We start from the raw sequence: 461,373 nt of genomic DNA, 5'->3' as shown, positions 1-461,373 counted from the left end.
AGGCTCGTAAGCTCATTGTTCAGAAGATGGATGAGATGGGTCTTCTTGTTAAGATTGAAGAGCATACACATAATGTAGGAACACATGACAGATGTAAGACTACTGTAGAGCCTATGGTTAAGCCACAGTGGTTCGTTGCAATGGAAGAGCTTGCAAAGCCTGCTATCGAAGCTATCAAGACAGGCGAGCTTCAGTTCGTTCCTAAGAACTACGACAAGACATATTTACACTGGCTTGAGAACATCCGTGACTGGTGTATTTCACGTCAGTTATGGTGGGGACACAGAATCCCAGCATACTACTGCGAGAAGTGTGGTGAGACAGTTGTAGCACGCTCAGCTGATGCTCCAACAGTTTGCCCTAAGTGCGGACACACTCACATGAAGCAGGATGAGGATACACTTGATACATGGTTCTCATCAGCACTTTGGCCATTCTCAACACTTGGTTGGCCAAATAACACAGAGGAACTTGATTATTTCTATCCAACAGACGTACTTGTTACTGGATACGATATCATCTTCTTCTGGGTAATCAGAATGGTATTCTCAGGATATGCGCACACAGGAAAGTCTCCATTTCACACAGTACTTATTCACGGTCTCGTTCGTGATTCACAGGGCCGCAAGATGTCTAAGTCACTTGGAAATGGTATCGATCCACTTGAGATTATTGATAACTACGGCGCAGATGCACTTCGTCTTACACTTATCACAGGTAATGCACCTGGTAACGACATGCGTTTCTACAACGAGCGTGTTGAGAACAGCCGTAACTTCGCTAACAAGGTATGGAATGCTTCACGTTTCATCATGATGAACCTTGCAGACAATGCAGTTACAGAGCCAGCTGAGGCAGACCTTGCAACAGAGGATAAGTGGATTATTTCTGCAGTTAACACTTTAGCCAAAGATGTTACTGAAAATATGGATAAATATGAGCTTGGTATCGCAGTTCAGAAGGTATATGATTTTATTTGGGATCAGTTCTGCGACTGGTATATCGAGATTGTAAAGCCTCGTATGTACTCTCAGGAGTATACAGCTAGCAAGAATGCAGCACTTTGGACAGCTAAGTTCGCACTTACAAATGCCCTTAAGATGCTTCACCCATTCATGCCATTCATCACAGAGGAAATCTTCTGCACACTTCAGAGCGAAGAGGAGACAATCATGCTCTCAGCTTGGCCTGAGTATGATGAGGCAAAGAACTTCCCAGTAGAGGAAGCAAAGGTTGAGCGTGCAAAGGACGTTGTTCGTGGTATGAGACAGCTTCGTACTGATATGGATGTTCCACCTTCAAAGAAGGCAGCTATCCACATCGTAGCTGAGGATGCAGCAGTTCGCGGTATCTTTGAGGAGATTACACCTATCTTTGCAACTCTTGCAGGTGCTACAGATGTAATCGTTCAGGCTGACAAGCTTGGCATTGGAAGTGATGCAGTTTCAGCTGTTATCCCTGATGCAACACTCTTTGTTCCACTTGAGGATCTTGTAGACTTCGAGAAGGAGAAGGAGCGTCTCACAAAGGAAAAAGAAAAGCTTGAGAAGGAGCTTGCTCGTTCGCGTGGAATGCTTTCAAATGAGAAATTCATGAGCAAAGCACCAGAGGCAAAGGTTGCCGAGGAGCGAGAAAAACTTGCAAAATATGAGCAGATGATGGCCCAGGTTGAGGCGCGTCTAGCCTCAATGCGTTAAGATTCTACGCGTGTTACGACTACAAGCATTATATTACTCCGCTCAACGTGAAATGTTTCGCTTGAGTAATATAATAGCTTGATGCCTACACGCTTAGTGTATAAATAGCTTGTAGTTAAACAATCTCTGAGTGTTGCAAAAGCGGAGCTTTCTATGCGAAGCGTTGCAATATCTCAGGATTGTGAACGTAACAAGCGAGCCAATACAGGAGGATAGGAAATGGATATTAAGAATATTTTAAGCAAATGCGACCACACTTTACTTGGTGTTGATGCAACATGGAATGACATTAAGGGGATTGTAGATGACGGAATGAAATACGAAACTGCTTCAGTTTGTATTCCTGCTAGCTTCGTAAAGCAGGCTGCTGAGTACGTTAAGGAGCAGGGAGGACACCTTCCAATCTGTACAGTAATCGGTTTTCCAAATGGCTATGCTACAACAGCTTCTAAGTGCTTCATGGCATCAGATGCTGTAGATAACGGTGCTTCAGAAGTAGATATGGTTATCAATGTAGGTTGGGTTAAGGAAGGACGTTACGATGATGTCCTTGCAGAGATTAATGCAATCAAGGCTGCTTGCAAGGGCAAGCTCCTTAAGGTAATCATCGAGTGCTGTCTTCTTACAGATGAAGAAAAGATTAAGATGTGCGAAGTTGTTTCAAAGTCTGATGCAGATTACATCAAGACATCAACAGGCTTCTCTACAGGCGGAGCTACATTCGACGACATCAAGCTTATGGCTGACCACATGACAAACGGAAAGCTTATCAAGGCAGCAGGTGGTATCGCTGATCTTGAGGATGCTCAGAAGTTTATCGACCTTGGAGCTTCAAGACTTGGAACAAGCCGTGTTGTTAAGGCTGTAAAGGGACTTCCAAACGACGGAAAGTACTAAGATTTCCATTAAGCCTCAAACGTGAAAATTTAATGAAAAATATTCAAAATTTAGTGAATTTTGTGACAAATACAAAATAAAGAAATATAATTATACTATTCAAAGTATGGGCATTTGTGCGCCCATACACGTTGAATAGTATAATTTATCTAACGGACTATTGTTTCACGGGGGACTTATGGCAGGGGCACTTCCACCTTTTGCACCAAAAGTACAGGTTTCATCTAATGGCTTGGAGGCAACTATGACCTTCAAGATTCCTGATGGAAAAAATGAGGTTCCAAGTTTTACTGCTGCGCAGCTGCTTGGAATCTTGAATCATGCCGGTGTAACTTTTGGAATTGATCAGGATATGCTTTCAAGGCTTTCAGACAGTCCGATTTATGGTCGTGCGGTGAAGGTCGCAGAGGGCAGTCCACAGGTTCAGGGGACCCCAGGGTATTTTGAATACACATTCGAGACAAAGTTCAATAGAAAGCCAACCATCCGTCCGGATGGAACAGCTGATTATATGAGTATCAAAACTATCGAGACGGTTGAAGCTGGTGATGTTGTAGCAATTTATCACCCTGCTGTTCAGGGGTCTCGTGGAATGTCCGTTCGTGGACGTATTCTAGAACCAAAACCAGTTAGAGATTTGCCGCCACTAATTGGACGTGGTTTTGATCGCTCTGCTGACAAACTCACCTACACTGCTAAGATTTCGGGAAAGATTGAGCTCAACCAGGGCAAGATTAATATTTCTCCTGTTCATGAGGTGAATGGGGATGTTGGAATCGACACTGGAAACATCAAGTTCAATGGAGATGTTATTATCCATGGTGGCGTGAGAGACGGCGCTGTTATCGATGCGGCTGGAAATGTTATTATTGATGGCCTTATTGAGGATTGTGAGATTCGTTCAGGCAAGGATTTGTTTCTACTTTCAGGTGTAAAGGGAAATGAGAAAACTGTCATAAACTGTGGAGGTAGTCTTACAGCTCAGTTTGTTGAATTTGCTGTAATTTCCTGCTCTGGGAATATTACTGCTGACTATTTCTTTAAGAGCAAGATTAACTGCGATGGCAGAATCGAGCTTAATGGGAATAATGCGTCTATTATCGGTGGGTATGTTTCTGCTGTTCAGGGCATCGAGGCAAATGATATTGGAAATTCTTTCGGAACTATCACTAATATCTCTGTTGGTATTGACTTGGAAAGAACAGCAGCATTTGAGATGCTTGCCAAGAAAATCGAGGCAATAAATTCAAATGTATTGAAGATTAAAAAAGGCATCGAAGATTTTGATAAGATTGGAGCGGAACGTGGAATTAATTATAAAGAGGACCCACGCCGTATGCAGCTACTTCGAGTAAGAATCCGTGACGAGGCCATTGTTCTTGAGGAGACAAAGCGCCTTCAGAAGATGAAGGAGATTATTGTTGCTGGAAAGGATGCATCAATAAGAGTTCTCAGAAGACTCTACGCAGGGGCTAATATTTCTGTAGATGACCATCATGTCACTATCACAGATACCCATGACAGAGTTGAGATTTTTAAAAGCCCAGAGGGTGTCAAGCTAAGGAAAATAAAGATTTAAGCACAGTCAAAGGATTGAATAATGATTGATTTTGAAGAAGAATTAAAAAAGTATGAGCCAGCAATCGAGGTTGAACAGGCAGAGGAAGACATTAAGGCCAGAGACCTCACAGATTTGACTGATTTACTTGTCAACATTTCTGCTCAGAAGGCTCAGAATTAGTAACATAACAAAAATAGCAATTAAGAAACGCTTTACGGAGAATAATAAATGCAATGCTTTATGTGTGGTGCCGAGGTTGGTAACGACAAAGTCTGTTACAATTGCGGCGCCGATATTTTGTTATACAAACAGATTATTTATACATCTTATTTGTTCTATAATCAGGGCTTGGAAAAGGCGAAGGTTCACGATTTGTCCGGTGCAATTGAAGCACTTAAAACCTCACTTCAATACTACAAGTACAACACCAATGCTAGAAATCTTCTAGGTTTGTGCTATTACCAGGTTGGTGAGACAGTTCGTGCAATCAATGAGTGGGTTCTTTCCAAGAATCTTCAGGAGGAGGATAATCCTTTTGCTGACAGATATCTTGCGGAAATTGAAAGTGATCCAGGGCTTTTAAACAAGCTAAATTCCACAATCAAGAAATATAATCAGGCAATTGAATACTGTAAGTCTGGTAGCCGCGATTTAGCTATGATTCAGTTGAAAAAGGTTATCAGTCAGAATCCAAATCTTGTAAAAGCACATCAACTTCTTGGACTTTTGTATATCCAGGAGAATAAGTTTGCCGATGCAAGAAAAGTCCTCTCAGCTGCGGCGAAAATCGATAGCAACAACACAACCACTATCCGCTATATCCATGAGGTGAAGGAACGCCTCAAGGAACAGAATACCGGAAAGCGTAAAAAGAAGAATGATGTTGTTACTTTCGCAGACGGGAATGACACTGTAATAATGTCAGAAAGCTCCTTCAGGAGTATGTTGGATAACACCCGCACAAGCTTGATAAATATTGTGCTTGGTATGGTTGTTGGTCTTTTGATTTGCTTCTTCCTGATAGTCCCAACAGTTCGCGACAATATGACTGATGGAAATACAGAAACGGTATTATCATTGAATGAAACACTCTCTCAATCACGAAGTGATAATCAGGCCCTTCAGGATGAGATTGACAGTCTTAAGAAAAGTCTTGCTGCATACGAGGATAAGCAGGATGTGGCGACATCATATGACAATCTTCTTGCAGCTCAAAATTCCTATGCGGCTGGTGACAGTGCTGCAGCAAGTGAGTATATTCAGCTTGTTACGAAAGAGGTGCTTGGAGAACAGGGACAAAAGTTTTATGATACCCTTTATAGCCAAATTGCTCCGGCTATTATTCAGGGCTATTATGATGACGGCAATTCCTTCTACACAGAGGAAAATTATGAGAGCGCAATTATCAACTTCAAGAATGTGGTTGATATTGACGAAGGTTACAATGACGGCGCAGCGCTGTTCCTTCTTGGGGACTGTTACAGGTTGACGGGACAGACTGAACAGGCATTGGAATGCTTCAATAAAGTTGTGGAGAGCCATCCTAATAATAAATGGGGACGTCAGGCAAAGGTATATATTGCTGCTGACGATACAGAGCTTTCTGCTACAGAAATAGGTGATTAAGTAGGTGAGTAATTTGACAGATTTTGAATTGATTAAGCTGGCCCTTGAGGCTAGAGAAATGGCTTATGCACCATATTCTCATCATAAGGTTGGTGCGGCGATTGAGTCTGCTGATGGCAGGGTTTTTAAGGGGTGTAATATTGAAAATGCAGGATATACACCAACAAATTGTGCTGAACGCACAGCGGTATTTAAGGCTGTTAGTGAAGGCGTGAAGAACTTTAAGAGAATAGCTATCGTTGGTGGTATGGATAATCTTACAGCACTGCCATATTGTGCTCCTTGTGGGGTATGTAGGCAGGTGCTTAGAGAGTTTACAGATCCAAAAGCTTTCGAAATCCTTCTTGCTGAGGTTGATAACGTAACAGATTTAGGGAAACTGGACGAGTCACAGGTGCACATCAAGGTTGTTACATTGGCAGAAATGCTGCCTTTAGGCTTTGGACCAGAAAACTTAAAGCTAGATTAATCAAAAACCTTGCAAAATACGGCGAATTCTTTATAATTAGCCTTAGGTGTTTTCTAAAACTAATAGAAGACGGATTCATAGGAGGAATGAAAGAATGAAAAAGAAGTTATTAAGCGTACTTCTTGTAGCTTCAATGGTAGCTACTATGTTTGTTGGATGCGGATCATCTTCATCAAGCGAGACAGCTTCATCAGATGATGCAGCAGCAACAACAGAAGAGGGGGCTGCAGATGAGGCAGCAGCTAGCGATTACACAATCGCAATGATTACAGACTCTGGTGATATCACAGATATGTCATTCAACCAGACAACATACGAGGCTGCTAAGGCATTCGCAGAGAAGAACAATGTAAAGTTCCAGTACTACAAGCCAACTGAGGATTCAGATGATGCTCGTATCGCTTCATTTGAGAACGCTGTTACAGATGGCTACAACGTAATCGTTGTTCCAGGTTACTTATTTGCAAACATGATCATGTCAGTTGCTGAGGATTATCCAAACGTAACAATCATCGCTCTTGACTGTGGTCCTGGTGATTTTGGTGATTATACACTTCCAGCAAACGTTTGCTCATTCACATATCAGGAAGAGCTTGCTGGTTACATGGCAGGTTATGCAGCTGTTAAGGAAGGCTACAAGAAGCTTGGTTTCCTTGGCGGTATGGCTGTTCCAGCTGTTATCCGTTACGGCTTTGGCTTCGTTCAGGGTGCTAACGATGCAGCAGTTGAGCTTGGCAACACATCAGATGTTCAGGTTAACTATGTATATGGTGGCCAGTTCTATGGTGATGACGCTATCACAGCTCAGATGGATACATGGTATTCAAACGGTACAGAAGTAGTATTCGCTTGTGGTGGTGGTATCTACACATCAGCTTGCGAGGCTGCTACAAAGGTAGATGGTAAGGTTATCGGTGTTGACGTTGATCAGTCTGGTACAATCGAGAGCCAGTACGGCGTAGAAGGCCTTTGCGTTACTTCAGCTATGAAGGGTCTTGCAGCAACAGTTGATGCTACACTTACAGATCTCTTCGCAGGTAACTGGTCTAACTACTCAGGAAAGATCGAGAACCTTGGTATCGTATCAGGTACAGATCCTTCACTTAACTATGTTCAGCTTCCAACTGACACATGGACAATGACAAACTTCACAGTAGATGATTACAAGGCACTTGTTGCTTCATTAAATGATGGAACAATCACAGTTGATAACTCAACAGATGCTATGCCTAAGACAGAAATCTCTGTAAAGGAATTTGATAACATTCACTAATTTCTGGTCACGTTAGTGTAGAATGAGGTGTAAATTATGGGCTTTCCGGTATCGGAAAGCCCTATTTTTTTATTGTGAAAAATCATTGAATTCAGTATAATTATTGTATATGAGTATAACTAAGAAAGGGTACTGCGATGGAAGATTATGTAATTGAGATGTTGCATATTACAAAAGAATTTCCTGGCATTATTGCAAATGATGATATTACTTTGCAATTGAAGCGTGGTGAGATTCATGCACTTCTCGGGGAGAACGGCGCCGGCAAGTCCACACTCATGAGTGTTCTTTTCGGACTCTATACACCGGAAAAGGGAGTTATTAAAAAGGACGGTAAGGAAGTTAAGATTAATAATCCTAACGACGCTACAGATCTTGGTATTGGTATGGTACATCAGCATTTCATGCTGGTTGATATTTTCACAGTTCTGGACAATATTATCTTAGGTTCAGAGCCTAGTAAGTTTGGCTTTTTGACAAAGGCAGAGGCGCGTAAAAAGGTTTTAGACCTGTCTAACAAGTACAACCTCAAGGTTGATCCAGACGCTTTGATTGAGGACATCACTGTTGGTATGCAGCAGCGTGTAGAAATCCTCAAGATGCTTTATAGGGACAACGATATCCTTATCTTTGATGAGCCTACAGCAGTTCTTACTCCACAGGAAATTGACGAGCTTATGAAAATCATGAAGGACTTGGCAGCCGAGGGCAAGTCAATTCTTTTCATTACACACAAGCTTAACGAAATCATGGAAGTTGCTGATAGATGCTCTATCCTTCGTAAGGGTAAATATATCGGTACTGTTGATGTCGCAAACACCACAAAGGAAGAGCTTTCATCAATGATGGTAGGTCGTGACGTTAAGTTTGCTGTTGACAAGGAAGAGGCTAAGCCAGGTGATGAGGTTCTCAAGGTAGAGAATGTCTGTGTAAAGAGCAAGCTTCATTCAAATGATTCAGTTCACAATGTTTCATTCAATGTTCGTGCAGGCGAAATCGTTTGTATCGCAGGTATTGATGGAAACGGTCAGACAGAGTTTGTAGGAGCTCTTACAGGTCTTGACAATATTGAAAGCGGTAAGATTACTCTCTGTGGTGAGGACATCACTAAGAAGTCTATACGTTATAAGAATACTCACGGAATGAGTCACATTCCTGAGGATAGACATAAGCATGGTCTCGTTCTTGACTACACTCTCGAGGAGAATATGATTCTCCAGAGATACTTTGAGCCTGCTTTCAACAACAAGGGTATCATCAAGAAGGCTGACATGAGAAAGTACTCTGACAGATTAGCACAGGCCTTCGATGTTCGTTCTGGACAGGGCGCTAAGACAATTGTTCGCTCTATGTCAGGTGGTAACCAGCAGAAGGCAATTGTAGCACGTGAAATGGACAGACAGCATGAGCTTCTTATCGCTGTACAGCCTACCCGTGGTCTTGACGTTGGTGCTATCGAATACATCCACAAGGAAATCGTTAAGGAACGTGATGCTGGAAAGGCAATTCTTCTCGTTTCACTTGAGTTGGATGAGGTTATGAACCTTTCTGATAGAATTCTTGTTATGTATGAAGGTGAGATAGTTGGTGAGGTTGATCCAAAGACTACTACACTTCAGGAATTGGGATTATACATGTCAGGTGCAAAACGTGACGACAGAAAGGAGGCTAAGTAATGGCAGAGAAAACAAGCTTTTTGAAAAGACCGGCAGTACAGACATTACTTGCTTCTGTTTTATGTGCTATCTTAGGTATTATTTTAGGTTATATTATCCTTTGCTTCATGAATGCAGAGCATGCAGGTGAGGGTATGTCAGCAATTCTTACAAACTTCTTCAAGTACAGAATTGCCAGTACAGCTACTCTTATGAAGTACATGGGTTCATTCTTAGTTAAATCAGTTCCAGTTATCCTTTGCGCAGAGGCTATTCTCTTTGCATACAAGGCTGGACTTTTCAACATTGGTGCAGCAGGTCAGTATACAGTTGGTATTATTGCCAGCCTTTATACATCACTTGCACTTGGTTGGAATTGGGCACTTTGCCTTATTGCAGCAATCGTTGCAGGTGCAGTTTGGGGCTTCCTAGCTGGATGCTTCAAGGCACTATTCAATGTAAACGAGGTTATCGCAGGTATCATGCTCAACTGGATTGGCTTATACATCTGTAATATCATCCTTGGTGGGGAGAAGTGTATGAATCAGTCAAAGTCTGAGACATACGAGATTAAGGAGTTAAATCCTGCAGGACTTCTTCCAGGCTTTATGCAGGATTTCTTTGGAGGCAATGAGTACATGACAATTGCTATTCCAATCACAATTATCATTGCAATCGTTATTCTTGTAGTTCTCAACAAGACAACATTCGGTTATGAGCTTAAGGCCACGGGTCACAACAAGGAAGCTGCTAAGTATTCTGGTATGAATGCAAAGCGTAATATTATTCTTACACTTGTTATTTCTGGTGCTATCGCAGGAATGGCTGCTGGTCTCTATTATTTGACTGGTATCGAGCATTTCAAGATTGCATCTTCTGTTCCAAGCATGGGCTTTAATGGAATCGCTGTTGCATTCCTTGGTGGTCTTCATCCAATCGGAGCTATCATTGCAGGACTTTTCGTTGAGTACATTACACTTGGTGGTCAGTACCTCAACACAAACTATTACAATCCACAGGTTGCAGATCTTATGATTTCAATAATTATTTATCTCTGCGGATTCGTATTATTCTTTAGAACTATACTTAACAGACCTGGCAAGGTAAAGGTTAACGCCAATGCGGAGCCAGACGATACAGCTAAAAAAGCTGAAGAAAAGGAGGTGTAGTCAATGCTATTATTAATTCAGTACACCCTGATTTTCTCAGCAGTTCTTATCCTTGTTGCTTTGGGAGGTATGTTCTCAGAGCGAAGCGGTATCATCAACCTGGGTCTCGAGGGTATTATGGTATTCGGTGCTATGGCAGGAGCTATGGTAATGGTTCTCCTTCCAGAGGATGCATCAAGAGGCACAATCATTTGCCTTACACTTTTAGCATCAGCAGTTGCTGGTATGCTTTCATCACTTTTGATTGCGGTTGCTTGTATCAACTTCAAGGCTGATCAGACACTTATCGGAACAGCACTTAACATGCTTGCTACAGCATCAGCAACAGTTATTATTAAGGGCTTCAACACAGCTCGTTCAGGCGGCACAGATTTCTCTGCAAAGCTTGATTATGTTCGTGGACACAACGCTTTCATGTTTAGCATCGGAAAGCTTCAGCTTAGCTGGTTTATCGTAGTTGCAGCTGTTCTCCTTGTAGTTGCTATCGTATTTTTCTACAAGACAAAGCTTGCGCTTCGTATCCGCGCATGTGGTGAGCATCCACAGGCAGCTGATTCAGTTGGTATCAATGTTTATGCTATGAGATACATCGGCGTATTGATGTCAGGATTCCTCGGAGGACTTGGTGGAATCATTTACATCTGCGCAGCAAACTCTACATGGCACTTTGATTATGGTGTTGCAGGTGCAGGTTTCCTAGCTCTTGCAGTTATGATTTTCGGTCAGTGGAAGCCAGAGCGTATTGCTTGGTCAGCAGTGCTTTTTGCTTTATTCCGCTCACTTTCAAACGTATATATGGGAATCGGATTCCTTCATGCACTTCCTATCTCAGGAACTGTATACAACATGTTCCCATACATCGTTTCACTTATCGTTCTTGCATTTACATCACAGAATTCTCGTGCTCCAAAAGCAGAGGGTATTCCATACGATAAGGGTGCTAGATAGACGTAACTACAGCTTGTTACACTGTCAAGCTTTATGATTTCTCCGCTCTGCATAGAAAGCATCGCTTGAGAAATATAAGAGCTTGACAGTTACAAGCTTTTTTTCATATTTATCAAGAGGATATCGTATTGAAGAAAATATTCGTCAACGAAATCAAACCAGGAATGATATTAGCGGAGCGAATTGTTAGCCCCCGCGGCCAGCTGTTAGCTGAGGCAGGAACTCCTGTTACAGCGCAACAGCTGCTTCACTTCAGTTACTACAATATTCAGGAGCTTGCAGTCCAGGATGAAGAGGATGCTGTTGAAAAATACGATTTTGATGCCCCTGACGAATTTATAGGTGAAACTCAGTCCTGGAGAATTACAAATAGTGCAGAATTTGCAGAATTTAAACGCGCCTACATTAAATGCGCGGATAGATTAGAAAAGATTGTGAACGACTTTGTGGATAAGAAAGTTCCTATAGATGACACAGAGTTGATAAATGATATCCACACAGTTTTCGAAAAGCATTCAACAGGCCTTGGAATTATGGCGATGATGCTAAATGTTCAGGAGATTGATACATCTACCTTTAAACATTGCGTAGATGTTGCTATTATCTCCAGAGTATGCGGCTCATGGCTTGGAATTACAGATGAGACAGAGCTGGATGTTCTAACAATGTGTGGACTTTACCATGATATTGGAAAATCACTGGTTCCTCACAGTATTCTTACAAAGCAGGGCCCTCTTACGTCTGATGAATTTGGTCGTATGGCGGAACACCCACTTCTCGGTTACAATTTGCTAATGGATCTTGAGATTGACAGACGTATTAAGCTTGCCGCACTACAACATCATGAAAGAAATGATGGAAGCGGATATCCTTATGGCTTGACAAAGGATTTCATAAATCAGTATTCGAAAATTATAGCGATTACTGATGTTTATGATGCTATGACTGCAGATAGATGTTATAGAGCAGGAATCTGCCCATTTGAAGTTATTGCTCAGTTCCAACGTGAAGATAAGGCTAAATATGACCAGAATGTCCTTCAGGTATTCTTGGAGAATATTGCACATTCGTATCTTAGAACTGGAGTCCTCCTGTCAGACGGAACACGTGGCATCATCACAATGATAAACAACAATGCCTTGTCCAGTCCGCTTGTTAAGTTGGACGATGGTGGCTTTGTTGATTTGCGGAAAAGAAATGATTTGTATATCAGGGCATGTATATAAGTCGACATAATTAAAGAGAAAAAAATTTGATGATAAATACCAGTCGTATAGACTGGTATTTTATGTTTAATATGCTAATTGCCAATAGTATATGGAAATGCTAATATTACATCAATTGAGCGAAAATAAGGCAAAAAAATATAAGGAATTCTGCATGTTTAATAAAGATATTAAAATAAAAAATACATTAGGAATGTTTGATTTATATAAAGGTGTCATAATGGTTTCGATACTACTTTCACATTGTTATGGCATTTTTGATAATAGAGATGTATTTATGACGATAGCAGTGGTTATCTTTTCACTAGTAGGCACTGCATGCTTGCCGGCATTATTTATTATGAGCGGATATGGCTTTAGAAAGACTACTTTTAAGAAGTGCGTTAGACATCAGTTTAAGTCCATAATGATACCATATTGCATTACTGTTGTACTAACGTGTATTGTTCATCTAATAGCATATTTTGAGTTATATGGTGGTGGAGTTAAATCTACAATCAAAGAGACGATAAAACTGGCCTTGGGGTCATTACTTGGATTGTCAGATTCGTTGGCAATATTTGGATATGAAATACCAGCTAACCGAGTAGCGTGGTTTTTAGTTGCATTGTTTGTAGGGAGTGTTGTATTTAATCAGTTTCTTAATTACTTTGAGGGGGAAAAGCTTTTTGCGGCTTGTGTTATCGCTTCAATAATCGGTTGGATTATTAGTAAGGGACCGACAACTCCGTGGTGTATATCTCAAGGTCTTGTGGCAACCTTATATATGTGTATAGGGTACTTTGCAAAAAAGAAAAAGTACTTCATAGCAGATATAAGCAAAAAGATAAGTATTTCAGTTACCCTCATTTGTGCGTTGGTTTTTCTTGCTACATTAGCATTAGGAGCAGAATTTAATATGGCCCTTAGTTATTATCCTTATGGTCCTGTGTATATATTTTTAATGGCGTTGGTAGCTGTTGCTAATATATATTGGTTCTTGCGATTGAATAGAGCTAAAGGCTTAATTACAACCAGTCTGCGAAGTATTGGAAGAAATTCACTATATGTTTTGCTGATACATAATATTGAATTAACAGCAGTAGGCGTCTACCTTCAGTATGATTTTGTTAATAACTGGCAGGGACCTGTTTGGCTTAGAAATCTGATAGTGATAGGTGTCAGATTTATAGTTGTATTTGGACTTACGTATATTTTTGTTTGGGCGAAAAGCAATATCTTTAGTAAAGTAAGATTTGGGAATAGTTCCAGATAATTGTGGAGGTGAAATAGATGGAAAATACATTTGAAATATTAGCAAAAATAATTGAGGATGTTGCTGATATTCCAAAGGATGAAATAAAAAAAGATAGTTCTTTTATTGACGATTTGGATTTGTCATCTCTTGAGGTACTTTCAATAGTTTCCAAGCTTGAAAAGGAATTGTCTGTCAAAATTAATGAAGATGAATTGCTGGAGATTGGAACAGTAGAGGATATGCTTGAAGTGATAGAAAGTAAGCGATGACTTGAGGTGCTCAGATTATGGTGCATTTTTTAGAAGATATAAAAAAGTGTGGCTCAAAGATTGCGTATCGTATTTTGGATGGCGATAAGTCTTACAATATCTCTTATGAACAATACTATGCTCAGGTTGGAATTTGTGCTTACAATATAGAACAATTAGTAGGAGATATTAGTGGCAAACGTATTGCTGCATATTGCGATTCATCCTATGAATACATGGTATTGATGGGGGCACTTATATTCAGCAGAGCAGTGCTGGTTCCTGTTAATTATTATGAAAGTCAGGACAATATTCTTTATGAAATTAGTAATTCGGGGGCAGACTTTGTAATTACTGACAATGGCAAAATATATAATGAAGATTTGTCAGTTCCCTTGATAACATTATCTGAAGTGATTGGTGAAAGAGGTGGGATAAAGGAGTTATGTGATTTTTCAGCGGAGGAAAAAGACTCAGATTTATTTATCATCTATACATCTGGGACAACCGGGAAATCAAAAGGAGTGGTTCTTTCAGTTGGGAATATGTTTGGTTTCCAAAAGACAATTGTAGACGAATATGCACCTATTGATGTGAGTTCGCATATAGATGCATATGTTAATTTCCCATTTTATCACATAGCTGGAATAACAGCGTGGGCTGCCCTAATGGAAATGGGCGGTACAATGTATATTAGTCGCAATCCACGTAATGTCCTTTTTGATTTGGAAAATGAGAATATAGACTGTGCAGCTGTAACGCCTGCAACGCTAAATCTCTGGAAGAAAGCAATAGCCAGAGGACACATGGAACGATTGGGGCATGCAAAATTGATTCTTACTGCAGGGGCAGCTCCGGATATTAATTCAATAGAAGCTTTATTAAATAAAGGAGTAATGTATGGACAGTTCTACGGTATGACGGAAACATGTGGAAACATCACTTGCAACTATGATTGTAAGAATCACTTGAAATCAGTGGGACGGACAGTACCTAATACAGAAGTTTTCTTTATTGATGGCGAACTTTGCATAAAAAGCCCTACAATTATGAAATATTATCACAACAATGATGTAGAAACCAGTAAGACTGTTATTGACGGAGCGCTGCATACGGGGGACTTAGGCTACATTGATGAGGATGGATATATCTACATTACAGGGCGTAAGAAGAATTTGATTATCCTTTCCGGTGGAGAAAATGTTAGTCCTGAGGAGCTTGAAAACGAGCTTTATAAATGCGAATTTATCCATGAATGTAAGGTTTATGCAGAGGGGGATAGAATTTGTACAAGAATTTATGCAGATGAAGATAAGAAAGACTTGGTGGCTGCATATATTGCTGATTTGAATAAAAGATTGCCAATTTTTAAGAGGATTTACAAGAAAGATATTCAAAGTGAACCCTTGGAGAAGACGGGCAGCGGGAAAATCAAAAGATAATAAAAATGAAAAATGACTCTCTTCAAACGAAATCCTTGGAGAGAGTCATTTTTGATTATTAGAATTAGTTCGTCGCCATATCCTTAAGTCTTCCCATCAAATCACGGACAGGTGGGAGGAAGAGAACTACAAGTGTAACAGCAGCTTCGGCGAAGATGTATATTGCATTGTACGCAAGTGAATAAGTAAGTGGGCTCCAACCTTCCCAAGCCCATTCTCCGAAGAAAATCCAGCCAGAGATTACTGCAAATACGTAACGGCCAAGAACTGCGGCGATGTAGCCTTTGATAAGGCCAAATTTCTTATTTGCAAAAAATCCTGAGAGGCCAAGAGCTCCGAAAGCAAGGATGTAATCAACGATTACCTGCGCAGGAAATAATATATATGGATCTACAATGAGATTTAATAGGCCGTAGGCAACGCCGGTTACGATGCCCACAAGAGGACCGAAAAAGAATCCTGGCAGGCATGCAACCAGCATAGAAAATGCAGTGATTGAACCGCCTGTAGGAAACTTGAAAACCTTGATGTTAGAAAGAACAAAGGCAAGAGCCATGGCAACAGCACAGAATGCAAGCTGCTTTGCTGTAAAGCTAACCTTTGACTTTTCGTTTGAAGAAACGTGATTGATCATAATAAAAAATCTCCCTTCATACAATATGCTAGGAGATCATCTAAAATAGCTTCCTTACGCTGGTATTATCCAGTTCAAGTGATAAGGGTCGGTATAAACCTCTCAGCAAAATGCGCCCCTAGCGAATCAGTTTATTAAATTTCAAAAAAAAGGTACCACAACAATTAGAACGAGTCAATAGAAAATTACTATTTTGCAGAGATTAGATATGTTACAATCAATATGGAATAGTTTTGAAGATAGGAAATAAAATGGTAAATACAGAAAAGATAGTAGAAAAAGTAATACTTGTTGCAGTGAATGAAGGTGACGAGGTAGAGGCCAGAGATTCACTTGATGAATTGAAGGATCTTTGCAAGACTGCTGGAGCAGAGGTTGTTGGAGAAATTATGCAAAACCTTGAGCGTCGCAATCCTGGCACCTACGTAGGCACTGGAAAGGTTGATGAGATAGCTGATTTAATCTGGGAGACAGGCGCGACAGGCATTGTCTGTGATGACGAGTTGACACCAGCTCAGATGCGAAATCTGGCAGATGCTCTTGATACAAAGGTAATGGACAGGACACTGATTATCCTTGATATATTTGCAGCTCGTGCTGGTACAGCCGAAGGAAAGATTCAGGTAGAGCTGGCGCAGCTTCGTTACGAGATGACACGTCTTACAGGCTTTGGCAAAAATATGTCTCGTGTGGGTGGTACGGCAGCAGGTGGCGGTGGAGCCATTGGTACCCGTGGCCCAGGTGAGAAGAAGCTTGAGATGGATAAGCGTCTTATTGCCGGACGAATCACTCAGCTTAAAAAAGAACTTGCGGATGTGGTATCTCATCGTGAAATTACAAGAGCGAAGCGACAGAGAAATGGCGTGCCAGTAGCAGCAATTGTAGGCTACACTAATGCCGGCAAATCATCATTTTTAAATAAGATGACAGATGCTGATATTTTAGAATGGGATGCATTATTTGCAACACTCGATCCTACAACGAGAGAGCTTCTTTTGGATAACGACCAGAAGATTCTTCTTACAGACACAGTTGGCTTTATTCGCAAGCTTCCACATCACCTTGTAGATGCTTTCAAGAGTACACTTGAGGAAGCAAAGTATGCAGATTATATAATACATGTGGTGGATGTGAGCAACCCTCAGATGGACCGTCAGATGGAAATAGTATACGAGACACTTGATAAGCTTGGAGTGTGTGATAAACCGGTTGTCACTATCTTCAATAAGGTGGACAAGGTGGCTGACGAGCATGATTATCATGACCTGAGGGCAGATTACACAGTTCATACATCTATAAAAACTGGCAAAGGTTTGGACAGGGTTAAAGAGATTTTAGCGGAACTTCTCAGAGACGGTAAGCAGTATGTGGAGAAATTGGTGCCATACTCAGAGGCAGGAAGCATTGCGAAAATTCGTGAAAATGGCGAGCTGATTTCAGAAGAATACCGAGAAGATGGTATATTTATTAAGGCTTATATATAGAATGTGATGAAAATGCTAATAATAAGCTTACGACTCAATTATTTTCTTAGACATTCCCTATGAAGTCTGTTATGATACATAAGGACAAAGAAAAAGAGTAAAGAATTACTTTTCACGAAGGAAAAGTACAGGGTTTATTATTTGTTCGAGGGACCCTGAGTAGAAGGAGAATGAAATGACAATTGCAGAAATATTATCACTATTAGGTGGAGTGGGCTTGTTCCTTTTTGGAATGTCCATCATGTCCACTGGACTTAAGAATAGTTGCGGTGATAATCTTCAAATTATCTTAGAGAAGGCTACTACAAACAAATTAGTAGCTGTTCTTGTTGGACTTCTTATGACAGTCCTTGTTCAGAGCTCTTCAGCTACTGATGTTATGGTTATCGGTTTCGTTAACTCTGGAATGATGACCCTGGCACAGGCTATTGGAGTTATCCTTGGTGCCAATATCGGTACCACAGTCACAGCACAGATTACAGCCTTTAATATTGCTACATTCACACCGCTATTTCTTTTTGCAGGTGCGGTAATGTACCTTTTCATTAAGAAGGATTTGGTAAAGCATATCGGTACAGTTATCATGGGCTTTGGTATGCTCTTCCAGGGTATTACTATTATGAAGGCGGCGATAGCGCCACTTTCACAGTCGGAAATGTTTGTTAACTTCCTTAGTACTTTACGCAATCCATTCCTTGCTTTGCTATTTGGTATTGCATTTACAGCTTTATTGCAGAGCTCATCATCTGCGACAGTTATTTTCCAGGCGTTTGTTGTGCAGGGAATTTTGGATTACGACATTGCGGTATATCTTGTAATTGGTGCAGCCATTGGTTCTGTTACACCAAACCTTCTTGCGTCACTTACAGCCAACAGAAATGGTAAGCGTTCAGCTATTTTGAATCTTTTATTCAATGTAATTAGAGCAGCAATCATTGTTATCATTATCCATGTGACACCACTTTTGAGTTGGATTCAGTCTACATCAGCTGATCCAGGACGTCAGATAGCTAACACACATACAGTATTTGCTATCATAGCTGTTTGCATCATCTTCCCATTCACAGATTGGATTATTAAGCTCACATATATGTTTATACCTGAGCTTCCAGAGGAGACTCGTGCAGCAGAGGATCGAAAGCTTGTATTTATGTCACAGGTTAGCAATGTCCCAGCAAACATGGCTATTCATCAGGCACAGCTTGAGGCAGCCAGAATGGGCGCTATTGCAGCAGAGAATTTTGAAAAGGCTATAGATTGCTTCTTTGACTACTCGCCAGAGAAGGTTGAGGATGTTGAGGAGAGAGAAGAAACTGTTAACATCCTAAATCATGCAATTCAGGATGCAATGGTGAAGCTTCAGGCATTGAATTTATCACCAGCAAATCTTCGACGTATCTCTGCAATCACAATTGCAGTTACTGATATGGAGCGTATTTCTGACCACGCAGAGAATATCATCGAGTATGCTACCCGCATGAAGAATAAAAAGACAAAGCTTTCTAAGAAGGCTGCCAAGGAATTGAAGGAAATGGCAGATAATTCTATGGAAGAGGTTGAACTTGCTATCGATATTTTCACTTCAGAGAACTACGACAATCTTCCAAAGATTGAAAAGCTTGAGTCAAAGGTAGATAAGCAGGAGAAACAGCTCATCAATCATCACGTTGAGCGTCTTATGGAAAATAAATGCGAGCCTATCGCAGGCGTTATCTTCTCAGATATGGTTACAGACCTTGAGCGATGCGCTGACCACGCTATCAATATTGCGTACGCATTGAAGGATGCAAAATAATACATTGTGATTTAGTCGCTACCACTATACAATAGTGGTAGTGATTTTTTTTGAAAGAGAGTATGTTATGAGTTTTGTACATCTACACACCCATACGGAGTATTCACTCTTGGATGGTTCCAATAAAATAAAGAGTTATGTTGCAAAGTGCAAGGCTGAGGGTATGACGGCAGCCGCTATCACTGATCATGGAAATATGTACGGTGTCACAAAGTTTTATGACGAGTGCATGGCCCAAGGGGTGAAGCCAGTCATAGGCTGTGAGGTATATGTTGCACCAGGCTCTCGTTTTGATAGAGAAATGGTAAAAGGTGACGATAGATATTATCACCTTATTTTGCTTGCCGAAAACAATGTTGGCTATCACAATCTTATAAAGATTGTTTCAGCTGGATTTGTTGACGGATTCTATTACAAGCCTCGTGTAGATTTTGAGATTTTAGAGAAATATCATGAGGGAATAATCTGCCTTTCTGCCTGTCTTGCAGGTGAGGTTGCTCGTGCATTGATGAGAAATCAGTACGATGAGGCAAAGGCAATAGCTGTTAAATATAGAGACTTGTTTGGAACAGATAATTACTTTCTTGAGATGCAGGACCATGGCATTGTCGAACAGAAGAATGTTAATCAGGGGCTTATGCGTCTTTCAAGTGAGACCGGTATTCCACTTGTTGCCACAAATGACTGCCACTACACAAATAAAGAGGATGCCTACAGTCACGACGTTCTTCTTTGCATTCAGACTGGTGCTAAAATGGACGATGCGGACCGAATGCGCTTTGAGACAGAGGAGTTCTATGTAAAGACTGAGCAGGAAATGCTTGATCTTTTTCCTTATGCAAAGGAAGCAGTATATCGTACTCAGGAAATTGCTGACAGATGTAATGTAGAGATTGAATACCACATCGCAGGTCTTCCACCCTTTGCTGTGCCAGAGGGATATAATGCATGGACATATCTTAACAAGCTGTGTTTTGATGGCTTGAAGGAGCGCTATGGAGATGATGCACATCTTTATGAAGAACGCCTCACCTACGAGCTAAATACCATCAAGGAGATGGGATATATTGAATACTTCCTTATTGTTTGGGATTTCATAAATTATGCACGTACACATGATATTCCTGTTGGACCAGGCCGTGGCTCTGCCGCTGGTTCACTTATCAGTTACACTACTGGAATCACAGACATAGATCCGATGAAATACAATCTGGTCTTTGAGAGATTCCTTAATCCAGAGCGTGTATCCATGCCTGATATAGATACCGACTTCGACCCTGAGGGACGCGAGGAGGTTATTGACTATGTTCGTCGTAAATATGGTGATGAGTGTGTTACACAGATTGTCACCTTTGGTACGTTGAAGCCAAAGAGCGTTGTTCAGGATGTGGGACGTGTAATGGGACTTCCTATTCCTTATACAAATAGCATAAAGAAGTTGATTCCTGATGTCCTTCCGAATGATGAGAAGGTCACCATAGCAAATGCAATTAAATATAGTTCTGAACTCAAGGCAATGTATGAATCTGATGACGAAATCAGAAAACTTCTGGATATATGTAAAAGTCTTGAAGGATTGCCACGTAACACGGGTGTTCATGCAGCTGGCGTTGTTATTTCTGGAAAGCCAACAGATGAGTATATGCCACTTGCACTGGGAAAAGGTGACGTAATCATAACCCAGTACGAAAAGGAAGTTATCGAAGAGATCGGTCTTTTGAAGATGGACTTCCTTGGTCTTCGAAATCTTACTGTTATTAATGATACCATTAAGCAGGTGGAGAAAAACCACGGCATCAAAATAGATTTACACAAGATAGATTACAATGACAAGGGCGCAATGGAGCTCTTCGCGGCTGGAAAAACTGACGGCGTCTTCCAGTTTGAGTCTGCGGGAATGAAAAATCTTTTGAAGCAGCTTAATCCAACTCAAATTGGAGATTTGATATTGGCAAATGCTGTTTATCGTCCAGGTCCAATGGATTTCATTCCTAATATTATTGATTGTAAGAATACAGGAAAGGAATCTCCATTCATCGAACGATTCCCATTGCTTAGAGATGTCTTACAGGATACTTATGGTTTCCCTGTTTATCAGGAGCAGGTTATGCAGATTATGACTACCTGTGCCGGTTATACCATGGGGCGAGCTGACAATGTAAGACGAATGATGAGTAAGAAAAAAAGAGACAAGCTGGCTGCTGAGCGACCAACCTTCGTTCAGGGATGCTTTGATAAGAATGGCATTTCAGAGGAAGATGCAAACTGGCTGTTTGATCAATTGATGCCTTTCGCTGAGTATGGATTTAATAAGAGCCATGCGGCAGCCTATTCTTACGTTGCCGTACAGACAGCATATTTAAAAAAATATTATCCGTTGGAATTTATGGCTGCTCTTATGACATCAGTGCTTAACAGCAGCACGAAGATTGCGGAATATATAGCATCCTGCAGAGAAGCTGGAATCGAGTTGCTGCCACCTGACGTAAATTATGGAGAGGCAGATTTTGCCGTTGATAATGGCAAGATTAGATATGGCCTGTCAGCAATCAAGTCTGTTGGAAGTAACACTATTGCTGGTATTATCCAGGATAGAAAATTAAATGGCTTATACCGTGACCTAGAGGATTTCATAAATCGAATCGTTAAATACGACGCCAACAAGCGCACAATCGAGAACCTGATTAAGGCTGGAGCACTTGATACTATAGAGGGGAACCGTCGTCAGAAGTGCATGGTATTTCCGATGATTCTTGATTCAGTTAATAATAGGAAGAAAAACGAAATCGAAGGTCAAATGTCACTCTTTGACTTTGCAAGTGATGAACAGAAGGAGGACTTGAAGATTTCAATGCCCGTCGTGGAAGAATTTGACGAGGAAATGAAGCTGGGCTTTGAAAAGGAACTCATGGGTGTCTATGTAAGCGGTCATCCGCTAGGCGAATACATGGAGGTCATGAATAAAAATGTCACAAACCACGCCAGTGAATTTGCCGTGGATGAGGAAACAGGAAAGCCTACTGTTCAGGATGACACCGAAGTAGTCATTGGTGGAATGATTATGGGCGTTACCACAAAGTTCACCAAGCAGGGCAAGGCAATGGCATTCATCACACTGGAGGATGTCACCGGTTCGGTAGAGGTTATCGTATTTCCGAATTCCTATGAGCAGGCACGTATCCTTATAAATGATGGCAATAAGGTCTTTGTTAAGGGCCGCGTACAGGTTGAGGAAGATAAGGATGCAAAGCTTATCTGTCAGGATATAAAGAGTTTTGATGATTGCCCGCAGCGTGTGTGGATTCAGCTTGAAAGCAAGGCTGGCTATGAGGAAACAGAAAAGAAGCTGGCAGGCATTATCAAGGAAATGGATGGAAAAGACGTTCTTGTTATCTATTTCAAGCAGGAAAAGGAAATCAAGGTTATGCCAGCTAACTGGTGCCTCGCTGCGACATCCGAGAATCTTGCAGTTCTAAAGGAAGTATTCGGAGATGACAATGTTCGAACAGTAGCGGGCAAGGTTGAATTTGCAAAGAGCAAGAGATGGTAGAAAGGGATTATCTCCAGAAATATAAATAAACCATGTATTTTCTATTATTTTTATTGAAAACGTTTGCAAAAGAAGCTAAAATATATGCGGATTGTTTGAAGAGGGATTATCTAGGAGGAATTTTTAAATGGCAGATCAAGTTAAGACAATTGGTGTGCTTACCTCAGGTGGTGATGCACCTGGTATGAACGCAGCTATTCGTGCTGTTGTTCGTCAGGCTATCGCTAGAGGCAAGACAGTTAAAGGTATCAGAAGAGGTTACGCTGGACTTCTTTCTGGCGAGATTATAGATATGAACGCACATAGTGTTTCAGAGACTATTCAGCGTGGTGGTACTATTCTTCAGACTGCACGTTGTTTAGAGATGCTCGATCCTGTATACCAGGAGAAGGCAGCTATGAAGGCTAAAGAAGCAGGTATCGATGGACTTGTTGTTATCGGTGGTGACGGTTCTTTCAAGGGAGCTCAGAAGATTTCTAAGTTCGGAATCAACACAATCGGTCTTCCAGGTACTATCGATCTTGATATCGCTTGTACAGAGTACACAATCGGTTTCGATACAGCTGTAAATACAGCTATGGAAGCTATCGATAAGGTTCGTGATACATCTACGTCACACGAGCGTTGCTCTATCATCGAGGTTATGGGTCGTGGAGCAGGTTACATCGCCCTTTGGTGCGGTATTGCAAACGGTGCAGAGGATGTTCTCCTTCCAGAGAGATATGATTACGATGAGCAGAAGCTTGTAAATCACATCATCGAGGGACGTAAGAAGGGCAAGCAGCACCACATCATTATCAATGCAGAGGGTATCGGCCACTCAACATCTATGGCTAAGCGTATCGAGGCAGCTACAGGTATTGAGACACGTGCTACTATCCTTGGTCACATGCAGCGTGGTGGTTCACCAACATGTAAGGACCGTGTTTACGCTTCTACAATGGGCGCTATGGCAGTTGATCTTCTTTGCGAGGGCAAGACAAACCGTGTAGTTGGTTACCGTCACGGTGAGTTCGTTGATTTCGATATCGATGAGGCACTTGCTATGCACAAGGACGTTGATGAGTATCAGTATCAGATTTGCAATTCGTTGAACAATGATTACAAGTACACAGAATAATCAAATCAAAAACATAATAGCACTTAACAAAAAAGCCAGAGAGCGTAAAGCTCAAAGGCTTTTTGTGGTTGAGGGAATTCGCGCTGTGGCAGAGGTGCCTGCAGAGCTTCTTCATGCTGTTTATTACGTAGAGGGTTTTGCAGATTCGGCAGAGGGAGCCGCTTTTGTGGAGGATATAAAGGCAAAGGCTCCTTCTATTGTCATCGAAGAGGTGGCGAAGTCTGTCTTTAATTCCATGAGTGATACAGTCACACCTCAGGGAGTTCTTGCGTTGGTAAAAATGCAGGATTTTACTCTTTCAGATGTGCTGGGAGAGGGCACAGGAAAGCCTGCGCACATTGTGATTTTGGAATCTTTACAGGACCCTGGTAATATGGGTACTATTGTCCGTACCGCTGAGGGTGCTGGAGCTACTGGAATCATTATGAATGGTACCACAGTGGATATTTATTCTCCAAAGGTGGTTCGCTCTACCATGGGAAGCATTTTCAGAATGCCTCATATTGTGGTAGCTGATTTGGGTGAGACAATTGAGCAGCTGAAGTCACAGTTTGGTGTTTCAGTTTATGCAGCTCACCTGAGGGGCGAGAAGTTCCACGATAGCTTCGACTACACTGGCCCTACAGCCTTCATGATTGGAAACGAGGGTAATGGACTTACAGATGAGATTGCAGATCATGCTAGTTCGTATTTACGAATTCCTATGGAGGGAAAGCTTGAGTCGCTAAATGCATCGGTGGCTGCCAGCATATTAATGTACGAAACACACAGACAGAGGAGACGACATGAGAATATGGTTTAAATCGTGGAAAGATAATCGTCTTCTCCATGACCTTGTTGTAGAAGATAATTCAGAGGAGACTCGCACCCACAAGATTTTTAATGCGGTGGATAAAGCAAGCTATGAGTTTGACACTAGCAAGCCAGTTTGGCTGGACTCAACTATCCGCGAGTTCAAGCGTCACGGGAAGGCACGCTTCACACAGGATAATTTTGTGGATGAAGTACCTTTTGATTATCTCGAGATACATGTATTAGATGAGGATTAAAATGAATAGTAAATCAATTGATTTATTAAATGGTTCTATAGGTAAGGGGATGTTTAAATTTTGCATCCCTTTATTTATGGGCCAATTATTGCAGCAGCTGTACAATATAGCTGATGCATGGGTCGTTGGAAACTTTGCTGAAAGCAATGCCTTTGCAGCTATTAGCTCAGGCGGAGCTTTGAGCTTTTTTATTGTAGGTTTTTTTGGTGGAATGGGTGCCGGCGGTGGAATTATCATAAGCAGATACTTTGGAGCTGGTGATGATGAAAATGTGCGCAAATCAATTCACAGCAATGTGCTTTTTGCTCTGATTTGTTGTGTAGTTGCCACAATCATTGGCGTTGTTTTTGTACCTATTATGCTTCGCATAATTGATACACCAGCTGAGGTTTTGCCATATTCTTATGCATACTTCAATATATACTTCGGTGGCATTTCGACTATTGTTTTATACAATGTATTTATGAACATAATGCGTTCCGTAGGAGATAGTTATCACCCATTGTTGTACTTATTATTCTCATCTGTGTTGAATGTTGCACTGGATTTGGTTCTTGTAGCAGGCTTTCACACTGGAGTTGTTGGTGCAGCAGTTGCCACAGTTGTTTCCCAGGGAATATCAGCACTGCTTTGCTTCATAAGATTAATTCGTATAGACGATAATACTGGAATCAAAGTGGGCGAAATTTTTAAGTGGCATCCAAGAATGATGAGAGAAATTGTGGTTCAGGGACTTCCTATGGGGCTGCAGAATTCAGTTATCTCAATTGGAAATATCGTTGTTCAGAAAAACATAAATGCATTTGGTCCACACGCCATGAATGGAATGGGAGCATACTCAAAGATTGAAGGCTTCGTGTTCCTTCCTATCACAAGTATTTCGATGGCGATACCAACTTTTATCAGTCAGAATCTTGGTGCCAGAAAATACGACAGAGCAGTTAAAGGCGCTCGTATGAGTGTCGCCGCTGGAGTATTTCTTGCTGAGTCCATAGGGCTTATATATTATATTTTTGCAGATACCTGTCTTGGTTGGTTCATAAAGAATCCAGAAGATATCGCATTTGGACATATGCAGGTTGCGACATGTGCATTTTTCTATTGCCTGCTTGCATATTCACATTGCGCAGCAGGAATAATGCGTGGTGCTGGCAAATCCATCGTACCTATGGTGACTATGCTCACCTTCTGGTGTGGTGTCCGCATCATCTACGTTACCACAGCCATTCGCTTCATACCGAAGTTCACCACCATCAGCTGGTGCTACCCGCTGACTTGGGCGTGCTCCTCTATCGTATTTACGATATGGCTCCTACGCAGCGACTGGCCACACGCCTTCGATACACAACACATTTGGCGATAACCTAGCCCGTTGGTTACGGCTACAGCCTCATACAGAGACCTAAGAGCTTGATGCCTACCAACGGATTAGAATATTTAAGAAAGACTTAATAATCTTTCGGGAGATTTTGTGGTATTATAGAGGTGAAGTAAAAACGGGGAGGTGATTCATTCTTGGACATGAGCATGTTTCCAGATGATGGAGTTAATTCTTGGAATACCGTCATGCTGCTGTATGAGTCAGCTATAAAAAAGTTTCGTACCAAGGTGGAGATTCTAAATGATGAATTCCAGCAGGTACATCAATATAATCCAATTGAGTATATCAAGACCAGAGTTAAGACCCCAGAGAGTATCGTCAAAAAGCTCAAGAAAAATGGCTATGAGGTTTCTATCCCAAGCATGATTGAGCATTGTAATGATATTGCTGGTGTCAGAATTGTTTGTTCTTTCACTTCGGATATTTATCAAATCGCCGAGATGATTGGACGTCAGACAGATGTTACTGTAGTCTCAATCAAGGACTATATTAAGAATCCAAAGGTTTCCGGCTACAAGAGCTATCACATGTTGGTAACTATTCCAATTTACCTGTCTGACAAGACTGTAGATACTAAGGTAGAGATTCAGATTCGAACCATTGGTATGGATTTTTGGGCTAGCTTAGAGCACAAGATTTACTACAAGTTCGAAGGCAATGCACCAGAGTATATCAGCCGAGATCTTCGAGAGTGTTCGGAAATCGTTTCGATGATGGATACGAAGATGCTTCAGTTAAACAATGCAATCATGCAGACGAAGCTTGAAGAAGCTGAACGTGAACGGGAAGAGCAACGCCACATCAATGGGTGGCAGGAAAAAGTTGTCGAGGGCAACACAATATAAAGTTTCGTTCGTAAAGCGAATGTGATATCATAGACACTGTTGAGTCGTCAACGGTGTCTATTTTTGCGTATATGATTATATATGACTATGTAAAGATAGCCTGTAGCTATCTAGCTCTTGGTGGTGCTCCCGTAGCCAATCTCGCTAGGGAGCATTACCAAGGCTTGAGAGCGTAACAGGCGAGCCAAAAACCTAGGAGGATTTAGTTATGATAGAGATTTTAAAGGCTATTTTGTTTGGCATTGTGGAGGGTATCACAGAGTGGCTCCCAATTAGCAGCACAGGCCATATGATTCTTTTAGATCAGTTTGTAAAGCTTGATGTTTCAGAGGAATTCTACAGCATGTTTCAGGTAGTAATTCAGCTTGGTGCTATCCTTGCAGTAGTAATTATTTTCTGGAATAAGATTTGGCCATTTGGAAAGAAAAACAATGCAGCTCCACTTAGCAACTCAGGAGTGGGCGAATGGATTAAGAAAGATATTGTTGTTCTTTGGTTCCACATTTTGGTTTCATGTGTTCCAGCTGCAATCGTAGGTGTTCTTTGGGATGATTTGTTTGAAGAACTTTTCTACAACCCAACATGTGTAGCACTTGCGCTTATTGTTTTTGGCGTGGCATTTATCATTGTCGAGACAAAGCACTCAGGAAAGAATGCAAAGATTAATGCAGTGGCAGATATCAGTTACATGACAGCATTTTTGATTGGTATGTTTCAGTTGTTGGCAGCAATTTTCCCAGGTACATCACGTTCCGGTGCAACAATCGTTGGCGCACTCATCATTGGTGTTGCCCGCACAGTTGCAGCAGAGTACACATTCTACCTTGCAATCCCTGTAATGCTTGGAGCAAGCTTACTTAAAATTCTTAAGTTTGGTTTCAGCTTTACAGCTATGGAAGCAATAATACTTGGTGTAGGAATGTTAGTAGCATTCGCTGTTTCAATGTTCGTAATCAAGTTCCTTATGGATTACATCAAGAAGCACGACTTCAAAGTATTTGGATGGTACCGTATTGCGCTTGGCGTGCTCGTACTCGTATGCGGATTCGTAGGAGTCATTGGACGATAAAAGTACTTGAGAAGAAATACTAGAATAAATATTAGAAAGAATTAAAAGACCCCATAGTAGGCATCAAGCTCTTGGGTCTCTCAGTAAGACACGTAGTCGCATAGAGAGACCTAAGGCTTGTGGCCGTAACTATGGGGTCATTTTGATTGATTTTATCTTACGTACTCTACGAGCAAGCGGAAGGTATTTTCGACGCCCTTCTTGTGCGAACGCTCGTAGCCGTGGCTTGCGTAAACACCGGCTCCGATGAGTCCATGTTTTACGTCGTAACCAGCCTTTAAAGCTGCATCTGCATCTGAGCCATAGTGTGGGTACACATCAATGGCAAAATCGATTTTGTTGGCTTTAGCAGTGTTTACAAGAGCTGTGACAACATCATAGTTGTAAGGACCAGCAGAATCCTTTGCGCAGATACTTACCTGAGTTTCTTTGCAGTCTAGTCCTTCACCAATGCATCCCATATCTACAGAAAGAATTTCAGTGACGCCTTCTGGTACTGTGCCACAAGCACCATGACCAACCTCCTCGTAAACAGTGATGTGGTGGTAAACCTTTCTATCAGGTGTAATCTTGTTGTCAGCAAAATATTTAGCCTGACCAAGGAGAATGCCAACAGACAGCTTATCATCTAAGAAACGGCTCTTGATATAGCCTGATTCCGTTACGCGGGTACGTGGCTCGAATGCAACAATATCGCCAATCATTATACCAAGCTTCTTTGTGTCATCTGCTGAAGAAACCTCTTCATCAATTACAACCTCCATCCCCTTAAATTCACGAGTCTTAGAAGAGTAATCATCATTTACGTGAACAGAAGCATCGTTGAGCTGGAAGGTACCTTCATAAATCTTTCCATCACGTGTATAGATGCGGCAATTCTCAGCCTCACCATTATTTGGTGAAAAACCGCCAAGTGGAGTGAGTTCAAGATTACCATTGCTCTTAATCTGACAAACCATGCCGCCAAGAGTATCCATGTGAGCTTCGATAAGGATGGCAGCATCTTCGTTTTTTCCACCAAGGTCAACAAGGATGCCACCCTTTGTAGTCATCACAGGCTTGTAGCCAAGCTTCTCGTATTCTTTGATAAGGTGCTCAGCAGCTTTTGCTGTAAAACCTGTTGGGCTGTCGATTCCTAAGATATCAACGGTCTGCTGAACCATGTAATCAACGTATTTTTTTGTCTGCATAATCTGTATCCTCCTATAATAAACCAACTTCTTCTTTAGCCATTCTGTCGGCAGCCTCATTACCAGGAATTCCTGTGTGGGCCTTTACATGAACGAAGTTGACCTTTAATTTATCTTTGACCTTGTCGTATTCGGAAACATAAAACATGGAAATTTTCTTGTTGGTTTTCCAGAGACGAAGAGGCCATTTTTCCACACCTTCGTAATCATAGAAGAGAGTCATTTCTGTGATACCAAGTTCAACCGCTTTGTGCATGGCAGCAACAGCTCCGTGAACCTCACCAGAAACATTTCTAGAAACCGCTTCATCGGGATCGTTTCCGTTTCCACGAATCTCTATATCATCCTCGACATCGCTATAGTGCAAAAAACCTCCAAATCCGTAGACGCCTGTTGCTACATTGAAAGAACCGTCGGTAAATGCATAAATTGCTGGGAGGTTGGTGACACCGGCACTATCATCTACATTCTCTGCTGAAACTGGCGCTCCGCTCATAAAAGCTTCCGCCTCAACTAAGGTTTCAAAGCCTTTGAAAACAGCTCCAGGAAAACCAGAAGTATTCGCCTGACACTCTGGCCAGGTTTTATAAATGCCGGGAGCTTTGCCTACTCTCACAGCATAAAAATTTTTCTTTGCCATAATATAGTACTCCTTAGAAATAACTAATAATATAGTAAAGATAATAGGTGGATATTTCAAATGAAAATAGAAAACATATGAAAAAAGTTTGAAAGATTGTTGGAAAAATTGAATCTAAAGAATGGATTGTATACAATTAATGTATGGGGTTTACATCACCACTTTATTATGGTAAAGTGTAGAGCAAGTTAAGTTAAAGGGTTCTGCTCAAGACCAAATCACAATTCATAATCAAGTGCTTTCAGCACTTATGTCTCATTTTATGAGACAAAGATTATTCATGTGGATTTGGTCCTACAATGCAGAATTAATAAAAAGAAAAACAGCCCTCTCAAATAAATTTGAAGGACTAATTTTCTTTTTATTAATTCTTGAGCAGAACTTTAGCAAAACAAAAAAAGCTGGCGACGGGAATTGAACCCGTGACCCCTTCCTTACCAAGGAAGTGCTCTACCTCTGAGCCACGCCAGCTTGCTTTTCAGCAAGAAAAAGGATATCAAAGATGGGTGATGAAGTCAAGATATTGGTAGAAATTTGTTGATGTTTCAGAGGTATTTTAGGGGAAGAGTATGAAAATATCAGTAGTGTCACCGGGAGCACAGTTTATCTATGAAGAGATAATCGAAAAGCTTAGGGAAAACGACACCAAGAGTGGCGGTTCAACATCTGTAAGCAAGGCATTTGAAAAGGCTTTGAATACCACGACAGTGGCTTCCACAATCAAGAGTGCCACAAGCTACAAGGACATTTTTATTGAGGCAAGCAGAAAGTATGGAGTCAGTTACGATTTATTAACTGCTATGGCTCAACAGGAATCAGGCTTTAATACTAATGCTGTCAGCAAAAGTGGTGCGATGGGTATCATGCAAATTATGCCAGAGACAGCCAAACATCTTGGACTGGAGCATCCATACGATGCCTACGAAAACATTATGGCAGGAGCCAAGTATATTTCTGAGAAGCTTCAGGAATTTGGAGGTAACGTTGAAAAAGCACTGGCTGCCTACAATGCAGGTAGCAATGCGGTGAAGGAATATAATGGCATTCCACCTTATGTCGAAACGCAGAATTATGTGAAGAATATCAAAGCTATCATGAGACGAGGCGCAAATGTTCCTTATACAAATTATGTATCGAGGACTGCAAGCCGCGAGGACTTAGAAGCAGATTTGAAAAAGCTCCTTAGAGAACTTCCAGACGCAGACGAATACCAGGTACTAAAGAATACACTAGCGGAGATTAATTATTTATGAAAACCCCATTTGTTACAAAAGAAAAAATTCAAGAGATTACAAAGCAGATACCAACCCCTTTCAACATTTATGATGAAAAGGGCATTCGTGAGAATGCGAGGGCTGTTAACAAAGCCTTTAGTTGGAACAAGGGCTTTAAGGAATATTTTGCTGTAAAGGCAAACCCGAATCCATTTATTCTTAAAATATTACAGGAGGAAGGCTGTGGTGTTGACTGCGCCTCTTACGTCGAGCTTGCTCTTTCTAACGAGCTTGGTTTCAAGGGCGACGATGTGATGTTTTCTTCCAATGATACTCCAGCTGACGAGTTTAAGTACGCTGATGATTTAGGAGTAATCGTTAATCTTGATGATTTCACACATATTGATTTTTATGAAAAGGTAGTTGGACATTTTCCAAAGAAAATGTGCTGCCGTTTCAATCCGGGTGGTGTTTATGAGCTGGCAAATGGCATCATGGATAATCCTGGAGATAGCAAATATGGTATGACCAAGGAGCAGATTTTCGAAGCATACCAGATTCTTAGAGATAAGGGCGTTGAAGAATTTGGAATTCATGCATTCCTTGTTTCAAACACTGTTACTAATGATTATTATCCAACTCTCGCCAGAACTCTTTTTGAGCTTATTGTTGAGTTGAAGGAAAAGACGGGAATAGCACTTTCCTTTGTAAATCTTTCCGGTGGAGTAGGTATTGCATATCGTCCAGATCAGACTGCAAATGATATTGCGGTAATTGGAGAGGGAGTTCACAAAGCTTTCGATGAAATATTGGTTCCAGCAGGACTTGGCAATGTGGCAATCTTAACTGAGATGGGACGTTTCATGACAGGCCCATTTGGAGGACTTGTTACCACTGCCATTCACGAGAAGCACATTTACAAGGAGTACATCGGTGTTGATGCATGCGCAGTTGATTTGATGCGTCCAGCTGTTTATGGCTCTTACCATCATGTGACAGTGCTTGGAAAAGAAAATGATCCAGAAGATCATGTTTATGATGTAACCGGTTCCCTCTGTGAAAATTGTGATAAATTTGCAGTAGACAGAAAGCTTCCAAAGGTTGATATGGGTGACGTTTTGTTTATCCATGACACAGGTGCGCACGGTTATTCTATGGGCTACAATTACAATGGAAAGCTCAAGAGTGCCGAGGTTCTTTTGCGGGAAGATGGAGGCTTCAAGCTTATTAGAAGACCAGAGACAATCAAAGATTATCTTGCAACCTTTGATGGACTTGGGGTTGTAGATGGAATCTTAAAAAAGTAAAAGAAAGGGGCAAACTTTTTTATTTTATTGTTGAAAAAGATAGCCCCTTTTAGTATACTAGTCTTCGGACGCCGGCTTGTCGGAATTGGCAGACGAGGCAGACTCAAAATCTGTTGATGGCAACATCGTGCGGGTTCAAGTCCCGCAGCCGGCATAATAATTTTTTATGATTAGAGCTTGAGAATGTTGAATTCTCAAGCTTTTTTCTTTTTGGTTGATTCGAAGTCAATTATATTTTGGGGCAACTTAGGGGCAACCTTGCCATTTAGCCTATCTATTATTTCTTGATCAACCCCAATTCTTGCATATGAATAATGCTTTATATTGGTTTCAACACTGTGGCCGAGCAATCTTGCTCTATCTGTTACAGGAATGCCGTTTGGAATAAAAACATTAGAATTAAGACTCATTCTGAATGCGTGATTATTCGTGACTGGTAAGTTTATACTTTTCATGAACTCACGAAGCCAAGCATGATATGAGCCAATTTTTATCCAATCGCCATTGAGTTTGCAAAACACGTAATCAGAAACAATATTTTTCTCAAGCTGATTCTTTTTCAAATCATCCAAAATAGCTGTAATATCATCTGTGATTGGAAATTGTCTTCCACCACGTGAAATACCCTTTTCATCCTTTGTCCAATCTACATAGAAATTGGCTGTATTTCCCTTACCTCGACCTGTTAACTGCTGTGCATGGATATGAATATAATAATCGTCAATATCAGTCCATTTCAAAGCACATAGCTCCCCCGCACGCATACCTGTCGCAATAGCCATACGAACCATATAACCATAATAAAAACCTGCTAACAAAAATCAAGCATGAATTTCAAATATACTTTTTAAATAATTAATTGCATCACAATAAGGCTGGCGGTAGACCAGCCTTTAACTATATTTTTCTATTTATACACTTCACTTACTCTTGCATAATATATCCTTAAAAACTTGTTTAAACCTGCTATTTTTGCATGTTTCTTTGTTTTACCTTCAGCTTCCTTTTTCAGGATGTAATTGTATACAGCATTATCCTCTGGTTCAGGGTGACTCTTCAACACTCGCATAACTTCATACCCTACTTTTCGTAGCGTTGATGAACCTCTTTTCGTTATGCGCCGGTTTGAACCTACAAATTGTCCTGATTCATATGGAGGAGGATCTATTCCCGCAACAGCAATAAGTGCTTTTGCGCTATGAAGTTTTCTTATATCTCCAATTTCAGCAATCAACTTAGGTGCCAATACATCACCAACCCCACCCATTGCTCTAACAGTAGAATATTCAGGTAAACTCTTAGCAAGTTCCTTCATTCGTGTTAGAATTGTATTGAGGGTATCATCAATTGCTCTCAACACAGATATAGCTTCTTGTACTAACATTTTTGTAGATGGAGTACTTGAAGATAACGTAGGAATACCATTAGATGCCAATTCATATATTTCTTCAGCTTTTGATTGGCTCTTTTGGTATTTCTTTTCTTTAGCCCACTCACAATAGGCCACCACAAAATCATCACGACTCATTCCGATAATCAGGTCATAATGCCAGAAGCGTTCTACAAAATCACTAAGTTTATCTTTATTATTCTTTTCATCCCAACTATTAAATTTAGTTTTTAAGCCTGGCATTGTGTAATCTAACATATGAGTTAATTCTTGAAGCGCTTTAATGTGTAGTTCCATATAGAATCTGTAACGTCTCCCAAGCAACTTAAGCTCAGCATATATAGCCTCATCTTTGTCATAGTTTTGAAGCTTATACCATTTTTCAATACCATAGTTTGCTATGACAATTGAGTCCAATTTGTCTGTTTTAGCGCCACGAATGCTGTTATCTTTAGCATATTTTCTCATGGCATATGGATTTATTACCGACACAAAATACCCACGCTCAAGAAAAAAAGTTAGCAATGGCAAATGGTATACACCTGTGGCTTCCATAACCAATCTTACTTCGCCATCCAGCTTCCTTAACATCTTCTCAAGTTCGCTGAGCTCACTTTCTGTATGCTGTACTTCAAACGGTTTTAATACAATTTCTCCGTATGGCTTCATAACGCATACAGTACTTTTACCTTTAGAAACATCAACACCTACGCTTATCATTCTAAACCTCCCTCTACATAAAATTTAGTAATTGTTCCAACCGCACTTATTACCATTCAGTTTAGTTGGTTACGCGGGTGTCGCTCCCTACCTGCCTAATCGAATGCTTATAATAAGGGGTTGGTTAACGGTTTTTATTGCGGATGATTAATCCAAAAAGCCCCACGTCAGACCAATTACTCCCCTTATTATAAAAAAATAAGTGCAGAAGTTAGAGTTAATTACTCTCTAACTACTACACTTTTATGGTACTAAATAGCCCTGATAGCGTGGAAGATTATTTCGTCTATTGATTTCAGAATAAATAGTTTCAATATCATGCAGCGAAAGAATTTTCTCACTGCTCTGTGGCTTTGAATTATCACACTGCATCAAGAACTTCTTGTTATTGATAGATTTAACAGGATTGTTTTGAATGTAATTGTTCTCTTCTGCATAGTCGAAGATTAGATTCAACACCCCTTTATAGCTTAAGAATGCTTTTTTCTTAGGATGAAGTCGTGCAGTCATTAATTTGCTGTATGACTGTAGTGAATCGTTATCAACCTTTCTGATATCTTTTTCCCTAAATTCTTCAGAGATAAAACGGTTATACGAATCCTTATAGCGTTGAATTGTAAGTGGACTGCATATATCGATATCCTCTTTGTGCTTAAGAGCCAAAGTGAATATATGGTCGATAGTATATGACATTAAATGGCAATCATAGTATTCTAATATCTTATCTAATAATGCCTCTTCGGTTCGAGCATGAATTCTGATGTCGCCAGAAATCTTTGTTATCCATAAGTCTCTGACTGCGTCATATCTAATGCTTTTAGGCAGTCCATTTTTCTTCACATGGACCTGTGAAACAAGCGTACGCTTTAATTTAAGCTCCTTTTTATTGATCATGTCTAATTCTTTTAGCATGTCGGCAAGACTAATAATATCACACTTGTATTCGTCCTCCAAAGTCTTTTTGCGGCCAATTTGAATGTCTAATAATTTGGTTATTTCGTTTGCAAATAATAATATTTCCTTAGTTGTTTTCACTTATAATTCCTTTCTCTAAATCTTATTTAAATACATTTTTCCTTTTCTTTGCTTGTTTATTGGTTATCCAGAGAAGCTGAGCCGTCAAGGATGACCTTGGTCACTTGCGAAGTCCTTGATGGCGAAGATTCTCTGGATATAATTTCAAGCAGCAAAGAATAAGTATTTATACTGAAAATAGGTCATAGTCTTTTAGAAGATAGTTGCTGAGCTTACGCAATTCGTTAAGCCTTGTTTTTCTAATACTTCTTCTATTCTTTTTTAAATACTCTGTTAGTTTTATAAGAAATCTATTTGATTTTTCTAGTTCTGAAATAAAATTCTCAATAACATCTTTCTCTAACGCGTTAATACTTTTTAGATTGTGTAAATACATATAGATTGATGTATAAATAGGTTCAACAACTGAATATACAAAGTCATAATCATCATCTTCGATTTCTATAGAAAGAACATTTTCTCCTTGAAGTGCCCTACGAGAAACAAATCTAGATAAAGGCTCATTTCTAGCCATGTATCTAAGTGCCATCATCTCATTATCGGTAAAGTAAGCTTTAACGCATTGACTCTTTGAACCTATCGCATAATTCACCTCAGCGCTTGGTATAAATATCACTGGCTTACTCTGTTTAGGCTTTTGGGAGCATATTAAGCTTTTTACATATGCAGTAGGCTTCATATTGTGTTGAGCCGCTAAAGCACAAACTATTGCTTTTTCTTCTGGATTTAGTGATACACATAAATTGTAATTTTTCATTTTTTACCTCTTTCTTAAATATATTTTTTTAGTGCGCAGCCTTTGAGATTCTTTAATCTCAAGGGTTTGGGCATGCCCAATATTGTTATGGAAATTTATTTCCATGAAAAATGGGACATTTGTCTATGCTTGCAAAAAACAAACGGAACCTTTTTCCAATCTCTACACTTATAAAAGGGCCCAAAATTCGAGAAATGGTCTACTTGTTTATGTTTTTATTTAAATACAATTTCGAAAGTTTCCATTAATCATAGTTAATGGAGCGTTAATGGGAATAATGGAAAAAAACGATGCAGCTTTAGAAAAAAATATTTTCCAATAATTGGGATTAACGTTACGTTAATTACTATTATTGGAAATTTGAACTGTTCACAACAAAAAAACTGCGTTTCACGCAATAGGCAAGATATATATATCGTAAAATCAGCTATAATATTCGTATATACAGTGGGGGTGGAAATGAAAATTGCAATATGTGATGATGAAAAATATATAAGAGATTTCATAGCTAAAAGCATTTCTGATGAGATTACAGATGCCATTGTTAAATGCTATGAATCTGCTGAGAACTTATTGGAAGCAGCATATAATCCTGACATTCTGTTTCTAGATATACAGATGCCTGGAATTGATGGCATGGAGCTCGCTAAGCAAGTCCGCGCTAATGGAAGTGATGCAGTGATTATCTTTGTTACTGCTTTGGAGGAATATGTTTTTAATGCCTTCGATGTGAGAGCTTTTAATTATCTTGTTAAACCCATTGATAAAAATAAGTTAAACGAGGTGTTGCATGCAGCCGTTGAAGAAATAATACATAGACAAACTAGAGTAACGCCAGTAGTGCCTGATAATAAGTCATTTATAATCAAAGCCAATGGATTAAGCCGAAGTGTTTCTATATCAGAAATTGCATTTGCTGAGGTATTTAACCGTAGAATTGTGCTTCACATGAGGGATAATGATGAGATTGAATACTATGGACGAATGACAGATTTAGAGAATACTGTTGGAAATGATTTTTTTAGGGTTCATAGGGCATATCTGATTAATCTTTCAGCAATTCAATCTTATAATTCCAAAATTGTAAAAGTGGCTGGCGAAGAAATACCTGTTGCCCGAGGCAAGTATCAAGATTTGGTAAGAGCTTATTTATCATTTAATACAAGAGGATTGTGATGATGGTGTCTGATGCATTCTTTAATTATTTTATGAATACTGTAATCGAGATATATTGCATAATTACTTCTGTGTTATTTATATATTGGCTCAGGCCGTTTGTAAAAAATATGAAGTCAGTTTATTATGCAGTAGTTTTCGAATGGATTACAGACTGTATACTAAGGCATGTTGATGTCCAAAATGGAATAAGACTGACAATCTCGATTTTTTCATTGTTTTTTGTTGGCGTGATTCTTTTCTATTTAGATGAAAAAAGAAATCTTATGCAGAAAATATTTCTATGTGTTAGCTTTTTTATCATTAGATGGTTAAGCTTGGAAATATTCACTGAGCTTGGTTTTTATGAAAGGGATTTTGTTTTTAACTTTAAATTATTTAGAGAAAGCATCCCTGCAATTGTAGCTGAATATGTTGTATCAACGATTGTCGAGTATGGATTAGCTTTATTGCTACTCTTCTTCTCTATCAAGCTGCTTCTAAAAACATATAAAAATAAGCAAGAAGACCTATCTTGGAAGGAACTGATTATGTTATTAATTCCATGTATAAGCATCTTCCTTGCTACACGAATTATTTATTCGTACTATATGCTATGGTTTGATGGCATTGAAAACGGAAGCATCAAGGCTAATATTCCAGGCAATATGTATCGCATACTGTTTTGCATAATGGCTTATTTAACGCTTTGTGTTACACTTTACTTTTATCAGAGCATAAAGGCTAACAAGGAAATAGAATATGCTAATCGTGTGTTGGCTAAACAGATCGAAGATAGCAAAAAGTATGTAGGTCAAATTGAGACTGTATATCAACAGATGAGAGCCTTGCGTCATGATACAGGCAATCATATGGCTGTAATGAAAGGTCTTTTGGAGACAGAAAAGTATCAGGAACTAAGGGATTACCTTGGTAATTGGGAAGAGACATATAAGAATATAGTTCCATCAGCTAAAACCGGAAATGCTGTAACTGATATTGCAATATCAGAGTTTGTAGATAGGTTTGCTGATAATGGCATAACACTAAAGACATCCTTAAAATATCCGAGTAATGTAGCTGTTAATCCATTTGAAATGTGTGTTGTTCTTACAAATGCCATACAAAATGCCTATGAAGCCTCACTTAGTGTTAATGAGCCATATGTAGAGATAACATCTGTTGAACGAGAAAATGTTTACATTATTAGCATTAAGAATAAGTCTGATAAAAAGGCTCAGATTGATGAAGAAGGTATTCCTATTTCAATAAAGAATGACGATGGCCATGGATTTGGTGTACGTAACATAAGGGAAATCGCAAGAAAATACAATGGTGATATTGAAATTAAGCAATTCAGTGAAAACGATGGGTTATGGTTTGTGCTTAACATAATGTTTGTTGGATAAGAATATAGAATGGTGCCTGCTGCAGAAATGCAGCAGGCTTTTTTTACTTTATAGGAAAATACTATTTCCTATAAAGTAAATAACAAGCTGCGCTTGAAAGATGTGTCTCGCCGGCATAGGAAGATAATTGCTTACAGCAATTGCCGGCTCGCACTACTGGAGTTTTGCAAAGCAAAACTCTATCTTATAAGTGCTATTCACATCATATTAGATGCAGTCCACATCAAATGGGTTTAGATTGAAAAATTCATAGTCGATAGCGATTATAGAAAGCTATAAGTATCAGTTTTTATAAGAAAAGGATTTCGAATTTATACCAAGGAGGGTTAAAGTATGGGGACAGTTTCTATGAATATCAATATGAATAATATAAGTGAATTGCATAAATCCAGTACTACATTCCAGCTAAACCAAAATCAACAGATGGATTCGTATAGTAAAAGCCTTCAAGAGCAGATAAATAATGCTAAAGAACAGCTTCAATCTCTTGGCGAAGATAAAGAAATGTCCATAGATGAAAAAATGAAAAAACGTCAAGAAATTCAAAAGCAAATAACTGATTTGCAAAATCAATTACGCCAACATCAAATTGAGCAGAAGAAAGAAAACAGACAGAGCAAAGGTTCGTCTATGGAGGATATGCTTGGAGGCAAACAAACAGCTAAATCATCTAAAGCTGCAAAAGGCATTTCTACAACTAGTATGAAAGCTCTTATATCAGCAGATAGTGCTATAAATCAAGTGGAAGCCCAGGGTGCTATTAAAGTCAATCTAAAAGGCGAAGCAGATATCCTGGAAACAGAAATTAAACTAGATTCTGCCAGAGGCAAAGATGTAGAAAAGAAACAGGAACAACTTGCTGATATTGAATCTAGAAATAGGGATATAGAATCAAATCAGCTAGAAGTATTAAATCGAGCAGATAAAGAATTAGATAAGGCTGCTGAAAATAATAATGATGAAATTGCAGATAAGTCAACTAATTCAAATAAAGAACAACATGAAGCTACTGCCGATAACTCAATTCCTGAAGGAGTTGTAATTAATCTAGAAAATCCAGTTGGTAATAATGTTGATGAGTTGTTGTAACTCATTCTAGGAGGATTTGCCTATGAATATAAAGTTACAGGGCATAGATTTATTAGGTAATCTTGGATTAAAAAGTACGCAAGATAGATTAAATAGACAAGCAGAGAGGGACAATAAAATAGCATTCTTTGAGCAGCAAAAAGAAAATCTGAAAAATATGAAAGCGAACACAATTGATGAGATTGCCAGAAAGCTTGATATGTTTCATGGATATGAAGATCAGATTGCAGCAGCAAAAATGGAATACAACAATGCTCAAATGTTCCATGTATTTGATGAGGCTCAGGAACTGGCAGAAAAGATTGCTGAAGCTGCTGAAAAGAATGAACCTAAGACGCCTGAAGAGCGTCGTGAAGATATGATTGAAGAAGCAACTGGCGTTGAGAATGACGGAATGCTTGACGAATTAATGGATAATCTTACAGATGCAGTTGAAGAAGTTACTGAGGAAATGGTTGAAGACTTACAGCAATCATCAGAAGAGATACTATCCGAGGATGAGTTGAATCAGATGATGCTGACTGAAGAAGAGTTAGAAAAACTTGAACAGGAAAAGAGAATTCCTGTGAATTATATACCATTTGATTATCGTATTTAAAAGGATTGGGTTATAGACAAGGAGGTCGATTATTATGGCAAGGATTAGCGACTATGTATCAAATCACAAGTATTTCGACGAGAACTACAACGTGAACAATCAAAACTATTCAAATGATTTCTTAGATGGGTTAAGTGCATCAGCACCTAAAGTTTCCAGTGGATCATTTAGTCTATCCGACTATTCACTCATCAAAAGTGGAACTTACGGAAAGCTAATGAAGGCTTATTATGCACAGGACAAAGCCCAGAAAGCCAATGCCGGAAAAGACTCTTCGGCTAAGTTGACTGCAATGGCTGAAGCAGCAAGTGCTTTATCCAAATCTTCTGAAAGGCTCATGAGTGCATCCTTATGGGAACAAAAAACAATTACAGAAAAAGATGAATTAACAGGAGAAGAAAAAGCTAAATCAGATTATAACTGGTCGGATATTGAGAAGGCTTTAAATGCATTTATTGAAGACTATAACAGTACTGTTGAAGCTGCAGGTAATTCCAACACTAAAAGCGTTTTACGAAATGGTGCGTGGATGACAAAAACAACTTCCGCACATCAGAAAACTCTTAACAAAGTAGGAATATATATTGGAAAGGGAAATAAGCTTTCGTTAGATGTGGACCAGTTAAAAAAGGCTGATATAGGAGCCCTTAAATCGCTATTCACTGGCCATAATTCATATGCTTCGCAGTTAATGAATAAGGGAAATTCAATTGCGAATGCTGCTGGTGTAGGAAGCTCTTATAACAAACAAGGACGCTATTCTAATTCTCTAAATGACTTAGTAAAAAGTAAGTATGACTTCAAAGAATAGTTTTGTATGGAGGTATTTATTATGGGTATAGATATAAATGGAATTTCAAATGTAACACCTACAGCTTTAACTTCAAATGAACCTAGTAATATTGAGAATACAGAAACACCAGTAAGAATAAACAGTATAAATAAAAAATCGAATGATGAAGGGGTTACATACGAAAAGGGTGATAAAACTGAAACTGGTTCATACAAAATCAATAAGATGAGCAAAGAGGACCGCGCTGCCCTAGTACAACAATTAAAGGACAATATGGAAAAACAGAAGCAGCAAATGCTTGAATTAGTTAATAAGACTATTTCAGGACAAGTTGGAACATTTGGAAAAGCAAATGATGACAGCTTTTGGCGAATGTTAGCTGGCGGCAATTTCAAAGTTGATGCTGCCACAAAGGCCAAAGCTCAGGCTGATATTGGAGAAGATGGTTATTGGGGCGTAAAACAAACGTCTCAGAGACTTTTTGATTTTGCTAGCGCATTAGCTGGTGATGATGTAGAAAAAATGCATGAAATGCAAAAGGCTATGCATAAAGGATTTGGTTTAGCAGGTAAGTCTTGGGGAAGAAAGCTACCTTCTATTTGCCAACAAACCATGGATGCTGCGGATTCGCTCTTTGATAATTATTTTAAGGCGAAGGAAAGCGAATCTAAGGAAGTGATTAATGAGAATACCGTAAATATCAGCAAGTAAACTGATGATAAAATAACAACGGTTTGTTCAGTATCAAAGCTGCACAAACCGTTGTTTTATGTTAGGCAAACATCAATTGATTTCAAAAATACATAATTACAAGTAATTAATTCTGTCGTACATTTCTTTCCAGTTATCGGGAAGTATCCCTATTTTATAAACATCAATTTTAGATTTACTAATCAATTTACTCAATTCATCCCCCAGTGCATCCGCATCTTTCTGAGGTAAAAGTTTTTTCAGTGCATATATACGCGAATACAAATCAGTGTCTGTTGGTAATACATCTTGAGGATCTCTTTTATCAGGGATAACTACTGAAGATGTCATACCTATAACCATGGAATGATGAGCGCAATAATTCCTTAAGTTTCGTATAGCATCTAACCATGTATCAATTTGTTTTGTCACTTCTTTTTTGTAGTTGCGTCCAGGGTATGCATAATCTAAAACTGCTTTTCTCAAGTCACCTCTAAGATAAGAGTACATCATAGTTATTGTACCCATTTCAAAATATGTAAAAGCGGCCCATACTGGAAGGAGATTTTTATGACGACTACCACCTTTTCTATATTCCTTCAATTCAGGATGCTTAACTACATCTTTTCGAAGCTGTTCTTCTTTGTCACGCAAACTAGGATAAAATTTCTTTCCAAAAAAACGTGTATTTTTCTCTCTTGTAACTTTAAAACGCTCACCTTTAGAAGGGGTATAATATTGCTTATCAAGATAAAAAGCAGCATCTCCTGTTTTCAGAGATAATGCATTACTTACATTACTTTTAAAGAAAATCTCTGCTTTTGTGCAATATTTAAATAGCAACTGTCTTAGTTGAACATCAAAGTCGTAAGTTGAAAAGAATAGTTTTGAGTCAGCTTTAAAACCTAAAGTCTCTACTTTTGTGAGCAGAAATTTACCATAACGACTAGCTCTAAAATAACCTGTATATGTTAAAAAATCTCTAAATTTTTTCTTTTGACGAAAACTCACATATCTTTTCATCAAGGACACTTGTTGTTCAAGGTCTATTGGAAGCTCTGTATTAAGCATAAAATCCTCCATAAGATAAAAAAAAAGAATGGATATACCATTCTTAATCCCGCCGATGGAATATTTGGATTCGGGCATTACCCACGCCTTCCTGCGGTCTAATTAAAAGATACCATCATCAGCGAAGATTATCAATAGTTTTTTCTAAATAATATTTATTATTTACGTTGATTATTCTGCTCTGTTTTTATCATTCTAACAGCATAAAAATAAAAGGGCAACCAAAAGGGCAACGAGACTTCCGACATGCTTTTCCTCCTTGATTTTATAGTATTTGTGAACCCTGTTTAAGGTTCAAGTCCCGCAGCCGGCATTGATATTATATTTTAGAACCCCTTTAGTTTAGCGGCTTTAGGGGTTCTTTTTTACTTTATAGGAAATTTCTCCTTCGTCACTCAGGAGAAATCTTGATAGAAGAAAAGCCCGCGCGGAGGCGGGCATAAAAACAAGAAGTGTTGCTAGAAGATATAAAAACCTTTTGCACAATGCTTATAGATATATTTATTACCAATGCCACCTTCTGTAATCAGACAATGTATATGAGGGTTCCACTGGAGACTTCTTCCAAAAGTATGTAAAACACAAATCATACCTGGTGTGAAGCACTCAGATTTATTATCTTTTGCAAACATAGTGAGGACTACTGAACAGACCGAAGAAAATAGACAGTTTAATAAATTCCTGTTTTCAAGAAAGAATTTACGAAGTTCCTCATGAATGAGGGGCAGGGGAGTTGAGGTGTCGAAGACACTTTTTATGTTTACTTTTTTGCTACATAGAATAACTACTAAATTTTCACATCTATAGTGTATTATAAGCCATGTGGTGAAATTAGTATATTTTTCTATCTTGTACTGAAAACAAGAACTTTTATAGATTGAGAGCTGCTTATGTGGAATATGGACTATGCAATTCCAAGCTTAATGATTCTTACAGTTTTTATTGGACATTATGTTTCGCTTCCGAGATTGCCAGTAAAAAGGAATAGGACATTTGTATACCTGATTGTTATGGTTTATTTAGGTATAGCGTTTGATATTGCATCCACGATGGCTGATATGAACTATCAGTCTTATAGTAGTGCTGTTCTTTACATTCTTAATACCGCGTATTTTATATCCTTCTTGTGCGCAGGTTATTCATTCTTCTATTTTACAGCTGTAGTTTTAAATTCAAGTTTCTTAAAAAATACTGGTACTGGTTTCCTAAGTCAGCTGCCGCTAAATTTGACTAATCTTATTATTCTTAGTACCCCTTGGACTAAATGGTTTTACTATATTGATGAGACAGGCTATCATAGCGCTCCATTGTATTATTTACTTTATGCAGTGTGGGGAATTTATATCATTTTTACATATGTGGCTATAGTAAATCGACAATCAGAGGTTCTTAGAAAAAGAGAAATTCAAATCCTTATTGGATGCAACACTGTTCTTTTAGTCGGTTTACTTGTACGATACCTGTTTCCAGCATGGCTGTTGATGCTCATCTTTATTTTGACTGCCTTTATAGTATTGTTCTTAGGATTTGAAAATCCTGATTTTTTATTGGAAGAACGTACTTATATTTTTAATAGAGTAGCACTAAGGGAGTACGTATCTGAATTAAACGGCATTAAGCTGATAGATGCCATTGTTATCTGCGACAGAAGCTACTCTGAAAAATTTGAGCTTTATGGTGCAAAGCAAACGAACCAGGGTGTATATCTGGTTCAATCTTATATGCACAGACAATTCCCAGACTATTTGATTTTCTATTATGGAAACGGCAGCTTCATAATGTTTGATCACAAGAAAAATAAGAGGGATTGGGAAGAGGTATACAAGGTACTTAAGGATAGATTTATGCAGCCTTGGGTTTCAAGAAACACTGAAATCTGGTTTTCATTAGGTGCAAGCGTTGTACATTTAGAGAATAAGGAAATTCCTGCTGAAACAATCATTCGTATTTTTGATGAGGCATTTAATGTTGCGGAAACAGGAAGTAATGATTGCCTGGAAAAAATAGATAATAGTAGCATAGAAAAAATAGCAAAAGAAAGAGAAATAATCAGGTCTTTGGATAAGGCCATAGAAAATGATGAGGTTGAGATTTTCCTGCAGCCTATAGTAAATAGTGAAACCGGTAAAATAGCCGGGGCAGAGGCTCTTGCCAGAATACGAGATTCTGAGGGAAATATTATTCCACCAGGCTTGTTTATTCCTATCGCAGAAAAAAATGGTAAAATCAACCAGCTTGGCAAACAGGTATTCAGAAAATGCTGCGAATGCTCTATAAATCCTGAACTGAAAAAGCTGAATTTATCTTTCATAAATGTAAATCTATCACCAGTTCAATTTATGAGAATGGATTTGGTAGATACACTTAAAAACTATGTTAGTGAAACAGGAGCTGATGGCGAGTTTATCCATTTGGAGATAACAGAAGAAGCACTGATAGATGAACAGCTGATAGATAAGCAGATTTCCTTGCTGACCACAAATGGATTTAAATTTGTTCTTGATGATTACGGAACAGGCTATTCCAATATGTCAAGACTTCGCAAGGCTCCATTTATCAACATTAAGCTTGATATGAGTATTGTGTGGGATTATTGCAAGGAGCCTGATTATGTATTACCTAGTGAAATCAGCGCCTTTAAAAAATCCGGTTTCGAGATTACCGCAGAGGGCATTGAAAATGAAGAAATGGCCAAAACAATGTACGAGCTTGGTTGTACCTATTTGCAAGGCTTCTACTTCTCAAAGCCTCTGCCGCTGGATGAATTTATAGCTAAATATGGAACACGATAATATTGTTATGCAAGTTATCCGTGATTTTTTACAAGTTGTCCTTCGGGGCAACTTTTTTTACGAATATTATCATTAGCCAATGTAATAATGAAATTATAAATTTTCCTCGCCCCATTTTTTTAGCTGTAGCAGAATAGGTATCATGGATTTTGCTTTATCGGTGAGAGTGTATTCTACTCGCACTGGCATTTCATCATACTGGGTTCTCAGTACCATGCCATCATTTTCCAATTCTTTGAGAGATTGGGCCAGCATAGTGTTTGTGATTCCAAATACTGAGCGGCGCAAATCACCATATCTTGCAACTTCATTGTTGTCGATGACACAGAGAATCATAATTTTCCATTTGCCGCCGACAATATTTAATACTTTCTTTAATCCGCAGCCTTCGCCTGCGATTTCATCACATAATGGTTCTTTTTTCATAGTCAGTTTTTCCTTACTAGATTAATAAAAAATGCGTACTTGATAAGTTTTTTATACCATATATAATATGCATATCGGATTCAAAAAACAAGTGGAAAGTAAAGGGAAGTCTAAATGGCAAAGAAAAAAGCAAATGTAAATGTAGCAGGCTGTGTTGCCTGTGGAGTCTGTAGATTGCAGTGTCCAAAGAATGCAATATCAATCTATCGAGGATGCTATGCTACTGTAGATGAAGATCTCTGTGTGGGATGTGGATTGTGTGCAAAAGCCTGTCCAGCAAATGTTATTGAAGTGAAAGAGAGGGAAGTGATAAATGGCTAACAAGAAAAAGCACTGGTACAACTATCTTTGGATTTGGAGCATCATTTATTTCGCTCTAGGTTTCTTTAATATATTATTTGCATGGTTAGGGATGATAGATTTCATTTTGCCTCTGATATTTGCAATAGTAGGTGGAAACAAGTGGTTCTGTAATAATATGTGTGGCAGGGGGCAGCTATTTTGGGTATTAGGAAGAAATGTGGGATGTTCCAGAAAGAAACCTGCGCCAAAGTGGGTATCGTCAAAATGGTTTAGATATGGATTTTTAATATTTTTCCTTACAATGTTTGGTACAATGGTTTTCCAAACTTATCAGGTATTTGCCGGTGTTGGCACTCTGCGCAAAGCGATAAAGCTTTTCTGGACCTTTAAGGTTCCTTGGGAATGGACCTATTCTGGAAGTATTTTTCCTGATTGGGTAGCACAGTTTGGATATGGATTTTACAGTTTGATGCTTACATCTACTTTGATTGGCCTCATTGTAATGGTACTATATAAAGAAAGAACCTGGTGCACATTTTGTCCTATGGGAACCATGACTCAGGGCATATGTAAGATAAAAGAAAAAGGAGCAAAGTAATGACAATAGAAGAAAGAGCTAATTTAGCCGCAAATTTAAAGGCTACAGGACAGTGCAACTGCACCCAATCAGTGCTTAAAGCATTTGAAGATAAAATAAATATCGCTCCAGAGGAGCTTATGAAACTGTCGGCAGGCTTTGCAGCTGGTATGGGATGTATGGAAAGCACATGTGGTGCGCTTATCGGCGCCGTTATGGTGGCTGGCATGGCTACAGATGGCAAAGGTACACCTAGATTTTCAAAGGATATCGTAAGCAAGTTTAATGAAAAATGTGGTGCCACAATCTGCAAGGATTTAAAGGGTATCACAACGGGCCAAGTGTTATGCGAGTGCCCTGAGTGTGTTAGAAATGCAGTGCTTTCACTTGGGGAAGCAGTGGAGATTGGCTAAGTTTGTAGTTTATTAGTTACAATAAAATAGTTCTATAGTTAAGCCTTGGGGTGGCGGTAAGCGCCGATACCCAGGGCTTTTATTTTCAACAGTAATACAGCCGTATTGTAAACAAATAAAAATATAGGTAGAATCCTATACTTCTGCGGGTTTCTAGTGCTAACGCCCTTGGTATAATAATTTCATGAATCATAGGCCAAATTGAATTTCCAAATGAATAATATTTTCATATGGGAACAATAGTAATGAAATTATCAGGGGTGGGAACATGACAAAAGAAGATTATTTAACACAAATAGAAGTTGTAAATAGAGATGGGAAGTTTAAGCCATCGTGGGAATCACTTTCACAGCATCAAACACCAAAGTGGTTTGAAAATGCGAAATTTGGTATTTTTATCCATTATGGACTATACAGTGTTCCCGCTTTTGGAAATGAATGGTATTCAAGGAATATGTATAATAAGCGGGACCCTGAGTATAGGTATCATATTGAGACATTTGGATTGCAGAAAGATTTTGGATATAAAGATTTCATACCATTGTTTACCGCTGAGAGATTTGACGCAAAACACTGGATTGAGACATTTAAAAATGCTGGCGCGAAATATGTAGTACCTGTTATGGAACATCACGATGGGTTCTCCATGTATGATTCAGAATTGAATCGATGGAATGCTTTTGCAATGGGTCCAAAGAAAAATATATGTGGGGAGCTAAAGGATGAATGTGAAAGACAAGGTATTGTTTTCTGCGGCTCATCACATCGCGCTGAACATTATTATTTTATGAATCTTGGAAGAGAGATTGATAGTGATGTAAATGATGAAAAATACCGGGATTTTTATGGTCCGGCTGTACTTAGGCCAGAATACATCAACGTGGGATTTGATGGGTTGACAGAAAATCCAGAATGTGTGGGTCCGGACAAGGAATGGATTGAGGACTGGCTTGCAAGAACAGCCGAAATAATCGATATATACAAGCCTGCAATGCTTTATTTTGATACTGCTATTCAGAATAAGGAATATAAGCCATATTTAAAGAAACTCTGCGCATATTATTACAATAGGGCCATTGAATGGAAAAAAGAAGTTACAATTTGCTATAAGCATTACGCATTTCCGCCTGATGTAGCAACATTTGATATGGAAAGAGGCGGACTTCAAGATATTTCCCCTAGATATTGGCAGACAGATACTGCTATAGGAAATAAATCATGGGGATATGTTAAGGAGAACACTTTTAAACGCAGTTATAAATTAATCTGCGATTTAATAGATACAGTCAGCAAAAATGGCAATTTTCTGCTTAATATCGGGCCTAAGGCAGATGGCAGTTTTACAAAAGAAGAAGAGAAAGTTCTCAAAGAAATAGGAGAATGGCTTTCTGTAAATGGCGAAGGTATATATGGAACAAGGTGCTGGAGCCAATATAAAGAAGGCGATTCGTCTATTACAGATGGGTCATTTAATGATTCAGAGGAAATAGAGTACAACGAGTCAGATTATAGATTTACATACAAAAATGGTTACATATATGCATTTTGGATGAGGCCGATAAATGGGGATGCCAAGATTAAAGCTTTTAAGGCTCAACCTATGAGAGGGATGATAATAGACAAAGTGGAGCTGCTATCAACAGGCGCGGATTTACAATTTGAAAGAACTGAAAAGGATATGGTTATTAAACGTACCAATGATTTTATGACTGATAAGCCTTTATGTTTTAGAATTAAATTGCTATAGGTTTACTTTGCCGTCTAGTTGGGTATTAGGCTACGTCTTTAGGATTTCTGCAATTTCATCAAAATCTTCTTGTGCTTCTTTGAATATGGCAACATCGAATAACAGTGTAAAAGGCAGAATCTATTACATCGGCAGTGTGCTGCTTGCCAGTATCGGTGTTGCCATGTCGTTTATTCCGTATTTGATAATTGCAAAGATAGTTGGGATGCTTTTATCAAAAAATATGGATGTGAGCAATTATCTCATTTTGATTTTGACAATGGCATTATGTTGGATATTAAGAGTTACATTTAATTCAATTTCTACATCATTATCAACTCAATTTCAACTGGTGTTACAGAATTTAAAAATTCTATAGGCCACTTTTTCTTTATCTTTATTGCAATGCATTTTTTAAGTTTTCTATCAGCTTACGATACATCTCTAACACTCTGGCGTGGTTTGAATCAATGTATTCGATTCTGTTTTCCTTCACAGCCAATTCCAAATCCCTTGCAGCAGCAGAAACAGAAATAGCGCCGATGGTAGATGAAGTACCCTTAATGGAATGAACGGTGATTCTGTAATGCTCCCAATCTTTCTCTTCATAGTATTGCTGCATCACCTTGCATTTATCATCCTTGATATAGGTGTTCAAAATCTGATGATAGAAATCCTTATCCCCAGCAGCAAATTCAATACCAGCTCGTGTGTCCAGAAAGGTGAGCCTGTCGATGAATGAACCTTCTGAATTATTAGTTTCTGCACCTGAATCTGACTTCGTATATACGAAGTCGTTTCTTGAAGTGAGTGAAACCGAATCTGTTGGTAGGTGTTTGATTACCATGTTCTCAAGTGCTGTAGGATGGATTGGTTTTGCAAGGTAATCATCAAAACCATCAGCTAAATATTTTCTATCAGCGCCCATTGTGGCATTGGCTGTTAGCATGATTACAGGTACTTCACAATTAATATTTTCGGTATCTGCTCTAATGTGTTTCAGCACCTCTATGCCATCCATCTCAGGCATCATATGATCGAGGAAAATAATATCGTATTTATTTTTCTTTATATAATATAGAGCTTCAGAGCCACTGGTAGCACAATCGATTTTTACGCCAGTTTTTTTCAGAAGCCCAACGAAAACATCCAGGTTCATCTGAACATCATCCACTGCCAACAGTCGAACATCTTCGGCGATAAATGATACTTTGTATTTTTCACCACTACCTGCACTGTAGCGTTCCTTGATTTCTCCGATTGGAGAGTAGTCGCAAACCATGAAAGGAATGCGAACTGTGAAGGTGGAACCAAGTCCGTAAACACTTTCCACATTGATTGTACCGTGCATTAAATTAACCAGATTGTCAGTAATGGCAAGACCTAGTCCGGAACCTTGGATGGAACGATTCTTGGACAGATCCAGTCTCTGGAAATTCAGGAAAAGTTTTGGAATATCATCTTTCTTAATACCAATTCCAGTATCCTTTACGGACATTATCAATTCGATATTATTTCCTTCCAGTTTTTCGTACTTTACGATGACATTTATGGTGCCGTACTCAGGAGTGTACTTAACAGCATTTGAAATCAGGTTGGATAGAATCTGTTTCAAACGAACCTCGTCACCACGGAGAATACTTGGCGTATCCTCGAGACAGTCCAGGTAGAAGTTCTGCTTTTTATTTTTGGTGAGATTCAGGAACATGTTGTAGCTGTCATTTAAGACAACGCCAACATTAAAATCGTCTGAGAGAATCTCTATTTTACCAGACTCAATTTTTGAAAAATCAAGCACATCGTTTATCAGTGAAGTAAGGTTGCGCGAGGCAATATTAATATTCTCTGAATATTGCAAAATGGTCGGATCCATACATTCACGAAGAATCAGCTCATTCATACCAGAGATAACGTTGATAGGTGTACGAATTTCATGAGAAATATTGCTAAGGAAAGCCGTTTTTGCAGCATTGGCAGATTGAGCCTCCTCTATAAGACGATTCTCTTCGGTAAGGTCTGTGGCAATGAGAATGTAGCACATAGGCTGATTATTCTTGTCCATTTTGCAGGTGAAGTTTACCAGTGTAACCTTGTTTGTTACGTTTGCGGTTAGACGGTAATCAATTGGAATACCATCCTGCGCCTGTTCAAACATCTTCATCGGTTCGCCACTTGGCAGGTCAAAAATTTCACGCAAACGAATTCGATGGGGCTCCTTATCCAGCCCCAAAAGTTTTTTTGCATATTCGTTTGATAGGTTCAGATGGTAGTTGGTATCAAAGACCAAAAGCCCTGTTCCCAAGGTGTAGAAAATGTCCCTACTGATACTGTTTATGGTGATGTAAAACACCATGTAGTCGTTTGCAGCCACGAAGAAAACTACGAAGGCAATGAATATTCCTGAACAATAAAATACATGCATAAATGGAATGTCATGCATTGATGCAAAGAAATCAGGAGCTGATGAAATGGCAAAAATAATATTGGATAAAAATGCCAGGAAAACAAATCGCTTATCGCGGTCATAGACCGATCTTCTAAACCAGACTGTACCAATTGTTAAAAGACAAATGGTTATAACAACAATATAGGAAATATGGAAAAAATAGCGATAAGGATCGTTGCTCAAATAGATAGTGTAGCCATCGTATCTATAGAAGAGATTTGTGTCAGGATGACCATAAATAATAATGTCTAACAGGCACGCAGATGAAGTTACAAGAATAATAAAAATCTCTGTTGGCTTGCTTATTCCAAGACAACTGGTTACAAGGATAATCTCTGCTAAAATATAAATATCTATTCCAGTCAAACCTAGTACACGGAAATAGTAGGCAGCAGTCAGATTTGGGCTCATAGACATGATTGAATAGCCCATGGAACACAATCCGTTTCCAAGCGAAAGCAGGAAAACAGAGTATTTGAAGAAGCCCTTTGTATTGCTTTCTCGTTTAAGAAAGCTGGAGCCCAAATGAATCGAGGTTGCGCCAGCGATTAGCAGAATGATGTTGATATATATCATGTTTTCTTCAATGAAAGCCATAAGAACCACCTGTATGTTGTGAATTTGTAAAACTATTCATTAATATTATATATAATGTTAATACAATTTTCATTATCATAAATGGAAATATGTGGTATTATTAGCTGGTAAAGATCAATTCGATTACTTGAATTTTTTGTACTTGGGGGAGGCAGAATGAGAGTAGCAGTTATCGATGACGAAGAATTGTTCCGAATGCAGCTAAAGATGATGGTGGAGAAGGTTGCCAGCACTCGTGCTTTACCTTTTGAGGTTGAGGCTTTTTCATCAGGGCATGAGTTTATTGATGCTCTTACAGAACGACGTTTTGATATAGTTTTTATGGACATATTTATGCCGGACATGGACGGTATCGAGACTGCAAAGCGTCTCAGGGAGCTTACTGAAAAGACATTTCTTATTTTTATGACTGCATCAGATGGTCATTATCCGGATGCTTTTTCTTTACATGCCTTTGATTATGTGACCAAGCCATACACATTGGAGCGAATCGATCATCTAATTTCTGAGATTGTGGATCACACTCCAATTGATGCGATATTCATCAAGATTACTGTGGGTTCTGTTGATGAGAGAATCTATTTGAAAAATATTCTAAGTGTCACAACTGATGGTCATTATCTTGAGATTCATAAGGATGATGGAACCATGTCAAGAGTGCGCTTGACCTCAGGAGAATTCTTAAGTATGACTGGCTCTGACAAGCGATTCATAATGATTAATCGAGGTATTATTATCAATATGGATTATATTGATAGAATTGAAGGGGCAGATGTTTATTTGGAAGATCGTTCTGTTTATCCAATATCAGCGAAAAAAGTAGCTGATATCAAGCAACAAATTCAGGATTATCAGTTTAGCAGCATTTAGCTGTAAGGATTGAAAATACAGCATTTGTACATAATCAAGGTGCAAGAGTTTTTGTCAAATTTTGAAAGATTTTGCCAAAAGACTTGCACCTCGTTAATTTTTTGTTAAAGTATATAACGGTATTGTGTATAGAATGTAACACTTTGCCAAGGATGGGTATTAATAATTAAGAGGAATAATTGTTTATGAAATTTCGTTCAGTTCAGGCTCTGTTCATAAGCTTGGCTGCGCTTTCATTAACTGGTTCTATTAGCTTAAAAGCGAAGGCGCAGACAGTCTCTGATGAGGACTCCGTTTTATCTGAACAACTGAATATTTCTGAGGTTATCGAACACTGCTATATTCCCGACACAGAAGGATTGCAGGACAATCAGCAGGTTTCTGGTTTAACTGTAGTACCTGCAGAGGATGATGCAAGCCATCTTGCTGTGACATATGATATTGTTGATGCAGAGGGGAATGTGCTTCGAAGCGTTTCTGCAGACTATGGCTATGTTGTGGATGCTGAGACTGAGCAGTTGCAGCTTTATACCAGGGATCTTACCTATGAATACACCAATGCAGAGGGGCAGGTGGTGTCTATTTCTAAGGAGGATGCTGAGCGTCTGGGCGGTCAGGTTGAGGTTGCTAATTATTGGACTATCGATGGCTATTATGTCCCAACTTATCTGGATGAGGGACGCTACGTGGGAAAGCATAGCGTTCTGTTTTATACGCGTAATGGGGCGACAAAAGCAGGACAGGAATATGTGGAGGACCAATATTACGGTAATCCAGAAATTTACAAGGCTGATGTGGAATTTGCTGATGATTGGGGCAGTCTGTTTTGGCTCCCAAGTCTTTCGTATATTACCACAGGCACCTACTCTGCCACTTACAATAAGGTGGAGGATATGGGAGGCTACTGGCTTCTCGATGAGGTAAAAGACGACAGGTATAGCTCAAAGGAAGAGGCAATAAGAGCTGCAATTATGCAGGCAAGGACCTATCATGGTGCTTATACCATCGATGCAGATGAAAGCAGGCTTGTCACCGAATATATTGCAGAATACGCCAAGGTGTATCAGTACTACAAGAATGTTGGCGATGCTATTTGGTCGGAAAGTATTCCAGCTATAAAGGAAAAGCTTGCGAAGCTAAAGACTCCACAGACTCCAGAGGAAGAAGTTCAAAAGGAAGAGTTAGAGAAGCAGCTTGAGGACGCTGAGAAAAAGTACGATGAGGTTCAGGAAATCATTCAGTCTATTGAGGAAAATGTTCCGGAGGTGAAGGAACAAGTTGTTTCTGAAGAGGTAGCTCAAGAAAGTAGTGTGGAGACTAAGGTTGAAGTCAAGTCAGAAGCTGTGGTTTCAGAGCCAGAAAATAAGCAGTCAGAGGAAAAGCAGGAACAGGTTGAAGCAGAACCAGAAGAGATAATCGAAGAAGAGTTATCAGAAGAAATAGAAGAACCAGAAGATAAAGAAGAGCGTCAGGTTGTCATACAATCCGCCCATACGGATAATGGCGGCAGTGGTGATTCAGGTGCAGCAGCATCTGGTGAAAACACTCCAGTAATAGAGGAGCCACAGGATGAAGCAATTGATTCTGTGACTATCACAGATGAGGAGGCGCCACTTGCTGTAACAATGGCTGGGCTTATTGCCAGAGGAAAATGGTTTGCAGCTCTTGGAGGGGCATCTGCAGCGGGAGCAGGTGTTGCGGTATTTGAGGTTAAGCGTCGTGCCGCAGCAAAGATAATTGATAAGCTTAATCAGTAGTTGCCAAAAGTTAGACGAATTTGCCAAGCTATTGTTTGGGCTGTAGCTTAATGATAAAGTACATAACGTAAGGAAAGCGTTCACATAACGTTCACATTTTTATACACAGGTGAGGCGTTACTGAATGGGGGTAAAATTATATGAAGGTGTTGATATTGAAAATGAAAATGTTAAGGACTATGGTTGAAAATCATAGGACCAGGCGCAAGCTGAAGAAGCTGGAGTCTTCTAACAACTAAGTCATTCAGGTATCGACATTCAAGCAGAGCAGGTTATTTGTGGCTCTGCTTTATCTATGGAAAATTTGGGGGAATTCCTTGCAAGCAACATCAGAAAGGAAGAATGTACAAATGAGAAAATTGGAAAAAGCTTTAATCACAACTGTTACTTTAGGCGTTGGAGTTAGCATGGCAGCAAGCCCTGTTATTGCATTTGCAGACGAGGCTATTAATGCTGAGCCAGCTATGGAGTTTGAAAGCCAGGACACAGCTGTAGAGTCAGGAATGAACTCAGAAATCTCTTCTGATATTCAGGCAGCAGACGAAGCAGTAGCTGAGGCTGGTGTATCTGCAGACGCTCTTAATAATATTAGTGACAGTGTTGAAGAATTAGATAAATTAAATTTTGACGCTACACAGGCAATTGCTGATTATGAGGAAACTGTTGAGACAATCAAGCAGATTGTTGAGAAGGATGTAGAGGAAGCTGAAAGCTATGTTCTTGATGCAGATGCATCTGCAGAAGAGGCAAATGAAGCATTGGCAAAGGCTGAGGCTAAGGCTCAGGAGACAGAGGCAAAGGTCGCTGTAGCTGAAAAGGCTTATGACAATGCAAAGTCAAAGGTTGAGAAGGCACAGGAGAAGCTTGAAGCAATCAAGTCTGAGTATGGTCTTGAGGATGAATTCTCAGGTGATGCAAAAGCAGCTATCGATGCAGCAAATGCAGCAGTAGAGAAGGCACAGGCCGAGCTTGAAGCAGCTCAGAAGGCATATAATGATGCAAAGGCTGCTGATGAGGCAGCTGATGCTCAGGTTGAAAAGGATGCGCAGGCAGTAGATCAGGCAAAGACAGAATTGTCAGAGGCTGAGGACACTCAGAAGAAGGCTACTGAAGCGGCTGAGGAAGCAAAAAATGCATGTAGTTCTTTTGAAGAGGCTTTAAAGGCTGCTAAGGCTGAGGTTGAGACAGCAGAAGCAGATTTAGCATCAAAGAAGGATGCAGCTTCAAAGGCTGAGGCAACTGCTTCAGAACTTAGTAAAGTAGCAGAGGAAGCAGCTGCAGCCAAGGATGCGGCAGATAAAAAGGTTGCAGAGGCAGAGCTTGCAAAGAAGAATGCAGACGATGCTGTGGCAGAGGCAGAAAAGTCAGTTAAGGCTGCTGAGTCAGCTCTCAAGGATGCACAGTCAAAGTATGGTAAGGATTCAGAGGAAGCTAAGAAAGCTTCAGAAGCATTAGAGTCTGCAAAGACAGCAGCAAAGAATGCTGATGAGCTCGCAACAAAGGCAGCAGCAGATCTCGTAGCAGCTCAGAAGGAAGCAAAGATAGCAGCAGAGGAAAAAGCAGCAGCTGATAAGGCAGCAAAGGAAGCTGCTGATACAAAAGCAGCAGCTGATAAAGCTGTAACAGAGGCAGAAAACTCAAAGACAGCTCTTGAAGAGAAGCTTAATAAGGAGCTAAAGGATTTATATGATGCTGCTTCTACTGCAAGCGATTTAGCTGACGCAGAGAGCAAAAATCTAATCGAGAAGAACAAGCAGGTTGAGGCAGCTGAAAAGACAGCTGGTGAAAAGGCACAGGAATTAACAGCAGCTAAGAAAGAGCTTAATCAGGCTAATGATGAGTACAAGAATGTGGCAGAGGCTCTTGAGGATGTTTCAGCAGAACTTTCAAGAAGAACAGCTGCTGGTGCAGATCGTAGTCTTGAAAAGAATATCGAAATTGCTGAGCTTATGATTAAGTACTATGTATATGAAAATAACAAAAATCTTAATCCAGCTGACATTAAGTTTGAAAAGTACATTAATACAGATATTTTCAATGGAATTAAGGATTATTTTAAAGGCCATGGTGGTTGGGAGAATAACTACATCGTAGCTTATAAAGAAGATCCAACGACTGGTGTACGTACAGAAATTGGTATCTATAATTTCCGTTGCGATAATACAGATGGTGATCAGGTTAACGGTGACTGGGGTGATTGGACTGACCACATTGTTATCCTTCAGAAGGATAGAAAACAGGATGAAGTCCTTTATTATGAAGGTCCTTTTGGAATAAAGATTCGATATGGAAAAATATATTGCAACCAGACAGAAGTATTTAATGAGCGTGATTTCCGCAATGGCAACACTGCATATCAGAAAGAAGTCGCAAAGGCTAAGAAGGCAGTAGAGAGTGCAGAGAAAGCAGAGAAGAAGGCTGATACAGCTTCAAAGGAAGCAAACGCTACAGTAGAGAAATCTAAGAGTGAGCAGCAGGCTGCAGAGACAGCTGTAAAAGAGGCAACTGCATCAGCTAAGGCTGCAAAGGAAGCAGCAGAGAAGGCTGCAGAAAAGGCAAAAGAAGATAAGACAGCTGCAGAGAAGGTTGTAAAGAACGCAAAGGAAGTTGCTGCATCAGCAAATAAGAGCAAGACAACAGCAGAGGCTCTTGCAAAGACAGCAGCTGATAAGGCAGAAAAGGCTTCAGAGGCAGTTAAGACAGCTGAGGCAGCTAAGATAAAGGCTGATTCTGCAAAGACTGAAGCTGAGGCGCTTGTTTCAGCTACAGAAAGTGCAAAGACACAGGCAGACGAGAAATTAGCTAAATCAGAGAAGGCTCTTGAGGCAGCTAAGACTAATAAGACGGTTGCGGAGGAAAAATTTGGTAAGGATTCAAAGGAAGCTAAAGCCGCAGCTACAACTTTAGAGTTAGCTCAGAAGTCAGCTTCTGAGGCTGCAAAGAAGGCAGAGGAAGCTGCTAAGGCTGCAGCTGATGCAAAGACACTTGCAGAAAATGCAGCAAAGGCAGCAACAGATGCAAATACTGTATATGAAACAAAGAAGGCTGCAGCAGAAAAGGCAGAGGCTCTTGCAAAGGAAGCAAACGAAAATCTTAAGACAGCAAACGCTGATTTAGAGAAGGCTAATGCAGCAGTACAGGCAGCACAGAAGAAGCTTGATACTGCAAATGCAAACTTAAAGCTTGCACAGGAGAAGTCCGCAGCTACTGATAAGTCTGCAGATGAACTTTCAAAGGCTGTAAAGGCAGCAGAGAATAAGCTTGCTGCAGTTAAGGCAGCTCAGGCAAAGGTTACTGCTGTGGCAGAGGAATTAAAGAACCTTAAGACCGCTGAGAATGTTTCTGATGCTAAGCTTGATGAGCTCAAGGAAGAGTATGCTAAGGTTGTTGCTGAATACAATAAGGCAAAGGAAGTAGCAGCTAATGCTCAGGAGAAAGCTGAGAAGGCTGCTGAGGAAGCCAAGAAAGCAGCAGAAGAAGCTAAGAAGGCTGAGGAAGCAAAAAAGGCTGAAGTTGTTGTAGAGCCAGAGACTGCTTCAGAGGAGACAAAAGCAGTTGTAAACAGAACTACAGGTACATCAAAGGCTTCAAATTCATCAAGCGCATCTTCAACAACAGTAGCTAATATTGATGATGTAGTTACTTTATCTTCAGTTGTTACTATTGAAGACGAGGTTGTTGCTCTTGCTGGACCGGAGGCAGATGGTGCAAGAGAGCTTAGACCTTCACGCAGAGTGAATGTAGCCGCGAATACACAGACAGCAGATGAAGAAGAGGTTGTTTCTGAGGGCGAGGATGTTATCGAGTACAAGAGTGGCGAGGATTTAGCTGCTGATGTTACAGATAAGACCTCAAGCGAAGTTGTAACTATAGCTGACGATGAGGCTCCACTTGCTGGAAAAGCAAAGAGAAGCTTTTTTGAGAAGACCTGGTGGGGATGGCTTATGGCAGTTATCGCAGGTGTTTCAAGCGTACTTGTTTACAACAAGAAAAAGAACTCAGATAAGAATTAAAACAAAAATCAATATCCCATTTCAGGTGGCATATTACTGGCTAATCTCCGTGGAGACTAGCCAGTTTTTTTGTATCTAAAATAGAACAGATAACAATGAAAAAACACTTTTTAATTCATATTTTTATGGTATAGTATACTTTGTGAAAAAATAAACGATATATTTTCTCATTTAGTGATATGATTAATGCAACAGATATACTTGAAAAACTTAATAAAGAGCATTCGCTTTCCTTAGCGGAATATGAATGTTTAATAGAAAACATTAATCCAGATATAATGGAGAAGGCAGCTGAGTATGCTCGTGTTTATCAGAAGCAGTACTACGGCAACAAGGTATTCACCAGAGGCCTTGTGGAGTTCACTAATTTCTGTCGAAACAATTGTTATTATTGTGGGATTCGCAGAGATAATGGCCAGTGCGAGCGTTATCGTCTTTCCAAGGAGGATATTTTGGAATGTGCGAACGCCGGCTATGAATTAGGATTCAGAACAGTGGTGCTTCAGGGCGGCGAGGATTTTGCTTATTCGGACGAATCAATATGCGAAATCGTAAGCGCTATTAAGAAGGCTCATCCAGATGTGGCAGTTACTCTTTCAATTGGTGAACGAAGTCGCGAGAGCTATGAGGCGTATTTTAAGGCAGGAGCATCGCGATATCTTTTAAGACATGAGACAGCAAATCCAGTTCATTACGGACGGCTTCATCCGAAGGAAATGTCTTTTGAACATCGAATGAATTGCCTTAGGGAATTGCGAGAGATTGGGTATCAGGTTGGCGCAGGTTTTATGGTGCAGTCACCAGGGCAGACAGCTCACGACTTGGCTATGGATTTGAAATTCATTGAAGAATTTAAGCCAGACATGTGCGGCATTGGACCTTTTATCAGTCATAAGCAAACACCATTTGCAAAGGAAGAAAGCGGTACACTGGAGATGACACTTTTCCTATTGTCGTTGATAAGAATCATTTATCCGCAGGTGCTGCTTCCAGCTACAACAGCTCTTGGCACAATAGATCCATGTGGCCGAGAGAAGGGGCTTCAGGCTGGTGCCAATGTAGTTATGCCAAATCTTTCGCCAACATCTGTTCGAAAGATGTACACCTTATATGACAACAAAATCTGCACAGGCGAAGAAGCCGCAGAGTGTCGCGGTTGCCTGCAGCGTCGCGTAGCTTCCGTAGGCTACGAAATCGTAGAAGATATAGGTGATAGGGTAGGTTTTAAATAGAAAAGAGGTAATAGAAATGTACAATGTAAAATCTTTGAAGGCTGATGAATTCATCGACCATCAGGAAATCCTCGACACAATAGAATATGCCGAAGCAAACAAAAATAATTTTGAGTTGATTGATCAGCTCCTTGAGAAGGCTCGTCCAGTAAAGACAGCAGAAGGCTGTGTATGTTCAGGTCTTACTCACAGAGAGGCTTCAGTGCTTCTTGCTTGCGAGGAGCCAAAGTATATTGAAAAAATGTATGAGGTTGCTCAGGAAATTAAGGATGCTTTCTACGGAAATAGAATCGTTCTTTTTGCACCACTTTATCTTTCGAATTATTGTGTAAATGGATGTGTTTACTGTCCATATCATTTAAAGAATAAGCACATCGGTCGTAAGAAGCTTACACAGGAAGAGGTAAAGGCTGAGGTCATCGCACTTCAGGATATGGGTCACAAGAGACTTGCTATCGAGGCAGGCGAGGACCCAGTTAACAACCCAATTGAGTACATCCTTGAGTGTATCAATACAATTTACAGTATTCACCACAAGAACGGAGATATTAGACGAGTTAACGTAAATATCGCTGCTACAACAGTTGAGAATTATCGCAAGCTCAAGGAAGCAGGAATCGGAACATACATCCTCTTCCAGGAGACATACAATAAAAAGAGCTACGAAGAACTTCACCCAACAGGACCAAAGCATGACTATGCATATCATACAGAGGCTATGGACCGTGCCATGGAAGGTGGAATTGATGATGTAGGACTTGGAGTTCTTTTCGGACTTGAAAGCTACAGATATGAGTTTGCTGGACTTCTTATGCATGCGGAGCACCTTGAGGCTGTTCATGGTGTTGGCCCACACACAATCTCAGTTCCACGTGTAAAGCACGCTGATGATATAGATCCAGATGTATTTGATAACTCAATCCCAGATGACATGTTCACAAAGATTGCAGCATGTATCAGAATTGCAGTTCCTTACACGGGTATGATTATTTCTACTCGTGAGTCTGAGGAAGTTCGTCGCAAGATGCTTCAGGTTGGTATTTCTCAGGTTTCTGGTGCAAGCCGTACATCAGTTGGTGGTTACACAGAGAAGGAGCGTCCACACGATACAGAACAGTTCGATGTTTCTGATCAGCGTACTCTTGATGAGGTAGTTAAGTGGCTCATGGAGACAGGTCATATTCCTTCATTCTGCACAGCATGCTATCGCGCAGGACGTACAGGAGACAGATTTATGTCTCTTTGCAAGACAGGCCAGATTATTAACTGCTGTCATCCAAATGCTCTTATGACTCTTACAGAATACTTGGTTGATTATGCTTCTGAGGAGACAAAGAAGGTTGGCTACAAGATGATTGAGGAAGAGCTCAAGAAGATTCCAAAGGAAAATGTCAGAAAGACTGCCGAGGAAAATATTGAAGCTATCAAGAACTCTAACAGAAGAGACTTCAGATTTTAGTCATTAAAAAAACAAAAATTATTAATATAATATAATATGCTTCCCCTTGAGGGTTGCTAGGCTCCAGTGGAGCCTGTTTAGCAACGACCGAGCTGGGAGGCGAGACAAGGTCGCCGAAGGTGACTGATGAGGTGTTTTGATGTCCTTAAATAACACAGCCAGCGGACAACGTGTCCATATAGGCTTCTTTGGCATCCGTAACGCTGGTAAATCCAGCATAGTAAACAAGTTGACCAACCAATCGATTTCTTTGGTGTCTGCCCACAAGGGTACCACCACAGATCCAGTAAAAAAGGCTATGGAAATTCTTCCAATCGGTCCAGTTGTTATCATTGATACAGCTGGTTTTGACGATGAGGGAGATTTAGGAGAGCTTCGTAAAAAGCGTACCTATCGAACCCTGGATGAAATCGATATTGCAGTATTGGTTTTGGATGCAAGAAGCGAAAGTCTGACAGCAGACGAACTTGATTTTGTAAAACTTTTAAAGGAGCGAAAGCTTCCATACATAATAATTGAAAATCACATAGATGAAGCCGAGGCCCATGAGTATTCAGAACTTAAAGGCGAATCACTCATTTATGTTGATGCCACAAGTGATGATATGTCTCAGGTGAAGGAAGCACTTATAAAGCTTCTTCCTGAAATGAAGGAACCAGATTTGGTGGCAGATTTGGTTCCAAAGAAAAGTACGGTCATCCTTGTAATTCCTATAGATGAATCTGCTCCAAAGGGAAGAGTTATTCTTCCACAGCAGATGGTTCTTAGAGATTTGCTAGACCATAATTGCAAGGCTATTTGCTTACAGCCAGAAGAGCTTGCTGAAGCACTTGAAGAAAATAAAAATGTTTCACTTGTAATTACCGATTCACAGGCCTTTGAAAAGGTTTCAAAGCTTGTGCCTGAGGAAATTGCGCTAACATCATTTAGCATTCTTATGGCACGTTACAGAGGCAGTCTTGCCACTCAGCTTGAGGGTGTGGCTGCTATGAAAGGTTTAAATGATGGAGATACAGTCCTTATTTCTGAGGCCTGCACACATCATCGTCAGTGCAACGACATTGGCACGGTTAAGTTGCCAGGGTGGATAAAGAATTACACTGGCAAGAATGTTGAATTTGAATTCTCGTCTGGAAACGAATTTCCGGAGGATTTAAAGAAATATAAGCTTGTAGTTCATTGTGGTGGCTGCATGGTAAATGCGGCGGAGATGCAAAACAGAGTTAAGCACTGCAAGCAGCAAGGGGTTCCGGTCGTTAATTACGGCATGGCCATTGCAGAATTTAATGGCATTTTAGACAGAAGTCTAAAGGTATTAAATAATTAAAACTGGCAATTAATGTTTTAAGTAAAAGGAGAAAAATATGGTTACTTCAGATCAAAGTATTGTACGTTTGAAGCACAACATTATGGAAGAGGTTTGTAAGCTTGCTTGGAAGGGTGAGCTTGATGCGTCACACAAGGAGCAGGTTTGCTACGAAATTATTCCTGGTCCAAGACCAACATATCGTTGCTGCGTTTACAAGGAGCGCGAAATCGTTAGACAGCGTGTCATCCTTTCATGCGCAGAGAATCTTCCAACAAACCCAGATTCTAAGAACGTTGTTCAGGTTATTCAGCCGGCATGTGACGACTGTTCTATTGCATCTTACTCAGTAACAGATAACTGCCGTTTCTGTCTTGGAAAGGCTTGTCTCAACTCTTGTAAGTTTGGTGCTATTTCTCCAGGTGAGAGAAGAATGCACATCGATCCTACAAAGTGTAAGGAGTGCGGTATGTGTGCTAAGGAGTGTCCTTACCAGGCAATCGTTCACCTTGAGAGACCATGTAAGAAGGCTTGTCCAGTTGGCGCTATTTCTTACGATGAGTACGGTCACTGCGTAATCGATGATGAGAAGTGTATCTCATGTGGTCACTGTATCCACAGCTGCCCATTCGGTGCTATCGGTTCTAAGACATATCTTGTACATATCATCAAGGCTATCCTTGAGGGCAAGAAGGTTATCGCTATGTGTGCACCTGCTACAGAGGGACAGTTCGGTGAGGATATCTCAATGGCTGCAGTTAAGGAAGCTTGCAAGAAGATTGGTTTCACAGACATGATCGAGGTTGGTCTCGGTGGTGATATGACAGCTGCTTACGAGTCAGCTGAGTGGTTTGAGGCTAAGGAAGAAGGACGTAAGATGACAACATCTTGCTGCCCAGCTTTCATCAATATGCTTAGAAAGCACTTCCCAGATCAGTTCAGAGATAATATGTCTTCAACTGTATCTCCAATGTGTGCTATCTCTCGTTTCGTTAAGGCTACAATGGGTGAGGATACTGTTACAGTATTCGTTGGACCATGTATCGCTAAGAAGTCTGAGGCACAGGATGAGACAGTACCAGGAAATGCAGATTACGTTATCACATTTGGTGAGCTTCGTGCATTAATGCGTTCTAAGGGCGTAGAGTTCGAGCCAGTAGAGGAGAACTATCAGGAGTCTTCTACATTTGGTAAGCACTTCGCTTCTTCAGGCGGTGTTGCTAAGGCTGTTATCGAGTGCATGCAGGAGCGTGGACAGAATACAGATGATATCAAGCTTATGCAGTGTGCAGGCGGTGCTGAGTGTAAGAAAGCACTTATGCTTCTCAAGAGCGGCAAGCTTGATGTGGATTTCATCGAGGGTATGATTTGTGACGGTGGTTGCGTTGGTGGACCATCTAAGCACCGTGCAGAGCGCGAAATCATCAAAGCACGTACAAGCCTTATCGGAAAGGCTGATGGACGTAAGATCCTTGCAAACCTTGAAAACTATCCTATGGATAAGTTCTCTATGTACCGTGATGGACACATGGAGTAATTAAATAATTTACTAAGAGCCCCAGTTACGGCTACATGCCTTAGATACTCTTTGTTGGACTACATGTCCTTACAAAGAGCACTAAGAGCTTGATGCCTACTGGGGCTCTTTCTAATTTTGCTCAATACATATTTAATATTCGGCTACATACACGTGTATCCTCCGTCCACAGGGAGTACGACTCCAGTGACGTAGGTGCTGAGAGGTGAGGCAAGGAATAGGGCTGCGGTGTCGAGCTCACCTTCTTTGCCGTAGCGACTCAGTGGAATCATTGTTTTAGCGTATTGCTGGAAAAATTCGCTGTCGAGAGTTTCCTTGGTTAGCGGTGTCTCAAAATATCCTGGGCAGATTGCATTGACTGTGATGCCTTTATTTCCCCATTCAGCTGCCAATGCGCGGGTGAGGTTAACCATACCACCCTTTGCAGCATGATAAGCGGCTGCAGGAGCTATATTATTTCCAACAAGGCCATACATAGAGGCAATGTTTATAACTCTGCCATAGTTGGCTGGAATCATAGCTTTCTTGGCAACAGCTCGAGCCATTTTAAAGCTTCCGGTTAAATCGATGGCAACCTCTCCCTCAAATTGGCTGTCTTCCATATCTTCAGCCGATGTGGCGCCAGAGCCAGTTCCTGCATTATTAACGAGGATATCAATGCGTCCTAATTTCTCCAGTACTTCATCAACGGCTGCATTTACCCTTTCGGTGTCAGTGATATCACAAGGTACAGCCAGTGTTTTCACACCGTAAGTTTTGGCAATATCAGCAGCAACCTCTTCAATAAGATTTTGGCGTCTGGCTACTGCAACAATGCTACACCCTTGGTTTGCAAGAGCTTTTGCCATTTGCACACCAAGCCCAGATGAGCATCCTGTAACTAGAGCTACATTTCCTGTTAGATCAAAATAATTTTTCCCCATTTTTCCCTCCTATAACATTCCCTTCTAAAATTTTTATGGTTCTCCCATGACTCTATTATATCAGTTAAATAATTAACGTGAAGGTAATTGTCAGACTAAATAAATGAATCTAAATTAAAGAGAGATTAAACTTTAATGCGTTAATACATAAAATTGCAATAACTTTAAAGTGACGCTATAATAGAGAAACTTGGTTTTTGAAAAGGAGAAAAGTATTATTATGAATGAAAAATTCAAACCTTACATCCCAGCGGATAAGGTTACTCCTGAGATGACACCTACATCTATTATTATGGGTCTTCTTCTTGCGGTAATCTTTGGCGCTGCTAATGCATATCTTGGACTTCGAGTTGGTATGACAGTATCAGCTTCAATCCCAGCCGCAGTTATTTCAATGGCAGTTATCCGTATTATCATGAAAAAGGATTCAATCCTTGAAAGCAACATGGTTCAGACAGTTGGTTCAGCTGGAGAGTCACTTGCAGCAGGCGCTATCTTTACAATGCCTGCACTTTTCATTTGGGCTAAGGAAGGCGTTATGGAAACACCTTCACTTATCACAATCACTGTAATCGCACTTTTCGGTGGACTTCTTGGTGTATTCTTCATGGTTCCACTTCGTAGTGCACTTATTGTTCAGGAGCACGGTGTGCTTCCATATCCAGAGGGAACAGCTTGTGCAGAGGTTCTTCTTGCTGGTGAGGAAGGCGGTTCTTCTGCAAAGAGCGTATTCCTTGGTATGGGAATTGGTGCAGTAGTTAAGTTTGTAGTTGATGGTCTTTGCGCCATTCAGTCAGTATTTACAATCAAGCTTGAGGCTCTTAAGACAGAGTTCTCTGCAGAGGTTTATCCTGCTCTTGTTTCAGTTGGTTATATCTGTGGACCACGTATTTCTGCATACATGTTTGCAGGTGGTATTCTTGGTTGGTTCGTACTTATCCCAGCTATCGTTACTTTCGGTGGAGACATCGTTATGTATCCAGCAGACGTATCTGTTGCAGAGCTTTACGCAGCAGGTGGTGCAGCAGCTATCTGGTCAAAGTACATCAAGTACATTGGTGCAGGTGCCGTAGCTTCTGCTGGTATCATTTCACTTATCAAGACACTTCCACTTATTGTTAGAACATTCGTGGACTCAATCAAGAGCATTAAGACTGCAGGTTCTGCTTCAACAGAGCGTACAGCTCGTGATATGGACATCAGATTTGTACTTGGTGCAATTCTTGTACTTATCCTTGCAATTTGGCTTGTACCAGCAGTTCCTGTTACACTTACAGGTGCAATCCTTATCGTAGTTTTCGGTTTCTTCTTCAGTGCCGTAAGCTCACGTATGGTTGGTCTTGTAGGTAGCTCAAACAACCCAGTTTCTGGTATGACAATTGCTACAATCCTTATCGCAACAATCTGCCTTAAGGCTATCGGCGACACAGGCGTTCACGGAATGCAGGGTGCTATCGCAATCGGTTCTGTAATCTGTATCGCAGCATGTATGGCTGGTGATACTTCACAGGATTTAAAGACAGGTTACATCCTTGGTGCTACACCAAAGAAGCAGCAGATTGGTGAGATCATTGGTACTATCGCAGCAGCTCTTGCTATCGGTGGTGTTATGGTTCTTCTTGATTCTGCTTATGGATTCGGTTCAGATATGCTTGCTGCTCCACAGGCTACAATGATGAAGATGATTATTGAGGGTGTTATGGATGGAAACCTTCCTTGGACACTTATTTTCATCGGTGCATTTATCTCAATCACAGTTGAGATTCTTGGTATTGCTGCACTTCCTGTTTCAATTGGTCTTTACCTTCCACTTGAGCTTTCATCAACAATCATGCTTGGTGGTCTCATCAGAAAGTTTGCTGACAAGAAGTTCGGTGCACAGAAGGAAGAGTCAGGAAAGGGAATTCTTTTCTGCTCAGGACTTATTGCTGGTGAAGGTATTGTAGGTGTACTTCTTGCAATTCTCACAGTTCTTGGTGCTACAGATGCTATGAACTTAAGCTCTGTTATTCCAACAGGAAATGTTCCAGCATTTATTCTTATCGCATTAATTGGTGCAGCAGTTTACAAGTCTGCTATGGGAACAAAGAACGAGAAATAAAATGAAAAACAAAGAAAACTTTTTAGACTATGTCTTCAAAGTAAGCGATGACCTCGCCTGGACTCAATCTGAGTCCGGAGAGGTCATTGTTGAAATGGAGAATAAGGGATTTACAAATAGAATAGCCCAGCGCTTTTTCAAGCGTCCTGCAGTGTCTCATATTACACTTGAGGGAATGGGAAGCTTCATCTTCACATGCATCGATGGAAACCGTTCAGTATACGATATCGGACTTCTTATCCATGACAAATATGGTGATGAGGCTGAACCTCTCTATGAGCGCCTCAGCGTGTATATGAAGCATCTCGAACAGGTAGGATTCATTAGAAGGCTTTCCAAATAAAACTAAAGTTTACCCCATTAAAAACTATTATTCATCCATCATTTAAAATGATAAAAACTATTAAAATAGGACTATCAGTATTGATAGTTCTATTTTTTTATGTAGGGCAAGGCCCTCTTTTTTCAAATCATTAAGTTGGACATTTTATTGGAGTGACGATTTTGAAAAAAGATAAAATCCACCTGCTATGCAGGTGGTGGGATGTTGCTTCAGCTTACAGAAAAATACCTCCAATGCTAGAATTACTATGGTTCGTCAGCCAAGTAAAAAGCAAAGGAGGCAGTCCCCAATGGACATGAATAGTTTATCACACACAAAGTGGGAGTGTAAGTATCACATAGTTTTTGCACCAAAGTACAGAAGAAAGGTTGCTTATGGTCAGCTAAAGGCTGATATAGCAAATATTCTCAGTACTTTATGTAAAAGAAAAGGTGTAGAGATAATTGAAGCAGAAATATGCCCAGATCATGTACATATGTTAGTTAGAATACCACCTAGCATGAGTGTATCGAGTTTTGTAGGATATCTTAAAGGTAAAAGTACACTTATGATATTCGAGAAACATGCAAATTTAAAGTACAAGTATGGGAATAGACATTTTTGGTGCCGAGGATATTATGTAGATACGGTAGGCAAGAATGCAAAGAAAATTGAAGAGTACATAAGGAATCAATTAAAAGAAGACTTAGAGTACGATCAAATGACACTCAAAGAGTATATTGACCCGTTCACGGGTGAGCCAGTAGTCAAAAACAGATAAGTAGAGCCCAAGGGGCTCGGTAGGTAAATGATGTTGCGGCTGGCGAACCTTTCGATGAGTCTTTAGACTCCAGTGCCGGTAACAAGCCCTTATAGGGCTAGAACAAACCACCGGCTAAGCCGGTGGTTTTGATTAGAAGGAGAATAATGTAATGCTTAGAGAAACAACAGTAGAAAATGGTGCAGTACGAGGACTGCCAGGATCGGATCCTAGAGTTACAGTATTTAAGGGAATTCCGTTTGCGGCGCCTCCAGTTGGGGCTAATAGATTCCGTGCTCCACAGCCAGCAGAAGATTGGGATGGAGTAAAAGATTGCTTTGAATTTGGCCCATTATCTATGCAGGATGTGCCACAAGGTGGCGACGGCTTGTATGACAGAGAGTGGCATGTGGATACTGGCTTAAAGGATAGCGAGGATTGTTTATATCTCAATATCTGGACACCTGCCAAGGCAAAGGATGAGAAGCTTCCAGTATTGGTATGGTTCTTTGGAGGTGCCTTCCAATGGGGTTATACAGCGGAGATGGAATTTGATGGTGAGCGTTTAGCAAGAAGAGGTGTTATTGTTGTCAGCGTAAATTACAGACTTAACTGCTTTGGATTTTTAGCTCATCCTGATATTACAAAGGAAGCTCCAGAGGCTCCAGGCAACTTTGGACTTTTGGATCAGAAGGCTGGACTCCATTGGGTAGCAAGAAACATTGCTGCTTTTGGAGGTGACCCAGATAGAATCACAATCGCAGGTCAGTCTGCAGGTGGTGCCAGCACAATGAATCAGCTGGTTTGTGAGGAGAACAGAGATATCGTAAAGGGTGCTGTTATTCTAAGCGGTATCATCCGTATGCCTAACCCTGATGCAGATATTTTTAGACCACTGAGTCTTAAAGATGCAGAAAAACTAGGAGAAGAATTTTTTGCATCATTGGGTGTTAAGACCTTGGCAGAAGCAAGAGCTTTATCTGCTGATGAAATTTTTAATGGCTATAACAGATTTGTTCAGAATCATCCTAGAATGTTTCCTATCATGGATGGGGTATTCTGCAAGAGTGACCCAGTCGAGCGTTTTGTGAATGGTGATTGTGCTGATGTTCCAGTTATCGCAGGAAACACTTCAGATGAATTTTTAGTAGATAAAATCAATATGGTGGAGCATTCAGTTAAGAGTGCATTTACAGATGCTCTTAAAAAGAATCCAAACAGAAAGCTTTACTATTATCGTTTTGATACAGACATCCCAGGTGATGGAGTAGATTATCCGGGAAATTTCCACTCCGTAGATTTATGGTTCTTCTTTGAGAGTCTTGGTAAGTGTCACCGTCCATACGAAGGAAGACATTTTGAGTTGGCTAGACAGATGTGCGATTACTTTGCAAACTTCATCATGTCTGGCAACCCAAACGGAAATGGAAAAGACAGATACCCACTTCCAAGCTGGAAGCCATTTAATGCCTCTGAAAAGGATGAGATGGAATTCTTAAGCCAGGGAGCTAAACCACGTTGTGAGGGTGGTATTCGTCAGAATTCCAGAAAGCAGGCTGTGAATCCATACCTTCCGAATTGGGAGTACATTCCAGATGGCGAGCCATATGTATTTGGCGATAGGGTTTATGTTTATGGTTCACATGATTCTTTCAATGGTGCAGCATTCTGTCTTGGGGACTATGTATGCTGGTCAGCGCCAGTGGATGATTTAGGCAATTGGCATTATGAGGGTGTGATTTATAGAAAGACAGATGATCCGCTTAATGAGGATGGCTATATGTGCCTCTATGCACCTGATGTAACAGTTGGACCTGATGGAAAATATTACCTCTATTATGTTTTGGATAAGGTTAGTATAGTTTCGGTTGCAGTAAGTGATACACCAGCTGGACCATTCAAGTTCTATGGTTATGTTCATTATGGGGATGGCACAAGACTTGGGGAGAAGGATGGTGATGAGCCACAGTTTGATCCAGGTGTAATGACTGAGGGAGAGGAGACTTATCTTTACACTGGTTTCTGCGGACAGGGAGATAAGAGTAGAAGTGGTGCCCAGTTTACAGTACTTGGACCGGATATGCTTACAATAAAAAAGGCACCAGAGATTATTGTTCCAGGCAATTGTTATAGTGAAGGAACAGGCTTTGAAGGCCATGCATTCTTTGAGGCACCATCAATTAGAAAGCATGATGATACCTATTACTTCATCTATTCTTCTGAGGTGATGCATGAGCTTTGCTATGCCACATCAGCATCGCCAGCAGGACCTTTCACTTATGGTGGAGTGATTGTAAGTAACTGCGATTTACACATTGATAGCTACAAGCCTGCTGACAAGCCAACAGCAGCAGGGGCAAATAATCACGGAAGCATAGTACAGATTAGTGAGGACTGGTATATCTTCTACCATCGACACACAAATGGCACATGGCTGTCAAGACAGGGCTGTGCAGAGAAGATTAAGTTCCTTGAGGATGGAAGCATTCCTCAGGTAGAAATTACATCTTGTGGCTTAAATGACGGACCACTTTCTGATGTTGGAGAGTATCCTTCATATATTGCCTGCCATATTTTCAATGAGAAAACAGGTATCTACGTTCAGAAGGATTATCCTCGCATCGAGCAGGAATTTGGAAACACAGGTCATGAGGATAGTTATATTTGTGATATTACTGACTCCACAGTAATAGGCTTTAAGTATTTTGATTTCCATGGCGTGAAGGGAATCAGAGTTAAGACTAGAGGCTACGGCGCAGGAACATTTGAAGTACTCACAGCACTGGATGGCGAAGTACTTGGAACAGTTGATATAGAATTCGACAATATTTGGACAGCTCATGAAGGAAGCTTTACACCAGCTAATGGTGCTTCGTCTCTATACCTAAGATTTAAGGGAACTGGTAATACACAACTTTCTAGCGTGGAAATCCTTCACTAATACAGGCCCCTGTGTATAATACAATAGAGCACTATACAAAATGAACAAAAATGGTACAATGTAATTGTTTAAATTCACATTGTGCCTTTTTTTGTACAATGGATTTATAGCAGATGAGATATTGAAGAAAGAAGTGATTATTTGAAACAGGTAGATTTTGAAAACGGGAGAACATTAACTAATATTTTCAAGACAGCTCTTCCAATGTTGGTTGCCCAGATATTAAATCTCCTATACAACATAGTTGATAGAATCTATATAGCCAGAATTCCAGAGGTTGGAACGGTAGCCCTTGGAGCTGTTGGACTTTGCTTTCCGCTAGTTATATTGATTACCGCATTTACGAATATGTACGGAAGCGGTGGCGCTCCATTGTTTTCCATTGCCAGAGGTAAAAAGGATGATAGAGAAGCAGAAGAAATTCAGAACACTTCCTTTTTCCTGCTAATTATTACAGCAATAGCATTGATTATAATCGGAGAGATTTTTGGACAGCCGGTACTTAGCATATTCGGTGCTTCAGATGCATCTATGGTTTATGCATTACCGTATTTACGAATTTATTTACTAGGAACCATTTTCTCCATGGTTGCCACTGGAATGAATCCATTTATTACTGCACAGGGATTTTCTACAGTTGGAATGACCACTGTAATTGTGGGAGCAGCGGCTAATATTGTTTTAGATCCGATTTTTATTTTCGCACTTCATATGGGAGTGCAGGGAGCGGCAGTTGCTACGATTATTTCACAAGCTCTTTCAGCCGCTTATGTTGTTAAATTCCTGTTTGGAAATAAGTGTGAGTACAGACTGAAACTGATGAACTTTACAGAGTTCAAAAGATGCCGTTACAGAGCGTCAAAGATTATTGCTCTAGGTACTGCAGGCTTCATGACTTATTTTACAAATGCAGTGGTCCAGATTTCCTGCAACAGTGTTCTTGCAAATGTGGGTGGTGATATTTACGTTTCAGTTATGACTATTGTAAACAGTGCACGTCAGATGATGGAGACTCCGATTATTGCAATTTCAGAGGGTACTTCGCCAATCATCAGTTACAATTACGGAGCCCATAAATTTGACAAGATAAAGAAATCAATTGTAATCATGTTCTCTCTTGAGATGATTTACACAATTTGCGTATGGCTGATAATCAGGTTTGCACCTGAGGTAATTATCGGTGTATTCACCAGTGACAAGACTATTTTGAAGGATGCAATTCCAGCCTTTAATTTGTATTTTTCTACCTTTGTTTTTATGGTGTTCCAGTACGTGGGTCAGATTGTGTTTAAGTCACTTGGAAGAAAGGGACATGCAATCTTCTTCTCACTGTTTAGAAAGATTGTTATTGTTGCACCGCTTACCTATATTCTTCCATATCTTTTCAAGATGGGAACAAACGGAGTTTTTGCAGCAGAGCCAATCAGTAATGTTGTAGGTGGCATGGCATGCTTCATTACAATGTTTATAGTTGTGAACAGGATGTTTAAGGTTGAAAAAAATAGCAATAATCCTTTGTAGACCTTTGTAGAATAGAGACATTACAACTTAATATATAATCTAGATTGCGCAATTAAATTACGATTGCGCAATTTTTTTGAATCTTTTTTGGTCTATTTATCCTTGAGTTGAACAAATATCTTATTGGTTTCGCTAATTGTTTAGTGAATATATTCTAGCTATCATATTATTACAGGCTGAGTTCACGGAAACTTCACAGTTTTAGGGGCTTGTGATTGCGCAGTAATTGCGCAAAAGATGTAGAATATATCATGGAGAACATATGGAAAGGTGATTTTTGGAGTGTATCTAAAGGAATAAAGTAGGTAGAGTAATGCAGGAAATTGAGCTTAAGAAAATTGCAGAGGAATTAAATATTTCCCAGACAACAGTATCAAGGGCATTATCTGGAAATGGAAGAGTATCCGAGGATACGAAGCAGAAAATTGCAAACTTTTTGAAAGAGAACGATTATACCCTAAAGAATCGTTCCAATGACTATGGCAAGAAACACACAGGTAATATTTGCGTGACTATACCAGGTGAGGGAAAGTTTGCTGAAACCCCATTTTTTCATGCTACGTTAATGAGCATTTTGGATTATTATTCCACCAGAAATTACAACGTAATCCCCGTGAAGACAAAAGCGAATGATATTCGTGAGCTGGAAAAGATTATAAAGCTTCACAAAGTTGATGGAGTGATTCTTACTCGTACAATCAAACATGGAGTGGACATCAACTTTTTGAAAAGCAATAATGTTCCTTTTGTAGTTATTGGTTCCTACGACGATGATGATGTTTATCAGGTTGATGTTGATCAGGAAAATGGCTGCAAGGAGCTAACCTCTGTATTGTTGAAAATGGGCTACCGCAGACTTGCTTTGCTTTGTGCGGACATGACTCACGTTGTTACTCAAAGCAGATATGCGGGATTTCTCAAGGCTCACGTGGAAAATGATTTGGGAATAAACACGCAATTTATTTTTGATGAAACTGGTTATCCACAACAGACTGCCCAAGCGATTGATGACTGTTTGAAGAATCAGATTGAATGCATCATTTGTATGGATGATAACATCTGTATAAATGTGCTGAATCGACTGAAGGCAGAAAATGTTGTGGTTCCGAGAGATATCAAAGTAGCATCATTTTTTAACAGTTCAGTTTTGGAAATGCATTATCCACCTATTACAGCTTTGGAGTTTAACACGAGTGACCTGGCCTGGACTGCAGCTAAAATGCTATATGAACTGCTTGGGGGGAATGAGGTCCCTCACAGGCAGATGCTGAGTCATCAGCTGTTATTAAGGGATTCAACGCAGAATAGTTCTGTAAGAAATCAATAAAAATATTAATTTTGGGAGGATATCATGTTTAGAAGAGGGTCTAAAAGTGGGGCTAGAATACTTAGCCTTTTATCGGCTTTTGCTATGCTTGGTGGACAAATATATTTTCCGATGGAAGCAAAAGCTGAAGAAAGTGAAAGCTGGAAGGCTACAGATTTAATTGAAAATGGAGATTTTGAGACAGGAGATTTAACTGGGTGGACAGTGGATATGCCGGATAGTGATGGTGATGCTGTTGGTTATAAAATCAAAGTTGATGAATGGGCAAGCAATAACAAAACCAATATTTTTAACTATTGGAATAATAATGACAGTGCTTCATTTGAGCTTTCTCAGAAGATTAAGCATGTTACCGCAGGCACTTATAAGCTTTCCTTTGAAGCAGATGGTGCAGAGGACTCTTCAGGCTTAAAGCTTAATATTAATGATGAATCTGTAGCTATTAAGACTTCAGGCTGGGATAAGTGGACAGAATTTTCTACTGACAGTTTTACAATTGAAGATGAAACTGATTTAAAGCTTGTTATTAGTGGAGATTTAACCTCTGGTTACTGGGGTGATGTTGATAACTTTGTTTTATATAAATTAGAGGATGAAGAAAGCTCTGATGATGAAAACAAAGATGATGAAAATAAGGATGAGGACCCAGAGTCAGAGGATGATAAAGACAAGGATAAGGATAAAGAAAAAGAAGAAGTAGAGCCAGAGGAGTCAGATATCATTGTAAAGCCTGTGGATGGCTGTGATGAGGATTTCATTACTGGTGTTGATGTAAGCTCATATATTGCACTTAAAAATAGTGGAGTAAAGTACTATGACTTTGATGGAAATGAGCTTTCAGACAAGGAATACTTTGTTTTCCTTAAGGAATGCGGAGTGAACTATGTCCGTATCAGAGTGTGGAATGATCCTAAGGATTCCGAGGGCAATGGTTATGGCGGTGGAAACTGTGATTTGAACAAAGCCATTAAAATGGGCAAGTGGATTACAGATGCTGGCATGAAGGTGCTAATTGATTTCCATTATTCAGATTTCTGGGCTGACCCTGGAAAGCAGACTGCGCCTAAAGCTTGGAAGTCAATGACTATCGATGAGAAGGAAGAGGCTCTTGAGAGCTTTACAGTAGATAGCCTCCAAAAGATTATTGATGCAGGTGTTGATGTTGGAATGGTTCAGGTAGGAAATGAAACCAACAATGGTATCGCTGGTGAGAAAAGCTGGGAGAACATGGCAAAGCTTTTCTCTGCTGGCAGTAAGGGCGTAAGAAAGGTCGCAAAGGAAAACGACAAAGATATATTAGTAGCTGTTCATTTTACAAATCCTGAAACAAGTGGAAGATATGAGGGCTATGCAAAGAACCTCAAGGAGTATGATGTGGACTATGATGTATTCGCTACATCTTACTATCCATATTGGCATGGAACACTTAGCAATCTGAAGAGTGTGTTATCAAATATCGCTGACAAGTACAACAAGAAGGTAATGGTTGCCGAGACCTCTTATGTATACACCCTTGAGGATGGTGATGGTTGTGAAAATACAGAGCGTGAAGGAAAAAATGATCCACTGAATTTTGACGTGTCTGTTCAGGGACAGGCTGATTCAGTTAGAAGCGTTGTAGAAACTGTGGCTTCTGTAAAAGGTGGAATCGGAGTATTTTACTGGGAACCAGCATGGCTTCCTGTGCAGGTTTATGACAAGGACGCAGATGATGCAGAGGAGGTTCTTGCATCAAACAAGGAAAAATGGGAAAAATACGGAAGTGGCTGGGCTGCTTCTTATGCAAAGGAATTTGATAAGGATGTTCGCGACTGGGGTGCAGGTGGTGCTGTAGTTGAAAATGAGGCTTGGTTCGATTTTAAGGGACACCCACTTTCATCAGCAAAGATTTATAAGTACATTCGTACAGGCGCAAAGGCTAAGGTAAAGATTCTTAAAGTAGAGGTTTCCGATGTAGAGTTTGAACTTGGAAATGAGATTAAACTTCCTGAGACTGCTACAGTAATCTATAACGATGGAACAAAGCTAGACAAGGAAGTAATCTGGAACGAAACAGAACTAGCTGAAGTAAAAGAAAAAGGCGTTGGCGAATATGAAATTCACGGAACAGTTGAGACAGCAGAGGAGAATTTTGAGGTTGTCTGCAAGTTGACTGTAAAGCCAAAGAATTATCTTGTGAATGCAGGCTTTGAGGATGGAAACACAGCATGGGCAATCGATGATATTGGAAATTCAGATGGCAAAAATGGTGTTGGAATTCAGGCAGATGCATCAAATGTGAAGACAGGTAGTATGTGTCTTAAGTTCTGGGACAACGAGGCTATCAATTACGTTGTTGAGCAGAAGGTTACTTTGGATAAAGGAATTTATAAGCTAGGTGCTTTTGTTGAAGGTGGAGACTGTGGTGATGCAGCAGAGTTCAAGCTTTATGCAAAGGTGAAGGAGGACACTCTTTCAGTTGATACGGGTGTGACTGGTTGGCAGAACTGGGCAAATCCAGAGGTTGGTGAAATCACAGTAAAGGCTGATGGCACAGAAGTAACAGTTGGCGTAAGCGTAAAGGCAGCTTCAGGAGGCTGGGGCGCCTGGGATGATTTTTATCTCTATAGGACAGGTGATTGCGCAGGAGATGATTCTTCTGATGATGTAATTGATGATGACGATGACAACAAAGATGACAACCCAGATATAGATAATCCAGGAGATAATCCAGGAGACAACCCTGGAGATAACCCAGGTGATAACAACAATGACAATAAAGATGATAACCCAACAGATAACAAGAATGACAACAAGCCTGCTGATGTGAAGGAAATAGTTGAGCAGGTTCACCAGGCAGTTAAGGTGTTTGTTGAGAAGGTTGTAGTACCTGTTGTAAAAGAGGTTTGCAGAATATTTAAGAAAATATTCGGTTGGTTTTAAGAGGTAGATAATGGAACACAAATTAAATTTTACTAGAGCAAGACAACAGGAAATCCATAGGCTTTCAGAAAAGTTTTTTGGCGTGAACCCAGCTGGAAAGGAGCTGGGTTTCACCAATTACTATATGACTGTAGACGGTAAGCCATTCTTTGGAATCAGCGGCGAGTGTCATTTCTCACGAGTGTCAGAAAATCAGTGGGAAGATACAATCTTAAAGATGAAGGCTGGTGGAATTAATGTAATCTCTACCTATATTTTCTGGAATCATCACGAGGAAATAGAGGGGAAGTTTAGATTCGATGGACAGCGTAATCTTAGAAAATTTGTGGAGCTGTGCAGGAAGTATGGAATGTATGTAATAATCCGCATAGGGCCTTTTGATCATGGCGAGATGAGAAATGGTGGTCTGCCTGATTGGCTCTATGGAAAGCCTTTTGAGGTTAGAAGTGTAAATGAGGGCTTCCTCCATCATGTGCGTCTGCTTTATCACGCAATCAGTGAGCAGGTTTCAGGTCTTTTGTATAAAGATGGAGGACCAATCATTGGAGCTCAGCTTGATAATGAGTACATGCACTCAGCTGCACCTTGGGAAATGACAACTGGAGTTTCAAATGAGTGGACCAACGGCGGTGCAGATGGTGAAGACTATATGCTTGAATTGAAAAAGATTGCAATAGAGGAAGGAATCATCACACCTTTCTATACTTGCACGGGATGGGGTGGTGCTGCTACACCAACCAAGGAAATGCTACCACTTTGGGGCGGTTATGCTTTTTGGCCATGGATGTTCTATGGAAATCCAGAGTATCAGCATCCTGCAACGCCTGAGTTTATTTATAGGGATAATCATAATAATGAGGTACCAGCTACCTATAATTTTGAGCCAACCTATAAGCCTGAGGACATGCCTTATGCCTGTTGTGAAATGGGAGGTGGAATGATTAATTTCTATAATTATCGTTTCCAGATACCATATGAATCAGTGGATGCAATGGCGAATATCAAAATCGGCAGCGGTTGCAACTTCTTAGGCTATTATATGTATCGCGGAGGAAGTAATCCAAAAGGAGAGCATGGCAATTATCTGAACGAGCATCAGTGTCCAAAGATTTCCTATGAGTACCAATCTCCTCTTGGTGAGTTTGGACAGATTCATCCAAGCTATCACAGGCTCAGAAGAATGCATATTTTTGCAAGGCACTTTGGAAGTAAGCTTTCAGAAATGGTGACAATGCTTGCTGATGATAATACAAATCTTTATCCAGCAGAAGGTGAAACTTTAAGATATGCAGCAAGAACAGATGGCAGTGAGGGATTTTTGTTTATAAACAATTATCAGGATCATGCAACCCTAAGTGATAAATCCAAGGAGAGAATAGCGGTTGCTGTGGCAGATAAGGAAATCGTAATCAATGATTTAGGCATAGCCTCAGGCGAAAATGCAATTTTGCCTATTAACATGGATTTCGATGGTCTGCTTTTGAGCTACGCTACAGCACAACTGCTTTCAAGGGTGGAAGCTAATAACGTAATTACGTATTACTTCTTCCAAGTTCTAGGAATGAAACCAGTGTATGCTTTTGCAGGTGAGGAAATAATCGAAGCAAAATGTGGAAAAGAAAGTGGATTTTCAAAGCAGGCTGGTGATAAAGAAGTTCACTTCGTAACATTGTCTTCGGAGGAAAGCTTAGACTTTTATGAGTTTGATAGCGAGACTGGAACCAAGATTGTTTTTTCGAAGGAACCGGTGATTTTCGATGGAAGCAGCTTTAGAGTTGAAAAAACAGATTTGAACCGAAGAAATATTGAAGCTATTCAGTGTGGCCCTTCCCGATATACACTCACTGTGCCAAAGTTGAACGTTAGCGCGAAGGACACTCTACTTAAGATTGATTATAGTGGAGATATAGGTTCATTGTTTAATTCAAAGGGTGAGCTTCTTGCTGACAATTTCTCAAACGAAGCCACCTGGGAAATCGGACTTAACGAAATAGGTGTCAAAGCAGGTGAAGTCCTAACACTGCTTATCACTCCTAGAAAGGATGACGTGGTAGTTGATGTTTCATCAACAATGGCAGGGCGTTTGGAAAAAGCAAACGGACTTCACTTTGAGCTTAGAGACATATATGTAGTGGAAACAATCGAAGAGGAGCTTAATTGTTTCTAATAATTTCATCACGATATTTCTTAGGGCTTTTGCCGTACTCCTTCACGAATGCGCGGTAGAACACAGAGTAATCTGAGAAGCCGTAGGTTTCTGAAACAAGAGAAATATCTTGGCCGCTTAGAATGGCGTCTCGACACATGTCGAGGCGCTTTTTTGTAATATATTTGTGTAGAGGCAATCCGTTGGTATCTGTAAATATGTGAGAAATATGGAATTTGCTAACATGAAATTTCTCAGCCAAAAGATCAAGGGATAAATCCTCATCAATATGTGTTTCGATGTACTGAATGATACTTTGGTACAAATTATCTGAATCCGTATTTACGATATCTGGATTCTGCATTTCGTAAACCATGCGGTTAATGGTAAGAATAAAATCACTGACGCAAAGTAGAATCTTTGCATCTCTTCCAAATCTCTTGGAATGAATCTCATCGATCAAAGTAAACACCTTTCCCTGAATGGTGTTGAAGGCAATCTCGTTGAATTTGTAAATGGAAAAATTGCCGGTGGATTTTGTCCTGTTGGTGAGGTACAGATAATCCTCGGAGGAACCTGCAATATTTCCAAGATATTCTTCAGTAATCCAAAATACAAATCTGCGATATGGCACATCACCATCAATCAATCTGGCGTAGTGTGGAAGATTTGGCGGTATCACAATAAGAGTACCTGGCGTTGGCACAAACTGCTTCCCATCCATGTACATAATAATATTGCCCTCGATGAAGAAGAAAAACTCGAAGTAATCATGGGTGTGAGCAGTAACGTTTGGCAATACCCTGTCGCTGTAATAATACACCTCGAAGTCCTGGGAGAGCATGTATTGTCTTGTGGTAAATTCCGTTTTTAGATTCTTTTTCATATTTACGTTTTAGCATACAACAACAAAAAATGCAATGTATAACGCAACTCACACAATGGGAATCGATTAGTCGTTTGTTTACTATTTACTTAAATCAGTAAACTAACGATTCTTAGATGAGTGCTTGTGACTGAATCATACCTTACTTGTGAATCCCTTGGTGAGCCGTCGTTACTTAGAAGGTGCGTTTAGCAGCTTCTTATGTAACGCAACGAGCGAATAAGAGCGCAAGCGTGGTGAACAGTAAGGTATGTTTCGGTCATTAAGCACGTACTTGGATTAAGGAGATTAATGTAATGTATGAAGATTTGAAAGAGAGATTTGAAAAAATAGGCATTATCCCTGTGGTGGTACTTGAGGATGCAAAGGATGCCCATGCGCTTGGTCAGGCACTGATGGATGGTGGCCTTCCAGCAGCGGAGGTTACCTTCAGAACAGATGCAGCAGAGGAGGTAATCCGAATTCTTTCTAATGATTTTCCAAATATGCTTGTGGGAGCAGGTACTGTCCTTACAACAGAGCAGGCAGATAGAGCAGTTGCAGCAGGTGCAAAATTCATTGTTGCGCCAGGCTTTAACCCAACAGTTGTAAAGCATTGCTTGGAGAAAGGATATCCAGTGACACCAGGTGTTCAGACACCAGGAGAAATGGAGCAGGCTATGGAGCTTGGACTTGATTTTGTAAAGTTCTTCCCTGCTGAGCCAGCAGGTGGCCTTCCAATGATTAAGGCTGTTGCGGCACCTTATAGCAAGCTTAAGTTCATGCCAACAGGTGGCATCAACAAGGATAACGTAAAGAATTATCTGGCATTCAACAAAATCGTTGCATGTGGTGGAACATGGATGGTTAAGGGCGACCTTATTGCGTCGGGAGACTTCTCTTCCATCAGGGCACTAGCTGAAGAGGCCGCATCCATAGTACATCAAATAAGGGGATAATTATTTAGATATAAAATTACTAGATGAGGCTGTAGCAGACAATCTCTGAGTGTTACTGAAGAAGACATGTAGTCGACGAAAGTAATACTCAGGATTGTAAGTGTAACAGCCGGACTTGGAGGAATATATTTAATGCAAATGACACTGAGATGGTATGGAAAAGACTTCGATACCGTAACACTAGAGCAGATTAGACAAATCCCTGGAGTTAAGGGCGTAATCACAACGCTATACGACACCAAGCCAGGTGAAGTATGGACACGCGAAAGAATAAAGGCCATGAAGGCTGAGGTTGAAGCCGCAGGCCTTAAGGTAGCAGGTATCGAGAGCGTGAATGTTCATGAGGATATTAAGCTAGGCAAGCCAAGCCGTGATCAGCTTATTGATAATTATATTGAGACTTTGAAAAATCTTGGCGAGGAAGATATTCATCTTGTTTGCTATAACTTCATGCCAGTTTTTGACTGGACACGTACTGAACTTGCGAGAAAGCGCCCAGATGGCTCTACGGTGTTGGCCTATACTCAGGAGGCTGTTGATGCGCTTGTTCCAGAAGAGATGTTTAACTCAATCGCTGGTGATACAAATGGTTCGGTAATGCCAGGCTGGGAGCCAGACAGACTTGCTCATGTAAAGGAATTATTCGAGGAATATAAGAACGTTACTGATGAGGATTTATTTGAAAATCTCAAGTATTTCCTTGAAAGAATTATGCCTGTTTGTGACCAGTATGATATCAACATGGCTATTCATCCTGACGATCCAGCATGGCCAGTATTTGGTCTTCCAAGAATCATCATCAATCAGGAAAATATTCAGCGCATGATGAAGATGGTTGATAACCCACACAATGGTGTAACCTTCTGTTCAGGCTCTTACGGTACAAATCTCGATAATGATTTGCCAGCAATGATTAGAAGTCTTAAGGGACGAATTCATTTTGCACATGTAAGAAACCTTAAGTTTAATTCACCAACAGATTTCGAAGAGGCCGCACATCTTTCAAGTGATGGAAGCTTCGACATGTATGAGATTGTGAAGGCTCTTTATGACATCGGCTTCACAGGTCCAATCAGACCAGACCATGGTCGTATGATTTGGGGAGAGAAAGCAATGCCAGGCTATGGATTATATGACAGAGCATTGGGTGCGGCATATATCAATGGATTATGGGAGGCAATTGAGAAGAATGAAACTAACTAATGAAGGTATTAAAGATAGAGCGGCGTGGGAAGCAAAAGGTTACTCCCTTCCAAAATACAACAGAGAAGAAATTATCGTAAATACGAAGCAGAATCCAGTGTGGATTCACTTCGGCGCAGGAAATATTTTCAGAGCCTTTCAGGCAAATGTAGTTGAAGAGCTCATTAATCAGGGCGTTATGAATACAGGTCTTATTGTTGCAGAGGGCTATGATTATGAAATCATCGAGAAGTACAACAGACCATGTGATGACCTTAGCATTCTTGCAACACTTAAGGCTGATGGAACAGTTGAGAAAAAGGTTATCGGCTCTATTGTGGAGTCCTGCATTTTAGATGAGGAAGATGAGAGGGAAATCGAAAGACTTCGTGAGATTTTCCGAAACCCATCACTTCAGATGGTATCATTCACAATTACAGAAAAGGGCTACAAGACCCGTGCCTATATGGACAAGGTGGTTGGACTTATTTTAGAGAGATTTAAGGCTGGTGCTTTCCCAATTTCCATCGTGTCTATGGACAACTGCTCACACAACGGAGACAAGCTCAAGGAAGCAGTTGTTGAGATTGCAAAGGATTGGTACAACGAAGGAAAGTGTGACAACGACTTTGTAAACTATATTACAAATCCATCAGTGGTTGCTTTCCCACTTACAATGATTGATAAAATCACACCAAGACCAGATGACACAGTTAAGAAAATGCTTATCGCTGATGGTGTTGAAGGGGCAGAACCAATTGTTACAAGCAAGAACACTTATGTTGCTAACTTCGTAAATGCGGAGGAGACAGAGTACCTGGTTATCGAAGACCTATTCCCAAATGGTCGTCCTGCACTTGAAAAGGGTGGAGTCATTTTTACTGATAGAGAGACAGTTGATAAGACTGAAAAGATGAAAGTATGTACATGTCTGAATCCACTTCACACAGCACTTGCGATCTTCGGATGTCTACTTGGTTACAACACAATCCATGATGAGATGGAGGATGAGGCATTAAAGAGACTTGTTACAAAGCTTGGTAAGGAAGAAGGCATGAAGGTTGTTGTTGATCCAAAGGTGCTTTCACCAGATGAATTTTTGGATGCAGTGCTTACAAAGCGTCTTCCAAATCCATTTATGCCAGACACTCCACAGAGAATTGCCTGTGATACTTCACAGAAGCTTCCAATTCGTTTCGGTGAGACAATCAAGGCATATAGAAGCAGTTCATCTCTCAGCACAGAGAGTCTTAAGATTGTTCCACTTGTACTTGCTGGCTACCTTAGATACCTTGAGGGAATTGATGATAATGGTAAGCAGTTTGAGCAGAGTCCTGATCCACTTCTCGAGGAGCTTAAGGGTCTTCCTGCAAAGGATGTGTTGAAGCGTCAGGATGTGTTTGGCGTTGACCTTTATTCTGATGGGCTTGCTAAAAAGGTTCTTGCAATTCACTCTGAAATGAAGGGCGTTGGCAACATCAGAAAGGAATTAGAGGCAGTTTAATTATGGCAAAATTTATGGATGAAGATTTCCTCCTTTCGAACGATATTGCAAAGGAACTCTTTGCAGCAGTTAAGGACGAACCAATTATAGATTTTCATAATCATTTGAATCCTCGTGAGATATATGAGGATAGATGTTTTGACAATATGGCTGAGGTTTGGCTCGGTGGTGACCATTATAAATGGCGCGCCATGCGAGCAAATGGAATCTCAGAAAAGCTAATCACTGGAGACGGGGCTCCTTTTGATAAATTTCTTGCATGGGCAGATACTGTGCAAAACCTTATAGGCAATCCTTTATATCACTGGACTCACCTTGAGCTTCAGCGTTACTTTGGAATCACAAAGCCTCTTTCACCTGAAACGGCTGAAGAGATTTGGAATGAATGTAATGCCAAGCTTAAAACAAAAGAGTTCTCAGTGAGAAACCTCCTTAGAATGCAGAATGTATCTGTCCTATGCACCACTGACGACCCAGCCGACGACCTTGAGTGGCACAGAAAAATCAGGGAAGACGGCTTTGAAATAAAGGTGTGCCCATCCTTTAGACCAGAAAAGGCAATTGGAATTGAGAAGGATGGATTTGTAGATTATATCAATAATCTCAGCCTTGTGGTTGAATTTAGAATAGATGATACAGAATCTTTGTTAAAAGCTCTTGAACTTCGCTTAGAGTACTTTATTGAAAATGGTTGCAGAGTTTCTGACCACAGCTTGGAGAGCCTGTTCTTTGTTCCAACAAACAAAAAAGAGGTTGATGAAATCCTGAAAATCAGAATGGCGGGAGTAAAGCTTTCAGAGGAGCAGGAAGGTAAGTTCCGTGGCTACATGCTTACAGAACTTGGTCGCTTGTATGCAAAGCACGATATCGTGATGCAGCTTCACATAGGAGCAATCAGAAATAATTCTGAGCGTTTCTTTAGAATGCTAGGACCTGACACTGGCTTTGATGCACTTAATGATTTTAATTATGCACCACAGCTTGCCGCACTTCTTTCAGCTATGGATTTGAAGGACGAGCTGCCTAAGACAATTCTATACTGCTTGAATCCTAAGGACACAGAGATGCTTGCAGCAATGGCTGGAACCTTCTGTAGTAATGAAAATGGAATCAAGGGTAAGGTGCAGCTGGGAGCAGCCTGGTGGTTCTGCGACCACAAGAATGGAATGGAGCGTCAGATTGAGGCTATGTCAGACTCAGGGCTTATTTCAACAAGCGTAGGAATGCTCACAGACTCACGCAGCTTCCTATCCTTCCCACGCCACGAGCTCTACCGTCGCATCCTTTGCAACAAAATCGGTTCGTGGGTTGAGAACGGAGAGTATCCGAAGGATGATGCGTACTTACGTGCCATGGTGAAGCGTATATGCGGAACTAATGCCGTAGATTATTTTAAATTTTAGTTGAGCATGGAATATAAATTAGAGATATTTGGCTAAGTTTATATACATGCGGATTAGGAGATAGATATGAACTTGGAATTGAGACCAAAAGAAGAATGTAAATATGATGCAGTTTCGTTGGGAGAGGTTATGCTTCGCTTCGACCCAGGTGAAGGCCGCATCCGCACAGCCCGCGAGTTTAAGGTATGGGAAGGCGGCGGAGAGTATAACGTCATCCGTGGACTCAGAAGATGCTTCGGCATGGACACAGCGGTAATCACTGCTTTTGCAGATAATGAAGTAGGACATCTTGTGGAGGATTTCATCCTTCAGGGTGGTGTAGATACAAAGCTTATTAACTGGAAGAAAACAGATGGTATTGGCCGTGAGTGCAGAAACGGATTGAACTTTGTAGAAAGAGGTTTTGGTATTCGTGGAGCTCTTTCTTGCTCAGACAGAGCCAACACTGCAATCTCTCAGGCAACAGCAGAAGACTTTGATTTTGACTATATCTTTGGAGAGCTTGGAGTAAGATGGTTCCACACAGGTGGAATTTATGCAGCACTTTCTGAGCAATCAGCTGAGACAGTTGTGAAGGCTATCAAGTCGGCAAAGAAGTATGGCACAATTGTTTCTTATGATTTGAACTATAGAGCTTCAATGTGGTCAGCAATCGGTGGACAGAAGAAGGCTCAGGAGGTCAACAAGGAAATCGCAAAATATGTTGATGTAATGATTGGAAATGAGGAAGATTTCACAGCATGCCTTGGCTTTGAAATTGAAGGCAATGACGCAAACCTTAAGGAATTAAATCTTGATGGCTACAAGAAGATGATTGATGAGGCCGCAAAGGTTTATCCAAACTTCAAGGTTGTTGCTACCACACTTCGTACAGTAAAGACTGCCACAGTCAATGACTGGTCAGCCCTCTGCTGGGCAGATGGACAGATTTTCAAGGCAAAGGATTACAAGGGCCTTGAAATCCTTGATAGAGTTGGTGGAGGCGATTCCTTCGCATCAGGCCTTGTATACGGTCTTATGACTACAGGAGACGCTTCAAAGGCTGTAGAGTATGGCACTGCTCATGGTGCACTTGCTATGACAACCCCAGGTGACACCACAATGGCTACCTGCTCTGAGGTTGAAGCCATCATGGGTGGCGCAGGCGCCCGCGTAAAGCGATAAGCTTTTAGCGTTAATTTGTGAAAGCATCTTGTAGGGGACAAGCTCTTTGCTCTCTCAGTGAGACATTTAGTCGAGCAGAGAGAGTAAAGGCTTGTAACCGTGACAAGGTGCTTTTTTGTTATTAAACGTTTAAGCAAAGTTCACAAATTGTTCACAGCTTTTTTGTTTACAAATCCTCGAAGGAGACTTAAGATTATCTTGTTTCTTGGCGATATATCCCAAGTAACGTGACAAAATTATTAGGCTGGGGAGGAAGAGAAAATGGCTGTTGGTACAATTATTACATGTACAGGACCAGAGGACTTGTACAGAAAGGCAGAGGACTTACTCAGACATGGAATTCACACTGAGTTCGTTGCCAGGAACACTATGAAGGTAGTTAGTGTTCAGTCCCAGAACAAGGTAAGCAAAATGAATGTAGCAGATGCAAAGCATGCACTTTATATTGCATAATCTTGAAAATATATGAGGGCGGTTTTATTGCTCTCACTCATGCGACAAAATCAAAGCGCTGAATCCGAATGGGTTCAGCGCTTTTTTAATCTATTATGTTGAAGTCACTCGATTCTTACCATGGGCTTTTGAGTAGTACAAATTGTCATCGGCCATCTTCACAACGTTCTCTGTACCTTTGCCTGTGGCAGTGCCGATACTTAGTGTGATAAGAAGCTCACTGTCGAAGTCCCAGGCCTGCTGGAACATGGAGTGGCATAGACGATCTGCCATCTTTTTTATGTAAGGTAAAGCGTTCTTCCCAACAATAAGGGCAAATTCTTCTCCACCATAGCGGTAAGCATGTATATCAGATGTGGTTTCGTTTTCAATGAGCTGGCCCAGTCGCCAAAGCACAATGTCACCGGACTGGTGACCATAAGTATCATTTACATTCTTAAAATCATCTATATCTATCATGATGATGCCATATTCATTGTTGGACTTTTGAATTTTGGCCAAGTCATAGTCAAATACTTTTCTAGTCAGAAGATGAGTTAAACCATCGAATCGATTACTCATGAATATAATTATTAGAATCAATACCACAACAGTTAAAGCCATCGCAGATATAATGGCAATTTTGGTACGTCTGACGGATTTTCTCCATGCCTGTTGATTTACACGTAAATCTTCTTGGGCTGCAATAATAAAACTTCTGATGGCAGTTGCATAGGTGAAGTTCTGCTGCTTGAAAGTATTGCTGTAAAGCTCATTTAAAACAGTGATAAGCTCACGCTGTATATTCTCATTTCTTGTTGGATATTCCTTTTGTATCTTTAACAGAGTATAAAGCTCTGCTTTCTCGTATTCATTTTCTTCACACAGTTCCATAAATTCATGAAGATAATTAATAACGGCCTGTTCCCTTGCCTCTGTGTCCATTTGGCTGGAATTATTTCGCTCTTTGATATTTTCTGCACAAAGGTAGTAGCACTTAGCCTGATAATATGGAATGATAAAATCTCTTAGATTAATTTGACGATAAACTTCTGTAGTAAATACATCAGAGTCAGCCCATTTATCAAGCTTCTCTTTACACTTTGATAGACGTCCTGTTTCCTCATAGACTCTTGCCAGCCAAACATCATTCATAGCTGTATACAGAGTCTCAAAGGTGTTGGAGGAACTTAAGTCAATTATACGCTGAGAATCGTTAAAATAGGTTTCAGCTTCATTGTAATCAAGATTAAGAACGGCAACAATGCCCTGCATACGATAGGCGTAAGCCTTTATCTGTAGATTATCTATTTCGTCGAAAGATTTAAGAGCTTCCGCCGCAGCAATCATATTTTCAGCTTCTTCATTGGCATAATTATTCAGATAAAAGTTGGCCAAGTCCAGATAAATATTAATAGTATAATCTGTGTCATCACTCTGTTTCAGGTAATAGAGTGCAGTGCTGATATTTTTAAAATAATCTGAATGCATTTTTTTATTTAGACAAATCAAGCTGGCGCGTTCATAGAGTCGGCCCATATCTTCATTTGTTAAATCTTCAGTCTCCAACAGAGCTTCTATTTCCTCAAGCTGTTTATCAATATTATCCCAGTCGTAACCAAGGTCATTTCGGAGTATCTGCTCGACTTTTTCGTGATTTGTTACCTTCGCAAAGTGAATGTTGACATAGTAAATAAGCTGCATGGAAAAAACAACAGCAACTATGGAAAAATAAATTATGAAGATTTTTTTGATGGTAGATTTAGACATTAAAGTTCAGCTTTCTTCATACGTTGTTTGTTCTCATACATAACTTTATCTGCACGCTTGAAAACATCTTCCATGCAGGTGTCATAAGGATTATATACCCCAAGACCAAAAGCTGCAGAATAGCGTTTCCAAGGTTCTTGAGTCTCATCTTTTGATGTATTCATAAAGGTTTGGATGAGTTTGTTGTACAAATCATCTTTCTCCTCGTAGGCCTTGTTCTCAAGGAGAATTACAAACTCATCTCCGCCAACTCTAAACACAGCAGAAAACGGGCAAATATCGCAGATGAGTTTTGTCGCACCGACGATATACTCGTTGCCGTAATCATGTCCATATGTATCATTTATCTTCTTAAGATCGTTGAAGTCTACCATAATAATTGCAAACTCGGCGATTCCTAATGCTATATCTTCGTTAACACGTTCCTCAATGGTGTCGTACCAGGTCTTGTTTTTAACATGAGTCAGAGCATCCTGATAGGCCAACATATCCATTCGTGTAACCTGGGATTTCATATCCTGGACCTGTACCTCGGCCTCTAAGATATTTGCAGCATAGGTTTTAATATCCTGAGTCATCTGGTTGATAGAATTAGCCAAGGATTCAACCTCGTTTTGAGTAGTGATATTTGGCGCATCATATCGAAGTAGTCCAGGGTCTCTCTGAATATGTGAGAGAGCAGCAAAATCGTTCACACTCTTTTCCAAAGAAACCACAGGAACGGTCACATTTTTATTTATCCAGCTCAGTGCTATTAGTGAGAACACAAGGCTAACCAGAAGTATCATAACCACATTCGTAATTGTGTAGATCAGAATGGTATTATGAATCTCACTTATTTCGAAATCTACGCAGAGAATAGCGTAGGTTTCTCCATCGCTATCTTTCAAAGGCATTATACCACTGTAGTCATCACCCCAACCACTGACAATTTCAAAGAAAGAAATATCATCCTTCTGCATGGCATTGTAATATTTTAAAGCCTCCTCGCGGGTGTACTCATCATCAATCAGGTAGTCGAGATAGTAGCCGTCTGGTTCGAACATTCGTCCATACGCTGTATCTGCAGAAAGTACGTTAATAACATTTCCAGGCTCGTAGGTATCCAGTGGAACAATAATATATAGATAGTGTAGCTGCATACGCTCCATTATCTCATCCATAAAATCCTGAAGTTCCCAATATTTATCTGAAGGCACACCAGTTTCAACGCACTGTGCCAAATCGTCCTGATCAATGTGATAGTAAACATAGTTCAAGATGTCTGTCATGCGGGATTCGTATGCTTCAAACAAAGATTTTCGGTCACCCAAATAACCGAAAATGCATATGAATGATGACAGGCAAACTACGAACAATATACAGCCGATGGTAATGCTTCTTTTTAAAGGTTTTTTGAAATTACTAACATTCATAGCTTGCGTTTATTGTTCCTTAATTTTCTATGTGAATAGTCGCAGTTAGTCACAATACCTTACGATAATTATAGAAGGAAAATATGAAAATTTATTGACGATATATGTGTTTTTGTGTTAAATCTAACCTAAATCTAGGGATTCGTTTTTACACGAGAATGTGGTTACAGAACTGGAGGGATGAGTTATGTCTAAAGAATCAGACGAGATATATGAGGAAGCAAAGAAACAAAAAGGAGAGTTGCTGCGAAAAGCAGGAGGACTCAAAGGTTGGGATACGTTATCTAAGGACACAATGGTTAGAGTTGTTGGTTTTGCAAGTGCTATGGATTGGGCTGATGGAATGGGTGACTTTGAGGAACATTGCACTATGGGCGAATCATTCAAGGTTGCTATAAATCGGTTTAGGGAAGTTATATATAAACAGAAATGTGACCATGACTATTATATAAGTGTAATACTTGGCCTTGGATGCTTGTATGGAGTGTATCCACATGGAATTAGTATTGATGATGAATATAAAGAGATTTCAGGCTATTATGATGTGGATTTTAGTGATATCGATTTTATGGACTATAAAAAGTCTGATAAATGTAGTGCAAGTAATCTCACAAAAGATGAAATACACGCACGGATACATGCCAGCTACGAGGAATTCAAAAATGGAAATACAAAGCTAGCGGTGGAAGCTTTTGGCAATTATCGTGATAACGAAAGATTTACAAAATATAGATCTAAAGAGTTGATTGAAACGAATACTGTTCGAATAACAGATATTGCGTTGGAGGATATGGATTGTTATGTATACCATTTACCAATTTATGGACAAAGGTTTGCTGAAATAGATGAAGAAAGGTATTGTGTTATTGCTGATAAAATCCTTGCATTGGAAGTTGAATCAGATATATATCCAATATTATCAGTTGAACCAGAACATTCCGAAGGTATTCATTGTATGGATGTAAAGATAAGACATCTTGGGTGGCTTAGCGATCCTTACGTGGTTTGTTATGTGGTGGAAGCGGGTATTGTGACAGTTACTAATATATTTGAAATTGCAAATAGTTTTCACGAAAAGATGCAGATTGAAGTTTAGTTTATTAGGGCGGCCATTGTTGGCTGCCTTTATTCACGAAATTTTTATATTTTTATTCTTGTTTTTCTTAAAAGCAAAAGATACTATCATTCTATAGTATGCAATTTCGGGAGTGGGTAATATATGGATGCATTTATTAGTTATAGAAGAGATACGGGGTCTGAATTAGCAAGTAATATACGAACACATCTCTGCTCAAAGGGGTTGGATGTGTTTTTTGACAAAGATAAAATTGGAAATGAGGACTTTACTATTCGAATTAAAGAAGAGATTAGTAAAGCGCCCAATTTTATTATGATTTTGACTAAAGGATATTTCACAAAAAAATCTGACCATGATCGTGTCAGGGAAGAAATAGAATATGCTGTTGAACAAAGCAAAAATTTTATTCTCATCTATAAGGCGGGGTATCAATTAAGAGATGATACAAACTGGGATGATGAAGATGATTACATAAAGAAGTTTGAGACATACAATAGACATAAGTGGGATACTATGTCTATTTCAGATGAAGAAGTTCTCATAGACAAAATTATTAGGCAGATGAAGGGTGAGGATGGACTTCCTTTCAAAAAGAGAAAAACGACAAAGAATAATTCATACTATTCAGAGCATGGGATGGATGAGGCAGATTTTCTTTGGATAAAGACAGATCACACTGTGTGTCGCGGGATTGATTGGAATATATTGGAAAGAGCAATAACGCAGGAGAGTATTTTTAAGGATAGGAATGATTTAAATCTACTGGTTTACAAGGCCTATGATATAGAAACTTATGCAAAAAAGTATGCACTTAATCCTAAAAGAGCATTAAGCCTAGGAAAACGAATAAATCCAGGAGAAATCTATGGTGTTACTTACAGAGGTCTATTGGATGAGGCTGACAGAATCTTTCAAAAGGGTCATTTTATAGCAGATGAGTTCGCAACAGAAAATTATATTGATGCAGTAAAGAAACTTATGTCTGACAATCAGATTGAAGGTTTTGATATAATTGATTTGACATTGATTCTGAAGGATATGCCTGAACCAGAGAAAACTCTTAGGGAGTTGGCGAAGCTTTTAAATCCTGATGGGGGAATTATTTATATTAGAGAATTGGATGATGATTACATTGATGGGTATCCTGATGAAGCAAAGCTGATACCAAAGCTAAAGGAAATTCTGGAATTGGACGATGGTGCGGGATATAGACATTTAGGAAAGAAAGTTTATACCTATCTAATAAGAGCAGGAGCTGATAAGGTTTATATTTCGGATGAAATACTATCAACTGCAAATCATAAAACAGCCTTTCAGTTGGCTATGTGTCATAATTATTTTTCTTATCTGTTGCCTGAAATGAAAGCATTGTCTGAGGATAATGAAAAAAATAGAGCAAATTCTAAGTATGATAAATATGTCGAGGCCTATAGCTGGCTGTTAAATAATTATGATGATGTTGAAAGCTTATTTTGTTCTCCTGATTTCTACTTTAGGGCTGGTTATGTTGCTGGTTACGGTGTGTTTGAACCAGATGATGAATTATTTTAATTGAATGAATATCCGATGTTGTGCATCCAATAAATGTTAGTATCAGCCGTTTTGGCACCAATTGATTGGTGTAATTTTAGGGAGGCGGTGTTTGTTGATACTACATGAGAATATACTAAGTTACTACCAAAATAATTCACTGCTGATTTAAGTAACTCTGCACCGTATTTATTTCTTCGGTATTCTGGTGTTATAAATAGAGCGCCGACAGTATCGTCAATGTGATGGACAACATATCCAATAAGAGCGTTATCAAGATAGTAACCTAAAATACGGTTTCTATCGAATAATTGGGTTATGTAATTGGATTCACCGTAGGTATCAATTACATAAGGTAAATCTGCTTTGTTTAATAGTCTAACGTTAGGATTAAAGCCGAAATTATCAGGATATGTGAATTGCTTGCACATATATGCGTTACTATATTCATTCTTTAAACTGTTGAAGATTGCCTGACTTGTAGTGAGTAAAAGGTCGGGACGCAAGGTTTCCAAAATGTGTGCAACTTTATCTAGCTTAGAATTATCACGCATCTCGACACAATAATTATCATTTACTAATGAATGGATAATAAAGAAATCCTCTTCATCATATAATGTCTCATAACTATTATTAATAATTGCAATAACATGAGCATAATTCGTTCGTTCAGTGATAAGTTCAGGTAATAACATTCTTCTATCCTCGCAGCATATATGATATAAGGAGTATATTTTTAGTAGAATAAAAAATCAAGAGATTGGTGAAAAGTATGATTAATATTTTGGGGGCATTTACTCAGTTTAATTCAGAGGAAGTAATTTGGCTGATTACAATGATATTGGGACTAGCCTTTGCATTTTATGGGGTAATTTATTGGTTAACAAAGGAAAATAAGAGTGACATACATTATGTAAGTGCCGCCTTTTTTGAATTTGTGGCATGCTGGATTATGTATATTCCAGAGGAAATATTTAATGATTCAACTGGAACTAATGTTATGCTAAGGATAATAGAGGGAATCTCTACAGCATTACTTAAGAGCTTCAATATCTATGCTGGAAATGGATATGAAAAAGTGGTTTTTGGATTACATCCTAATTTTTCCAGTGTATATGGAATCATACGAGTTTTGGCTAATATAGTTTTAATAATATTTGTTGGTGGATTCATTGTTAAATTTTTGGATGGACCGTGGCAGAGATTGAGACTATCGCTCAATAGAAGAAAATATTCGTATTTATTATCTGAATGCAATGATAAGACAATTGCATTAGCTAAAAGTATTTCTGGAAAAGTAGATATTAAGAAAAATAATATTATTTTTGCATGTAGCCAATCTGAAGTTAGCGGAGCAGGAAGAGAAAAAATAGCTTCTGTTGGTGGCATATATTTAAATTCAGATATAGCTGTTGTTTTAGATAAGCTAGGGCACGCAAAAGGACTAGAAATATTTCTTTTCGAAGAGAACGAAGAAAACAATCTAAAGAAACTTGAGGAGATTAGTACATTTTCAAAAAATAATGAAGATGTAGTCATTAAGTGCTATGTGGAACTAATAGATACTCCATGGGGAATGTATAATGAGTATGCTAAGAAGAATAAATTGCCATCAAAGACAATTATTAATTTTGTTAGAGCTGAGGAAAACTTTGCGCTGAACAATTTGTTGAAAAAATCAATTTTTGAAGCAGCTATTGAGGATAATGGTGAACGAAAGATAAATGTTTTGATTATAGGTGGAATGAATATAAGAAACCTAGAAATGATTAAGGCAATATTATCATTGGCTCAGATGCCTGGGTATATTTTGAAATTAACTGTTATCGATGCTGGTAATGGAAGAGACAAGTTGAAGCAACTAATGCCAGAGATTTATGATTTTTGTGATGTAGAGGGGGATGCTTTTTACAGAATTCAATACCATTCTGATGTGGATTTTGAAACACTTGAATATGAACAGTGTTTGGAGAATAAGGATGGGCTTTCTTTTGTTTTTATTAATGCAGGAGCGGATTTGCTAAATGTTAATCTAGCTAAGCGATTAAAAGCTCATAGAGTGCAAAAAGGCTTTGCAGATGACAATTGTATAATTCAAGTCAATATGGCTCATAAGGAGATTAGCAAAAGCTGGAACGAGGATTTAGTTAGAAAGTATGAATTAGTTGGTGGAATAGATGAGACCTTCAATTATGAGTTCATTACGATGTCAGAATTGGAAAAGGCATCAATGGCAATTCATGCAATCAGACAGCAGAATAAAGATAATCCAAAATCCTGGGAAGAATACTGTAATAATGAGTTTAATCGCCATTCGGTGTATGCTCGCACATTGAGTCTTAAGTACAAAGTAGAGCTTATAGATATTGGTATATATCCAATCAGTGATGAAGCTGAATTTAAATACGATATTCTGAAAGATGATTACACATGGAAAATGTATGAGCATATGAGATGGAATATGTATATGCGAACTCTGGGTTATCAAAAAAGTTCGGATAGTTTTCTTGATAAAAAGACCCGTGAAATGGCAACAGTGCATAATTCACTAGTACCATTCAGCGAATTGTCTAAAAGCGAACAGGATAAGGATGGAATAGTGCTGACGGAAAAAATAGTGGAGGTTTTGAAGAGTATATGATTAATAAAATTGTTGAGACTTACAAAGCTTTAGTTGGTACAGGACAATATTATTATGAAGAGGAAATATTTACAAAACTTGAGGATGCTTTTATTGTAAATATGAAAGATACTACGGGTTTTTCTTTAATACATGGATTAAGAAGTATTGTTAATTACAACAATACAATTTCTGGTACAAGTGGAAAGTGTGAGTTAGGTGATATAGAAATAAGGATGAAGGATGATGCTAATTATCCTGATACCTTTAGACGTGTGTTTTTGCAGTTTAAAGTAAAAGATAAAAAGGGTAATAAGTTTAATATTCCGATTTCACAAGATGATTTATACAGCTGCACAGGATTTGATTCTGATTGTGTTTATAACGGTACCAAAAGTCTAAATAAAGCAAATGCAATGTTTACGGTTATTAATAAAGATGAGTTAATCTTTGGCAATTGTGAAAGTTTCAAAAAGATAATAGGATGCAAATCATCAAAATATCGTACACGATTGTTACAGCCGACTGGCATTTCAATACTGCTTTCAAGTAGTCCATATACATATGATTATTGTTCATATACAAATAGTTTGGAAAAATTCTTGGAAAATATGAGGGATATGAAGGTTGGGGAAGAACTAAAGCGTTCTAGAACACTTGGTCCAATAGATGTAACTGGAACAGGTAGTATAGAAGATAATACATATTTGGGGCCAGCTCGTGTTTTAGTAGCTATAGATGTATCAAAATTAAATAATTAAGAAAGAGAGAGGAATCCTATGAGTGAAAAAGAGCAGATTTTAGAAGCAATGAAAAATGCTGGTGAACCACTTAATGCAGGCAAGATTGCGGAATTGACAGGTCTTGATAGAAAAGTGGTTGATAAAGCAATGGCTGAGATGAAGAAGGATGGTTCAATTGTTTCTCCGGTACGTTGTAAATGGGAACCAGCATAAATTTCCTCTTGCATTAATTCGTAAATACGATATACTCTACTAGTAACTAAAAACTAAATAGAGCCGGGAGCTTGTAAACAGGCTGAGAGGAAGGTGTGACCTTCGACCGAGAACCTGATTTGGATAATGCCAACGTAGGGATGCCGTGTTTATATACGTAAATTCATGGAGACCATTTGAGAAATCAGGTGGTCTCTATTTTTATGCTTTTTGTTGCTGGTAGCAGACAATCTCTTAGTGTTACTCAAGGAGAGCTTTTTGTAGCTCTCCGGAGTAATACTGAGGATTGTATGTGTAACCAGCCATAGGAGAATGACATGAAAAAGATGAATTTATTAAGGATGGTAACGATGGCAATGCTTGTTGCAACTGGTGTGGTGATATCACCGCTGCTTAGAGTGGAAGGAATGTGCCCGATGGCACATCTAATTAATATCACAGCCGCAGTTTTCCTGGGGCCAGTTGATGCGCTGGCGGTTGCAGTGATGATTGGCGTGATAAGAATGGCAGTTATGGGAATACCTCCGCTTGCCTTAACAGGTGCAGTTTTTGGCGCATTTTTATCAGGCGTGTTTTACAAAATTTCCAAAGGAAAAATCTGGGCGGCAGTATTAGGTGAAATTTTTGGAACAGGAATCATTGGGGCAATTGTTTCATATCCAGTTATGACATTCCTTTGGGGAAGAGAAGGCCTAAGCTGGCTATTCTATGTGCCATCTTTCATTTGTGGAACGCTGATTGGGGGAAGTATTGCAGCACTTCTCTTATATCAGCTTCAAAGAGCGGGAGTACTTCGTGATATTCAAAGCAAACTTGCAGGAGAGGATAAGGCATGGAAAGAGAAAACAGAAAGCCTTTAATTCACTGTATTACAAATCCCATTGCAATGAATCAATCCGCAAATACGATATTAGCATTGGGGGCAAGACCTATTATGGCAGAGCATCCTCTGGAGGTGGAGGAAATAACAGAGACAGCCGATGCTTTGCTTTTGAATCTGGGAAATATATCTGACACCAGAATGGAGGCAATGGAAAAAGCTATTGCGGTTGCAAATGCCAAGGGGATTCCTGTTGTATTGGATGCAGTTGGGGTAGCCTGCTCAGGCCTTAGAAGAAATTTTGCAAAGCAACTCATAATCCAACATAAGTGCAGAGTAATTAAGGGAAATTATTCGGAATTAATGGCTTTGTATGATGATTCATATAGAAGTAGCGGAGTGGATGCAGGTCAGGATATTTCAGTATCGCATATGAAGGATATTGATTCAAAGCTGGCAGAACAATATAAATGCATCATATTATCCACTGGAAAGACAGATTTAATATCCTACGAGGGAAAAGTGATATCTGTTGAGGGAGGCTGCGCAGAATTGTCTTCTGTCACTGGAACAGGCTGCATGCTTGGGGCAATCATTGCCACTGGGCTGGCATTTGATAATTCGCCTGTCAGTGTGGAAAAAGCCTGCAGATTTTTCAAAAGTTGTGGAGTAAAAGCCAGAACAGATAAGGGAAGCGGAACCTTTATGGTGAACCTGCTGGATAAGATAGGAGAAAAAGATGGATTTTGATAGCAGTTTATATTTTATAACCGATAGCACAGGCTATACGAGGGAAGAATTTTTAAAGCGTGTCAAATCGGCCCTTGAGGGCGGGGTTACCCTTATCCAACTCAGGGAGAAGAATAAATCCACAAGAGAATATATAGAGCTTGCGGAGGCAGTTCATAACATTACTCACGTCTATAAAGTACCGCTGATAATTGATGACAGGGTGGATGTAATGCTTGCTGTCGATGCAGAAGGAGTTCATGTAGGGGCTGAGGATATGCCAGTTGCCATGGCGCGAAAGCTCATTGGCGTAGACAAGATTTTAGGAGCTACAGCCAAGACTGTGGAAGCTGCAAGGGCCGCCTATGAGGCTGGGGCAGATTATCTTGGAGTGGGGGCAATCTTCCCAACTACTACAAAGGTGAAGACGGTACTTACATCAACAGACACCTTAAGAGAGATAACAAAAGCGGTGCCAATACCGGTAAATGCCATAGGTGGCTTGAATCCAGATAACCTAAAGGTGCTGGAGGAAATTCCTATAGCTGGAGTGTGTGCGGTGTCAGCCATTATGAAGGCAACATCACCAAAGGCAGTTGCGGAAAAATTTAAAGAAAGGCTTCCACTTGAGGGTTGCTAGGCTCCAGTGGAGCCTGTTTAGCAACGACCGAGCCGGGAGGCGAGACAAGGTGTCATTATGAAAATAGTACTATCGATTGCTGGTTCCGACTCTTCAGGTGGCGCTGGCATACAGGCAGATCTGAAAACAATGTGCGCCCATGGGGTGTATGGCATGACTGCCATTACAGCTCTTACCGCGCAAAATACCACTGGGGTGTTTGATATTGTGGAAGCTTCCCCAGAGTTTCTGGATGCTCAGATAAATGCCTGCCTTTCAGATATCCCAGCAGATGCAATTAAAATTGGAATGATACCATCTGTGTCACAGATTGAGGTGGTAACTAAGAATATTCGTAAATACGATATAAAGAATGTGGTGTTGGATCCAGTAATGGTTTCGACAAGTGGAAAAAGCCTGTCAAAATCTGGGACAATTGAGAAATTAGAGGAGCTACTTTTCCCACTTGCAAAGCTTATAACACCAAACATTCCTGAAGCAGAGAAGCTGGCAGGAATTGAAATCTCCGATAGAGCAGCAATGGAACAGGCAGCTAGAATTCTTGGAGAAAAATATGGCTGTGGAGTTTTATTAAAAGGAGGTCATGCAGCAGGAGATGCAAGTGATGTTTTATATGAGCATGGGGGGCTGACATGGTATGAAGGTACAAGAATCCACAATCCTAATACTCACGGTACAGGTTGTACACTATCCAGTGCCATAGCCTGCAATCTTGCACTGGGTTATGAGCTTACAGAGGCGATAAATTTGGCAAAAAAATATCTTACAAAATGTATCCAGGCACAATTAAATCTGGGAAATGGAAACGGGCCTCTAGCCTTCCCGTTGAGGCGAAGGTGCCCCGAAGGGGCGGATGAGGTGTAAAAATAAGGAGGAGAATATGAGAGAGTACACAACTCAAATGGACGCTGCCCGTCAGGGTATCATTACATCAGAAATGAAGCAGGTGGCATTAAAGGAATATCGTACACCTGAAGAAATAAGAGAACTTGTGGCAAAGGGGCAGGTTGCAATTCCAGCAAACAAGCATCACAAATGTATAAATCCTGAGGGTGTTGGAAGTATGCTTCGCACAAAAATTAATGTGAATCTTGGCATATCAAGAGACTGTAAGGATTACAATATCGAAATGCAAAAGGTTATGGCAGCTGTTGAAATGGGTGCAGAAGCAATTATGGATTTATCCAGCCATGGAAACACTCAGCCATTTCGTCAGAAGCTTGTGGCAGAATGTCCTGCTATGCTTGGAACAGTTCCAATCTATGACAGTGTGATTCATTATCAGCGTGATCTCGCTACACTCACCGCCAAGGATTTCATCGACGTGGTGAGACTTCACGCAGAGGATGGTGTAGATTTTGTTACCCTTCACTGTGGAATCACTAGAAAGACCATCGAGCAAATTAAGAAGCATAAGCGCAAGATGAATATTGTCAGCCGCGGAGGCTCCCTGGTATTTGCATGGATGACAATGACTGGAGAGGAAAATCCTTTCTATGAATATTATGATGAAATATTGGAAATTTGCCGTGAGCATGATGTGACAATCTCATTGGGTGACGCCTGTAGACCAGGCTGCCTTGCTGATGCCAGTGATGTATGTCAGATAGAGGAGCTTGTTCGTCTAGGAGAACTTACAAAGCGTGCATGGGAAAAGGATGTGCAGGTGATGGTGGAAGGTCCAGGACATATGCCGATGGATGAGATTGCCGCAAACATGAAAATTCAGCAGAAGATTTGCATGGGTGCACCTTTCTACGTGTTGGGGCCTCTGGTTACAGATATTGCACCTGGCTATGACCATATAACTTCAGCAATTGGTGGTGCAATTGCAGCCCAAAATGGTGCAGCCTTCCTTTGTTATGTGACACCTGCGGAGCACCTTGCACTTCCAAATGTGGAGGATGTAAAGCAGGGAATCATTGCATCAAAAATTGCGGCCCATGCAGCGGATATTGCCAAGAAAATTCCACATGCTCTGGATTTGGATAATCAGATGGCAGAGGCGAGACAGTGTTTTGACTGGGATAAGCAATGGGAATGCTCAATTGCCCCTGAAACTGCCAAATCTATCAGAGCGGACCGTGCACCAGAGTTTGATGATACCTGTTCAATGTGCGGAAAATTCTGTGCAGTTCGTAGTATGAACAAAGCCTTAAGTGGCGAATATATTGATATAATTGGTTAGAATGAAATGAGCATGAAAAAACACCACCGGCCTTCGCGATTTGAAAGTCGGCGGTGCTTTTTATAGATTTTTGTTTTTCATCAGAAAAACATAAATTGTACCTGACCAACTTTTTCATGAAATGGAAAAGTTGTCTGGCAAAGCCAGATTTCTGCTGGCAATTCATTGTTCTGCCAGCAGAAAGTCTTACGAATTTTTCCAGAATAATAATCAATTATCCTTCGGCTTTTGCAGCTTCCTCAGCTGCAGCTGTTGTATCTGTCTCGGTTTTCTTGCCGCTATTTTTCCAGTCATCGAATTTCTTTACAACTGCATCATAGGTTTGTGAAGAAATATCTGGAAGCTTCTTGCCCCAGGTACCAGTAGCTTGCTCGTATCCCTTCTTGAATGCAGCTAAAAGCTCGTCAGCCTTGTCAGGGTCATCGCCTGAAAGAGCCTTTGCAAATTCAAGGATTCTGTCAGAAGTTTTCTCAACGCCCCAATAACCGTCCTCTGAAATATCCTCTTTAGCCTTTGCAATAGTATCTGCATCAGCGGTGAATTTTCCTTCTGCAAGGAATTTCCACATATCATCCTGACTTGCAATAGCAAATGTGCTTCCCTGTCCAGCTATTGTCTTTTTTACAATCTCTAACAGGTTGTTCTGCATTTTTTCCTGCTCAGCCTTCAACTGCTGAACAAGAGCAGAACGGTCAGCCTTAGCAAATCTGTCAGTCTTAACAGTTTTATCTTCGGTAGACTTCTCGTAAACAGCAGCCTCCTCAGAAAATTTTCCAGCTTTATCGTCAGTCTTCTGTTCAACTTCGGTGGTATCTTTTGTGGATTCTTCGGCTTCTTTAGATTTTGTATTGTAAGCAGACGAAATGCTAGAAGTAACATTGCTTAGAATATTTACATCCATAGTATAACCTCCTTGTTACCTGGTGGGCAAACGCAGCCCCACGGAAATCCTTTTCCTAATCTCTTTATCGGAAGGTTAATGAGAAAATTTAACGATTAGATTGTATTTATTTTAATACAAAATCCTTGTAAATGTGTGGTTACTTTGTTAAAATTTAACCAGATTGAATACAAAAAACATAGATGTGCAAAATACATAGTAATACAATTTCTGTGTTTCACATTATGTTTTTAGAAGTAATTGATAAGGGAATAGTTATATTTTATGGATTCTATTGATGTAAAAGCTTTAGCAAAGATTAATATTGGCCTTGATGTTACAGGTATCAGGGAGGACGGCTATCATGAGGTTCGCATGATTATGCAGACGGTGAATCTTTTCGATAAGCTGACGGTGAAAAAAGTGAAGGATGGTACGGTCTCAATGAAGACCAACCTGAGATTCCTTCCAGTAAATGATGATAATCTTTGCATAAAGGCAGCAAAGCTTCTTATAGAGGAGTTTGATATTAAAGAAGGCGTGGAAATCGACCTTGAGAAGCATATTCCAGTTGCAGCAGGCATGGCTGGTGGTTCTACTGATGGTGCAGCAGTTTTATTCGCTGTTAATCGCCTCTTTAATCTGGGGTTATCCCGCAAGGATTTGATGGAGCGAGGTGTAAAGCTAGGAGCTGATGTTCCTTATTGTGTAATGCGTGGCACTGCTCTTGCAGAGGGAATTGGAGAGGTTCTTACACCAATTTCTCCTATGGTTAAATGCCCTGTGCTCATTGCAAAGCCAGGTATTTCCGTTTCGACAAAAATGGTTTACGAGGCTCTCGATGCCAAGTTCGATTCGGTGGTTCACCCTGATATCGATCAGCTTATGAAAGATATCGAAGCAAAGGATTTGCAGGCAGTCTGCTCACATATGGGAAATGTGCTTGAGGATGTTACCATTCCGATGCATCCAGTAATTGCTGATATCAAGCAGAATATGTTGGAGCATGGAGCAGTCGGCGCGATGATGAGCGGAAGTGGTCCTACTGTCTTTGGATTTTTCGAGGATAATAAGACTGCACGAGCTGCCAAGGATGCTCTAACAAAGAGTGGCATGGTAAAACAGCTTTATCTTACGACACTATTTAATACAAAGAACTAGAAATTGTTAGCAAAGGAGAGATTTGCAAAATGACTGAAAATCTTACTCTACAAATGGACGATTATTTACCTCTTCGTGATGTCGTTTTCAACACACTTAGAGAGGCTATCCTTAAGGGCGAGTTGAAGCCAGGCGAGAGATTGATGGAAATGCATCTTGCAAACAAGCTTGGGGTTAGTCGCACTCCTATCAGAGAGGCGATTAGAATGTTAGAGCAGGAGGGGCTTGCGGTGACTATTCCACGCAAGGGCGCTCAGGTTGCGAAGATGACAGAAAAGGATTTACAGGATGTGCTTGAGGTGCGTGATGCCCTTGATGCACTTGCAGTTGGCTGTGCCTGTGAACGCATGACAGATGCTCAGTTGGTTGAATTGAAGGAGGCTATGAAGGCTTTTGAGGCAGCCATCAGTTCAGATGATGTGCGTAGCATTGTTGAGGCAGATGAGGCTTTTCATGATGTAATTTACGCTGCAGCTGCCAATCCAAAGCTTGAGAATATTATCAATTCAGCTCGTGAGCAGATGTATCGTTATCGTTATGAATATGTGAAGAATCCATCTGTTTATGCTCAGCTTATTGAGGAGCACAAGGCAATTATTGATGGATTTAGCAGACGTGATGTGGAATTCTTGAAGAACATCATTCACACTCATCTTTCAAATCAGATCAATGCAGTGCGTGAAGTCATCAGAGAGCAGAAATAATATTAATTTTACGGAACAGGAAAAATATGGCAGGAAAAAATTGTATTATTAATCTTGAGTCTAAACAGAAAATGGGCGGCGATCAGGAGACCATTAAAGAGGGCTATTGCGGCATCATAATGGAGCGTGACGACGCCTATTATTTATCCTACAAAAGAAATCTGGAGGATGGTGAGGTCGCCTGTTTATTGACCTTTGACAGACATAGCTTCACCATGTCCCAGAAGGGTGCACTCCGTTCAAAGCTGGAGTTACACCCAGGCGAGAAAACCACCAATGAATACAGCACACCAGTAGGTGCATTGGATCTTCAGGTTTACACCCGCCGTTACGATGTGGTGGAGCAGGAGGACTACATCAAAGTCATTATCGACTATGATATCCTCACTGGCGCCGACCCTATCGAAACCTCAATGGACATAGAAATTATATACTTAGAATGATACGCTACGTGGAGCATCTGTAAATGATGAGAATGTAGCTGTTGCGTTCTTGAAGTAGAGCACCTCGGTGTTGTCATCCTCAGCTGAATACATCTGCTGAAGTGATGGGTAAGCATCGAGCATTGCTTTTTTTGCTTCGATTCTGTCGTCGCGAACGAGCTCGCCAGCTACACGTACCCACTTGCCCTCTGCAAATCCACAAATCTCAACCTTAGGGTTCTTCTGAATCTGCTTTGAAACATCCTTTGATTTTCCAGTCTGAATATAAAGCTTATCCTCGAAAATATTAACAGTTCCGAAAGGACGAACTCTTGGCTGGTCACCATCAACTGTTGCTAAATAATATGTTCCACATTTCTTAAGAAAATCATGTACTTCTTGCATTTTTATCCTCCTTCTTGAGATTGACTCATTTTAATCATCTGCGTTTATGATAGTTTATAGACCGGTGTCTGTAAAGGCTCCGGTCTTTTTTACACCCATGTATTGATTAATACTCTGACGAGGAATATCTAAAAAATTTTAACTAATACCTTGACAACCTAAAAAAGTTGGGTATTATATGGTGTAGTTAGTTCAAATATTTTAACTAAATGTTTTTAGCTAACGAAAATAATTATCAACAAGCAAATTAAACGAAGAAGGAGAACAATTATGTTTGACGTAGTAAAGGAAGTTATTATTGATACACTTAGCTGTGCAGCAGAGAAGGTTACTCTTGAGGCAAATCTTTTCGAAGACCTTGGCGCTGATTCACTTGATGCAGTGGAGCTTTCTCTTGCAGTTGAGGAAAAGACAGGCATCACAATTGATGAGAATGCAATGGCAGAGATTAAGACAGTAGCAGATATCGTTAATTATCTTGAGGCACATAAGTAAAAATGGAAACAAAAGAAATCAAAGAGCTGCTTAAGGCGTTTGATGACAGTGGTAGTTCGTATTTGCGAATTAAGCAGGATGGTGTGGATATACAGTTAAGAAAGCCTGATATAAGTGGACAACCTGTGATACAGCCAGTAAGCCAGCAGGTGGTAGTTGCTCCTGAAGAGGTGGTAGCTGAAAGAACATTGGAAAAACCGAAAGCTGTGGATGGTGTGCTTGTAAAGGCACCACTTGTTGGAGTTTTCTATTCAGCACCATCACCAGAGGAAAAGCCATATGTTCAAGTTGGGGATTCAGTTAAGTCAGGACAGGTACTGTGTCTCATCGAAGCAATGAAAATGATGAGTGAAATCACAGCGCCAAGTGATGGCGTAATTAAAGAAATCTACGCAAAGAATCAGGATGTTGTGGAGTTTGAACAGGAGTTATTCCTCATAGGAGATTAGTCATGTTTAAGAGAATTTTGATTGCTAATCGAGGTGAGATTGCGGTTCGAATCATCAGAGCCTGTATGGAGATGAATATTGAGTGCGTTGCAGTGTATTCTACAGCCGATAAAGATTCTCTTCATGTGAAGCTTGCAACAAAAAGTGTTTGCATAGGTCCAGCAAGAGCCGCAGATAGTTACTTGAATATGGACGCCATTATTACTGCAGCTCAGGTTACAGGCTGCGATGCACTTCATCCCGGATTTGGATTCCTATCTGAGAATTCTGAGTTTGTTCGTAAATGCGAAGAAGCCGGAATTACTTTTATTGGGCCAACTGCTGATGCGATGGATGCACTTGGAAACAAGTCCACAGCCAGAAGAATGATGATGAAGGCTGGAGTACCTGTTGTCCCAGGTTCGGACGGCCCTGTTGAGGACTATAAGAAACTTGAAAAAATAGCAAAAAAGATAGGTTATCCAGTGCTTATTAAAGCCAGCGCTGGCGGTGGAGGCCGCGGAATGCGACGCGTGTACCAGCCGGAGGATCTAAAGAAGCTTTTTGAAGAGGCGAAGGTGGAGACCAGGGCTTGCTTCAATGACGATGAAATGTATGTGGAGAAATTGATTCTGAACCCAAGGCATATTGAGTTTCAGATTTTAGCAGATGAACACGGCAACGTGATTCATCTAGGGGAGCGCGACTGCTCAATTCAGCGCAAGAATCAAAAGCTGATTGAGGAAAGCCCATGTATGTTTATAAATGATGATTTGCGTAAGGCAATGGGAAAGGCTGCGGTGCTTGCAGCAAAGGCAGCAGGCTATACAAATGCAGGCACGGTAGAATTCGTCTTAGACGAGAAGAACCATTATTATTTCATCGAAATGAATACAAGGATTCAGGTGGAGCACGGGGTTACAGAGGCTGTCACCGGAATCGATTTGATAAAGCAGCAGATTCGAATTGCATTTGGAGAACCACTGAAAATAAGGCAGCGAGATGTAAATTTAAAGGGGCATGCAATTGAGTGTCGAATAAATGCGGAAGATCCAGCTAAGGGGTTCATGGCAAACACTGGAAAGATTACATTTTTGAATGTACCGGGAGGTCCAGGGGTTAGAGTGGATACGCTTCTTTATAATGGCTATGAGACAAGTCCATTTTATGATTCCATGATGGCAAAAATCATTGTTCATGCAGAGACCAGACTTGAAGCCATCAGGCGAATGCGAAGAGCACTTTTAGAATTGGTGACAGAAGGAATTACTACTAATGGAGATTTCGATTATCTACTTCTTCACCACCCGGACTTTGTGAAGGGAAACTATAATGTGAGCTTCATAGAGGAACACGTTGATGAGATTTTAAATTGGGATAACGTATGAATGTAGTAGACCAGAGACGTGAAAAATTTAATAGATATAAGACGCTTAGGGAAACCTATGATGGGAAGGCAGAGCTGACAATAAAGCCAGTATCTGAATACACAGCAGTAAACCGTATATACGATATTGCAGATGAGGGAACCTTTAAAAGATTCGAATATGATTTTCCTGAGACCGACCCACTGGAATTTGATGGGTATGTGTCAAAAAAGGAGGAACTTAGACAGGAACTGGATTGTCATGATGCCATCATTTCAGGCACCTGCAAAATTGATGGTCATAAAGTGGTTCTGACTGTTATGGATAAACGCTTCATGATGGCTTCAATGGGAATTGAGCTTGGCGAGATGGTTTGTCGAAGTGCAGAGTACGCCATGAGCCATAAACTGCCATTGATATTTTTCACCGCCAGCGGTGGCGCCAGAATGCAGGAAGGAATCCTGAGTCTGATGCAGATGGCGAAGACCAGTGCAGTAATTGAAAAATTCAAAAACAGTGGAGGCTTATATATCGTTGTTTTGACCCATCCAACTACAGGTGGGGTCAGTGCAAGCTTTGCAACACTGGGAGATATCACATTGGCAGAGCCAGGAGCACTGGTAGGATTCGCAGGTCCACGAGTAATAGAGCAGACCATCGGCGAAAAGCTTCCAGAAGGCTTCCAACGCTCCGAGTTTTTGCAGGAGCATGGATTTGTGGATGCAGTGGTACAAAGGGAACAGATGAGGGTGACTCTTGGAAAGGTGTTGAAGTTACATGAAAGCAATAGAACGTGTACAAATAGCCAGAGACAAAAATCGACCAAAGGTGACAGATTACATCAATAACGTATTTTCGGATTTTTTTGAGCAAAAGGGCGACTTGCTTGGGAAAGAAGATGCAAGCATCTATGGAGGAATTGCATTGTTCCATGGAAGACCAGTTACTGTGCTTGGACATCGCAAGGGAAATGATGTAACTGAAAATGTTACCTGTAACTTTGGTATGCCAGGACCCGAAGGCTATCGCAAGGCTCTTCGAATTATGCGGCAGGCAGAGAAATTTGGCAGACCAATTATCACTTTCGTGGATACCCCAGGAGCATATCCGGGAGTCGAAGCGGAAATGTATGGAATATCTCAGGCTATTTCAGGAAACCTGGCGGCTATGAGCTCTCTAAAGGTGCCAGTTATTACAATAGTTACTGGTGAAGGAAGTAGCGGAGGAGCTCTTGGAATTGCAGTGGCAAATCGAGTCTATATGTTGGAAAACGCAGTGTATTCGGTGCTTTCCCCAGAGGGATTTGCTTCAATTTTGTGGCATGACAGTGCAAGACGAGATGAGGCGGCAGATGCAATGAAGCTGACGGCTCAGGATCTTTGGAATTTTGGAGTTATTGACGGAATTATTCCTGAGCGAGGTCTATACCTTAGAGTTTCTAACGTTATTGAGGCCGCTCTCAAGGAACTTGAGGGAATGACAGGGGAGGAACTGGCCCAGGCGCGATTTGAAAAGTTTAGGAACTTTGACGAGGCATATTTACGGAGTGCTTCTGCAGCTAGAATGGAAAAGATTTAAATGACAGGAATAGAGATTATAGCAACCGGAGCTTATGCTCCAAAGAACATTGTTACAAACGATGATTTGGCAAAAATAGTAGACACAAGTGATGAGTGGATTAGTAAACGCACTGGCATGAAGGAGCGCCACCATGTTTCTGAAAAAGAAAATCACACCTACTTGGCTGAGCAGGCTGCCAGACAGGCAATTGAAAGAGCAGGCATATCAAAGGAAGATATTGGAGTTGTGATTGTATGCACCGTATCGGCAGATTATTTTTCACCATCCTGTGCATGCATACTTCAGGGAAGACTGGGGCTTTCAAATGATATTATTGCATTGGATGTCGGTGCAGGCTGTTCAGGATTTATCTTCGGTCTTGAAACAATAAGAGCCCTGATGATGGCAAGAGATGCAAAGTATGGACTTATCGTTGGTGCAGAAGTTTTATCCCAAAAAATGGATATGACTGACAGAAGTACCTGTGTATTGTTTGGCGATGGTGCAGCAGCTGCTGTGATTAGCCTTGCGGATAACCAGTACACATCTGTGATTGGTGTGGACGGTGATGAGGAGATGATAAACATCAAATCTCCAAATGGTTTTATACACATGGATGGACAGGGCACATATAAATTCGCCGTTGCCACAGTGCCAAAGGTGATTGAACAGGTGGTTAATAAAGCGGGACTTACCTACGATGATATTGACCACTTCGTATTGCATCAGGCGAATCTTCGTATCATTGAATCCATTGCAAATAAAGTAAAACAGCCAATGGATAAGTTTGTGGTAAATATAGAAAAATACGGCAACACATCCGCCGCCAGCGTGGGTCTCGCCCTTGACGAAGCCATTACTGCAGGGCGAATTCGCAAAGGCGATAAAGTACTTCTATGCGCCTTTGGCGCCGGACGCACGTGGGGCGCAATCGTATTGGAAATGTAAACTTTAAAATTTAGATGAACTTCATCCGAAAAGATACCTAGTTTTATTTATGAGCCCTTGATGAGCCATCCCTACTTAGAAGGCTCTGAAAGAGGCTTCTTATGTAGGGTAATGAGCGAATAAGAGCGCAAGCGTGGCGAATAATAACACTAGGTAGCTTAGAGGAATGAAGTGGACTAGGTGATTATATGAATTTGAAAGATTTAACAGGAACCAAATATCCAATTATCCAAGGTGGCATGGCCAACATCGCCACAGGCGACTTCGCCGCAGCTGTTAGCAATGCGGGGGGACTAGGTCTCGTGGCAAGCGGTGGCATGAATGCCGAGGCTTTGCGTGAGCAGATAAGGATTTGCAAATCAAAGACAGATAAGCCATTTGGTGTGAATCTGATGCTTATGAATCCTGATGTAGACAACATTGCCCAGATGCTTATAGAGGAGAAGGTTCAGTTTATTACAACAGGTGCAGGTAACCCTGGCAAGTACATGAAGGGCTGGAAGGAAATGGGAGCGAAGGTTTTCCCTGTTGTAGCTTCTGTTGCTCTTGCAAAGGTGATGGTGAGAGCTGGTGCTGATGCTGTGATTGCAGAAGGTGGCGAGTCAGGTGGTCACGTTGGTGATATGACAACAATGACCTTGCTTCCACAGGTGGTTGCAGCAGTGGATGTACCAGTGATTGCAGCAGGTGGAATTGCAAGTGGAGAACAGATGGCAGCTGCCATGCTACTTGGGGCTTGTGGAGCACAGGTTGGTACATGTTTGCTGGTGTCAGAGGAGTGTCCAATTCATGAGAATTATAAGCAGGCATTGATTAAAGCAAAGGATAATGCAACAACAGTAACAGGTCGTAGCCAAGGGGCGCCAGTGCGAATACTTAAAAATGAAATGGCTCGCGAGTACCTAAAACTTGAGGCTGCTGGAGCCGACCGTGATCAGCTTGAGCAAATCACACTTGGTGGTCTTCGCAGAGCAGTCGTTGATGGCGACATCCTTCGAGGCTCAGTCATGGCAGGACAGGTCTGCGGACAGCTCACCGCCATTCGCCCTGTTGCCACCATCCTCGACGAATTATACGTAAATGCGAAGCATTCGTTATCCTGTGCCTCATCAATTGATATTTAATAAGTTGTAGTAGCGTGAATTATTAGAAGAGCTTGATGCTTGAAAAGAATAAATATGTTTCCAATGAGCCCTTGATGATACGACCCAAAAGGATGATTGCGCATGCAATCAACTTTTGTGGTCTAGTAAGCGAAGCTTACATGCAAGAGCGCAAGCGTGGCGAATGGAAATATATTTATTCTTTGAAAGCTCAAAAGCGGACTAGGAGTTTATATGAAACTAGGAATTGTATATGCAGGCCAGGGTTCCCAGAGAGTGGGTATGGGTAAAGATTTTTATGATAAGTATGAGGATTTCAGAGAGACAATTGATAAGGCCACGGAAACCGTAAAGGGCGTTACAGATATGGATGTTGCAAAGCTTAGCTTTGAAGGTCCAGTGGAACAGCTCTCAGACACTAGATACACTCAGCCGGCCATGGTAGCCTTTGCAATTGGTGTCACAAAGCTTTTACATAAAAAAGGAATTAAGGCTGACTATACCTGTGGCTTGAGCTTGGGCGAATATTCAGCCCTTTATGAAGCTGGGGTATTGGATGAGGAAAAAATCCTTGAGCTTATTGCAAAACGTGGAAAATATATGGCCGAAGCTGCAGCAGACAGACCAGTGAAAATGTGCGCAGTCCTTGGGGCAGAGCGTGAGGTGGTGAAGGAGGCCTGTGACTATGTTAATAACGCACTTTGCCAGGAATTTATTGTTCAACCGGCAAACTATAATTGCCCTGGGCAAATTGTAATTTCAGGTGATGCTGTGGCTGTTGATAAGGCTAGTGCTTATTTAAAGGATGCAGGTGCAAAACGAATTTTGCCACTAAAGGTGAGCGGCCCATTCCACACAAAGCTTATGAAGCCTGCAGGAGATAAATTGGCCAACGAGTTTGAAAAGGTTGATTTTAAAAATCCTAATTCCAAGGTGATTTTCAATTGCCTTGGTAAAGAAAAGTCACCTGAAGAATCAGTTTCAAAGCTGTTAGAAAAGCAGGTGCAGTCTTCAGTTTATCTTGAGGATTCAATAAAATATATGGCCGATGCCGGGGTCGACACAATCATTGAAATTGGCCCAGGTAAAGCTATCAGTAAGTTTATAAATAAGACAGTAGATAATGTAAAGGTGTATTCAATTGATACAGTGGAAGATTTTGAGAAAACCATGGAGGAGCTGGCATGAGTGTAGCGCTTATAACAGGAGGCAGTCGTGGAATTGGCAGAGTTATTGCTGAGAATCTTGCCAAGGCTGGCTATGATATTGCAGTTTGTTTTTCTGGTAACGAGGATGCCGCTCAGGAGACTATAACAGAGTGTAAAAAGCATGGCGTACAGGCTATGTATATTAAGGCAAATGTTAGTAATGCAGAAGATGTGTCAAACATGTTTGATGAAATAAAAAGCATGCTGGGACCTGTTGAAATTCTTGTTAATAACGCAGGTATCACAAAGGATGGACTTCTTATTCGAATGAGTGAGGAGGATTTTGATTCAGTTGTGGATATCAATTTGAAAGGAACCTTCCTTTGTTCAAAAGCTGCTATCAAAGACATGATGAAGGCAAGAAAAGGTCGAATTATAAATATCACATCAATTGTTGGTGTTGAGGGAAATCCAGGGCAGGCCAACTATTGTGCCAGCAAGGCAGGAATTATCGGATTTACGAAGTCGGTGGCGAAGGAATATGGTGGAAAGGGCATTACCGTAAATGCGGTAGCCCCAGGGTTTATTCAGACAGCTATGACAGATAAGCTTCCTGAAAATGTGAAGGAAGCCTATCTGAAGCAAATACCACTTGGCCGTTTTGGACAGCCGGAGGATATTGCAAATGTAGTTGAATTTTTAGCATCAGACAAGGCTGCCTATGTGACAGGTCAGGTCATAGAAGTGACTGGAGGAATGTAATGAGAAGAGTTGTTATTACTGGAATGGGAACGGTGAATCCACTTGCAAATAATGTGGATGAGACATGGAAGGCTGTAAAAAATGGTGAGTGCGGCATCGGGCCAATAACTCATTTTGATACATCGGATTTAAAGGTTAAATTGGCAGGCGAGGTTAAAAATTTTGATGCAGCCGAAATCCTTGGTCCAAAGGAAGCAAAGCGTATGGATGTGTATTGTCAGTATGCCTGCGCAGCGGCAAAAGAAGCAATGGCTGATGCGAAGCTTGATATGGAAAAAGAGGATGCAGACAGAATTGGTTGTATTGTGTCGTCAGGAATCGGTGGCCTTTCCACTATTGCCGAGGAGCATGGTAAGGGAGAGACTAAGGGCTATAGTAAGATTTCCCCATATTTCATACCCATGGCAATCAGTAATATGGCAGCAGGACAAATTGCAATTATGTTTGGCTTGAAGGGAATGTGTACCTCAGTTGTAACTGCCTGTGCCAGCTCAAATAATGCAATCGGTGATTCCTTCCATAGAATTCGTGACGGTTATGAAGATGTAATGGTTTGTGGTGGTGCTGAGGGCGTGGTTATGCCACTGGCTATTGGTGGATTTCAGTCCATGAAGGCTCTTTGTACAAGCGAGGATCCAAATCGTGCATCAATTCCATTTGACAAGGAGCGACATGGATTTGTCATGGGCGAAGGTGCAGGTATTCTTGTAATTGAGGAGCTCGAGCATGCCAAGGCTCGTGGAGCCAAAATCTATGCAGAGATTATTGGTTATGGAACTAACTGCGATGCTTATCACATTACCGCACCGAATCCTGAAGGCGAGGGTGGTGCAAAGTGCATGGCGCTGGCGGTGAAAGACGCAGGACTTGAGATGAAAGATGTGGATTATATCAATGCCCACGGAACCAGCACAAGTCTCAATGATGCAGGTGAAACCCTGGCAATCAAGAAGGCATTTGGTGACCATGCTTATAAGCTTATGGTAAGCTCCACAAAATCTATGACAGGCCATTTGCTTGGCGCAGCGGGAGCAGTGGAGGCAATCATCACATCTCTCGCTCTACGGGACAGCTTTGTACCGGCTACCATCAACTATCGCGAGCCAGATGAAGCCTGTAATCTAGACATAGTACCTAACGAAGGTCGCACCGCAGATATTTGCGTAGCTCTCTCAAACGCACTCGGCTTCGGAGGCCACAACGCGTCTATTGTATTTCGAAAATATGTTAACTAAAGACCTTATATGAGGTGGTACTTTGATAGGGAACCAAGTATTATCATTGAGCCCTTGATGAGCCATCCCTACTTAGATGGTGCGTAAGCAGCATCTTATGTAGGGCAATGAGCGAATAAGAGCGCAAGCGTGGCGAAATATAATACTTGGATTCCCTGAAAAAAGACCACCGGACTGGAGTATTTATGGAATTATCAAATAGTGAAATCCAAAAGATATTGCCACATCGCTATCCATTTTTGCTGGTAGATAAGATTGTGGACTGTGAGCCAGGCCAGTATGCCAAAGGCATCAAGTGCGTCAGCGCAAATGAAATGCACTTTATTGGACACTTCCCAGGGCACCCAGTAATGCCAGGAGTACTCATTATTGAGGCGCTGGCCCAGGTTGGTGCAGTGGCACTTCTCACAGAAGAGGAGAACAAGGGCAAGCTGGCATTCTTTGGTGGCATCAAAAATGCCCGTTTCAAAAAGCAGGTTGAACCAGGTGATGTACTGGAGCTTGAGTGTAGGCTCACAAGTCGCAAGGGGCCTGTAGGATTTGGTGAAGCTGTGGCCTATGTGGATGGCCAGGTGGCTGCAAAAGCAGAAATTTCTTTTGCCATAGGAGAGTAAGTTCGTTATGATAGTATTCGGGGACATAAATAAGAAAAAGGAACGGGTACTAAAAATGTTAGAACAGACACTTTCCGAGGTGTACACCAAATTTAAGATTCATTTCTATCAGGAGATGTTCAAACAGCTCAACTCAAGAGAAACCTCTCTTACAACCGTCGAGCTTTTTTGCGTAGAAATAATACATGCTCTTAAGAATCCTACAGTTGCAGAGTTTGCCAATTTCATAAATGTATCTTCACCAAACGCTGCTTACAAGATAAATAGTCTTATTCAAAAGGGATATATTACAAAGACTCAGTCTGAGACTGACCGCCGTGAATATCACCTTCAAGTTACTGATAAATACTATAACTATTTCAATCTTTCTCAGAAGTATGTGAACAAGGTTGTGGAGCGCTCCAAGGACTTTTTCACTGCAGAGCAGGTTGAGATTTTAGATGGTATTCTCAAGGACATGTCTCACGAACTGATGCAGGAGGTTGTAATTCCACCAGTGGAGGTTGAGACTCAACAGTAGAATATTAATTAAAAGTAAATTTAGGTTTGAGACCGACTGTGTTTCAAACCTTTTTTGTACACATTTTACAAGCGTTATTTTGTATAATGTTTTGAGAATATTCTGGGGAGAGTAGGAGTATAAGTAATGAAGTTATCACAGCTATTGGATTTTAATAATATAATCGTTCAGTGCCATAATACGCCTGATGCTGATGCTATTGCATCTGGAATGGCCCTGACTAAATATCTTAAGGATAAGGGAAAGAATGTCTGCTTTGTTTACGGTGGAAATTTCGAAATCACAAAGAGTAATCTTAAGCTAATGATTTCGGATTTAAATGTGAATATTCACTATGTGCGTCATCAGGTTCAACTGTCACAGCTGCTTGGTATTCGTGAGCAGGAGCTTCCGGATTTGCTTATTACAATTGACAGTCAGTATGGCGAGGGAAATATTCGCAAGTTCAAGGCAAAGACAATTGCGGTAATCGACCATCATCAGATTTCAAATCCTTTGCCAGAGCTTTCAGAGGTTCGTTCATATCTTGCCAGCTGTTCCACTTTGATTTGGGGTATGCTGAGAGAAGAGGGGATTTCTATTTCAGATGATGTTAGTCTTGCTACAGCTCTTTACTACGGTCTTCTTACAGACAGTAGTAATTTCTCGGAAATCCACCATCCTTTGGACATGGATATGCGAGATGAGTTGAAATACAGCAACACGCTCATTACAAAGTTCAAGAATTCTAACATCTCTCAGGAGGAGCTTAGAATTGCTGGTATTGCTCTTCTTGGCTCGGAATATTACAGGGACAATCATTATTCTATCGTAAAGACAGACCCATGTGACCCTAATATTCTTGGAATCATTTCGGATATGCTTCTTGAGGTTGAGGACGTGGATTGCTGCCTGGCATACTCTATTCACGAGGGCGGAATCAAGATTTCCGTTAGAAGCTGTGTGAAGGAGGTCAAGGCCGACGAGCTTGCTCGCTTTATTTGCGAGGGCGTTGGTAATGGTGGCGGACACACAATCAAGGCTGGTGGTTCAATCATTCGCTCCCTTCTTGAAAAGCAGGAGCTTGATTATAATTCTTCATCTGTACAGCAGTTCTTCCGTGAGCGCATGAAGGATTACTTCTTAGATAACGAGATAATTTATGCATCGGATTATCAGGCAGATATTTCTGATATGGACAAATATAAGAGCAAAAAGATTTATCTGGGATATGCAAAGGGCAGTGATATTATGCCAGTTGGAACCAAGATAATTATCCGTGCACTTGAGGGTGATTTTGATGTTGAAATTGCAGAGGATACCTATATTGTTGCAGGCGTTCGCGGTGAGATTTATGTGACAACGGAGGAGATGTTTGATACGTACTATAATCGTAGTGATGCAGAGTACAGATACCCTGGTGACTACGAGCCTATAATTCGTACTCAAAAGCATGGTCAGACACAGAGCTTGTTGCCTTTCATAAAATCATGCGTTTATATTGGCAATGGAGATATTTATGCAAAGGAAATCAGCCGCAGAACAAAGGTCTTCACCAAGTGGTCACCAGAGAATTATTGTCTTGGTAGACCTGGAGACTATTTTGTTGTTTCAGGTCAGAATCTTTCCAATGTTTATATTCTCGATAGAGAGCTTTTCAACAAGACTTATGAGAAGGAAAAATAATGGAATAATCTGATTTTTCAGTTGATTCATTTTAAAGAGTGTAGTATATTTTTATCAAATAGGAAATCTTCAGGGCAGGGTGTGATTCCCTACCGGTGGTATAGCCCACGAGCCGCAAGGCATGATTCGGTGTGATTCCGAAGCCGACAGTATAGTCTGGATGGAAGAAGATGTGCAAATTATTTTAGTGTACGTTAAAGCCCTGAGATTAATCTCAGGGCTTTTCTTATGAGGTGTTAACGAAGATCTCCTATAAAATTTTAATCAATAGGGAGGTCCAAAATGGATTCAGTAGGAATGACAAACATGCAAACAAAAACTAACAAGAAGGTAGATGTCAGAAGCATGACAGTGACAGCGATGCTCTCAGCAATTGCTTTTGTGCTTATGTTCTTAGACACAGCAGTGCCAATTATGCCAAGCTTTATCAAGCTTGATGTTTCAGAGCTTCCAGCACTTATGGCATCCTTTGCACTTGGCCCAGTGTACGGCGTTATCGTATGCCTTATCAAGAATATTCTTCACCTTTTCATTACTCAGACCGGTGGTGTTGGTGAGTTTTCAAACTTTATTCTTGGTGCAGCTTTCGTGCTTCCTGCTGGCTTAATTTACCATCACAAGAAGACAAAGAAAAATGCAATTATTGGAGCAGTTGTAGGTGCAGTTATTATGGCAGCTATCAGCTTCCCATCAAACCTTTATGTAGTATATCCGGTATACTACAACTTCATGCCAAAGGATGTTATTGTGGCAGCTTATCAGGCAGTGGCACCATTCGCAAAGATTAATTCCATTGAGCAGTGCCTACTCCTCTTCAACGTGCCATTTACATTCGTAAAAGGCTTAATCTCAGCGATTATCACTGTGTTGATTTACCAGCCACTTCGTCCGTTATTGAAGGGAAATAAATAGAGTTAATTCGCAATCACAGATTAATTAGAACAGTCTAAAGGAGCAGATTTTGAGTAGAAATCTGCTCCTTTATTTATTATACTTAAACCATAAAATAATATTTTTGAGGAGGTATTGTTATGCCAGTTTTAATTGTTTTATTGATTATTATCATTGTAGCCATTGCTTTCGGAATTCGAATTGTTCCACAGGGCTACGTATTTGTTATTGAATTTTTAGGAAAATATCATGCAACCTGGCAGGCAGGTTTTCATGTTATGATTCCTTTCCTTCAGAGAGTTGCAAAGCGTGTTTCCTTGAAGGAGCAGGTGGCTGATTTCCCACCACAGGACGTTATCACAAAAGATAATGTTATTATGAAAATTGACACTGTAGTTTACTTTAAGGTACAGGATCCAAAGCTTTATGCTTATGGAGCTGAGCGTCCTATTGTTGCTCTTGAGAATCTTACAGCTACTACACTTCGTAACTTGGTTGGTGAGCTTGAGCTTGACCAGACTCTTACATCACGTGACAACATCAATTCAAAGATGCGTGTAATCCTTGATGAAGCTACTGATCCTTGGGGTATCAAGGTAGGCCGTGTTGAGCTTAAGAACATCATTCCACCAGAGGAAATTCAGCGTTCAATGGAGAAGCAGATGAAGGCTGAGCGTGATCGTCGTGAGACTCTTCTTGAGGCAGAAGGTCACAAGCAGGCTTCTATCACAAGAGCAGAAGGTGATAAGCAGGCACTCGTTCTTAAGGCTGAGGCTGAAAGAGATGCAGCAATCGCAAGAGCAACAGGCCAGGCTGAGTCAATCCGCCTTGTATATGAGGCTGAGGCTCGTGGTATTGAAATGCTCAAGGCTGCAAACATGGATGAGAGAGTTCTTCTTATCAAGAAGCTTGAGGCTCTTGAGAAGATGGGAGATGGCCGTGCAACAAAGATTGTGGTACCTACAGATCTTGCAACAGCTGCCGCTGATCTTACCTTTAAGACAGAGATGCTTGGCTTCGGCGAGAGCACACCTATCGACAAGACAGCTCCAAAGGAGCCAGTCCAGACAAAGGATGACCCTTGCTGCAGCGACGCCGACAAAGGCGCGACAACCCGTCACTTCGCCAAGGATCACGTTGGGTTCGAAGGGGTATAAGGTATTAGATGAGCCTGTAGCTATCTAGCTCTTGGTGTTGCCTAAGGAGCCAATCTCGCGACATATGAACCCAAAAGGATGATTGCTTTGCAATCAACTTTTGTGGTCTAGTAAGCGAAGCTTACATAAAAGGGCAATACCAAGGCTTGAGAGCGTAACAGGCGGACTAAAAATGAGACACCATGTCCTGGCTAAACTGGCCAGTAATGGTGTCTCTTTATTATATCAGCACACGAACGTGTGCAGTTTACATCGCCTAGAAAGCGATGATTGAGAACCCTTCTTTCAATCCGTTGACCTGTAGGTAAGACTTTACATCAAGCACTCTCTTTGTGAGCTTATGTCCAGTCTGTGTAAACCCATCAGATTCAACTTCATTAAAGATAATGTCATTGCCGTCTTCAATACCACGACGGTCTGTTACATGATATTTTACAACTCCGCTGGCAATTCTGCCAAACTCAGCCTTTGAAACAAGCACACTTATTTCTGTGATTCCACCAGCTGCGCCGGTACGAAGTGTATTGGTGTCAGCAAAGAACTGGCGTCCAAGCTCATCCGCTTTGTTTCCACTCATTGCATCGCTAAGTCCCTTAATCAAATCAGCTCTGTTATCTGCCATAGCCTGCTCCTTTTCAAACGACACCAACGACTGTATTAATAGAATACATTGAAAATTTGAAAAATTGGTGATTAAAGTTTGAAATGTGTTAAAATAACTGTTGCTATTCACAGTTATAAATATTCAAGAATTTATTCTTGTCATGCTTGCATGTAAAAGAATGATTCTTGAATATTTATAAACTAGAATCAGTGACTCCCACTACATGAAGAATTTTAAGTGCTTTAGCACTGGGAAAGAACTCTGAAAGAGTTCAATTCTGAAAGAAGTGGGAGTCAACTGTGAATAGCAACAAAGCGATTATTTTAGATAGGAGAATTGATTATGGCAAAAGAATTAATCAGCCGTGACCAGGTTCGCGTGGAGGATACATGGGACCTGACAGATATGTATGAGGACAAGGCCGCTTGGGAGGCAGAACTTAAGTTCATCGAAGAGAAGCTTCAGGAGATTGCAAAGTTTGAGGGAAAGGTTTGCGATAGCGCATCTAACCTTCTTACTGTTCTTGATATTGATGCAATTCTTGGGGAGAAGTTTGACCTTGCGTTTAACTATGCAGAGCGTCTCTTCGACCAGGATCAGGGAAATACAGAGCATCAGGCAATGTCACAGAGAATGTTTGGTCTCTATGCAAAGATTGGTGCCACACTTTCATTTGTTTCACCTGAGGTTTTAGCATGTCCATCTGAGAAAATTGAGGGCTTCTTTAAGGAAGAATCAAAGCTTGAGCTTTATAGAATCGAGATTAAAGAAATCCAAAGATTGAAGGATCACACTCTTTCAGCTGAGATGGAGAAGGTTGTTGCCATGACTCAGGAAATGGGCAACACTCCATCAGAAGTTTACAGTGCATTTAAGAATGTTGATATGACATTCCCTGCAATCAAGGATGAGAATAATGAAGAGGTTGTTCTTACAGATGGTCGTTTCGTCCCAATGCTTATGTCTGCTGACAGACGTGTTCGAAAGGATGCATTTGAGAACTATTACGGTGAGTACAAGAAGTACTTAAATACAATGGCTGCTATTTACAATGGAGAGGTTAAGCAGCACATCTTCAATGCAAGAGTTCGCAAATACGAATCAAACCTTGAGGCAGCTGTTGATGCAAACAATGTATCACCACAGGTTTATGACAATCTTGTTAAGACAGTAAATGCAAATTTAGATAAGCTCCATGCATACGTTTCACTTCGTAAGAAGTGCCTCGGTGTGGATGAGCTTCATATGTATGATATTTACACACCAATGATTGCTGATGTTGCAAAGCCTGTTAAGTACGAAGAGGCACAGAAGACAATCTGCGAAGCTCTTGCTGTTCTTGGTGATGATTATGTTGCGCTTCTTAAAGAAGGATTTGAGAATCGTTGGATTGATGTTTATGAGAATAAGGGTAAGCGCGGCGGCGCATACTCAGCAGGCGCATATGGTACACATCCATATATGCTTTTGAACTATACAGACACACTTGATGATATGTTCACTACAGCTCATGAGATGGGTCACTCAATGCACAGCTATTTCTCTAACAAGACACAGCCATACATCTACAGCCAGTACAAGATTTTCGTTGCAGAGGTAGCATCTACTTGTAATGAGATTCTTCTATTAGAATACCTTCTCAAGAACTGTACCGATAAGAAGGAGAAGGCATATCTTCTCAACCACTACCTTGATAGCTTCAAGGGCACAGTATTCCGTCAGACACAGTTTGCTGAGTTCGAGAAGACAACAAACGAGATGGTAGAGGCTGGTGAGAACCTTAACTCAGAGAATCTTTGCAAGCTCTATAAGGAAATCAACGAAAAGTACTACGGACCAGATATGATTTCTGACGATGAAATTGCTTACGAGTGGGCACGTATTCCTCACTTCTACTACAATTTCTATGTATATCAGTATGCAACAAGCTTCTGTGCAGCAGTAGCAATTGCAGACATGATCTTAAAGGAAGGTGAGCCAGCTGTTGCTCGCTACAAGAAGTTCTTATCATCTGGATGCACCGATGCGCCAGTAGAGCTTCTCAAAATCGCAGGCGTAGACCTTACTACACCTGCACCTATCGAAGCCGCCCTCGCTAAGATGGGCGACATCATCAACGAGCTCGCAGAGCTCGTGTAACTGAATAGTACACAGTGCATAGCGAACCAGCGAACCCCTCGTAGCCATCAAGCTTATGGGTAACTGAAGCGAAACATGTAGTTGAGCGTAGTTACCCATGGCTTGTAGGCGTAACGAGGGTTTTTTACGTTTGGGTGGTTGACATACATATTGCAATAGTGTACTATATGCATAGTACACAAATACAGCGGTACACATGAGGAGTATAGACTATGCAGTATGATTCAAAAACACCCATTTATATGCAAGTAATCACTGCAATCAAGCTTGACATAATAAATGAGCGAATCAAGTGTGGTGAGAAGCTTCCTTCCAGCAGGGACTTGGCGGTAAAGTACACTATCAACCCAAACACTGCTGCCAGAGTATACCAGGAGCTGGAGCGAGAGGGAGTTTGCTACACCAAAAGAGGGATGGGCACATTTGTCACAGAGGATGCTGAAAGGATTCAGTCCTGCAGACATGAGATGGCCCAAAGTTGCCTGAACGATTTCCTTAAGCATATTTTTGAGCTTGGAATTTCAAAGGAAGAGGCAATCGATATGATTAACAAAACTGAATAAGGAAAAATGGAGAAAGGATTTGAAAATGTTAGAAAGCATTGATGTTACAAAAAAATATCGTGGAAAAACTGCGGTTGACGGTATTTCCATGAAGCTTGAGCCGGGACATATATATGCAATGCTTGGCCCAAACGGAAGTGGTAAAACTACTTGGATGAAGATGGCGGCAGCGCTTACAAAGCCTACATCAGGCAACATATACTTCGATGGGCAGCCAGTGGGGGTTGCTAGCAGAAGCAAAATCGCTTACATGTCTACAGAGCCATTCTTTTATGATTGGATGACAATTGAGGATGTGGGTAAGTATTATCAGGATTTCTTTGAGGATTTTTCTATGGGAAGATTCAAAGAAATGCTTAGTGAAATGGAGCTTGAGTCTAAGCAGAAGTGTAGAGAGCTTTCATCAGGTATGCTTGCAAAGCTAAAGGTTGCGGTTACCATGGCGAGAGATGCAGTGGTATATATGCTGGACGAACCTCTTAACGGAATCGATCTGCTTGCGAGAGATGCAGTTGTCAATGTAATTATCAGACATGCCGGAGAGGGCAAGATTATTTTGGTTTCCAGTCACCTTGTGGAAGAAATGGAATCATTTGTTGATCGTGCAGTTTTCGTTCATGCAGGAAAGCTTGTTGGAATTTATGATGTTGAGGAGCTGAGACAGGCTCAGGGTATTTCCCTTGCAGACAAATACAGGAAGGTTTATAGCAGCGTTGTTGGAGGTGAATTGTGGTGGGAAAACTAATTAAGTACGAGTTTAGAAAATCCTGGAAGATGATGGCATACGTTCTCGTAATCACAGCTATTTTCGAAGCAATGTTTTTACTAGGATGCGGAAGAAAGCTAGAAAATATGTTAGCAATATCTATTTCGGGTCTGACACTTACAGCTATTTGTGGAACCTTTGTAATAGGTATTTACAGTATTCACAAGTTGAGTAAAGATTTGAACACAAAACAGGGCTACATGCTTTTTATGACACCAAACAGCAGCTTCAAAATCCTTGGAGCCAAGGTTATCGAAAGCGCAGCTTCAATCCTTTTGGCAGGTCTATTTTTTGCTGTTCTTGCTATCCTTGATATTATGTTCCTTACAGTAAGATTCGAAGACCTTAGCGAAATACTCAGAGTGCTTACAATTATGTGGGGAAGCGATGGCCCAAGCATTGATTACATCGCATTTTTATCAAGTATGATGGATGTTACTACAGGCTGGATATTTGTTGTTACAGTTGGCTTTTTTGCTATTGTACTCTGCGCATCAGTTCTTAATGGCAAGAAGCACAATGGCCTTTTGAGCTTTATTATCTTTTTGGCAATCGCTATTTTTGTTGATGAACTCGGTGGTATTGTGACATCATCTGTACCTGCTTTTCCCACTCTTGAGTCAGTGCTTAGCATGGGATTCAGTTGGGTGATGATAATAGTAATGTATGTGGTTACAGCTTGGATTATGGATAATAAATTGTCTGTATAGCTGTGCAAATGGAGGATGAAATTTATATGGAAGCAGTGAAAAAGTTTTTTGGTAAGATTGGACATTTCTTGAAGAAGCACATTAAGCTGATTATCGTTTTGGTAATCGTTGCAGCAATTGCAATTTATGTGCGTTACAGCATGCAGAAGGCTAAGAGCCTTATGGAAGAGCAGGCAAACCAGCCTGTTACCACAACTGTGGAGCAGATGGATTTGCAGAAGTCAGTCAGCGTTACTGGAACTCTTACAGCAAAGGAATCTAAGAAGGTTACATCTACAATCGGCGGTACACTTACAGGCATCAAGGTAAAGAAGGTCAACTACGAGGTTGGCGATTACGTTGAGGCTGGAGAGGTAGTAGTTGAGTTCGACGGACAAGACTATGACAGAAAAATCACTGAGCTGAATATGCAGCACAACATTGAGAATAAAGAGTCTAATGTAAATATTGCTGATTTACAAAAAACTATCGATGACACTCAGAAGAACATCGATGAAAGAAAAGAATGGCTTGATAAATACAGAACTTATTATGAAGCTGTAAAACTCCACTTTGAAAATGGTCAAAAGGATCCATATTCTGGTGAGTCGGAAAAATATGAGGAGCAGAACCAGGTTATTCGTCAGCGTTATGGTTTTACGATGGAAGAATACGAGGCTAAAGAAAAGGAATTAGAGACTTGGGAAGATACAATCGATAATGCGAAGATGAAGATTGAGCTTGCACAGCTCAAGCAGCAGTATGCTCAGAACTACACACAGGTTGATGCAAAGGATGATGTATACGAGAGCAAGGATGCAACTCATGTATCAGCTCCAATTTCAGGTTATATCCTTACAATGAATGTTGAAGAGGGCAATAACTATGCTCAGGGAAATGTGGTATTTACCATAGCAGATACCAGTGAGTTCGTAGTAGAAGCAGAGGTTAATGAGTACGATATTGCAAATATTCAAAAGGGACAGCCTGCAAAGGTTAAGTTCGAGGCAACAGGAGATGAGTCCTTTGATGGCGAGGTTACATTTGCTTCACTTGCATCTGAAAGCATGATTTCTACAACACAGTCAGCTTCGGGTTCAAGCGTTGCTACCTACAAAGTAAAGATTAAGATGAATAAGGCAGATGAGCGCATGCGAGTTGGTATGACAGCAAAGGCCAGCGTAGTTATGGATTCAGTTAAGAATGTTCTTTGTGTTCCATACGATTGTATTCAGAAATCTGAAGATGATGACAGCCTCTTTGTTACAACTATCGATAAGGATGGCAACAAGAAAAATGTTCCAGTTACAAAGGGACTTGAGAGTGACTATTATGTTGAAATCAAGGGTAATGGACTTGAAAAGGGCACAACTGTTGAGGAAATTATGGCAGACGGCCCAAGTACTGATTTGATGGATTATGTATATTTCGATTAGGAGGTTTTTATGTCAGACAAAATGATGCTGGACCTTCGTGATATACATAAAAGCTTTTTCATTGGAACACCTAACGAATTTGAGGTGCTTCACGGACTGAATTTTTCGGTCAACGAAGGCGAATTTGTCTCAATTGTTGGACAGTCGGGTTCAGGTAAATCCACATTGATGAATATTATCGGTGCCTTGGACCGCCCTACATCTGGAGAATACACTCTTGATGGTATAGATATTGAGAAAGCGAAGGATGCTGAGCTTTCAGAGCTTAGAAACAGAAAAATAGGTTTCGTTTTTCAGACCTACAACCTTATTGCAAGGACAAGTGCTCTTAAAAATGTTGAACTTCCTATGATGTATGCAGGAATGGGGCGAGGTGAGCGAACTGAGCGCGCGAAGATGCTACTTGAGCAGGTGGAGATGAGCGATAGAATGATGCATAAGCCTGACGAGCTTTCAGGTGGTCAGAAGCAGCGTGTGGCAATAGCAAGAGCCATGGCAAATGACCCTGCAATCATTCTGGCAGATGAGCCTACAGGTGCTCTTGATTCTGCAACAGGTCGTCTTATCATGGATATTTTCCACAGGCTTCACGAGGAACAGGGCAAGACTATTATTTTGATTACCCACTCTCCAGAGCTTTCAAGTGAGACACAGCGAATCATCACCCTGAAGGACGGTCATATCATTGGTGAATCAAAGGGGGGCAGATAAATGTTATTTACAGAGAATGTCCTGGTAGCATTGGCAGGACTAAAAGCAAACATAATGCGTTCCCTGCTGACAATGCTTGGAATTATTATCGGTATCGCATCCGTAATTGCGATAATGACAGTTGGTAATTCAATTACCTTAATTGTAAATTCTACAATGCAGGATATGGGCGCCAACAATCTTCAGATGGGTGTCATGCAGAAATCACAGGATGAGGAGACAGACGATTCTGGTATGTCTTATGGTAGTGGTTACATCCGTGATATGACAGATGAGGATCTCATTACAAAGGATATGCTGAAAGCCTTTAAGGAAGAGTATAGCGACGATATTAAATATATCCTGCTCAGCGAGGGTGTTGGCAATTCAGGATATGGAGCTCCTACAGCCAAGGTTACAGAGGGAAGCAAGAGCGCTAACGTGCAAATTATAGGCTATAACAAGTCCTACATGGAATTTAACAACAAGGAAGTCCTTGCAGGTCGTGAATTCTTAAATCAGGATTATATCGAAGGTAAGAAGGTCTGCATGGTTTCTGATAAAATGGTTGAGCGTCTATATAAGGGTGACTTTGATAAGGCCCTTGGCCACGAAATAGAAATCACTCAGGGCAATGAATACTACACCTATTATGTGGTTGGTGTTTACAAATATGTAGCTGATTCCTTCTCATTTGGAGCCAGTGATAACCCTACAACAGAGGTTATGATACCTCTCGAGGCAGCGAGAATAGAGAATCATACACAGAATAAAGGTTATAATTTCCTCATGCTGGTTACCTCAGTAAACACTGATAATAATGAGTTTGCCACAACAGTTAGAGATTATTTTAATTCGCATTACTATGCAAGAAATGACGCTTATGAAATTGCAGTAATCAGCATGGCTTCAATGATGGACCAGATGAACACTATGATTGGAATGATTCAGCTGGCGCTTTCGGTAATCGCAGGAATTTCACTTGTAGTTGGTGGTATCGGTGTTATGAATATCATGCTTGTGTCAATCACTGAACGAACCAAGGAAATCGGTACCCGTAAGGCTCTTGGTGCTAAGAACAGTTCTATCAGACTGCAGTTCATCACTGAGTCGGTAGTAATTTGTGTCATTGGAGGTATCATTGGAATTTGCTTTGGTATCGCTCTTGGTATGGTCGCAGTCAAGCTTATGGGTTACGAGGCAGTTATCTCTGCATCAAGCATCGTAATCGCAGTAGGCTTCTCCATGGCCATCGGAATCTTCTTTGGATACTACCCAGCCAATAAGGCTGCCAAGCTCAATCCAATCGATGCGTTACGTTACGAGTAATTGAATACGTAGATATTGAATTAGCCCAGGAGTAGCTATCAAGCTCTTGGTGTTGCGCAAGGAGCCAATCTCGCGACGGTGCAATACCAAGGCTTGAGAGCGTAACTCGTGGGCCTTTTTTAAATTTTTGTGAAAAATCGGGTTTAATTACTCACTTGTGATATTATGATAATTACGATGAGTGTTTTTTGATGAGAGGATATAGATTAGGAGGGGTATATGCAAGTTTCTATTGGAGCATCTATGAAATCTGATGTTGAGGCTGCTGTAGCTGAAGTGTGCGCAAAAGCCGGCAACCCTAAGTTATTAGTTCTTTTGACATCATTTGACCATTTTGAGAAAGCATCAAAATTGGTATCTGAGAAATTCCCTGATGTACCTTTGATTGGTACAGGCACAATTTCATACTATGAAACGGATTCCTCAGATAAGAGAACACTTCTGATTGCGTTCGGACAGGATATTGAGGTAGAGGCTGGAATCATCAGACATCTTTCAAAGGCTCCTATGCTTGATATTCCTGCATTGGAGGAGAAGGTTTCAAAGATTTCCGCAGGGGATAGCAACACAATCTGCCTTGAGTTCTGCACTAATGATGAGGAGCGACTTGTGACCACCTTGAACGTTGCTCTTGAAAGAGCAAGAATTCCAATTGTTGGTGGTACAATTTTCGGCTACCCTGCAAACTATACTCCTAAGGCTCTTTTAAACGGAGAGCTTTATCCTGATGCATGCTGTTATGCGCTCATCAAGAATAAATCAGGAAAGATTAGAACATACTCTGAGAATATTTATGGACCTATGGCAGGAGCAAAGGTTCACATTGCTACTAAGGTTAATCTTGCAAATAAAGAGGTTATCACCCTGGATGGCAGACCAGCAGCAGATGTATATTGTCAGGATGCTGATGTCAGCCGCAATCAGCTTGTAGATAACGTTTTGACAAACCCATTGGGACGTGTTATCGGTGATCAGATTTTCATTACCAGCCCTTATGCAATCGGAAATAATGGTTCTCTGATTAACTATAAAAAGATTAATGAAAATGATTCTATTCAGGTAATGGAATTGAAGGATTATGATTCAATTCAGGCGGACACAAGACAGCATATCAGAAGTGAGAATGGAAAGATTTCCTTTATTTTCTCTATAAACTGTATCTATCGACACCTTCTGTTTTCTAATAAGGGATACTTAAACGAGTTAATTGGAAATATGAAATCGCTTGGTCCACACATCGGAATTGTTGGTGGTGGTGAGCAGTATAAGAAGCAGCACGTAAATCAGACTATGGTTTGTGCAGTGTTTGAATAATTATAAAAATTATTCAAGTTATTCAAAATATACTGTCTGCTTGCAGATTAAAATGTTGCTTTCCTTGGCAATATTTTGACCATTGTTTGAAGCATATAGGAAACTCTTGGAGGTATTGGGTATGGGATTTTTCGGAAGAAAGAAAGCTGCTGAGGAGAAAGTTGTTGAAGCTTCTCATGCACAGGAGAATAAAGTTGATTTAAAGAGCAGAATGAAGGCAATCAAAGAGGTTGGCCGTTTCTCAATTGAGCAGAAGAATAAGCTGCAGACAGAGGAGGCTAATACAATTTCTGGTATCGAGACAATCAGAGATTCGTTCTCAGTTGTTGAGGATAAATATTCCAACATTTCTGATTCTGTAAGCGGCTTCAAGGAGCAGTTCAGAACTATTGAAGAAATCACAAAAGCCTTTGATGACATTGTAAAGAAGCTGGTTGTAACAGCTGATGATTCCCACAATGGTATGGAGAAGGTTGACCAGAGTTCAGGTGCTGTTGCTGATACAATTAAAGAGGTTGAGGAAGTGTTTGAGGCCTTCCAGAAGAGCTTTGATGACATTCGTGAAAAGGTTGAGCAGATTGGTGGCTTCGCTAAACAGACAAACCTGCTGGCTCTTAATGCATCAATTGAGGCAGCCCGTGCAGGTGAAGCTGGACGTGGCTTCGCTGTTGTTGCTGACGAGGTAACAAATCTTTCAACCGAGATTCAGAGTGTGGTTGCTTCTATCTATGATAGTATGAAGGAATTGGATGAGAATAATAATCGTCTGGTAGAATCCGTTGGACATACAAAGGAAGCTATTGAGACTTCTCATGAACGTGTTGTGGAAACCCAGGAGGTTGTAGGTCAGATTAAGACTGTTGCTGATGAGGTTACTGAACAGAGTGAGCAGATGGCAATCGTATTTGAAAACTGCGAGTCATCAATCAATGATATCTCTGACAATATTTCAGATTCCCGCAGTTACTTTGACACTGTATCCAACGATATTGAGGACATCAAAGTCAAGATCACCCAAAAAGGCTTTATGTTTGAGGATATGAACCATGTGCTGGAGCAGATTGCACCGCTGACGGATATTTAAATAATGAAAAAAACTGAGCCATAGTAGCTTGATGCCTACTGTGGCTCTTGTTGTTTGTTTGAGAAAGCCGTAACTGCGGCTTTTATTTTTCAATATCCTCCTACGACAGCTATGAATTATAGCTGAGCTGTACAATGAGGACAGCGAGTAGCTTTGATATTAATCTTGCTGTAGCAGTATGGGCAATCCTTTTCGGTAGGTGCAGCTGCTTCGGCTTCTTCCTTATTTTTCTTTACGAGAGCAGTTGCTCTTTCAGTAGCACGGTTAAGACCTTTGATGATACAGAAAATTACAAGTGCTGTAATGAGGAAGTTAATGATTGCTGTAATGAAATTACCGTAGGTAAGTGTAGGAGCTAATTCGCCGCTACCAAGTGTAACCTTAAGCTCAGAAAAATCTGTGCCTCCAAATACACCAAGAATTGGTGTGAGGATATCCTCATTGAGTGATGTTACGATTGCTGTGAAAGCACCGCCGACGATAACACCGACTGCCATATCCATTACGTTTCCACGCATAATGAAATCTTTAAATTCTGATACAAATCCTTTTTTGTCGCTCATAATGACCTCCCTATTTGGTAAGAAACTATTAAAAATTTTTAACTTTTTTCATTATAGCAGTATCTATGCCAAACAAAAAGACCGACAGATAATTATTTTTGAGAAAAAAGAGACAGCGTGTAATAAATAAAAGGGCAGTGGTGTTTTTTTTCTGAGGCAAGTAGGCTATAATAAACCTACTATATTTAAACGAACTAGGAGAATTTGTTATGGGTTTATTTGACAAGAAGAAAAATGCGGACAACATCACTGTTGCGGACACTGATGTAACAGCAAATGTTGATGAAGGAAGAAGATTTTCCGTACTTATAGAGGGCGTTACATCAATGCTCGATGGTAATGGAAGTATCATTACTGGTCAGCTTTTTGGAAAGATTGTTAAGGGAGATAAGGTCTATGTTTGCATGGCGGCTGTGAAGCCTATCGAGTGTGAGGTTCAGGCTATCGAGGCAACTATCGATGGTCGCGGCACAATCGTAGATTCAGCTGAGGACACAACTGTTTCTCTTCAGCTTACACTTCCAGACGATGCAAATGTCAGAAAGTACGCTATCGTTACAAACATTCAGCCACAGGCACAGTTTAATCCAAAGGTTTCTGTTGAGAATCCAGAGCTTGCTGGAATTATCAACGGCATGGCAGCTCACGGCGACGACAATGTGTTCCATGCAGCAGTTGCTTACTGGGTAAGCCACGCTCGTTTCCTCACTCCAATCAAGATGGATACACCACCAGAGATTAATGAGCAGGGCGTTGCGGTTATCAAGAAGGACACAAAGATTGGCTTCTACATGCTCAAGTCTTCAATCAAGCTTGCAGGCACACCTGAGGGTAAGGACAACATGGTGCTTCCTCTTTTCACAGACTGGACAGCTCTTAAGCGTTGGGAAGGTCTTGCAAAGGATGGCGAGAGAATTCACACACAGATTCTTTCATTCCAGGATGTTTATGCTATGTTAAAGCGCGGTGATGCATATGCAGGTATCGCAATCAATCCTTTCAACAAAGTACCTTGCACATTGCCAATTCCATATCTTGATACAATCACAGGCACTGCAGGCTACAAGGCAGAGTTTGGTCCAAAGGAAGGCACACCAGGAAATGTTCAGGAACAGAAGATTCCAGCTGGGCAGAAGATTCTTCTTGGTGTTCCAAAGGAGTCAGAGGAGAATGCAGCTATTCGTGAGAAGCTCGTAGAGTACGGCAAGGCAACTGAGGAGATTAAGTCTATCAGCTTCCTCACAAAGATTGAGGAGGAGACAAAGAATGTACGTCACCTTGTTGTGCTTGAGTTCCCACAGGACTACAGCAAGGAAGACATGAAGGTGCACATGGAGGCTATTTATCAGCAGCTCAATCCTATTGCACACGAAATCACACAGATTGAGTACGCACTCAAGGGTGCCATTCCAGCCATCGACAATGTAGTAGAACAGCACCGCGACAAGATGCTTGTATACACAGAGTAAATAAGATTAATTTGAATTACTTGGCAGTTAGATGAGCCTGTAGCTATCAAGCTCTGATATTTCTCAAGCGAGACATGTAGTCGAGCGGAGAAATCATCAGGCTTGAGAGTGTAACAGGCGGACTATATTGGGGGGATATAGTTTATGAAATTTGATGTTAAGAAGACTGTGCAGATGGGCTTCGGTTTCCTAAGCATCTGCGCCTTTTGGCAAATGTACAACGCCATAATCCCTTTGGTGCTCACCAACACCTTTCATTTGAATGAGACGTTATCTGGTGTCATCATGGCTATGGATAATGTGCTGGCGTTGTTTTTACTTCCATTTTTTGGATCAATATCTGACAAATGCAAGAGTAAGATGGGGCGCCGCAAGCCTTTTTATCTGTATGGAACAATTGCGGCAGTTATTCTTATGCTGTTGCTTCCAATAGTGGATAATAGCTATTATGCAAATCCAACTCAGAGCAAAGAGATTCTGTTTATTGGAATTCTCGGTGCGCTTCTTGTTGCAATGGGAACCTACCGCAGCCCAACGGTTGCGCTGGTCGCAGATTGCACAATCAAGCCACTACGCTCCAGAGCAAACGCCATCATCAATCTAATGGGAGCTCTTGGCGGAATTCTTTATCTTGGAGTTGCTGCTGTTTTCTATCCAGCGTCCAAGACAAAGGACTTACCACACGTTAATTACATGTTGATTTTTGCAGTGGTGGCAGGCATTATGCTTGTTTCACTCTGTATTGTCATGACAAAAATAGACGAGATCTCTTTGAGTAAGCAGGTTGAAAATTATGAGCTTATTCATCCAGAGGAGAATCTTGCGGTAGAGGATGAATGCGGAAATGAGGTACTTCCAAAGGAAGTAAAGCGTTCCCTTACCTTTCTTTTGATTTCTGTTTCTCTTTGGTTTATCGCATACAACGGCATGGAGACCTGGTTCACAACCTATGCGGTCAGAATGTGGGGAATGGCGCTGGGAGAAGCGTCAGTTTGTATGCTTACAGCTTCAGCTGGTGCAATTGTATTTTTTATTCCATCAGGTATGATCGCTTCAAAGATTGGCAGGAAGACCACAATTCTCCTCGGCGTTGCCTGTATGGCTCTGAGCTTCCTTGGAGGATTTCTTGTTACATTGTTACACCCAAGCTTTTCTCCGGTGCTCTATGCACTTTTCGCAATGCTTGGAATGGGTTGGGCATTTATCAATGTAAATTCTCTTCCAATGGTTCTTGAAATGTGCAGGGAGTCTGACAGTGGAAAGTTCACAGGCTATTACTACACATTTTCAATGGCTGCTCAGATTGTTACACCGATTTTAGCTGGATGGCTTATGTCAAATATCAGCTATCTTATACTGTTTCCTTATGCAGCTTTTTTTGCAATAATAGCATTTATCACGATGACGTTTGTAAAGCATGGCGACACAGGATTCGAGGCGAAAAAGGGCCTTGAAGCTTTTGAAGATATGTGAGGTGAAAAGATGAATAGACCTTTGGTTTGGGCTCATAGAGGAGCAAGTGGATATCTTCCAGAGAATACTTTGCCTGCATTTGCCAAGGCAATTGAAATGGGCGCCGACGGAATTGAACTGGATGTTCACAAGACAAGGGATGGCCAGTTGGTAGTTATCCACGATGAGAAAATCGACAGAACCTCAAACGGCAAGGGAGATGTAAAGGATGCCACATTAGAGGAGCTTCGTCGATTCAACTACAACGTTACACATCCAGAGTGCGAGCATGCAGATATTCCAACGATGCGTGAGGTGTTTGAGCTTATCAAACCAACAAACCTCACTATCAATATCGAGCTTAAAAACGGTGTAGTTTTTTATGAGGGACTGGAAGAAGATATTCTTGCCATGACCAAGGAATATGGAATGGAGGATAGAGTTATTTATTCTTCATTTAATCATTACTCAATTATGAGAATCAAAGAATTGGATCCAGAAGCACATACCGGTTTCCTATATATGGATGGCACACTTAACATGCCTGAATATGGTAAGGAGCACGGTGTTGAAGCACTTCACCCAGCACTGTATAATGTTCAATATCCGAATTTTGTTGAGCGGGCTCACGAGCTTGGTTTGAAAATCAACACTTGGACAGTCAATTCAAGACAATACATGAGCTTGGCGTGTGATATGGGACTGGATGCAATTATCACAAATTATCCAGATGTAGCACTTGAAATAGTGAGAAGCAAGCAGGCGTAGACTTATTTTTCAAAGAGGCTATTATGAAATCAATTGAAGATTTAATTATTAAAGAACAGGATTTTGCTAATGATGTGAAGGGCAAAATCCTGCCTTTGCTTAAAGAGAAAACTAAAGATGGGTATATCGAAAATAAAAATGGGTTGAAGCTCCATTATCAGTTTCTGATAAATCCTCAGGAGAAGGCTTCAATCGTTATCTCTCATGGATACTGTGAGTTTATTCCGAAGTATACCGAGGTTATTTATTATTTCTATAATATGGGATATTCGGTATTTATTATGGAACACCAGGGACATGGATTCTCAGACAGACTAGTTACAGGCTATTCCAAGGTTTATGTGAAGCATTTTGAGGATTACGTTCAGGATTTCCATCTGTTCATTGAAAAAGTGGTTATTCCTGAAAGCCTGACAGAGCATCTTTATTTGTTTGCTCATTCCATGGGAGGAGGCATCGGGGCGCTTTATCTTGAGGAGCACCCAGAGATTTTTGAAAAGGCTGTTCTCACATCACCTATGATAAAGCTTAGTACGGGAACAATTTCCAATTTGGTAATTCGACTTGTTTGCGTAGTTTCGTATATCCCGTTTTTAGCGCAGAAATATTTGCCAGGTCATCACGATTATGATCATTCCTATAAATATCCACATTGCTCAACTATATCAAAGGCAAGATACAACTTTATCTTTGATGAGCGAGAGCGGGAGCCACATTATCGTTCAAACGGTGCCAGCCTGAGTTGGGCACGTGAGGCTTTTAATGTTTCTAAAAAAATTCTTAAAAACGCCCATTTGGTGAAAATACCTGTTATACTAATGCAAGCATCGTTAGATACACTGGTAATGCCTGAGGAGCAGGTTGAGTTTTGCAGGCGGGCTGCTAACTGTCAGCTGAGACGCTTTGAGGATTCGAAACATGAGATTTTCAATGCAAGCGACGACATCATTCAGGAGTATTACAGTGAGGTCTTCGAATTCTATGAGAAATAATTGTATAGAAGGGTAAGGAGATTAATATGTCAGATCAGGATTTTAGAGAGTTTGACCCAAATGATACAGATACAACAGGGTCAGACACTTCAGACGAGGTTATAGAAAAGGTATCAGGGGAGGCTGAAAATGATGCGCACTCTGATAACAATAATGATGATAAAAAGCCAACAGAATTTTGCTATATGTGTCACAGACCAGATAATATCTGTGGCCCACTTATAAAAATGGCTCCAGGAATGGGTGTGTGCAACGATTGTATGCAGCGCACCTTTGATTCTATGAGCAGCTTTGGTTTCGGTGGCGGCGACAATTCAAAGAGTAATATCGATATGAATAAGATGCCAAACATCAGCTTTCTTAATCTTGGAAGCCTTTTTGGCGAGGGACCAAAGGTTAAAAATGCTCACGGTGCAGCAAATCAGAAGGCAGCTGAAGACAGACCAGCACCAGCTATCGATATCAACAATATCATTCCTCCACACAAGATAAAGGCAATGCTTGATGAGTATGTTGTAGGACAGGATTATGCAAAGAAGGTTATGTCGGTAGCAGTTTACAATCACTACAAACGTGTGGCTACAGGCACAATGGACGATATCGAAATCGAAAAGTCGAATATGCTTATGCTTGGACCTACAGGTTCTGGTAAGACCTATCTGGTTCGCACTCTTGCGAAACTTCTTGATGTGCCTCTTGCAATCACAGATGCCACATCTCTTACTGAGGCGGGCTATATCGGTGATGATATTGAGTCGGTTGTCAGCAAGCTGCTTGCAGCTGCAGGAAATGATGTAGAGCGTTGCCAGCAGGGCATTATCTTCATCGATGAGATTGATAAGCTTGCTAAGAAGAAAAATACAAATCAGCGTGATGTTAGCGGTGAATCTGTTCAGCAGGGTATGTTGAAGCTACTGGAGGGCGCTGACGTTGAGGTTCCAATTGGAGCCTCAAGCAAAAATGCGATGGTACCAACCACTACAATTAATACCAGAAATATTCTGTTCATCTGTGGCGGAGCTTTCCCTGCAATGGACGAAATCATAAAGGCAAGACTTAACAAGCATTCATCAATGGGCTTTATGGCAGATTTGAAGGATAAGTACGATGATGACAAGAACATCCTTCAGAAGGTAACTGTTGAGGACCTGCGTGAGTTTGGAATGATTCCAGAGTTTATCGGACGACTTCCTATTGTATTTGCAACAGAAATGCTTGATGAAGATATGCTTGTGCGTATTCTTCGTGAACCAAAGAATGCAATTATTAAGCAATATGCAAAGCTTCTTGAATTGGATGAGGTTAAGCTGGAATTTGAAGATGGCGCACTTCATGCAATCGCTAGAAAAGCACTTGATAAAAAGCTGGGAGCAAGAGGTCTGCGTTCTATTATTGAGGAGTTCATGCTTGATATCATGTATGAGATTCCAAAGGATGATAACATCGGTCAGGTTATTATTACAGAGGACTATATTGAGAAAAAGGGTGGTCCTAGAATCCTTGTGCGTACTGCCGGTCTTATACCTGAAAAGGTTGCTGTGAATTAGAACAACTGCACAATCCGTTATATGTTAAAAATGCATTGAAAAACCACTTGTAATAAGTAACGAATTGGAAAAATTGTACAAAAAATTATCGACAATTCCTTTACTTTGATGAAGTGTTCTGTTAAACTATTCCTAGTTGGGCAGGAGCCCAGCAAGTAATATATTGGAGGTACTTTAGCATGAGCAAAGGTACAGTTAAGTGGTTCAACAATTCAAAGGGCTACGGATTTATCTCAGACGAAGCTGGAAACGATGTATTCGTTCACTTCAGTGGCATCAATTCAGAGGGTTTCAAGACTCTTGAAGAGGGCGCTACAGTTGAGTATGAAGTAACTGATGGGGCAAAGGGACCACAGGCTGTTAACGTAACTGTTGTACGTTAATCAGATTTCAATTAATCATAAGTTTGGGATACCTTTGGTTGTGTTATGAAAAACAGGCTATAGGCAATACAAAGATGATTAAGGGGAGAGGCAGCGTAATTACATATTACGCTGCTTTTTTTTCTAAGATTTTAGGAGGTTTTTTTGAGAAGTATAGTATCAAGACTTTTAAGGATTAGTTCATCATTACTTATTACCTGCGGAATATGTTATTTTGTTAGCTGTGGTCTCTACGACTTTAAGAATGAGGAGACTGTAGCAGAGCCGATGCTTGAGGAGCCGGTTGTAGTGGAAAGCGTGTCTTATGATAGGTATGCTTATCAGCAGCTTGATGAAGCAGAGCAGCTTGCATATGACCAGGTGTACAATTGCATAATCGAATTTAACGACAAGATTACTTTGACAACAATGGATAATGAGGTTTTGCAGAGAGCTTATGAAGCTGTGATGGCTGACTATGGTGACCTGTTTTGGGTGAATGGTTATCAGTATAATACCTATACCTCAGGTGGCAAAACTGTGGGTCTTGAGTTCGAGCCTAAATATACAATGACAAAGGATCAGCGCGATGTGTATCAGGCTACTGTGGAGACAACAGCAGAAGATTGGCTCTCAGGTATCAGTGCGGATGCAAGTGATTTTGACAAAGCACTTTATGTTTTTGAGACGCTTATTGAACGAGTTGATTATAATACTGACAGTGTGGAAAATCAGAATATCCTAAGCGTATTTATATATCAGTCAACTGTGTGCCAAGGCTATGCGGATGCAGCGTGGTATCTGCTTGATAAGCTTGGTATTAGAAGCACAATTATCACTGGTACGGCAAATGGAGAAAGTCATGCCTGGAATTTAATTTACCTGGATGGCGCCTACTATTACATGGACATCACCTGGGGCAATAGCAAATATTTGGATGGAAATAACGATACAGCAAAGCGCGTGAACTATGCGTATCTGGCCATGACCACTGAGGCAATCAGCCAAAATCATGTAATCACATCGAACTTTGAAGTACCTGAGTGTCTGTCTAATGCGGATGATTATTATGTTCATCAGGGATTGTATTATGACTGGTTTGGTGAAGATGCCATTGGGGAGCGTCTTGCAGAGTCTTACGACTCAGGTGAAGCTGAGATATCCCTTAAATTTAGCAATTCTGACATTTATAACCAGGTTATTCAGTATTTTATAGATGATAATCACATCTCTGAATATTGCAGGGGTATAAAAACTGTCTATTATTTACTAGACGAGAACGCTAACGTGCTTACAATTCAGTGGATAAATGAATAATACACACATGTGGTTTTAAAAACTACATCTTGGAATAATAAAAACTATTTACGTGGCAAGACCCTAGTGCTATAATTCCCTTATAGTAACGAATTGGAGGATTACCATGTACAAAATTATATTAGACAGTTGTGGCGAACTCACAGAGGAGATGAAGGCGGACGGCCATTTTGTCAATGTACCCCTTACTCTTGAGATTGATGGTGAGCATATTATTGACGATGAGTCATTTGATCAGGCCAGCTTCATTAAGAAGGTAGCTGAGAGCCCAAATGCGCCAAAATCAGCTTGCCCATCGCCTAATGCATATATGGTAGAGATGGAATGCGATGCGGATAATATTTATGTTGTAACTCTTTCTGCAGAGCTTTCTGGTTCATACAATAGCGCCTGCCTCGGAAAGGATTTGTACGAGGAAGAGGACGATTCTAAGAATATTCATGTTTTTAATTCAAAATCAGCTTCAATTGGCGAGACACTTATCGCTATGAAGATTGCAGAGTGTGAGAATGCAGGTATGAGCTTTGAACAGGTTATCGAGGCTGTAGATGCCTACATAGAAAGTCAGCATACCTTTTTCGTTCTTGAGACTCTCGAGACCTTCAGAAAGTCTGGACGCCTTTCAGGACTTAAGGCTGTTATTGCTGATACACTCAATATCAAGCCAGTTATGGGCTCGACAGATACAGGATACATTCAGCAGCTTGCAAAGGGCCGTGGAATGAATCACACTATCGACAAGATGACAAAGTGTGTTATGGATGTTACCACCAATTGCGAGGATAAAATTCTTGCGATTTCCCATTGCAACTGTCCAGAACGTGCTCTATCATTAAAGAAAAAAATGGAGTCGTTGGCCAACTTTAAGGAAATCTTTATTGTGGACATGAGAGGTGTCAGCACCATGTACGCAAATGATGGTGGAGTTATTTTGGTCGTATAGTTTTTTCAATATGACATATGAAAATGTAGTTAATACAATAGATAATAAACGCCGATTTGGTAAGGCATGTGGGCGTGATGTGACTATGGAATTTATGGAGGCTTTGGGGCATCCTGAAATGGGAAAGCACATCATTCACATTGCTGGAACCAACGGCAAGGGTTCAGTAGCAGCTTTTGTGAGTAGCATCTTACAGGCTGCTTCTTTTTCGTATGCAAAGCCTTTTAAGGTGGGGTTGTTTACATCGCCGCATCTTATTGAATATACTGAGAGAATTCAGATTGATGGCAAGCAGATTTCAAGGGAGGATGTAACTCGAATTGGTGAACAGCTTCTTGAAATGAAACTGGAGCTTGAGCCTACTATGTTTGATTATTGGCTTGCTATGGCGCTTGTTTACTTCAAGGAGCAGCAGGTTGATTACATTGTCCTTGAAACGGGACTGGGAGGGGCTAAGGATTCGACTAATGGATTGGCGCAGGTGCCAGAGGTAAGTGCTATTACATCAATAGGTTTGGAACACACTCAGTATCTTGGAAATACTTTAGCTGCCATCGCTGGAGAGAAAGCGGGAATAATAAAGCCTGGAGTCCCAGTTGTGATAGGGCAGATGGAAGAGGAGGCATTTAACGTAATTTCTGCTAAGTGTGGAGCGTTGGATTGTGAATTAATACAGGCAGGAGCTGTGGATAAATCTCAAAAGCTCGGACTATTTGGTGAATATCAGCGAAATAATGCGGCAGTTGCTGTTGAAGTAGTGAAGAGTCTTTCTCTTTATGTGGATAATCAGACGATTGCAAATGGCCTTGCAAAAGCTGTATGGCCTGGAAGGATGCAAATCATTTCAGAAAATCCATACATTTTAATTGATGGAGCACATAATCCTTCAGGAGTGAAGGCTCTATATGACAGTTTGACAGCAGAATTTCCAAAGGAAAAGTTTTCATTTATAATGGCAGTAATGGCAGATAAGGATTATGTGGAGATGGCGGATATAATTCGCCCTGCTGTGGAACGAATTTTTACAGTGACAGTGGATTCTGATAGGGCTCTTCAGGCATCTGAGCTTGCACGTGTTCTTTCGGAGAGTGGTATGGATTCTAAGGCTTGCGAGGATTATTCACTGGCGCTGGAAGAGGCCAAGGCCTATGATAATAAGATAATTGTATTCGGATCCCTTTATTTCATAGGAGAGATTTTAGCGAATGAGCGGTAGGACTAAAAATATTTTTCTTTCGGTTGTTGTGGTGGCTTTGCCTACGATGCTGGAGCAGATTCTGTCTGTTCTGATGCAGTATGTGGATACTGCCATGGTAGGGCGTCTTGGAGCCAATGCTACAGCAGCTGTTTCAACCTCTACCACTATTACCTGGTTAATCGGAAGCATTCCTGTTGCCTTCGGCGTAGGAGCAATGACCCAGATTGCCCAGGCAATAGGTGCAGGAGAACATCACAAGATTTCTCAGGTTGCAAGAACAAGTTTGATATTTGCGGTAGGAGTGGGTGTAGTTTTAGAAGCTATCTGTCTTGGAGTATGTCCATTTGTGGCAGGCTGGATGGGAGCTTCCGCAGAGGTATCCCCTGCGGCTACACGGTATTTCTTTTGGATTTCAGTGCCGATAGTTTTTAAATCTGTCAACATAGTGTTGGCGTCAGCTATTCGAGCTACAAAAGATACCAAGACACCTATGTATATTGGTGTTGGTGCAAATATCTTGAACGTTGTGCTGGATTATATCTTTATCTATAGCCTTGGACTTGGAGTGGATGGAGCAGCTTATGCTACCTGTATTTCAGCGGTATTTAGCGGCGTTATGACCCTTGTGGTATTTCTTAGACATCCAGAGTTTAAGCTGGAGGGCAGTTTCTTCTCTGTAGATGGTGAGATAGTGAATCGTATGTGGAGGCTGGCAATTCCAGTGCTTCTTATAAATGTGGCATCAACCTCAGGCTACGTGGTTTTTGCGGGGCTGGTTTCTCATATGGGAACCATCATGTTTGCCGCCCATAGTATTGCCGTTGGGGCAGAAGAACTGTTTTATATTGGCGGATACGGCTTTAAATCTGCTGCTAATACAATGGTTGGCATTTCCTATGGTGAGCAGAATTACGAGAAGTATAGGGCGGTTTGTAGGAGTAGTATAATAGCAACTCTTGGCATAATGACACTTAGTGGAATGTTGCTTTTTATTTTTGCAGAACCACTCATGAGCTTTTTCACAAACGACCCAGAGGTTATATCCATTGGTACAACAGTACTGAAGATGGTAGCGTTTAATGAGCCATTCTTTGGTCTTTACATCATTTCTGAAGGCATTTATTACGGCCTTGGTATGACTAAATATCCATTCATTATTGAGTGCGGAGGCATGTGGCTGGTGCGTATTCTGTCCACATTTATTGGCATACATTTCTTTGGGATGGGTCTGATTTATGTATGGTGCTGCATGATAGCTGACAATGTTTTGAAGGCAATTTTCCTTACTGTGCCTGTTAAGGGACTATGGAGACGAAGTTGTGTTACAAAACACAATTAATTCACAAAACAATTGTTGACTTATAACGTGTACCGTGTTAAAGTTTTTTTGATTTTGTGAGAGTTAATTGTTTGCATAGTTTCGGAGGTAAAGATGGAACTTACAACACTTAATAAGGAATATAAATTACTTCGTGAAGAGAGCGAAGAGAAATTCGTTAAGATGAGCATGATCGAGCCAAATATTAATTTGGTTGAAGAATATTGGATTACTTCAGACCATACTCTTGGAAATACAAGTGCTTATTTTTCATCATATGAGATGGGAATCGAATATGCCATGGACAGAGTCGATTATAGAATGACTCTTAACGAGGATGGACAGAAGCCATTTATCATCCTTGTAAATGGAAAGGCAATCAATACACACGGACAGCTTGAGAACTTCCTGAAGGGTGAGTTCAAGATTACAGCTTTTGATGTTGTTGAAGGTAACGTAAAGAGATTGTACTCATAAGGAATTAGAAGAATTATAAAGCTCCAGTAGTTAGCAGATGCTTTCTACTGGAGCTTTTTTGCATTAAAAGAGCGCGAGACCTCGAATATTGGGTGTGTTCGAAAACACTAGTAAATAGGAGGTTTGCGGGACTGTCATTTTTATTTGTACCCGATTTGTACCCCTCTTTATTAAGTTGTTTTGTACTTTACTGGTGTTTGGAAATGTACTCATAAAAGTACTAAGAAACTTAGAAGGTTAGATTGTGAAAATAGAACATTTGTGCTATATTTATTCATGCGGTTTATCTGCACTGAAAGTACCCATGACAGGGTGGTAGTCTCCCGAGCCTATATGGTATCTGAGCAATTAGATACTAACGGAAGGGAGGTGGCGCCAGTGAGCGATTACGAAATCATAATGATAATGCTAGGTATCCTAGCATTGCCTTTCACGGCTTGTAGTTTTCTCCTCGCGTTGCTAAACTTTCTCGACAAGAGAAATAGTAAGCGCAAATAAAAATGCCTCTCCTGTCGGCAAACGGGAGAGGCTGTGCTCTTAATGAGCATTTAAATAGTTTCAACTCGTGAGCATCCACTTTGGAGTGGGTGCTTTCTTAATCTATAATATAACATCATTAGTGGTTAGATTCAATAATAGATTACGCCCCTTAGCTATACTTCAGTGATAAATCATTTAATTCATCAATCAATTATTGATGTCCTATCTCACGAGCAATTGGCATATTCTTAATAAATATTTTTTCCATGGCATTACCTCCTATGCTCTCTACTTCTATCTGCATTAGTTTTAATAGTGATGGAGTAAAACCAAATTCTCTACGAAATGATTTGGTGAAAGCACTATGAGATTGCTAAGATTGTTAGAAAAAGGAATGGTGAGATTTCAAATTGTTGATGTACCCTTATTGTACCCACTTTGTAAATGATTAGATGATAACAAAAAAGCTCAGAAATATTGATTTCTCAACATTTCTGAGCTAAATACAAAGAGCGCGAGACGGGACTCGAACCCGCGACCTCCACCTTGGCAAGGTGGCGCTCCACCAACTGAGCCACTCGCGCATTTTTATGTGTCGTTCCTGACGACAAATGTTATTCTAAGGGATGAATCGAAATAAGTCAAGAAAAATTTTACAATTATTGTTACAAATTTTATTTAGTGTTATGATTTGTAAAGATAAGGTTAAAAAGGAAAGGCTAAATGGAGCAAATTACCCTTAGAGAAAACTTCATACAAGTTAGCGGAAATGGGCTAAAAGCATCCTTTGGAGGCAGTCAGGAGTGGTTCACAGATGATGGCCTTAAAAATATAAAAGCGCAAGGGTGTGGTGTGATATCTTCCGTAGATACGGTGCTATATTTATCTGGTGTATCGATCATATCTATTGATGACTATCGTTGTTATATTGAACAGTTCTTAAGGGAGACTCGCTTCGCAAAATTCTTCTTACGAGAATTTCAGATTCGTAAATACGATAATAATCCTGTGGCTATAGGTATTATTCCTATACAAATGTCCCGTTATCTTAACAAACGAATGAAAATTTTTGATTCGCAGTTACGTTTTAGATGGAATGGATTCTGCGGACACAAAAATATGTATTTTAAAATAAAGGAAATGCTTTACAAAGATTTTCCTGTAATCTGGTCACTATATTCTCCAAAAAATCAGATTAAGTTATACACCAGAACAACAGATGGAGGCTTCGTTTTCAACGGTATTTCAACTAATAATCACTATGTTACGATTACTGGCATAATCGAGGATGAGTCGCAAACAAGATTGCATGAAAGAATGATAGAGGTTTCAAGTTGGGGAAAATGTTATTATATTGATTATGATGAATATCTTGTGTATGTAGGTAGCTCTTGGACTAGTCGTTATTGCTCGAATATTCTTATCTTAAAATAAACTGAAGGAAAACTATATGAAGAAAAAAATATTATTGGCGCTTGCAGTTCTTATGATAACGATAATTGCGGCTTGTGTCGGACTGTATCTATATTACGAAGAACAGTCAGATCTTGTTTATAAAGAAGTTTTTGTTGAAGCGGGCACCTCAGAGTGCGATGTATCAGAGTTTTTGAAAAAGGATAATTCTTCAGCAAAATTCTCAGATGAGTCTTCTTTCGATTCTCGCGTGCCTGGCGACTACAAGCTTACTATAATAGCTACATTGCCAATTTTTGGCGAGAAGTCATTTGATACAGTACTTCATGTGCAAGACACTACGGCTCCTGAGGTGTCTTTGACAAAAGACTCCATTGAAATGTACACAACGGCGCCTGCGCCAACAGCAGCTGAACTTGTGGAGAGTATTTTTGATGTAACCAACTGTACTATAGATTTTAAAGAGCCTTATGATTTTTCTTCTGAAGGCAATTTTGATATAGAAATTGTTGTGGCTGATACATCGGGAAATGAGACCATAAAGTCTATCCCGTGCAAAGTTATAGATGATGTTACGCCACCGGAAATTACAGGAGTTGAACCACTTACAATTGCCCAGGGCGATACTGTTTCTTATAAGAAAAACATAGAGGTAACTGACGACCATGATGATGAGCCGACGCTAGAGGTTGACAGCAGCGCTGTGAATGTTGATAAGAGAGGTACTTATAGTCTTACTTATATCGCAACAGATGCCGCAGGAAATGTAGCAAAAAAGACTACTTCAGTAAAGATTGTGTCTGCCAAAATAACCGAGGCTACTCAGGAGACAGTAAATGAGATGGCTGACAAAATTCTTGCTGACATCATTACTGATGGAATGACTCAACTACAGCAGGCTAGAGCAGTATTTGATTGGGTGGTTAACAATATTACTTATTCAGAAACGGCAGGAATAGACGATGTTCTTTCAGCAGCGTACAAGGGTATGTACTATCATGTTGGAGATTGTACCGTAAAACAGAAAACTGCCGAGGTCATGTTAAATCGACTTGGTATCAAGAATATGGAGATTGAGAAAATTCGTGATACCCGTGGTCATTATTGGTTGCTTATTGACGTTGGCGAAGGTTGGTATCACTATGATCCTAATTTACAGTTGGACGGTACTTTGATATTCTATTGGCATGATGCTGATTTATGGGCATATTCTAATGCGCATAAAAATACGCATAATTATGACCCAAGTAAATACCCAACTATACAATAATATTGGAGGAATAATTATTATGAAAAATAAGATTTTAGCATTAGGATTAGTGTGCGCAATGGCGCTTTCTTTGGCAGCTTGTGGTGGAGAATCTTCTGATACAAAAGTTATTGAAGGAAATGCAACTCAGACAGCTTCAAGCAGTGAGTCTTCTTCTGGAGGATACACTTTCACCTATGATAGTACAAATATCGCTGTTGATACTGATGCTGCTCCTGTAATTGAAAAACTTGGCGAACCAAAGAGTTATTTTGAGTCACCTAGCTGCGCAGCGGACGGTATTGGAAAGCTATATACCTACAATGATTTTGAGATTCAGACATACCCTGATGGAGATAAAGATTTAATTCTTTATGTGCTACTTAGAACTGATAATGTTGCTACAGCTGAAGGTATTGATCTCTCTAGTTCAAGGGATGATATTATTGCTGCCTACGGCGAACCAACTTCTGAGGCTACAGGGGCTATGACATACGAGAAAAATGGAACAAAGCTTGTCTTTATTTTTGATGGTGATAGCCTGATTTCTATCGAATATGATAGCCCTAAAAACTAATAGAATATTCTGAAAATCAAAGGGATTTTTTAGAGCTTTGCAACTTTAGAAAATCCCTTGACTTATGCTTATAGTTCCTATAGAATAGCTATTGTTCTGAGGAACACAAAAACAAAATAAATAACAGTTATGCGCGAGTGGCTCAGTTGGTGGAGCGCCACCTTGCCAAGGTGGAGGTCGCGGGTTCGAGTCCCGTCTCGCGCTCTGGTGAAAAGGCTCACAAATGTTGATTTTATCGCATTTGTGAGTTTTTTATTTTGCAAAAACAGGGGTACAATAAGGGTACATTCGTTGTTCTGGGCTTATAGCCCTTATTTTTTTACTCTTTTTTGCTTACCCAAACATCTCATTCCAACTATTAGTGTCGATATCACCAAGGCGTGATACTCTCTTATAGTGGTCTGTAGTTGCTGGATCAGCATGTCCCGCCATACGCTGAATGTCAGCTTGCTGCATTCCATTAGCATACATGTTAGTTACCGACCAGAATCTTATCTTGTGGCTAGACATGTAAGGCACATCTGCTCGTTCACATATCCTCATCAAATGATGATTGATAGTGTTTGATACAAGTGGTGCTGCCTTGTAAAGGAATACATACTCTTCAAAGGGATTTGTACGACGCTGAGCCTTTAAAACAGCAACAGCCTTATCAGATAAAGGCTGCGTACGATTGCCTTCTTTTAAGCCTGATTTAGTATGATTAACACATACATATTTGACTTCTTGAAAAATGTTCAATTATCATTTTCTCCTTTTCTTGTGATTTGAATGTGCGCACAGAAAAAAGACAGCGAATTTCTCGCTGCCTTTCAAACTTTTTAACTGATTCTACAATAGCTTATTCGGAAAATGGAAAAAAGGTACAAAAACCATACAAGAATCTTACAAAAACCCTACAACACCCCTACAACACCCCTACAACACCTCTACACGCTTTCGATGAATTTGGGGTAGTGGCAAGCAAGGCAAACCTGTACAGGATTTGCAAATAGCTTGTTGGGGAAACGCCCCAATCCCCTCGATCTGTCACAGAGTGCCAGAGCTACACATATTATGTGTTCATATTTTAGAACTATTTTTATTATAATATTTATTAGAGAAAGTTAATAGCTGAGGGGTTAGCTGATGAAAATAATTACGCAGGAAGAATTCATAGAAAAATTAGCAAATGTTACACAAAATATACTGGTAATTGGAAAATATACAGGTGCACGAAATAAAATCTCTGTTAAATGTGTAAATTGTGGTCATATATGGGAGGCAACTCCAACAAATTTATTAAAAGGTAGAGGTTGCCCTAAATGCAGTTATGCTGCCAGAGGATTAAAACATCGAGTTAATGCAACAGATTACATTAATAAGCTAAAAGAAAATAATCCTAATGTAGAGGTTATTGGCAAATATGTTAATTCCAATACTAAAGTTTTAGCCAGATGTTCTATTTGTCAAAATCAATGGATGGTTCTTCCTTCAAGCTTAAAAAGAGGATCGGGCTGTCCTAGATGTGCACATACGGGCACATCGTTTGTTGAACAAATATTTTTCCTATCCCTTATGCAAATATGTGACGAAAATTTATTATCTAGAGACAGAACAGCTATTGACTTAGAACTTGACATTTATTCACCTTCTCAAAAATGGGCTGTAGAATATGGTGCATGGCCTTGGCATAAGAATAAAACTGAAAAGGATATAGAAAAAATAAAACGATGCAACGCAAAAAATATAAAACTTATTGAGATATTTGATGCATGCGAAAAAGATGAACAAACGAATAATGTATGGAAATATACTGCAAATTTTGGAAGAAAGGAAAATATAGGATTAGTTAAGGATGTGCTAATAAAACTATGTGATGCTTTGGGTGTAACATATTCCTTATCAGATAAAGATTTTTATAATATATGCGAAGAAGCTCGCACAAATGCAAGCACTTTAACAAAAGATAGGCTAAATGAAATGATAGAGCGCAGAGATATCCCTGTAAAAATCCTTACTGACTACAAGGATATGTTAACAAAGGTAAGAGCAAAATGTCTCATTTGCGGTCATAATTGGGATGTTATTCCAGCAAGTATTCTACGTGGATTAGGCTGTCCTAAATGTGCTATAAAACGAAGAAGTGAAAAGCAGCGAAAATCTCATGAACAATTGCTTAGAGAATTAGAGGAAAAAAATCCAAATATTAAATTGTTGGGAGATTATGTTGGCAACCATACCCCTATTAAAGCTATGTGTAAGAAACATGGTGTTATATGGGAAACAACACCTGGTTCTTTACTGCGAGGAAGTGGATGTAAAATATGTAGACAAGAAAGGATAGCCAAATCTCAAAGAATATCTACCGAGGAATTCAAACGTATTGTTGAAGATAAAAATCCAAATCTTATTATTCTTGGTAAATATCAAAACAATAGGACCAAAATAAAAGTAAAATGTAAACGATGTAATACAATTTCACATACTCTTCCATATACAATTCTTAATGGAATAGGCTGTTCAAAATGTGGTAGAGAAGCCCAAGCTAACACTAGGAGGAAAAGTACTGAATCTTTTATTCAGGAGCTTTATAATGTCAACGAAAATATAGAAGTTATTGGAGAATATACGAAATCTAGTGATAACATAAGTGTTAGATGCAAAAAATGTGGCTTTGTGTGGAATCCTGAGGCTTCAAGTCTATTGTTAGGATTTGGATGCCCCAAATGTGCAGGCAATAAAAGAAAAACTCACGAGGAGTTTTTATCTGAGATAAAAAATAAGAATATTAACGTCGAAGTACTAGGAAAATATGTAAATGCAAAAACAAAATTAAAGGTTCGATGTTTAAAATGTAATAATACATGGGATATAACGCCTACAAATCTATTGAGTGGAAAAAGATGTCCTGTTTGCAGAAAAGTACATCCAGCTGTAAATGGTGTAAATCAAAAAATCTAATCCTAAAAAATACACAAATCATTGATAGAATGCTATTAAGCTGATTAAGAGGATATATAATTGCCCATCAATATTTAAGGAGGATTGCTATGTCTGAATTTGCAATTATGATATTAGTGTTTCTTTTCTTTATCATAATACTTGCAATAGGATTGACTATAAAAATAAAAGAAACTGATAATGCGATAATACGTTTTTTGAAGATTATAATAAAAATAATATTTATTGGTATTGGTGGTCTGTTTTTGTTTGTTTTACTGAGAGCTCCTTTAGGTGGTTGGGTATAATCACTACTGTTCTAGACTACCAGAAATTTATTCCGACGTTTGATTAAATCTAGTGTATATACTGCTAATAGTTTATGTTATCATGTAGATATATCATTTGGGCTGGTCGAGAGACCCAGGGCCATCTTTGGCGGGGAAGTTCCCCGCTATTTTTAATTGAGCAATCTAAGGGAGATATATTTTCTTGGGTGAACTAGGAAGGTAATCGCCCAAGAAAATATACAGTGCGACAGTAATATTTTAGCTAGAGTAAAATTTTTATCGGAAAATTAAACAAATAAAAAAAGAACATCCTCTTTTGTGATAAATTATTGATTTGCGAAAACAATAAAACAAGGGAGGATGTTCTTTTTATGGAAGAAATTATAAAGTATTTCGCAGATGTTTTCATCACAAATTTATATGATGCTAAGATTGATTTTTATAAGAATCCACAGTCTTTAGCTGAATTGGTCATTGCAACTAAGAAGGAAACAGATGAGTTAGGACGATTATTTATTCAATCTGTGTTGCAGGAAATGGATATACTTCTAAAGGAATTACCAAAGAGAAAACGCCTATGGAATGTTGAACATAAAGCTGATGCGAGACAGGTTCTTACAACTCTTGGAAGAGTTACTTTTACAAGAGCACTATACGTTTCAAAGAACACTAATTCAGATGAGAAGGAAGAATTATGCTATCTGTTAGATAAGTTGATTGGTCTAGGCGATAATCAGCAGATGACAGAAGACGTTATGGCGAACATTTATAGTGAAGCTGTTCAGACTTCATATCGGAAGGCTGGTGAGGTAGCATCTATTCCTGAAGGGGTTACTAAAACAACTGTAAAAAATCTGCTTCATAAAACAAAATTCCCAAAGAATTTCCAGATTCCCGAAATTAAAAAGGAAGTGGATTATTTATATATAGATGCAGATGAGGATCACTATCATCTCCAGTTTAAGGATGTGCGTGGTGATTTGGAGTACAACGATTATGGCAGAAAGCTAAATGGTTCTATTAATAAGATTATCTACGTATTTGAAGGAATAGAGCCTGAAGCACCGAGAAGTAAACGAAATAGACTTGTTGGAACACACTATTTTTGTCGTGGAGATGAACAGGACAATAAAGAGTTATGGAAGGAAGTTTTTGATTATGTAGAGGCAACATATGATGTAGAAAAAATAAAGAAAATATATATAAATGCTGACGGAGGAGCATGGATAAAAACTGGATATAGAGGTTTAGCCAATGTAACATTTGTATTAGATGAATTTCATATATCAGAGCATGTTTCTAGAATGATTTCACACATGAAGGATTCTAAAGATGATGTAAGGATTGAAATATATAAAACGATAAGAAGCAAAACAAATGCTGATTTTCTAAAACTGGTTGATAGATTAAAAGAATACACTTCCTCAGAAAATATACTTGCAAAAATATCGGCATCAGCTGATTACATAAGTTCAAATTGGATGGCAGCTAAATATCGCTTAAGAAAACATGAAGGAGTGTTGGCTTGTTCGGCAGAAGGGCATGTATATCATGTGTTATCTAGTAGAATGAGTACGCAAGCGATGGGTTGGAGTAAACATGGAGCAAATCAGATGGCTCGTCTGCGTGAGTATTATTATAACGATGAAGACATGCTTGAACTTGCAAAATTCCAAAAAGAAGAACTGCCGATGGCAGCGGGGGCAAAAGAAGTTATATTGACTGCTAATGATGTCCTGGCATCAGAAAAAAACAAGAGAAGTCAGCTATTGCGAGAATACGGTAAATATTCAGAGGCAATTCATTCAAGCATGAGTGTTCAAAATAGTAAGCAGCTATTGTTTATGTTGAATGGAAAGCTGTAAAAAGGAAACAACACCTGACGGTGTTGCCTTTAATAAACGTGCTTCGCACAAACCTAATCTTTCATTTGCTTGATTTACAGTGTATCTGCCCAGAAATGGGAGTCAAGGATGCTACGCACCGAAGGCTGAAGTCCTTGACACCCATTTCAAGGCAGATAAAATATCAACAAGCAAACGAAGGATTAATTGTCGTACAAAAAAGTACGGCTTTTAAACCAAAATCAGAGGGCTGCGGAGCAGGGCTTCCTTTTAGAATAGAAAAATAGTAAGATAATCACAAATCTAATTCTTGTCACAAAAACACAGGGATAGTCTTTTCTGTGATTTCCGAGTACAAATTTACGCTGCCAATATTTTATTCCAATTGAATTCGACACTAAATGATGTTATATTATAAATAAAGAAAGCACCCACTCCAAAGTGGATGCTCCACGAGTTTTAGAACTTACATGCTCATTATGAGCACAGCCTCTTCTGTGGGTCAGACAGGAGAGGCATTTTTATTTGCGCTTTTTATTTCTCTTGTCGAGAAAGTTAAGCAACGCAAGGAGAGAACTACAAGCCGTATGAGGCAATGCTACAATTAGCAACACTATCATAAGGATTTCATAATCGCTCACTGACGCCACCTCCCTTCCGTTAGTGACTGATTGCTCAGACCACCATATAGGCTCGGGAGACTACCACCCTGTCATGGGTACTTTCTGCAGATAAACTGCACTGATAAATATAGCACAAATGTTCTTTATCCTCAATCGAACAAACGCATATTTATAGTATTTTTATTGGTACATTTTCCATAATAATTAAAAGGGGGTACAACAGATTTTGACAGTCCTGCAAACCTCCTTTTTACTAGTGTTTTCGAACACGCCCAATATTCGAGGTCTCGCGCTCTTTTAATGCAAAAAAGGCAGTATCGTATTTGCGATACTGCCTTTTTTCGTTGTATAATTTAAAAAGATGAAATTGGTGGTACATCATATATTGCGAGGAGGATACACTATGGGAGTTTTTTCAAAGTTAAATCGATTTAGAGAAGCTGGCGAAGAGGCCAATGTAAATAATGTGGAACGCTATGGTACACCTGTGCGTTCGTTATTTACAGTTTCTAAGGTTGTGACAGTTCACCATGAAATAGATATAGTTGATAGCAATGACAATGTAGTTTACAGTGCCAGGACGAAATTTCCTTCATTGCATGATAAGACTGATATAACTGATGCTAATGGAAGTCAGGTGGCACATATCGAGAAGAAAATATTCACCCTTCATGAGAGACATATTATTGAAATGGCGGATGGGAAAAACTTTGAGTTTTCAAATGAAATTTTTCATCTGGTTAAGGATGTTACAAATATTGAGGGACTTGGATGGCAGCTTAGGGGTAATATTTTAGGGCTAAATTTTGAGTTATATGATAAAAATGATGACATTATCGCTGTAATTGCTCAAAAGATGATATCCTTGCACGATAAATGGTGCGTAGATATTTATAATCCAGATGTGGAAAAGGAAGTCGTGGCTATACTCATTACTTTGCAGCATATGGTCAAGGATAGAGAAAATTCTTCTTCATCTTCATCTGTATCTGTTGGAACAGCAGAATAGAAGGAATGCTAATAGGAATTTTATATATAAAGATATAATCTGGCGAGATGGAGGGACATAAGATGCATTCAGATGATGAATTAGTGTGGGAGTTAAAGTCCTGCGAACATATCGTAGAGGATGAATATATTGACTTTAGAAAATGTGAATATAAACTCCCGGATGGGACTATTTTTGGCCCGTATTATAGTTATAGCCGAAGAGATTACGTGGTGATTGTTGCAACAGATGAAGCTGGAAAGTTTATCTGTGTCAAGCAATACCGTCAAGGAATAGAAAGAGTGACGGCAGAATTTTGCGCAGGTGGAATAGAAAGACTTGATGGTAAGGAGTACGGTAGCTGTAATACAAAAGCACAGGTTGAGGCAACTTTGGATGCAGCGAAGCGAGAGCTTCTTGAGGAGACGGGATATGAATCTGATGAATGGAAATTTCTTCTAAAAATCCCATCAAACGCTACTATGGCAGATAATTATGCTAATATTTTTGTGGCGAAGAATTGTAAAAAGGTGGCAGGTCAGAATCTTGATGATACAGAATTTCTAAACGTTCATCTATATTCGAGGCAGGAGATGGATGAGATGATTCAGTCTGGAGATTTTCCACAGGCAATGCATGTACTTGCGCTTTTATTAGCTGAAAAAGAATAGGAATTATGGGGCATTTCGCTTTTGTGAAATGCCTTTATTTTTTATTTGAAAAATCATGGAAACTAAAATACTCAAATTAGTATTAGTGTTGCATAAATTAAAAACTTCGAGTATAATCAAAACAGTTTCAACTGTGGGGGAGTAGAAACTGAGTCGGGAGGTCGGTTATGCGAATAGCTGTAATGTCGGATATTCACGGAAACTATCATGCACTATCAGCGTGCGTGAAACATGCAAAAGCAAGTGGGGTTGAGGGCTTCTGGTTTTTGGGAGATTACGTTGGGGAATTCCCTAACCCGCAACGTACACTTGAACTTTTGTACCAGTTAAGGGAAGAGTATGATTGTGTTTTCATTCGTGGAAATAAGGAGGATTATCTTCTTGATGGGAAGTATAACTCAGAGTGCGAATGGAAACGAGGCAACAAAACGGTTGGTGCCATAAAGTATAGTTATGAGAATGTCACCGACGAGGATTTGGAGTTCTTTGAGTCTATGCCTATTTCAAAGCGAATTGAGATTGAAGGCATGGAGCCGGTCCTTATTTGCCACGGTGCGGCAGAAAGCAATAAGCAAAAGCTTTTGCCAGGTGTTTTTGAAACGGAAGTGACAATTGCCTGCTATTCAGAAAAGTATGTCTTTTGCGGTCATACTCACGTACAGCAGGTGATAAAGGATGACACGAAGCTTGTCGTCAATCCAGGTGCCGTAGGTGTGCCGCTGAATATTAAGGGGAGTGCGCAGTACATGCTTATTGAGTCGGAAGGTAAGGAATGGAAAACTACATTCATAACCATACCAATCGACGTGGCCGCTATTGAGGATGAAATCAGAGCTTCAAAGTTGATGGAGTATGCTCCATATTGGTGTCGTTCGGTGATTCATTTGTTGAAGACAGGTGAGTTTTCTCAGGGCACAGTTCTTAATGAAGCTATGCGAATCAATGATTATCAGGAGCCATGGTATATTGTCCCAGATGAATGCTGGGAGAAGGCGCTGGCTAGATTTAATATAGGATAGTCTAAATAAGGCCTTGGAAATTCGTCGAAACGATGTACTTCCAAGGCCTTTGTTATTTAATTATCTATTAAAGGTGTTTGGTGTGAGAAAAACACCCCAGGAAGCAGCCTGCTCATGGACTCTGTCCTCACGCTCTGATATAAGCTGGAGAATACTTTCTACCAATTCTTTTTTAATACCGTCGGCCTTAAGGTCCTGGAAAAAACTACAATCAAACATCACAGATCCCTCCTCAAAAAGTCCAATAAAAAATCATATAATAGAAAGCTTTTTGCTTTTCTGAAATCAATTATAACACCCTGGTGTGGGAAAGTGTGTAGAAACTGTGTTTTAACTGTGAATTTTAAGACAAAAAAGGACATCTGTCCGTGATATGCGAACAGATGCCTAATAGTACTAAAATATTAATTTAATGATGAAAGATAATCCTGAATAGCTGCTGTATCGACGTCGAAATACTCGTATGAAGTATTCTCAGCGGCAGCATCCTGAACCTTTGAGTAAACTGAGAAACCAACCCATGCCACAATAGCAAGTCCGATGATTGAAACGATAGCAAGACTAACGATTTCTTCAATCTTTTTCTTTCTTAATGTGGATCTGCGATTTTTCTTGTCTAATTTTTTCTGATCTACCTTTTGTTGACTCATTTCTTCTCCTAAACATTAAGCCTTAGATTTTCCGAAGATGACTTAATTTTAATTACATAACTAAAAAATATAGTAACGCAAACAGGCGGCTTTTTCAAGACAAAAGGGTGTTCAAATCGGGGCATGTTTGGTAGAATTTACAGTAAGTATATAAGCTAGGTGAACTCTAGCTCCAATGTAGTATCGAAGGGAGATTACGATGAGCAAAGCTGACGTTATTTTTAAAGAAATGTGCCGCGATATTTTAGAAAATGGCACTGATACAAAGGATGAAATTGTCCGTCCAACCTGGCAGGATACAGGTGAAAAGGCTTACACTATCAAGCAGTTTGGCGTGGTTAATAAATACGATTTGAGAGAGGAGTTTCCAGCTCTTACCCTCAGAAAGACAGCTCTTAAATCCTGCATGGACGAGGTGCTTTGGATATATCAGCGTAAATCAAACAATATTCATGACCTTAAGCCACATGTATGGGATGAGTGGGCTGATGAAAATGGTTCTATTGGAACTGCATACGGGTACGTTGTTGGCGAGAAGTTTGAATTCAAAGGCGAGATGATTGACCAGATGGACTATGTGTTAAAGCAGTTAAAGGAGACACCATATTCACGTCGAATCATGACTAACCTTTACCAGTTCCACGATTTAGCAACAGGACATTTGGATCCATGCTGCTATTCAGCAACTTATAATGTTACAAAGGACAAGAATTCAGACAAGCTTGTTCTAAATATGGTGCTTAACCAGCGCTCACAGGATATTCTTGCTGCAAATAACTGGAACGTTTGCCAGTATGCAATCCTACTTATGATGGTTGCACAGGTTAACGACATGATCCCAGGGCAGCTTGTTCATGTTATCGCAGATGCTCATATCTATGATCGTCATGTTGATGCTATCAAGGAACTGCTCAGCAGACCAGAGCTTCCAGCACCTAAGGTACGCCTCAACCCTGAGGTTAAGAACTTCTACGACTTCACAACTGATGATCTCATCGTGGAAGGCTATGAAGCCGGCGAACAGATACGTAACATACCTATAGCAGTCTAGAGGAGAATGAGATGAATATAATTGTAAGAGTAGATAAAAATTGGGCTATTGGAAAAGACAATAAGTTGCTTTCAACTTTGCCTGATGACATGAAGTTTTTCCGAGAAACAACTACTGGAAAAGTGATTGTTATGGGACGAAAAACTCTTGAGAGCTTTCCAAATTGTAGACCATTAAAAAATAGAACTAATATTGTTATCACACGAAATAAAAACTACCAGGTAAAGGATGCAATCGTTGTTCACTCAAAGGAGGAGTTGGACGAGGAATTAAAGAAATATAACTCTGACGACATCTTCATCATCGGAGGAGAAAGTATTTACAGAATGATGCTCGATGAGTGCCGTGTAGCATTTGTAACCTATGTGGATTACGCTTATGATGCAGATACCTACTTCCCTAATCTGGATGAAAAGCCTGAGTGGAAGCTTGCGGACGAATCTGAAGAGCAGACATATTATGATATAGAATTTTATTTCAGAACGTACATTAAATAGTAACTGGTTAACTAGCATTTAGACGAGGACATCAAAATGGCATTGAACATCACTGGACGAAAGTTATTTGTTAAGGCGTTGAAGGAAGAGGGAGTAGACACTATCTTTGCGTACCCTGGAGGTATGATTACGGATATTGTAGACGAGCTCTACAAGACTGAAGGTATTCGAGTGGTACTGGGCCGTCATGAGCAGGCACTGGTACATGAGGCAGAGGGCTACGCTCGAGCTACCGGAAAGACCGCCGTCGTCCTAGTGACCTCGGGCCCTGGTGCTACTAATACAATCACCGGTATTGCTGACGCTTATTATGACAGCATTCCAATGGTGATTTTTACTGGTCAGGTTCCGCTTCATCTCATTGGAAATGATGCTTTCCAGGAGGTTGATATTGTGGGCATGACGCGCTCTATCACAAAGTTTGGAGTTACTGTTCGCAATCGTGAAGATATGGGCAAGCTCATCAAGATGGGCTTTCAGGTGGCTTCTACAGGAAAGCCTGGCCCAGTTCTTATTGATATTCCAAAAGATATTCAGGTTACCTCTGGTTCGCCGGAGTACCCAGACCACGTTGATATTCGTGGTTATCATCCAAATGAAAATGTACATATTGGTCAGCTTAAGAAGGCCTATCGTTTACTGAAAAACGCTAAGCGCCCATTGATATTGGCTGGTGGCGGTGTTCGAATTGCTGGCGCTCAGAAGAATCTTCTTGAATTTGCCACAAAGATGAACATCCCAGTTACCACAACTATTATGGGTAAGGGTGTTATGCCAGAGGATAGTCCGCTTTACATTGGTAACTGTGGTATGCATGGAAGATTTGCTGCCAATAAGGCAGTTACTGAGTGCGATGTACTTTTCTCAATCGGCACCAGATTCAATGATAGAATTACAGGCGAGCTTGATGAATTCGCACCAAAGGCTCAGATTGTTCATGTGGATATTGCTTCTGCATCTATCTCAAGAAATGTAGTTGTTGATGTTCCGGTTACGGCTGATGCAAAAATCGCTCTTGAGCGTCTTTGCGAATACGCGGAGGCGATGGATACAAAAAAGTGGCTTTGTGAGTTGAAAGCCTGGGAGAAAGAACATCCTTTGACAATGCCAAAATCAAAGGTCGGCGTTTGCCCTCAGACAATTTGTGAGGGAATCAACGAAGTGTTCCCAAAGGCAAATATCGTTACCGATGTTGGTCAGCATCAGATGTGGGCAACCCAATTTATAAAATTGAATGAAGGTCAGGAGTTCATTACTTCAGGTGGTCTTGGTACCATGGGATTCGGTTTCCCTGCTGCCATTGGCGCATCGATTGGCAATCCAAAGAAGGATGTGGTACTGGTTACAGGAGATGGCGGTTTCCAAATGAATATGCAGGAAATGGCCACCGCAATGACGATTGGTGTAAGTGTTGTTATATGCTTGTTTAATAATTCGACCCTTGGTATGGTTCGTCAGATGCAGCAGCTATTCTATGGAAAAAGATACGAAATCACCGATTTATCTGCCGAGGATGGAAGCTATTATCCAGACTTCCTAAAATGGGCAGAGGGATATCAGTGTAAGGCAATTAGGGTTACCGATGCGGATGGCGTTGTTCCTGCCCTGAAGGAGGCCAAGAAAAATAAAGGCATTACTTTAATTGACTTTATAGTTTCACCAGATGATTTGGTACTTCCAATGGTAAAGAGCGGTACACCGCTTGGCGACATGATTTTGAAATAGCATGAGGTGGATGACATGGACAAGATGAAAAACAGATGGATTGCTTTATATGTAGAAAATCAGGTTGGTGTATTGGCGAAGGTGTCTGGACTTTTTTCAGCAAAGTCCTACAATCTTCAGACTCTCACAGTTGGTACCACCGAACAGGAAGATGTTTCGAGAATGACCATTTCTGTAAAGGCTGACGATGTGACCTTTGAGCAGATTAAAAAGCAGCTTAATGCCATGGTAGAGGTAATTAAGGTTATTGATTTAACCACAATTCCAATTCACATGAAGGAGATACTTTACGCCACAGTTCATGGCCTTGATTCTGTTGGAAAGACTGAGGCTTTTCAAATTGCTGAGGTTTTTGACAGAGGTGGTAGCGTAAAGATTTGCGATATTGGTGGGGATACAGTTCTCTTTGAATGTACCCTCACAGAAAATAAAAATAATGAGTTGATAGCCCTTCTTAAATCAAGATTCAAGAAGGTTCAAATTGTGCGCGGCGGCGCAGTTGCTGTTGAAGCTATCAGCAGATCTAATAGGTAGGACAGGTAGGATTTAAATGGGGGAAAGGATGAAAAGGAAGCTTTGCACATTTTTGGCGGTGATTCTTTTATCACTTTCAGTGTGCGGTTCAGCCCAGGCTTCACAATCTGAAGTTGATAGGCTCAAAGAGGAATCTCAGAATGCTTCCAAGGCTGTAGACGACATTAAAAATAAGCAGAAAGAAACTGAGGATGCCAAAAATCAGCTGGAGTCTCAGGCTAATGATTTATCGGGACAGATTTCTAATTTGAATAATCAGATTTCTGTAGTTTCGGGTGAGATTTCTGAGACCGAGGAGAATATTGCTGCAGTGGAGGCAGATATTGAGACCTTGAATAAGGAAATTGATAAGATTCAGGCCTCTTTGGATACTCAGCGAAAGGCTATGAAGCTTAGAATTAAATACATGTACGAGTCTAAGTCTACCAATACCCTGGTTAATTTTTTGGAGAGCGGCTCCATGTCAGAGTTTTTGCAGAGATTGGAGTACATGTCTCAGATTACATCCTACGATCAGCGTCAGATTGCTAGGTTTGAAAAGACTCAGGCAGAATTAAATGCAAAGAAAGAAGAGGTTGAGGAAAAGAATCGACAACTTAATGCTTATCAGGATTCATTAAATTCAAAGAGAAGTCAGCTTGGAGGATTGGTGGGAAGTGCTACATCGGCCCTCAATACAACCAATTCACAGATTGCGGACACCCAGGCGGCACTTGCAGTATTAGAACAGCAGCTTTCTGAGGCGAAGGAATACGAGAAGAGAATTCTTAAGCAGTATCAGGATGCCCAGATTGCGTTGGCGCAGAAGCTTGCAGGTGAGCATGGTGCATACAAGGGTGGCTACAGCACTAATGATGAAGAGACTCTGATTTTAGCAGCGCTGATTCAGGCTGAGGCTGCAAATCAGGGCGATGCGGGTCGCTTGGCTGTTGGCTCTGTAGTTATGAACAGAGTGGCCAGCTCTAAGTTCCCTAATACAATTCCAGGGGTTGTTTACGCATCAGGTCAGTTTGCACCGGTTACATCAGGCCGCGTAGCATTAATTCTTGCAGAGGGGCCTAACAGTGCCTGCCAGTATGCGGCTGCTCAGGCTATCGCCGGAAATATCAATACGGATGCACTGTTTTTCTGTACATATACCTATGCTCAGGCGCTTCATGATTCGCAGGTTGCTGCTGGACAGGAAGGATTCTTGGATAGGACAGCCGGAACCACCATTAATGCACATTATTTCTATAATTATAAGTAGATTGTGGATAACGATTAATCGTTGAAATAAATATGTTAATAAGTTAGAATTAATTTCTAGCTTAAAATTAAAGTATAAATTAATATTTAATAAGGAGGTCGTGAATATGGCAACACCACATAATGAGGCGAATAAAGGAGATTTCGCTAAAACCGTTCTTATGCCAGGAGATCCTCTCCGCGCAAAGTTCGTGGCAGACAATTTCTTGGAGGATGTTAAGTGTGTAAACACAGTCCGCAATTGTCTTGGTTTTACAGGAACATATAAGGGTGTTCCAGTGTCAGTTATGGCAAGTGGAATGGGTATGCCTTCAATCGGTATTTATTCATATGAACTTTTTGCTTTTTATGATGTAGAGAATATTATTAGAATTGGTTCTGCAGGAAGCTACACAGAGAATCTTAACGTACTTGATGTAGTTATTTCTGAGAGCGCATTTTCTGAGAGCACATTTGCTAAGTTCACAAATGGTGTAGAGGAAAAGACACTTTATCCTAGCAAGAAGATTAATGATATCGCTATTGCAAAGGCTAAGGAGCTTGGAATCGATGCTAAGCTTGCAAAGGTTCATTCTTCAGATCAGTTCTACACAGCACCTGAGATGGGTGGCTGGAAGGCTGTTAAGGAGCGTTGCGGTTGCGACTGCGTAGAGATGGAAAGCTTTGCACTTTTCAACAACGCAAACATGCTTGGAAAGAACGCAACTTGTATGCTTACAATTTCTGATTCATTTGTAACATCAGAGGAAATTCCAGCTGAGGAGCGCCAGAAGTCGTTCACAGAGATGATGAAGCTTGCACTTGAAACTGCAATTGCACTTTAATAATAAGAAGCCCCTGTCGTAGGAGCGTATATAAAAATAGCCTCTAGTAGCCATCAAGCTCTTAGGTCTCTCAGTGAGACATGTAGTCGAACAGAGAGACCTAAGGCTTGTAGGCGTAACTAGAGGCTTTTGTTATGCTGTGGGCAATTGCATTTTAAGGTGCTTTTGTCGACTGGTAGCTGGCTAATTCGGTGGATATGAATCCAGATATCAGCTCCAGGGTTTCTTTGTACTGTGAAGTCCGTGCAATGTCGAAGTTTGCAATGTACAAATATCCGATAGTTTCTTTGTGTCTTACGAGAGGCACTAGGCATAGGCTCTTCACGTTGTCGCGTCGAAGAGTTGAAGCCCAAAACGGAGATTTCTCTTCGTAATGGTGCATATCACTCTCATCCTTAATGATGATAGAGTTTGTGCCTTCCATCAATTCATCCCAAGACTCGATAATTTCATAAGGCAAATCCTTAAAAATCTCTTTTATGCTAAACATATCATTTAGCACACTTTCGCTGACGATTTTGAAGGTCTGCATCTCCCTGTCTATAGAAATAAGGCTACAAGCGAAGGAGTTGGTGTATTCACGGATTTCCCTGGCTACATCATTAAGATTCTTTATAAAATCCCTATCCTCGTTCAATTCAAGGCAGGTCTTAATTACGAAGCTTGAAATCTCAGGTGAAACCATGGCAAATTTGTCAGGATCCATGCTTTTGTTTAGTGTGTACATGAACTGACAATAGGAAACATTGTCCTCATGCTCGCAGTTTATTGGCATGAGAATGATTTCAGTCCAGTTGCCGTAAGCTCTAGTAGTGTCAACGTAGGTTCTGATTGGCTCCCCATGCCAAGCTGCCTTGAACACTATATCTTCGAACTTTGGCTCCTTCGCAAGGAAGGAAGCGTATGACTTGCCTTCAACGAAGCTGTCGAATTGCTCGTAACTGATACTGTTTATATTGTTTGTTTGCTGAAGTAAACAATAGAAGCTTCTTTTGAATGGTTCATTGATTGCAAAGTAGTTTACTTCACCACAGTTACCGTCTTTTGTTTTCTCCACTGAAAGAATAGCGCACGGAAGTGGAGAGGCCGAAGCCAATTTTTTTAAATCTCTGTAAAGCTCTTTCCCCATAATTATTACACTCCACAAATACTACTGTTAGGGGTATTATATCACTTTGTCAATTATTGTATGCGAAGATTACGTGAACATTTAGCGAAATCATAAAGTGTTATATGCTGAGAATGTCAGAAATGGTATGTGATTGCGGCATTTTATGCCACAGTTTCAATCTTGCCATAACCTATCCGTTTTTGCCACCGGTGTACATTTTAAACAATACCGGTTTTAAAATATTGGGCAGTATGTTATAATCCCTAACGTTTGGATTTAAAGGGAGAATTAATCCATTTCTGCGGATATTTCTATCAAGATATATCTCAATCTTTTGTGATGCGGTTTTTTCATTCCAACACAAAAATAAAAATTTAATAGTAGGGTAGAACAATGAAAAATAATAAGAGAGAACAGGTTATACTCAAGGTTCTTTTGTGTGCGTGTGCAATTACTATTGGAACCTTACTTGTTGTATTGCTTAGACACATGATGAGTATCTCTATACTTCCCGTTTTACATTGCGTGGTTATAGTCTTACTTATCCTGCTTCTTTTTGGTGCGGGCGGTTATTTCCTGCTCCATAAAAAGACTGCATATAGAGTACTTGGAATATTGCTCATCGTGCTTTCAATCGTAGGAAATATAGAAGGAATTTATTTCTATTTAGACAGTGAGGAAGCACTGAAAACTATTGCAAACCAGACTACGGAGATAACAAGCTACGGCGTTTATGTTTTAAAGGATTCTGAGGCTGAGTCTATTGCGGATCTGGAAAATGAAATAGTTGGAGTTTCTGAAGATATTTCTGACAAGAAGCTTGCTAAGAAGCTGGACAAATATTCAATCATTACAAGTACCTACGATAGTCCAATGTCATCTGTTGAAGGCCTAATTAATGAGGAATGTGCCGGAGCTGTCTTGAATACATCTTATGTGGAGATGCTTGAGGAGAAGGATAACCTTCGTTTAGTTAACGAGATTAAGGTTTCCAAGAAGGTTGAAGCTTCAAATGTTATTTCATCAGAGAAGCCATTTGTTGTTTATATCAGTGGCAAGGATACCTGGGGGCACATTTCAGTGACAAGCCGTTCAGATGTAAATATTATTGCGGTTGTTAATCCAGGTACAAAGCACATCCTCCTTGTGTCAACACCTAGAGACTATTATGTTCCATTATCTATTTCCAACGGAGTTAAGGACAAGCTTACTCACTCAGGAATATACGGAATTGAGGTTTCTGAGGCGACAATGGAGATGCTTTATGGCATAAAGATGGACCATTACTTCAAGCTTAATTACAGCGGCTTCGAGGGCTTGATTGATGCTATGGGCGGAATTACAGTTTGGTCTGATTATGCTTTTGATGTAGAAAACATTGGTCATTTCAAAAAGGGTGATAACGAGCTTAGCGGCTTGGAGGCATTGGCATTTGTCCGCGAGAGACATTCCTTTGCAAGAGGCGATGTTCAGCGAGGTGTAAACCAGATGAACGTTATTCAGTCTGTTGTACAGAAGTTGACTTCAAAGGCTATTTTAAAGAATTACGGAGAGATTCTTAGAAAATGTGATGGCACCTTTGCCACAGATTTATCTTCTGAAGAGATTGCTGATTTGGTTTCATTTCAGTTATCAAATCCAGGAGAGTGGAACATTGAAAAAATAAGCGTTGGCGGGACTGGTGAGTATAATAACGTCTACTCACTGAAAAAGAGCGTATATGTAATGGATCCAAATCAGGATGACATTGATAACGCAAAGGCGAGAATACAGGAAGTGTTAGACGAGATATAAATGGGAGAAAAGCAAGTGAAAGCATTGATTGTTTCGTCGGTATATGGTTTTTTATCGAAGTTCGAGAAACAAAATGTTGAGTTGTTGGAAAAGATGAATGTGGAAGTCCACTATGCATCAAATTCCAAAAATGTTGTATATGAAGAAGGTGAAAGCACTCTGGAAGAATTGGGTGTTAAGTATCAGGATATTCCAATCACTCAATCATTAGCAGATATAAGTGCTAATACGCGAGCAATTATTGCTCTGCGAAAGTATATAAAGAAAGAAAAAATAAATATCATTCATTGCCACACACCGATTGGCGGTTTGGTTGCGAGAATTGCCTGCATGGGATTGAAGGACGTTTACGTTATTTATACGGCCCACGGATTTCATTTCTACAGCGGCGCTTCGAAGATTCGCAATTGCATCTATTATATGGCTGAGTATTTCCTAAGCAGGAATACAAATGCAATTGTCACTATCAATCACGAGGATGAGAGCGCTGCAAAGACCATGTGTGCGGATTATGTGTATCGCATTCCTGGTGAGGGAGTTGATTCAGAATATTATTGTCTGACTGACGAAGAGGACAAGATCAAGGAACGTATAAAGCTTGGAATCAAGAAAGAGGACTTCTTCGTAATCAGTGTTGGAGAAATCAGAAAGAACAAGAATCAGAAAAAGATTATCGAAACTATTCAGTATTTCCAAAACAATAATCCTGATGGTCAAAACATTATTTATGGAATTATCGGTAGTGGCTGTAAGGAATGTGCGTTAAAGAAGTACGTTAAGCAAAACGGTTTAGAGAATAACGTCAGATTTTATGGATATGAAGTAGACATCAGGAAGTTCTTAAGAGCTGCTGATGTTATGGTATTTCCTTCTATTAGGGAAGGGCTTGGAATGGCTCCTCTTGAAGCGATGTTCACTGGACTCCCAGTAATTGCATCAAGCAACAGAGGCTCCAAAGAATATATCAAGCATGAGAAAAATGGTCTTCTTGTTCGAGAGGATACTGTGGATGCTTATGCCAACGCCATTGCCCAGATGTATTCCTACAAGCGTGAGCACAAGAGATACAACAGAGAAAAAATAAGAAAGTCAGTCACTTCTTTTGAAAAATCAGAATCAGAAAAAGTGATGAGAAAGGTCTATGAAGATGCCTTCAATAAGTGTACTGTTTCCGGTCTATAATTGCGATGAATCGCATTTACGAAAGGCCATTGAATCCATCCTAGATCAGTCCTTTAGGGATTTTGAGCTAATTATATTTGATGATGGTTCAAGCAATGATGTTAAGAGCATCATTGCTGAATATAAAGAAAATGATTCAAGAATTGTTTTCATCCGAGAGGAAAAGAATCATGGTTTGGCCTACGGCCTCAACAAGATGGTAGAGATTGCCAAGGGCAAATATCTGGCAAGAATGGATGCGGATGATATTAGTGCTCCATTCAGACTAGAGTGTGAGTATAAGTTTTTGGAGAATCACCCAGAGTATGGTTTTGTTGGTGGTAATTTACTACTGATGGATGATTCAGATCAGATTTATGGTCTGCGCAAGTATCCAAAGAAGCCTTCAAGAAGAGACTTCCTGAAATACCAGCCATATGCTCATCCAACAATTATGTTTCGAAAGAGCGTATTGTCCATGGATAAGCCTTATGGTTTAGAGGAAAAGCCTCGCAGAGGAGAGGACTACCAATTGTTTATGAATCTGGTAGCTTCAGGAGTGAAGGGATACAACCTTCAGGAAAATGTCCTTGGATATCGCGAGACAAAGGATAGCTACAATCGCAGAACATTACCTGATCAGCTTGATGAAGTTGTCATCAGATGGAATGGTTTTAAGAAATTGGGATTAAACCCATGGCGAGAGCTCCATTATGTAGTGAAGCCTATTATGGTTTGGATGGTTCCAAATAGAATAGCTTTTGGAATCAGAAATGGATTCTCTGCTTAGGAGTTATGTTAGTGAAAAAAGAGCAAGATATTATTTTTCATACTGGTAAGAAGATTTTTGCGCCAGCACTGAACAGTTTTGTGTTACATGTGCTTAATGATGCAATGGACAGGGGCATAAGTACTCTGTTCTTCTTGGCTAGAGATGCGTATCTATATTACGTAATCGCTGAAAAATATGTTAAGAAGTTTGATCTGAATATTCAGTGTAAGTATCTGTGTGTTTCTAGGTTATCACTACGAGTTCCACTTTATCATTTAGATATAAAGCAGGCTTTATCATATATCACCTTGGGCGGTGTGGATGTTACGCCTACCACTGTGATAAATCGTGCAGGCATTCCTGAAGAGGATAAGCCACAGTTTGTGGATAGGCTTGCGGCTTACCTAAAGGTTCAGAAGGATGAGCAGATACCAAGACACAGACTTGGCGAAGTAAGTAATCTTTTAAAGAGTGATGAAGATTTCATAAGGGTACTTGCCCAGCACTCAGAAAATGAATTTACAAACGCTCTCAAATATCTTGATGAAATGGGATTTGGAGCAAAAGAAAAAATAGCTGTTGTGGACAGCGGCTGGGTTGGTTCAATCCAGCAGAGTCTGAATGTGTTCCGTGAGCACCTAGGCGTGCAGGAGCCGGTTGAGGGTTATTATTATGGCCTTTACGAGATTCCAGCTTCTGCTGATGAGCAACAGTATCATTCATTTTTATTTGGTCCACGGACGGGCCTTAAGAATAAGGTGCTTTTCAACAATTGCCTGTTTGAGTGCATTTTTTCTGCACCACATGGCATGACAGTTAGATATAGAAGAGAGTCAGATAAGATGGTTCCAGTTTTATCTGAGGTTTCCCAGAGCCAGATTGATTTTATGAATCAGCTGGAGAGCATTATCAGCGATTATATGGATGAGCTATTTGCTTTGCATAATAGCTTTGAAGAAATAAGTGGATTGATCAATAATCCAGCTTCTCAGAAGGAAATTGAGGCTGCATTATTTAGATTTATGTCCAAGCCTACTCGTCAGGAGGCAGAGGTATTTGGTCAGCTGCACTTCTCCGATGATGTGATTGATTACGATAATGCACTGCTTGCTGCAAAGCTTACAGAAAAGGATTTTGATGACAATCATTTCTGGCGAAGAGTTGTCTTGGAACTCAGGGAAAGGATTTTTGGAAAAAGACATGTAGTGAATATTTCGGGATGGTTTGAGGGTTCGGTAATGCTTTATGCGACACAGTCCAGAATTAAAAGCCATTTATGGTCCTACAATCACTACAAATATTATTTGCAATATAGTAAAAGAAAACGTTGGTTAAGAGAGCGAGAAAGAAATGAGAAGACATAATATTAGAGGCCTTGCCGCTGCACTGACAATGGTTTGCTGCGTATCACTTTGTTCAAATTATGCCTATGCTGCTGGTAGCGAGGTGAGCTTTGGATCAAGTGAATACAATGAAGAGGAAGATTCCAAATTTCCAATTGGAGTTTACATAACTACTGAAGATAGTAATCAGGATTATCATATTGAGCTCAAGTACGACAAGAACAGAATGCAGTACATCAAGGGTGGAAATTCTGAGGAAGATGGAGTTATCGTACTTGAGGGAAGTGGATTATCTTCCAGAAGAAAATACATGCTTTCATTTGAAACACTTTCAGGTGGAAATGCATATATTACAGTAGTTGACGGTTACACCTGCGACGCAGATGGTTCCAATAGAAAACCTATTGAGAACCTGACTAGCGTTGATGTATTCATCGAAGGTGAAGATACCGTTGGGGAGTTAGAAGAAGAGCTAGAGGTAGAAGAAACACCAATAGACGAGACCGAAGAGGAAGTTTTACCTGAGACAGAGGTTGTCGAAGCTCAGAGTAGTGTTGAAGAAAAAGAAAGTGAAAGTCAAGACGAAATGAAATTAACAGGTAGTATTTTGAAGGTAGTGGAAGCAACAGTTGGATATGTGCCAATTATTCTCGGTGTTTTATGCGCCGCAGCAGGAATTATTTTGACACTTATCGGTTTTGAAATCTGGAATACCTTACAGGAAGACAAGGCTGAGAAGGCAGCGGGCAACCGTAGTGCTGCTCGCGATAGAGTTAACAATACAAACAGTTTTGAGATTGAAGACTTGGATGAGTCAGATACAGTAATTTCTGTAAAGAATGTGACTATGAAATTTAAGGTTGCGACACAGAGTACATCTGGTATCAAGGATTATTTCATCCAGTTGTTAAAGCGAAATATTTCTTACAGAGAATTCTGTGCATTGGATGATGTCAGCTTTGATGTTTCTAAGGGAGAGGTCGTTGGAATCATCGGTACTAATGGTTCTGGTAAGTCAACTATCCTCAAGATTGTATCTGGAGCTCTTCGTCCTACATCTGGAAAGGTTGAGGTTGATAGAAAAAAGGTCCAGCTTCTTACATTAGGAACTGGTTTTGATATGGAGCTTACAGGCCGCGAGAATGTTTATTTGAACGGAGCCATCATTGGTTATTCGAAAGCATTTTTAGACGAGCACTACGATGAAATTGTTAAGTTTGCAGAGCTTGAGGATTTCATGGATGAAAAGGTTAAAAACTATTCAAGTGGTATGGTTAGCCGTCTTGGATTTGCTATAGCTACGGCTGGTGATGCCGCAGAAATCCTTATTCTTGATGAGGTACTTTCAGTTGGTGATGAGTTCTTTAGAAAGAAGAGCTTAAAGCGAGTTAAGGAAATGATTCACGGAGGTAGTACAGTACTTATGGTTAGCCATGGTATGGGTACTATCAGAGACAATTGCTCAAAGGTTGTTTGGATTGAAAAGGGTAAGCTTAGAATGGTTGGCAAGCCTGAGGTAGTATGCAAGGCATATCAGCATATGAACGAGGTCGATTCAAGCGATAACGCTCCAAAGAAGATCAGTGAGGTGTCTTAACATGGAATATGGTTTAAAGCAATATGTTTTCGTTATTCGAGAACTCACTGCCAGGGAGATAAAGAGAAAGTACTCGCGAAGTGTGCTGGGGATACTGTGGTCGGTATTGAATCCATTGCTTTTTATGTTTGTCATGAGTTTTGTATTTAGTGGATATTCTACTAATAAGTCTATGTATCCACTATATTTTATAACGGGATATACAATATGGACTTTATTTAATACGGCGACAACAACAGCAATGACAGCTCTAGAAGACAATAAGTCTTTATTGCAAAAGACAAAGCTGCCTCGTGAATTATTTGTATTATCGCGAGACTACACAGCTTTTGTTAATCTTGGTTTTTCACTTATTGCTTTGTTTGTAGTATTGATAGTATTTCAGGTTCGTATTAGTTGGACAATACTATTATTACCAATAACGGTTATTTCAGAACTTGTCTTTACAATTGGGATTTCATTAATCCTTGCAACAGTGTATGTATTCTATAAAGATATAAAATTTCTTTGGCATAATCTCATAGTTGCGCTAGTTCACATGATGGCTATCTACATGCCTATTGAAAGATATCCAGAGTATCTAATAGGTTTTACAAGAAATAATCCTATTTTTATTTTTGCAGACTTATCAAGACAATGCGTTATATATGGGACATATGATTTTCAAGAGATGATTAAGATGGTTTGCTGGTCTGCAGCGGCATTGGTTGCCGGTATATTGACATTGAAGTTAAAAGAAAACGAGATAATACAGAAAATATAAGCTATGAGAGAGAATATTAATAAAGTAAGGCAGAATTTTTTTATTATAAGACAGATAAGTTATAAAGATAGCGTTAAAAAGACAGCAGAAACTAATCTCGGTTTTTTCTGGAATATTTTTAATCCTTTTATCTACATGATAGTTTTGTCTTTGTACTATCAAAATATAATTACGCATGATATCGATAAGTTCCCTGCTTTTGTTTTTGTAGGTATTATTATCTACAATTTTTATAATTCCGCATCTAAAGGCGCCATGCGATGTTTGGTTAGTAATAAAAACTTAATAGTTAGAGCTAAAGTTTCACCAGATATTTTTATTTGTGAGAAGATTTTTTCGGCATGGAAAGAAGTTTTATATTCGTTTATTGCATACATTCCAATAATAATATATTTCCATGTGAAACTGTCATGGCGAGTTGTTATTCTAATCCCTATTTTCTTATTAATGATTATGACTATTTGTGGAATGGGGAAAATATTAGCAGTTGCATACGTTTTTTTTGCAGATGTTGATTATTTATATTCTATATTTATAATGCTGTTATTTTATGTATCTGGAGTATTTTTGCCTCTAGATCATATGCCAATACAGTTCCAACAAGTCTTATCGTATAATCCTATTTTTTTATCAATTTATTTAACGAGAGATGCGTTGTTATATAGTCAGGCTTCTCATTGGACTGCTTGGTTAAAATTGCTAATTTGGGCATTTGGACTAATGCTATTTGGTAGCTGGTTGTTTGAAAAGAATAGAAATCGCATTATAGGAAAACTGTAATGAAAGCGAATAAAAAGAAACTATTACTTGTAACATATGATATGACGTATTCTGGAACGCCACACGCGTCCATGAATTTGGCAATCGCTGTTTCAGATGTATATGATATCGATGTATGGACTTATAATACTGGACCATTCTCGGATGAATTTAAAAACCTTGGAATTGGGGTTCGCGAGATAGATGAACAGTTTCTGTATGCCAAAGATTTTAAATCAATAATTAAACAGTATGATTGTGTAATTGTGTATACGCTTTTTTGCATCGATTTTGCTTTGAGAGTACAGGATTATATAAAAACCTTTTTGTATTTAATGGAAGGCAGCAATATTCCACAACTTTGTAAAGACTGTAATATTGATGAGGAAAAAATACAAAAAGTAAATAATCTTGTATGTGTAAGTGAATATGTAAGAGATTATCTAAAGCACAGATATGATATAGATAATGTTGATATAATTCATAATTATATTGAGCCTATAAAAAAGATTCGAAAAAAAACTCGTGCTACAAAAATAAAATTTCTAGTTTCTGGTACAGTGGAACGTAGAAAAGGACAAGATATTGCAATTAAAGCATTTTCATTATTGCCACAGGAATTACGATTCAGAGCAGAGTTGTATATTCTGGGTGACATTCCAAGTTGGTCAGAGTGTTATTATTCAGAATTATTACAATATGTTTGTGAGAACATCTATTTCTTAGATGGACTAAAAGAACTAAAAGCTTTATATGATTTTTACCAAACTATAGATGTGTTTCTGGTACCTTCACGAGATGAGTCTTGTTCTCTAGTTGCTTTAGAAGGTGCAATGTTAGGAAAACCTATAATAGTCACGGAAAACACAGGAGCTAAATACCTAGTTGAAAACAATTCAAAAAATATTATTGCAAATGAAGATATTGATGGATTGTCTAGATTGATGGCTGAATACATTCTTAATCAAAGAAGTATCAAAAGAGATGGAAAAAAAGTCAATAAAGTGTATAGAAAAAAAGCTACAAGAAAAGTTGTGGCTTCAGAAATAAAAAAAACAATAATTAGCGGAGAAAATGATATGAGTGAAGTAATTAGGTGTATTTGTTCGGTAGTGATGGACTTAGATGAAAAGTCGAATGAATTAGAGGAGACTATTGAAAGCATCAATGATCAAGTATTGGAAGACAATACTTATGTTCAGTTGTTTATAAAGGGAGTTGACGATTTATCGAGCATAAACATAAATAATGAACGAGTTAGAGTATATTTATGGAAAGACTTCCTTGCCTATGCAAATAAGGGAGAGTGGCTTAGCTATTGTCGTGCTGGTGATAGATTTACGCCTATGTATTTTGCTAATACATATCAGTATATTAGAAACTCAATGCGTGTGTTTGTATTACCATATTACAATACCAATGACACTCATTTTTTAACAAAAGAATATTATGATAATGGTAGAATTATCGATATTTCCAAACAGCCAAATACTATGATTGATTATTATGATTCAGTTTGGATTCCTAGAAAATTTTACAATATATCTTTGTTTGAGGACGCATCTCCTACAATTGCATTTATGCAGAATGTATATTATACAATTCTGCAGGAAAATAAATTGCAGACTATTGGAACGAATCTATCAGAAGCTGTTTTCGCGACAGATTTTGCAAAAAGAAATCCTATTCCATCAAAAGCTGTATTGCAAAATGTATACTTACGTATGATTAACTTTGGCCTTGCAAAGAATGGTAGTGTATCAAAAAATGTACAGCACATGTTACTCAATCTTTTCAAGGATTTTATTGCTAATAGATATAACATTAATAATCTTGTAACTGAATTTGGTGATGACCTAGAGGAGTATAGAGAGATGGCTCTATACTGCGTTTCTTACATCAGTAGAGATGTATTGAAAAATGATAAGAAGTTATCTTTAGAACAAAAATTATTTGTATTGAGACAGGGACAGGGTTGTGAGAGTAAATATATAACACAAGATAATGTTTTATATTATTCAAATACAATGGAGAATATAAAGATAAAGTATTCACCTATAGTTGAATATATGTTTGGCGCAATAGATAAATCTAAATTGCTGATTGAAGCTACACTGTTCGTTCCATTTGTTCCAGAAGACTTTTCTATTAAGCTTAAATATCGTGATGAGTTTTATGATGTTCGCTTAAGACATAATAAAAAGCCAGAGGTATTGTTTGATACTGCAGTCATTTCAGAGAGAATATTCTTTGATGCTGAAATTCCATTAAGTGATGATGGAGAAATTACATGTTACATGTTTATTGGAGATGAGCAGATTGAATGTACAAGATACATGTATTCAAGATTTTTCCCAGTATCAATGCAGTTCGCAGAACAGTATTATACAAAGAATAATTGGCTTCTTAAATGTAATGTTGCTAAGTTGATGATAGCAAAAGCAACTGGTGAAAAGATTTATGAGTGCGAATCGGCTTATAAAAAGAATATGAGTTTTAATAATCAGTATTTAAGAGATTATTATCATTCTCATAAAAAACAAAAGCAAGTTTGGCTAATTTGGGATAGACCTGATGCAGCGGGTGATAACGGAGAAGCGTTATTTAGATTTTTAATTGGAAATAAAAAAGCTTCAGAAGAGTATTACTTTATTATCAATGAAAATTGTGATGATTACGAAAGACTTAGAGCTTTGTATGGTAGCAATGTAGTGGCTACAGGAAGTATGAAACACAAATGTTTATTTGTAATAAGTGATGTGTTGATTGGCTCACAGACAGACGGAGTAATGTGGCCTGTTGAGGAAAAGCTCTTTAGAGATATTGTATCTAAAAAACCTTTTATATTCTTACAGCATGGAATTACTAAAAATGATATGTCTGCAAATTATTCAAAATATTATCAGAATATAAGATTATTTGTAGCAGCTGGTGTTCCTGAGTATGAAGAAACACGTAATATTGCAAATTACGGCTTTGACGAAGGAATGGTTAAGCTTTTAGGTTTCCCAAGATTTGATTATCTTGAAAAAAGAGAATCAAAATACATAGCTATATTACCTACATGGAGAAAGTATTGTGTTGAGAAGGATAGTAGCGGAAAGCAGTCTATAAAGGACAACTTCACTGAATGTGACTATTTCCAGTTCTATTCGAAGTTATTGTCAGATGAAGAATTATTAAAAACATGTAGAAAATATGGTTATAAATTATTATTGATGCAACATAATGTTATGAAATCTACAGATTCATTCTTTGATGCAAACGATTGCATAGAAATTGCTGATGAGAACTGGACTTACAACAGAGTAATATCAGAAGCTGCTATATTAGTAACAGATTATTCTTCTGTTTCGTATGATGTTGCATATTTAAATAAACCTGTAATTTACTGTCAGTTTGATGAGGAAAAGTTTTATAAAACTCATACTTATCAAGAAGGTTATTTTGATTATAAACGAGATGGTTTTGGTCCAGTAGTTTATGATGAAAAGACAGCTATGAAGTCAATTGTTAATTATATAAAGAACGATTGCGACGTTGAAAAAGAATACCAAAGACGAGTGGATGATTTCTTTGGATATAGAGATACTAATAACTGCTTACGTGTAAGTAATGCTATTAGAGAAGCCATTAGGGAGGTAATATAAGAAAATGAGCGCCAAAAGAGTCAATGTAAATAAAAGAGCAGTGAAGAAAGGAAACGATATTATTCCAATAGTATTTTCTGCAAATGCTAAATATGCTCCTTATATCGCAGTTACAATTACTTCAATTATGAAGAATGCATCAAAGGATCGAGAGTATAGATTTTATGTATTGTATACAGAATTGCCAGCTACAACAATTTTAAGACTAGAAGATATTTGTGGAGAAAACTATAAAACAGAGTGTGTAAATGTTCAGGAATTCTGTAAAGATGGAATGTATTCTTCAGCATATTTCTCTATTGAGATGTACTACAGAATCATGATTCCTGAAATTTTCAAGCAGTACGATAAAGTTCTCTATCTTGATTGTGATATTGTTGCAGTTCATGATGTATCTGAATTATATGATGTTGATTTAGGAGATAATTTAATTGGTGCAGTTAGAAATCTAATGCACGATAAGATGAAAAAATATATAATTCTTTCTTTAGGATTAGATACAGATAAGTATATTAATTCAGGAGTTATCTTATTTAACTGTGACCAGTGTAGAAAAGAACATTATACAGATGAATCATTTAAGTTATTAGCAAAGAGACAGGATTTTAGATATCCAGATCAGGATTTAATAAACATGATGAGTGTTGATAGAATTTATTATTTGGACCCAAGATGGAACTTTACATGGCACTATAGACATTTGCAGGAAAGTAAGAATTTAGAACTTCATCTGAATGATGAAGATATGGCAAATTTCTATGAATATGAAAAGAATCCATACTTAATACATTACACAGGTGAAGTTAAGCCTTGGAGTAATGTAAATAAGTATCTTTCAGATTATTTTTGGAAATATGCAGCGGAGAGCAATTTCTATAATCTTTTCTTGAATAGATTAATAAATGTTAATAAAGAATCTAGCAGCAATAAGAGATATGATGATTCGATAAATGCCCTAAATAAATGTCTTGTTGATGCTCAAGCAAGAATTGATGCTATGGAAAAAAGAATTAATACTTTATCTGCAAACAACACAAGTTTTTCAAATGAAATAATCGAGAACTATGAGCAGGATAAGTATTTATGTAAGTATAATGATGTGATTGGTTCAAAGTCGTATAAATTGGGGAGAATGATTACATTTCCAATAAGAAAGCCAGTAGATTTTATAGTATCGGTAAAAAGAAGTGGCTTTGGAGCGACAATAAAAAGATTTCCTGGAAAAATGAATTTGTATAAAAATATTCTTTTAGGGAGAGCATAATTGATTTGGAGTTAGTATCTAATGACTAATAAAGAATGTGTAATAAAAAATAAAAGCATAAAAGATGATATTCTTTGGTTTGAAATTGAAGGGATACCCGAAGGAATTGTACAGTTTCAATTGAAGTATCTGGATGTAGATAATAATAAGTCTCCAAGAACCTGGACTCAAATTGTGGCGTTTGACCAAATCGAGGCTATTGTTAACGATAAATATTTGGGTATTGGACTAGACATGCTTTGCTTCACTGAAAATGTTTCTGGTATTGAATTAACTGTAGTAATCGGAAATGAAACATACAATGTGACAGATAACAGTAGAGATGAGGTTATTGATTATTTGAAATTTAGTTTGTCGAGAAATACAATATATATTTCCTTACAAGCTCCTATGGATAATAATGTTTATTCAAGAATATCATTTTCCGAAGGTCCCGAAACTGACAAATTGGTAATTGCGGGACTTCCAAAGGACGAGAACTATGTACCAACTTATTTTTTGATGGGTAAGAGGTATTGTACAGATAGTAATGTGGGGCCTAAAAATCGAAAAGATATTATTAGACATGGTGATGAATGGATAGTTTTATTGAACAAAAATAAATATTGGGATTATTCACAAGACAACTATACATTAGATTGTTATGTAGAATATCATCATAAAAACTATAACTATTCTATAGTATTGCCTTTAATGGTAGAAGACTTTGTTGAGTATAAAATTCATACATCGGATTGCGAAAGAAAGTGGTATAAAACAATTCAAGGAACATTGGCTTGTTATGTAAGAACAAATAGTAGTACATCAATAGAGCACAGGCAAAATGATGCTTTAAAAAAAATAAAGGTTGCAACATGGGGAAGTTGCTATACAAGAAATATGTTTCAGAACTTCTACAATGATAATTGGCGAAGTATAATTGATGTTTGTGATTCGTATTTTTGGTTCTCAGCAATTTCAGCAACATCAGATAAATGCGATCAAAATATATCAAATGCTTTTAAAAAGCAGGCTAGTGAAAGAAATCTTACGAATGTAAATCGAGAAATGGATAAGCAAACATTTGAGTATTTAAAGGAGAGTAAGGCTGAATATCTATTGATTGATTTTTACGCAGACGCTGTAGCTGGAGTAAGAAGAATAAATGATGATTGTTATATAGGACAAGGCGTAGCATTGTCACCAGATATGCAACTATCGGACTTGTATGAAGAAATAATTCAACGTAATTATGAAAAATTGGATTATAGAAATGCTGATTATTGGCAAATATGGACTCAACATTGTGATGTTCTAAACGAAAGATTGGAAAAACTTGGTTTTTCTAAAAATATTATACTTGTAGAGGGGGCATTTATAACAAAATTCAAAGATAGTAATAATAATATAGCAGATTATAAAGAGATAGATTCGTTAAAAGATAAGATTGATTTAAGTAATCTAAAGGCTCGAGAAGGATTATGGATGAAAATGAATGATTATTACAAAGCCTTGAATCCTAATTGTAAAGTGCTTAATATGGGAACTTACAATTATTTAGGAGATAAAGAGAATAAATTGCTTGGTCCAAATCATTATGAGCATAATTATTATAAATCTGAATTTGCAGAATTATGTAAGTTGATTTTAATGGATAGGATTTCCTAAAATTATAATTTAGTGATGAGATATTTTTATCTTTAGTGAACGGAGACTCGAACGGATATCGATTAAATGTTCGATAAAACTATGGTAAACTATTACTATTACTAGTTTAGATAGTTTAGATATAGCGTAGGACCATCATTATCGTATAGTCCAAAAGTAATATTCGCTATACTATAGAAAGAGTTATACCATGGGATGTAGAGACAAGCTTACTAAGAAGTACATGAGAAATCCTGAGAAGTTTGCAGACTTCTTTAATGGATTAATCTATGATTGAGAAGAGGTCATTGACTGGAAGGAGTTGCAAGAAGTCGATGCAACCAGTCTGATTAACATACCGCTAACCGGAAGTAAAAAATCAATCACAGTTCAAAAGATTCGTGATGTCATTAAATCTGCAATCGTAATGAGGGGCAATTCGAATTATTTTGTGTTGCTTGGAATTGAGAATCAAAGCGATGTTCATTATGCGATGCCTGTTAGGACAATGCTTTACAATGCGCTTACTTATGCTGAACAGGTAGAGTCAATAGCAAAAGAAAGAAGAACAGAAGCAATTCAAGACGCTAGTACATTTTTATCTGGATTTACTAAAGAGGATAGACTTATACCAGTTGTTACTGTTACAATTTATTGGGGTATTAATTCATGGGATGGTCCAACTACTCTTAAAGAGATGATGGCTTCAATGGATGAGAAAATAGCTTCATTTGTGGATGATTGTAATATTAATTTTCAATTATAGATTTAGATGTTATTCCTGGCTTTAAAACCAAATTGCGGGAACTTTTTACGTTTCTTAATAGAAGAAATGATGGTGAAAAGTTGAGGGAAGCAGTTAGAAATGACATTTCATTTAGTCAGATGGACAGAGAAACAGCTGAACTGATGAGTGAGTTCGCTTCTTTGGAGTTGCCAAAGAAGAACAAGGAGGGTGAGTACGATATGTGTAAAGCAGTTGAAGAACTGAAAGAAGAAGGCAGAGAAGAAGGCAGAGTGGAAATGCTTGTTTCACTAGTCAAAGATGGACTGCTGAACATTGAAGAGGCTGCTAAGAGAGCACATATGACGGTTACAGACTTTGAGAAGCTGGTAAATACATCCGAGAGTAATTAAAACAAACCATTCTCCCATCCTCCGGTGGGAGAATTTTTACAGTAAACCTCTAGGCTAAAAGGAGAGTAAGACTATGTACGATTATTTAGTAGTAGGATCTGGACTTTTTGGTGCAGTGTTTGCACGTCAGGCTACAGATGCTGGCAAAAAGGTTCTCGTTATCGACAAGAGACCTAATATCGCAGGAAATATATATACAGAAAAGCAGGAAGGTATTCATGTGCACAAATATGGTGCACATATCTTCCATACAAATATGAAGCATGTATGGGATTATGTAACTAAGTTTGCAACTTTTAATCGCTTCACAAATTCACCAGTTGCAAATTATAAGGGCGAGCTTTATTCACTCCCATTTAATATGTATACCTTCAACAAGATGTGGGGAGTTGTAACTCCAGAAGAGGCTGCAGCAAAGATTGAGGAGCAGAGAAAAGAGGCTGGTATCACAGAACCTAAGAACCTTGAGGAGCAGGCAATCTCACTTGTTGGAACAGATATCTATGAGAAGCTTATCAAAGGCTATACACAGAAGCAGTGGGGCCGTCCTTGTACAGAGCTTCCAGCATTCATCATTAAGAGACTTCCAGTGAGACTTACTTTTGATAACAACTACTTCAATGCTCTTTATCAGGGTATTCCAATAGGTGGTTACACAAAGATGGTTGAGAACATGCTTGATGGTATTGAGGTACGTCTTAATACAGATTATCTTGAGAACAAGGCTGAGCTTGATGCCCTCGCAGAGAAGGTAGTTTACACTGGTCCTATTGATGCATACTTTGATTTCAAGCTTGGTACTCTTGAGTATCGTTCAGTTAGATTTGAGAACGAGACACTTGATAAGCCAAACTTTCAGGGAAATGCTGCTGTTAACTATACAGATGCAGAGACTCCATGGACTAGAATCATTGAGCACAAGTGGTTTGAGTTTGGTAAGGATGATGAAGGAAATGATATTCCTAAGACTATCATCAGCCGTGAGTACAGCTCAGAATGGAAGCCTGGCGATGAGCCATACTATCCAGTAAATGATGAAAAGAATGGAAAGCTATACGAGCAGTACAAAGAGCTTGCTGAGAAAGAAGACAAGGTTCTCTTTGGTGGACGTCTTGGCGAGTACAAGTATTACGATATGGATGCTGTGATTGATTCAGCATTAAGATTTGCAGAGAAAGAATTATAGAATGAGATTAAAGTTATACATATTCCTGGTAAATAAATATCCAGGAATTAAGTCGAAGTATCATGCTATGCATGACAATTCGACTGGAATTAAGAAGTTTTTATCATACCTTTACTTATTATGGCTTAATTTTGCCTACTATATTTTGCATATGCATTTTCTTGGTGAGGATGACAAGGCCAAGACTTATGAATACAAGAATGTGGAATATAAGAAATCGGAGATGGAGCTTTTTAAAAAAGAATTCCCAGATATTTCTGTGGATAAATTCGTTGAAAAGCTTTCAAAGTATGATGTTGTCTCCTTTGATATATTTGACACTTTGATTTTCAGACCGTTATCTGAGCCAGCTGATTTGTTTTATTTGATTGGCTGTCGTTTGGATTTCTTGAACTTTAAGGATCTTAGAGCACGTGCTGAGTATGAGGCTCGATTAATTAGAGCCGAAAGACTTAGAAAACAAAAGAAGAAATTCGTTGACTACGAAGTAGATATTGACGACATCTGGAACCGTATGCATGACATCACCGGTTTGGATGCAGCCAGAGGAAAGGCTATCGAAGAGGAATTAGAGTTTGACATATGCTATGCTAATCCATTTATGAAGCAGGTATTTACCCGCCTTCAGGAAATGGGAAAGACTATTGTCATAACTTCTGATATGTATCTTACTAAGGATTTTCTCGTAAAGATGCTGGAAAAGAATGGCTACGCAGGCTACGAGAATATTTTCGTTTCTAATGAATATCATAAGAGTAAGAGCGATGGTCGTCTCTATGATGTAGTTAAGAAAAAGATGGGCGAAGACCTCCGCTATATACATGTGGGTGACAATACGCATAGTGATATTGCAATGGCAAAGGCCCATGGTTTCGATACACTATACTATCCAAATGTAAATAGGAAAACATTACTGTTCAGATCCTATGATATGTCTCCTATTATTGGTGGAGCATATCGTGGTATTGTAAACAACCGTATTTATTCAGGCGCAGACGAGAAGTCTACTTCTATGGAGTATGAGTACGGTTATATTTACGGTGGTCTTTTCGTGATGGGTTATTGTTCGTATATTCACGAATATGCAAAGCTTCATAATATTGATAAGCTGCTTTTCCTATCGCGTGACGGAGATACTATCAAGCAGGTATACGAGATGATGTATCCTGACGAGAGTGATAGTGGCAGAACAGAATATGCATACTGGTCTAGAAAAGCTGCGACTGTCCTTACCTTCGAGCTAGACAAAAGCGATTATTTTAGACGATTCCTTTATCATAAGGTTAACCAGAAGTATAAGCTTTCAGAGATTCTGTCATCAATGGAGCTAACAGACCTTGCAGACAAGGTGGAGGGCTACACCATTGCCAACACAAAGGTGGATTTGATTGGCGCAGAAGGACGAAAGATAAAGCTTCATTTAGAGGATGAGCTTACTACGAAGAATGTGGAGATTCTCAGAGTATGCTTAGAGGAGAATGCTAACAGAATAGTATCCCTCTATCAGCAGCGAGACAAAGCGGCAAAGCGTTACTATGAGAAGATGCTTGCAGGCTGTGACAAGGCTCTCCTTGTGGATATTGGCTGGGCAGGAAGTGGCGCCATAGCTATACGCAGATTATGTAATGAAAAGTGGAACATTCCATGCGAAATCCTTGGAATGATTGCAGGTACAAACACTGTTCATAATGCGGAGCCATATCAGACAGAGACATTCCTTCAGACCGGAGTTATGTCTGCATATCTGTACTCTCAGAGCTTCAACCGTGATCTGCTTAAAAAGCATGATCCATCCAAGGACTACAATGTTTTCTGGGAGCTGATTCTTGCCTCTCCAACCAGACAGTTCAAGGGATTTAAACTTTTAGATAATGGAGCTGTAGGGTACGACTTCGGTAACTACGATGACAATCTTGATGGAATCAAAGAAACACAGCAGGGTATATTTGATTTCTGTAAGGAATATATGGATGCCTTTGGTTCACCAGCTGATGGCGATTACAAGCACCTATACAACATCAGTGGTAGAGATGCATACGCTCCGATTCTTGCAGCATCAGGCAATAAAGAAAAGTATCTTAAAACAATACGTGACAAGTTTAAATTAGAACCAAACGTAGTATAAGTGTGGTATTTGCGCCATGTGTCTTTAATAAGACATGTGGCGTTTTTCTATACAAAAGAAAATATTCTGAGTATTTGAAAGTTTTGTTAAAAATTTTTTAACAGATAGTTAAACTTTAGTATAAGTACTGTGAACTTTCGTTTTAATGGCATAGCTCATGATAACCTTTGTAAAAGAGCTATTATTCCCCCTTAAGATAAGGAGGACGGGGTTATGAAAAAGCGGCCATTTACAAAGAGAAAGTTATTATTGTTTTTGCAAGTCGTTGTGATAGTCGGAGCGGTGGCATTTTTGACACTACCAACGGCAAAAAAACAATATGAAGATTATGAAAGAAGCATTCAGGAGGATAACGTTCCTTTAGCAGGCGGGGGCGTTTATAAATACTGTCCAACATCCATAAATGGTAATGTATTGTATTGTTCTAATGAGGCTACTCCTGGGGAGGTGAAGGATGGTATCTGCTACAATGGCAAACGAGTTCTCGCCACCACATCTGGTGCTTGGGATTCAGTGCAGGTTTGCGATCCTACTGTTGTAGAAGGGGATTTTACATACGAAGGAAACTCTTACACATATTTAATGGCATATTTAGGTTGCGCGACCTATGATTGTACAGCCAATGAAGTTGGATTTGCTGTTTCAAATGATTTAACAAGTTGGGAAAAAACAGGACGAATTGTGTCCGCATCTAGAGATGGATACTGGGGAGTGGGCCAGCCATCATTGATTAATTACGATGGCCGTATTTTCCTGTTTTACACTAGTGGAACTGCGAGTCAGACTACTACCTATGTGGAAGAGCTTGATTGCTCTGATTTGGATAATGTTCAGAGACTTGGAAAAGTACAAGTGTCCTGCAACTATGATTTCATCAGTAATGCAGATTTTGCATACTCAGATGGAACACTCTATATGACCTGCGATACACATCCATTCCCATCAGGAGATTTGAATTTTATTTCAGCCGAGCAATCAGTTTACAGTGCTTCCTGGGATGGCAGTCTTGATTCGCTGAGTAGCATGGACTGGATGAGAATCGCATTAATTGGAGAGGCCACAACTGGTCATGATAGAAATCACAATGGTTGTTTCGCAAGAGACGGATATGGAAGATTATCATCAAGAACATTGTATGTTACCACCGCAGATGAGGTGGGAAGCTGGAGTGAAAATCTTTATACTTACAGATTTACGACAGTAGGCTTTTAAAAATCTGTGTGCGAATTTATATTAAATTTTCATAGCGATAGACACAATTTGGAAACCACGGCAGCGTGCTGCGGTTTCCTTTTTAACGTAAAATCAAGGTTTTTTGATAATTTTTTAACAAGCGGAGTGAGAGAATTGGAGAATATACACTAGAATATTCTGAAAATGAATATAAGACCTGACATTCTGACGAAAATCTTTGTTGAAAATGTGACGAAACTATGTTAATATTTTCACATCGGTGACGGAATGGGGTCTTTTTTTTTGAGATGGTTCGTTAAAAAATTAACAGTTTAGAAGATGTACAATTGTGCAACATGTATAAAGTGTTGATGATTTAATGAGTTGTCTTAAGAAATATTACTCTATGAGGTCAAAATAAAAAGTATTTCTAAAAAGGAGAAAGAAAACATGGGAAAAAAAGTAGTTATTGCTAGCGCATGTAGAACAGCGATTGGTACTATGGGTGGATCACTTAGTACTACACCAGCAGCAGACTTAGGTGCCATCGTAATCAAGGAGGCAGTTAAGAGAGCTGGAATCAAGCCAGAGGATGTTGAGCACGTATACATGGGTTGCGTTATCCAGGCAGGTCTTGGACAGAACGTTGCTCGTCAGGCAGCTATCAAGGCTGGTCTTCCAAACGAGACAACAGCTGTTACAACAAACGTTGTTTGTGGTTCTGGTCTTAACTGTGTTAACCAGGCTGCACAGATGATCATCGCAGGTGATGCAGATGTAGTAGTAGCAGGTGGTATGGAGAACATGTCTTTAGCTCCATTTGCACTTCCTAACGGACGTTATGGTTACAGAATGACATGGCCAAGCGCAAGCCAGGGTGCTTTAGTAGATACAATGGTAAAGGATGCTCTTTGGGATGCATACAATGATTACCACATGATTAAGACAGCTGACAACGTAGCTGAGCAGTGGGGTCTTACAAGAGAAGAGCTTGATGAGTTCGCAGTAGCTTCTCAGAACAAGGCTTGTGCAGCTATTGAAGCTGGCGCATTCAAGGATGAAATCGTTCCTGTAGAAATCAAGAAGAAGAAGGAAACAGTTATTTTCGATACAGATGAAGGCCCAAGACCTGGTACAACAATCGAAGGTCTTGCTAAGCTTAAGGCTCTTTATCCAGACGGAGTTGTTACAGCTGGTAATGCTTCAGGTATCAACGATGGTGCTGCAGCACTCGTTGTTATGTCTGAGGAGAAGGCTAAGGAGCTTGGTGTTAAGCCACTCGTTACTTTCGTAGCTGGTGCTCTTGGCGGATGTGCTCCAGAAATCATGGGTGTTGGTCCTGTTCCAGCAACAAAGAAGGCTCTTGCTAAGGCTGGTCTTACAATTGAGGATCTCGATGTTTACGAGGCAAACGAGGCATTCGCTGCTCAGTCAGTAGCAGTTGGTAAGGACCTCGGCTTCGACCTTAAGAAGCTTAATCCAAACGGTGGTGCTATCGCACTTGGTCACCCAGTAGGAGCTTCTGGTGCTCGTATCCTTGTAACACTTATTTACGATATGCTTCACAACCCAGAGTACAAGAAGGGTCTTGCTACTCTTTGCATCGGTGGCGGTATGGGTTGCGCTACTATTGTAGAGAAATATGAAGCATAAAGCTTAATCGTTAAGACAATAAGACTACATACAGTAGTTTATATTATTCAATCAACTAAAAATATTAAGTGAGCTCCAAATAATTTTAAGTAGGTTGTAGGTATCAAGCACTGATATTTCTCATGCGAGACATGTAGTCGAGCAGAGAAATTATCAGGCTTGTAGCCGTAACAACCGAGAGAAAGAGTAAAGGGAGCGGACTAAATTATTCAGGAGGAATATAAAATGAAGGTAGGCGTAATTGGCGCAGGTACAATGGGCCAGGGCATTGCTAAGGCATTTGCTATGGTTGATGGCTATGAAGTAGCTCTTTGCGATATTAAGCAGGAGTGGGCTGAAGGCGGTAAGGACAAGATTGCTAAGGGTTATGCAAGACTTGTTGAAAAAGGAAAGATGGAGCAGGCAGCAGTAGATGCTATCCTCGCTAAGATTACTCCAGGTCTTAAGGAAGACCTTTGCAAGGATTGTGACCTTATCGTTGAGGCTGCTTTCGAGAACATGGAAGTTAAGAAGACAACATTCAAGGAGCTTGATGAAATCGCTAAGCCTGAATGCATCTTCGCTTCAAATACATCTTCACTTTCAATCACAGAGATTGGTAACGGTCTTAACCGTCCAATGATTGGTATGCACTTCTTCAACCCAGCTGACAGAATGAAGCTTGTTGAGGTTATCGCTGGTGTTAACACACCTGCTGAGACAGTAGATGCTATCAAGAAGATTTCTGAGGAAATCGGAAAGACTCCTGTACAGGTTAACGAGGCTGCTGGTTTCGTAGTAAACCGTATCCTTATCCCAATGATCAACGAGGCTGCTTTCATCAAGATGGAAGGTGTTTCTGATATCGCTGGTATCGATGCAGCTATGAAGCTTGGTGCTAACCACCCAATGGGACCACTTGAGCTCGGCGATTTCATCGGTCTTGATATCTGCCTTGCAATCATGGACGTTCTTTACAACGAGACAGGCGACAGTAAGTATCGTGCTTGCCCACTTCTTCGTAAGATGGTTCGTGGTGGTAACCTTGGTGTTAAGTCTGGTAAGGGATTCTACGTATACAACGCAGACCGTACTAAGACAGCAGTAGATGCTCAGTAAGAGCAATATTTTTGCGAAGCAAAGGTATTGCCACGACGCACATCCATTTGCGAAGCAAATCTTAAATATGTGCGTCTTCCCGTTAGTGGATATGTAAATTAAATTGAAATCATTACTATATGATTAGATAGCCTGTAGCTGACAAGCTCTGATAATTCTCAAGCGAATCGTGTTAGATGAGCGGAGAATTCATCAGGCTTGTAAGTGTAACAGGCGAGAGAATAACTAAAGAAATGATTTCTACAATAAATTAAGGAGATTCAGATCATGGATTTTACATTAGATAAGAAGCATGAGATGGCTAGACAGCTGTTCAGAGAATTCGCTCAGAACGAAGTTAAGCCAATGGCTCAGGAAATTGATGAGACAGAGCAGTTCCCACGCGAGAACGTAGAGAAGATGATGAAGTACGGCTTCATGGGTATTCCTGTACCAAAGGAGTACGGCGGACAGGGCTGTGACGTTCTTACATACGTTATGTGCGTAGAGGAGCTTTCAAAGGTTTGCGGTACTACAGGTGTTATCGTTTCTGCACATACATCACTTTGCTGCGATCCTATTCTTACATATGGTACAGAAGAGCAGAAGCAGAAGTTCTTAGTTCCACTTGCAAGTGGTAAGAAGCTTGGTGCATTCGCTCTTACAGAGCCAGGTGCTGGTACAGATGCACAGGGTGCTCAGACAAGAGCTATCGAAGATGGCGATTCTTGGGTACTTAATGGTTCAAAGTGCTTCATCACAAACGGTAAAGAGGCAGATATTTATATCGTATTTGCTGTTACAGATATTGTTGAAGATGCTAAGGGACGTAAGTCTAAGAAGTTCTCTGCATTCATCGTAGAGAAGGATACTCCTGGATTTACATTCGGTACAAAGGAGAAGAAGATGGGTATCCGTGCTTCTTCTACATACGAGCTTATCTTCCAGGATTGCCGCATTCCAAAGGAGAACCTCCTTGGACCTAGAGGCAAGGGCTTTGGTATCGCAATGCACACACTTGATGGTGGACGTATTGGTATCGCTGCTCAGGCTCTTGGTATTGGCGAGGGCTCAATCGATGCAACAATCGAGTTCGTAAAGGAAAGAAAGCAGTTTGGTCGTCCAATCGCTGCATTCCAGAACACAGCATTCCAGCTTGCTGATATGAAGGCTCGTATGGATGCTGCTAAGTATCTTGTATACAACGCTGCTTGCACAAAGGACGTTTACACACAGGATCACAAGACAAGCTACTCTATCGAGGCAGCTGAGGCTAAGCTTTTCGCAGCTGAGGCAGCTATGGCTGTTACTACAAAGGCTGTACAGCTTCACGGTGGTTATGGTTACACAAGAGAGTACGATGTTGAGCGTATGATGCGTGATGCTAAGATCACAGAAATCTACGAAGGTACATCTGAGGTTCAGAGACTTGTTATCTCTGGCGCAATGCTCAAGTAAGATTGTTTATTATCGTGTAAATAAAAGGAGATTAAATACATGAATATCGTAGTATGTATTAAACAGGTTCCTGACACAAAGGGCGGCGTAAAGTTCAACCCAGATGGAACTCTTGATAGAGCTTCAATGCTCGCAATTATGAACCCAGATGATAAGGCAGGTCTTGAGGCTGCTCTTAGAATCAAGGATGAGACAGGCGCAAAGGTTACAGTTGTAACTATGGGTCTTCCAAAGGCAGATGATATGCTTCGTGAAGCTCTCGCTATGGGTGCAGATGAGGCAGTTCTTGTTACAGATAGACGTCTTGGTGGCGCAGATACATGGGCAACATCTTCAACAGTAGCAGCTGCTGTTAAGAAGCTTGACTATGATCTCATCATCACAGGTCGTCAGGCTATCGATGGTGATACAGCTCAGGTAGGTCCACAGATCGCTGAGCACCTTTCACTTCCAGTTATCTCTTATGCTGAGGATATCAAGGTTGAGGGCAACAGCGTTGTCGTTAAGCGTCAGTATGAGGATAGATATCATGAGGTTAAGGCACAGATGCCTTGCTTAATTACAGCTCTTTCAGAGCTTAATCAGCCACGTTACATGACTCCAGGCGGAATTTTTGATGCATATGAGAAGGAAGTTACTGTATGGGGCCGTGATGATCTTACAGATCTTGATGATGCAAACATCGGTCTTGCTGGTTCTCCAACAAAGATCGCAAAGGCATCTGACAAGGTTCGTAAGGGTGCAGGCGAGAAGGTTGCTCTTGACCCTAAGGAGTCAGTAGAGTACATCGTTAACAAGCTTAAAGAGAAGCATGTAATTTAATAAGAGGAGGCAAATAGAATGTCATTAGAAGAATACAAGGGCGTAGCTATATTCGCTCAGCAGGTTGATAATAAACTTAGCTCAATTGCCTTCGAACTTATCGGTAAGGCACATGAGCTTGCAGCAGATTTAGGAACAGACGTAACAGCAGTAGTACTTGGTTCAGGTATCGCTGACCTTGCAGACAAGCTTGGTGAGTACGGTGCAGACAAGGTCGTTGTTATCGATGATCCAGCACTTGAGACATATCGTACAGAGCCATATGCACAGGCTCTTACAGCTTATATTAATGAGTACAAGCCAGAGATTATGCTCGTTGGCGCAACAGCTATCGGTCGTGATCTTGGCCCTACAGTTTCAGCACGTGTTAAGACTGGTCTTACAGCTGACTGTACATCACTTGAGATTGGTGATTTCCCACTCGTAGCTAAGGAAGGTCAGGAGCAGAAGCACAATCAGCTTCTTATGACACGTCCTGCATTCGGTGGAAACACAATCGCTACAATCGCATGCCCAGACAACCGTCCACAGATGGCTACAGTTCGTCCAGGTGTTATGCAGAAGCTTCCTAAGGAGGCTGGTAGAAAGGCTGAGGTTATCAACTACAAGCCAGAGCTTAAGGAGAACAACCGTTACGTTGAAATCCTTAACATCGTTAAGAATGCTACATCTACAGTAGATATCATGGATGCTAAGATCCTTGTATCTGGTGGTCGTGGTGTTGGTTCACCTGAGAACTTCAAGCTCCTTGAGGATCTTGCAGAGGTTATCGGTGGTACAGTTTCTTGCTCACGTGCAGTTGTAGATTCAGGCTGGAAGCCAAAGGATCTTCAGGTAGGTCAGACAGGTAAGACTGTTCGTCCAAACGTTTACTTCGCAATCGGTATCTCTGGTGCTATCCAGCATACAGCAGGTATGGAAGAGTCTGATATCATCATCGCTATCAACAAGGATGAGAATGCTCCTATCTTTGAGGTAGCTGATTACGGTATCGTTGGCGATCTTAACAAGATTGTTCCAGCTCTTACAGAGGCACTTAAGGCTGAGCTTGCTGACAAGCAGTAGTCTAGGGCTTCAAAATAACCTAGGGGCAATATCTATACTTACATAAGTTTAGATTTTTCCTATAATTTCTTTCTTTAATTTTTTGAGGGCAGGTCTTTTAAGACCTGCCCTCATTGGTTATAATCAAACTATGAAAACTCAAAAGCTCGATATGACTCACGGCCCTCTCTTGGGGAAGCTAATTATTTTTACAATTCCTATTATCCTGTCAGGTGTGTTACAGCTTCTTTTTAATGCAGCTGACGTTATTGTGGTGGGAAGATTCGCAGGTGAAGCCAGCCTTGCGGCTGTCGGTTCCACCAATTCATTGATAAATCTCATGACCAATCTTTTCATTGGTATGTCCGTTGGTGCCAATGTTTGCGCTGCTCAGTTCTATGGGGCAGGCCAGAATGAAGATGTTAAGAAAACTGTACATACCAGCACTGCATTTTCAATAATTTGCGGTGTTATTTTAATATTTATTGGTTTGTTTGGTGCACGACCTATGCTTGAGTTGATGGGCTCACCAGTGGAGGTTATTGATTTGGCAGCTCTCTATGTGCGAATTTACTTCATGGCTATGCCTGCGGTAATGCTATACAATTTCCTTGCTGCTATACTCAGAGCTTCTGGAGACACCTCACATCCATTGATGTTTTTGACAATAGCAGGTGTAATAAATGTATTATTTAACCTTTTGCTGGTAATAGTATTTAAGATGGGCGTGGCTGGTGTTGCAATAGCCACCGTTACTTCCAACTATATTTCCTGTGGATTATTGGTGGGCTTCCTAATGAGACAGGAAGGTTGCTTGAAGCTGGAATTGCCCCAAATATCAATAGATAAACGAATTCTTAAAAGAATAATTAAGATTGGCCTTCCTGCTGGAATACAGGGCACTGTATTTTCACTTTCAAACGTAGTTATTCAATCAGCAATTAATTCTTTCGGTACTGCTGTAATTGCCGGCTCTTCAGCGGCAGGCAGCATTGAAGGCTTCGTATATATTTCTATGAACTCTGTATCTCAGACAACAGTGACATTTGTCGGACAAAACTATGGTGCTGGAAATGAGAAACGAGTTAAGAAGGTAATATTTGAGACACTTGGTATTGTTATAGTTGTGGGGCTTGTTATGGGCAACCTGGCTTACGGTTTTGCCCCACAGCTACTTGGAATATACACAGACAGTGCGGATGCAATTGCAGCTGGAACCCTTCGTCTTTTCTGGGTTTGCTGTTTCTATGCTCTGTGTGGAATTATGGATACGCTCACTGGAGGACTTAGAGGATTGGGGCACTCTACAGTTCCTATGATTGTATCTCTGCTTGGCGCTTGTGCCACACGCTTGCTTTGGATTGCAACATTTTTTCAGATTCATCATACACAGGATGTGCTTTTCTTCTCATACCCAGGCAGCTGGCTGTTGACACTCAGTGTCCATAGTATATGCCTAGTAATCGTATATAGAACGTGGGTAGCGAGAAAACAATCTGAAGTCAGAATATAACAAGGCTTCCCCTCGAGGGGAAGCCTCTGGAGAAGGAGGAGATTATGAATTGGAAGGACATGCTTTCAGCTATTTCTAAGCCTGATAAAAATGCGGCTAGATATGAGCTCTCTACAGACTTTAAATACACTGGCCTGCAGGAATACCCACGCCCGCAGCTTCAAAGAAAGTCCTATATCAACCTGAATGGTACCTGGAACTATCGTATACTCAGTGGCCAAGGAAGAGTGGTTTCGTCAGGTGATATAGAGGTGCCATTTTCTCCAGAAACAAAGCTTTCTGGAACGGATGGACATGTGCTTCTTCCTGAGGAGACCTTGGAATATGCAAGGCATTTCAATATGGACAGGTTAAAGAAGACAAAGCGACTTCTTCTTCATTTTGGCGCGGTGGATCAGATTGCTCATGTGTCCCTGAATGGTATTAATATTGGGGCGCATGAGGGCGGTTATACTTCATTTACTTTTGATATTACAGACTACGTGGTTGAAGGTGATAATGAACTGAAGGTTAAGGTTCGTGATTATACTGACAGGATTGGCTATGCTAGAGGCAAGCAATCCTTGGAACCAAGTGGCATGTGGTACAGTGCACAGAGTGGTATTTGGCAGACCGTTTGGATGGAATGGGTTCCAGAAGTATATGTGACGAAGCTTATAATGATACCAGACATCGACAAGCATTGTCTGAAACTCATTATGAAAGTCTCTGAGAAGAAGGGTCAGGTGAAAATTGACTCGTCTAATCAGGATTTAATAAAAGAAGTACAGGTAGACCAGATACAGGATGATAAGCTATATATCACCGTCAAACTTGCAAACTACAAGTTATGGACACCAGAGGAGCCAAATCTGTACTTTATCAACATTGAATACGGCAAGGATGCATTCTCGTCGTATTTTGCAATGCGACATTTTGGCGTGGCGTCTGATGAAAATGGAATTCCAAGATTGACTCTTAATCACAAGCCTTACTTTATGAATGGCGTTTTGGATCAGGGATATTACCCGGAGAGTCTTATGACGCCGCCATCTGACGATGCAATGATTAATGATATTGAGACCCTAAAGAGTCTTGGCTTCAATATGATTAGAAAGCATTGCAAATTAGAGCCTATGCGCTGGTATTTTCACTGCGACAGGATTGGAATGATTGTTTGGCAGGATATTGTAAACGGCGGTACCAAGTATGATATGAATATGATTTGTAATATTCCTACAGTGGTTCGTCCATTTGGAAATGCCAAGGATAAAAACAGACTATTTCTTAGATTTACTGGACGCAACACCGAAAAGTCAAAGCAGGTATGGCATCAGGAGTGCAAGGAGATGATTGAACAGCTTATCAGTGTTCCTTGTCTAGGGCAGTGGTGCCTGTTTAACGAGGGTTGGGGACAGTTCGATGCAGCGGATTGCCTGGAATATGCTATGAAGATTGATAATACAAGACCATTCGATGCGGCCTCAGGTTGGTTCCACGAGGACTGTGGAGATGTGTTCTCAGAGCATATTTATTTTGAAGAATTAAAGGTTAAGCAGGGGCAGAGACCTTATGTAATCTCCGAGTATGGTGGATTTTCGATGAAGGTAGGAAATCATGTGAAGCGTGATGCTATTTATGGCTATAAGAAATATGAGCACCAGAAGGATTTGCAGGATGCATATGATGAACTGATGGCAAAAATAAAGTCCCTCGAGGAAGAGGGACTTGCTGGAGCTGTATTTACTCAGGCAACTGATATCGAAGACGAGCTCAATGGCCTGATTACTTACGATCGGAAGGTGCAAAAGCTTTATTAAACCAGCTCTGTGGGAAAGCCATGCTAAGGATGATTCCCATTACGATTGCACCGGCAGTTTTTATGGTTTGCAAGCCGTATTGGCTGAAGGAAACCATATCATTCATAATTAAATAATAAGATGTGTAGTAAATGCCTGCACCGGGTACCAAAGGGAAGATTCCTGAAATAAGGTAAACGGTGACGGGCTTTTTTCTTTTGGCTGCAAAGATTCTTGAGAAAATGGTAAGTGCTAATGCACCAACAACATTTCCTAAAGTAGCAGCATCCATAGAAGTCCAAATCAGATAGTAAAAAATCCATCCGATGGCACCGGATAAGCCACAGTAGAAAAGCTCAGACCTTGGAGCTGAAAACACAATTGCAAATGCGATTGTGGCAATCATACTAACAATAAATTCTATGCAATACATGTAATACATTATAAATAAGCACCTCCACCAATAAGTTGAACAATTGTGATTACGATACCAACGCCAACTGCAATACAAAATGCGGTTAGCAGTGCATCAATAAGGCGGATGGAGCCTGAAAGATAATCGCTATTGATGAAATCGCGGATACTGTTTGTCAACGGAATTCCAGGAACTAAAGGCATTATTCCACCGATGATGACTTTATCGGAGTGGATATGAAGCCCTGATGCTGAAAAAAGTATAGCAAGGATAGTTATAAAGATGCTTCCCAGAACGTTTGTGACGGTCTTGGAATTGTTCATTTTGCTCTCAAAATGAAGGAATATTCTAAGCAGGCAGCCGACGATTGTAGCGATGATACCATCTAAAGCGGTGCCGCCAAAAAGGTAGGCAAAGCCACCGCAACCGATTCCTGTGGCAATAATCATTACAGGAAGATTGTAGCCAGGGAGCTTCTTACAATCCTCAAGCTTGCCCCATGCATCCTCGATTGAAATTGTCTTCGCACAAACCTCACGACAAAGACTGTTAAGAGCAGCAATTCTGCCAAGGTGCATTGGATACATAGGAACGTGTCTTATCATAGAACTTGCGTGAACTGTGGTCTCATCCGCACTGGCGAAGATACCATTGCTGAGAACATATACATCGCAGTCTGTAATATCATATGAATTTAAAATGGCGAGGACCGAATCCTCAACTCTATATACTTCAGCTCCGTTTCTGAGCAAAATATCACCCAGCTCCACAGCGAAGGATAGAACATTTTTTGTGTCTGTCATTTGTATACCTCGGTTTAATTATTCACTTCATTATAACTAAGATAGGGAAAAATAAAAACTCTCTTTTAAGGGTATATTATCAATTAATAGAGGTTATTTAGTGAATATTTGTTAATAAAAGGGGAAAATGTGGATAAGTTGTTTATTAGATTAACTTATCCTCAACTAAAAATTTTGAATTGTGGAAATTGTGGATAACTTGGTTGATAAGTTGGTGCATGTAACAACAATTCCGATAAACACTGATTTTTCAACGAATTTTGATAATTGAGCCATTGTATTTACAAATGTACGAGTACAATGTGTGAGAATATGTTATACTAATTGGCAGTGTAAATAATTAAGTTATCAACAAATAGGAGGTTTAATAATGGCAGATAATAGTTCATGTGCTTCAGCCAGCTCTTGCTCAAGAGGCTCTTGCGAGGGATGCCCTTCAGCAGAGGCTTCAAAGGCAGGCATTAGAAATACAGCTTTTCTTGAAGCACCAAATGCTAATTCAAATATAAAGCATGTCATCGGCGTTGTATCTGGAAAGGGTGGCGTTGGTAAATCAATGGTCACATCTTCACTTGCTGGCGTTATGGCTCGAGCAGGATACAAGGTAGGTGTTCTTGACGCAGATATTACAGGTCCATCTATTCCAAAGATGTTTGGTGTACACGGTCCAGCTGCAGCAAACGCTGAGGGCATTATGCTTCCAGAGGTTGCAGAGGATGGCACCAAGATTATGTCAATCAATCTTATCCTTGATGATGAGGAGTCTCCAGTAGTTTGGAGAGGTCCAGTTATCGCAGGAGTTGTAAAGCAGTTTTGGACAGATGTTGAGTGGGGTGAGCTTGATTATCTCTTTGTAGATATGCCACCAGGAACAGGTGATGTTCCTCTTACATGCTTCCAGTCACTTCCAGTAGACGGCATCGTAATCGTTACAAGCCCTCAGGAGCTTGTTCAGATGATTGTGAAGAAGGCTTACAACATGGCTGATATGATGCACATTCCAGTGCTTGGTCTTGTTGAAAACTACTCTTATATTAAGTGCCCTGACTGTGGCAAGAAGATTGAAATCTTCGGAGAGAGCCATATCGACGAAGTGGCAGCAGAGCTCAAGCTTCCAGTTATTGGCAAGATGCCTATGGATCGTGCACTTGCTACAGCAGCAGATGCAGGTCGCATCTTTGATGTAAATAACGAATACCTCGAGGGTGCCAAGACAATCCTCGAGAACGTAGAAACTACAATTAAATAATTAGATAATTAAATATTAAATTAACAAACAGTTTTTAAATGAGCTGGTAGGCTATAAATTTTGACTGTAGCTGTCAAGCTCTGATATTTCTTAAGCGAGACATTTAGTCGAGCGGAGAAATCATCAGGCTTGTAAGCGTAACAGTCAAAGATCCTGTAGCCGTAACTAGCGGATTTAAGGAAGGAGAATTATTTTATGGCACAGAATCCTGTAGTTACGATTGAAATGGAGAATGGGGATATCATGAAGGCTGAGCTTTATCCTGAGATTGCCCCAAACACAGTTAACAACTTCATCAGCTTAATTAACCACAATTTCTATGACGGTGTTATTTTCCACCGCGTAATCAATGGCTTTATGCTTCAGGGCGGAGATCCAGACGGAACAGGTATGGGCGGCCCAGGTTATTCGATCAAGGGTGAGTTCTCAAGCAACGGCTTCAAGAACGATCTTAAGCATGAGCCAGGCGTTCTTTCAATGGCTCGTACAATGATTCCTGATTCAGCAGGAAGCCAGTTCTTTATCATGCACAAGACAAGCCCACATCTTGATGGAGACTATGCTGCATTCGGTAAGGTAATCGAGGGTATGGACGTTGTAAACAAGATTGCTGAGACAGATACAGACTGGTCAGACAGACCTGTACAGGAGCAGAAGATGAAGAAGGTTACTGTTGAGACATTTGGTGTTGAGTATCCAGAGCCAGAGACAGTTTAATTTTTGCTTTACTTAGCTTTCAAATTATGTTAATCTAACGGCACGCGTTTAGCGTGTCGTTTTTGTTTTCTATTAATCACATCGATTTATTCCCACGGGAGTAGTATGCAATTTAATACTTTAACAATATGTTTTCTGTTATGGGGCATTACAGGCATTATTTCAATTGTGTCAGCAATTGTGCATCGTCATTCAATGAAACAGTTGCATCAGAAAAAGAGACTATACATGTTTCGACTTATTGATATAGCGGCAACAGGTGCAATGCCTTCGGAAATACTGAAAAGTCTTTATTATACCTTTATTGACGATAGGTTTATGGCCAGAATTTTGATAAAGGCGATGAAGCGGCCACCATCAAAAGGATTTTCTTACGTTTATTATCATATTGGCTGTAAGCCGATGAAAAAGCTTCATACCTATATTCTTGATAGAAATGCGGTGACTCTAGGAGGAAAGGCTGGAAAGATGCCGGAGGATATTGTCAAAGAGCTAAGAGCGGAGGTTGACACATGGTCAACTGAGAGCGCGGAGGATTATAGGATGAGTTGGAAGAAAAAGATTGAGGCAGCAATAGTGAAGAATCTCCTTCTTTTCGCAAATCTATATTTGTACATCAACCTCAAAACTGAAATAAGTCTTTGGATATTTGTTTTTGTAAATACGGCAGGAGTTATCCTGAATATAGTTCTGGATTATGAATGCTGTATAAAAGATAGAAGGTTGGGAATGATAAAAAATAAGACCCATCCACCTGCAGCTGGATTGCATATTGCGTTCCAGATGATTGGTGGATTAGGTCTGATAATCAATATTTCTACTGCTGTGGCTGGGTGGCTTGGGCCGATAGCTTGATGCGAAGCTTTGTGATTCTCTTTTTTTCTACGGCAAGGACACGGATGATAGTTCCATCCTCTGAGACGTAAGTCTCTCCTACGTTTGGAAAGTGGTCGAATGCGCCGACTATGTAGCCTCCGATTGTATCGTAGTCGTCGCTTTCAAAGCCAAGAGGAATAATATCGCATAAATCTTCAAGATTCATAGAACCAAGGACTTGATATTCTCTTTCGCTCAGGCGGACAACTGGGTCTTCCTCATCCTCATCATATTCATCGCGAATTTCTCCAACTATTTCCTCTAGGAGATCTTCAAGAGTAATCATGCCGGAAAGCTCGCCATATTCGTCAAGTACAATTGATAAAGATGCAGATTCTTCACGCATTTCATCAAACAAGTCAGAGACATTCTTCATTTCATAGGTAAAATAGGCATCTCTAAGATAGTCGGTGACCTTGAAATCTTCAGGCGGATTTAACCCTAAAAAATCCTTCATATTGACGATGCCAAGTACTTTTTCAGTGTCTGGCTCGCACACGGGAATTCTTGTGTACATATCCTCTTTGAAAACAGCAATTAGCTCTTCATAGGTGGCATCTGCATCCACCATTGTCATATCGATTCGAGGAATCATGACTTCTTTGGCGCAGGCATCAGAGAAATCAAACACCTTGTGAATCATTGTGCGCTCATCCTGCTCTATAGCACCTGATTCATGGCTGACATCAACCATAGTGCGGATTTCTTCTTCGGTGATGGTCTCGTCCTTGAAGTCAGGGTCGATGCCGAACATTCTGATAAAGATACCTGAGAGAAAGTTGATTATTTCGATGACAGGAGTGAGCAACCACATCAGAGCTCCTATAAAAGGCGCAAAAGTAAGGCTCAAGCTGGTTGAATTTAATGTGGCAATTGATTTAGGGGTAATCTCACCAAATATAAGTATTAACAATGTGAGAATACCTGTGGCTATTCCAGCACCTACACTACCAAATATATCAATAGCTAGAGTGGTTGCTAAAGATGAAGCGGATAAATTAACTATATTATTTCCAATAAGAATAGCAGATAGCATCTTCTTTGGTCGATTTACAACTTTTAATACTCTTTTGGCTTTTTTATCCCCATCATCCGCCATTGTTTTTAGCTTTATTTTATTTACGGTTGTTAATGCTGTTTCAGCAGATGAAAAGAATCCTGATAAGATAAGCAGAACTAACAAAATAAAAAATTTAACTAACAAGTGAACATCCAAATGTAAAAGGCCCTCCTTAGTAATAGAAATGATAATATCTTCATTTGCGACATATTATAACACATATGTACATTGGTGGGAATTTTATATAATTTGAAAATAGTACTAAATGGTGGTACCATGAATAATAAAGATAAGAAAATTCTTAGGGATATTTTTTATAATCCCATCAGATCAGATATAAAATGGTCAGACATAGAGCATTTATTTATTTTATTAGGTGGAAAAGTCACTGAAGGGAATGGCTCAAGAGTCAGAGTTGAACTTAATAAAGAAAGAGCTGTGTTTCATAGACCACACCCAGAGAACACTACAGACAAGGGGCTGTGAAATCAGTTAGAAGATTTTTAGAGAATGCGGGGGTGACAGAATGATGAACTATAAGGGTTATATTGGAAAAGTAGAGTTTGATGATGAACAGCATATTTTTGTGGGCGAAGTTATAAATACAAGGACTGTTATTACTTTTCAGGGTTCTTCTGTAAAAGAGCTTGAGGAGGAGTTCAAAAATTCTGTTGAGGATTATTTGGAATGGTGTAAGGAAGATGGTGTGGAGTATGAAAAGCCATATTCTGGAAAGTTTAATGTGAGAATTAATCCTCAGCTTCATCAGAGAGCAGCAGTTGGTGCCAAGATGCTGGGGATGTCTCTGAACTCTTTTTTGATAAAATCCTTAGAGGATGAACTGAATTTAATGCATATTTAGTATAGTATTTTCTTTGTATATACTTTAAAGTTAATAATATACAAAAACATAAAAGAGAGAATCTGTATGAAGAAAAGACTGCTAACGTTAGCATTAATCATAGGTGCTGCTGGCTGTTTGACAGGCTGCAGCAGGTATAATCAAAAGGAAATTCAGCTGAGAGATCAGGGTGTAGCTGCAATGGAAGAGGGGAATTATGAGGAGGCGGTTAGTCTCTTTGATAAGGCCCTTGGATGTTCTATAGGAAAGGTTACTGACCTGGAGCTTGATATTGACTATTACAAGGCAGCTGCTCAGTTCAAAAATAATCAGTTTGAGGATGCGGCTTCAACTTACACTTACCTTATCAAGTATGACGACAAAAACTACAAGCCATATTTTCTTAGGGGAAGCATTTATGCCGGCGAGGGAGAGATTGGTCAGGCAATTAAGGATTATGATGCTGCTGTTGCCATTGATGAAAAGAACTATCTATTATATATAGAAATATATGATAACCTGAATGCTCTGGGGTACACCGATCAGGGCTTGGTATATTTAAATAATGCGCTTGAGGTTTCAGATAAATCTGCTGAGTCAAAGTATTTTAAGGGCAGGATTTATTATATCCTTGGACAGAGTGACGAAGCAGAGAAACTTTTGAAGGAAGCTAATGAAAAGGGTGTAATAGACGCAAAGCTTTATCTGGCAAAAATCTATCAGGATAATTCTGATTATGTTTCAGCCCAGGCGCTGCTTGAAGAATATGCTGCATCAGAAGAGGTTACAAGTGAAGCCCTTGGAACATTGGGAGATATTGAGCTTACCTATGGCAATTATGAGAATGCTCTGAACTATTATGAGGCTGGGTTGAGCCTTGATTCAATAGACAATATGTCACAGCTTATGAAGGGGAAGGTTGCTGCCCTGGAAAAGCTTAACAGATACTCAGAAGCCAAAGAGGTGCTGGCACAATATATAGAGAAGTACCCAAATGACGAGGAAGCTCAAAAAGAGCAAATATTCTTGCAATCGAGATAAATACGCTGAAAAGACACGCTATATATAGTGTGTCTTTTTTATGTCTAAATACAAAATATTGTGTGCGTTGAAACATAATTCTACTTAGAAAATAATCAAATCTCAAATGTGATTTTAGGTAATTATGACGAAAAGCACTATATATAGTGATTAGACATTGACCCTTTACTATATATTTTGTTAACATATATTCAAGTCAAAAGAGAGGAAATGCATCAGACGTCGGATGCATTTTATTTTGCTTAAACCTTGGAAGAACGCTTTAAATTTGGACAACAAAAGGTTTGTTATAGGGAGTCCTTTTGGGGAGATAATTGAGAAAGGAAATTGGTGAGAAGAATTGTTTGATGTTGTAAAAAGAGATGGGGAAATCGCAGAGTTTAATCTTGGCAAGATTAATGATGCTATTGCAAAAGCATTTGAGGCTACTGGCAAGTCTTATAATGATGATATTATTGGTTTGCTTTCACTTAGAGTGTCTGCAGATTTTCAGAATAAAATCAAGGAAAGCAAGATTTCTGTAGAGGACATCCAGGATTCCGTTGAAAACGTTTTGGAGCAGACTGGTTACACAGATGTTGCCAAGGCTTACATTTTATATAGAAAACAGCGCGAAAAGATGCGCAACATGAAGTCTACTGTTCTTGACTACAAGAATGTTGTGGATAGCTATGTCAAGGTAGAGGACTGGCGTGTAAAGGAGAATTCTACTGTTACATATTCTGTAGGTGGACTTATCCTTTCAAACTCTGGTGCAATCACAGCTAACTACTGGCTTTCAGAGATTTATGATGAGGAGATTGCAAATGCACACCGCAATGCAGAAATCCACATTCATGATCTTTCTATGCTTACAGGCTACTGTGCAGGTTGGTCATTAAAGCAGCTTATTCAGGAGGGACTTGGTGGAATCACAGGAAAGATTACATCAGCACCTGCAAAGCACCTTTCTGTTCTTTGCAATCAGATGGTAAATTTCCTTGGCATCATGCAGAATGAGTGGGCAGGCGCGCAGGCATTCTCTTCATTTGATACTTACCTTGCACCATTCGTTAAAACAGACAATTTATCGTACGAAGAGGTTAAAAAGTGCCTCGAGGCGTTCATATACGGTGTAAATACTCCTTCTCGTTGGGGTACTCAGGCACCATTCTCTAACATCACTTTGGACTGGACAGTGCCTAATGATTTGGCAGAGCTTCCAGCTATCGTTGGTGGTAAGGAGCAGGACTTCAAGTACAAGGACTGCAAGAAGGAAATGGACATGGTTAACAAGGCATTCCTTGAGATTATGATCGAGGGCGATGCTAACGGACGTGGCTTCCAGTATCCAATACCTACATATTCTATTACACGTGATTTCGACTGGTCAGACACAGAGAACAATCGTCTCTTATTCGAAATGACAGCTAAGTACGGAACACCATACTTCAGCAACTATATCAATTCAGATATGGAGCCAAGCGATGTTCGTTCTATGTGTTGCCGTCTTCGTCTTGATCTCCGTGAGCTTCGTAAGAAGTCAGGCGGATTCTTCGGTTCAGGAGAGAGCACTGGTTCGGTAGGCGTTGTTACAATCAACCTTCCTCGTATTGCATATCAGGCAAAGGATGAGGCTGATTTCTATGCCCGCCTTGATAAGCTTATGGATATCTCAGCACGTTCACTTAAGATTAAGCGTGGTGTCATCACAAAGCTTCTTGATGAGGGATTATATCCTTATACAAAGAGATACCTTGGTACATTTAATAATCACTTCTCTACAATCGGTCTTATCGGTATGAACGAGGTTGGTCTCAATGCTAACTGGCTTCGTGCAGATATGACAAATGAGAAGACACAGCAGTTTGCAAAGGACGTGCTCAATCACATGCGTGAGCGTCTCTCTGATTATCAGGAGATGTACGGTGACCTCTATAACCTTGAGGCTACACCAGCAGAGTCTACAACATACCGTTTTGCAAAGCATGACCGCGAGCAGTTCCCAGACATCATCACAGCTGGTAAGGAAGGTGACACACCATTCTATACCAATAGCTCACACATGCCTGTTGAGTTTACTTCAGACATCTTTGATGCTCTTGATGTTCAGGATGAGCTTCAGACACTTTACACATCAGGTACTGTATTCCATGCCTTTATAGGCGAGAAACTTCCTACATGGGAGTCAGCTGCAAATCTTGTACGCAAGATAGCTGAGAATTACAGATTGCCATACTATACACTTTCACCTACATACTCTGTATGTAAGGATCATGGCTATATTGCTGGCGAGCATTATACCTGCCCACACTGCGGTAAGACAGCAGAGGTTTACAGCCGTATCACAGGATACTATCGTCCAGTTCAGAACTGGAACGAGGGCAAGACTCAGGAGTTTAAGAATCGTAAGCTTTACGATATTGCAGGTTCTATATGCCGCAAGGCAGGTGAGAGACATGTTGCAGAGCAGACAGCTCAGGCTCCACAGCAGGAAATGCCAAAGGTAAATCTTGAAATTGTGTCAGAGGAGCCAGCAACTGGTGTAAAGTATCTTTTCACAACAAAGACATGTCCAAACTGCGCTCGTGCAAAGGAAATACTAGAGGATGAGGAGTACATCCTTATCGATGCTGAGGAGCAGGTTGATATGACGAAGAAATATGGCGTTATGCAGGCACCGACTCTTGTAGTTATCAATGGAGATGAGGTTAAGCGCTACGCAAACGCTAGCAATATTCAGAAATACGTGGACGAAAATTAGTCCATATTAATAGCATTTTTGATTCCTAGGAGCTCTGATTTCAGGGCTCCTTTTTAGTGCAATTTTGGGGGAGTTGGATATGGCAAAAAATGTAGATAATTGGCAAAAAAATGAGATTGACCATTTATATTATATAATGTTACATTATTAATTGTGATAATTCTGTGAAAAGTCCATTTTTATGCCTGATAGCGGCGGGCATAGGCAAATAAGGGGAGTTGTCATTAATGTTATAGAAAGGGAAATGATATTGTGAAAAAACTACGTAAAATCGCCACTTTCAGACGACTAGTGGCGTTAGCAATGCTGTGCGCATTGTTATTCAGCAATACTGCCGTATATGCCGATACGGTAGCAGAAGTTACATCTTCTGATGAAAAAGTAGTTGAATCAGTAGATGAAAACGATACAAATTCAGGCGATTCTGCTAACGATTCAGAAAGCAATTCGGACAAAGAATCCACAACAGAAGATGCAAAGCTGGAAGATTCCACAAAGAGAGTTATTTCATTTGAATTAACAAAGGACGATGAATTAGCTCAGGATGAGGAATCAGAGGAGTTAGACATGGCAGCTATGCTTGCAGAGAGCAAGGTTGAGACTCCTACACCAACACCAACTCCAACACCTACACCAGAGCCATGCAGACATGAGCATGTTTATGAGGGATGGAGACAGTTTGTAATTGATGAGGAAAACCCAGGTCAACACAAAATTTACTACTATTGCGCAGATTGTAAAGAGTATGTATTTACCGGTGATAAAGATAATTGCGATCTTCAGAGCATCGGATACGAATACGCTGACAATGGTAAGCATGTTGAAGTAAAGAAGTGCCGTGCTTGTGGTGGTGTTGTAAAGGGACAGCCTGTTGCATGTGATCTTGAGCATCATTATGAGTTCGATAATGAGACAACTGACAAGAGACAGCATAAAAAGGTATCTGTTTGTAAGTTATGTAAAAACACAGTTGTTTCTGCTCCACAGACATGTAAGACCGAGCATGTAAAATATGTTGAGTCCAACGGCAAGCAGCATTATGAGGTTACAAAATGTACAGTTTGCGAGAAGGAATTCAACGAGCCAGCTGTAGACTGTACCTTTGAGCATACTGGCAACTATGAGTACACATTTAACAGACAGCACAAGGAAGAGCTTAGATGTAAGTACTGTAATAAGAAAGACTACACAGTAGAAGAGAAATGTCAGTGCACTCAGAAGTATGACCCTGAAGATGGTGATGATAGAAAGGGACGTTTCGAGGAAGACCTTGGAGATCACTACAAGTATTATCACTGGATCAAGGGTAATTGTGATAAGTGTAATCACCGCATGAGAGATAATGCTGAGTGTAAGGAGAAGAATTCTTCATACAAATTTGATGCTTCTCAGACTAGAAGTGATGAGACAACCTACTTAAAGGATGCAAATGGTCAGTACAAAATCGACGAGGATGGCAGAAAGGTTCACTTCCATACAGAGATAAATGAATGTGCTGGCTGCGGTCAGACAATGCACAAGAAGGTAGAGTGCAAATTCAGCCAGTGGAAATACTATGGTCGTAAGAATGCGCTGAACTTCTTCGACGATGAGCATGTTGTTTATCGTGAGTGTGAGGTTTGCCACTTTGTAGAGTACAAGACTGTAAAGTGTGAATTCGAGGAATCATTTACAGGCTTATCATTCTGCCACGACTGTTTCAATATCAGTGATGGTAGAAAGGATTTCGTAGAAATCAAGTCAGTTAAGATTGCTACAGCAGATGGCAAGGACTTAGCTCCTTCAGATTTGATTGTAGATTCAAAGAATCACAGCCATGATGTTTACGATTCAGATCTCAAGGTTGTAGTAACACTTGAGAGCCCAACCTTCAACAACGACAAGAGTGAGCAGGAATGGGAAGACCTTATGGACATCGTTTTATACTACAACGATCCAGAGGCTGGCGAAGAAGCTCAGAAAGCTCAGATGAAGTTCGCTCGCTTTGGCAAGGAAGAGGGCACAGCAGTTTTCGAGTATCCATTAAACAGAAACAAGGCTAAGGCAATCACAATTTCAGGTGTCGAGGTTAACTATGACTTCGATGAGGATTATGTAAAGAATCTTACAAAGCTTGGCGCTAAGCACAACGCTGAAGAGGTTAAGGCTCACACAGTTAAGAAGTGCGGATGTGATTCAGAGGAAATCGCAGCAGTTCTTCGTGCAAAGGATGCTCAGAATCACCTTGAGCAGTTTACACAGACTGTAACTGGCGGAAATGACTGGAAGCAGGATGTTGAGAATGGTGTTAAGTGGTATTCAAAGAAGCACCATGACAATAAGGACCTTACAGTTGTTCTTACAGCTCATACAGGAAACATCCTCAAGGTTGACAATGCTCGTTTAGTTGAGCGTGTTGGCAAAGAGGAAATCACTACTGGTATTTCAAAGGCAAAGGTTGACTATGAGGTTGAAACACCAGCAGGTAATTGGACAGACAAGTTTGCAAATGATATTTGTGTAGACTATGTAAACACTCTTACATATACAGTTCCAGGTGCTGGCGATGCAGCAGGCCAGAATGATGTTGATTTTGATGGCGTTCATCATTATTACTTGGATGCATCGAACATTGAAGAGTCAATCACTACATACATTGACAACACAGATCCTACTTATTCAGTTGAGTATTTATCATCAGCTACAAAGCTTAATGACAAGTATTACAACCAGGATGTTGAGGTTGTTGTTACTGTAAATGATATCGCATTTGATTATGAGCTTGGAACATCATTCGTTGATGTATCAGGCCAGAAGGTTGCAGTTGATTCTAAGTCAAATATTGCAAGACTTACATTAAGCAAGGATAGCACTTACTTAGTAAAGGGTAAGCTTGTTGACTTGGCTGGTAACTCAACTGAAATCAACACAGAGAAGGAGTTTGTAGTCGACAAGACAGCTCCTGTATTAAAGATTAGCTTTGATAATCATGATGTAAAGCACAACAAGTATTACAAGGCTAACAGAACAGCTACTTTCGTATATGAGGACCTTAACATCGACAGCAAGGAAGCTAACATGAGCAATGTAAAGGTTTCTTCAAAGGAAGGTACACCTAGTGTTAGCGAGATGACAGGTTCAGATGGTAAGTATACTGGTTCAATCACATTTGATAAGGACGGTATTTACTCAATCAAAGACCTTACATTCGTTGATAAGGCTGGTAACAAGTTCGTATTTGGCGATGGTCATGAAAGCGACTACAATGCAGAATTCGTAATTGATAAGACAGCTCCAGTAGTAGATGTTAAGTTTGACAACAACAGCGCTCTTAACGGCAACTACTTCAAGGATGCTCGTAAGGCAACAATTACATTCACAGAGAAGAACTTTACAAGCGAGCAGGTTACTGTTAACAAGAACTCTGGTGACCAGAACGTAGTTCCAAATCTTCAGGGCTTCTCAAACAATGACTTTGATAATATTACACATATCGTATTTGACAAGGACGGCCGTTACGGCTTCACAATTTCATGTGAGGACTTGGCTGGTAACCTTTCAAATAGCTTTGTTACAGACGATTTCGTTATTGATATGACTCTCCCAGTACTTGAGATTTCAGGTATCGAGAACATGTCAGCAAACAATGGTAAGGTTGCTCCAGTTATTGTTTCAAAGGATACAAACCTTACAGATGCATGTACAGAGATTTCACTTACAGGTTCAAACAGAGGTAAGGTATCTCCAAGCATGTCAAAGACAAGCGGTACAGAAACATTTACTTACTCATTTGCAGACCTTGCTCATGAGAAGGACAACGATGATCTTTACACATTAGCAGTTAAGCTTACTGACCTTGCTGGTAACTCAGTAGAGCAGAAGGTTCAGTACTCAGTTAACAGATTTGGTTCAGTATTCGTACTTAGCGATGCTACAAAGGCAATGGTTAATGGTTACTACGTAACATCTCCACAGGATGTTGTAATCACAGAGATCAACGTTGATGCAGTTACAAAGAAGGAAGTTTCAGTTGCATTTGACGGTAGCGTTAAGGAGCTTAGCGAGGGACGTGCTTTCACAGCAAACGACAGCACAAACTCAAAGGGCTGGCATTCAATCAGCTATACAGTTAGCAAGTCAAACTTCAACAAGGATGGTATCTACTCAGTAGCTGTTTATTCAGAGGACAAGGCTTCTAATAAGCAGAGCAACCAGTCAAAGGACGCAGAGGTTGAGTTCCTTCTCGACCAGACAGCACCTAGCGTTGTCGTATCTGGTCTTGAGGATGGTGGTATATACGAAGAGGAAAGCCATGACTTCTCAGTAAACGCTGTTGATACAATCGGTGTTACTGAAATGAAGGTATTCTTAAATGATCAGAATCTTGCTAGCTACACAGCTTCAGAGCTTGCAGAGAACGGTGGTACAGCAGTGCTTACAGTTCCAAGCATGGATGATTACCAGAAGGTAACAATCGAGTGCTCTGACGTAGCAGGAAATGTTACAAAGCTTGCATACAACAATCTTCTTATTTCTGTAAAGGCAGAGGAGTTATTGGAGGAAGAGGTTCTTCATCCAACATCTCAGCTTGAGACAGAGGGTATTGCAGCTATTGGAGCATCTAAGAATCTTCCAAAGGCTCTTGGCGTTGCTGGAGCAATCGCAGGAGCTGCAGTTGTTGCTGGATTAGGCGTATTCGCTTTCAGAAGAAAGAAGTTCTAATTTCAGATAGGAGAATAACATGAAAGCATTTAAAAAGGTTTGTACATTGGTCCTGACCTTTGGAATGACAATTGCATCATTTCTTCCAGTCCATGCTGTCGAGGTTAACCCGGCAGCAGAGACTGCTACACAGGGCGTTGTACAGGTAAACACTGTTATTGTAGGTGATAATGCAAAGAAGTACGTTGTCACCGGCGGCTCAGGCTTCATCATCGGAGATTCCGAGGGAACAGAGTACGTCATTACAAGCAGTGATGTTGTCAATCCTGATGACGAGCTCCTCAAAGAGGCTTGCGACTATTATGGATTGATTAATAAAGAGGATAAGGGAACAATCAATCTTACTCTTTCTACAGAAGTTGTTATTGAGAGTGATGTTGTTTTAAATGCATCAGTTCTTACAGTTAGTAGTGAGCTTGATATGGTTGTGCTTCAGTTGCCTCAGCCAATTTATACAAGAACACCTCTCAAGATTTTAACTAACAATAAATACGACACAAATAATCTTCCATACTCTGTAGGAGATACAGTATTTGCTCTTGGATATCCAGAGGCAATTACTTACGAATCAGAGAGACAGTACTTATCAGACCAGCAGATTCAGATGTCAGCTGGTGAGATTAAGAGTCTCGGAAATGTTGAAGGTGTACAGGTTATTTCATCTGACGTAACTTCAGACACTAACAACTATGGTGGTCCACTTGTTGATGCCAATGGTTATGTAATCGGAATGAATCTTCCTATCAAGGACGGAGCAGCAAGCTGCGCTCTTGATTCCACAAAGATTGCAAAGATTCTTGATGGACTTGGAGTTTCATATTCACAGGTTAACAGCTCGCCAAAGGCACAGGTAGAGGAAGAGGACACCGAAGAGGTCACAGAGCAGGATCAGGGTGATGAGCTTGTTTTGACTCCACCTGTTAAGGAAAATAAGGGCGTATCTGAGACAGTGATTATCATTATTTGTCTCATTGGAGTTTTTGTATTAGCTTGCGGCGCAACAGCTCTTGTTATTCTCCTTTTAAACAGAGGCAAGTCAGGTAAGTCAAAAAAGGCTAATGTAGCATTTGAGACTGAAGCTGCTCCTCAGCCAGTTGACAGCGTTCCAACTGTTAATCAGGCAATTGCAAACAACAGACCAAACAATAATTTCACAGTTCCATCTCAGCAGATGGGACCAGGCGCTGAGACAACAATCCTCAGTGCAGTGCCTTCAAGTAACGATGGAGAGACATCAATTCTCAGTGATGAGCCAGAGGCTCCACAGAATCTTGGAACTCTTGTGAGAAAGAAGACAGATGAAAACATTTCTATCAGCAAGACCAATTTCGTAATCGGCAAGGATGCTGTACATGCAGACTTTTGTGTAAGCAACAACAGCTCAATCAGCAGAAAGCATGCCATGATTACGAGTGGTAGAAATGGTGCTTATATTCAGGATTGCAATTCAACAAACGGTACCTATATCAATGGTACAAAGATTGAAAGTGAGCGCCCAGTTCTTTTGAACAATGGCGATATCGTTAGATTATCTAATGAGGAATTTGAGTACAAAGCAATCTAATTAACTAATGTGTATTACTGGGAGACCAGTAAATATAAATAACAATTCAAAGGAGGATAATGTAATGGCAGAAATCAGAATTACACCAGATCAGATGAGAGAGAGAGCAAATCAGTATCGTACAGAGGCTGACACAACTCATGGAGTAATCGACAAGATGGATTCACTTCTTGCACAGCTTCAGGAGGAGTGGACAGGTGCTTCTAGCGAGGCTTATGCAGGTCGCTATGAGGAGCTTAAGCCAGGTTTCCTTAAGGCTGAAGAGCTCATCAGAGAAATCGCTACAGCTCTTGATTCTACAGCTCAGATCGTAGAGAACACAGACAGCGAAATTGCTGGACAGTTCGCACAGTAATAGAAGTCCAGATTTTGCGGCAGGCAAGAAGTTGTCTGTCGCAAAATATTATTATACTGGTGATTTGATTTAGAGATTGAGGTAGAAACCTCTTTCCTCAATCCTTAAATGAGGTCATCAAAATAAAAGCAAAGAGAGATATTAAATGGCAAACGAATACTTTATTGATGCATATTCAGATATAGGAAACAAGAAAAAAGTTAATCAGGACGCCCTTATAGTGAAGCAGGCTCGAAGCAGTAAGATAGGTCGTGTTTGCTTCGCTTGTTTATGTGACGGTATGGGTGGTTTATCACAGGGAGAAATCGCTAGTGCGTCATTTATCAACAGAATGGGCCAGTGGTTCCAGACAGATTTTCCACAGCTTTTAAATTCACCAAGTGATGAGACAGAGGATTTGTCTGGAAATTCCACATCCTACAATAGCTACTGGAGAAGTGTTGAAAACCAGTGGGAGCAGATTTGCAAGCAGATTAATCAGGGCTTGGGCCAGTACGGAAGTGAAAATGGAATCAAGCTTGGTACTACAGCAGTAGCCCTTCTTGTTATTGGAGATGAGTATTTGGTGATGAGTGTTGGCGATTCCCGTGCTTATAAAATCGACAAGCGAAGTCTAGAGCAGATTACCCATGATCAAAGCTATGTGCAGCAACAGATGGATTTAGGCAGGATGACACCGGAGGAGGCTGCAGTAAGCTCACAGAAGAGCGTGCTGCTTCAGTGTATCGGAGCGTCAGCAAATGTTTATCCAGATTTCTTTAGAGGAAAGTTGGAGCGCAAAAACAGGATTCTTCTTTGTTCGGATGGTTTGTGGAGATTACTTAAATCAGATGAGATTATTAAATACACCGCCCAGCGAGATGGTATTAAGAAAATGTCGGAAATAGTTATGCGTAGGGGAGAGACGGATAATATTTCAGGGGTAGTGATTGGAGTTTAAAGATGTTAGAAATTGGATCAGTAATTGACGGTAAATATAAAATACTGAATAAAATCGGTCAAGGTGGAATGAGCGTTGTTTATTTGGCAATGAATGAGCGTGCCAATAAGCAGTGGGCTATAAAGGAAATTCGAAAGGATTCCATGGCCAATTCTGAAATCACAATGCAGAGCTTGAGAAATGAGATTGAGATGCTTAAGAATCTTTCTCATCCAAACCTTCCAAGTATTGTTGATATTATCGACTATGATGATGCCCTGCTTATCGTTATGGACTATGTGGAGGGAAATACCCTCAGCAAGGCTGTTAATGAATACGGTCCACAGTCCCAGGAGTTTGTTATTGAATGGGCAAAGCAGCTTTGTAACGTGCTTGGATATCTTCATTCGCAGAATCCACCAATTATTTACAGGGATTTAAAGCCAGGCAATATCATGCTTAAGCCAGATGGTACAATCGTGCTTATCGACTTTGGTACAGCCCGTCAGTACAAGGAAGAGAATGTTGAGGATACTACTTGTCTTGGTACCAGAGGCTACGCAGCACCAGAGCAGTTCGGTGGTCACGGGCAGACAGATGCCAGAACAGATATCTATTGCCTTGGCTCTACTATGTATCACCTTGTCACAGGCAAGAATCCAAGCGAGCCACCTTACGAGATGTACCCAATCAGATATTGGAACGGTGCATTATCAAAGGGTTTGGAGCAGATTATTTTAAAGTGTACACAGCTTGACCCAGCAAAGAGATATCAGAACTGCGCTCAGGTTTTATATGATTTGGAGCACTACTATGAGCTGGATCAGAGCTATAGAAATAAGGAGAAGAGCAAGCTCATTGCATTCTCAGCAGCAATGGTTTTATCTATTGGATGTTTTGTAGGAGCATTTGCTTCACACAGCTATGCAAAGAGCTTCCAGAGCCAAAGCTACGAGTCTATGCTTGAAGAGGCATCACGTGTTGAGACGACAGAGGACATGAAGACAACCTATATCAACACAATAACTGTTGACCCATCCAAGCCTGATGCATACGTGGATTTGATTGATAAGATTTATCTTTCGGATGACAATTTCACTGCTGATGAGGCACTTGAAATTAGAGAAATCCTTATCAGGACTCAGGGAAAGGCTACTTATGAACAGCTTCTTTCACAGAATGCAGGAGGTTATAGCCTTTTTGCATACAGACTTGGTCTTGCATACTTCTACAACTACGAGGGTGAAGGCAACAAGCAGCAGGCAGCTTATTGGCTTAACAAGGCAGCCTCAGGTGAGCTGGATGAAAGCAGAACCGCCAGAGCAAAGCGTCTTGGTGCTATCGCAGAGTACTACGTAAATCTTGGTTCCATGGACAAGACCGGAGACAGCCAGGTTGACTATAACGAGTACTGGAACGATTTGAAAGCAGTATGCAACGGCGACATCGCAAAGGAAGATAATGCTAACACAGCTCTTGTTATTTACAAGGAGATGGCATCGCAGATTTGTGTAAACTTCCAGAATTTTGCAAAGAGTGGAGTAACATACTCAGACATGGAGCTTCAGCTTTTGAATATTGAGCAGCATGTAAAGAGCGATATTAAGGGGACAGATGCTGAAAGCTCAGATAGAGTAAAGGAGCTTGAGCAGGAGCTTACAACAAATATTGAAAAGGCTCGTCAGGCAATTAAGCTTGCAGAATAGCCGTAAGAATAAATAGAAGTTATAGGTAGAAAGTTATGGGTATAAATTCAAATGCAGCAGGTATTGCTGAGCAAACTTCATTTTATGAAACATTAGCATTGGTACTATTGATATTGGCGATTTTCTTTGCAGTGACAGCTATTGTACTGTGCATCGTTTTAAAGGTTCCACACGCTATTAGAGTTCTCACAGGTATGGGTGTCGATAAGGAAATCAGACAGATTTCGCAGGAGACTCAGATGGGAAATTCTTATTCAAAGCAGAGTCACAACAAGGCAACCTTGACCTGGAATACATCAGGTCGATTGGATAGAAAGCCAGAGGATGACGAAACACAGCTTTTGGAGGATGATGGCACAGCACTTTTACAGCCTGCTCAGCAGTTTGGTAAGCAAACATATCAGGGAGATGAGACACAGCTTTTAGATCCAGAGGCAACTACAGTGCTTAGTAGCACAGATGGTTTTGAAATTGATAATGATGCAACAACAGTCCTTGGCGCAGCACTGAACTTTGACAGTGATGCCACGACAGTTCTTGGGGATAGCGATTTTGAAATCGAGGAAGAAATAATTATTACAGGTAATCAGACAAAGGGGATATAAAATGGCGAAGAGATTTTTAATACTGACTTTAACGGGCATAATTACACTTGGCTCATTATTTAATCCAGTTGTATCTAAGGCAGCAGAGGCTACCGCAGAAATCACTACAGAATCTACGGAAGCAACAGAGCTTCAGGAGGATTCTGTAGAGGGGGTTGAAGATGAGGCTGAGGAGCCAGCAGGGGATGCTATTGCAGCAGCTAAAAATGGTGTTGTTCAGATTAACTGTGTATACGTAGATGGGGACAACAACAGCCATATTTTCAGGGGTTCTACAGGAATTCTTATTGGAAATGCCGAGAAGGAGGAATTTGTTCTTACAAGTCTTTCTCGAATGTTTCCAACTGACGAGGAGAAGAATGCGTTTTTAAGTTCAGTAGGTGTGGGGGCAGATAATCTTGACAGAGCATCTCTTAGCTACGAGGTTGTAATTGAAAATGATATTACAGCGTCAGCTTCTCTTTTAAATAGCAGTTCGGATTTGGACCTTGCCGTGTTCAAACTTTCACAGGTGCTTTACAACAGAACACCTATGACCTTCCTTTATTCATCAGAGAATGACAAGAATCAGTACAACAGCATTGATACAGCCTATGCTTTGGGCTTTCCTGATGTAATCGAGCACGAGGTGAACGAGGCATATTATTCAAACGACAGAGTCAACAAAATTTCAGGACAGATTAGCAATGTAATTTCAAATGGCGACAGCCAGTGGGTTGAGCATAAGGCAGAAATCTCTGCAAACAATGTGGGTGGACCTCTCATCACAGGTGAGGGTGAGGTTATCGGTATGAACTCACAGAAGCTTGATGGCAACTACTATTATGCAGTCAGCTCAAACACTATCGTAAAGGTTCTTTCAGGAATGGGAGTTGCCTTTGATGGAGTTACTTTTGAGGACAAGGCACAGGCAGTGGCAGATGCCGAGAAGAAAGCAAAGGAGCAGGAAGAGGCAGCAAAGCTTAAAGCACTCGAGGAAAGTGCAAAGAATAGTCAGCCTGCTATGCCAAAGTGGGTTCTTCCAGTAATCATTGTTTTAGCAGTAGTTTTAATTCTTGCAATCGTAGCACTTATTTTTGTAATCGTGCTTATGAGCAAGAAGAAAAACAACAATGTGGAAGAGATTAAAATCGCAAATGAGCCACAGAGATATCAGTTCCAACCATCAGCACCAGCTGATTTTGGTGGAGAGGTATCTTCAGATACAACAGTTCTTGGAGCAGGAAGTGCCACAATAAACACAATGGCAGGCACTAACATGGCAGCACCCTCACAGCAGCTTAATGTGGGAAGCCTTGAACGTAAGAAGAACGGCGAAAACATCGCTATTACAAAGGCAGCCTTCAACATGGGCAAGGACGACCTTCACTGCGATTACTGCATTCGTGATAACAATACCATAAGCAGACAGCATGCAATCATTCGCATCATTGGAAATACTGTTTACGTTGAGGACAACAACTCAAAGAATGGCACCTTCCTTAACGGAGTAATGCTTGTGGCAGGTCAGCGTCAGGAGCTTAGGGACGGAGACGTTATAACTCTTTCAAACGAGGATTTTATTTTTAGAAAGTAATTCGAGGTTCAAGATGGATAATAAGCTAATTATCAGATTTAGAAATGTAAAGCTGAATCAGGAATACGATATTGAGGTTCCGGCAGATTTGACAGCCAATGAATTAATATACGGCTTGAAGAACAGCTTCAAGCTGGATATCAATATGGATGATCCAAAGGAATGCTTCCTTAGAGCTGAAAATCCAATAGCGCTCATTAGGGGTGAGGCTGATTTGACCAGCTTGGGATTGCGTGATGGTTCAGTAATTTTTTATGAAAAATAATTAAAGTAGGGTTCGAAATGAAATACAAGATTACTATATACAATAGCAAAATTTATAAGGAAATAGTCGTAGAGGACGACTTTAAGGGGCTACTAATTGGTACAGAGAGAAACTGTCAGGTTCACCTTCTGAAGGAGGATTTTGACAGGGACTTTGTGTTTGAATTGAAGAATAATGCAGGCACCCTTGAGCTTTCTTCAAAGTGCGATATTACATTTTCTGAGGAGGATGGTTTGGCAGGACCAACTGCTGTCCTTCGAATCGGAAGCCTTTGTCATGCAGCTTTTACAGAGGATGGCAAGGAGCTTCTTAATTTGGAGTGCACAGTTGATTTTGATACAGTACCAGACAACTATAATTTAGTAATCAATCTTGCAGGGCAGAATACTGTCTCCATTGGTGGCAGCAAGGACTGTACCATCAGATTCTTTGATAGAGAATTGAGAGACGGCTATGTGGTCCTTAACAGAACTAATGGGGGCTTTTCAGTTGATGATACACATCTTGAGTATGGCGCATCCATCAATGGAATTCTTCACAAGGATTCAAGTGAGCTTTTAAAGGATAAGGATTTCCTGGGGGTATATGGGTACAGCTTCTATCTTGATAATAATCTTCTTTATACATCTGATAAGACTGGTATCGCAACAAACCTTGGTAACCAGCTAATCGAAGCCAACAATATTCATTTCCACTATCCACAATACATTCGTAGTGTAAGACAGAACTATATTGTGTCTGAGGATAAAATTGACATTTTGCCACCTAAGGCAAAGCAGAAGGATGATCAGAAGAACCTTTTCATGATTCTTCTTCCAACAATTATGATGCTCTGCGTTATGATTGGAGTTCGAGGACTTCTTATGGGCAGCAATATTGCCATGATGCTTATGTTTGTGGCAACAGGTATCATCAGTGGTATTACAGCAGTAATCAACTACTTCCAGGACAAGAAAAAGCGCAAGGAGAAGGAAGAGGAAAGAATTAACTACTACAATGATTACATTGGCCGCAAGGAAAATGAAATCATCAAGGCTAGAAACGATGAAAAGACAATCATGCTTCGCATGAACCGTTCCGTTGAGGATACTATGAATTCTATTCAGCAGTTCGACGGAAATCTTTTCTCACACGGCAAGGAGCAGGAGGATTTCCTTGATGTTTGGATTGGAACAGGTCTCGTGGAATCAAAGGAGCCTGTTGAATTTAAGGAGCAGGAATATATTGATGTTGAGGATGCCATGATGGATATTCCTGAACAGATTGCAAATAAATATAAGTACATCGATGGTATGCCAATCAGCCTTCATTTACGTGAGGCAAATGCTGTGGGCTTCGTGGCTGAGAGAACAAAGCTTTATCAGCTTATGAAGAATATGATGGTGACTATCGCTGGAGAATACTTCTATAAAGAAGTAAAGATGTTCCTCATCATTGGAGAGAACGATGTTCCAGATTTTGCATGGGCAAGATGGTTCAAGAACATGTCAGCAGACAATGGTGGAATGCGCTACTTTATGTATGATGACGAGAGTTCAAAGCGCGCTCTTGAATTTTTATACAACGAGCTTTCTGCTCGTGACCAGATGAAGGCAGACCAGATTGAAAATCTTCCTACCTTTGTTGTGTTCATCTATCGTTCTGAGCGAATCCGCAGACACCCTGTAATGGATTATGTGGAGAAGGCTGCAAAGCTTGGTTTTGTATTCCTTTTCTGGGAGGAGCAGGCAGAGCTTCTTAACAGATACTGCTCGCAGCTTGTATTCCTTGAGAGCGGCAGCTACAAGGGTTATATCCAGGATGCAAAGGATGGCAAGAATATCCAGACTTTCAACTATCCACATATTAGCCGTGAGGATGTGCAGCGACTTGCACTTCGTCTTGGCTGTGTATACATTGATGAGATGAGCTTGGAGGGAACACTTACAAAGCACATTTCTCTCTATCAGCTTCTTGGTATCATGAATGCTTATGATTTAAAGCTTGATGAGAGATGGAACAACTCTCAGATTTACAAGAGTATGGCAGCACCTTTAGGTGTTAGAAGCAATGGTGAGATTGTTTATCTTGATATTCATGAGAAGTTCCATGGACCTCACGGTCTTGTAGCAGGTACTACAGGTTCAGGTAAGTCGGAGATTATTCAGACCTACATCCTTTCACTTGCAACACTTTTCCATCCTTACGAGGTTGGCTTCATCATCATCGACTTTAAGGGTGGTGGAATGGCAAACCAGTTTAAGGATCTTCCACATTTGAACGGTACCATCACAAACATCGATGGTAAGCAGATTGACCGTTCACTTCGTTCAATCAAGGCAGAGCTTTTAAGACGACAGGCTCTCTTTGCTGAACATAACGTAAACAAAATTGATGATTATATCAGCCTTTTCAAGAAAGGAGAGACAGAAACTCCACTTCCACACCTTATCCTTATCGTAGATGAGTTTGCGGAGTTAAAGAGCGAGCAGCCTGAATTCATGAAGGAGCTTATTAGTGCTGCGCGTATCGGTCGAAGCCTTGGTGTTCACCTGATTCTTGCAACACAGAAGCCAGCGGGCGTTGTTAACGATCAGATTTGGTCGAACTCTAAGTTCAAACTCTGTCTTAAGGTTCAGGACAAGCAGGACAGTAACGAAGTCCTCAAGTCACCTCTTGCAGCAGAAATCAGAGAGCCAGGTCGTGCTTACCTTCAGGTTGGTAACAACGAAATTTTCGAGCTCTTCCAGTCGGCATATAGTGGCGACCCAGCTGTTGTCAGCAGCACTGAAAACAGCAAGAAGTTTGAGATTAACGGTGTGGACCTTTCTGGAAAGAGAACTACACTCTACAAGCAGAAGGCAGAGAAGAGCAAGGGTGGTCAGAATCAGCTTGAGGCTATCGTTGACCGCATAAATGAATACTGTCAGGAGCATAGCATTGCCAAGCTTCAGGACATTTGTCTTCCACCTCTTGCAGAAGTTATCGACTTCCCAGCTACAGAGCAGCTTGGTACCCAGGGTACAGATATTATTGCTGATATGGGTATTTACGATGACCCAGACAGCCAGTACCAGGGCGCACATACAATTAATCTTACAAGAGAGAATGTTATTGTTATCGGATCTTCACAGTCTGGAAAGACAAATCTTCTTCAGACTATTATCCGAAGCATTACTACAAAATACACTCCAGATGAGGTAAATATCTATATCCTTGATTTTGCTTCCATGGTACTCAAGAATTTCGAAGGCTTGAACCATGTTGGTGGAGTTGTTACATCTTCTGAGGATGAGAAGCTTAAGAATCTGTTCAAGCTCCTTTACTCAGAGATTGAGATGCGTAAGGAAAAGCTCCTTGCAGTTGGTGTGAGTTCTTTTGCCGCTTATCGTGAAGCAGGAAAGACAGACCTTCCACAGATTGTGTTGATGGTGGACAACTACACAGCCCTCAAGGAAACATACTTCACAGAGAATGATGACCTTCTTGTGCTTTGCCGTGAAGGTCTTACAGTTGGTGTGACTGTTGTACTTGCAAATGCACAGACAGCAGGTATGGGCTACAAATACTTCAGCAATTTCTCATGCAGAGTAGCATTATTCTGTAATGATACAAATGAATATTCATCATTGTTCGAGCACTGCCGCGAGCGTATCGAGGATATCAGTGGTAGAGCAATTATTGATGTTAATAAAAAGCATCTGGATTGCCAGACTTATCTTGCGTTCCAGGGACAGAAGGAAATCGAGCGTGTTCAGGCTATTCGTCAGTTCATCGAGGAAAGAAATGCTCAGTGTCCAGACCAGATGGCTCGCCCAATTCCTGTTATTCCAGCAGTACTTCCTGCAAATCAGGTTTCTGCAATGTACAGCAGATTCCTTAAGAGAAGATTCGAGCTAGTTGTGGGCTTGAACTATGCAAACGTAGATCCATTCATCGTGGACTTTGGAAATATTGGAGCACTTGGTATCACAGGAAAGGAAGGCAGAGGTCGCCACAACTTCATCAACTATGTGGTTAAGATGCTTGATAAGCAGTACCCAGAGATGACAGAGGTTCATATCATCGATGGTATCGATAAGCGTCTTGCAGACCTTAAGGATGCAGTAAATGTAGCATCTTATGCTATGACAAGCGATGCAGCAGTTGCCCTTATGGGTGAGGTAGAGCAGAAGCTTCAGGCTCGCTACGATGCACTTGCAATGGGTGATGAGACAGTCCTTACAGACAGCAAGCTTATTCTCATCGTTATTAACAGTCAGGATGCAATAGAGGCAATTTCTGGAAATGCAACTGCTGTTGCTTCATACAAGAACATTATCACCAAGTACAAGAGCATGGGTGCAGCAGTTCTTGTGGGTGGATTTGGCAACGAGACCATCCCTTACGCAGCGCCTGAGATTCTCAAGAGAATCAAGGAGCAGAAGCACTTTATGTTCTTTGATGATTTGCCAAACTGCAAGGTTACTGAGATTCCACTTACAGCAGCTCGTGCATTCAAGAAGAAGATTGAGGCTGGTGACGGATATTATCTCAAGGATAATGCAATTGTTAAGTTGAAGACACCGTTATGGAATGAGTAATTAATAGGAGAAATGAAATGAGTATTTATTCATACTGGAGATGGGGATGTCATGGATTAGACACGTCGGGCTATGACCATGCAGACGATATGGTTGATAAGTTCACTAAGCTGCTCAACAACCTGGACAAACACATAGCAAATTATGAGAGCAACAAGGAAATTGTGGATGCCGATTTCAAGAATGTATCTGTGACTCTTCAAAGTAACAATGCAGGAACACAAGGACATTGGCTTCATTTCTACAATGGTAAGGTGTGCCAATGGAAATCTCATAAGTATTCCTTCTACAGTAAGATGGAACAGGAATTTGAATTAGCTAAATCCAGACGCGATTATGTGGCGAACCAAAAGACTAGTTGGGAGACAACCAAAAGCAATGAAGCTACGGCCTTGGACCAGGCCAGACAGCGTCAGATTGAAGAGGAAGAGGCAAGAAGAAGGCAGGCAGAACGTGAAGCAGCTGCATATCTAAAGAGTCTTCTAAAGTAATGGGAGAATAATGTATTATGAATTCTTTATTTAAATGCGATGGAGCAACAATGGACTCCATCAAAGATAATTTAGTTCAGGCACAATCATATATGGATCAGGCGTACTCTCAAGCATTACAGCTACAGAAGGAGATTGTGTCAAAGGAAGACTGGACAGGAAAATCCGAACTTGTAGCAGAAGGATTTTTGGATATTCTTGTTCAGTATCAGAAGGCTTTTTATGGTGTACAGAATCCTCAAGCGCAGGCCATCGTTGCATTAAATGAGTTGGATACAAATCTTGAGAACTTCTTTTCAACATGGGAGGACTATTTAAATTTGGAGGGAAGAACATTATGAGATTTTCATCAGATGAATTAACTTTCTTAACCTTGATGACAAATGGTCCTGCACCTTTTGGAATATTTTTCGACAAGATAGGAAAGGATTGTGCAACAGATAGAGCTAAGACTGCCAAGAACGAATTAATCAAAAAGGGAATTCTGTCAGAGGCGGGAATAACTCCAAAGGGATTTGCAGCAGTCAAGCTATGGGAAGAATACCGTTATGCAAGTACTTACGTGGTAATTAAAGGCAGTATCATTGGCTTACTAGAAAATCGCAGGTGCATAGTGATTGTAAAGGAGGGAAATGATTATGAAATTGCAAGTGGCGATCGCACCGCAATCTTGTATTCATGCCTTAAGGAGTATCCAGCATTACAGCGTGGTGATAGAAAAGATAAAGTAACCTTCCTTGATATTGAAATGGATTATGAGACGGTTAGAAAAAAAATAGCAACTCTTGGGAAAAACTTTTTTACACTTGGTGTTTTTTCAGGAGAAGGTCGACAGGGAATGGAAAGATTTATTTACTGGGATGATGAATATATTTATTCCTATGATCCACATACCCATACATGTAAGACCGAGGAACCTTCAAGTGTTAGAAAGCTTTTAGTTGACGCATTAGAACTAAACACGGAGGTGCTTTCAAATGGGGTATAAGTCTGAGCTAAAGGTTGTAGATGAAGCATTTGCATATAATAGCAATATTTCATTTCTTCCAATTCATTTAGCACAATCATTAATTGATATGAATGCAGAGCTGGCAGAGATAGACGAATTGCTGGTTGATAATAGCTGTCCAAATATTTATCACTCGAACCATGAGCAGGATATTGAGTACAGTGCAGAAATGCTTGGCGAATTATTATCATACTCCAGCAATTTAGCATTCTATGCTTTGGAATTAATAGATAAGCCACTTTGTAAAAATTTTAATCTTAATGCAACAGAGAGTATCAGTAGAATTAAGGCTGACGATTTTAGTACAGAAAATGTGTTGGGTATTCGTGAACAGATTGGATACGACGATTGTGGAGAGCCTATTATCCAGGACAAGCAGACTCTTTCGTTGCAGGATTATTTGGGAATAACAGCTCCAGAGAATGGCGGAAATCTTTTGAATGTTCCAAAGGAATTCAAAGACTTCACAGATCAGTACGTTTCTGTATATGAAAGCATGAAGGCCAATCTCATAGATGAAAAGGGTAATCAGATATCCCTTGAGGAATATTTGAAGGAGCTTAACAACATGGGAGAGTTCTCTCACACCATGGACCAGCCCTTCAAGCAGTTCCTGTCAGCTATTCTGGATTTGACAATTGTTGTTCCAATTTATGAGGCATGTGTAGGTGAGGATATTATCACTGGTGAAGACCTTTCTGATTTCGAACGAGGAATGAAGGTGGTAGGAGCCGTAATTGAGGTATTCACGCTTGGCCAGTCTGGAATATTTGCCATGCCAGCCAAGGAAGCACTCATGTCCCTTGGAAAAGTGGCAATAGTTGATATAGCTTCTACTAGTGCATCTTATTGGACCGGTTATGCCTGCAATGAGCTGGGCTTACCTTTACCATTGACATTGATGTTTGCCATGGGTGTAGGTATGGGAACCAGCTATGGATTGAATAAATTATTAATGGGAAATACATTTTATTCAACAGAATCAGTGAATGTGGAATCTAGTGATGAAGCTATTGACTATATAAAACTAAGCGATGAACTTGGGGATAAAATTGAAAGAGAAGGTTATGTATTAATAGATACTGAAAATGCAGCAGTGGCAAATGCTGACTGGGCAGATATGGGATATACTTTACCACCTGTAGCAGATGGGACTAAAGTCTACAATGTTGAAGCTGGAGATTTCAAGTATGCCAGAGTCTTTAAAGAAGGTGTAAACAAGCCAAAGAGTCCATTTATTCTTCGTGCAGACGATATAGAAGGACTCACAGCAGCTGAAATTGCTGAAAAATATGCATTGCCACAGGTACCTGATAAAGTAGTTTATCCAAATATTCCTGCCGACACTCCATTGGAGGTAAGTATTGTTGGACCACAGGAATCGTGGGGAACATTAGGTGGTGATGCGCAATATGCATTGAAAGATGTTTTGTTAGATGATGATTGGTTTTTAGATATACATGATTTGAAATAGGAGATTTGAAAATGATAAAAAAAATAAATAATACTATTATTGATGTAAATGGAAAAATGCTGGAATTTGATATAAATATAAGTCAAATACTTGAGTACAATGATTTCTTTTTGCTTTTATTGAGAGAAAGAAAAGAAGTTCCAAATAATGTTATTGCTTTTGATTATGAAGGAAATGAAATTTGGAAGATTAATGATATTGTTCAGGCAAAAATTCCTAGAGGATTTGACGAAATTGAAAAGATTTCAGATGACTTATTAAAAGCGCATTACGAATTAGGCATTATTTTTGAAATAGATGTTATAAAAAGAGAAATTGTAAATAAGACATTTTTAAGATAACTGAGTATTCTAGTGAAGGTATTTAAATGATTTCTAAGAAAGAAATATGCGATATTTTAGAGAGTAAGTTGGAAATAGGAAGTGACTTTATTGTAGGTGAATTTGTTCGTAAGCCTGGTATGAGTGGCTGCATGGAGATTAAAGGTAGTTGGTACCTATATTCCGTAGATGATCATGCAGATTGTATCTTTACTGGACCATTTAATGATAAAGCTATTGTGTATGCTTGCGCAGTAAAGATGCATAGCAGCAAGTTATTCCAGGAATATAGATTTTCAAAAGAAGAATTCTCGGTATATATGAACAATCATTTTTATTCTTTGGAAGAGATGGAGTAAATATTTGGAAGGATTATTATGGCGGAGAATAATGAAATAAAAACAGGTGTTGCCCTGCTAAATTATGTGCAGGAAATTACAAATATTACCACTAGTCTGGGAAATGCCATGACAGAGGTATACACAGCAAAGACCGCATTAGAGGGTGCATACATTGGTGAGGCTAAAGAGGAAATGACAATGTACATTGGTTCATTGTATGCCCACATTCAGAAGATGGTTACACTCTATGGTAGCTTGATGACATATATTTACAATGCCTATGAGACCATGGAGGATAAGGATGAAATCCTAAGCAAATGGATTCTCAGCAACTGGGGCGTTGAAGTGCAGGTAAAGGATGGTCAAATAGTTCCACCATCAGGGAACGCTTCTTAGACAGACGATAGATGGACTCAAGTAAATATTTGAAAGGATTATTTATGGGAGAAAAGAAGGATTTTAAGAAAGAATTATCTGAGCTTTGCAAACGCCGAGAAAATATGCAGGATACCTATAATGGTATCAAGAGGCGTATCGAGGCAATGGATGAGGAAATCATCAGAAAGACCAAGGAGTTGTCTATTCAGATGAACGAGACAACAACCATGAAGCCTGATGCAAAGCTTATGGATATCTATTCTGAGAGAGAAGCGATATATAGAGACATGCAGGTAAAACAGAGGGAGTTTTACGAGCAGGTCGATCACGAATACAGAAAGCAGATGAAGGCCTTTGATGAAGAGGAAAGGGAAATAAAGGCGCAGATGGCTGCTGAAGAAAAGGAAAAAGAGGGGGAGAAGAAGGATGCCTAATCAAACAATTGTAGTTGCGTCAGCAGATGTAGGTTCACAGTCTCAGTCCGTGGGAAAGGCTGCATCATACCTTGAAATGAGAGCTCTTTCAACAACTGATGAAAAGACAACAATTTCGGCCAATGCAAATAGTAAGCAGGCATACCTGGAGTGTCAGGCATTGCTTCAAAGCCTTGGCTCAGCAATGGATAAGGAGTCATCAAATATCAGCAAATTGGGATTAGATTTCGAAGAGTACGACCAGATGTTACAAGGCTTTTGGAATCTTGGAGAACGATAAAACTGTAGGGGTGAATATATGTTAGAAAAAGATTATTTGGATCCGTCTGCCATAATGGATCAATCCAATGACGCAATAGATAAACTATTAGTAGATGTTCAGGCAATTGAGCTGGCTGAGAAAGCAATCTCAGACTTTATGAATGATTCAAGTATAAAGAGCGATGCTTTTGATGCTCTGAAGTCAAGCTGCAGCCAGTATAAAACTGTTATTAGCAATTTGAAAAAGGCTAATGAGAGTGATATAGCAGATTTTAATTCGCTGATAGCCTTCGTTGGAAGCGAATTGCTTGACGGCTCTGTTATTGTTCCAAAGATGAGGCAGGCATTATCAGACAAACAGGAGCATGACAGACTTTCAGAGGAAAACTGGTCAAAGGCCCAGAGCTGTGATGATCCTTATGAGGCTGCTGGCTATGCAGCTATAGCCGGGTATTATGCATTGCTCGCTGCAAATGACCACAGGATTTATTCATACTGGAAGGGAAAGGCAGATAAGTATGACAGCATTGAATCGTCAACAAAGGGCTTATTTAATGCAGGACTTGCTTATAAATCAGCATGTCTGGCTGACCCTAACGACCCTAATTCTGTAGGATTGAGTGGTGATGTAGCTAACAATTTGGTAGATGCAACATTTAAAAAGAAGTTCTCTGGAAGACTTAAGGACCTTGATGATGCAGAGACTATATATCAGAAGGTTCGTAATGGCGAAATAGCTGTAGATGACTTGACAGAACATCAGAAGGAAATGATTGTTGTTTACTACGAGTCGAAACATCCAGAGGACGCTAAGAAGCTGAATGAAGCAACAAGAAAGCTTGATGAAGCTGAAACTACAGATTTAAAGGTCAGAGTTTATTCGGCACCACCTCGATACAAGGATAATTTTATAAATAGTGTTAATGATGTGTCTGATACCAAAAAGACATTCGAAAACTTCCAAAAAGGAAAGGTTAAGCTGGAAAAACTTAGTGATGGGGATACAGCAGCTGCTGTTGCATGGTATGATATTTATCATCTGGATGAAGCTCGTAACATGACAAGCAACCTTTATCCTATGATGAAGGAAGGCTACGATGGACATGTGAACAACATTAAGCTTTTGGCATATACAGCTGCAGAACCATATAAATCTGCTTTTATTAATAATATTGGCAAAGTAAAAATTGATGAATTACACTATACAGGTACGTCGTATCATCAGGGGGGCAAGCTACATCTTAATGTTGATAGCATGGGTGATGCCAGCACAGCTACTGCAGCAACTTATGTAACGTATTTTCATGAGGGATCTCATGGCGTAGATTTTGTTCATAATAATCCTTCTATGAGATATATTTCACCAAGCGGTGACTCTCTGGACAAGTGTCTGCAGAATGAAGTAAAAGGTGTCATAAAAGATTACGCTATGGATGCCATGAAAGATACTAATTATTCCGATGAAAAGAAACAGCAGATGGTTGATCAACTCACAAAAGAACTAATGAATACCACAACCTATGATTCTAGTGCGAAACCAACGTTTAACGGAAACTCTGAAATGCGAGCATTGTATGATGAAGTTGTTAATCAGGCTCGTGATGACTTTAAATATTCTCGCTCAGATATTTATGGTGGTTATACTGGTGATACTTTCAGAGGTAACTGGGGCCACGATACAATCTCACAAAAAAGGGATGGTACATACTATTCATATTGGATTGAAGGAACAGTGGATAGTGCTGGAACGACAATCACGCCTAATCCTGGTCCAGATGGAAATGTACAGTATACTGGAGCCCAACAGAAAGAATTTTTTGCTGAGAGTATGGCAGCGAATATGACTAGAAATGAGACAGATTTGAATGATTATAATGCATATGGTGATGAGACGAAGGATATGTTTAATGAAATTCTTCAAGTTATTAATGATGCATCTTAAATAGGAGGATAGTGATGACAGTACAAGCTTTAAGACATTTGTTTGACGATTCATTAACTCAGATTCCAGACGAATATATTCAATCGGTAATTGATGAGTACGATCTTGATATTGACGAGACAAATGAATTTGGATGGGATAAGTTTATTATAAAAAAATATAATTCCGGACATAGATTTGGTTGTGACGTAGGTAAAATGCTTAATATACCTACTTGTGACGACAACATAGAGGATTTCATAAAAGAAATTGATCGGTTAGTGATATCAAAAAAGATTTACAACGACATTGGTATGTTTACAGAAAAATATACTATCGTAGATTTTTCTGCCGGAAAAGTATTTCATACTGTTGGTAATATTGGCAGTGATTATACCAAGTATGATAATTCTGAATTAGATAAAATGCAGTCAGAAAAAATAGTATCTGATTTGAAGGTGATTGTTTCAGAGCTTGAAAGAACAGCAGCAAAAGAACCAGTGCCAGTTTTTGACTGTAGGATTATCCTTATGAGCAAAGACAAAAAGGTAAAAAAATATTATTTAAAGAATGTAGCTGAAATGAAAGCTATAAATGGCTTTGTTGAAAATCATTTATTCTAACAGGTTAGATATACGGAGGTTATGATGAAAAAAAATATAATAAAGATATGCATTATTCTACTGTTAGTTATAATAGCCATAACTTTTTATACTAATCCCGATAGTGTGAAGAATGATTCTCAAGTAACAGAAGAATCGTTTCAGGACGAAATGCAAGGCACTTGGAGTACATTTGGGGAAAAGTATCAACTAAAATTCTATTATGATGAAAATAACATTTATAGAGTTGCATACTACGAGAGAAAGGGGTTAGAGAAAAATCAGATATTTGATTATCCATATAGAAATCTAAAAGTAATTAACGACGGAAAGTACGCTTATGAAATGGATTTAGACGCTCTAATGGAAAACATGGGGATGAAAATATCATTTACAAAAGACCACGCCAGAATGACAAATAATCTTGTGGATGGCAGGGTGATGTTCAAATCCATGTGGTAATTATCACCTAAAACCATCTGCGATAATTGGTGAGAGTGTTAGGTTGACAGATTAGATGCAGAAGAGTATCTTAAAGATAAGAAGTGTACACGAGTACGCAAACGAATTTAAAGCATTTCTTTAGAGGGATGCTTTAAATTTTGGGGATGTGCGCACGCGAGTACGCAAATAACGAATCGGATTCATAATGGAGGAGGAAAATTTTATGAAACGAAAAATTATTAGTGGTTTGCTGGCAGGATTGATGGCCATGAGTCTTTTCACAGGATGTGGCTCAGCAGCTAACACAACAACTGCATCAGAAGGGGGAAGCGACACTGGTGCAAAGGCAGAGGCATCTACCTCAGATCCAATCACAATTTCATTCTGGTGCAACTTCACTGGATCAGATGGTGACGTTCTTCGAGAGATTGTGGACAAGTACAATTCAACAAACACAGATAATATAAAGGTTGAAATTGACATCATGGACTATGGAACACTTCAGTCAAAGCTTCCAACAGCAATTTCAACAGGAACAGGTCCTTCGTTCATTCTTGCAGGTGTTGAGCTTATCAAGCAGTACAAAGAGAACGATATGATTGAGCCAATCGATGATTTCTGGGATGTGACAGGAATTGATAAGTCAAACTACAATGCAAACGTTCTTGAAAAATCATATTTCGATGGCACACAGTATGGTGTTCCAATGCAGTACAACCTTCAGTATCTGTACTATAACAAGGATTTGTTTGCAGCAGCTGGTCTTGATCCAGAGGCACCACCTACCACAATGGAGGAGCTTGAGAAGGATGCAATTGCCTGCACAGACGAAGCAAACGGCATCTACGGACTTGGACTTCCAGTTAACTATGGCAACTATGTTGAATATCTTTGGGCAAACGGTGGCGATGTTGTAAGCGTTGATGGTAAGGAGAACTTCCTTAACTCTGATGCAAATATCAAGACTCTTACCTGGATTCAGAACATGATTAATGAAGGTGTTTCACCAAAGGCTCTCGATGCAGGTGAGGCAGACACAATGTTCCAGGCAGGAAGACTTGCAATGTACACAAGCGGCCCTTGGAATATCAATGGTTTAAATCAGCTTGGTGTTAATTACGGTATTACAGCAATTCCAGCAGGTACAGATGGCGCATTCTCTCCAGAGGGTGGCTGCTCATGGATGCTCACAAAGGGCGCTGACGAGGCAACAAAGCAGGCTGCATACAAGTTCATGGCTTACTGGATTAGTGATGACATTTTAAAGGAATGGTCAAACAGAAATGGATTCCCAGTTTGGGCAAATTCAGTTTTGAAGGATTCAGAGATTCAGGCAAACGAAATCCTTGCAGACGTTTCTGCAGCTTCAACAATTGGTAGAGATTATCATCTTACATTAGACTGTGGCTCACAGATTGATGCAGATGTAATGCAGCCAATGATGGAAAAGATTCTTTCAGGCGAGGATGTTAAGGCATCTGTAACAGAGGCTTCAGCAAAGCTTGATGAGGTATTAGGTTTATAAGAGGTATTGTTTCTGGTGCTGCCATTTGGCAGCACCAGTTAATTAAAGGGGGACAAAGAAGTGAAGAGGAATCAAAAATTAGCATACCTGTTCATAGCGCCATCATCGTTGATTTTAATAATATTTGTGTTTGTGCCACTTTTTGAGGCTTTCTTCATTAGCTTGACTAACATGGATATTTACATGAATGGATATAATTTTATTGGAGTGGACAATTACCTTAGAATTCTTGAGGATTCAAGAGTTTGGAATGCCACAAGGAACACTATCGTATATACGATAATTGAAGTGCCGCTTCAGATTGCATTATCACTTTTTATTTTACTTTTGATGCTTGGAAATAATAAGTTCCACAAATTCTTAAGAACAGTTTTCTATATTCCTTATGTTTGCTCCATGACAGCAATCAGTGTTATGTGGTCTATGATTTTAAATAAGAATTCTGGAATGGTTGCTTTCATGCTCAGCAAAATCGGAATCGAAATCCCAAATCTTCTTGGAACGCCGGGCTATGCAATGGGTACCGTAATTGCGGTATCAGTATGGAAAAGCTTTGGCTACACATTGACACTGCTTTCAGCAGCAGCTCTTGGTGTTTCACAATCACTGTACGAGGCAGCAGAGATTGACGGAGCATCATGGATTAAGAAATTCATCTATGTGACAATCCCTGGAATAAGAGAGACAATAGCATTTTGTCTTGTGACAACCTTAATCACAGCCCTTCAGGTATTCGATCAGATTTATGTTTTGACTCAGGGTGGGCCACTTTATTCAACAGAGACACTAGTGGGCTACATCTACGACAGGGGCTTCAAGACAGCGCCTTTTGACGTGGGTTATGCTACTTCAGTTGCAGTTTACTTATTCTTCCTGATTGCGATAATCACATTCGTACTCAGAAGATACGCCACTAGAAGGGAGGAAGAGTAATGAACAGAAAAGCTTTTGACATCTTGGGAACAGTGGTGTTAGTTATCATCATGCTCATTATTTTATTGCCGCTGTTTTGGCTTTTGGTTTCAGCCTTCAAATCAGATTTTGATGTAATGCGTTGGCCACCGAAGTTTTTCCCATCTGAGTGGGTAGGCACGCAGTTTGCTTATGTTTGGAAGGTACTGCCGATTCCGACTATGCTGAAAAACACAGTGTGCTTTGCAGGCGCAGTAACAATAATCAGTTTGTTCTTTGATTCTCTTGCGGCCTATGCTTTCGCCAGAATGGATTTCTGTGGCAAGAAAATCATCTTTGGAATTATCCTGCTTACCATGATGATTCCATTTCAAATTGTTATGATTCCAATTTATTTGGAAGAATATAAAATGGGAATTCTCAACTCCTTCATAGGTCTGGTGTTACCACGAGCTGCAAGCGCTTACGGTATTTTCATGCTGACTTCATTCTTCACGGGAATTCCCAAATCCTTGGATGAGGCCGCTCGAATTGATGGAATGAGCGAGATACAGATATATTTGAAAATCATTTTACCGTTGTCGAAGCCAGCACTTGTTACACTTGGAATTTTCCATTTGATGAACAACTGGAACGATTTGCTCTATCCTATGATGCTCACCAGCACACAGGAGAGGCGCACGTTATCAGCTGGCTTGGCCACACTGGTTGGAAGTAATGCCATAAAATACGGACCAACATTGGCGGCTACAGTAATTGCAATCGCACCACTTTTGATAGTCTTTCTGCTGGGACAGAGGTTCTTTATGGAAGGCATCGCTACATCAGGAATGAAAGAATAGGGGAGGCTAAATATAATGGAAAACAGGTTGATTATAGATAAGGATTTTAAAATTGGAGAGGTGGACAAGCGCCTGTTTGGTTCTTTTGTGGAGCACATGGGAAGGGTGGTTTATTCGGGAATATATGAGCCAGACCATCCTACAGCAGATGAGAATGGATTTCGACAGGATGTTGCAGAACTGGCAAAGAAAATGGGAGTTGGCAGCGTCAGATATCCTGGTGGAAATTTCGTTTCCAACTACAACTGGATGGATGGAATTGGTCCAAAGGAAAAACGACCACGCAAAAGAGATTTGGCATGGAAATCAATCGAGACCAACGAGGTTGGAATTGACGAATTCATGAAGTGGGCAAACAAGTACCAGATGGAGCCAATCATGGCTGTGAATATGGGAACCAAGGGGCTGGACGAGGCAGTGGCTTTGATTGAATATTGCAACAGCGAGACTGGAACCTATTACAGTGATTTGCGCGCTGAAAATGGACATAAGGAACCATACACAATCAAGACCTGGTGCCTTGGAAATGAGATGGATGGCGAGTGGCAGCTGGGACACAAGACAGCCCAGGAATATGGCAGACTTGCCCATGAAATTGGAAAGGCAATGAAGCTTGTGGACCCATCGATTGAGCTGGTGGTTTGTGGTAGCTCAATGTCGAGAAATGCTACCTTTGGAGACTGGGAGCGAGAGGTTCTGGCAAATACCTATGATGAGGCAGATTATATTTCCTTGCACCAATATTATGATGGTCAGGACGAGGGAACCAAAGCATTTTTAGCCCGTTCTTTAGATATGGAACGATACATCGATTTGGTCTGTGGCATAGCTGATTTGGAGAAAAAGAAGCGTGGTAGCAGCAAGACCCTTAATATTTGTTTCGACGAGTGGGGTGTTTGGTCTACACCTGATTTTGAGGTGCAGAAGTGGGTGGATGAGCATCCTTGGCAAATTGCGCCACCTCTTGGTGAGCAGATATATTCCATGGAGGATTCACTGCTCTTTGCCAGCATGTTGATGGTACTTTTGAAGAAGTGTAATCGTGTAAAGATTGGCTGCCAGTCATTACTTGCAAATATCAGTGCCTGCATCATGACGAAAAAAGGTGGAGAGGCATGGGTTCAGCCAATATATTTCCCATTTGAGATGATCGCAAACAACGCTAAGGGCGTAGTGCTTGAGGCAAGATATGTGGGTGAGACCTATGAGACTGAGGAGTTCGAACAGGTGCCAGTTGTAGATAGTCTGGTTGTTTATAACGAAGCAGACAGGGCTCTTGCAGTTTTCCTTGTAAATCGAGGAGAACAGGAGACTGAGCTTGTAGTTGATGCAAGGGCTATGGCTCTGGCTAGGGTTATAGAATCCAGGGTATTGTATTCTGATGACATCAAGCTTAACAATGTTAAGAACCATGAGGCAGTTAAGCCAGCGTCTGTGGATAATGTGAAATTGCAGGGTGAAGAAATTAAGGTAAGCCTGAAACCATTCTCTTTCCAGATGGTTCGAATTGGTTTAAAATAGGGGTTAGTTCGCTTAGGGTTAAGAATTAATAAGGGGTTAATAATGGCTATTACTACTAATGATTTGGCGAAGCTTTGCGGGGTGTCCCGCACCACTGTTATCAGAGCTTTGAACAATACAGGGCGTATAAATGATACAACTAAACAAATGATTCTTAAGACCGCTGAGGACAATGGTTACAAGCCTGATCTTCTGGCTCGAAGTCTTGCAAAGGGACGGACCTATACAATCGGTATGGTTGTTTTGGATTCAAAGAATCGTTACTTTGCTCAGATGATTAGCGCGGTGAGTGCCGAGGCTGAGAAGCTTGGATACGGGGTCAATATCAACCTTCACAACAACGACCCTAAAAAGGAAATGGAAAAGCTAAAGAGGATGGCAGCCTACAAGATGGATGGAATCATTCTCTCTTCCATAAATGAGGGTGATGAGTATCGTGAGTTTCTTGAAGGTCTGGGAATACCAATCGTCTCTGTGGATAACAAGATAGCAGAGGGGATACCATTTGTGGATATTTCTCAGCGCAAGGCAATGAAGACTGCCACAGAAAAGGTAGTTGCAGCAGGCTATAAGAAGCTTGTTTTCGTTTGCCCACCAATAAAGGGCAACCCTAATGAAAATATCTATGTTCATCAAAAGCGTATGGAAGGATTTAAGCAGGCTGTGGACAAGGCTGGCGCTAAGGTAAAGGCAGACTATCTTCTTGATTGGGATTATTTGAAGCATGTGGAAAAATACGAGGTAACAAAGGACACTGCCTTTGTCTGTACTGCAGACGAGGTGGCCCTTGATATCATGATGCTTCTTAAAAATAAAGGCCTTGAGGCAGGCAAGAATTACGGTCTACACGGCTTTGATGCCATTGATACTCTTAAATATATCAGTCCACGACTCAACTCTGTAAACAACAATGTGGAGCTGGTTTCCAAGGAAGCTATGAACCTCCTTTTTCAGTACATCGACGAAAAAGAAAATGACAAGAGCAAAAGGATTATAGTGCCATTTGAACTTGTTGACGGCGAGACGGTGTAATGTGAATTTTTCGCTTTAACTCACTAAAGTGTTGTGGTACAATATCACTAGTTTATTTACTAGAGATATTGAGGAGGACAGATATGAAAAAGAGATTATTATCCCTTTTCATGGGGTTAACAATGGTTGCTGTTTGCTTTGCTGGATGTGGTAGTGCTTCTACTGACAATGGAGCAGATTCTTCTGCAGATGCAGCAGCTGAGGGGCAGGTTTACAAGGTTGGTATCATCCAGTACGTAGATGATGCGTCTCTTAATCAGATTGTAGATAATCTTGAGAAGCAGCTTGATGTGATTGCAGAAGAGAAGGGTGTTACCTTCAATTACAAGGATTACTACTACAATGGTCAGGCTGATTCAACCACAATCAACCAGATTGTTGCAGAGCTTATTAATGATGAGGTGGATGTGCTTGTTCCAATCGCAACACCTACAGCGATGATTTGCCAGTCTGCTACAGAGGAGAACCAGATTCCTGTTGTATTTGCAGCAGTTTCTGACCCAGAGGGAGCAGGTCTTGTGAAGAGCAATGATGCTCCTGGCGCCAACATCACTGGTACATCAGATGCCCTTAACACAGAAGCAGTGCTCGATTTGATGCTTGAGCAGAACAGAGACTTACAGAAGGTTGGCCTTCTTTACGATAAGTCACAGGATTCATCTGCTACACCTATCAAGGATGCAAAGGCATATCTTGAGGGCAAGGGCATTGAGGTAGTTGAGAAGACAGGTACAAAGAATGACGAGGTTATGCTTGCAGCAGATGCTCTTTGTGCAGAAGGCGTAGATGCAGTTTTCACACCTACTGACAATACAATTATGACAGCAGAGCTTGGTATCTATGAGAAGTTTATCGATGCAAAGATTCCACACTATTGTGGTGCTGATTCATTCGCTCTCAATGGCGCATACCTTGGATATGGCGTTAATTATGCAACACTTGGTGTTGAGACAGCCAACATGGTTGCTGAGGTTTTAGTAGATGGCAAATCGCCAGCTACACTTGCTGTAAAGACTCTGGACAACGGTACAGCTACTGTAAATACAGAGACTGCAGCAGCTATTGGTTTGGATTATGAGAAGCTTCGCGATATGTGCGATGGATTTGTGGAAATCCAAACATCGAAGGAATTCGAATAAAAAATTTAGGCTTCCCCTTGAGGGGAAGCTGTCAGCTTTAGCTGACTGATGAGGTGGAAGGGTTTTTTAGTGTTATGTCGACAATTTTTACTATATCGATTTTTCAGAGTGCTTTAGAACTAGGGTGTATCTACGCCCTAGTTGCTTTAGCACTTTTTATTTCTTTTACAATTCTTAATATCGCTGATTTGACCACAGATGGTTGCTTCACACTTGGTTGTGCAGTTGGTGCCATGGTCACTTTGGCAGGACATCCATTTCTGGCGCTTATTGCAGCAATGGTGTCAGGTGCAGTGGCAGGCTTCGTAACAGCCTTTCTGCAGACCAGACTTGGAGTTGAGTCAATCCTGGCGGGAATCATCGTAAATACAGGCTTATACACAATCAATATTGCAGTTATGGGATTTTCATCCCTTACAAATCTTTTCGGCTGCGATACTATTTTTTCGTTGGGAAAAGATGGTGCGATGAATGCAATATTTGGTGACTGGTACAAGGTGATCCTTGTGGTTGCAATTGTGGCTGTCATTGCCCTTGCGCTCTGGTGGTTCCTTGGCACTACCCTTGGTATGTCAATCCGTGCTACAGGCGACAATGCAGAGATGGTGAAATCATCTTCAATCAACCCAACCTTTACCATTACTGTTGGACTTTGCCTGGCAAACTCTTTGACAGGACTTTCCGGCGCACTTATTGCCCAGTACCAGAAGTCTGCTGATATCAATATTGGTACAGGTATGGTGACAATCGCCCTTGCATCCCTTATCATTGGACAGACACTCATTGGCAATAAGGGAACAACAATTCGAAGAATTCTCGGAACCATCCTTGGTTCTGTTCTTTACAGATTCATCGTGGCAATCGCTCTTAGATTGTCAGTTCCAGCTGAGGCGTTGAAACTTGTTTCAGCTATCATCGTTGCTGTTGCAATTGCAGCGCCATACGTGAGAAGAAAGACTGCACTGAAGAAGCGCGAGTTCGCAAACTATCGTGCAGGTCAGAGTAAGGAGGTGAAGGAAAATGCTTAAGTTAGATAACATTTCCAAGACCTTCAACCCAGGAACAGTCAACGAAAAGGCAGCTCTTACACATCTTTCTCTCGATTTGAAGGATGGAGACTTCGCCACAATCGTAGGCTCAAATGGAGCTGGCAAGTCCACTATGTTCAATGCTATCGCAGGCACTTTCATTGTTGATGAGGGAAATATTTATCTTGATGGAGAGGACATCACCTTCAAGAAGGAGCACGTGCGCAGCAAGGTTATCGGGCATCTTTTCCAGGACCCATTGAAGGGCACTGCTCCAAACATGACAATTGAGGAAAATATGGCACTTGCATATTTACGCGCTTCACATTCTTCAAGCCAGTATTTTTCAAGAATCAGTAGCAAGGACAAAGCACGCTTCCGTGAGCAGCTTTCGCTCCTTGGCATGGGACTTGAGGATAGAATGAAGCAGCCGGTTGGACTACTTTCAGGTGGACAGCGTCAGGCTCTTACACTTCTCATGGCAACTTTTGTAACGCCAAAGCTTTTGCTTTTGGATGAGCACACAGCGGCTCTTGATCCAGCCACAGCTGAAAAGGTTCTTGAACTTACAAAGAGCATAGTGGCAGAGCGAGGCATCACCTGTCTGATGGTTACTCACAACATGCATCAGGCTCTGGATGTGGGAAATCGTACACTTATGATGAATGCAGGTACTATTGTTTTCGATACATCGGGAGAGGAGCGTGCCAGCCTCACAGTAAACGACCTGTTGGAGAAGTTTAAAGTGGGCGCAGGAGAAGAATTAGATAACGACAGAGTACTTTTGTCGTAGGTTTTTGTATAATTTAGCACTTTAATTCGCTAAAGTTATAAGATACAATATTTTTAAAAATTTAGGACGAGGAAATATATAAATGAAAAAGGTAGTTAAATTTGGTGGTAGTTCCCTTGCTGACGCAAAGCAGTTCAAGAAGGTTGGCGACATTATTCGTGCTGATGAGAACCGTGTTTTTGTTGTTCCATCTGCACCAGGTAAGCGCAACAGCAAGGACACAAAGGTTACTGATATGCTCATCGGAACCTACGAGGATGCATTGGCAGGAAAGGACGTAACAAAGAATCTTGCTGATATCAAGGCTCGTTACGATGAGATTATCGAGGGACTTGAGCTCAAAGGCTTCTCTTTGGACGAGGACTTCAAGACAATTGCAGAAGAAATCAAAGCAGACCTTTCACTTGATTATCTTGCCAGCCGTGGAGAGTATCTCAATGGTAAAATTATGGCAGAGTACTTAGGCTACGATTTCATCGATGCAAAGGAAGTTATCTTCTTCAACGAAGAGGGACAGCTTAATTCTTACAAGACAGAAAAGACTATGGCAAAGGCACTTGAGGAGCATCCACATGCAGTAATTCCTGGTTTCTATGGCTGTGGCAAGGATGGCAGGGTAAAGACATTCTCACGTGGTGGCTCTGATGTAACAGGCTCAATCGTAGCAGGCGCAGCAAAGGTTGACGTCTACGAGAACTGGACAGACGTTTCAGGCTTCCTTATTTGCGACCCTCGCATAGTAAAGAATCCAGTTGGAATGCAGACAATCACTTATCGTGAGCTCCGAGAGCTTTCTTACATGGGTGCTTCAGTACTTCACGAGGATGCTATTTTCCCTGTTCGTTCAGCAGGCATCCCAATCAATATCAAGAACACTAACAAGCCAGAGGACGACGGCACATGGATTGTTGAGAGCACAGGCCAGCGCAACGAATATGTCATCACAGGTATCGCTGGTAAGAAGGGCTTCTGCACAGTGCTTATCACAAAGTCGCTTATGAACTCTGAGGTAGGCTTCTGCCGAAAGGCACTTCAGGCCTTCGAAGACAACGGCATCAGCATAGAGCACATGCCATCAGGTATCGACACCATGACAGTCGTTGTTCACGAGGACGAGTTCATCAACAAGGAGCAGGCTGTAGTTTCAGCTATCCACAGAAACTGCTCACCAGACTCTATCGAAATCGAATCTGACCTTGCACTTATCGCAGTCGTAGGTCGAGGCATGAAGAGTACCCGCGGTACCGCAGGCCGTATCTTCTCAGCCCTCAGCCACGCTCACGTCAACGTACGTATGATTGACCAGGGCTCTTCCGAGCTGAACATCATCATCGGAGTACAGAACGAAGACTTCGAGGCAGCCGTGAAGGCTATATACGACATCTTCGTAATGACGAAGCTCTAAAAAAGAATACACCAGGCGGCTCTTTGGACACCCCAAGGGGTCGCTATTTTTCTGCCTTTTATTCCTGAGCCCTGCCTCCGGCCCTGTGTACCGCGCAGTCCAATTCTCATTTGCATCATTGGAGCAAAATTGTAGATTCTCTTAAGCTACAGATTGAGCTTTCTGTGAGTGTTCTTTTATTGATTTTGCACTTCGAAGCCACTGTATTACACTACACAGACACTCTGTAGTTTATATAAGCTCATCTGCACAAAGCTTAGGATAATTGCGTTCATACTCCATTCGCTAAGTGGAAAAAACGAAATGTGTTTTGTAGATATAGGCACCACTCGGGATTCACGTCCATGTTCAGCCGCTCGTTCTCCTCGCCATCCGTGGCTCGTCGTGCCTATATCTATCAAAACAACATTTCTTTTCCACTAAGCTCATTACAAAATCACGCAATTATTCCTAAGTTCGCTGCAGAAGAGCTTAACCCAAAGTATGGTAGTGTCTGTGTTGTGTATACTGTGGCGTTAGAAGTGCAAAGAATGAAACGAACACTCACAAATAAAGAAAGCGAAATGTAGCTTTAGAGAATCACGATTTTGCGACTGTGCAAAGAGAATGGACTGCGCGGTACACAGGGCCGGGGCAGGGCGGCGGGCAAGGGCGGCAGGACCATCGCGTGGGAGAGGGTAGAAAAATAGCGGCCCCACACAGTAAGTGTAGAGCCGCTAGGTGTAATTCTATTTGAAGAACTTCATCTCTTCGTTGAGTTGTTCAGCAATGTCCTTCAGGCTGGCTGCGGAGTCTGCCAATGTACTGACGGTTGCTGAAAGCTCCTGAACGGAAGCGCCCGTGGTCTCAGAAGATGCTGCGTTCTCTTCGGAGATAGCTGAGAGAGAAGTCATGGCGCTGGATACCAGTGCGTTGGAGTCTACGCAGGTGTCCGCTTCGTTGGAAATCTTGTCGACGCTACGTACAGTTTCTTCTATATCTTCGAGCATGCCCTTGACGGATTCGAAGGTCTTGGCAAGAGCTTTCTGCTGCTCGGCATTTCCTTCCATAACGTGAGTGGCTGCATTAACAGCCTGCTCAGCTTCCTGAAGAAGTGCATCCATTTCGGATCTGATTTCAGAAGCAAGGCTGTCGGAATCGTCAGCAAGCTTGCGTATTTCCTCAGCAACTACGGCGAATCCCTTGCCCATTTCGCCGGCACGGGCAGCCTCGATTGATGCATTGAGGGAAAGAAGATTTGTCTGGGATGCAATTCCTGAAATACCTTCAACTCGATCGTTGATATTTGAAACGGCATTCTGTGTTGAAGAAATTCGTGATGAAATTTCCTCAATCTTTGTTGTCATGTCGCTGCTTGTATTCTGAAGGATATCAAGTGATGAGGTGGATGCTTCGGATGCAGCCTTCATTCTCTTGGCAAGTTCAGCCATCTCAACAGTTGAAGCCTGTACACTGCCAACAGCATCGGTAATCTTGCCGCTTCCTTCAGCCGCAGACTGAATATCCTCGGACTGCTGAACAGCTCCGCTGGCGATGTGTTGTACGGAGGTTGCAACTGTCTCTGTGGTTGTTGCAATCTGATCGGCCATATTTGAAAGCTCATCAGAGGAAGCCGCAACAGTGTTTGAAGAATTCTTAATGTGACCAACAATTGTGGATAGCTTGTCAATCAAGCTGTTTGTGTTGTTTACTATTTCGCCGAATTCGTCGTTCCTGTTGGTGTATTTATCAATCTTTACAAAGGAACCATCAGCAAGCTCTGCCAGAGTCTTGTTAACTTCGATGATAGGTCTAGTAAAGCTTACTGCCTGGAGATATGCAAGAATTCCGGCAAGTAATAAAAGAATAAGACCAAACACGATAGTTGTCAGAGCTGATAATCGAGCTGATTTTGTAACAGCTGCAATATCCATAGCATCACATACAATGTAGCCGGTAACAGGTTCGCGTACGTAGGCTATATATTTATCTGTACCATCAATGGTTGTCTGATAAACTTCATTTTCCAAATCAGAAGTTATATATGGTTCATCAGTGTAAAGCACTGGGGCGTCATCAACTTTGATTTCATAAAATGCATGCGAAGCAAGGGTTCCCTGATGATCAACTAGGAAAGCTTCTTCGCCGTCTTCACCGAGAACTTCACGGAATTGTTCAAGATTGTAGCTTCGATGGAGCACGCCAATTACCATATTGCCACTGGCGTCATAAACAGGTACACCGATACAGATTGAACGTGCATTGGTGGACGAGCTGACAATTACAGCGGATGCAGTAGTTTTGCCTGACATTGCACCAATCCAGTAATCGCGCTCGTGAATATCTGAAAGTTTACCGTCATCACTTCTGAGAATCATCATACCTGTTGCATCAGAAAGTGTAATGACATTTCCGTCATCAAAGTAGTTGTTGATGATTTCCATCTGCTTTTTAACTTCATATTCTGAGCGCCCAAATCGTATGAAGTCGATAGTGTCTTGGGAGCAAGCTAAAGTTTGAAGCGCAAGCTCAGTTTCCGAGAAGGTCTTGTTTATTGCGCCCTCCAAATACCAGGCAGACCAGTTAAGTGTAATTTGGGCCTCTGCCTTGGCGCTTGAGGTTGTACGCACATAGTTAATTGTAGTTGCAGCAATAAGTGGGATAGCGGCTAAGAAAACCATGGTAAAAATTAGTTTAGCCTTAACACTGGAAAAGATGCTTTTTTTCTTCATAGGAACCTCCACAAAAGCATAGGTTTTTGATTTTCCTCAGAAAATCAAGAACCGGAGATAGACCAATATTTTCTGAAAGAAAATATTGCCCTGTAGAGCAGGGTTTTTGTGGGCTTTTTCCTTAAGTTGCCCTCAAAAAGTCATACATAATGGTTACAATTTCTCCCCAAAATCTCGCAGAAGTCTAACCTAAATTTTACCATGGCTCAGTTGGGGAAAAGTGTATTTTTTATGTAGAAAAATGATAAATAATGTGAAAAATAACAAATTGGTACAGGAAACTATTATTCTGAAAAGTTCCGCAAAAGACTGAAAATTCAGCATTCTTAGGAAACTGAATGAAATATTATCGTAACAATATTAATAAGTTTGTAAAAATATATTTACATTCGAAAACGTTTAAGCTATTATAATGCATATTAGTATACAAGTGTGGCATAAACCTCTAGTTTTAATGTTATATTCGATTTATAGATATCAAGCGCGCAGATATCTTAAATAAATATTAGGTTCCTTTTTCATAAAAAAAGCAGGAGCCGGACATTTTTTCAAAAAGGGAGGTATTTTTTACATGCACAAAGGGAATAAGGGTTTTGGTAAAAAAGCACTTATTTGTTCACTGTCAGCATTGATGGCGGCAACCAGTGTGAGATTTCCATCACTCACCGCAAAGGCTGCGGGTTATGACTATGGTGATGCGCTTGCAAAATCATTGTTGTTCTATCAGCTACAGGAGTCAGGAAAGCTTTCTGAGGAAACACTTTCTAGAACAAACTGGAGAGCTGACTCAGGATTAAAAGATGGTTCTGACTATGGACTTGACCTCACAGGCGGTTGGTATGATGCCGGTGATAACGTAAAGTTCAACTTGCCAATGGCATACTCTTCAATGATTTTGGGCTGGTCTTATTTGAACAACCCTAAGGCATATACAGAGTCAGGTCAGGCAAAGTGGATGCTTCACGATATAAAGTGGGCTAACGATTATTTTGTAAAGTGTAATCCAGATTCAAGCACCTACTATTATCAGGTAGGCGATGGTGGCAAGGACCACGGATTCTGGGGAGCACCAGAGCTTGTTGAAACAAAGATGGACAGACCTTCATTTAAGGTTGGCGATACAGCAGCAAATGGAGGTTCATGTGTAACAGGTGAGGCAGCAGCTTCCCTTGCAGTAGCATCTTTAGTTTTACAGGATTCAGATCCTTCAAGAGCTGCAACTTATCTTTCTCACGCAAAGACTCTTTATGGCATGGCTGAGAGAGCTTTAAGTGATGAGGGTTACACCGCAGCAAGTGGCTTCTACACCTCATACAGCGGATTCTATGATGAGTTGGCACTTGCAGGCTGCTGGCTGTATAAGGCTACAGGAGATAAGACATATTTAACAAAGGCTGAGAAGTATGCTGAGAACTTTGGCTCAGAGTTCCAGGGCGGCGATGAAATCGCTTATTCATGGACAATGTCATGGGATGACACTCATATGGGTGCTTGCTTACTGCTCGCTGAGTTAACAGGAAAAGAAAAGTATTACACTCCAATTGAGAACAGTATCGATTGCTGGAACGGTAAGAAGGAAGGTGCAAACGCTATCGAGATTACACCTGGCGGACTTTCATTCTTAAGCCAGTGGGGTTCAGTAAGATATGCTTGCAACCAGGCATTCATCGATACTATATACGTAGGACTTGATAAGGCTGATGCAACACACATTGCAGATGCAAATTCTTATATCGAGAGAACTATCAACTATACACTTGGCAGTTCAGGTCAGAATTACATGGTTGGCTACAATTCTCAGTCACCTAAGAATCCTCACCATAGAGCTGCTCACGGATGCTGGTCAAATAATTTGAATGCAGCTCCAGAGAATTCAAGACACACACTTGTTGGTGCCATCGTAGGCGGCCCTGGTGCAGCAAGTGACAGTGCTTACAAAGATGTACGTAGTGATTATCAGGCAAATGAGGTGGCATGTGATTACAATGCGGGATTTACAGGTGCTTGCGCATACCTTTATGAAAGGAATGGATATGGCGCTATTACAACACCTAGTGCAATTGAAAAAAATGACGGTGCTGAGTTCGTTCTTAATGCAGGAATTAACTGTGAGGATAAGAACAATGCTATCAATTTTGTAGAGGTTAAGACTGTAGTTGAAAACCACACCGCATGGCCTGCAAGAGTAACAGATAACTTAAAACTTAGAATGTTCTTTGATTTAAGTGATGTTATTTCTCAGGGGTATTCAGCTTCTGACATGAAGGTTTCTACAACCTACATGCAGCATCCTGTAAAGATTTCTGAGTTCAAGTCATCAGGCGATGCTGGTATTTACTACATCGACCTTGACCTTGCTGGAGCAGAGATTTATCCAGGCGGACAGAGCGAGTGCAAGTGTGAGCTTCAGGTAAGAGTATCAGCTCCTGGTAAGTGGGATTACTCTAACAGCCCATGCTTAGCCGGCCTTGGTGGAACAAGCAATACACAGATGTCTACACCTAAGGGAATGCAGTTGTTCGAGGGTTCTAAGCTTGTGCTTGGTGATGAAGAGATTGAGGTTCCGGAGCCTACACCAACTCCAACACCTACACCAACTCCAACACCTACGCCAACTCCAACACCTACGCCAACTCCAACACCTACACCTACCCCAACACCTACACCAACTCCAACACCTACACCAACTCCAACACCTACACCAACACCAGAGCCTACACCAACTCCAGTGCCAACACCAACTCCTACTCCAACACCAACTCCAGTAGTAACTGGACCAAGTGTAGAGTACACAGTTAACAACTGGGGCTCAGGCTATCAGGTATTGATTAAGGTTAAGAACGAAGGTACAACTAATGTAAATGGTTGGACTGTAAAGGTTAGCAAGAAGGATGTGACAATTGATAATAGCTGGTGCGTATCTGTTAAGGAAGCAGGCGATTATTATGTAATCACACCAATGGAATGGAACTCTGTTATCGAACCAGGTCGCTCAGTTGACTTCGGTATCCAGGGAGCAGGTTCAGTTGCTGACGTAGTTGATATCACAGTAGAATAGGAGGTGCCCAATGCATAACTTTAAAGGATTAGGCAAGAAGACACTTTCTGCTTCACTTGCAGCATTTTTAGTATTATCAGGATGCAATTTTTGCATCTGAGTGTAAGAGCAGCTGAGAGAAATATTACTACAGCATATACTATTAACAACTGGGGCTCAGGCTATCAGGTGCTTATCAAAGTAAAAAATGATTCAACAAGCAGAGCTGATAAATGGGCGCTGAAGGTTAATAAAAATGATGTAGGAATTGACTCAAGCTGGAATGTAAATATTAAAGAGGTTGGCGATTACTATGAGATTACTCCAATGGAGTGGAACTCAGTAATCGAGCCAGGCAACACAGTTGAGTTTGGCGTTCAGGGTTCAACTCATGTGGGCGAAAAGGTAGAGATTCTTGCGGAAGGCGAGGGAGTTGGCGAGGAGGTAACTCCTACCCCAGAGCCAACACCAACCCCAGAGCCAACACCTACACCAGTTGTTACACCAACTCCAACGCCAACACCAACTCCTACAGTTACGCCAACACCAACACCTACGCCAACTCCTACTCCAACACCAACTCCAATCGTGGAAGAGTCAGAGGCAGTTGCCGGAGATGATTGGCTTCACACAGATGGTTCACGAATTCTTGATAAGCAGGGACGTGAGGTATATTTAACAGGTGCTAACTGGTTTGGTTTCAACTGTTCTGAGCGAGTATTCCATGGACTTTGGAATGCAAACATGAAGAGCGTTGTTGAAACAATGGCAGATCACGGAATCAACCTTGTACGTGTGCCAATTTCTACAGAGCTTCTTCATGAATGGGAATCTGGCAAGAACGTAAAGGTTAACATCAACTCATACGCAAACCCAGAGCTCAAGAGAGCAGATGGCAGCGATATGGGCTCAAGAGAAATCTTTGATGTTTTCCTTGCTCTTTGCAAAGAAAATGGTATCAAGGTTATGATGGACTGCCACAGTGCAGATGCAAACAATTCTGGTCATAACTACAATGTTTGGTATGGACCTAAGGGCTTCACAACCGAGGATTGGATTGAAGGCTGGACATGGTTTGTAAATGAGTACAAGAATGATGATACTATCATCGCTTGTGATCTTAAGAACGAGCCACACGGCAAGTATTCTCAGGCAGATTCAAACGCTGCAAAGTGGGATGATTCTACAGATGAGAACAACTGGCAGTACGCTGCTAGCCGTTGCGGCAAGGCAATTCTTGATGTAAATCCTAACCTTCTCATTATGGTAGAAGGTATCGAGGAGACACCAAGACAAGGCTATGACTACAATTCAGGTACTCAGAATCCTAATGCAACAGAGGACGAGCTCAAGTACTACGGCGGCTGGTGGGGTGGAAACCTCAGAAATGCAGGAAAATATCCTGTAGATCTTGGCAGCTACCAGAGTCAGCTTGTTTACTCTCCACATGATTATGGCCCAGCTGTTTACAAGCAGTCTTGGTTCGACAAGGATTTCACTGAGCAGTCACTTTTAGATGATGTTTGGCATGACAGCTGGTTCTACCTTCAGGATCAGGAAATCGCACCACTTCTTATTGGTGAGTGGGGTGGCTTCATGGATGGTGGAGACAATGAGAAGTATCTGTACATCATGTCAGACTTCATTGCTAAGAATCACATCAACCACACCTTCTGGTGCATCAATCCTAACTCAGGTGACACAGGCGGACTTCTCAAGGACGACTGGAGCACATGGGATATGACAAAGTACAATATGATGAAGCAGACTCTTTGGACAGACTCAAAGACAGGCAAGTTCGTAGGTCTTGACCACGAAGTACCCCTCGGAGACTACGGAGAAACTGTAACAGATTATTACAACTAAATCATAGTAAATGTGAAAGAGGGCTCGCTACGCGGGCCCTTGATTTTTGTGCAAAGTGGTCCTCTTTGTGTGAGGCGTAGAAGGAGATAACTAGTGGAAGATTCTATTAGTATTTTCAACCTGCTTGTTACATGATATCTGTCCAAGCTTCAGGTCAATGGTACACTTCGGCGCAAGCGCCCTTGACTCCTTGCCTTGAGACAGATATATGGCAATCAAGCAGGCTTGAAAATGGGGCTGTGGCGAAGCCACAATCTTGATTTATCAATTGACAAACGATAAGAGGGGATATTCTGGATTGCTATTGATAGATTTTTCTTTTGAAAGGCTTATTTTATCAATGGGAGTGGCATCAATCCTGTAATCACGTTGAGGTATTTATAAATTTTGTCAAAATCAAAAGAATTTTATCAATTAGAAACGGAGATAAGCGATTTTGCAGAAGCTCTTGTGATAAATATAGTCCAAAAGCCATTGTAGATTATCACAGAACAACGATTATATGCGGTTTGACAGAGGGGGAGTGATAAAAGAATCGGGGTATTCAAGTATTTAGAGCATTTTAGTAATGTTTTTTATCGCAATGACCTTCTTCAGAGCGCATACCCTCATTTTGCTGTGATATAGAGACAAGCAAAAACAGTACTTTTTTATCGCAAGGCATACTGTAATGTCAAATATTATCATTTGCCTGCGATAGTAAGATGACTTGTGGTTTGCCACAGTCCTATTTTCAAGCCTGCTTGATTACTCTATACCCACCTAAAGACTGCGTGTCAATGACGCGAAGCGCCGAAGGGCATCATTGATGCGCAAGCCTAGGTGGGTATCATGTAATCAGCAGGTTGAAAATAAACATGCTATTAGTTATAAGAATATAATATTGAAAATACCCACAGGCTCACTCAAAGAATCTCAGCATTTCACATAGCCAGCCCTCTGCAGAGGTGCCTTCGGCTGTGGCGCAGCCATGTCCTCCAGTTGGGTAGGTGGCAAGCTTTGCCTGAACCCCAGCGGCAAGTAAGGCTTCGTACATTCGCTTTGCATTGCTAGGTGGAACAAGGTCGTCATCATCGCAGGCCCATACAAAAGTTTTTGGATATTCTGAAGTAACGTTCATATCTATTGAGAGCTTATTTCTTAAGCTTTCATCTCTACCTGTTAGATTCACAAAGCTGTCCTCATGGTTATCAGAAATGCAATTTATTACAGGATATGATAGACATACTTTATCTGCCTTGACAGAGAAATCTTTGATTTTTTCATAAACCATTGGATGGTTCTTATTCAAATCCTCAAGCAATAGTTCATCTATTTCCTTTGGATAGCAGCTTTCTGATGCCACAAGATGTCCACCAGCAGAATAACCAATCACAAGTAAATCATCCTTTAGACCAGCTTCATTGCCAAAGTATCGCATTGTCTTGATGGCAAGTGCTAAATCCTTTTGAGGCTCAGGATAGCGATTTGGTGCGACTCTGTAGTTTAAAATGGCAACAGCATACCCAGCTTTTGCTAATTCCTGAGCTGTGAGAGTACCTTCACCGCCAACTGCTACGTTAAAATATGCGCCACCTGGTACTACAAGTGCCATATGCTTACCTGCATTGAAAGTATCTTTATATTTCAATAGGCAAACGCTGTCCTTGGTTCCATCTGCAACTGGAAAATAATCCTTGTCAGTTGAAATGTCCCAAAGCTGCACAAACTCGTATGCATCGGATTCCATAAATTCATGTATCATGTTGGCAGAATCTACCAGGTCTTGAGAAAGATATGGAATACCCCAAGGCATCTTCAGCTTTTCAGCTAAGATTTTCACTGGAGCATCTCGCATATCATCTGGTACGATTGCTAAAAAATCATCTGGAAATAAAAAGCTAAGATGCGCTTTTACAAATTCATCTGTAAGAATTTCATTGATAGTATTTTCTGTTGTAAACATAATAACCCCCTGCTGTTAGCTTGATGTCAACATTTTAGCAAATTCAAAATTATTTGGTGGTCACAATTTTATCCCAAGGGTAAACTGTTTTTTACATTTGGAAAAAAGCCCTAAATCCCTTATAATGTTGCTAATAGTATGCGTGACAGCATAAGTAGTGGAGGAAATTTGAATGGGTAAGAAATCAACTCGTGAAGATAAAAGCATATATTTTGAAAGCCGTGAGCAGGCAGGGTTGACCCGTGCTCAGGCCAGTGAATTGCTTGGTACTATCAGCGAAAGCCGATTGGAGAAAATAGAAACGGGGAAAACTGCCATTTATCCAGAGGATATTGTGGATATGGCCAGGGCTTACAAAAGGCCAGAGCTTTGTAATTACTATTGTACTCATCAGTGCCGCATTGGCCAGGATACTATGTCAGAGGTAAAATCATCAACTCTTTCTGAGATTGTACTTGGTATGCTTTCTGCCCTTAATTCCCTTGATAATCAGAAGAATCGTCTCATTGACATTACTGCTGACGGAATTATCAGTGATGATGAGCTTCCTGATTTTGTAAAGATTGAAAAAGAGCTTGAACACATTGACCTTACGGTTCAATCGCTCAAGCTCTGGGTTGCAAATACAATAAACGAAGGAAAGCTCAACGGAGAGAAGCTGGATTCATTGAAAAAGTAATTTGATATTATCACTAATTAATCCATAATTCTCCGCCCCGATCCTTTGCAAATTCAAAATCGGTGCGAGCGTCAAGCTGCGCCTGGACTTCTTCGGCTAGTTCAATCTCATCAGTGATGATGCCATCCACGTCCGAGTTAAGGAATTTCTTCATGGATGATTCTGAGTTAACTGTCCAAACAAGGGCTTTGCAGCCCTTGTCGTGGATGCGGGTCACTAAATCATCTGTTGTCATTTCTTCTTCCATGATTAGGGAGTCAAAATGAAGATTAGTCACATCACCCAAGCCAGCGAAAAACAGCAAACCATTTTCAAATTCTGGATAGGTGTTTTCTGCATAGTCAATTACGTCATATTTCAGTGAAATCAGCACAACATCTTTCACACAATCCTTTTCTTTTACGATTCGAACAACATCATCCACCATCTGCCTGTCGGCGGTGGCACCTTTCAGCTCGATGTACAGTTTCGTTCTGCCCTTGATTGTATCAAGCATTTCCTCCAAAGTAGCAACTTTAAATTCTTTACCACTGATGGAATCCACAAGAGTTAACTGCCTTATTTCTTCTAAGGTCATCTCCTGAGGTGTCTTTGAAACTCCAGCGAGGCGGGCAAAATCATTATCGTGATTGATGATGTAGTAGCCGTCCTTGGTACGTTGAACATCGGTCTCGCAACCGTAGCAGCCGTGGGCGATAGCAACCTCCAAGCCTTCGATGGAATTTTCCGGAGCCATAGTTCCTCCTGTGCGATGAGCAATAAGATTGGTATGCTCGCCGCGTCCAGTAATACTATACACAAATGTCAAAAAGGCGGAAGCTACAATAATACCTGCAAACACAAGGATAATGCCTGCAATCTTTCTGAAATAGCCGCTTTTCTTAGGACGTTCAAGCCATTCGGTGTCTTCGGTAAATGCAAAATCATTATAAATTCTTGTGAAACAAAGCATGAATACAGCAGATAAAACCAGGGTGGCAATGAAGTTCATATAATCCCCAAGAAGTACGACTGTCCAGGATACAAATCTGTAAATCAAAACAAGCACTACAGTTTCAAATTCTGGTGAATCAAAGTCTATGTTTTCAAAATCAATGGCATAATTCATTGGGAGATTTAGGCCTAGTGACTCAGCAAACAAACTTGCCAAAACATTGAAAATTAAATAGAGAACAAGTTCTACAACAAATGTGATGAATGCAAGCTTAATCACTCTGAAAAGAAATTCTTTCAAGTTTTCTTTAACCAATGTTATTGAGTTTTTGGCACCCTCTAGAGGAGTTTTATTATTTAACAACACTTCGTGGAGGGTAAAAATGCAGCCAGTTCCTATGATGACCATAACGATGACTACCAGGATGTATGCTGCCAAATAAAGTGGTGTGTTCAAAATTACATCCATGATGAATGTTGGGATGTAAAAGGACTTGGTAAGACTGATAGAAAAGCCGATTCCAACTGTTGGCACTGCAATAAATATATACAAAAATATCAGCAAGCCAACAGGATTTAAAAAGCGTGGTACGGCCTTGAAGCCCTTCTTGAGTTCGCTAAAAATATGAACCTGCCTGCCATTTAAAATGTCGTCGCTCATATAGATGAGTGAGAATAGTTCCGCAACTATGTAGTAACTAACCAAAATAAATCCAATGATAAGGATAATAGGAAAACGCCAGTTGAGAATCAGCATAGCCATGTTAGCTGTGGTGACTGCTGTTCCTAAAGAATCAACAAGCGCAGAAGCCCCTCGGGTTATCAGAGTAGACACTGCCAGTACCAGGAAGACCATAATAAACTGAAAGCCCCACATTTCCGGAATGGCCTCAAATAGGAGGCGTCCAAAGCTGACTGGCTTTTGATCTATAAATTCAGATTTTTTACGGAATTTGATGATTTTACCCATATATTTTCTACCCTTCTTTGATAAAGGTGTGTGCTCGACGTCTGTTTCTATTTTATAGAATGCTTATGTAAAATCTGTGTTAAAATCCTCAGTTTTTTGTGGGTTCTTTTAAGTAAAATTTAAGTTGAAAATATGGGCAAAAAGCCAAGAATTAGTAAGGGCGGTTGTGTTATTATAGACATTAGTTAGAAGAGTGTAAATAATTATTGGAGGGTATGTTATGAAAGGTAAAACACTAAAGTCACTTTTAGCGGTGACGCTATCCATGATGCTTGCTGCCACCGCTGTGGGCTGCGGTAATCAGGAGACCGCCGAACCTGGGGAAGAGGCGGCAATCGAGGAAGCACCTGTTGCAGAGGCAGAGCCTGAGCCAGAGGAGGATGACACGGTTGCACTTGGCGTGAATCTTTTGGAAAATGGAGATTTTTCAAAGGGGACTGACCAATGGGCTACCTACTGCTTCGACGGAGAGTGCAAAATCTCGGTTAATGCTGATGGTGAGCTTGATGTAGACATTAAAAAGCTTGGTTCAGTTGACTACGGCAATCAGTTATACCACGATGGCTTCGCACTTGATGAGGGCTGCCTCTACAAGATAGCCTTCGATGGCTATTCAGATGTGGAACGACCAGTTCAGATGAGATTTCAGATTAACGGTGGTGATTATCATGCTTACTACGAGGAGTACGCGGATTTGACCACCGAAAAAACTCACTATGAGTACACCTTTACCATGGGGGAAACATCAGACCCAGCTCCAAGATTTTGCTTCAACATGGGTATAATCGATGGCATGGATGCAAACATGGCAGAGCATCACATTTATTTTGATGATTTTTCACTTACATTGGAGGATGCTTCCGGAAAGGTTGCAGGCAGCGGCCAGGTTGAGGTACCAGATATTGCAGTCAACCAGATTGGATATCTTCCATCGGCACTTAAGACTGCTACTATCAAAGGCACTGGATTGAATCAGACCGCAAAGCTCATTGATGAAAAGACTGGCAAAGCTGTTCTTGAAGCTGCTATCGGTGGTGGAAAGGATGACCCTGATTCTGGTGAAAAGGAAGAGGTGTTTGATTTTACTTCTGTAAAGGAAGAGGGCACTTACCATATCGAGGCAGGTGACGCAATCTCGCCATCCTTTGAGATTTCAAAGAAAGTTTACGACGATGCATTTAAGGCTGCTATAAAGATGCTTTATTATCAGCGATGTGGTGAAGAACTCGGCAGTAACTACGCAGGTGATTTTGCTCATCCTACCTGCCATAGTGAGAAGGCTTCACTGTATGAGGACAGCTCGAAGAAGCTTGATGTGTCTGGCGGCTGGCATGACGCAGGTGATTACGGAAGATACTCGGTTGCAGGTGCAACTGCCGCAGCAGACATTCTTCTTGCTTACGAGAATTATCCAAAGGTGTTTGGAGATGATGTTGGAATTCCAGAGAGTGGAAACGGTGTTGCAGATGTGCTTGATGAAGCAAAGTACGAGCTGGACTGGCTATTTAAAATGCAACGCTCTGATGGTGGCGTATATCACAAGGTAACCTGCAGAAACTTCCCAGGTGGGATAATGCCTCAGGATGAGACTGAGGAGCTTGTAATCATGCCAGTTTCAACCACAGCTACAGGTGATTTCGCAGGCGTTATGGCTATTGCAGCACGTGTATATGCAAAGACAGACAAGACATACGCAGATAAATGTCTTGCAGCAGCAAAGAAGGCCGCTGAATATCTTGAAAAGACAGATAGAGATACAGCAGGCTACAGAAATCCAAGTGACGTCAGCACAGGAGAATATGAGGATACCTGTGATGTGGACGAAAGATTCTGGGCATACGCAGAGCTCTATAAGACCACAGGTGATGCTGAGTATGAAAAAGCAATGTTAAAAGAACTACCTGACAATGGCTATTCACTTGGATGGCAGGGAGTTGCAGGCTATGGCGCATACGCATATCTTTCAGTGAAGGCTGCGAATTCAATGGACACAGGAAAGGTGCCAGAGATAAAGAAAACCGCAGATGCAGCAGCTAAGGAAATCTCAGCAAATGCAGATAAATACGGTTATGGCTCTTCTATAGTTGGAACATATCCTTGGGGCAGCAATTTGACTATTGCAAACAACGGACAGTACATGCTTATGATGAAGGGTACAATTGATACTTACGATAAGGATGCTGTGGACAAGCAGCTGAATTACCTCTTTGGAAATAATGCTACAGGCTATTGCTTCCTGACAGGATTTGGTACATTGTCACCTGAGCATCCACACCACAGACCATCTCAGGCAACAGGCAAGACAGTTCCTGGAATGATTGTGGGAGGTCCAAACAGTGGACTTGACGATCCTTATGTTCAGAACGTGCTTAAGGACACACCAGCTGCAAAATGCTACGCTGACAACTCACAGAGCTACTCAACCAACGAGATTACAATTTACTGGAACTCACCAGTTATTTATCTGTTGGCTGGCGAGATAGCAGCAGAGAAATAGAATTGAAAATAGAGAAATAAAAACAGGTCGCATCAAAACAAAATGATGCGACCTTCTTTTTATTGTGAGCTTTATGATTAAGGTTCTATTACTGAATATCTCCAGCAATATCAATGTTTTCTCCAGTGATTCCAACCCAAGCTCCATTCTTTGCCTCGGAAGCTTCAGCGTGAGCAAGGAGCCACTTGTTTGTAGCTGTGAGAAGCTTGTCCTCAGTGTTTACGCGCTCGAAGTCAGGGCAACCAACGTTTGTGCCCTTTGGAAGGCCAACGAGAACCTGGAATCCAGAATCCTTGTGAGCCTGGCATGGAGCGTAGTGAAGAGCGGTAGCGTATACCTCAATCATTGTGCCAGCTGGGCAAAGGAAAGCCTTTACCTTGTTTGAATCGAGCTTGAAATCAACGATTTCCTCGCGCTTTGCAAGAAGAAGAATAAAGTCTGTTGTACCCATATTAATCTCGCTTGAACGATGATACTCAAGGCAGTTAAGCTTTGTGTTGTGACCGTTGCACCAGCCGAATTGCATAGGTGAACCGCCAAAGAGTGAGTTTGTAATCTTGTCTGCAGCAGCTAAGCTCTGAAGAGCTGGCTCCTCAGCAACATATTCAGTTCCCTCTGGAACAGGAGTGTTGTTCTTTAAAGCCTCTAAAATCTGCTTCTTTTCTTCTTCATAACCCTCAATTATTCTTCCGTAATTTGTAAATTCGGAATCAGTTACATTATAAATTTTCATGTCGTCCTCCTTAGAAAATAACTCTTTTATAGCATTATACAGATTATGCTCTGAGAATTCGTATCAATTATTTCCTAAAGCAGGTCAAAAAATTGTTAACAGGGCGTACTATCCCTATTTTTTTGACACAATTATGTGTTAGAATGTATGAAGATTTTTAAGATGGAGAGAACCGTGGCAACGACAAAAACTAGCAAAGCAACAAACAAAACAAAGGGCCCTAGCCAGACAGCGCCACTTGGCTTCAAAGGAAAGAATCAGGCTTTCTTAGATGCCGAGTACTTAAGTGCGCGCTTCAAAAAGTCCTCAATCGAGGATGTTATTTCCATTGGAGTTGTAATTACAAATCCAGAACATGAGGAGCTGGACAGATTTTATTCTACAGTCCAATTGACGAGAGGACACAAGCTGCCTCCGCTTATCACTGAGCTTACCGGACTTACCAACGAGGAGCTGGAGTTCGCACCAGCATACGAGGACGTAATGACCGAGCTCATCAATCGCATCAAGAAATGGCAGGTTGGCAAAATCTGTGTTTGGGGCGGCGACAAGAATAATTTCCAGAGGGACTATGAGTCTAGAAATTTGGATAAGCCACTTAAACGAAGTGTTGCAAAGTTTATCAGCACATTCGAAAACATTCAGAAGGAAGTTAGTCTGGATATTACAGGTGGATTGGATGCAAACCTTTCACTTGCAGATATGAAGACTATCTGCGGGCTTGGTGGATATGTGGCGCACAATGCTTTAAATGATGCAGAGGATATGCTTGAGTGCATTCGCATCATTGAAAAGGGTGAGATGAAATATGACGGCGTCAAGGCCGCTGAATATAAAAAGTTCCGCGGGGAATATGTGAAGAACCGTAGCTTTGATGATCCAGAAATGGATGAGGATTATATTATCGATTCGCCTCTCGGAGAACAGTTTTTACAGGAGCTAAAGGAGAAGGGCTTCGAGGATGATCCTAAGAGCAAGGCCTTTATGGATGATTTGAAATTTCTTCTTGGCAAAGGAAATACCTATATGGGTACTTTCTCTGAGACGATTAATGAATAAGAGGGTATTTTAATGAGTAAACAAAAATGGAAGCCAGGAAATATGGTCTATCCACTTCCAGCAGTTTTAGTGACCTGCCGTGGAAAAGATGGAAATGATAATGTGTTAACTGTTGCCTGGACAGGCACTGTTTGCACCAATCCTCCAATGGCATATATTTCTGTCAGACCTAGCAGATATTCCTACCCAATGATTATGGAGACTGGTGAGTTTGCTATCAACCTTACCACAGAGGAGATTGCATTTGCCACTGATTATTGTGGTGTTACCTCTGGCAGGGATGTGGATAAATTTGAAAAATGCGGACTTCACAAGGTGGAAGCAGATGAAATCAATGTTCCACTTATTGTTGAGTCGCCAGTCAACATTGAATGCAAGGTGCGCGAAGTCCACGAATATGGCAGTCACACCATGTTTGTGGCTGATGTATTGTGCGTTCATGCTGATGAGAAGTATATGAATGAAAATGGCAAGTTTGAACTTGAAAAGGCAAAGCCACTGGCCTACAGTCATGGCACTTATTTTGGTCTTACAAGTCCTCAGGGGACTTTTGGATATTCAGTAAAGAAAGAGGGAAAAAAGAAAAAATGAATAAGACAGTAAAAGGATTATTTGATTTTATAGAGAAGAGTCCATCTCAGTTTCATGTGGTGGAGAATCAACGCAAAGTATTTTTAGCTGCCGGTTTTGAAGAGCTTACAGAGGCAAATGCATGGAAGCTCAAGCTTGGCGGCAATTATTTTGTCACCAGAAATGGTTCTTCGATTCTTGCATTTAGAATGCCAAAGAAGGAATACAAGAGCTTCATGATCATGGCATCTCATTCAGATTCTCCTACCTTCAGAATCAAGGAAATGCCAGAGATGAAGGAAGGTAAATATGTGAAGCTTAATACTGAGCGCTACGGCGGAATGCTTATGGCTCCTTGGTTTGACAGACCACTTTCAATTGCAGGTCGTGCCATCGTTCATACAGGTGAGGGCAAAATCGAGACAAAGCTTGTGAACCTTGACCGTGACCTTTGCATGCTTCCATCTCTTGCAATTCACATGAACCGTGAGGCAAATGATGGTTACAAATACAATGCGCAGAAGGATTTGCTCCCACTCATTTCAATGGAGGAAAAATTCAATTTGAAGGAGCTTGTGGCTGAATCACTTGAGGTGAAGGCTGAGAATATCATCGGTTCAGATTTGTTCTTATATAATAGAGACGCAGGCCGTGTCTGGGGAGCAAAGGATGAATTCATTTCTATCGGAAGACTTGATGACCTTCAATGCTCATACAGCTCAATGATGGGACTAGTGAATGCTAAGAATAATGATAGCGCAGTTCAGATTCATGTTACCTTCGACAACGAGGAGGTTGGTAGTGGTACAAAGCAGGGCGCTGATTCAACATTCCTTTATGATGCTTTGGTTCGTATAAACGAAGCAATGGAGGGAAATAATTCAAAGCTTCTTGAGGCTATTGCAAATTCATTTATGGTATCTGCAGACAATGCACATGCCCTTCATCCAAATTACTCAGAGAAGAGCGACCCAACAAACAAGGTTTATATGAACGATGGTGTAGTTATCAAGTTTAACGCAAACCAGAAGTACATGACAGACGGTTTGGCATTCGGTATTTTCACTGAGATTTGTAAGAAGGCAAAGGTACCATTCCAGACCTTCGTAAACCGTTCAGATGTTGCCGGCGGTTCTACACTTGGAAACATTTCAAACGCTCATGTTTCAATCAACGGAGTGGACATTGGATTAGCTCAGCTTGCAATGCATTCTCCATATGAGACAGCAGGTGTGAAAGATACCGAATATTTATTAAAAATCGCAACTAAATTTTATGAAACCGTTATTGAAAGTAAATCAGCAGACAGTTATACTTTGAAGTGATTTTTACTTTAGCGAGATAAAGAATTGCTAATCAATAAAGTCTGGGAGGATTTTTGGGTATGGAATTTAGACCATGCATTGACATTCACAATGGGAAGGTCAAGCAGATTGTTGGTTCCACAATTGCGGATTTGTGGAAAGAGGGTGGACACCCAGAGGAGAATTTCGTAGCGGATAAGGATGCAGTTTATTATGCAAAACTTTACAAGCGGGACGGCCTCAAGGGCGGACACATCATCAATCTAAATAAGAAGGGCACGAAGGAATACGAGACATCAAAGGAAGCGGCGCTTAAAGCTCTGAGAGCCTATCCAGGAGGGTTGCAATATGGCGGTGGCGTTGACGATACAAATGCCAAGGATTTTATCGAGGCAGGAGCCAGCCACGTTATTGTTACATCCTATGTTTTTAATGATGGTCGTGTTGATTATGATGCGTTAAAGCATCTTTCAAAATTGGTAGGAAGAGAGCATCTGGTGCTTGATTTGTCCTGCACCAGAGTTGATGACAAATTTTACATTGTCACTGACAGATGGCAGAAGGTTACAAAGGAAATAATCACTTACAATTTCTTAGATGAGCTTTCATTTTACTGCGATGAGTTTTTAGTTCATGCAGCTGATGTGGAAGGCAGACAAAAGGGTATCGACAGAGACTTAGTTGGACTGCTTGCCTCATACAAGAAGGTGCCAGTGACCTATGCTGGCGGTGTCCATGAATATGGAGACATCGAGCTCATCAGCTATCTTTCAGATAATAATATGGATTTCACTGTGGGCTCATGCCTTGATTTGTTCGGTGGACATCTTTCCTACGACAGAATAGTTAAGAGAATCGTAAATCGTTAGAATTTATATGACTTCTTGTGGGCTACTTAAGGAAAAAGCCCACAAGAACTTGGCTTTGCCAAGCAATATTTTCTTTCAGAAAATATTGGTCCATGTCCGGTTCTTGATTTTCTGAGGAAAATCAAAAACCTATGGTTTACTGCAACTTAAGGAGGTACAAATGTTTAAGGTAAATACAAATTTTCAGAAGCTTCCAGGTAGCTACTTATTTTCAACAATCGCAAAGAAGGTAGCAGCATACAGCGAGGCTAATCCAAATGCAGATATCATCAGACTTGGTATTGGTGATGTTACACAGCCAATTGCACCAGCAATGATTAAGGCACTTCACGGTGCAGTTGATGAGATGGGAGATGCATCTACCTTCCATGGCTACGCTCCAGATTTGGGATATCCATTCCTTCGCGAGACAATCGCAAAGAATGATTATCAGGCTAGAGGCTGTGATATCAGCGCTGATGAAATCTTCGTTTCAGATGGTGCAAAGTCTGATTCAGCAGATATTCAGGAGCTTTTTGCTGCTGATGTAAAGATTGCAGTTTGCGATCCTGTATATCCAGTTTATGTTGATTCAAATGTTATGGCAGGTCGCCTTGGCACATACGATGAGAAGCTTGGCAAGTGGTCAGATCTTATCTATATGCCTACTACAGCAGAGAATAAATTCGTTCCAGAGTTCCCTAAGGAAGTTCCAGATGTAATTTATCTTTGCCTTCCAAACAACCCTACTGGTACAACTCTCACAAAGAGCCAGCTTCAGCTTTGGGTTGATTATGCAAACAAGAACGGTAGCCTTATCATTTTTGATGCTGCTTATGAAGCATATATTTCAGAGGCTGATGTTCCTCATTCAATCTATGAGTGCGCAGGCGCTAAGACATGTGCTATCGAGATTCACTCATTCTCAAAGAATGCAGGCTTCACAGGTGTTCGTCTTGGCTACACTGTAGTGCCTAAGGACCTTGTATTTGACGGTGCTTCGCTTAATGCTATGTGGGCTCGTCGTCATGGCACAAAGTTCAACGGCGCACCTTACATCATCCAGCGTGCTGGCGAGGCGGTTTACTCAGCAGAGGGACAGGCTCAGATTAAGGAGCAGGTTGGCTACTACATGAACAATGCAAAGACAATCTACACAGGTCTTAAGGACGCAGGCTTTGAGGTTTATGGTGGTGTTAACGCACCTTACATCTGGCTCAAGACACCAGACAATATGACTTCTTGGGACTTCTTCGATTACCTTCTTGATAAGGTTCAGATCGTTGGTACACCAGGCGCTGGCTTCGGACCTTCAGGTGAGGGCTACTTCAGACTGACAGCCTTCGGTTCTGCTGAGAATACTGCAAGAGCTATTGAAAGAATCAAAACATTATAATTTTATGATAGTTTGCATGGGCCATCTCCAGTTGGGGATGGCCCTTTATTACTGTGGGGTGTTACTACTCTATTGTATATTCATTTTTCATGTGAGCTTTAGCTTATTGTATCCCAGAAAAAGGTGCTATCAATGGTAAAGGTGCTGGTGCACCCGCCGTGGGCGCCATTGACAGATGCTTTTTCTTGGATACATGGTAAACAAGCTCAATTGAAAATGGGGCTGTGGCAAGCCACAAGTTTGATTTATCAATATATGCACGAAAGCATTGCGTTTCATGGTTTGTAATTGATAAAAGTTTCTTTGAGAGGGGCCTTTTTATCAGTGGAGCAAGCGAGAAGCCTATAAGTATGTTGAGGCATTGATAAAATCTGCTATTTTTCTAAGGATTTTATAAATTGGAGATGGAGGAATGCGGTATTTAATGTCTTGTTTTGATAAAACTAGGCTTATTTGCACTGGAGACTATCAATGAGTAACGTATCTATGCGGCTTGCATAGTGGCTGTTGATAAAAGTATCGAGTATTACAAAGATTCACAGTTACTTCACGGATTATTGACAAACGAAGCTGGCAATTCTGTTAAAATACATTGCATAGCGTAACAAAAGTGTATTGTTGTGGTGTTTTGAGAAAGATGGGGTTGACAAGTATGGTTAGATGGACTAAGCTCAATCAATCAATCAATCAATCAATCAATCAATCAATCAATCAATCAATCTAGCGATACTTTGCATATTTTTAAAAGAATAAGAGATGGATAACCGTCGGAACTGACAGGGACTTGAGGCCCTGTGGGTTTCGGCGGTTTTTTATATAAAAAATAAAGGAGGAAGAGACAACTTATGAGAGTTAAGATGAAAAGGTTCTTAGGCATTTTTCTCAGCATAGCGATGGTGCTGTCACTGATGCCGTGGATGAATCTGACAGTGTATGCAGCGGATGAAGTGAAGTATCTCGAAGGTGCCTGGGATGAGACAGCGGGCAAATGCTTGCTCACCGAGAAGAGCACCGATGGCTATACCGTGGTGACAAGCAGCAGTACAGCATGGGGCGGCGGTACGACCTATGTGGTAAACAGCAACGTAACCATTGCTGACCGAATTACCGTGAATGGAACAGCCAACCTGATCCTCTGTGACGATGCAACACTGACAGCAAGCAGCGGCATCACTGTATCGAATGGGAATACGCTCAACATCTTCGGACAGCAGGAGGGAACCGGTACACTGACGGCAACTGCTTATTATTACAGTGAGGGGAATAATTGGGACTCCAAGAATTATTGTGGAGCAGCCATTGGCGGCTTGGGTTATGCTGACAGTCAAAGCACAGGTACCGAGGCTTGCGGCTCGATCAATATTCATGGAGGCACGGTCAATGCGAACAGAAATAACAATAGTGAATGCTATGCTGCCGGAATTGGAGGTGCCGGCCAACCATATGACGAAGGCTATGCCAACGGCGGCGTCATAACGGTTTACTATGGCACTGTCAATGCCTATGGCAGTCAGGGCTCAGGCATCGGAGATTATCCATCCATGTACTCGAATGGCGGCTCGTTTACCATGTATGGCGGTATAGTCACCGCTGTAGGCGGCGGGTTTGCCGGCGGTATAAGCGGCGGATCTGCGGGCTCAGGAACAGGTGTTGCTGCAGCCATTTATGGTGGTATGCTTACTGCTACCGGCGCACAAGGATGGAACACTAACTATTGTCCGGGCAACGGAATTGGTTACGGGGGATATACCAGCAGCCAGTCATCCCGAGTGAACCTTGGCACGTTGACTGCCGGAACCGACGTTATCATTCAGGGTAGCAGCAATAACAGTGAATGGCAGACACTGGAAAGTCCGTTCGGCACACGCTATCGGTACATGAAAGCGGAAGGTCCACAGGCGGAGATCGTGCCGGATCATACCCACAGTTTCACCTACACAGCCAGCGGTTCAACCATCACTGCAACCTGCTCTGCAGACGGATGCACATTACCTCCAAGCCCAGAAGGAGGCAGCGACCACGTCGCTACACTGACCATCGCAGCGCCAGCACATAATACCTATGGTGATGGAAAGTCAGCTGAGGCTATTATCACTGATGAAAATAGCATTAGGGGTGAAGCAACGGTTCAGTATCAGACTATGGGTGAAAGTGGCTACGGAGATGCTACTGAAATAGCACCTACAAATGCTGGTACACACAAGGCTAGTATTACAGTGGGTGGTGCAACAGCCAGTGTGGAATATACTATTGCAAAGATTGATCCAATTGTGGATGCTCCTACAGGACTGACCGCAACCTATGGTCAGACTCTTGCAAATGTTGAGCTACCAACTGGATGGTCATGGGTGGATAGTTCTACTAGTGTTGGCGGTGCTGGAAGTAGGACATTCAAAGCAAACTATACACCAACAGATACCACAAATTACAACTCAAAAAGTAACGTTGATGTCACTGTAACTGTTGGCAAGGCTACAAATCCTGCAACAGTCACAAGCACAGCATCGGTAATGAGAGGTGGAAAAACTATTGATTTGTCACACAATGTGGCTCTGAACGGTGCAACAGGTGCTGTTAGCTATGCAATCAGCGGCGAGGCAAATGGTTGCGCGCTTGATGGCAGCGTATTGAAATCTGGAACAAGTGCAGGCAGTGTGACTGTAAACGTAACTGTTGCAGCTGATGAAAATTACAATGCTCTTGAAACAACTCAAATTATCGTTACAATCACTGAAAAGAGTACACAGACTATCACAGCTAGCGATGTAGCAGCTATCTACGGTGATACTGGCAAGAAGATTGAAGCTACCACTACAACTGGCGGTGGAACACTCAGCTACGCCGTAACAAGTGGCGATGCTATTACTGTAGATGAACATACAGGTGAACTTACTACCGTAAATGCTGGCAGTGCTGTTGTTACAATCACAGCATCAGAAACAGATGATTATGCTGAGGCTACAAAGGATGTCACTGTTACAGTTAACAAGGCAGCTAGCGAACCAGCAGTAGTCAATGCAAATGAATGGATCTACGATGGAGAAGAACATCCATTGGTAACAGAAGATAGAGCACTGTTGATGTCTAAATTTGCAGTGCGAAAGACTGTAAGCTCACTTTATCCTTTCGAATTAATCAGCGAGGAGGAAGAGACAGAATCAGAAGAAATCGAGAGTGAAGCTGAAGTGGCAGAAGATGAGCTGGCAGAGGATGAGACCGTAGAAGGCACTGATGAAAGTTCTGACGAAGAAAGCACTGACTTAAGCAGTCCTGAGCTTGATGAGGAAACAATCATCCTGAATTCATTAGTACTTGATGATGTTCTGACTACAACAGAATCAGATGAGGAAAGTGACAAGAAGGCAGAAGAGGATAATAAGGAAGAAGAAAGTGGTGAGGAAGGTGATGAGCCAGCTTCTGAAGAAGTAAGTGACGAAGTAACAGAGTCTGATGTTACAGAGGAGAAAGCTGCTGATTCTTCAGATAAGTTCACCGAAGAAGCTGAGTCTTCTACAGAAGATATAGAGGAAACTAAAGAAGCTCAGGATATCACAGACGAAAAGCCAGTAGTAGCCGCTAAGACCATGCTTAGATCCGTAAGATTACTAGGTGTCTCTGATGAGTTAGAGTTAGGCGAAAGTGAAGAGGTAGGTCTTAACTATGCACTTGGAGAAAACCGTGTGACTGCTCCTTCAACAGGCTGGAGCACTGCCGTTCCAACAGCTATAAATGCTGGAACCTATTATGTATGGTACAAGGTTGTTGGTGACAGCAATCATACAAATACCGAGCCTCAATGTGTGACTGTAGAAGTCTACAAGGCTATAGCTACAATCACAGTTAATGATAAGAATATTTATGTGGGTGATGACATTCCATCATTGGATGGCTCAGACTGGTACAGCATCGCTAATTTAAAAGGAGAGGATACATTAAGTATTGTTCCAACACTTGCTTATCAGAAGGATGGCGAAGCTGTCACACCAGATAATTCAAAAGCAGGAAGCTATGATATCGTTGCTTCAGGCGCAAGTGCAGGAGAAAATTACGTTATCAGCTATGAAAAGGGAACACTGAAGATTAGTGAGACTGCAATGGCTGATGCCAAAATAGTACCATCAGACAAGGCTACATCAGTTTTACCTGCAGATCCAGAAATTAGCAATGGTCTTGCAGAGCAGGCTGAAAAGATAGCAGAGGAGGATGGAAGCAAGGTAGAACTTAAACTGACTGTAGAGCCAAAGGGTGAGAGCACAGTCGCAGATAGCGAAATCCTTAATGAGGCTCCACAGATGAAGAGTCAGGTGGAGAGTCAGTTTAAAGATGAGGGAACAGTTAAGGTTGATGTAATCACAATTGATATCAAACAGATTATCAATGGAGAAGATGCGGAAGATCTTAAAGCTCTTGATTCCGTTCTTGAAATTGGCATCGGTTATAATTTTGCTGGAAAGTATGACCCTGTTGTTGTAAGAGAGCATGGCGAATCATCACAGATTATGAAAGCGCTTACTGAAAGACCAAAGAGTGGATATGTAGATGGAACCTTCTACGCAGATTATGAGAATAATATGCTTTATATCTACTCAAAGCTCTTCTCAAACTACGTCATTGCATACTCAACAGTTGAGGGCAATGCAGCAAACCGTGTAGCTACAAGCACAACTACAACAACTGGACAGGCTGTAACAGTTCCTGTGTATAGACTGTTCAATGCACAGAAGGGCTATCATTTCTTTACAGCAAATGCAGCAGAAAAGGATGCCTTAGTTGCAGCAGGATGGACAGATGAAGGTATTGCATGGCAGGTACAGCCTAAGGCTGGCAAGCCAGTTTACCGCTTGTTTGACAAGGTAAAGGGAATGCATATCTTCACAGCTGATGCAGCAGAAAGAGATGCATGCATCGCAGCAGGCGCCACAGATGAAGGCATCGCATGGTACGGCCATGACACAGGACGTATTGTTTACAAGGTTACAAATCCAAAGGTAAACAAGGTCCTTTACACAACCTCGGCAGCAGAAAAGGATGCTCTTGCAGCATCAGGCTTCGTGGTTGAAGAAGCGAACTTCAAAGTAAATTAACCTTAATCATTAAGGTATCTCTTCACAGGATGGCTCCCGTTTATGGGGGTCATCCTTTATTTTATGAGTGCTGTTCTTATGGAAAAAAGTATATGCATTAGTTATAATTTTCGTAGTGAAATTAAGTGAAAAGAGCAGGGCTAAATATGAGACTAAATGAGAATTGTTTATAAATCGATTTAATGTACCTAGATTGACTGGAATTTTTGTAGAAGAGTAGACATGGTTAATTCTAAATATGAGCTGATAATTAAAGATATAAAGAAGGCCATAAATGCTGGTAAGTATGAGGTGGATACTAAGATTCCTTCGGAGAATCAGTTGGCTTCTGAATATGGTGTCACCAGACAGACTGTGAGGAAGGCTTTGGGCAAGCTGATTGACGAGGGGTATCTGTATGCAAGACATGGCAGCGGCACTTTTGTAGCAAAGCGTCTTCAGAAAAAGGGCACAAGCAAGAATATCGCCGTTGTTTCTACCTACATGTCGGACTATATTTTCCCAAGGGTTATTCAGGGAATAAATCAGGTCCTTTCCGACAATGGGTACAGCATTCTTTTGAAGACTACAAACAATTCCCGCAAGGGTGAGGCCTGGTGCATGGAGGAACTGCTTTCAAAGAATATTGACGGCATGATTATCGAGCCAAGTCAGAGTGCTATCAGCTGTCAGCATCAGGTGCTATATGACCAGATGGATGCCATGGGGATTCCTTATGTTTTTATTCAGGGATGCTATGAGGCGATGATGGACAGACCTTATGTAATGCTTGATGATATTGAGGGCGGAAGGCTCATCACTGAGCATCTGATTAAGCTTGGGCATAAAAAGATAGCAGGCATTTTTAAGGCGGATGATACTCAGGGGATTCTTCGACACAAGGGCTACGTAAAAGCACTACAGGAGGCAGGGATTGCTTACGATCCAGATTTGGTTGTATGGTTCCACACCAAAGACAAAAGTACGAAGCCTATGGAAGGTGTTTTGCGTTTAATCGAAAATGGATTTCCATTTCATGCAGTGGTTTGCTACAACGATGAAATTGCGGCAGATGTAATTAAAGGACTGACAAATATTGGAAGAAGTGTGCCACATGACATATCTGTTACAGGCTTTGACAATTCCCTTCTTGCCAGAGGCAGAGGGATCACCACAATTGCTCATCCACAGGAGGAATTGGGAAAAAAGGCGGCGGAGACATTGATAGGATTAATCACTGGAAGCATAGGTCGCAAGGAGGCTCATGTGTTGCTCCCACCAGAGGTGGTGGAACGCAAGAGTACACTTTAGAAAACTTGTACACAGTCTAATCAACTTGTACACCATTAAAAACCTCACAAACTCAACATTCTTTTGAAAATATATACAACTTGCACAGGGAACTGTACAAGTTGTATTTTTTTATTAAGGGATTTATTAAACATAAAAAGGGAGGTTTTTTATGAAGACACAAATGAACTACAAGTTTTGGTTCTGTACTGGTTCACAGGACCTTTATGGTGATGAGTGCTTGTCACACGTTGCCGCACACTCAAAGGAGATTGTTGAGTGCCTGAACAAGTCTGGCAGACTTCCATTTGAGGTTGTTTGGAAGCCAACAATGATTACCAACGAGGTAATCCGCCGTACCTTCAACGAGGCAAACAACGATCCAACATGCGCAGGTGTTATCACATGGATGCACACCTTCTCACCAGCAAAGTCATGGATCCTTGGACATCAGGAGCTTAGAAAGCCACTTTGCCACATGCACACACAGTACAACCGTGAGATTCCTTACGAGACAATGGATATGGATTTCATGAATGAAAACCAGGCAGCTCACGGCGATAGAGAGTATGCTCATATCCTTTCACGAATGGGAATCGAGAGAAAAATTATCGTAGGCTACTGGCAGGACAGTGAGGTTCAGGACAAGCTTGCATCTTGGATGCGCACAGCAATCGGTATTGTAGAGTCTAGCCACATCCGCGTTATGAGAGTAGCTGACAACATGCGCAACGTTGCCGTTACAGAGGGCGACAAGGTAGAGGCACAGCTTAAGTTTGGCTGGGAGGTTGATGCTTACCCAGTAAATGAAATCGCTGAGGCAGTTGATGCAGTTTCTCAGTCAGATGTAAATGCACTTGTAGATGAATATTATGGTAAATACGATATTTGCCTTGAGGGCAGAGACCCAGAGGAGTTCAAGAAGCACGTAGCTGTTCAGGCAAAGATTGAGCTTGGTTTCGAGAGATTCCTTGAGGAGAAAAACTATCAGGCAATCGTAACTCACTTTGGTGATCTTGGTGGATTGCAGCAGCTCCCAGGTCTTGCTATCCAGCGCCTTATGGAAAAGGGCTACGGCTTTGGCGCAGAGGGTGACTGGAAGGTTGCAGCTATGGTCCGCCTCATGAAGATAATGACAACAGGCATGAAGGATGCTAAGGGTACTTCAATGCTTGAGGATTACACCTACAACCTGGTTAAGGGCAAGGAAGGAATCATCCAGGCTCACATGCTTGAGATTTGTCCAACCATTTCTGATGGCCCAATTCAGATTAAGGTGCAGCCTCTTTCAATGGGCAATCGTGAGGACCCAGCCCGCCTAGTATTCCAGTCAAAGACAGGAAAGGGTATTGCAACCTCACTTATCGATTTAGGAAATCGCTTCCGTCTCATCATTCAGGATGTTGATTGCAAGAAGGTTGAGAAGCCTCTTCCAAAGCTTCCAACAGCTATCAACTTCTGGGAGCCACAGCCTAACTTCTACACAGGCACAGAGGCATGGCTTCTCGCAGGCGGTGCACATCATACTGCATTCACCTACGATCTTACAGCAGAGCAGATGGGTGACTGGGCAGCAGCAATGGGTATCGAGGCAGTTTATATTGATGCAGATACCAAGATTCGCGATTTCAAGCGCGACCTTGCACTTGGCAATTTGGTCTACCGTTAAATTTCACATAACTGAGTTTATGTAAAATATCTGCTATTAAATCGTAAGATTTTTGATTGTGGATACAATAGTGTAATACTACAATTACTATTGTATTTATAATAGATTTTTTAAAAGAGCACAGACTGTGATTACCCTGAGGATGTAATACTTGCTATTGGGATGAATATAGTGAAAACGATATCACAATAGCTAGTATTACACCGAGGGGCATAGAGAACCAGAAACTGTGCGGGTTAGAAAAGGAGAAAAGAAAATGAAGTTATTTGTAGACACTGGAAAAATTGAGGACATTAAGAAGGCAAATGATCTTGGAGTAATCTGTGGAGTTACAACAAACCCTTCACTTATCGCTAAAGAGGGTGGCCGTTCACAGGAAGACATCCTTAAGGAAATCGCTTCAATCGTAGATGGACCAATCTCAGGTGAGGTTAAGGCTACAACAGTTGACGCTGAAGGCATGATTAAGGAAGGCCGTGAGATTGCTGCTATGCATCCAAACATGGTTGTTAAGATTCCTATGACAGCAGAAGGTCTTAAGGCTGTAAAGGTTCTTTCATCAGAGGGCATCAAGACAAATGTTACACTTATCTTCTCAGCAAACCAGGCTATTCTTGCTGCAAATGCTGGCGCAACATATGTTTCACCATTCCTTGGAAGACTTGATGATATCAACATGGCAGGTATTGATCTTATCCGTGATATCGCAGAAATCTTCGACATCTATGGATACGAGACAGAGATTATTGCTGCATCAGTTCGTAACCCAATCCACGTTACAGACTGTGCACTTGCTGGTGCTCACATCGCAACAGTTCCATACTCAGTTATCGAGACAATGATTAATCATCCTCTTACTACTGCAGGTATCGAGAAGTTCCAGAAGGACTACATTGCAGTATTCGGAGAGTAATATCTCGCCTGTTACGGCTACAAGCCTGAGAGTCTCTTTCTAAATGTAAGCTAAAGCTTACTAGACCACAAAAGTTGATTGCTAAAGCAATCATCCTTTTGGGATCATATTTCGGCTACATGCCTCATTCAGAGACCTCAGAGCTTGATGCCTACAGGCTACTTTAACACTACGGGGGAATTTACGTATGAATATTAACGAAGTTATCGCGGAGGGAAAGACCACCGCGCTTGGAATCGAGTTCGGTTCGACACGCATCAAGGCGGTTTTAGTTGATGAGGAGAACAAGGTTCTCGCTCAGGGTGATCATGAATGGGAGAATCACCTGGACAATGGAATCTGGACATATCCTCTGGAGGAGGTATGGGCAGGCGTTCAGGATTGTTATGCAAAGCTTAAGCTTGATGTGTACAACAAGTATGATGTTAAGCTTACAAAGCTTGGTGCAATCGGATTCTCTGCAATGATGCACGGTTATCTTGCATTCGACAAGGACGACAATCTTTTAGTTCCATTCAGAACTTGGAGAAACACAATCACAGGTGAGGCAGCAGCAGAGCTTTCTAAGGAGCTCAACTTCAACATGCCTCAGCGCTGGAGCATTTCACACTATTATCAGTGCATCCTCAACAAGGAGCCACACGTAAAGAACGTGGCATACTTTATGACACTTGCTTGCTATGTTCACTATAAGATGACAGGCAAGAAGGTGGCAGGCGTTGGCGAAGCATCTGGTATGTTCCCAATCGATTCAAAGACTTGCCAGTACGACAAGGCAATGCTCGAGAAGTTCAACAAACTCGCTAGTGCTCATGGCATCACTACAAAGGTAGAGGATTTAATGCCTGAGGTTCTCGTGGCTGGCGATGATGCTGGAACTCTTACAGCAGAGGGAGCTAAGCTCCTTGATTCAACAGGAGAGCTTGAGCCAGGTTGCCCACTTGCTCCACCAGAAGGTGATGCAGGAACTGGCATGGTTGCTACAAATGCAGTTTCAGTTGGCACAGGAAATGTTTCAGCTGGTACATCTGTATTTTCAATGGTTGTTGTAGACAAGCCACTTTCAAAGCCATACGAGGAAATCGATATGGTTACAACACCTACAGGCGAGGCTGTTGCTATGGTTCACTGCAACAACTGTACATCTGATTTGAATTCATGGGTTGGCATCTTCAAGGAGTTTGCAGAAGCCTTCGGCATGGACATTTCAATGAATGATATTTATGGAACTCTTTATCGCAAGGCTCTTACAGAAGATGCAAATTGCGGTGGTGTTCTTTCATACAACTACTTTGGCGGAGAGCCAGTTGTTGGCGTAAATGAAGGACGTCCTATGGTCGTTCGTCAGCCAGATGCTAAGTTCACACTTGCAAACTTTATGCGCTCAAATCTTTATGGTGCACTTGGCGTTCTCAAGATTGGAAACGACATTCTTCTCAAGGAGGAGCATGTGCCAATCAAGTCTATCACAGGACACGGCGGTTTCTTCAAGACAAAGGGGGTTGGACAGTCTGTACTTGCAGCAGCTCTCAACGCACCTATCACTGTAATGGCTACAGCTGGTGAAGGCGGTGCATGGGGTATGGCTGTACTTGCAAACTTCTGCATCCGCGACGACAAGTCACAGAAGCTTCAGAGCTACCTTGATGAGAAGGTATTTGCAGGACAGGAGTCAACTACAATGGAGCCAGATCCAGAGATGGTTAAGGGCTACGACGAGTGGATTGCAGAGTATCGCAAAGGACTCAAGGCTGAGGCTGCTGCTGTAGAGAGCTGGCGTTAACTCGAACTCGTTACGTTTACAAGCCTGAGTATTGCTCGGTCGCGAGATTGGCTCCCTGAGCAACACTCAGAGCTAGTTAACTACGAGTTCTTATACAGAGTAGCCCGTAGCAGACAAGCCCTTGGTATTGCTTTAGCGAGACATGTAGTCGAGCGGAGCATGCCAAGGCTTGTAGGCGTAACGGGCGGACTAGGAGAATACGAAATGTTAGAAGAGTTAAAGAAACAGGTATACGAGGCAAACATGGAATTGCCACGTCGTGGCCTCGTTACATACACTTGGGGTAATGTCTCAGGTATCGACAGAGCTTCAGGAATCTTTGCAATCAAGCCATCAGGCGTTGAGTACGAGGATTTGAAGCCAGAGGATATGGTACTTGTAAATCTTGACGGCGAAGTTGTAGAAGGCAAGTATCGACCAAGCTCAGACACAGCTACACACTGCGAGCTTTACAAGAAATATGAGAACATCGGTGGAGTTGTGCACACCCACTCAACCTATGCGGTAGCATGGGCACAGGCAGGTCGTGACATTCCACTATATGGAACCACACATGCAGATTATTTCTGCGGTACAATTCCATGCACAAGAAACCTCACCGAAAAGGAAATCGACGAAGCCTACGAGGTAAACACAGGCAAGGTTATCATCGAAACCTTCGAAGATAGAGGCATCAACACAAAATACGTGCCAGGCGTTATCTGCAAGAATCATGGCCCATTCACCTGGGGCAAGGATGCAGACCAGGCAGTATACAACGCAGTAGTTCTTGAAGAGGTAGCCAAGATGGCACTCTTCACCGAGCAGGTTAACCCTCAGGTTCAGCCAGCTCCAGACTGTATCCGCGACAAGCACTTCAACCGTAAACACGGCGCCAACGCCTACTACGGCCAGAACTAAAACACCGGCGGCTCTTTGTACATCACAAGGGGCCGCTATTTGTTTGCTCTTTTCTAATCAATCAAGAACTTGCCCCCTCCCAGCCAAGGCACCCGCCTGCCCCGCGCCGCATTAGGGCCCGGTCCATTCTCACTTGCATCATTGGAGCAAAATTGTAGATTCTCTTAAGCTACAGGTTGAGCTTTCTGTGGGTGTCCTTTTATTGATTTTGCACTTCAAAGCCACTGTATTACACTACACAGACACTTTGTAGTTTATATAAGCTTCTCTGCACAAAGCTTAGGATAATTTCGTTCATACTCCATTTGCTAAGTGGGAAAACGAAATGTGTTTTGTAGATATAGGCACCACTCGGGATTCACGTCCATGTTCAGCCGCTCGTTCTCCTCGCCATCCGTGGCTCGTCGTGCCTATATCTATCAAAACAACATTTCTTTCCCACTAAGCTCATTTCAAAATCACGCAATTACTCCTAAGTTTGTTGCATAGAAGCTTAATTCAAGTATTATTAGTGTCTGTGTTGTGTATACTGTGGCGTTAGAAGTGCAAAGAATGAAACGGACACCCACAAATAAAGAAAGCGAAACGTAGCTTTAGAGAATCACAATTTTGCGACTGTGCAAAGAGAATGGACCGGGCCCTAATGCGGCGCGGGGCAGGCGGGCACCCAGGCTGTGATGGGCAGGTTCAGCTAAGCCTTAAAGAGCAAACAAATAGCGGCCCCCACATACCGGTGGGAGCCGCCGGTGTTTTGGGCGAAAAGAAACCCTCAGGTGGCTGAAGCCTGAGGGTTCTTTTGCGCACATTCACTTCGAACATGCAGATATAGGGAGAAAATATATGAATGGTCCGAATGACCTAGATATAAACTAAATAAAGCAACAGATGTTGCAAAGCAGATTAAGGATAATCATGCTTGCGCACCAACGACCAAATCCTGAGTATGGCCTGTTGTAGCCATAGGAACGGCCGCGATAAACGTACCAATCGGAAAAGTCAGAGAAATCGAAATCCTGTTGCTGTCTGTTGCCTGCGTTTTGGTTGTAGCCATTGTAATAAGTTCTCTGATATCCGCTTGAGTTCTGGCCCTGGTATCCATTATTAGAATAGCCGTAGAAGGAGCCAGGATTCTGGCGCTCGTCCATAATCTGGTTGTAGGCAGCCTGTACCTGCTTGAAAACTTCCTCGGCCTGGGCCTTGTTAGGATTGTTTATATTGGCATCTGGGTGATACTTTCTGCTGAGAGCTCTGTAGGCTTTTTTTACTTCGTCATCAGAAGCGTCTCTGGTAACGCCCAGTATTTTATAAGGATCTGTCATTGCTTGTTTCCTTTTGTGTGGATTCTTTCTTCTTTCCTTTTAGCTGAAGATATTCATAGCGGGTCCAAACACCGGAGTAAATAATATTTCGAAGAATATCAACGTTTTCAACTATTGGTAGTCGTTCAAAGGACTTGGCACATTGTGCCATGAGAGAGGTCAGGTTGATTCTGACGAAGGTCTCAAATTCCTTTGGCGATTCATTCTTCATGAAAAGCAGAGGATTGTAGCTGCCACGCTTTTCATCCTTTTTTATGTCATCATAGGCATCAATAATGTAAATGAATTTGCCCATGTAATAACCCATGCAATGGAGTGTTTCACCCCAGCTGTCCTGTTTCCAGTTGAAAAGCTCACCAAGCATTTCACCAGTCAGGCTGGAAACCTTGTCAATGTCGGTCTCTCTTGAATGTTCAGCGGCTGAGAGCTTGTTTATATAAGTTTCAACTGCTAAGGTCTGCCTAGGATATTTATCCTTAATGCGGTCATAGTCCTTTTTGATGGAGGATGCCGCAAGGCCTGAAAGTTTGGAATTATCATCCCTGTAATTGTCCATCAGACTGTGATAGGAAAGGATGATGTCCATGTCTGTCGCGTAGGAAATTGCCTCACTGGTGTAGCCTGACTTTGCTTTGAGAGGATGAATAACACATCGAAATTCCTCTGTTTCAATATCAGGCTCATAAAGACTCTGAAGTAGTATTGCCAGAAAACACAAATCATAATTTAGAAGCATCTGCCCTTTAAAGCCGGCTTCTTTGCCGAGCTGGCGGCAAAGGCCACAATAAAAGCTTTGATATTTCTTTTTATCTTCATCTGATAATTGACTGCGATTCGTATTTACGTATCCAAACAATGCTTATACCTTCTTTATAAAAACAGTGTGACATTTACTGCATGTAACTTCTATTTTGCCACGTCCCTTTGGGGCTCTTAATTTCTGTTTACAAGTAGGACATTTGAAAATAGCATATACTTTTCTTTGCTGGTAATCTCTTTTGAGTCCGTCAAAGCGATTTCTTATATTGGGAATGAGTCTTGAGAAGAAGCCTCTGATGCGAACTGTCTTTTGAAGGAACAACTGATTTTCGTTGTATCTCTTCTGATAGTTCTTGGAAAGCATCCTCCAAAAGCTGTATCCCAGGCATGCCATGGCAAGCAGATATATGATGTTTGAATGGGTTATCATAGTCAGTAACATGAGGATTAACGCGGCCCAGGTAACTGTGCGGCCTAACGCGTCCACGCCTGTACGTCCTACAAAAAATTGTGCCATCTTATATCTGAAATTGTTCATGGCCTTCCTCCGAATTGCTTTGATGTAACAGAGGATAAACTTTGCTGACACGAAGGTCAATAATTTGGGAGGGGATTTAAGAAAAGTTTAAGATTTGATTAATATTAATTTACTTGATTAATTCGGAGGGTTAGAATAAACTAATTATCAGGAGGGCGAGACATTGAGAACATTTATAAACGAATCAGCGGAAAACTATTTAGAGACAATTCTTTTATTAAGTAAAAAGCTTCCTGTTGTTCGCGCTGTTGATATTGCAAATGAATTAAATTTCAAGAAATCATCTGTCAGCATCGCTATGAAGAATCTTCGCGAGAAGAATCACATCACTGTGACAGATGCAGGATATATTTATCTTACTGATGAAGGTAAGAATATTGCAGAGATGATTTACGAGCGCCACGAGCTCATTACAGAGATTCTTATGAAGCTTGGTGTGGAGGAAGAAATCGCAGCGGAGGATGCTTGTCGTATCGAGCATGTTATCAGCAAGGAAAGCTTTAAAGCAGTTAGAGATTACGCAAAGGATAAGATTTTAAAATAATGGATATAGTAGCAAATAGCGACGAGCAAAGGGAGGCGATTGTGCAGCAGTTAAGGGACGCTGGCTGCCGCATTACTAAGCAGCGCCTCACCGTGTTGGACATAATTTTAAACAGCGACCCATCATGTGTTAAGGAAATCTACCGCGAGGCGGTAAAAATCGACAAGAATATCGGTAGCGCCACTGTTTATCGAATGGTGAACACTCTCGAGGAGATTGGTGTTATCAGTCGAAAGAATATGTATCAGGTTGACTGTAGCACCTGCGATCATCGTTGCCCTGATGATGACTGCGATAGTAATTGCATGGGCAGCTGTAGCGAGTGTGAGACCAAAATCGTCATCACGCTTGACGACGATACCAAGATGGTTATTGAGAGAACTGAGCTTCAGAAATTGTTGGAAGCCGGACTTCATGCCACAGGCAAGGTGAAAGAGGATATCAGAATCACCAGACTGGCGATGTAGATGATATTCTATAGAAATCAAAAGTAAATACAGATTTTAAGCGAGCCATAGTGCCTATCGTAATGATAGGAACTATGGCTTTTTTCGGTCCCAGTAAAAAATCCAAAGAAATAATCGAACAAGAAGTGAATTTTTTATGAACGCCGCCTTTTAAAGGGCGAAAAATGGTAGCATAGATAATAGACAATACTGTGATATTAGTGTGATATTCTCTATGTTAAATTACTATCAGAATTTGACATTAAAAATAATAGTGAAGGGGAGGTCAAAAAATGGACACAATAATCAAAAACAACAATCAGATAGCAGAATTGTCTACCGAGCAGATTTTCGTCAGCAACGATAAGGAGAGATTGGGTGAGGTTTATGCCTCGGTTGATAAAAGTATAGATGCGTTGTCATTGGATAAGAAGGATGCTTTGCATATGAAGCTTCTTTTTGAAGAGACAATCGGAATGGTTAAGGCAATCACCAGCAATTTTACAGCTATCGTATGGGCGGAGAAATACCAGGGAGAGTGTTGGCTCAGACTTGTTGGAAAGACTCAGATGGATATCGATAAGAAGACGGATTTAATGTCTGTGTCCACAACAGGTGAGAATGCATTAGCGGTAGGCTTTATGGGAAAGATTCGCGACTTCGTAGAGACTGGTCTTTTAAGCTATGATGGCGTAACAAAGCTTCAGCAGAAGTACAATGGCTATGGAATCAACATGGGATTTAACGGAAGCTATATAGACTCAGGCGTTGCTACAAATCCTCAGGCATTCTCAGGATTTATGTGGACCATGGATGATTATAAGGAGTCGCTGAAGAATGTAGAAGGCGAGCCAAATGCTACAGCCTGCTGGGATGAGCTTGAAAAATCGATTGTTGCCAGTTTAGCTAAAAATGTTATAGTGGGAATAGAGAAGAATCAAATAGAAATGGCAATTATAATGGATACGAAATAGGAGGGAACGGTTATGTTAAACATCGCTAAGACACAGAATGAAGGAGTTTTAACTTTTGATTTAGAGGGAAGACTTGATACAACAACTTCTCCACAGTTAGAGGAAGCAATCAATGGCTCTATCGCAGGTGTTAAGGAGCTTATTTTTGATTTGGAAAAGCTTGAGTATATTTCAAGTGCAGGTCTCAGAGTTCTCCTTGCAGCTCAGAAGACCATGAATAAGCAGGGCAATATGACTGTTTTACATGTATCTGAAGAGGTTATGGAGATTTTTGAGGTTACAGGTTTTTCTGACATCCTTACAATTCAGTAAATCAACTGGCACAAAGTGAGGATGAGAATATGGGGACAACTTCGGAAAAATTTAAGGAAAGACAATTTTTCGATGCGATAGTGAATTTCGACGAGGATGAGCAGGCCCAGGATTATTTCTATGAGGTAATGAATTCTGCTACAGGACGCAAGAATTTAAATGGCACAGATGAAACAGTTCGAGACAGAGTTCTGAAGGCCTATGCGGTTCTGTTTTGTGAGGAATTTGATCTTGAGCCAGGTGCACCAGCTGGTGTGGATGAGGTGGCAGAAACAGCAGACCGCCTTTACATCGGCAGCATGGGCTACGATCCTAATCACTGGTATCGAATGAAATATCATTTTCCAGTAATCGATTTTGATAATTATGATAGATTTGCTGCTCTTGTAATTGCGGACATGAATTCAGGCCCACTGCACGAGGCGGCAATCAATGATGGCGATACTCTTGTGGTGGGCGAGGCAGATCCTTTGCACATGACCGCTGAGCAGCGCAAGAACCAGAAGATTAAATCAGTAACAATATAATAGGGAGGGGCAGAATGACTATTTTAGCAGTTGATGATGACAGCGCTTCCCTAAAAACGGTTACAGGCCTTATCAAAAAGATAAAGCCTGATTCAGTGTGCTATTCTTTCGATAGCGCACTTTCTGCATTGGCGAAAGCCCGCGAAGAGGAAATCGACGTGGCTTTTTTGGATGTGAACATGCCGGAGCTTTCCGGAATTGATTTGGGGAAATATTTGGTGGAGCTGAATCCATTTATCAATATTATCTATCTGACGGAGCACAAGGAGTATGCTTTCGAGGCTATGCAGCTTCATGCCAGCGGATACATTTATAAGCCAGAGGCCAAGGACAGGGTGAAAAAGGAACTTGAATCCCTGAGATATCCTGAGATTCGCAAGAAGTACAAGAGGGTATTCGCTCAGACATTTGGAAATTTCGAATTGTTTGTGGATGGGGAACCAGTGATTTTCAAGTACAATCGCACAAAGGAAATTGTTGCTGTACTCATTAATAATAGAGGCGCCCAGACCTCAAACGGCGAGCTGATTGCATCCCTTTGGGAGGATGATGGCGACCCAGAGAAGAAGCTTTCTTATCTCTGCAATCTTCGACAGGATTTGCAAAATACCTTCAAGAAGCTGAAGCTGGATGGAATCATTATCAAGCAGCGAGGCAGCATGGCAATTGCCAAGGACAAAATCGAGTGCGATTTGTTTGACTGGCTGGAAAAGAAGAAGGAGTCCAAGTATCAGTATCTTGGCGACTACATGAATCAGTACAGTTGGCCGGAATTCTTCCACGCTGAGCTGGACGACATCAGCTACGCGTTGTACGAGGACGAAGATAATATGTAGAATAAAAAAGAACCCCTGGTAGGTATCAAGCATTAGATGAGGTGGTAGGCATCAAGCTCTGAGGTCTCTCAAGTGAGACATGTAGTCAAACTGAGAGACTCTCAGGCTTGAAGCCGTAACCACCGGACTATATTAGCTTGTAGCCGTGACCAGGGGTTTTGTATTGTTCTTATTTATTCTGACTTCCAAAGTCCATGTAAATTGCAATATGCATATACAGCAACTACTGAGTCATCCTCTGTGAGCATAAACTCTACAGAAGGCTTGTCACCAGGGTTAAGCACCTTTCTCTGTGCCCCCTTTGCAGTCTCAAGTGCAATCCACTCGATGTAGTGCTCTGGAGCCATTGGATGCTCAACAGAACCTACAGTAACTGTAACCTTGTTGCCGTCTACTGTGTAAACTGGTACATGCTTTTCAACAGCACCATCAGAAGTTCCAGGAACAAGCTCCTTCATCTTCTGGCCACAGCAGGTCATAGGAGCACCGGACTCCTTGATCATGCCAACAAAGTTGCCACACAACGTACATACATAAAATTTCATAGCTGTCCTCCTTTTATAGTTATTTTCTTACTGAAAAACGTAACTCACATTTATAGTTGCAGAAAAGTGGCACGAAGCCAAATTTGTATTTTTTCTCAAGCTCTGAAGTTGAAATTTCAAAAAATCTGCGACACATTGGGCAACGAAGTTTTACCATTTCCATAAGCGTACCTCTTAATAGTGCATGAAGAACCTTACAGGGTCATTCTAACAAAGAATTGTGAAAAGTTTATTACATTAGTTTGAACACATGGTATAGTTGAATTTATAGATATTCTGATGTATTATAAAAGGGCTGTTTAGCGTGAGCTGGGCAGCCCTTACGTTTTGATTAGAATAGGAGAAATATCATGACTCAGTCACGTACACACAACTGTAATGAGCTTCGCCTTTCAGATGCTGGCAAGCAGGTTACATTAGTTGGTTGGTTCGAAAACATTAGAAAGGTGTCAAAGAATCTCGGTTTCGTTATCCTTCGTGATTTCTATGGCACTACACAGATAGTTGTTGAGACAGAAGAGATGATGGCTGTTATCGATTCTGTTAATAAGGAATCTACAATCTCTGTTACTGGTGAGGTTCGCGAGCGTTCTTCAAAGAATCCAGAGCTTCCTACTGGTGAGATTGAGGTCGTTCCTACAAAGATTGAAATCCTTGGAAAGTGTACTCACAACGAGCTTCCATTCGAGATTAATCGTTCAAAGGAAGCAGATGAGAACACTCGTCTTAAATATCGTTATCTTGATCTTCGTAACCCAGAGGTTAAGAGCAAGATTATCCTTCGTAGCAAAATCGTAGCAGAGCTTCGTGCTTCTATGATCGCTCACGATTTCATGGAGATTACTACTCCAATCCTTACATGCTCATCACCTGAGGGAGCACGTGATTACCTTGTACCAGCTCGTAATCACCCAGGCAAGTTCTATGCACTTCCACAGGCGCCACAGCAGTTCAAGCAGATTCTCATGGCATCTGGTTTCGACAGATATTTCCAGATTGCTCCATGTTTCCGTGATGAGGATGCTCGTGCAGACCGTTCTCCAGGAGAGTTCTATCAGCTTGATATGGAGATGGCATTCGCATCTCAGGAAGATGTCTTCGCAGTTATCGAGGATGTACTTCCACCAATCTTTGCAAAGTATGGCGTTTACAATTCAGCTTCAACAGCTCCATTTGTACGCATTCCATATCTTGAGGCAATGGACAAGTACGGTTCAGACAAGCCAGATCTTCGTATCGACCTTGTTCTTCAGGACGCTACAGAAGTTATGGCTGATTGTGGATTCGGTCCATTCGAGGGCAATGTTGTAAAGGCTATTGTTGTTGATGGCCTCAATGCTACACGTAAGCAGATTGATGCTATGATCGCTGAGGTAGAGGTTGCTACAGCTCAGAAGACATATTGGTTCAAGCTTGATGAGAATGGCGAAATCGTTGGTGGTATTGCTAAGTTCCTTCAGGAGCGTAAGCAGGCAGTCATCGATGCACTTGGTCTTAAGCCAGGCGATTTCGTTGGTCTTGCTGCAGGTCCACTTCTTGTTGCTCAGAAGACAGCTGGTGTATTCCGTAAGCTTCTCGGTGCAGCAGCAGAGGGACACATGAAGAAGGACACATACGAGTTCTGCTGGATCGTTGATTTTCCAATGTACGAAATCGGCGAGGAGTCAGGCGAGCTTGAGTTCTGCCACAACCCATTCTCTATGCCACAGGGCGGTATGGATGCTCTTAAGAATCAGGAGCCGCTTGATATCCTTGCATACCAGTACGACTTAGTATGTAACGGTGTAGAGCTTTCATCTGGTGCTATCAGAAACCACGATCCTGAAATCATGATTGAGGCATTCAAGCTTGTTGGTCTTGGTGAGGATGATGTTAAGGCTAAGTTCCCAGCTATGTACAACGCATTTACTTATGGTGCACCACCACACGGCGGTATCGCCCCTGGTGTTGACCGTATGGTTATGCTTATCGCTGGCGAGGAAGCAATCCGTGAGGTTATTCCTTTCCCAATGAACAAGAACGCACAGGATATTATGATGGATGCTCCTGCAACAGTAGAGCAGAAGCAGCTTGACGATGTACACATCGCAATCGTAATGCCTAAGGAAGATTAATAATTTGACATTTATGGAAGGCTAGCGGTTTTGCTAGCCTTTTTTGAGTTAGAAAATGATGAAACTGAAAGAAATGAAATTCAAGGGTACTTTCAGAGACTATCAGCAAAATGTGATTGATAATGCGAAGGAGTATGATATGAGAAAAAGATTTTTGACAATGCTTTCACTTTTTATGGTTGGAGCATTGGTAGCCTGCGGCAGCAAAGATGAGGCAGCTGAAGAAATCAGTGGTGAAGCATTAACAGCCACCGTCGAGGAGTCAGAGGATGCAGCAGATTTGACACAGGAGGAACTGGACGCCTTCACTGAATTATTTGATACCTCAGAATACGATGGATTTCTGGTAAGGCCTTTTAATAGTGTGGATGAAATTGAGTGGGGGGAGGTGTTCTATAACGGAGCAGGCATAGAGGCGACAGACGTTACTGAGGAAGAAAGGGAAGCCTGCTACAAGGCGATGGGTATTGGAGACGGAGAGGAATTTGGAGACCTAGTTGTCCTTAGAGCAGCAGATGTAAAGAAATTTGTTGAGGAACATGCCGGAGCTGATTATGAGGATGTAAAGAATACAATTTATGCAGATTATCTTGAAGAGTACGATTCATTTTATTCTTTACACGGAGATACAAACTGGATGTCCTTTACCTGCAAGAGTGGCAAAAAGCTTGATGATACGTATGTACTTCAGCTTTCAAACGATTCCTATGTGGATGAGCCAAACAACTGGGAATACCCAGACATTGAAGTGACACTGATTAAAAATGGCGATGTATACAAAATGGTTTCAAATGTGTGGGCTTGGGAAGTGGGTAATGACCCTTCACAGACCTTTGATATCAATGTGCCAGGCCATGACACTCCAGGACGCTTAATCACATATCAGGGAACAGCTGGAGATGGAAACGGGGCACACATCATCATTACCGCAGATGGCAAGCGTGTGGACTGGCTTGGAACCTGGTACTGGGACAACGACAATATGGCTGGAGACTTTGTTACCATAGACGCCATTGGAATATTTGATTACACTGCAGACGGTGCAGGCGGCATTGGGGAATATGAGTATGCGCCACGCAAGAACTGTATAAGATACTATAATTCTGATTATGCTGGCTATGTTGGCAACCTGAACTTTTTGTCTATCCACGATGACAAAATCCAGATGGATTACTATTGCGCTACGGATAACTATGACGACCTGAATGGCAATGGTTATCCTGATGAGGACGAGACCACAGAGGAGGCACTTGCCAATGCTAAGGGCTCCGTTAGCTACTCAGCTGGTGATAAGTCCCTCAGCCAGTCTGAGATTGAAAAAAGGATTGATGAGCTACAGAAGAATGAATTTGAAAGCCTTGGCGGTAAATATGATTCTGTAGAGTTTTATAGTGTTATTGATAAATTTTAGAAGATAGATGGTAAGAGGAAACTGAATCAGTATTATCTATCTGAAAAACAATTTATGATGGTTAGCAAAATATTTACAAAAATGATTTAGTATGTTAAAGTGATAAAGAATTAAAGTAAAAGTAACGTCAATTAAACAATGTATAGAATTCAGGAGGGAGAACATGAACACTTTATGCATCGTAATTGCAATCCTGGTTTATCTTGCAGCGCTTCTGATAATGGGAGTGTCATTCGCAAAGGAAAACAACACCGTAGATGATTATTATCTGGGTGGACGAAAGCTGGGACCTTTTGTAACAGCCATGAGTGCTGAGGCATCCGATATGTCTTCATGGCTTTTGATGGGACTTCCAGGTGTGGCATATATGACTGGTATATGCGATGTATTTTGGACAGCACTTGGCCTTGGTATAGGAACCTATTTGAACTGGCTTTTGGTGGCAAAGAAGCTTAGAAAGTATTCTGAGCTGAACAAATCAGTTACGGTACCAGATTTCTTCGAGCATCGCTTCAGAGATAAGAGCCATGCGTTGATGTTGATTTCTTCTGTAATCATTGTAGTATTTTTCATTCCATATGTTGGCTCAGGATTTGCTGCCTGTGGAAAGCTCTTCTCATCACTGTTTGGCTTGGACTACACTATCGCAATGCTTGCATCCGCAGCAGTAATCGTCGGATACACAGCTACTGGTGGTTTCCTGGCTGCATCAACAACAGATTTCGTTCAGTCAATTATCATGACAATAGCTCTTGTTGCAGTTGTTGGCTTTGGTCTTCACACTGTAGGCGGAGTTGAAACAGTAAGCCTTTACAGCAATTCTTTGGATGGCTATATCAGTCTCCTTGGCATGCATGATTTTGAATCGGGAAGCTATGTTTCCTATGGTGGATTGATTACAATCGTTTCCACAATGGCATGGGGACTTGGATATTTTGGTATGCCTCACATTTTGCTTAGATTCATGGCAATCGAGGATCCAGAGAAGATTAAGCTTAGCCGTCGAATTTCAACAGTTTGGGTTTTCATAGCAATGGGTGTTGCAATCTTCATTGGTGTCATGACCCGCACAATGGTGCATGCAGGCGTAATCGGAGAGCTTGCAGATTCAGAGCGTGGAATCATTGCAATTGCTCAGAAGCTTTCTGAGACAGGTATACCTCAGGCACTTTTGGCTGGCGTAATTTTGGCAGGAATACTTGCCTGTACAATGTCAACCTGCGATTCACAGATGCTGGCTGCATCATCATCAGTTTCTGAAAATATCATTCATGAGACACTTGGAATTCAGCTTTCAGAGCACATGCAGATGGTACTTGCAAGAGTTGTCCTCATCGTAATTTCTGCAATCGGTATTGTTATTGCCCGTGACCCAAATAGCTCGGTATTCGGAATTGTTTCCTTTGCCTGGGCAGGCTTCGGAGCAGCATTTGGTCCAATCATGCTCCTTGCATTGTTCTGGAAGAGAGCCAATAAATATGGTGCAATCTGCGGCATGCTTGGCGGTGGAATAATGATTTTCATTTGGAAATTCCTGATTAAGCCAATGGGAGGAATTTTCGGAATTTACGAATTGCTTCCAGGATTTATTGTAGGTTTGGTACTCTGTATGGTTGTTAGTCTTTTGACTCCAGCTCCTGAAAAAGAGATTATTGAAGAATTTGAGTCAGTAAAATAAAGCGCGTATAAATGGACTTCCTTTAAAAGGGAAGTCCATATTTTTATCTAATAATTATATTTAGGTTTACAAAAATGATTTAGTGTGATAAAGTGATAAAGAAATAAAGCGTGATAACTATCAACAGGTTAACAAATAGGAGAGTATAGAATGAAGAAGAGAATTTTAGCGGGGCTTTTAGCAGTTGGAATGGCAATGTCGATGGTTGCCTGTGGTTCATCAAAGGAGAGCGATGTAGCCTATGTTCAGGAAAAGGGAAAGCTTATTGTTGGCATCACAGATTTCGCACCAATGGATTATAAAGACGACAATGGAGAGTGGATTGGCTTCGATGCCGATATGGCACGCAAGGTCGCTGAGTCTCTGAAAGTTGATGTGGAATTTGTAGAGATTGATTGGGACAATAAGATCCTTGAGCTCCAGAACAAATCAATCGATGTGGTTTGGAATGGAATGACTCTCACTCCTGAGGTTACAGGATCAATGGAGTGCACAAAGGCATATTGCAACAATGCTCAGGTGGTAGTTGTAAATGCTGATGTGGCTGACAAGTATAAGGATGTGGATTCACTTTCAGACCTTAGCTTTGCAGTAGAGTCTGGCTCAGCTGGAGAAGCAGCTGCAGAGGAAAATAATCTCACCTATACAGCCGTTAAGTCACAGTCAGATGCGGTCATGGAGGTTGCCGCTGGTACATCGGATGCCTGCATCATCGACCTTCTCATGGCAGGTGCAATGATTGGCGAGGGAACAAGCTATCCAAATCTTGCACACACAGTTGAGCTCACCACTGAGGAGTACGGAATCGGCTGCCGCAAGAACTCAGATTTAGCTAACTATATAAATGAGCAGCTCAAGGCTTTGTATGACAATGGCACAATGACAGAAATCGCTACACAGTACGGTGTACAGGATGCTGTAGTAGCACAGTAGGATGGTAGAAAATGTTTTCAACAGTTACGATTTCACTATTTGAGGGTTTCTTAGGAACCCTCAAATTGTTTTCTTTAACATTACTTTTTTCATTGCCACTAGGCTTGGTAATCAGCTTTGGTTCAATGAACAAAAACATAATAGTTCGAGGCCCAATCCGTTTCATCATTTGGATTGTACGTGGAACACCACTGATGCTCCAGCTTCTTATTATTTTTTATGGCCCTGGAATTTTCTTTGGGGTAAATGTGTGGGGCTCAGGAGACACAGGGCGATTTACAGCGGCGCTGGTTGCCTTTGTGATTAATTATGCCTGCTATTTTAGCGAGATTTTCAGAGGTGGCATTCAGTCCATTCCAAAGGGACAGTATGAGGCAGCAGCTGTCCTTGGCCTAACCAAGACCCAGACCTTTTTCAAGATAGTGCTGCTTCAGGTAGTGAAGAGAATTGTCCCACCAATTTCAAACGAGGTAATCACACTTGTAAAGGATACTTCCCTTGCCAGAGTTATCGCCTTCTACGAAATCATCTGGGAGGGCGAGCGCTTCATCAAGAGTGCAGGTATTATTTGGCCACTGTTCTATACAGGTGCTTACTATCTGATTTTCAGTGGACTATTAACATTGCTCTTCGGATACATAGAGAAGAAATTAGATTATTTTAAGTGATGAGTGAGCATGTAGCTGACAAGCTCTAGGTGTTGCTGTAAGGAACATTTTAAAGTGACTGAAAGCGATACCTAGACTTGTGAACGTAACATGCGGAGGTATTCAATGTCAATTCTAGAAGTAAACAACATAAAAAAGAAATTTGATAATACAGAAATCTTAAAGGATATCAGCTTCTCTATGGAGAAGGGCCAAACCATTTCTATTATAGGAAGCTCTGGCTCAGGCAAGACAACACTACTCCGTTGTCTTAACTTCCTTGAGACCCCTGACGAGGGTACCATTTCAGTAAATGGAAATCTGCTTTTTGATGCAACAGCAGGAGCATATAAGGAGGATGAAATCAGAGAGAAGCGCCTTCATTTTGGAATGGTTTTCCAGCAGTTCAATCTTTTCCCTCAGTACACAGCTCTTGAAAATGTTATCCTTGCACCGAAGCTTGAGAGCAAGGGAAAGAATGTGGATGAGATTATAGAAAATGGAAAGCTTCTGTTGAAAAAGATGGGATTGTCGGACAGAATGAACAACTATCCTCATCAGCTTTCTGGTGGACAGCAGCAGAGAGTTGCCATAGCAAGGGCGCTGGCTCTTCACCCAGATATCCTTTGCTTTGATGAGCCAACCTCGGCACTTGATCCAGAGCTTACTGGAGAAGTTCTAAAGGTAATCAAGGAGCTTGCAAGTCAGCATACCACAATGATTATTGTTACCCATGAAATAGGTTTTGCTCATGATGTCAGCGACGAAATTATTTTCATGGACGACGGCGTTATCGCTGAACAGGGGGCACCATCACAGGTGATTGATAACCCAACAAATGAGAGAACAAAACAGTTCTTAGCAAACTATAAATAGCTTGTAATAAACCTCTTGTTAGCGTAGGGGGAGTTTGCTATACTATTGACAGTTTAAGTCAAGAGAGGTATAGCATGAGCCTAATTATTAAAAATGGTAGGGTGCTCAACCCACCTACAAACACAAACGAAATATTGGATATAAAAATAGACGGGAACATTATCTCAGCTGTCCAGGCTGGTATTGTTCCCGTTTTTTCTGATGAAGTTATCGATGCAGAGGGGTGCTACGTGATGCCTGGTCTGATTGATATGCATGTGCATTTTAGGGACCCGGGTCAAACCGAAAAGGAAGACATCGAGACTGGTTCCAAGGCTGCAGCAAGAGGTGGATTTACCACGGTGCTTACCATGCCAAACACAAAGCCGGTGGTTGATAATCCGGAGCTTGTGAAGTATGTCAGTGACAAGAGCCAGCAGGTTGGACTGACCCGTGTGCTTCAGGTTGGCTCAGTTACAAAGGGGATGGAAGGCAAAGAGCTTTCTGATTTGAAGGGAATGATTGATGCAGGCATCCCTGCCATTTCGGAGGATGGAAAATCTGTCATGGATTCAGGTTTGTATCGTGAGGCGATGAAGATTGCAGCAGCTAATGACATTCCTGTGCTTGCTCACTGTGAGGACATCAACCTTGTACAGGGCGGTGTCATGAACATGGGAGCAAAGTCCGAGAGCATTGGTGAGAAGGGCATCAGTAATGCGGTTGAAAACATAATCGAGGCTCGTGACATAATGCTTGCTGAGGAAACAGGGGCTACCCTTCATCTGTGCCATTGCTCCACAAAGGAAAGCTATCAGATATTGAAGGAGGCAAAGGAGGCCGGCATCAATGTTTCCGGCGAGGTTTGCCCACATCATTTCACTCTAACTGAGGATGATATTGTTGCAGGTGATGGCAATTATAAGATGAATCCTCCTATCAGAACAAAAGAGGATAGGGATAAGCTGAGACAAGGCCTTGCAGAGGGAGTGTTCGAGGTTATTTCCACAGATCATGCACCTCATACTGCTGAGGAAAAGGCTAAGGGATTCGCATCACCATTTGGAATTGTAGGACTTGAGACCTCAGCGTCACTTGCTTACAGCGAGCTTGTTCTTACAGGGCTCATCACGCCTCTTACAATGGCTGCTTATATGAGTAGCAACCCAGCGCGCATTTTAGGACGCGAAGAGCTTGGAGATATCTCAGAGGGTAAGGTGGCAGACATCACCATCTTCGACCCAAGCATAGAATACGAAATTCACGCCGCCGACTTCGCAGGCAAATCACGAAACATGCCTTACGAAGGAAGGAAAGTGACTGGTAAAGTAATAAAGACTATATATGGAGGAAGAGTAGTTTATGATTCAGAGATTAATTAATGAGATTCAGGCAAAGAATGCACCTATAGTTATAGGATTGGACCCAACCCTAAAATTAATGCCAAAGAGCTTAGTTGATAAGTATATCAATGAGTACGGCCAGACCCTTGAGGCGGTGGGAGAGGCCATGTTTGACTACAACCGCCAGATTATGGATGCTTGCGCAGACCTGATTCCAGCTGTAAAGCCACAGATTGCCATGTACGAAAGCTTTGGCATTCCTGGAATGATTGCCTACAAGAAGACAGTTGATTATGCCAAGGAGCTTGGTCTTATTGTTATCGCAGATATAAAGCGTGGTGACATTGGTTCAACCTCAACAGCTTATGCTCTTGGTCATTTGGGAAGCGTTCAGGTTGGCGACTACAAGTATCAGGGCTTCGATGCAGATATGGCTACTGTTAATCCTTATCTTGGTTCAGACGGCGTGAAGCCTTTCGTAGATGTGTGCAATGAAGAGGATAAGGGAATCTTCGTCCTCTGCAAGACTTCAAATCCATCCTCTGGCGAGTTCCAAGATAGACTTATCGATGGTAGGCCACTATATGAGCACATGGCAGAAAAGATTGAAGAGTGGGGCGCTGAGTCCATGGAGGGCGCATACTCAAATGTTGGTGCTGTAGTTGGTGCTACATATCCAGAGATGGGCGCAAAGCTTCGTAAGCTTATGCCACACACATATATCCTTGTGCCGGGGTACGGTGCACAGGGCGGCAAGGGCGCTGATCTTGTTCATTTCTTCAATGAGGATGGCCTTGGCGCAATCGTAAATTCAAGCCGTGGCATCATTGCAGCTTATCAGCAGGAGAAGTACGCAAAGTATGGCGAGGAAAACTTTGCAGGTGCCAGCCGCGCAGCAGTAGAGGATATGCTTGAGGATATTAGAGGAGCTCTTAAATAATGAAAATAAAAGAAACAGCAACAGTATTTGGACAATCTGAACTTGCCCCTGGCATTTTCAGTCTTCTATTAGATACAAAGATAGTAGAGCAGGCCATCCCTGGTCAGTTCATCAGCATTTTTTCAAATGATGGCAGCAAGCTTCTGCCACGTCCAATCAGCATCTGCGAAATCAATAGAGAATACGGTATACTGCGAGTAGTCTACCGTGTGGTAGGTGCAGGCACAGAGGAATTTTCAAAGCTAAAGATGGGCGACAAGGTGGAGGTTATGGGACCGCTTGGAAATGGTTTCCCTCTTGAGGGTGAGAGAGCCATTGTTGTAGGTGGCGGAATCGGTGTGCCTCCTATGCTTGAGCTTGCAAAGCAGCTTAATGGAAGTGTCACAGCAGTAATGGGCTATCGCAACGATGACTTGTTCCTGACTGAGGAATTCACTGATATGGCAGCGGAGCTTATCATTGCAACAGATGATGGTTCAGTAGGAACCCATGGTACAGTTGTTGATGCCATGAAGGAAAATGATTTGGAGGCGGATGTTATCTACGCTTGCGGTCCAAAGCCTATGCTTCGTGCGGTGGCAGAGTATGCAGCAGAGCATGATATCAAATGCTATGTTTCCATGGAAGAAAGAATGGCTTGTGGCGTGGGCGCTTGTCTTGGCTGCGTTTGCCAGTCAACTGAAAAGGACGACCATAGCCATGTGAATAATAAGAGGGTTTGCAAGGACGGCCCAGTATTTTTATCTACGGAGGTGGTACTATAATGAATACAAAGGTTACCATTGCAGGAGTAGAATTTCAGAATCCGGTCATGGAGGCATCAGGCACCTTCGGTTCAGGAATGGAGTACTCGGAGTTCGTTGATTTAAACAAGCTTGGAGCTGTTGTTACAAAGGGTGTTGCCAATGTACCTTGGCCTGGAAATCCAACTCCTAGAATTGCCGAGGTTCATTCTGGAATGCTTAATGCCATCGGCTTGCAGAATCCTGGAGTAGAAGTGTTCTGTGAGAGAGATTTAAAGTTCCTAGAACAATATAAAAACACAAAAGTTCTGGTTAATGTTTGTGGTCATTCAGCCGAAGAATATATTGAAGTGGTTGAGAGATTGGCAAACGAGACAAGAGTTGATATGCTAGAGATAAATATATCTTGTCCTAACGTAAAAGAGGGCGGTATAGCCTTCGGTCAGGATTCAAAAGCTGTCGAGGAAATTACTCGTCTTGTTAAATCTCACGCCAAGCAGCCTATTGTAATGAAACTTTCACCTAACGTCACGGATATTAAGGTTATGGCGAAGGCGGCAGAGGCTGGGGGCGCAGATGCAATTTCACTTATCAATACTCTCACAGGAATGAAAATCGATGTAGAGCGTCAGAAATTTGTTCTAGCAAACAAGACCGGTGGTATGTCAGGTCCAGCAGTTCATCCAATAGCTGTCAGAATGGTTTATGAATGTGCAAATGCAGTTAACATTCCAATCATTGGAATGGGCGGTATTTCAACTTGGGAAGATGCAATCGAAATGATGCTTGCAGGCGCAACTGCAGTATCAGTGGGCACTGCCAACTTCTACAACCCTACGGCAACAATGGATATTCTTGCAGGAATTGAGGATTATATGCAAAGAAAGAGCATTGAGGATATTAATTCCATAGTGGGCATTATTCACTAAATGTTCAGTAAAAATACTCAAAATTATCCGTGACACATCGAAATCTATTTGCTACACTTTATGTACGTCGACAGAAAATTTCGTTCTTTATAACGATTATGTCAAAGATTTCGAAAGGAGGGAACTGATGAAGTTCAAGAAGATAGGTGAGGACAAGATTCGTTGCGTCATCACCAAAGAAGAAATGGAACAGAACGGCATGGAGCTTGGAGATTTCGTCAGTGACCAGGAAAAAACCCAAAGCTTTATCAGGGATATTTTGGCTGAGGCATGTGAGACCCTCGGCATCGAGACTCACGCCAAGGCGTATAGTGTACAGATGACTGTTATGCCACAGGGTGATGTAGCTTTACTTATATCTCCAGATTCAAGTTCAGGTCTGGCTACAGCAATTGAGGAATTAAAGAAGCATCTTACAGGATTGCAGGAGACATTGTCTACCACCAAGAAGGAGACAATTGTTTCTGGCAGCACCGCAGATGTTCCGGTACAGCCAGCAGAGGCTCTTACGGACGAGCGTGATGAGGTTACGAGTCAGTACCTCGACACCCCATTATGGGCAATTCTCCCAGATTTGGATTCGTCTATCGAGCTTTGCAAGCACATTCCAAAGTATGAAGGAATTCAGAGTGTTCTCTATCGATATGGAGATGACTATTACGTAAAGCTCAACTTCGAGCTTACACGTCGTCAGATATCAGCAGTGATTCTTGTTATTGCAGAATTTGCAACACAGATGTTTACAGAGAGCTTTGATGGAGCATTCTTACTTGAGCATGGTGATGTGATTTGCGAGGACTGCGTGAATGTCCTTTCTCAGATTTAACTTAATAGGATAATAAAATGGCTGCCTGTTTAACAGGCAGCCATTATTTTTGCAACAAATTTTAAAGTTCAACAGAACCAACTCTGTCATTATTAGCTACATAGTAAATCATTCTTTCCTCAGGCTTGATGTAAATCTTGAGGTCCTCAAGCTCAACATCCTTGTACTGCTTCTTGAAACTATCCTTTGCCTTCTTTAAGCAAGTATCCTGGTCGAATTCAATACCCTGGAACTGAATAACTGATGAAGTAATAACAGGTTTCTTTGTTGTAGTAGTAGATTTTGTTCTTGCCATTTCAATAACCCTCCCACATGATGTATAAGACAAAACAACAATTAACTATGCTTTATTATAGTGTAGTGTTAAAGAAAAATCTACTATTATTTTACTCCGAGGATTTGCTTGGCATTTTCTATACGTTCAGCTGATGGAGATTCAACATCCTCAAGTCGATAAGGTATTCCCATTTCCTTGTATTTGGCTACGCCAAGTGTGTGATAAGGAAGTACCTCGACCCTCTCAACCGATGGGAGAGTATCAATGAATTCTCTGGTGCGTTTCAGATAATCATCGTTGTCGCTTCCACCGGGAACCAACACGTGTCTTATCCAGATCTTCACACCCATATCAGACATTTCTTTCGCCATTTGAAGAATATTTTCGTTGCCTACTCCTGTCAGCTCCTTATGAGCATCTGGGTCGATATTCTTTATATCCAAAAGAACTGTGTCTGTGAGACTCATCAGCTCCTTCCACTTGCTATAGAAGGGCTCCTCATGGGTGAATGGCTGACCGGCTGTGTCAATACAGGTATTAATTCCTTTAGCCTTTGCTTTGCGGAACAGCTCCAAAACAAAGTCAATCTGAAGAAGTGGCTCGCCACCACTCACTGTAATACCGCCGCCATTCTTCCAGTAAGGCTTGAACCTCAGCGCCTTTGCAAGCAGCTCATCCGCTGTATACTCCTGACCCTGACCTTCCGCCCAAGTCTCCGGATTATGACAAAAGGCGCATCTCATCCTGCAACCATTCAAAAAAATCAAATATCGCACTCCAGGTCCATCCACAGCCCCGAAGCTCTCCAACTTATTAACGTATCCAATTACATCACTCATACCACTACCTCGTTTCAGATCCACGCCTCATCGTGACATAATATATAAGCACTAACGACACGCTTGCGCTCTTATTCGCACGTTGCGTTACATAAGGAGCTGCTGACGCACCTCCTAAGTAACGACGGCTCATCAAGGTCGTTTAGTCGCTTATATATCTTGTCACTTGAGGCTTAGAAAAAATAAGGCCTAAGTATATAAGTGGGTACATTAAGCTGACCTTAAAGCGCCATCCCTACTTAGAGGGTATCGAAGATAGCCTCTTATGTAGGGCAATGAGCGCGACAAGAGCGAAAGCGTGTCAGCGAATGTACTCCTTATATACGATAGGCCGTAGTTTTGCCAATACGTAACGACTTTATAACGACTAGAGAGCCTCGTGGCAAGTACGTGAGATTACGTCGAGCTGCTGCTCCTTTGTCAAGTCGATGAATTTTACGGCGTAGCCAGATACGCGGATTGTAAAGTTAGCGTATTCAGGCTTCTCTGGATGTTCCATAGCATCGATGAGCTTCTCCTTGCCAAATACGTTGACGTTGAGGTGGTGTGCACCCTGATCGAAGTAACCGTCAAGTACGTTAACAAGGTTTGCAGTGCGCTCCTCATCTGTATGTCCAAGAGCACCTGGGTTGATTGTCTGTGTATTAGAGATTCCATCAAGTGCCTCTTCGTATGGAAGCTTGGCAACAGAGTTGAGGGAAGCGATAAGTCCGTTTACTTCTGCGCCGTAAGCTGGGTTAGCACCTGGTGAAAGTGGCTCGCCAGCTGGACGTCCATCTGGAAGAGCTCCTGTAGCCTTACCATAAACTACGTTTGAAGTGATAGTAAGGATTGATGTTGTAGGCTCTGAATCACGGTATGTATGGATGTGACGAAGCTTGCCCATAAATGTGCGAAGAAGCCAGATTGCGATTTCGTCAGCTCTGTCATCATCGTTACCGTAACGTGGGAAGTCTCCCTCGATTTCAAAGTCCTTTGTAATTCCGTTTTCGTTGCGGATAGCCTTAACCTTTGCATACTTGATAGCTGAAAGTGAGTCTACGCAGTGCGAGAAACCAGCAATACCAGTAGCAAATGAACGACGTACGTGTGTATCGATGAGGGCCATCTGGCAAGCCTCATAGTTGTACTTGTCGTGCATGTAGTGAATCATGTTGAGTGTACCTACATAAAGGTGTGCAAGCCAATCCATCATCTGGTCGAACTTCTGCATAACCTCATCATAGTCAAGGTACTCTGAAGTGATAGCCTTGTACTCTGGGCCAACCTGATCGCCAGACTTCTCATCAACACCACCGTTGATAGCGTAAAGAAGACACTTAGCAAGGTTTGCACGAGCACCGAAGAACTGAAGCTCCTTACCTGTCTCTGTAGCTGATACACAGCAGCAGATTGAGTAGTCATCGCCCCAAGTTACACGCATTACATCATCATTCTCGTACTGGATAGAAGATGTAGTTACAGAAATCTTAGAAGCGTACTTCTTGAAGTTTTCTGGAAGACGGCTTGAGTACATAACTGTAAGGTTTGGCTCTGGTGAAGGTCCCATGTTCTCAAGTGTGTGAAGGAATCTGTAGCAAGTCTTTGTAACCTGATGACGTCCATCAAGACCGATACCACCAACCTCAAGAGTAGCCCAAACTGGATCACCAGAGAAGAGCTGGTTGTAAGACTCGATACGAGCGAACTTAACCATACGGCACTTCATTGTGAAGTGGTCGATGATTTCCTGAGCCTCAGACTCTGTGATAACACCGTTTGCAAGGTCACGTGTGAAGTAGATATCAAGGAATGTAGAAACACGACCTACAGACATTGCAGCACCGTTCTGAGTCTTGATAGCTGCAAGGTATCCGAAGTATAACCACTGAGCAGCTTCCTTAGCTGTACCAGCTGGCTTTGAAATGTCGATGCCGTAGATAGCAGCCATTTCCTTCATGCCCTTAAGAGCATTGATCTGATCTGCGATTTCCTCACGAAGCTGGAAATCGTAGCGGCGCATACCCTGACGGTTTGTAGCAGCGAAATCAGCCTGCTTCTTCTCGATAAGGTAATCGATACCGTAAAGAGCAACACGTCTGTAATCGCCTACGATACGACCACGGCCGTATGTATCAGGAAGTCCTGTAAGAATTTTATTGTGACGGGCCTTCTTCATCTCTGGTGTGTAGATGTCGAATACACCCTGATTGTGTGTCTTGTGATATTTAGTAAAAATCTCGTGAAGCTTCTCGCTTGGCTCATAGCCATACATCTTGCAAGACTGCTCAGCCATAGTGATACCACCGTATGGCATGAAAGCTCTCTTAAGAGGCTTGTCTGTCTGAAGACCAACAATCTGCTCAAGATCCTTTGTCTCTTCTGAGATGTAACCAGCGCCGTGAGAAGTAAGTGAAGATACGATGTCTGTATCCATATCAAGAACGCCGCCCTTTGCGCGCTCCTGTGCCTGAAGCTCCTGAAGCTTGCCCCAAAGAGTGTTTGTAGCCTCTGTAGCATCAGCTAAGAATGATTCATCTCCATCATAAGGAGTGTAGTTTTTCTGGATGAAGTCGCGAACGTCAATATTATCCCTCCATACGCGTCCTTCAAAACCCTTCCATTGTTCAAAATCGTGATTTGCCATTATTCTTTCCTTTCTATAACAAAGAAACAACTAATAACTACCGACTAGTGGGGTAATGCTAAACACAACATATAGACAGTTAGCAATGTCTAACATACTAGTCGCTGTATACTATACCATATAGCTGTCAAAAAAATAACAATGTACCTCAATTAGTACATTGCTATTTGTATTTTATTTAGTCCCTGTATATTTTTCCTCGCAATACTTGCAACGATATACCTCATTCTCTGGATCGGTGAGGATAAAGATTTGGTCTAATTCCTGCTCCACGGTGCTTATGCATCGAGGATTCTTGCAGCTGATAACATTCTTGATTTCCTTTGGGAGAGTAAGCTTGCGCTTCTCAACAATGGCATCATCTTTAATGATATTGCAGGTGATATTGTGGTCGATGAAACCAAGGATGTCGAGATCAACTCGCTCCACAGGACATTCGATTTTAATGATGTCCTTGCGGCCCATCTTCTTTGACTTGGCATTCATAATCATGGCCACTGTACAGTCGCATCCAAGATTGCCAAGCTGAAGGTCGTTGTATATTGTCATGGACTCGCCAGCCTTGATATGATCAAGCACGAAGCCCTGATGAATTCCACTTATATTTAACATACGATTTCCTCCTAAACTAACTCGAGTAATGTAAGAATGAGGGCCATTCTGATAAATACACCATACTTGGCCTGGGTGAAGTACATTGCTCTTGGATCGTCATCTACGTCCACGGATATTTCGTTAACTCGTGGAAGAGGGTGAAGAACCATCATATCCTTCTTCGCAAGGTGCATTTTCTCTGGTGTCAAAATGAAGAAGTCTTTCAAACGGATGTAATCCTCTTCGTTGAAGAAACGTTCCTTCTGAACTCTTGTCATGTAAAGGATGTCCAGCTCGCCCATAACATCGTCAAGGCTGTCCACCTCTTTGTATTCGTAGCCATTTCTCTCTAATACATCCTCGCGGATATACTCTGGAACTCTAAGCTCCTCTGGTGAAATAAGTACAAACTTGATTCCCGGATATCTTACCAATGCATTAATTAATGAATGCACTGTTCGACCAAACTTCAAATCGCCGCAAAGACCGATAGTAAGATCCTTGATTTCACCACGCAAAGAGCGAATGGTAAACAAATCGGTGAGGGTTTGAGTTGGATGCTGATGACCGCCGTCGCCGGCATTAATAACGGGAATAAGTGATCGCTGAGAAGCGACAAGTGGAGCGCCTTCTTTAGGATGACGCATAGCGCAGATGTCTGCGTAAGAAGAAATAACACGAATAGTATCGGAAACACTTTCACCTTTGGCTGCTGAAGAAGAGTCAGCTGAAGAAAAACCAAGGACTGAACCGCCAAGATTAAGCATGGCAGCTTCGAAAGATAATCGGGTACGAGTACTAGGCTCGTAAAAACATGTAGCAAGCTTTTTGCCGTGGCACTTTTCTGAATAAACATCAGGATGAAGCTTAATATCATCCGCCAGGTCCATAAGCTGCTCTAGTTCCTCTCTGGTAAAGTCCAGAGGGCTCATTAGATGACGCATAGGATTCTCCCTTCGTGGCTATGTATTATCATAATTCAATTCATTATATCTAGTTTGATTTCAAAATAAAAGGGTTTTATGATAAAATATTTTTCATGAAATACGCAGATATTATTATTGATATTTCTCATGAGAGATTAGACAAGACATTTGAATATATTGTGCCAGATGAGTTGGAAGAGCAGGTGACTGAGGGAGTGCAGGTGGTTATTCCCTTCGGTCAGGGAAATCGTGCTATCACAGGATATGTGGTAGGGCTCCATGACAAGCCTGAGTTTGATGTTACAAAGCTGAAGCCTATTGCAAGAATCATGAAGGATAGCATTGCCATAGAGTCTCAGCTTATTTCTTTGGCTGCGTTTCTAAAGAGAAACTACGGCTCCACCATGAATCAGGCGCTGAAGACCGTTATTCCTATTAAGCGCAAGGAAAATGAGAAGCTGAAAAAGGAAATCAGCTTGAACATTCCTGTGGCGCAGGCCAGAGTGGAATTGACGGAAATGATGGCAAAGCCCCGTCATGCAGTTGGCAAGGAGCGTTTGCTTCGTGAACTTCTTCAGGTTGACGTTTTAGACTGGGAGCTTGCTACGAAAAAGCTTCAGGTATCCTCAACACATATTCGTGATTTGGAAAAGAAAGGGATTTTAAAGGTCGAATCAGTACGTACTTTTAGAAATCCTCACATTAATAAGGATGCTGCCAGAAAGCATATTGTCTTAAATGATGAGCAGGAGGCAGCGGCAGAAAGCATCAAGGCGGATATCGATATGGGTCGCCGCAAGACCTATCTTATTCATGGTGTCACAGGCTCTGGTAAGACTGAGGTATACATGGATGTGATGGAGCATGTAATCGAAATGGGGCAGCAGGTGATTGTTCTCATCCCAGAGATTGCCCTGACCTATCAGACGGTTATGCGATTCTACACCCGTTTCGGTGATAAGGTTAGTATTTTGAATAGCCGTATGTCACCGGGAGAGCGTTTTGATCAGTTTGAACGTGCTAAGTCTGGGGAAATCAGTATCATGGTTGGCCCACGCTCAGCATTGTTTACACCTTTTCAGAAACTGGGACTGATTATCATTGATGAGGAGCATGAACCAAGCTATAAGTCCGAGGTTATCCCTAGATATCATGCCAGAGAGACGGCAGTTTACCGTGCATCATTAGCCGGGGCTACAGTAATCCTTGGCTCAGCTACTCCCAGCCTTGAGGCATACAGCAGAGCAAAATCTGGTGAGTACAGCCTAATCACATTGAGTGGACGTGCCCAGGGACAGGATATGGCAGCTGTTGAGGTGGTGGATTTACGCGAGGAGCTTAGAAGCGGAAACCGTTCAATGCTTAGCCGCAGACTCCTAGAGCTGATGGCAGACAGGCTTAATAAAAAGCAGCAAATCATGCTGTTTTTGAATAGAAGAGGGCTCATGGGCTTCGTTTCTTGTAGGGCATGTGGTCATGTGTTAAAATGTCCTCATTGCGATGTGGCCTTGCACCTTCACAAGGATGGCACTATGAAATGTCATTACTGCGGATACACTACGCGGGCAGCCAAGATTTGTCCAAGCTGCGGTAGCAAATATATAGGAAGCTTCAAGGCAGGTACACAGCGTCTTGAAGAGATGGTGAAGCAGGCATTCCCACAGGCACGAGTTCTTCGAATGGATGCGGACACCACCAAAGGCAAGGATGGCCATGAGGAAATATTATCGGCATTTGCAGCTCACGAAGCGGATGTGCTGATTGGTACCCAGATGATTGTCAAAGGACACGATTTTGCTGGGGTTACCCTGGTTGGAATTGTTGCTGCTGATATCAGCTTGAATGAATCTGATTATCACAGTGGTGAGAGAACCTTTCAGCTTCTTACCCAGGCCGTTGGCCGTGCTGGTCGAGGCAGTGAGCCTGGTATCGCAATTATTCAGACCTATCAGCCTGACAACTATGCAGTTGTCACTTCGGCAGCTCAGGATTACTTGAGCTTTTATGACCAGGAGATTGCCTTCAGACGATTGCTTTCATACCCACCATGCTCACACATTCTTGGAATCCAGGTGAGTTCGGAAAATCAGCGGGATGCAATTGGCCAGGCAGATGCGATTGCAGCATTAATTAGGCAGACCGACGATAAAATTGTTATAATGGGACCGGAGGATGCCTATATTGGCAAGCTGAAGGATGTCTACCGTCGTGTTATTTATCTTCGTGATGATGATTATGACAGGCTGGTTCGCATCAAAGACGCAATTGATAAATTTTTGCTTGAGCAAAAACAATATAGAAACACCAATACATGGTTTGATTTTGACCCAATAAACACATTATAGAGAGGAATTAATTATGGCACTTTTAGAAATCAGAGAATGGGGCAAGGATGATGTACTTTTAAAGGTTTGCAAGCCTGTAAAGCTTCTCACACCACGCCTTAAGACACTTATAGAGGATATGTATGACACAATGTATGATGCAGATGGCGTAGGCCTTGCAGCACCACAGGTAGGTGTGCTTCGCCGCATCTGTGTTATTGATATCGGAGAGGGTCCTGTAACCCTTATCAATCCAGAGGTTCTTGAAACATCTGGTGAGCAGACAGGCAACGAGGGCTGCCTTTCAGTTCCAGGAAAGACAGGTCAGGTTACACGTCCAAACTACGCAAAGGTAAAGGCGTTAAATGAGGATATGGAGGAAATCATCGTTGAGGGTGAAGGTCTCATGGCTCGCGCACTTCTTCATGAAATCGACCACCTTGATGGTCACATTTACACAGAAAAGGTAGAGGGTGAGCTCTATGATGTGGAAGACTTGATGGAAGAGATAGAAGAGGAAGAGTAAATGAAAGTCGTTTTCATGGGTACACCGGATTTCGCGGTGGAGACATTAAAAGCAATATATGAAGCTGGTCATGAGGTTATTCTTGCTGTATCTCAGCCAGACAAGCCAAAGGGACGTAGTGGAAAGCTTCAGCCTACTCCAGTGAAGGAGTTTGCAATGGAGCATGATATTCCAGTTTTCCAGCCAGTAAAAATCAGAGCTGAGGAGGCTGTAGAGGAACTTCGTAAATACGAAGCAGATGTATTTGTGGTTGCAGCCTTCGGTCAGATTTTGCCAAAGGTGATTCTCGATATGCCACGACTTGGCTGTGTAAATGTTCACGGTTCACTTCTTCCAAAGTATCGTGGCGCAGCTCCAATTCAGTGGGCCGTTATCAACGGAGAGAAAGTCTCTGGAAACACTACAATGCTTATGGGACCAGGTCTTGATGATGGTGATATGCTTCTTAAATCAGAGATAGAGCTTGTAGCAGACGAGACAGGCGGAAGCCTTTTCGATAGGCTTGCAATTGACGGTGGAAAGCTTGCTGTCAAAACTATCGAGGCTCTTGATAGAGGCGAAATTACACCTGTTCCACAGGATGAGTCTCAGGCTACCCACGTTGGCATGATTTCAAAAGACATGGGCAATATCGACTGGACCAAGCCAGCCATTGAAATTGAGCGTCTTATTCGTGGCCTTAATCCATGGCCATCTGCGTTCTCATTTATAGATGGTAAGCAGATGAAATTCTGGAAGGCTAATGTCGTAGAAAAGTCAGGTGAGCCTGGCACTATCATAGATGTAAATAAAAACGTATTTACGGTAGCTTGCGGTGCAGGTGCTCTTGAAGTTGAAGAGCTTCAGCTTGAGGGTAAGAAACGCATGGCAGCAGGTGATTTCCTTAGAGGATACCAGCTTGAAGCAGGTAAGAGGTTTGTAAATGGCAGGGATTAATATCAGAGAAATTGCAGCTGATACATTAGTAGAAATCTTGGAGCATGGCCAGTTTTCTCACATATATTTAAAGGCGGTTTTGGATAAGTATGGCTATCTTGAAAAAACTGAGAGAGCCTTTTTGAATCGCTTGGTGAATGGTGTAGTTGAAAGAAAAATTGAGCTCGATTATATAATCGATAATTATTCAAAAACCAAGGCTAAAAAGATGAAGCCATTCATCAGAACTATCATGAGAATGGGCGTCTTCGAGATTTACTATATGGATTCTGTTCCAGATTCTGCCACCTGCAATGAATATGTTAAGCTTGCTAAAAAGCGAAGCTTTGCAGGACTATCTGGCTTTGTAAATGGAGTTTTACGCAGTATTGCCAGAGGTAAGGGACAGATATCCACAGAGGATTTGTCGATAAAGTATTCAATGCCTCAATGGATTGTGGACAAATGGACTAAAGACTATGGCAAGGAAGTAACCGCGCAGATTCTCGAGGAATTTTTCACCGAGGAAAAGCTTTGTATCCGCGTCAATCGAAAGCTTGATGAGGTGGAGCTGGCGAAGCGTCTTGCTAATAATGGCATCACCTATGAGAAGTCAGATTTACCTCATGCAGGATATATTTCAGGATATGATTCGGTGGCATCGATTCCTGAGTTTAATGAGGGATTGTTCTACGTGCAGGATTATTCTTCACAGCTGGTAGCGCATGTAGCCCAGGCTAAGCCTGCAGACAATGTTATTGATGTGTGTGCAGCTCCTGGTGGCAAGGCACTTCATTTTGCAGAAATTTTAACTGATGGGCAGGTTTTAGCCCGAGATTTAACGGATGTTAAAATAGGGCTTATAAACGAAAATATTGCCAGAGTTGGTGCAAAGAATGTCGCAGCTGAGAAGTGGGATGCCACAGTTTTAGATGAGGATTCAATTCGTAAATACGATATCGTAATTGCGGATTTACCATGCTCCGGTCTTGGCATAATTCGAAAGAAACCGGACATTAAATATAATCAAACAGAGGAATCTCTTACAGAGCTTTCAAAGCTTCAGTCACAGATTCTAGACAATGTTTGTCAGTATGTTAAGGAGGCAGGTACGTTGTGCTATAGCACCTGCACCATTAACAAGGATGAAAACGAAAATCAGGTAGAAGCATTCTTAACCCGTCACCCAGAATTTAAGGTGCAGGAAATGAAGCAGCTTTTCCCTGACAGCAAACACGATGGATTTTTTATATGTGTAATGAGAAAGAATTAGTTGATATCAGATCATTAAATTTAACAGAGCTTACCGATTTTTTGGTGGAGGATTTACATGAGCCAAAGTTTCGTGCGAAGCAGCTCTATCAGTGGATGCATCAGCATCTTGCCCTTGACTATGACGAGATGAAAAATATACCAAATTCTCTTAAGGACAAGCTGAAGGAGAGCTGTACCTATCGTCCACTTGAAAAAATCGATTTGCAGATTTCCAAAATCGACGGCACAAGGAAGTACCTTTTTGAACTGGAAGATGGGCAGATGGTAGAGAGCGTCTGGATGAGCTACAAGCATGGCAATTCCGTATGCATTTCTTCTCAGGTAGGCTGTAAAATGGGCTGCCGTTTCTGTGCATCAACACTTGATGGATGGGTTCGAAATCTGACTCCAGCAGAGATGCTTGGCCAGATTTATGCCATTCAGCGAGATACAGGGGAGCGCGTGTCGAACCTTGTGGTTATGGGCACTGGCGAGCCTATGGACAACTACGACAATATCGTTAAATTTGTCAGAATGCTGTCCGATGAAAATGGTCTTAACATTTCCCAGAGAAACATCACTGTTTCAACCTGTGGAATTGTTCCAAGAATAAAGCAGTTGGCAGAGGAGGATTTGACAATCACTCTTGCAATCTCGCTTCACGCACCTAATCAGCAGAAGCGTGCGGAGCTTATGCCAATTGCAAACAAGTACGATATTCATGAGGTTATTGAGGCCTGTGAGTACTACTTCAACAAAACTGGAAGACGAATCACATTTGAGTATTCGCTTGTTTCCGGAGTCAATGACAGGGACCAGGATGCTGAGGAATTAGGTCAGCTTATTGGCCATTTGAACTGCCATGTAAACCTGATTCCTGTGAATCCAATCAAGGAGCGAGACTTCGAGAGTCCATCCATGGACAGAGCCTACGCCTTCCAAAAAAAGATTGAAAAATATGTGAATAATGCTACTATTAGAAGAGAAATGGGTCGCGACATTGACGGGGCCTGTGGGCAATTAAGGAAGAGGCATGCAGATGCTTCGAAAGGGACTAATTAATGATAAGTTGTGGTATTACTGACGTTGGTATAGAGCGCAAGGTCAATCAGGACACTGTTTATACCAGCGACAGCCGAATTGGTAACTTACCGAATCTATATATTGTCGCGGACGGCATGGGTGGAGAGCTTGCTGGCGATTACGCTTCAGCCAAATGCGTCGAGATGGTAGTTGATGGTGTTGCAAATTCTAAAGACTCAGAGCCTGTGAAAATTCTAGAACAGGCAATTCAATCAGCAAACCAAATAATAAATACTGAATCCAAGAGTGACCCAGGTAAGGCAGGAATGGGTACAACTTTGGTTATTGCCACTATCATCGATGGTCATCTTTATGTTGCCAATGTTGGTGATAGCAGGCTTTATGTGACCACTTCCAAGAAGCTTTTACAGATTACAAAGGATCACTCTGTTGTTGCCGAGCTTGTTCGCACTGGTGAGTTGGATGAGGACGATGCCAGAAATGACAAGCGCAAGAACATGATTACAAGAGCGGTCGGTGCTGAAAACAGAATCAGCCCAGACTATTTTGATGTTGCTCTAAAGGGTGGAGAGAGTATTCTGCTCTGCTCAGACGGTCTTACCAATATGGTGGAAGACCAGGAGATTTATTCAGTCATCACCTCCGATAGTAGTTTGGAGAACAGGGCCAAGACATTGGTTCGCATGGCGAATAGCAACGGTGGAAAAGATAATATTTCAGTCATTATTATAGAATAAACATTTTTGTTTAGTAAAAGGAGAATACATGATTACACAAGGCGTATTTATAGCTGATAGATATGAAATTATCGATAGAGTTGGTTCTGGCGGAATGTCAGATGTTTATCGTGCAAAGGATCACATCCTTGGTCGTGAGGTAGCTATCAAAATCCTTAAGCAGGAGTTCTCTGAGGATGCAACTTTTGTTGCTAAGTTCAGAACAGAGGCTCAGTCAGCCGCTGGTTTGGAGCATCCAAACATCGTTAATATCTACGATGTAGGCTCTGAAAATGGTATGTATTTCATCGTTATGGAATATGTTGAGGGTATCACTCTCAAGACTTATATTGAAAAGAAGGGACAGCTTAATTTCAAGGAGGCTATCTCTATTGCTATTCAGGTTGGTCGTGGTATCGAGGCTGCTCATCAGAAGGGCATTATTCACCGTGATATCAAGCCTCAGAATATTATCATTTCCACAGAGGGCAAGGTTAAGGTTACAGATTTCGGTATTGCCCGTGCCGCAAGCTCAAATACTATCCACGCTGATTTGATGGGTTCTGTTCATTATTCATCACCAGAGCAGGCTAGAAATGGTTTTGTAGATGGAAAGAGCGATATCTATTCACTTGGTATCGTTATGTATGAGATGGTTACAGGCCGTGTGCCATTTGATGGTGACAACACTGTAGCAATTGCTATTCAGCACCTTCAGGAGGAGATGGTTGCACCAAGCGCGTACGCACCAGACCTTCCTATTTCCCTTGAGAAAATCATCCTCAAGGCCACAATGAAGAAGGCAGACAGAAGATACGCAACTATCTCTGATATGCTTATGGATTTAAAAAAGGCACTCGTTAGTCCAAACGAGGACTTCGTTACAATAGTTGAGTCTGATTTGGGCCAGACAAGAGTTATGACCAAAATCACTCCTGAGGAGGACCAGAGTCTTTCTCGCCGTGCAGCAGAGGCACTCACCTTCAACGACGATTACGACGATGAAGAAGAGTACTATGACGATGACGACTATTATGATGACGATGACTATGATGATGAGGATGATGAGGCCGATTCAAAGATGGATAGAATTCTTACCATCTCAGGTATCGTAGCTGCAATTGCTATTGTTGCAATTCTTGTTGCTATCATTGGAAATATCAGCGGTCTTTTTAGCTTTGGCTCAAAGAAGGTAACAATGATTAATGTTGTTGGCACACAGTACGAGCAGGCGGTTGAACAGCTTGGTGAGCTCGGTGTCAAAGAAGATAACATCGTTGTTTCTTACGAGGAGAATGATTCTGATGATGGAACAGTTACAAATCAGTCTGTTCCAGAGGGCAAGCAGTTTTCATTGAATGATACTCTCAGACTTACAGTTGCTGGCAAAGAATCATCAGGTGATTCATCAGATTCAGGAAAGTCAGGCAGCTCAAGCTCTAGTGAGTCAAGCACTTCTGGTGATACTGTTGCAGTTCCTAGTGTTGTTGGTCTTACTCAGGCAGATGCAACACAGACACTTAGCAATTCATTTATCACTGTTACAAGCACAAGCCAGGAATTCTCTGATGAAGTTCCATCAGGCAGTGTTATTAGCCAGTCAATCGAGGCAGGCGAGATGGTTGCAAAGAATTCAAGCATTACACTTGTAATCAGCAAAGGTAAGGAAGAGGTTACATACAACTATAGCATCCAGAATCCATATGATGGTGAGTGCACATACGAAATCGCTGAAATTGGAAAGTCTGGTACTATTCCAAAGAATGGTGCTATAAATATTTCAGAGGTTAAGGTAGATACACTTACAGTTACTCTTACTTATACACCACTTTATCTTTCTGGTGATGGAACAATGAAGCCTAATCCAAATGCAACAGAAACTTCAACTCAGGCAGTGAAGGGAACACCAAACAATTAATTTATGGTTGGAAAAATTATTAAAGGCATTGCCGGCTTCTACTATGTTCAGGTGGAAGGTTCTGGCGTATATGAGTGCAAGGCCAAGGGTGCCTTCAGAAAAGATAAAATAAAGCCTCTTGTTGGAGATGACGTTGAAATAGACGTCATCTCTGAGGAGGAGATGACGGGCAATGTTATCAGCATTCTCCCTCGCAAGTCTGAGCTTATCAGACCTGCTGTGGCGAATGTTGACCAGGCATTGCTCATTTTTGCAACTAAAAGTCCTGAGCCAAATCTCAATCTTTTGGACAGATTCCTTTGTATGATGGAAGAGCAGGAGCTACCAATTACCATCTGCTTTAACAAGGACGATTTGGCTGATGAGGGATTTGAGCAGCAGATGCGCAAGACTTACGAGCCAGCAGGCTACCAGGTGATATTCACAAGTGCTAAGCAGGAGGCAGGCATCGAAAAGATTAAGTCAATCCTTCATGGAAAGACTTCTACTGTGGCAGGCCCATCAGGTGTTGGAAAGAGTTCAATAGTAAATCTTCTCACAGAGGGACAGAACATGGAGACTGGCGAGGTTTCCGAAAAGATTGGACGTGGCAAGCATACCACACGCCACTCTGAGCTTTTGTATTTGGGTGATGATACCTATATTATGGACACCCCAGGTTTTTCTTCGCTTTTTGTTCCAAAGGTTGAGCCAGTGGATTTATATACTCTTTTTCCAGAGTTCATCGAACCGGCAGGAAATTGTCGATTTACGGGCTGTGCTCATCACAAGGAGCCTGACTGCGGAGTGAAGGCTGCGGTGGAATCAGGCGAGATTGCAGCCAGCCGCTACGAGAATTATCTTCAGATATACTCTGAGATGGTTAACGAGCAAAATAATAAATACAGATAATATATTAAGAATTTATTCAGATAGGAGACTATAGACGCTATGGAAAGATGTCTGGCACCATCAATTTTATCAGCAGATTTCGGAATTATTAAGGAGCAGCTTGAGCTTATCGACCAGGCGGGAGCTCAATACGTTCATTTTGATGTTATGGATGGTGTGTTTGTGCCAAGTATCAGCTTTGGCCTTCCAGTCCTTAAGTCAATCCGCAAATATACTGACAGACTCTTTGATGTTCATCTTATGATTGTTGACCCTGAGCGTTACGTAAAGGATTTTGCCGATGCAGGAGCAGATATTATCACTGTTCATGCGGAGGCATGTAAGCATTTGGATGCTACAATTGATTTGATAAAGAAAAATGGTGCTATGGCAGGTGTTGCAATTAATCCAGCTACACCAATTTCGAACATTGCCCATGTCCTTGAAAAGGTGGATATGGTGCTTATCATGACTGTTAATCCAGGCTTCGGCGGACAGAGCCTTATTCCATACACTATTGATAAGGTTAGAGAGCTTTCAGAGCTTTGTCGTCAGAAGAAGCTTAAGATTGATATTGAAGTTGATGGTGGAATCAACAAGGATACTATTGATGATGTGCTTGATGCAGGAGCAAACATCATAGTGGCAGGCTCTGCTGTATTTAACGGTGATGTTAAGGCAAATGCTGAGGCATTATTGGAGAAAATGAAATGATTTATATGATTGTTGCCGGTGGCAATGTAGATATCGAATTTACAAAGGGATTCTTCAGAGAGTTTGATGGAATCCCTTTGTTTGTTATTGCCTGTGATAAGGGCTATGAGGCCTGCGAGGAAATGGAGATTCGTCCAAATCTTGTTGTAGGAGATTTTGATTCAGCAGGGGGCTCTGCGGCTGATAGAGCCAAGGAAGCAGGCATAGAGGTAGTTCAGTTGAATCCAATTAAGGACGACACCGATACAGAGGCTGCCCTTGATATTGCTATTGGACGAAGCACCAAGTACGACGAGATTTATCTTCTTGGAGCATCTGGCACAAGGCTGGACCACACAATGGGAAATATCGCTCTTCTCGGCAAGGGCTTAGTAAATGACAGAGTTGTAATATTGCAAGACCCTCATAACAGGATTGAGATGATTACTGCTGGAGAAACCTATGCTATCCTTGCAGATGACCAGTTTGGAAAATACGTCTCGGTATTTCCATATATGGGGCCGGTGAGGGGACTGAAGATGAAGGGGTTCAAATATCCACTTGAGGATTGCAAGCTGGAAGGATTTAACACGCTGACTGTTAGCAATGAGCTGGAGGATTATGAGGGAATCATTACAATAGAGAAGGGGTTCCTTATTGTCATGCAGACCAGGGATTAATAATTCGAAAACTATAGGTGAGAATATGAATGTTGCGAAATTCATGAGGGGATTATTCCAAAGAAAAATGGTTGTTTTATTAGTAGCAATAGTGTTGCTTTTTGCTGTGCTATATAATGCGGGGATGTTTGGTGGTACGGACAAGCGTGTCAGGATAACATGCGTGGGTGACAGCATTACCTACGGAAGTGGTGTTTTAAAGACACGTGAGATTGATTGTTACCCTGCACAGCTTCAGACTATGCTTGGCACTACATATCTGGTTTCGAACTTTGGCTTGCGGAACGCTACTGCCTCAGCAACAGGGGATTTACCATACATGCAGTCGCAGGAATATAAGGATTCATTGGAGTCAAAGCCTGACATTGTAGTTCTGATGCTTGGCACCAACGATGCAAAAACCTATAACTGGAACCCTAAAGAGTATGAGAAGGGATTGCAGGAATTAGTTGAAAGCTATAAAGCGCTTTCAAGCAAGCCGACGGTTTATCTCATGCGAAGCCCATATTGTTACGCAATCAATGAAAATGGTGAAGCAGAGTATAGTATTCAGGCTGACGTCGTAACAGGTGAGCTTGGAGATATCGTAACCAAGGTTGCTGGTGAGACAGGAGTAGAAGTTATCGACTTGTTTGCAGTCACCGAGGGGCAGGACGACCTATATACAGATGGAATTCATTTTAATGCAGATGGATATTCGCTGATAGCAGATACCGTATATGAATATGTTAAATAATTGTTACTGTGAATCAATGTCATTAAGTTAAGATGTTTTGAGTTAGATTCTTTATAGGGTCTAACTCTTTTTTTATAAAGAATAGTTGACAAAGCTACTCAAAAGTGCGGCCGCTCTCACTACTGATTGCATTAATTAGAAGTAGTGAGAGCGGCCCTTGAAATTAACAAGACGTAAACGTTGATTTCAAGGAGGTTGCTATGAACTATTCTGTTACTGTAAAAAACTATTTGATGTCTGATATCGATGCTATGGCATCAACACCAGAAGCCTATGCGTTGAATCCAGGAAAGGACTTTACCCGGCATAGAAAGATATCGTTTAAAGATCTTGTCTTACTGCCTATTACCATGGAAGCTGGAACCATGAGACATGAGCTGTATAAATACTTTAACTACCAGGAAGATACACTGTCCAACTCTGCATACTGTCAACAACGCAACAAGCTAGCCCCAGAAACATTCAAATCACTTCTACAACGCTTCAATTCCCATTTTCCTCCCGCTCCGTATAAAGACAAGTATCAGTTAATGGCTGCTGATGGTTGTACTTTTACCTTTACCCGAAATCCGGAAGATACCATATCATTCTATGGGCCGGATGGTAAATCAACTAAAGGCTTTAACCAAATCCATACAGTTGCTTTGTATGACTTAATCAGCAGATACTATGTTAACGCTAAAATTCAGCCAATCAAAAAGAAAAATGAATTTAAAGCATTGGCAGAACTAATAGACGAATACGAACATCACGACCTCATGCCTATATTTATAGCAGACAGAGGGTTCTTTGCGTATAACGTTTTTGCGCATGCAATAGAAAATAAATCTTTTTTTCTCATTCGTGCAAAGGACAAAAACATGATGCGTTTAACCGGTTCTTCCATCGATGAACTTCCAGATGATCTTGATATAAGTGTAACTCGAATTCTTACTCGCTCAGCTTCGAAGAAAAACAGAAAGCAACCAGATAAACCTGATGCGTACAGGTATATATGCAAAGCTGTTAGGTTTGACTATCTTCCTGAAGGATCAAAAGATGAATACGAAATAACTCTTCGTGTTCTACGCTTCAAGATAACTGATCCTTCCTACGAAAACATAGTGACTAATCTTCCTGTTGAAGAATTCTCCGCAGATGATATAAAAGATCTCTATAACTTACGCTGGGGAATTGAAACATCTTTCAGGGAGCTCAAACACATCCTCGGAACTGGTAATTTTCGATCTAAAAAAAGAGAGTATATAGAGCATGAAATTTGGGCCAAACTAATTCTTTACAATTTCTGCTCAGTAATCACTCAACATGTAGTTTTCAAAAGGGCAAAGCGAAAGTATGAATATCAAGTCAATTTCACAGTGGCATTCAATGCATGTCATTACTTTATCCGCATAAAAAATGGAGATTCCCCACCAAATATAGAAGGCCTGATTAGGCAGAACATACTCCCCATCAGGCCTGGTAGGAATTATGCCCGCCAGCATAGATTCCAAATACCTGTCAGCTTTGCTTACAGGTTCTAAAAGATCATAAGTAGTATACATCTTTATGAGGCAGATGAAAATCTGTCTATTTTGCGTGCTCTTCTTTACTCAATTATTATGTTTCATCCTAATTTTAACGATGAAACTCTAGGAAACACCTTAATTCATCTTCAATAACGCACTTTCTTTCCCCTTAACTAAATGACATTGACTGTGAATAGTAACAATTAATGCCTAGTTGCTTTCAAAACTTGAGAGTGCAACTGGGCATTTTTTATGTTGACTTTTTTATTTTATGGAGTTATATTTATATCAACATATGAACAGATATTCAAATGTTCAAATAAATACATGAGAGGTTATAGACGATAGTGTCAAATGATCTATGAAAAAACTGGGTCAAAAAAATAGGCTCAGATTGAACCTTGAAAATGTAGATATGTAGGTTGTGGTAACCTGACGCCACCCTTGACAGCACAAAAAATAACTGCTGTAGGTTAATCACCGACGGCGAAGAACTCAAGAACAATTAGATTTTCTCCGTCGATTTCAGCAGTGTAGCAGTTATTTTTTGTGCCATCAAGGGCAAGCCGCTGAAGCGGTGGCTGGGTTATTACCTCAGGCTCAGAATCTAAGAACAATCAGCTGGCTGCCTGAAGTTCCATGATTTTTTGCTGACCAAAGTAAATCATGAGCTGCCACTTGGCAGGCATGTTCTCAGCTTTGGATAGTATGTCATCAACTACTGGTGGTTTGAAGTCATTGAACTTATGAGGCCTCAGGAAGTTATAGTAGGCAACCCACAAAGTCAGATCATAGTTAGCGCCATCGTAGTTATCAAACCCATTAGTGATTCGATAAGATGCCTTATAGGTGCGGTTAAGACGCTCAATCATCTGTTTAAAAGGGCGGTATTCTTTGGACACTTCATCGTTGTTCTGGAGACCGATGACCTGTGTGATCTCAAACTTGAATCTGTCACCGAACTGCCTAAAGAACTGTTGGGCTGCAAGCGGATACGCACTATACCCATCAGCGATAAACTTGAAATTTTTGGGAAGCTCAGACATACCTTTGAATGCCATTCTCATTGCAAGGATGCATGGACCTACGCCACGGTTGTCAGATACCTGATAACCGATGATGGCTCTGGTAGCAGCATTCAGAATAAGCCAGACATAACCTTTGATGCCGCGCACCTTTATGTACGTTTCATCCGCAGCAAAGACATTGCCTTTCTCATAAGGGTAATTGTCAACAAAAGGTTTTATACAGATGGCAGCTGTCTTACAGTAGTTAGCAACCTGCTGATGAGATATAGATATCCCATACAAATCAGATAATGCCTGTCTTGTTTTTCTCAAAGACAGTCCGAGATTGACATGGAACGTAAGGCACAGGGACATGATGTGGGCGTTGTGCTTGCTGAATTTAAGTGAGGATGCATTCTTTGGAAGAGAGTTCAGATCCATCTTAAAAAAATCTATCGAGAATTCGCGATAGATGTAGTGAAGCTTGTATTTATACTTGCCATTCTCTTCGGATAGATCCTCTTTATCGACTTTTTTAAGGTTGCTGAGATAGTAAGGACATTTGGGATTAACACACTTATGGATGGCGAAGTGCTTACGGTCTTTTATACGTACAAGAGTATGCTGGCAGTGAGGACATTTTAAAGATAACTGTTTATCAAAGCGATTGTCCTCAGGCGTAAAAGTAGTCTGGCAGATCTTACACATGAGCTGTCCAGCTTTACCATTGTTCTTGTAGAGATATGGCTGTGGTGCATGACATGATGGACAAGAACATTCCTCCGGGATATCGCATTCTGAACGTCTTTTGATTGGTTTAACGGGTTTGCCATAGCGCTGAGTATAGTAGTTGTTAAGGTCCTTCCAGTCCCAGTCCTGATGATAATAGACAATCTTAGGAAGTTCATCCACTTTGAACTTTTGATATTTGGGAGAATGTGAGTCATCGAAAGCCCACTGTTTGAGCGGTATATATCTGCAGATGAAGTTAATAAGCCAGCAATTCTGTTGATAGAGTTGGTGGATGATTTCAAGTAAATAAAGTATAATGTTCATGAGCATTGAGTCCTTTTCGGAGATGTTGATTTGGTCGTTGACATTATACCAAAAAGGGAGGTCAATGCTCTTTTTATTTTGAACTCCCGATAAATCAAGGTTTTAGAACTAAAAATGGGTAGTGAATTTGACACTACCTTATAGACCTTAAGGAGGAAAATATGAAGAAGAATTACAAAATCGAAGTTGATTGCGCAAACTGTGCAAATAAGATGGAAGAGGCTGCAAAGAACACAGCTGGTGTTGCTGATGCAAGCGTTAATTTCATGGCTCTTAAAATGAGCGTAGAGTTCGAAGAAGGTGCTGATGTTAAGGCTGTAATGCAGGATGTTCTCAAGAATTGCAAAAAGGTCGAGGACGACTGCGAAATTTATATCTAATTTCGTTTATTGATAAGCTGGCCTGTGACAAAAAATAAGCCTGTAGCAGACAATCTCTTAGAACTCTGGATACACACCGCCAGTTACGCATACAAGCCTTGGTATTACTCTCCTATGTAAGCTTCGCTTACTAGACCACAAAAGTTGATTACTAAAGTAATCATCCTTTTGGGATCATTTGTCGCGAGATTGGCTCCTTGAGTAACACCAAGAGCTAGTCTGCTACTGACTATGGAATTCTATGCAAGAGTTAACTAAGATTGCTTGCAAAAAGGGAACTATTCTCGCAATAAGAAAGGTACGACATGAACAAAAAGCAGAAGAAGGTTTTAATTAGAATAATAATCGCAGCAGTGTTGATGGTGGCGTTGCTTTTGCTACCACTGGAGGAAGAAAGCATCCTCAGATTTGTGCTGTTTTTGGTGCCTTATTTAGTTATTGGATATGACATCCTTAAGAAGGCTTTTAAGGGAATCAAAAATAAGCAGGTATTTGATGAGAACTTCCTTATGGCTGTAGCGACTATCGGTGCAATGGCTCTCGGTGAGTATACTGAAGGTGTAGCTGTTATGCTTTTCTATCAGATTGGAGAATTGTTCCAGTCTTATGCAGTTGGAAAGAGTCGTAGAAACATTTCTGCATTGATGGACATCAGACCTGACTTTGCTAATATCATGGAGGCAGGCCAGCTTGTACAGGTTGATCCTGATGAGGTTGAAATTGGTACGGAGATAATTGTTCAGCCGGGCGAGAAAATTCCAATTGATGGCGTGGTTGTGGATGGAAGTGCAACTCTTGATACAGCAGCTCTCACGGGCGAGAGCGTGCCTAGAAGTGCTAAAATCGGTGACGAGGTTATCTCAGGCTGCATTAACATGTCTGGCGTGCTTACAATCCGTACGACAAAGGATTTCGGCGAATCAACCGCCTCAAAGATTTTAGATTTGGTAGAGAATGCTTCATCTAAGAAGTCAAAGCCAGAGAATTTTATTTCAAAATTTGCAAGGGTTTACACACCGGTGGTATGCTATTTGGCTTTAGGTTTGGCAGTCTTACCACCGATTGTCTGCCTGATTTTAGGCATGGATCCAATGTGGTCAAAGTGGGTTTATAGAGCACTTACATTTCTAGTAATCAGTTGTCCATGTGCCCTTGTAATCAGTATTCCCCTTACATTTTTTGCGGGAATCGGTGGCGCAAGTCACGAGGGTGTGCTTGTAAAGGGCTCGAATTATCTCGATATGCTTTCTAAGACTAAAATCGTTGTCATGGATAAGACAGGCACTTTGACCGAGGGCGTTTTCCAGGTTACGAAGGTTTCACCTACAGATATTTCTATGGATGAATTACTTGAAAAAACAGCTATGGCTGAGGTATTCTCTAATCATCCAATTTCACGAAGCCTGAAAGAGGCATATGGAATGCCAATCGATTCTGCAAAGGTTACTGATGTTGAAGAAGTGGCTGGCGCAGGAATCAAGGCTGTTGTTGCAGGTGTAAATGTAGCCGCCGGAAATGAGAAGCTTATGACTTCTTTAGGCTTGGATGTGAAGCCTGTTGAAGAGCCTGGAACTGTTATTCACGTTGCTTTCGATGAAAAATATAAGGGTTATATTCTTATTTCAGATAAGCTCAAGCCTACTTCAAAAGAGGCTATTGATGTTCTGAAGCGTGCTGGTGTCAGAAAGACTGTTATGCTTACAGGTGACAGCAGACATGTGGCAGAAATAGTGGCAAAGGAGTTAGGGCTTGATGATGTTTATTCAGAGCTTCTTCCAGCTGACAAGGTGACAAAGGTCGAAGAGCTTCTGAGCTCGAAAAACGACAATGAACAGCTTTTATTCGTTGGTGACGGTATAAATGACGCTCCAGTGCTTTCAAGAGCGGATATTGGTGTTGCAATGGGCGCGTTGGGCTCTGATGCAGCTATCGAGGCAGCGGATGTTGTCCTTATGGATGATGATCCAAAGAAAATTGCAAAGGCAATTGGCATTTCCAGAAAATGCATGCGAATTGTTTACGAGAATATCTATTTTGCCATCGGAATCAAGGTTGCTTGTCTTATCCTTGGTGCAATTGGAATTGCTAATATGTGGTTTGCTATCTTTGCAGATGTTGGCGTAATGGTTATCGCAGTGTTAAATGCGATACGTGCGTTGCGTGTCCGTAACGTGTAGTATAAACTAGTCGATGACCGATGAGTCCTGTAGCAGACAATCTCTTAGAAATCTTCCAAGTACATGTAGTGCTTGGAAGATTTACTAGGGATTGACTGCGTGACAGGCTATAGTTTAAAGAAAGAATGGGATATACAAATGGTTAAACATGCTGAGTGCTGTGATGAGCAGTGCGTTCATAAAAATTTAGTTGAAAAGGTTTTAAACGAACTTCCAGACGAGGACGCTCTTTACGATCTTGCAGAGCTTTTTAAGGTTTTTGGAGATAGCACAAGAGTAAGAATATTGGTGGCTTTGTTTGAATCTGAATTATGCGTGTGTGACATTTCAGAGAGTCTTGGTATGACCCAGTCAGCTGTTTCACATCAGCTTCAGATACTGCGTAGCAGTAAGCTGGTTAAAAGCCGCCGCGAGGGTAAGCAGATTTACTATAGCCTCGCCGACGAGCACGTAGTAACAATCATCGCCCAGGGATTATCGCATATATTAGAATAAGCCGTAGGATAACAATATAATTGTTGCTGGTAGCTATTTTAAAGTCGGTAGACAACAAGCTAATAGGTGTCTCAAGCGAAACATGTAGTTGAGCGGAGATACCTATTGCTTGTAGGCGTAACCGACGTGTGTCAGAGTTGTCGGAATATCAGATATTTTGTTATAAAATCTAACAATTAAATTTGAAAAAAGTTGTTGACATTAACCGGGTTCTAATATATACTTCTTTTTGTTCGCGAGAGAGATACGGAAGTAACGGAACAGCGAATAAATAAACACTTCGGGGTGTGGCTCAGTTTGGCTAGAGCACCTGGTTTGGGACCAGGGGGTCGCAGGTTCGAATCCTGTCACCCCGACTTGGAAATTAAATAAGCACATGCGGGTGTGGTTCAATGGTAGAACATCAGCCTTCCAAGCTGAATACGTGGGTTCGATTCCCATCACCCGCTTTTTATTTTCCAATATTCAGTAATATGTGTCAGTAGCTCAGCTGGATAGAGCAACGGCCTTCTAAGCCGTGGGTCGGGGGTTCGAATCCCTTCTGGCACATTTATATGGTGGGTGTGGCACAGCTGGTTAGCGCGTCGGATTGTGGTTCCGAAGGTCGAGGGTTCGAACCCCTCTACCCACCCTGTTGCGATAGCAACTTATCAAAACAATGGGCTATCGCCAAGCGGTAAGGCACCAGATTTTGATTCTGGCATTCGCTGGTTCGAATCCAGCTAGCCCAGTTTCGATGTCTATGCCTTTTTATTTTAGGCGATGCACTCAACAATTTAATATGGGGTTGTAGCTCAGTTGGTAGAGCACCTGACTTTTAATCAGGTTGTCGGGAGTTCGAGCCTCCTCAGCCTCAGCAATGAAAGCCTTCAGACTTTTGTCTGGAGGCTTTTTCTTTTATGTAGGAATCTGTTATATTATTTATGTAGGAGTTAATTTAACAAAGGAGATTAAATAGATGAATCAAGAATCTTTTTCGTTTGTAATCTACATGATTCATGCTTGTGCTAATAAGTGGGGGAAACTACCATCCGAGGTTTATACTATGCTTAGTAGTGTTGATTGTATAAATAATTATTTAGTTAAGCATTTTGATATAATTCATACTCAAAGCACGTCCTATGTTATTGATGACATTACAGATTATTTAAATGCAAGAGGTGTTAAAATATGATTGTTTACCATGGCGGAATTGATGTAATTAAGAAGCCAGATATTAATCACTCATATAGACCATTAGATTTTGGTAAAGGCTTTTATATTACTACAGTTAAGGAACAGGCTGAAAAATGGGCTAGAAGAAAGGCTGATATCTTTAATAAGGATGTGTCTATAGTTAACTGTTACGAACTGAAAGCTGATTATGATTCCTTTAAGGTAAAAACATTTCCTGATGATTTGATAGAGTGGATAGATTTTGTATGCTCATGTAGAGATGGAAATGAAGAATACAAACAATATGATATCATCATTGGAAAAGTAGCTGATGATAAGGTTTTTAGAGTTGTAGATATGTATCATCAAGGCATCTGGGATAGAGATAGAGCTTTGAAAGAAATCAAGGTATATGAAACTTATGACCAGATAGCTTTTATATCGCAAAAAGCTATAGATAATCTTTTGACTTATAGTTCTTCATATGAGGTTAAATAATGGATGATAAGGTATTAGAACAGGTATATCAAGAAAACTTGGAAGAGAGATTGATTTCTTATATAGCAAAAGAAAACAATGTTTCTCTAGAGAAAGCAATGGCTATCTATTATGGCAGTAAGCTTTCAAATAAAATAAATCAAGGCAAGGAAGGAATGCAGTATCTAGACTACAAGGTACTTGCGGATATATTAAAAGAGACCGAACCAGAGTTGTTTGAAAAATAGTCTTCAATATGAAGGCTATTTTTTATTGGTGACAATTTGTCACTGGTTGAAACTGCAATATGTAAGTAAAATAGGATTTTAAGTAAAGATATATACAGTGCAGCATAATTATGCTACAATAAAGTTAAATAAGGAGGTAGTTATTATGCCAACAATTATGCCTATACGAGATTTAAGAAATACAAGTGAAATATCAGAAATTGCACATAGACAAAAGGAGCCTATTTTTATCACTAAAAATGGATATAGTGATCTTGTGGTTATGAGTGCAGAATTGTACGAGAAGTTTGCAAGAGAAAATCGAATAGATCAGGCTATTTTTGAAGCAGAGCAGGAGTTTGCTGAAACAGGTAAGACAGTAGATGCAAAGGAAGCATTTGCAGAATTGGAGAAAAAGTATTTTGAATAAGTATACTGTGGAATTAATGCCAAGAGCTTATAGGGATATTGAGGAAATATATGCTTATATTGCTTATGAAAAGTTGTCTCCTGAAAATGCAAAAGGACAGATTGATAGAATAAAGGAAGCTATACTTGGACTCGATACATTGCCTGAATCTCATCAAGATAGGATTACCGGTAGATATGCAGGTAAAGGATATAAACAACTAATAGTTGATAATTATATTGCTATATTTAGAATTGATGAAGAAAAGATGAGAGTACTAGTGGTGACTGTGCAGTATCAAGGAAGAAATATTTAATAAATCTTGGTTTAACCTAAGGTTTAACTTAAAAATGCAGATGCTAAAAATTCCTTTCTTTTAGTATTTTGTGGGGCTATAAATCAGTTCGAGCCTCCTCAGCCGAACTGAAAGCAGAAAATCTTACATTCATCTCGAAAGTTTAAAAAGAAGGCATAGGAAAAGCGTGAAAGATTTAATTACGTCATGATTGATTCAATTTAGTCAAATGATGGTAAAATGACTAAATTAAAGCTGCTGATGACAAGATTTATAGATGTGTATTGTGCTTTTTGTTGCACATCTCTAGTGCTAGTATTATACTTAAGAAAATAAGAGAAGGAACACACAGGTTTTGTGTGAGGGTGAGGGAATGATAATTAGATAGTTTGATTTGAGTAAACACATATTATTGGGCCTGAGGACAGGCTTGTTTGTGCGCGCTTAAATTGGATTATCGCTTATTTATCCTTTCACATTACCACCTGGTATATATAGGATTATTTAGTGAGTCTGTTTTTGCGTGGGCAAGAGCAGGCTTTTTTTAACGTATTCCTCGGGGGACTGGAGGTTTTTATGGCACAAATTAATGTTACGAATCTTACATTTGCCTATGAAGGCAGCTTTGATGATATTTTTGAGAATGTATCTTTCTCTGTGGATACAAACTGGAAATTAGGTTTTATTGGAAGAAATGGTAAGGGGAAAACCACGTTCCTTAATTTATTGCTAGGGAAATATTCTTACCAGGGCAGTATTTCTACTAACGTGGTTTTTGATTATTTCCCCTATAAGGTTAGCGGTGATGATTTGGAAAAAACTGCTGAGGAGCTGATGGAGAAATGGAAGCCATCGGTGGAAAGCTGGAGGGTAATGTGTGAGCTTCCGATGCTTTCTATAGATGCAGAATTATTGTACAGACCATTTAAGACATTAAGCTTTGGGGAACGAACCAAGGTGATGTTGGCGGTATTATTTTCTGGAGAAAATGATTTCTTGTTAATTGATGAGCCTACAAATCATCTTGATATGGAAGCACGAGAAATAGTTAAAAAATACCTGACTTCCAAGAAGGGATTTATTCTTGTGTCCCATGATAGAGACCTGCTGGATGCATGTATCGACCATGTGCTGGTGCTTAATAGAGCATCAATAGAAGTCCAGACTGGGAACTTTTCAAGCTGGTGGGAAAACAAGGTTAGAGCGGATACTTTTTCGAAGAACGAAAACGAAAAGCACTTGAAGGAGCTTGGAAAACTCAAAGCTGCAGCAGACAGATCTTCTAGGTGGGCAGATAAAAGTGAAGCTACCAAGATAGGTTATGACCCAATCAAAGAAACGGATAGATCTATAAGCACAAGGTCATATATTGGCGCTAAAACAAAGAAGATGCAAGCTAGAGTGAAAAGTTATGAGAAACGAATGGACCGTGAGATAGCAGAAAAAGAGGGGCTGCTGAAGGATATAGAGGAGCCAATCGATTTAAAGGTAATGCCGATGGAGCATTACAAGAAAAGGCTGATTGACTGTAAGGGATTATCGCTAAGATACAATGATGGTGGTACTCCAGTTATTGAAGAGCTAAGCTTTGAACTTCTACAGGGACAAAGACTGTTTTTATCAGGTGAAAATGGAAGCGGAAAATCAACGTTAATAAAAGTCATCTTAGATAAGGCTGGTTATGGAGATGCTTCAAATATCATACTGGGTGGAGAGATTTCTGTGGCGCCTAATCTGGTTGTTTCCTATATAACTCAGGACACTTCTCATCTAAAGGGGAGCCTAAAGGAGCATGCAGCGCAAAAGGGTTTAGATTATAGTTTGCTGCTTTCTATATTGCGACAGTTGGATATGAGCAGGGTTCAGTTTGAAAAGAATATTGAGGACTTTTCAGAGGGACAGAAGAAGAAGGTGCTTATAGCAGGAAGTCTTCTTACATCAGCACATCTTTATATTTGGGATGAGCCACTTAATTACATCGATGTATTTTCGCGAATGCAGATAGAAAAGCTGATTGAAGAATATCAGCCTACAATGCTAATTGTTGAGCATGATGTGAGATTTAGGGAAAAGCTGGCCACCAAAGAAATAGTACTTTGAAAGCAGGAAAAAGCCTTTAGAATCATTGACTCTAAAGGCTTTTTTTACTGATTTATAATTCCAAACAAAAATGCGGTTACACCCAGGAACCAGTGTACAATCCATACTCCAAGGACTGTATTTTGCTTTTCGTAGATGATTCCAAGTACACCGCTTAGGATGGCTGCGCCAATCATGAACCAAATGCCGTACTCAATGTGGAACACTGCAAAAACGATAGATGAGTGGATGATTGAGTAGGTGACCTTGTGTTTTGTGGCGCAAACACGTTTGAGGTTTGTCTGCATTACACTTCGTGCGGTGAATTCCTGAATAAATGCAGTGAACAAATATGCTACCTGATAAAGATTGAAACGGCGGATATCAAAGAAGCCATGCTCAGTTTGAAACAAGGTTGGATCGTAAAGCTGACCTACGTATTTAATCACTGCAAGGATTACAAATGAAATGGCACAAATAATAAGTGATTCCTTAATAATTTTCTTAGGATTGTCTGTCATGAGACCCAGGTCTTTCCAAGACACACTTGTGTAGCGCAATCCTGCTAGGCACATTAATACAGCCAGCAAATCCACAGCCTGAGTCATATATGAAGTTGGAAATGGTCTGCCAAGGTACTCCCATAAGGCGTAGAACATTACCCAGAAGCCGACTCCCGTCAAGAGGATGGCTAGAACTATTGATGCATCACGAAACTTTTGCTCCATGAGCCTTGAGTGTTCATAGGCATGATTAATAGAAGTAATTGATATTTCCTTAGTATTCATTTTTCTAAATTATTCCCCTTAAAAATTGCAGTTCACATTCTAACATCATTTTTGAAATAAGGCATCCCAAAAATACACATCTGTTCCTATTTCAACAGCATTTGTCAACAGGTGCTTAATTCCAATGTGGGTTCTATTTTTTTTCGCCACACTTCTAAAGTTTTTTTGACCCACTCCGATAATTAAAGTAGATGGAAACAGTAATACAAGAAAAAAACAGTATTTTGTTATCCATCCAGGCAGTTGTTTTTCAAAATCGCGCGGAAGAACGACTGGCCTAAACAGCAGCTTTACAATTGAATAAAGCTCGTTATACTACTTAGTTTCTTACCTTGATAACCTGGGAAGTTGGCCCTTCCTTTGTTATATAGATACGGACTGTTGCCTAAAGTATGTAGCATTCCATATCATTAAATTTTATGAAATTAACAATTAACGATGCGCTTTAAGCGCCTCTTATGAATGGAATCTTAAGAGTATCTACAAGGAGGTAGAAATTATGGTAGTACAACACAATATGCAGGCAGCTAATGCTTCAAGAATGTTAGGTATAACAACAAACGCACAGTCAAAGACTTCAGAGAAACTTTCTTCTGGATTTAGAATCAACAGAGCAGCAGACGATGCAGCAGGACTTTCAATTTCTGAAAAGATGAGAAAGCAGATTAGAGGCTTGGATCAGGCATCTACAAATGCATCAGATGGTATTTCTTCAGTACAGACAGCTGAAGGCGCACTTACAGAAGTACACGCCATGCTCCAGAGAATGAACGAACTGGCAGTTCAGGCGGCCAACGGAACTAACAGTGGAACAGACAGACAGTCTATCCAGGATGAAATTGATCAGCTTACATTGGAAATTGACCGTGTAGCAGAGACAACAAAATTCAACGAAACATATCTATTGAAAGGTGACCCAGAAGGCACAAAAGTCACTAAAGCCGTTAACGCACACGACGCTGGACTTGATGGAAAACTCACTGCAAATGGTAAGGGCGAAACAACCTTCGCACTTAACGAGCGCTTGAAAGATGGACAGCAGGTAACAATTGGTGGCAAGGTATACAAGATTGGTATCGGTAAGTCGGAAGACAGCTACTACGATGCAACAAAGCTTGGTACTACAGCCGCTAGAGTTGGAGATTCAATTACTGTAGATGGCAAGGATTATGTACTTACAAGCAAGGTTAAGTCTACAGATATAACATCGACAGCAACATACACACCTCAGTCAGGAGATTTAATTACTACAAAGGATGGCACTGTATATCAGTACTATGTACATGATAACAATGGTGTTAATGGACCAAAGAATGTATCTACTGGCTGGTATGAAAAGGCAACATTCAAGGATACCGCACTTTACGAGCAGGAAGGACATAAGAAGAGTATCGGAACAATTGCAGTTGAGGGCAGTGTAATCAGACTTAAGGATAAGCAGGCAGAAAATGGTATGACAACCTTTGAAATTACTAAGAATCTTGGTGAGGGAGAGGTTTCAACCTGGAAGCTTGGTTCTGATGGTAAGATTACAATGAATCAGTTTAAGCAACGTGCAACCAATTCATCATCAGCTAATAACATTGCGGCTGGAGATACAATCATAACAAATGGCGAGGTAACAACAGCTGTTGTAGGAGATTATATTCCTACAAAGCTGGCTGATGTATCGAAAGCGATTGGCGCGTTATCGGCTGACACAAACGGTGGCACTATCAAGGTCACAATTTCTGATATCGATGGCAATAACAAGGTTACTTACACAGTAGTCGAGAACTCTGATATGGAGCAGCCAAGCGAAAATTATCTTACACGAGGCAGTATCGTTGGACTACTCAAAGAAGGACAGCGTGTAGAATTCAAGAACGGTGCAGATACTGTCAAGTATACTGTTGCAGGTGTTGATTCAGAGGATGAGAACAATATTTCTACTCAGCATGCATATGCATTAATGGCTGAGGAGTTGCAGAAAGCATCATCTGTCGGAACTGACACGGAGGCTAAGGTAACAAACAATAATGATGGAACCTTCCTCATCAAGCAGGGTACTGTAAGTTACGCAAGCTCGCTGACATTTAATCTTCACGTAGGTGCTGACGCTGATATGACAAATAAGATTAATGTAGAGATCAACACAATGAACGCAGCGTTCCTCGGTATCAAGGGTCTTAATGTTGCAGACGAGACAGGTATCTCAGCAACATATGCCATCGACGGAATATCAGATGCCCTCGCTAGAGTATCAGCTCAGAGATCACTTCTTGGTGCAGTCCAGAATCGACTCGAGCACTCAATTGCAAACTTAGATAACGTAGTTGAAAACTCTACTGCTGCTGAATCACGAATCCGTGATACAGATATGGCTGATGCAATGGTTACATACAGCAAGAACAATATTCTTGCTCAGGCAGGCCAGTCAATGCTCGCACAAGCAAATCAGTCTACACAGGGAGTTATGTCAATTCTTCAGTAATAGCGTGGCCAAACGCAAAAGGTACTTTCAAGTACTATCCACAAAAATTGGGACCCTTCGGGGTCCCTTTTTTCACACCTAAATGTGTAATGATTCAATTCCAAAAGTATTTTTTATAATTCCTTTGAGCTGCTCCTTTGTAGCAGCAGCTTCTTTTATGTTTCCTTCAGCCTCCAGCTTTTTAATCTCAGCCAGTATGGTTTCTTCCAACTTATACATTTCATCAAATTTCTGAGGGTCAGAATCTATTATCACTAAATAAAGTCGTACACTATCCACAAACTTTTTTGCGAATACATCCATCAGGAAAACGCCGCCCTGCTTGAAGGTCAGGTCCTGAATTTTAGCGAGCTTCTCATAGGCGGTAAGATAGAAGTCTGCTGTAATTCTGCAATCGGAATATTGTTCCTGTAGGAAAAGTATCTGAGTAGCTATCAGTGCGATTTTCGCTTTTGCCAAATCATATATTTCGTCAGAAGCTATGTATTGATTGTACAGCTCAAGCGCTTCATCCCATCGTTGAAGATTAAATAAGGCTAATGCCTGGCCAGATGCAAATGAACCACGATATCTTTTTACATCATTGTTATCCACCTGATAGGTGCGGGCTATTGATTCTTTGCAAAGCTCAAGTAAATCTTCGAAGTAATCAATACCAGCATATTCCTGCGCAAGCTGATATGACCAGCGGAAATTGTCAGGGTCTTCGGCCATCATCTCTTTTAGTAGAGGGATGTTTCGCATGGAATGCTTGATATTATCCTCCTGAGTCGTGTACACATAGCCAAAATGACCAGCATGTACTGACATAATGACAGTATTGCCCTTCTTAGGCTCGATGTATTCGTGAACCTTTCCTACAAAATGGGTCTCAGGTGTTACCTTGCACATTCTGATTACTTCGATATCGGTGTATTCTTTACCTTCAAAGTCCTGATAATTACGCTGAAAATAGCCGCCAATCACGTAGTTTAATACGTCTTTACCTTTGAAGAATGAGACAATGTTTTGTGGTTCGATAAACCATTCGTCATCGTCTAAAAATAAAAACATCTTACCATTGGCTTGATCCAACTGGAAATTCCTGGCGGCTGCAAAGTCATTGCACCACTGAAATTCGAAAATCTCATCAGCATATTTCTCTACGATGGCTCTGGTTTCAGGGGAACAGCCAGTGTCCACAACCTGAATTTCAGAGTCAATAGCTTTTCGAATAGGCATCAAAGATTTTAGGCAGCGCTCGGTAGTTTCGGCTCTGCCACAGCATAAAAGACCTATGGTAAGAAGTTTGGTTTTAGGTTTATTATTCATTTGTCTACGCTTTTATAATAGCTTCAAGAAGAGCTACGCAGGCATCTTCTTCCAAGTTACCAGAGTTGATGATTAAATCAAAGTATTCAGGTGAGCCCCATTTTTCACCGGAGTGAAGCTGGAAGAACTTCTCGCGCTTTTTGTCGAACTTGCGCATTACATCCTCGGCTTTTGAAGCTTCGATGTTTTCTACAGTAACAGCACGACCTTTTCGATACTGGTCATCTGCGGTGATGAAAACGCGAAGAACCTTTTTATCTTTGAGGATTTCACTTGCGCAGCGGCCAACAAAAACGCAACCTGGCTGTTCAGCAGCTTCACGGATAATCTCAACCTCAGTATTGAAAATCTTTTCTTCCATGGAAAGGTTTTCGCCAGGAGCCTTGAAGAATGCTTTTATAGGAGTCTGCTCGTCCATACCTGAAACCTGGTCATATGACAAGCCCATGCGCTTGCAGGTCTCAACAACTACACCGCGATCATACAGGCGATAGTTTAGTTTTTTGGCAAGCTTTTCGGCGATGCTGTGTCCACCACTACCATATTTGCGTTCAATCGTAATGTAATCATACATAAAAGAGCCCCTCCTTAGAATTCTGTTTTTACAACATCAGTTACTGTTATTTCTCCTTCATTTCCTAAAAATACTATATCAAATCCGTGGTATGCCAGCTTGAAATCACGCTGCTTTCCACGGTCATAACCAGCTCTCGGATCTTGAGTTAAAATCTCAATGGCTGTTTTTCTCAGTTCAAAAGGAAGCTTATTTAAATGTTCCTCTGGGAATATTACCTTTACCTGTTCACCTTTTGATAAATTGTCGGTAAAACCACCTCTGGCCTCAGGGTGGGCATCCGCATAAGGAATGTAAGGCTTGATGTCGTATATCGGTGTTCCATCCAACATGTCAACTCCGCTGACAACAAGTACCGGACCGTACTCCTCGGTTTCTTGTATTTCCAAAAGCTTAACAGAAGATAAGCCAATATTATTGGGACGATATGGTGCACGGGTTGCAAAGACCCCCATGTGTTTTTGACCTCCCAAGCGCGGTGGTCGGACTGTTCCACCTTCCAGCGATTTATTCTTTGAAAATCCCCACAGTAGCCAAAGAAAATCATAATCTGTTATGCCATCTATGAAGGTGGGATTGCGGAATTCAGGAGTGAAGATGATGTGGCCTATTTCACTAACTAATCCACTTTGTCTAGGTATACCAAATTTTTGTGTAAATCCTGTGTTTATATGTGCTATCTCTTTTAATTCCATGAAATATTCAATCCAGAATAACTACATGCCTCATTCAGAAACCTCAGAGCTTGATGCCTACCGACTGAATTGAAGCCATTTTCTACTAGCAATTATTCTGTATTATAAACTCCTATATAATTAAAATGGGTAGCACATTTGACTCATGTACTACCCAAAAATTATGTCATACTTACGTTATTTACTTTCCTTCGTAGGATACGACTGAAGCTACGTCGTACTTTGCAAGCTTCTCGCGGCCATTGAGACCCTTGAGCTCCATAAGGAATACAATCTTTGCTACTTCGCCGCCGAGCTGCTCAATGAGCTCACATGCAGCCTCGATTGTACCACCTGTAGCGATAAGATCGTCTACGACAACAACCTTCTGGCCTGGCTTAACAGCATCCTTGTGCATCTCGATTGTAGCTGTACCGTACTCGAGATCATATGTCTTCTCGATTGTTTCGCATGGAAGCTTGCCCTTCTTGCGAATAAGTACGAATGGCTTGCCAAGTGCGTAAGCGAGAGGTGCGCCAAAGATGAAACCGCGGCTCTCTGCACCGGCTATAACGTCACAGTCAACACCATCAAGAAGCTTCTTCATCTCATCGATAGCGAGCTTGAATCCGTCAGCATCCTGAAGAATACTTGTGACATCTCTAAACATAATACCTGGCTCTGGAAAATCCGGAATAGTTCTTATGTAATCTTCTACTTTTTTCATTTATAACTCCTTTTACCTGTAAAACACCATGTTTATCCCGAGTGGGAGGGTGCAAAAAAATGAATTGGATAAAAAGATATTATCCTTTCCTATTATAAAGTTTTAATTAAGATTTTTCAATGCATATATCAGGGAACCGCTTACAGTGCCGATTCTAAAAAATCTTTTGACTGAATAATTGATTCAGGATTTCTGCAGCCAGTTGATTCTTTGTTATGGAGCTTTGACCAGGGGAGAAGAGACTGGTGGCAGAATTTCTAATATCAGAAGGGAATGCTTTGATATCAGAGTCAAAGTTGATGCCTATGCCGACAACAATCCACTGAACATCTCCAGTTTCAAATTCGGTACCAGCCTCAGTTAGAATACCGCAGATTTTTTTGTCATCAATAAATAAATCGTTGATTGGCTTAATGCGAGGCTTTTGGCCAGTGAGCTTTTCAATGGCGGTACATACTGCACTGCCTGTTGCGGTGGTGATTTCATCAGGAACCAGTGTCTTTAAATGTGATGGCTTCAGAAGAATGCTCATATATAATCCGCCTTCTGGTGAATAAAAACTGTGTTCCCTGCGCCCACGTCCCTCGGTCTGTTCTTTTGCCAGCACAATCGTAGCATGGCTGGCACCTGCAATGGCAAACTCTTTGGCAATGCGATTCGTAGAGGTGGTAGAATCATATATACGAATTAAATCTGGTTGGCTTTCGTACAGATTTTTAATTGAACCATCCAAATGGGATAGAATTCCTGCGGTGGATATGATGTCGTTGGACGTGCCAAGACGATAACCTCTATTGCTAACAGCATCTATTTCGTATCCTGTTTTTCTGAGCTCATTTATTGCTTTCCATATGGCATTTCTTGATAGACCAAGGGCAGAGGCCATGGCCTCACCAGAGATGTAGGTGTCCTTATTGTTTTCTAAAAATTCCAGTACTTTGTCTTTTGAACTCATTGAATTTCCTTTATTTAACACTTTAACGTAGTGAAGTTTACTAACTCTTTTTCTATATTGTAGAAGTATTTAGGCTATTTTGTCAAAGTTAATAAAATGAGTATCATGGCATTGAATTTCACACTTTAGTGTACTAAAATATTTAAAATGATTTTTATAAAGGGAAGGATATCATCATGGTTTACAATGTAGGCGTAATTAGAGGAGACGGAATTGGACCAGAAGTTGTTACTGAGGCGTTGAAGGTGCTTGATGCCGTTGGTGCGAAATTTGGTCATGAGTTTAATTACACTGAAATTCTTATGGGTGGCTGCTCAATCGATGCTTGCGGTGAGCCTCTTACTGATGAGGCAATCAAATCAGCATTAGCTTCTGATGCAGTTCTTATGGGTTCTATTGGTGGCAACACATCTACCAGTCCTTGGTACAAGCTGCCAGCTGACAAGCGTCCTGAGGCAGGACTCTTGAAGCTTCGCAAGAGCCTCAATCTTTTCGCAAATTTGCGACCAGCATATCTATATGAAGAATTGAAGGAAGCCTGCCCACTTAGGGATGACATCATCGGTGATGGCTTCGATATGATGATTATGCGTGAGCTTACAGGCGGCCTTTACTTTGGTGAGCGTTCTACAGTGGAGGAGGATGGTCAGCTTGTTGCAAGAGACAGTCTCACCTATAGTGAGTCAGAGATTCGCCGCATTGCTAAGCGTGGATTCGATATTGCTCTTAAGCGTCGTAAGAAGGTTACATCAGTTGATAAGGCAAACGTTCTTGATTCTTCAAGACTCTGGCGCAAAATCGTAGAAGAGGTAGCAAAGGATTATCCAGAGGTTCAGTACGAGCACATGCTTGTTGATAACTGCGCAATGCAGCTTGTTAAGGATCCTCGTCAGTTTGATGTAATCCTTACTGAGAACATGTTCGGAGATATTTTAAGTGATGAAGCATCTATGGTTACCGGTTCCATTGGAATGCTTTCATCAGCTTCATTAAATGATACAAAGTTTGGTCTTTACGAGCCATCAGGTGGAAGTGCACCAGATATTGCAGGAAAGGGTATCGCCAATCCAATCGCTACAATCCTTTCAGCTGCGATGATGCTTCGCTACAGCTTCGATTTAGATAAGGAAGCTGATGCCATCGAAAAGGCCGTAAAGCAGGTGCTAAAGGATGGTTACCGAACAATCGACATTATGCCTCGCGATGGAAGTAGCGTAAAGCAGGTTGGCACCGTGGAAATGGGAACATTAATTGTAGAAAGACTATAGTAAATAGATGAGCTAGTAGGAAACAAGCTCTTAGATTTCTCAAGCGAATCGTGTTAGATGAGCGGAGAAATACTAAGGCTTGTGACCGTAACAGGCGGATTATAGATTAGGAGGAGTCAAATAATGAGAAGTGATAATGCCAGAGCTGGTATGCAGCAGGCACCAGCCAGATCCTTATTCAATGCATTAGGATTTACTCAGGAAGAAATGAAAAAGCCTATGGTAGGTATCGTATCTTCGTACAACGAGATAGTACCAGGCCATATGAATATTGATAAAATCGTGGATGCCGTAAAGCTTGGCGTTGCTGAGGCAGGCGGTGTTCCAGTAGTTTTCCCAGCGATTGCCGTCTGTGATGGTATTGCAATGGGACATGTCGGAATGAAATATTCCCTTGTCACAAGAGATTTGATTGCAGATTCTACAGAGTGTATGGCTCTTGCTCATCAGTTTGATGCCCTTGTTATGGTGCCAAACTGTGATAAGAACGTTCCTGGACTTCTTATGGCAGCTGCAAGACTTGATCTTCCAACAGTATTTGTTTCAGGAGGTCCTATGCTTGCAGGTCATGTTGGTGGTCAGAAGCGCTCACTTTCTTCTATGTTTGAGGCAGTTGGTGCTCATGCAGCAGGCAATATGTCAGAGGAAGAGGTAGAGAACTTCGTAGAGAATGTTTGCCCAACCTGCGGTAGCTGTTCAGGAATGTACACAGCTAACTCTATGAATTGCCTTACAGAGGCGCTTGGCATGGGCCTAAGAGGTAACGGCACAATCCCAGCAGTTTACTCAGAAAGAATCAGACTTGCAAAGCACGCTGGTATGGCTGTTATGGATATGTATAACAAGGGCATCACAGCTCGTCAGATTATGACAAAGGAAGCTGTGCTCAATGCTCTTACAGTAGATATGGCACTTGGTTGCTCTACAAACTCAATGCTTCACTTGCCAGCAATCGCACACGAGATTGGCTTTGATTTTGATATCGAGTTTGCAAATCCTATTTCAGAGAAGACTCCAAACCTTTGCCACCTTGCACCAGCAGGTCCTACTTATATGGAAGACCTTAACGAGGCAGGCGGTGTATGGGCAGTTATGAAGGAGCTCGCAGACATCGGACTTCTCAACACAGACTGTATGACAGTTACAGGCAAGACTGTTGGTGAGAATATTAAAAATGCAGTAAATAGAAATCCAGAGGTTATCAGACCTGTGGACAATCCATATACAAAGACTGGTGGACTTGCAGTCCTCAAGGGAAATCTTGCACCAGACGGTTCAGTTGTAAAGCGTAGTGCAGTTGTTCCGGAAATGCTTGTTCACGAAGGTCCAGCAAGAGTATTTGACAGCGAGGAAGATGCAATTGCCGCTATCAAGGGTGGAAAGATTGTAGAGGGTGATGTAGTTGTTATCCGCTACGAAGGACCAAAGGGTGGCCCTGGTATGAGAGAGATGCTCAATCCTACATCTGCTATTGCAGGCATGGGACTTGGCTCATCAGTTGCTCTTATTACAGATGGTCGTTTCTCAGGAGCAAGCCGTGGCGCTTCCATCGGACACGTTTCACCTGAGGCAGCTGTTGGAGGACCTATAGCACTTGTTGAAGAGGGCGACATCATCGCAATCGATATTCCAAATTACACCATGACACTTCGCGTCGACGACGCAGAGCTTGAGCGCCGCCGTGCTAAGTGGCAGCCTCGCGAGCCTAAGGTTACTTCAGGATACTTACGTCGCTACGCAGCTCAGGTTACTTCGGGAAATCGTGGTGCAATCCTTCGTACACCAGAATTATAATCCGCTGGTTACGACTACAAGCATTATATTACTCCGTTCAGCGTGAAATGCTTCACTTGAGTAATATAATAGCTTGATGTCTACCAGCTCATAAATGAGTCCGTAGTAGTCAAGCTCTTAGGTTTCTTTAGCGAGACGTGCTGTCGAGCGGAGAAACACTAAGGCTTGACGACGTAACGGACGGACTAGGATAAGAGAAAGGTAAAGATATGTTACTTAGTGGTTCAGAAATAATTATAGAATGTTTGAAAGAGCAGGGAGTTGACACTGTATTTGGTTATCCAGGTGGTGCAATTCTGAATTTATATGACGAGCTTTACAAGCATAAGGATGAGATTCATCATGTGCTTACCAGCCACGAGCAGGGTGCAGCCCATGCTGCAGATGGCTATGCTCGTTCTACAGGTAAGGTTGGCGTTTGCTTCGCAACAAGTGGCCCTGGAGCTACTAATCTTGTGACAGGTATTGCAACTGCGCATATGGATTCAGTTCCTATGGTGGCAATCACCTGCAATGTTACCCTTCCTCTTTTGGGAAAGGATTCCTTCCAGGAGATTGATATCGCCGGTATTACTATGCCAATCACAAAGCACAACTTTATTGTGAAGGACATTAGAGATTTGGCTGAGACAATTCGCAGGGCATTTCTTATTGCAAAGAGCGGTCGTCCAGGCCCAGTGCTTATTGATGTTCCAAAGGATATCACTGCTCCAAACAATAAATATGAATATATGCCAATGAAGCCTATTCCAGCTGGTCGCGTGAAGAAAGACATCACTGAGACTGCTTTAAAAGAGGCAGTAGAGCTTATCAAGAAGGCAAAAAAGCCAGTTATCTTTGTAGGTGGTGGTGCGGTTCTGGCAGGCGCATCAAAGGAACTTAAGAAGTTCGTTGATTTGGTTGATGCTCCAGTTTGCGACACACTTATGGGAAAAGGTGCTTTCAACGGAACTGATGAAAGATATCTTGGAATGCTTGGTATGCATGGCACAAAGGCTTCAAACCTTAGCGTTTCAGATTGTGACCTGCTCATTGCAATCGGTACAAGATTTTCGGATAGAGTTCTCGGAAATCCTGAGAAGTTTGCAAGCAAGGCAAAGATTCTTCAGTTTGATGTTGATCCGGCTGAGATTAATAAAAATATTATGACCGACCATTTTATCATCGGTGATGTGAAAGAGACTCTTTCTAGAATCAACAAGCTTTTAGACCAGCAGAGTCATGAGGCTTGGATAAAGAATGCAAAGAAGCTTTCAGAGCAGTATCCGCTGAATGTTCCAAAAGAGGGCTTGTCTGGACCATTTATTGTTGCAGAAGCATATCGCCAGACAAAGGGTGACGCTATTATCACTACAGAGGTTGGTCAGCATCAGATGTGGGCAGCTCAGTTCTATAGATTCAAAAAGCCACATCAGCTTCTTACATCAGGTGGACTTGGCACCATGGGATACGGTCTTGGCGCAGCAATCGGTGCAAAGACAGGAAATCCTGACAAGACAGTCATCAATTTTGCCGGAGATGGCTGCTTCAGAATGAATATGAATGAAATGGCAACAGCGGCTCGTGAGAAGTTGCCAATCATTGAAATAGTAGTTAATAACCATGTTCTTGGAATGGTAAGACAGTGGCAGACAATTTTCTACGAAAAGCGCTATTCAGCTACAGTTCTTGACGATGGTGTTGATTATGTCAAGTTGGCGGAGGCAATGGGCGCTACTGGCATTAGAGTTACCACTCAAGAAGAATTCAAGGATGCGCTCTCGGAGGCTCTTCGATCCGAGAAGCCTGTGCTCATTGACTGTATCATCGATTCGGATGACAAGGTATGGCCAATGGTTGCACCAGGAGCACCTATTAATGAATTTTTCAAAGAAGATTAAGGAGATTTAGTGTAATGAGTAGAGTTTTCAATTTTAGTGCAGGACCAGCAGTTTTACCAGAGGAGGTTCTTAAGGAAGCAGCTTCGGAGATGCTTGATTATAAGGGCTGTGGCATGTCTGTTATGGAGATGAGCCATCGTTCAAAGGTGTTTGATGAGATTATCAAGGAGGCTGAGGCCGACATCAGAACACTTATGAACATCCCTGACAATTATAAGGTACTTTTCCTTCAGGGCGGTGCATCGCAGCAGTTTGCAGCTATCCCTATGAACCTTATGAAAAATAAGAAGGCTGGCTATATCATCACTGGTCAGTGGGCAAAGAAGGCATATCAGGAAGCAAAGATGTACGGTGAGGCAGTTGAGCTTGCATCTTCTGCAGATGAGACCTTCAGCTACATTCCAGATTGTTCGGACCTTCCTATCACAGATGACATGGACTATGTTTACATCTGCGAGAACAACACAATCTACGGCACAAAATTCAAAACTCTTCCAAATACAAAGGGCAAGGATTTGGTGGCAGACGTTAGTTCATGCTTCCTTTCTGAGCCAGTTGACGTTACAAAGTATGGCATCATCTATGGTGGTGTGCAGAAGAATGTTGGACCAGCAGGTATGGTTATCGTAATTATCCGCGAGGATCTTATCCGTGATGATGTTCTTCCAGGAACACCAACTATGCTTAAGTATAAGACTCAGGCAGACAATGACAGCCTTTACAATACACCTCCATGCTATGATATCTATATCTGTGGAAAGGTGTTCAAGTGGCTTCTTAAGAATGGTGGTCTTGAAGCAATGAAGGAACTCAACGAGAAGAAGGCAAAGATTCTCTATGATTACCTTGATTCTTCAAAGCTTTTCAAGGGCACAGTTAGAAAAGAGGACCGTTCACTCATGAATGTTCCATTTGTTACAGGTAACGAGGAGCTTGATGCTAAGTTTGTAAAGGAAGCTACTGCAGCAGGATTTGTAAACCTCAAGGGTCACAGAACTGTTGGTGGTATGAGAGCTTCAATCTACAACGCAATGCCTATTGAGGGCGTTGAGAAGCTTGTTGAGTTTATGAAAAAATTTGAGGAGGAGAATGCTTAATGTTTACATATAATTGCTTAAATCCTATTTCTGATAAGGGTCTTGTAAACTTCTCCACAGATTACAAGAAAGTTGAAAACATCGGCGAGGCTGATGCTTGCTTGGTTCGTTCAGCTGCAATGCACGACATGGAGCTTGGCGGAAAGCTTGCTTGTATCGCTCGTGCTGGCGCAGGTGTTAACAATATTCCACTTGACAAATGCGCAGAGGAAGGAATCGTTGTTTTCAACACTCCAGGTGCAAATGCTAATGGTGTAAAGGAGCTTGTTTTTGCTGGAATGCTTCTAGCAAGTCGTGATATCGTTGGCGGTATCAACTGGGTTCTTGACAACAAGGATGATGAGAATATCGGAAAGACAGCAGAGAAGGCAAAGAAGGCTTTTGCCGGAACAGAAATTGCTGGCAAGAAGCTTGGTGTTATTGGACTTGGTGCAATCGGTGTAAAGGTTGCAAATGATGCAAACCATCTCGGTATGGAGGTTTACGGTTACGATCCATACATTTCTGTAAATGCTGCATGGAACCTTTCTAGAAATGTTAAGCATGTTACAAATGTTGAAGACATTTACAGAGAGTGTGATTTCATCACTGTTCATGTTCCACTTTTGGATGCAACAAAGGGCATGATTAATAAAGAGGCTGTTCAGATGATGAAGAAGGGCGTTGTTATTCTTAATTTTGCCCGCGATCTTCTTGTTGATGAGCAGGCTGTTATCGATGGTATCGAGGCTGGCAAGGTTCGTCACTATGTGACAGATTTTGCTAATCCAACTACAGCGGGCAAAAAGGGTGTTATCTGTACACCTCACCTTGGCGCTTCTACTGAGGAGGCTGAGGATAACTGCGCAGTTATGGCAGTTAAAGAGGTTATGGATTATATGGAAAATGGTAATATCACCCATTCTGTAAATTATCCTGATTGTGATATGGGAATCTGTTCTGCAGAGTCTCGTGTTGCAATCCTTCATAAAAATAAAGCTGGTCTTATCGCTAGCTTCACCACAATTCTCAGTAATGACAATGTCAACGTTGAGGATATGACAAATAAGAGCCGTGGTGATTATGCCTACACACTTCTTGATCTTGGTAGCAAGCTGACAGATGCAATTGTTGATGAAATCAAGAAGGTTGACGGTGTAATAAAGGTAAGGGTGGTAAAATAATGGCGATTGTAAAACCTTTTAAGGCAATACGTCCATCTAAGGAAGAGGCTGCTATTATAGCAGCCCTTCCTTATGATGTTTACAGCAGAAAAGAAGCATATGAGAAGGTGAAGGAACAGCCTAACTCCTTTCTCGCAATAGACAGACCAGAGACACAGTTTGCCGAGGATGCAGATATGTATTCTACGGCGGTTTATAACAAAGCAGCACAGATGCTTGAGCAGTGGATAAGTGAGGGTAGATTTGTTCAGGATGAATCTGATTTTTATTATCTATACGAGCTCACTATGGATGGTCGTTCGCAGACTGGAATTGTAGCTTGTGCTTCAATAGATGATTATCTGAATTCAGTAATAAAAAAGCATGAGAATACCAGAGAAGAGAAGGAACAGGATAGAATTCGTCATGTGGACACCTGTAGTGCTCAAACTGGACCGATATTCCTGGCATATCGTGCGGATGCAACTATCTCAGGTGTGGTAGAAAAGACTAAATCACGCCGTCCAATTTATGATTTTACTGCTGAAGATGGAATCAGTCATCGATGCTGGATTATAGATGATATGATGAGCAAGATGCTGATTACAGATGCCTTTAGCAAAATGGACAGCATCTATATTGCAGATGGACATCACCGCGCAGCCAGCGCTGTAAAGGTTGGGCTGAAGCAAAGAGAGGAAAATCCTGGATTTACAGGAAATGAGGAATTTAATTACTTCCTTTCAGTGCTCTTTCCAGATGAGGAACTGAAGATTTACGATTACAACCGCGTGGTAAAGGATTTGAATGGCTTGGCACCAGAGGAACTCTTGGAGGAGCTTGATTCGGTAGTTGAGATAGTTGAAACCTCAGAGGCTCCAATCAGACCAGAGGCAAAGGGCCAGTGGAGCATGCTTTTGGAAGGTACCTGGTATTTATGCCAGGTGAGGCCAGAGGTTGATGTGGATGATCCAGTGGATGGTCTCGATGTATCTCTGCTTCAGAATTTGATTCTTGAGCCATTGCTAGGTATTCAAGATCCGAAGACTGACAAACGCATCGACTTCGTAGGCGGCATTCGTGGTCTGGAAGAGTTGGAACGCCGCTGCAACGAGGATTGCGCAGTAGCTTTTGCTATGTATCCTACAAGTATAGGAGAGCTTTTTGATGTGGCTGACGCAGGACTTTTGATGCCACCGAAGTCCACCTGGTTTGAACCAAAGTTACGTAGTGGACTGTTTATACATAAAATTTAATATATAAGCGGACATCGCAATTTTCAATGCTCCCGCAGGCCACCTCCCATACCCGCCCGGTGTAGGCCCCTCCCTTGTCCGGTATGGGACCTTCCTGCTTGCGCTTGCGTAGGTTGTGTGTCCGCTTATTTTTTTATACGTAACTTTGTGTTATAATATTACGGATTGTAACGAAAGGGAGGATTTCGTGTGTTAGCAGCAGAACTAGAGACAGTTACAGCAGAAGAACTGGTCGAAGACATTCAAAAAGGCGTTTTCCAGCAGCAATTAGAGGGGATGATTCCAAAGTTTTGGAGTTTTGGATGGAGTGTAGTTCTTTCGATTGTTGTTTTTATCATAGGAAGTCAGATTATCAAAGGAATTATTAAGGTCTTCCACAGGGCCATGAGCTTAAAGGATGTGGACCCAGGAGTAGAAACGTTCCTTGAGTCGGTACTCAAATGGCTTTTCTATATCATACTGATTACTATTATTCTTGGTTTGTTTGGTGTTACCACCACATCAATCTCAGCTGCAGTTGCAGGTCTTGGTGTGACAATTGGTCTTGCATTGCAGGGGGCTCTTTCAAACTTTGCAGGAGGAATTCTTATTCTTCTTACGCATCCTTTCAGAGTTGGCGATTATATTATTGAGCATGCCACAGGTCAGGAGGGTACAGTTGAGCGTATCAACATTATCTACACTACTTTGAAGATGATAGATGGTCGCACAGTGCAGATTCCAAACGGTACACTTTCAGCTACCACACTTACCAATAATACGGCAATGACCCGTCGAATGTTCAACGAGACAGTTGGCATCAGTTACGATGCAGATATTAAAAAAGCTAAAAAAATCATGCTTGAGATAGCAGAGAAGCAAGATCATCTAATCACTGATGAGCCTATCAAGGTTTTTGTGGCAGAGCTTGCTGACAGTTCGGTAAATGTTGGTCTTCGTTTTTGGGTAGAAACTGAGTATTTCTGGCAGACCAAGTGGGATGTGCTTGAACAGATAAAAGAAAGATTTGATGAGGAGGGTGTGGAAATCTGCTTTAATCAATTGGATGTCCACATAAAATAATGAACAAGAATTACGAACTTCTAAAAGAAGAAAAACTTGAGGGACTGGATTCTCTTGGCTTTATTTTCGAGCATAAAAAGACAAAGGCAAGAGTCTGTTTTATCTCAAACGATGATGATAACAAAGTATTTTATATAGGCTTTAGAACTCCACCGAAGGATTCCACAGGTGTAGCTCACATTGTTGAGCACACAGTGTTGTGTGGATCAGACAAATATCCGGTAAAGGACCCATTTGTTGAACTTGTAAAGGGTAGTTTGAATACATTTCTTAATGCAATCACATATCCTGACAAGACAGTTTATCCTATTGCCAGCACAAATGATGCAGACTATATGAACCTTATAGATGTTTATATGGATGCAGTTTTCCATCCAAACATCTACAAGTATCGCGAGATATTTGAGCAGGAGGGGTGGCACTATGAGATGGAGAATGAGGAAAGCGACCTGACTATCAATGGTGTTGTTTACAACGAGATGAAGGGTGCATATTCATCACCAGATGATGTGCTTAATCGTCAGATTTTGAATTCTCTTTTCCCTGATACTGCTTATTCTACAGAGTCTGGTGGCGACCCAAAGGAGATTCCAAATCTTACCTACGAGGATTTCCTTGATTTTCATAGTAAGTACTACCATCCAAGCAATTCCTATATTTATGTTTATGGTAATGCTGATATTGATGAGTTGCTTGAGTATTTCGATAAAAAATATCTTCGCTATTATGATTATCTTGAGGTTGATTCTGAAATTCAGATGCAGAAGCCTTTTGATAAGCCGGTAGAGATTACAATGGATTATCCAATTGCAGCGGATCAGGATACAGCGGACAATACCTTCCTTTCGTATAATGTGTGCATAGGAGACGTGCTTGATCCTAATATGTACCGTGCATTTGATATATTAAATTACGCTTTAGTTTCTGCTCCGGGAGCGCCACTTTATCAGGCTCTCATTGATGCGGACATAGCAGAGGATGTTGAGTGTTCCTTCGAGTCGTCACAGCGTCAGATGTATTTCAGCATTGTTGCCCGTGGCGCAAATGAAGAGGATAAAGAACGTTTTGTTAAGATAATAGAGGATACACTTCGAGATGTAATCGAGAAAGGTGTTGATCATAAGACCCTTTATGCTTCAATAAATGGTGAGCAGTTTAGGGCTCGTGAACTTGATTTTGGTAGTGCACCAAAGGGACTTATCATTGGACTCCAGTTGCTTGATAGTTGGCTATATGATAGGAATCAACCATTCCTTCATTTACACTCTGTTGAGGTACTTGATAAAATTAAATCAAGAGTTAATGATGGAATTTTTGACCGTATTGCCAATGATTATCTCTTGTTAAACAATCATAAGTCGATAGTCACTTTAAGACCAAAGCAGGGAATGACAACTGCTGATGAGTTAGAGCTTAAGGAGCGACTTGCGAAGCTTAAGGCTTCTATGACTCCTGAACAGATTAAAGAAATAGTGGAGCATACAGCTTATCTTAAGGAGTATCAGGAAACTCCAAGTCCAAAGGAGGATTTGGCTAAGATTCCAATGCTTTCCAGATACGATTTGACTCGTGAAGCTCGTCCTATTGATTTGGAAGTTTATAAGGAAAATGGAACAACAATCCTTCACCATAAGCTGAGCACCAATGGAATTCACTATTACAATATGGTATTTGATATTTCAGATATCAATTTTGAATGGCTTCCATATGCTTCACTTCTGGAGCGTTTCATTGGTCTAATGGACACAGAGCATTACAGTTATGCTGATTTCAACAATGAGATGTATCTTCATACTGGTGGAATCTCAACCAATATCATGCTCTACGAAGTGCTCGATAAAGATGACGAGATAAGGATGACCTATGAGGTTCGTTCTAAGTTTATATATGACGAGGCAGATGCCGCCAAGGATTTGGCTCTTGAGATGATTCTTCACACAGATTTCTCTGATGAAAAACGATTACGTGAGCTTATCACAGCGGAGAAATCTCATGTAGAAGCCATGCTCGCAAGCAAAGGAAATCAGGTTGCGGCAAATCGTTCACGTATAGGATTTTCAAAAAGAGCGCTGTACAGTGAGAAGGCAAGCGGACTTGACTTCTATAGATTCTTAGTTGAAATAGAAGCTGATTTTGACACAAAGAAGGAAGAAATTATTTCACGATTAAATAAATTATGCGAGATCGTTTTTTCTAAAAATCGTTTGATTATTTCTTCGACAGGTAAGGCTGAAGCATTAGAACAGGCTAAGCGTCTTACAGTTGATGTTATGTCACAGCTTTCAGATGAAAAGTTCAAATTCGAGCCACAGCCTTTTGAAAAACGTCAGGTAAAGGAAGCATTTAAAGATGCATCTCAAATACAGTATGTTGCAATGGCAGGAGACTTTACAGCCGACGGGCATGAGTATAATGGAGCCTACAAGATTTTGAATACAATATTAGGCTACGATTATTTCTGGATTAAGGTTAGAGTTCAGGGTGGAGCTTATGGCTGCAATATGATTGCAAGCCGACAGGGTGATATTATATTTGTTTCCTACAGAGATCCAAATCTTGCTGAGACAATCAAGGTCTTTGAGGAGACTGGTGATTATCTTAGAAACTTTGATGCTGATGAGCGCGACATGACGAAATATATAATCGGAACTATCAGTGGTATGGACACTCCGCTTACACCATCTCAGCGTGGGCAGCGCGGTTTGAACTGCTATATGTCAGAAATCACCTACGAGGATATTCAGAAGATTCGTAATCAGGTTCTTGATGCAACAGTCGAAGATATTCGAGCACTTGCTACTCCAATTGATATAGCGATGGCTCAGCGCAACATCTGCGTCGTAGGGAATGAGGATGCAATCGAGGCGAATCGCGAATTGTTCGATGTAATTGAAAGTTTATATTAATAATTTTTTAAAGTGAGCTGGTAGGTATCGAGATTTTGATGAGTCGGTAGCTATCAAGCTCATAGGTATCTTAAGCGAAACATTTAGTTGAGCGAAGATGCCTATGGCTTGTAAGCGTAACCGACGGACTCCGTGGCTGCCAGACTAGAGGTATTTAAAAATGAGTGATAATTTTAAATCGGGATTTGTAACTATAGTTGGTCGCCCAAATGTGGGAAAGAGTACTTTGATGAACCACATCATTGGCCAGAAAATTGCTATCACTAGCAACAAGCCACAGACGACCCGTAACCGTATCCAGACTGTCTATACAGATAGTGAAGTTGGACAGATTGTTTTCCTGGATACACCAGGTATGCATCAGGCTAAAAACAAGCTTGGCGAGTATATGATGACCGCAGCCAAGAGCACTATCAATGATGTTGACCTTATTCTTTGGCTTATTGAGCCAGACACAAAGGTGGGTGCAGGTGATAAGAAGATTGCTGAGCTTTTATCAACAGCAGAGGCTCCTGTAATATTAGTTATCAACAAAATTGATATGGCAGACGGTGCAAAGGTTGGCGAGACAATTTCTGCCTTCAAGGATTTGTGCGATTTTATCGAGGTTGTTCCAGTTTCTGCGCTTCACGGTGAGGGCTGCGATGATCTTCTTTCAACAATCTTCAAGCATCTTCCAGAGGGACCAGCCTTCTATGACGAAGAAACTGTTACAAATCAGACTCTTCGTGAGATTACAGCAGAAATTATCCGTGAGAAATCTCTTCATGCTTTGAATGATGAGGTGCCACACGGTATTGCTATTGCAATAGATACAATGAAGGAACGCCCAGGCAAGAATGCTATGTGGGATATCGAAGCTACAATCATCTGCGAGAAGAATTCTCACAAGGGTATCATAATCGGTAAGGGCGGTGCCATGATTAAGAAAATCGGCACAAACTCAAGATATGAGATTGAGAAGCTTTTAGATGCAAAGGTTAATCTTAAGCTTTTTGTAAAGGTCAAGAAGGATTGGCGAGACAGCGACTACGAGCTGAAGAATTTTGGATACAAAAAAGAGGACATTTAATTAATGGGACTGGTGACGCTTACTGGGATTGTCTTAAGCTGCTCAGATGTTGGAGAATTTGATAGACGTCTTGTGATACTCACAAAAGAATCTGGCAGAATTACAGGCTTCGCCAAAGGTGCCAGACGTCCTAACAATCCTATGGTAGCTGCCTGCTCACCTTTTTGCTTCGGCACTTTTGAAGCCTTTGAGGGCCGCAGCTCCTATCACATTACCAAGGCCAATATTACTAATTATTTCAGGGATTTGGTTATGGATTATGATAAGGTTTGCCTTGGCTCTTACTTTTTAGAGGTGGCAGACTTTCTATCAGTAGAGGGAGTGGATGAAAGACAGCGACTTGCCCTTTTATATCAAAGTTTAAAGGCTCTCGAATCTGGAAAATTCAGTCATCGTCTTCTCAGAAATATATATGATTTGAAAACTTGGGTTATTGACGGTGAGTACCCAAATGTGTTTTCCTGCATGTGTTGTGGCAAAAAGGAGAACCTGACCACATTTTCAATTAAAAGACATGGAATGCTTTGCAGGGAATGCTCTGAGATGGAATCTGGGACTGATATTTCTACTTCGACCCTTTATGCAATGCAATTCATAGTTTCATCTAGAATAGAAAAGTTGTATACTTTTGTACTGAATAATGAAACCGAGGAAGAATTGACTAGAATTTTGTGTTCTTATAGATTAAACTATAGGTCGCACAAATATAAAAGCGAGGAATTTTTATGACACAGAGTAGACCTGGTGGCACGTCAGGCATGCGAAGTAGAAATAACGCAAGACCAAGAAGTTCGAGCGTTAATCAGCGGCCACGTCAGGGAGTTGCATCAAGGGAGCTTCAAGAGGCTAGACGAAAAAGGAGACAGCGCGAGGTGATGCGTAATCGTATTATCTTTGGCACAGTTTGTGTTGCGTTGTTTGCACTTGTTGTTTTCCTTATTGTAAAGCTGGCTGGGATGTTTGTTGGCTCAGGTACAATGGCTGACACATCTACACTGACTGTGGAGAAGGATGGACAGATTGTATTTGAAGAAGTTGCAGATTTTGACGCTGAGACCTATTCGAAGGCGGATCTTAAGACATACACAAAGGATTTGATTGCAAGCTTTAATGATACTTATGGCAGCAAGGCAATCACTCTTGACAGATTTAGAGTCACAGCTGATAAAGCATATATTAAGACAACATACGTTGATGCAGATGCCTACAGTGCATTTACTTCTTATCAGACCTTCAATGGCACCTATGAGGAAGCTGCGGCAGCAGGTTATGATTTTGAGGAATTGTTCTGCATAACAGAAAACGATACTAAGGGCATTGGAACTACAGTTGACGCCAGTGAGACTTTCCCTGGTTTTCACGTTGCAATAGTCAACGAAAACGTGACAGTCAAGGTTCCAGGGCAGATTTATTATATATCCGAGCCATCAACAGAGATGGTGGATGCAAATACAGTTAGTATTAAACAGGCTGATGGAAATGAAGATGTGACAGATACTGTCTACATCCTTTACACACCTGATAAGTAATAATAGAGAGGAAATATAATTATGGAAAAGACAATGGACAAAATTATTGCTCTTGCAAAAGCAAGAGGCTTTGTATATGCAGGCTCTGAGATTTACGGTGGTCTTGCTAATACATGGGATTATGGTAACCTTGGCGTTGAGCTTAAGAACAACGTTAAAAAGGCTTGGTGGCAGAAGTTCGTTCAGGAGAACAAGTACAACGTTGGTGTTGACTGTGCTATCCTTATGAACCCACAGACATGGATTGCTTCAGGTCACCTTGGTTCATTCTCTGATCCACTTATGGATTGTAAGGAGTGCCACGAGCGCTTCAGAGCTGATAAGATTATCGAGGATTTTGCAGCTGAAAATAATATCGAGCTTAAGTCATCTGTAGATGGCTGGAGCAAGGAAGAGATGAAGGAATTCATCGATAGCAATAATGTTCCTTGCCCTACATGTGGCAAGCACAATTTCACAGATATTCGTGAGTTTAACCTCATGTTCAAGACCTTCCAGGGTGTTACTGAGGATGCAAAGAACACAGTTTACCTTCGCCCAGAGACAGCTCAGGGTATTTTCGTAAACTTCAAGAACGTTCAGCGTACATCACGTAAGAAGGTTCCATTTGGTATTGGTCAGATTGGTAAGTCATTCCGTAACGAGATTACTCCTGGTAACTTCACATTCCGTACACGTGAGTTTGAGCAGATGGAGCTTGAGTTCTTCTGCAAGCCAGGTACACAGGATGAGTGGTTCCAGTATTGGAGAGCTTTCTGCCGTGATTGGCTCCTTTCTCTTGGTATGAAGGAGGATGAGATGCGTCTTCGTGATCACGACCCAGAGGAGCTTTCATTCTACTCAACAGGCACAACAGATATCGAGTTCTTATTCCCATTTGGTTGGGGTGAGCTTTGGGGTATCGCTAGCCGTACAGACTACGACCTTACACAGCATCAGAATGTTTCTGGTCAGGATCTTACATACTTCGACGATGAGACAAACGAGAAGTATTTACCATACGTTATTGAGCCATCACTTGGCGCAGACCGTGTAGTGCTTGCATTCCTTTGTGCAGCTTACGATGAGGAAGAGGTTGGCAAGGATGGAAAGAGTGATGTTCGTACAGTTCTTCACTTCCACCCAGCGCTTGCACCAGTTAAGATTGGTGTGCTTCCACTTTCTAAGAAGCTTAATGAGGGCGCTGAGAAGGTATTCGATGAGCTTTCAAAGAAGTACAATTGTGAGTTCGACGACAGAGGAACAATCGGTAAGAGATACCGTCGTATGGATGAAATCGGAACACCATTCTGCATCACTTACGATTTTGATTCAGAAGAGGACCACATGGTTACAATTCGTCACCGCGATTCTATGGAGCAGGAGCGTATTGCAATCGCTGATCTTGTTGCATATTTTGCAGACAAGTTCACATTCTAATTGGGGGACTAATTACTCAAAACAACTAAGGAGAGAATGCTATGGAAAATATTAATGTAGAGCAGATTGAGCTTGAAGATGTAGATATTTCTAATACAGAAAAGCCAGCAGATGAGTCAGTTGAAAAGCCAACTGTTAATATTACTGCGGTAGAATTCGACAACGGAGAGGATTTGCTTTTAGAGCAGATTGATGCTTTCCGAGCAAAGGCAACTCAGCTTCAGCAGCTTATTGCTGCCAAGGAAGCTAAGGCTGCTGAACTTGAAGCTCTTGTTAAGGAAAAGGAAGAGACTAACATTAGACTTCAGGAAGAATTAAATAAAAAGCAGGAAGAGGCAGATGAGCTTGTAGCTGATGTAGAGACACAGGTTGACAGAATGATGCAGGTTGTAAAAAACAACATGGATCAACTTGAGCTTGACATTAAAGGACAAGTGAACGATAATCAAGAGTCCTATGAAACTCATAATCGAAATCTTCAGGATACACTTCGCAATGTCTCTGCAGGTCTTGATAGCATTCAAAGCGAGCTTTCAGAGAAGACACATTCTGAGTCAGTTCATCTTTATCGTCTGATTCAGGATTTGTTAAAGGAGCATGACAATAGCGAGGAGCAGGCTGTAAAGGCTTTAGAGCATTACAGCTCTCTTAAGTCCCTTGCTATTGCGAATATTGTTCTGATTGTATTTTCGCTTGGAGTTAGTGCAGCAGCACTCTTGATTTCATTGGGAATATTTTAAGTTATACTATTTTTTTACGGAGGGATTATGCCGAATACGGTTTATATTATCGGACACAAAAACCCTGATACAGATAGCGTTTGCGCAGCTATTGCTTACGCATATCTGAAAAATGCAATTTCAAAAGACACTATTTATGAGCCTAAAAAAGCGGGTCAACTCAACGAGGAGACCCGTTATGTTTTGGAAAGATTTGGCGTTCAGGAGCCAGATACTGTTCTTGACGTAGGCGCACAGCTTACAGACATCGAATATCGTCGTCTTGAGCCAGTAGATGGACACATCTCATTGAAGAAGGCTTGGGAGCTTATGCTTGAGCGTGACGTTGTCACACTTCCAGTTGTTGGAAGAACAGGTAAGCTTGAAGGTGTTATCGTAAACGGAGATATCGCATATTCTTACATGGATGTTTACGACAATAGCATTCTTTCACGCGCCCGCACCCAGTACAGCAATATCCTTAGCACCCTTAATGGTTCACTTCTTACAGGTAATCCACATGCCTACTTCATTAAGGGTTCAGTTGTTATCGCTTCAAGTAACCGCGAGGATTTGAAGGACGACATCAATCGTGATGACCTTGTAATCGTTGGAAATATTACAGAGCGTCAGCTTATTTGTATCGAGGCAGGTGCAAGCTGTCTTGTAGTTTGCGGCGCAAAGTCAGTTGATTCAAAGGTTATCAAGATGGCGGAGGAGCATCAGTGTGTACTTATCACTACAGAGTACGATACATTTACAGTTGCTCGTCTTATTCACCAGGCTATGCCTGTTCGTCAGTTCATGAGAAGTGACGATATCGTAAGCTTTGAGCTTGATGATTACGTAGATGATGTTAGAGATACCATGAAGACAGTTCGCCATCGAGATTTCCCAATTCTCGACGAGAACAGACATTACGTTGGTATGGTTTCGCGTCGTTTACTCTTAAATATGCAGAAGAAGCGTATTATCCTTGTTGATCACAATGAAAAGTCACAGGCAGTAGATAATATTGACCAGGCTGAGGTGCTTGAGATTATCGATCACCATCGCCTTGGCTCACTTGAGACTGTTTCTCCTATCTATTTCAGAAATCAGCCTCTTGGTTCATCTTCAACAATCGTTGCTCTTATGTACGAGGAGCGTGGAGTAGAAATTCCAAAGCATATTGCTGGAGTTCTTTGTTCGGCAATTCTTTCGGATACACTTATGTTCCGTTCACCTACATGTACAAAGGTAGATGAGGAAAAGGCAAGAATGCTTGCTGATATTGCAGGTGTTGATGTTGTAGAGCTTGCTACTTCAATGTTTGAAGCAGGCAGTGACTTCAAGGACAAGACACCTGATCAGATTTTCCATCAGGATTACAAAATCTTCACAAGTGGAGATATCAAATTTGGTGTTGCTCAGGTTAGCTCAATTTCTAAGGGCCAGCTGAACAGCATCAAGTCTGGAATTCAGTCATATATGCAGACAGTTCAGGCTTCTTCAGATTTGGATGCAGTATTTGTAATGCTCACTGATATCCTCAACGAGAGTACAGAGCTTCTCTTTGTTGGTGATACAGCTGACAAGATTATTGCAGATGCCTTCAGAATGCCAGTTGCTACAGATAGCTACTTGCTTGAAGGTGTTGTTTCAAGAAAGAAGCAGTTGATTCCACCAATTATGGAATCACTTCAAGAGTAAGTACTACAAGGACTTTGAGAATTTTTCAAAAAAATTCTTGAAGTCCTTGTGTTTGCCTTACCCACAGTATATAATTCAAATATCATCAAGGTATAATTCATTAGTCGATTCGACTTTTAATTCCATGACGTTTATTTTTGTTTATTTAAAATTTTTAAAGGAGATTTTATGAGAGAAAAATACGAGAGCTTACCTGTTGCAGTGCTACGTGACTTAGCTAAAGCTAGGGGAATAAAAGGCGTATCCTCTATGAAGAAGGCTGATCTCGTTGAAGCAATGCTTGCGCAGGACGAAATCGATGCTAAAGAAAAAGCATCGGAGCAAGCTGAAACTGAGAAAGCTGAAACAGCAGAGAAGCCAGCAAAGGCTGAGAAGGTTGAAAAATCTGAAAAGACACCTAGAGCTCCTAGGGCAGAAAAGTCTGACAAGCCTGAGAGACCTCGCAGACCACGCACGACAGAAGGTTCTGAGAGAGTTGAAAGAACAGAGAGACCTGAGCGTCCAGAACGAGTTGAGGAGCACAAGGATTCAATTCCTCAGGATATTCCTACTGATGGTCTTCTTCCAGCGCGCGGCATTATCGAGGTTATGAGTGATGGCTTCGGATTCATTCGCTGTGACAACTACATGCCTGGTACAGAGGATGTATATGTTTCACAGTCTCAAATCAAGAAATTTAACCTTAAGACTGGCGATATTATCATCGGAAAGAAGCGTTTCAATAATCCGACTGATAAGTTCGCAGCTCTTATGATTATTGATACAATCAATGGTTACGATCCAGCAGCAGCAACACGCCGTCCTAATTTTGAGGACCTTACCCCTATTTTCCCTAATGAGAGAATTCGTCTTGAACGTCAGCGTAGTTCGGTTGCAATGCGTATTGTTGACCTGGTTAGCCCTATTGGAAAGGGCCAGCGTGGTATGATTGTTGCCCAGCCTAAGGCAGGTAAGACCACACTTTTAAAAGAGGTTGCAACCTCTGTGAATTATTCACACCCAGATATGCATCTTATCATTTTGCTTATTGATGAGCGTCCTGAGGAAGTTACCGATATGAAGGACACCATGAGAAACAGCAAAAATGTTGAGGTTATATATTCTACTTTCGATGAGAGCCCAGAGCATCATCGTCGTGTTTCTGAAATGGTTATCGAACGTGCAAAGCGTCTAGTTGAGCATGGTCAGGATGTTATGATTCTTCTTGATTCAATCACCAGACTTGCTCGCGCATACAACCTTACAGTTCAGCCATCTGGTCGTACTCTTTCCGGTGGTCTTGACCCAGCAGCTCTTCACATGCCAAAGAAATTCTTCGGTGCTGCCAGAAACATGCGTGAGGGTGGAAGCCTTACAATCCTTGCAACAGCACTTGTAGAGACTGGTTCAAAGATGGACGATGTTGTTTACGAGGAGTTCAAGGGAACTGGTAACATGGAGCTTATCCTTGATAGAAAGCTTTCAGAAAAGAGAATATTCCCAGCTATCGATATTACAGCATCAGGTACTCGTCGTGAGGATCTTCTCCTTTCGAGAAAAGAGCTTGATGCAATGGAAATCATGCGTAAAGCAATCAACAGCGCCCGTAAGGAAGACGCTATTGAGACTATTTTAAATATGTTTGCGCACACCAAGTGCAATGATGACTATATTGATATGGTTATCAGAAAGAGAGTTATCTAATCTCGTGCATTCGGTGATTAGCATATAAGTTAGATTCAGGAGGGAATAATAATGGCATCAATTGACGAAACAGCGGTATTTTTACACAAGCAATGGAACGGTAAAATCGAGACAACCTCGAAGGCTCCTGTTCGAAACAGGGAAGACCTTTCAATCGCTTACACACCAGGAGTTGCAGCTCCTTGCCGTATCATTGCAGAGGACTCTGAGCAGGCTTACAACTACACCCTAAAGGCAAACACGGTGGCTGTTGTATCTGATGGCTCGGCAGTACTTGGACTTGGAAATATCGGTCCACTTGCAGGACTTCCAGTTATGGAAGGTAAATGCGTACTGTTCAAGGAGTTCGGTGGTGTCAATGCATTCCCTATCGTTTTAAATACTCAGGATCCAGATGAGATAGTTGCAGCTGTAAAGGCTATTGCACCTACCTTTGGCGGGATCAATCTTGAGGATATTTCAGCTCCACGTTGCTTCGAAATTGAGGAGCGCCTTAAGAAAGAGCTGGATATTCCAGTTTTCCATGATGATCAGCATGGCACAGCGATTGTTGTACTTGCCGGTATCATCAATGCTCTTAAGGTAGTAGGAAAGCAGAAGGAGAATTGCAAGGTTGTTGTAAATGGTGCCGGTTCAGCTGGAGTTGCCATTACAAAGCTTCTTCTTACCTACGGATTCAAGGACGTTACAATGTGTGACCGCGAGGGCATAATTGGTCCTGATTATCCAAACCTGAATTGGATGCAGAAGGAGATGACAAAGGTTACAAATCTTTCTCACAAGACAGGAACACTTGCAGATGCACTTGTTGGTGCTGATATTTTCGTTGGAGTTTCAGCACCTGGAATTGTTTCAAAGGAAATGGTTGCTTCAATGGCAAAAGATTCGATTCTTTTTGCAATGGCAAATCCTACTCCTGAGATTATGCCTGACGAGGCAAAGGCTGCTGGTGCTCGTGTCATTGGTACAGGACGTTCAGACTTCCCTAATCAGGTCAACAACGTAGTTGCTTTCCCAGGTATTTTCAGAGGTGCACTCGAGGCTCGTGCCACAGCAATCACCGAGGAGATGAAGCTGGCAGCAGCTGAGACTATCGCAAATCTTGTGGATGAGGATCAGCTTAGCGATGAATTTATCCTGCCAGAGGCCTTTGATCCACGTGTGCCAGTTGCAGTAGCTAATGCTATTAAGGCTCTGGTTTAAAGTTTTTTGATATTGATTTTTAGTTATAGATATTTGGAGGGATACCATGGCAGAACCAACCATGATTTATAAGATTACTATACTAGAATTGCTTCAACGAAGTGGTTTTCCTCTTAGTAATAGTCAGATTACGGATTTCTTTCTTGAGGGAGACCTCACAGATTATTTTACAGCTCAGCAGGCTATCAGTGATGACGAGGATGCTGGACTGATTCTTTCAAGAACTACACACAACAATACAACCTACGCCATCACGGAAGAGGGTAAAAAGACCTTGGAGCTCTTCAAGGAGAAAATCACTCCAGCTCTTTCAAAGGATATTAACAAATATTTGAAGATTAACTCTATTGCCATGAAGGAGGAGAACTCCTACAAAGCAAACTATTTCAAGGCTGATAGAGGCGGTTATGTGGTGCAGCTTCGTATCACAGAGAACGATGTTCCTACAATCGATTTGAGCTTCCATGTTCAGAGCAAGGAACAGGCTGAAACCCTTTGTAATAACTGGAAAGTTCGTAGTGAAGAGGTGTATTTTTCAATACTTGACATACTTATGAACTGATGTTATACTTGTGAAGCTGTTAATCGGGATGAAATGCGAAGACCTCGCGTTTTTAGCAGTTTATTTCATGATTTTTCAAATGAAATGCAGAAAAATCGTGAACATGATGAGGCCATCACCGAAGGTGATTTTTAAATGGCCGAATATCATTATTTACAGTTGGAAATTGTAAACATTTATTAAATGAGAGGTGAAAATCATGAGACAGGGTATCCATCCAGATTATTATCAGGCTACTGTTACTTGCAACTGCGGTAACACATTCGTAACAGGTTCTACAAAGGAAAGCATCCACGTAGAAATTTGTTCTAAGTGCCATCCATTCTACACAGGCCAGCAGAAAGCTACACAGGCTCGTGGACGTATTGACAAGTTCAATAAGAAGTATGGTATTGAGTCAAAGTAGTCATCCGTATGGACTTTTAAGGGTTGAGATTCGTCTCAGCCCTTTATTACGTTAAAGAGGTTAGAAATGAAGTATTCGGGTATTGGCGGTCAGGCTGTAATGGAAGGCGTCATGATGCGCAACGGCAATCAGTATGCTGTAGCCGTTCGCAAGCCAGACAATGAAATTACAGTGGACGTCAAAAATACAAAAGATATAAATGATATTTGGCATAAGATTCCAATCATTCGCGGCATGGTCTCATTTATTGAGTCGTTGGTAATCGGTCTGAAGACATTGATGTATTCAGCTTCTTTCTTCGAAGATGAGGAGGATGCAGTTGATAAATCAAAGCTTTCAGAGGCGGAATTAAAGAAGCTTGAGAAAAAGGAGAAAGCAGAGATGGGCGGAACCCTTTTCCTTTCTTTTGTTCTTGCACTTGGCGTATTTTTCGCGTTGCCATATTTCCTTTCTCTTGCATTTAATCGCTTTGTTGATTCACAGGCACTGATTGCTTTTGTTGAGGGAATTATCAGAATCGCTATTTTCATTGGATATGTAGCGATTATTTCTCGGATGGAAGATATTAAGCGTACGTTCATGTACCATGGTGCTGAGCACAAATGCATCAATTGTGTTGAGGCAGGAAAGCCACTTACAGTAGAAAATGTTAGAACTTCTACCAGATTCCACAAGAGATGTGGTACAAGCTTTATCTTTATTGTCTTTATTATTTCAGTGTTCATTTTCATGTTTATCACCTTTGATAATACATGGTTGAAGCTTGTTGCCAGACTAGTGCTTATCCCTGTGATTGCAGGTATTTCTTATGAATTCATTCGTTTGGCAGGCAGATATGAAAATGCTTTTGTTGATGCCATCTCTCAGCCAGGCCTTTGGCTGCAGCGTTTGACGGTTATGGAGCCAGATGACGATATGATTGAAGTTGGCATTGCATCGGTAGAGGCAGTTTTTGATTGGAAGGAATTCCAAAAAGAAAATGAGGGTTGTTTCTGATGACATTTAAGCAGGCTTTAGAAAAAGGTATTGTTTTACTAGAATCGGAAAATATTGCGGATGCCAGGATTGACGCATGGTTGCTGATGTCTTTTGTCAGCGGTCTTTCCAAAGCGCAGTATTTCCTGAAGCAGAACGATGAAATAGACGAGCTCACCCTTTATAAATACAAGGATGTGCTTTTGAAGAGAGCCCATCGAATTCCACTTCAGCATATAACTGGAGAGCAGGATTTTATGGGACTGACCTTCTGGGTTAATGAGCATGTGCTTATACCTAGACAGGATACAGAGACTCTGGTTGAGGAGGCTTTAAAGGTTATCCCAAGCGGAAGTCATGTTTTGGATTTGTGTACAGGCAGCGGATGTGTTATTATTTCACTTGCTGCACTTGGTCAGGGATGCTCGGGTATCGGTGTTGATATTTCTGAGGATGCTCTTGCGGTTGCTCGTGAAAATGGTAATCGTCTGGTAGGGCCAAAGGTTGCCTTTGTTCAGGGCGATTTGTGGCAGCCAGTCAGCGGCAAATTCAATGCAATTGTTTCTAATCCGCCTTATATTCGCACCGAAGAGGTGGAGAAGCTTGAAACAGAGGTTAAGGATCATGAGCCTCGTCTTGCCTTGGATGGTACCGAGGACGGATTGTTCTTCTATCGTGAGATTACAGCTCACGCCCGTGAGTATCTCAATGAAGGTGGCTGGCTTTTGGTAGAAATCGGATTTGATCAGGGACAGGATGTAGAGAAATTGTTCATTGAAAACGATTTTATAGATGTTGAAGTCGTTAAGGATTTAGCAGGAAACGACAGAGTAGTTAAAGGACATATATAACATGGAGGTAGTTGAAGCATGTTTGATAGATTAGAAGATTTAGTTTTAAGATATGAAGAGGTTATGAACCTTCTTTCTGAGCCAGACGTTGCAAATGACAATGCACGTTTTAGAGCTCTTATGAAGGAGCAGTCAGACCTAGCACCAATCGTAGAAGCATATAAGCAGTATACAGCTCACAAGCAGAATATCGAGGATTCTCTTGCTCTCCTTGATGAGGAGACAGATGAGGAGATGAAGGAGCTTGCAAAGGAAGAGCTTAACGAGTCAAAGGCTGAGGTTGAGCGCCTTGAGCAGGAGCTTAAGATTCTTCTTCTTCCAAAGGACCCTAATGATGATAAGAACGTTATCGTAGAAATCCGTGCAGGTGCCGGCGGTGAAGAGGCAGCTCTTTTCGCAGCAGAGATTTATCGTATGTATGTACACTATGTAGAGTCTCGTGGTTGGAAGGTAGAACTTCTTGAGGCCGATGAAACAGGTATCGGTGGTATGAAGAACATCGAGTTCATGGTTAAGGGAACTGGTGCTTATTCTATTCTTAAGTATGAGTCAGGTGTACACCGTGTACAGCGTGTACCAGAGACAGAATCACAGGGCCGTATCCAGACATCTACATGTTCAGTAGCTGTTATGCCTGAGGCAGAGGAAGTAGATATCCAGATTGAAGAGAAGGATATCCGTATCGACGTTATGCGTGCTTCTGGTAACGGTGGTCAGTGTGTCAACACAACAGATTCAGCTGTTCGACTTACTCACTACCCAACTGGTATTGTTATCTACAGCCAGACTGAGAAGTCACAGCTTCAGAATAAGGAAAAGGCTTTCGCACTCCTTCGTGCAAAGCTCTACGATTTAGAGTTACAGAAGCAGCAGGATGCTGAGGCAGCAGAGCGCCGCTCACAGATTGGTACAGGTGACCGTGCTGAGAAGATTCGTACTTACAACTTCCCACAGGGACGTGTTACAGACCACCGTATCAACCTTACACTTTACAAGCTTGATAAGATTATGGATGGAGATATCCAGGAGATTCTTGATGCGTTAATCGCAGCAGATCAGGCAGCTAAGCTTGCAAAGATGAATGAAAAATAAGCCTTACCGGAAAAGGCTGAAGGGGAGAATTAGGAGGGACAATACTTATGAAATTATTGAGTTTTGCTGTTCCTTGCTACAATTCCGCTGCATATATGGAGCACTGTGTTGAAAGCTTGCTTCATGGTGGCGAGGATGTTGAAATCATCATTGTTGATGATGGTAGTCAAAAGGATAATACAGCAGAAATTGCAGATAGACTTGCAGCCGAGCATCCAACAATTATCAAGGCTGTTCATCAGGAAAATGGTGGACATGGACAGGCTGTAAATACAGGTCTTAAGAATGCCACAGGTCTTTTCTTCAAGGTTGTGGATTCTGATGACTGGGTTGATGCAGAGGCTTATGACAAGATTCTGGAGACTCTTCGCGCTTCGGTTGAGGATGGCAAGAATCTTGACATGCTTATTTCAAACTACGTTTACGAGAAGGAAGGCGCCTTACATAAAAAGGTAATGTCTTATTCAAACCTTCCAGTAAATCAGTATTTTACCTGGGATGAGACAGGTCACTTCAGAAAGGGCCAGTACATCCTCATGCATTCGGTAATCTATCGTACAAAGCTTCTTAGAGATTGTGGACTAGAGCTTCCAAAGCATACATTCTATGTGGATAATCTTTATGTATTTTATCCACTTCCATATGTTAAGAACATGTATTACCTTGATGTGGATTTCTATCGTTACTTCATTGGTCGTGATGATCAGTCAGTTAATGAAAAGGTTATGATTTCACGAATTGATCAGCAGATTAAGGTAAACAAGCTTATGCTTGAGGCCTATGACTACAAGAACATTACTAACAGGCACATTAGAAAATATATGTTCAACTATCTTGAGATGATTACAGTTATCTCAACAGTACTTCTTATGAAGAGTGGTACTGCAGAAAACCAGCAGAAGCGTCGTGATCTTTGGGCTTACATCAAGTCTCAGGATTATTATCTTTACAGAAAGCTTCGCTATGGTATTCTTTGTGGAACTACTAACCTTCCAGGCCATGGTGGTCGCGCGATTTCAATCACTGCGTACAAGATTGCACAGAAGGTTGTTGGTTTTAACTAATTTATATCATGATTTAATATTTGGATTTTTATGCCCTCTGTTTTGGCTTCACGGGACTTTGTTACCTTTCTAACAAGTTTGTTAGAAAGTATCAACCCCGATTATAGGCCAAACAGGGGGCTTTTTTGCCAAAAATACGGAAATTATGCCATAAAGCTGTAATTTGATGACCAAGTGATTTAGTATAACATTGTGTTACACTATGCCCACATGGTGTACATAATCACATTAAGTAATAGTTATAAGGGTAAGGGAGCTTTTGAGTATGATTAAAAAGATACCAACACTTCACAAAATGTTAGCGCTTTTTTTAGCGCTAATCCTTTTCGCCTCAACCTCTTTTGGTGTATATGCCGAGGGTGATGGTGGAGCCTTACCAGATGAAACTACCACTGAGAATACGGGAGGTAATTCGTCGGGTGAAACAAAGCAGGAGGTTGACACTGCAGATGAGTCAACAGGGCAGACTGGGGAGTCTGCAACGGGGGAGTCAAAAGAAGTTGTTGAGGAGAATGGCGATACATCTGGTAATTCTAACGATTCTGATACAAATTCCAAAGACAATATAACTGAAGAAGATAACAAGGAGAAGGCAGAGGCTGATTCTGAGAAAACAGATTCTGATGCTTCTATTGATGATGCAGAAAAGGAAGACTCTAAGAAGGCTGACTCTAAAGAGGAAGATTCTAAAGAGGAAGACTCTAAAGTGGAAGATTCTAAAGAGAAAGATTCTAAAGAGAAAGATTCAGAAAAGGACGAGTCTGATGAAGATTATTCCAAGAAGGATGATGCAGAACTCGATGAAGAGAAGGATGAAGACTCAGATGAGATAGAGGAACAAAAGCAGGAAGACAAATCCTTTGAGAAATCTGTTGGGGATTACAAGGTTTCTGTATTTGTTGAAGCTGATACCTTTGAGAAGGATACCTTTGAGTTTACAGCATCTGAATATCAGATGACTGAGGCTCAGGAGCAGGCTCTTAAGGAAGCATATTCTATTAAGCGATTTGATGAGGATGAGCTTGTTGCGATTGATATGACATTTACTCTTGATGGCGAGGTTGTCCAGCCAAAGAAGAATGTTGAGGTCAAGGTTACATCACTTGGCTTTACTCCTGATGCAGTTGCACATTTCCCAGAGGAGGGGTCAATTGAAAAGGAAACCTTCACAGCTGAAGGTGGAGTTGTTACATACGATGCATCTAGCTTCTCGCCATTTGTATTGTTTAGCGCACCAGAGCCAGAGGCTACATCAGGTGGTGTTCTCTATGGTTCAAAGGGTTCTTCAGGAAAGAGTCCATACGGTTATGCTGAAACAGATGAAGAGCATCTTGCAGGTGTAAGCACAATTGCGGAGGCCTATGATCCAGATAGATATGCAGTTAAGCTTATCAGAGTTAATTCTGAGGAAAAGCACTTTTCAAATATTGCACCATCGGATACAAGCGATAATCCAGCAGATTGGCACTACTACATTTATAGTTCAGAGAATGATGATACATTCAAATTCCATTTCGAGGCACCAGAGAATTATTACATTAATTATGTAGGTCTTGGAAAGGTCTCATTACCATTAAGTGCAGATAATATTCCAACAGTTGAGAATAGGAAATATACACCAGTTGATTATGCAAGGACATTTGATGTGGAGCTTACTCTCAAGAAGATGGGTGGAAGCTATGCAGCAAATTATGTTGTTGTTTGTTTGAATCCGATTCCAGTTCAGTTTGATGACAATGCGGAAACTACAATAGTTAATGGTGCGCAGTTCATCAATTACGAGAATGATACGACAGCATTTGGTGATTCCTTCCTGTTTACAGATGGTAAGCAGTACGATGGTACAAGTAACTACGTTTATTACAATCAGGTTTGGCAGGGACTTGCTTCATCTACCTATGACACTGAAAATGGTATCTTCAATTTAAAGGATACAAGCGGGAAGAATCCTATCCCTACCTATAAGAGTTACAAGGATAATGAGAGTGCGTATGATTACATCTCTGATTATCAGTCAAATGTAGGTGTTCAGTTTAGAAAGGACATGGATGGCTACTGGACAATAGATAGTGATAGTACCAGATATGAAATCAAAGATAATGTGCTTGTTCCTACAGAAGGAGAGAGACAGTTCAGACCATTTGGTGAAACCAATCATTACGCCATGGTTCTTCCGATGACCTTTACAGTTAATAGTACCGGTAAGGATGATAATGGCAATGATATGATTTTCAGGTTCTCTGGTGACGATGATGTTTATGTTTATGTCGACGGAAAGCTTGTACTTGATCTTGGCGGTATCCATGATGCGATTAAGGGTCAGATTAATTTCCAATCAGGAGATATTCTGATTCAGGGAGATTACGATACTCAAATGACATCTTCAGTAGATGGTTCTGTCTACAAGAAGATGGATATGGATTGCCAGAACCTTTATACAACGCTGGGCACTACACTTTCTGGTTTTGCTAATGATGAACATAAACTTACAGTTATTTACTTTGAGCGTGGAAAGAACTTATCAAATTGTAGAATCAGCTACAACTTCAATAGAGATGAGGAGCCACCTAAGACTGGTAAGCTCAATATCATAAAGACACTTTTGAAGTTCGTAAAGCCACTCGGAAAGGCAACATTCGTATTTGAAGTATCCTATAGATATGCAAGCACCGATTATTCGTATGTATTCTCTTATGAATTTGATGAAGCAGGAACAAAGAATGATTTATTGATTGATGTACCTGCGGGAATCGAGGTTACTGTAAAGGAAGTATATGAGGGCGCAAGCTATAAATCGGTTGGCGATACCTTGCAGAAGGTTAGCGTGGATGCTGATGAAACGAAGACAGTCAAGTTTGTAAACACCTATGATGGCAGAACAAACATTGGTACGAGCATGAAAAATGTATTCAGTAGAATTGTAGATCAGGTTGTTGAGCAGTTTGGAGACTTGATTGATTCGACTGTTGAGTTTGTCTTCAATAAGGACAAGAGCTTTAAGGATACGGAAGGGGGTGCACAGTAATGAAAAAGAAAACCTTGATTATTACTGCAGCTGCACTTCTGATGCTTGGAGCAGTTGCTGTAAAGCCAGCGATGGCATATTTTACAGATACACATTCAGCTGAGGGAACAGTGAGATTTGGCAAGTATGAAATCACTCCTCACGAGAAAGTTAATGGATTTGAGAAGACTATATGGGTAGAAAATACTGGAGACTATCCTGTTTATGCCAGAGTTAAGGTGTTTGCAGGAAGTACTCACCCACTCACCTATGAAACTGAAAATACTGGCTGGGAACTTAAAGCAGATGGTTTTTATTATTTCAATCAGATAATCGAGCCAAAGAAAACCTCCAATCAGATGAAGGTCAAAATTGATCCTAATGGTGATAAGGGTGAGGAATTCAATGTAATTGTCATCGAGGAAGCTGCAAAGGTGAAAGCTGATGGAACAGCCGCTTGGGATGAGAAGTCAGTTAACGAAGAGATTTACACAGCGAATGGAGGTGGTCAGTAATGAAAGGATTAATGAAGAAACCTTTATTCGTACTTGCAACAGGAGTGATTCTTGTGGCAGGAAGTGCCATTGGTGTAACGCAGGCCACAAGAGCGGCTGAGACTACATCAAGCCAGGAACAGGGAGTTCAGTTCGAGACTGCAGAGTTTACAGTTGATTTACAGGAAAAGCAGGATGGAAGCTTTGTTACAGTTGCGGGAACAAACGATAAGCCGGGTAAACTAGTTTTTACATCTCTTGATGATGTTTCAAAGGGAAAAGAAGAAATTAAGGTTAATCACAATTACCCTGAAGAGGTAAGAGTTGTGAATAATTCTGATGGCGAATTTCCACAGTACGTCAGAGTCACTGTTACTAAGTGTTGGATTGATGAGAATGGTAAGAAAGATACCGGTGCTGATCCTGAATTAATTACACTTAATACGGAGTCAGGATGGTCAATGCTTCAAACCAGCGCAGGCAATAAAGAGTCCGCTGTATTCTATTATACAAAGCCTATCACCAAGGGACAGGCAGTAACACTTATTGATTCTGTTTCGCTTGGCGAGGGAGTAATAAATGCTTATAGCAGAACTTCTGAAGATGGTTGCGTTACAATTGAGGGCTATGAAGGAAAGACCTTCGAGGTTCAAGTAAGAGTTGATGCAGTTCAGGCTCATCATGCTGAGGAAGCAATGCTTGGAGCATGGGGTGTACTTGCAGAGTTTGACGCGTCAGGAAATCTTATCAGTATTGATGGTGAAAATCTATAGGAGGGGAGTAGGATATGAAAAAGGGTTTATTTAATTTAGTCCTTGCTCTCACTCTTGTGGTAGCAGGATTTACAGGCGTAAAGGAAACATCAAAAGCAGCAGAGTCAGATGGACTTAGCTATAGCTGGAATGTAACTTATAATGGAACAGCTTTCGAGTCTAACTATGACAGTAACGCAGCAAAAATAAAAAATGCTATGCCTGGTGATACAATTACTTATTCAGTTAAGTATATAAACGCCACTACAGAGAGCACTGATTTCTATATGAATGCAGATGTAGTTAAATCACTTGAGGATACATCTGGTGCACAGGGAGGCGCTTATTCCTTCAAAATTATTAACAATGAGGAGACACTTTTTGATAGTGAGACAGTTGGCGGTGATGCAGACGAGGTAGTTGGTCTGAATCAGGTAAGCGGACACGAAGGTGCTTATTTTTCTCTTGGTTCTATCCCAGCAGGTGGTAGCGGAGTGGTAACAATCACTATCACCTTGGATGGAAATTCACAGACTAATGCCTATATGGCTACGCAGGCAAATTTGAATATCAAGTTTGGTGCTGAGTCTACTGAGTCAGCTAAGTACAGCAAGACCGAAACAAACAAAGTCACAAAGGTTAACGCCATTACAAAGAATGTGCCAGTTTCTGAAAAGAGATCAATTGTAAAGAAGATTCTCAAGACTCTTGAAAATGGAACAGAGGTTGTTTCAATTGACGATTCGGATGTCCCACTTGCAGGTGGAGATAATGCTGGAAATCCACAGACTGGAGATTCAATTCTTCCGCTTGTTGTTTGTGGAGTAATGTTCATCATTGGAATGGGACTTATTGGTTGTTACGCAGTGCTCATGTTAAATAAGAAAAAGGAGGTAGCCTAAGATGAAAGGTATGAAAAGATTTTTGGGTTGCATCCTATCAATGGTATTTGTGTTTGCACTTACCTGGGGCAATGTGGTAACAGCAGATGCGGCATACACTTACACAGTGAATATTGTAATTGGTGATAATGAGGATGCAAGCTTTGATGAAAGCGCATTACAGTTCACCAAAACGGAAAATGAACCGGAAATAAAAACTGAGGTTAGAAAAAGAACCAACAAGGCTGGAGAAAAAGTTGATTTTAAACTTATTATATCAGGATTAAATTACGGTGATAAAATCACGTTTGATGCTGCTAAGCTTATAAAGATTAAAGGTGATGGTAATTCAAAGTATTATGTAAAGGGACTTAGAGTTGCCGGAGCAGATGATTTATATAAGCCAGAAGGTTCGAATAGCACAACAGCTATTAGCATCAATGTAACAGGTGATGAAACCTATGTAGCAGCTTACGGTGTTGGCTCAGTAATTTCATACAAGGTTCAGTATTTAGATGAAAAGGGAAATACCCTTTATCCAGAGGAAACATTGTATGGTGCAAAAGGCGAGGAGGCAGTAGTACCTGCGCGACACATTATAGACTACACTCCAGATGCCACTGAAAAGACCGAAAAAATTGCAGATAACACAGTTATTAAATTTACATATAATAAATTACCTGCAACGATTACATACGAAACTATTGAAGAAACCACTACGGTTTATGTTCAGGGTGAGCCAACATACACCTATGAATATGAGTATTTAGATGGAGGTACACAGTTAACTTCGACTACAACTCAGAGACCTCAGGTGGTAAATAATAGAAGAGAAACAACTACAAATGTGGCAGCAAATACTACCGAGAATGTAACAATCGAAGAAGAGGAAACTCCTCTTGCTGGAGATACTACAACGATCGAAGATGATGAAACACCAAAGTCGGGTGGAGATACAATCACAATTGGCGACGAAGAGACTCCATTAGCAGGAGAGGAGCCAACAACAATTCCTGATGAGGAAGTACCTGAGTCATTAGAAAGTGAACATCTAATGAGAACGGTTATCGTAACAATTGTCATTTTAGTGGTGTGCATAATTGCATTTTCAATTGCAATGTATATTGTGAATAAGAAGAAAAAAACTACATTTGCATTGCCACCAAAAAATGACGAAAAACGTTGATTTTACGGCATTTATACAGAATTTGTGGTTTAATACACGAAAAATAATCTAGTTCCAATAAGGGGCTAGATTATTTTTTTGCCAAAAAATGGATTATCTTGCCAACGCACTTTTCAATGCTTGATTATGTTTGTAATATTACATATGGCGACATAGTTTGAACACACAATTTTCAAAATTTAAACACAGTTTGTTCAAATTTATCGACCAACTAAGGAGAGAATAATTTTCTATGAAAAGGTATCTGGTTTTGAAGCGGGTAATGTCAGTCGCTGTTGCGGTTGCATTATTTGTTGCTGAGCCGATAGGAGCGTTTGCACAGCAGGCTGATGCAAGTGCTATGACGGCGGTCGCAGATGAGGCTATTGAAAAGGGAGAAATGAATATAGAATCAAACGAACCATCTGTTGACGACGCTGGCAGCTCTTCTGATGATGCTGCAGGGGAGGCAGGAAAGACCGATGCTGGTCTGTCAGGAGAGACACAGGCTGATAATTTGGGAGAACAGCCAGGTGCCGATTCAAAAAATGATGAAGATTTCTTAAATGACGATTTAAAAGAACAGGACAAGAGTAATACAGAGGATAATAATTCTGATTCAGAAAAGACATCAGATGAATCCTCTGAGGAGTCTTCTACTGAGGGTGATAATGAAGAAATAATTGAAGGAGAGATTGAGGGAGAAACAACTGAAGAGTGTGCGCATGCTAATTGCAAGTACACAAGTAATGGTGATGGCACACACTTAAAGCACTGCGTTGATTGCGGTGAAGAATTTATTGAGGCATGTGTTTTTGAAATGCCTAATGAGGAAGTGACAGAAGAAACTACTATAGTAGAAGCTAATGTAGAAGAGGCTACTATAGAAGAAAACAATACAGATGTTGTAGAGAATACAGAAGATACAATCAGTACTGAGGTTGTTGAAGAGGGTATTGAAAATATAGAAGCTACTGATAATACAAATATTGTTTGTCAGGATACAGTTGATGAAGTTTCATTATCTGAGAATGAGGAAGTAGCTCAGAAGATAGTAGATACAGAAATTAAAACAGATTTAAACAAAAGAACATGTATCTATTGTGGTTATGAAGAATTAATTGAAGAGGAAAATGAAGAGGACAAAACCTTTGAGGTTCAGGTAGGTGATTTTAAAATCACAGCCGTTGTTCCAGCAGGAGCTTTTGATCAGGATGTAGAGTTTAGAGCGGACAGAGTAACTCTTACTGAGCATCAGAAGCAGCTTGCAGATGAAGCCACAACTCCGGAGAATATTGACATGTATTATGCCTTTGATCTTCGTTTTGTTGTTTTATCAGAGGATGGAACTGAATACGAAGTTGAGCCTAATGAAGGCTATGCGGTAAATATTTCTATTGCTTCAGCAACAGAAGTTTTTGACGAGATTGTACATATTAACGATGATGATTCGATAGAAGTAATTGATGCTAGCATTTGTGAGGAAGCTTTGGAGTTCGAAGCTGAAGGTTTTTCTATCTATGCCCTAGAAGGTATTGGAGAGAATAACGTATTATACAAGAACTCAGCTTATGGTGCAGCATATTGCAGCAATGCCAGCTGGGCTTTTATAGCGCCTTTTGATAATGCTGAACGTAATGACAGATTTGCAATCCAGGTTCAGTTTAATGGTGCATACAAAAAGTTTGCTCCTTATTCAGATAATATAAAAGACTGCTTCATTTATGGTTCTAATGGTTCTGCCCATAAAGGACCTAATGGTGAATATCAGACTGATCCAAACTTTAAGTTCAACTTTGTTGCTCCTGAAAATTACTATATTAAGAGCATTGTTGTGGAGCGCGGATACGAGTTGGGAAGACTTGAATTTAATCCAGGTAACAATGCTACAAGCTATGAGTTTGAAGCACAGATGATTAGAACTGTAAACGGTCAGTTCAATAAAATCATTGTGGAGCTTGAGCCTGTTACAGCAGAGCTTACAGGGACAACCACAGTTGTTAATGGAGCCACACTTATTAATTATGTAAATAATACAAAGGTATTTGGTGAAGGCTTCTGGTTTATTACAGGTGGTAGTGGACAAAGAGATAACGATGGTGATCATTGCCACTATGGTCATGTATATCAGGGAGCTGCAGGTAATGTACTTGCCAACGGTCAGTTCTACCTTGCTAAGTATGGTCCTTATTCATCACATCCATTGTTCCCAAACAATGTGGTGAATTATCAATATAATAAATCAAATTACGATTATATTTCTAAAGCATACTATGATACTGGAGTTGTTTTCTCAAAGGATAAAGAAGGCTATTGGACAATCGACAGTAGCCAGGCTAAGTATGTTTATGATTCAAATCATAATCAGGTCGTTCCTAAAATGGGTGGTAGCCAGTTTAGACCATTTGAAAATGATGACAATCATTTTGGAATGATTCTTCCTATTAACTTTAGTGTTAATGACACTGGAACAACAAATGGTAAGGATACAGTATTCAAGTTCTCAGGTGACGACGATGTATATGTTTACATTGACGGAAAGCTTGTGCTTGATATTGGTGGTATTCATGATGCAGTAAAGGGACAGATTAATTTCAAGACAGGCGAGGTTTTAATCCAGGGTGATTACAACCAAGAGGGTCACATGCTTACATCGTCTCTTGATGAGAATTATTCTTGCTACTTTAAAAACTCAAATGGTGTTGAGGCAAAGGGCATTGGCACTACAAATATTTACAATATTCTTCCAGAGAATAATGTAAAGGAATTAAGCCAGAAGGAGCACGTTCTCACAGTTGTTTATTTCGAGCGTGGTGCTAATGTATCAAACTGTAAGATTAGCTACAACTTCACTAAGAACGAGACAAGAACTGTTGACTATGAGAACTTCAAGAAGGATGAAAAGGGTGCAGCTTTAGCAGGAGCAGAGTTCACACTTTTCACTGACGAGGCTTGTACAAAGATTGCAGAGATTGCAAATGGTCAGAGTGCAGTTACAGTTTCAGATCAGAATGGAACAATTTCATTTAAGGGCGTTGCTGCTGGAGTGATTCCAGATGGCGGAAACAGCTCTTCACGTGTTTATTATATGAAGGAAACAAATGCTCCAGAAGGGTACAAGACACCTGAGGCAGCTATTTGGAAGCTTACAGTTACTGCTTATTCAGATGGTGGAAAGTCTTATTCGCTTATTGCCTTAAACGATGCAGCTCAGTACTTGTCATTGGATGCATGGAATAATAAGGTTGGTGATGGCTGGACAGATGTTAAGGCAATTAAGAATCAGCTTGATGTTCCAGAAAAGACTTTCAGAATTACAAAGCATGTTTCTAATGGTACGGATGTGGTTCCTGATCCAGATGCAAGATACAAATTTGTCATGAAAAAGATTGTTGATAATGTATGGAATGTCATGGCAAATCAGACATATAAAATTGGCGACACGGAGTACATCACTGGGCAGGACGGAAGCTTTTACTTAAAAGCAGATGAGACGGCCATTTTCGAACATCTCTATGAAGATAAGTTTGTAATATGTGAGGTTGGTGTAGAATCTCAGAAATTTAAGTTATCTAGCTACAACACCAGAATTGTTGTAGATGATGATATGGCAAATGCAGTTTACTATGAGAGTTCATATGAAGCAGATAGATGGGTATATGTGGATTTCACAAACCTAGCTGCCAACACAAATGATCCTACTGTATTTGAGAAAAAGGTTGATTTCTATAATATGATGACCTTCACACTCCCACAGACTGGTGGCGGTGGAATTCATTTCTTCACAATCAGCGGAGTATTGTTAATGCTACTTGCGACGCTGTTATTAAATAAAGAATTAATAAATAAATACAAGGAGAAAAATGTAATGAAGAAATTCAAAAAAGTTATTGCTACTGCATTGGCAGCAGTAATGATGATGGCAATGAGCGTTACAGCTTTTGCCGCAGAGAACACAGCTTCAATCACTATACAGGGATTGAAGGACGATGCTACAGTTTATCTTTACACAGTAGCAACACTTAAGGACAACAAGGTTGATGTTAAGGATTGGGCAAAGAACTCTTATAAGTTCGATTACGCTGACAACACAGCTACTAATGTAACAGAGACAGCTATGACAGCTGATCAGGTTACAGCTATTAAGACTGCATTTGCTGGAGCAAACCTTAAAGCAGAGAAGACACTTAAGGCTTCAAACGGAGCTGTAACATTCACAGAACTTGAGGCTGGTGTATACTACATCGTTGCAACAAGTGAGCAGGCTACATACAGCCCAATGGTTACTGTTGCAATTACACGTGATAACAAGGGTAAGTACGTTGCTGCATCACAGACAGTGACAGCAAAGGGTACTGATAATGACCTTACAAAGACAGCTGATGATCAGTTTGTTCACAATGGTCAGGAAGTAAACTTCGAGATTACAAAGCAGATTCCTGATTTTGCAAATAAGTTTGTTGTTTACGATTATGCTACAAACCTTTCTGATTTAACACAGGTTGCTGTAAATGTAAATTATGCTGATGAAGATCATGCTTATTCGTTTACAAAGGTTTCTGAGGCAGACGGCGTTATTAAGTACGCTCTCGATTTAACAGAGGTTGTTTATGATGCTCAGACAAAGGAATTCAAGCATGATAATGCTGGAAAAACTCTTAAGATTACATATACAGCTACAGTAACATCACCAGAGTTTTATAAGAACGAGGCTACATATCAGGTAAATGATGGTGATGAGCTTGGAAGAATCACAGTAAATGGTTTCGAAGGTGATATCACACTTACAAAGACAGGTACAGATGGAAAGAAGCTTGCAGGTGCAAAGTTCACTCTTACAAAGAAGGGTAAGGCTGCAACTGATACAGAGCCAGCTGTAGAAGATAAGGTTCTTACATTTACATATGACTCTACAAAGAAGGAATATGTATATGATCCAGCTAGCACAAACACAGAGCTTGTAACAGGTGAGGAAGGTATCCTTAAGGTTACAGGTCTTGACGAGGGAACATATCAGTTTACAGAGACTGAGGCTCCACAGGGATACTCAATTAATGAAAACTATGAACAAATGACAAAGACAATTGGCGAGTCTACTCAATCAGTTCATGTGACATTAACTGTTGAGGATTCAACTCTTATCAAGCTCCCATTTACTGGTGGTATTGGTACAACAATCTTCACAGTACTTGGTGTTGCTATCATGGTTCTTGCAGCTGCACTTTACTTCGTAGCAATTCGCAAGAACGCTGTAAAGTAATAATCACTTAGTTTTAGAAGAACTTAGATATAAAAACTTCTTGTGGGTTATTTAAGGTAAACCCACAGGAAGTTCTATATATCATTTGCTCTCCCTAAATATTTAGGACACATTTATATGTTATGGTAATTAATGTGGTTAATTGTGCAGCATTAAGGAGAGGTCAGGTATGAAAGCATTTTTTAAAAGAAACTATAAGTTAATAGCGATTGGTGCTTTGATGATAGCTGGCTTGTCCTTGCTGCTGTATCCTCTTGCAGCAAACACTTGGAACAATCACGTGCAGTCTACATTGGTTAACAACTATGAGAATGCAGTTTCAAGTGCAATTGAAGAGGGAAAAATTAATACAGTTGAAGAGTTTGATAAGGCATATAGCTACAATGAGGAGCTTCTTCCAAGTATTCTGCCAGACTCCTTTGCTGAGGCAGAGGCCAATGGCACGGATGAATATTACATGAGTATCCTCAATGCCAACAATGATGGAATCATGGGTTATATTCAGATTCCAAGCATCAATGTGAAGCTTCCGATTTTCCATACAACGGATGAGGATGTGCTTCAGATTGGTGTAGGTCATTTGGAGGGCTCATCTCTTCCAGTTGGTGGTCCTAACACTCACTCAGTTCTTTCTGCTCACAGAGGTTTACCAAGTGCAACACTTTTCACAGACTTGGATAGGGTGAAGATTGGAGAAGACTTTTTCATCATCATTATGGATGAATATCTTGCTTATGAGGTAGATTCTATTGATGTTGTGGAGCCAGATGATACTCATCTGCTTGCAGTGGAAGAGGGGCAGGACTTATGTACACTTATCACCTGCACCCCTTATGGTGTAAACACCCAGCGTCTCATGGTAAGAGGGCATAGAGTTGAGTTCACACCGACTCTTTTGGCGGAGGCCAAGACACCAACCTTTGGAATGGTTAGCTTGCATACTAATTATCTGTTATGGGTAATTGTAGGGCTTTCTATAGTAGCAGTGTTTATTCTGATTTTGTTCCTGATAGATAGACATATCACTAAGAAGGGGGCATAACATTGAAACAAGGGCTAATTAAAGGCTTTATAATCCTGTTATTTTTGGTAGGAGTTGGAATTCTTTTGTATCCAACTATCTCTAATGAGTGGAATATTTATGTCCAAAGTCAGCTTATAAATAACTATGAGACTTCGGTTTCAAACATGACAGAAGCTGACTATTCTGAGCAGTGGAAGGCAGCAGAGGCTTTCAATGCAGAGATTACCGAAAATAAAATTGGCAACGATGCTTTTGGTACTGGTGCTGATGGTGATGCAATTACACCAACAGATCAGTTTTTGAACTCGCAATATTACTCAGTGCTAAATGTAAATGGTGATGGCATAATGGGATATCTTTCTATTCCAAAGATTAATCTCAAGCTGTCTATTGTGCATGGCACTTTTGATGAATATATTCAGACTGCTGTAGGTCATATGAATGGCACAGCGCTTCCTATTGGTGGTGAAGGAACACATTCCGTCATCGTAGGACATAGAGGCCTTCCTTCAGCGGAACTTTTTACTAACCTGGATCAGTTGAAGGCTGGCGATAAGTTCTATATCCATGTATTGGATAAGACTTTGGCTTATGAAGTGGATCAGGTTTATCCAATGATTGAAGCTGAAGATCTTGATTCTCTTTCCAATGCAATGTCTGTTGTGCCTGGAAAAGATTATGTGACCTTGTTCACCTGCACACCATATGGTGTAAACACTCACCGTTTGCTTGTTAGAGGAACTCGAGTTGAGTATTTAGGTGAGGATGAGGTTCCTAAGGGAACAGACGCAGTTGTTGAAACAGTAAAGAATTACTATTTGATTTTTACTATCGCAGGTTTTATTGTTGCGATTATCATAATTTCAATTATCAGATTAGTTTTTAAGAAAAGGAATGCTAAAGCTTAGGGATTTTAATGTGAGAGGTTTAGTGGTTAAGAGAAAAAGTATCATAGCGGCTGTGCTTGTGGCAGTGCTTGCGGTATCAGGCTTTGGCGTGTACAGAACTCAGGCAGCGGGAAAGATTGACGAGAATAAACAGTGCACGGTTACTGTTAAGAATCCTATCTCAGGTTACGCGGGAGTAATCGAGGTTAATTTCTACAAGGTTGCTGATATGGATTCGACGGGTCAGTTTAAGACCACAGGAGTTCTGACAGATGAACAGCTTAAATCTTTAAACAATGCCACAGCGGAAACTCAAAATGAGTTGGCAAAGGATGCTTATGAAGCGTTGAATCTTGGCAAAGAGAATGCAGCCTCTCCAACAAAGGTTTTATCCTTTGATATGAGTAATTCAAGTCAGGTCACAAATAATATCGACAGAGCAATGTATCTTTGCGTTCCTCAGACTGCGTTTGATACTACTACTCAATACAACTTTGAATATTATTTAGTTTCAGTTCCATCAAGCAATTACATTCAATCAACGAAGGTTGATGAATCTGGAAATATTGTTTCGGATTCCGATGATTCATGGAACTATAATGTGGAGCTTCTTTTGAAGTCAAAGGCTAGTCAGCGCTTTGGAAAACTTGAGATTGCAAAGACTCTGAAGACTTTCAATCAATCCCTTGGAACAGCAAGCTTTGTTTTTGAGGTTGAGGGCGTTGACGAAAGCGGTAAAACAATATTAAGCAATGTTTACACTATGAACTTTGATAGTGCAAAAACAGATAGCATTGTTATTGATAATATTCCAGCTGGAACAGTATGCCATGTTACAGAGGTATATTCTGGTGCAAGCTACACAGAAGTGGCAGTTCCTGTTGAGAATGCCTCTGAAGAGGGAGTGACAATTATTGCAGATGACACAGTTTCTGTAGAGTTTGTAAATGATTATGATAATAGACTTGAGGTGGGTGGAGTCAGTGTTGAGAACCACTTCGAGAAGTCTGGAGAGACAGAGTTCAAATGGAAAGGCTCCAATGCAAATTAAAAGGAGGTAGCTCATATGAAATTTAAAAAGTATATGCTTGTTGCTGCCGCACTTTTAATTATTGGCGGTGTTGCTGTTAAACCTGCAATGGCATATTTTACAGATTCACACGAGACTACAGGTAGTATTCAGATTAGCCTTGGAGATTCAAAGCTTACACCTAAGGATTCTGCTGATGGCTTGCTTAAGACTGTATCAGTTACAAATACGAGTAACTATGATGCTTTTGTGCGCGTAAAAGCTATTTACAGTAAGAATTTCTCAGCCGCTATTACTGATAAAGCAAAGGAAAATGGCTGGTCAGAGAAGGATGGCTATTTCTATTACGCGCCAGTATTGGCTGCTGGAGAGTCCACACCGGATTTAAAAATCCAGATTTCTGTTGTGGATAACTCAATTGCGGATAGCTTTAACGTGGTGATAATTGAAGAAGCTACCAGAGTTATATATGATTCCGAAGGCAATACAAGCTGTGATTGGAATAGCAAGGTTATGAATCGCGAGGATTATGATGCTAAATTCCGAAATACACAGACTCAGGAGGAAACGTCCACTGAAGATGAAGAAATAGATAATGAGGAGGTAAGCAACTAATGAAGAAAAAGTTTGTGAATCCTCTTATTGTTTTAGCAGCAGGACTTATTATTGTTGGCGCAAGTTCAGTTGGTGCAACGCGAGCAGCCATGACTTATTCCAATGAAGCGGAGCAGGTTGATTTTTCTACATCAAATCTTGCTGTAGATATTCAGGAAAAGCAGGATGATAAGTATCAGAGCGTTGCAGAAGGGGCTTTGACATTTCCAGCAATTGCCTCAGACATGAATTTAGGAAGCTTCAAAATCGGAAAGACCTATCCAGAAGAAGTTCAGGTAGTGAACACTTCCACAGGAAATTATGCCGAGTATGTTCGCGTGATGGTTCGACGCAGCTGGACAGATGAGAAAGGCACAAAGGATACTGTTTTAGACCCTTCGCTTATAAAGCTTGGCACATCAGAGGGCTGGCTTGAGGACAAGGCAGATGCAACTACTGAGGAACAGGCATTTTATCTTGCGAAGCCTCTCAAAAAGGGAGAGAGCGCACAGTTTCTTGAAACTATCACAATTGATAATCAGGTTGTAACTTACGTGAAGACTGTTGACGGCGATGTGGCAGGAACAGTTGTTAACGAGTATAAATACGATGGTAAGCGATTCTTTGTTGAGTTAAGAGTTGATGCGGTGCAGACTCACAATGCTTCTGAGGCAATCCTTGGAGCCTGGGGCGTGAAAGCATCCCTTGATTCAAATGGAAATATCATTTCAATTAATTAATTTGCGACTGATAGGAGCTATGAAATGAAAAAGTTATATTTAAATATGGTTCTTGCCCTTACGGTTGCAGTTACAAGCTTTGGTTTGGCAGGAATCACTGCTAAGGCAGAGACACAGACAGTTGACTGGTCTGTTACATATACAGGAAGTTCTATTACTTCCACATATGACAGGGACAAGGCAGCTATTGAAAATACAATGCCTGGCGATACAATTTCATATTCAGTAGAATTCGAGAATGCCAGTAAAGAGGCTGCTGAGTTCTATATGAGTGCTGACGTTGTGAAGACTCTGGAGGAGGGCTCAAGAGCTACAGGTGGTGCCTACTCCTACAAGATTACAAGCTCACTTAGCAATACACCGCTTTTTGATAGTCAGGTTGTTGGCGGAGACGCTGGTTCAGCAGAGGATGTTTTGGTTGGACTTGAGCAGGTCAATGGTTCAAAGAGTAAAAGCGAGGAGGCTTATCTTTCTCTTGGAACAGTTGATTCAGGGGCAAAGGGTACAGTTACTGTGACTGTAGTTTTAGACGGAAACTCACAGTCAAATATATACATGAATACCTTAGGAACTCTTGAAATCAAGTTCGGAGCTCAGCCTGTTTCAAATGAGAAGCTCGTGGAACACAAGAAGGTAATCGAAAAGCTTACACAGCTTATTCCTGGAGAGACCGAAATAGTCCTTTTAGATGGAGGGGTTCCTGTTACTGGTGGAAATCCAAAGACAGGTGATTCAGTTCTTCCACTTGTTTTATGTGGATGCGCACTATTTATTGGACTTTTATTCATATTCATGTATTTCAAAATGACAAAAGAAGAGAAAGAGGAGGTAGCCTAGTATGAGATATTCAAAAAAGCTACTGAGCTTTATTCTTTCTTTTGCATTTGTGTTTGCGCTTGCATTTGCCAATCCAGTAAATGCCAATGCAGCGGAATACACATACAGAATAAAGATTTATCTTGGAAATAATGCCGATGCTTCTTTCAATGAGGCAGCAGTCGCTGAGTTATGCGAAAAATACGAGATTGAGTTGGCTTCGACTCAGCTTGAAATCAAGGGTCTGAAATATGGTCAGAATATTGATATTGACGTAGATTCACTTATCTCTATATCACCAAATGCCCAGACCGGAACTGCAAAATATTACCTAGCAGGTCTTAGAGTATCTGGTGGTGATGCTATTATCACACAGGCTAAGCTTGATAGTGAAAAGCACATGGATGTTAGGGCAAGCTTTTCAATAAAGGGTGACGAGAGCTATGTGGCAGCTTATGGCGTTGGCGAGGCCATCCCTTATGAGGTTAGATACGTAGATGAGGATGGTAATGCATTACTGCCAGCGGATACATATTTTGCTGCTCTTGGCGAGAAGGTTCTAGTGCCAGCAAAGCATGTGGATGGATATTATCCTGATGCCTACTATAGAACTGCTTCGAAGGGTTTGCAGCAGGGCACAGTTTTCACATTCAACTACAAGAAGTCCACTAAGGAGACAATAGTAGTTACTGACACTGAGTACGAGACTGAGACAATTTATGAGCAGCCAGTATACGAGTATCAGTATTCAAGACTTGATAACAGAACCGGTGACAACGATCAGACTGGTACAGCAAGCAACCGTAGATCTCGAGGTAATGGCACTGGTGGAGATGCGGATGCAGAACAGTCTGATTCAGATGCAGCAGAAGGTTCAGCTCAGTCAGATGAGAATCAGAACACAGATAGCGCTGAAATATCAGATGATGAGACTCCAACAGATATCATTGATATTGACGAGGAAGAGGTAGCAAAGTTTGCATCAGGCGAAGAAGCCGTTCATCGCAATATCATGCTCGCTATAATCCTTGCAATCATAGCAATTCTGGTTATTATTATCACATTTATCCTAATTGCCAAAAATAAGAAAAAGGTTCCAGTGATGATTCAGAAATCAGATGCAGAGAAAACGGATGAAAAGTTAAAAAATGAATAATCGTTATTGAAATACAATTTTCTATAACCGATGATTTTAGCCTTGGGCGTTATAGCCTAAGGCTATTTTTGTGCCCATTTTTAGAACTGTGGGGTAAAAGTTATTAGGTTGAGGAGTTCACATCACGTTCATAAATTGTGTATTAAACAAGAAAACTTCTTGCCAAAATCTGACAATAGCTGCCAGTTCACAGACTTGTCACAAAATAATTGATATAGTCATCCTACAAAAGTTACTTCGAGTAACAAAGTTATATTTTGTAACAGAAAACGTTATTGTGAGTAACAGTTTTTTGAAGAGTAATTTAGTAATCAGTGGCAAGGTTTTAGTGAGGAAGAATCATATGAAAAGAAAGTCATTATTCAATAGAATCATCTCATTAAGCATCGTGGCAGCTTTATATATTTCGATGTCAGCATCAGCATTTGCTGAGATTGAAGAAGCAGAGATTCCTGTGGAAGAAGCGATGACAGAGAATGCAACTACCTCAGAGGAACAGGTCACTGAAGCTGTTGATGAAGAGGCTGCTGAAGCATCGGAGGAATCAGTTACAGAAAAAGTAGATAATCAAACTACTGAAACTGAAACTACTGAAACTGAAACAGATTCCACTTCACCTGAGGACGAAGTTCCTACTGAGGATGAGACAGAAGAAACGCCAGGGTTGATAAATGAAATCATTGATGCAGTGAAGGAACTCATTTCTCCGACAGATGAAGAAGCAGAACTTACTGAAGAGCCTGAATCTGAAGAGCCAGCAGAGGGAGATACATATTTCAAAATCATCATGAGAGATTATGGTACCCAAGTAAAGGTAACATACGAATATGTGATGAATGAAGAGACTGGTGAGCTGGAAGCAATAGTAAAAGATGAGCTTGAAGGTGAATTTGATGAAGATGGAAATCTTATAGAGAAAGAGGAAGAAGAGAAACCTGAACATGAATTCATATACACATCCAACAAGGATGGCACTCATACAGTAAAGTGTAGCGAGTGTGACATGGAAGAGTACACAGAATCCTGTGAGTATGATGAGAACGGTGTATGTATCCACTGCGAATGGAAAAGACTTCCAGATCCAGTACTTGTTTATGAAGACGAGGAAGTAATCGTAACAGTATCTGGTGCGGTTCCAGAAAATGCAGACCTAAAGGTAACACCAATCAAGAAAGAGAACGAGGAGACAAAGGAAGCCTATGAATCAGTTGAACAGAGACTTGTAGATGAGACAGACATTGAAGAATATGACTCATATGGATTCTTAGCATATGATATTTCATTTATTGAAATAGAGACTGGAAACGAAATTGAACCAAGTGATGATGTCACAGTAATGATGGAGTACAAGCAGGCAGTTAAACCTGTAGTTGTGGAAAATCCTGACGATTGTACAACTGAAGTTGAAATGGTTCATTTCAATGAGGAAGAGAACAAGCTTGAGAATCTTACAGAAGATGGAAGAGCAAGCTTAAAGCTGGAAAATGACAGTGCTCTTACTAAAGCAGAATTTACAAGCAACAGCTTCTCGACTTATGTAATTAAGTGGTCGTCAACGATAAATACAAAATACATAAAGATTATTACTTCGTACTATACTAAAGATAATGTTGAGATGGAGGAATTCTCTACAAATGAAATAACATTCCCATTAAGTAGTGAGACTTCAACAGAAACGATTATTAAAAATAGCAGCTTCGCTCCAGCAAAAGATGGCTACAGATTCTTAAGAGCAGAGTTGAAGGTTAATGATGAGTACAAGGAAATAGATCGATTTAAATATCGTTATTCATACGGCAACAAGTGGATAAGGGGATACTTAGGAGAGTCAACGACTGTTGGCAATGAAGTTGAATTAGTAAGTGATGAAAGCAAAGCAACTCGATTGTACTTGTCTATCATATACGAGAAGGATGCAGCGCTAAGCATCATGAAAAAGGCAACAGGAACTGCAGCAACAGATACGGATACAGCGTACATCTTTAAACTACTGAAGGCTGATGGAACAGCGGTCGGAGAAAAAGCATTCTTTGTTGGAACTGAGAGACGTTATACAGATGCTGAAGGAAAGTTTTTATTAAAGACTGGTCAAAGCGCTGACTTTGCACTTACCTCAACACCAGCGGGAGCATATCAGGTAATTGAAGAAGGAGTTAGTGGTGAGGCTTATACACTGGGAGATTTTACTACAAAAACTTTTGTAGACGGAACAGAAATAAATAGGTATGACCCAGGAACGATAGGAGGTCGAAAAGTTGACATAACTGTTACTGAATCAGAATGTACCCATGTAGTATTTAAGAATCTTCTTACATACACAGAGATTGATTATCAGAAACCAGAGGAGCTTTCAAAGTTCATTCGTTATAACGGTGATGATAATTACGACCTAGGAGTGAAATTTTCACCTCCTGCTTATGACTACACAACAGTTATTTCCAACGAGGAAATCGTAGATACAATGGAGCCTACTAAGGTTGACATCGTGCTTGTAGTCGATAAGTCAGGTTCTATGGGAAATAAGGTTAATGGAGTTAAACGAATAGTTCATGTTAAGGAGGCAGTTGAAACTCTTAGAGATGTAATTCAGACAAAGCGAAATGTAGATGCATCTTGGAAGGTTGTTTACTTTGATTACAACGCATCGGGAGATGATGTGAATTCGGCTTGGAGATCAAACAGTGGATTTACCATCAGCACAAGTACAGATGGTGCAACTAATTACGAAGCAGGACTTAAACGAGCAAAGAATATTACAGCTACCAAGCGAGAGGGCACAGACAAGACCATCGTAATCTTCCTGACAGATGGAGAGCCTACTAATTACGGAACTGGTCAGGGATATGGAGGCAGATTTGATCCGACAGCATATTTCAAAGCAAAAGCAGTAGCAAGACAGCTTACTTGTGATTCCTTCTACACAATAGGCGTAGATTTCAAGGATACTACATTCAAGTTTACTGAAGAGGATGGCTCAAGTGTTGCATTAAAGCCTAGAGAAGTTTTGGAACGTATTTCTGAGGCAGCTTCAAATGTAAGCGATAAGAGTGTTTCAACAGTTAAGTCATCTGAGGTTGCAGCATTATTCAAAAATCTTGCAGGAAGAATTGTTTCAAAACCTTCAGGAAGTGAGGATGAAACAGAAGTAAAGAATAGAGCCAGCAATGTAACAATTACAGATACACTTAGTGATTACGCAGAACCAGTAACAGGCTCACAATTCTACATAAGTGTTGATGTGGATGGTGTTGATATCTGGAACAATCCAGCATATGTTTCGGCTCAGCAAAACGGAGTCATCGGTGATGCAAACAATCCAGAAGGAACAGAAGCATACTTCGATGTGATTGACGGAGGTGCCACATATCATCTGACTGCAAAGTATGATGTGAGAACCAAGACAGTGACTCTTGATTTTCCAGATGATTACAAGGTTAATCCTGAATATGGTTACAAGGTTGTATTCATGAATATTGTTCCAACTGATTTAGCATATTCAGAATTCATCAGCAGTGGGTACAATGCAGAAGGTGAGACCGACACAGACAATGCATCCGTAGATGAAGAAAATTGGACTTCTGAAGGAAAGGCTGGATTCCGTTCGAACACAGTAGGAAAGGTTGTATATGACTACAGAGGTGAAGTAGGAGCAGAAAGATTCTTCAATCATCCAGTACTGCAGGTACACATCAAGAACGTTTGGGAAATCTACAAAACAAACGAAGATGGTAGCAGAAAGCTTGCAACAGCAGTATTCGAGCTGAAGGAAGATGGAACAGATAATTCATACACAGGCGTCAGCTCATCTGATGAGGATAAGTTAGGACTTATCGAGTGGACTCTTGGTACTGATCAAGAGATTGCAGTAAATAAGACCTACATCCTTTCAGAGTTGGCAGCACCTGCGGGATTTGCCAAGAGTGATGAAACCTGGAAGATACAGCTTGATGTAAACAATGTACCAACTGTTATACCAGTGAATGCAGAGGGGGTTGAGCAGACACAGATAGTTGTGGAGCCTGAAATCAATAGAAGTGTTATCACCTACAGGTTCTACTTTAAGAATTTTGCTCATGCTTATGAGCTACCAGAGACAGGTGGAAACGGAATTTACAGAACAACAGCATTAGGTTTGGTATTCATGATGACATCTGTATTCCTCTTCTATAGAAACAGAAAAAAATCCAAAGCGTTTTGTAAATATCGTAATTAAGGAGGTAAGCGTATGAAAGGGTTTAAGAGGATTTTAGCACTGGCCACTACACTTGTAATGGCACTTGGAATGACCATAACAGCATCGGCTGAGGGAACAGTTCCAAAGGGTACAATTACAGTAACTGGCGCTGAGAATGCAACATTGTATATCCGTCAGGTAGTCAAGGCAGACACAACCACAAAGACAGGATGGTCATTTGTAGATGCAGCCAGCGAGGAATTATTTGCAGGATTTGCAGGTGATACAGCACAGGCAAAGATAGAGGATTACAAGACTTCTTCAGAAGCTGACAGAGTTGTAAAGTTCGGTAACAAGCTTGAAGCATTATCAGTCACAGAACAGTTTACAGGTACCTACACAAATGCAGAGCCTGGTTTATATGTAATCAAAGCTACTGAAGAAGGATTTACCTACAGCCCAATGATTGCAGCTATAAACTACAATGATGACTTAGATGGTGTTAAGAATGCAGTAGTAAAGGCTAAGAAGACTCCTACAACCATCAACAAGACCTACGGCGAAGGTGATGAGTACGTTGAACTTGGAAAGGAAATCCCATACTCAGTTGAAGTTGTAGTTCCTTATTCTCCAATGGGTTCAACAACAGCATTCGTTGTAACTGATACCCTTACAGGTGGAGAGTACAAGCTTGAAACAGGAGAAAATGCAGACAAGACAAAGGTTGTTGCAACAATCGGAAATGATTCAAAGACATATTACATCGCACCTTCAAACAACAGCTTGACAATTGATTTGGCAGCTGATTGGGTAATCAATGATCCAACAGATTCAACAAGAGATAACAAGTATGCAAACGCAACATTAACACTTACTTACACAGCAATCGCAACTGGTTCAGCAATTTCAAACGATGTAAACGTAAACAACACAACAGGAAAGACAGTTAAGTCTTATACATCTAAGCTTCAGATTATGAAGACAAACGTTCCAGCAGAAGGCGAAGAGCCAGAGCTTCTTAATGGAGCAAAGTTCGTAATCAAAGATGGTATAGATGAAAATGCTAAGTACGCAATCCTCGATGCAGAAGGAAAGCTTACAGGATGGGGAACATTAGCAGAGGCAAAGGTAAATCCACTTACAACAGCAGGCGGAATCGCAATCGCATCTGGATTTGATAAGGATAAGACATACTGGTTCGAAGAAATTGAAGCACCTCAGGGTTACTCACTTAACTTAAATCCTGTAGCAGTTACTTCAGATAGTTGGATTGATGATCCTGACGAAGAAGATGCTAAGTTCATGATTGGAACAGCAATTATGTCAGATACCACACTTATTACACTTCCATTCACAGGTGGTTCTGGAACAGTAGCATTTACAGTATTTGGAATTCTTTTCATGAGTGCAGCAGCAGGTTTGTTCTACGCAAACAAAAAGAAGTCAGCAAAATAAGCAAAATTAAATAAAAGGGAATCCCCCGGTGCAATAAGCACCGGGGAGGAAATCCCTTAAAACTTCATAGCTGAAAGGAATGCATTTTAACAAGTGTAGTCCTTTGGACGATGAAGACAGAGCGATTAATGAGTCAAAGGCCTAGTGGCTTGGAAGGGAGTCGCCAGTGAATAAAAAGCATTTTTGGAAAAAGAAAATAGTTGGAATATTTTTAGCAGCAGCCATGGTTGCAAGCATACTTACAGCCCACCAGCTGATGGCAGCTCCTAGAGTGGAAACTGACAGGACGGTAACTCTTACAGCACTTGTTGATTTGAAGGATGGTTCAGTTTTCGCTTCCGAATATGCCGGTAAAGTAGAAATCGAAATATACAAACTGGCAACCTTAAGTGAAGTGGGAAAGCCAAGCTTGGATGGAAGATTTGCTGATGCCGGAATTGATTTAACTATTCTTAATAATCTCATTGATAATTCTGACGTAGAGGTATCAGTTGAGCAGGTCAAGACAAGCATAGTTGAAAAGGCAGTGACAAAGGCAACTGACCTTGAGCCAGATATGGTCATGACTTTAGATCGGAGCAACCAGCAATCATCAGTGAGCCAGAACATTGAAAATGGCGCAGGCATATATCTTTACATTCCAAGAGAAGCTATGGATGAAAGATATAGCTACAAGTTCACACCATATATTATATGTGCACCAACAAGTGACTATATCAAGTTTGGCAGAGGTCAATCAGATGCATGGGATTATACATCAGTATTTAATCTAAAGTCTCAGGCATATGAAAGATACGGAAGTCTTGAAATCAAAAAGACGTTAGATAATTTCAATGCATCACTTCAGGGACAGAGCTTCGTATATACAGTAACAGCAAAGATAGATGATGAGACTGTTTTCAGTAATGTATATACCATCGATTTTACAGCAGCTGGCACAAGATCAAGAACAATTGATAAGCTTCCAGCTCAGGCACAGGTTACAGTAACAGAAACCTACACAGGTTCAAGCTACGATACAGTTGGTGGCGATACCAAAACAGCAATCATATCTGCTGATGAACCACAGGTTGTAGAATTCGAAAATAAATACAACGATAAGCTGATAATTGGCGGAATCGCAGCAGAGAATAACTTCGTAGTGGATGATGGAACAATCTTTTGGATAGATAAGGATGGAAACAAGGTTGAGCAGTTCAACAGAATTCCACAGTGAGAGAGTGAGGTAACTAAGTATGAAAAGAATTGGATTAAGTTTAGTTGCTGCAGCCGCAATAGTCCTTAGCATCTCAGCAGTAAGGCCAGCCATAGCTTACTTCACAGACACCGTAGAGACTTCTGGAAAATTCGATCTGAAGATTGGTGATGGCAAACCTGGAATCGATGAAAAGGTTGAGGGAATGACGAAGAGCATTACCATTAAGAATACCGGAGATTATGACATTTTCGTCAGAGCGAAGGCGATTGCTCCAGAGACCTGCACATTGACACCACAGTTGGCTGAAGGCTGGAGTAAAGGAGATGGAGATTTCTATTACTACAGCAAACCGGTTTCACCAGGCGAGGCTACTGAAACAGAGTTGAAGATTCATATCACAAGTAATTCGGATTATGATTTCAACGTAGTAATTGTTCAGGAAGCAACCAAGGTTTTATATGACGAAGCGGGAAATCCATCAGCTGATTGGAATGCAAAGATCTCAAGGACACAGCAGGAAGCACCTGCCACAGAAGTTCAGGAATCAGATACAACACCAGCACAGTAAGGAGGAGCAGGTATGAGAAAATTATATAAAAGTCCTGTGTTACTCTTGGCACTTGGAATTCTGGTGATTGGTACAAGCACAGCCACAGCTACACGGGCCGCAATGGTTTATCAGACTGCAGCTGAGAGAGTGAATTTTTCAACAGCAATCTTTTCAGTGAATTTGATGGAAAATGTAGATGGTGAATATGTTTCGTTGAGTGATACACAAGGTCTTCAGTTTCCAGAGATTCAGAAGGACGATTCCTTCAAAATCGGAAAACGATATGAGGAAGATGTGAAGGTAGTGAATAACTCCAATGCAGACACTGGCTATAGTGAATATGTGAGAGTGGTTGTTAGAAAAAGCTGGAGTGATGAAAACGGGAAGAATACAAACCTTGATCCTTCACTTATAAAATTGGACATTGCTGATGGCTGGTATTTGAATGATTCAGAATCAACTCCTGAAAGAGCAGTTTACTACATGACTTCACCTCTGGCCTGTGGTAATGAGGCACAGTTCCTGGAAGGAATTACAGTAGACAATTCCGTAACATCATTTGTTACAACTACTGAAACCGAAGCATCCATCGTAAATGAATACACTTACAATGGAGAATCGGTATACATTCAGCTTACAGCTGACGCAGTTCAGACCCATAACTCAGAGGATGCAATCTATGCAGCCTGGGGTGTTAAGGCAACCTGCTCAGCAGCGGATGATGGAAACATTATTACTATTGATGGAAAGCCTACAGAGTAGGAGAAGGGGCAAGCGATGAAAAATAAAATATTAAATTTAGTCCTTGCTCTGGCACTGACAGTAGCAGGACTTACATCCACAATGATTTCGGCAGAGGCCAAGACACAAAGTGCAAGCTGGGACGTGACCTATAATGGCAGCAAGTTGGAGTCCACCTACGATGTTAGTAAAAATACAATTACAGATGTAATGCCTGGTGATGTGATTACATACTCAGTTGGATACAAAAACACATCAGCAGATGCTACAAACTTTTATCTTTCAACAGATATCATTAATTCACTGGAGGATAAGAGTGCAGATGGTTCTGCAAGTTCAGCCACTGGCGGCGCATATTCTTATAAAGTTTCCTATACAGTAGATGGAAAGGAAACAATCATCTTTGACAGTGATGTTTTAGGTGGTGAAAGTACTGTAAAAGGTCTTAATCAGGTGAAAAGTAATCTGGCAGAGGGTAAGGAAGCCTTCTTCCCACTTGGAACGCTGAATAATGGTGGCGCTGGTACAGTAACAATTCAGATTAATCTTGATGGAAACTCTCAGGATAATGCTTACATGTACAAGCTGGCAACACTGGATGTGAAGTTTGGTGTTGAAAAAGCAGAGCAACCTCAGGATAAGGTGATAAACAATACAGTTACAAGAAATGAAGTTTATACAATACCTGGTGGACAGCAGGTAATTGCAATCGACGAGCCGACGACACCACTGGCAGGTGGAAGCCCACAGACAGGTGATTCAATTGTTCCACTTGTTGGATGCACAGCTGGATTATTAGTCGGAATGGTTCTAATAGGATGGTATTTCATTATTTCAAAGAAAGGTAGGAAGGAGGTAGCCTGATATGAAGAGGATAAATAAGATTACTGGCTTAATATTATCGATGACTTTAGTGCTTGGTTTAGCGGCTACTTTTCCTATGGCTGCAAAGGCTGCAGAGAGCCAGCCTTATACCTACACAATCAAAATTATCCTCGGAGGAACAGGTGAGGAAGGTGCCAAATTCGTCGGTACAGATTCAGATTGCATCACAGTTGGCGGACTGAATTACGGTGATGAATTTATCTTTGATCCAAAGGTAAAGGTTGAGATTTCTCCTGTTACTACAGAAGATGAGGCGGGAAATGAAGTTTATTATTCCAAGTATTATGTAAAGGGAATGAGAAGAAGCGGAAGCAATGACACTGTTTCAAGCTCAGCATTTACAGTTACTCAGGATGAGACTTATGTAATCGCCTATGGTGTTGGAGAAGTTGTTCCTTACACAGTTCGATTCATAGATGAGTCAGGAAACAGACTTTTAGATGACGCAACCTATTACGGTGCTGAAGGTGAAGAGGTTTATGTTCCTCACAGATATATCGATGGCTATGTTTCAAATACTGATAACATTCACATCAAAGCGTTGGTTGCTAATCAGGTTGTAGATTTTATCTATACTAAGAATGTTGGAAAAACTGTTTATAGAAATTCTGAGACAGTTAACTATAGTACAGTTCAGGGTGCTGCGGAGCCTATCTATCAGGTGATCCCAAGACAGACCGTTGAAAATCTTCCAGTTAATAATAATAGAGTTCAGGCAGGTGATGCCGATTCGGAAGCAGCGGTAGCTCAGACTGGTGAAGCTGTAGATGATGAAGCTGTAGATGATGAAGGTGATGCAACAGAGATTACTGAGCCAGAGGTTCCACTTAGTGGAAGACAAGAGCTTACAATTCCTGACGAAGATGTTCCAGAAGCAATAGTAGATATTGATGACAAACATCGATACGTTTCATACTTTATAATAATAGCTCTTATGGGAATTGTTATTCTGACAATTGCACTGGCTGGAATATATACAATGGATAAGGATGACAACAAGAAAGACAGTTAATTCTTAATAATATTTTATAGAAATAACAGGAAACTACCTTGCAGGTTAATGAGAAAGCCTGCAGGGTAGTTTTATGTCGTTTTTAAGAAGTTTTTGACAAATGATGGAAGAATTTGCCAGTTCACAGACTTTTCATAAATTGCATGATAATTTTTAGGTTAGAAGAGGAAATAATTTTAAGAAATCATACTATTTGTACACTTTGACTCCAAAATATTGCTTAATGTGGTAAAATTATAGCATGAAAAAGATGCTTAAGCCTTTAGGAAACTTAATAATTGCACTGATTATCATAGCTTGCATTCCACTTGCAGTACCGAAGCTTTTGGGATTCTCAGAATTTAATGTTATTTCGGGCTCAATGGAACCGGCAATTTCAGTTGGATCACTTGTATACGTAAAACCAGCAGATTTCAATGAATTATCTGAGAAAGATGTAATAGCATACGAAGCTGGAGCCAGTGTGGTGACCCACAGAATAGTTGAGATAGATAAGGAACAGCTACTTTTCACTACAAAGGGCGATGCAAATGGAAGCGCGGACTTCATGCCGGTGGCTTACACAAATGTAATAGGAAAAGTGATTTTCCATATTCCGGTACTTGGTTATGTGGCAGCTATCCTCGCAGAAACATTAGGAAAGATTGGTGCAGCATTACTTCTTTTGGTGGGACTTCTTTTATCAAACTTAGGTGATAATAATATAGAAGGAAAGCATTCAGAGAATAGAGCGGTAAAAAGACATGGAATTGATCCAAAGATTATTCTGGCGCTTGGACTTTTAATAGTTTTTAGTTCAATTGGAGGAATTATCTATATATATTCTGGTTATCAGAAATCAGAGAAGATATATGAAAATCTACAGGCTAATTACACTACGGTTGCAGCAGCTGAAGCAGAGGGGCAGTGGTACGATGAACTTGATGTTGATATTGCATCACTTCAAAAGATTAATCCGCAGGTCATTGGTTGGTTATATGTGGAAGGCACTGATATCAGTTATCCAATTATGTTTTCAGGGGATGACGAAAAGTACCTTAGAAGAACCATAGATAATGAATATGCCAAAGCTGGCAGCATTTTCCTGGAAGGGTTCAATTATTCGGACTGGTCTGACAGCCACAACATCATTTATGGACATAATATGAGAAATCTTTCTATGTTTGGAAAGCTAAAGTATTACAAGTCAGATGACGATTATTATGAGGAACATAAATATTTCCAGATAATTACATCGGATGGAAAGCGAAGATATGAAATCTTTTCATATTTTGACACTGAGCCAGGTTCGTGGGTTTACACAGTGCCATTCTATCCGGATGATGAATATAAGGATTACATTAATCAGCTGGTGTCCCATTCCTATGTAAAGAGCGAAAGGACATCGCAGATTTCAGAAACTGATCAGGTTGTTACACTGTCGACCTGTTCGGCATCAGAAATGAGATTTACAGTGCACGGAGTATTGTGTGATACACAGGGATTGTAAGTTAAGAGGAGACGAGCTATGGGAAAGAAAGTTGATGGATTATTAAAGGGTGCAGCAATTACAGGTGCAGCAATAGGCGGTGTATCAGCACTTGCTGATGCCAGCTTGGCTTATGCTTATGATGAGAACATGGAGCTTCCTGACGAGATTGATTTGGAACTCACACAGGAAACTACACAGGAGACAACTCAGGAAGCAAGCGTAGCTCAGACAACTGAGGCTCAGGCTGCTTCACAGGAATATACTTTAGATGAGGCCATCGAGGCAAAGGCAGATGCTGAAGTAGAAAAGCTTGCAGCTGAAGAGGCGAAGGGGAATGCAGCAGAAGCCAGAGCAGAGGCTATCTTGGAGCAGAACTCTGTGATTGAGGAAAGAACAGAGACAGTCGAAGCTAAGAATGAAGCTGTGACAGAAAAAGGAAATTCAGAGTCTGATTTGGCTGCTCTGCAGTCAGATAAGGCAGTGGCAGAGGCAGAGCTTGCAGCAGCAGAAACTGGCAAGTCACAGGCAGAGTCTGCACTGACAGAGGCTCAGTCTGAGAAAAATGCAGCAGAGGTTTTACAACTTGCAGCACAGCAGACTAAGACAGAGGCTGAGACAGAGCTTTCACAGGTTCAGAGTGACAAGGCAACTGCTGAGGCAAACCTTGGAACAGCAGAGTCTGCACTGACAGCTGCTAACACAGAGCTTAATGGTTTAGAGTCACAGAAGTCTGAGGCACAGACTCAGTTAAATGGTGTTCAAAGCCAGATTGATACAGCAACAAGTGAGAGACAGGAATTAGTCGATGAAAAAACTGGCAAAGAATCAGATAAGACCACCGCAGAGACTAGTCTTACAAATGCCCAGACAGCCTATGAAGAAGCAGGGTATAACCATGCAGGTTTAGCGCAGCTTGAGTCTGATATTAATGGGATGAAGACTGCACTTTTAGAGCAAAAGGCTTCTCTTGGAACGAAACCTACTAATGCTCAGCTTGGAAATTTATATAAGAATTATGGCAGACCATTGGCATTTGCCATGATGAAGTATGAACTTCTTTTAACAGGCGAACTTACTCTGGCAGACGCGAACGATATCACTTTTGAGAATACAAAATATTGGAATGAAAATGACTATTTCAACAGCCATTGGGTAATAAGATATGTAAACGCGTTAACAAATGAAGGTGCTGAAATATACTTCGATTATGTTGGATGCGATTCAGATGGTAATTCAGTCATTAAAACAGAAGCAAATGGAAATGAAGATAGGATTTTAGATAATATTTGTGGCGTAAATGTTCTGGCAAAAACACCTGTATTCCAGCATGTTGATGGACTTGATGACAAGACTTCAGTAGTAGTTAAGCAGACTGCTGAGAATAAGGCATACTATGATTCCTTACTGAAAAAAGGATTTAAGAGCACCACTATAAATGGAGATACCTATTATTATAGAAACAGAACAGGCTTTGGTGATTCAACCACTTCACAAAAAGGTGCAGATATATTTACATCAACTCAGTACAGTACAACAATAAATGATCGTGTAGCAGCTGAAACAGCTATAGCTACACTTACACAGACTATATCTGATTTGACAGGCGAGATTAACAACCTTAGTACTCAGATATCTGGTTATGATACAACTCTTGGCACATTAAATGGTCAGAAGGATACTATTCAGGGAAATATTAATGCGCTTGATGATCAGATTAATCCTCTGACAGATACTGTTGCAGGTTACAATACTCAGATTACCAACCTCAACAATTCTATAGCTGGTTATGAGGCTCAGATAGGGACTCTTGAGGGAAATATTGCCGATTATACACAGCAGATTAGTGATTTGGGAGATACTATTGATGGTCTTCAGACTACAATCAATACACTTCAGACCAAGATTACAAATTATAGTGGCACTATTGATTCTTCAAATAGCACTATAGCTGGGCTTGACAGTCAGATTGCAACACTTCAGACCAAGATTAACAATCTTAACGAGAGCATTTCAAATTATGAGACAAAGATACAGGAGCTTGATACCAAGTCTGCAAATCTGACAGCTCAGATTGGAACAATCGATGCAAATATCAGTGGCTATGATGCCAAGATTACAGAGACAACAGCAAAGATTGAGTCACTCAATCAGATTATAGCTGACCTGATGGCTGCACAGCAGGCTGCAGAGACACCAGAAACACCCGAAACAACAGAGGCTCCAACAACCACAGAAACACCTGCTACAACTGAGATTTCAGAAGTGACAGAAACACCTGCTACAACTGAGATTTCAGAAGTGACAGAAACACCTGTAGCTACAGAGGTTACAGAGACAACAGAGACACCTACTACAACTGAGACTTCAGAAGTGACAGAAACACCTGTAGCTACAGAGGTTACAGAGACAACAGAGACACCTACTACAACTGAGACTTCAGAAGTGACAGAAACACCTGTAGCTACAGAGGTTACAGAGACAACAGAGACACCTACTACAACTGAGACTTCAGAAGTGATAGAAACACCTGTAGCTACAGAGGTTACAGAGACAACAGAGACACCTACTACAACTGAGACTTCAGAAGTGACAGAAACACCTGTAATAACAGAAACTACTGAAGCATCAGAGACTACTGATATTACTGAGAGCCCAATAATTGAGACTTCTGCTGAGGTTGCACCAGCAGTAGTTGCTCCAGTTATAGAAGGGACAGCTCCTGAAGAAGCAGAAACTCCAGTTATTGAGCAGGCATCTGCAGAAGCTACAGAAACAGTAATTGAAACTGTTAAGGCTGAAATTGCAGCTGGAGAAACAGTTGTACAGCCTGAGAAAAAGTTTGAGAAGGTTGCAGATTTGACAACAGCTCAGACAGCAACACAGACAACAACTCAGTCTGTGCAGCAGGCAACATCTGCATCACCTGCAGCTTCTACACAGTCTACAACTCAGGCAGTGGCAACACAGGAGCAGGCAGTTGTTACAGAAAATCTTGTGGCAGCACCAGAAGCTGAAGCACAGGAAACAGCTTCAACTCAGGCAACACAGACTACTCAGAATATAGTTGCACCTCAGGCTCAGGATGTTGAGCAGATTGAAGATGTTCAGGTTCCGCTTAGCGTTGTGGGGGTTGATACAACAGAAGAGTCAAACATTACCTCAATAGGAGATGGTGAAGTTGCTAAGTCAGGTGCTATGGCACATGAAGGTAAGAAATGGTTTGGTACAACAATTCCAGTTCTAGGAGCATTGATTGGATTGTTTGCATTCTTTAAGCGTCGTAAAGATGATGAAGATGAATCAAAGAAAATGACAGTATAAAAGTAAACACAATTAGAGCCCTGGTCGTGATGATCAGGGCTCTTTCACTAGCTGATTTTCTGTAGGATTGAATCCTTTAAGAATAAATTGCTTTCCGCAACCTGATTGCGAAGTAAATCCAGTTTTGAATCCATATTGGTAAACTGGTAGCATTTTGCCAGCATGGTGTAGCTTTCACTGACGTCAGTGCCTGCACCAACTGCAAACTCAAGAACTGTAATCACATCCTCGTAGCGTTCTGCCTCCATGAGAGCCTCTGCATATTTGTTCAGAAGTACGCAGGTTCTGTCAAAGTCATCACCAATTCTGCTCATGGTCTCGAAATTCGGCATGCCGTAGGCGAGTTTAAGGTCTGTATTTGTCATTCCCGTAAGATTCAAAAGCCTATGGGTAGACAATTCTTTCAATTCATTTTCAATTTCAATTACTTTTTCGTCAGTGCTAAAATTTAATGGAAATTTCTCTATTGGAATGGTAATATATCTTAGATTAGATATATCTTTAGCAGGTGTTATATTTGCCTGGCGCTCCTTGGCCCAGAACTCAGCTTCCTGCTGTTCCCTTTTGAGGGAAAGGCTTCGAAGTCTGATAGTAAGTAGAACTAATGCTAATAGGAAAAACGGTAAAATCGGGAATCCAAAATGCATGGTTATTCTCCTTTACTATAAAGAAAATGATTAGCGAGGTAAAAATATGAAACGTAGTAAAAAGCATCAGATTATTGCAGGTGCAGTACTTGTAGTAGTTGTGATTTGTATGGTATTTACCACCTTCGCTGCAGCTCTACTATAATTGTAACATATTAGAGGTTAATGTTATGAAAAAACTATATAAAGTATTATCAATTTCTTTAGCTTTATCTCTGGCTTCCCCTACCATTACATTTGCTGCTGAGGATGCAGCAGCGGAAGAGCAGGCAAATGAAGAGGCAGAGGCAGTAGAGGAAGAGGTTGTTACTGACAACAGAATTATTCCAAATGGCATCAGTATAGCGGGTACAGATGTCTCAGGAAAGACAGTTACAGAGGCGCAGGATGTTGTAGATGCCTATTTTGCGGCATATGACAATGTGAATTTCACACTTTCTGCCAATGGTCAGACTATCTCTGCAAAGGGTAGTGACCTTTGTATTGGCGCGAAGAATAATTATGTCACTGTTCAGGCAGCTACTTATGGCTCCTATGGCAATATAGCAGAGAGATTTAAAGCCAATCAGGATTTGGCGGCAGGCCGTACAAAGGATTTTTCGCTTTCACTTGGCGCCAACTATGATGGAATCGTCAGATATTTGAATACAGCTTCATCTCAGGTAAATGATGAGGCAAGCGATGACTATCTCACACGTGAGAATGATCAGTTTGTTTTCCATGAGGGAACAGCTGGTGTAGTAGTTCAGATTGAGGAATCTGCATCCCTTCTAGTGGATTATATTGAGAATCAGTGGGATGGCAGTGATGCCACTGTTGAGCTTGCTACAGAGGTAAAAGAGCCTAGAGGAAGCAAGGAGGAGCTGGCAGAGATTAAGGATTTAATTGGAGCTTTCTCAACAGATTATAGCTCTTCATCATCAGCTCGTAAGAATAATGTTGCAAATGGTGTAAGCTTCATTAATGGAACTATTCTTTATCCAGGAGATGAGCTTTCAGTTCTTAATACTATCACACCATTCACAGCTGAAAATGGATACATGCTTGCAGGCTCTTATGAGAATGGAACAACTGTTGAGACTTATGGCGGTGGTATCTGCCAGGTTTCCACTACACTTTACGGAGCTGTTCGTGAGGCTGAGCTTGGAGTTGTTACCAGAAGCGCCCATTCAATGATTGTTACATATGTAAAGCCATCAATGGATGCGGCGATTTCAGAGTCCGGCAGTAAGGATTTTCAGATTAAGAACAACAAGAATTATCCTATATATATAGAAGGTCATTGTGACGGCAGCAATGTATACTTCAACATTTATGGTAAGGAAGAGGATGACCCAGGCCACACAGTTGATTATGAGACTGAAATCACTGGGGTAAATGTTCAGAACACAACATGGGTTGCAGATCCAAATGTACCACTTGGCAAGATGACAACCACAGTCAGTGGTCACACTGGATACACAGCACGCCTTTGGAAGGTTGTTTACGAAAATGGCACAGAGGTTAGCCGCGACGTATATAATAACAGTAAGTACAATCCATCCAACAGAACAGTTACTGTAGGTATAGCTTCGGAGGATGCAAATCTTTCATACGCTATGCTTCAGGCTGTTGCTACACAGGATGCAGCTACAATTGCAAATGCTATAGCGACTTACGCACCAGGTGTTGCTAATTCCACACCATTTACAATTACACCAAAGTATCAGGTCACAAATCAGACCACTACTAATAATTCGACTACAAATCAGGCACCAGCTACCGAGACTGCACCTGCCACTGAGGCACCTGCAGGTACTACAGAAGGAACACAGGATGCGCCTGCAATCTAACATTTTTAGGGCATAATTATGGATATTGGAAAGTTACCAGAGAGCGTTCTGAAACGCTCTGTTATCAAACAACTTAATGTAAAGCGACCAGAGGTTGGCAATGGCCCTTCTATTGGAGAGGACTGTGCTACGGTTCAGATTGGACCTGATGAGGAGATGGTTTTATCAACTGATCCTATCACTGGAACAGCCTCTGATATAGGTGAGCTGGCAGTTACAATTTCTGTTAATGACTTGGCATCTGCTGGTGCAGAGCCAATCGGAATCCTTTTGACAGTGCTCCTTACACCTCGCATGAGAGAGGCGAAGCTGAAACACATTATGGAGCAGGTGGATGCAGCTTGCAAACGTTATAATGTGCAGGTCATCGGCGGACATACAGAGGTTACCGAGGCGGTTAATCAGCCTTTGATTTCTGTTACAGCCGTTGGTAAAGTCAAGAAAGGTCAGATGGTATCCACAGGCGGTGCAAAGCCTAATATGGATATTGTGCTCACAAAGTGGATTGGTCTTGAGGGTACGTCTATTATTGCAAAGGACCACGAGGCAGAGCTTCTCACTCGTTTGCCACAGTCACTTGTGGATACGGCTAAGGGCTTTGACCAGTACCTTAGTGTTCTTCCAGAAAGCCGCATCGCAGTGGAGCATGGCGTAGCTGCTATGCATGATGTTACCGAAGGCGGAATATTCGGGGCGCTTTGGGAAATGGGAGAGGCCTCAGGCGTAGGTCTTGATGTTGATTTGAAAGCAATCCCTGTTAAACAGGAAACTATAGAGGTTTGCGAGTTCTTCGGAATTAATCCTTATGAACTCATTTCGTCAGGTGCAATGCTCATCGCAACCAACGACGGCAATGGATTGGTTCGCAAACTTAGTGCAGCGGGGGTAGCATCCGCCATTATCGGGAAGTCCAACTCTTCGAATGATCGTCGCATTTTAAGCGGCGATGAGGTGCGCTTCCTTGAGCCACCACGTACCGATGCGTTATACAGCGTAGAACGAAAATAAACTATTATGTAACTAACAGAATTAGATGAGCTGACCCAAGCAGACTATAAATGTTATTTATGAGCCCTTGATGAGCCATCCCTACTTAGATGGTGCTTTAGCAGCATCTTATGTAGGGCAAAGAGCGAATAAGAGCGCAAGCGTGGCGAATAATAATATTTATAGTATGCTTGGGGTAGCGGATAAGGGGTGATTAAAATGAGAGAGAAGATTTTAACTTATATTGAGCATAACAGCAAAATAGATTTGAGCGATTTGGCTATGATGCTTGGCTGCGACCAGGCTACAGTTATGAATGAACTGGAGGCTATGGAAAACGAGCACGTAATCTGCGGTTACCCTACACTCATTAACTGGGAAAAGGCCAGCGTAGAAAAGGTTTCAGCACTTATTGAGGTTCGCGTTACTCCACAGAGAGGAATGGGATTTGACAAGGTTGCTGAGCGCATCTACAACTATCCAGAGGTTGATGCTGTTTATCTTATTTCAGGAAGCTATGATTTCATGGTTTCTATCGAGGGACATACACTTAGAGAGGTTGCAGACTTTGTTTCTGCTAAGCTTTCTCCACTTGACTCAGTGCTTTCTACTCAGACCAACTTTGTATTGAAGAAGTACAAGGACCACGGTATTATCATGGCAGAAAAGCATGTTGATGAGAGGGAGAAGGTGAGCTTATGAGAAACCCTCTGAATAAAACTATTACTGAGATAAAGCCTTCGGGAATCCGAAAGTTTTTTGATATTGTGGCAGAGATGCCAGATGCTATTTCCCTTGGCGTAGGCGAGCCAGATTTCGATACACCTTGGAAGGTAAGAGATGAGGCTATTTATTCTCTTGAGAGAGGCCGTACCTTCTACACTTCAAATTCAGGTTTGAAGGAGCTTCGTGTTGAGATAGCTGATTTTTTAAAGCGTCATTATGGTTTGAACTATGATCCACTTACAGAAATGCTTATGACAGTAGGTGGCTCTGAGGGTATTGATGTTGCCCTTCGTGCAATGCTTGATCCAGGTGATGAGGTTCTTATTCCTCAGCCAAGCTACGTTTCCTATGAGCCATGCACCATTTTAGCAGGTGGAAAGCCAGTAGCTATCAACCTTAAGGAGGAAAACGAGTTTCGACTTAAGCCAGAGGAATTAGAGGCTGCTATCACAGATAAGACCAAGATTTTAATCATGCCTTTCCCTAACAACCCAACAGGTGCTGTTATGGAAAAGTCTGATTTAGAGCCTATTGTAGAGCTTGTTAAGAAGTACGATTTGTTCGTTCTTACAGACGAGATTTACGGAGAGCTTACCTACACAGGACAGGGACACGTATCCATTGCCAGCTTCCCTGGAATGAAGGAACGCACTATTTATATCAATGGCTTTTCAAAGAGCCATGCCATGACTGGATGGCGACTCGGATACGTCTGCGCACCACAGGTGATTGTACAGCAGATGACAAAAATCCATCAATTTGCTATAATGTGCGCGCCTACTACAAGCCAGTACGCAGCAGTCACAGCTATTCGTGATTGTGATGAGGACGTGGCAAATATGCGCGAGGAGTACAACGACCGCCGTCGTTATCTTCTGAATCGCTTCAAGAAAATGGGAGTGAAGTGTTTTGAGCCTTATGGTGCATTCTACATTTTCCCATCTATCGCTGAATTTGGCATGTCTTCAGAGGAATTTTGTACTCGACTTCTTAAAGAAAAGGAAGTAGCAGTTGTTCCTGGCACAGCCTTCGGAGAAAGTGGCGAGGGCAATGTGCGTATTTCTTATGCGTACTCGTTGGAGGCGTTGAAGAAGGCTATGGATCGTATAGAAGAATTTATAAACGAGCTTAGATCTGCCAAGTAATTTAGAAAGAGTAAGTCAGTAAGCATCAAGCTCTAATAATTCTTAAGCGAAGCTTTTTATGCTGAGCGGAGAATTCATTAGGCTTGTAGCTGTAACTGACGTAGGTTTTAGATAATGTTAAATATTATATTACATGAGCCTGAAATTCCAGCCAACACAGGAAACATTGGTAGAACGTGCTGCGCTACCGGAACTAGGCTGCATTTAATTGAGCCACTAGGCTTTGTTCTCACAGACAAAACCGTGAAGCGAGCCGGCATGGACTACTGGGACAAGCTTGAGGTTTTCCGTTATGACGATTGGGATGATTTCAAGGCTAAGAATCCAGATGCAAAGATTTATATGGCCACCACAAAGGCCAAGCGTACTCATACAGAGGTAAATTACGAACCAGACTGCTACATAATGTTCGGCAAGGAGTCAGCAGGAATCCCTGAGGAAATTCTTGTAGACAATGAGGAGAATTGCGTTCGTATTCCAATGGGACATGATATACGCTCACTTAATTTATCAAACTCGGTAGCAATCATTTTGTATGAGGCACTGAGACAAAACGATTTCCTCGGACTTGAGACTGAGGGTAATTTACATAGACTCAACTGGAAAGAATAAAAGGAATAGTGGGTACCAATGTCGATTATCAAATCAAAAGAATTAGTACATGAATATATTAGACGTGATGAAGAGGGCAACGTGGAGAGCATCCAGGTTGCTCTTGATCATGTTAATCTTAATGTGGAACCAGGCCAGTTTATTTCTATTTTGGGACATAATGGTTCTGGCAAATCCACTTTCGCAAAGCATATCAATGCACTTCTTACACCTTCAGAGGGAACGCTCATTGTGGACGGTATGAATACTTCAGATGATGAGTATACCTTTGCAGTTCGTCAGACAGCCGGAATGGTTTTTCAAAATCCTGACAATCAAATTATTGCATCAGTGGTAGACGAGGATGTTGCCTTCGGCCCTGAGAATATCGGTGTTCCAACCGAGGAGATTATCAAGCGTGTTGAGAAATCTCTCAAGATGGTGGGAATGTACAAGTACAAGAGTCATTCTCCTAACAAGCTTTCTGGTGGACAGAAGCAGCGCGTTGCAATTGCTGGCGTTATGGCTATGGAGCCAAAGTGCATTATTTTAGATGAGCCAACAGCCATGCTTGATCCTGATGGAAGAAAGGATGTGCTTCAAGCTGTTCACACTTTGAATAAGGAAAAGGGAATCACAGTTATCCTCATTACTCACTACATGGAAGAGGTTGTAGATTCTGACTATGTTTTCGTAATGGAAAAGGGTAAGGTTTTCATGGAGGGAAAGCCTCGTGAAATCTTTAAGGATGTGGAGCTTTTGAAGGCTCACAGCCTTGACGTGCCACAGGTTACACTGCTTGCACATGAGCTTAGAAAATCAGGACTTCCACTCCCTGAGTGTATCCTTACCAGAGAAGAGCTTGTAGAAAATATTCTAAAGCTTGGTAGAGTACAGACTTCTGTTCATCATCTTACAAATACTACGGGTGATAAGAATTCTGATAAGACTGCTAACAACGAACTTATTTTAGATCACGTTTCATATAAATATAGTCCAGGCACAGCCTATGAGGTTACTGCCCTTGATGACATCAGCCTTTCAATTAAGGAAGGTGAGTTTATCGGTATTATTGGTCACACAGGTAGTGGTAAGTCTACACTTGTGCAGCATCTTAATGGTCTTATCAAGGCTACAGACGGTCATATTTACTATCGTGGCCAGGACATCTATGACAAGGACTATGATATCAAGGAGCTTCGAACACAGGTGGGAATGGTTTTCCAGTACCCAGAGCATCAGCTTTTCGAAACTACTGTTTTTAAGGATGTCCAGTTTGGCCCAAAGAATCAGGGCTTGGACGAGAAAGAGCAGATTAAGCGTGCTTACGAAGCTCTTGGTCTGGTCGGACTCCCAGAAGAGTTCTATCTTGCATCTCCATTTGAGCTTTCAGGTGGTCAGAAGCGTCGCGCTGCAATTGCAGGCGTTCTTGCAATGAAGCCAGCTGTTATCATTCTCGATGAGCCAACTGCTGGCCTTGATCCAAAGGGAAGAGATGATATCCTTGGTATGATTGCAGATATGCACAAGAAACGTGGGGATACAGTCATTCTTGTATCACATTCTATGGAGGATGTGGCAAATTACGTTGACAGAATCATTGTTATGGATGCAGGAAAGCCAGCGTTTGATGGCACTCCTAAGGAAGTCTTTTCTCATTACAAGGAGCTTGAAGCTATGGGGCTTGCTGCACCACAGGTTACCTATGTAATGAATGATTTAAAGGCCGCCGGTTTTGATATTAGGACAGATGCTACAACTGTTGACGAGGCAAAGGAAGAAATATTATGTTGCGTGAAATAACTTTAGGACAATATTATCCAGCTGAATCAATTCTTCACTCACTAGATCCAAGAGTGAAGCTGTTTGCTACGCTTATATTTATAATCACGCTGTTTTCTTCTAATAATGTGATTTTGTTTGCGGCAGTATTAATCACACTTTTTGGAATTATAAAGATGAGTCATGTGCCATTTTCATTTATGGTAAAGGGCTTACGTTCGATTGTTGTGCTTTTGATTATTGCAGGACTCTTTAATCTGTTTTTGACACCAGGTCGTACGCTGGCCTCATTTTGGATTTTTACAATATCTGATGTGGGCTTGAAAAATGCGGTGCTCATGACAAGTCGAATGATTCTTCTTATTATTGGTACTTCAATCATGACACTTACCACTACACCAAATCAGCTTACTGATGGTCTTGAAAAGTCTCTTGGCTTTTTAAAGAGGATAAATGTTCCAGTTCATGAGATTTCAATGATGATGTCAATCGCTTTGAGATTCATTCCAATTCTCATTGAGGAAACAGACAAAATAATGAAGGCACAGATGGCAAGAGGAGCAGACTTTGAGTCAGGCGGCCTCATTAAAAAGGCAAAGAACATGGTGCCACTTTTAGTGCCACTTTTTGTATCAGCTTTCAGACGAGCAAACGATTTGTCTTTCGCTATGGAGGCAAGATGCTATAATGGTGGAGAGGGCAGGACAAAGATGCGTCCGCTGAAGTACACTAGTCTGGACCAGCGAGCTTATATTTGTATTGCAATTTATTTGATAGTTTTTTATTCAGCAAAGGTAATTTTATAATATGCGAGTAATGATAGTTGTTGCCTATGATGGCAGCGGATACTGTGGCTGGCAAATTCAGCCAAACGGTGTCACAATTGAACAGAAATTAAACGAGGCTCTTACAGATCTTTTGCAAGAGCCTATCTCTATTATTGGGGCAAGCCGAACAGACGCAGGTGTTCATTCCCTTGGAAATGTGGCTGTATTTGATACTACATCCCGTATGCCAGCGGATAAAATTAGCTTTGCCTTGAATCAGCGTCTTCCTGACGATATAGTGGTTCAGTACTCATGCCAGGTGGAGGATGATTTTCATCCTAGATATGCGGCATGTCGCAAGACATATGAGTACAAGATTTTGAATCGCAAGATGCCGGACCCTACAAAGCGTAAGGATACATTCCATTACTATTACGATTTAGACGTGGACAAGATGAACGAGGCTGCTGCGTATCTCATCGGCCAGCACGATTTTACATCACTTTCATCGGTAAAGGCGCAGGTTAAATCCCGCGTCCGTACCATATACACTGCAAAGGTTTATAAGGAGGATGATGTTATCCACATTCGCCTCACTGGCGATGGCTTCCTTTACAACATGGTTCGAATCATTGCTGGAACCCTTATTAAAGTGGGTGCAGGTGAGATGGAGCCAATGTATATGCTTGAAATCCTTCGTGGCCGCAACCGTGAGCTCGCCGGCCCAACAGCCCCAGCCCACGGCTTGACGATGATAGGGATAGAATACGAATAGATGGGCCAGTAGGCATCAAGCTCTTAGGTTTCTCAAGCGAAGCATTCTAAGCTGAGCGGAGAAACTCTAAGGCTTGTAGCCGTAACTGGCGGATTATATTTTGTGGTTGACGAAACTGGATTCGTATTGTATACTATAACGGCTGATGTAGTAAGGTAACTTATTTCTGTTAGCCCGGAAATGAGTTTTACTATAACTTTCCGAGACGGTGCCCGGACATCACTTTCTTGGAGCTTTTTTTAAGATTTATTTAAGGAGGAATTCTCAATGAATACTTATATGCCAAACCCATCTCAGCTTGAGAGAAAATGGTATGTAGTTGATGCAGAGGGACAGACACTCGGTCGTCTTTGTGCAGAAGTTGCAAAGGTTTTAAGAGGTAAGAATAAGCCAGTCTTCACTCCACACGCTGATTGTGGTGACTATGTTATCGTAGTTAATGCAGAGAAGATTAAGGTTACAGGTAAGAAGCTTGATCAGAAGATCTACTATCATCACTCAGACTATGTTGGTGGTATGAAGGAGACAACTCTTCGTGAGATGCTCAACACACACCCTGACAGAGTTATCGAGCACGCTGTTAAGGGCATGCTTCCAAAGGGACCACTTGGTCGTCAGATGTACACAAAGCTTTTCGTTTACGCTGGACCAGATCACAAGCAGCAGGCACAGAAGCCAGAAGTGCTTACATTTTAATAGGAGGTAGATCATGGCTAAGAATACAACAAAGTATTACGGAACTGGTAGAAGAAAGTCTTCAGTTGCTAGAGTATATCTTGTACCTGGAACAGGCAAGATCACAATAAATAAGAGAGATATCGACGAGTACCTTGGTCTTGAGACTTTAAAGGTAGTTGTTCGTCAGCCACTTGTAGCTACAGGTACTGTAGAGAAGTTTGACGTTATCGTTAACGTTAAGGGTGGCGGATACACTGGCCAGGCTGGTGCTATCAGACACGGTATTTCACGTGCACTCCTTGAGGTAGATGCTGAGTACAGACCTACACTTAAGGCTGCAGGATTCCTCACAAGAGATCCACGTATGAAGGAGCGTAAGAAGTACGGCTTAAAGGCTGCTCGTCGCGCACCTCAGTTCTCTAAGAGATAATTGGAACAAATATATCCCTCTGCTTATGCAGAGGGATTTTTTGTTCCAATGACCTCGGTTCCCGAGGTCACCTCAAAGCATAGCTTTGAGGCTACTCACTAAAAAAGCCCCACTGGGGCTTTTTTTACGTTCGTACAGTTCTCAAAGAGATAATCGTTTCACAACGTTTTACGTCTTTGGACAATCATATACGACTTATTACACCTCAGGGCAACCGTCCTGGGGTGTTTTTTTGAAGAAAGATTAACCTAATTATGGTTAAATAATGTACTCGATTATTGGATAAAGTAATGATAATATTTTTAGTATAAAGAAAGGAGCTTGTATTATGTCATATACAAAATATGGTGAATTTGTACGTGTGTTAAGAATCAAGCATCATGAAGTAATGGGCGATATGGCTGAAATACTTGGAGCTTCATTGCCATTTATTTCAGCCGTGGAAAATGGTAAGAAGAATGTTCCTGCTGATTGGGTTTCCAAACTTGTTGACCATTATCACCTTACAGCAAGTGAAAAGGAGGAATTAGAAGAAGCTATTGAAGAGTCAAGGGCGCAATATAGAATTGATTCTAAAAAGGCGGGGAATGTGCAGAGAAAAGCTGTGTTAGCTTTTGCCAGAGCTTTTGATGATTTGGACGATGATACGGCAATGAAAATCATGGAATTATTGAGCAAGAAGGAGGATACATCAAAGTAAATGGATTACGAAACAAAACCAACTAGTAGAAAAGATTTACGTAGATTTGCAATGTATTTTAGGAAATTATTTGATGTTCCTCTTACGGGGCCTTTTCCTGTTCTTGAAGTGCTTGATAAGGTAAGTGATGTTTTTGAAGGTTGTGATTATGTTATCGTCGAAGATAATAAACTGGCGCCTCAAACAATGGCTAGATGTACTCCTAATGATAGAGGCGGATTCACAATCGAGATAAAAGCGACTGTGTATTGGGGAGCGTATAAGAAAAGGATAGGAGCATTTCTTGGTTTTATATGTCACGAAATCTGCCATGTGTTTTTGTTTGAAATAGGATATACTCCTCTTTATAACAGAAGTTTTGAGGATAAAGAAATACCAGCATATTGTAGTGTTGAATGGCAGGCTAAGGCATTATGTGCAGAGGTTATGATTCCATACAATGAGAGTAAGGGAATGAAACCTAAGGAAATTGTTGAGACATATTATGTTTCGCAGGCTTTTGCTAAAAATAGGAGAAAATTGGATAGATCTGATAATAAAAACAATGGTAAACATAAAAATGCTTAATTAAGATATCTATTATCTTTACCCATAGAAAGGAGGCAAAATTATGAGAGGCTTTACATAGGTAAAGAAAAAACGCATAACTGTTGGCGCAGCTATACGTTCTCTCAAAGAAAGACTCAGTAGAATCTTTCATATTTGGTATATTATATTCTACTTCAATCTTTCTGAGAGAGCAATAAAAAATGCAACTAAAAATCTTTTTATTGTTTGGTCAAGAATAATTCTTGGCAGAAAGATGAGGAAAAATGAAAAAAGAAATTGTTTTAGTTCCTTGTCTGTCAATTATGACAGGAGGGAACGTCTATGGGTACAACTAAATCGGGAAGGGTATTAAATACTCGCGGTGCTGCAGGATCTGCAAGCCAATTCTCAGTAGTTCATTCAAATGAAGGTGCCTATACAAAGCCACGTAACGGCAATCATATACGGCTTAAGAGTGGGGGACACGGACAAGCGGGCATGAACGAACTTGATAAGTATGGCATTAGATATAAGGTTGAGAAGACCTATCCTAATGGGGTACGAGTAGGACATGTTTTGGACCATACAAATAAGGCAAAAACAAAATCTATGGGACAATCGTGGTTTCCAAAGAACTGGACTAGCAAGGACATAAAACATGCAGGAGAGCATGTGGCAAATTTGAAAGGAAATAGACATACCAAGGATGGAGTGGCTGTATTTGGAATGTGGAAAGGAGTTCGTGTTGGAGTTATACGAACACATGGGCAAATAGGAACCATCTTTCCAGATGCAAAACAACCATATGGTAAAGGGGGTAAGAAAAAATGAATATAGAAAAGTTTAGAGAAGTCATTAAACGCAGAGAATATGTGGAAGATATTAGTTGCGGAGAGTGGGCAGACGGAATAGAGGAATGCCAGAATCTTTTAACTGATATCCTATCAGAAGACATTACAGCGACAATAGACTTCTTGAATAATGAATGCACTGCTTCGGAATATTCCTGGATAAGTGAGGTGTTGGAGGAGGTTGTTGAAAAAAAACCAAATACTGAATTAGTTAAGTGCTACAAGGAACTAATGACTAAATTCCCTGAGGAATGTGCTACATACAATATTGCTGGCGCTGTAGAAGGGGCAGAAGCAATATTGAGGTGGGAGGCAGAACATGGGAAAGACAGCGACTAATCTGGTAGATGAAGGCTTTAGAGTTTCTTTGGTAGAAACTGCATTTTTCGATGGAAAGTTTGAAATACCACATATTGATGCGCCAAAAGAGATAATTATTCCTGAAGGGATGGTTCCGTTCTCAATCAGAGAGCGGAGCCAAGATAAGAATGATTTTGTATGCTTTTATGAAAATGATATCAATTTTCGGGAAATACTAATAAATACCGAAGAGTACGTTGACGATTTAAAAAGGTTTCCGGGAATAGTTACACCAGATTGTTCACTTTATCTTGACGCGCCATTATGTGTTCAAATCGCTGATATCTATCTGAACAGAGCAGTTGGGTATTACTTAAGCCAGAAAGGGCTTTATGTTGTGCCTAACATTCGATGGGGAGATGAGCGAACTTATAAATCGGATTTTCTCGGAGAAAAAGTGGCATTTCAGGGAGTGGATAAACATAGCATTGTTTCTATCGGAACATATGGACAAATCAAATCCGCTGAATCCAAAAGATATTTCAGAGAAGGTCTTGAAGAGATGCTGAAGGAACTTGAACCAGAAGTTGTTCTTGTTTATGGCGCTATGCCTGATAAGATATTCGGAGGACTTTACGATAAGACGAGTTTCATCCAATACCCAGATTGGACTACCCGTATGAAACAAAAATGATTGTCATATGGGAGAGTTGCCACCAGCCGCATACAGTAGTCCTGAGTTTTCTACCGTACGAGGCAGGTAAACAGCAACTTGAAGTAGAAATGCCTAAAATAAGGCACATTCACTTCAATAATCGTTCTCAAAGAGATAATATTTCTGCTATTGCAGGGTTCAGAAGACTCGGTACAATGTACCGGGTCTTTTTTACGCGTGAAAAATGGTCCCTAACCTCGTCCCCAGGGACCATTAACTGGAATGAGGAGATGCCCCCTGGGAATGTGCTCCTTTGTATAAAAATGATAGCCCCTACACAGGAGGGGCAGATAAATATCTTGATAAGCTGACTGGAAGCATAATCTCTGCTATAAAAGCTGAGCTTGGTGCAGAGCCTGAATATACGGCTATTGCAGGCTATTCAATTGGAGGATTGTTCGCTATTTGCAGCTTGTACAGGACTGATGTGTTCTCAAGAGCAGTAAGTGCATCCGGATCTATGTGGTATCCTTCATTTTTAGAATATGCAGAAAAAAATAATTTTGGTAAAATGCCTTCAAGAGTATATTTTTCCCTTGGCGATAGAGAGGCACGCACTCGCAACGCGCTTCTTAGCACAGTTGAAGATAAGACTGGAAAAATTTATGATCAATACAAGAATAAGGGCATAGAAACTACGTTTGAAATGAATCCCGGAAATCATTTCAAAGATGCGGATTTGCGTCTTGCAAAGGGAATAGCCCGGATACTTAAATGATCTTAACTATTAAATAATTAACATTAAGAGAAAGACCAAAGAGAGCGGACATGACAAATACAGAACAGACCACACAAAATATGACCTCAGGAAACAGTATGAAACAGATCATACTGTTCTTTTTGCCCTTATTATGGGGAAATCTTTTCCAACAACTATATAGTCTTGTGGATAGCATTATAGTTGGCAAGGGAATCTCGGATCAGGCGCTAGCTGCTGTTGGGGCAACCGGGACACTTAACTTCCTTATACTTGGATTTGTTGTGGGGATGACCAGAGGATTTGGCATAACCTTTGCCCAGAGCTTTGGAAAAAACGATATGGCTATGCTGAATGCATACATCAGAGCAGCCAAGAAGCTCAGTATCACGTTTGGAATAGCCTTTACTGTTGTATGCGTTTCTTTGCTTAATAAGATGCTGACGTTCTTGAACACTCCTGAAGATATCTTTGACGATTCGTATAGATATTTTGTTGTGATCTTATTGGGAATTGTAGTGACGGTTATGAATAACCTTGAGATTACAATTCTCCAGTCAATGGGAGATTCCAGAACGCCCCTCACTGCTATGATCTGTTCATCACTCGTGAACATCATGCTTGATATTATTTTCATAATGGCCTTTGGCACCGGAGTTGTCGGAGCAGCAGTGGCAACAGTGGTCTCTCAGTTTGTATCATACCTTTTGTGCCTTAAAAAGCTTAGAACCATCGATTTTATGAGTCTGGGAAAAGACACGTCGGAAAAAGCAGATGAAAAGAATATATTGGTTGAACTGATGAAAATAGGACTTCCTGTGGCACTTATGAATTCGGTCACAGCTGCAGGGACCATGGTATTGCAGTACTTCGTAAATCTTATGGGAAGCGCATATGTGGCAGCCTATTCAGCCTGCATGAAATTTGCATCACTCTTTGAGCAGTTCGGAATGTCCGTAGGTCTTTCCATGATGACCTTTGTGGGGCAAAATAAGGGCGCTGGCAAATATGACAGGATACGCACAGGAGTAAGACAGGGCCTGATGCTCTCTACACTTGTGAATGTGCCTATATCGCTCCTTATGATATTTGTGCCCGGAAGCCTGGCAAGGATGCTGCTGACTGACAACATGATAATCGGTTATTGTACCGATTTCATGCCGATCATGGGAATAAGCTTTTTTGCCCTGGGCTGGCTTTTTGTATACAGATACTCTGTTCAGGGGTTGGGCAATACCTTTATACCAATGCTCTCAGGCGGGCTCGAAGTCATTATGAGACTGATCTTTGGCTTTTTGGTAGGAAGGAACGGATTTAAGGGAATTGCCATTTCTGAAGTATCTGCATGGATAGGCGCTTTTCTGATGCTCATGGTGACATACTATTGTTTAATTGGCAAAAGAACTAAAGCAATAGCATAAAGTAGCAATAAAAAGACTCCCTGGGGACGGGGTTAGTGGTCCACTTTTGGGCTTAAAGATTAAGGGTAAGGCTTGCCTATTTTAATATGACTTTATTAAAATGTAAGAAAGAACAATGGAATAATAATGCTGGATTAACCGATGAGAGAAGATAGATTATGGACAAATCATGGTCAGAAAACAATAAAGAAATACAGAAATTGCTGACGAAGGAAGCAACCTTTAAAGATGCTATTCAGAAGCTTTTGGCTTTTCGTGAGGAAATGTTTGAGCAGATCACACAGATTGTGAGTGGATATCCGGATGAGGCTTTTGCCCAAATGCCTTTTGCGGGTGCGGACGGATATCACAGTAAAACCCTTGCCTATTCTATCTGGCATATTTTCAGGATTGAAGATATAGTTGCCCATGAGATGATAGCAGGGGATAGTCAAATCCTTTTTACACATGACTTTCATAATCGCATTGGCGCACCTATTATTACTACGGGTAATGAACTTCAGGGAAACGAGATTGCAGAGTTTTCAGAAAAACTGAATATTAAAGAACTATATCTGTATGTAAAAGCTGTAAAGGAGTCTACGGATCAGATTCTTGGAAATCTGACATACAAGGATTTAAAGCAAAAATTCGGCGGCGATGTAAAGGAAAAACTTATCCGCAGTAAAAGTGTCAGTGAGAATGAGAATGCCTTTTGGCTGATTGATTACTGGTGCGGAAAGGATATAAAAGGACTGATTCAGATGCCATTTAGCCGTCACTGGATCATGCATATCGAAGCCATGCGCCGCATCAAGAATAAACTCTGCAAGATAGCACGAAAGGGTGTTGATCCTATTGCTTATTGTGGCTTTTCCTGTAATCACTGTTTCCTTTCAGAGTGGTGCGGATCCTGCAGAACGAAGTACAATGTCTGCTCTTTTGCCACCTGTGCTGAGGACAGAATATGTCCGAATGTGAAATGCTGTAAGGAAAAAGATTTGGACGGATGTTATGAGTGTGATGAGCTCGAAAATTGCAATAAAGGGTTCTATATTCCATCAAATGACGGAGCAAATGCAGCAAAGGCTCAGGCATTATATATAAGGAAATACGGAAAGAAAGAGTTCTTAAGGGTTCATGACAGGCTACATGAGAAATATGACTTCCAAAAGACACAGGAAGTTTTGGGACAGGATTATAAGGAAGGACTGAGAATTCTGGAGGAAACTTGAAAAAGCCTATAAATATGCTATTATTGAGACTGAAGAAGAAAAAGATTTCTATGAGATGGTAGGAGATTTTTTACTACAAAGAAGGCAAAAAGAAGTTGTTGAAAGGAATCTTTTTTGAGTAGATGAAAAAGTCAGCAGCACACAGTAGCCCTGAGCTTTCTACCGTACGCAGCAGGTAAACAGCAACTCGCCCTAGGAATGCCCAAAACAAGGCACTTAAGACAGTGAAAAAGTTCTCAAAGAGATAATCGTTTCACAACGTATTACGTCTTTGGACAATTATATGCGATTTATTACACCTCAGGACAACTGTCTTGGGGTGTTTTTTTATTGAATTGTGATAATCGCTAAAAGTGTAGAATTCTACAACTTTGTTGATTAAGATAATGCGAAGTGGTAATATGTAATTGATAAAAATGTAGAATTCTACAATTTAGGAGATTATATGATAAAGCGAGATAGATATCTGAATCAGTTGATCAATGCCAGAAATAATGGATTTCCGAAAGTGATAACAGGTGTAAGAAGATGTGGAAAATCTTTTCTTCTTAAAGAAATTTATAGAGAATACTTGCTTTCGGAGAAAGTTCCAGAGAATAGGATAATTATCATGGAATTAGATGATGATAAAAATAGTAAGTATCGTGATCCTTTGGAACTAGGAGCGTATATAAGGGAAAGATGCAAAGAAAATGAAAATTATTATGTATTTATTGATGAAATACAGAAGGTATATCCTATAATCAATCCAAATTTCACTGATGGTAAACATGTTTTGGCGAATGCTAATGATACTGAGGTAATCTCATTTGTAGATGTTGTGCTCGGACTCTCAAGAGAAAAAAATATAGATTTATATGTGACGGGATCAAATTCTAAAATGTTGTCTTCAGATATTGTTACTGAATTTAGAGATAAGGCAACAAACATAAAGCTGTCTCCGCTGTCATTTGAAGAATATTATGGATATGTCGGAGGTTCAGCAACTGAAGCAATATATTCATATATGCAATACGGTGGAATGCCGTTAGCTGTATTAAAAAGCGACGAAGAGAAAAAAGAATATCTAAAGAGCTTGTTCGCTACTACATATTTCGCTGATATTGTTGAAAGAAATCAGTTGAAAAAAGGAGAGGCCTTGGATGAACTATGTAATATTATTAGTTCTTCAACAGGCTCACTACTTAATTCAGAAAAAATAGCCAATACATTTGAAAGTGTTAGAAATGAAAATATCGATAAACAGACAGTTGAAAACTATATTAGTTACTTTAAAGATGCTTTCCTTTTGCGTGAGGCAAAACGCTATGATTTAAAAGGACGGAAAGAAATCGGTGCGCTCAGAAAGTATTATTTTATAGATACTGGATTACGCAATGCCAGACTTAATTTCGCATTTCCTGATGAAGGACAAATGCTTGAAAACATTGTTTATAATGAGCTTTGTTATAATGGTTATTCTGTTAATGTCGGTGCTTTTGACACTGTTGAAAAAGATAAAAATGGAAAATCTATAAGGAAAAATAATGAAGTGGATTTTTATGCCACTAAAGGGCTTAGATCTCTTTATATACAGGTAACTGCTGATATCTCTAATGCAGAAACAAGAGAAAGAGAAATACGTCCTTATTTTAAGTTAAATGATCAAGTACAAAAGATACTTGTTGTAAATAGACCGATTGGTGAAACACTAGATGAGAATGGATTCTCAATTATAGGGATTACTGAATTTTTAATTCGATACATTAAATGAGAGATACTTAATACCGTTTGGCATAATTTGTCTTTAAGCGTGAGGATTAAGGTATAAAGGAGCATCGAAATGGCATACGAAGAACTGTGCATAGTTCAAGAATGGCTGGATGGCCTCAAAGATTTAGACGTCAGTGTAAAGAAGATGTTTGGCTGCTATTGCCTATATTGCGATGGACAGGCTGTCGGGTGGATTCATGACAGTGTTCTCAGTCTGCGAGAAGTCGGTTTGGATTATCTTCCGGATGATATAAAAAGACCTGCTTTTGAAGATAAGATACAGGAATTGGTGATACCGCTTGACTATGTAAATGCGGAGTGGTTGCCAAAGGCAGTTCAAGATACTGCAAATATTAGAAGAAAGAGTTGAATCTTACAAAAGACAGACAAGGATTTAATGAGTAGAAAGTAAGATCAGAGTATTATTTTTGGTCGCAGTTATTAAAGTTGCCACCAACCGCACACATTAGTCCTGAGCTTTCTACCGTACGCAGCAGGTAAACAGCAATTTGTCCTGGAAATGCCACAAACACAGCACTTAAGGCAGTGAAAAAGTTCTCAAAGAGATAATCATCTGCAATTGCAGATTTCAAAAGACTCGGTACAATGTACCGGGTCTTTTTTGTGTGCCGAAAGCCTTCAAAACATTCAAGTAATGGTGGGGCAAGACTAATGCACATAATATTGAACAGGGTGGTAGATATAGGTATAATTATAAACAGTTGCTACAAAGTATAAATTTAAGTATTTCTGAACAGATTAACTTTCAGCATAATATACTAAGGCACATCGGAGATTGAATATGGGCATTGAGATAAAGAAAATGGAATCTGATGAAGAGATTAAAGGAAAAGCTTATGTTCATTGGAAGTCATGGCAGGCTGCATATAAAGGAATAGTGGAACAAAGCTATCTGGATTCAATGACTTTAGCAAAGTGTGAAGAAATTGCTTTCAAGTGGCCTGATAATCTTATAGTTGCAAAAGATGGCAATCAGGTAGTTGGATTTGTGGGTTATGGAAAATACCATGATGAAGAACTAATTGAGACTGGCGAGATTTTTGCAATTTATGTATTGGAAGAATACTGTGGTACCGGTGTTGGCAAGGCACTTATGCAAGCCGGTTTGGGTGAACTCGATTACCAAACGGTGGCAGTTTGGGTACTTAAGGATAATAAGCGTGCAATCAAGTTTTATGAAAAATGTGGCTTTTGTATTGATGGACGAGAAGAAGTAATAAAACTGGGTTCTCCGATTGTGGAAGTCAGAATGATACGAACGACTGAATAAGAGGGATTATGCTAAAGAATTGATAGAAAAAAGTTAATATATCTTTTCAATCGTATAAATGTCTAGAAGCAAGGAGATTTATTATTTGATTAAAATAGAATTATTATCAGAAAAGAATTTCTCTATAAATTCATTGGATTCATATAACAGAAAACAGGATGTAAATAAGGTATATCGCAGAATTGACGGGGACTATATATTGATTGAATGCAAATATACCGAAGATTGGAATCTAAATAAAAAACGTTCAGTAGCCAAGCAAATAAGCAGTGATGAATATATTACATACATTGCATTAGAAAATGATAGAGTTGTTGGTTTTATAGGGCTATTAAAACAGCTAAAAGGTCGATATATGATTCTTGATATGATGCAGGTATCTTCTGAATGTAGAGGTCTAGGCATCGGCAGACGATTATTTGAAGTAGGAAAAGATGAAGCAAGAAAAAATGGTGCGGAAGCTTTGTACATATCTGCTTGCTCTTCAGAGGAGACGATTGCGTTTTACAGAGCGATGGGGAGTGATTTGACAGTTAACCCAATAAAAGAAATTGCTGAAGAAGAACCATTTGACCTTCAGATGATATGCCCTGTGTAAGATTAATTTCAGTAAAACGTGCTAAGGAAGTAAGAAAAATGGGAACAATTAGGGACTATAGAAACATGGTGGAACAACCTTTCCGATAGCTATGGAATAAGGACATTCTTCGGATTGTCTTCGAATAATGAGATCAAGTATACAAATGAATGGTATCAATCGATGCTTGCATTGGAAATCAAAACAAGTACTATGGAAGAATTAAAAAAAATTGCTTTTTTTAATCATTTGATATTTAAGAAGGAAACGAATAAACAATAACTCGGAATATATTTCAGGATAATTTATGATAGGGATAAAATGGAAAAGAAATTAAACTCCAATCATCTTAAAATAATAGCAATTATTGCCATGACGATAGATCATGCTGCCAATTTATTCTATCCATCGTTCCCGGCACAGCCGCTTCCTATTGCGCTACATATTATAGGAAGGCTGACGGCTCCGATTATGTGGTTTTTCATCGCAGAGGGCTATCATTACACACACAACATAAAAAAGTATCTGCTTAGACTGGGCATATTTGCCATAATCTCGCATTTTGCGTACTGTTTTGCTTTTGGAATAAACTTCGTTCCGCTTAAAACAGGTATTTTTAATCAGACAAGCGTCATGTACCCATTGTTTATAGCAGTGTTGGTACTGTGGCTTCAGGATTCAGAGTTCAGGTATAAAGTGCTGAAACATATCCTGATTTTTGTACTTGTATGGAGTGCTTTTCCTGCGGATTGGAGTTGTATCGCGGTGCTGGCGATCATAGGCATTCACAGACATCGCGGTGATCTAAAAAAACAAACGCTTATCATGATGCTATGGGTTATGTTGTATGCAGTAGTGTCGTTTTTCTTTGTAAATAAAGTTCACGGAATCATAGAATTGTTTGTTATCCTTGTATATCCGCTTATGAAACGTTATGACGGACAGCGAGGAAAAGCTAAATGGCTAAAATGGTTTTTCTATATTTACTATCCGGCACATCTTGTTGTTATTGGAATCATAAGAATTATTATGTATGGTGATACTCCAATATTGTTCTGACAAACAAGAATACAGCGAAACAAGAGAGGATTAACGATGGTAAGAAAGATAATAAAGATTGATGAAGAAAGGTGCAATAAGCACAGATAAGGAGGCGTATCATGACACTGAACGAGAGAAAAGTTTGCTAAGCCAATGCAGGTCTATGCCGGTGATTATGAGGATGCACAAGATGCAGCAATTGGGATCAAAGGCTTGCAGCAAGTAAATACAATTCGATAATAGAACTGATAGTTCATGATAACGGATGCTCTGCTTGTGCAGGGCATCATTTTTGAAAATAGTGTTAGCGGCAACTAACGCTTAGTGATATCATGAAACTGCAGATAAAGTTAAACGATTGGAGGAATAGACATGTTATTGACTTTGTTTTTAGCAATAGTCACATGTGCTGCAATTTCATAATGAGCATAGGCGGGAGGTAAATGATAAAGTCTAAACAAAGAATCCTTTTTTGTGACAGATGGTAAAAAATAATAAGCCGCTTTAAGGGAGTAAAGATAGTAAATGTTTGATAAGAGATTGATGGCTATGTGTCCAGAGAGCAAAAAATACATAGTGGGTAACATTATCTGCCAATGGGTTGAACTTATGATGAACGCAGTGATGATCTTTGTCATCGCAAATGCGGTAGGAAAGCTGTATCGCAAGGAAATGACCGTAAATGAGATGCTTATTTCTCTTGCGATACTTGCAGGTGTTCTCATTGTTCGGTTTGTCATGACAAAGAAAACGACGCAGATGAGCTATCGTGCATCGAAGACTGTAAAGCGCGTAATGAGAGAGCAGATATATAAAAAGATACTGAAGCTTGGGAATACATACAGAGAGCATGCGACAACCGCAGAACTTGTTCAGGAATCAGTGGAAGGTGTAGAACAGCTTGAAAGCTATTTTGGACAATACGTGCCGCAGTTGGTATTGCACTTGCGGGAAAAACCTTTATAGACGGAAACCTTACGCTTCAGAGTACGGTCTTTATGATCCTTCTTTCAGCGGATTTCTTTCTTCCGATGAGAAAACTTGGCAGCTACTTCCATGTGGCTATGAATGGGATGGCCGCAAGCGATAGGATATTTAAATTCTTGAGCGAGGAAGAACCAAAAGAAAAGACTGCGAGACTTTCCGAGATAGGGCTGGACATTAGACTTTCAGATGTCAGCTTTTCCTATGATGATGAAAAGCAGGTACTTGATCATATATCTGCGGATATAAAGGAGAATACATTTACGGGTATCGTGGGGGAGAGCGGAAGTGGCAAATCAACCATCGCATCTCTTATCATGGGACGAAATACGATTAAGCAGGGAACTCTTACTATTGCCGGAATAAACGTTTTTGATATCAATGAAGATAATCTTTTTATGAATATCAACTATGTAGGTATTGGCAGTACGTTCTTCAGAGGAACTGTGCGGGAAAACCTTCTTTTGGCAAATCCTGAAGCATCAGAGGAAGAACTTTGGAATGTGCTGACTGAGTGTAATATAGACGGATTCTTCAAGGAAGAAAAAGGACTGGACACTCTTCTTACGGAAAATGCGGGAAACCTTTCCGGTGGGCAGAAACAGAGGCTTGCTTTGGCAAGAGCAATCCTTCACGATGCGAAGGTATATATATTTGACGAGGCTACAAGCAATATTGATATCGAGAGTGAGGAACTTATCCTTTCTGAGATAAAGAAACTTGCTGAAAAAAAGACAGTTATCATGATCACTCACAGGCTTATGAATGTTGTGGATGCGGACAGAATCTTTGTGATGGATAACGGCAGGATATCCGGATCGGGAACGCATGTAGATCTTCTTGAAACGAATAACGTATACAGAAAGCTGTGGAATACACAGAAAGAACTTGAGGACTACGGGAAGGGAGGTGTTATCGCATGAAAAAGCAAAACAAAGCGCTGATTCTGTTAAGAATGCTTAAGCTTGTAAAGCCTCTCTCCGGGTTTATGATCCTGGCTGTCGTGCTCGGAACACTTGGCTTCCTTACAGCAGAGTTCATTCCGATACTTGGTGGAGAAGCAATTCTCATAGGGCTTGGGATACAAACAAAGTTATCTTGGAACATGCTTGTATGGCTGCTTTTATCATTTGCGATACTGCGAGCGATATTCAGGTTTACAGAGCAGCGGACGAATCATTATATAGCATTTACGCTGCTCGCAATCATAAGAGACAAAGTGTTTAAAGCACTCAGAAGGCTATGCCCTGCAAAGCTTGAAGGAAGGGATAAAGGAGATTTGATATCTCTCATCACATCGGATGTGGAGCTTCTGGAGGTGTTTTATGCACATACTATCTCGCCGATATGCATCGCTATAGTATCGGAAACGATTATGTGCCTGTTTATCGGAAGCTTTCACCCGCTTCTTGGTATCGCAGCACTAATTGCGTTTACTCTTGTAGGCGTGATTCTTCCCATGATCATTTCAAAGCGGAGCGGTACAACGGGCGATGAACTTCGGGCGCAGTCAGGAGAACTTTCAGCGCATATGCTTGAAAGCATAAGGGGAATCGATGATATGCTTCAGTATTCCTTTGGAGAAAAGAGACTGAAAGAGATAAGTGATAAAACGAGAGCGCTTTCGGAGAGACAGGGAGTTTTGAGTAAGCTTACCGGAACCAACATGGCGATAGCAAATATGCTGATACTGATCTCCGATATCGCAATGCTGCTGGTTTGCGCATGGCTTTATCAAGCCGGGCAGATTGGATTTGACGGATTCCTTATACCGATGATCGCTCTCATGTCATCCTTCGGACCTGTTACCGCACTTGCGGCACTTGGTACAACTCTTCAGAGTACAGTGGCTTCAGGTGCAAGAGTCCTTGCAATCATAGACGAAGAGCCGGAGACGGAAGACATAACAGGGAAGGCATCTGTAGATTTTGACGGTGCGGAAGTAAAAAATGTTTCTTTTGCCTATGCAGGAGAAAATGTGCTGAATAACATATCGCTGCAGGTGCCAAAGGGAAGGATTGTCGGTATTGTTGGAAAGAGTGGGTGTGGCAAGTCTACACTTTTAAAGCTTTTCATGAGATTCTGGAATGCCTGTAATGGAGAAATCTCGGTATCCGGAAGAAATGTAAGTGAGATAAACACAGCGGATCTTCGGGACATGGAAAGCTACATGACTCAGGAAACAGAGCTTTTCAAAGATACGATTAGTAACAATATCCGCATCGGAAAACTTGATGCAACTGACGAAGAAGTTGTGCAGGCATGCAAAAAGGCTTCTATACATGACTTTATTATGACGCTTCCGAAGGGCTATGAAACCGAAGTCGGAGAACTGGGAAGCACCTTGTCCGGCGGCGAGAGGCAGAGAATAGGACTTGCAAGGGCGTTTCTTCATAATGCACCGTTTATGCTTCTCGACGAACCAACAAGCAATCTTGATAGTCTCAATGAAGCTGTGATTCTGAAATCTCTTAAAGAAGAAGGGAGAGAAAAGACTGTCCTCCTTGTATCTCACAGAGAGTCAACCATGAGGATCGCAGAGAAAACATTGGCGATGGAAGGCGGACGGATTTCGTGAATAAGACGGAAAAAAGCTGTTTCATGGAAGACTTTGGAGTCGGGCCATATATTGTTTATGGAGCAGGAGTGTTGGGTGGAAATCTTGCAAGCAACTTGTACTGGCAGGGATTCGTGATCGCTTTTGGACTCATGGTATGGATTGGAGCCTATGACACACTCTTTCTGGACTGGGTGCTATTTACAAATATGAAAATGTTCAGGCTAGAAGGAACAGAGCACATGGACAAGGCTTACCATCAGAAGTGGTTCCATTTAAAAGGGGCTATATTCCCAGGGCTGTTGTTTGCACTGATTCCGGCAGCTCTTGTAGGACTGTTCATAAGTTTGATGGGTTGAATAAGAAAAGAGCTTTGAGTAAGTGATAAGTCAGGAACACAGCATACATTACCTTTGATAGTTTCCAAGCAAAAGATAAGGATGCTGATTATTATAAGGACACCTATTTAATGCAAAATAAGGAGGAGAATTATTCATGGACGCAAAAACAATTATTATTTCAATTATTGCCGCATTACTTGCATTTGTTATCTGTGGATTTATCTATCAGCGAATGATCAAAAGGGAAGTTCCGGAGCCTATAGGGAAACTACAGGCAATCCTGCCGGTTGTTTTGGGATGTATTTGCGTACCGATTTCCGCTGGTTCCGGGATTGGGTTATTGGCCGTATTAAGAATCATCGGGATAGAGGGCGCAAAAATGCAGGCGCTATCGGCAGCTTTCTTTACAGCATTTTTTATGGCTGGTGGTGTGGAGGAATTGTTTAAGTTTCTTGCAATCATCATAACGCTGGTTGCTCTGAAAAATAAGGTACGCAATGTTTATGAGTATATCCTCCTGGGAGCAGCGGTTGGCTTTGGCTTTACGTTTGTAGAGGACTTTACTTTTGGAGACTCGATTATTGTGTTACTAATCAGAACTCCTTTAGTGTTCACTCATATGACATTGAACATGATAATGGGAGAGTTTATAGGAAGAGCCAGGTACAACAAATTAAAGGGCAAAGGTCCGACGGAGCTGTACTGGGCTTTGGCAATCATCATTCCAACTGCTTTACATACTCTGTATGATGCCGGAACAATTTTTAACTATCCGGTTTTGAAGAATGACGATTTTATTGTAGGTGGCATACTTGGAGGAGTAGCAATTTTGACAAATATTGTTCTTTTGATCTATGTGCTGGTAAGAGCCAAGAAGAACGCTGAAAAGTTCTCTGCTCTTTCTGTCTTACCTGAAGACGCACAGTAAAAGAGGAGAATACCAATGCTTAAAAAGTACATTGAATTCATGAAAAGATCTCCACTGATTACTGCTGCGCTCTGCATAGTATATGTTGTCGTATGTTTCAAATCAGTGCCGACCCAGACGCATTTTCAGTTTTTCATCGTAAGAACGATGCTATGTGGAGCAGCGTGTTTTTTCCTGTATCAGATATCGGGAGACATCTGACAGAAGAGGATCTGTACAATGAATATGGCAAGGTCATAACCTCAACAGGAGATAAGTTCTGCGAAGAAATGAACAAGCGCTTTCCGGAGTACACTACGTCCATACATAAATACATGTCAAACACGGAACTGATAGATGCAGCTTATGAAAATCTGGCAAGAGGAGTATCTGTTTTTGTTACAATACTGCAATACCGAAAAAACTCAAAAGGAGGATTGGTGTGGAAAATATTTTTGTAGAAGGTTTAAAAGAAAACAATATAAACAAACTTTTATCTGCACCTAAAAGTGACCTTCATAATCACTCGACCAAAGGCTGCAGAAGAGCGTGGCTTGCAGAGCGACTTCAGGTTGGTATTCCAGAGACTCCGCAGCACCTTGATGGCTTAGAAGGCATGCAGAATTGGTTCAGGTCAAATATAAAACCTGTATGTGATGGCTATGAAAATATGCTTCTTAGGTGGGAAGGTGCTTTTGCTGAGGCTGGGCGAAATAACATAACTCGTCTTGTAATGAATTTTGGTACCGCTGAAGTGAATCAGGTAGGAACAGTAGAAGAGTTTCGAGAGCTTATAGAAGGATTCCATAAATCATATTGTCCTGATAGTATCTTTGAAGCGGAGCTGACATATCCCTCCTTTGGAAACGTGGAAGAAGAGGTAGATGAGCTCGATAAATATGCCGAGGCAGGATACTTCAAGGCAATTGATATTTGTGCAGGAGAAAATGTTCAGCCATTCGAAGCCTTTTTACCGCTATATAGGAAAGCTGAGAAGTACCATTTAAACAAGAAGATGCATGTTGGAGAAACGGGTTCAGCAGAAGATGTCAGAAGGGCTGTAGAGACTCTTGGGCTCTCTGAGGTGCATCACGGAATTAATGCATCAACATCCAAAGAAACCATGAGATTTCTTGCGGATAATCATATACAGGTTAATGCCTGCCCTAGCAGCAATGTAATTCTGGGTTTTGCAAAGGATTATAAATCACATCCAATTAAGACGTTGGTAGAGAATGGTGTCAGAGTCACCATTAATACTGATGATCTTCTTATTTTTGATTCCTCAATTGAAAATGAATATCTAAAGCTTTACAAGGCAGGGGCACTGAGTGCAGAGCAATTAGATGAAATAAGACAAAGAGGATTGGGAAATCTATAAGAAAAAAGGACACTAGAGTACTTTTGTGGAAAAAGTATATTTGGTATAATAGGACACTGATACTATCAAATTTACGATTCATAAAGGAGGATAGATTGAAGAAAGTATTAGTTTTAGGCTGCTCCGGCAGCGGGAAAAGTACATTCTCCATAAAACTTCAGAAGAAGACTAAGCTTCCTTTATATCATCTTGATAATATTTGGTGGAATGCTGACAGGACACATATTTCAAGAGACGAGTTTGATGCAAGTCTTGCTGATGTTGTGAAGCGTGACACTTGGATTATAGATGGTGATTACAGCAGAACATATGAAAACCGTATTAAAGCTTGCGATACCATCTTTTTCCTAGATTATGGAGAAAAAGTTTGCATGGATGGAATTACCGGAAGAGTAGGTCAGGAGCGTCCTGATATGCCATGGACAGAAAGCGAGCTTGATCCAGAACTTGTAGAACTGGTTCAGAACTACGAGCATAAGAACAAACCAAAGTTGATGAAACTATTTTCCAAATATCCAGATAAGAATGTAATTACATTTTTTAATAGAGAAGAAGCAGAAAAGTGGCTTGCCGAAGGACAACCAGAGGTGTAAAAAGTGATAAATTTAAATTTAGTAAATGTTCTATGGACAGTCGGAAATATTGTACTGTGGATTGGGATAATAATACTGATTGCAAATTTCATTAAAAAGTTAAAGCGATAATCAAGTAGAAATTTATAAATATAGAATTATATCGAAGGGATGAAATGTTATGAAAATAGAACACATAGCTATGTATGTAAATGACTTAGAAGTTGCAAAAGATTTTTTCGTAAAGTATTTAGATGGAAAGGTTAATGATGGATGCAGATAAGCATTTTAATCGTATAAGGGGGATTATTGCTTGATTTTGTGGATAATTGCCACGCTGTGTGCGTTTTTTATAAAGGGACTTTGTGGTTTTGCAAATACATTAGTCTTTACATCTATTTTAGGATTTGGAGTGGCAAACGTTAATATATCGCCAGTGGAATTATTGCTTGGGTATCCGACAAATCTAATATTGACTTGGAAGAATCGTAATAAGCTTGAGAGAAAAGTCTATATTCCTTTGGCATTGTTGGTTTTGGGTGGTAGTATTCCGGGAGCAATCCTTCTAAAGAGTGTTGATGTTAGGCATTTAAAAGTGTTCTTTGGAATCGTTGTTATTCTTATAGCTGTTGAAATGTTTTTTAGAGAATATCAACGTACAAATGCAAAGGATTCTAATCTTTTACTAGGTATCATTGGCGTGCTGTCTGGTATATTATGTGGCCTGTTTGGGATAGGAGCGTTGCTTGCTGCCTATGTTGGGCGAGTGACTAATTCAACGGATGAATTTAAAGCCAATATAAGTGCGGTTTTTATTGTTGAAAATACTGTAAGAATCTTTACATATTATTTGTTAGGAGTATTTACACTTAATTCATTGAAACAAACAGTAATCCTTATTCCGTTCATGATTATTGGATTGTTTGCTGGAATGGAGAGTTCAAAAATCTTGGATGAAAGAGTTGTAAAAAAGATTGTTATAGTTCTTTTGGTAATATCAGGGTTATTTTTAGTTGGAATGAATTTATAGTTAAGAGATGGGGATAATATGATAATTAATGACATAGACAATGGCAATGCCTTCGAATGGGGGAATACATCTGAAGATTATGCAAAATACAGAGATATCTATCCTCAAAAGTTCTATCAGACTATTTTGGATTTGGGACTTTGTAAGGATGGACAACATGTCTTGGATATTGGAACTGGCACTGGGGTGTTGCCACGAAACATGTACCGCTATGGCGCAAAGTGGGTCGGAACAGATATAACAGAAAATCAGATCCTTCAGGCGAAAAGACTGGCTACTGAGGCTGGTATGGATATTGATTTTTTCACATGTCCAGCAGAGAATGTGGACTATCCGGATGGGACTTTTGATGTAATTACCGCTTGTCAGTGTATTTGGTATTTGGATGCTAAAGTGATTGCACCTAAGTTTGCTAAGATGTTAAAGCCTAATGGAAAGTTTTTAATATTATATATGGGCTGGTTACCATATGAAGATGCCATTGCTGGAAAGAGCGAGGAGATTATTTTAAAGTATAATCCAAATTGGTCCAGTTATGGCGATACAGTGAAACCGGTGTATGTTCCAGATGAGCTTTTGCAATTCTTTGATATTGTTAATCGCATGGAATTTCTTGTTGATGTTCCTTTTTCGCAAGAAGGTTGGCACGGACGTATGCGCGCATGTCGAGGAGTTGGAGCTGCTATGAATGATAAACAGCTTGCTGCATGGAACGAGGAACATATGAAGATGCTTATGGAAAATGCTCCAGATAACTTTATGGTTAAACACTATATTTCTTTAGCTGAATTGCAGCTGATATAGCTTCGGAGTATTTGGACTTACCTATTACTCATTTTTAAGAATTTAGAGAGACAAATAATGGTGTCTTGGCGGGTATGAAGAAGGAAAGATTTACTATGAATCACAGATAAGTGGAAGTGGAATTGAAAGGGATAATTAATGAAAAGAATATTTAAAATTTTAGGTTTTGTTTTTTGCGGAATTATCTGTGTGGCATTAATTGCATTATTAGTATCTGGCATTAGGACAAAGCTGATTCAGAATGATTATTCATCAGTCTATAAAAATCCTAAGTACCAGAATCCTGCAAAAATTGAAAACATCGATGTGATTACACAGCATGTGTCGTGTGGCTATGCTGTTATTGAGATGTTCTCTACATGGGCCGGAAAAAACATAACAGAAGACAGTCTGTATGATGAATATGGAACCATAGTTACTTCTACAGGAAACAAATTCTGTGAGGAAATGAATAAGCAGTTTCCTGAATATGACACAGAGATTCATAAATATATGAAGAATACTGAGTTCATTGACATTATGTATGATACTTTGTCTTCAGGGAAGCCAGTTCCATTTGAGTGGGCAGCTTTGTATGGGGACGAGTGGACATTGCATTACTCATTAATCATTGGAGCAGATATTCCAAATGATAAAATTACCGTGGCAAATCCTTACGGTTACTATGAGGAACTTACATTAGAGGAATTATTGGATAGAACCAGCTTTAAGGCCTATGAGAATATGCCACTTTTCATGAAAATGGGCTTTGCCATTGGCCTGTTTGAAAAGAATACACTTTTTTCAATTAAATAATGTCACGATTCATTGAGCTGATGGGGGTTTTATGAAAACGATATACAAATCAGAAAAAGGAAAAGAAGAAGTACTGAATCTATATGACAGTCAGCTTTCAAGGCTGCTAGCACCTTGGAAAGATGTCTATGTAGATACTTCTTTCGGGAAGACACACATTATCGAGACTGGTAACTTAACCGGTATACCACTTCTGGTTTTTCACGGCGGAAATGCCACCACAGCTTACAATCTTCTTACCTGCGATTTTATAATGAATGATTTTCATATATATGCAGTGGATATGGTTGGCCATCCTGGGAAGAGTGCAGAAACAAGCCTGCCATCTAGGGGATATGATTATGGAAAATGGGTTAGCGAAGTAATAGGTGGCCTTAAGTACGATAAAATAAGTCTTTTTGGCGGGTCCTTTGGTGCTGGTGTGATTGCGAAAACAATGTGTGTTTGCCCTAATAAGATTAATCGAGTTGTGCTATATGTTCCCTCAGGAATAAAGAATGCACTGGCAATAAAAAGTTCAAGCATGATGCTGCCGATGATAGCTTATTGGATCACTAGAAAAGACAAATGGCTGAAAAAGTGCATGCTCCCAATGGCTATAACCGAAGATAATATTACAAAAGATATATATGAAACAGCAAAACTGAGCATTGACCATGTTAAGATTAAAAAAGGCATGCCAAGTAATGTTGATGAGAAATTAATGAAAAAATGTACTGCACCAACACTTGTGATGGCGGCTGAAAAGGATTGTCTGTTTCCAGGAAATGGCGTAATCGAAAGAGCAAAGATAATTATTCCCCAATTGTGAGACCTACTTGTTAAAAGGGCGCGGTCATATGAACTTTTTAACGGATGAAGAGAAGGAAATGATTGTTGATTTCCTGTTAGGATAAGTTCAGAGATGGGTATAACAGAAAATTAGATTCTTCTATAAGAGAAGACATCGGTAAATTTGAATCCATAACCTCAAAATGAGCAGTACTGGAGTGAAAAATGGCTGTAGTACTGCTTGCAAGAGTGAAAATGAGCAGTACTGGAGTGAAAAATGGCTGTAGTACTGCTCGCAGGAGTGAAAATGAGCAGTACTGGAGTGAAAAATGGCTGTAGTACTGCTTGCAAGAGTGAAAATGAGCAGTACTGGAGTGAAAAATGGCTGTAGTACTGCTCGCAGGAGTGAAAATGAGCAGTACTAGAGCGAAAAATGACTGTAGTACTGCTCGCAAGAGTGAAAATAAGCAGTACCAGAGTGAAAAATGACTGTAGTACTGCTCGCAAGAGTGAAAATGAGCAGTACTAGAGTGAAAAATGGCTGTAGTACTGCTTGCAGGAGTGAAAATGAGCAGTACTAGAGAAAAAAATGAATGTAGCACTGCTTAGGAACAGAGAATAGCGTGACTAATCTAATATCGATATGGTAATCCGTGATGATTAAGAATTCCGTATAATTGAAAGACAGTGAGATATACAAATTCTCATTGTCGGGATGAACGATAGAGTGTTATCTTGGAAGATAATTTAGTAGAAACTTTTGGCTTTTCTAATCAGGGAGGATTATGTAAGTGAATGTAATAGAAGCAATCAATAAAAGACACAGTTATAGAGGAAGGTATCTTTCTAAACAGGTTCCAAAAGATGATTTGGTAAAAATAATGGAGGCAGGAATGGCCGCTCCATCTGGATGTAATATGCAAACAACCAGTTTTATGGTGAAAGTATGAAAGTATTGATTTTGGGAGCCAGTGGGTTCCTTGGGGGCACTATTTTTTCGAAAATAAAGAATAGTGGTAATGAAGTATTAGGAACGTACAGCAAGAATAATAAAAATAGAGATTATATTAAACTGGATGTTTTCGAAATAAGCAGCCTTACTGCTCTCGTGACGGAATATAAGCCTGACGTTATTATCTGGACAGTGATGAATCATGAACGTGAGGAAGAAATTGCTGAAAAAGTGATGCCTGCCCTTTGTGATGCCGTAGGTTCTAGAAGGTTTATCTTTGTGTCTACTTCAGTTGCCTATGAGAAAAACATGTCTGAAAGCGTTGAACCATTTCTTAGGACGGCAGAAAGCTATAATCATCATTACTTCAATGGAAAAATAAAGTCTGAGCAAGTTATCAGCAAGTTGCCGAATTATTGTATTGTTCGTCCCGGCAGTATTTATGGCATTGATCCTTTTGGAGAAATGGATAATAGGAGTCTTGCATTGAAAAAACATGTGGACTCCGGAGATATATATATCAGAGCCAATAATATTGAATTCAGTATCGTTGATGTGAATGAATTGGCTGATGCAATTATTGAACTGACTACAAATGATTATGTCGGGATTCTTAATGTTTCTGAGGAAAAACCAGTATCGCATTATGCATTTAACAAGGCTCTTTGTCGAAAATATGGATGGGATGATAGCTGTATTGTAGCAAATGAGGAAAAAGAAAACATATATTATTTAGACAACAGCTTAAGGAAACGAATTCTTAAGACAAGAATCGGCTGGTTGTAAGATAATATTTTCAGAGCCAATGCGAATGCCTTGGCTCTTTTCACGTTTTTAAAACAATTGCGTGCTATCATTCACCTATCGGAGGTGTGTAGCATGACTAGGATGATGAAGCGTGCATTAATCAATTGGGCATTCAGAGTATTTGTGTTTATCTTTATTTTTGGTGCCTATCTATTTAGAAAAGAAATGCTCATCAACTTCATGACTCATGAATTCACCTTTGGCATTTCGGAATATGGTATAAGTCCCCTGCATGTTTTGTGGGGGATTTTTATGCTTATGATGCTTCAGCACATACTGCCAAACAAAGAGCTTTCTATGGCCTTTAAGAAGGGCAAAGTAGAGGAATATGAGCCAGTGGAGGAGTATTCTAGACTTGAACTACTAGAGTTTGTCCAGTCGATGAATGTGAAGGCATGGATTGTTATGTTGGTTTGGCTGAGCTTTAATGCGATTTTTGCAGTTCTATATTTATTCAAAATCATAGGCGCAGCAGATATGCTGATGCTTACAGTTTTCTTTTATCTAAGTGACTACCTTTGTATTCTATTCTTTTGTCCATTTCAGACATTTATCATGAAAAACAAGTGTTGCATAAATTGTAGAATATACGATTGGGGTCACTTCATGATGTTCACTCCGATGCTTTTTATTAAAAATTTCTTCTCATGGAGCCTGTTCTTTACAGCGCTGGTTGTTCTTATCAGATGGGAAGTAAACTACGCAAAGCATCCGGAATTCTTTTGGCATGGAAGCAACAAGAGACTAAAGTGTAGTCAATGTAATGAAAAGCTTTGTGTAATCAAAAATAAGCTCAAGAAGGATAATAGTTAGATAATTCACAGGTGATTGCTTAAATATTTGTAATGGACAAATCCTCCGAACCATAATAAAATAAAAAGGCGATTTAACAAGTTAAAGAGTTAAAAGGTTAAATTGCTAAAGAGTTAGTTTGGAGGATTATAAATTGAATAAGGATAATCGCGGTAGCTTTTCTGGAAAGATTGGTTTCGTGCTCTCAGCCGCGGGAGCATCAGTAGGTTTAGGAAACATTTGGAGGTTCCCATATCTTTGTGCAAAATACGGTGGGGGAATCTTTTTAATAGTATATGTATTGTTGGCATTGACCTTTGGTTACACAATGATTGTTGCTGAGACAGCAATCGGTCGTCACACTAACAAAAGCCCTGTTGGAGCCTTCAATCAGTTGAGCAACAACAAGCTTATGGGCCTTGGTGGATGGATAAATGCTATTATTCCAATCCTTATTGTTCCATATTATTCGGTAATCGGTGGATGGGTATGTAAGTACTTTTTTGAATATCTCAGAACAGATGCAAATGTAATAGCAGGGGACAACTTCTTTGTTGATTTCATAACAAATGGTTTTGAGTCGGAGCTTTGGTTTATCGTATTTGCGATATTGGTTCTTGTTGTCATTTTCATGGGTGTTGAGAATGGTATCGAGCGAGTTTCTAAGTTTGTAATGCCAATTCTGGTTGTACTTGCTGTTATCATTTGCATTTATTCAGTGACACGTCCTGGTGCCTTAAGCGGTGTGAAATATCTTTTCATTCCTAATTTCAAGCATTTTTCAATCATGACAGTTGTTACTGCTATGGGACAGATGTTTTATTCACTTTCGATTGCCATGGGTATTCTTATTACTTTTGGTTCCTATGTAAAGAAGGAAGTCAGCATCGAGGATTCTACAAAGCAGGTAGAAATTTTTGATACAGCTATTGCTGTTCTTGCCAGCCTGATGATTATCCCAGCAGTTTTCGCATTCTCAGGTGGAGATGAGAGCATGCTTAAGGCAGGCCCATCACTCATGTTTATTACAATGCCAAAGATTTTTGCGAGCATGGGATTCGGTAGAATCATTGGAATTCTTTTCTTTGCTCTTGTACTGTTTGCAGCTGTAACAAGTGCAATTGCCCTTACAGAAAGTGCTGTTTCCACATTTTCTGATGAGTTTAAGTGGAGCAGAAGACGCGGTACCATTATTATGGCAGTGATTATGGTTGTTCTTGGCAGCCTTTCATCACTTGGCAATGGACCACTTGCAGATGTTAGAATTATTGGAATGCAGTTTTTGGATTTCTTTGATTTCCTTACAAACTCTGTTATGATGCCAATCGCAGCCCTTGCAACCTGTATACTTATCACAAAGTTCATGACAGTTGAAAAGCTTGAGGCTGAGGTGGAACAGGACAACCACCCATTCAAGAGAAAGGCAGTTTTCTCATTTATGATTAAATTCCTTTGCCCACTTTTTGTTGTTATTATTTTGGTGAGTGCAATTTTGAATGTGTTTGGTATAATTTCAATGTAGAATTAAGCATAATTAAACTGTTGCTTTCATTGGCAACAGTTTAACCCTATAATATAATGGAAAGAGGATAGATTAGTATCCTCTTTTTTTAATAGAAACTTTTGGGGTGGGGTATGGAACTTAATAGCTTTTATGACCTGTATGCGAACAATTTGGCTATCAATATGATACTGATAGTAGGGGCAACGGCAGTTGCTTTTATATTGGCACGCCTTTTGCCAATGGTTGATTATCGTATATGCGAAAAGGTGGGCCTTAATATTCAGGGCGGCGTTAGCCGTGGCAAGAGATATATTTTCTATAAATGGCTTCGAAGAGGGTTGCTCATGTTTGCCTTTCTTTTGTATGTGTTCAGCCTTATTTATCTTACTATCCTTGTGCGCACAGAGAATCCTGACTATTTGGTTCGAAATGCAGGTTTTAGCCTTTTCACAATGACCGCAAAGGGTATAGAGCTTCCTGCTGAGGAATTTATCGAATTTTATCTCAACGTGATGATTTTTATTCCGATGGGATATTTGGTGCCATATCTTTTTAGATGGTTCAGACGTCATGCAATTCGAAGGACTATAATCCTTTGCTTTTTGGTGTCAGTGACTATTGAAAACATTCAGCTTATAACAAAGAGAGGCTCTTACGATACAGCAGATGTTATTTCAAACACTTTGGGTGGTGCTATCGGTATTGCTCTTTTTATCATGAGGGCATATACCCTTACAAATCCTGAGTGGAAAAAGGATTATCGCAATTACAAGAGATGGAGAAGGCTGGCAAAACAGGGATTACTTTTCCCTTTTGCAAGAAGGTTGAATGTACGTCGTGTGACTATCAAAGCCACGAGTGAAGAGGTTGTTTGGGATTTCTATGCTAAAAAGCTTGGACTTCAACTGTCTAAGTTTATCGTGCCCGCGGAATCCAAGGGTTGCCAATTCCTGTTTCAGCTTGGACGCACTCAGCTTGAAATAATATGTTTGAACGAAGATGTTAAGCTGCCAAATCAGGCAATTACTTTTTCCTATGATAATCTGGACACCATAAAGGCGAAGCTGGAGAAATCAGATGTGAGCTTTGAAGGCTTCTATACTGATGAATATACTAATCACCGAATGCTGAAAATTAATGCTCCAGATGGGGTGGAGCTTAATTTGGTGGAACTATAGATAGAGGAAGTTTGTATTGATGAATGTAATTAAGATAGATGATATTAATGATAAGCGAGTTGCAATCTTTACTGAATATAATGAGGCGCAGCTTTATCATTATTTTGAACCTAATGGCGGAGTGTTTATCGCGGAGACGCCAAATGTGATTGAACGAGCACTGAATCGAGGCTGTGAGCCAATGGCTTTTCTTGTGGAGGAAAAGGCTTTTGAAAGTGAAGTGGTTCAGGAACTACTTTCAAAGACAAGTGCTGCTTCTGAAGAGGATGAATTGGGAGTTTTTGTAGCAGAGCTTAATGTGATTAATAAAATCACTGGGTTTAACCTTACACGAGGTGTGCTTGCTGCATTTAGACGCCCAACCTTGCCAGCACCATCTGATTTGCTTGAATCCAGTTCAAAGGTGGCAATTCTGGAGGATGTTATGAATCCTACAAACGTAGGCGCAATTTTCCGCTCAGCAGCAGCTCTTGGGGTGGATGCTATTTTTCTTACACACGACAGCGCTGATCCATTTTATCGACGTGCTGCCAGAGTTGCCATGGGAACATCTTTCCAGGTGCCGTGGACTTATTTTGATAAGGGAAGCAACTATGTGGATATCCTTCATAATGCAGACTACAAGGTCGTTTCTATGGCGTTAAAAGATAATGCAATTCCATTATCATCTCCAGAATTAAAGCAGCATGATAAGCTTGCTGTTATCTTTGGTACAGAATCGACTGGCATAAAAGAGGATACTATTGCAAACAGTGACTATGTCACGATTATTCCAATGCATCATGATGTGGATTCCCTGAATGTGGCGGCAGCATCAGCGGTAACTTTTTGGGAGCTTTGTGGTAAATAAAGGTAACTATAGATGGGCAAGCAATTGGAGGCAAACATGTACGAAAAAATTTCAAGATTACTGATGTATGGAGACTTAACAGAAGAAAGCATTCTATACCGATTGGGACGAGCTATTGATAGAGTTGAAGCTGGTGACTATAACAAGCGTGAAATTACAAGAGAGATTAATGCAATTAGCAAGAGTCTTCTCATGCTTGCCACTGACTATGGCTTTGATGACAATCTCTGGCATAACTATATTGCCTACTACATCATTACAAATGAAAATCCGTTTTCTCTTGTCACAGAAAAGACTGAGGTGAAGTCAGGTACTGTGAACCAGCTTGTGGAAAATGATTTTAAGCTTCTAAAGGAAATTTTTGACTATGATTTTTCTGGCTTGGAGCAGGAACTTGGAATCAAAAGCTTTACCGTATTTACGAATTATTCTGCTGTGGATAAAAATAAGCAGATGTATAATCGGAATGTTAGCGAGAAGGTTAGAAGATTATCGAAAGCCCTTGAAAATGCTCCTGATGAAAAGGGATTCTTTAAGGTTATTACGAATTTCTATAAGTCCTATGGCGTGGGAATGTTTGGTCTTAACAAGGCGTTTCGTATTGAAGAGGTGGGCGAAAATGATATGAAATTTGTGCCTATCAACAACATGGAAGAGGTTGTTCTTGATGATTTGATTGGCTATGAATATCAAAAGCAGCAGCTTATTGATAATACAGAGGCCTTTGTTCAGGGGAAGAAGGCTAATAATGTACTGTTGTTTGGAGACAGTGGTACTGGAAAATCTACAAGCATTAAGGCCATCGTGAATCAATATTATGATCAGGGACTTCGCATGATAGAGATTTACAAGCATCAGTTCAAATATCTTTCAAAGATTATTGCTAGTATAAAGAATAGAAATTACAAGTACATTATCTATATGGATGACCTTTCTTTTGAGGAGCACGAGATTGAGTACAAGTTCCTCAAGGCTGTTATTGAAGGAGGCGTGGAGACCCGTCCAGACAATATTTTGATTTATGCCACATCAAATCGTCGTCATCTTATCAAGGAAACCTGGAACGATAGAAATGACCAGAGTAATCAGGACGACCGTCATCACTCAGACACAGTGGAAGAGAAGCTTTCTCTAGTTCACCGATTTGGTGTTACCATCAGCTACAGCAAGCCATCTCAAAAGGAATATCTGGATATTGTTCTTGCTTTGGCAAAGCGCGCAGAGCTTGATATATCAGAGGATGAGCTTATTGCAAAGGCAAAGATTTTTGAGATGGAGCAGGGAGGTCTTTCTGGAAGAACAGCTCAGCAATTTATAAATTTCATTAGTTAATTGCATTGGCTGCGTATTTATGTTATAAGTTACAGATATATTTTTGCGCAAGGCAATCTATGGGAGGAACCTATGACCTATTTTACCTGTTTCTTTCTGGACAATGAAAAGGATATTATTGTAAACCTGTACAAGGATTTGGACAGGATGTTTTATGTGCTAAAAACGCCTAATCATGGTACGGGCAATCTGATTAGAAATTTGTCACGAATCTGCAATTTGCCTCTCACTAAGGATGATAATGATATGCTTGTTATCAAAGGAGAGGTGCCATGTTTTATTGATGGTAGCAATCGAGAAAGCTATATTTTTAGGCTTCGTGACACTAAGGTTGCGAGTATTTACCCTGACGGAACAGTAGAGGTAAAGGCTACAATTCCTGCCATCGCAAAGACTCTTATGAGTCAGACCAAGGATTTTGTACTCCCTGTTGAGAAGACAATCTTCAAAACGTATATACGTAGAGAGTTGAAATTTAGAGCGGATTTGCACACTCACATGAATGGTAATCTTTCAGGAGATGTGCTTATTGCACTTGGCATTTCTCATCAAATCAGATATCCATTATATTATGTTAAAAAGCTTGATTTAAAGCTTACTGATGCCCAGTGGAGCCGTCTTAACGAGCAGCGCGAGAAGGTTGCAAGACAGTTTGTTTCTTCAGGGCTACAGGGAAAGTATCTTGATAGAAGAATTAATGATAATACCTTTATCAATTTTGCTGATTTGATTCTTAACAATCTGGATAACGCCGAAGATAATATCGTAAAGATTCGTGGTTCGCTGGCAGTAATAAAGGATGGACAGGCCGTATTTACGAATTTGGAAAAGGTCTACCTCTACCGCTATGTATTTTGTAAAGCAGTAGAGCATGAGGAGCCAATAAACCTTTCAAACAAGGTTGAAATGATTCCTGACATAGATGTGAAAAATGCTTTGATGCAAATGCTTAGAGATAAGGAAAATCCTGTTTATTGTAGCAACACTATCTTCCAGGATAAGCTTCTTTGGATTGCAAGAAGTTACAAGAAGCAGGGAATCTACTATGCTGAAATCAGCGATACCACTTTGGTAAAGAAATACGAGTCTCTTGAAATGCTACGTCAGGTTCATGAGGTAATGCCAAGCATTTATAAGGAGACTGGCGTGATGATTCGTTTTCTTGCTGCAATGCGTCGTATTCCTCTTACCATTATCAAGGATGCTGTTACACCGGAAAACTATTTGGAGCAGAACCTTGAGGTGCTGAAGGCAACAGCACTTGACCCTTATGTGGCAGGCTGTGACTTTGTTGGAGAGGAGATTAACGATATCATCACTCTTAAGCCAGCCTTCAAGGAAATTGTTAAAATTGCAAAGGTAGACCCAAGCTTTGTGATTCGAGTTCATGCGGGTGAGAATGATAGTCAGAAGGATAACATAGCTCATTCTATTGAGTGCGTTCGTGATTCCTTGGAACCAGGACAGCCAATGCCAAAGATGAGACTTGGCCACGGCTTGTATACCTACAGCCTTGCCAGCAAAAAGGGAAAAGAAGCACTGAAGCAGCTTAAGGATAATAACGTCACACTTGAATTTCAGATTACAAGTAATGTACGACTGAACAATCTGAACACTTTGGAAAAACATCCGCTGAAGGCGTACCTGAAGCAGGGCATTGCCTGTGTTCAGGGTACTGATGGTGCTGCCCTCTATGGAACAGATGCAATTGACGAGCAGCTTTCATTGGAAAAAATGCTTGGACTTTCTGATGCTGAGCTTCAACTTATGAAGGATGCGGAAACTAAGATTATCGAGGAGAGCCAGAAGGCTTATTCTGAGAAGAAGGCAGCATTTGCGAAGCTACTTGGTGACAGAAGCATAGAGGAGGTTCTCCTTGAGAAGATGCAGACAGTGAAGATTTCCAGGGGAAAGACCAAGGGTGAGGTAAAGCTGGATGCCAATACAGAGTTAAAGGACCAGATTACGGAAATCAGTTGGGACAGATTACCTGTGGTTCTCATAGGAGGAAGTTTCAATACTGAAAGCAGATCAACTAAATTAAGCGCAAATGCTACAAAACAGATTGATGAGCTGCTTGAACATCTTAATCCAGAGGAGGTTTCCTTTGTAATAGGACATACGCTTTCAGGATATGAGAAATATTTGTTAGACCATAATGATAAGGGGTTTAGGGTATACTCATTTGTACCTGCTGTCATTACAAAGCGTGAGGCTGATAAGATAAAAGCTTCTGGCGTAAAAGTGAGAGTTTCTACAGAGGCTCAGGCAATGGGAATCTACAAGAGTTTTAATTACGAGATTTTTGAGCGCCGTCCATCTATGGTGGTTGCGTTTGACGGAAACAGTGCTGCAATAAATTTGATTCAGGAAGCTAAAAATGGCAAAGGAAAAGCAGATATTTTTGTCTGGGCTAATTCGAAGAATCTTATGCAAAAGGCGAAATCATTGCAAGGTTATGTGCATTCGTTTGATAGTGAAACTAGACTTGTAGATGTTATGGATTATTAAATTAGCTAGTAGGCATCAAGCTCTTAGGTCTCTCAGTGAAACATTTAGTTGAACAGAGAGACCTAAGGCTTGTAGCCGTAACTAGCGGACTATAATACTTCTATCTTTCTAAATATTCTGTGAAAAAAGGCTAATGGACCCATAAATGATGTACAATATCATGTAGCTAGGTGTGTAATACTCAATCTATTTATTAGACGGAGGACATCGATGGGAAAAGCGCAATACATTCAAACTATCGTAGGTGACGTACCTACTGGGCTACCAGGCGGATTCTTTATCTATGAAGCAGATGGTGACGAGAAGATTCTGTTTGCAGATTCAAACGTCATCAGTCTCTTTGGGTGCGAAAATTTTGAGGAATTTATGGAATTCGTGGGTGGAACCTTCAAAGGAATGGTTTATCCAGAGGATTTATATAAGATCGAAAATCAGATCCAGGCTCAGACTGTTTTTGGCGATAAACGTCATGACTATGTCCGTTATCGAATAGTAAATAAGCAGGGTGAGACAAAATATATTGAAGACTTTGGGCATCTTCTTCATTGGAATAATGGAAAGAGCTTCTTCTATGTTTTCATTGTAGATGTTGATCAGAATGAATATTTGAATGTAACTCGTAATTCCTATGCAGAGGCAGAGGTTCTTTCATCGAACCGTGAGACAGATGAATTGACGGGCTTGTTTAACATGTCCTTCTTCTATCACAAGGTTCAGATTCTTTTAAACACAACTGACATGTGGAGAGAGGACAGTGCATTTATTCATTTTGATATCCCAAATTTCAAGCTGTACAATGAGCGCCATGGTTTTAAGATGGGCGATGAATTGCTCTGTGATATGGCCCGTATTATAAAGGATGTTTTCTACACAGGTACAGTTGCAAGATTCTCCGATGACCATTTTGTAATATTTTCAAATGGAAGCAAAGATGAAGTAATCAAAAATGTCGAGGAAGTATACAAGCGTATGCTTCTTCAGGATGATGTTAATAAAAAGGTTAGAGTGAAGGCTGGTATCTACTTTCTGGACGACCAGCGAGCAGAGGTTGGACTGGCCTGCGATCATGCCCGTCTGGCGTGTAACAGTATTAAGAACAGGCATGACCTAAATTATTGTATTTACGATGATATGCTTCGCGACAAGATGAGGCGTCAGCAGTATGTTGTTGACCATATTGATGAAGCTATCGCGAAGGATTATATAAAGGTTTACTATCAGCCTATTATTCGTGTGGCAACTGGAGAGGTTTGTGGTATGGAGGCACTGGTTCGATGGGTTGATCCATCTGTTGGAATGCTTTCACCCCTTGATTTCATCGAGACCTTGGAACACTTCCATTTGATACATTTGGTTGATGAATTTATGGTAAAGAGAGTGTGCCAGGACTTCAGAAATCTTATGGACAATGGACTTCCTACAGTTCCAGTTTCCGTTAATATTTCACGACTTGACTTCGATGTTTGCGATGTACTGAAGCTTCTTTCAGATTTCTGTGAGATTTATGAAGTGCCAATCGATATGATTGAGGTTGAGATTACTGAGAGTGCCTTCAATGATAATACCGGTATGATAAAGAATGAGGTTTCAAAGATTAGAAATGCTGGCTATGAAATCTGGATTGATGATTTTGGTAGCGGATTTTCTTCTTTGAATACCATTTCTGATTACGAGTTTGATGTGCTTAAGCTGGATTTAGTTTTCCTTAGAAGCTATGATTCAAATCCTAAGACCAGGACATTGATGAGCCATATTATAAAGGGCGCCAATGACATGGGAATAAAGCCTCTCTGTGAGGGTGTTGAGACTGAGGAACACTATCAGTTCCTTAAGGAAATTGGATGTGAGAGATGTCAGGGCTACTATTTTGGAAAACCTATGCCATTGGAAGAAATGCTAGAATATATTGCTAAAAGGGGATTGAGTTATGAGGGATATACTTTTGAGTAGTTCTTTCATAGATTACTTGCAGGGCATGAGTGACATGGCTGTTGTCATGAGACTTTTGATTGCCACTGTTTGCGGAAGTCTGATAGGCTGGGAACGAGTGGTGCGCAGACATAGTGCTGGAATTCGAACCTTTTCTTTGGTGAGCCTTGGCTCTGCGGTTGCTACAGTATTGAATTTATATCTTGCAAATCTTCAGGGGTTCAACGCAGATGTTAGCCGAATTCCTGCGGGAGTTGTCAGTGGAATTGGTTTTCTGGGAGCAGGCACGATTATCGTCACAGGACGAAATCAGATAAAAGGGCTTACCACCGCTGCGTCACTTTGGGTTGCATCCTGTATGGGGATGGCCTTTGGCGCAGGCTATCTGACTGTTGGATTTGCATGTTTCATTCTAGTGATGTTGGCAAATCTTGTGCTGATGCGAGCAACTCAGCAGATAGAAGAGTATAGCAGGTATGTCAGCATCTATATCGAGGTTGAGGAAAACAACGGAATTAAAAAGCTTCGGAAGAAGTTCTCTGAGATGGGATATCAGATAAGTAGCATGAACAAGACCAAGGACAAGACCCTGTCTGGCACGGACACAGCGGTTATGGTGGAGCTGGATTTCGGAAGTGCACATTCCCATCAGAAGCTGATGGATGAATTGAATAATTTGGATTTTGTAAGTTATGTAGAGGAGGTATAAAATACCTCCTCTATTTGTTATAATTACTCAAGAAGCATTATTTAGTCAATAATTTGGGAGGGTTATTATGCTTAGAGATGGTAAGATTTGGATTGCGAACACTGAAAGTGGTCAGCCTGTGTACATGCTTCCTAAAATGGCAAATCGCCACGGACTTATAGCTGGTGCTACTGGAACTGGTAAGACTGTTACACTGAAGGTTTTGGCAGAATCATTTTCGGAGATGGGGGTGCCGGTTTTCCTAGCTGATGTAAAGGGTGACATTGCTGGTATGTTGGAAAACGGCGTTGACAGCGAAAATATGCAGGAGCGCATCAAACGTTTTGGTCTGGCTGAGCATGGCTTTGAATACACCAAATACCCAACCACCCTTTGGGATGTGTTTGGGCAGAATGGTATTCAGGTGCGCACCTCCATTTCAGATATGGGACCATTGTTGTTGGGAAGAATCTTAGGCCTGAATGATTTGCAGAATGATCTTTTGACAATTGCTTTCAAGATTGCCGATGATAATGGTTGGTACCTATACGATACCAAAGATTTGAAGGCAATGCTTAATGAGTTGGCAGAGAATAATAAGGACTACGCGGCTGAATACGGAAATATCAGTAAGCAGAGTATAGGCGCAATTCAGCGTGCAGTGGTTGCTCTTGAGATTGCAGGCGGTGACAAATTCTTTGGTATGCCAGAGCTTAAAATTACCGATTGGCTCACAACAGACCCTAACGGCAGAGGAATGATTCATATTCTCGATAGTCAGAGTCTTATTAACAATGGAACTCTTTATTCAACCTTCCTTCTTTGGATGCTTTCAGAATTATTCGAAACAATGCCAGAGGTAGGAGATTTGGAGAAGCCAAAGATGGTATTTTTCTTTGATGAGGCGCATCTTCTTTTTAAGGATACACCGAAGGCTCTTTTGGATAAGATTGAGCAGGTGGTTAAGCTGATTCGTTCTAAGGGAGTGGGAGTTTATTTTGTAACGCAGAATCCTCGTGATATTCCTGATGGTGTTTTGGCTCAGCTGGGAAACAAGATTCAGCACGCACTTCATGCATACACACCATCTGACCAGAAGGCTGTGAAGGCTGCAGCAGATTCCTTCCGTGAGAATCCTGCTTTTAAGACAGCAGATGTAATCGAGGCTCTTGGAACAGGTGAGGCTGTTGCATCTTTCCTTCAGGAGGATGGTACGCCAAGCATTGTGGAGAAAGTATTTATTCTTCCACCAAAATCAAAGATGGGTGGAATAGATGCAAGTGTTCGTGACAACGCAATTAAATCAAGCAATCTTTATTCGACATATGCAGTTGCGGTAGACCCTGAGTCTGCCTATGAGATGCTTAATAAAAAGAATCAGGATGAGGCAGAGGCTGAGGCTCAGGCAAAGGCAGATGCAGCAGCTGCCAAGCAGCAGGCTAAGGAAGAAGCAGCGGCAGCAAAGGCGGCAGCTCGCGAAGCAGAGAAGGAGGCTAACCGCAGAAAGCGTGCAGCAAAATCTGTGGGAACCACTGTGGCAGGAACTGTTGGCCGCGAGGTAGGAAAGAAGGTAGGTAAGCAGCTTGGTGGCAAGTTTGGCCAAACTCTCGGTGGCAACACAGGAGCGCAACTCTTCCGAGGTATCCTTAATACGTTGTTGAAGTAATGCTAGAGAGCCTTGGTAGCTATCAATCTCTATATGTCACCTGCAGAGCCAATCTCGCTCAAAGGTGATATATAGGATTGTTAGCGTGACCAAGGCTTATTGGTATTTATTGACTCAGGCAATCATGATTGATACAATTAATCTCGAGTGTATTCATACACTTGGGAGATAATTAATCATGAGAAAAAATGATAGTGTAATAGGGTTCAAACAGAATAAAAGACATTCAAATAGGCTTCCATTTTTAATTGGTGCATTGGCTATAGTTTTAGCATGCGCCGGCGTGGGAGCCTATTTTTATTATGATTATTCACATCGAGTATATTCCACTTGTGTGGTTGAGCTTGGCGATGAGATATCAGCCTCTGATTATCTGAAGGATGTGTCCAAGACAGCTATTTTCACACCAGAGACAGTGGTAACAACCGAGCATGCTGGTATATACAGGGTGGGCATCTACTCCGAGCCTTTCACCTATGATTGTACTCTTGAGGTGGACGATACTACTGCACCTGAGCTTACAGTGAAGAATTTGACACGCACAAAGGAAGAGATACCAGGGGCAAAAGAGTTTGTTGAATCAGTAAGTGATGCCTCAGGGGATGTTACTGTATATTTCGGTGAGGGCATCAGCTTTGATAGTTATGGAGAGATTCCTGTGGAAATTGTTGCTGAGGATTCATCAGGAAACAGAACCAGTGCAACAGCTACTTTAAATCTTGTTGAGGAATATGATATTACACCTCCTGTTATCGAGGGACAGCTCGATAAAGTGGTTTATGTTGGTCAGAGTGCCAGTTTCAAAGCTGGAATCGAGGTCAAGGATAATGTGGACACTGATATAGAGGTTCAGGTGGATTCAAGCCATGTGGATATCGATACTCCCGGTGAATATCCGATTATTTATACTGCCACAGATTCCATGGGAAATATGGATTTGGCAGAGGGACTGATAAAGGTAGTGGAGCAGACCTACAGCGAGGAAGAGGTCTATGCTTTGGCTGACGAGGTGTTAGCTAAAATCATTACTCCTGACATGTCTGACTATGATAAAGCTCATGCAATATATGTGTGGATTCAGGGAAATATTGGTTACTCGGAAAGTACAGACAGAGATGACTGGCTTCGTGGAGCCTATGATGGTCTCACAAAGCGTCATGGCGATTGCTACAATTATTTTTCAGTGGGCAAGGCACTTTTAACACGGGCAGGCGTGAAGAATGCAGATATCGAAATCATCCCTACAGCTACCCGCCATCATTACTGGAGTGTAGTTGACTGTGGAGAGGGCTGGAGACATTTTGATTGCACCCCTCGAACCGACAAGAGCTTCAAGGGCTTCTATGTTACGGATGAGGATTTGATGGCTTATTCGAGCCAGCATTATCGCTCACACAATTATGACAGAGAGAAATATAGGTATTTCGAATGAAAAAACTAGGCATAATAGGTGGCCTTGGGCCCATGGCGACTGCTTACTTCATGCGTCGCATAATAGAGCTTACCGATGCCGCCACAGATCAGGAAAATATCGAAATGATTATATACAACTGTCCTTCGATTCCAGACAGGACAGGCTTTATCCTTGGGGAAAATCAGGAGAGCCCATTCCCAAAGATTCTCGAGATTGCCAGATCTCTTGAACACCAGAATGTGGACTATATTGCCATGCCATGCATAACTGCTCATTATTTTCATGACCAGCTTGCAGACAATGTTTTTATTCCTGTCAGCAATGGTATTAAGGAGGCTGCCCAGTATCTTAAGGAACGCGGCATCAAAAGAGTTGGCATAATGGCAACTGATGGCACTGCGTCAATGCATCTATTTGATTCAGTATTTAAGGATTATGATATCAGCTGCCTTTATCCAGATGAGACTGACCAAAAGCAGGTCATGAGCATCATTTATGATGATGTTAAGGCTGGAAAGCCTGTTGATATAGAGAAGTTTTTCGATGTGAAGGCCCACCTTTTAGACGCTGGAGCCGAGGTGATTATCCTAGGCTGCACTGAGCTTTCAATAGCAAAACGCGACATCGATGTTGGCGCACAGGTGCTTGATATTGTTGATGTGCTGGCAGCTGACTGTGTGAAGAAGTGCGCCAAGGCACGCCCAGAGTGCGAGAATTTAATTACAGAGGTATAGAAATGCAAAACAATGTACTAGATTATTTGGAAGGGAGCCTTCTCCGTTGCCCAGACAAAATCGCATATGCGGATGATGAGGTTCAGCTTTCCTTCAAAGATGTAAAAAGAATAATGGATAGTGTTGGCACAAGCCTTTTGAATCGAGGCTGCAAGCGTGAGCCGGTTATAGTGTTCATGAAGAAAAGCCCAAACACTATTGCAACATTTTTTGGCGTAATAAATGCAGGCTGTTATTATGTTCCAATCGACAGCGAGATGCCTGCTACACGTATTAATTTGATTTTAGATAACTGCAAGCCACGGGTTATCATCTGTGATGAAAGCACAGTTGATATCGCAAATAGTTTTGATTATAAAGCAGAGGTGGTATTGTTTTCTGATATCGTAAATACGGATTCGGATGATGAGGCTCTTGCACTTGTTCGTAAGAAGGCAATCGATACTGATCCAATTTATATTGTATTTACGTCAGGTTCTACAGGAGTTCCAAAGGGAGTATGTGCCTGCCATCGTTCAGTAATCGATTATATAGAGCAACTGTCAGAAACACTTGGCTTTAATGAGGACACAATCTTTGGAAATCAGACACCGCTGTATTTTGACGCATGCCTCAAGGAGCTTTATCCAACCTTGAAGTTTGGTGCTACTACCTATCTGATTCCACACTCATATTTCATGTTCCCAATCAAGCTTGTGGAATATATAAATGAGCATCAGATTAACACTGTCTGCTGGGTTGTTTCTGCGCTGACAATGATTAGTGCCTTTGCAACCTTTGACACCGTGGTACCTCATACATTAAAGACTATCGCTTTTGGTAGTGAGGTATTTCCTATCAAGCAGTTCAGATTGTGGAGAGCAGCAGTGCCTGAGGCGAAGTTTTTTAATCTATACGGCCCTACTGAGGGAACAGGAATGTGCTGCTATTATCCTGTTGAGCGTGAGTTCGCGGATGATGAAGTGATTCCAGTTGGCTTTCCATTCAAGAATACAGAAATCCTCTTGTTGAAGGAGGATAATACACTTGCAGCAGATGGTGAGCAGGGTGAGATTTGTATTCGTGGCACTTCGGTAACTCTGGGATATTACAACAATCCTGAGAAGACAAGCGAAGCATATGTGCAGAACCCATTAAACACAGCCTATCCAGAAATCATTTATCGAACTGGAGACATTGGTCATATCAATGAATATGGAGAGTTGGTGTTCCACTCACGTAAGGATTTCCAGATAAAGCACATGGGTCACCGCATTGAGCTTGGTGAAATTGAAGCAAATGTAAACCTTGTTCCTGAGATAAAGCTTTCAGGATGCATTTACGCCAAGGAGCAGGGCAAAATTGTGCTTTACTACGTGGGCGATATCACAGAGGGTGACTTAATCAAGGCGTTGAAAACAAAGCTACCACGCTACATGCTTCCGAACAAGGTGAATCGTCTCGATGAGATGCCATTCACAGCCAATGGAAAGATTGACCGTGTAACGTTAAGCAAAATGTATTCAAGTAAGTAAATTATTATAATTATTAAAATATTAAGTGAGTTGGTAGGCATCAAGCTCTTAGGTCTCTGTATGAGGCATGTAGCCGAAGGAAGAGACTCTAAGGCTTGTAGCCGTAACCAACGGACTAGGAGGTTTATTATGAATGAATTAATTGAGATTTTAAACGATTTACATCCCGAGGTGGATTTTACAACGGAGAAAGGGCTTGTTACAGGCGGAATCCTTGATTCTTTTGATATAGTTTCGCTTATATCTGAAATTAATGAGGAGTTTGATGTAACTATTGGTGCAGCGGAACTTACACCTGAGAACTTCGATTCTGCGGAGACAATTTACGCACTTATTAAGGCTAAGTTAGATGACGAGGACTAATTAAATGTTATTTACCAGTTACGAATTTTTAGGATTTCTGTTAGTGGTATTTATATTGTATTATCTTTTGCCAGGAAGGGCGCAAGTGCCCTTCCTGCTTCTTGCAAGTTATGCTTTTTATTTCATAGCAGATCCAAGATATTTGATTTTCATTGCTATCACTACAGTTTCAACCTTTTTTGCAGCCAAAGCCATTTCTGACAAGAAGGTTAGCTTTGATGTATGGTTCAAGGAGCACAAAAAGGAATATGAAAAGGAAGAGCGAAAGGCATTAAAAGCAAAAGAGCACGCTGCTGAGAAGAAAATCTTTTTATGCTGTCTTCTTTTTAATCTTGGTTTTCTTGCGGTAACAAAGTACACAAACTTTACTATTGCAAATATCAACAATATTATCGGTGCTTTTGGTAATCAGGGACAAATTTCATTTGTGGATTTGATTATCCCGATGGGTATTTCTTTCTACACTTTCCAGTCAATGGGATATCTTATTGATGTTTATAATGGCAAGTTCGAGGCTCAGAAAAATCTCATTAAGTTTGCATTATTCGTATCATTTTTCCCTCAGCTTGTCCAGGGACCAATCAGCCGCTATGCAGATTTGAGCCAGACTCTTTATGAGGAGCATAGATTTGATTGGCATACTGTGTCATTTGGCTTAGAGAGAATCCTTTGGGGCTTCTTCAAGAAGCTTGTTATTGCTGATAGAATTCTTGTGCCTGTTAAAGCGATTATCGCAAATACGGATTCATATAATGGATTCTATGCATTTGTTGGAGCGATGTTTTACGCTTTAGAGCTTTACGCTGATTTTACTGGTGGAATTGATATTACAATCGGTGTGGCAGAGACTATGGGAATTAAAGTCACAGAGAACTTTAATCGTCCATACTTCTCTAAAAACATCAAGGAATATTGGAACAGATGGCACATTACCATGGGTACCTGGTTTACGGATTATATTTTCTATCCAATCAGTGCCAGCCAGTTTATGATGAAGCTGTCAAAGAAGAGCCGCGCACGTCTTGGAAACAATCTGGGTAAGAGAGTGCCGGTTTATCTTTCAAGCTTTATTGTCTGGTTTACTACTGGTATCTGGCATGGAGCCAGCTGGAATTTCATCGTTTGGGGACTTGGTAACTTTGTGGTTATCATGATTTCTCAGGAGCTGGAGCCATTCTATCGTTGGTTCCACAGCAAGGTGAATGTGGCTGGAACCCTTGGCTGGAAGGTTTTCCAAATCATCCGAACAGTGCTTATTATGTCGTCACTTAGAATGTTTGACTGCTATCGTGATGTTCCTCTTACATTCAAAATGTTTGGAAGTATTTTCACTCAGTCAAGCCTGTCACAGTTAAGTGCTGAGGTATTTATCGGAATGGGAATCACAGCCTACGACTATCTTGTTGTGTTCATCGGTATGCTTGTGTTGGTTTCAGTCAGCCTGATTCAGCGTTCAGGCTCAGTCAGAGAGAAGATAGCTACCAAGGCTGCCCCTGTACGATTTATCATTTGGTATGGCTTATTTATGGCTACAGTAATCTTCGGTGCCTATGGTATCGGATACTCGGCTAGCCAGTTTATTTATAATCAATTTTAAACGGAGGATTCAATGAAAAAGATTATTTCAACATTTTTAATATTATGCATTGCCTTCTCCGGCCTTTTCCTTGCAACCAAGTTGCTGGAGCCAAAGTATATGTCTGGTATCTTAGAAGGTGCAATGATTGGCGAATACTATGATGACCCGACTGATCACAATGTAGTTTTCATTGGTGACTGTGAGCTTTATGAAAATATTTCACCAGTATATTTGTGGGAGAATTACGGAATCAATTCGTATATACGTGGAAGCGCGCAACAGCTCATATGGCAGTCTTATTATCTCGCAGAGGAGACAATCAAAAGAGAGCATCCAGATATCATTGTTTTCAATGTGCTTTCCATGAAATATAATGAGCCACAAAATGAAGCTTACAATCGTATGTCAATCGACGGTATGCGTTGGTCATCAAGCAAGGTGAACAATATCAAGGCATCAATGACAGAGGAAGAGCGTTTTGTGGATTATGTATTTCCATTATTGCGTTATCACAGCCGCTGGAGTGATTTGAACTCTGATGATTTCAAATATCTTTTCCATAGAGATAAGGTTTCATTCAATGGTTACTATATGCGAGTGGATGTGAAACCAGCTGAGGATGTTCCGGAGGGAAAGCCACTGGCGGATTATCAGTTTGGAGATAACGCATATACGTATTTAAACAAGCTTACAAAGCTTTGTAAGGACAACGATGTGCAGCTTATTTTGGTTAAGGCGCCAACCCTGTATCCATATTGGTATCCACAGTGGGATGAGCAGATAGCAGATTTTGCCTCATCAAATAATCTTTCATACATCAATTTCCTGGAGTATCAGGATGAGATGGGAATTGATTGGCAAACAGACACCTATGATGGCGGCTTGCATCTGAATCTTGCAGGTGCAGAAAAGATGTCGAATTTCTTTGGAAAGCTATTGGTAGAAGAGTATATGGTGCCAGACCGAAGAGGAGAGCAGAAGCTTGAAAATTATTGGGCAGGTGTTATAGAAAGATACAATTCGGAGATTGAGCGACAAAACAGAAACTTGGAGCTTTATGGTTCGGTTCATGAACCAGATGAAAAATAGGAGAATTCATTATGAAGTTTGTAATTCAAAGAGTAAATGAAGCATCAGTTGCGGTAGATGGCAAGACAATTGGCCAGATTGAAAAGGGCTTTCTTGTACTTATTGGGGTTTCTGGTGATGATACCAAAGAGATCGCAGACAAGATGGTAAAGAAGCTGTTGGGACTTAGAATTTTTGATGATGAGAATGACAAAATCAATCTTTCACTAACAGATGTGGGTGGCTCATTGCTTCTCATTTCTCAGTTCACACTATATGCCAACTGCAAGAAGGGGTATCGCCCATCCTTTATTGATGCAGGCGCCCCTGATATGGCGAATGAAATGTACGAGTACATTATTTCAAAGTGCCGACAGGAGGGCTTCCATGTGGAGACTGGAGAATTCGGTGCAGACATGAAGGTCTCTCTTCAAAATGATGGGCCGTTTACAATAATTCTTGATTCAAACGATATTTGCTAGCTAATGAGGGGGGATTATGGACAAGAATTCTTTTGCGATTACACCACCAATGGGGTGGAACAGCTACGATTATTACGATACCACTGTCACTGAGGATCAGGTAAAGAAGAATGCAGATTTTATGGCTGCTAATCTAAAGCAGTACGGTTGGCAGTATATAGTCGTTGATATTGAATGGTATTCAAATGATGCAGGCACAAGACGTGAGCAGTTTCAATATATTCCTTTTGGAGATGATGAGATTGATGAATATGGACGCTTTATTCCAAGTCCATCACGCTTCCCGTCAAGCGTAGGTGGGGCAGGCTTCAAGCCTTTGGCAGATTATTGTCATGAGCTTGGATTAAAGTTTGGAATACACATCATGCGTGGTATTCCTCGTGCAGCTGCAGAGCGCCATTTGCCAATTTTGGGTACAGATTATTCGGCGGCTGATGCTGCAAATCCATCAAGTATTTGTGGTTGGAATCCGGATATGTATGGCTGTTTGGACAATGATGTTGGACAGGCTTACTATGATTCCATTGTGAAGCTGTATGCTGAGTGGGGTGTGGATTTTATCAAGTGTGATGATATCTGCGATTCCTGGATGTACAAGCCTGAGGACTTCAGTGGCTGGCATGAAACCAGAATGCTTCATGATGCAATTAAGAAATCAGGCAGGGAGATTGTGCTTAGTCTTTCACCAGGACCTGCACATATTGACAAGGCATTTCATTATCAGAAATATGCTAATATGTGGCGTATAACTGATGATTTCTGGGATAAGTGGGAGCTTCTTAAGAATATGTTCTTCCGCTGCGAACAGTGGCAGGATCACGTTAGAGCAGGCTGTTTCCCAGACTGTGATATGCTTCCTATAGGAAAGGTTGGTGCAGGTTTCAAAGAAAGTCGTGACAGCAGATTCACTCAGGATGAATTGAAGACCATGATGACCCTCTGGTGCATTTTCCGTTCGCCACTTATGATTGGTGGAGAGTTAACTCTGATGACGGAGGATAATCTTAAGCTTCTTACAAATAAAAATCTTCTTCAATTGTTGGAGGATGGCTGGAAGGCACAGCAGATAATGCGAGATGATAATCAGGCCATTTGGATTTCAAAGAATGAAAGGTTTGGTAGGAGAGCAGCTGCGTTCTTTAATCTTTCGGAAGATAGTAGTAAGGTGCTTGTGGAGCAGGCTGTTCTTCCAAATGAAGAGACAGTCACAGCAACTGATATCTGGACAGATACAGATGTTTCACTTTCGGTTGGCAGCGGGATAGAAGTTCCTGCTCATGGAGTAAAATTATACATATATTAAAAAATCAAGGCCATCCCAAACTGGGATGGCCCATTGCTTTAATCATGAAAATATTGAATGTAAAGTCTCGCCGATGCTTTGTAGCAAACTAGGTTTTGTTTCTAACATTCTCTCTAAATCTTTTCCGTAATGTCCTTCCTTGTAAGCCTGTGCAAGTCTTGATTCCATTCTCTTAATGTTTTCTTCATTCATAGCATTTACCTCCTGCTTATGCCACACAATAAAGTAAACATTAATCCCCCTAAACGAATCACCAACAAGGTGGTGTGTAATTAGTAGTATAACTTATCTTGTATGTCTAAAGTATGAAGAGAGTGGTACTGATTTGTGACTTTTTTATGTCCATCACAGGGTTGTAGAAATACTGATTTTTATATAACAAAAAAGAGCAACCAATTACTTGGTTACTCTCTTTTAAAAGCTGCGGAAGGCGGGACTTGAACCCGCACGCTCGCAATGAGCACAAGATCCTTAGTCTTGCTCGTCTGCCAGTTCCGACACTTCCGCGTGTCTTAACGACAAGAAGTATAATATCAAAGACTTCACCAGGAGTCAACACTAAAATTACATTTTTTTCATATTTTTTGAGTAAAATGTTTTCAAATCGATTTTTATGTGATATTATGCTTAAAAATAGATTGCGAACAATCGAATTGTAATAAATCAATACGGACTTAACAGAGGTATTTTATGTTATTTTCAATAGGTATAATTATCATTTCAATATTGTACTTTGTCTTGCTTGAATTATCCAAAAATGTAATTTTTGGTTGGGTAATTGCGGGTCTTGCCATAGTGCTGGCTTTTATCTGCAGATTCAAGCTTAAATTAAACGCTATTATGATATGGGCTGTTTTTTGTGGAGGCCTTATAGCGAATTATCTTTTATCGGCACCTCCATTTAAAACACTTCCTGCTGTGGATTATGAAAACCCCCAGGTAACAGAGGTGGTTCATGTCGCTCAAGGAGATTTAACCGGAGTTTACAATGAGGATAAATCGGTAAAGGTTTATGCGGGAATTCCATATGCGGCTGCACCTGTAGGTGATTTGCGCTTTAAAGAGCCTCAGCCAGCAGAGGCTTGGGAAGGCGTTAGGGCTTGTGATGAATTTGGACCGATGGCTATGCAAAATCATTCTCATCCAATGGTTGACAGTTTGTCACATATTTTGGGATGGCATGACTATCAATTTAAATTTGGTGATGAATTTCTTGAGCAGATGAGTGAGGATTGTCTCTATTTGAATGTCTGGACACCTGCATCGGAGTCAACCGAATTGAAGCCGGTTATTTTTTATATACATGGAGGTAGCCTTACAACGGGGCAATCATCTTATAGCGAATACCGCGGCGAGAATTTAGCCAAGAAGGATGTGGTGTTTGTTAATTTCGCATATAGGCTTGGTGTATTCGGTTATTACGCAGCAGAGGATTTAAAGGACGAGTCGCCAAATGGAACAACTGGCAATTATGGTCTTTTAGATCAGATTGCAGCTCTCAATTGGGTAAGAGAGAACATAGAGGCGTTTGGTGGAGACCCAAATCAAATTACAATTGCAGGAGAGTCGGCAGGTTCATCCTCAGTAAATGCATTGTGTGTGTCACCTCTCACGCAGGGCATGTTCAACTATGCAATTGCTGAATCAAGTGGAATCCTTGCGGTAGAACCTTTTCATACATTCCGTAAATACGATTTGGCAATTGAAGAGGGGGATAAGGTGAGAGAGCAGCTTGGGGTAACAAACTCTGCAGAACTCAGAGATATCCCAGCAAATCAGCTTCTTCGAACCGACACCAATCAATCGGCAATGACAATTGATGGATATGCAATCATCGAGCAGCCATATCTTACTTATGAAAAGGGCAATAACCATGAAAAGGCCTTGCTTAATGGCTTCAACGCCAAAGAATCTGACGCATTTATGTTGAACACTAAGGTGGATGCTGACAATTATGTGGATATTTTGGCGGAGGCTATCGGAGATGAGGCTGGGGAGATGGCGCAGGTTGTTCCTGCTAATAGTCCACAGCGCGACCAGCATTTTATTGTTGATGCAATGGGAGATGCTAAGGGAGCTGCGAACATTGCCTATTCTGCTATTTGGTTTAGCTATTCACACTATCTGTGGAACAATTATCTGATTGCGCAGGGAGTGCCAACCTACGAGTACTATTTCACAAAGACAAATAATAGCTTGTCTAATTATCATGCGGGTGAGTTGCCATATGCTTATGGAAATCTGTGGCGTCACACGGGATTATATGAAGAGGATGATTTCGCCCTGTCAGAGATAATGCAGGAGTATTGGGCGAACTTTGCCAAGACGGGTAATCCAAACGGGAACAACCTTCCAGAGTGGAAAATGAGAGATGAGGGGCAAAATCAGTTGCTCCAGCTTGATACAGAAATAAAAATGATTGATGATCCTAATGAGGAGTTGTACAAAGTGATAGATAAATATCAAAATTCCTTGAAATAATCATCAAAATAATTATTTGAGCGGTCTTTGATGGGCCGCTTAAATAATGTATACTTAAATCGGTACAGATTGAGTGGGAGAATACCGATGACCTTATCAGATTTAAATTTTATTTTTAGGGGACTGCCCCTGTTTTTGATTATATATTACATCTTCCCGGCTAAAGCGAAGCCATGGGTTTTGTTGCTAGCCAGTGTCCTTTTTTATGCCCTTAATGATTATTTGCTACTGGGCGTTCTTATATTTTTTACTTTCGTTAACTACTTCCTTGGAAAACTTGTTTCTAAAGAAAAGAAATCAGCATTTATTTTTTCAATTATCCTGAACGCAGGGCTACTGATTGGCTTTAAGGTGGCAGGTCGCCTTGATAAGAGCATTCTTTTGCCCTTGGGCCTAAGCTTTTATGTGTTCAAGATGATTTCATTTCAAGCAGATTTATATAGAAAGAGAGTCTGTCAGTTCAGCTTTGTTAACATGGCGGTCTATTTTTCAATGTTCCCTCAGATTATTTCCGGTCCAATTAGTCGCTATGATTTCGTGACAGCAAATCGGTTCTGGATAAAAGGAGAAGAGGGGACTTCAAAGAAAGAAAGATTTTTTGAAATCCTTGGAAACATCGAGGATGGACTTAGATATTTTGCTATTGGCCTTTTTATGAAGGTCATAGTTGCTGACCATATTTCGGCTCTTTGGGCAGAGTTAAAGACTATCGGTTATGAGAGTATTTCTACACCGATGGCTTGGATTGGCGCCTATACATACTCCATGAATTTATATTTCGATTTTTGGGGATATTCTTTGATGGCTGCTGGCGTTGGTGTAATGTTAGGATTCCCATTTATCGAGAACTTTATTCAACCATATTGTGCTACTTCTATTTCTGATTTTTACAGACGCTGGCACGCTACATTGGGTAGCTGGTTCAAGGATTATATTTATATTCCTCTTGGAGGCAGCAAAAAGGGGATTGTTAGAACGATTTTTAATCTGTTGGTAGTTTGGGCAATAACAGGAATTTGGCATGGCATGACAGTTAATTTCTTAATCTGGGCTGCGGTGATTTTTGTTATTATTGTTGTGGAAAAGTTTATTCTTTCTAAGCATGAGAGACTGTTCAAAATCATTGGACGAATCAATGTACTAGTGGTTATTCCATGCACATGGGTGATTTTTACTATTCATTCAATAAGAAAAATTGGTACCTACTTCCTAAGATTATTCCCTGTGATTAATAATGGAATTGCTGTAAATGAGGATGATTTTTTGCATTTTGTTCCACCATATTTGCCTTACTTATTAATTGGATTGGTTTTGGCAATGCCATTTTGCCAGTCATTTTTCAGAAAGTACAAGGACAATGTGTTTGTTACATTAATTATTTTTGCAATGTTTTGGGTATCGATTTTCAGTTTGGCTAACTCTGCAGGAAATCCATTTATGTACTTGCGATTTTAGAGGTATGTGAAATGAAAATTAAGAACTATTTATTGTTAATTCTTATTGTTGTAAGTGGTGTGGCACTGTCAGTGTGCAGCTTTGTTTGTTTGCAGACAAAGTACAAAAGCTATACCACCAGCATAACGCAGGAACCGGTTGTTGCTCCACTATTAAAAGGCGCTGCTGACGGGATTTATCCATGGTCTGAATATGTTGCACCAGAGGGGGCGGATTCGATAGTTGGTGATGATTCTCAGGGGAATGTTCAGAATGGGGATACCGGTAATTCGGAAACTCAGAATGAAAATACTCCCGACGAGACAGTGGCGGAGCCTAAGACATTTACTATGGTAGATGACGATTATTTTAATGACGCGGTCTTTATAGGTGATTCAAGAGTTCTAGGCTTGTCTATGTACTGTGAGGCTCTGGATTCCCGAAGCACATTTTTTGCAAAAAAGTCCCTGTCAATTTATGACATTAGGGACAAGGAGTGGGTTGAAACTGAGGATGGCAGAAAAATTACTGTTTTTGAAGCTCTTCAGGGAGTTACTTTTTCAAAAGTATACATGATGGTTGGTATTAATGAGCTTGGAAGAGGTACTAATGAAAGCTATGCCGAGGCCTATAAGCAGGTGATTGACAGGATTTTGGAAATCAACCCAGATGCTCTGATTTATATCAACAGCATTATGCATGTAACTAAAGAGAAGAGTGATGGTGATCCAATCTTTAATAATGGAAGTATAAATGTGCGCAATATGGCGGTTGTGCCTTATGCTGATGGCAAGCATATTTTCTTTTTAAATGTAAATGATGCAGTTGATGATGAAGAAGGAAATTTACGTGCAGATTTGTCTGGAGATGGAGTTCATCTGAAGGGTTCCTGCTATGAACCATGGCATCAGTATTTGCTTTATAATGCCATTGTAGAGTAGTGGTTTTAATGAGTTTTGGAGCGTTCTAAAGCATGTTGAGCTAGTAGTCAGAATTATCTGATTTGCAGCTTTAAAGTTCGACAGTTTAATTGTGCAAAAAACGTTGACGCATGCTGTTTTCTCTGATATATTATGTCTTGTCGTTAAGACAAAGCGAACTTCAAAAGAGTTCTTGCGGAAGTGTCGGAACTGGCAGACGAGCAAGACTAAGGATCTTGTGCTCATTGCGAGCGTGCGGGTTCAAGTCCCGCCTTCCGCATTGGTTATTAATCACTGTAATGCCCTTTAAATTCAACGTTTAAAGGGCTTTTATTTTTTTAAATTTCTAAAATTAGCTAGTTTTTAGGACAACTGAGGGACAACCACCCTCTAGCTTGCTTAAAGTATCATCTTCTGCATCAATTTGTGCGTATGAATAATGTCTCAGGTTAGTTTCAACACTATGACCCAACAGCTCTGCTCTCTTAGTAAGAGACACATTATTAGGAATGAATACATTAGAGTTTAGACTCATCCTAAATGCATGGTTATTAGTAATTGAATACCCTAGGCTCTTCATTAATCTGCGCAGGCATGATGTATACGCATCAATCTTGATCCAATTTCCATTAATATCACAGAAAACATATTTGGTCTTAATCATTTTACCATTCTGAATATTTTTTAAATTGTTCAAAATTAATCTGATCTGTGTGGTGATTGGAAAAAAACGTCCGCCTTGGGAAATTCCCTTCTCATCCTTTGTCCATTCTGCGTAAATGTAATTCTTACCACCCTTTGGTCGTTCTGTGAGCTGCTGTGCATGGATGTGAATACTTTTCTCATCAATATCATCCCATTTCAAGGCACATAACTCAGCAACTCTCATTCCTGTCTCAATGGAAAGAAGAATCATGTAGCCGTGAACAAAATAGCCGTCGTATCTTTTCTGCTCCATACGAGAATAAATCTCACTTTGAATTCGTAAGATATCAGCTTTAGAAAGAATCTTATCTACGTTCTTTGGCTTGGAATTGTCACAGGCAGTTAGGTAAGCTCTGTTGTTAATCGCCAAGACCGGATTACTCTGAATATAGTCATGTTCAAGAGCATATCCAAAAATTAGATTCAGCACACCTTTAAATGCATAATATGCCTTTTTCTTAGGATTAGTCCTCTTGACAGTAGCCTTTGTGTAGGCTTTGATGTCATCCTTTGTGATATTACGAACATCTTTTGCTCTGAAGTCATCATCGATAAAGCGATTGAAACTATCCCAATATCTTTGGATGGTAAGCTTGTTGCAATTCTCAGTTTTTTGCTTGTTCTCAATTGCCAGCTCAAACACATGCTCTATCGAGTATGACATTAAATAACAATCATAATACTCTAGGAGTTTATCCAATAAGCTTTCCTCTGTCTTAGAATGTAATCTGACTTCGCTATTAACTTTTGTCACCCATAAGCCTCTAGCTTCTTCGTATCGAATACTCTTGGGTGTTCCATTACCTTTAACATGCACCTGAGCTACAAGAGCTCTTTTCGCCTTTATTGTTTTTGAATTGATCATGTCCATTTCACCTAGCATGTCGGCACGACTAATAATACCACACTTGAATTCTTCGACCAATTCCTTTTTACGACTGTTAAAGTTGTCAATTAGTTTTGTAAGTTCTTTTGTATAGAGAACAAAATATCTGCTTCTCATTTGTAAATCCTTTTTCTAAATATCTATAACGACTTGTAAATTGTTATATCCTCCGTTTTTTCACTTTTCTTTGCTTGGCTAAGCTGTATCAGAATAAGCTGGGCCGTCAAGGATGACTCCTGTCACTTGCGAAGTCCTTGATGGCACAGGTTATCCTGATACAATAGAAAGCCACAAAGAATAATTACTTATATTTTTTTTCAATTCATTGTATTTACCTCTTTTTCCGTATTTTTTGTTTTCTCACTAACAGTGCGCAGCTTTTGAGATTCCTTTAAGCTCAAGGGTTTGGGCTTGCCCAACTTTTTCATGGGAATGTAATTTCCATGAAAAAAAGGACATTTGTCTATGCTTGCAAGAAACAAACGGACCCACTTTTTGCCTTGCTATAAATAAAATGGCCCACTTTTCGAAAACTGGTACACTTGATTTTTATGTTTTTTTATAAATACAATTTGAGAACCATTCCATTAATTCAAATTAATGGAGCATTATAAGAAAATAATGGAAAAAACAGATTCTAATTTAGAAATAGAATTTTTCCAATATTATTGATTATCGCTACGTTATTCGTAATTATTGGAAAAATTAAATTCAGACTTCATAGGATTAAAATTGATGTATTCTCCAATAAAGATGCTACATATTTGTTCAAATTGTCCATTAACAATCTAGATTTTAATCTCGATATCTAAGTGTAAGTATTTTTATAAGGCTATGGATGCGCTTATTTCAACGGAATGAAGTTGGAATAAGCGCTTTTTTAGTCACTATCACCACCGCTCGGACCTTTTTGGAGAGCGGAGCAGCTTTGACTGACAGATGAGCTGCAGAAAGGAGTTTTATGGATTTATGTGGTATTTCAGCTCGTGCTAGTAGCTATGCTAAGGAAAGTAGCTATAATGTCATAAGCGAGCGAAAGGGAATCTTTGAAAGCTGCTTGAATAGCAAAAGTAAGGCAGTTGAACAAATTGATGAATCGGATATCAGTTCCGATAGAAAGGTTGTTGGTATCACAACTTTTCCAGCAGGAGAGGGAGTGAAAATTGGAGTAATTGCATATGAGCCGCCGGAGTCTACTAGAGAAGATCCAATTATTCAGATGGGATATACAGATATGTCTGGCGAGAAGAAAATCTATAACATCCATGTAAATGAAGTGGATCCAGAGAATGCATCTGATTTAGAAATGTTTGCTTATCTTACATACAAAGAACTTACAGGTGAGAAGATACCAAATGCATTAAATAATTATGATGCATATTCTAGGATTAAGGATTATGATGGTGACTATTATCGTCATGACTATATAAATGGAGAATCAAGATTTATAGGCGAAAAAGTTAATGCAAAAGAATTATTGGACAGAGTTCATGCCTGGATAAGTCAAATTCAACACCCCGATGCACAGATGACTGCTAGATGGTGTGAGTGGTTACAGAATCTCTTTGAAAAATAAAATAATTATGGCTACGGAAAGCATTTTTTCAATGGATTGAAATATTGAAAAAAATGCTTTTTCTATTATAAGTGAATGGGGTGGTCAAGATGATTGTAAGTTAATATGGATTAGTCCAACGAACTAATCTTTTCGGTAAACAATGTGTCTTAACAATATCAGTAACGATAGAAAGGAGCGCCATGGATGTAGGTAGTATTTTATCACAAAGAACCTATTTGGGAATGAATTACCAATTGAATACAAATGCTTCAAAAACAAATACTGATTCGAATTATAATGCTAACGTCAAAGGCAAAGATAATACATCAGGTGGTAAGTCTGAGAAAAAATCATTTGCTAAATGGGTATATAACCAAGAAGAAATGGAGAAATATGTGGATGATCTAATTAAGAGCAATGAGTATAAAACTAAAACTTTAAGGGAATCTATGTTAGAGGTGAATCCAGGTTTCAAAAATGCTACTTTTACTTTTTGGGATGATCCAAATAAGCATTATACATTCGAAGAAATGATTAAAGAGGATGAAAGGCGTTACGGACAAAATTGGACTAAATAAATATATGGGTTAGAACCGCTCGGACCTTTCTGGAGAGCGGAGCAGCTTTGACTGACAGATGAGCTGCAGAAAGGAGTTTTATGGCAGATTATTTAGCTGAAAACAATTATCTTATGCAGGGTACTTTTTCAAGTAGCTATCTTTATTTTTCAAATTTTGTAAATAACAAAGATAGTGATTTTGAAAAAGCTATGAAAGCATCATCAGATGAACAACTGAATACTACTGAGCTTACAGAGGATAGTAAGAATAAAGGTAATAGCTATACACGAGTTGTATCAGCGACTGTAATGAACAGTGAGTTACGTACAACTACAGGCGCAAATGGCATTACAGCTTTTTCTTATCAAGGTGTGATGCAACAGTTTGAAATCAGAATAGATGTTAATGGCGATGATAGAAAGTATACAGCCATTGGTACTGATAAAGATGGACAACAGTTTGAAAAAGAAATAGATCCTTATAATGTTGATCCTACTGATGCAGACTTTACAGAGTTTGCAGCTTTGTGCTCATACATTCGTGAAACAGAGAATCTTGCTGATGAAACAATGAAGTTTGTGAGCGACTTTGAGGTAAATGATATCTTTGAGCGCATGGATTATCTTGCTACCTTCTCAAGTGAAATGGGCAAGTATGAAATGGCAGGTCTGGGAAACCTTACGTTAGAAAACTTTATGCCGCATATCAATAAGTTGATGGAAACTCTTATGGGAGCAACCATGGAGAAATATAATTTGAGTCTTGATGAAACAAGCAGTGTTTTGCAAGACAAGGAACAACAGCTTATAGATAATATTTCTAAGGCGACACAAAAGGTTGAATCTGAAAATGATTATATTATTTCTAAGCATGGAGCTGTTGATGAAATAAATTCAGAAAAGGCTTCAGATGATAGCGTGTTTATTGGAATGACGACTTTTCCAGTTTCTAGTCTAGTCTCTCATATGGTTGAGGCGGTTATTCCACCTGAGTCAACATCAGAAGATCCAGTTGTTCAGGTTCGTTTTAACGGAGATGACGGAAAGTATCATGTGTATAATATTCACGTTAATGATGTGAACCCAAATTCAGCTTCTGATATGGAGATGTTTGCTTACTTATCTTATCAAGATCACATTGGAAACAAAACTCCAGGCGCATTTAATAATTGGGCCGCATATCAAATAATGAAATTCACACATGAATTAGAGAAATATGGTGATTATCGCGAGTTGCTAGGAGAAAAATTTTTTACAGGGGTAAAAAATGATGCTGAAGCCATGATTAATCAGGTATTTTCGTGGTTAAAGAATAATAATAATCCTAGCGCCCAAAAGCAAGCCGGCTGGTGTAGGGATTTACTTGATATGTTGAATATGGAGAATGTTGCAGCGATACAAGAAGTTTAGAAACGCGATTTTATTGGGATTATATAAATAAAAATATCCTTTAATAATCCGCGGAAAGGAGTTTTATGGAAATAGTAAGTACAACATCAAGCTATATATCAAGTATAAGCGCTGCTTATAAAAAAGCTTATAACAATACAGGTAAAGTTGGTTCTCAATTGAGCATATCTTATAAAGAATCTATGACCAATGACCCATTAGCGTATTACAAGCAATTGTGTAGCAAATATCCGAATATCTCTTTTCGCTTAGATGATTATTTTAATGGCACAAATGCTAAGGGATATAACCTTGGTTATAATAATAGCATGAATCAGGTGGGTGAAAATTTTGGAGAAATGGGTCAATGTAGTATCGAAATTGATATATCTGTTATTGAAAAAATGATGCAGGATCCTAAATATGAACAACAAGCTAATGGTTGGATTCAGGCATTTGAACAAAATTATGCTGGACATGCTGCCGATGTGGCTAGTTCTGGATGCAGTAATTTTTGCTTTACAATACATGACTTTGGGGATGGAATACAAACAGGTAGAACATGCGGTTTTACACCATTCTCAACAGAGGAAGAAGTAAGAAAAATGTGGGCTGACGAAGAATATCAAAAGTCAGTTAGTCAGGTATTCGATAAACAGAAAGCTGACCTTATCGAAATCTACCTGAAAATGACTGAGAGTTGTATTCTTAAGAAAGATGAGCTTGCACCATCAGAACAGACCAAAGAGGAACAGCGAATTGAAAATATATCAAAAGCAACTCAGCAGGTAGAGGATGAATATGAGTATGCTATTTCGAAACATGAAAAAATTGAGAGTGTTGATATTGCTGATGTGCCAAATGACCGTAAAGGAATTGGATTAACAAGTTTTCCAGTATCTTCTATGACTAGTGCTCTTGTTGGAGCATATATCCCTAAAGAAAGTACAGAGCAAGATCCTATAATCCAAGTAGACTATAAAGTAAACGGAGAACGACATATCTATAACATTCACGTCAATGATGTGGACCCTACAAATGCATCGGATATGGAGATGTTTGCATATTTAACGTATCAAGGATACATTGGTAATAAAATCCCTGGTGCTATCAATAATTGGGATGCATATAAAACTATACGACGCGAAGATGAATTAGATACTTATGGCGAGTTCAAGCAATTACTTGGTGAAAAGTATTTTACTAGCACAAAAAGCAATGCTATTGCCATGATAGAAAGAGTTTATTCTTGGATGAAGAACATAAATCACTCTGATGCCAAGGTTCAGGCTGGATGGTGCGAGGATTTATTAGCAATGCTTAGTCCTGTAAATGATACGCTGGAGCCCTTTATTTAGAGAATATAAAAAAAGCAGCAGTGACACTAATAGTGTCCTGCTGCTACTTTTGTTATAGCCTATTTTTGAAGTTGCTGAGTGATTATTGCACGCTCTCTGTCTGAAACGCCCATATTAGTGAGAGTCTGTTCAAGAGTCCATTTCATATTTGTCATAAGATTTTTAACAGTTTCAATTTTGTCTTCAGTCTTGTATTCTTCTGCAAATTCTGCTGCGTATTTTTTTACTGATTCACACATAACATCACGTCCTTCCTCAGTTTCCTTGAAATGATGTAGACCTTCGGCTAATTCCTTGTAATACATGCCATCGGAAGTCTTTGAATTGAAATCATGCATCAACATACCGATTTCATCATTTCCTTTATATTTACCATTTACATATATAATGTGTGAGCCGTCATTTAATGGCTCTCCTGTTTCAAGAACAATTCTATCTGCTCTATATATCGGTAATCCCTTACCAAATTTATCATGTTTGTAAATGAAGATTACATAAGAATCTTTTAGAATCTTAAAGGCATCTCCTTCTTTAAGCATTCTTGAGTCGATTACGGCACTATGAAATCTTGGTCTGCGTACATGAGCACCTTCAGAGCTTCCTTGTACCTCGATATCTATTTCATCGCCATTTACGTCAATCGCATGAACATCAAGAGTTATATCTCTACCGCCTACTATAGGACTCCTTAATTCCTCTTGAACTTCAATATCAGTTACTTGTATTTTTCTTCCAAGAATAATTCTCAAAAGAAGTTCTGTTGCTGGAATATTTTGGTTGAATACTAAAGTCATTAAATCATCGTCGAAAAGTGTCATATCATCGACAAGCTTCTTAACCTTAGCATCATTCTGCTCCGCAACTTTTGCGTTTATATCTGTCATATAAATATATTACTCCTTACGTTAATAATATCATCTTGTATTACCTAAAACAATCATTAAATCAATTTAGAATGTCCTATTAATATGTGAAAAATGCCTGTAATTAAGGGATTCTATAAAAAAGACAACCAAAGGGACAACGGGTAATGCCGGCATGCTTTTCCTCCTTGATTTTACTGATGTTCCCGACGTATATGTCGGTTCAAGTCCCGCCTTCCGCATTCGGTTAAGAGGCCTAGAAACATTGAGAAATCAATGCTTCTGGGCTTTCTTTTTTGGAAAAAGGGATGATTTTGAGGGGTTCCCTAAGGGTTCCCTCGTTGCTATCGTCCTGTGAGTCCAGTAAATCTCTTACATTTTCTAAGTAGTCTTTCTTTGCAAAGCTGTAGAACTGCAAGTTGGTCTGAATTGAATGACCTAACATTGCTGCTCTATCTGCAACAGAAATCCCCATTGGTAAAAGTACATTTGAATTAAGTGACATTCTAAGAGCATGGTTGTTGGTTACATGGAAACCTTTTGACTGACATAATCGTCTGAGGAAAGTTTCGTATGCATCCTTTTTAATCCAGTCACCATCTTCATTGCAGAAAATGAATTCTGAATCAATTCCAAGAGCATCCTGCTTATCTTTTATTTCAAGAAGTAAGTTCTTAATTTTCCTAGTAAGTGGAAACTCTCTACCATCCTGAGAAATGCCTTTCTCATTCTTTGTACAAGTGTCATAGTAATAAACTTTTTGTCCGTTCTCTTTAACTGAAAGCTGCTGTGCATGGATATGAATAGATGTAGCTAAAATATCCTCCCATTTAAGAGCACAGAGCTCACCAACACGGACACCTGTTTCAATAGCAAAAAGCGCTGCATAGCCATTGATATAATAGCTTCCCCATTTCTTCTTAGTCATACGATATCTTATTTCATCTTTGATGATATCGATTTCTTCTGGGGAAAGAATCTTATCCTCTGGCTTAGCTTTTCTGGTATCGCAGGACTTCATATAAGGCTTGTTTTTAATCATCTCCACTGGATTAGTAGGGATAATCTTATGAGCGTAAGCATAGTCAAATATGAGGTTAAGAATACCTTTGTAGCTAAAGAATGCCTTTTGCTTTGGATGTTCTCTATTGACCCATTCCTGAGTGTATTGCTTAAGGATTAAGTCATTGACGTTTCTGATATCCTTTGAGGCAAGCTCTTTTGAAATGTAGTGTTTAAAATCAACTCTATTCTTTGCGAGAGTGTTTGCCTTCGGATTCTCTGTCACTTCTTTTTCATGCAATGCAGCATTGAAAACAGATTCAATAGAGTAATCCCTGATACCTGTTGTGTAATAAGCAAAAAGCTTTTCCATAAGCCCATCATAGGTGACAGCTTTTATCTTTTTGCCATCAGGCATTTTAGTACTGTAATAATCTTTGGGATTATTAGGTGTTGGCTCGTGATGGGCTATTGAACGAGGTAACCCATCAGCTGTAACATGACTGTTTAGTACCAGTCTGTCACGTATAGCTTGTTCTTTTTTTGATATCAATTCTAGTTCATTTCTGACACCGTCTGCGTCTATAATACCCAAGGAGTGTTGTACATTCAAGAACTCCCTTTGGCTTTCAAGTGATTTACGTGCTTTAAAAACTTCTAATACATCTACATTATTTCCCATATTCCCTCCAAATAAAAAAGCACCTGGTAAGGAAAACTCCTTATCAAGTGCTGTGAAATGTTTATAGTTACTGGCTTCCCGAAGGCATGAAAAAAGACAGCCCGATAAAGGCTGCCTGGTAAGGTGAAACTGTGTAAACTGTAAACAGGTTATTTTAAAACATTTATTTTCTTATATAGATTTTTATACGTTTTCATCTTTCTACTGTTTAACTGTTTACACTGTTTACAAATATCTAATCAATAAATGGATTTTCATCTTCGTTGATATCAGGTTCAAAGTCTGGTAGATTAATTCTTCGCCAGGCTCGTTGTGTTCCATATTCTTTAAATCTATGGCTTGTCAGCTTTGCGTAGTCGTTCATTTTTTGATCCATGATTTCTGATATTGCGTTTGATTCCCATTGAGCTGCTGTTTCATAGGCTGCATGATTAAGTGCTTCGAGAAAAAGCATTCTAATGCAGACATATTCTGGTTTCTTTTCTTCAAGATAGTTCCTTATTGCTGTTTCTATTGGGTCCTCAGGAGAATATCTTTCCTGTGTCTTTAAAAGCTCGTCATTTAGCTCCTTAGGAAGCGTAAGTGAATAATCGCCTGACTTATAAATGACCATAATTTCAGCCCATAGCTGTTCGATATAAGCTCTAGAATGAGCTTCATTATCAAGGATGTGGCACTCAGCGTTTTCCATGTGAACTTCAATAGGAAGAAATCGTCTGTTACCTGATTTATCCATAGGAAGGAACTGTGATTTGTTTGATGTTCCAGCAAATACACACTGTCTGGGATGGTCTACTGCATACTTATCATATGGGGCTCTGTAATTATCGTATTGACGACTTACAAACGACTTTGTTTCTTCAACCATCTTTGAATTCAATACAGCAAGCATTTCTGGCATTTCGATAATCCAGTGTCCCTGCAAACGTTGAAAAGCTCTGTCATCATCTAGTCTTTTGATGTCATCAGAGAAATAAATATCATCCATTGCCAGGAATCTTAGAAAAGTGGATTTACCTGCACCTTGTCCACCTACCAGGCAAAGCATAAGTTCAAACTTTTTACCTGGTTCAAAGACTCTAGCAACAGCTCCCAGCATAAACACCTTAAGTGATTCTGTAGCAAGCTTTGTCTTCTCAACTCCTAAGAAATAATGAAGCGCATCACCTATGCGACTTTTCCCGTCCCATTTAAGAGATAGAAGCTTTTCTCTGATAGGATGATATCTATTTTCCTTTCCAACAACTCTGACAGCTCGTTCAATCATTTTGTCGTTCTTAAGGTGATACATTGTTTCAAGATAAGTTATGATGTTGTCTAAATCAGTGTCAGAAAAGCTGGGAGATTCTCTGTGCCAGCCTAAGTCTTTGCATATATCGTATTTCTGGCTGAGTTCATTGAACTTAATGGCACCTTTCAATACTGGATCATTTCTAAGAGCGTACTGGCAGTTGTAATTGCTTTGCAGTACCTTTCCTTTTTCATCAATCTCAAGCATTGAAGCAACATCATTGCCTTCATCCTTATCAGGCGGTGTAATTTTGTAGCCCTCGCTTTCGAGTATTGTAGTTATCATTTTGTAGCTATTATCTGATAGACTAGTTGAGTTCTTCATTTCTTCTCTTAACATTCTCAATCTCTCCTTTGTAAGTGTTTATAAAATTAATCTGCTCATCTCGGTAACCGAAAGTCAGTTCGTCAATCATCCAGTCGATACGGTCTAGATTCATGAGAGCTTCTTCAAAAAGCGGATGGCAGTTATCTAAGCCTTGCTCCATTGTTGGAGCATAGTTTTGTTTGAACATACGAAGCTTTTCTCTGTATTCATGTAAAGAAAAAAGAGCATCTCGGACATATAAGTCGAATGCTCTTTGAATCTGATATTCATTATTCTTTTGTAGGATAATTGAATTTTGTTTAGTTGGCTTTGACGATTGCTTATGTGGTGATAAAACTCCGCAGTCTAAGCCAAAATCATTTGCAATTTTATTAGCTGCAGCAAGTGGTGGCAGACTAAAAAGTTTGCCAACGAAATCAACAACATCACCAGTAGCACCACATCCAAAACAGTAATATCTGATATCCACCTTAAGGCTTGGTGTCTTATCATTGTGAAATGGACACTGGCACAATCCATTTCTGTTTAGATTCATTCCATAAAAAATGGCTGCATCCTTAACAGACACAGCCGACTTAACTTCTTTAAAAATATTCAAATTTAAATCCTCCTTATCTTTCCATATCGTGATTACGTTTTCTTGTAACAACGTGAACATCTTCTTGTTGCATTCTCATCATTTCTTCTGCAATCTTTTTAATCTGATAAGCTTCAACCGCGGTATCATGACATTTGTCGTATATAAGCGCTATATCAGTTCTTTTCTTTTCAAGAGCTACCAATTCATTCTTTAACACTGACCAATTAGGCTGTTGACCACACCAAAAGTTATCAAGCATTCGCTTTGCTAGGTGGTATCGGTTCAATTCGTCACAATGCTCATCTTTATATTTCTGATGATTCCTCTTCAATTTGAAAGTGAATTGTTTGTCATAAACTGGTTTGTACTTTGCATACATTTCCAGATATCTAAAGGCTTTTTTAATATCTTTAATTCGATCATCTATGCGTGAAATATCTGTTGATAATTCATCTGAATCTCTGTAGGCTTTACGAACAAAACTTGTTAGTTCCTCCATAGATGAAATATTATTTTGAGTTAGAAATAGAATTGTCTTTGCATGAGCTTTTAGATTTTTAGTTTTTCCTTTTCTGCTCCAAGCATTGTCATTTCGCTTGCTATAGTAATCGTTAACAAGCTCTCCAAGTGAAGGAACATAAATCTTTTGCTTATGACAGCTTTTCAAGAAATCAGAAAGCCATTCAAATAAATCCTGTAAGTTAGTAGAAAGCTTTGTAATCATTTCATTGAATGCTTTTATCCTTCGATTCTCATCACCAATCTCAGTTCTAATGCCTTTAGCTTCCATAGCTCTTACATGAGGTCCTTCATGGACTGTTGGTAGAATATCAAGCCCTTGTTCAGCATAAGAACGATTATCAATCTTACAGCTTAGTCCTTTGTCCTCAAAAGCTTTATTAAATATATCCGCATAAGCTTTGCGCCAGGCATTAAGTGTTTCAGGAGAACCCCAGTCTGTTGTTGGGACCGCATTGAAAACATACTTACCGTTCGTTTTTTTTATACGCTCACCATTTTCATCCAGGAGATATTCGCGCTTTTGCTTTTCACCCCAGGTTCCATCTTTATTAAGCGGTCTGATAGGGATTAACATGTGTACATGAGGATTAGGGATGCCACCATCTCTATCAGGATTATGAACTGCATAGTCTACAATCATTCCTTTTGCTAGAAAGTTTTCTTTTATAAACCTCTGGGCTATCTCAAGATTTTCTTCATAGGTTAATTCATTTTGAAGCGCAAAATTGAAGTTATAGCAAAGCTGAGCTTTAGGATGCTTTTCGATTCTTTCAATTTCGTTGAAAAGTGTTTCTCTATCACGAAGTCTTTCAGGTGCATAGTCTGGAAGCAACAGTTCTTTGAATAGGACACCTTCCTTCTTTGTGTAATCATGAATCTTTCCATAGTAATCATCATGAATCCTCTCGCCTGTGATGTACGCATCTGTTGCTGTTGCACTTTGCCCTTTACCACGACTAACTTGCGTAACATGAAAGTGATATAGTGCCATTTAGTATTCCTCCTTTACCTTGCAGATGAGTTCTGCAACTTTTTTCTGAATTGCTGGAATAGAAAAAAGAGCATCATAGACTGCCATGAATTGGTTATCTGTTAGCTCTTTTGTTTCTGGAAGCAAAGATTCTATGTGACCTGCTCTTGTGCAAAGTCTGTGAGTTCTTCGCTTACGTTCTTGTTTACTTTGTTGCTTAGCTTTGTTCTCAAGCTTTGTGAGTTCATGCTGAAAACGCTCACACCTTTTGATTGATTTTTCATAAGATGTAGTAGCTTTCTCTAAATCTCTTCTTGCTTTAGTAAGCTTTGGTGGAGTAACGAAAGTGTTAGTTACTTCCTGTTCATTCAGTTTTTCCATAAATAAAACTCCTTTCAAAATAAAAAATATGTTGTGTCACAGCTTTTTCGATTGCTTGCAATCCCGGAGCGACAGCGAACGCAAATCGGCGAAGCCAGGAAGACTTTTGCAACGCAAAACGCACATACCTCTTGAAGAGGTATAGAAGTGCGCCCTTACTTAAAAGTAAGGGATTTGAAAAGCGCTATGACGGTGGATTTTCATCCTTCTACTTTATATTACGAGGAAAAATAGCTTTACCTCTGTTTTGCTAGGATATTGCAGTTTTTAGCTTTTAATTAGAAAACGAAATGTGATTTTGATGCAAATTTGCATCAGCTATGCTATGATTTTTAAAGATATTTTTATGGGAGAATTGTATTGATGAGTGAACGATTACCTGGAAATTTACAAGAAAGATTAAGAGAACTAAGAGAAGAACATGGCTATGCAAGCAGAAATAAACTAGCAGATGCCATCGGTGTAGATCGAACTAGATACGGTAGAATTGAAAATGGCTCTACTAAAACCATTAGCAGTGATATATTGGTTAAACTTGCTGAACTGTATGATGTATCGGCGGATTACATTCTTGGAATTTCAAATACACCTGAAAAGACTTATTACGACATAAGTGAACTAGGCTTAAGTGTTGAAGCTGCAAAAAATCTATATACAGGAAAAGTAGATGCTAGAGTTATCAATGAACTTCTTATCAACAATAAGTTCGCTGTAGCAACAAAGATGATGGCAACTTATTTTTCTGGTGCTGTTTCTGATTTGTTAAAGGCTCAGAACGCCCTCATGGATTACAATTATGATATGATTTTGGAATATCAAAATACTGGTGAGCTTCCAAAGGATGATAAAGATATCGTTGATTTAAAGAAACAATTTAAACACGCAAAAGTTCCTGCTAATACATACGAGTTCGATAGAATCCAAAGACAACTTATGGGGGCTGTAAAAGAAATTCATAATAAGATAACTGAAGAAGTTAGTGAATACCAAAAGCAACAACAAGTTATTTATTATGACATTCTTGAAGCGGTGAAATCAGAGGTTGCTAAAGTTCCAAATATAAAGGATTTACCAGAAGAACAAAAGAAGGAAATAATCATTAATGCGATGAATATTTCTGTTGAGAATGTATCTACACTCTCTCCAGAGGATAAAGCGCGTGTTGAGTTAGCTATTACCCAGATAGCACCTACACTTATGGATATAGGGAAAGAAATGTAATGGAAAATATTGATAAAGACCAGCACAATAGAAAACTTTGTAGCCTGATAAAGAATAATGACTTGTTAGCTGAGAATCAACTTTTGATGGAAAATGAAGCTCTAATTGTTGGATTAGCTGGCAGTATGGAAGTTGCCTATGATTTAGATTTGAATCACTGGGGTGGAATTGAAAAGGATGATATCATCCAAGAAGGTCGTATTGCAATGCTTCGAGCTGCACAGACATATGATGAATCAAACAACATTAAATTCTCCACCTATGCTTATACAATCGTCAAAAATGCTATGACAGACTTGTGTAGAAAAGGTATATCGGCTTTTGAGAATAGAATTATTGAATCTGGGATGAATTTGGTGTTCCTAGATGAGGACTATTCTAGCAATGAGTATGATGTTCACATAACAGAGACCGTTTCAACCGGTGAGTTCAACCCTACCGCTAGGCTTGCTGTACTTCATGTTATGCTTGAGAAAATGTATAATCGATTAAAACTTTTGCCACCTCGTCAAAGAAGGCTACTTGCTTATCACTATGGTTTGGGAGCATTAGAATGCAAGAGTATCAGCGAAACCGCTGCGTACTTCCATCTGACAGAAAAGTACATTAAGATAATTGAAGACCAAGCTTTATCTACGCTACGGGATGGTATGAATGATGGTAAAATCGTATAGAATTGCTAAATGACGAAAACAAGTTTTTTTGATATAATATGTACAAGAAATAATAAGGAGGCAGTGAAAATGGTAGATTCTAACATTACTATTCAGGACGCATCAGAAGTTGATCCTAGCCTGCTTCGTATGCTTGATAGGGGCTTAGAGGATATTGAAGCTGGTAGAACATTACCACTTGATCAAGCCATGGAAGAAGTTCGAAGAATCAGAAAAGAACGTAGAGCTGCACGAATGAATATGGGAGTTGCAGCTAATGGATAATTTTGAAGTCAAGTTGTCGCGTGAGTCTATTTATGATATCGCCGATATCTCTGAGTATATTGAACTTCGATTTGGTTTTGAACGAGCAGAACAGTTTGATGACGAAATACAGGATGTTCTTTCAGAACTTAGCTGGAAATTCAAGCACAATCGAGGTACTGGTATTTACTATCGTGGCAAGCTTATTCTAAAGAAGGTATTTAAACCTTCCATCATTTTCTACTTTGTTGATGATATAGAAAAGAAAATCTATGTTGTTAGAGTTTTACGCCATGAACGTGATTGGCAAAAGATTCTTAGAGAAACAACAAGCTATACATTTGATTAAGAGGCAAAGGCATTCCTTTTGTAAGGAATGCCTTTGTTAACATCTAAAGGCTAAATGCTTTTAGTTTGGTACAAATGTTCCTGTTACAACATGCATACCTTCTTCAAACATTTCAAAAAAATCTATTTCCGCCTTTGAAAATTCATTATTGCCATTTTTATCAAACAAATCATTTCCACGTACTGATTCAGGCACAGTAGCTAACCCAGACAGACCTGTGCATTTAATTGTTTTATTATAGTTTCCATCAGTAGGCAACTCAATTTTTATATATGTTTTTCCTTCCATAAAGTCTTCGACTGTGCATTGTTCTATATTGGGATCACTATTCAGTACTTCCCAATTATAATCGATCCCATAACACCTCATAAATATAACAGTATTATTAAATGTTCCATCTCGCACTGGGGTTATTGTAATTGTTTGCTCCATAACAGGGTGTCCGATAATATTATTTCCTTTGCTTGATGATATTACTTCAAAATTAAGATACTTTGTAACATTTGATTCCGTAAGTTCTACTTCCTTATTACTGCTACAAGCAACAAAAAAAACAGCCAGTGTACTAACTATCATATATCTTATTAATCTTTTTGTTCTTTGCATTATAATACACCTCGCTCTTATTAGACAGATATCTTCATATATTAACCTGGTCATACTACACGTTCTTATAATTATTGTCGAATTTTTGAAACCAGTTCTTGACAATTCTTATAATACTCTAGCTAAATATATGGTATTTCACCCAACGATTTATTTTCAAGGAGATGATACCACAGTATTGTGATTAATCCGTTAAAATAATGTAATGGAGTGACATTGTCCTTACTGGGTAGCAACATGGATTTTATTTTCATATAAGTTACACAAATGCATGTTATTATATAATTTAGTCATTGTATAACAATGTCGTTTATATTCTTTTAGATACCAAGATATAATGATTCTCAAAATTTATATTAGTGAAAAAAGGTACTTGTATGTCAAAGAAAAGTCGAATTTTTGAGGTAAATACAATAGAAAGGCCCAACATCTTGCTTCTAGGTAATGGAATGCTCAAATTATCAGATTCTTCAACAAGCTGGGACGACTTATTGGCTAGTATAAGTAATAAGAATGCTAAGCCAAACGTTAATAAAGTTCCCTATGCGATGCAGCCAGAGGCTCTTTGCGGTATAGATGTTGAGGACATACAACGACGTGTTGCGGATAACATAGAAACCATTTCTAGTATACACCCACTTTTGCAGGAACTATTAAGTTTACCGTTTGATGCTATTCTTACAACTAACTACACATATGAAATAGAATCGGAATTATCAAAGAAGCCCTTTACTTCTTATGCTAGGAAAAAAGCATTTACTGCATTGGATGGAAATACAAAGGTAAATCACAATACTTTTATATGCAATGCAATAGAAACAATGTCTGGAAAGACAATTCCTGTTTTTCACATTCACGGAGAAAAAGAACGTAAACACTCAATGATACTTAGTTATTACAGTTATGCTAAGTCATTGAGTTTACTTACAAACTATAATAAGGACTTAGGAAATCAGTTACTTGAATGTCAGCAAGACAAAACAAAGTATAGATGTAAATGCTGGCTTGATTATTTCCTTATTGGCAATGTATGGTCTGTGGGATTTGGTCTCGACGTTTCTGAATTTGATATATGGTGGGCAATTGAAAGAAAAGCAAGAGAAAATGCAAAACATGGATTCTTTAAGGCCTATTTTGATGGAAATGATGATGATAGCTGCCCTCAAGAAATATTGTTAACTGCAATGAATTGCAATTATCAGTTTTATCCTGTTTGTGGGAATGATTATGCCACTATGTACAGGAAAATAATAGATGATATAAAAACAGATATCATGACATCAATTGAAAATAATTGAGAGATATGGATTTATTGGGAGGCAATTAGTTTATGGATTTTGATATGTCAAAACAATATTTTTTAACAATCTTAAATAATAATTTTAAGACCGAGATTATTAGCCAGAGCTTTCTAGAAGATTATTTTAAAATTATTTATTTCCTAATGAAAAACCCAGGGAAACATGCAGGAGATGATGTGTTTGAGGCAGTAGGCGTCAAAAGTTTTCGTCCAGAGACCGTATCAATAATAACAGCTATTTTAGATCCCTTTTTTTTTAATACGTCAATTGGAAGCGACAGACGTAAATACTACACTATAAATAAAATGTTCATGACTGTAATATCATTACTAGAGAGAGAACACATCGACGAAACTATAAGTTCTGCTCTCTCACGTATTCGCTCAGAGGAGGCACTGCCTGATATAGAATATAATGTTGATACAATTAAGAATGATAAGAATAAATTAATAAAATACATTCAGCATATCGTAAAATTGGAAACAATAATTTATTCACTCGAAAAAAGATATTCAGAATTAGAGGAAGAGAGAGAAAAAGCTATTATTAAAAGCTTTGAAGATGCAAAGAAACAGATTATATCTAGAGAGAATAATCTTAAGGTAGAATTAGAGAATATTCAACAGAATAAAGAAAAGTATCTAAAAGATATTGAAGATAGCGTGAAAAAACCAAAAAAACCTACAAAACCTTCATTTTCTTTGACCCCTCCAGAGAGCCCTTATACGCGAAAACCTGGTCTATTTAATAGAAAAAAAATCATTGCAGAAAATGAGCGTTTACGGAGACGGCACGACGAACAACTTCTTGAGTACAGGAGAGCAAAAGATTATTTTGACCAAGATATGACGAAGTTTTATACTGAATTGGATGACTATTTAGAGGAATGCGAGAAACGAAAAAAAGAGGCTAGAGACAGAGCCATTGAAGAATATGATTTACGATATCCTAAGGAAAAACTAATTGAAGAAGTAAAAGATATTCAAACAAATTTTTATTCAAAGATAAATGATTTGATTGCTAACTCAGAGTGTGCTATTAAAAATGAAAGCATACAATATGAACAGGAATATATATTGCACTTATTAAGAGATATCATAAAGGCTCAAATAAAACTCTATAGTTATGGTGTTATTTATGGTAAATATAGAAGTTATGTTGCATTATCAAGCTTTTGTGATTATTTGTTAGCTGGCAGATGTACTGAATTAGAAGGACCTGATGGTACGTATAATCTATATGAACTAGAAAGCAGGTCAGATATTGTAATCAATAAACTAGATAAGATACTGACATCACTAGATCAAATAAAGGAAAATCAGTACTATATATTTAATGAAATTAAGACGGCAAATGATTCATTAGATATGATTAATGGCCAACTGTTAGTTAATAACTCACTTGAGGTAGTAGAGATAAGCAAATTAAACGATATTATCGCAAATACTAATCAGACAGCCTACAATACCGCTGTTACTGCGTTTTATTCAAAAAAGAATGCCGAACTCACAGATGCATTAGGATTTATGGTCGCTTTATAAAAGCTACCTGTGTGATGTTGATATTATTAAAAAGATATTTTTATTGAGGGGTTCCCTATGGGGTTCCCTTTCGGGAGACGGTGTCAGAACCTCCTTTCTTAGCGGGTTTCTGGACTGACAGAACTGTTCAAGTCCCGCCTTCCGCATCCTTTAAAAGAGAGTAACCAAGCAATTGATTGCTCTTTTTTGTTATATAAAACTTTAAAATATATACAACCAATTAACTGGTTACTCTCTTTTAAATGTGCCGATGAGTTCCTTGAAGCCCGGACTTCAAGGTCTCCTCGGCACAAGTGCCTTCGTCGGTCGGTTCAGCCACGGGAAGGCGCACATATTCTATGCCACTTCGTGGCGGATGTGCGCCGTGGGAAACGAAAATATCATTTAGCAATGCTATTTTCATTTCCATATCTCACCCCGCCTTCCTTTGAATCAGCTACGTCCTTATTGTCATTTTGGAGGGATTATCACGTAGTTTTTTTATGAGTGTCCATAAACTTATACTCGATATATTAAGAAACGTTGTTCATCTTTGGCGTTATGGACATTTGAATGATAATATAAGAGTTAAACTTTGGGTTTATGTTCAAATACAAGAATTTACTACGTGCCATATATGAAATCTTATTATTTGCCACGTAGTCATCAAAAAGATAAGCCTCACTATAGGAGATATAATTGTCCAATCGCGATTGCACAATTACCAAATATACTATATTGTAGAATAACGAGAATGTTTGGGAGGAATACTATGAGTAACGTATATGAAGAATGTCCAGTTCTTGAAAATGATAGGTTTTTACTGAGGTTTGTGACACAAGAAGATGCTACTGATTTACTGAAGGTTTATAGTGATAAAAATGCTTTACCATTTTTCAATAGTGATAACTGTCACGGGGATAACTTCTATTATCCTACAAAAGAAAAGATGGATAAGGCTATAGATTTTTGGCTATATTCTTATAATCAAAAATTCTTTGTACGTTGGACAATTATTGATAAGAAGACAGAAGAAGCTATTGGAACTATAGAGCTATTTCATAGGACTGCTGAAGATGATTTTAATCACGTTGGAGTGCTTAGGTTGGATGTCAGAAGTGATTATGAAAAAGCTGAGACAATAAATGAATTGCTATCAATTATTATTCTGCCATCATATGATTTATTTGAGTGTACAGAAATAATTTCTAAGGTCCCAGTTTATGCCATAGAGCGAATGGATGCTTTCTCGAAGTATGGATTTGAAAAGAGTGAGACTTTACTTGAAGGCACAATGGATCATTACTTGTATAAAGATTACTGGAAGATTATAAAGGGGAAACAATGGAAAAACTTCTAGACAACTTTGTTGAAAACGCAAAAGAAATATTGAAAGACAATCTGGTAGGAATTTATCTACATGGTTCTGCTGTGATGGGATGCTTCAATCCAGATAAAAGTGATTTGGATTTAATTGTAGTGGTAAAAGGATCCATTGAGGATCCTGTAAAAAAACAATTCATGGATATGGTTGTGAAACTCAACAAATTGGGCCCTGCAAAAGGAATTGAGATGAGTATTGTTTCTAGGAATGTTTGCAAGCCTTTTGTTTATCCCACCCCTTTTGATTTGCACTTTTCCATAGGAACTCTAGATTGGTATAAATCAAATCCTAATGATTATATTCAAAAGATGAAGGGTACAGATAAAGATTTAGCAGCTCACTTTACAATCATTACTAACAGAGGTAAGTGCCTATACGGTTTGTCAATTGATGAAGCGTTTGCGCCTGTGCCTAAAGAAGATTATTTGGATTCAATATGGGAAGACATAGTTGATGCCAAGGATGATATTCTTGAAAATACAATGTATATCGTTCTTAATCTTGCAAGAGTGTTAGCCTACAAGAAAGAGGGATTGGTACTTTCAAAAAAGGAAGGTGGAGAATGGGCACTTAACCATATTCCAACAGAGTTTCATACACTTATATTGGCAGCATTAGATGAATATATCCACAATGAAGCTGTTACTTATGATGAAACGCTTGCTCAAA

The 461,373-nt window shown here is 40.5% G+C and carries 404 protein-coding genes, 12 tRNA genes, 4 pseudogenes and 3 riboswitches (2 of these 423 cut by a window edge); of the genes and pseudogenes, 358 read left to right on the top strand and 62 right to left on the bottom strand.

The window, feature by feature from the left end:
• The 14 genes from FXF36_RS02955 to FXF36_RS02895 all read left to right on the top strand — a co-directional run.
• On the top strand, positions 1-1,697 hold the 3' portion of the coding sequence (locus tag FXF36_RS02955; RefSeq protein ID WP_151622393.1) for a valine--tRNA ligase. Its footprint begins 952 nt before the window's first position; only the last 1,697 of its 2,649 coding nucleotides appear in the window; its start codon lies off the left edge, out of view; the stop codon is at positions 1,695-1,697.
• Between the two features lie 219 nt (positions 1,698-1,916).
• Positions 1,917-2,594, top strand: coding sequence for a deoxyribose-phosphate aldolase (deoC, locus tag FXF36_RS02950; protein WP_151622392.1), 678 nt, complete (start codon positions 1,917-1,919; stop codon positions 2,592-2,594).
• Between the two features lie 178 nt (positions 2,595-2,772).
• Positions 2,773-4,173 carry a FapA family protein gene (locus FXF36_RS02945; RefSeq protein WP_151622391.1) on the top strand — a complete coding sequence of 467 codons (1,401 nt, stop codon included), beginning with the start codon at positions 2,773-2,775 and terminating at the stop codon, positions 4,171-4,173.
• Between the two features lie 21 nt (positions 4,174-4,194).
• Positions 4,195-4,335: a hypothetical protein gene (locus FXF36_RS16210; RefSeq protein ID WP_167511264.1), complete on the top strand. Its 141-nt coding sequence runs from the start codon at positions 4,195-4,197 to the stop codon at positions 4,333-4,335.
• A 48-nt stretch (positions 4,336-4,383) separates the two neighbouring features.
• On the top strand, positions 4,384-5,781 hold the full coding sequence (locus FXF36_RS02940) for a tetratricopeptide repeat protein (RefSeq protein ID WP_151622390.1): 1,398 nt from the start codon (positions 4,384-4,386) through the stop codon (positions 5,779-5,781).
• Between the two features lie 13 nt (positions 5,782-5,794).
• Positions 5,795-6,250, top strand: coding sequence for a cytidine deaminase (locus FXF36_RS02935; RefSeq protein ID WP_151625637.1), 456 nt, complete (start codon positions 5,795-5,797; stop codon positions 6,248-6,250).
• Between the two features lie 94 nt (positions 6,251-6,344).
• A complete protein-coding gene (locus tag FXF36_RS02930; protein ID WP_151622389.1) occupies positions 6,345-7,523 on the top strand; it encodes a BMP family lipoprotein in 1,179 nt (392 codons plus the stop codon).
• 137 nt (positions 7,524-7,660) lie between these two features.
• A complete protein-coding gene (locus tag FXF36_RS02925) occupies positions 7,661-9,199 on the top strand; it encodes an ABC transporter ATP-binding protein (RefSeq protein ID WP_151622388.1) in 1,539 nt (512 codons plus the stop codon).
• On the top strand, positions 9,199-10,347 hold the full coding sequence (locus tag FXF36_RS02920) for an ABC transporter permease (RefSeq protein ID WP_151622387.1): 1,149 nt from the start codon (positions 9,199-9,201) through the stop codon (positions 10,345-10,347). The genes FXF36_RS02925 and FXF36_RS02920 overlap by 1 nt, the downstream gene beginning before the upstream one ends.
• Before the next feature lie 3 nt (positions 10,348-10,350).
• A complete protein-coding gene (locus FXF36_RS02915) occupies positions 10,351-11,295 on the top strand; it encodes an ABC transporter permease (RefSeq protein WP_151622386.1) in 945 nt (314 codons plus the stop codon).
• 128 nt (positions 11,296-11,423) lie between these two features.
• Entirely contained in the window at positions 11,424-12,521 is a 1,098-nt protein-coding gene (locus FXF36_RS02910) for a response regulator (protein WP_151622385.1), read from the top strand.
• 91 nt (positions 12,522-12,612) lie between these two features.
• Positions 12,613-13,776, top strand: coding sequence for an acyltransferase family protein (locus FXF36_RS02905; protein WP_151622384.1), 1,164 nt, complete (start codon positions 12,613-12,615; stop codon positions 13,774-13,776).
• Positions 13,777-13,793: 17 nt separating this feature from the next.
• Positions 13,794-14,027, top strand: a complete 234-nt coding sequence (locus FXF36_RS02900; RefSeq protein ID WP_151622383.1) for an acyl carrier protein — start codon at positions 13,794-13,796, stop codon at positions 14,025-14,027.
• A gap of 17 nt (positions 14,028-14,044) precedes the next feature.
• A complete protein-coding gene (locus FXF36_RS02895) occupies positions 14,045-15,448 on the top strand; it encodes a class I adenylate-forming enzyme family protein (protein ID WP_151622382.1) in 1,404 nt (467 codons plus the stop codon).
• 64 nt (positions 15,449-15,512) lie between these two features.
• Here FXF36_RS02895 and thiT read toward each other — a convergent pair whose 3' ends face one another.
• On the bottom strand, positions 15,513-16,082 hold the full coding sequence (gene thiT / locus FXF36_RS02890; RefSeq protein WP_151622381.1) for an energy-coupled thiamine transporter ThiT: 570 nt from the start codon (positions 16,080-16,082) through the stop codon (positions 15,513-15,515).
• A 34-nt stretch (positions 16,083-16,116) separates the two neighbouring features.
• A riboswitch (TPP riboswitch) is annotated at positions 16,117-16,212 on the bottom strand.
• Between the two features lie 121 nt (positions 16,213-16,333).
• Here thiT and hflX point away from each other — a divergent pair.
• The 9 genes from hflX to FXF36_RS02845 all read left to right on the top strand — a co-directional run bounded on the left by hflX (position 16,334) and on the right by FXF36_RS02845 (position 28,375).
• On the top strand, positions 16,334-17,566 hold the full coding sequence (gene hflX, locus FXF36_RS02885) for a GTPase HflX (protein ID WP_151622380.1): 1,233 nt from the start codon (positions 16,334-16,336) through the stop codon (positions 17,564-17,566).
• 175 nt (positions 17,567-17,741) lie between these two features.
• A complete protein-coding gene (locus tag FXF36_RS02880) occupies positions 17,742-19,361 on the top strand; it encodes a Na/Pi cotransporter family protein (protein ID WP_151622379.1) in 1,620 nt (539 codons plus the stop codon).
• 67 nt (positions 19,362-19,428) lie between these two features.
• Positions 19,429-22,911 (top strand): DNA polymerase III subunit alpha, encoded by a 3,483-nt coding sequence (locus FXF36_RS02875; protein WP_151622378.1) that lies wholly within the window; start codon positions 19,429-19,431, stop codon positions 22,909-22,911.
• A gap of 127 nt (positions 22,912-23,038) precedes the next feature.
• Positions 23,039-24,031, top strand: coding sequence for a 6-phosphofructokinase (gene pfkA, locus FXF36_RS02870; protein WP_151622377.1), 993 nt, complete (start codon positions 23,039-23,041; stop codon positions 24,029-24,031).
• Complete coding sequence (locus tag FXF36_RS02865) at positions 24,009-24,833, top strand: TrmH family RNA methyltransferase (RefSeq protein WP_151622376.1); 825 nt, start codon at positions 24,009-24,011, stop codon at positions 24,831-24,833. Before pfkA ends, FXF36_RS02865 begins: the two co-directional genes overlap by 23 nt.
• Entirely contained in the window at positions 24,817-25,080 is a 264-nt protein-coding gene (locus tag FXF36_RS02860) for a hypothetical protein (RefSeq protein WP_151622375.1), read from the top strand. The genes FXF36_RS02865 and FXF36_RS02860 overlap by 17 nt, the downstream gene beginning before the upstream one ends.
• Before the next feature lies 1 nt (position 25,081).
• On the top strand, positions 25,082-26,443 hold the full coding sequence (locus FXF36_RS02855; protein ID WP_243143567.1) for an MATE family efflux transporter: 1,362 nt from the start codon (positions 25,082-25,084) through the stop codon (positions 26,441-26,443).
• Positions 26,444-26,607: 164 nt separating this feature from the next.
• Positions 26,608-27,306, top strand: a complete 699-nt coding sequence (locus FXF36_RS02850; protein ID WP_151625634.1) for a GTP pyrophosphokinase — start codon at positions 26,608-26,610, stop codon at positions 27,304-27,306.
• 208 nt (positions 27,307-27,514) lie between these two features.
• Positions 27,515-28,375 carry an undecaprenyl-diphosphate phosphatase gene (locus FXF36_RS02845; protein WP_151622374.1) on the top strand — a complete coding sequence of 287 codons (861 nt, stop codon included), beginning with the start codon at positions 27,515-27,517 and terminating at the stop codon, positions 28,373-28,375.
• Positions 28,376-28,527: 152 nt separating this feature from the next.
• On the opposite strand, the gene FXF36_RS02840 is transcribed toward FXF36_RS02845, so the two are convergent.
• The 3 genes from FXF36_RS02840 to FXF36_RS02830 all read right to left on the bottom strand — a co-directional run bounded on the left by FXF36_RS02840 (position 28,528) and on the right by FXF36_RS02830 (position 30,676).
• Positions 28,528-29,565, bottom strand: coding sequence for a M42 family metallopeptidase (locus FXF36_RS02840; protein ID WP_151622373.1), 1,038 nt, complete (start codon positions 29,563-29,565; stop codon positions 28,528-28,530).
• A 13-nt stretch (positions 29,566-29,578) separates the two neighbouring features.
• Positions 29,579-30,205: a ribonuclease H1 domain-containing protein gene (locus FXF36_RS02835; protein ID WP_151622372.1), complete on the bottom strand. Its 627-nt coding sequence runs from the start codon at positions 30,203-30,205 to the stop codon at positions 29,579-29,581.
• 399 nt (positions 30,206-30,604) lie between these two features.
• A tRNA-Thr gene (locus FXF36_RS02830) sits at positions 30,605-30,676 on the bottom strand.
• 98 nt (positions 30,677-30,774) lie between these two features.
• Here FXF36_RS02830 and FXF36_RS16800 point away from each other — a divergent pair.
• From FXF36_RS16800 to FXF36_RS02815, 3 genes are all read left to right on the top strand, one after another.
• Complete coding sequence (locus FXF36_RS16800) at positions 30,775-31,458, top strand: lytic transglycosylase domain-containing protein (protein ID WP_151622371.1); 684 nt, start codon at positions 30,775-30,777, stop codon at positions 31,456-31,458.
• Positions 31,455-32,726 (top strand): diaminopimelate decarboxylase, encoded by a 1,272-nt coding sequence (locus tag FXF36_RS02820; protein WP_151622370.1) that lies wholly within the window; start codon positions 31,455-31,457, stop codon positions 32,724-32,726. Before FXF36_RS16800 ends, FXF36_RS02820 begins: the two co-directional genes overlap by 4 nt.
• A gap of 70 nt (positions 32,727-32,796) precedes the next feature.
• Positions 32,797-32,880: transfer RNA gene (locus FXF36_RS02815), tRNA-Leu, on the top strand.
• A 40-nt stretch (positions 32,881-32,920) separates the two neighbouring features.
• Here the strand turns inward: FXF36_RS02815 and FXF36_RS02810 are convergent.
• The 4 genes from FXF36_RS02810 to FXF36_RS02795 form a co-directional block, all read right to left on the bottom strand.
• Positions 32,921-33,544 carry a tyrosine-type recombinase/integrase gene (locus FXF36_RS02810; protein WP_151622369.1) on the bottom strand — a complete coding sequence of 208 codons (624 nt, stop codon included), beginning with the start codon at positions 33,542-33,544 and terminating at the stop codon, positions 32,921-32,923.
• An 89-nt stretch (positions 33,545-33,633) separates the two neighbouring features.
• On the bottom strand, positions 33,634-34,836 hold the full coding sequence (locus FXF36_RS02805) for an IS110 family RNA-guided transposase (RefSeq protein WP_151622368.1): 1,203 nt from the start codon (positions 34,834-34,836) through the stop codon (positions 33,634-33,636).
• A gap of 243 nt (positions 34,837-35,079) precedes the next feature.
• Positions 35,080-35,871, bottom strand: coding sequence for a site-specific integrase (locus FXF36_RS02800; protein WP_151622367.1), 792 nt, complete (start codon positions 35,869-35,871; stop codon positions 35,080-35,082).
• 166 nt (positions 35,872-36,037) lie between these two features.
• Complete coding sequence (locus tag FXF36_RS02795) at positions 36,038-36,628, bottom strand: hypothetical protein (RefSeq protein ID WP_151622366.1); 591 nt, start codon at positions 36,626-36,628, stop codon at positions 36,038-36,040.
• 459 nt (positions 36,629-37,087) lie between these two features.
• On the opposite strand from FXF36_RS02795, the gene FXF36_RS02790 reads away from it, so the two are divergent.
• The 6 genes from FXF36_RS02790 (at position 37,088) to FXF36_RS02765 (ending at position 42,383) form a co-directional block, all read left to right on the top strand.
• Positions 37,088-37,804 (top strand): LytR/AlgR family response regulator transcription factor, encoded by a 717-nt coding sequence (locus tag FXF36_RS02790; RefSeq protein ID WP_151622365.1) that lies wholly within the window; start codon positions 37,088-37,090, stop codon positions 37,802-37,804.
• A gap of 110 nt (positions 37,805-37,914) precedes the next feature.
• A complete protein-coding gene (locus FXF36_RS02785) occupies positions 37,915-39,192 on the top strand; it encodes a sensor histidine kinase (protein WP_167511263.1) in 1,278 nt (425 codons plus the stop codon).
• Positions 39,193-39,525: 333 nt separating this feature from the next.
• A complete protein-coding gene (locus FXF36_RS02780; protein WP_151622363.1) occupies positions 39,526-40,281 on the top strand; it encodes a FlxA-like family protein in 756 nt (251 codons plus the stop codon).
• Between the two features lie 22 nt (positions 40,282-40,303).
• Complete coding sequence (locus FXF36_RS02775; RefSeq protein WP_151622362.1) at positions 40,304-40,879, top strand: hypothetical protein; 576 nt, start codon at positions 40,304-40,306, stop codon at positions 40,877-40,879.
• Positions 40,880-40,913: 34 nt separating this feature from the next.
• Positions 40,914-41,690 (top strand): hypothetical protein, encoded by a 777-nt coding sequence (locus FXF36_RS02770; protein WP_151622361.1) that lies wholly within the window; start codon positions 40,914-40,916, stop codon positions 41,688-41,690.
• A gap of 21 nt (positions 41,691-41,711) precedes the next feature.
• Positions 41,712-42,383, top strand: coding sequence for a hypothetical protein (locus FXF36_RS02765; RefSeq protein ID WP_151622360.1), 672 nt, complete (start codon positions 41,712-41,714; stop codon positions 42,381-42,383).
• Between the two features lie 96 nt (positions 42,384-42,479).
• Here FXF36_RS02765 and FXF36_RS02760 read toward each other — a convergent pair whose 3' ends face one another.
• Entirely contained in the window at positions 42,480-43,433 is a 954-nt protein-coding gene (locus FXF36_RS02760) for an Abi family protein (RefSeq protein ID WP_151622359.1), read from the bottom strand.
• A gap of 458 nt (positions 43,434-43,891) precedes the next feature.
• Positions 43,892-44,152: pseudogene (locus FXF36_RS16985) on the bottom strand (transposase); the annotation flags it as partial.
• 291 nt (positions 44,153-44,443) lie between these two features.
• On the opposite strand from FXF36_RS16985, the gene FXF36_RS02750 reads away from it, so the two are divergent.
• Entirely contained in the window at positions 44,444-46,225 is a 1,782-nt protein-coding gene (locus FXF36_RS02750) for an EAL domain-containing protein (RefSeq protein ID WP_167511262.1), read from the top strand.
• 93 nt (positions 46,226-46,318) lie between these two features.
• Here the strand turns inward: FXF36_RS02750 and FXF36_RS02745 are convergent, their stop codons facing one another.
• Positions 46,319-46,651, bottom strand: a complete 333-nt coding sequence (locus tag FXF36_RS02745; RefSeq protein ID WP_151622357.1) for a winged helix-turn-helix transcriptional regulator — start codon at positions 46,649-46,651, stop codon at positions 46,319-46,321.
• Between the two features lie 114 nt (positions 46,652-46,765).
• Between FXF36_RS02745 and FXF36_RS02740 the strand changes: the two genes are divergently transcribed.
• The 5 genes from FXF36_RS02740 (at position 46,766) to FXF36_RS02720 (ending at position 50,049) form a co-directional block, all read left to right on the top strand.
• On the top strand, positions 46,766-46,972 hold the full coding sequence (locus tag FXF36_RS02740; protein ID WP_151622356.1) for an ATP-binding protein: 207 nt from the start codon (positions 46,766-46,768) through the stop codon (positions 46,970-46,972).
• Positions 46,965-47,552, top strand: a complete 588-nt coding sequence (locus tag FXF36_RS02735; protein ID WP_151622355.1) for a 4Fe-4S binding protein — start codon at positions 46,965-46,967, stop codon at positions 47,550-47,552. The genes FXF36_RS02740 and FXF36_RS02735 overlap by 8 nt, the downstream gene beginning before the upstream one ends.
• Positions 47,552-47,944 (top strand): C-GCAxxG-C-C family protein, encoded by a 393-nt coding sequence (locus FXF36_RS02730; protein WP_151622354.1) that lies wholly within the window; start codon positions 47,552-47,554, stop codon positions 47,942-47,944. Before FXF36_RS02735 ends, FXF36_RS02730 begins: the two co-directional genes overlap by 1 nt.
• Before the next feature lie 268 nt (positions 47,945-48,212).
• A complete protein-coding gene (locus tag FXF36_RS02725; RefSeq protein WP_151622353.1) occupies positions 48,213-49,691 on the top strand; it encodes an alpha-L-fucosidase in 1,479 nt (492 codons plus the stop codon).
• An 85-nt stretch (positions 49,692-49,776) separates the two neighbouring features.
• Complete coding sequence (locus FXF36_RS02720) at positions 49,777-50,049, top strand: hypothetical protein (RefSeq protein ID WP_151622352.1); 273 nt, start codon at positions 49,777-49,779, stop codon at positions 50,047-50,049.
• Positions 50,050-50,067: 18 nt separating this feature from the next.
• Here the strand turns inward: FXF36_RS02720 and FXF36_RS02715 are convergent, their stop codons facing one another.
• The gene (locus tag FXF36_RS02715; protein ID WP_151622351.1) at positions 50,068-52,713 is read right to left on the bottom strand and encodes an ATP-binding protein; all 2,646 of its coding nucleotides are present in this window, start codon (positions 52,711-52,713) and stop codon (positions 50,068-50,070) included.
• Positions 52,714-52,869: 156 nt separating this feature from the next.
• On the opposite strand from FXF36_RS02715, the gene FXF36_RS02710 reads away from it, so the two are divergent.
• The 7 genes from FXF36_RS02710 (at position 52,870) to FXF36_RS02680 (ending at position 64,887) form a co-directional block, all read left to right on the top strand.
• Positions 52,870-53,583, top strand: a complete 714-nt coding sequence (locus tag FXF36_RS02710; protein ID WP_151622350.1) for a LytR/AlgR family response regulator transcription factor — start codon at positions 52,870-52,872, stop codon at positions 53,581-53,583.
• Between the two features lie 185 nt (positions 53,584-53,768).
• Positions 53,769-55,340: a hypothetical protein gene (locus tag FXF36_RS02705; RefSeq protein ID WP_151622349.1), complete on the top strand. Its 1,572-nt coding sequence runs from the start codon at positions 53,769-53,771 to the stop codon at positions 55,338-55,340.
• A 350-nt stretch (positions 55,341-55,690) separates the two neighbouring features.
• Positions 55,691-59,353, top strand: coding sequence for a coiled-coil domain-containing protein (locus FXF36_RS02700; RefSeq protein ID WP_151622348.1), 3,663 nt, complete (start codon positions 55,691-55,693; stop codon positions 59,351-59,353).
• Between the two features lie 179 nt (positions 59,354-59,532).
• Positions 59,533-60,585 (top strand): [FeFe] hydrogenase H-cluster radical SAM maturase HydE, encoded by a 1,053-nt coding sequence (gene hydE, locus FXF36_RS02695; protein ID WP_151622347.1) that lies wholly within the window; start codon positions 59,533-59,535, stop codon positions 60,583-60,585.
• A 16-nt stretch (positions 60,586-60,601) separates the two neighbouring features.
• Positions 60,602-62,044, top strand: a complete 1,443-nt coding sequence (hydG, locus tag FXF36_RS02690; RefSeq protein WP_202880053.1) for a [FeFe] hydrogenase H-cluster radical SAM maturase HydG — start codon at positions 60,602-60,604, stop codon at positions 62,042-62,044.
• Between the two features lie 139 nt (positions 62,045-62,183).
• Positions 62,184-63,371, top strand: a complete 1,188-nt coding sequence (gene hydF / locus FXF36_RS02685; RefSeq protein ID WP_151622345.1) for a [FeFe] hydrogenase H-cluster maturation GTPase HydF — start codon at positions 62,184-62,186, stop codon at positions 63,369-63,371.
• 37 nt (positions 63,372-63,408) lie between these two features.
• Positions 63,409-64,887, top strand: coding sequence for a 4Fe-4S dicluster domain-containing protein (locus FXF36_RS02680; protein ID WP_151622344.1), 1,479 nt, complete (start codon positions 63,409-63,411; stop codon positions 64,885-64,887).
• A gap of 143 nt (positions 64,888-65,030) precedes the next feature.
• Here the strand turns inward: FXF36_RS02680 and FXF36_RS02675 are convergent, their stop codons facing one another.
• Positions 65,031-65,810 carry an SDR family oxidoreductase gene (locus FXF36_RS02675; protein ID WP_151622343.1) on the bottom strand — a complete coding sequence of 260 codons (780 nt, stop codon included), beginning with the start codon at positions 65,808-65,810 and terminating at the stop codon, positions 65,031-65,033.
• 220 nt (positions 65,811-66,030) lie between these two features.
• On the opposite strand from FXF36_RS02675, the gene FXF36_RS02670 reads away from it, so the two are divergent.
• The 8 genes from FXF36_RS02670 (at position 66,031) to FXF36_RS02635 (ending at position 79,871) form a co-directional block, all read left to right on the top strand.
• Positions 66,031-67,911, top strand: coding sequence for an OPT family oligopeptide transporter (locus tag FXF36_RS02670; RefSeq protein WP_151622342.1), 1,881 nt, complete (start codon positions 66,031-66,033; stop codon positions 67,909-67,911).
• A gap of 1 nt (position 67,912) precedes the next feature.
• Positions 67,913-68,254 carry a PqqD family protein gene (locus FXF36_RS02665; RefSeq protein ID WP_151622341.1) on the top strand — a complete coding sequence of 114 codons (342 nt, stop codon included), beginning with the start codon at positions 67,913-67,915 and terminating at the stop codon, positions 68,252-68,254.
• Positions 68,255-68,543: 289 nt separating this feature from the next.
• Positions 68,544-69,014, top strand: coding sequence for an IS200/IS605 family transposase (tnpA, locus tag FXF36_RS02660; protein ID WP_151622340.1), 471 nt, complete (start codon positions 68,544-68,546; stop codon positions 69,012-69,014).
• A 151-nt stretch (positions 69,015-69,165) separates the two neighbouring features.
• Positions 69,166-71,934 (top strand): carboxylesterase family protein, encoded by a 2,769-nt coding sequence (locus FXF36_RS16830; protein ID WP_330583207.1) that lies wholly within the window; start codon positions 69,166-69,168, stop codon positions 71,932-71,934.
• 141 nt (positions 71,935-72,075) lie between these two features.
• On the top strand, positions 72,076-73,455 hold the full coding sequence (locus FXF36_RS02650) for an MATE family efflux transporter (RefSeq protein WP_151622339.1): 1,380 nt from the start codon (positions 72,076-72,078) through the stop codon (positions 73,453-73,455).
• A 313-nt stretch (positions 73,456-73,768) separates the two neighbouring features.
• Positions 73,769-74,782 carry a LacI family DNA-binding transcriptional regulator gene (locus tag FXF36_RS02645; protein WP_151622338.1) on the top strand — a complete coding sequence of 338 codons (1,014 nt, stop codon included), beginning with the start codon at positions 73,769-73,771 and terminating at the stop codon, positions 74,780-74,782.
• A gap of 24 nt (positions 74,783-74,806) precedes the next feature.
• Positions 74,807-77,704 carry a glycosyl hydrolase 53 family protein gene (locus tag FXF36_RS02640; protein WP_151622337.1) on the top strand — a complete coding sequence of 966 codons (2,898 nt, stop codon included), beginning with the start codon at positions 74,807-74,809 and terminating at the stop codon, positions 77,702-77,704.
• A gap of 10 nt (positions 77,705-77,714) precedes the next feature.
• The gene (locus FXF36_RS02635; RefSeq protein ID WP_151622336.1) at positions 77,715-79,871 is read left to right on the top strand and encodes a beta-galactosidase; all 2,157 of its coding nucleotides are present in this window, start codon (positions 77,715-77,717) and stop codon (positions 79,869-79,871) included.
• Here the strand turns inward: FXF36_RS02635 and FXF36_RS02630 are convergent.
• On the bottom strand, positions 79,858-80,736 hold the full coding sequence (locus tag FXF36_RS02630; protein WP_151622335.1) for an AraC family transcriptional regulator: 879 nt from the start codon (positions 80,734-80,736) through the stop codon (positions 79,858-79,860). The genes FXF36_RS02635 and FXF36_RS02630 overlap by 14 nt on opposite strands.
• 296 nt (positions 80,737-81,032) lie before the next feature.
• Between FXF36_RS02630 and FXF36_RS02625 the strand changes: the two genes are divergently transcribed.
• From FXF36_RS02625 to FXF36_RS02600, 6 genes are all read left to right on the top strand, one after another.
• Entirely contained in the window at positions 81,033-81,674 is a 642-nt protein-coding gene (locus FXF36_RS02625) for a bifunctional 4-hydroxy-2-oxoglutarate aldolase/2-dehydro-3-deoxy-phosphogluconate aldolase (RefSeq protein ID WP_151622334.1), read from the top strand.
• A 132-nt stretch (positions 81,675-81,806) separates the two neighbouring features.
• Entirely contained in the window at positions 81,807-82,877 is a 1,071-nt protein-coding gene (gene uxuA, locus FXF36_RS02620) for a mannonate dehydratase (protein ID WP_151622333.1), read from the top strand.
• Complete coding sequence (locus FXF36_RS02615; RefSeq protein WP_151622332.1) at positions 82,864-84,360, top strand: mannitol dehydrogenase family protein; 1,497 nt, start codon at positions 82,864-82,866, stop codon at positions 84,358-84,360. The genes uxuA and FXF36_RS02615 overlap by 14 nt, the downstream gene beginning before the upstream one ends.
• Before the next feature lie 2 nt (positions 84,361-84,362).
• Positions 84,363-85,763, top strand: a complete 1,401-nt coding sequence (uxaC, locus tag FXF36_RS02610) for a glucuronate isomerase (protein ID WP_151622331.1) — start codon at positions 84,363-84,365, stop codon at positions 85,761-85,763.
• 66 nt (positions 85,764-85,829) lie between these two features.
• Positions 85,830-86,927: a sugar kinase gene (locus FXF36_RS02605; protein WP_151622330.1), complete on the top strand. Its 1,098-nt coding sequence runs from the start codon at positions 85,830-85,832 to the stop codon at positions 86,925-86,927.
• 261 nt (positions 86,928-87,188) lie between these two features.
• The gene (locus FXF36_RS02600) at positions 87,189-87,380 is read left to right on the top strand and encodes a hypothetical protein (RefSeq protein ID WP_151622329.1); all 192 of its coding nucleotides are present in this window, start codon (positions 87,189-87,191) and stop codon (positions 87,378-87,380) included.
• Positions 87,381-87,473: 93 nt separating this feature from the next.
• Here the strand turns inward: FXF36_RS02600 and FXF36_RS02595 are convergent, their stop codons facing one another.
• Together FXF36_RS02595 and FXF36_RS02590 are read right to left on the bottom strand one after the other, a co-directional pair.
• Positions 87,474-89,129: a GGDEF domain-containing protein gene (locus tag FXF36_RS02595; RefSeq protein WP_151622328.1), complete on the bottom strand. Its 1,656-nt coding sequence runs from the start codon at positions 89,127-89,129 to the stop codon at positions 87,474-87,476.
• Positions 89,129-90,544, bottom strand: a complete 1,416-nt coding sequence (locus FXF36_RS02590; protein WP_151622327.1) for a sensor domain-containing diguanylate cyclase — start codon at positions 90,542-90,544, stop codon at positions 89,129-89,131. The genes FXF36_RS02595 and FXF36_RS02590 overlap by 1 nt, the downstream gene beginning before the upstream one ends.
• 187 nt (positions 90,545-90,731) lie before the next feature.
• Between FXF36_RS02590 and FXF36_RS02585 the strand changes: the two genes are divergently transcribed.
• Both FXF36_RS02585 and FXF36_RS02580 read left to right on the top strand, forming a co-directional pair.
• Positions 90,732-91,640, top strand: coding sequence for a hypothetical protein (locus FXF36_RS02585; protein WP_151622326.1), 909 nt, complete (start codon positions 90,732-90,734; stop codon positions 91,638-91,640).
• A gap of 123 nt (positions 91,641-91,763) precedes the next feature.
• Positions 91,764-93,173, top strand: coding sequence for a TIR domain-containing protein (locus FXF36_RS02580; RefSeq protein ID WP_151622325.1), 1,410 nt, complete (start codon positions 91,764-91,766; stop codon positions 93,171-93,173).
• On the opposite strand, the gene FXF36_RS02575 is transcribed toward FXF36_RS02580, so the two are convergent.
• The gene (locus tag FXF36_RS02575; RefSeq protein ID WP_151622324.1) at positions 93,170-93,847 is read right to left on the bottom strand and encodes a GNAT family N-acetyltransferase; all 678 of its coding nucleotides are present in this window, start codon (positions 93,845-93,847) and stop codon (positions 93,170-93,172) included. The genes FXF36_RS02580 and FXF36_RS02575 overlap by 4 nt on opposite strands.
• Positions 93,848-93,924: 77 nt before the next feature.
• Between FXF36_RS02575 and FXF36_RS02570 the strand changes: the two genes are divergently transcribed.
• The 8 genes from FXF36_RS02570 (at position 93,925) to thiC (ending at position 101,105) form a co-directional block, all read left to right on the top strand.
• Positions 93,925-95,793: a hypothetical protein gene (locus tag FXF36_RS02570; RefSeq protein ID WP_151622323.1), complete on the top strand. Its 1,869-nt coding sequence runs from the start codon at positions 93,925-93,927 to the stop codon at positions 95,791-95,793.
• Positions 95,790-96,533: a hypothetical protein gene (locus FXF36_RS02565; RefSeq protein ID WP_151622322.1), complete on the top strand. Its 744-nt coding sequence runs from the start codon at positions 95,790-95,792 to the stop codon at positions 96,531-96,533. The genes FXF36_RS02570 and FXF36_RS02565 overlap by 4 nt, the downstream gene beginning before the upstream one ends.
• A gap of 18 nt (positions 96,534-96,551) precedes the next feature.
• Complete coding sequence (locus tag FXF36_RS02560; protein WP_151622321.1) at positions 96,552-96,728, top strand: HTH domain-containing protein; 177 nt, start codon at positions 96,552-96,554, stop codon at positions 96,726-96,728.
• 53 nt (positions 96,729-96,781) lie between these two features.
• A riboswitch (TPP riboswitch) is annotated at positions 96,782-96,886 on the top strand.
• A gap of 159 nt (positions 96,887-97,045) precedes the next feature.
• Positions 97,046-97,588, top strand: a complete 543-nt coding sequence (gene thiW, locus FXF36_RS02555) for an energy coupling factor transporter S component ThiW (protein WP_151622320.1) — start codon at positions 97,046-97,048, stop codon at positions 97,586-97,588.
• Positions 97,561-98,298: a hydroxyethylthiazole kinase gene (gene thiM / locus FXF36_RS02550; RefSeq protein ID WP_151622319.1), complete on the top strand. Its 738-nt coding sequence runs from the start codon at positions 97,561-97,563 to the stop codon at positions 98,296-98,298. Before thiW ends, thiM begins: the two co-directional genes overlap by 28 nt.
• Complete coding sequence (gene thiE, locus FXF36_RS02545) at positions 98,288-98,917, top strand: thiamine phosphate synthase (protein ID WP_151622318.1); 630 nt, start codon at positions 98,288-98,290, stop codon at positions 98,915-98,917. The genes thiM and thiE overlap by 11 nt, the downstream gene beginning before the upstream one ends.
• A gap of 57 nt (positions 98,918-98,974) precedes the next feature.
• Positions 98,975-99,781, top strand: coding sequence for a bifunctional hydroxymethylpyrimidine kinase/phosphomethylpyrimidine kinase (gene thiD, locus FXF36_RS02540; RefSeq protein ID WP_151622317.1), 807 nt, complete (start codon positions 98,975-98,977; stop codon positions 99,779-99,781).
• Positions 99,782-99,797: 16 nt separating this feature from the next.
• The gene (gene thiC, locus FXF36_RS02535; protein WP_151622316.1) at positions 99,798-101,105 is read left to right on the top strand and encodes a phosphomethylpyrimidine synthase ThiC; all 1,308 of its coding nucleotides are present in this window, start codon (positions 99,798-99,800) and stop codon (positions 101,103-101,105) included.
• Between the two features lie 214 nt (positions 101,106-101,319).
• On the opposite strand, the gene FXF36_RS02530 is transcribed toward thiC, so the two are convergent.
• Positions 101,320-102,006 (bottom strand): hypothetical protein, encoded by a 687-nt coding sequence (locus tag FXF36_RS02530; RefSeq protein ID WP_151622315.1) that lies wholly within the window; start codon positions 102,004-102,006, stop codon positions 101,320-101,322.
• A gap of 264 nt (positions 102,007-102,270) precedes the next feature.
• On the opposite strand from FXF36_RS02530, the gene ispE reads away from it, so the two are divergent.
• The 3 genes from ispE to FXF36_RS02515 are packed head-to-tail and all read left to right on the top strand — an operon-like array spanning position 102,271 to position 104,293.
• Positions 102,271-103,146 carry a 4-(cytidine 5'-diphospho)-2-C-methyl-D-erythritol kinase gene (gene ispE / locus FXF36_RS02525; protein ID WP_151622314.1) on the top strand — a complete coding sequence of 292 codons (876 nt, stop codon included), beginning with the start codon at positions 102,271-102,273 and terminating at the stop codon, positions 103,144-103,146.
• 29 nt (positions 103,147-103,175) lie between these two features.
• Positions 103,176-103,850 (top strand): GntR family transcriptional regulator, encoded by a 675-nt coding sequence (locus tag FXF36_RS02520; RefSeq protein ID WP_151622313.1) that lies wholly within the window; start codon positions 103,176-103,178, stop codon positions 103,848-103,850.
• 26 nt (positions 103,851-103,876) lie between these two features.
• Positions 103,877-104,293: a YwiB family protein gene (locus tag FXF36_RS02515; protein ID WP_151622312.1), complete on the top strand. Its 417-nt coding sequence runs from the start codon at positions 103,877-103,879 to the stop codon at positions 104,291-104,293.
• Here the strand turns inward: FXF36_RS02515 and FXF36_RS02510 are convergent.
• Complete coding sequence (locus FXF36_RS02510; protein ID WP_151622311.1) at positions 104,285-104,677, bottom strand: pyridoxamine 5'-phosphate oxidase family protein; 393 nt, start codon at positions 104,675-104,677, stop codon at positions 104,285-104,287. The two genes, FXF36_RS02515 and FXF36_RS02510, sit on opposite strands and share 9 nt — an antisense overlap.
• Positions 104,678-104,947: 270 nt before the next feature.
• Between FXF36_RS02510 and FXF36_RS02505 the strand changes: the two genes are divergently transcribed.
• The 15 genes from FXF36_RS02505 (at position 104,948) to FXF36_RS02435 (ending at position 118,570) form a co-directional block, all read left to right on the top strand.
• The gene (locus tag FXF36_RS02505; RefSeq protein ID WP_151622310.1) at positions 104,948-105,172 is read left to right on the top strand and encodes an acyl carrier protein; all 225 of its coding nucleotides are present in this window, start codon (positions 104,948-104,950) and stop codon (positions 105,170-105,172) included.
• A 2-nt stretch (positions 105,173-105,174) separates the two neighbouring features.
• On the top strand, positions 105,175-105,621 hold the full coding sequence (gene accB / locus FXF36_RS02500; protein WP_151622309.1) for an acetyl-CoA carboxylase biotin carboxyl carrier protein: 447 nt from the start codon (positions 105,175-105,177) through the stop codon (positions 105,619-105,621).
• A gap of 2 nt (positions 105,622-105,623) precedes the next feature.
• The gene (gene accC, locus FXF36_RS02495; RefSeq protein ID WP_151622308.1) at positions 105,624-106,988 is read left to right on the top strand and encodes an acetyl-CoA carboxylase biotin carboxylase subunit; all 1,365 of its coding nucleotides are present in this window, start codon (positions 105,624-105,626) and stop codon (positions 106,986-106,988) included.
• Positions 106,985-107,815, top strand: a complete 831-nt coding sequence (locus tag FXF36_RS02490; RefSeq protein ID WP_243143566.1) for an acetyl-CoA carboxylase carboxyltransferase subunit beta — start codon at positions 106,985-106,987, stop codon at positions 107,813-107,815. The genes accC and FXF36_RS02490 overlap by 4 nt, the downstream gene beginning before the upstream one ends.
• Positions 107,745-108,545, top strand: a complete 801-nt coding sequence (gene accA / locus FXF36_RS02485; RefSeq protein ID WP_151622307.1) for a carboxyltransferase subunit alpha — start codon at positions 107,745-107,747, stop codon at positions 108,543-108,545. The genes FXF36_RS02490 and accA overlap by 71 nt, the downstream gene beginning before the upstream one ends.
• Positions 108,546-109,475, top strand: a complete 930-nt coding sequence (locus FXF36_RS02480; RefSeq protein WP_151622306.1) for a beta-ketoacyl-ACP synthase III — start codon at positions 108,546-108,548, stop codon at positions 109,473-109,475.
• 188 nt (positions 109,476-109,663) lie between these two features.
• Positions 109,664-110,599, top strand: coding sequence for a nitronate monooxygenase (locus FXF36_RS02475; RefSeq protein ID WP_151622305.1), 936 nt, complete (start codon positions 109,664-109,666; stop codon positions 110,597-110,599).
• A 213-nt stretch (positions 110,600-110,812) separates the two neighbouring features.
• Entirely contained in the window at positions 110,813-111,766 is a 954-nt protein-coding gene (gene fabD / locus FXF36_RS02470; RefSeq protein ID WP_151622304.1) for an ACP S-malonyltransferase, read from the top strand.
• On the top strand, positions 111,763-112,488 hold the full coding sequence (fabG, locus tag FXF36_RS02465; protein ID WP_151622303.1) for a 3-oxoacyl-[acyl-carrier-protein] reductase: 726 nt from the start codon (positions 111,763-111,765) through the stop codon (positions 112,486-112,488). Before fabD ends, fabG begins: the two co-directional genes overlap by 4 nt.
• Positions 112,488-113,723, top strand: a complete 1,236-nt coding sequence (gene fabF / locus FXF36_RS02460) for a beta-ketoacyl-ACP synthase II (protein ID WP_151622302.1) — start codon at positions 112,488-112,490, stop codon at positions 113,721-113,723. Before fabG ends, fabF begins: the two co-directional genes overlap by 1 nt.
• A gap of 185 nt (positions 113,724-113,908) precedes the next feature.
• Positions 113,909-114,337 (top strand): 3-hydroxyacyl-ACP dehydratase FabZ, encoded by a 429-nt coding sequence (fabZ, locus tag FXF36_RS02455; RefSeq protein ID WP_151622301.1) that lies wholly within the window; start codon positions 113,909-113,911, stop codon positions 114,335-114,337.
• A 7-nt stretch (positions 114,338-114,344) separates the two neighbouring features.
• A complete protein-coding gene (locus FXF36_RS02450) occupies positions 114,345-114,857 on the top strand; it encodes a MarR family transcriptional regulator (RefSeq protein WP_243143565.1) in 513 nt (170 codons plus the stop codon).
• Positions 114,858-114,983: 126 nt separating this feature from the next.
• Positions 114,984-116,522 carry a DHH family phosphoesterase gene (locus tag FXF36_RS02445; protein ID WP_151622300.1) on the top strand — a complete coding sequence of 513 codons (1,539 nt, stop codon included), beginning with the start codon at positions 114,984-114,986 and terminating at the stop codon, positions 116,520-116,522.
• Positions 116,523-116,583: 61 nt separating this feature from the next.
• Positions 116,584-116,698, top strand: a riboswitch (FMN riboswitch).
• Positions 116,699-116,804: 106 nt separating this feature from the next.
• On the top strand, positions 116,805-117,434 hold the full coding sequence (locus FXF36_RS02440; protein WP_243143564.1) for an ECF transporter S component: 630 nt from the start codon (positions 116,805-116,807) through the stop codon (positions 117,432-117,434).
• A 119-nt stretch (positions 117,435-117,553) separates the two neighbouring features.
• The gene (locus tag FXF36_RS02435) at positions 117,554-118,570 is read left to right on the top strand and encodes an SPFH domain-containing protein (RefSeq protein ID WP_151622299.1); all 1,017 of its coding nucleotides are present in this window, start codon (positions 117,554-117,556) and stop codon (positions 118,568-118,570) included.
• A 256-nt stretch (positions 118,571-118,826) separates the two neighbouring features.
• On the opposite strand, the gene FXF36_RS02430 is transcribed toward FXF36_RS02435, so the two are convergent.
• A complete protein-coding gene (locus tag FXF36_RS02430; RefSeq protein ID WP_151622298.1) occupies positions 118,827-119,192 on the bottom strand; it encodes a hypothetical protein in 366 nt (121 codons plus the stop codon).
• A gap of 324 nt (positions 119,193-119,516) precedes the next feature.
• Here FXF36_RS02430 and pepF point away from each other — a divergent pair, with 324 nt between their 5' ends.
• The 9 genes from pepF to FXF36_RS16720 all read left to right on the top strand — a co-directional run bounded on the left by pepF (position 119,517) and on the right by FXF36_RS16720 (position 129,184).
• Positions 119,517-121,313 carry an oligoendopeptidase F gene (pepF, locus tag FXF36_RS02425; RefSeq protein WP_151622297.1) on the top strand — a complete coding sequence of 599 codons (1,797 nt, stop codon included), beginning with the start codon at positions 119,517-119,519 and terminating at the stop codon, positions 121,311-121,313.
• A gap of 212 nt (positions 121,314-121,525) precedes the next feature.
• Positions 121,526-121,876, top strand: a complete 351-nt coding sequence (locus FXF36_RS02420) for a GntR family transcriptional regulator (RefSeq protein WP_151622296.1) — start codon at positions 121,526-121,528, stop codon at positions 121,874-121,876.
• 25 nt (positions 121,877-121,901) lie between these two features.
• A complete protein-coding gene (locus tag FXF36_RS02415; protein ID WP_151625624.1) occupies positions 121,902-122,621 on the top strand; it encodes an ABC transporter ATP-binding protein in 720 nt (239 codons plus the stop codon).
• Positions 122,609-123,352: a hypothetical protein gene (locus FXF36_RS02410; protein ID WP_151622295.1), complete on the top strand. Its 744-nt coding sequence runs from the start codon at positions 122,609-122,611 to the stop codon at positions 123,350-123,352. Before FXF36_RS02415 ends, FXF36_RS02410 begins: the two co-directional genes overlap by 13 nt.
• Before the next feature lie 26 nt (positions 123,353-123,378).
• Positions 123,379-124,767 carry an efflux RND transporter periplasmic adaptor subunit gene (locus FXF36_RS02405; protein WP_167511261.1) on the top strand — a complete coding sequence of 463 codons (1,389 nt, stop codon included), beginning with the start codon at positions 123,379-123,381 and terminating at the stop codon, positions 124,765-124,767.
• Positions 124,768-124,776: 9 nt separating this feature from the next.
• Positions 124,777-125,478, top strand: a complete 702-nt coding sequence (locus FXF36_RS02400) for an ABC transporter ATP-binding protein (protein ID WP_317617419.1) — start codon at positions 124,777-124,779, stop codon at positions 125,476-125,478.
• A complete protein-coding gene (locus tag FXF36_RS02395; protein ID WP_151622293.1) occupies positions 125,479-126,786 on the top strand; it encodes an ABC transporter permease in 1,308 nt (435 codons plus the stop codon). It abuts the gene before it with no gap.
• Between the two features lie 219 nt (positions 126,787-127,005).
• On the top strand, positions 127,006-128,100 hold the full coding sequence (locus FXF36_RS02390) for an FIST C-terminal domain-containing protein (protein WP_151622292.1): 1,095 nt from the start codon (positions 127,006-127,008) through the stop codon (positions 128,098-128,100).
• Positions 128,101-128,221: 121 nt separating this feature from the next.
• Positions 128,222-129,184 carry a methyl-accepting chemotaxis protein gene (locus FXF36_RS16720; RefSeq protein WP_167511260.1) on the top strand — a complete coding sequence of 321 codons (963 nt, stop codon included), beginning with the start codon at positions 128,222-128,224 and terminating at the stop codon, positions 129,182-129,184.
• A 116-nt stretch (positions 129,185-129,300) separates the two neighbouring features.
• Here FXF36_RS16720 and mscL read toward each other — a convergent pair whose 3' ends face one another.
• Positions 129,301-129,747 carry a large conductance mechanosensitive channel protein MscL gene (gene mscL, locus FXF36_RS02380; protein ID WP_151622291.1) on the bottom strand — a complete coding sequence of 149 codons (447 nt, stop codon included), beginning with the start codon at positions 129,745-129,747 and terminating at the stop codon, positions 129,301-129,303.
• Between the two features lie 209 nt (positions 129,748-129,956).
• Between mscL and FXF36_RS02375 the strand changes: the two genes are divergently transcribed.
• The 11 genes from FXF36_RS02375 (at position 129,957) to FXF36_RS02325 (ending at position 141,590) form a co-directional block, all read left to right on the top strand.
• Positions 129,957-131,216: an SseB family protein gene (locus FXF36_RS02375; protein ID WP_151622290.1), complete on the top strand. Its 1,260-nt coding sequence runs from the start codon at positions 129,957-129,959 to the stop codon at positions 131,214-131,216.
• 144 nt (positions 131,217-131,360) lie between these two features.
• Positions 131,361-132,689 (top strand): MFS transporter, encoded by a 1,329-nt coding sequence (locus FXF36_RS02370; protein ID WP_151622289.1) that lies wholly within the window; start codon positions 131,361-131,363, stop codon positions 132,687-132,689.
• A 9-nt stretch (positions 132,690-132,698) separates the two neighbouring features.
• Positions 132,699-133,436 carry a glycerophosphodiester phosphodiesterase gene (locus FXF36_RS02365; RefSeq protein WP_151622288.1) on the top strand — a complete coding sequence of 246 codons (738 nt, stop codon included), beginning with the start codon at positions 132,699-132,701 and terminating at the stop codon, positions 133,434-133,436.
• A gap of 23 nt (positions 133,437-133,459) precedes the next feature.
• Positions 133,460-134,428 (top strand): alpha/beta fold hydrolase, encoded by a 969-nt coding sequence (locus tag FXF36_RS02360; protein ID WP_151622287.1) that lies wholly within the window; start codon positions 133,460-133,462, stop codon positions 134,426-134,428.
• 26 nt (positions 134,429-134,454) lie between these two features.
• Positions 134,455-135,975, top strand: coding sequence for an ATP-dependent Clp protease ATP-binding subunit ClpX (gene clpX / locus FXF36_RS02355; protein ID WP_151622286.1), 1,521 nt, complete (start codon positions 134,455-134,457; stop codon positions 135,973-135,975).
• 179 nt (positions 135,976-136,154) lie between these two features.
• The gene (locus FXF36_RS02350) at positions 136,155-136,358 is read left to right on the top strand and encodes a cold-shock protein (RefSeq protein ID WP_028235478.1); all 204 of its coding nucleotides are present in this window, start codon (positions 136,155-136,157) and stop codon (positions 136,356-136,358) included.
• A gap of 144 nt (positions 136,359-136,502) precedes the next feature.
• Positions 136,503-137,654, top strand: a complete 1,152-nt coding sequence (locus FXF36_RS02345; protein ID WP_151622285.1) for a transglutaminase domain-containing protein — start codon at positions 136,503-136,505, stop codon at positions 137,652-137,654.
• Positions 137,655-137,760: 106 nt separating this feature from the next.
• Positions 137,761-138,597, top strand: coding sequence for a DegV family protein (locus FXF36_RS02340; RefSeq protein WP_151622284.1), 837 nt, complete (start codon positions 137,761-137,763; stop codon positions 138,595-138,597).
• A 10-nt stretch (positions 138,598-138,607) separates the two neighbouring features.
• Positions 138,608-139,813, top strand: a complete 1,206-nt coding sequence (locus FXF36_RS02335) for a bifunctional folylpolyglutamate synthase/dihydrofolate synthase (protein ID WP_167511259.1) — start codon at positions 138,608-138,610, stop codon at positions 139,811-139,813.
• Positions 139,803-141,134: an MATE family efflux transporter gene (locus tag FXF36_RS02330; protein WP_151622282.1), complete on the top strand. Its 1,332-nt coding sequence runs from the start codon at positions 139,803-139,805 to the stop codon at positions 141,132-141,134. The genes FXF36_RS02335 and FXF36_RS02330 overlap by 11 nt, the downstream gene beginning before the upstream one ends.
• Positions 141,135-141,227: 93 nt before the next feature.
• Positions 141,228-141,590: a hypothetical protein gene (locus tag FXF36_RS02325; RefSeq protein ID WP_151622281.1), complete on the top strand. Its 363-nt coding sequence runs from the start codon at positions 141,228-141,230 to the stop codon at positions 141,588-141,590.
• A 991-nt stretch (positions 141,591-142,581) separates the two neighbouring features.
• Here the strand turns inward: FXF36_RS02325 and FXF36_RS02320 are convergent.
• Positions 142,582-142,654, bottom strand: a tRNA-Gly gene (locus tag FXF36_RS02320).
• A 139-nt stretch (positions 142,655-142,793) separates the two neighbouring features.
• Here FXF36_RS02320 and FXF36_RS02315 point away from each other — a divergent pair.
• The 4 genes from FXF36_RS02315 (at position 142,794) to FXF36_RS02300 (ending at position 145,513) form a co-directional block, all read left to right on the top strand.
• Positions 142,794-143,504, top strand: coding sequence for a hypothetical protein (locus FXF36_RS02315; RefSeq protein WP_151622280.1), 711 nt, complete (start codon positions 142,794-142,796; stop codon positions 143,502-143,504).
• 16 nt (positions 143,505-143,520) lie between these two features.
• The gene (locus FXF36_RS02310; protein WP_151622279.1) at positions 143,521-144,753 is read left to right on the top strand and encodes a transglutaminase domain-containing protein; all 1,233 of its coding nucleotides are present in this window, start codon (positions 143,521-143,523) and stop codon (positions 144,751-144,753) included.
• A 19-nt stretch (positions 144,754-144,772) separates the two neighbouring features.
• Positions 144,773-145,309 (top strand): hypothetical protein, encoded by a 537-nt coding sequence (locus FXF36_RS02305; RefSeq protein WP_151622278.1) that lies wholly within the window; start codon positions 144,773-144,775, stop codon positions 145,307-145,309.
• A 131-nt stretch (positions 145,310-145,440) separates the two neighbouring features.
• Positions 145,441-145,513: transfer RNA gene (locus tag FXF36_RS02300), tRNA-Gly, on the top strand.
• A gap of 129 nt (positions 145,514-145,642) precedes the next feature.
• Here FXF36_RS02300 and FXF36_RS02295 read toward each other — a convergent pair.
• Positions 145,643-146,050 carry a tyrosine-type recombinase/integrase gene (locus tag FXF36_RS02295; RefSeq protein WP_151622277.1) on the bottom strand — a complete coding sequence of 136 codons (408 nt, stop codon included), beginning with the start codon at positions 146,048-146,050 and terminating at the stop codon, positions 145,643-145,645.
• Between the two features lie 387 nt (positions 146,051-146,437).
• Between FXF36_RS02295 and FXF36_RS02290 the strand changes: the two genes are divergently transcribed.
• The 6 genes from FXF36_RS02290 to FXF36_RS02265 all read left to right on the top strand — a co-directional run bounded on the left by FXF36_RS02290 (position 146,438) and on the right by FXF36_RS02265 (position 153,666).
• Positions 146,438-148,252, top strand: coding sequence for a DUF723 domain-containing protein (locus FXF36_RS02290; protein ID WP_151622276.1), 1,815 nt, complete (start codon positions 146,438-146,440; stop codon positions 148,250-148,252).
• Positions 148,253-148,341: 89 nt separating this feature from the next.
• On the top strand, positions 148,342-148,539 hold the full coding sequence (locus tag FXF36_RS02285) for a hypothetical protein (protein WP_151622275.1): 198 nt from the start codon (positions 148,342-148,344) through the stop codon (positions 148,537-148,539).
• Positions 148,540-148,892: 353 nt separating this feature from the next.
• On the top strand, positions 148,893-150,386 hold the full coding sequence (locus FXF36_RS02280; protein WP_151622274.1) for an ISLre2 family transposase: 1,494 nt from the start codon (positions 148,893-148,895) through the stop codon (positions 150,384-150,386).
• A 1,005-nt stretch (positions 150,387-151,391) separates the two neighbouring features.
• Positions 151,392-151,997, top strand: a complete 606-nt coding sequence (locus FXF36_RS02275) for an LURP-one-related family protein (protein ID WP_167511258.1) — start codon at positions 151,392-151,394, stop codon at positions 151,995-151,997.
• A 62-nt stretch (positions 151,998-152,059) separates the two neighbouring features.
• Positions 152,060-152,647, top strand: a complete 588-nt coding sequence (locus tag FXF36_RS02270; RefSeq protein ID WP_151622272.1) for an NUDIX hydrolase — start codon at positions 152,060-152,062, stop codon at positions 152,645-152,647.
• 167 nt (positions 152,648-152,814) lie between these two features.
• The gene (locus FXF36_RS02265; protein ID WP_151622271.1) at positions 152,815-153,666 is read left to right on the top strand and encodes a metallophosphoesterase family protein; all 852 of its coding nucleotides are present in this window, start codon (positions 152,815-152,817) and stop codon (positions 153,664-153,666) included.
• A 60-nt stretch (positions 153,667-153,726) separates the two neighbouring features.
• On the opposite strand, the gene FXF36_RS16200 is transcribed toward FXF36_RS02265, so the two are convergent.
• Positions 153,727-153,885 carry a hypothetical protein gene (locus FXF36_RS16200; protein ID WP_167511257.1) on the bottom strand — a complete coding sequence of 53 codons (159 nt, stop codon included), beginning with the start codon at positions 153,883-153,885 and terminating at the stop codon, positions 153,727-153,729.
• 185 nt (positions 153,886-154,070) lie between these two features.
• A complete protein-coding gene (locus tag FXF36_RS02260) occupies positions 154,071-154,316 on the bottom strand; it encodes a hypothetical protein (RefSeq protein ID WP_151622270.1) in 246 nt (81 codons plus the stop codon).
• Between the two features lie 199 nt (positions 154,317-154,515).
• On the opposite strand from FXF36_RS02260, the gene thyA reads away from it, so the two are divergent.
• From thyA to deoD, 6 genes are all read left to right on the top strand, one after another.
• A complete protein-coding gene (gene thyA, locus FXF36_RS02255; protein WP_151622269.1) occupies positions 154,516-155,367 on the top strand; it encodes a thymidylate synthase in 852 nt (283 codons plus the stop codon).
• Positions 155,368-155,378: 11 nt separating this feature from the next.
• Complete coding sequence (locus FXF36_RS02250) at positions 155,379-155,864, top strand: dihydrofolate reductase (protein ID WP_151622268.1); 486 nt, start codon at positions 155,379-155,381, stop codon at positions 155,862-155,864.
• A gap of 36 nt (positions 155,865-155,900) precedes the next feature.
• Positions 155,901-157,589, top strand: coding sequence for a biosynthetic-type acetolactate synthase large subunit (gene ilvB / locus FXF36_RS02245; RefSeq protein ID WP_243143563.1), 1,689 nt, complete (start codon positions 155,901-155,903; stop codon positions 157,587-157,589).
• 24 nt (positions 157,590-157,613) lie between these two features.
• Entirely contained in the window at positions 157,614-158,123 is a 510-nt protein-coding gene (ilvN, locus tag FXF36_RS02240) for an acetolactate synthase small subunit (protein ID WP_151625618.1), read from the top strand.
• 28 nt (positions 158,124-158,151) lie between these two features.
• Positions 158,152-159,372, top strand: a complete 1,221-nt coding sequence (locus FXF36_RS02235) for a cell wall hydrolase (RefSeq protein WP_167511256.1) — start codon at positions 158,152-158,154, stop codon at positions 159,370-159,372.
• A 106-nt stretch (positions 159,373-159,478) separates the two neighbouring features.
• Positions 159,479-160,195 (top strand): purine-nucleoside phosphorylase, encoded by a 717-nt coding sequence (deoD, locus tag FXF36_RS02230; protein ID WP_151622266.1) that lies wholly within the window; start codon positions 159,479-159,481, stop codon positions 160,193-160,195.
• A gap of 154 nt (positions 160,196-160,349) precedes the next feature.
• Here deoD and FXF36_RS02225 read toward each other — a convergent pair whose 3' ends face one another.
• The gene (locus FXF36_RS02225; protein WP_151622265.1) at positions 160,350-161,324 is read right to left on the bottom strand and encodes a GAF domain-containing protein; all 975 of its coding nucleotides are present in this window, start codon (positions 161,322-161,324) and stop codon (positions 160,350-160,352) included.
• A gap of 375 nt (positions 161,325-161,699) precedes the next feature.
• On the opposite strand from FXF36_RS02225, the gene FXF36_RS02220 reads away from it, so the two are divergent.
• The 22 genes from FXF36_RS02220 to FXF36_RS02115 all read left to right on the top strand — a co-directional run bounded on the left by FXF36_RS02220 (position 161,700) and on the right by FXF36_RS02115 (position 191,022).
• Positions 161,700-163,100, top strand: coding sequence for an LCP family protein (locus FXF36_RS02220; protein WP_151622264.1), 1,401 nt, complete (start codon positions 161,700-161,702; stop codon positions 163,098-163,100).
• A gap of 15 nt (positions 163,101-163,115) precedes the next feature.
• Positions 163,116-164,282, top strand: coding sequence for a glycosyltransferase (locus tag FXF36_RS02215; RefSeq protein WP_167511255.1), 1,167 nt, complete (start codon positions 163,116-163,118; stop codon positions 164,280-164,282).
• On the top strand, positions 164,242-165,051 hold the full coding sequence (locus FXF36_RS02210; RefSeq protein ID WP_151622262.1) for a glycosyltransferase: 810 nt from the start codon (positions 164,242-164,244) through the stop codon (positions 165,049-165,051). The genes FXF36_RS02215 and FXF36_RS02210 overlap by 41 nt, the downstream gene beginning before the upstream one ends.
• A gap of 11 nt (positions 165,052-165,062) precedes the next feature.
• Positions 165,063-166,397 (top strand): hypothetical protein, encoded by a 1,335-nt coding sequence (locus FXF36_RS02205; protein ID WP_151622261.1) that lies wholly within the window; start codon positions 165,063-165,065, stop codon positions 166,395-166,397.
• Positions 166,384-167,973 carry an ABC transporter ATP-binding protein gene (locus tag FXF36_RS16795; RefSeq protein WP_317617418.1) on the top strand — a complete coding sequence of 530 codons (1,590 nt, stop codon included), beginning with the start codon at positions 166,384-166,386 and terminating at the stop codon, positions 167,971-167,973. The genes FXF36_RS02205 and FXF36_RS16795 overlap by 14 nt, the downstream gene beginning before the upstream one ends.
• A 1-nt stretch (position 167,974) precedes the next feature.
• Positions 167,975-168,736 (top strand): ABC transporter permease, encoded by a 762-nt coding sequence (locus FXF36_RS02195; RefSeq protein WP_151622260.1) that lies wholly within the window; start codon positions 167,975-167,977, stop codon positions 168,734-168,736.
• A 3-nt stretch (positions 168,737-168,739) separates the two neighbouring features.
• Positions 168,740-169,516 carry an ABC transporter permease gene (locus FXF36_RS02190; protein ID WP_151622259.1) on the top strand — a complete coding sequence of 259 codons (777 nt, stop codon included), beginning with the start codon at positions 168,740-168,742 and terminating at the stop codon, positions 169,514-169,516.
• Positions 169,516-173,145, top strand: a complete 3,630-nt coding sequence (locus FXF36_RS02185; protein ID WP_151622258.1) for a CDP-glycerol glycerophosphotransferase family protein — start codon at positions 169,516-169,518, stop codon at positions 173,143-173,145. Before FXF36_RS02190 ends, FXF36_RS02185 begins: the two co-directional genes overlap by 1 nt.
• A gap of 4 nt (positions 173,146-173,149) precedes the next feature.
• Positions 173,150-174,409, top strand: a complete 1,260-nt coding sequence (locus tag FXF36_RS02180) for a glycosyltransferase family 8 protein (RefSeq protein WP_151622257.1) — start codon at positions 173,150-173,152, stop codon at positions 174,407-174,409.
• A 21-nt stretch (positions 174,410-174,430) separates the two neighbouring features.
• Positions 174,431-176,056 (top strand): DUF6270 domain-containing protein, encoded by a 1,626-nt coding sequence (locus FXF36_RS02175; protein WP_151622256.1) that lies wholly within the window; start codon positions 174,431-174,433, stop codon positions 176,054-176,056.
• 301 nt (positions 176,057-176,357) lie between these two features.
• Positions 176,358-176,801, top strand: coding sequence for an Rpn family recombination-promoting nuclease/putative transposase (locus FXF36_RS02170; protein WP_151622255.1), 444 nt, complete (start codon positions 176,358-176,360; stop codon positions 176,799-176,801).
• Positions 176,802-176,833: 32 nt separating this feature from the next.
• A complete protein-coding gene (locus tag FXF36_RS02165; protein ID WP_151622254.1) occupies positions 176,834-177,172 on the top strand; it encodes a hypothetical protein in 339 nt (112 codons plus the stop codon).
• A gap of 73 nt (positions 177,173-177,245) precedes the next feature.
• Entirely contained in the window at positions 177,246-178,358 is a 1,113-nt protein-coding gene (gene glf, locus FXF36_RS02160) for a UDP-galactopyranose mutase (protein WP_151622253.1), read from the top strand.
• Between the two features lies 1 nt (position 178,359).
• On the top strand, positions 178,360-180,483 hold the full coding sequence (locus FXF36_RS02155) for an HAD family hydrolase (protein ID WP_151622252.1): 2,124 nt from the start codon (positions 178,360-178,362) through the stop codon (positions 180,481-180,483).
• Positions 180,484-180,696: 213 nt separating this feature from the next.
• Positions 180,697-181,695: a glycoside hydrolase family protein gene (locus tag FXF36_RS02150; RefSeq protein ID WP_151622251.1), complete on the top strand. Its 999-nt coding sequence runs from the start codon at positions 180,697-180,699 to the stop codon at positions 181,693-181,695.
• Between the two features lie 411 nt (positions 181,696-182,106).
• Positions 182,107-183,309, top strand: coding sequence for an acetyl-CoA C-acetyltransferase (locus FXF36_RS02145; RefSeq protein ID WP_151622250.1), 1,203 nt, complete (start codon positions 182,107-182,109; stop codon positions 183,307-183,309).
• 225 nt (positions 183,310-183,534) lie between these two features.
• Complete coding sequence (locus FXF36_RS02140) at positions 183,535-184,407, top strand: 3-hydroxyacyl-CoA dehydrogenase NAD-binding domain-containing protein (protein WP_151622249.1); 873 nt, start codon at positions 183,535-183,537, stop codon at positions 184,405-184,407.
• Positions 184,408-184,674: 267 nt separating this feature from the next.
• Complete coding sequence (locus FXF36_RS02135; protein ID WP_151622248.1) at positions 184,675-185,844, top strand: acyl-CoA dehydrogenase; 1,170 nt, start codon at positions 184,675-184,677, stop codon at positions 185,842-185,844.
• Between the two features lie 39 nt (positions 185,845-185,883).
• Complete coding sequence (locus FXF36_RS02130) at positions 185,884-186,666, top strand: electron transfer flavoprotein subunit beta/FixA family protein (protein WP_151622247.1); 783 nt, start codon at positions 185,884-185,886, stop codon at positions 186,664-186,666.
• 18 nt (positions 186,667-186,684) lie between these two features.
• Positions 186,685-187,731 carry an electron transfer flavoprotein subunit alpha/FixB family protein gene (locus FXF36_RS02125; RefSeq protein WP_151622246.1) on the top strand — a complete coding sequence of 349 codons (1,047 nt, stop codon included), beginning with the start codon at positions 186,685-186,687 and terminating at the stop codon, positions 187,729-187,731.
• 130 nt (positions 187,732-187,861) lie between these two features.
• A complete protein-coding gene (locus tag FXF36_RS02120) occupies positions 187,862-189,223 on the top strand; it encodes an MATE family efflux transporter (RefSeq protein ID WP_151622245.1) in 1,362 nt (453 codons plus the stop codon).
• A gap of 44 nt (positions 189,224-189,267) precedes the next feature.
• On the top strand, positions 189,268-191,022 hold the full coding sequence (locus tag FXF36_RS02115) for a glycoside hydrolase family 2 protein (RefSeq protein ID WP_151622244.1): 1,755 nt from the start codon (positions 189,268-189,270) through the stop codon (positions 191,020-191,022).
• Here FXF36_RS02115 and FXF36_RS02110 read toward each other — a convergent pair.
• Positions 190,988-191,443, bottom strand: a complete 456-nt coding sequence (locus tag FXF36_RS02110) for a threonine/serine exporter family protein (RefSeq protein ID WP_151622243.1) — start codon at positions 191,441-191,443, stop codon at positions 190,988-190,990. The two genes, FXF36_RS02115 and FXF36_RS02110, sit on opposite strands and share 35 nt — an antisense overlap.
• Positions 191,443-192,219, bottom strand: coding sequence for a threonine/serine exporter family protein (locus FXF36_RS02105; RefSeq protein WP_151622242.1), 777 nt, complete (start codon positions 192,217-192,219; stop codon positions 191,443-191,445). Before FXF36_RS02105 ends, FXF36_RS02110 begins: the two co-directional genes overlap by 1 nt.
• Positions 192,220-192,589: 370 nt before the next feature.
• On the opposite strand from FXF36_RS02105, the gene FXF36_RS02100 reads away from it, so the two are divergent.
• From FXF36_RS02100 to FXF36_RS02090, 3 genes are all read left to right on the top strand, one after another.
• Positions 192,590-193,468, top strand: coding sequence for an Mrp/NBP35 family ATP-binding protein (locus FXF36_RS02100; protein WP_151622241.1), 879 nt, complete (start codon positions 192,590-192,592; stop codon positions 193,466-193,468).
• A gap of 195 nt (positions 193,469-193,663) precedes the next feature.
• Positions 193,664-194,185: a peptidylprolyl isomerase gene (locus FXF36_RS02095; protein ID WP_151622240.1), complete on the top strand. Its 522-nt coding sequence runs from the start codon at positions 193,664-193,666 to the stop codon at positions 194,183-194,185.
• Positions 194,186-194,413: 228 nt separating this feature from the next.
• Complete coding sequence (locus FXF36_RS02090; RefSeq protein WP_151622239.1) at positions 194,414-195,040, top strand: hypothetical protein; 627 nt, start codon at positions 194,414-194,416, stop codon at positions 195,038-195,040.
• Here FXF36_RS02090 and FXF36_RS02085 read toward each other — a convergent pair.
• Positions 195,003-196,244, bottom strand: a complete 1,242-nt coding sequence (locus FXF36_RS02085; RefSeq protein WP_317617426.1) for an HlyC/CorC family transporter — start codon at positions 196,242-196,244, stop codon at positions 195,003-195,005. The genes FXF36_RS02090 and FXF36_RS02085 overlap by 38 nt on opposite strands.
• Before the next feature lie 153 nt (positions 196,245-196,397).
• On the opposite strand from FXF36_RS02085, the gene FXF36_RS02080 reads away from it, so the two are divergent.
• The 34 genes from FXF36_RS02080 to FXF36_RS01915 all read left to right on the top strand — a co-directional run bounded on the left by FXF36_RS02080 (position 196,398) and on the right by FXF36_RS01915 (position 234,871).
• Entirely contained in the window at positions 196,398-196,607 is a 210-nt protein-coding gene (locus tag FXF36_RS02080; RefSeq protein ID WP_202880052.1) for a type II toxin-antitoxin system HicA family toxin, read from the top strand.
• Positions 196,608-196,647: 40 nt separating this feature from the next.
• Complete coding sequence (locus FXF36_RS02075; protein WP_151622237.1) at positions 196,648-196,983, top strand: type II toxin-antitoxin system HicB family antitoxin; 336 nt, start codon at positions 196,648-196,650, stop codon at positions 196,981-196,983.
• Positions 196,984-197,049: 66 nt separating this feature from the next.
• Positions 197,050-198,003 carry a tetratricopeptide repeat protein gene (locus FXF36_RS02070; RefSeq protein WP_151622236.1) on the top strand — a complete coding sequence of 318 codons (954 nt, stop codon included), beginning with the start codon at positions 197,050-197,052 and terminating at the stop codon, positions 198,001-198,003.
• A gap of 340 nt (positions 198,004-198,343) precedes the next feature.
• A complete protein-coding gene (locus FXF36_RS02065; protein WP_151622235.1) occupies positions 198,344-200,746 on the top strand; it encodes a ribonucleoside triphosphate reductase in 2,403 nt (800 codons plus the stop codon).
• Positions 200,747-200,998: 252 nt separating this feature from the next.
• Positions 200,999-205,447, top strand: coding sequence for an Ig-like domain-containing protein (locus FXF36_RS02060; protein WP_151622234.1), 4,449 nt, complete (start codon positions 200,999-201,001; stop codon positions 205,445-205,447).
• 19 nt (positions 205,448-205,466) lie between these two features.
• The gene (locus FXF36_RS02055) at positions 205,467-207,011 is read left to right on the top strand and encodes an FHA domain-containing protein (protein ID WP_151622233.1); all 1,545 of its coding nucleotides are present in this window, start codon (positions 205,467-205,469) and stop codon (positions 207,009-207,011) included.
• A gap of 64 nt (positions 207,012-207,075) precedes the next feature.
• Positions 207,076-207,366 (top strand): WXG100 family type VII secretion target, encoded by a 291-nt coding sequence (locus FXF36_RS02050; RefSeq protein ID WP_243143562.1) that lies wholly within the window; start codon positions 207,076-207,078, stop codon positions 207,364-207,366.
• A 145-nt stretch (positions 207,367-207,511) separates the two neighbouring features.
• A complete protein-coding gene (locus tag FXF36_RS02045) occupies positions 207,512-208,306 on the top strand; it encodes a PP2C family protein-serine/threonine phosphatase (protein ID WP_151622231.1) in 795 nt (264 codons plus the stop codon).
• Between the two features lie 2 nt (positions 208,307-208,308).
• Positions 208,309-209,991 carry a serine/threonine protein kinase gene (locus FXF36_RS02040; protein WP_151622230.1) on the top strand — a complete coding sequence of 561 codons (1,683 nt, stop codon included), beginning with the start codon at positions 208,309-208,311 and terminating at the stop codon, positions 209,989-209,991.
• A 35-nt stretch (positions 209,992-210,026) separates the two neighbouring features.
• Positions 210,027-210,596, top strand: a complete 570-nt coding sequence (locus FXF36_RS02035) for a hypothetical protein (RefSeq protein ID WP_151622229.1) — start codon at positions 210,027-210,029, stop codon at positions 210,594-210,596.
• Between the two features lies 1 nt (position 210,597).
• The gene (locus FXF36_RS02030) at positions 210,598-212,172 is read left to right on the top strand and encodes an FHA domain-containing protein (RefSeq protein WP_151622228.1); all 1,575 of its coding nucleotides are present in this window, start codon (positions 210,598-210,600) and stop codon (positions 212,170-212,172) included.
• 13 nt (positions 212,173-212,185) lie between these two features.
• On the top strand, positions 212,186-212,437 hold the full coding sequence (locus tag FXF36_RS02025) for an EsaB/YukD family protein (protein WP_151622227.1): 252 nt from the start codon (positions 212,186-212,188) through the stop codon (positions 212,435-212,437).
• 17 nt (positions 212,438-212,454) lie between these two features.
• The gene (essC, locus tag FXF36_RS02020) at positions 212,455-216,999 is read left to right on the top strand and encodes a type VII secretion protein EssC (protein WP_151622226.1); all 4,545 of its coding nucleotides are present in this window, start codon (positions 212,455-212,457) and stop codon (positions 216,997-216,999) included.
• A 17-nt stretch (positions 217,000-217,016) separates the two neighbouring features.
• A complete protein-coding gene (locus FXF36_RS02015; protein WP_151622225.1) occupies positions 217,017-217,490 on the top strand; it encodes a hypothetical protein in 474 nt (157 codons plus the stop codon).
• A 17-nt stretch (positions 217,491-217,507) separates the two neighbouring features.
• Positions 217,508-217,831: a hypothetical protein gene (locus FXF36_RS02010; protein ID WP_151622224.1), complete on the top strand. Its 324-nt coding sequence runs from the start codon at positions 217,508-217,510 to the stop codon at positions 217,829-217,831.
• Complete coding sequence (locus tag FXF36_RS02005) at positions 217,828-218,478, top strand: DUF5081 family protein (protein WP_167511254.1); 651 nt, start codon at positions 217,828-217,830, stop codon at positions 218,476-218,478. The genes FXF36_RS02010 and FXF36_RS02005 overlap by 4 nt, the downstream gene beginning before the upstream one ends.
• Positions 218,468-219,973 carry a pre-toxin TG domain-containing protein gene (locus tag FXF36_RS02000; RefSeq protein ID WP_151622222.1) on the top strand — a complete coding sequence of 502 codons (1,506 nt, stop codon included), beginning with the start codon at positions 218,468-218,470 and terminating at the stop codon, positions 219,971-219,973. Before FXF36_RS02005 ends, FXF36_RS02000 begins: the two co-directional genes overlap by 11 nt.
• Before the next feature lie 11 nt (positions 219,974-219,984).
• Positions 219,985-220,314, top strand: coding sequence for a DUF7957 family protein (locus tag FXF36_RS01995; protein WP_243143561.1), 330 nt, complete (start codon positions 219,985-219,987; stop codon positions 220,312-220,314).
• A 26-nt stretch (positions 220,315-220,340) separates the two neighbouring features.
• Positions 220,341-220,652 carry a hypothetical protein gene (locus FXF36_RS01990; RefSeq protein ID WP_151622221.1) on the top strand — a complete coding sequence of 104 codons (312 nt, stop codon included), beginning with the start codon at positions 220,341-220,343 and terminating at the stop codon, positions 220,650-220,652.
• Positions 220,653-220,670: 18 nt separating this feature from the next.
• Complete coding sequence (locus FXF36_RS01985) at positions 220,671-221,030, top strand: hypothetical protein (protein ID WP_151622220.1); 360 nt, start codon at positions 220,671-220,673, stop codon at positions 221,028-221,030.
• Positions 221,031-221,074: 44 nt separating this feature from the next.
• Complete coding sequence (locus FXF36_RS01980) at positions 221,075-221,446, top strand: hypothetical protein (RefSeq protein ID WP_151622219.1); 372 nt, start codon at positions 221,075-221,077, stop codon at positions 221,444-221,446.
• The gene (locus FXF36_RS01975; RefSeq protein ID WP_151622218.1) at positions 221,439-221,726 is read left to right on the top strand and encodes a TIGR04197 family type VII secretion effector; all 288 of its coding nucleotides are present in this window, start codon (positions 221,439-221,441) and stop codon (positions 221,724-221,726) included. Before FXF36_RS01980 ends, FXF36_RS01975 begins: the two co-directional genes overlap by 8 nt.
• 18 nt (positions 221,727-221,744) lie before the next feature.
• Positions 221,745-223,649: a hypothetical protein gene (locus tag FXF36_RS01970; RefSeq protein ID WP_151622217.1), complete on the top strand. Its 1,905-nt coding sequence runs from the start codon at positions 221,745-221,747 to the stop codon at positions 223,647-223,649.
• 14 nt (positions 223,650-223,663) lie between these two features.
• Positions 223,664-224,251, top strand: a complete 588-nt coding sequence (locus FXF36_RS01965; protein ID WP_151622216.1) for a hypothetical protein — start codon at positions 223,664-223,666, stop codon at positions 224,249-224,251.
• A 24-nt stretch (positions 224,252-224,275) separates the two neighbouring features.
• The gene (locus FXF36_RS01960; RefSeq protein ID WP_167511253.1) at positions 224,276-224,692 is read left to right on the top strand and encodes a hypothetical protein; all 417 of its coding nucleotides are present in this window, start codon (positions 224,276-224,278) and stop codon (positions 224,690-224,692) included.
• Between the two features lie 205 nt (positions 224,693-224,897).
• A complete protein-coding gene (locus FXF36_RS01955) occupies positions 224,898-226,199 on the top strand; it encodes an ABC transporter substrate-binding protein (RefSeq protein WP_151622214.1) in 1,302 nt (433 codons plus the stop codon).
• Between the two features lie 60 nt (positions 226,200-226,259).
• Positions 226,260-227,132, top strand: coding sequence for a carbohydrate ABC transporter permease (locus FXF36_RS01950; protein WP_151622213.1), 873 nt, complete (start codon positions 226,260-226,262; stop codon positions 227,130-227,132).
• Positions 227,132-227,953 carry a carbohydrate ABC transporter permease gene (locus tag FXF36_RS01945; protein ID WP_151622212.1) on the top strand — a complete coding sequence of 274 codons (822 nt, stop codon included), beginning with the start codon at positions 227,132-227,134 and terminating at the stop codon, positions 227,951-227,953. Before FXF36_RS01950 ends, FXF36_RS01945 begins: the two co-directional genes overlap by 1 nt.
• 15 nt (positions 227,954-227,968) lie before the next feature.
• Positions 227,969-229,474 carry an arabinosylfuranosidase ArfA gene (gene arfA / locus FXF36_RS01940; protein ID WP_174819703.1) on the top strand — a complete coding sequence of 502 codons (1,506 nt, stop codon included), beginning with the start codon at positions 227,969-227,971 and terminating at the stop codon, positions 229,472-229,474.
• A gap of 42 nt (positions 229,475-229,516) precedes the next feature.
• On the top strand, positions 229,517-230,506 hold the full coding sequence (locus FXF36_RS01935) for a LacI family DNA-binding transcriptional regulator (protein ID WP_151622210.1): 990 nt from the start codon (positions 229,517-229,519) through the stop codon (positions 230,504-230,506).
• Positions 230,507-230,589: 83 nt separating this feature from the next.
• Positions 230,590-231,645 (top strand): ABC transporter substrate-binding protein, encoded by a 1,056-nt coding sequence (locus FXF36_RS01930; RefSeq protein WP_151622209.1) that lies wholly within the window; start codon positions 230,590-230,592, stop codon positions 231,643-231,645.
• Between the two features lie 74 nt (positions 231,646-231,719).
• On the top strand, positions 231,720-232,673 hold the full coding sequence (locus FXF36_RS01925) for an ABC transporter permease (protein WP_151622208.1): 954 nt from the start codon (positions 231,720-231,722) through the stop codon (positions 232,671-232,673).
• On the top strand, positions 232,666-233,466 hold the full coding sequence (locus tag FXF36_RS01920; protein WP_151622207.1) for an ABC transporter ATP-binding protein: 801 nt from the start codon (positions 232,666-232,668) through the stop codon (positions 233,464-233,466). Before FXF36_RS01925 ends, FXF36_RS01920 begins: the two co-directional genes overlap by 8 nt.
• A gap of 82 nt (positions 233,467-233,548) precedes the next feature.
• Complete coding sequence (locus tag FXF36_RS01915; protein ID WP_151622206.1) at positions 233,549-234,871, top strand: aspartate kinase; 1,323 nt, start codon at positions 233,549-233,551, stop codon at positions 234,869-234,871.
• A 728-nt stretch (positions 234,872-235,599) separates the two neighbouring features.
• Here the strand turns inward: FXF36_RS01915 and FXF36_RS01910 are convergent.
• Complete coding sequence (locus FXF36_RS01910; RefSeq protein WP_151622205.1) at positions 235,600-237,582, bottom strand: methyl-accepting chemotaxis protein; 1,983 nt, start codon at positions 237,580-237,582, stop codon at positions 235,600-235,602.
• Positions 237,583-238,153: 571 nt separating this feature from the next.
• On the opposite strand from FXF36_RS01910, the gene FXF36_RS01905 reads away from it, so the two are divergent.
• Positions 238,154-240,640 (top strand): glycoside hydrolase family 9 protein, encoded by a 2,487-nt coding sequence (locus tag FXF36_RS01905; protein WP_151622204.1) that lies wholly within the window; start codon positions 238,154-238,156, stop codon positions 240,638-240,640.
• A 90-nt stretch (positions 240,641-240,730) separates the two neighbouring features.
• The gene (locus tag FXF36_RS01900) at positions 240,731-242,485 is read left to right on the top strand and encodes a cellulase family glycosylhydrolase (protein WP_243143560.1); all 1,755 of its coding nucleotides are present in this window, start codon (positions 240,731-240,733) and stop codon (positions 242,483-242,485) included.
• A gap of 901 nt (positions 242,486-243,386) precedes the next feature.
• Here FXF36_RS01900 and FXF36_RS01895 read toward each other — a convergent pair.
• Complete coding sequence (locus FXF36_RS01895) at positions 243,387-244,430, bottom strand: alpha/beta hydrolase (protein WP_151622202.1); 1,044 nt, start codon at positions 244,428-244,430, stop codon at positions 243,387-243,389.
• 172 nt (positions 244,431-244,602) lie between these two features.
• On the opposite strand from FXF36_RS01895, the gene FXF36_RS01890 reads away from it, so the two are divergent.
• Positions 244,603-245,109: a helix-turn-helix domain-containing protein gene (locus FXF36_RS01890; RefSeq protein ID WP_151622201.1), complete on the top strand. Its 507-nt coding sequence runs from the start codon at positions 244,603-244,605 to the stop codon at positions 245,107-245,109.
• 13 nt (positions 245,110-245,122) lie between these two features.
• Here the strand turns inward: FXF36_RS01890 and FXF36_RS01885 are convergent, their stop codons facing one another.
• On the bottom strand, positions 245,123-247,012 hold the full coding sequence (locus tag FXF36_RS01885; RefSeq protein WP_151622200.1) for a glycerophosphodiester phosphodiesterase family protein: 1,890 nt from the start codon (positions 247,010-247,012) through the stop codon (positions 245,123-245,125).
• A 220-nt stretch (positions 247,013-247,232) separates the two neighbouring features.
• Here FXF36_RS01885 and FXF36_RS01880 point away from each other — a divergent pair, with 220 nt between their 5' ends.
• A complete protein-coding gene (locus tag FXF36_RS01880; protein ID WP_151622199.1) occupies positions 247,233-249,509 on the top strand; it encodes a glycoside hydrolase family 9 protein in 2,277 nt (758 codons plus the stop codon).
• Positions 249,510-249,597: 88 nt separating this feature from the next.
• Here the strand turns inward: FXF36_RS01880 and FXF36_RS01875 are convergent, their stop codons facing one another.
• Entirely contained in the window at positions 249,598-250,242 is a 645-nt protein-coding gene (locus FXF36_RS01875) for a DUF4867 family protein (RefSeq protein WP_151622198.1), read from the bottom strand.
• A 147-nt stretch (positions 250,243-250,389) separates the two neighbouring features.
• Here FXF36_RS01875 and FXF36_RS01870 point away from each other — a divergent pair, with 147 nt between their 5' ends.
• From FXF36_RS01870 to FXF36_RS01820, 11 genes are all read left to right on the top strand, one after another.
• Positions 250,390-251,301 carry an exonuclease domain-containing protein gene (locus tag FXF36_RS01870; protein ID WP_151622197.1) on the top strand — a complete coding sequence of 304 codons (912 nt, stop codon included), beginning with the start codon at positions 250,390-250,392 and terminating at the stop codon, positions 251,299-251,301.
• Between the two features lie 12 nt (positions 251,302-251,313).
• Positions 251,314-251,892 (top strand): flavin reductase family protein, encoded by a 579-nt coding sequence (locus FXF36_RS01865; RefSeq protein WP_151622196.1) that lies wholly within the window; start codon positions 251,314-251,316, stop codon positions 251,890-251,892.
• The gene (locus FXF36_RS01860; RefSeq protein ID WP_151622195.1) at positions 251,889-253,196 is read left to right on the top strand and encodes a M18 family aminopeptidase; all 1,308 of its coding nucleotides are present in this window, start codon (positions 251,889-251,891) and stop codon (positions 253,194-253,196) included. Before FXF36_RS01865 ends, FXF36_RS01860 begins: the two co-directional genes overlap by 4 nt.
• Positions 253,197-253,255: 59 nt before the next feature.
• The gene (gene hisA, locus FXF36_RS01855; RefSeq protein ID WP_151622194.1) at positions 253,256-254,044 is read left to right on the top strand and encodes a phosphoribosylformimino-5-aminoimidazole carboxamide ribotide isomerase; all 789 of its coding nucleotides are present in this window, start codon (positions 253,256-253,258) and stop codon (positions 254,042-254,044) included.
• Positions 254,045-254,204: 160 nt separating this feature from the next.
• Positions 254,205-255,419 carry an LL-diaminopimelate aminotransferase gene (locus FXF36_RS01850; RefSeq protein ID WP_151622193.1) on the top strand — a complete coding sequence of 405 codons (1,215 nt, stop codon included), beginning with the start codon at positions 254,205-254,207 and terminating at the stop codon, positions 255,417-255,419.
• 845 nt (positions 255,420-256,264) lie between these two features.
• Positions 256,265-260,503 carry a hypothetical protein gene (locus tag FXF36_RS01845; RefSeq protein ID WP_151622192.1) on the top strand — a complete coding sequence of 1,413 codons (4,239 nt, stop codon included), beginning with the start codon at positions 256,265-256,267 and terminating at the stop codon, positions 260,501-260,503.
• 222 nt (positions 260,504-260,725) lie between these two features.
• The gene (locus FXF36_RS01840; protein ID WP_151622191.1) at positions 260,726-261,793 is read left to right on the top strand and encodes a GntR family transcriptional regulator; all 1,068 of its coding nucleotides are present in this window, start codon (positions 260,726-260,728) and stop codon (positions 261,791-261,793) included.
• Between the two features lie 151 nt (positions 261,794-261,944).
• Complete coding sequence (gene araA / locus FXF36_RS01835; protein WP_151622190.1) at positions 261,945-263,441, top strand: L-arabinose isomerase; 1,497 nt, start codon at positions 261,945-261,947, stop codon at positions 263,439-263,441.
• Between the two features lie 256 nt (positions 263,442-263,697).
• Positions 263,698-264,354, top strand: coding sequence for a fructose-6-phosphate aldolase (fsa, locus tag FXF36_RS01830; protein WP_151622189.1), 657 nt, complete (start codon positions 263,698-263,700; stop codon positions 264,352-264,354).
• A gap of 187 nt (positions 264,355-264,541) precedes the next feature.
• A complete protein-coding gene (locus tag FXF36_RS01825) occupies positions 264,542-266,137 on the top strand; it encodes a xylulokinase (protein ID WP_151622188.1) in 1,596 nt (531 codons plus the stop codon).
• Positions 266,138-266,341: 204 nt separating this feature from the next.
• Complete coding sequence (locus tag FXF36_RS01820) at positions 266,342-267,037, top strand: L-ribulose-5-phosphate 4-epimerase (RefSeq protein WP_151622187.1); 696 nt, start codon at positions 266,342-266,344, stop codon at positions 267,035-267,037.
• Positions 267,038-267,906: 869 nt separating this feature from the next.
• Here FXF36_RS01820 and FXF36_RS01815 read toward each other — a convergent pair.
• From FXF36_RS01815 to FXF36_RS01805, 3 genes are read right to left on the bottom strand one after another with little or no spacing between them, the layout of a single operon-like run.
• A complete protein-coding gene (locus tag FXF36_RS01815) occupies positions 267,907-268,356 on the bottom strand; it encodes a J domain-containing protein (RefSeq protein WP_151622186.1) in 450 nt (149 codons plus the stop codon).
• Positions 268,340-269,212, bottom strand: coding sequence for a DUF5685 family protein (locus FXF36_RS01810; RefSeq protein WP_151622185.1), 873 nt, complete (start codon positions 269,210-269,212; stop codon positions 268,340-268,342). Before FXF36_RS01810 ends, FXF36_RS01815 begins: the two co-directional genes overlap by 17 nt.
• A gap of 3 nt (positions 269,213-269,215) precedes the next feature.
• Positions 269,216-269,653 (bottom strand): hypothetical protein, encoded by a 438-nt coding sequence (locus FXF36_RS01805; RefSeq protein ID WP_243143559.1) that lies wholly within the window; start codon positions 269,651-269,653, stop codon positions 269,216-269,218.
• 163 nt (positions 269,654-269,816) lie between these two features.
• On the opposite strand from FXF36_RS01805, the gene FXF36_RS01800 reads away from it, so the two are divergent.
• The 6 genes from FXF36_RS01800 (at position 269,817) to FXF36_RS01775 (ending at position 273,292) form a co-directional block, all read left to right on the top strand.
• Positions 269,817-270,197 (top strand): metal-dependent transcriptional regulator, encoded by a 381-nt coding sequence (locus tag FXF36_RS01800; RefSeq protein WP_151622184.1) that lies wholly within the window; start codon positions 269,817-269,819, stop codon positions 270,195-270,197.
• Positions 270,198-270,238: 41 nt separating this feature from the next.
• Positions 270,239-270,664 (top strand): Fur family transcriptional regulator, encoded by a 426-nt coding sequence (locus tag FXF36_RS01795; protein WP_317617417.1) that lies wholly within the window; start codon positions 270,239-270,241, stop codon positions 270,662-270,664.
• A gap of 272 nt (positions 270,665-270,936) precedes the next feature.
• Entirely contained in the window at positions 270,937-271,617 is a 681-nt protein-coding gene (locus tag FXF36_RS01790; RefSeq protein ID WP_151622182.1) for a hypothetical protein, read from the top strand.
• Between the two features lie 12 nt (positions 271,618-271,629).
• Entirely contained in the window at positions 271,630-271,929 is a 300-nt protein-coding gene (locus tag FXF36_RS01785) for an STAS domain-containing protein (RefSeq protein WP_151622181.1), read from the top strand.
• A 29-nt stretch (positions 271,930-271,958) separates the two neighbouring features.
• Entirely contained in the window at positions 271,959-272,456 is a 498-nt protein-coding gene (locus tag FXF36_RS01780; RefSeq protein ID WP_151622180.1) for a hypothetical protein, read from the top strand.
• 14 nt (positions 272,457-272,470) lie between these two features.
• The gene (locus tag FXF36_RS01775) at positions 272,471-273,292 is read left to right on the top strand and encodes a response regulator (RefSeq protein ID WP_151622179.1); all 822 of its coding nucleotides are present in this window, start codon (positions 272,471-272,473) and stop codon (positions 273,290-273,292) included.
• A gap of 173 nt (positions 273,293-273,465) precedes the next feature.
• On the opposite strand, the gene FXF36_RS01770 is transcribed toward FXF36_RS01775, so the two are convergent.
• On the bottom strand, positions 273,466-273,837 hold the full coding sequence (locus FXF36_RS01770) for a desulfoferrodoxin family protein (RefSeq protein WP_151622178.1): 372 nt from the start codon (positions 273,835-273,837) through the stop codon (positions 273,466-273,468).
• Between the two features lie 19 nt (positions 273,838-273,856).
• Complete coding sequence (locus tag FXF36_RS16195) at positions 273,857-274,000, bottom strand: hypothetical protein (protein ID WP_167511252.1); 144 nt, start codon at positions 273,998-274,000, stop codon at positions 273,857-273,859.
• A gap of 187 nt (positions 274,001-274,187) precedes the next feature.
• Here FXF36_RS16195 and aspS point away from each other — a divergent pair, with 187 nt between their 5' ends.
• From aspS to FXF36_RS01715, 11 genes are all read left to right on the top strand, one after another.
• Positions 274,188-275,951 (top strand): aspartate--tRNA ligase, encoded by a 1,764-nt coding sequence (gene aspS / locus FXF36_RS01765; RefSeq protein WP_151622177.1) that lies wholly within the window; start codon positions 274,188-274,190, stop codon positions 275,949-275,951.
• Positions 275,952-276,006: 55 nt separating this feature from the next.
• Positions 276,007-277,362 carry a hypothetical protein gene (locus FXF36_RS01760; RefSeq protein WP_151622176.1) on the top strand — a complete coding sequence of 452 codons (1,356 nt, stop codon included), beginning with the start codon at positions 276,007-276,009 and terminating at the stop codon, positions 277,360-277,362.
• Between the two features lie 163 nt (positions 277,363-277,525).
• Entirely contained in the window at positions 277,526-279,040 is a 1,515-nt protein-coding gene (locus FXF36_RS01755) for a sodium/proline symporter (RefSeq protein WP_151622175.1), read from the top strand.
• Positions 279,041-279,190: 150 nt separating this feature from the next.
• Positions 279,191-279,973: a transporter substrate-binding domain-containing protein gene (locus FXF36_RS01750; protein ID WP_151622174.1), complete on the top strand. Its 783-nt coding sequence runs from the start codon at positions 279,191-279,193 to the stop codon at positions 279,971-279,973.
• Positions 279,974-279,984: 11 nt separating this feature from the next.
• A complete protein-coding gene (locus tag FXF36_RS01745; protein ID WP_151622173.1) occupies positions 279,985-280,641 on the top strand; it encodes an amino acid ABC transporter permease in 657 nt (218 codons plus the stop codon).
• 105 nt (positions 280,642-280,746) lie between these two features.
• The gene (locus FXF36_RS01740; RefSeq protein ID WP_151622172.1) at positions 280,747-281,496 is read left to right on the top strand and encodes an amino acid ABC transporter ATP-binding protein; all 750 of its coding nucleotides are present in this window, start codon (positions 280,747-280,749) and stop codon (positions 281,494-281,496) included.
• 74 nt (positions 281,497-281,570) lie between these two features.
• Complete coding sequence (locus FXF36_RS01735; protein ID WP_151622171.1) at positions 281,571-282,857, top strand: dihydroorotase; 1,287 nt, start codon at positions 281,571-281,573, stop codon at positions 282,855-282,857.
• Positions 282,838-283,758 carry an orotidine-5'-phosphate decarboxylase gene (gene pyrF, locus FXF36_RS01730; protein WP_151622170.1) on the top strand — a complete coding sequence of 307 codons (921 nt, stop codon included), beginning with the start codon at positions 282,838-282,840 and terminating at the stop codon, positions 283,756-283,758. The genes FXF36_RS01735 and pyrF overlap by 20 nt, the downstream gene beginning before the upstream one ends.
• Positions 283,758-284,522, top strand: a complete 765-nt coding sequence (locus tag FXF36_RS01725; protein ID WP_330583205.1) for a dihydroorotate dehydrogenase electron transfer subunit — start codon at positions 283,758-283,760, stop codon at positions 284,520-284,522. The genes pyrF and FXF36_RS01725 overlap by 1 nt, the downstream gene beginning before the upstream one ends.
• Positions 284,522-285,430 carry a dihydroorotate dehydrogenase gene (locus FXF36_RS01720; RefSeq protein ID WP_151622168.1) on the top strand — a complete coding sequence of 303 codons (909 nt, stop codon included), beginning with the start codon at positions 284,522-284,524 and terminating at the stop codon, positions 285,428-285,430. The genes FXF36_RS01725 and FXF36_RS01720 overlap by 1 nt, the downstream gene beginning before the upstream one ends.
• A 127-nt stretch (positions 285,431-285,557) precedes the next feature.
• The gene (locus tag FXF36_RS01715; RefSeq protein WP_151622167.1) at positions 285,558-286,256 is read left to right on the top strand and encodes an adaptor protein MecA; all 699 of its coding nucleotides are present in this window, start codon (positions 285,558-285,560) and stop codon (positions 286,254-286,256) included.
• A gap of 61 nt (positions 286,257-286,317) precedes the next feature.
• Here FXF36_RS01715 and FXF36_RS01710 read toward each other — a convergent pair whose 3' ends face one another.
• The 5 genes from FXF36_RS01710 to pyrB all read right to left on the bottom strand — a co-directional run bounded on the left by FXF36_RS01710 (position 286,318) and on the right by pyrB (position 291,536).
• On the bottom strand, positions 286,318-286,551 hold the full coding sequence (locus FXF36_RS01710; RefSeq protein ID WP_151622166.1) for a DUF6465 family protein: 234 nt from the start codon (positions 286,549-286,551) through the stop codon (positions 286,318-286,320).
• 86 nt (positions 286,552-286,637) lie between these two features.
• Positions 286,638-287,372: a pyruvate formate-lyase-activating protein gene (pflA, locus tag FXF36_RS01705; protein ID WP_151622165.1), complete on the bottom strand. Its 735-nt coding sequence runs from the start codon at positions 287,370-287,372 to the stop codon at positions 286,638-286,640.
• Positions 287,373-287,739: 367 nt separating this feature from the next.
• A complete protein-coding gene (pflB, locus tag FXF36_RS01700) occupies positions 287,740-289,998 on the bottom strand; it encodes a formate C-acetyltransferase (protein ID WP_151622164.1) in 2,259 nt (752 codons plus the stop codon).
• Positions 289,999-290,172: 174 nt separating this feature from the next.
• On the bottom strand, positions 290,173-290,610 hold the full coding sequence (locus tag FXF36_RS01695) for an aspartate carbamoyltransferase regulatory subunit (RefSeq protein ID WP_151622163.1): 438 nt from the start codon (positions 290,608-290,610) through the stop codon (positions 290,173-290,175).
• 11 nt (positions 290,611-290,621) lie between these two features.
• Positions 290,622-291,536 carry an aspartate carbamoyltransferase gene (gene pyrB, locus FXF36_RS01690; protein ID WP_151622162.1) on the bottom strand — a complete coding sequence of 305 codons (915 nt, stop codon included), beginning with the start codon at positions 291,534-291,536 and terminating at the stop codon, positions 290,622-290,624.
• Between the two features lie 95 nt (positions 291,537-291,631).
• Between pyrB and priA the strand changes: the two genes are divergently transcribed.
• The 12 genes from priA to FXF36_RS01630 all read left to right on the top strand — a co-directional run bounded on the left by priA (position 291,632) and on the right by FXF36_RS01630 (position 304,717).
• Positions 291,632-293,863, top strand: coding sequence for a replication restart helicase PriA (gene priA / locus FXF36_RS01685; RefSeq protein ID WP_151622161.1), 2,232 nt, complete (start codon positions 291,632-291,634; stop codon positions 293,861-293,863).
• Positions 293,864-293,876: 13 nt separating this feature from the next.
• On the top strand, positions 293,877-294,368 hold the full coding sequence (gene def / locus FXF36_RS01680; RefSeq protein WP_151622160.1) for a peptide deformylase: 492 nt from the start codon (positions 293,877-293,879) through the stop codon (positions 294,366-294,368).
• Complete coding sequence (gene fmt / locus FXF36_RS01675; RefSeq protein WP_151622159.1) at positions 294,369-295,304, top strand: methionyl-tRNA formyltransferase; 936 nt, start codon at positions 294,369-294,371, stop codon at positions 295,302-295,304.
• Positions 295,291-296,556 (top strand): 16S rRNA (cytosine(967)-C(5))-methyltransferase RsmB, encoded by a 1,266-nt coding sequence (rsmB, locus tag FXF36_RS01670; RefSeq protein ID WP_151622158.1) that lies wholly within the window; start codon positions 295,291-295,293, stop codon positions 296,554-296,556. The genes fmt and rsmB overlap by 14 nt, the downstream gene beginning before the upstream one ends.
• Positions 296,535-297,599, top strand: a complete 1,065-nt coding sequence (gene rlmN, locus FXF36_RS01665; protein WP_151622157.1) for a dual-specificity RNA methyltransferase RlmN — start codon at positions 296,535-296,537, stop codon at positions 297,597-297,599. Before rsmB ends, rlmN begins: the two co-directional genes overlap by 22 nt.
• Positions 297,599-298,318 carry a Stp1/IreP family PP2C-type Ser/Thr phosphatase gene (locus tag FXF36_RS01660; protein ID WP_151622156.1) on the top strand — a complete coding sequence of 240 codons (720 nt, stop codon included), beginning with the start codon at positions 297,599-297,601 and terminating at the stop codon, positions 298,316-298,318. The genes rlmN and FXF36_RS01660 overlap by 1 nt, the downstream gene beginning before the upstream one ends.
• Positions 298,319-298,346: 28 nt before the next feature.
• Positions 298,347-300,215, top strand: coding sequence for a Stk1 family PASTA domain-containing Ser/Thr kinase (gene pknB, locus FXF36_RS01655; RefSeq protein WP_151622155.1), 1,869 nt, complete (start codon positions 298,347-298,349; stop codon positions 300,213-300,215).
• 3 nt (positions 300,216-300,218) lie between these two features.
• Complete coding sequence (gene rsgA, locus FXF36_RS01650) at positions 300,219-301,106, top strand: ribosome small subunit-dependent GTPase A (RefSeq protein WP_151622154.1); 888 nt, start codon at positions 300,219-300,221, stop codon at positions 301,104-301,106.
• Between the two features lie 39 nt (positions 301,107-301,145).
• Positions 301,146-301,799 (top strand): ribulose-phosphate 3-epimerase, encoded by a 654-nt coding sequence (gene rpe / locus FXF36_RS01645; protein WP_151622153.1) that lies wholly within the window; start codon positions 301,146-301,148, stop codon positions 301,797-301,799.
• Positions 301,796-302,458, top strand: a complete 663-nt coding sequence (locus tag FXF36_RS01640) for a thiamine diphosphokinase (RefSeq protein ID WP_151622152.1) — start codon at positions 301,796-301,798, stop codon at positions 302,456-302,458. The genes rpe and FXF36_RS01640 overlap by 4 nt, the downstream gene beginning before the upstream one ends.
• 25 nt (positions 302,459-302,483) lie before the next feature.
• Positions 302,484-303,194 carry a GDSL-type esterase/lipase family protein gene (locus FXF36_RS01635; protein ID WP_151622151.1) on the top strand — a complete coding sequence of 237 codons (711 nt, stop codon included), beginning with the start codon at positions 302,484-302,486 and terminating at the stop codon, positions 303,192-303,194.
• Positions 303,195-303,394: 200 nt separating this feature from the next.
• Complete coding sequence (locus tag FXF36_RS01630) at positions 303,395-304,717, top strand: IS4 family transposase (RefSeq protein WP_151622150.1); 1,323 nt, start codon at positions 303,395-303,397, stop codon at positions 304,715-304,717.
• Between the two features lie 458 nt (positions 304,718-305,175).
• On the opposite strand, the gene FXF36_RS16190 is transcribed toward FXF36_RS01630, so the two are convergent.
• Positions 305,176-305,319, bottom strand: coding sequence for a hypothetical protein (locus FXF36_RS16190; protein WP_155829907.1), 144 nt, complete (start codon positions 305,317-305,319; stop codon positions 305,176-305,178).
• Positions 305,320-306,765 carry a DDE-type integrase/transposase/recombinase gene (locus FXF36_RS01625; protein ID WP_151622149.1) on the bottom strand — a complete coding sequence of 482 codons (1,446 nt, stop codon included), beginning with the start codon at positions 306,763-306,765 and terminating at the stop codon, positions 305,320-305,322.
• A gap of 161 nt (positions 306,766-306,926) precedes the next feature.
• Between FXF36_RS01625 and FXF36_RS01620 the strand changes: the two genes are divergently transcribed.
• The 15 genes from FXF36_RS01620 to abc-f all read left to right on the top strand — a co-directional run bounded on the left by FXF36_RS01620 (position 306,927) and on the right by abc-f (position 314,480).
• Complete coding sequence (locus tag FXF36_RS01620; protein ID WP_151622148.1) at positions 306,927-307,145, top strand: cation transporter; 219 nt, start codon at positions 306,927-306,929, stop codon at positions 307,143-307,145.
• A gap of 305 nt (positions 307,146-307,450) precedes the next feature.
• Entirely contained in the window at positions 307,451-309,322 is a 1,872-nt protein-coding gene (locus FXF36_RS01615; RefSeq protein ID WP_151622147.1) for a heavy metal translocating P-type ATPase, read from the top strand.
• 138 nt (positions 309,323-309,460) lie between these two features.
• A complete protein-coding gene (locus tag FXF36_RS01610; RefSeq protein ID WP_151622146.1) occupies positions 309,461-309,817 on the top strand; it encodes an ArsR/SmtB family transcription factor in 357 nt (118 codons plus the stop codon).
• Positions 309,818-310,098: 281 nt separating this feature from the next.
• Positions 310,099-310,173: transfer RNA gene (locus FXF36_RS01605), tRNA-Pro, on the top strand.
• Positions 310,174-310,195: 22 nt separating this feature from the next.
• Positions 310,196-310,266: transfer RNA gene (locus FXF36_RS01600), tRNA-Gly, on the top strand.
• Positions 310,267-310,292: 26 nt separating this feature from the next.
• Positions 310,293-310,366 (top strand) — tRNA-Arg (locus tag FXF36_RS01595).
• A gap of 8 nt (positions 310,367-310,374) precedes the next feature.
• Positions 310,375-310,448 (top strand) — tRNA-His (locus tag FXF36_RS01590).
• A gap of 28 nt (positions 310,449-310,476) precedes the next feature.
• Positions 310,477-310,548 (top strand) — tRNA-Gln (locus FXF36_RS01585).
• A 52-nt stretch (positions 310,549-310,600) separates the two neighbouring features.
• A tRNA-Lys gene (locus FXF36_RS01580) sits at positions 310,601-310,673 on the top strand.
• A gap of 102 nt (positions 310,674-310,775) precedes the next feature.
• Entirely contained in the window at positions 310,776-310,991 is a 216-nt protein-coding gene (locus FXF36_RS16895) for a DUF3791 domain-containing protein (RefSeq protein ID WP_028248494.1), read from the top strand.
• Positions 310,988-311,470: a DUF3990 domain-containing protein gene (locus tag FXF36_RS01570; protein WP_151622145.1), complete on the top strand. Its 483-nt coding sequence runs from the start codon at positions 310,988-310,990 to the stop codon at positions 311,468-311,470. Before FXF36_RS16895 ends, FXF36_RS01570 begins: the two co-directional genes overlap by 4 nt.
• Positions 311,470-311,697 carry a hypothetical protein gene (locus FXF36_RS01565; protein WP_151622144.1) on the top strand — a complete coding sequence of 76 codons (228 nt, stop codon included), beginning with the start codon at positions 311,470-311,472 and terminating at the stop codon, positions 311,695-311,697. Before FXF36_RS01570 ends, FXF36_RS01565 begins: the two co-directional genes overlap by 1 nt.
• A gap of 145 nt (positions 311,698-311,842) precedes the next feature.
• Positions 311,843-312,106, top strand: coding sequence for a type II toxin-antitoxin system prevent-host-death family antitoxin (locus FXF36_RS01560; protein ID WP_151622143.1), 264 nt, complete (start codon positions 311,843-311,845; stop codon positions 312,104-312,106).
• Complete coding sequence (locus FXF36_RS01555) at positions 312,099-312,401, top strand: type II toxin-antitoxin system RelE/ParE family toxin (RefSeq protein ID WP_151622142.1); 303 nt, start codon at positions 312,099-312,101, stop codon at positions 312,399-312,401. Before FXF36_RS01560 ends, FXF36_RS01555 begins: the two co-directional genes overlap by 8 nt.
• 555 nt (positions 312,402-312,956) lie before the next feature.
• The gene (gene abc-f / locus FXF36_RS01550; protein WP_151622141.1) at positions 312,957-314,480 is read left to right on the top strand and encodes a ribosomal protection-like ABC-F family protein; all 1,524 of its coding nucleotides are present in this window, start codon (positions 312,957-312,959) and stop codon (positions 314,478-314,480) included.
• A 44-nt stretch (positions 314,481-314,524) separates the two neighbouring features.
• On the opposite strand, the gene FXF36_RS01545 is transcribed toward abc-f, so the two are convergent.
• Positions 314,525-315,247 (bottom strand): CPBP family intramembrane glutamic endopeptidase, encoded by a 723-nt coding sequence (locus FXF36_RS01545; RefSeq protein ID WP_151622140.1) that lies wholly within the window; start codon positions 315,245-315,247, stop codon positions 314,525-314,527.
• 499 nt (positions 315,248-315,746) lie between these two features.
• Here FXF36_RS01545 and FXF36_RS16980 point away from each other — a divergent pair.
• Together FXF36_RS16980 and FXF36_RS16975 are read left to right on the top strand one after the other, a co-directional pair.
• Positions 315,747-316,148 (top strand): annotated as a pseudogene (locus FXF36_RS16980) (flagellin); the annotation flags it as partial.
• Positions 316,149-317,144: 996 nt separating this feature from the next.
• Positions 317,145-317,720 (top strand): annotated as a pseudogene (locus FXF36_RS16975) (flagellin); the annotation flags it as partial.
• 78 nt (positions 317,721-317,798) lie between these two features.
• On the opposite strand, the gene FXF36_RS01530 reads toward FXF36_RS16975, so the two are convergent.
• From FXF36_RS01530 to FXF36_RS01510, 5 genes are all read right to left on the bottom strand, one after another.
• On the bottom strand, positions 317,799-319,031 hold the full coding sequence (locus FXF36_RS01530; RefSeq protein ID WP_151622139.1) for a glycosyltransferase: 1,233 nt from the start codon (positions 319,029-319,031) through the stop codon (positions 317,799-317,801).
• A 4-nt stretch (positions 319,032-319,035) separates the two neighbouring features.
• A complete protein-coding gene (locus FXF36_RS01525; RefSeq protein ID WP_151622138.1) occupies positions 319,036-319,605 on the bottom strand; it encodes a cytidylate kinase-like family protein in 570 nt (189 codons plus the stop codon).
• 14 nt (positions 319,606-319,619) lie between these two features.
• Positions 319,620-320,300: a tRNA (N6-threonylcarbamoyladenosine(37)-N6)-methyltransferase TrmO gene (gene tsaA, locus FXF36_RS01520; protein ID WP_151622137.1), complete on the bottom strand. Its 681-nt coding sequence runs from the start codon at positions 320,298-320,300 to the stop codon at positions 319,620-319,622.
• 181 nt (positions 320,301-320,481) lie between these two features.
• Positions 320,482-321,006: an adenine phosphoribosyltransferase gene (locus tag FXF36_RS01515; RefSeq protein ID WP_151622136.1), complete on the bottom strand. Its 525-nt coding sequence runs from the start codon at positions 321,004-321,006 to the stop codon at positions 320,482-320,484.
• A gap of 154 nt (positions 321,007-321,160) precedes the next feature.
• Positions 321,161-321,961 carry a biotin--[acetyl-CoA-carboxylase] ligase gene (locus tag FXF36_RS01510; protein WP_151622135.1) on the bottom strand — a complete coding sequence of 267 codons (801 nt, stop codon included), beginning with the start codon at positions 321,959-321,961 and terminating at the stop codon, positions 321,161-321,163.
• Positions 321,962-322,137: 176 nt separating this feature from the next.
• Here FXF36_RS01510 and leuB point away from each other — a divergent pair, with 176 nt between their 5' ends.
• From leuB to FXF36_RS01290, 44 genes are all read left to right on the top strand, one after another.
• A complete protein-coding gene (leuB, locus tag FXF36_RS01505; RefSeq protein WP_151622134.1) occupies positions 322,138-323,229 on the top strand; it encodes a 3-isopropylmalate dehydrogenase in 1,092 nt (363 codons plus the stop codon).
• A 123-nt stretch (positions 323,230-323,352) separates the two neighbouring features.
• Positions 323,353-325,023, top strand: a complete 1,671-nt coding sequence (gene ilvD, locus FXF36_RS01500; RefSeq protein WP_151622133.1) for a dihydroxy-acid dehydratase — start codon at positions 323,353-323,355, stop codon at positions 325,021-325,023.
• 209 nt (positions 325,024-325,232) lie between these two features.
• Positions 325,233-326,903, top strand: coding sequence for a biosynthetic-type acetolactate synthase large subunit (ilvB, locus tag FXF36_RS01495; protein WP_151622132.1), 1,671 nt, complete (start codon positions 325,233-325,235; stop codon positions 326,901-326,903).
• A 14-nt stretch (positions 326,904-326,917) separates the two neighbouring features.
• Positions 326,918-328,000, top strand: coding sequence for a 3-phosphoserine/phosphohydroxythreonine transaminase (gene serC, locus FXF36_RS01490; RefSeq protein ID WP_151622131.1), 1,083 nt, complete (start codon positions 326,918-326,920; stop codon positions 327,998-328,000).
• Positions 328,000-329,163 carry a phosphoglycerate dehydrogenase gene (locus FXF36_RS01485; RefSeq protein ID WP_151622130.1) on the top strand — a complete coding sequence of 388 codons (1,164 nt, stop codon included), beginning with the start codon at positions 328,000-328,002 and terminating at the stop codon, positions 329,161-329,163. The genes serC and FXF36_RS01485 overlap by 1 nt, the downstream gene beginning before the upstream one ends.
• Entirely contained in the window at positions 329,163-330,398 is a 1,236-nt protein-coding gene (locus FXF36_RS01480) for a DUF1015 domain-containing protein (RefSeq protein ID WP_151622129.1), read from the top strand. The genes FXF36_RS01485 and FXF36_RS01480 overlap by 1 nt, the downstream gene beginning before the upstream one ends.
• A gap of 189 nt (positions 330,399-330,587) precedes the next feature.
• A complete protein-coding gene (locus FXF36_RS01475) occupies positions 330,588-331,460 on the top strand; it encodes a mechanosensitive ion channel family protein (protein ID WP_243143557.1) in 873 nt (290 codons plus the stop codon).
• On the top strand, positions 331,460-334,366 hold the full coding sequence (locus FXF36_RS01470; RefSeq protein ID WP_151622128.1) for an insulinase family protein: 2,907 nt from the start codon (positions 331,460-331,462) through the stop codon (positions 334,364-334,366). The genes FXF36_RS01475 and FXF36_RS01470 overlap by 1 nt, the downstream gene beginning before the upstream one ends.
• Positions 334,367-334,526: 160 nt before the next feature.
• Positions 334,527-335,438, top strand: coding sequence for a GTPase Era (gene era, locus FXF36_RS01465; protein WP_151622127.1), 912 nt, complete (start codon positions 334,527-334,529; stop codon positions 335,436-335,438).
• A gap of 3 nt (positions 335,439-335,441) precedes the next feature.
• Positions 335,442-336,167 carry a DNA repair protein RecO gene (gene recO, locus FXF36_RS01460; RefSeq protein ID WP_151622126.1) on the top strand — a complete coding sequence of 242 codons (726 nt, stop codon included), beginning with the start codon at positions 335,442-335,444 and terminating at the stop codon, positions 336,165-336,167.
• A complete protein-coding gene (locus FXF36_RS01455; RefSeq protein WP_151622125.1) occupies positions 336,164-336,967 on the top strand; it encodes a hypothetical protein in 804 nt (267 codons plus the stop codon). Before recO ends, FXF36_RS01455 begins: the two co-directional genes overlap by 4 nt.
• 21 nt (positions 336,968-336,988) lie before the next feature.
• Positions 336,989-338,386 carry a glycine--tRNA ligase gene (locus tag FXF36_RS01450; protein WP_151622124.1) on the top strand — a complete coding sequence of 466 codons (1,398 nt, stop codon included), beginning with the start codon at positions 336,989-336,991 and terminating at the stop codon, positions 338,384-338,386.
• A gap of 41 nt (positions 338,387-338,427) precedes the next feature.
• Positions 338,428-339,126, top strand: coding sequence for a hypothetical protein (locus tag FXF36_RS01445; protein ID WP_151622123.1), 699 nt, complete (start codon positions 338,428-338,430; stop codon positions 339,124-339,126).
• Between the two features lie 27 nt (positions 339,127-339,153).
• On the top strand, positions 339,154-340,797 hold the full coding sequence (locus tag FXF36_RS01440) for a putative manganese-dependent inorganic diphosphatase (RefSeq protein WP_151622122.1): 1,644 nt from the start codon (positions 339,154-339,156) through the stop codon (positions 340,795-340,797).
• Between the two features lie 168 nt (positions 340,798-340,965).
• Entirely contained in the window at positions 340,966-342,480 is a 1,515-nt protein-coding gene (rho, locus tag FXF36_RS01435; protein ID WP_151622121.1) for a transcription termination factor Rho, read from the top strand.
• 51 nt (positions 342,481-342,531) lie between these two features.
• On the top strand, positions 342,532-343,683 hold the full coding sequence (locus FXF36_RS01430; protein WP_151622120.1) for an NAD(P)-dependent malic enzyme: 1,152 nt from the start codon (positions 342,532-342,534) through the stop codon (positions 343,681-343,683).
• A 46-nt stretch (positions 343,684-343,729) separates the two neighbouring features.
• Positions 343,730-344,245: a DUF4364 family protein gene (locus FXF36_RS01425; RefSeq protein ID WP_151622119.1), complete on the top strand. Its 516-nt coding sequence runs from the start codon at positions 343,730-343,732 to the stop codon at positions 344,243-344,245.
• 199 nt (positions 344,246-344,444) lie between these two features.
• Entirely contained in the window at positions 344,445-344,651 is a 207-nt protein-coding gene (gene rpmE / locus FXF36_RS01420) for a 50S ribosomal protein L31 (RefSeq protein WP_151622118.1), read from the top strand.
• A 66-nt stretch (positions 344,652-344,717) separates the two neighbouring features.
• Positions 344,718-345,647 carry a DUF1385 domain-containing protein gene (locus FXF36_RS01415; protein WP_151622117.1) on the top strand — a complete coding sequence of 310 codons (930 nt, stop codon included), beginning with the start codon at positions 344,718-344,720 and terminating at the stop codon, positions 345,645-345,647.
• Complete coding sequence (prmC, locus tag FXF36_RS01410) at positions 345,647-346,477, top strand: peptide chain release factor N(5)-glutamine methyltransferase (protein ID WP_151622116.1); 831 nt, start codon at positions 345,647-345,649, stop codon at positions 346,475-346,477. Before FXF36_RS01415 ends, prmC begins: the two co-directional genes overlap by 1 nt.
• 18 nt (positions 346,478-346,495) lie before the next feature.
• Positions 346,496-347,569 (top strand): peptide chain release factor 1, encoded by a 1,074-nt coding sequence (prfA, locus tag FXF36_RS01405; RefSeq protein ID WP_151622115.1) that lies wholly within the window; start codon positions 346,496-346,498, stop codon positions 347,567-347,569.
• Positions 347,570-347,616: 47 nt separating this feature from the next.
• Entirely contained in the window at positions 347,617-348,633 is a 1,017-nt protein-coding gene (locus FXF36_RS01400; RefSeq protein WP_151622114.1) for a glycosyltransferase family 2 protein, read from the top strand.
• 265 nt (positions 348,634-348,898) lie between these two features.
• Positions 348,899-351,658 carry a PA14 domain-containing protein gene (locus FXF36_RS01395; protein ID WP_151622113.1) on the top strand — a complete coding sequence of 920 codons (2,760 nt, stop codon included), beginning with the start codon at positions 348,899-348,901 and terminating at the stop codon, positions 351,656-351,658.
• Positions 351,658-352,152, top strand: coding sequence for a hypothetical protein (locus FXF36_RS01390; protein ID WP_151622112.1), 495 nt, complete (start codon positions 351,658-351,660; stop codon positions 352,150-352,152). The genes FXF36_RS01395 and FXF36_RS01390 overlap by 1 nt, the downstream gene beginning before the upstream one ends.
• On the top strand, positions 352,152-352,904 hold the full coding sequence (locus FXF36_RS01385) for a hypothetical protein (RefSeq protein ID WP_151622111.1): 753 nt from the start codon (positions 352,152-352,154) through the stop codon (positions 352,902-352,904). The genes FXF36_RS01390 and FXF36_RS01385 overlap by 1 nt, the downstream gene beginning before the upstream one ends.
• A gap of 14 nt (positions 352,905-352,918) precedes the next feature.
• Positions 352,919-353,785 carry a hypothetical protein gene (locus FXF36_RS01380; RefSeq protein ID WP_151622110.1) on the top strand — a complete coding sequence of 289 codons (867 nt, stop codon included), beginning with the start codon at positions 352,919-352,921 and terminating at the stop codon, positions 353,783-353,785.
• A 1-nt stretch (position 353,786) separates the two neighbouring features.
• A complete protein-coding gene (locus FXF36_RS01375; protein ID WP_151622109.1) occupies positions 353,787-354,950 on the top strand; it encodes a hypothetical protein in 1,164 nt (387 codons plus the stop codon).
• Between the two features lie 232 nt (positions 354,951-355,182).
• Positions 355,183-360,189, top strand: a complete 5,007-nt coding sequence (locus FXF36_RS01370; RefSeq protein ID WP_151625607.1) for a SpaA isopeptide-forming pilin-related protein — start codon at positions 355,183-355,185, stop codon at positions 360,187-360,189.
• Positions 360,190-360,358: 169 nt separating this feature from the next.
• Positions 360,359-361,231: a class C sortase gene (locus FXF36_RS01365; protein ID WP_151622108.1), complete on the top strand. Its 873-nt coding sequence runs from the start codon at positions 360,359-360,361 to the stop codon at positions 361,229-361,231.
• A gap of 2 nt (positions 361,232-361,233) precedes the next feature.
• Positions 361,234-362,121, top strand: coding sequence for a class C sortase (locus tag FXF36_RS01360; RefSeq protein ID WP_151622107.1), 888 nt, complete (start codon positions 361,234-361,236; stop codon positions 362,119-362,121).
• Positions 362,122-362,143: 22 nt separating this feature from the next.
• Positions 362,144-363,151: a DUF5979 domain-containing protein gene (locus FXF36_RS01355; RefSeq protein ID WP_151622106.1), complete on the top strand. Its 1,008-nt coding sequence runs from the start codon at positions 362,144-362,146 to the stop codon at positions 363,149-363,151.
• Positions 363,152-363,166: 15 nt separating this feature from the next.
• Positions 363,167-363,745, top strand: coding sequence for a hypothetical protein (locus tag FXF36_RS01350; protein WP_151622105.1), 579 nt, complete (start codon positions 363,167-363,169; stop codon positions 363,743-363,745).
• On the top strand, positions 363,745-364,464 hold the full coding sequence (locus FXF36_RS01345; protein WP_151622104.1) for a hypothetical protein: 720 nt from the start codon (positions 363,745-363,747) through the stop codon (positions 364,462-364,464). The genes FXF36_RS01350 and FXF36_RS01345 overlap by 1 nt, the downstream gene beginning before the upstream one ends.
• Positions 364,465-364,488: 24 nt before the next feature.
• On the top strand, positions 364,489-365,301 hold the full coding sequence (locus tag FXF36_RS01340; protein WP_151622103.1) for a hypothetical protein: 813 nt from the start codon (positions 364,489-364,491) through the stop codon (positions 365,299-365,301).
• A gap of 1 nt (position 365,302) precedes the next feature.
• Positions 365,303-366,436 carry a hypothetical protein gene (locus tag FXF36_RS01335; protein WP_151622102.1) on the top strand — a complete coding sequence of 378 codons (1,134 nt, stop codon included), beginning with the start codon at positions 365,303-365,305 and terminating at the stop codon, positions 366,434-366,436.
• Between the two features lie 343 nt (positions 366,437-366,779).
• Positions 366,780-370,649 carry a DUF7604 domain-containing protein gene (locus tag FXF36_RS01330; protein ID WP_151622101.1) on the top strand — a complete coding sequence of 1,290 codons (3,870 nt, stop codon included), beginning with the start codon at positions 366,780-366,782 and terminating at the stop codon, positions 370,647-370,649.
• A gap of 12 nt (positions 370,650-370,661) precedes the next feature.
• Positions 370,662-372,065, top strand: a complete 1,404-nt coding sequence (locus tag FXF36_RS01325; protein WP_151622100.1) for a SpaA isopeptide-forming pilin-related protein — start codon at positions 370,662-370,664, stop codon at positions 372,063-372,065.
• Positions 372,066-372,231: 166 nt separating this feature from the next.
• Positions 372,232-373,281, top strand: coding sequence for a DUF5979 domain-containing protein (locus FXF36_RS01320; RefSeq protein WP_151622099.1), 1,050 nt, complete (start codon positions 372,232-372,234; stop codon positions 373,279-373,281).
• A gap of 19 nt (positions 373,282-373,300) precedes the next feature.
• The gene (locus FXF36_RS01315; RefSeq protein WP_151622098.1) at positions 373,301-373,831 is read left to right on the top strand and encodes a hypothetical protein; all 531 of its coding nucleotides are present in this window, start codon (positions 373,301-373,303) and stop codon (positions 373,829-373,831) included.
• A gap of 12 nt (positions 373,832-373,843) precedes the next feature.
• A complete protein-coding gene (locus FXF36_RS01310; protein ID WP_151622097.1) occupies positions 373,844-374,575 on the top strand; it encodes a hypothetical protein in 732 nt (243 codons plus the stop codon).
• Between the two features lie 15 nt (positions 374,576-374,590).
• Positions 374,591-375,418, top strand: coding sequence for a hypothetical protein (locus FXF36_RS01305; protein WP_151622096.1), 828 nt, complete (start codon positions 374,591-374,593; stop codon positions 375,416-375,418).
• A gap of 1 nt (position 375,419) precedes the next feature.
• Positions 375,420-376,451 (top strand): hypothetical protein, encoded by a 1,032-nt coding sequence (locus FXF36_RS01300; RefSeq protein WP_151622095.1) that lies wholly within the window; start codon positions 375,420-375,422, stop codon positions 376,449-376,451.
• Between the two features lie 250 nt (positions 376,452-376,701).
• Positions 376,702-377,940 (top strand): class B sortase, encoded by a 1,239-nt coding sequence (srtB, locus tag FXF36_RS01295; protein WP_167511251.1) that lies wholly within the window; start codon positions 376,702-376,704, stop codon positions 377,938-377,940.
• Between the two features lie 18 nt (positions 377,941-377,958).
• Positions 377,959-381,243, top strand: a complete 3,285-nt coding sequence (locus FXF36_RS01290) for an AAA family ATPase (RefSeq protein ID WP_151622093.1) — start codon at positions 377,959-377,961, stop codon at positions 381,241-381,243.
• 47 nt (positions 381,244-381,290) lie between these two features.
• Here FXF36_RS01290 and FXF36_RS01285 read toward each other — a convergent pair whose 3' ends face one another.
• Complete coding sequence (locus tag FXF36_RS01285; RefSeq protein ID WP_151622092.1) at positions 381,291-381,890, bottom strand: hypothetical protein; 600 nt, start codon at positions 381,888-381,890, stop codon at positions 381,291-381,293.
• A 170-nt stretch (positions 381,891-382,060) separates the two neighbouring features.
• Here FXF36_RS01285 and FXF36_RS01280 point away from each other — a divergent pair, with 170 nt between their 5' ends.
• The 55 genes and pseudogenes from FXF36_RS01280 (at position 382,061) to FXF36_RS01015 (ending at position 435,498) form a co-directional block, all read left to right on the top strand.
• Entirely contained in the window at positions 382,061-383,722 is a 1,662-nt protein-coding gene (locus FXF36_RS01280; protein ID WP_151622091.1) for a VanW family protein, read from the top strand.
• 18 nt (positions 383,723-383,740) lie between these two features.
• The gene (locus FXF36_RS01275) at positions 383,741-384,730 is read left to right on the top strand and encodes an AIR synthase family protein (RefSeq protein ID WP_151622090.1); all 990 of its coding nucleotides are present in this window, start codon (positions 383,741-383,743) and stop codon (positions 384,728-384,730) included.
• Between the two features lie 198 nt (positions 384,731-384,928).
• Positions 384,929-385,411: an Lrp/AsnC family transcriptional regulator gene (locus FXF36_RS01270; RefSeq protein WP_072919154.1), complete on the top strand. Its 483-nt coding sequence runs from the start codon at positions 384,929-384,931 to the stop codon at positions 385,409-385,411.
• Complete coding sequence (locus FXF36_RS01265; RefSeq protein ID WP_151622089.1) at positions 385,408-386,580, top strand: pyridoxal phosphate-dependent aminotransferase; 1,173 nt, start codon at positions 385,408-385,410, stop codon at positions 386,578-386,580. Before FXF36_RS01270 ends, FXF36_RS01265 begins: the two co-directional genes overlap by 4 nt.
• A gap of 114 nt (positions 386,581-386,694) precedes the next feature.
• Positions 386,695-387,192 carry a tRNA (uridine(34)/cytosine(34)/5-carboxymethylaminomethyluridine(34)-2'-O)-methyltransferase TrmL gene (gene trmL, locus FXF36_RS01260; RefSeq protein WP_015550828.1) on the top strand — a complete coding sequence of 166 codons (498 nt, stop codon included), beginning with the start codon at positions 386,695-386,697 and terminating at the stop codon, positions 387,190-387,192.
• An 18-nt stretch (positions 387,193-387,210) separates the two neighbouring features.
• Positions 387,211-388,974: an energy-coupling factor transporter ATPase gene (locus FXF36_RS01255; protein ID WP_151622088.1), complete on the top strand. Its 1,764-nt coding sequence runs from the start codon at positions 387,211-387,213 to the stop codon at positions 388,972-388,974.
• Positions 388,959-389,759 carry an energy-coupling factor transporter transmembrane component T family protein gene (locus FXF36_RS01250; RefSeq protein WP_151622087.1) on the top strand — a complete coding sequence of 267 codons (801 nt, stop codon included), beginning with the start codon at positions 388,959-388,961 and terminating at the stop codon, positions 389,757-389,759. The genes FXF36_RS01255 and FXF36_RS01250 overlap by 16 nt, the downstream gene beginning before the upstream one ends.
• A gap of 1 nt (position 389,760) precedes the next feature.
• Positions 389,761-390,495 carry a tRNA pseudouridine(38-40) synthase TruA gene (gene truA, locus FXF36_RS01245; RefSeq protein WP_151622086.1) on the top strand — a complete coding sequence of 245 codons (735 nt, stop codon included), beginning with the start codon at positions 389,761-389,763 and terminating at the stop codon, positions 390,493-390,495.
• Between the two features lie 267 nt (positions 390,496-390,762).
• Positions 390,763-391,191 carry a 50S ribosomal protein L13 gene (gene rplM, locus FXF36_RS01240; RefSeq protein WP_015550823.1) on the top strand — a complete coding sequence of 143 codons (429 nt, stop codon included), beginning with the start codon at positions 390,763-390,765 and terminating at the stop codon, positions 391,189-391,191.
• A gap of 13 nt (positions 391,192-391,204) precedes the next feature.
• The gene (gene rpsI / locus FXF36_RS01235) at positions 391,205-391,603 is read left to right on the top strand and encodes a 30S ribosomal protein S9 (RefSeq protein WP_028234846.1); all 399 of its coding nucleotides are present in this window, start codon (positions 391,205-391,207) and stop codon (positions 391,601-391,603) included.
• Between the two features lie 328 nt (positions 391,604-391,931).
• Positions 391,932-392,303, top strand: a complete 372-nt coding sequence (locus tag FXF36_RS01230) for a helix-turn-helix domain-containing protein (protein ID WP_151622085.1) — start codon at positions 391,932-391,934, stop codon at positions 392,301-392,303.
• Positions 392,304-392,870, top strand: a complete 567-nt coding sequence (locus FXF36_RS01225) for a M78 family metallopeptidase domain-containing protein (RefSeq protein WP_151622084.1) — start codon at positions 392,304-392,306, stop codon at positions 392,868-392,870. It begins immediately after the preceding gene.
• Positions 392,871-393,173: 303 nt separating this feature from the next.
• Entirely contained in the window at positions 393,174-393,662 is a 489-nt protein-coding gene (locus FXF36_RS01220; protein ID WP_026508539.1) for an EndoU domain-containing protein, read from the top strand.
• On the top strand, positions 393,659-394,021 hold the full coding sequence (locus tag FXF36_RS01215) for a hypothetical protein (RefSeq protein WP_151622083.1): 363 nt from the start codon (positions 393,659-393,661) through the stop codon (positions 394,019-394,021). Before FXF36_RS01220 ends, FXF36_RS01215 begins: the two co-directional genes overlap by 4 nt.
• Positions 394,002-394,676, top strand: a complete 675-nt coding sequence (locus FXF36_RS01210) for a DUF4417 domain-containing protein (protein WP_151622082.1) — start codon at positions 394,002-394,004, stop codon at positions 394,674-394,676. The genes FXF36_RS01215 and FXF36_RS01210 overlap by 20 nt, the downstream gene beginning before the upstream one ends.
• Before the next feature lie 274 nt (positions 394,677-394,950).
• The gene (locus FXF36_RS01205) at positions 394,951-395,415 is read left to right on the top strand and encodes an alpha/beta hydrolase-fold protein (RefSeq protein WP_151622081.1); all 465 of its coding nucleotides are present in this window, start codon (positions 394,951-394,953) and stop codon (positions 395,413-395,415) included.
• Positions 395,416-395,465: 50 nt separating this feature from the next.
• Positions 395,466-396,815, top strand: coding sequence for an MATE family efflux transporter (locus FXF36_RS01200; protein WP_151622080.1), 1,350 nt, complete (start codon positions 395,466-395,468; stop codon positions 396,813-396,815).
• A gap of 158 nt (positions 396,816-396,973) precedes the next feature.
• Positions 396,974-398,029, top strand: coding sequence for a DUF3795 domain-containing protein (locus tag FXF36_RS16825; protein WP_151622079.1), 1,056 nt, complete (start codon positions 396,974-396,976; stop codon positions 398,027-398,029).
• Positions 398,030-398,474: 445 nt separating this feature from the next.
• Positions 398,475-399,782 carry an ATP-binding protein gene (locus FXF36_RS01190; RefSeq protein WP_151622078.1) on the top strand — a complete coding sequence of 436 codons (1,308 nt, stop codon included), beginning with the start codon at positions 398,475-398,477 and terminating at the stop codon, positions 399,780-399,782.
• A 69-nt stretch (positions 399,783-399,851) separates the two neighbouring features.
• Positions 399,852-400,151 (top strand): hypothetical protein, encoded by a 300-nt coding sequence (locus tag FXF36_RS01185; protein ID WP_151622077.1) that lies wholly within the window; start codon positions 399,852-399,854, stop codon positions 400,149-400,151.
• A gap of 432 nt (positions 400,152-400,583) precedes the next feature.
• Positions 400,584-401,072 carry a GNAT family N-acetyltransferase gene (locus FXF36_RS01180; RefSeq protein WP_151622076.1) on the top strand — a complete coding sequence of 163 codons (489 nt, stop codon included), beginning with the start codon at positions 400,584-400,586 and terminating at the stop codon, positions 401,070-401,072.
• Positions 401,073-401,157: 85 nt separating this feature from the next.
• Complete coding sequence (locus FXF36_RS01175; RefSeq protein ID WP_167511250.1) at positions 401,158-401,670, top strand: GNAT family N-acetyltransferase; 513 nt, start codon at positions 401,158-401,160, stop codon at positions 401,668-401,670.
• Positions 401,671-401,970: 300 nt separating this feature from the next.
• Positions 401,971-402,708, top strand: a complete 738-nt coding sequence (locus FXF36_RS01170; RefSeq protein ID WP_022766775.1) for a TraX family protein — start codon at positions 401,971-401,973, stop codon at positions 402,706-402,708.
• Between the two features lie 507 nt (positions 402,709-403,215).
• Positions 403,216-403,656, top strand: coding sequence for an ABC transporter transmembrane domain-containing protein (locus tag FXF36_RS16520; RefSeq protein WP_243143556.1), 441 nt, complete (start codon positions 403,216-403,218; stop codon positions 403,654-403,656).
• A gap of 32 nt (positions 403,657-403,688) precedes the next feature.
• Positions 403,689-404,597, top strand: a complete 909-nt coding sequence (locus FXF36_RS01165) for an ABC transporter ATP-binding protein/permease (RefSeq protein ID WP_243143555.1) — start codon at positions 403,689-403,691, stop codon at positions 404,595-404,597.
• The gene (locus tag FXF36_RS01160; RefSeq protein ID WP_151622074.1) at positions 404,594-406,252 is read left to right on the top strand and encodes an amino acid ABC transporter ATP-binding/permease protein; all 1,659 of its coding nucleotides are present in this window, start codon (positions 404,594-404,596) and stop codon (positions 406,250-406,252) included. Before FXF36_RS01165 ends, FXF36_RS01160 begins: the two co-directional genes overlap by 4 nt.
• Positions 406,249-406,590, top strand: a complete 342-nt coding sequence (locus FXF36_RS01155; RefSeq protein ID WP_243143554.1) for a hypothetical protein — start codon at positions 406,249-406,251, stop codon at positions 406,588-406,590. The genes FXF36_RS01160 and FXF36_RS01155 overlap by 4 nt, the downstream gene beginning before the upstream one ends.
• Positions 406,591-406,726: 136 nt before the next feature.
• Complete coding sequence (locus FXF36_RS01150; protein ID WP_151622073.1) at positions 406,727-407,500, top strand: PrsW family glutamic-type intramembrane protease; 774 nt, start codon at positions 406,727-406,729, stop codon at positions 407,498-407,500.
• A 92-nt stretch (positions 407,501-407,592) separates the two neighbouring features.
• A complete protein-coding gene (locus FXF36_RS01145) occupies positions 407,593-407,940 on the top strand; it encodes a hypothetical protein (protein ID WP_151622072.1) in 348 nt (115 codons plus the stop codon).
• Entirely contained in the window at positions 407,922-408,860 is a 939-nt protein-coding gene (locus tag FXF36_RS01140) for an amidohydrolase family protein (protein ID WP_151622071.1), read from the top strand. The genes FXF36_RS01145 and FXF36_RS01140 overlap by 19 nt, the downstream gene beginning before the upstream one ends.
• A gap of 95 nt (positions 408,861-408,955) precedes the next feature.
• Complete coding sequence (locus tag FXF36_RS01135; protein WP_151622070.1) at positions 408,956-409,453, top strand: P-loop NTPase family protein; 498 nt, start codon at positions 408,956-408,958, stop codon at positions 409,451-409,453.
• A gap of 160 nt (positions 409,454-409,613) precedes the next feature.
• Positions 409,614-409,706 (top strand): annotated as a pseudogene (locus FXF36_RS01130) (VOC family protein); the annotation flags it as partial.
• A 39-nt stretch (positions 409,707-409,745) separates the two neighbouring features.
• The gene (locus tag FXF36_RS01125) at positions 409,746-410,462 is read left to right on the top strand and encodes a sulfite exporter TauE/SafE family protein (protein WP_243143553.1); all 717 of its coding nucleotides are present in this window, start codon (positions 409,746-409,748) and stop codon (positions 410,460-410,462) included.
• Positions 410,463-410,480: 18 nt separating this feature from the next.
• Positions 410,481-411,266 carry a class I SAM-dependent methyltransferase gene (locus FXF36_RS01120; protein ID WP_151622069.1) on the top strand — a complete coding sequence of 262 codons (786 nt, stop codon included), beginning with the start codon at positions 410,481-410,483 and terminating at the stop codon, positions 411,264-411,266.
• A 138-nt stretch (positions 411,267-411,404) separates the two neighbouring features.
• Entirely contained in the window at positions 411,405-412,061 is a 657-nt protein-coding gene (locus tag FXF36_RS01115; RefSeq protein ID WP_151622068.1) for a C39 family peptidase, read from the top strand.
• Between the two features lie 31 nt (positions 412,062-412,092).
• Positions 412,093-412,872, top strand: coding sequence for an alpha/beta hydrolase (locus tag FXF36_RS01110; RefSeq protein ID WP_243143552.1), 780 nt, complete (start codon positions 412,093-412,095; stop codon positions 412,870-412,872).
• A 751-nt stretch (positions 412,873-413,623) separates the two neighbouring features.
• Complete coding sequence (locus FXF36_RS01105) at positions 413,624-413,782, top strand: nitroreductase family protein (RefSeq protein ID WP_151622067.1); 159 nt, start codon at positions 413,624-413,626, stop codon at positions 413,780-413,782.
• Positions 413,779-414,570 carry an NAD-dependent epimerase/dehydratase family protein gene (locus FXF36_RS01100; RefSeq protein ID WP_151622066.1) on the top strand — a complete coding sequence of 264 codons (792 nt, stop codon included), beginning with the start codon at positions 413,779-413,781 and terminating at the stop codon, positions 414,568-414,570. Before FXF36_RS01105 ends, FXF36_RS01100 begins: the two co-directional genes overlap by 4 nt.
• 93 nt (positions 414,571-414,663) lie before the next feature.
• The gene (locus FXF36_RS01095) at positions 414,664-415,404 is read left to right on the top strand and encodes a hypothetical protein (RefSeq protein WP_151622065.1); all 741 of its coding nucleotides are present in this window, start codon (positions 414,664-414,666) and stop codon (positions 415,402-415,404) included.
• 133 nt (positions 415,405-415,537) lie between these two features.
• On the top strand, positions 415,538-416,905 hold the full coding sequence (locus FXF36_RS01090) for a sodium-dependent transporter (RefSeq protein ID WP_151622064.1): 1,368 nt from the start codon (positions 415,538-415,540) through the stop codon (positions 416,903-416,905).
• Positions 416,906-417,018: 113 nt separating this feature from the next.
• Positions 417,019-418,065 carry a VanZ family protein gene (locus FXF36_RS01085; RefSeq protein ID WP_151622063.1) on the top strand — a complete coding sequence of 349 codons (1,047 nt, stop codon included), beginning with the start codon at positions 417,019-417,021 and terminating at the stop codon, positions 418,063-418,065.
• A 19-nt stretch (positions 418,066-418,084) separates the two neighbouring features.
• On the top strand, positions 418,085-418,915 hold the full coding sequence (locus FXF36_RS01080; RefSeq protein ID WP_151622062.1) for a TrmH family RNA methyltransferase: 831 nt from the start codon (positions 418,085-418,087) through the stop codon (positions 418,913-418,915).
• 36 nt (positions 418,916-418,951) lie between these two features.
• Positions 418,952-420,247 carry an ATP-binding protein gene (locus FXF36_RS01075; protein WP_151622061.1) on the top strand — a complete coding sequence of 432 codons (1,296 nt, stop codon included), beginning with the start codon at positions 418,952-418,954 and terminating at the stop codon, positions 420,245-420,247.
• 72 nt (positions 420,248-420,319) lie between these two features.
• Positions 420,320-422,758, top strand: coding sequence for an amidohydrolase family protein (locus tag FXF36_RS01070; protein WP_151622060.1), 2,439 nt, complete (start codon positions 420,320-420,322; stop codon positions 422,756-422,758).
• Between the two features lie 210 nt (positions 422,759-422,968).
• On the top strand, positions 422,969-424,708 hold the full coding sequence (locus tag FXF36_RS01065) for a GGDEF and EAL domain-containing protein (RefSeq protein WP_151622059.1): 1,740 nt from the start codon (positions 422,969-422,971) through the stop codon (positions 424,706-424,708).
• On the top strand, positions 424,701-425,396 hold the full coding sequence (locus FXF36_RS01060) for an MgtC/SapB family protein (RefSeq protein ID WP_243143551.1): 696 nt from the start codon (positions 424,701-424,703) through the stop codon (positions 425,394-425,396). The genes FXF36_RS01065 and FXF36_RS01060 overlap by 8 nt, the downstream gene beginning before the upstream one ends.
• Positions 425,397-425,463: 67 nt before the next feature.
• Positions 425,464-427,041, top strand: a complete 1,578-nt coding sequence (locus FXF36_RS01055; RefSeq protein ID WP_151622057.1) for a helicase HerA-like domain-containing protein — start codon at positions 425,464-425,466, stop codon at positions 427,039-427,041.
• A 178-nt stretch (positions 427,042-427,219) separates the two neighbouring features.
• Positions 427,220-428,473, top strand: coding sequence for a transglutaminase domain-containing protein (locus FXF36_RS01050; protein WP_151622056.1), 1,254 nt, complete (start codon positions 427,220-427,222; stop codon positions 428,471-428,473).
• Positions 428,470-429,189 carry a cysteate racemase gene (cuyB, locus tag FXF36_RS01045; protein ID WP_151622055.1) on the top strand — a complete coding sequence of 240 codons (720 nt, stop codon included), beginning with the start codon at positions 428,470-428,472 and terminating at the stop codon, positions 429,187-429,189. Before FXF36_RS01050 ends, cuyB begins: the two co-directional genes overlap by 4 nt.
• A gap of 2 nt (positions 429,190-429,191) precedes the next feature.
• Entirely contained in the window at positions 429,192-430,703 is a 1,512-nt protein-coding gene (locus FXF36_RS01040) for an amino acid adenylation domain-containing protein (protein ID WP_174819701.1), read from the top strand.
• Between the two features lie 129 nt (positions 430,704-430,832).
• Entirely contained in the window at positions 430,833-431,066 is a 234-nt protein-coding gene (locus FXF36_RS01035; protein WP_151622054.1) for a phosphopantetheine-binding protein, read from the top strand.
• A gap of 85 nt (positions 431,067-431,151) precedes the next feature.
• A complete protein-coding gene (locus FXF36_RS01030; RefSeq protein WP_243143550.1) occupies positions 431,152-432,663 on the top strand; it encodes an MBOAT family O-acyltransferase in 1,512 nt (503 codons plus the stop codon).
• A 12-nt stretch (positions 432,664-432,675) separates the two neighbouring features.
• Entirely contained in the window at positions 432,676-433,734 is a 1,059-nt protein-coding gene (locus tag FXF36_RS01025; protein WP_243143549.1) for an SGNH/GDSL hydrolase family protein, read from the top strand.
• A gap of 11 nt (positions 433,735-433,745) precedes the next feature.
• A complete protein-coding gene (gene dtd / locus FXF36_RS01020; RefSeq protein WP_151622052.1) occupies positions 433,746-434,195 on the top strand; it encodes a D-aminoacyl-tRNA deacylase in 450 nt (149 codons plus the stop codon).
• Positions 434,196-434,211: 16 nt separating this feature from the next.
• Positions 434,212-435,498: a glycoside hydrolase family 27 protein gene (locus tag FXF36_RS01015; protein WP_151622051.1), complete on the top strand. Its 1,287-nt coding sequence runs from the start codon at positions 434,212-434,214 to the stop codon at positions 435,496-435,498.
• Between the two features lie 42 nt (positions 435,499-435,540).
• On the opposite strand, the gene FXF36_RS16185 is transcribed toward FXF36_RS01015, so the two are convergent.
• Both FXF36_RS16185 and FXF36_RS01010 read right to left on the bottom strand, forming a co-directional pair.
• Positions 435,541-435,690 (bottom strand): hypothetical protein, encoded by a 150-nt coding sequence (locus FXF36_RS16185; protein ID WP_167511249.1) that lies wholly within the window; start codon positions 435,688-435,690, stop codon positions 435,541-435,543.
• A 230-nt stretch (positions 435,691-435,920) separates the two neighbouring features.
• A tRNA-Leu gene (locus tag FXF36_RS01010) sits at positions 435,921-436,005 on the bottom strand.
• A gap of 183 nt (positions 436,006-436,188) precedes the next feature.
• Here FXF36_RS01010 and FXF36_RS01005 point away from each other — a divergent pair.
• The 4 genes from FXF36_RS01005 to FXF36_RS00990 all read left to right on the top strand — a co-directional run bounded on the left by FXF36_RS01005 (position 436,189) and on the right by FXF36_RS00990 (position 440,613).
• Positions 436,189-437,979, top strand: a complete 1,791-nt coding sequence (locus FXF36_RS01005) for a carboxylesterase/lipase family protein (RefSeq protein ID WP_151622050.1) — start codon at positions 436,189-436,191, stop codon at positions 437,977-437,979.
• Positions 437,980-438,114: 135 nt separating this feature from the next.
• On the top strand, positions 438,115-439,434 hold the full coding sequence (locus tag FXF36_RS01000) for an MBOAT family O-acyltransferase (protein WP_167511248.1): 1,320 nt from the start codon (positions 438,115-438,117) through the stop codon (positions 439,432-439,434).
• Between the two features lie 11 nt (positions 439,435-439,445).
• On the top strand, positions 439,446-440,354 hold the full coding sequence (locus tag FXF36_RS00995; RefSeq protein ID WP_151622048.1) for a GDSL-type esterase/lipase family protein: 909 nt from the start codon (positions 439,446-439,448) through the stop codon (positions 440,352-440,354).
• Between the two features lie 174 nt (positions 440,355-440,528).
• Positions 440,529-440,613: transfer RNA gene (locus FXF36_RS00990), tRNA-Leu, on the top strand.
• Positions 440,614-440,685: 72 nt separating this feature from the next.
• Here the strand turns inward: FXF36_RS00990 and FXF36_RS00985 are convergent.
• Positions 440,686-442,041 carry a tyrosine-type recombinase/integrase gene (locus tag FXF36_RS00985; RefSeq protein WP_151622047.1) on the bottom strand — a complete coding sequence of 452 codons (1,356 nt, stop codon included), beginning with the start codon at positions 442,039-442,041 and terminating at the stop codon, positions 440,686-440,688.
• An 844-nt stretch (positions 442,042-442,885) separates the two neighbouring features.
• Here FXF36_RS00985 and FXF36_RS00980 point away from each other — a divergent pair.
• From FXF36_RS00980 to FXF36_RS00965, 4 genes are all read left to right on the top strand, one after another.
• The gene (locus FXF36_RS00980) at positions 442,886-443,500 is read left to right on the top strand and encodes a hypothetical protein (protein ID WP_151622046.1); all 615 of its coding nucleotides are present in this window, start codon (positions 442,886-442,888) and stop codon (positions 443,498-443,500) included.
• A gap of 182 nt (positions 443,501-443,682) precedes the next feature.
• Positions 443,683-444,060 (top strand): hypothetical protein, encoded by a 378-nt coding sequence (locus FXF36_RS00975; RefSeq protein WP_151622045.1) that lies wholly within the window; start codon positions 443,683-443,685, stop codon positions 444,058-444,060.
• Between the two features lie 80 nt (positions 444,061-444,140).
• Positions 444,141-445,451: a hypothetical protein gene (locus tag FXF36_RS00970; protein WP_151622044.1), complete on the top strand. Its 1,311-nt coding sequence runs from the start codon at positions 444,141-444,143 to the stop codon at positions 445,449-445,451.
• A gap of 65 nt (positions 445,452-445,516) precedes the next feature.
• On the top strand, positions 445,517-446,788 hold the full coding sequence (locus FXF36_RS00965; protein WP_151622043.1) for a DUF6033 family protein: 1,272 nt from the start codon (positions 445,517-445,519) through the stop codon (positions 446,786-446,788).
• Positions 446,789-446,847: 59 nt separating this feature from the next.
• On the opposite strand, the gene FXF36_RS00960 is transcribed toward FXF36_RS00965, so the two are convergent.
• The 6 genes from FXF36_RS00960 to FXF36_RS00935 all read right to left on the bottom strand — a co-directional run bounded on the left by FXF36_RS00960 (position 446,848) and on the right by FXF36_RS00935 (position 453,406).
• Entirely contained in the window at positions 446,848-447,672 is an 825-nt protein-coding gene (locus tag FXF36_RS00960; RefSeq protein ID WP_151622042.1) for a PD-(D/E)XK nuclease family transposase, read from the bottom strand.
• A 235-nt stretch (positions 447,673-447,907) separates the two neighbouring features.
• On the bottom strand, positions 447,908-449,335 hold the full coding sequence (locus FXF36_RS00955; RefSeq protein ID WP_151622041.1) for a tyrosine-type recombinase/integrase: 1,428 nt from the start codon (positions 449,333-449,335) through the stop codon (positions 447,908-447,910).
• 235 nt (positions 449,336-449,570) lie between these two features.
• Positions 449,571-450,965 (bottom strand): virulence-associated E family protein, encoded by a 1,395-nt coding sequence (locus tag FXF36_RS00950; RefSeq protein WP_151622040.1) that lies wholly within the window; start codon positions 450,963-450,965, stop codon positions 449,571-449,573.
• The gene (locus tag FXF36_RS00945) at positions 450,934-451,551 is read right to left on the bottom strand and encodes a CHC2 zinc finger domain-containing protein (protein ID WP_167511247.1); all 618 of its coding nucleotides are present in this window, start codon (positions 451,549-451,551) and stop codon (positions 450,934-450,936) included. Before FXF36_RS00945 ends, FXF36_RS00950 begins: the two co-directional genes overlap by 32 nt.
• 13 nt (positions 451,552-451,564) lie before the next feature.
• On the bottom strand, positions 451,565-453,046 hold the full coding sequence (gene mobQ / locus FXF36_RS00940; protein WP_151622038.1) for a MobQ family relaxase: 1,482 nt from the start codon (positions 453,044-453,046) through the stop codon (positions 451,565-451,567).
• A complete protein-coding gene (locus FXF36_RS00935) occupies positions 453,047-453,406 on the bottom strand; it encodes a DUF3847 domain-containing protein (RefSeq protein WP_151622037.1) in 360 nt (119 codons plus the stop codon).
• A 363-nt stretch (positions 453,407-453,769) separates the two neighbouring features.
• Between FXF36_RS00935 and FXF36_RS00930 the strand changes: the two genes are divergently transcribed.
• The 4 genes from FXF36_RS00930 (at position 453,770) to FXF36_RS00915 (ending at position 455,893) form a co-directional block, all read left to right on the top strand.
• Complete coding sequence (locus FXF36_RS00930; RefSeq protein WP_151622036.1) at positions 453,770-454,627, top strand: helix-turn-helix domain-containing protein; 858 nt, start codon at positions 453,770-453,772, stop codon at positions 454,625-454,627.
• Positions 454,627-455,301, top strand: a complete 675-nt coding sequence (locus FXF36_RS00925; protein WP_151622035.1) for a sigma-70 family RNA polymerase sigma factor — start codon at positions 454,627-454,629, stop codon at positions 455,299-455,301. Before FXF36_RS00930 ends, FXF36_RS00925 begins: the two co-directional genes overlap by 1 nt.
• Before the next feature lie 69 nt (positions 455,302-455,370).
• On the top strand, positions 455,371-455,565 hold the full coding sequence (locus tag FXF36_RS00920) for a hypothetical protein (protein WP_151622034.1): 195 nt from the start codon (positions 455,371-455,373) through the stop codon (positions 455,563-455,565).
• Positions 455,558-455,893, top strand: coding sequence for a type II toxin-antitoxin system RelE/ParE family toxin (locus tag FXF36_RS00915; RefSeq protein ID WP_151622033.1), 336 nt, complete (start codon positions 455,558-455,560; stop codon positions 455,891-455,893). Before FXF36_RS00920 ends, FXF36_RS00915 begins: the two co-directional genes overlap by 8 nt.
• A gap of 60 nt (positions 455,894-455,953) precedes the next feature.
• On the opposite strand, the gene FXF36_RS00910 is transcribed toward FXF36_RS00915, so the two are convergent.
• On the bottom strand, positions 455,954-456,499 hold the full coding sequence (locus FXF36_RS00910) for a hypothetical protein (protein WP_151622032.1): 546 nt from the start codon (positions 456,497-456,499) through the stop codon (positions 455,954-455,956).
• A gap of 377 nt (positions 456,500-456,876) precedes the next feature.
• Here FXF36_RS00910 and FXF36_RS00905 point away from each other — a divergent pair, with 377 nt between their 5' ends.
• From FXF36_RS00905 to FXF36_RS00890, 4 genes are all read left to right on the top strand, one after another.
• A complete protein-coding gene (locus FXF36_RS00905; RefSeq protein ID WP_151622031.1) occupies positions 456,877-457,797 on the top strand; it encodes an SIR2 family protein in 921 nt (306 codons plus the stop codon).
• A gap of 32 nt (positions 457,798-457,829) precedes the next feature.
• Complete coding sequence (locus FXF36_RS00900) at positions 457,830-459,341, top strand: hypothetical protein (protein WP_151622030.1); 1,512 nt, start codon at positions 457,830-457,832, stop codon at positions 459,339-459,341.
• 751 nt (positions 459,342-460,092) lie between these two features.
• Positions 460,093-460,680, top strand: coding sequence for a GNAT family N-acetyltransferase (locus tag FXF36_RS00895; RefSeq protein WP_151622029.1), 588 nt, complete (start codon positions 460,093-460,095; stop codon positions 460,678-460,680).
• A protein-coding gene (locus FXF36_RS00890; RefSeq protein ID WP_151622028.1) for an aminoglycoside adenylyltransferase domain-containing protein crosses the window boundary here: on the top strand, positions 460,665-461,373 show its 5' portion. It continues 368 nt past the right edge of the window; the window shows 709 of its 1,077 coding nt (coding positions 1-709); its start codon is at positions 460,665-460,667; the stop codon falls past the right edge of the window. Before FXF36_RS00895 ends, FXF36_RS00890 begins: the two co-directional genes overlap by 16 nt.

It is taken from the genome of Pseudobutyrivibrio xylanivorans, assembly GCF_008935055.1.
Lineage (GTDB): Bacteria > Bacillota > Clostridia > Lachnospirales > Lachnospiraceae > Pseudobutyrivibrio > Pseudobutyrivibrio xylanivorans_A.
This window is presented reverse-complemented; position numbering and strand designations above follow the sequence as displayed.

Coding starts and splice junctions, on each gene's coding strand:
- deoC (WP_151622392.1), top strand. CDS start 1,917: ATGGATATTAAGAATATTTTAAGCAAATGCGACCACACTTTACTTGGT.
- FXF36_RS02945 (WP_151622391.1), top strand. CDS start 2,773: ATGGCAGGGGCACTTCCACCTTTTGCACCAAAAGTACAGGTTTCATCT.
- FXF36_RS16210 (WP_167511264.1), top strand. CDS start 4,195: ATGATTGATTTTGAAGAAGAATTAAAAAAGTATGAGCCAGCAATCGAG.
- FXF36_RS02940 (WP_151622390.1), top strand. CDS start 4,384: ATGCAATGCTTTATGTGTGGTGCCGAGGTTGGTAACGACAAAGTCTGT.
- FXF36_RS02930 (WP_151622389.1), top strand. CDS start 6,345: ATGAAAAAGAAGTTATTAAGCGTACTTCTTGTAGCTTCAATGGTAGCT.
- FXF36_RS02925 (WP_151622388.1), top strand. CDS start 7,661: ATGGAAGATTATGTAATTGAGATGTTGCATATTACAAAAGAATTTCCT.
- FXF36_RS02920 (WP_151622387.1), top strand. CDS start 9,199: ATGGCAGAGAAAACAAGCTTTTTGAAAAGACCGGCAGTACAGACATTA.
- FXF36_RS02915 (WP_151622386.1), top strand. CDS start 10,351: ATGCTATTATTAATTCAGTACACCCTGATTTTCTCAGCAGTTCTTATC.
- FXF36_RS02905 (WP_151622384.1), top strand. CDS start 12,613: ATGGAAATGCTAATATTACATCAATTGAGCGAAAATAAGGCAAAAAAA.
- FXF36_RS02900 (WP_151622383.1), top strand. CDS start 13,794: ATGGAAAATACATTTGAAATATTAGCAAAAATAATTGAGGATGTTGCT.
- FXF36_RS02895 (WP_151622382.1), top strand. CDS start 14,045: ATGGTGCATTTTTTAGAAGATATAAAAAAGTGTGGCTCAAAGATTGCG.
- thiT (WP_151622381.1), bottom strand. CDS start 16,082: ATGATCAATCACGTTTCTTCAAACGAAAAGTCAAAGGTTAGCTTTACA.
- hflX (WP_151622380.1), top strand. CDS start 16,334: ATGGTAAATACAGAAAAGATAGTAGAAAAAGTAATACTTGTTGCAGTG.
- FXF36_RS02880 (WP_151622379.1), top strand. CDS start 17,742: ATGACAATTGCAGAAATATTATCACTATTAGGTGGAGTGGGCTTGTTC.
- FXF36_RS02875 (WP_151622378.1), top strand. CDS start 19,429: ATGAGTTTTGTACATCTACACACCCATACGGAGTATTCACTCTTGGAT.
- pfkA (WP_151622377.1), top strand. CDS start 23,039: ATGGCAGATCAAGTTAAGACAATTGGTGTGCTTACCTCAGGTGGTGAT.
- FXF36_RS02865 (WP_151622376.1), top strand. CDS start 24,009: ATGATTACAAGTACACAGAATAATCAAATCAAAAACATAATAGCACTT.
- FXF36_RS02860 (WP_151622375.1), top strand. CDS start 24,817: ATGAGAATATGGTTTAAATCGTGGAAAGATAATCGTCTTCTCCATGAC.
- FXF36_RS02855 (WP_243143567.1), top strand. CDS start 25,082: ATGAATAGTAAATCAATTGATTTATTAAATGGTTCTATAGGTAAGGGG.
- FXF36_RS02850 (WP_151625634.1), top strand. CDS start 26,608: ATGTTTCCAGATGATGGAGTTAATTCTTGGAATACCGTCATGCTGCTG.
- FXF36_RS02845 (WP_151622374.1), top strand. CDS start 27,515: ATGATAGAGATTTTAAAGGCTATTTTGTTTGGCATTGTGGAGGGTATC.
- FXF36_RS02840 (WP_151622373.1), bottom strand. CDS start 29,565: ATGCAGACAAAAAAATACGTTGATTACATGGTTCAGCAGACCGTTGAT.
- FXF36_RS02835 (WP_151622372.1), bottom strand. CDS start 30,205: ATGGCAAAGAAAAATTTTTATGCTGTGAGAGTAGGCAAAGCTCCCGGC.
- FXF36_RS16800 (WP_151622371.1), top strand. CDS start 30,775: ATGAAAATATCAGTAGTGTCACCGGGAGCACAGTTTATCTATGAAGAG.
- FXF36_RS02820 (WP_151622370.1), top strand. CDS start 31,455: ATGAAAACCCCATTTGTTACAAAAGAAAAAATTCAAGAGATTACAAAG.
- FXF36_RS02805 (WP_151622368.1), bottom strand. CDS start 34,836: ATGATAAGCGTAGGTGTTGATGTTTCTAAAGGTAAAAGTACTGTATGC.
- FXF36_RS02795 (WP_151622366.1), bottom strand. CDS start 36,628: ATGAAAAATTACAATTTATGTGTATCACTAAATCCAGAAGAAAAAGCA.
- FXF36_RS02790 (WP_151622365.1), top strand. CDS start 37,088: ATGAAAATTGCAATATGTGATGATGAAAAATATATAAGAGATTTCATA.
- FXF36_RS02785 (WP_167511263.1), top strand. CDS start 37,915: ATGAAGTCAGTTTATTATGCAGTAGTTTTCGAATGGATTACAGACTGT.
- FXF36_RS02780 (WP_151622363.1), top strand. CDS start 39,526: ATGGGGACAGTTTCTATGAATATCAATATGAATAATATAAGTGAATTG.
- FXF36_RS02775 (WP_151622362.1), top strand. CDS start 40,304: ATGAATATAAAGTTACAGGGCATAGATTTATTAGGTAATCTTGGATTA.
- FXF36_RS02770 (WP_151622361.1), top strand. CDS start 40,914: ATGGCAAGGATTAGCGACTATGTATCAAATCACAAGTATTTCGACGAG.
- FXF36_RS02765 (WP_151622360.1), top strand. CDS start 41,712: ATGGGTATAGATATAAATGGAATTTCAAATGTAACACCTACAGCTTTA.
- FXF36_RS02760 (WP_151622359.1), bottom strand. CDS start 43,433: ATGCTTAATACAGAGCTTCCAATAGACCTTGAACAACAAGTGTCCTTG.
- FXF36_RS02750 (WP_167511262.1), top strand. CDS start 44,444: ATGGTTTATTTAGGTATAGCGTTTGATATTGCATCCACGATGGCTGAT.
- FXF36_RS02745 (WP_151622357.1), bottom strand. CDS start 46,651: ATGAAAAAAGAACCATTATGTGATGAAATCGCAGGCGAAGGCTGCGGA.
- FXF36_RS02740 (WP_151622356.1), top strand. CDS start 46,766: ATGGCAAAGAAAAAAGCAAATGTAAATGTAGCAGGCTGTGTTGCCTGT.
- FXF36_RS02735 (WP_151622355.1), top strand. CDS start 46,965: ATGGCTAACAAGAAAAAGCACTGGTACAACTATCTTTGGATTTGGAGC.
- FXF36_RS02730 (WP_151622354.1), top strand. CDS start 47,552: ATGACAATAGAAGAAAGAGCTAATTTAGCCGCAAATTTAAAGGCTACA.
- FXF36_RS02725 (WP_151622353.1), top strand. CDS start 48,213: ATGACAAAAGAAGATTATTTAACACAAATAGAAGTTGTAAATAGAGAT.
- FXF36_RS02720 (WP_151622352.1), top strand. CDS start 49,777: ATGGCAACATCGAATAACAGTGTAAAAGGCAGAATCTATTACATCGGC.
- FXF36_RS02715 (WP_151622351.1), bottom strand. CDS start 52,713: ATGGCTTTCATTGAAGAAAACATGATATATATCAACATCATTCTGCTA.
- FXF36_RS02710 (WP_151622350.1), top strand. CDS start 52,870: ATGAGAGTAGCAGTTATCGATGACGAAGAATTGTTCCGAATGCAGCTA.
- FXF36_RS02705 (WP_151622349.1), top strand. CDS start 53,769: ATGAAATTTCGTTCAGTTCAGGCTCTGTTCATAAGCTTGGCTGCGCTT.
- FXF36_RS02700 (WP_151622348.1), top strand. CDS start 55,691: ATGAGAAAATTGGAAAAAGCTTTAATCACAACTGTTACTTTAGGCGTT.
- hydE (WP_151622347.1), top strand. CDS start 59,533: ATGATTAATGCAACAGATATACTTGAAAAACTTAATAAAGAGCATTCG.
- hydG (WP_202880053.1), top strand. CDS start 60,602: ATGTACAATGTAAAATCTTTGAAGGCTGATGAATTCATCGACCATCAG.
- hydF (WP_151622345.1), top strand. CDS start 62,184: ATGTCCTTAAATAACACAGCCAGCGGACAACGTGTCCATATAGGCTTC.
- FXF36_RS02680 (WP_151622344.1), top strand. CDS start 63,409: ATGGTTACTTCAGATCAAAGTATTGTACGTTTGAAGCACAACATTATG.
- FXF36_RS02675 (WP_151622343.1), bottom strand. CDS start 65,810: ATGGGGAAAAATTATTTTGATCTAACAGGAAATGTAGCTCTAGTTACA.
- FXF36_RS02670 (WP_151622342.1), top strand. CDS start 66,031: ATGAATGAAAAATTCAAACCTTACATCCCAGCGGATAAGGTTACTCCT.
- FXF36_RS02665 (WP_151622341.1), top strand. CDS start 67,913: ATGAAAAACAAAGAAAACTTTTTAGACTATGTCTTCAAAGTAAGCGAT.
- tnpA (WP_151622340.1), top strand. CDS start 68,544: ATGGACATGAATAGTTTATCACACACAAAGTGGGAGTGTAAGTATCAC.
- FXF36_RS16830 (WP_330583207.1), top strand. CDS start 69,166: ATGCTTAGAGAAACAACAGTAGAAAATGGTGCAGTACGAGGACTGCCA.
- FXF36_RS02645 (WP_151622338.1), top strand. CDS start 73,769: ATGCAGGAAATTGAGCTTAAGAAAATTGCAGAGGAATTAAATATTTCC.
- FXF36_RS02640 (WP_151622337.1), top strand. CDS start 74,807: ATGTTTAGAAGAGGGTCTAAAAGTGGGGCTAGAATACTTAGCCTTTTA.
- FXF36_RS02635 (WP_151622336.1), top strand. CDS start 77,715: ATGGAACACAAATTAAATTTTACTAGAGCAAGACAACAGGAAATCCAT.
- FXF36_RS02630 (WP_151622335.1), bottom strand. CDS start 80,736: ATGAAAAAGAATCTAAAAACGGAATTTACCACAAGACAATACATGCTC.
- FXF36_RS02625 (WP_151622334.1), top strand. CDS start 81,033: ATGTATGAAGATTTGAAAGAGAGATTTGAAAAAATAGGCATTATCCCT.
- uxuA (WP_151622333.1), top strand. CDS start 81,807: ATGCAAATGACACTGAGATGGTATGGAAAAGACTTCGATACCGTAACA.
- FXF36_RS02615 (WP_151622332.1), top strand. CDS start 82,864: ATGAAACTAACTAATGAAGGTATTAAAGATAGAGCGGCGTGGGAAGCA.
- uxaC (WP_151622331.1), top strand. CDS start 84,363: ATGGCAAAATTTATGGATGAAGATTTCCTCCTTTCGAACGATATTGCA.
- FXF36_RS02605 (WP_151622330.1), top strand. CDS start 85,830: ATGAACTTGGAATTGAGACCAAAAGAAGAATGTAAATATGATGCAGTT.
- FXF36_RS02600 (WP_151622329.1), top strand. CDS start 87,189: ATGGCTGTTGGTACAATTATTACATGTACAGGACCAGAGGACTTGTAC.
- FXF36_RS02595 (WP_151622328.1), bottom strand. CDS start 89,129: ATGTCTAAATCTACCATCAAAAAAATCTTCATAATTTATTTTTCCATA.
- FXF36_RS02590 (WP_151622327.1), bottom strand. CDS start 90,544: ATGAATGTTAGTAATTTCAAAAAACCTTTAAAAAGAAGCATTACCATC.
- FXF36_RS02585 (WP_151622326.1), top strand. CDS start 90,732: ATGTCTAAAGAATCAGACGAGATATATGAGGAAGCAAAGAAACAAAAA.
- FXF36_RS02580 (WP_151622325.1), top strand. CDS start 91,764: ATGGATGCATTTATTAGTTATAGAAGAGATACGGGGTCTGAATTAGCA.
- FXF36_RS02575 (WP_151622324.1), bottom strand. CDS start 93,847: ATGTTATTACCTGAACTTATCACTGAACGAACGAATTATGCTCATGTT.
- FXF36_RS02570 (WP_151622323.1), top strand. CDS start 93,925: ATGATTAATATTTTGGGGGCATTTACTCAGTTTAATTCAGAGGAAGTA.
- FXF36_RS02565 (WP_151622322.1), top strand. CDS start 95,790: ATGATTAATAAAATTGTTGAGACTTACAAAGCTTTAGTTGGTACAGGA.
- FXF36_RS02560 (WP_151622321.1), top strand. CDS start 96,552: ATGAGTGAAAAAGAGCAGATTTTAGAAGCAATGAAAAATGCTGGTGAA.
- thiW (WP_151622320.1), top strand. CDS start 97,046: ATGAAAAAGATGAATTTATTAAGGATGGTAACGATGGCAATGCTTGTT.
- thiM (WP_151622319.1), top strand. CDS start 97,561: ATGGAAAGAGAAAACAGAAAGCCTTTAATTCACTGTATTACAAATCCC.
- thiE (WP_151622318.1), top strand. CDS start 98,288: ATGGATTTTGATAGCAGTTTATATTTTATAACCGATAGCACAGGCTAT.
- thiD (WP_151622317.1), top strand. CDS start 98,975: ATGAAAATAGTACTATCGATTGCTGGTTCCGACTCTTCAGGTGGCGCT.
- thiC (WP_151622316.1), top strand. CDS start 99,798: ATGAGAGAGTACACAACTCAAATGGACGCTGCCCGTCAGGGTATCATT.
- FXF36_RS02530 (WP_151622315.1), bottom strand. CDS start 102,006: ATGGATGTAAATATTCTAAGCAATGTTACTTCTAGCATTTCGTCTGCT.
- ispE (WP_151622314.1), top strand. CDS start 102,271: ATGGATTCTATTGATGTAAAAGCTTTAGCAAAGATTAATATTGGCCTT.
- FXF36_RS02520 (WP_151622313.1), top strand. CDS start 103,176: ATGACTGAAAATCTTACTCTACAAATGGACGATTATTTACCTCTTCGT.
- FXF36_RS02515 (WP_151622312.1), top strand. CDS start 103,877: ATGGCAGGAAAAAATTGTATTATTAATCTTGAGTCTAAACAGAAAATG.
- FXF36_RS02510 (WP_151622311.1), bottom strand. CDS start 104,677: ATGCAAGAAGTACATGATTTTCTTAAGAAATGTGGAACATATTATTTA.
- FXF36_RS02505 (WP_151622310.1), top strand. CDS start 104,948: ATGTTTGACGTAGTAAAGGAAGTTATTATTGATACACTTAGCTGTGCA.
- accB (WP_151622309.1), top strand. CDS start 105,175: ATGGAAACAAAAGAAATCAAAGAGCTGCTTAAGGCGTTTGATGACAGT.
- accC (WP_151622308.1), top strand. CDS start 105,624: ATGTTTAAGAGAATTTTGATTGCTAATCGAGGTGAGATTGCGGTTCGA.
- FXF36_RS02490 (WP_243143566.1), top strand. CDS start 106,985: ATGAATGTAGTAGACCAGAGACGTGAAAAATTTAATAGATATAAGACG.
- accA (WP_151622307.1), top strand. CDS start 107,745: ATGAAAGCAATAGAACGTGTACAAATAGCCAGAGACAAAAATCGACCA.
- FXF36_RS02480 (WP_151622306.1), top strand. CDS start 108,546: ATGACAGGAATAGAGATTATAGCAACCGGAGCTTATGCTCCAAAGAAC.
- FXF36_RS02475 (WP_151622305.1), top strand. CDS start 109,664: ATGAATTTGAAAGATTTAACAGGAACCAAATATCCAATTATCCAAGGT.
- fabD (WP_151622304.1), top strand. CDS start 110,813: ATGAAACTAGGAATTGTATATGCAGGCCAGGGTTCCCAGAGAGTGGGT.
- fabG (WP_151622303.1), top strand. CDS start 111,763: ATGAGTGTAGCGCTTATAACAGGAGGCAGTCGTGGAATTGGCAGAGTT.
- fabF (WP_151622302.1), top strand. CDS start 112,488: ATGAGAAGAGTTGTTATTACTGGAATGGGAACGGTGAATCCACTTGCA.
- fabZ (WP_151622301.1), top strand. CDS start 113,909: ATGGAATTATCAAATAGTGAAATCCAAAAGATATTGCCACATCGCTAT.
- FXF36_RS02450 (WP_243143565.1), top strand. CDS start 114,345: ATGATAGTATTCGGGGACATAAATAAGAAAAAGGAACGGGTACTAAAA.
- FXF36_RS02445 (WP_151622300.1), top strand. CDS start 114,984: ATGAAGTTATCACAGCTATTGGATTTTAATAATATAATCGTTCAGTGC.
- FXF36_RS02440 (WP_243143564.1), top strand. CDS start 116,805: ATGGATTCAGTAGGAATGACAAACATGCAAACAAAAACTAACAAGAAG.
- FXF36_RS02435 (WP_151622299.1), top strand. CDS start 117,554: ATGCCAGTTTTAATTGTTTTATTGATTATTATCATTGTAGCCATTGCT.
- FXF36_RS02430 (WP_151622298.1), bottom strand. CDS start 119,192: ATGGCAGATAACAGAGCTGATTTGATTAAGGGACTTAGCGATGCAATG.
- pepF (WP_151622297.1), top strand. CDS start 119,517: ATGGCAAAAGAATTAATCAGCCGTGACCAGGTTCGCGTGGAGGATACA.
- FXF36_RS02420 (WP_151622296.1), top strand. CDS start 121,526: ATGCAGTATGATTCAAAAACACCCATTTATATGCAAGTAATCACTGCA.
- FXF36_RS02415 (WP_151625624.1), top strand. CDS start 121,902: ATGTTAGAAAGCATTGATGTTACAAAAAAATATCGTGGAAAAACTGCG.
- FXF36_RS02405 (WP_167511261.1), top strand. CDS start 123,379: ATGGAAGCAGTGAAAAAGTTTTTTGGTAAGATTGGACATTTCTTGAAG.
- FXF36_RS02400 (WP_317617419.1), top strand. CDS start 124,777: ATGTCAGACAAAATGATGCTGGACCTTCGTGATATACATAAAAGCTTT.
- FXF36_RS02395 (WP_151622293.1), top strand. CDS start 125,479: ATGTTATTTACAGAGAATGTCCTGGTAGCATTGGCAGGACTAAAAGCA.
- FXF36_RS02390 (WP_151622292.1), top strand. CDS start 127,006: ATGCAAGTTTCTATTGGAGCATCTATGAAATCTGATGTTGAGGCTGCT.
- FXF36_RS16720 (WP_167511260.1), top strand. CDS start 128,222: ATGGGATTTTTCGGAAGAAAGAAAGCTGCTGAGGAGAAAGTTGTTGAA.
- mscL (WP_151622291.1), bottom strand. CDS start 129,747: ATGAGCGACAAAAAAGGATTTGTATCAGAATTTAAAGATTTCATTATG.
- FXF36_RS02375 (WP_151622290.1), top strand. CDS start 129,957: ATGGGTTTATTTGACAAGAAGAAAAATGCGGACAACATCACTGTTGCG.
- FXF36_RS02370 (WP_151622289.1), top strand. CDS start 131,361: ATGAAATTTGATGTTAAGAAGACTGTGCAGATGGGCTTCGGTTTCCTA.
- FXF36_RS02365 (WP_151622288.1), top strand. CDS start 132,699: ATGAATAGACCTTTGGTTTGGGCTCATAGAGGAGCAAGTGGATATCTT.
- FXF36_RS02360 (WP_151622287.1), top strand. CDS start 133,460: ATGAAATCAATTGAAGATTTAATTATTAAAGAACAGGATTTTGCTAAT.
- clpX (WP_151622286.1), top strand. CDS start 134,455: ATGTCAGATCAGGATTTTAGAGAGTTTGACCCAAATGATACAGATACA.
- FXF36_RS02350 (WP_028235478.1), top strand. CDS start 136,155: ATGAGCAAAGGTACAGTTAAGTGGTTCAACAATTCAAAGGGCTACGGA.
- FXF36_RS02340 (WP_151622284.1), top strand. CDS start 137,761: ATGTACAAAATTATATTAGACAGTTGTGGCGAACTCACAGAGGAGATG.
- FXF36_RS02335 (WP_167511259.1), top strand. CDS start 138,608: ATGACATATGAAAATGTAGTTAATACAATAGATAATAAACGCCGATTT.
- FXF36_RS02330 (WP_151622282.1), top strand. CDS start 139,803: ATGAGCGGTAGGACTAAAAATATTTTTCTTTCGGTTGTTGTGGTGGCT.
- FXF36_RS02325 (WP_151622281.1), top strand. CDS start 141,228: ATGGAACTTACAACACTTAATAAGGAATATAAATTACTTCGTGAAGAG.
- FXF36_RS02315 (WP_151622280.1), top strand. CDS start 142,794: ATGGAGCAAATTACCCTTAGAGAAAACTTCATACAAGTTAGCGGAAAT.
- FXF36_RS02310 (WP_151622279.1), top strand. CDS start 143,521: ATGAAGAAAAAAATATTATTGGCGCTTGCAGTTCTTATGATAACGATA.
- FXF36_RS02305 (WP_151622278.1), top strand. CDS start 144,773: ATGAAAAATAAGATTTTAGCATTAGGATTAGTGTGCGCAATGGCGCTT.
- FXF36_RS02290 (WP_151622276.1), top strand. CDS start 146,438: ATGAAAATAATTACGCAGGAAGAATTCATAGAAAAATTAGCAAATGTT.
- FXF36_RS02285 (WP_151622275.1), top strand. CDS start 148,342: ATGTCTGAATTTGCAATTATGATATTAGTGTTTCTTTTCTTTATCATA.
- FXF36_RS02280 (WP_151622274.1), top strand. CDS start 148,893: ATGGAAGAAATTATAAAGTATTTCGCAGATGTTTTCATCACAAATTTA.
- FXF36_RS02275 (WP_167511258.1), top strand. CDS start 151,392: ATGGGAGTTTTTTCAAAGTTAAATCGATTTAGAGAAGCTGGCGAAGAG.
- FXF36_RS02270 (WP_151622272.1), top strand. CDS start 152,060: ATGCATTCAGATGATGAATTAGTGTGGGAGTTAAAGTCCTGCGAACAT.
- FXF36_RS02265 (WP_151622271.1), top strand. CDS start 152,815: ATGCGAATAGCTGTAATGTCGGATATTCACGGAAACTATCATGCACTA.
- FXF36_RS16200 (WP_167511257.1), bottom strand. CDS start 153,885: ATGTTTGATTGTAGTTTTTTCCAGGACCTTAAGGCCGACGGTATTAAA.
- FXF36_RS02260 (WP_151622270.1), bottom strand. CDS start 154,316: ATGAGTCAACAAAAGGTAGATCAGAAAAAATTAGACAAGAAAAATCGC.
- thyA (WP_151622269.1), top strand. CDS start 154,516: ATGAGCAAAGCTGACGTTATTTTTAAAGAAATGTGCCGCGATATTTTA.
- FXF36_RS02250 (WP_151622268.1), top strand. CDS start 155,379: ATGAATATAATTGTAAGAGTAGATAAAAATTGGGCTATTGGAAAAGAC.
- ilvB (WP_243143563.1), top strand. CDS start 155,901: ATGGCATTGAACATCACTGGACGAAAGTTATTTGTTAAGGCGTTGAAG.
- ilvN (WP_151625618.1), top strand. CDS start 157,614: ATGAAAAACAGATGGATTGCTTTATATGTAGAAAATCAGGTTGGTGTA.
- FXF36_RS02235 (WP_167511256.1), top strand. CDS start 158,152: ATGAAAAGGAAGCTTTGCACATTTTTGGCGGTGATTCTTTTATCACTT.
- deoD (WP_151622266.1), top strand. CDS start 159,479: ATGGCAACACCACATAATGAGGCGAATAAAGGAGATTTCGCTAAAACC.
- FXF36_RS02225 (WP_151622265.1), bottom strand. CDS start 161,324: ATGGGGAAAGAGCTTTACAGAGATTTAAAAAAATTGGCTTCGGCCTCT.
- FXF36_RS02220 (WP_151622264.1), top strand. CDS start 161,700: ATGAAAAATAATAAGAGAGAACAGGTTATACTCAAGGTTCTTTTGTGT.
- FXF36_RS02210 (WP_151622262.1), top strand. CDS start 164,242: ATGAAGATGCCTTCAATAAGTGTACTGTTTCCGGTCTATAATTGCGAT.
- FXF36_RS16795 (WP_317617418.1), top strand. CDS start 166,384: ATGAGAAGACATAATATTAGAGGCCTTGCCGCTGCACTGACAATGGTT.
- FXF36_RS02195 (WP_151622260.1), top strand. CDS start 167,975: ATGGAATATGGTTTAAAGCAATATGTTTTCGTTATTCGAGAACTCACT.
- FXF36_RS02190 (WP_151622259.1), top strand. CDS start 168,740: ATGAGAGAGAATATTAATAAAGTAAGGCAGAATTTTTTTATTATAAGA.
- FXF36_RS02185 (WP_151622258.1), top strand. CDS start 169,516: ATGAAAGCGAATAAAAAGAAACTATTACTTGTAACATATGATATGACG.
- FXF36_RS02180 (WP_151622257.1), top strand. CDS start 173,150: ATGAGCGCCAAAAGAGTCAATGTAAATAAAAGAGCAGTGAAGAAAGGA.
- FXF36_RS02175 (WP_151622256.1), top strand. CDS start 174,431: ATGACTAATAAAGAATGTGTAATAAAAAATAAAAGCATAAAAGATGAT.
- glf (WP_151622253.1), top strand. CDS start 177,246: ATGTACGATTATTTAGTAGTAGGATCTGGACTTTTTGGTGCAGTGTTT.
- FXF36_RS02155 (WP_151622252.1), top strand. CDS start 178,360: ATGAGATTAAAGTTATACATATTCCTGGTAAATAAATATCCAGGAATT.
- FXF36_RS02150 (WP_151622251.1), top strand. CDS start 180,697: ATGAAAAAGCGGCCATTTACAAAGAGAAAGTTATTATTGTTTTTGCAA.
- FXF36_RS02145 (WP_151622250.1), top strand. CDS start 182,107: ATGGGAAAAAAAGTAGTTATTGCTAGCGCATGTAGAACAGCGATTGGT.
- FXF36_RS02140 (WP_151622249.1), top strand. CDS start 183,535: ATGAAGGTAGGCGTAATTGGCGCAGGTACAATGGGCCAGGGCATTGCT.
- FXF36_RS02135 (WP_151622248.1), top strand. CDS start 184,675: ATGGATTTTACATTAGATAAGAAGCATGAGATGGCTAGACAGCTGTTC.
- FXF36_RS02130 (WP_151622247.1), top strand. CDS start 185,884: ATGAATATCGTAGTATGTATTAAACAGGTTCCTGACACAAAGGGCGGC.
- FXF36_RS02125 (WP_151622246.1), top strand. CDS start 186,685: ATGTCATTAGAAGAATACAAGGGCGTAGCTATATTCGCTCAGCAGGTT.
- FXF36_RS02120 (WP_151622245.1), top strand. CDS start 187,862: ATGAAAACTCAAAAGCTCGATATGACTCACGGCCCTCTCTTGGGGAAG.
- FXF36_RS02115 (WP_151622244.1), top strand. CDS start 189,268: ATGAATTGGAAGGACATGCTTTCAGCTATTTCTAAGCCTGATAAAAAT.
- FXF36_RS02110 (WP_151622243.1), bottom strand. CDS start 191,443: ATGTATTACATGTATTGCATAGAATTTATTGTTAGTATGATTGCCACA.
- FXF36_RS02105 (WP_151622242.1), bottom strand. CDS start 192,219: ATGACAGACACAAAAAATGTTCTATCCTTCGCTGTGGAGCTGGGTGAT.
- FXF36_RS02100 (WP_151622241.1), top strand. CDS start 192,590: ATGGCAGATAATAGTTCATGTGCTTCAGCCAGCTCTTGCTCAAGAGGC.
- FXF36_RS02095 (WP_151622240.1), top strand. CDS start 193,664: ATGGCACAGAATCCTGTAGTTACGATTGAAATGGAGAATGGGGATATC.
- FXF36_RS02090 (WP_151622239.1), top strand. CDS start 194,414: ATGTTTCGACTTATTGATATAGCGGCAACAGGTGCAATGCCTTCGGAA.
- FXF36_RS02080 (WP_202880052.1), top strand. CDS start 196,398: ATGAATAATAAAGATAAGAAAATTCTTAGGGATATTTTTTATAATCCC.
- FXF36_RS02075 (WP_151622237.1), top strand. CDS start 196,648: ATGATGAACTATAAGGGTTATATTGGAAAAGTAGAGTTTGATGATGAA.
- FXF36_RS02070 (WP_151622236.1), top strand. CDS start 197,050: ATGAAGAAAAGACTGCTAACGTTAGCATTAATCATAGGTGCTGCTGGC.
- FXF36_RS02055 (WP_151622233.1), top strand. CDS start 205,467: ATGAAAGCATTTAAAAAGGTTTGTACATTGGTCCTGACCTTTGGAATG.
- FXF36_RS02050 (WP_243143562.1), top strand. CDS start 207,076: ATGGCAGAAATCAGAATTACACCAGATCAGATGAGAGAGAGAGCAAAT.
- FXF36_RS02045 (WP_151622231.1), top strand. CDS start 207,512: ATGGCAAACGAATACTTTATTGATGCATATTCAGATATAGGAAACAAG.
- FXF36_RS02040 (WP_151622230.1), top strand. CDS start 208,309: ATGTTAGAAATTGGATCAGTAATTGACGGTAAATATAAAATACTGAAT.
- FXF36_RS02035 (WP_151622229.1), top strand. CDS start 210,027: ATGGGTATAAATTCAAATGCAGCAGGTATTGCTGAGCAAACTTCATTT.
- FXF36_RS02030 (WP_151622228.1), top strand. CDS start 210,598: ATGGCGAAGAGATTTTTAATACTGACTTTAACGGGCATAATTACACTT.
- FXF36_RS02025 (WP_151622227.1), top strand. CDS start 212,186: ATGGATAATAAGCTAATTATCAGATTTAGAAATGTAAAGCTGAATCAG.
- essC (WP_151622226.1), top strand. CDS start 212,455: ATGAAATACAAGATTACTATATACAATAGCAAAATTTATAAGGAAATA.
- FXF36_RS02015 (WP_151622225.1), top strand. CDS start 217,017: ATGAGTATTTATTCATACTGGAGATGGGGATGTCATGGATTAGACACG.
- FXF36_RS02010 (WP_151622224.1), top strand. CDS start 217,508: ATGAATTCTTTATTTAAATGCGATGGAGCAACAATGGACTCCATCAAA.
- FXF36_RS02005 (WP_167511254.1), top strand. CDS start 217,828: ATGAGATTTTCATCAGATGAATTAACTTTCTTAACCTTGATGACAAAT.
- FXF36_RS02000 (WP_151622222.1), top strand. CDS start 218,468: ATGGGGTATAAGTCTGAGCTAAAGGTTGTAGATGAAGCATTTGCATAT.
- FXF36_RS01995 (WP_243143561.1), top strand. CDS start 219,985: ATGATAAAAAAAATAAATAATACTATTATTGATGTAAATGGAAAAATG.
- FXF36_RS01990 (WP_151622221.1), top strand. CDS start 220,341: ATGATTTCTAAGAAAGAAATATGCGATATTTTAGAGAGTAAGTTGGAA.
- FXF36_RS01985 (WP_151622220.1), top strand. CDS start 220,671: ATGGCGGAGAATAATGAAATAAAAACAGGTGTTGCCCTGCTAAATTAT.
- FXF36_RS01980 (WP_151622219.1), top strand. CDS start 221,075: ATGGGAGAAAAGAAGGATTTTAAGAAAGAATTATCTGAGCTTTGCAAA.
- FXF36_RS01975 (WP_151622218.1), top strand. CDS start 221,439: ATGCCTAATCAAACAATTGTAGTTGCGTCAGCAGATGTAGGTTCACAG.
- FXF36_RS01970 (WP_151622217.1), top strand. CDS start 221,745: ATGTTAGAAAAAGATTATTTGGATCCGTCTGCCATAATGGATCAATCC.
- FXF36_RS01965 (WP_151622216.1), top strand. CDS start 223,664: ATGACAGTACAAGCTTTAAGACATTTGTTTGACGATTCATTAACTCAG.
- FXF36_RS01960 (WP_167511253.1), top strand. CDS start 224,276: ATGAAAAAAAATATAATAAAGATATGCATTATTCTACTGTTAGTTATA.
- FXF36_RS01955 (WP_151622214.1), top strand. CDS start 224,898: ATGAAACGAAAAATTATTAGTGGTTTGCTGGCAGGATTGATGGCCATG.
- FXF36_RS01945 (WP_151622212.1), top strand. CDS start 227,132: ATGAACAGAAAAGCTTTTGACATCTTGGGAACAGTGGTGTTAGTTATC.
- arfA (WP_174819703.1), top strand. CDS start 227,969: ATGGAAAACAGGTTGATTATAGATAAGGATTTTAAAATTGGAGAGGTG.
- FXF36_RS01935 (WP_151622210.1), top strand. CDS start 229,517: ATGGCTATTACTACTAATGATTTGGCGAAGCTTTGCGGGGTGTCCCGC.
- FXF36_RS01930 (WP_151622209.1), top strand. CDS start 230,590: ATGAAAAAGAGATTATTATCCCTTTTCATGGGGTTAACAATGGTTGCT.
- FXF36_RS01925 (WP_151622208.1), top strand. CDS start 231,720: ATGTCGACAATTTTTACTATATCGATTTTTCAGAGTGCTTTAGAACTA.
- FXF36_RS01920 (WP_151622207.1), top strand. CDS start 232,666: ATGCTTAAGTTAGATAACATTTCCAAGACCTTCAACCCAGGAACAGTC.
- FXF36_RS01915 (WP_151622206.1), top strand. CDS start 233,549: ATGAAAAAGGTAGTTAAATTTGGTGGTAGTTCCCTTGCTGACGCAAAG.
- FXF36_RS01910 (WP_151622205.1), bottom strand. CDS start 237,582: ATGAAGAAAAAAAGCATCTTTTCCAGTGTTAAGGCTAAACTAATTTTT.
- FXF36_RS01905 (WP_151622204.1), top strand. CDS start 238,154: ATGCACAAAGGGAATAAGGGTTTTGGTAAAAAAGCACTTATTTGTTCA.
- FXF36_RS01895 (WP_151622202.1), bottom strand. CDS start 244,430: ATGTTTACAACAGAAAATACTATCAATGAAATTCTTACAGATGAATTT.
- FXF36_RS01890 (WP_151622201.1), top strand. CDS start 244,603: ATGGGTAAGAAATCAACTCGTGAAGATAAAAGCATATATTTTGAAAGC.
- FXF36_RS01885 (WP_151622200.1), bottom strand. CDS start 247,012: ATGGGTAAAATCATCAAATTCCGTAAAAAATCTGAATTTATAGATCAA.
- FXF36_RS01880 (WP_151622199.1), top strand. CDS start 247,233: ATGAAAGGTAAAACACTAAAGTCACTTTTAGCGGTGACGCTATCCATG.
- FXF36_RS01875 (WP_151622198.1), bottom strand. CDS start 250,242: ATGAAAATTTATAATGTAACTGATTCCGAATTTACAAATTACGGAAGA.
- FXF36_RS01870 (WP_151622197.1), top strand. CDS start 250,390: ATGAAGATTTTTAAGATGGAGAGAACCGTGGCAACGACAAAAACTAGC.
- FXF36_RS01865 (WP_151622196.1), top strand. CDS start 251,314: ATGAGTAAACAAAAATGGAAGCCAGGAAATATGGTCTATCCACTTCCA.
- FXF36_RS01860 (WP_151622195.1), top strand. CDS start 251,889: ATGAATAAGACAGTAAAAGGATTATTTGATTTTATAGAGAAGAGTCCA.
- hisA (WP_151622194.1), top strand. CDS start 253,256: ATGGAATTTAGACCATGCATTGACATTCACAATGGGAAGGTCAAGCAG.
- FXF36_RS01850 (WP_151622193.1), top strand. CDS start 254,205: ATGTTTAAGGTAAATACAAATTTTCAGAAGCTTCCAGGTAGCTACTTA.
- FXF36_RS01845 (WP_151622192.1), top strand. CDS start 256,265: ATGAGAGTTAAGATGAAAAGGTTCTTAGGCATTTTTCTCAGCATAGCG.
- FXF36_RS01840 (WP_151622191.1), top strand. CDS start 260,726: ATGGTTAATTCTAAATATGAGCTGATAATTAAAGATATAAAGAAGGCC.
- araA (WP_151622190.1), top strand. CDS start 261,945: ATGAAGACACAAATGAACTACAAGTTTTGGTTCTGTACTGGTTCACAG.
- fsa (WP_151622189.1), top strand. CDS start 263,698: ATGAAGTTATTTGTAGACACTGGAAAAATTGAGGACATTAAGAAGGCA.
- FXF36_RS01825 (WP_151622188.1), top strand. CDS start 264,542: ATGAATATTAACGAAGTTATCGCGGAGGGAAAGACCACCGCGCTTGGA.
- FXF36_RS01820 (WP_151622187.1), top strand. CDS start 266,342: ATGTTAGAAGAGTTAAAGAAACAGGTATACGAGGCAAACATGGAATTG.
- FXF36_RS01815 (WP_151622186.1), bottom strand. CDS start 268,356: ATGACAGATCCTTATAAAATACTGGGCGTTACCAGAGACGCTTCTGAT.
- FXF36_RS01805 (WP_243143559.1), bottom strand. CDS start 269,653: ATGAACAATTTCAGATATAAGATGGCACAATTTTTTGTAGGACGTACA.
- FXF36_RS01790 (WP_151622182.1), top strand. CDS start 270,937: ATGGACACAATAATCAAAAACAACAATCAGATAGCAGAATTGTCTACC.
- FXF36_RS01785 (WP_151622181.1), top strand. CDS start 271,630: ATGTTAAACATCGCTAAGACACAGAATGAAGGAGTTTTAACTTTTGAT.
- FXF36_RS01780 (WP_151622180.1), top strand. CDS start 271,959: ATGGGGACAACTTCGGAAAAATTTAAGGAAAGACAATTTTTCGATGCG.
- FXF36_RS01775 (WP_151622179.1), top strand. CDS start 272,471: ATGACTATTTTAGCAGTTGATGATGACAGCGCTTCCCTAAAAACGGTT.
- FXF36_RS01770 (WP_151622178.1), bottom strand. CDS start 273,837: ATGAAATTTTATGTATGTACGTTGTGTGGCAACTTTGTTGGCATGATC.
- FXF36_RS16195 (WP_167511252.1), bottom strand. CDS start 274,000: ATGGAAATGGTAAAACTTCGTTGCCCAATGTGTCGCAGATTTTTTGAA.
- aspS (WP_151622177.1), top strand. CDS start 274,188: ATGACTCAGTCACGTACACACAACTGTAATGAGCTTCGCCTTTCAGAT.
- FXF36_RS01760 (WP_151622176.1), top strand. CDS start 276,007: ATGATGAAACTGAAAGAAATGAAATTCAAGGGTACTTTCAGAGACTAT.
- FXF36_RS01755 (WP_151622175.1), top strand. CDS start 277,526: ATGAACACTTTATGCATCGTAATTGCAATCCTGGTTTATCTTGCAGCG.
- FXF36_RS01750 (WP_151622174.1), top strand. CDS start 279,191: ATGAAGAAGAGAATTTTAGCGGGGCTTTTAGCAGTTGGAATGGCAATG.
- FXF36_RS01745 (WP_151622173.1), top strand. CDS start 279,985: ATGTTTTCAACAGTTACGATTTCACTATTTGAGGGTTTCTTAGGAACC.
- FXF36_RS01740 (WP_151622172.1), top strand. CDS start 280,747: ATGTCAATTCTAGAAGTAAACAACATAAAAAAGAAATTTGATAATACA.
- FXF36_RS01735 (WP_151622171.1), top strand. CDS start 281,571: ATGAGCCTAATTATTAAAAATGGTAGGGTGCTCAACCCACCTACAAAC.
- pyrF (WP_151622170.1), top strand. CDS start 282,838: ATGATTCAGAGATTAATTAATGAGATTCAGGCAAAGAATGCACCTATA.
- FXF36_RS01725 (WP_330583205.1), top strand. CDS start 283,758: ATGAAAATAAAAGAAACAGCAACAGTATTTGGACAATCTGAACTTGCC.
- FXF36_RS01720 (WP_151622168.1), top strand. CDS start 284,522: ATGAATACAAAGGTTACCATTGCAGGAGTAGAATTTCAGAATCCGGTC.
- FXF36_RS01715 (WP_151622167.1), top strand. CDS start 285,558: ATGAAGTTCAAGAAGATAGGTGAGGACAAGATTCGTTGCGTCATCACC.
- FXF36_RS01710 (WP_151622166.1), bottom strand. CDS start 286,551: ATGGCAAGAACAAAATCTACTACTACAACAAAGAAACCTGTTATTACT.
- pflA (WP_151622165.1), bottom strand. CDS start 287,372: ATGAGTGATGTAATTGGATACGTTAATAAGTTGGAGAGCTTCGGGGCT.
- pflB (WP_151622164.1), bottom strand. CDS start 289,998: ATGGCAAATCACGATTTTGAACAATGGAAGGGTTTTGAAGGACGCGTA.
- FXF36_RS01695 (WP_151622163.1), bottom strand. CDS start 290,610: ATGTTAAATATAAGTGGAATTCATCAGGGCTTCGTGCTTGATCATATC.
- pyrB (WP_151622162.1), bottom strand. CDS start 291,536: ATGCGTCATCTAATGAGCCCTCTGGACTTTACCAGAGAGGAACTAGAG.
- priA (WP_151622161.1), top strand. CDS start 291,632: ATGAAATACGCAGATATTATTATTGATATTTCTCATGAGAGATTAGAC.
- def (WP_151622160.1), top strand. CDS start 293,877: ATGGCACTTTTAGAAATCAGAGAATGGGGCAAGGATGATGTACTTTTA.
- fmt (WP_151622159.1), top strand. CDS start 294,369: ATGAAAGTCGTTTTCATGGGTACACCGGATTTCGCGGTGGAGACATTA.
- rsmB (WP_151622158.1), top strand. CDS start 295,291: ATGGCAGGGATTAATATCAGAGAAATTGCAGCTGATACATTAGTAGAA.
- rlmN (WP_151622157.1), top strand. CDS start 296,535: ATGTGTAATGAGAAAGAATTAGTTGATATCAGATCATTAAATTTAACA.
- FXF36_RS01660 (WP_151622156.1), top strand. CDS start 297,599: ATGATAAGTTGTGGTATTACTGACGTTGGTATAGAGCGCAAGGTCAAT.
- pknB (WP_151622155.1), top strand. CDS start 298,347: ATGATTACACAAGGCGTATTTATAGCTGATAGATATGAAATTATCGAT.
- rsgA (WP_151622154.1), top strand. CDS start 300,219: ATGGTTGGAAAAATTATTAAAGGCATTGCCGGCTTCTACTATGTTCAG.
- rpe (WP_151622153.1), top strand. CDS start 301,146: ATGGAAAGATGTCTGGCACCATCAATTTTATCAGCAGATTTCGGAATT.
- FXF36_RS01640 (WP_151622152.1), top strand. CDS start 301,796: ATGATTTATATGATTGTTGCCGGTGGCAATGTAGATATCGAATTTACA.
- FXF36_RS01635 (WP_151622151.1), top strand. CDS start 302,484: ATGAATGTTGCGAAATTCATGAGGGGATTATTCCAAAGAAAAATGGTT.
- FXF36_RS01630 (WP_151622150.1), top strand. CDS start 303,395: ATGAACTATTCTGTTACTGTAAAAAACTATTTGATGTCTGATATCGAT.
- FXF36_RS01625 (WP_151622149.1), bottom strand. CDS start 306,765: ATGAACATTATACTTTATTTACTTGAAATCATCCACCAACTCTATCAA.
- FXF36_RS01620 (WP_151622148.1), top strand. CDS start 306,927: ATGAAGAAGAATTACAAAATCGAAGTTGATTGCGCAAACTGTGCAAAT.
- FXF36_RS01615 (WP_151622147.1), top strand. CDS start 307,451: ATGAACAAAAAGCAGAAGAAGGTTTTAATTAGAATAATAATCGCAGCA.
- FXF36_RS01610 (WP_151622146.1), top strand. CDS start 309,461: ATGGTTAAACATGCTGAGTGCTGTGATGAGCAGTGCGTTCATAAAAAT.
- FXF36_RS16895 (WP_028248494.1), top strand. CDS start 310,776: ATGAATCAAGAATCTTTTTCGTTTGTAATCTACATGATTCATGCTTGT.
- FXF36_RS01570 (WP_151622145.1), top strand. CDS start 310,988: ATGATTGTTTACCATGGCGGAATTGATGTAATTAAGAAGCCAGATATT.
- FXF36_RS01565 (WP_151622144.1), top strand. CDS start 311,470: ATGGATGATAAGGTATTAGAACAGGTATATCAAGAAAACTTGGAAGAG.
- FXF36_RS01560 (WP_151622143.1), top strand. CDS start 311,843: ATGCCAACAATTATGCCTATACGAGATTTAAGAAATACAAGTGAAATA.
- abc-f (WP_151622141.1), top strand. CDS start 312,957: ATGGCACAAATTAATGTTACGAATCTTACATTTGCCTATGAAGGCAGC.
- FXF36_RS01545 (WP_151622140.1), bottom strand. CDS start 315,247: ATGAATACTAAGGAAATATCAATTACTTCTATTAATCATGCCTATGAA.
- FXF36_RS01530 (WP_151622139.1), bottom strand. CDS start 319,031: ATGAATAATAAACCTAAAACCAAACTTCTTACCATAGGTCTTTTATGC.
- FXF36_RS01525 (WP_151622138.1), bottom strand. CDS start 319,605: ATGTATGATTACATTACGATTGAACGCAAATATGGTAGTGGTGGACAC.
- tsaA (WP_151622137.1), bottom strand. CDS start 320,300: ATGGAATTAAAAGAGATAGCACATATAAACACAGGATTTACACAAAAA.
- FXF36_RS01515 (WP_151622136.1), bottom strand. CDS start 321,006: ATGAAAAAAGTAGAAGATTACATAAGAACTATTCCGGATTTTCCAGAG.
- FXF36_RS01510 (WP_151622135.1), bottom strand. CDS start 321,961: ATGAGTTCAAAAGACAAAGTACTGGAATTTTTAGAAAACAATAAGGAC.
- leuB (WP_151622134.1), top strand. CDS start 322,138: ATGGTTTACAATGTAGGCGTAATTAGAGGAGACGGAATTGGACCAGAA.
- ilvD (WP_151622133.1), top strand. CDS start 323,353: ATGAGAAGTGATAATGCCAGAGCTGGTATGCAGCAGGCACCAGCCAGA.
- ilvB (WP_151622132.1), top strand. CDS start 325,233: ATGTTACTTAGTGGTTCAGAAATAATTATAGAATGTTTGAAAGAGCAG.
- serC (WP_151622131.1), top strand. CDS start 326,918: ATGAGTAGAGTTTTCAATTTTAGTGCAGGACCAGCAGTTTTACCAGAG.
- FXF36_RS01485 (WP_151622130.1), top strand. CDS start 328,000: ATGTTTACATATAATTGCTTAAATCCTATTTCTGATAAGGGTCTTGTA.
- FXF36_RS01480 (WP_151622129.1), top strand. CDS start 329,163: ATGGCGATTGTAAAACCTTTTAAGGCAATACGTCCATCTAAGGAAGAG.
- FXF36_RS01470 (WP_151622128.1), top strand. CDS start 331,460: ATGAACAAGAATTACGAACTTCTAAAAGAAGAAAAACTTGAGGGACTG.
- era (WP_151622127.1), top strand. CDS start 334,527: ATGAGTGATAATTTTAAATCGGGATTTGTAACTATAGTTGGTCGCCCA.
- recO (WP_151622126.1), top strand. CDS start 335,442: ATGGGACTGGTGACGCTTACTGGGATTGTCTTAAGCTGCTCAGATGTT.
- FXF36_RS01455 (WP_151622125.1), top strand. CDS start 336,164: ATGACACAGAGTAGACCTGGTGGCACGTCAGGCATGCGAAGTAGAAAT.
- FXF36_RS01450 (WP_151622124.1), top strand. CDS start 336,989: ATGGAAAAGACAATGGACAAAATTATTGCTCTTGCAAAAGCAAGAGGC.
- FXF36_RS01445 (WP_151622123.1), top strand. CDS start 338,428: ATGGAAAATATTAATGTAGAGCAGATTGAGCTTGAAGATGTAGATATT.
- FXF36_RS01440 (WP_151622122.1), top strand. CDS start 339,154: ATGCCGAATACGGTTTATATTATCGGACACAAAAACCCTGATACAGAT.
- rho (WP_151622121.1), top strand. CDS start 340,966: ATGAGAGAAAAATACGAGAGCTTACCTGTTGCAGTGCTACGTGACTTA.
- FXF36_RS01430 (WP_151622120.1), top strand. CDS start 342,532: ATGGCATCAATTGACGAAACAGCGGTATTTTTACACAAGCAATGGAAC.
- FXF36_RS01425 (WP_151622119.1), top strand. CDS start 343,730: ATGGCAGAACCAACCATGATTTATAAGATTACTATACTAGAATTGCTT.
- rpmE (WP_151622118.1), top strand. CDS start 344,445: ATGAGACAGGGTATCCATCCAGATTATTATCAGGCTACTGTTACTTGC.
- FXF36_RS01415 (WP_151622117.1), top strand. CDS start 344,718: ATGAAGTATTCGGGTATTGGCGGTCAGGCTGTAATGGAAGGCGTCATG.
- prmC (WP_151622116.1), top strand. CDS start 345,647: ATGACATTTAAGCAGGCTTTAGAAAAAGGTATTGTTTTACTAGAATCG.
- prfA (WP_151622115.1), top strand. CDS start 346,496: ATGTTTGATAGATTAGAAGATTTAGTTTTAAGATATGAAGAGGTTATG.
- FXF36_RS01400 (WP_151622114.1), top strand. CDS start 347,617: ATGAAATTATTGAGTTTTGCTGTTCCTTGCTACAATTCCGCTGCATAT.
- FXF36_RS01395 (WP_151622113.1), top strand. CDS start 348,899: ATGATTAAAAAGATACCAACACTTCACAAAATGTTAGCGCTTTTTTTA.
- FXF36_RS01390 (WP_151622112.1), top strand. CDS start 351,658: ATGAAAAAGAAAACCTTGATTATTACTGCAGCTGCACTTCTGATGCTT.
- FXF36_RS01385 (WP_151622111.1), top strand. CDS start 352,152: ATGAAAGGATTAATGAAGAAACCTTTATTCGTACTTGCAACAGGAGTG.
- FXF36_RS01380 (WP_151622110.1), top strand. CDS start 352,919: ATGAAAAAGGGTTTATTTAATTTAGTCCTTGCTCTCACTCTTGTGGTA.
- FXF36_RS01375 (WP_151622109.1), top strand. CDS start 353,787: ATGAAAGGTATGAAAAGATTTTTGGGTTGCATCCTATCAATGGTATTT.
- FXF36_RS01370 (WP_151625607.1), top strand. CDS start 355,183: ATGAAAAGGTATCTGGTTTTGAAGCGGGTAATGTCAGTCGCTGTTGCG.
- FXF36_RS01365 (WP_151622108.1), top strand. CDS start 360,359: ATGAAAGCATTTTTTAAAAGAAACTATAAGTTAATAGCGATTGGTGCT.
- FXF36_RS01350 (WP_151622105.1), top strand. CDS start 363,167: ATGAAATTTAAAAAGTATATGCTTGTTGCTGCCGCACTTTTAATTATT.
- FXF36_RS01345 (WP_151622104.1), top strand. CDS start 363,745: ATGAAGAAAAAGTTTGTGAATCCTCTTATTGTTTTAGCAGCAGGACTT.
- FXF36_RS01340 (WP_151622103.1), top strand. CDS start 364,489: ATGAAAAAGTTATATTTAAATATGGTTCTTGCCCTTACGGTTGCAGTT.
- FXF36_RS01335 (WP_151622102.1), top strand. CDS start 365,303: ATGAGATATTCAAAAAAGCTACTGAGCTTTATTCTTTCTTTTGCATTT.
- FXF36_RS01330 (WP_151622101.1), top strand. CDS start 366,780: ATGAAAAGAAAGTCATTATTCAATAGAATCATCTCATTAAGCATCGTG.
- FXF36_RS01325 (WP_151622100.1), top strand. CDS start 370,662: ATGAAAGGGTTTAAGAGGATTTTAGCACTGGCCACTACACTTGTAATG.
- FXF36_RS01315 (WP_151622098.1), top strand. CDS start 373,301: ATGAAAAGAATTGGATTAAGTTTAGTTGCTGCAGCCGCAATAGTCCTT.
- FXF36_RS01310 (WP_151622097.1), top strand. CDS start 373,844: ATGAGAAAATTATATAAAAGTCCTGTGTTACTCTTGGCACTTGGAATT.
- FXF36_RS01305 (WP_151622096.1), top strand. CDS start 374,591: ATGAAAAATAAAATATTAAATTTAGTCCTTGCTCTGGCACTGACAGTA.
- FXF36_RS01300 (WP_151622095.1), top strand. CDS start 375,420: ATGAAGAGGATAAATAAGATTACTGGCTTAATATTATCGATGACTTTA.
- srtB (WP_167511251.1), top strand. CDS start 376,702: ATGCTTAAGCCTTTAGGAAACTTAATAATTGCACTGATTATCATAGCT.
- FXF36_RS01290 (WP_151622093.1), top strand. CDS start 377,959: ATGGGAAAGAAAGTTGATGGATTATTAAAGGGTGCAGCAATTACAGGT.
- FXF36_RS01285 (WP_151622092.1), bottom strand. CDS start 381,890: ATGCATTTTGGATTCCCGATTTTACCGTTTTTCCTATTAGCATTAGTT.
- FXF36_RS01280 (WP_151622091.1), top strand. CDS start 382,061: ATGAAAAAACTATATAAAGTATTATCAATTTCTTTAGCTTTATCTCTG.
- FXF36_RS01275 (WP_151622090.1), top strand. CDS start 383,741: ATGGATATTGGAAAGTTACCAGAGAGCGTTCTGAAACGCTCTGTTATC.
- FXF36_RS01270 (WP_072919154.1), top strand. CDS start 384,929: ATGAGAGAGAAGATTTTAACTTATATTGAGCATAACAGCAAAATAGAT.
- FXF36_RS01265 (WP_151622089.1), top strand. CDS start 385,408: ATGAGAAACCCTCTGAATAAAACTATTACTGAGATAAAGCCTTCGGGA.
- trmL (WP_015550828.1), top strand. CDS start 386,695: ATGTTAAATATTATATTACATGAGCCTGAAATTCCAGCCAACACAGGA.
- FXF36_RS01255 (WP_151622088.1), top strand. CDS start 387,211: ATGTCGATTATCAAATCAAAAGAATTAGTACATGAATATATTAGACGT.
- FXF36_RS01250 (WP_151622087.1), top strand. CDS start 388,959: ATGTTGCGTGAAATAACTTTAGGACAATATTATCCAGCTGAATCAATT.
- truA (WP_151622086.1), top strand. CDS start 389,761: ATGCGAGTAATGATAGTTGTTGCCTATGATGGCAGCGGATACTGTGGC.
- rplM (WP_015550823.1), top strand. CDS start 390,763: ATGAATACTTATATGCCAAACCCATCTCAGCTTGAGAGAAAATGGTAT.
- rpsI (WP_028234846.1), top strand. CDS start 391,205: ATGGCTAAGAATACAACAAAGTATTACGGAACTGGTAGAAGAAAGTCT.
- FXF36_RS01230 (WP_151622085.1), top strand. CDS start 391,932: ATGTCATATACAAAATATGGTGAATTTGTACGTGTGTTAAGAATCAAG.
- FXF36_RS01225 (WP_151622084.1), top strand. CDS start 392,304: ATGGATTACGAAACAAAACCAACTAGTAGAAAAGATTTACGTAGATTT.
- FXF36_RS01220 (WP_026508539.1), top strand. CDS start 393,174: ATGGGTACAACTAAATCGGGAAGGGTATTAAATACTCGCGGTGCTGCA.
- FXF36_RS01215 (WP_151622083.1), top strand. CDS start 393,659: ATGAATATAGAAAAGTTTAGAGAAGTCATTAAACGCAGAGAATATGTG.
- FXF36_RS01210 (WP_151622082.1), top strand. CDS start 394,002: ATGGGAAAGACAGCGACTAATCTGGTAGATGAAGGCTTTAGAGTTTCT.
- FXF36_RS01200 (WP_151622080.1), top strand. CDS start 395,466: ATGACAAATACAGAACAGACCACACAAAATATGACCTCAGGAAACAGT.
- FXF36_RS16825 (WP_151622079.1), top strand. CDS start 396,974: ATGGACAAATCATGGTCAGAAAACAATAAAGAAATACAGAAATTGCTG.
- FXF36_RS01190 (WP_151622078.1), top strand. CDS start 398,475: ATGATAAAGCGAGATAGATATCTGAATCAGTTGATCAATGCCAGAAAT.
- FXF36_RS01185 (WP_151622077.1), top strand. CDS start 399,852: ATGGCATACGAAGAACTGTGCATAGTTCAAGAATGGCTGGATGGCCTC.
- FXF36_RS01180 (WP_151622076.1), top strand. CDS start 400,584: ATGGGCATTGAGATAAAGAAAATGGAATCTGATGAAGAGATTAAAGGA.
- FXF36_RS01170 (WP_022766775.1), top strand. CDS start 401,971: ATGGAAAAGAAATTAAACTCCAATCATCTTAAAATAATAGCAATTATT.
- FXF36_RS16520 (WP_243143556.1), top strand. CDS start 403,216: ATGTTTGATAAGAGATTGATGGCTATGTGTCCAGAGAGCAAAAAATAC.
- FXF36_RS01165 (WP_243143555.1), top strand. CDS start 403,689: ATGATCCTTCTTTCAGCGGATTTCTTTCTTCCGATGAGAAAACTTGGC.
- FXF36_RS01160 (WP_151622074.1), top strand. CDS start 404,594: ATGAAAAAGCAAAACAAAGCGCTGATTCTGTTAAGAATGCTTAAGCTT.
- FXF36_RS01150 (WP_151622073.1), top strand. CDS start 406,727: ATGGACGCAAAAACAATTATTATTTCAATTATTGCCGCATTACTTGCA.
- FXF36_RS01145 (WP_151622072.1), top strand. CDS start 407,593: ATGTTTCAAATCAGTGCCGACCCAGACGCATTTTCAGTTTTTCATCGT.
- FXF36_RS01120 (WP_151622069.1), top strand. CDS start 410,481: ATGATAATTAATGACATAGACAATGGCAATGCCTTCGAATGGGGGAAT.
- FXF36_RS01115 (WP_151622068.1), top strand. CDS start 411,405: ATGAAAAGAATATTTAAAATTTTAGGTTTTGTTTTTTGCGGAATTATC.
- FXF36_RS01110 (WP_243143552.1), top strand. CDS start 412,093: ATGAAAACGATATACAAATCAGAAAAAGGAAAAGAAGAAGTACTGAAT.
- FXF36_RS01100 (WP_151622066.1), top strand. CDS start 413,779: ATGAAAGTATTGATTTTGGGAGCCAGTGGGTTCCTTGGGGGCACTATT.
- FXF36_RS01095 (WP_151622065.1), top strand. CDS start 414,664: ATGACTAGGATGATGAAGCGTGCATTAATCAATTGGGCATTCAGAGTA.
- FXF36_RS01085 (WP_151622063.1), top strand. CDS start 417,019: ATGGAACTTAATAGCTTTTATGACCTGTATGCGAACAATTTGGCTATC.
- FXF36_RS01080 (WP_151622062.1), top strand. CDS start 418,085: ATGAATGTAATTAAGATAGATGATATTAATGATAAGCGAGTTGCAATC.
- FXF36_RS01075 (WP_151622061.1), top strand. CDS start 418,952: ATGTACGAAAAAATTTCAAGATTACTGATGTATGGAGACTTAACAGAA.
- FXF36_RS01070 (WP_151622060.1), top strand. CDS start 420,320: ATGACCTATTTTACCTGTTTCTTTCTGGACAATGAAAAGGATATTATT.
- FXF36_RS01065 (WP_151622059.1), top strand. CDS start 422,969: ATGGGAAAAGCGCAATACATTCAAACTATCGTAGGTGACGTACCTACT.
- FXF36_RS01055 (WP_151622057.1), top strand. CDS start 425,464: ATGCTTAGAGATGGTAAGATTTGGATTGCGAACACTGAAAGTGGTCAG.
- FXF36_RS01050 (WP_151622056.1), top strand. CDS start 427,220: ATGAGAAAAAATGATAGTGTAATAGGGTTCAAACAGAATAAAAGACAT.
- cuyB (WP_151622055.1), top strand. CDS start 428,470: ATGAAAAAACTAGGCATAATAGGTGGCCTTGGGCCCATGGCGACTGCT.
- FXF36_RS01040 (WP_174819701.1), top strand. CDS start 429,192: ATGCAAAACAATGTACTAGATTATTTGGAAGGGAGCCTTCTCCGTTGC.
- FXF36_RS01035 (WP_151622054.1), top strand. CDS start 430,833: ATGAATGAATTAATTGAGATTTTAAACGATTTACATCCCGAGGTGGAT.
- FXF36_RS01025 (WP_243143549.1), top strand. CDS start 432,676: ATGAAAAAGATTATTTCAACATTTTTAATATTATGCATTGCCTTCTCC.
- dtd (WP_151622052.1), top strand. CDS start 433,746: ATGAAGTTTGTAATTCAAAGAGTAAATGAAGCATCAGTTGCGGTAGAT.
- FXF36_RS01015 (WP_151622051.1), top strand. CDS start 434,212: ATGGACAAGAATTCTTTTGCGATTACACCACCAATGGGGTGGAACAGC.
- FXF36_RS16185 (WP_167511249.1), bottom strand. CDS start 435,690: ATGAATGAAGAAAACATTAAGAGAATGGAATCAAGACTTGCACAGGCT.
- FXF36_RS01005 (WP_151622050.1), top strand. CDS start 436,189: ATGTTATTTTCAATAGGTATAATTATCATTTCAATATTGTACTTTGTC.
- FXF36_RS00995 (WP_151622048.1), top strand. CDS start 439,446: ATGAAAATTAAGAACTATTTATTGTTAATTCTTATTGTTGTAAGTGGT.
- FXF36_RS00985 (WP_151622047.1), bottom strand. CDS start 442,041: ATGAGAAGCAGATATTTTGTTCTCTATACAAAAGAACTTACAAAACTA.
- FXF36_RS00980 (WP_151622046.1), top strand. CDS start 442,886: ATGGATTTATGTGGTATTTCAGCTCGTGCTAGTAGCTATGCTAAGGAA.
- FXF36_RS00975 (WP_151622045.1), top strand. CDS start 443,683: ATGGATGTAGGTAGTATTTTATCACAAAGAACCTATTTGGGAATGAAT.
- FXF36_RS00970 (WP_151622044.1), top strand. CDS start 444,141: ATGGCAGATTATTTAGCTGAAAACAATTATCTTATGCAGGGTACTTTT.
- FXF36_RS00965 (WP_151622043.1), top strand. CDS start 445,517: ATGGAAATAGTAAGTACAACATCAAGCTATATATCAAGTATAAGCGCT.
- FXF36_RS00960 (WP_151622042.1), bottom strand. CDS start 447,672: ATGACAGATATAAACGCAAAAGTTGCGGAGCAGAATGATGCTAAGGTT.
- FXF36_RS00955 (WP_151622041.1), bottom strand. CDS start 449,335: ATGGGAAATAATGTAGATGTATTAGAAGTTTTTAAAGCACGTAAATCA.
- FXF36_RS00950 (WP_151622040.1), bottom strand. CDS start 450,965: ATGTTAAGAGAAGAAATGAAGAACTCAACTAGTCTATCAGATAATAGC.
- mobQ (WP_151622038.1), bottom strand. CDS start 453,046: ATGGCACTATATCACTTTCATGTTACGCAAGTTAGTCGTGGTAAAGGG.
- FXF36_RS00935 (WP_151622037.1), bottom strand. CDS start 453,406: ATGGAAAAACTGAATGAACAGGAAGTAACTAACACTTTCGTTACTCCA.
- FXF36_RS00930 (WP_151622036.1), top strand. CDS start 453,770: ATGAGTGAACGATTACCTGGAAATTTACAAGAAAGATTAAGAGAACTA.
- FXF36_RS00925 (WP_151622035.1), top strand. CDS start 454,627: ATGGAAAATATTGATAAAGACCAGCACAATAGAAAACTTTGTAGCCTG.
- FXF36_RS00920 (WP_151622034.1), top strand. CDS start 455,371: ATGGTAGATTCTAACATTACTATTCAGGACGCATCAGAAGTTGATCCT.
- FXF36_RS00915 (WP_151622033.1), top strand. CDS start 455,558: ATGGATAATTTTGAAGTCAAGTTGTCGCGTGAGTCTATTTATGATATC.
- FXF36_RS00910 (WP_151622032.1), bottom strand. CDS start 456,499: ATGCAAAGAACAAAAAGATTAATAAGATATATGATAGTTAGTACACTG.
- FXF36_RS00905 (WP_151622031.1), top strand. CDS start 456,877: ATGTCAAAGAAAAGTCGAATTTTTGAGGTAAATACAATAGAAAGGCCC.
- FXF36_RS00900 (WP_151622030.1), top strand. CDS start 457,830: ATGGATTTTGATATGTCAAAACAATATTTTTTAACAATCTTAAATAAT.
- FXF36_RS00895 (WP_151622029.1), top strand. CDS start 460,093: ATGAGTAACGTATATGAAGAATGTCCAGTTCTTGAAAATGATAGGTTT.